General features: G+C 40.5%; 369 protein-coding genes, 5 tRNA genes, 1 other RNA gene and 28 pseudogenes (2 of these 403 only partly in view). 212 read left to right on the top strand and 191 right to left on the bottom strand.

What is annotated here, in order from left to right; translation table 11 throughout:
• The 11 genes and pseudogenes from IPJ86_14385 to mnmE form a co-directional block, all read right to left on the bottom strand.
• Window positions 1–1,249, bottom strand: a pseudogene (locus tag IPJ86_14385) (SAM-dependent DNA methyltransferase); it reaches 604 nt to the left of the window's first position.
• A 4-nt stretch (window positions 1,250–1,253) separates the two neighbouring features.
• The gene (locus tag IPJ86_14380; GenBank protein ID MBK7888413.1) at window positions 1,254–2,435 is read right to left on the bottom strand and encodes a hypothetical protein; all 1,182 of its coding nucleotides are present in this window, start codon (window positions 2,433–2,435) and stop codon (window positions 1,254–1,256) included.
• On the bottom strand, window positions 2,428–3,258 hold the full coding sequence (locus tag IPJ86_14375) for an ATP-binding protein (protein ID MBK7888412.1): 831 nt from the start codon (window positions 3,256–3,258) through the stop codon (window positions 2,428–2,430). The genes IPJ86_14380 and IPJ86_14375 overlap by 8 nt, the downstream gene beginning before the upstream one ends.
• 2 nt (window positions 3,259–3,260) lie before the next feature.
• On the bottom strand, window positions 3,261–3,767 hold the full coding sequence (locus IPJ86_14370; protein MBK7888411.1) for a hypothetical protein: 507 nt from the start codon (window positions 3,765–3,767) through the stop codon (window positions 3,261–3,263).
• Entirely contained in the window at window positions 3,764–5,008 is a 1,245-nt protein-coding gene (locus IPJ86_14365; GenBank protein MBK7888410.1) for an N-6 DNA methylase, read from the bottom strand. The genes IPJ86_14370 and IPJ86_14365 overlap by 4 nt, the downstream gene beginning before the upstream one ends.
• Before the next feature lie 65 nt (window positions 5,009–5,073).
• Window positions 5,074–6,084 (bottom strand): WYL domain-containing protein, encoded by a 1,011-nt coding sequence (locus IPJ86_14360; protein ID MBK7888409.1) that lies wholly within the window; start codon window positions 6,082–6,084, stop codon window positions 5,074–5,076.
• 386 nt (window positions 6,085–6,470) lie between these two features.
• Entirely contained in the window at window positions 6,471–7,526 is a 1,056-nt protein-coding gene (locus IPJ86_14355) for an AAA family ATPase (protein ID MBK7888408.1), read from the bottom strand.
• 301 nt (window positions 7,527–7,827) lie between these two features.
• Window positions 7,828–8,133: a helix-turn-helix domain-containing protein gene (locus tag IPJ86_14350; protein ID MBK7888407.1), complete on the bottom strand. Its 306-nt coding sequence runs from the start codon at window positions 8,131–8,133 to the stop codon at window positions 7,828–7,830.
• A 189-nt stretch (window positions 8,134–8,322) separates the two neighbouring features.
• Window positions 8,323–9,096, bottom strand: coding sequence for a hypothetical protein (locus IPJ86_14345; protein ID MBK7888406.1), 774 nt, complete (start codon window positions 9,094–9,096; stop codon window positions 8,323–8,325).
• Window positions 9,097–9,114: 18 nt separating this feature from the next.
• Window positions 9,115–10,218: a site-specific integrase gene (locus IPJ86_14340; GenBank protein ID MBK7888405.1), complete on the bottom strand. Its 1,104-nt coding sequence runs from the start codon at window positions 10,216–10,218 to the stop codon at window positions 9,115–9,117.
• 204 nt (window positions 10,219–10,422) lie between these two features.
• Complete coding sequence (gene mnmE / locus IPJ86_14335) at window positions 10,423–11,826, bottom strand: tRNA uridine-5-carboxymethylaminomethyl(34) synthesis GTPase MnmE (GenBank protein ID MBK7888404.1); 1,404 nt, start codon at window positions 11,824–11,826, stop codon at window positions 10,423–10,425.
• A 364-nt stretch (window positions 11,827–12,190) separates the two neighbouring features.
• Here mnmE and IPJ86_14330 point away from each other — a divergent pair, with 364 nt between their 5' ends.
• A complete protein-coding gene (locus IPJ86_14330) occupies window positions 12,191–12,958 on the top strand; it encodes a YdcF family protein (GenBank protein MBK7888403.1) in 768 nt (255 codons plus the stop codon).
• Window positions 12,959–13,604: 646 nt separating this feature from the next.
• Here the strand turns inward: IPJ86_14330 and trxB are convergent.
• From trxB to IPJ86_14260, 14 genes are all read right to left on the bottom strand, one after another.
• Window positions 13,605–14,537, bottom strand: coding sequence for a thioredoxin-disulfide reductase (trxB, locus tag IPJ86_14325; protein ID MBK7888402.1), 933 nt, complete (start codon window positions 14,535–14,537; stop codon window positions 13,605–13,607).
• Window positions 14,538–15,172: 635 nt separating this feature from the next.
• The gene (locus tag IPJ86_14320; GenBank protein ID MBK7888401.1) at window positions 15,173–16,147 is read right to left on the bottom strand and encodes an AAA family ATPase; all 975 of its coding nucleotides are present in this window, start codon (window positions 16,145–16,147) and stop codon (window positions 15,173–15,175) included.
• Window positions 16,148–16,168: 21 nt separating this feature from the next.
• On the bottom strand, window positions 16,169–17,527 hold the full coding sequence (locus IPJ86_14315) for a peptidylprolyl isomerase (GenBank protein MBK7888400.1): 1,359 nt from the start codon (window positions 17,525–17,527) through the stop codon (window positions 16,169–16,171).
• A complete protein-coding gene (locus IPJ86_14310) occupies window positions 17,502–18,407 on the bottom strand; it encodes a hypothetical protein (protein MBK7888399.1) in 906 nt (301 codons plus the stop codon). Before IPJ86_14310 ends, IPJ86_14315 begins: the two co-directional genes overlap by 26 nt.
• Before the next feature lie 15 nt (window positions 18,408–18,422).
• On the bottom strand, window positions 18,423–20,480 hold the full coding sequence (locus IPJ86_14305; GenBank protein MBK7888398.1) for a peptidylprolyl isomerase: 2,058 nt from the start codon (window positions 20,478–20,480) through the stop codon (window positions 18,423–18,425).
• 245 nt (window positions 20,481–20,725) lie between these two features.
• Window positions 20,726–22,192: an IMP dehydrogenase gene (gene guaB / locus IPJ86_14300; GenBank protein MBK7888397.1), complete on the bottom strand. Its 1,467-nt coding sequence runs from the start codon at window positions 22,190–22,192 to the stop codon at window positions 20,726–20,728.
• Between the two features lie 186 nt (window positions 22,193–22,378).
• The gene (locus IPJ86_14295) at window positions 22,379–23,290 is read right to left on the bottom strand and encodes a T9SS type A sorting domain-containing protein (protein MBK7888396.1); all 912 of its coding nucleotides are present in this window, start codon (window positions 23,288–23,290) and stop codon (window positions 22,379–22,381) included.
• Between the two features lies 1 nt (window position 23,291).
• Window positions 23,292–24,884, bottom strand: coding sequence for a choice-of-anchor J domain-containing protein (locus tag IPJ86_14290; GenBank protein ID MBK7888395.1), 1,593 nt, complete (start codon window positions 24,882–24,884; stop codon window positions 23,292–23,294).
• A 209-nt stretch (window positions 24,885–25,093) separates the two neighbouring features.
• The gene (locus IPJ86_14285) at window positions 25,094–32,419 is read right to left on the bottom strand and encodes a gliding motility-associated C-terminal domain-containing protein (GenBank protein MBK7888394.1); all 7,326 of its coding nucleotides are present in this window, start codon (window positions 32,417–32,419) and stop codon (window positions 25,094–25,096) included.
• Window positions 32,386–33,636: a hypothetical protein gene (locus IPJ86_14280; GenBank protein ID MBK7888393.1), complete on the bottom strand. Its 1,251-nt coding sequence runs from the start codon at window positions 33,634–33,636 to the stop codon at window positions 32,386–32,388. The genes IPJ86_14285 and IPJ86_14280 overlap by 34 nt, the downstream gene beginning before the upstream one ends.
• 86 nt (window positions 33,637–33,722) lie before the next feature.
• Window positions 33,723–34,991 carry an insulinase family protein gene (locus tag IPJ86_14275; protein MBK7888392.1) on the bottom strand — a complete coding sequence of 423 codons (1,269 nt, stop codon included), beginning with the start codon at window positions 34,989–34,991 and terminating at the stop codon, window positions 33,723–33,725.
• A 1-nt stretch (window position 34,992) separates the two neighbouring features.
• Complete coding sequence (locus IPJ86_14270; protein ID MBK7888391.1) at window positions 34,993–36,228, bottom strand: insulinase family protein; 1,236 nt, start codon at window positions 36,226–36,228, stop codon at window positions 34,993–34,995.
• Between the two features lie 3 nt (window positions 36,229–36,231).
• Window positions 36,232–37,188 carry a nitronate monooxygenase gene (locus IPJ86_14265; GenBank protein ID MBK7888390.1) on the bottom strand — a complete coding sequence of 319 codons (957 nt, stop codon included), beginning with the start codon at window positions 37,186–37,188 and terminating at the stop codon, window positions 36,232–36,234.
• A 13-nt stretch (window positions 37,189–37,201) separates the two neighbouring features.
• Window positions 37,202–37,792 (bottom strand): YdcF family protein, encoded by a 591-nt coding sequence (locus tag IPJ86_14260; protein ID MBK7888389.1) that lies wholly within the window; start codon window positions 37,790–37,792, stop codon window positions 37,202–37,204.
• Between the two features lie 123 nt (window positions 37,793–37,915).
• Here IPJ86_14260 and IPJ86_14255 point away from each other — a divergent pair, with 123 nt between their 5' ends.
• From IPJ86_14255 to porQ, 3 genes are read left to right on the top strand one after another with little or no spacing between them, the layout of a single operon-like run.
• Window positions 37,916–38,911 carry an NTP transferase domain-containing protein gene (locus IPJ86_14255; GenBank protein MBK7888388.1) on the top strand — a complete coding sequence of 332 codons (996 nt, stop codon included), beginning with the start codon at window positions 37,916–37,918 and terminating at the stop codon, window positions 38,909–38,911.
• Window positions 38,912–38,940: 29 nt separating this feature from the next.
• On the top strand, window positions 38,941–40,212 hold the full coding sequence (locus IPJ86_14250) for a serine hydroxymethyltransferase (protein MBK7888387.1): 1,272 nt from the start codon (window positions 38,941–38,943) through the stop codon (window positions 40,210–40,212).
• Between the two features lie 43 nt (window positions 40,213–40,255).
• Window positions 40,256–41,302, top strand: coding sequence for a type IX secretion system protein PorQ (gene porQ / locus IPJ86_14245; GenBank protein ID MBK7888386.1), 1,047 nt, complete (start codon window positions 40,256–40,258; stop codon window positions 41,300–41,302).
• Window positions 41,303–41,324: 22 nt separating this feature from the next.
• Here porQ and smpB read toward each other — a convergent pair whose 3' ends face one another.
• The 3 genes from smpB to IPJ86_14230 form a co-directional block, all read right to left on the bottom strand.
• Window positions 41,325–41,786, bottom strand: a complete 462-nt coding sequence (gene smpB, locus IPJ86_14240) for an SsrA-binding protein SmpB (protein ID MBK7888385.1) — start codon at window positions 41,784–41,786, stop codon at window positions 41,325–41,327.
• A 120-nt stretch (window positions 41,787–41,906) separates the two neighbouring features.
• Window positions 41,907–43,814 carry an Nramp family divalent metal transporter gene (locus tag IPJ86_14235; GenBank protein MBK7888384.1) on the bottom strand — a complete coding sequence of 636 codons (1,908 nt, stop codon included), beginning with the start codon at window positions 43,812–43,814 and terminating at the stop codon, window positions 41,907–41,909.
• Window positions 43,801–44,469 carry a metal-dependent transcriptional regulator gene (locus IPJ86_14230; protein MBK7888383.1) on the bottom strand — a complete coding sequence of 223 codons (669 nt, stop codon included), beginning with the start codon at window positions 44,467–44,469 and terminating at the stop codon, window positions 43,801–43,803. Before IPJ86_14230 ends, IPJ86_14235 begins: the two co-directional genes overlap by 14 nt.
• Before the next feature lie 96 nt (window positions 44,470–44,565).
• Between IPJ86_14230 and IPJ86_14225 the strand changes: the two genes are divergently transcribed.
• The 4 genes from IPJ86_14225 to IPJ86_14210 all read left to right on the top strand — a co-directional run bounded on the left by IPJ86_14225 (window position 44,566) and on the right by IPJ86_14210 (window position 49,390).
• Window positions 44,566–45,585 carry a quinone-dependent dihydroorotate dehydrogenase gene (locus IPJ86_14225; protein ID MBK7888382.1) on the top strand — a complete coding sequence of 340 codons (1,020 nt, stop codon included), beginning with the start codon at window positions 44,566–44,568 and terminating at the stop codon, window positions 45,583–45,585.
• A gap of 264 nt (window positions 45,586–45,849) precedes the next feature.
• Complete coding sequence (locus IPJ86_14220) at window positions 45,850–46,350, top strand: DUF4920 domain-containing protein (protein MBK7888381.1); 501 nt, start codon at window positions 45,850–45,852, stop codon at window positions 46,348–46,350.
• Between the two features lie 60 nt (window positions 46,351–46,410).
• Window positions 46,411–47,277 carry a hydroxymethylglutaryl-CoA lyase gene (locus tag IPJ86_14215; GenBank protein MBK7888380.1) on the top strand — a complete coding sequence of 289 codons (867 nt, stop codon included), beginning with the start codon at window positions 46,411–46,413 and terminating at the stop codon, window positions 47,275–47,277.
• A 70-nt stretch (window positions 47,278–47,347) separates the two neighbouring features.
• Window positions 47,348–49,390, top strand: a complete 2,043-nt coding sequence (locus IPJ86_14210) for a hypothetical protein (GenBank protein ID MBK7888379.1) — start codon at window positions 47,348–47,350, stop codon at window positions 49,388–49,390.
• A gap of 666 nt (window positions 49,391–50,056) precedes the next feature.
• Here IPJ86_14210 and IPJ86_14205 read toward each other — a convergent pair.
• Window positions 50,057–51,395, bottom strand: a pseudogene (locus IPJ86_14205) (amino acid permease).
• Window positions 51,396–51,544: 149 nt separating this feature from the next.
• Between IPJ86_14205 and IPJ86_14200 the strand changes: the two are divergent.
• A complete protein-coding gene (locus tag IPJ86_14200) occupies window positions 51,545–52,183 on the top strand; it encodes an N-acetylglucosamine kinase (GenBank protein ID MBK7888378.1) in 639 nt (212 codons plus the stop codon).
• Between the two features lie 11 nt (window positions 52,184–52,194).
• Window positions 52,195–52,389, top strand: a complete 195-nt coding sequence (locus tag IPJ86_14195) for a hypothetical protein (protein MBK7888377.1) — start codon at window positions 52,195–52,197, stop codon at window positions 52,387–52,389.
• 499 nt (window positions 52,390–52,888) lie between these two features.
• On the opposite strand, the pseudogene coaD reads toward IPJ86_14195, so the two are convergent.
• The 3 genes and pseudogenes from coaD to IPJ86_14180 all read right to left on the bottom strand — a co-directional run bounded on the left by coaD (window position 52,889) and on the right by IPJ86_14180 (window position 54,818).
• Window positions 52,889–53,350: pseudogene (coaD, locus tag IPJ86_14190) on the bottom strand (pantetheine-phosphate adenylyltransferase).
• Between the two features lie 29 nt (window positions 53,351–53,379).
• Entirely contained in the window at window positions 53,380–53,937 is a 558-nt protein-coding gene (locus IPJ86_14185; GenBank protein MBK7888376.1) for an RsmD family RNA methyltransferase, read from the bottom strand.
• Window positions 53,925–54,818 (bottom strand): DUF3822 family protein, encoded by an 894-nt coding sequence (locus IPJ86_14180; protein MBK7888375.1) that lies wholly within the window; start codon window positions 54,816–54,818, stop codon window positions 53,925–53,927. The genes IPJ86_14185 and IPJ86_14180 overlap by 13 nt, the downstream gene beginning before the upstream one ends.
• 154 nt (window positions 54,819–54,972) lie before the next feature.
• Here IPJ86_14180 and IPJ86_14175 point away from each other — a divergent pair, with 154 nt between their 5' ends.
• Window positions 54,973–56,382 carry an AAA family ATPase gene (locus tag IPJ86_14175; protein ID MBK7888374.1) on the top strand — a complete coding sequence of 470 codons (1,410 nt, stop codon included), beginning with the start codon at window positions 54,973–54,975 and terminating at the stop codon, window positions 56,380–56,382.
• A 102-nt stretch (window positions 56,383–56,484) separates the two neighbouring features.
• Window positions 56,485–56,559 (top strand) — tRNA-Val (locus tag IPJ86_14170).
• A gap of 393 nt (window positions 56,560–56,952) precedes the next feature.
• Here the strand turns inward: IPJ86_14170 and IPJ86_14165 are convergent.
• The 7 genes and pseudogenes from IPJ86_14165 to IPJ86_14135 all read right to left on the bottom strand — a co-directional run bounded on the left by IPJ86_14165 (window position 56,953) and on the right by IPJ86_14135 (window position 65,522).
• Complete coding sequence (locus tag IPJ86_14165; protein MBK7888373.1) at window positions 56,953–57,663, bottom strand: sulfite exporter TauE/SafE family protein; 711 nt, start codon at window positions 57,661–57,663, stop codon at window positions 56,953–56,955.
• Window positions 57,663–58,100: a FixH family protein gene (locus IPJ86_14160; protein MBK7888372.1), complete on the bottom strand. Its 438-nt coding sequence runs from the start codon at window positions 58,098–58,100 to the stop codon at window positions 57,663–57,665. The genes IPJ86_14165 and IPJ86_14160 overlap by 1 nt, the downstream gene beginning before the upstream one ends.
• A 4-nt stretch (window positions 58,101–58,104) precedes the next feature.
• The gene (gene ccoG / locus IPJ86_14155) at window positions 58,105–59,517 is read right to left on the bottom strand and encodes a cytochrome c oxidase accessory protein CcoG (protein MBK7888371.1); all 1,413 of its coding nucleotides are present in this window, start codon (window positions 59,515–59,517) and stop codon (window positions 58,105–58,107) included.
• Window positions 59,518–59,520: 3 nt separating this feature from the next.
• A complete protein-coding gene (locus tag IPJ86_14150) occupies window positions 59,521–60,492 on the bottom strand; it encodes a c-type cytochrome (GenBank protein MBK7888370.1) in 972 nt (323 codons plus the stop codon).
• 237 nt (window positions 60,493–60,729) lie between these two features.
• Window positions 60,730–62,837: pseudogene (gene ccoN, locus IPJ86_14145) on the bottom strand (cytochrome-c oxidase, cbb3-type subunit I).
• A complete protein-coding gene (gene ccoS, locus IPJ86_14140; protein ID MBK7888369.1) occupies window positions 62,834–63,022 on the bottom strand; it encodes a cbb3-type cytochrome oxidase assembly protein CcoS in 189 nt (62 codons plus the stop codon). The pseudogene ccoN and the gene ccoS overlap by 4 nt, the downstream one beginning before the upstream one ends.
• A 76-nt stretch (window positions 63,023–63,098) precedes the next feature.
• The gene (locus IPJ86_14135; GenBank protein MBK7888368.1) at window positions 63,099–65,522 is read right to left on the bottom strand and encodes a heavy metal translocating P-type ATPase metal-binding domain-containing protein; all 2,424 of its coding nucleotides are present in this window, start codon (window positions 65,520–65,522) and stop codon (window positions 63,099–63,101) included.
• Window positions 65,523–65,967: 445 nt separating this feature from the next.
• Here IPJ86_14135 and IPJ86_14130 point away from each other — a divergent pair, with 445 nt between their 5' ends.
• A complete protein-coding gene (locus IPJ86_14130; GenBank protein MBK7888367.1) occupies window positions 65,968–66,405 on the top strand; it encodes a hypothetical protein in 438 nt (145 codons plus the stop codon).
• A 27-nt stretch (window positions 66,406–66,432) separates the two neighbouring features.
• Here IPJ86_14130 and IPJ86_14125 read toward each other — a convergent pair whose 3' ends face one another.
• From IPJ86_14125 to IPJ86_14110, 4 genes and pseudogenes are all read right to left on the bottom strand, one after another.
• Complete coding sequence (locus IPJ86_14125) at window positions 66,433–67,494, bottom strand: response regulator (GenBank protein ID MBK7888366.1); 1,062 nt, start codon at window positions 67,492–67,494, stop codon at window positions 66,433–66,435.
• 2 nt (window positions 67,495–67,496) lie between these two features.
• Window positions 67,497–68,738, bottom strand: a complete 1,242-nt coding sequence (locus IPJ86_14120) for a PAS domain S-box protein (protein ID MBK7888365.1) — start codon at window positions 68,736–68,738, stop codon at window positions 67,497–67,499.
• Window positions 68,739–68,830: 92 nt separating this feature from the next.
• On the bottom strand, window positions 68,831–69,022 hold the full coding sequence (locus tag IPJ86_14115; GenBank protein MBK7888364.1) for a DUF2892 domain-containing protein: 192 nt from the start codon (window positions 69,020–69,022) through the stop codon (window positions 68,831–68,833).
• 350 nt (window positions 69,023–69,372) lie between these two features.
• Window positions 69,373–70,511, bottom strand: a pseudogene (locus IPJ86_14110) (MBL fold metallo-hydrolase).
• 55 nt (window positions 70,512–70,566) lie between these two features.
• Here IPJ86_14110 and IPJ86_14105 point away from each other — a divergent pair.
• Entirely contained in the window at window positions 70,567–71,142 is a 576-nt protein-coding gene (locus IPJ86_14105; GenBank protein ID MBK7888363.1) for a hypothetical protein, read from the top strand.
• Between the two features lie 6 nt (window positions 71,143–71,148).
• Here the strand turns inward: IPJ86_14105 and IPJ86_14100 are convergent, their stop codons facing one another.
• The 6 genes and pseudogenes from IPJ86_14100 to IPJ86_14075 form a co-directional block, all read right to left on the bottom strand.
• Window positions 71,149–72,207: a Smr/MutS family protein gene (locus IPJ86_14100; GenBank protein MBK7888362.1), complete on the bottom strand. Its 1,059-nt coding sequence runs from the start codon at window positions 72,205–72,207 to the stop codon at window positions 71,149–71,151.
• Between the two features lie 225 nt (window positions 72,208–72,432).
• Window positions 72,433–73,328, bottom strand: a pseudogene (locus IPJ86_14095) (3-hydroxybutyryl-CoA dehydrogenase).
• Between the two features lie 91 nt (window positions 73,329–73,419).
• Window positions 73,420–75,282 carry a hypothetical protein gene (locus tag IPJ86_14090; protein ID MBK7888361.1) on the bottom strand — a complete coding sequence of 621 codons (1,863 nt, stop codon included), beginning with the start codon at window positions 75,280–75,282 and terminating at the stop codon, window positions 73,420–73,422.
• A gap of 81 nt (window positions 75,283–75,363) precedes the next feature.
• The gene (locus IPJ86_14085) at window positions 75,364–75,708 is read right to left on the bottom strand and encodes a hypothetical protein (GenBank protein ID MBK7888360.1); all 345 of its coding nucleotides are present in this window, start codon (window positions 75,706–75,708) and stop codon (window positions 75,364–75,366) included.
• Window positions 75,709–75,735: 27 nt separating this feature from the next.
• A complete protein-coding gene (locus IPJ86_14080) occupies window positions 75,736–76,167 on the bottom strand; it encodes a hypothetical protein (GenBank protein ID MBK7888359.1) in 432 nt (143 codons plus the stop codon).
• Window positions 76,168–76,210: 43 nt separating this feature from the next.
• Window positions 76,211–76,840, bottom strand: a complete 630-nt coding sequence (locus IPJ86_14075) for a cytochrome c oxidase subunit 3 (GenBank protein ID MBK7888358.1) — start codon at window positions 76,838–76,840, stop codon at window positions 76,211–76,213.
• Window positions 76,841–76,962: 122 nt separating this feature from the next.
• Between IPJ86_14075 and IPJ86_14070 the strand changes: the two genes are divergently transcribed.
• Window positions 76,963–78,030: an alkane 1-monooxygenase gene (locus tag IPJ86_14070; GenBank protein MBK7888357.1), complete on the top strand. Its 1,068-nt coding sequence runs from the start codon at window positions 76,963–76,965 to the stop codon at window positions 78,028–78,030.
• Between the two features lie 25 nt (window positions 78,031–78,055).
• Here the strand turns inward: IPJ86_14070 and IPJ86_14065 are convergent, their stop codons facing one another.
• A complete protein-coding gene (locus IPJ86_14065) occupies window positions 78,056–78,352 on the bottom strand; it encodes an antibiotic biosynthesis monooxygenase (protein MBK7888356.1) in 297 nt (98 codons plus the stop codon).
• Window positions 78,349–79,122: an SAM-dependent chlorinase/fluorinase gene (locus IPJ86_14060; protein ID MBK7888355.1), complete on the bottom strand. Its 774-nt coding sequence runs from the start codon at window positions 79,120–79,122 to the stop codon at window positions 78,349–78,351. The genes IPJ86_14065 and IPJ86_14060 overlap by 4 nt, the downstream gene beginning before the upstream one ends.
• 85 nt (window positions 79,123–79,207) lie before the next feature.
• On the opposite strand from IPJ86_14060, the gene IPJ86_14055 reads away from it, so the two are divergent.
• Window positions 79,208–79,498, top strand: a complete 291-nt coding sequence (locus IPJ86_14055; GenBank protein MBK7888354.1) for a DUF721 domain-containing protein — start codon at window positions 79,208–79,210, stop codon at window positions 79,496–79,498.
• Between the two features lie 165 nt (window positions 79,499–79,663).
• Here the strand turns inward: IPJ86_14055 and IPJ86_14050 are convergent, their stop codons facing one another.
• Window positions 79,664–80,083, bottom strand: coding sequence for a nucleoside-diphosphate kinase (locus IPJ86_14050; GenBank protein MBK7888353.1), 420 nt, complete (start codon window positions 80,081–80,083; stop codon window positions 79,664–79,666).
• A 62-nt stretch (window positions 80,084–80,145) separates the two neighbouring features.
• On the opposite strand from IPJ86_14050, the gene IPJ86_14045 reads away from it, so the two are divergent.
• The 3 genes from IPJ86_14045 to IPJ86_14035 are packed head-to-tail and all read left to right on the top strand — an operon-like array spanning window position 80,146 to window position 82,597.
• Window positions 80,146–81,183 carry a bifunctional oligoribonuclease/PAP phosphatase NrnA gene (locus tag IPJ86_14045; GenBank protein MBK7888352.1) on the top strand — a complete coding sequence of 346 codons (1,038 nt, stop codon included), beginning with the start codon at window positions 80,146–80,148 and terminating at the stop codon, window positions 81,181–81,183.
• A complete protein-coding gene (locus IPJ86_14040; protein MBK7888351.1) occupies window positions 81,173–81,712 on the top strand; it encodes an FKBP-type peptidyl-prolyl cis-trans isomerase in 540 nt (179 codons plus the stop codon). Before IPJ86_14045 ends, IPJ86_14040 begins: the two co-directional genes overlap by 11 nt.
• 12 nt (window positions 81,713–81,724) lie before the next feature.
• Window positions 81,725–82,597, top strand: a complete 873-nt coding sequence (locus IPJ86_14035; GenBank protein ID MBK7888350.1) for an FKBP-type peptidyl-prolyl cis-trans isomerase — start codon at window positions 81,725–81,727, stop codon at window positions 82,595–82,597.
• Between the two features lie 600 nt (window positions 82,598–83,197).
• On the opposite strand, the gene IPJ86_14030 is transcribed toward IPJ86_14035, so the two are convergent.
• Window positions 83,198–83,518 carry a hypothetical protein gene (locus IPJ86_14030; GenBank protein MBK7888349.1) on the bottom strand — a complete coding sequence of 107 codons (321 nt, stop codon included), beginning with the start codon at window positions 83,516–83,518 and terminating at the stop codon, window positions 83,198–83,200.
• Between the two features lie 167 nt (window positions 83,519–83,685).
• Window positions 83,686–84,936 (bottom strand): aminotransferase class I/II-fold pyridoxal phosphate-dependent enzyme, encoded by a 1,251-nt coding sequence (locus tag IPJ86_14025; protein MBK7888348.1) that lies wholly within the window; start codon window positions 84,934–84,936, stop codon window positions 83,686–83,688.
• 182 nt (window positions 84,937–85,118) lie between these two features.
• Between IPJ86_14025 and bamD the strand changes: the two genes are divergently transcribed.
• The 6 genes from bamD to IPJ86_13995 all read left to right on the top strand — a co-directional run bounded on the left by bamD (window position 85,119) and on the right by IPJ86_13995 (window position 91,005).
• Window positions 85,119–85,931, top strand: coding sequence for an outer membrane protein assembly factor BamD (gene bamD, locus IPJ86_14020; protein MBK7888347.1), 813 nt, complete (start codon window positions 85,119–85,121; stop codon window positions 85,929–85,931).
• Between the two features lie 35 nt (window positions 85,932–85,966).
• The gene (locus tag IPJ86_14015) at window positions 85,967–86,287 is read left to right on the top strand and encodes a DNA-directed RNA polymerase subunit omega (protein ID MBK7888346.1); all 321 of its coding nucleotides are present in this window, start codon (window positions 85,967–85,969) and stop codon (window positions 86,285–86,287) included.
• 10 nt (window positions 86,288–86,297) lie between these two features.
• A complete protein-coding gene (gene coaBC, locus IPJ86_14010) occupies window positions 86,298–87,497 on the top strand; it encodes a bifunctional phosphopantothenoylcysteine decarboxylase/phosphopantothenate--cysteine ligase CoaBC (protein MBK7888345.1) in 1,200 nt (399 codons plus the stop codon).
• Window positions 87,490–88,311: a DUF4835 family protein gene (locus IPJ86_14005; protein MBK7888344.1), complete on the top strand. Its 822-nt coding sequence runs from the start codon at window positions 87,490–87,492 to the stop codon at window positions 88,309–88,311. The genes coaBC and IPJ86_14005 overlap by 8 nt, the downstream gene beginning before the upstream one ends.
• Window positions 88,312–88,453: 142 nt before the next feature.
• On the top strand, window positions 88,454–90,115 hold the full coding sequence (recN, locus tag IPJ86_14000; protein ID MBK7888343.1) for a DNA repair protein RecN: 1,662 nt from the start codon (window positions 88,454–88,456) through the stop codon (window positions 90,113–90,115).
• A 77-nt stretch (window positions 90,116–90,192) separates the two neighbouring features.
• On the top strand, window positions 90,193–91,005 hold the full coding sequence (locus tag IPJ86_13995) for an SDR family oxidoreductase (protein ID MBK7888342.1): 813 nt from the start codon (window positions 90,193–90,195) through the stop codon (window positions 91,003–91,005).
• Window positions 91,006–91,058: 53 nt separating this feature from the next.
• Here the strand turns inward: IPJ86_13995 and IPJ86_13990 are convergent.
• Window positions 91,059–93,600, bottom strand: a pseudogene (locus tag IPJ86_13990) (ATP-dependent Clp protease ATP-binding subunit).
• A gap of 364 nt (window positions 93,601–93,964) precedes the next feature.
• On the opposite strand from IPJ86_13990, the pseudogene gyrA reads away from it, so the two are divergent.
• Window positions 93,965–96,599 (top strand): annotated as a pseudogene (gene gyrA / locus IPJ86_13985) (DNA gyrase subunit A).
• Window positions 96,600–96,617: 18 nt separating this feature from the next.
• A complete protein-coding gene (locus tag IPJ86_13980; protein ID MBK7888341.1) occupies window positions 96,618–97,688 on the top strand; it encodes a tetratricopeptide repeat protein in 1,071 nt (356 codons plus the stop codon).
• Between the two features lie 264 nt (window positions 97,689–97,952).
• On the opposite strand, the gene IPJ86_13975 is transcribed toward IPJ86_13980, so the two are convergent.
• The gene (locus IPJ86_13975) at window positions 97,953–98,360 is read right to left on the bottom strand and encodes a hypothetical protein (GenBank protein MBK7888340.1); all 408 of its coding nucleotides are present in this window, start codon (window positions 98,358–98,360) and stop codon (window positions 97,953–97,955) included.
• Window positions 98,361–98,739: 379 nt separating this feature from the next.
• Here IPJ86_13975 and ssb point away from each other — a divergent pair, with 379 nt between their 5' ends.
• Window positions 98,740–99,096 (top strand): single-stranded DNA-binding protein, encoded by a 357-nt coding sequence (ssb, locus tag IPJ86_13970; protein ID MBK7888339.1) that lies wholly within the window; start codon window positions 98,740–98,742, stop codon window positions 99,094–99,096.
• An 85-nt stretch (window positions 99,097–99,181) separates the two neighbouring features.
• On the opposite strand, the gene lpxB is transcribed toward ssb, so the two are convergent.
• From lpxB to IPJ86_13940, 6 genes and pseudogenes are all read right to left on the bottom strand, one after another.
• A complete protein-coding gene (gene lpxB, locus IPJ86_13965; GenBank protein MBK7888338.1) occupies window positions 99,182–100,309 on the bottom strand; it encodes a lipid-A-disaccharide synthase in 1,128 nt (375 codons plus the stop codon).
• Window positions 100,306–100,614 (bottom strand): hypothetical protein, encoded by a 309-nt coding sequence (locus tag IPJ86_13960; GenBank protein ID MBK7888337.1) that lies wholly within the window; start codon window positions 100,612–100,614, stop codon window positions 100,306–100,308. The genes lpxB and IPJ86_13960 overlap by 4 nt, the downstream gene beginning before the upstream one ends.
• Entirely contained in the window at window positions 100,608–100,907 is a 300-nt protein-coding gene (locus IPJ86_13955) for a hypothetical protein (protein MBK7888336.1), read from the bottom strand. The genes IPJ86_13960 and IPJ86_13955 overlap by 7 nt, the downstream gene beginning before the upstream one ends.
• Entirely contained in the window at window positions 100,894–101,700 is an 807-nt protein-coding gene (gene surE, locus IPJ86_13950) for a 5'/3'-nucleotidase SurE (GenBank protein ID MBK7888335.1), read from the bottom strand. The genes IPJ86_13955 and surE overlap by 14 nt, the downstream gene beginning before the upstream one ends.
• 161 nt (window positions 101,701–101,861) lie before the next feature.
• A pseudogene (locus IPJ86_13945) lies at window positions 101,862–102,301 on the bottom strand (Hsp20/alpha crystallin family protein).
• A 153-nt stretch (window positions 102,302–102,454) separates the two neighbouring features.
• Window positions 102,455–103,105 (bottom strand): protein-L-isoaspartate(D-aspartate) O-methyltransferase, encoded by a 651-nt coding sequence (locus tag IPJ86_13940; GenBank protein MBK7888334.1) that lies wholly within the window; start codon window positions 103,103–103,105, stop codon window positions 102,455–102,457.
• 115 nt (window positions 103,106–103,220) lie between these two features.
• On the opposite strand from IPJ86_13940, the gene IPJ86_13935 reads away from it, so the two are divergent.
• The 3 genes and pseudogenes from IPJ86_13935 (at window position 103,221) to IPJ86_13925 (ending at window position 106,524) form a co-directional block, all read left to right on the top strand.
• The gene (locus IPJ86_13935) at window positions 103,221–104,210 is read left to right on the top strand and encodes a Gfo/Idh/MocA family oxidoreductase (protein MBK7888333.1); all 990 of its coding nucleotides are present in this window, start codon (window positions 103,221–103,223) and stop codon (window positions 104,208–104,210) included.
• 21 nt (window positions 104,211–104,231) lie between these two features.
• Complete coding sequence (locus IPJ86_13930) at window positions 104,232–105,110, top strand: hypothetical protein (protein ID MBK7888332.1); 879 nt, start codon at window positions 104,232–104,234, stop codon at window positions 105,108–105,110.
• A pseudogene (locus tag IPJ86_13925) lies at window positions 105,110–106,524 on the top strand (sugar transferase). The gene IPJ86_13930 and the pseudogene IPJ86_13925 overlap by 1 nt, the downstream one beginning before the upstream one ends.
• 27 nt (window positions 106,525–106,551) lie before the next feature.
• Here the strand turns inward: IPJ86_13925 and IPJ86_13920 are convergent.
• Window positions 106,552–107,636 (bottom strand): annotated as a pseudogene (locus IPJ86_13920) (DNA replication/repair protein RecF).
• A 164-nt stretch (window positions 107,637–107,800) separates the two neighbouring features.
• Between IPJ86_13920 and IPJ86_13915 the strand changes: the two are divergent.
• On the top strand, window positions 107,801–109,195 hold the full coding sequence (locus IPJ86_13915) for a DUF4139 domain-containing protein (protein ID MBK7888331.1): 1,395 nt from the start codon (window positions 107,801–107,803) through the stop codon (window positions 109,193–109,195).
• 18 nt (window positions 109,196–109,213) lie between these two features.
• Complete coding sequence (locus tag IPJ86_13910) at window positions 109,214–109,417, top strand: DUF4139 domain-containing protein (GenBank protein MBK7888330.1); 204 nt, start codon at window positions 109,214–109,216, stop codon at window positions 109,415–109,417.
• Between the two features lie 51 nt (window positions 109,418–109,468).
• Here IPJ86_13910 and IPJ86_13905 read toward each other — a convergent pair whose 3' ends face one another.
• On the bottom strand, window positions 109,469–109,807 hold the full coding sequence (locus IPJ86_13905; protein MBK7888329.1) for a hypothetical protein: 339 nt from the start codon (window positions 109,805–109,807) through the stop codon (window positions 109,469–109,471).
• A gap of 29 nt (window positions 109,808–109,836) precedes the next feature.
• Here IPJ86_13905 and IPJ86_13900 point away from each other — a divergent pair, with 29 nt between their 5' ends.
• Window positions 109,837–110,016, top strand: a complete 180-nt coding sequence (locus tag IPJ86_13900) for a hypothetical protein (protein ID MBK7888328.1) — start codon at window positions 109,837–109,839, stop codon at window positions 110,014–110,016.
• Between the two features lie 239 nt (window positions 110,017–110,255).
• A complete protein-coding gene (locus tag IPJ86_13895) occupies window positions 110,256–111,014 on the top strand; it encodes a TIGR00266 family protein (protein ID MBK7888327.1) in 759 nt (252 codons plus the stop codon).
• 91 nt (window positions 111,015–111,105) lie between these two features.
• On the opposite strand, the gene IPJ86_13890 is transcribed toward IPJ86_13895, so the two are convergent.
• Together IPJ86_13890 and IPJ86_13885 are read right to left on the bottom strand one after the other, a co-directional pair.
• On the bottom strand, window positions 111,106–111,879 hold the full coding sequence (locus tag IPJ86_13890) for an MBL fold metallo-hydrolase (GenBank protein ID MBK7888326.1): 774 nt from the start codon (window positions 111,877–111,879) through the stop codon (window positions 111,106–111,108).
• Window positions 111,879–112,244, bottom strand: coding sequence for a hypothetical protein (locus IPJ86_13885; protein ID MBK7888325.1), 366 nt, complete (start codon window positions 112,242–112,244; stop codon window positions 111,879–111,881). The genes IPJ86_13890 and IPJ86_13885 overlap by 1 nt, the downstream gene beginning before the upstream one ends.
• A gap of 165 nt (window positions 112,245–112,409) precedes the next feature.
• Here IPJ86_13885 and IPJ86_13880 point away from each other — a divergent pair, with 165 nt between their 5' ends.
• From IPJ86_13880 to IPJ86_13865, 4 genes and pseudogenes are all read left to right on the top strand, one after another.
• The gene (locus tag IPJ86_13880) at window positions 112,410–113,516 is read left to right on the top strand and encodes a Re/Si-specific NAD(P)(+) transhydrogenase subunit alpha (GenBank protein MBK7888324.1); all 1,107 of its coding nucleotides are present in this window, start codon (window positions 112,410–112,412) and stop codon (window positions 113,514–113,516) included.
• Window positions 113,517–113,711: 195 nt separating this feature from the next.
• Window positions 113,712–114,056: a four helix bundle protein gene (locus IPJ86_13875; GenBank protein ID MBK7888323.1), complete on the top strand. Its 345-nt coding sequence runs from the start codon at window positions 113,712–113,714 to the stop codon at window positions 114,054–114,056.
• A 143-nt stretch (window positions 114,057–114,199) separates the two neighbouring features.
• Entirely contained in the window at window positions 114,200–114,487 is a 288-nt protein-coding gene (locus IPJ86_13870; GenBank protein MBK7888322.1) for an NAD(P) transhydrogenase subunit alpha, read from the top strand.
• Window positions 114,488–114,496: 9 nt separating this feature from the next.
• Window positions 114,497–115,909 (top strand): annotated as a pseudogene (locus IPJ86_13865) (NAD(P)(+) transhydrogenase (Re/Si-specific) subunit beta).
• A gap of 224 nt (window positions 115,910–116,133) precedes the next feature.
• On the opposite strand, the pseudogene selD reads toward IPJ86_13865, so the two are convergent.
• The 5 genes and pseudogenes from selD to IPJ86_13840 all read right to left on the bottom strand — a co-directional run bounded on the left by selD (window position 116,134) and on the right by IPJ86_13840 (window position 119,077).
• Window positions 116,134–117,179, bottom strand: a pseudogene (gene selD / locus IPJ86_13860) (selenide, water dikinase SelD).
• Between the two features lie 45 nt (window positions 117,180–117,224).
• Window positions 117,225–117,908 (bottom strand): hypothetical protein, encoded by a 684-nt coding sequence (locus tag IPJ86_13855; protein MBK7888321.1) that lies wholly within the window; start codon window positions 117,906–117,908, stop codon window positions 117,225–117,227.
• Window positions 117,868–118,269, bottom strand: a complete 402-nt coding sequence (locus IPJ86_13850; GenBank protein MBK7888320.1) for a hypothetical protein — start codon at window positions 118,267–118,269, stop codon at window positions 117,868–117,870. The genes IPJ86_13855 and IPJ86_13850 overlap by 41 nt, the downstream gene beginning before the upstream one ends.
• Before the next feature lie 308 nt (window positions 118,270–118,577).
• Complete coding sequence (locus IPJ86_13845; GenBank protein MBK7888319.1) at window positions 118,578–118,895, bottom strand: YqgE/AlgH family protein; 318 nt, start codon at window positions 118,893–118,895, stop codon at window positions 118,578–118,580.
• A complete protein-coding gene (locus tag IPJ86_13840) occupies window positions 118,883–119,077 on the bottom strand; it encodes a YqgE/AlgH family protein (protein ID MBK7888318.1) in 195 nt (64 codons plus the stop codon). The genes IPJ86_13845 and IPJ86_13840 overlap by 13 nt, the downstream gene beginning before the upstream one ends.
• A 294-nt stretch (window positions 119,078–119,371) precedes the next feature.
• On the opposite strand from IPJ86_13840, the pseudogene pdxH reads away from it, so the two are divergent.
• The 4 genes and pseudogenes from pdxH to IPJ86_13820 all read left to right on the top strand — a co-directional run bounded on the left by pdxH (window position 119,372) and on the right by IPJ86_13820 (window position 122,322).
• A pseudogene (gene pdxH / locus IPJ86_13835) lies at window positions 119,372–120,019 on the top strand (pyridoxamine 5'-phosphate oxidase).
• Between the two features lie 254 nt (window positions 120,020–120,273).
• Window positions 120,274–121,065 carry a metallophosphoesterase gene (locus tag IPJ86_13830; GenBank protein ID MBK7888317.1) on the top strand — a complete coding sequence of 264 codons (792 nt, stop codon included), beginning with the start codon at window positions 120,274–120,276 and terminating at the stop codon, window positions 121,063–121,065.
• Window positions 121,019–121,537, top strand: coding sequence for a hypothetical protein (locus IPJ86_13825; protein ID MBK7888316.1), 519 nt, complete (start codon window positions 121,019–121,021; stop codon window positions 121,535–121,537). The genes IPJ86_13830 and IPJ86_13825 overlap by 47 nt, the downstream gene beginning before the upstream one ends.
• An 83-nt stretch (window positions 121,538–121,620) precedes the next feature.
• Entirely contained in the window at window positions 121,621–122,322 is a 702-nt protein-coding gene (locus IPJ86_13820) for an SAM-dependent methyltransferase (GenBank protein ID MBK7888315.1), read from the top strand.
• Window positions 122,323–122,784: 462 nt separating this feature from the next.
• Here the strand turns inward: IPJ86_13820 and IPJ86_13815 are convergent, their stop codons facing one another.
• The 7 genes from IPJ86_13815 to IPJ86_13785 form a co-directional block, all read right to left on the bottom strand.
• Complete coding sequence (locus IPJ86_13815; protein ID MBK7888314.1) at window positions 122,785–124,320, bottom strand: T9SS type A sorting domain-containing protein; 1,536 nt, start codon at window positions 124,318–124,320, stop codon at window positions 122,785–122,787.
• Window positions 124,317–131,387 carry a T9SS type A sorting domain-containing protein gene (locus IPJ86_13810; GenBank protein ID MBK7888313.1) on the bottom strand — a complete coding sequence of 2,357 codons (7,071 nt, stop codon included), beginning with the start codon at window positions 131,385–131,387 and terminating at the stop codon, window positions 124,317–124,319. Before IPJ86_13810 ends, IPJ86_13815 begins: the two co-directional genes overlap by 4 nt.
• A 215-nt stretch (window positions 131,388–131,602) precedes the next feature.
• Window positions 131,603–132,007, bottom strand: coding sequence for a hypothetical protein (locus tag IPJ86_13805; GenBank protein ID MBK7888312.1), 405 nt, complete (start codon window positions 132,005–132,007; stop codon window positions 131,603–131,605).
• Between the two features lie 574 nt (window positions 132,008–132,581).
• Entirely contained in the window at window positions 132,582–134,258 is a 1,677-nt protein-coding gene (gene ftcD / locus IPJ86_13800; GenBank protein MBK7888311.1) for a glutamate formimidoyltransferase, read from the bottom strand.
• 225 nt (window positions 134,259–134,483) lie between these two features.
• A complete protein-coding gene (locus IPJ86_13795) occupies window positions 134,484–135,539 on the bottom strand; it encodes a formimidoylglutamase (protein MBK7888310.1) in 1,056 nt (351 codons plus the stop codon).
• Between the two features lie 10 nt (window positions 135,540–135,549).
• Window positions 135,550–136,782 carry an imidazolonepropionase gene (locus tag IPJ86_13790; protein ID MBK7888309.1) on the bottom strand — a complete coding sequence of 411 codons (1,233 nt, stop codon included), beginning with the start codon at window positions 136,780–136,782 and terminating at the stop codon, window positions 135,550–135,552.
• Between the two features lie 2 nt (window positions 136,783–136,784).
• Window positions 136,785–137,132 carry a DUF308 domain-containing protein gene (locus IPJ86_13785; GenBank protein MBK7888308.1) on the bottom strand — a complete coding sequence of 116 codons (348 nt, stop codon included), beginning with the start codon at window positions 137,130–137,132 and terminating at the stop codon, window positions 136,785–136,787.
• A gap of 173 nt (window positions 137,133–137,305) precedes the next feature.
• Here IPJ86_13785 and prmA point away from each other — a divergent pair, with 173 nt between their 5' ends.
• The 9 genes from prmA to floA all read left to right on the top strand — a co-directional run bounded on the left by prmA (window position 137,306) and on the right by floA (window position 148,691).
• Window positions 137,306–138,139: a 50S ribosomal protein L11 methyltransferase gene (prmA, locus tag IPJ86_13780; protein ID MBK7888307.1), complete on the top strand. Its 834-nt coding sequence runs from the start codon at window positions 137,306–137,308 to the stop codon at window positions 138,137–138,139.
• On the top strand, window positions 138,112–138,357 hold the full coding sequence (locus tag IPJ86_13775) for a hypothetical protein (GenBank protein ID MBK7888306.1): 246 nt from the start codon (window positions 138,112–138,114) through the stop codon (window positions 138,355–138,357). Before prmA ends, IPJ86_13775 begins: the two co-directional genes overlap by 28 nt.
• A 129-nt stretch (window positions 138,358–138,486) precedes the next feature.
• Window positions 138,487–142,932: a hypothetical protein gene (locus tag IPJ86_13770; GenBank protein ID MBK7888305.1), complete on the top strand. Its 4,446-nt coding sequence runs from the start codon at window positions 138,487–138,489 to the stop codon at window positions 142,930–142,932.
• Between the two features lie 229 nt (window positions 142,933–143,161).
• A complete protein-coding gene (plsY, locus tag IPJ86_13765) occupies window positions 143,162–143,803 on the top strand; it encodes a glycerol-3-phosphate 1-O-acyltransferase PlsY (GenBank protein MBK7888304.1) in 642 nt (213 codons plus the stop codon).
• Window positions 143,804–144,008: 205 nt separating this feature from the next.
• A complete protein-coding gene (locus tag IPJ86_13760) occupies window positions 144,009–145,916 on the top strand; it encodes a PD40 domain-containing protein (protein ID MBK7888303.1) in 1,908 nt (635 codons plus the stop codon).
• 126 nt (window positions 145,917–146,042) lie between these two features.
• Window positions 146,043–146,327, top strand: a complete 285-nt coding sequence (locus IPJ86_13755; protein ID MBK7888302.1) for an ATP-dependent Clp protease adaptor ClpS — start codon at window positions 146,043–146,045, stop codon at window positions 146,325–146,327.
• Between the two features lie 9 nt (window positions 146,328–146,336).
• Window positions 146,337–147,146 (top strand): M48 family metallopeptidase, encoded by an 810-nt coding sequence (locus tag IPJ86_13750; protein ID MBK7888301.1) that lies wholly within the window; start codon window positions 146,337–146,339, stop codon window positions 147,144–147,146.
• A gap of 47 nt (window positions 147,147–147,193) precedes the next feature.
• A complete protein-coding gene (locus IPJ86_13745; GenBank protein MBK7888300.1) occupies window positions 147,194–147,658 on the top strand; it encodes an NfeD family protein in 465 nt (154 codons plus the stop codon).
• Window positions 147,659–147,695: 37 nt separating this feature from the next.
• On the top strand, window positions 147,696–148,691 hold the full coding sequence (gene floA / locus IPJ86_13740; GenBank protein MBK7888299.1) for a flotillin-like protein FloA: 996 nt from the start codon (window positions 147,696–147,698) through the stop codon (window positions 148,689–148,691).
• Between the two features lie 266 nt (window positions 148,692–148,957).
• Here the strand turns inward: floA and IPJ86_13735 are convergent, their stop codons facing one another.
• From IPJ86_13735 to IPJ86_13685, 11 genes are all read right to left on the bottom strand, one after another.
• Window positions 148,958–149,287 carry a T9SS type A sorting domain-containing protein gene (locus tag IPJ86_13735; protein ID MBK7888298.1) on the bottom strand — a complete coding sequence of 110 codons (330 nt, stop codon included), beginning with the start codon at window positions 149,285–149,287 and terminating at the stop codon, window positions 148,958–148,960.
• Window positions 149,288–149,995: 708 nt separating this feature from the next.
• The gene (locus IPJ86_13730; GenBank protein MBK7888297.1) at window positions 149,996–150,250 is read right to left on the bottom strand and encodes a hypothetical protein; all 255 of its coding nucleotides are present in this window, start codon (window positions 150,248–150,250) and stop codon (window positions 149,996–149,998) included.
• 451 nt (window positions 150,251–150,701) lie between these two features.
• On the bottom strand, window positions 150,702–150,944 hold the full coding sequence (locus IPJ86_13725; protein ID MBK7888296.1) for a hypothetical protein: 243 nt from the start codon (window positions 150,942–150,944) through the stop codon (window positions 150,702–150,704).
• A gap of 249 nt (window positions 150,945–151,193) precedes the next feature.
• A complete protein-coding gene (locus tag IPJ86_13720; GenBank protein MBK7888295.1) occupies window positions 151,194–151,409 on the bottom strand; it encodes a T9SS type A sorting domain-containing protein in 216 nt (71 codons plus the stop codon).
• Complete coding sequence (locus IPJ86_13715) at window positions 151,406–151,768, bottom strand: hypothetical protein (GenBank protein MBK7888294.1); 363 nt, start codon at window positions 151,766–151,768, stop codon at window positions 151,406–151,408. Before IPJ86_13715 ends, IPJ86_13720 begins: the two co-directional genes overlap by 4 nt.
• Window positions 151,769–151,815: 47 nt before the next feature.
• Complete coding sequence (locus IPJ86_13710) at window positions 151,816–152,745, bottom strand: hypothetical protein (protein ID MBK7888293.1); 930 nt, start codon at window positions 152,743–152,745, stop codon at window positions 151,816–151,818.
• 389 nt (window positions 152,746–153,134) lie between these two features.
• A tRNA-Arg gene (locus IPJ86_13705) sits at window positions 153,135–153,208 on the bottom strand.
• A 122-nt stretch (window positions 153,209–153,330) separates the two neighbouring features.
• A complete protein-coding gene (locus tag IPJ86_13700; protein ID MBK7888292.1) occupies window positions 153,331–153,957 on the bottom strand; it encodes a hypothetical protein in 627 nt (208 codons plus the stop codon).
• Between the two features lie 96 nt (window positions 153,958–154,053).
• Window positions 154,054–154,416, bottom strand: a complete 363-nt coding sequence (rplS, locus tag IPJ86_13695; protein MBK7888291.1) for a 50S ribosomal protein L19 — start codon at window positions 154,414–154,416, stop codon at window positions 154,054–154,056.
• 291 nt (window positions 154,417–154,707) lie between these two features.
• On the bottom strand, window positions 154,708–155,907 hold the full coding sequence (locus tag IPJ86_13690; GenBank protein ID MBK7888290.1) for a glycosyltransferase: 1,200 nt from the start codon (window positions 155,905–155,907) through the stop codon (window positions 154,708–154,710).
• Window positions 155,904–157,388 (bottom strand): LptF/LptG family permease, encoded by a 1,485-nt coding sequence (locus IPJ86_13685; GenBank protein MBK7888289.1) that lies wholly within the window; start codon window positions 157,386–157,388, stop codon window positions 155,904–155,906. The genes IPJ86_13690 and IPJ86_13685 overlap by 4 nt, the downstream gene beginning before the upstream one ends.
• Between IPJ86_13685 and IPJ86_13680 the strand changes: the two genes are divergently transcribed.
• Window positions 157,369–157,998 (top strand): hypothetical protein, encoded by a 630-nt coding sequence (locus IPJ86_13680; protein ID MBK7888288.1) that lies wholly within the window; start codon window positions 157,369–157,371, stop codon window positions 157,996–157,998. The genes IPJ86_13685 and IPJ86_13680 overlap by 20 nt on opposite strands.
• A 12-nt stretch (window positions 157,999–158,010) precedes the next feature.
• On the opposite strand, the gene IPJ86_13675 is transcribed toward IPJ86_13680, so the two are convergent.
• Complete coding sequence (locus IPJ86_13675) at window positions 158,011–159,075, bottom strand: hypothetical protein (GenBank protein MBK7888287.1); 1,065 nt, start codon at window positions 159,073–159,075, stop codon at window positions 158,011–158,013.
• A 120-nt stretch (window positions 159,076–159,195) separates the two neighbouring features.
• Here IPJ86_13675 and IPJ86_13670 point away from each other — a divergent pair, with 120 nt between their 5' ends.
• The gene (locus tag IPJ86_13670) at window positions 159,196–159,717 is read left to right on the top strand and encodes a hypothetical protein (protein MBK7888286.1); all 522 of its coding nucleotides are present in this window, start codon (window positions 159,196–159,198) and stop codon (window positions 159,715–159,717) included.
• A 127-nt stretch (window positions 159,718–159,844) separates the two neighbouring features.
• Here the strand turns inward: IPJ86_13670 and IPJ86_13665 are convergent, their stop codons facing one another.
• Window positions 159,845–161,728, bottom strand: coding sequence for a PQQ-dependent sugar dehydrogenase (locus IPJ86_13665; protein MBK7888285.1), 1,884 nt, complete (start codon window positions 161,726–161,728; stop codon window positions 159,845–159,847).
• A gap of 289 nt (window positions 161,729–162,017) precedes the next feature.
• On the opposite strand from IPJ86_13665, the gene IPJ86_13660 reads away from it, so the two are divergent.
• Window positions 162,018–162,701, top strand: coding sequence for a YdcF family protein (locus tag IPJ86_13660; GenBank protein MBK7888284.1), 684 nt, complete (start codon window positions 162,018–162,020; stop codon window positions 162,699–162,701).
• A gap of 133 nt (window positions 162,702–162,834) precedes the next feature.
• On the opposite strand, the gene IPJ86_13655 is transcribed toward IPJ86_13660, so the two are convergent.
• On the bottom strand, window positions 162,835–164,925 hold the full coding sequence (locus IPJ86_13655; protein ID MBK7888283.1) for a hypothetical protein: 2,091 nt from the start codon (window positions 164,923–164,925) through the stop codon (window positions 162,835–162,837).
• A 223-nt stretch (window positions 164,926–165,148) separates the two neighbouring features.
• Here IPJ86_13655 and IPJ86_13650 point away from each other — a divergent pair, with 223 nt between their 5' ends.
• Complete coding sequence (locus IPJ86_13650; GenBank protein MBK7888282.1) at window positions 165,149–165,805, top strand: ABC transporter ATP-binding protein; 657 nt, start codon at window positions 165,149–165,151, stop codon at window positions 165,803–165,805.
• Between the two features lie 567 nt (window positions 165,806–166,372).
• On the opposite strand, the gene IPJ86_13645 is transcribed toward IPJ86_13650, so the two are convergent.
• From IPJ86_13645 to IPJ86_13625, 5 genes are all read right to left on the bottom strand, one after another.
• Window positions 166,373–166,924 (bottom strand): universal stress protein, encoded by a 552-nt coding sequence (locus tag IPJ86_13645; GenBank protein MBK7888281.1) that lies wholly within the window; start codon window positions 166,922–166,924, stop codon window positions 166,373–166,375.
• Window positions 166,925–166,945: 21 nt separating this feature from the next.
• Window positions 166,946–167,878, bottom strand: coding sequence for a cation transporter (locus IPJ86_13640; GenBank protein MBK7888280.1), 933 nt, complete (start codon window positions 167,876–167,878; stop codon window positions 166,946–166,948).
• Window positions 167,879–168,088: 210 nt separating this feature from the next.
• Complete coding sequence (locus tag IPJ86_13635; GenBank protein ID MBK7888279.1) at window positions 168,089–168,508, bottom strand: DoxX family protein; 420 nt, start codon at window positions 168,506–168,508, stop codon at window positions 168,089–168,091.
• A 104-nt stretch (window positions 168,509–168,612) separates the two neighbouring features.
• Window positions 168,613–169,002: an Hsp20/alpha crystallin family protein gene (locus tag IPJ86_13630; GenBank protein MBK7888278.1), complete on the bottom strand. Its 390-nt coding sequence runs from the start codon at window positions 169,000–169,002 to the stop codon at window positions 168,613–168,615.
• A gap of 159 nt (window positions 169,003–169,161) precedes the next feature.
• Window positions 169,162–170,859 (bottom strand): M23 family metallopeptidase, encoded by a 1,698-nt coding sequence (locus IPJ86_13625; protein MBK7888277.1) that lies wholly within the window; start codon window positions 170,857–170,859, stop codon window positions 169,162–169,164.
• A gap of 101 nt (window positions 170,860–170,960) precedes the next feature.
• Here IPJ86_13625 and IPJ86_13620 point away from each other — a divergent pair, with 101 nt between their 5' ends.
• The 16 genes and pseudogenes from IPJ86_13620 (at window position 170,961) to tnpA (ending at window position 185,675) form a co-directional block, all read left to right on the top strand.
• Window positions 170,961–171,257 (top strand): hypothetical protein, encoded by a 297-nt coding sequence (locus IPJ86_13620; protein ID MBK7888276.1) that lies wholly within the window; start codon window positions 170,961–170,963, stop codon window positions 171,255–171,257.
• Between the two features lie 4 nt (window positions 171,258–171,261).
• The gene (locus tag IPJ86_13615) at window positions 171,262–171,549 is read left to right on the top strand and encodes a cell division protein ZapA (protein MBK7888275.1); all 288 of its coding nucleotides are present in this window, start codon (window positions 171,262–171,264) and stop codon (window positions 171,547–171,549) included.
• A gap of 350 nt (window positions 171,550–171,899) precedes the next feature.
• The gene (gene rny / locus IPJ86_13610) at window positions 171,900–173,456 is read left to right on the top strand and encodes a ribonuclease Y (GenBank protein ID MBK7888274.1); all 1,557 of its coding nucleotides are present in this window, start codon (window positions 171,900–171,902) and stop codon (window positions 173,454–173,456) included.
• A gap of 29 nt (window positions 173,457–173,485) precedes the next feature.
• On the top strand, window positions 173,486–174,751 hold the full coding sequence (locus tag IPJ86_13605) for an oligosaccharide flippase family protein (protein ID MBK7888273.1): 1,266 nt from the start codon (window positions 173,486–173,488) through the stop codon (window positions 174,749–174,751).
• Window positions 174,752–174,799: 48 nt separating this feature from the next.
• Window positions 174,800–175,417: a hypothetical protein gene (locus IPJ86_13600; GenBank protein MBK7888272.1), complete on the top strand. Its 618-nt coding sequence runs from the start codon at window positions 174,800–174,802 to the stop codon at window positions 175,415–175,417.
• A gap of 67 nt (window positions 175,418–175,484) precedes the next feature.
• Window positions 175,485–176,267, top strand: coding sequence for a hypothetical protein (locus IPJ86_13595; GenBank protein MBK7888271.1), 783 nt, complete (start codon window positions 175,485–175,487; stop codon window positions 176,265–176,267).
• Window positions 176,268–176,269: 2 nt separating this feature from the next.
• The gene (locus IPJ86_13590; GenBank protein ID MBK7888270.1) at window positions 176,270–176,857 is read left to right on the top strand and encodes an acyltransferase; all 588 of its coding nucleotides are present in this window, start codon (window positions 176,270–176,272) and stop codon (window positions 176,855–176,857) included.
• Window positions 176,858–176,860: 3 nt separating this feature from the next.
• Window positions 176,861–177,919, top strand: a complete 1,059-nt coding sequence (locus IPJ86_13585; GenBank protein ID MBK7888269.1) for a glycosyltransferase family 4 protein — start codon at window positions 176,861–176,863, stop codon at window positions 177,917–177,919.
• A complete protein-coding gene (locus tag IPJ86_13580) occupies window positions 177,909–179,042 on the top strand; it encodes a glycosyltransferase (GenBank protein ID MBK7888268.1) in 1,134 nt (377 codons plus the stop codon). The genes IPJ86_13585 and IPJ86_13580 overlap by 11 nt, the downstream gene beginning before the upstream one ends.
• Before the next feature lie 10 nt (window positions 179,043–179,052).
• Complete coding sequence (wecB, locus tag IPJ86_13575; GenBank protein ID MBK7888267.1) at window positions 179,053–180,120, top strand: UDP-N-acetylglucosamine 2-epimerase (non-hydrolyzing); 1,068 nt, start codon at window positions 179,053–179,055, stop codon at window positions 180,118–180,120.
• Between the two features lie 4 nt (window positions 180,121–180,124).
• Window positions 180,125–181,355: pseudogene (locus IPJ86_13570) on the top strand (glycosyltransferase family 4 protein).
• Window positions 181,356–181,465: 110 nt separating this feature from the next.
• Window positions 181,466–182,578 (top strand): O-antigen ligase family protein, encoded by a 1,113-nt coding sequence (locus IPJ86_13565; protein MBK7888266.1) that lies wholly within the window; start codon window positions 181,466–181,468, stop codon window positions 182,576–182,578.
• A gap of 62 nt (window positions 182,579–182,640) precedes the next feature.
• On the top strand, window positions 182,641–182,871 hold the full coding sequence (locus IPJ86_13560) for a hypothetical protein (GenBank protein MBK7888265.1): 231 nt from the start codon (window positions 182,641–182,643) through the stop codon (window positions 182,869–182,871).
• 327 nt (window positions 182,872–183,198) lie between these two features.
• The gene (locus IPJ86_13555; protein ID MBK7888264.1) at window positions 183,199–184,419 is read left to right on the top strand and encodes a DegT/DnrJ/EryC1/StrS family aminotransferase; all 1,221 of its coding nucleotides are present in this window, start codon (window positions 183,199–183,201) and stop codon (window positions 184,417–184,419) included.
• Between the two features lie 15 nt (window positions 184,420–184,434).
• Complete coding sequence (locus IPJ86_13550; protein ID MBK7888263.1) at window positions 184,435–185,022, top strand: sugar transferase; 588 nt, start codon at window positions 184,435–184,437, stop codon at window positions 185,020–185,022.
• Window positions 185,023–185,210: 188 nt separating this feature from the next.
• Window positions 185,211–185,675 carry an IS200/IS605 family transposase gene (gene tnpA, locus IPJ86_13545; protein MBK7888262.1) on the top strand — a complete coding sequence of 155 codons (465 nt, stop codon included), beginning with the start codon at window positions 185,211–185,213 and terminating at the stop codon, window positions 185,673–185,675.
• A gap of 298 nt (window positions 185,676–185,973) precedes the next feature.
• On the opposite strand, the pseudogene IPJ86_13540 reads toward tnpA, so the two are convergent.
• A pseudogene (locus IPJ86_13540) lies at window positions 185,974–186,829 on the bottom strand (transglutaminase family protein).
• Window positions 186,830–187,146: 317 nt separating this feature from the next.
• A pseudogene (locus IPJ86_13535) lies at window positions 187,147–189,275 on the bottom strand (elongation factor G).
• 232 nt (window positions 189,276–189,507) lie between these two features.
• Between IPJ86_13535 and IPJ86_13530 the strand changes: the two are divergent.
• Window positions 189,508–190,662: a hypothetical protein gene (locus IPJ86_13530; protein MBK7888261.1), complete on the top strand. Its 1,155-nt coding sequence runs from the start codon at window positions 189,508–189,510 to the stop codon at window positions 190,660–190,662.
• 295 nt (window positions 190,663–190,957) lie between these two features.
• Here IPJ86_13530 and IPJ86_13525 read toward each other — a convergent pair whose 3' ends face one another.
• The 11 genes and pseudogenes from IPJ86_13525 to IPJ86_13475 all read right to left on the bottom strand — a co-directional run bounded on the left by IPJ86_13525 (window position 190,958) and on the right by IPJ86_13475 (window position 201,641).
• On the bottom strand, window positions 190,958–191,872 hold the full coding sequence (locus IPJ86_13525; protein ID MBK7888260.1) for a ribonuclease Z: 915 nt from the start codon (window positions 191,870–191,872) through the stop codon (window positions 190,958–190,960).
• A gap of 2 nt (window positions 191,873–191,874) precedes the next feature.
• Entirely contained in the window at window positions 191,875–192,369 is a 495-nt protein-coding gene (locus IPJ86_13520; GenBank protein ID MBK7888259.1) for a T9SS type A sorting domain-containing protein, read from the bottom strand.
• 32 nt (window positions 192,370–192,401) lie between these two features.
• A complete protein-coding gene (locus IPJ86_13515) occupies window positions 192,402–192,773 on the bottom strand; it encodes an STAS domain-containing protein (GenBank protein MBK7888258.1) in 372 nt (123 codons plus the stop codon).
• A gap of 78 nt (window positions 192,774–192,851) precedes the next feature.
• Window positions 192,852–193,790: an aspartate carbamoyltransferase catalytic subunit gene (locus IPJ86_13510; GenBank protein MBK7888257.1), complete on the bottom strand. Its 939-nt coding sequence runs from the start codon at window positions 193,788–193,790 to the stop codon at window positions 192,852–192,854.
• Entirely contained in the window at window positions 193,702–194,340 is a 639-nt protein-coding gene (gene pyrR, locus IPJ86_13505; protein MBK7888256.1) for a bifunctional pyr operon transcriptional regulator/uracil phosphoribosyltransferase PyrR, read from the bottom strand. The genes IPJ86_13510 and pyrR overlap by 89 nt, the downstream gene beginning before the upstream one ends.
• A 97-nt stretch (window positions 194,341–194,437) precedes the next feature.
• Window positions 194,438–196,282, bottom strand: coding sequence for a 30S ribosomal protein S1 (rpsA, locus tag IPJ86_13500; protein ID MBK7888255.1), 1,845 nt, complete (start codon window positions 196,280–196,282; stop codon window positions 194,438–194,440).
• Between the two features lie 206 nt (window positions 196,283–196,488).
• On the bottom strand, window positions 196,489–197,811 hold the full coding sequence (locus IPJ86_13495; protein MBK7888254.1) for a T9SS type A sorting domain-containing protein: 1,323 nt from the start codon (window positions 197,809–197,811) through the stop codon (window positions 196,489–196,491).
• Between the two features lie 304 nt (window positions 197,812–198,115).
• Window positions 198,116–199,008: pseudogene (locus tag IPJ86_13490) on the bottom strand (4-hydroxy-3-methylbut-2-enyl diphosphate reductase).
• Between the two features lie 45 nt (window positions 199,009–199,053).
• On the bottom strand, window positions 199,054–199,776 hold the full coding sequence (locus IPJ86_13485) for a (d)CMP kinase (protein MBK7888253.1): 723 nt from the start codon (window positions 199,774–199,776) through the stop codon (window positions 199,054–199,056).
• Between the two features lie 193 nt (window positions 199,777–199,969).
• A complete protein-coding gene (locus IPJ86_13480) occupies window positions 199,970–200,317 on the bottom strand; it encodes a T9SS type A sorting domain-containing protein (protein MBK7888252.1) in 348 nt (115 codons plus the stop codon).
• A 136-nt stretch (window positions 200,318–200,453) separates the two neighbouring features.
• Window positions 200,454–201,641 (bottom strand): GNAT family N-acetyltransferase, encoded by a 1,188-nt coding sequence (locus IPJ86_13475; protein ID MBK7888251.1) that lies wholly within the window; start codon window positions 201,639–201,641, stop codon window positions 200,454–200,456.
• A gap of 149 nt (window positions 201,642–201,790) precedes the next feature.
• On the opposite strand from IPJ86_13475, the gene IPJ86_13470 reads away from it, so the two are divergent.
• Complete coding sequence (locus IPJ86_13470) at window positions 201,791–203,890, top strand: S9 family peptidase (GenBank protein MBK7888250.1); 2,100 nt, start codon at window positions 201,791–201,793, stop codon at window positions 203,888–203,890.
• On the top strand, window positions 203,887–204,891 hold the full coding sequence (locus IPJ86_13465) for a DUF5011 domain-containing protein (protein ID MBK7888249.1): 1,005 nt from the start codon (window positions 203,887–203,889) through the stop codon (window positions 204,889–204,891). Before IPJ86_13470 ends, IPJ86_13465 begins: the two co-directional genes overlap by 4 nt.
• Here IPJ86_13465 and IPJ86_13460 read toward each other — a convergent pair.
• Together IPJ86_13460 and IPJ86_13455 are read right to left on the bottom strand one after the other, a co-directional pair.
• Window positions 204,888–205,331 carry a DUF1572 family protein gene (locus IPJ86_13460; GenBank protein ID MBK7888248.1) on the bottom strand — a complete coding sequence of 148 codons (444 nt, stop codon included), beginning with the start codon at window positions 205,329–205,331 and terminating at the stop codon, window positions 204,888–204,890. The genes IPJ86_13465 and IPJ86_13460 overlap by 4 nt on opposite strands.
• Window positions 205,332–205,682: 351 nt before the next feature.
• Window positions 205,683–205,985: a YbaB/EbfC family nucleoid-associated protein gene (locus IPJ86_13455; GenBank protein ID MBK7888247.1), complete on the bottom strand. Its 303-nt coding sequence runs from the start codon at window positions 205,983–205,985 to the stop codon at window positions 205,683–205,685.
• A 243-nt stretch (window positions 205,986–206,228) separates the two neighbouring features.
• On the opposite strand from IPJ86_13455, the pseudogene IPJ86_13450 reads away from it, so the two are divergent.
• From IPJ86_13450 to IPJ86_13440, 3 genes and pseudogenes are all read left to right on the top strand, one after another.
• Window positions 206,229–207,723, top strand: a pseudogene (locus tag IPJ86_13450) (peptide MFS transporter).
• Window positions 207,724–207,873: 150 nt separating this feature from the next.
• Window positions 207,874–209,348: pseudogene (locus IPJ86_13445) on the top strand (peptide MFS transporter).
• A 48-nt stretch (window positions 209,349–209,396) separates the two neighbouring features.
• The gene (locus IPJ86_13440; protein ID MBK7888246.1) at window positions 209,397–209,924 is read left to right on the top strand and encodes a DUF255 domain-containing protein; all 528 of its coding nucleotides are present in this window, start codon (window positions 209,397–209,399) and stop codon (window positions 209,922–209,924) included.
• A 481-nt stretch (window positions 209,925–210,405) separates the two neighbouring features.
• On the opposite strand, the gene IPJ86_13435 is transcribed toward IPJ86_13440, so the two are convergent.
• From IPJ86_13435 to paaZ, 5 genes and pseudogenes are all read right to left on the bottom strand, one after another.
• Window positions 210,406–211,194, bottom strand: coding sequence for a hypothetical protein (locus IPJ86_13435; protein MBK7888245.1), 789 nt, complete (start codon window positions 211,192–211,194; stop codon window positions 210,406–210,408).
• A 122-nt stretch (window positions 211,195–211,316) separates the two neighbouring features.
• Window positions 211,317–212,246 (bottom strand): 6-phosphofructokinase, encoded by a 930-nt coding sequence (gene pfkA / locus IPJ86_13430; GenBank protein ID MBK7888244.1) that lies wholly within the window; start codon window positions 212,244–212,246, stop codon window positions 211,317–211,319.
• 160 nt (window positions 212,247–212,406) lie between these two features.
• Entirely contained in the window at window positions 212,407–212,970 is a 564-nt protein-coding gene (locus IPJ86_13425) for an NUDIX hydrolase (protein ID MBK7888243.1), read from the bottom strand.
• 36 nt (window positions 212,971–213,006) lie between these two features.
• Window positions 213,007–213,770, bottom strand: a pseudogene (locus IPJ86_13420) (enoyl-CoA hydratase/isomerase family protein).
• Between the two features lie 170 nt (window positions 213,771–213,940).
• A complete protein-coding gene (paaZ, locus tag IPJ86_13415; GenBank protein MBK7888242.1) occupies window positions 213,941–215,989 on the bottom strand; it encodes a phenylacetic acid degradation bifunctional protein PaaZ in 2,049 nt (682 codons plus the stop codon).
• A gap of 252 nt (window positions 215,990–216,241) precedes the next feature.
• Here paaZ and IPJ86_13410 point away from each other — a divergent pair, with 252 nt between their 5' ends.
• Together IPJ86_13410 and IPJ86_13405 are read left to right on the top strand one after the other, a co-directional pair.
• A complete protein-coding gene (locus tag IPJ86_13410; GenBank protein ID MBK7888241.1) occupies window positions 216,242–217,363 on the top strand; it encodes a histidine kinase in 1,122 nt (373 codons plus the stop codon).
• 4 nt (window positions 217,364–217,367) lie between these two features.
• Complete coding sequence (locus IPJ86_13405; protein ID MBK7888240.1) at window positions 217,368–218,141, top strand: response regulator transcription factor; 774 nt, start codon at window positions 217,368–217,370, stop codon at window positions 218,139–218,141.
• 49 nt (window positions 218,142–218,190) lie between these two features.
• Here the strand turns inward: IPJ86_13405 and IPJ86_13400 are convergent, their stop codons facing one another.
• Window positions 218,191–219,789 (bottom strand): hypothetical protein, encoded by a 1,599-nt coding sequence (locus tag IPJ86_13400; GenBank protein ID MBK7888239.1) that lies wholly within the window; start codon window positions 219,787–219,789, stop codon window positions 218,191–218,193.
• Between the two features lie 78 nt (window positions 219,790–219,867).
• Here IPJ86_13400 and IPJ86_13395 point away from each other — a divergent pair.
• The 3 genes and pseudogenes from IPJ86_13395 (at window position 219,868) to IPJ86_13385 (ending at window position 223,992) form a co-directional block, all read left to right on the top strand.
• A pseudogene (locus IPJ86_13395) lies at window positions 219,868–221,537 on the top strand (DNA polymerase III subunit gamma/tau).
• A 44-nt stretch (window positions 221,538–221,581) separates the two neighbouring features.
• Window positions 221,582–223,114: a GH3 auxin-responsive promoter family protein gene (locus tag IPJ86_13390; GenBank protein MBK7888238.1), complete on the top strand. Its 1,533-nt coding sequence runs from the start codon at window positions 221,582–221,584 to the stop codon at window positions 223,112–223,114.
• Between the two features lie 8 nt (window positions 223,115–223,122).
• Window positions 223,123–223,992 (top strand): glycosyltransferase family 2 protein, encoded by an 870-nt coding sequence (locus tag IPJ86_13385; GenBank protein ID MBK7888237.1) that lies wholly within the window; start codon window positions 223,123–223,125, stop codon window positions 223,990–223,992.
• Between the two features lie 391 nt (window positions 223,993–224,383).
• Here the strand turns inward: IPJ86_13385 and IPJ86_13380 are convergent, their stop codons facing one another.
• On the bottom strand, window positions 224,384–224,833 hold the full coding sequence (locus IPJ86_13380; protein MBK7888236.1) for a DUF962 domain-containing protein: 450 nt from the start codon (window positions 224,831–224,833) through the stop codon (window positions 224,384–224,386).
• Window positions 224,834–224,915: 82 nt separating this feature from the next.
• Between IPJ86_13380 and IPJ86_13375 the strand changes: the two genes are divergently transcribed.
• Together IPJ86_13375 and IPJ86_13370 are read left to right on the top strand one after the other, a co-directional pair.
• A complete protein-coding gene (locus tag IPJ86_13375; GenBank protein ID MBK7888235.1) occupies window positions 224,916–226,127 on the top strand; it encodes a hypothetical protein in 1,212 nt (403 codons plus the stop codon).
• Between the two features lie 81 nt (window positions 226,128–226,208).
• Window positions 226,209–227,405 (top strand): hypothetical protein, encoded by a 1,197-nt coding sequence (locus tag IPJ86_13370; GenBank protein ID MBK7888234.1) that lies wholly within the window; start codon window positions 226,209–226,211, stop codon window positions 227,403–227,405.
• Between the two features lie 12 nt (window positions 227,406–227,417).
• Here IPJ86_13370 and IPJ86_13365 read toward each other — a convergent pair whose 3' ends face one another.
• Window positions 227,418–227,645 carry a CDGSH iron-sulfur domain-containing protein gene (locus IPJ86_13365; GenBank protein MBK7888233.1) on the bottom strand — a complete coding sequence of 76 codons (228 nt, stop codon included), beginning with the start codon at window positions 227,643–227,645 and terminating at the stop codon, window positions 227,418–227,420.
• On the bottom strand, window positions 227,623–228,039 hold the full coding sequence (locus IPJ86_13360) for a hypothetical protein (protein ID MBK7888232.1): 417 nt from the start codon (window positions 228,037–228,039) through the stop codon (window positions 227,623–227,625). Before IPJ86_13360 ends, IPJ86_13365 begins: the two co-directional genes overlap by 23 nt.
• 183 nt (window positions 228,040–228,222) lie before the next feature.
• Between IPJ86_13360 and IPJ86_13355 the strand changes: the two genes are divergently transcribed.
• The 3 genes from IPJ86_13355 (at window position 228,223) to IPJ86_13345 (ending at window position 232,898) form a co-directional block, all read left to right on the top strand.
• Window positions 228,223–229,572, top strand: a complete 1,350-nt coding sequence (locus IPJ86_13355) for a glycosyltransferase (protein MBK7888231.1) — start codon at window positions 228,223–228,225, stop codon at window positions 229,570–229,572.
• Between the two features lie 101 nt (window positions 229,573–229,673).
• Entirely contained in the window at window positions 229,674–230,915 is a 1,242-nt protein-coding gene (locus tag IPJ86_13350) for a polysaccharide deacetylase family protein (GenBank protein MBK7888230.1), read from the top strand.
• A gap of 39 nt (window positions 230,916–230,954) precedes the next feature.
• The gene (locus IPJ86_13345; protein ID MBK7888229.1) at window positions 230,955–232,898 is read left to right on the top strand and encodes a KUP/HAK/KT family potassium transporter; all 1,944 of its coding nucleotides are present in this window, start codon (window positions 230,955–230,957) and stop codon (window positions 232,896–232,898) included.
• A 66-nt stretch (window positions 232,899–232,964) separates the two neighbouring features.
• On the opposite strand, the gene IPJ86_13340 is transcribed toward IPJ86_13345, so the two are convergent.
• Window positions 232,965–233,816, bottom strand: a complete 852-nt coding sequence (locus tag IPJ86_13340; GenBank protein ID MBK7888228.1) for a hypothetical protein — start codon at window positions 233,814–233,816, stop codon at window positions 232,965–232,967.
• Window positions 233,817–233,951: 135 nt separating this feature from the next.
• Here IPJ86_13340 and IPJ86_13335 point away from each other — a divergent pair, with 135 nt between their 5' ends.
• The 15 genes from IPJ86_13335 to IPJ86_13265 all read left to right on the top strand — a co-directional run bounded on the left by IPJ86_13335 (window position 233,952) and on the right by IPJ86_13265 (window position 252,701).
• Window positions 233,952–234,272, top strand: a complete 321-nt coding sequence (locus tag IPJ86_13335; GenBank protein MBK7888227.1) for a DUF4372 domain-containing protein — start codon at window positions 233,952–233,954, stop codon at window positions 234,270–234,272.
• A complete protein-coding gene (locus IPJ86_13330; GenBank protein MBK7888226.1) occupies window positions 234,217–235,173 on the top strand; it encodes an IS4 family transposase in 957 nt (318 codons plus the stop codon). Before IPJ86_13335 ends, IPJ86_13330 begins: the two co-directional genes overlap by 56 nt.
• Window positions 235,174–235,408: 235 nt before the next feature.
• Window positions 235,409–237,433 (top strand): NAD-dependent DNA ligase LigA, encoded by a 2,025-nt coding sequence (ligA, locus tag IPJ86_13325; GenBank protein ID MBK7888225.1) that lies wholly within the window; start codon window positions 235,409–235,411, stop codon window positions 237,431–237,433.
• A 190-nt stretch (window positions 237,434–237,623) separates the two neighbouring features.
• Window positions 237,624–238,178, top strand: a complete 555-nt coding sequence (locus IPJ86_13320; protein MBK7888224.1) for a hypothetical protein — start codon at window positions 237,624–237,626, stop codon at window positions 238,176–238,178.
• On the top strand, window positions 238,174–239,049 hold the full coding sequence (locus IPJ86_13315) for a 4-hydroxy-tetrahydrodipicolinate synthase (GenBank protein MBK7888223.1): 876 nt from the start codon (window positions 238,174–238,176) through the stop codon (window positions 239,047–239,049). Before IPJ86_13320 ends, IPJ86_13315 begins: the two co-directional genes overlap by 5 nt.
• Before the next feature lie 158 nt (window positions 239,050–239,207).
• Window positions 239,208–241,559: a choice-of-anchor B family protein gene (locus IPJ86_13310; protein ID MBK7888222.1), complete on the top strand. Its 2,352-nt coding sequence runs from the start codon at window positions 239,208–239,210 to the stop codon at window positions 241,557–241,559.
• A gap of 194 nt (window positions 241,560–241,753) precedes the next feature.
• Complete coding sequence (locus tag IPJ86_13305) at window positions 241,754–242,959, top strand: hypothetical protein (protein MBK7888221.1); 1,206 nt, start codon at window positions 241,754–241,756, stop codon at window positions 242,957–242,959.
• Between the two features lie 39 nt (window positions 242,960–242,998).
• Window positions 242,999–243,814: a 3-methyl-2-oxobutanoate hydroxymethyltransferase gene (panB, locus tag IPJ86_13300; protein MBK7888220.1), complete on the top strand. Its 816-nt coding sequence runs from the start codon at window positions 242,999–243,001 to the stop codon at window positions 243,812–243,814.
• Window positions 243,815–243,824: 10 nt separating this feature from the next.
• A complete protein-coding gene (locus IPJ86_13295; protein ID MBK7888219.1) occupies window positions 243,825–244,526 on the top strand; it encodes an RluA family pseudouridine synthase in 702 nt (233 codons plus the stop codon).
• Between the two features lie 464 nt (window positions 244,527–244,990).
• Window positions 244,991–245,387: a transfer-messenger RNA gene (ssrA, locus tag IPJ86_13290) on the top strand.
• Window positions 245,388–246,151: 764 nt separating this feature from the next.
• Window positions 246,152–246,400, top strand: a complete 249-nt coding sequence (locus IPJ86_13285; GenBank protein MBK7888218.1) for a GIY-YIG nuclease family protein — start codon at window positions 246,152–246,154, stop codon at window positions 246,398–246,400.
• Between the two features lie 419 nt (window positions 246,401–246,819).
• Window positions 246,820–248,055 carry a hypothetical protein gene (locus tag IPJ86_13280; protein MBK7888217.1) on the top strand — a complete coding sequence of 412 codons (1,236 nt, stop codon included), beginning with the start codon at window positions 246,820–246,822 and terminating at the stop codon, window positions 248,053–248,055.
• Window positions 248,056–248,229: 174 nt separating this feature from the next.
• On the top strand, window positions 248,230–249,108 hold the full coding sequence (locus IPJ86_13275) for an ABC transporter ATP-binding protein (GenBank protein ID MBK7888216.1): 879 nt from the start codon (window positions 248,230–248,232) through the stop codon (window positions 249,106–249,108).
• A gap of 9 nt (window positions 249,109–249,117) precedes the next feature.
• Entirely contained in the window at window positions 249,118–250,119 is a 1,002-nt protein-coding gene (locus IPJ86_13270) for an ABC transporter permease (protein ID MBK7888215.1), read from the top strand.
• 14 nt (window positions 250,120–250,133) lie between these two features.
• Window positions 250,134–252,701 carry a hypothetical protein gene (locus IPJ86_13265; GenBank protein MBK7888214.1) on the top strand — a complete coding sequence of 856 codons (2,568 nt, stop codon included), beginning with the start codon at window positions 250,134–250,136 and terminating at the stop codon, window positions 252,699–252,701.
• A 7-nt stretch (window positions 252,702–252,708) separates the two neighbouring features.
• On the opposite strand, the gene IPJ86_13260 is transcribed toward IPJ86_13265, so the two are convergent.
• The 5 genes from IPJ86_13260 to fabG all read right to left on the bottom strand — a co-directional run bounded on the left by IPJ86_13260 (window position 252,709) and on the right by fabG (window position 258,074).
• Entirely contained in the window at window positions 252,709–253,953 is a 1,245-nt protein-coding gene (locus tag IPJ86_13260) for an NAD(P)/FAD-dependent oxidoreductase (GenBank protein MBK7888213.1), read from the bottom strand.
• A gap of 62 nt (window positions 253,954–254,015) precedes the next feature.
• On the bottom strand, window positions 254,016–255,557 hold the full coding sequence (locus IPJ86_13255; protein ID MBK7888212.1) for an insulinase family protein: 1,542 nt from the start codon (window positions 255,555–255,557) through the stop codon (window positions 254,016–254,018).
• A gap of 17 nt (window positions 255,558–255,574) precedes the next feature.
• Window positions 255,575–256,630 (bottom strand): insulinase family protein, encoded by a 1,056-nt coding sequence (locus IPJ86_13250; GenBank protein ID MBK7888211.1) that lies wholly within the window; start codon window positions 256,628–256,630, stop codon window positions 255,575–255,577.
• A 31-nt stretch (window positions 256,631–256,661) separates the two neighbouring features.
• Window positions 256,662–256,937 carry an insulinase family protein gene (locus IPJ86_13245; protein ID MBK7888210.1) on the bottom strand — a complete coding sequence of 92 codons (276 nt, stop codon included), beginning with the start codon at window positions 256,935–256,937 and terminating at the stop codon, window positions 256,662–256,664.
• A gap of 390 nt (window positions 256,938–257,327) precedes the next feature.
• Window positions 257,328–258,074: a 3-oxoacyl-[acyl-carrier-protein] reductase gene (gene fabG / locus IPJ86_13240; GenBank protein ID MBK7888209.1), complete on the bottom strand. Its 747-nt coding sequence runs from the start codon at window positions 258,072–258,074 to the stop codon at window positions 257,328–257,330.
• Window positions 258,075–258,233: 159 nt separating this feature from the next.
• On the opposite strand from fabG, the gene IPJ86_13235 reads away from it, so the two are divergent.
• Both IPJ86_13235 and IPJ86_13230 read left to right on the top strand, forming a co-directional pair.
• Window positions 258,234–259,001, top strand: coding sequence for a PorT family protein (locus IPJ86_13235; protein MBK7888208.1), 768 nt, complete (start codon window positions 258,234–258,236; stop codon window positions 258,999–259,001).
• Window positions 259,002–259,515: 514 nt separating this feature from the next.
• Window positions 259,516–260,682, top strand: coding sequence for a T9SS type A sorting domain-containing protein (locus tag IPJ86_13230; GenBank protein MBK7888207.1), 1,167 nt, complete (start codon window positions 259,516–259,518; stop codon window positions 260,680–260,682).
• 262 nt (window positions 260,683–260,944) lie between these two features.
• Here IPJ86_13230 and sucD read toward each other — a convergent pair whose 3' ends face one another.
• Window positions 260,945–261,829, bottom strand: coding sequence for a succinate--CoA ligase subunit alpha (sucD, locus tag IPJ86_13225; protein ID MBK7888206.1), 885 nt, complete (start codon window positions 261,827–261,829; stop codon window positions 260,945–260,947).
• 196 nt (window positions 261,830–262,025) lie between these two features.
• Here sucD and IPJ86_13220 point away from each other — a divergent pair, with 196 nt between their 5' ends.
• The 4 genes from IPJ86_13220 (at window position 262,026) to IPJ86_13205 (ending at window position 267,672) form a co-directional block, all read left to right on the top strand.
• The gene (locus tag IPJ86_13220; GenBank protein MBK7888205.1) at window positions 262,026–265,406 is read left to right on the top strand and encodes a methylmalonyl-CoA mutase family protein; all 3,381 of its coding nucleotides are present in this window, start codon (window positions 262,026–262,028) and stop codon (window positions 265,404–265,406) included.
• Window positions 265,407–265,791: 385 nt separating this feature from the next.
• Window positions 265,792–266,295 (top strand): hypothetical protein, encoded by a 504-nt coding sequence (locus IPJ86_13215; protein ID MBK7888204.1) that lies wholly within the window; start codon window positions 265,792–265,794, stop codon window positions 266,293–266,295.
• Window positions 266,296–266,351: 56 nt separating this feature from the next.
• The gene (locus IPJ86_13210) at window positions 266,352–266,660 is read left to right on the top strand and encodes a T9SS type A sorting domain-containing protein (GenBank protein ID MBK7888203.1); all 309 of its coding nucleotides are present in this window, start codon (window positions 266,352–266,354) and stop codon (window positions 266,658–266,660) included.
• A 94-nt stretch (window positions 266,661–266,754) separates the two neighbouring features.
• The gene (locus tag IPJ86_13205; GenBank protein ID MBK7888202.1) at window positions 266,755–267,672 is read left to right on the top strand and encodes a hypothetical protein; all 918 of its coding nucleotides are present in this window, start codon (window positions 266,755–266,757) and stop codon (window positions 267,670–267,672) included.
• A 146-nt stretch (window positions 267,673–267,818) separates the two neighbouring features.
• Here IPJ86_13205 and IPJ86_13200 read toward each other — a convergent pair whose 3' ends face one another.
• A complete protein-coding gene (locus IPJ86_13200) occupies window positions 267,819–268,940 on the bottom strand; it encodes an ATP-binding protein (protein MBK7888201.1) in 1,122 nt (373 codons plus the stop codon).
• 255 nt (window positions 268,941–269,195) lie between these two features.
• Between IPJ86_13200 and IPJ86_13195 the strand changes: the two genes are divergently transcribed.
• From IPJ86_13195 to IPJ86_13175, 5 genes and pseudogenes are all read left to right on the top strand, one after another.
• On the top strand, window positions 269,196–269,897 hold the full coding sequence (locus IPJ86_13195) for an RNA methyltransferase (protein ID MBK7888200.1): 702 nt from the start codon (window positions 269,196–269,198) through the stop codon (window positions 269,895–269,897).
• Window positions 269,894–270,283 carry a TatD family hydrolase gene (locus IPJ86_13190; GenBank protein MBK7888199.1) on the top strand — a complete coding sequence of 130 codons (390 nt, stop codon included), beginning with the start codon at window positions 269,894–269,896 and terminating at the stop codon, window positions 270,281–270,283. Before IPJ86_13195 ends, IPJ86_13190 begins: the two co-directional genes overlap by 4 nt.
• Before the next feature lie 89 nt (window positions 270,284–270,372).
• Complete coding sequence (locus IPJ86_13185; GenBank protein MBK7888198.1) at window positions 270,373–271,107, top strand: tRNA threonylcarbamoyladenosine dehydratase; 735 nt, start codon at window positions 270,373–270,375, stop codon at window positions 271,105–271,107.
• A gap of 69 nt (window positions 271,108–271,176) precedes the next feature.
• Window positions 271,177–272,306 (top strand): annotated as a pseudogene (gene tgt, locus IPJ86_13180) (tRNA guanosine(34) transglycosylase Tgt).
• A 76-nt stretch (window positions 272,307–272,382) separates the two neighbouring features.
• Entirely contained in the window at window positions 272,383–273,459 is a 1,077-nt protein-coding gene (locus tag IPJ86_13175) for an LptF/LptG family permease (protein ID MBK7888197.1), read from the top strand.
• A 50-nt stretch (window positions 273,460–273,509) separates the two neighbouring features.
• Here IPJ86_13175 and mqnE read toward each other — a convergent pair whose 3' ends face one another.
• The 4 genes from mqnE to IPJ86_13155 all read right to left on the bottom strand — a co-directional run bounded on the left by mqnE (window position 273,510) and on the right by IPJ86_13155 (window position 278,591).
• A complete protein-coding gene (mqnE, locus tag IPJ86_13170) occupies window positions 273,510–274,658 on the bottom strand; it encodes an aminofutalosine synthase MqnE (GenBank protein ID MBK7888196.1) in 1,149 nt (382 codons plus the stop codon).
• A 3-nt stretch (window positions 274,659–274,661) separates the two neighbouring features.
• Entirely contained in the window at window positions 274,662–276,305 is a 1,644-nt protein-coding gene (locus tag IPJ86_13165; GenBank protein MBK7888195.1) for a T9SS type A sorting domain-containing protein, read from the bottom strand.
• Window positions 276,306–276,417: 112 nt separating this feature from the next.
• Window positions 276,418–277,899, bottom strand: coding sequence for a PKD domain-containing protein (locus IPJ86_13160; GenBank protein ID MBK7888194.1), 1,482 nt, complete (start codon window positions 277,897–277,899; stop codon window positions 276,418–276,420).
• Between the two features lie 41 nt (window positions 277,900–277,940).
• On the bottom strand, window positions 277,941–278,591 hold the full coding sequence (locus IPJ86_13155; protein ID MBK7888193.1) for a hypothetical protein: 651 nt from the start codon (window positions 278,589–278,591) through the stop codon (window positions 277,941–277,943).
• Between the two features lie 290 nt (window positions 278,592–278,881).
• Between IPJ86_13155 and IPJ86_13150 the strand changes: the two genes are divergently transcribed.
• From IPJ86_13150 to IPJ86_13135, 4 genes are all read left to right on the top strand, one after another.
• A complete protein-coding gene (locus tag IPJ86_13150) occupies window positions 278,882–279,583 on the top strand; it encodes a response regulator transcription factor (protein MBK7888192.1) in 702 nt (233 codons plus the stop codon).
• 215 nt (window positions 279,584–279,798) lie between these two features.
• Entirely contained in the window at window positions 279,799–281,733 is a 1,935-nt protein-coding gene (locus tag IPJ86_13145) for a T9SS type A sorting domain-containing protein (GenBank protein MBK7888191.1), read from the top strand.
• A gap of 160 nt (window positions 281,734–281,893) precedes the next feature.
• On the top strand, window positions 281,894–282,436 hold the full coding sequence (locus IPJ86_13140; protein MBK7888190.1) for a GNAT family N-acetyltransferase: 543 nt from the start codon (window positions 281,894–281,896) through the stop codon (window positions 282,434–282,436).
• Window positions 282,433–285,204, top strand: a complete 2,772-nt coding sequence (locus IPJ86_13135; GenBank protein MBK7888189.1) for a PD-(D/E)XK nuclease family protein — start codon at window positions 282,433–282,435, stop codon at window positions 285,202–285,204. Before IPJ86_13140 ends, IPJ86_13135 begins: the two co-directional genes overlap by 4 nt.
• 64 nt (window positions 285,205–285,268) lie before the next feature.
• Here the strand turns inward: IPJ86_13135 and IPJ86_13130 are convergent, their stop codons facing one another.
• Window positions 285,269–285,628 carry a phage holin family protein gene (locus IPJ86_13130; GenBank protein ID MBK7888188.1) on the bottom strand — a complete coding sequence of 120 codons (360 nt, stop codon included), beginning with the start codon at window positions 285,626–285,628 and terminating at the stop codon, window positions 285,269–285,271.
• Between the two features lie 110 nt (window positions 285,629–285,738).
• On the opposite strand from IPJ86_13130, the gene IPJ86_13125 reads away from it, so the two are divergent.
• The 3 genes from IPJ86_13125 to IPJ86_13115 all read left to right on the top strand — a co-directional run bounded on the left by IPJ86_13125 (window position 285,739) and on the right by IPJ86_13115 (window position 288,915).
• Entirely contained in the window at window positions 285,739–286,830 is a 1,092-nt protein-coding gene (locus tag IPJ86_13125; protein MBK7888187.1) for a hypothetical protein, read from the top strand.
• The gene (locus tag IPJ86_13120; protein ID MBK7888186.1) at window positions 286,831–288,327 is read left to right on the top strand and encodes a magnesium chelatase; all 1,497 of its coding nucleotides are present in this window, start codon (window positions 286,831–286,833) and stop codon (window positions 288,325–288,327) included.
• A 78-nt stretch (window positions 288,328–288,405) separates the two neighbouring features.
• Window positions 288,406–288,915, top strand: coding sequence for a glutathione peroxidase (locus IPJ86_13115; GenBank protein MBK7888185.1), 510 nt, complete (start codon window positions 288,406–288,408; stop codon window positions 288,913–288,915).
• A gap of 62 nt (window positions 288,916–288,977) precedes the next feature.
• Here IPJ86_13115 and IPJ86_13110 read toward each other — a convergent pair whose 3' ends face one another.
• The gene (locus IPJ86_13110; GenBank protein MBK7888184.1) at window positions 288,978–289,667 is read right to left on the bottom strand and encodes a response regulator transcription factor; all 690 of its coding nucleotides are present in this window, start codon (window positions 289,665–289,667) and stop codon (window positions 288,978–288,980) included.
• A 6-nt stretch (window positions 289,668–289,673) separates the two neighbouring features.
• Entirely contained in the window at window positions 289,674–291,323 is a 1,650-nt protein-coding gene (locus IPJ86_13105) for a HAMP domain-containing histidine kinase (GenBank protein MBK7888183.1), read from the bottom strand.
• A 132-nt stretch (window positions 291,324–291,455) separates the two neighbouring features.
• On the opposite strand from IPJ86_13105, the gene IPJ86_13100 reads away from it, so the two are divergent.
• The 3 genes from IPJ86_13100 (at window position 291,456) to IPJ86_13090 (ending at window position 293,859) form a co-directional block, all read left to right on the top strand.
• Window positions 291,456–292,025 (top strand): hypothetical protein, encoded by a 570-nt coding sequence (locus IPJ86_13100; protein MBK7888182.1) that lies wholly within the window; start codon window positions 291,456–291,458, stop codon window positions 292,023–292,025.
• Window positions 292,026–292,316: 291 nt separating this feature from the next.
• Window positions 292,317–293,153, top strand: coding sequence for a hypothetical protein (locus tag IPJ86_13095; GenBank protein MBK7888181.1), 837 nt, complete (start codon window positions 292,317–292,319; stop codon window positions 293,151–293,153).
• Complete coding sequence (locus IPJ86_13090; protein MBK7888180.1) at window positions 293,137–293,859, top strand: ATP-binding cassette domain-containing protein; 723 nt, start codon at window positions 293,137–293,139, stop codon at window positions 293,857–293,859. Before IPJ86_13095 ends, IPJ86_13090 begins: the two co-directional genes overlap by 17 nt.
• 67 nt (window positions 293,860–293,926) lie before the next feature.
• Here IPJ86_13090 and IPJ86_13085 read toward each other — a convergent pair whose 3' ends face one another.
• Window positions 293,927–294,796, bottom strand: coding sequence for a cyanophycinase (locus IPJ86_13085; GenBank protein ID MBK7888179.1), 870 nt, complete (start codon window positions 294,794–294,796; stop codon window positions 293,927–293,929).
• Between the two features lie 241 nt (window positions 294,797–295,037).
• On the opposite strand from IPJ86_13085, the gene cphA reads away from it, so the two are divergent.
• The 6 genes from cphA (at window position 295,038) to IPJ86_13055 (ending at window position 304,502) form a co-directional block, all read left to right on the top strand.
• Window positions 295,038–297,635: a cyanophycin synthetase gene (gene cphA, locus IPJ86_13080; protein MBK7888178.1), complete on the top strand. Its 2,598-nt coding sequence runs from the start codon at window positions 295,038–295,040 to the stop codon at window positions 297,633–297,635.
• A 10-nt stretch (window positions 297,636–297,645) separates the two neighbouring features.
• The gene (locus IPJ86_13075; GenBank protein ID MBK7888177.1) at window positions 297,646–298,026 is read left to right on the top strand and encodes a metal-dependent hydrolase; all 381 of its coding nucleotides are present in this window, start codon (window positions 297,646–297,648) and stop codon (window positions 298,024–298,026) included.
• Window positions 297,918–298,676, top strand: coding sequence for a metal-dependent hydrolase (locus IPJ86_13070; GenBank protein ID MBK7888176.1), 759 nt, complete (start codon window positions 297,918–297,920; stop codon window positions 298,674–298,676). Before IPJ86_13075 ends, IPJ86_13070 begins: the two co-directional genes overlap by 109 nt.
• 133 nt (window positions 298,677–298,809) lie before the next feature.
• Complete coding sequence (locus IPJ86_13065) at window positions 298,810–301,347, top strand: carbohydrate binding family 9 domain-containing protein (protein ID MBK7888175.1); 2,538 nt, start codon at window positions 298,810–298,812, stop codon at window positions 301,345–301,347.
• Window positions 301,348–301,485: 138 nt separating this feature from the next.
• Complete coding sequence (locus IPJ86_13060) at window positions 301,486–302,325, top strand: hypothetical protein (protein MBK7888174.1); 840 nt, start codon at window positions 301,486–301,488, stop codon at window positions 302,323–302,325.
• An 812-nt stretch (window positions 302,326–303,137) separates the two neighbouring features.
• Window positions 303,138–304,502: a DUF5106 domain-containing protein gene (locus IPJ86_13055; GenBank protein ID MBK7888173.1), complete on the top strand. Its 1,365-nt coding sequence runs from the start codon at window positions 303,138–303,140 to the stop codon at window positions 304,500–304,502.
• 45 nt (window positions 304,503–304,547) lie between these two features.
• Here the strand turns inward: IPJ86_13055 and IPJ86_13050 are convergent, their stop codons facing one another.
• The 5 genes from IPJ86_13050 to ffh are packed head-to-tail and all read right to left on the bottom strand — an operon-like array spanning window position 304,548 to window position 310,152.
• Entirely contained in the window at window positions 304,548–305,393 is an 846-nt protein-coding gene (locus tag IPJ86_13050) for a DUF4184 family protein (GenBank protein ID MBK7888172.1), read from the bottom strand.
• Window positions 305,338–307,278, bottom strand: coding sequence for a PD40 domain-containing protein (locus tag IPJ86_13045; GenBank protein ID MBK7888171.1), 1,941 nt, complete (start codon window positions 307,276–307,278; stop codon window positions 305,338–305,340). Before IPJ86_13045 ends, IPJ86_13050 begins: the two co-directional genes overlap by 56 nt.
• Window positions 307,275–307,874 (bottom strand): 7-carboxy-7-deazaguanine synthase QueE, encoded by a 600-nt coding sequence (locus IPJ86_13040; protein ID MBK7888170.1) that lies wholly within the window; start codon window positions 307,872–307,874, stop codon window positions 307,275–307,277. Before IPJ86_13040 ends, IPJ86_13045 begins: the two co-directional genes overlap by 4 nt.
• A 22-nt stretch (window positions 307,875–307,896) precedes the next feature.
• On the bottom strand, window positions 307,897–308,793 hold the full coding sequence (locus IPJ86_13035) for a bifunctional 5,10-methylene-tetrahydrofolate dehydrogenase/5,10-methylene-tetrahydrofolate cyclohydrolase (protein MBK7888169.1): 897 nt from the start codon (window positions 308,791–308,793) through the stop codon (window positions 307,897–307,899).
• Window positions 308,794–308,823: 30 nt separating this feature from the next.
• The gene (gene ffh / locus IPJ86_13030; protein MBK7888168.1) at window positions 308,824–310,152 is read right to left on the bottom strand and encodes a signal recognition particle protein; all 1,329 of its coding nucleotides are present in this window, start codon (window positions 310,150–310,152) and stop codon (window positions 308,824–308,826) included.
• Window positions 310,153–310,265: 113 nt separating this feature from the next.
• Here ffh and IPJ86_13025 point away from each other — a divergent pair, with 113 nt between their 5' ends.
• Window positions 310,266–310,742, top strand: coding sequence for a hypothetical protein (locus tag IPJ86_13025; protein MBK7888167.1), 477 nt, complete (start codon window positions 310,266–310,268; stop codon window positions 310,740–310,742).
• A 759-nt stretch (window positions 310,743–311,501) separates the two neighbouring features.
• Here IPJ86_13025 and IPJ86_13020 read toward each other — a convergent pair.
• Window positions 311,502–314,135 carry an LPS-assembly protein LptD gene (locus IPJ86_13020; GenBank protein ID MBK7888166.1) on the bottom strand — a complete coding sequence of 878 codons (2,634 nt, stop codon included), beginning with the start codon at window positions 314,133–314,135 and terminating at the stop codon, window positions 311,502–311,504.
• On the opposite strand from IPJ86_13020, the gene IPJ86_13015 reads away from it, so the two are divergent.
• The 4 genes from IPJ86_13015 to IPJ86_13000 all read left to right on the top strand — a co-directional run bounded on the left by IPJ86_13015 (window position 314,127) and on the right by IPJ86_13000 (window position 318,686).
• Window positions 314,127–315,518, top strand: a complete 1,392-nt coding sequence (locus IPJ86_13015; protein MBK7888165.1) for an N-acetylmuramoyl-L-alanine amidase — start codon at window positions 314,127–314,129, stop codon at window positions 315,516–315,518. The two genes, IPJ86_13020 and IPJ86_13015, sit on opposite strands and share 9 nt — an antisense overlap.
• 9 nt (window positions 315,519–315,527) lie before the next feature.
• Window positions 315,528–316,469, top strand: coding sequence for an MCE family protein (locus tag IPJ86_13010; protein MBK7888164.1), 942 nt, complete (start codon window positions 315,528–315,530; stop codon window positions 316,467–316,469).
• A gap of 89 nt (window positions 316,470–316,558) precedes the next feature.
• Window positions 316,559–317,866, top strand: a complete 1,308-nt coding sequence (locus IPJ86_13005) for a (Fe-S)-binding protein (GenBank protein MBK7888163.1) — start codon at window positions 316,559–316,561, stop codon at window positions 317,864–317,866.
• A 31-nt stretch (window positions 317,867–317,897) separates the two neighbouring features.
• Window positions 317,898–318,686 (top strand): (Fe-S)-binding protein, encoded by a 789-nt coding sequence (locus IPJ86_13000; protein ID MBK7888162.1) that lies wholly within the window; start codon window positions 317,898–317,900, stop codon window positions 318,684–318,686.
• Window positions 318,687–319,076: 390 nt separating this feature from the next.
• Here the strand turns inward: IPJ86_13000 and IPJ86_12995 are convergent, their stop codons facing one another.
• Window positions 319,077–319,682, bottom strand: a complete 606-nt coding sequence (locus IPJ86_12995) for a hypothetical protein (GenBank protein MBK7888161.1) — start codon at window positions 319,680–319,682, stop codon at window positions 319,077–319,079.
• Window positions 319,683–319,989: 307 nt separating this feature from the next.
• Between IPJ86_12995 and IPJ86_12990 the strand changes: the two genes are divergently transcribed.
• The 6 genes from IPJ86_12990 (at window position 319,990) to IPJ86_12965 (ending at window position 325,107) form a co-directional block, all read left to right on the top strand.
• Window positions 319,990–320,766, top strand: coding sequence for an ABC transporter permease (locus IPJ86_12990; protein MBK7888160.1), 777 nt, complete (start codon window positions 319,990–319,992; stop codon window positions 320,764–320,766).
• A gap of 1 nt (window position 320,767) precedes the next feature.
• Window positions 320,768–321,544 (top strand): ATP-binding cassette domain-containing protein, encoded by a 777-nt coding sequence (locus IPJ86_12985; protein MBK7888159.1) that lies wholly within the window; start codon window positions 320,768–320,770, stop codon window positions 321,542–321,544.
• Between the two features lie 2 nt (window positions 321,545–321,546).
• The gene (locus IPJ86_12980) at window positions 321,547–322,515 is read left to right on the top strand and encodes an MCE family protein (GenBank protein ID MBK7888158.1); all 969 of its coding nucleotides are present in this window, start codon (window positions 321,547–321,549) and stop codon (window positions 322,513–322,515) included.
• 78 nt (window positions 322,516–322,593) lie between these two features.
• On the top strand, window positions 322,594–322,887 hold the full coding sequence (locus IPJ86_12975; GenBank protein MBK7888157.1) for a helix-turn-helix transcriptional regulator: 294 nt from the start codon (window positions 322,594–322,596) through the stop codon (window positions 322,885–322,887).
• Window positions 322,888–323,047: 160 nt separating this feature from the next.
• Entirely contained in the window at window positions 323,048–323,368 is a 321-nt protein-coding gene (gene trxA, locus IPJ86_12970) for a thioredoxin (GenBank protein MBK7888156.1), read from the top strand.
• Window positions 323,369–323,493: 125 nt separating this feature from the next.
• Window positions 323,494–325,107, top strand: coding sequence for a T9SS type A sorting domain-containing protein (locus IPJ86_12965; protein MBK7888155.1), 1,614 nt, complete (start codon window positions 323,494–323,496; stop codon window positions 325,105–325,107).
• A 119-nt stretch (window positions 325,108–325,226) separates the two neighbouring features.
• Here IPJ86_12965 and IPJ86_12960 read toward each other — a convergent pair whose 3' ends face one another.
• Window positions 325,227–325,826 (bottom strand): insulinase family protein, encoded by a 600-nt coding sequence (locus tag IPJ86_12960; protein ID MBK7888154.1) that lies wholly within the window; start codon window positions 325,824–325,826, stop codon window positions 325,227–325,229.
• A gap of 24 nt (window positions 325,827–325,850) precedes the next feature.
• Window positions 325,851–328,139 carry an insulinase family protein gene (locus IPJ86_12955; GenBank protein ID MBK7888153.1) on the bottom strand — a complete coding sequence of 763 codons (2,289 nt, stop codon included), beginning with the start codon at window positions 328,137–328,139 and terminating at the stop codon, window positions 325,851–325,853.
• Window positions 328,140–328,277: 138 nt separating this feature from the next.
• Between IPJ86_12955 and IPJ86_12950 the strand changes: the two genes are divergently transcribed.
• The 15 genes and pseudogenes from IPJ86_12950 to IPJ86_12880 all read left to right on the top strand — a co-directional run bounded on the left by IPJ86_12950 (window position 328,278) and on the right by IPJ86_12880 (window position 344,641).
• Window positions 328,278–330,749, top strand: coding sequence for a gliding motility-associated C-terminal domain-containing protein (locus tag IPJ86_12950; GenBank protein MBK7888152.1), 2,472 nt, complete (start codon window positions 328,278–328,280; stop codon window positions 330,747–330,749).
• Between the two features lie 179 nt (window positions 330,750–330,928).
• On the top strand, window positions 330,929–331,609 hold the full coding sequence (locus tag IPJ86_12945; protein MBK7888151.1) for a metal-dependent hydrolase: 681 nt from the start codon (window positions 330,929–330,931) through the stop codon (window positions 331,607–331,609).
• 36 nt (window positions 331,610–331,645) lie between these two features.
• Window positions 331,646–332,482, top strand: coding sequence for a ParA family protein (locus tag IPJ86_12940; protein ID MBK7888150.1), 837 nt, complete (start codon window positions 331,646–331,648; stop codon window positions 332,480–332,482).
• Window positions 332,483–332,508: 26 nt separating this feature from the next.
• A complete protein-coding gene (locus IPJ86_12935; protein MBK7888149.1) occupies window positions 332,509–333,426 on the top strand; it encodes a ParB/RepB/Spo0J family partition protein in 918 nt (305 codons plus the stop codon).
• Complete coding sequence (locus IPJ86_12930) at window positions 333,419–334,051, top strand: hypothetical protein (GenBank protein ID MBK7888148.1); 633 nt, start codon at window positions 333,419–333,421, stop codon at window positions 334,049–334,051. The genes IPJ86_12935 and IPJ86_12930 overlap by 8 nt, the downstream gene beginning before the upstream one ends.
• Window positions 334,052–334,059: 8 nt before the next feature.
• Window positions 334,060–334,803 (top strand): 4-hydroxy-tetrahydrodipicolinate reductase, encoded by a 744-nt coding sequence (gene dapB, locus IPJ86_12925; GenBank protein MBK7888147.1) that lies wholly within the window; start codon window positions 334,060–334,062, stop codon window positions 334,801–334,803.
• Between the two features lie 47 nt (window positions 334,804–334,850).
• A pseudogene (gene lepB, locus IPJ86_12920) lies at window positions 334,851–335,946 on the top strand (signal peptidase I).
• A complete protein-coding gene (locus tag IPJ86_12915; GenBank protein ID MBK7888146.1) occupies window positions 335,939–336,541 on the top strand; it encodes a WbqC family protein in 603 nt (200 codons plus the stop codon). The pseudogene lepB and the gene IPJ86_12915 overlap by 8 nt, the downstream one beginning before the upstream one ends.
• Window positions 336,542–336,640: 99 nt before the next feature.
• Window positions 336,641–337,699: a class I fructose-bisphosphate aldolase gene (locus tag IPJ86_12910; GenBank protein MBK7888145.1), complete on the top strand. Its 1,059-nt coding sequence runs from the start codon at window positions 336,641–336,643 to the stop codon at window positions 337,697–337,699.
• Between the two features lie 316 nt (window positions 337,700–338,015).
• The gene (locus IPJ86_12905; GenBank protein ID MBK7888144.1) at window positions 338,016–338,861 is read left to right on the top strand and encodes an acetyl-CoA carboxylase carboxyltransferase subunit beta; all 846 of its coding nucleotides are present in this window, start codon (window positions 338,016–338,018) and stop codon (window positions 338,859–338,861) included.
• 163 nt (window positions 338,862–339,024) lie between these two features.
• Window positions 339,025–339,834, top strand: a complete 810-nt coding sequence (locus IPJ86_12900; GenBank protein ID MBK7888143.1) for a hypothetical protein — start codon at window positions 339,025–339,027, stop codon at window positions 339,832–339,834.
• Window positions 339,835–339,978: 144 nt separating this feature from the next.
• Window positions 339,979–340,248: a 30S ribosomal protein S15 gene (gene rpsO / locus IPJ86_12895; protein MBK7888142.1), complete on the top strand. Its 270-nt coding sequence runs from the start codon at window positions 339,979–339,981 to the stop codon at window positions 340,246–340,248.
• A 228-nt stretch (window positions 340,249–340,476) separates the two neighbouring features.
• Window positions 340,477–342,621 (top strand): polyribonucleotide nucleotidyltransferase, encoded by a 2,145-nt coding sequence (pnp, locus tag IPJ86_12890; GenBank protein MBK7888141.1) that lies wholly within the window; start codon window positions 340,477–340,479, stop codon window positions 342,619–342,621.
• 244 nt (window positions 342,622–342,865) lie between these two features.
• A complete protein-coding gene (locus tag IPJ86_12885; GenBank protein ID MBK7888140.1) occupies window positions 342,866–343,738 on the top strand; it encodes a sigma-70 family RNA polymerase sigma factor in 873 nt (290 codons plus the stop codon).
• A gap of 237 nt (window positions 343,739–343,975) precedes the next feature.
• Entirely contained in the window at window positions 343,976–344,641 is a 666-nt protein-coding gene (locus IPJ86_12880; GenBank protein MBK7888139.1) for a ribulose-phosphate 3-epimerase, read from the top strand.
• A gap of 98 nt (window positions 344,642–344,739) precedes the next feature.
• On the opposite strand, the pseudogene IPJ86_12875 reads toward IPJ86_12880, so the two are convergent.
• The 5 genes and pseudogenes from IPJ86_12875 to IPJ86_12855 form a co-directional block, all read right to left on the bottom strand.
• Window positions 344,740–345,940: pseudogene (locus tag IPJ86_12875) on the bottom strand (alanine dehydrogenase).
• Window positions 345,941–346,081: 141 nt separating this feature from the next.
• Window positions 346,082–347,125 carry an endolytic transglycosylase MltG gene (gene mltG, locus IPJ86_12870; protein ID MBK7888138.1) on the bottom strand — a complete coding sequence of 348 codons (1,044 nt, stop codon included), beginning with the start codon at window positions 347,123–347,125 and terminating at the stop codon, window positions 346,082–346,084.
• 53 nt (window positions 347,126–347,178) lie between these two features.
• The gene (locus IPJ86_12865; GenBank protein MBK7888137.1) at window positions 347,179–349,212 is read right to left on the bottom strand and encodes a tetratricopeptide repeat protein; all 2,034 of its coding nucleotides are present in this window, start codon (window positions 349,210–349,212) and stop codon (window positions 347,179–347,181) included.
• Entirely contained in the window at window positions 349,212–349,757 is a 546-nt protein-coding gene (locus IPJ86_12860; protein MBK7888136.1) for a GNAT family N-acetyltransferase, read from the bottom strand. The genes IPJ86_12865 and IPJ86_12860 overlap by 1 nt, the downstream gene beginning before the upstream one ends.
• Complete coding sequence (locus IPJ86_12855) at window positions 349,754–350,533, bottom strand: diaminopimelate epimerase (GenBank protein ID MBK7888135.1); 780 nt, start codon at window positions 350,531–350,533, stop codon at window positions 349,754–349,756. Before IPJ86_12855 ends, IPJ86_12860 begins: the two co-directional genes overlap by 4 nt.
• A 188-nt stretch (window positions 350,534–350,721) precedes the next feature.
• Here IPJ86_12855 and IPJ86_12850 point away from each other — a divergent pair, with 188 nt between their 5' ends.
• From IPJ86_12850 to IPJ86_12840, 3 genes are all read left to right on the top strand, one after another.
• Window positions 350,722–351,075, top strand: coding sequence for a hypothetical protein (locus IPJ86_12850; protein ID MBK7888134.1), 354 nt, complete (start codon window positions 350,722–350,724; stop codon window positions 351,073–351,075).
• Window positions 351,008–352,171 carry a Do family serine endopeptidase gene (locus IPJ86_12845; protein MBK7888133.1) on the top strand — a complete coding sequence of 388 codons (1,164 nt, stop codon included), beginning with the start codon at window positions 351,008–351,010 and terminating at the stop codon, window positions 352,169–352,171. The genes IPJ86_12850 and IPJ86_12845 overlap by 68 nt, the downstream gene beginning before the upstream one ends.
• 144 nt (window positions 352,172–352,315) lie before the next feature.
• The gene (locus IPJ86_12840) at window positions 352,316–353,182 is read left to right on the top strand and encodes an RNA polymerase sigma factor RpoD/SigA (protein ID MBK7888132.1); all 867 of its coding nucleotides are present in this window, start codon (window positions 352,316–352,318) and stop codon (window positions 353,180–353,182) included.
• A 123-nt stretch (window positions 353,183–353,305) separates the two neighbouring features.
• Here the strand turns inward: IPJ86_12840 and IPJ86_12835 are convergent.
• Window positions 353,306–354,780, bottom strand: a pseudogene (locus IPJ86_12835) (glyceraldehyde-3-phosphate dehydrogenase).
• Window positions 354,781–355,100: 320 nt separating this feature from the next.
• Window positions 355,101–355,174: transfer RNA gene (locus tag IPJ86_12830), tRNA-His, on the bottom strand.
• A gap of 118 nt (window positions 355,175–355,292) precedes the next feature.
• Here IPJ86_12830 and cadA point away from each other — a divergent pair.
• From cadA to IPJ86_12815, 3 genes are all read left to right on the top strand, one after another.
• A complete protein-coding gene (cadA, locus tag IPJ86_12825; GenBank protein MBK7888131.1) occupies window positions 355,293–357,437 on the top strand; it encodes a cadmium-translocating P-type ATPase in 2,145 nt (714 codons plus the stop codon).
• Between the two features lie 113 nt (window positions 357,438–357,550).
• Window positions 357,551–358,759, top strand: a complete 1,209-nt coding sequence (locus IPJ86_12820; protein ID MBK7888130.1) for a polysaccharide biosynthesis C-terminal domain-containing protein — start codon at window positions 357,551–357,553, stop codon at window positions 358,757–358,759.
• A 229-nt stretch (window positions 358,760–358,988) separates the two neighbouring features.
• Window positions 358,989–360,932, top strand: a complete 1,944-nt coding sequence (locus tag IPJ86_12815) for a T9SS type A sorting domain-containing protein (GenBank protein MBK7888129.1) — start codon at window positions 358,989–358,991, stop codon at window positions 360,930–360,932.
• A gap of 244 nt (window positions 360,933–361,176) precedes the next feature.
• Here IPJ86_12815 and bshB1 read toward each other — a convergent pair whose 3' ends face one another.
• Window positions 361,177–361,893 carry a bacillithiol biosynthesis deacetylase BshB1 gene (gene bshB1, locus IPJ86_12810; protein ID MBK7888128.1) on the bottom strand — a complete coding sequence of 239 codons (717 nt, stop codon included), beginning with the start codon at window positions 361,891–361,893 and terminating at the stop codon, window positions 361,177–361,179.
• Between the two features lie 64 nt (window positions 361,894–361,957).
• On the opposite strand from bshB1, the gene IPJ86_12805 reads away from it, so the two are divergent.
• Genes IPJ86_12805 through IPJ86_12775 form a run of 7 tightly spaced genes read left to right on the top strand, consistent with a single transcriptional unit; the run spans window position 361,958 to window position 367,195 of the window.
• A complete protein-coding gene (locus IPJ86_12805; protein ID MBK7888127.1) occupies window positions 361,958–362,134 on the top strand; it encodes a hypothetical protein in 177 nt (58 codons plus the stop codon).
• Window positions 362,135–362,136: 2 nt separating this feature from the next.
• Window positions 362,137–362,622 carry a heme exporter protein CcmB gene (locus IPJ86_12800; GenBank protein MBK7888126.1) on the top strand — a complete coding sequence of 162 codons (486 nt, stop codon included), beginning with the start codon at window positions 362,137–362,139 and terminating at the stop codon, window positions 362,620–362,622.
• Window positions 362,623–362,631: 9 nt separating this feature from the next.
• Window positions 362,632–363,306, top strand: a complete 675-nt coding sequence (gene ccsA / locus IPJ86_12795; protein MBK7888125.1) for a cytochrome c biogenesis protein CcsA — start codon at window positions 362,632–362,634, stop codon at window positions 363,304–363,306.
• Window positions 363,307–363,346: 40 nt separating this feature from the next.
• Window positions 363,347–363,526, top strand: coding sequence for a CcmD family protein (locus tag IPJ86_12790; GenBank protein ID MBK7888124.1), 180 nt, complete (start codon window positions 363,347–363,349; stop codon window positions 363,524–363,526).
• 5 nt (window positions 363,527–363,531) lie between these two features.
• Window positions 363,532–363,930, top strand: a complete 399-nt coding sequence (locus IPJ86_12785; GenBank protein MBK7888123.1) for a cytochrome c maturation protein CcmE — start codon at window positions 363,532–363,534, stop codon at window positions 363,928–363,930.
• Window positions 363,931–363,975: 45 nt separating this feature from the next.
• Window positions 363,976–366,408, top strand: a complete 2,433-nt coding sequence (ccsA, locus tag IPJ86_12780) for a cytochrome c biogenesis protein CcsA (protein MBK7888122.1) — start codon at window positions 363,976–363,978, stop codon at window positions 366,406–366,408.
• 1 nt (window position 366,409) lies between these two features.
• Complete coding sequence (locus tag IPJ86_12775; GenBank protein MBK7888121.1) at window positions 366,410–367,195, top strand: DUF2520 domain-containing protein; 786 nt, start codon at window positions 366,410–366,412, stop codon at window positions 367,193–367,195.
• Between the two features lie 46 nt (window positions 367,196–367,241).
• Here IPJ86_12775 and IPJ86_12770 read toward each other — a convergent pair whose 3' ends face one another.
• From IPJ86_12770 to IPJ86_12725, 10 genes are all read right to left on the bottom strand, one after another.
• Entirely contained in the window at window positions 367,242–367,445 is a 204-nt protein-coding gene (locus tag IPJ86_12770; GenBank protein ID MBK7888120.1) for a DUF2892 domain-containing protein, read from the bottom strand.
• 101 nt (window positions 367,446–367,546) lie between these two features.
• Window positions 367,547–368,146 (bottom strand): DUF2179 domain-containing protein, encoded by a 600-nt coding sequence (locus IPJ86_12765; GenBank protein MBK7888119.1) that lies wholly within the window; start codon window positions 368,144–368,146, stop codon window positions 367,547–367,549.
• Entirely contained in the window at window positions 368,139–368,831 is a 693-nt protein-coding gene (locus tag IPJ86_12760) for an NAD-dependent deacylase (GenBank protein ID MBK7888118.1), read from the bottom strand. The genes IPJ86_12765 and IPJ86_12760 overlap by 8 nt, the downstream gene beginning before the upstream one ends.
• Window positions 368,832–368,926: 95 nt before the next feature.
• Window positions 368,927–369,880, bottom strand: coding sequence for a methionyl-tRNA formyltransferase (locus IPJ86_12755; protein ID MBK7888117.1), 954 nt, complete (start codon window positions 369,878–369,880; stop codon window positions 368,927–368,929).
• On the bottom strand, window positions 369,877–370,215 hold the full coding sequence (locus tag IPJ86_12750; GenBank protein MBK7888116.1) for a hypothetical protein: 339 nt from the start codon (window positions 370,213–370,215) through the stop codon (window positions 369,877–369,879). The genes IPJ86_12755 and IPJ86_12750 overlap by 4 nt, the downstream gene beginning before the upstream one ends.
• A gap of 2 nt (window positions 370,216–370,217) precedes the next feature.
• On the bottom strand, window positions 370,218–371,510 hold the full coding sequence (locus IPJ86_12745; GenBank protein ID MBK7888115.1) for an MATE family efflux transporter: 1,293 nt from the start codon (window positions 371,508–371,510) through the stop codon (window positions 370,218–370,220).
• A gap of 102 nt (window positions 371,511–371,612) precedes the next feature.
• Complete coding sequence (locus IPJ86_12740; GenBank protein MBK7888114.1) at window positions 371,613–372,050, bottom strand: GNAT family N-acetyltransferase; 438 nt, start codon at window positions 372,048–372,050, stop codon at window positions 371,613–371,615.
• A 38-nt stretch (window positions 372,051–372,088) separates the two neighbouring features.
• Window positions 372,089–374,755 carry a T9SS type A sorting domain-containing protein gene (locus tag IPJ86_12735; GenBank protein ID MBK7888113.1) on the bottom strand — a complete coding sequence of 889 codons (2,667 nt, stop codon included), beginning with the start codon at window positions 374,753–374,755 and terminating at the stop codon, window positions 372,089–372,091.
• 299 nt (window positions 374,756–375,054) lie between these two features.
• Window positions 375,055–377,742 carry a hypothetical protein gene (locus IPJ86_12730; GenBank protein MBK7888112.1) on the bottom strand — a complete coding sequence of 896 codons (2,688 nt, stop codon included), beginning with the start codon at window positions 377,740–377,742 and terminating at the stop codon, window positions 375,055–375,057.
• Between the two features lie 154 nt (window positions 377,743–377,896).
• Entirely contained in the window at window positions 377,897–378,772 is an 876-nt protein-coding gene (locus tag IPJ86_12725; GenBank protein MBK7888111.1) for a nucleoside phosphorylase, read from the bottom strand.
• 53 nt (window positions 378,773–378,825) lie between these two features.
• Between IPJ86_12725 and IPJ86_12720 the strand changes: the two genes are divergently transcribed.
• The 5 genes from IPJ86_12720 to IPJ86_12700 all read left to right on the top strand — a co-directional run bounded on the left by IPJ86_12720 (window position 378,826) and on the right by IPJ86_12700 (window position 384,021).
• Complete coding sequence (locus tag IPJ86_12720) at window positions 378,826–379,704, top strand: universal stress protein (protein ID MBK7888110.1); 879 nt, start codon at window positions 378,826–378,828, stop codon at window positions 379,702–379,704.
• Between the two features lie 12 nt (window positions 379,705–379,716).
• Complete coding sequence (locus tag IPJ86_12715; protein MBK7888109.1) at window positions 379,717–380,595, top strand: universal stress protein; 879 nt, start codon at window positions 379,717–379,719, stop codon at window positions 380,593–380,595.
• Window positions 380,596–380,661: 66 nt separating this feature from the next.
• Window positions 380,662–382,572, top strand: coding sequence for a RecQ family ATP-dependent DNA helicase (locus IPJ86_12710; protein ID MBK7888108.1), 1,911 nt, complete (start codon window positions 380,662–380,664; stop codon window positions 382,570–382,572).
• Window positions 382,569–383,201, top strand: a complete 633-nt coding sequence (locus IPJ86_12705) for a DNA-3-methyladenine glycosylase (GenBank protein MBK7888107.1) — start codon at window positions 382,569–382,571, stop codon at window positions 383,199–383,201. The genes IPJ86_12710 and IPJ86_12705 overlap by 4 nt, the downstream gene beginning before the upstream one ends.
• Before the next feature lie 25 nt (window positions 383,202–383,226).
• Window positions 383,227–384,021, top strand: a complete 795-nt coding sequence (locus IPJ86_12700; protein ID MBK7888106.1) for a TIGR00159 family protein — start codon at window positions 383,227–383,229, stop codon at window positions 384,019–384,021.
• Window positions 384,022–385,776: 1,755 nt separating this feature from the next.
• Here IPJ86_12700 and IPJ86_12695 read toward each other — a convergent pair.
• Genes IPJ86_12695 through IPJ86_12680 form a run of 4 tightly spaced genes read right to left on the bottom strand, consistent with a single transcriptional unit; the run spans window position 385,777 to window position 389,029 of the window.
• Window positions 385,777–386,802 (bottom strand): tetratricopeptide repeat protein, encoded by a 1,026-nt coding sequence (locus IPJ86_12695; GenBank protein ID MBK7888105.1) that lies wholly within the window; start codon window positions 386,800–386,802, stop codon window positions 385,777–385,779.
• Between the two features lie 2 nt (window positions 386,803–386,804).
• Window positions 386,805–387,641 carry a hypothetical protein gene (locus IPJ86_12690; protein MBK7888104.1) on the bottom strand — a complete coding sequence of 279 codons (837 nt, stop codon included), beginning with the start codon at window positions 387,639–387,641 and terminating at the stop codon, window positions 386,805–386,807.
• Between the two features lie 7 nt (window positions 387,642–387,648).
• The gene (locus IPJ86_12685) at window positions 387,649–388,212 is read right to left on the bottom strand and encodes a tetratricopeptide repeat protein (GenBank protein ID MBK7888103.1); all 564 of its coding nucleotides are present in this window, start codon (window positions 388,210–388,212) and stop codon (window positions 387,649–387,651) included.
• Between the two features lie 10 nt (window positions 388,213–388,222).
• Window positions 388,223–389,029 carry an SDR family oxidoreductase gene (locus IPJ86_12680; protein MBK7888102.1) on the bottom strand — a complete coding sequence of 269 codons (807 nt, stop codon included), beginning with the start codon at window positions 389,027–389,029 and terminating at the stop codon, window positions 388,223–388,225.
• Between the two features lie 92 nt (window positions 389,030–389,121).
• Here IPJ86_12680 and IPJ86_12675 point away from each other — a divergent pair, with 92 nt between their 5' ends.
• The 7 genes and pseudogenes from IPJ86_12675 to IPJ86_12645 all read left to right on the top strand — a co-directional run bounded on the left by IPJ86_12675 (window position 389,122) and on the right by IPJ86_12645 (window position 397,025).
• Window positions 389,122–389,820, top strand: coding sequence for a hypothetical protein (locus tag IPJ86_12675; GenBank protein MBK7888101.1), 699 nt, complete (start codon window positions 389,122–389,124; stop codon window positions 389,818–389,820).
• Window positions 389,821–389,852: 32 nt separating this feature from the next.
• Window positions 389,853–390,287: a hypothetical protein gene (locus IPJ86_12670; protein ID MBK7888100.1), complete on the top strand. Its 435-nt coding sequence runs from the start codon at window positions 389,853–389,855 to the stop codon at window positions 390,285–390,287.
• 128 nt (window positions 390,288–390,415) lie between these two features.
• Window positions 390,416–390,487: transfer RNA gene (locus IPJ86_12665), tRNA-OTHER, on the top strand.
• Between the two features lie 644 nt (window positions 390,488–391,131).
• Window positions 391,132–391,884, top strand: coding sequence for a hypothetical protein (locus tag IPJ86_12660; GenBank protein MBK7888099.1), 753 nt, complete (start codon window positions 391,132–391,134; stop codon window positions 391,882–391,884).
• A 319-nt stretch (window positions 391,885–392,203) separates the two neighbouring features.
• Window positions 392,204–392,674 (top strand): hypothetical protein, encoded by a 471-nt coding sequence (locus IPJ86_12655; protein ID MBK7888098.1) that lies wholly within the window; start codon window positions 392,204–392,206, stop codon window positions 392,672–392,674.
• A complete protein-coding gene (locus tag IPJ86_12650) occupies window positions 392,671–393,204 on the top strand; it encodes a hypothetical protein (GenBank protein ID MBK7888097.1) in 534 nt (177 codons plus the stop codon). Before IPJ86_12655 ends, IPJ86_12650 begins: the two co-directional genes overlap by 4 nt.
• A gap of 58 nt (window positions 393,205–393,262) precedes the next feature.
• A pseudogene (locus IPJ86_12645) lies at window positions 393,263–397,025 on the top strand (class I SAM-dependent DNA methyltransferase).
• Window positions 397,026–397,042: 17 nt separating this feature from the next.
• Here the strand turns inward: IPJ86_12645 and IPJ86_12640 are convergent.
• From IPJ86_12640 to IPJ86_12575, 14 genes and pseudogenes are all read right to left on the bottom strand, one after another.
• Window positions 397,043–397,792, bottom strand: a complete 750-nt coding sequence (locus IPJ86_12640; protein MBK7888096.1) for a hypothetical protein — start codon at window positions 397,790–397,792, stop codon at window positions 397,043–397,045.
• A gap of 4 nt (window positions 397,793–397,796) precedes the next feature.
• Window positions 397,797–398,519, bottom strand: a complete 723-nt coding sequence (locus tag IPJ86_12635; GenBank protein ID MBK7888095.1) for a DUF4145 domain-containing protein — start codon at window positions 398,517–398,519, stop codon at window positions 397,797–397,799.
• A 121-nt stretch (window positions 398,520–398,640) separates the two neighbouring features.
• Entirely contained in the window at window positions 398,641–404,772 is a 6,132-nt protein-coding gene (locus IPJ86_12630) for a SprB repeat-containing protein (GenBank protein MBK7888094.1), read from the bottom strand.
• A gap of 28 nt (window positions 404,773–404,800) precedes the next feature.
• Complete coding sequence (locus IPJ86_12625; protein MBK7888093.1) at window positions 404,801–405,355, bottom strand: hypothetical protein; 555 nt, start codon at window positions 405,353–405,355, stop codon at window positions 404,801–404,803.
• The gene (locus IPJ86_12620; protein ID MBK7888092.1) at window positions 405,352–406,038 is read right to left on the bottom strand and encodes a hypothetical protein; all 687 of its coding nucleotides are present in this window, start codon (window positions 406,036–406,038) and stop codon (window positions 405,352–405,354) included. Before IPJ86_12620 ends, IPJ86_12625 begins: the two co-directional genes overlap by 4 nt.
• Before the next feature lie 288 nt (window positions 406,039–406,326).
• On the bottom strand, window positions 406,327–407,628 hold the full coding sequence (locus IPJ86_12615; protein ID MBK7888091.1) for a type II toxin-antitoxin system HipA family toxin: 1,302 nt from the start codon (window positions 407,626–407,628) through the stop codon (window positions 406,327–406,329).
• Between the two features lie 3 nt (window positions 407,629–407,631).
• A complete protein-coding gene (locus IPJ86_12610; protein ID MBK7888090.1) occupies window positions 407,632–407,979 on the bottom strand; it encodes a helix-turn-helix transcriptional regulator in 348 nt (115 codons plus the stop codon).
• A gap of 753 nt (window positions 407,980–408,732) precedes the next feature.
• Entirely contained in the window at window positions 408,733–409,665 is a 933-nt protein-coding gene (locus IPJ86_12605) for a glycosyltransferase family 2 protein (protein MBK7888089.1), read from the bottom strand.
• Window positions 409,666–409,700: 35 nt separating this feature from the next.
• Window positions 409,701–411,257, bottom strand: a complete 1,557-nt coding sequence (locus tag IPJ86_12600; GenBank protein ID MBK7888088.1) for a hypothetical protein — start codon at window positions 411,255–411,257, stop codon at window positions 409,701–409,703.
• Window positions 411,258–411,679: 422 nt separating this feature from the next.
• The gene (locus tag IPJ86_12595; protein MBK7888087.1) at window positions 411,680–412,012 is read right to left on the bottom strand and encodes a hypothetical protein; all 333 of its coding nucleotides are present in this window, start codon (window positions 412,010–412,012) and stop codon (window positions 411,680–411,682) included.
• A 94-nt stretch (window positions 412,013–412,106) separates the two neighbouring features.
• Window positions 412,107–413,696, bottom strand: a complete 1,590-nt coding sequence (locus tag IPJ86_12590) for a T9SS type A sorting domain-containing protein (GenBank protein MBK7888086.1) — start codon at window positions 413,694–413,696, stop codon at window positions 412,107–412,109.
• Between the two features lie 247 nt (window positions 413,697–413,943).
• Window positions 413,944–414,570 carry an ATP-binding protein gene (locus IPJ86_12585; GenBank protein MBK7888085.1) on the bottom strand — a complete coding sequence of 209 codons (627 nt, stop codon included), beginning with the start codon at window positions 414,568–414,570 and terminating at the stop codon, window positions 413,944–413,946.
• 55 nt (window positions 414,571–414,625) lie between these two features.
• On the bottom strand, window positions 414,626–415,516 hold the full coding sequence (locus IPJ86_12580) for a DUF4249 domain-containing protein (protein ID MBK7888084.1): 891 nt from the start codon (window positions 415,514–415,516) through the stop codon (window positions 414,626–414,628).
• A gap of 3 nt (window positions 415,517–415,519) precedes the next feature.
• Window positions 415,520–417,956: pseudogene (locus IPJ86_12575) on the bottom strand (TonB-dependent receptor).
• 245 nt (window positions 417,957–418,201) lie between these two features.
• Here IPJ86_12575 and IPJ86_12570 point away from each other — a divergent pair.
• Both IPJ86_12570 and IPJ86_12565 read left to right on the top strand, forming a co-directional pair.
• A tRNA-Pro gene (locus IPJ86_12570) sits at window positions 418,202–418,275 on the top strand.
• 156 nt (window positions 418,276–418,431) lie between these two features.
• The gene (locus tag IPJ86_12565) at window positions 418,432–419,160 is read left to right on the top strand and encodes a TerC family protein (GenBank protein MBK7888083.1); all 729 of its coding nucleotides are present in this window, start codon (window positions 418,432–418,434) and stop codon (window positions 419,158–419,160) included.
• Between the two features lie 212 nt (window positions 419,161–419,372).
• Here the strand turns inward: IPJ86_12565 and IPJ86_12560 are convergent, their stop codons facing one another.
• From IPJ86_12560 to IPJ86_12540, 5 genes are all read right to left on the bottom strand, one after another.
• Window positions 419,373–419,864, bottom strand: a complete 492-nt coding sequence (locus IPJ86_12560) for a hypothetical protein (protein ID MBK7888082.1) — start codon at window positions 419,862–419,864, stop codon at window positions 419,373–419,375.
• A gap of 305 nt (window positions 419,865–420,169) precedes the next feature.
• On the bottom strand, window positions 420,170–420,574 hold the full coding sequence (locus IPJ86_12555; protein MBK7888081.1) for a hypothetical protein: 405 nt from the start codon (window positions 420,572–420,574) through the stop codon (window positions 420,170–420,172).
• Window positions 420,571–421,197 carry a hypothetical protein gene (locus IPJ86_12550; protein MBK7888080.1) on the bottom strand — a complete coding sequence of 209 codons (627 nt, stop codon included), beginning with the start codon at window positions 421,195–421,197 and terminating at the stop codon, window positions 420,571–420,573. Before IPJ86_12550 ends, IPJ86_12555 begins: the two co-directional genes overlap by 4 nt.
• Window positions 421,198–421,207: 10 nt before the next feature.
• A complete protein-coding gene (locus IPJ86_12545) occupies window positions 421,208–423,016 on the bottom strand; it encodes an arginine--tRNA ligase (protein ID MBK7888079.1) in 1,809 nt (602 codons plus the stop codon).
• Window positions 423,017–423,113: 97 nt separating this feature from the next.
• A complete protein-coding gene (locus tag IPJ86_12540) occupies window positions 423,114–424,058 on the bottom strand; it encodes an arginase (GenBank protein MBK7888078.1) in 945 nt (314 codons plus the stop codon).
• Window positions 424,059–424,203: 145 nt separating this feature from the next.
• On the opposite strand from IPJ86_12540, the gene IPJ86_12535 reads away from it, so the two are divergent.
• Window positions 424,204–425,595, top strand: a complete 1,392-nt coding sequence (locus IPJ86_12535) for an arginine decarboxylase (protein ID MBK7888077.1) — start codon at window positions 424,204–424,206, stop codon at window positions 425,593–425,595.
• Between the two features lie 131 nt (window positions 425,596–425,726).
• On the opposite strand, the gene IPJ86_12530 is transcribed toward IPJ86_12535, so the two are convergent.
• Both IPJ86_12530 and IPJ86_12525 read right to left on the bottom strand, forming a co-directional pair.
• Entirely contained in the window at window positions 425,727–427,916 is a 2,190-nt protein-coding gene (locus IPJ86_12530; GenBank protein MBK7888076.1) for a T9SS type A sorting domain-containing protein, read from the bottom strand.
• 155 nt (window positions 427,917–428,071) lie between these two features.
• Window positions 428,072–428,503 (bottom strand): hypothetical protein, encoded by a 432-nt coding sequence (locus IPJ86_12525; GenBank protein MBK7888075.1) that lies wholly within the window; start codon window positions 428,501–428,503, stop codon window positions 428,072–428,074.
• Between the two features lie 288 nt (window positions 428,504–428,791).
• Between IPJ86_12525 and IPJ86_12520 the strand changes: the two genes are divergently transcribed.
• Both IPJ86_12520 and IPJ86_12515 read left to right on the top strand, forming a co-directional pair.
• Entirely contained in the window at window positions 428,792–429,655 is an 864-nt protein-coding gene (locus tag IPJ86_12520; GenBank protein ID MBK7888074.1) for a hypothetical protein, read from the top strand.
• A 68-nt stretch (window positions 429,656–429,723) separates the two neighbouring features.
• Entirely contained in the window at window positions 429,724–430,269 is a 546-nt protein-coding gene (locus IPJ86_12515; protein ID MBK7888073.1) for a 1-acyl-sn-glycerol-3-phosphate acyltransferase, read from the top strand.
• Between the two features lie 53 nt (window positions 430,270–430,322).
• On the opposite strand, the gene IPJ86_12510 is transcribed toward IPJ86_12515, so the two are convergent.
• Window positions 430,323–431,297 (bottom strand): phosphoribosylaminoimidazolesuccinocarboxamide synthase, encoded by a 975-nt coding sequence (locus IPJ86_12510; GenBank protein ID MBK7888072.1) that lies wholly within the window; start codon window positions 431,295–431,297, stop codon window positions 430,323–430,325.
• A gap of 179 nt (window positions 431,298–431,476) precedes the next feature.
• Window positions 431,477–432,508: a PhoH family protein gene (locus IPJ86_12505; protein ID MBK7888071.1), complete on the bottom strand. Its 1,032-nt coding sequence runs from the start codon at window positions 432,506–432,508 to the stop codon at window positions 431,477–431,479.
• A 77-nt stretch (window positions 432,509–432,585) separates the two neighbouring features.
• On the opposite strand from IPJ86_12505, the gene IPJ86_12500 reads away from it, so the two are divergent.
• From IPJ86_12500 to IPJ86_12375, 26 genes are all read left to right on the top strand, one after another.
• Window positions 432,586–433,143: a hypothetical protein gene (locus IPJ86_12500; GenBank protein MBK7888070.1), complete on the top strand. Its 558-nt coding sequence runs from the start codon at window positions 432,586–432,588 to the stop codon at window positions 433,141–433,143.
• A gap of 75 nt (window positions 433,144–433,218) precedes the next feature.
• Complete coding sequence (locus IPJ86_12495; GenBank protein ID MBK7888069.1) at window positions 433,219–433,827, top strand: sigma-70 family RNA polymerase sigma factor; 609 nt, start codon at window positions 433,219–433,221, stop codon at window positions 433,825–433,827.
• A complete protein-coding gene (locus IPJ86_12490) occupies window positions 433,820–434,878 on the top strand; it encodes a zf-HC2 domain-containing protein (GenBank protein MBK7888068.1) in 1,059 nt (352 codons plus the stop codon). Before IPJ86_12495 ends, IPJ86_12490 begins: the two co-directional genes overlap by 8 nt.
• Window positions 434,879–435,015: 137 nt before the next feature.
• On the top strand, window positions 435,016–435,639 hold the full coding sequence (locus tag IPJ86_12485) for a hypothetical protein (GenBank protein ID MBK7888067.1): 624 nt from the start codon (window positions 435,016–435,018) through the stop codon (window positions 435,637–435,639).
• Window positions 435,640–435,704: 65 nt separating this feature from the next.
• Window positions 435,705–436,622, top strand: coding sequence for a glycosyltransferase family 9 protein (locus IPJ86_12480; GenBank protein MBK7888066.1), 918 nt, complete (start codon window positions 435,705–435,707; stop codon window positions 436,620–436,622).
• A gap of 189 nt (window positions 436,623–436,811) precedes the next feature.
• Window positions 436,812–437,024, top strand: coding sequence for a YtxH domain-containing protein (locus tag IPJ86_12475; GenBank protein ID MBK7888065.1), 213 nt, complete (start codon window positions 436,812–436,814; stop codon window positions 437,022–437,024).
• A 4-nt stretch (window positions 437,025–437,028) separates the two neighbouring features.
• Window positions 437,029–437,427, top strand: coding sequence for a phage holin family protein (locus tag IPJ86_12470; GenBank protein ID MBK7888064.1), 399 nt, complete (start codon window positions 437,029–437,031; stop codon window positions 437,425–437,427).
• Window positions 437,399–437,710 (top strand): hypothetical protein, encoded by a 312-nt coding sequence (locus tag IPJ86_12465; GenBank protein MBK7888063.1) that lies wholly within the window; start codon window positions 437,399–437,401, stop codon window positions 437,708–437,710. The genes IPJ86_12470 and IPJ86_12465 overlap by 29 nt, the downstream gene beginning before the upstream one ends.
• 191 nt (window positions 437,711–437,901) lie before the next feature.
• Window positions 437,902–438,489 (top strand): polyisoprenoid-binding protein, encoded by a 588-nt coding sequence (locus IPJ86_12460; GenBank protein ID MBK7888062.1) that lies wholly within the window; start codon window positions 437,902–437,904, stop codon window positions 438,487–438,489.
• Window positions 438,490–438,563: 74 nt separating this feature from the next.
• A complete protein-coding gene (locus tag IPJ86_12455; protein ID MBK7888061.1) occupies window positions 438,564–439,031 on the top strand; it encodes a MarR family transcriptional regulator in 468 nt (155 codons plus the stop codon).
• Between the two features lie 50 nt (window positions 439,032–439,081).
• Entirely contained in the window at window positions 439,082–440,176 is a 1,095-nt protein-coding gene (locus IPJ86_12450) for an anion permease (protein MBK7888060.1), read from the top strand.
• Window positions 440,131–440,562, top strand: a complete 432-nt coding sequence (locus tag IPJ86_12445; GenBank protein ID MBK7888059.1) for an anion permease — start codon at window positions 440,131–440,133, stop codon at window positions 440,560–440,562. Before IPJ86_12450 ends, IPJ86_12445 begins: the two co-directional genes overlap by 46 nt.
• 266 nt (window positions 440,563–440,828) lie before the next feature.
• Window positions 440,829–443,864 (top strand): T9SS type A sorting domain-containing protein, encoded by a 3,036-nt coding sequence (locus IPJ86_12440; GenBank protein ID MBK7888058.1) that lies wholly within the window; start codon window positions 440,829–440,831, stop codon window positions 443,862–443,864.
• A 67-nt stretch (window positions 443,865–443,931) separates the two neighbouring features.
• Window positions 443,932–444,495: a hypothetical protein gene (locus IPJ86_12435; GenBank protein MBK7888057.1), complete on the top strand. Its 564-nt coding sequence runs from the start codon at window positions 443,932–443,934 to the stop codon at window positions 444,493–444,495.
• The gene (locus IPJ86_12430) at window positions 444,492–446,270 is read left to right on the top strand and encodes a hypothetical protein (GenBank protein MBK7888056.1); all 1,779 of its coding nucleotides are present in this window, start codon (window positions 444,492–444,494) and stop codon (window positions 446,268–446,270) included. Before IPJ86_12435 ends, IPJ86_12430 begins: the two co-directional genes overlap by 4 nt.
• A 48-nt stretch (window positions 446,271–446,318) precedes the next feature.
• Window positions 446,319–447,509 carry a class I SAM-dependent rRNA methyltransferase gene (locus IPJ86_12425; GenBank protein MBK7888055.1) on the top strand — a complete coding sequence of 397 codons (1,191 nt, stop codon included), beginning with the start codon at window positions 446,319–446,321 and terminating at the stop codon, window positions 447,507–447,509.
• Between the two features lie 214 nt (window positions 447,510–447,723).
• The gene (kdsA, locus tag IPJ86_12420) at window positions 447,724–448,536 is read left to right on the top strand and encodes a 3-deoxy-8-phosphooctulonate synthase (protein MBK7888054.1); all 813 of its coding nucleotides are present in this window, start codon (window positions 447,724–447,726) and stop codon (window positions 448,534–448,536) included.
• 149 nt (window positions 448,537–448,685) lie between these two features.
• Window positions 448,686–452,327, top strand: coding sequence for a PAS domain S-box protein (locus IPJ86_12415; protein ID MBK7888053.1), 3,642 nt, complete (start codon window positions 448,686–448,688; stop codon window positions 452,325–452,327).
• Between the two features lie 27 nt (window positions 452,328–452,354).
• Entirely contained in the window at window positions 452,355–452,735 is a 381-nt protein-coding gene (locus IPJ86_12410) for a response regulator transcription factor (protein ID MBK7888052.1), read from the top strand.
• Window positions 452,736–452,754: 19 nt separating this feature from the next.
• Entirely contained in the window at window positions 452,755–453,891 is a 1,137-nt protein-coding gene (locus tag IPJ86_12405) for a sugar transferase (protein MBK7888051.1), read from the top strand.
• A gap of 4 nt (window positions 453,892–453,895) precedes the next feature.
• Window positions 453,896–454,690: a TolC family protein gene (locus IPJ86_12400; protein ID MBK7888050.1), complete on the top strand. Its 795-nt coding sequence runs from the start codon at window positions 453,896–453,898 to the stop codon at window positions 454,688–454,690.
• A 1-nt stretch (window position 454,691) separates the two neighbouring features.
• Window positions 454,692–456,881, top strand: coding sequence for a hypothetical protein (locus IPJ86_12395; protein ID MBK7888049.1), 2,190 nt, complete (start codon window positions 454,692–454,694; stop codon window positions 456,879–456,881).
• Between the two features lie 28 nt (window positions 456,882–456,909).
• Window positions 456,910–458,268 (top strand): oligosaccharide flippase family protein, encoded by a 1,359-nt coding sequence (locus IPJ86_12390; GenBank protein ID MBK7888048.1) that lies wholly within the window; start codon window positions 456,910–456,912, stop codon window positions 458,266–458,268.
• Complete coding sequence (locus IPJ86_12385) at window positions 458,249–459,733, top strand: O-antigen ligase family protein (GenBank protein MBK7888047.1); 1,485 nt, start codon at window positions 458,249–458,251, stop codon at window positions 459,731–459,733. Before IPJ86_12390 ends, IPJ86_12385 begins: the two co-directional genes overlap by 20 nt.
• Window positions 459,687–460,604: a glycosyltransferase family 2 protein gene (locus IPJ86_12380; protein ID MBK7888046.1), complete on the top strand. Its 918-nt coding sequence runs from the start codon at window positions 459,687–459,689 to the stop codon at window positions 460,602–460,604. Before IPJ86_12385 ends, IPJ86_12380 begins: the two co-directional genes overlap by 47 nt.
• 6 nt (window positions 460,605–460,610) lie before the next feature.
• On the top strand, window positions 460,611–461,373 hold the 5' portion of the coding sequence (locus tag IPJ86_12375; protein ID MBK7888045.1) for a glycosyltransferase. It continues 422 nt past the right edge of the window; 763 of the gene's 1,185 nt are visible here — the first part of the coding sequence; its start codon is at window positions 460,611–460,613; its stop codon lies beyond the right edge, outside the window.

Raw genomic sequence — 461,373 nt, 5'->3', positions numbered from 1 at the left:
CAACAAACAATATTTTATGCTCAATACCTGCATTGCTCTTGTCAAAAAACCAAAGTGTAGCAGGCAGTGTAACGGTGTAAAACATATTCTTGGGTAGCGTAAGCATCCCATCTATCACACCGCTTTTAACCAGGTTCTTTCTAATATCGGCTTCGCTGTTCCGGGCATCACTGGCACTGTTGGCCATTACCAAAGCCGCCCTGCCTGTCGGTTTTAATGAAGTAGCAAATAGATTAATCCAGAGGTAATTGGCGTTGGGTACAGTATTGACATCTTTAACCTTGCCCTTTTTGGCGGCACTTTTGGTTTTGTTTTGCGGTATGCCATATTCATTAAAACGGGTTTGGCCCTTTACCCGGTCGAGGTTTACATCATCTATATTAAAGGGGGGATTGGCCATCACATAATCAAACTTTTGATAACTATTATAGGGGTCTTCATAATAGCTATTGGCAGGTTTTATTTCGCCACGCAAACCATTTACGGCAATGTTCATCCGGGCCAATTTCACCGTTTCCGGTGTTCGTTCTGCACCATAAACCATCAAGTCTTTGGTGTCGGTATCATGCAGTTCTTCTCTTCTTCTATCCACGAAATAGGAGCTTTGCACAAACATGCCTGCACTACCACAAGCCGGATCGAAGATGGTTCCTTTATAAGGTTCTATTACTTCTACCATCAGCTTTACTACCGAAGTTGGCGTAAAGAACTCTCCGCCACCTTGTCCTTCTGCCAGTGCAAACTCACTCAGGAAATATTCATACACTTTACCAAAAACATCACCAGTTGCATCTTCGGGAATGTTCGCAAATATTTTCAATAACGATTTGGGTAAGGTTCTGTCATCTGGTGAATACAATTTAAAGTACTCGTCTTTGGGTAGGCTGTCGAGTAGTTCGGGCTTATACTTCTCGATTTCTTCCATCGCATGTTTGATGGCCTTGGCAATGTCTTCTTCTTCTGGCAAAGCAAGTAAGTAATCGTATTGAGCTTCCTTAGGCAAATAAAATCCGCATTTAGCTATTGCAATTTCTGCTTCGCTTTGCTGCATACGGCTGCCTTTCTGGGCTTTTAATTCCGCCTCGATTTCCGGCTTGATACGGTTGTAACGGATAGATGCAAACCGCAGGAATATTAAACCCAAAATAGGCGTTGCATATTCACTGGCCTTCAATCCACTATCCACACGTAGCTTGTCTGCTGCCTGCCAGAGGGTGTTTTCTAATTCTTAAAGTTGGTCTGCTGTCATATATCTACTTTAGTCTTATTTCATGAATTAATATTTTTGTTCCTGCACTGTCCAGTTTGGTAAAGACTTCAATAAATTGTTTCTCCTTTAACCTAAACTCAACCACTTTTGCAGGAATAATACTTAATGCACTCCCTCCGCCTGAAGGTTGAAATGTACCATATCCATTCGGAGCTATTCTGGTTATTTCTCCGGCCATCCAATCGCCTGATGCAGTAATGGTATTCAGGGCTACCCAATGCGATTTGTTTTTAAGTATATCTGGATTTTCATCTGAGTATTTTTTAAACCAAATTAAAATATCCATCAATTGAAATGCAATACCATAAAGTAAGTAAGGCGTATTAACAGTTTTACGATATTCAACTAGGTTAATATTGGTTTTTATTTCAGGATCAACAGTGTGTGAAGCTGCGCCTGTAATAAATAAAACGGATTTAACAGCATCAATGATAATTTTATTGAAGTGAGGAATAGCACATTTAACTTCTAAAAACTTTGTTGGCTCGCCAGCCATAAACAGACTTGATTCTGTAAGGTTTACTTTACCCTTACCATCAATACAATTGTCATGTAGTAATCCAATTTTATTTGCGCATCTAAACATTGCTTCAAGCATAATTCGGATTTGAGTAAAATACAACTCATCATCAAATTGTTGCTCCGGTTTTTGTATGCTTGAAATTATTTGCAATAATGTTTTTTGATATTTAACTCCAATGTACTTTTCATCGCAAACTTCAAATACTTTATAATAGCTGTTAAGAATTTTGGTTTCATCTTCTTGGTCGGCAGCATCTTTTAAATTGGTCCATAAGGAAATTAAATCTTCCTCATTCAATTTATCATAAACTCTTTTATTGAAGCCATCAGCAAATCTATTTGTCTCTTTAGTAAAACTAATTTGACCGGATAGAATAAACCAGGGTAGGTTTTTAGTCAAAAAAGTACCCGCATCAAATAGCGCTTTGTCATTAAGCACATCGCCAGACTGACCTGGTTTCTGATAAAACTTTCCGTCAACAATGGCTGCACGATATTTCTTTGGATTGTTTTTAAGCTCTTCAATACCATCATATGCGTTAGTGAAACCTACTAACTCAATGTCGTTTAGAAAAGCTTTTTCTCTAATAATATTAAGTGCATCATGTTCATCCTCAAACCAAATCACCTTGTATTTAGCCATTTTCTTCGGTTTCAATTATTGGAAAATTAATTTCAAAACTGGTGACAAGTTCAGTATCAGGCAGCCCTTCAGGACCCGTTTCATCTATTATTTCAAAATCGCCACCCAATTTTTTGATTATTTCATTAATGTAATAACCGCCATATCCATCGCCTGAATTAGTGCCAAACTTAGAACCTTTACGAATGAAATCATTTGCGGTAAAATCTTCGGGGAAAGGATTGCCAGTATTAGAAAATAAAATGGTAATCTCATCCTGATCTTCATTATCAGTGTTTTTCATTAGAAATATTTCTATTCGATTATTGCTTTCAGAAGAGAATGCATGTTTGACCGCATTGTCAATAAGATTATCAAAAAGATCACGAACTAAATCATCATTGGCCGAAATGAATGTTTTTATCCTTTCGCCATTCTGATCAATAAAAACTTCCTTATCATACGTAAATTCAACTTTAAAATTCAAGTCGCGTCTATCATTATACTCAGCTGTATATTTAACAAAAAAGTCAGTTATTTCCATTGGCCTTAGTTTTTTTGCATCAATACCCGAATCAACTTTCAAATGACTTGATACAGCGGATACAATCTTTGAAGCATCTCGTTCAATAATTTCAAGGTACTCACCTAATGTGACCAAATGCTTATCGCTAATTTTTAATTCAAGTAAATCAGGATGAGCAGGAATCACTTTAGTGAGGAGTATCTTTTTGATGTTGGATATAGAATCCTTTAAGTTGGAAGAAGGACCGGCTAATGTATGGCGCAAATACGTGTTTTGTTCAATTATCTCTGTTTCTAATCCATGAATCGTGTTAAACAAGTTTAGCTCTTTCTTTTTTCCTCCGATAAAGCAACTAACCTTTGTTTAACAATTGTTCTTTGTTTATCGAGGCTTTGATCATCGAGCGATGGTAATGAAATAACAATTGAAAGCAAATCTTCCCTGCGGATCATTGGTATAATATCACCGGTTCTCAATGAATCAAGTTGCTCAGAAACATAACGAGAATTAAGCTCATTAATTAAAAAAAATACATCACATTTAGTTTGATCAACCTTAAAAGCAAGTATATCCGCGCTTATATAAATAGAGGTGTCTGTATATTCAAAAAAAGTGGGCTTTAATGATTTCCAGCGACTTGCCAGTAACAAACAAGACTCAGTTATTTTCTGTGCATGACGAGGAATCTCCACATCGTCCAAAATACCTGTTGAAATCTGATAATCTATAGCATTATCTTTTAAATCCCGAATACGTATAAATTTTCCCTTTTGACCTTCAGCGGCTCTTTGAGAGCGCATCAAGGTGCCTAATTCGCCTAAAGTCACTCCATCGTATTTTTTAGAAAATACCTAGGGACATCCAAATTATATTCAAAGGAACTTATCGTGCTATTTGAGATAATTCTTAAACTTTCAGATTCTAATGAGCTTTTAACAATATTGCTTAGTAGTTTATCATTTAAGTGCCTTTCTCTAGCCGAAGTAATTTCGACACATTGCTTTGCATCAATAAAACGCACAACGCCTTTTTCCTTTTTGTTCTTATTGAGAACAATTACTGCTAAAGAAACACCGGTATGAATCAACAAGCCACTCGGAAAGGAAATTACTTTTTCCAATAGATCATTATCGACCAGAAATTGACGAAGAATTTTGTCCGTACCTGCACTGAATAAAAATCGCTGAGGCAATACAGCAATCAATTTTCCATCATGCTTTAAATCAGCTAGTCCGTTTTCGATAAGAAATTGTTCGAAATTTCTTATACTTCCAAATTGACCATTAATTGGTGAAGAAATTCTGACGCCAAATGGCGGATTTGAAATTATTAAATCAAATTTATCTTTTGTAGATGTATATAATAGAATGTCTTCCGGCTTGCTTGATTCAACCTTCTTTGTTGGATTCCAATCATGAATGGAATCACTAAAAAACAATTTGGAATTACGTTCTCTGTCATGAGCTATAATTCTCATTTTGCCAATTGCCCATAAGCTAAAATTACTTTCCTGACCAATATAGAACTTATCATTATCCAAACAAGTACCAAAAGATGCTGCACCGGAAAAGGGATTGTACACTTTTGCATTAGGAGGTAATTCTGCTAAACCGCAAACAAATCTACTTAGTTCCAAAGGCAACATAAATTCACCAGCAAAACGCCCTTGCCACTTTGACAGCATAAATAATAAGTCATCAAAGATTTCACCGAAGTGATTTTCTAAAACATTCTGATCTATTGAAGTAATAAATTTAAATAGTTCATGAAGCAATCCAGGGTTTAAATGTTTTAAGGTATTAGGATACAAACGGTAAATATCTTTTAGAAACTCACCAGTTTCACCGTTTAAATTTTGCAGTTTAGATTCAAATTGTTGTTTCAAATCATATTCATCAGAAAATATGAAATCCTTAAAAATACCATTTCTATTTAGCAATAAAAGATATAGAATAAAGGAATAATCTTTAACATCAATAAAACCTCTAAATAGGTTCATTGCCTTCCAAAAGTTGTTTTTCAATTCTGCTAATGGATTATTATCTTCTGGCTTAATTTCTTTCATCATAAAAAATAAGTATTTAATTTGACGAAGCAAAGATGAATGGTATGTGTGCAGTGGATGTGCATAGGTTATAAATAGTTGTTTAATAAGGCATTTGCCTTGTTCATAATACCGACCCGCACTTCTTCCGGTTGCAGTACTTTTATCCCTTCACCGAAAGAAAAAATTGTTGTTATTAATTCATAATTAATGTGTACTTCGAGTTCAATAATGACATTGCTTTGTTTTTTAGAAATGATTCGTTGAGATCCATGGATAGGTTTACTTTCAATATAGGGCCAGAGGGATTTTGCAATTTCCAGTTGGATTATTATTGGTTTATACGATTCTGAAACTGTTACACCAACTACATCATCGAAATACTCCTCAAAGTTTATAGCATCATTTTCTTGGTATTTCTTGCCGATGGCTTTTAAGCTAACTATACGGTCTAAGGCTAAATTGCTAATAGCATTAAAGGCTTCATTGTAGCCAAAAAGGAACCACCTGCTGTTGTATTGTTTTAAAAAATAAGGATGGAAAATTACTTGTGATGACTTAATTTGTTTAAATCCTTGATATTCAATTTTGAGCACCCTTTTGTAGTGGATTGAATTAAATATTTCTGTAAAGTGGTTTAAGCCTTTTAAGTATGGATTATGTTCAAATCCTACTATGACGCTAGTGCTATCCTTTAGGTTAAATGCGGATTCAATTCTAATAAGCATTTCTTCCATCCACTCAAATTGAGGCATGCCTTTGAATCTTGTGAGAATTGATAAAGTCTCCTTTAACTGCTTAGCTTCTGATTCATTTACAACTTGGTTTTTTATCGAATAATTCCTTTCGGAATAACGATAATATACTTGTTTGCCATCTTTAAAACGCTCAAGAGGCACAGACCAGCCTTGCTCACTTTCCATGAATTTTATATCCTCAAATATTTGCCTTCTTTTTACCCCTTCAGAAGCCCCGGTATAAGCATACAAGGCATCATTACATACAGCTATAAGGTCATCAATAAAATACCTTTTCCCAGGGTTACTGAAACACTGGTCCAAAGCATGGTATCTAATCAAAGCATGTTTATTTGTTGCCACAAATATTAATTTTACTTATTTTCAGGTTTCACTTGAGAGGAAATATTCAAACGATATGGATCAATATTTCTATCTCATTCAGCTAATATTGGTAGCATTCCATTAAGAAACAAATATATTGTGAAATACTCTTATTAACTTAACTAGCTTAATTTACAAATTAAATTATATATAATTGATATACAGTTACATATATTAATTTTTTACTTAAATCAATAATATTAAAGACCACCAGAATAAGTATTTTTTTGTGTTCTAGGATAGGCCCTGCCGGCGGCGCCTCATTCAAAAATGACAGGTTTTGAAAACTTTAAACCTATCATTTTCTCATGAGGATAATAAAAGTTCTTCTTTAATTTTTTTAGTAAATTAAGTTAGTTAAGGTATTATGATATATTCACCTTTTTGAGTTTTTTTATTTTACCACTTCCTTCTAAGGTTTTTATATGTTTATAGAATGTGGGGCTGCTAATTTTACCACTGTTAACTAAATCATCTTTAAGTTCCTGGGTAGCTACGGTTTTTTTTCCGTTTTCAGTTAATTGCTCTATCAGTTTGAAGACTTTTTGTAAATTGATGTCGTTATATCTATTATCCGATTGTTTTAATAATGAATCTTCTGAGATTCTAACCCCAATTTCAATGATACAGTTTTCGTTAATTTTAAATGTACCGACCGTCTCTGCGTCCTCTGACTTATATCTGAAGGAAACTTCTTTTAAGTATCGTATACCATCTTGTGTTCTATTTATTCCAAACGTAAAATCTGCTTCTTGGGCGAGCAACCTGCTTCCTGCTAAACTATCTAATGTAATTGGTTTTCCATTTAATTTAGGGGTATGATGGATAACTAATAAAGTTATTTTAAGCTCATGAGTTAGAGTTCTTAGTTTTATCGCTATTTCTTTTGCAACATCGCTTTCTTCAATTTTTCCTTTATGCAATCTACCCAGACTATCAATAACCACAAAGGTTGCTCCGCTTTCTGCTATAGATTTTTTGAGGATTTCCCATTCTGATGGACAACAAATCCAATTTGGTAATTCCCCCCTGGAAAGATTCAGGTTATTCCTTAATGGTGTTTTTAAGTGCTTTTTTTGTTTTTCAATTCTTTCTAACCTGGGTTCAATTCGTTCTTCCATGGATATAAATAGGGTTTTTTGACGCGTTAATTGAATTGGAATATTGAAAAAGGTTGACTCGCCGCTTGCAATGGCCAAAGCCAAATTTTCACAGAAGATTGTTTTCCCGGACTTGGGTGGACCATAGACGAAGCCAAATGAGCCTTTCATTATTCCGGACCAAATAAAAGGATTTGTTTTATGATCTTTAAATTCTTCTAATAGATTCTCTACCGAATCAGAAAATCGAGGATTATCGTTTGAAGTATTAAGATCAAAATCTGACTTGGCATTTAGAATTGATGTGTTTTCCTTTTTCATTTTTATGAAGTGTTTATGTTAATTTATGGGCAATATGTTTTTAAACACGCTGTTTGGCGGTGTTTGTGATTTGTCATCATTAGCAATGGGAGTAATGAAATTTTCAAATAGTGTCGATTTACACATGTTTATTTATGATTTCATTTATTTTTTCTAGTTAATTTTTAAGCATAGGATTTCCATGACCCGTTATGGGCTTTATTTGAAATACAATAAGTGAGATGAGATTTTTGGAAAAGGGGGTATGACCTTTTCTACATGTTAGGTCAAAATTTTAATAAGTTTGTTGGTCTACAAGTTTCTAAAGGGCTGTTCCAGTTTTCTTATTTACATAGTCTTCAGCCATTACGTCAATTTCTTCAGTTGCTTTTTGCCTAAAACGTTGTAGCCAATGATCTAATTCTTCCCTATTAAAGTAAAGTTTCTTGCCACTGGGACAAAAGTGAGGAATCTCTTTTCTTGATGTAAGTTTGTACAGGTGTGACCTGCTAAATTGAAGATACTTACATGTTTCTTCAAAATTTAGTACCGGTTTGAAAAAGGTGCCTTGTTCCTCAATCGCTTTTTTAATTTCGGTAAGTTCATTTAAGATTTGCTGAGTATTCATTTTGCGTTTTTGTTTTGACTTCGCAAAGAAAGGAAGAGAAAAAGCCAAATTTGTGGAAAAAATAAAATAAATTTTCACTTAAAAAAATCCACTTTTTAATGTGCTTTTTGTAGAAATATTGAAATGCTATATGTTTTTCCGGATCGAGAAAAAGTTCACAATTGTTAAAAGGTGATACCACAAAAGCCCTTATTTACCCTCTTTTATCATTTTATTGAAGGAGTTAATCCTTGTTCTGACGTTACCACTAATGCTTTTTTTCGAATCATTTTCTGTAATTTTAATAATACCAGCATGTTGCATTAGGTTTCCGACTAGATAGTTTATACTTTCACTGTTAAACTGCTTTTTACTGGCAGGTGACCTTTGATTTTTTAAAATTTCACGCAAGTTTAAAACATGTATCATAATGAGTATTTCTTTTTTGCTAGTCAACGCAGTAGAACCATTCACATAATTCTTGAGTATTTTTTCTACCTTTTGAAGTTCAACCTCAGCTTGAGTTTTGTTTGTTTCTTTTTTTATTAGATCCAAAATAGTACCATCTTGAAATAAAATTGATTGCTTTTTTTTGGATGATGATTTAAAGGTGTATATTACTTCTACCAAGGTTATCTGATCTTTATTCAATTGGGATAACAATTCGTAATAGTCTTTTAATCCTCGGAAAAAAGTTACTTGTTTTTCAGAATATTCTTTGCTATCAATGTGATGTTCTTTAAGCCAGTCAAAGCAGATAAAACTCCAGTAAAAATACTTGTCCAGTTCAGTATCTATTTTGTGTTTTCTCAATAATTTATTTATGGCCGAGTGTTCTATGTTAGGCAAATAAAATTGTTTGTGGAAAGTTTCGCCAATAAAAATATCAGTCGTTATAAACTTGATAAAGTGGGAATCACTTTCAAATTTTGTTAGGTCAAAGAGTATTGAATGCTCTGAATCTTGAGTTGTTTGCGTTTTCATATTGATTGGGGTGTATTTTTAGATTTCAATTGTTACCCTCTCTGCTGCATCAATTTTCTTCTGGTCAATGACTTTGGCATAAATTTGAGTTGTTTTCAAGTCTTTATGACCTAGAAGTTTGGAAACGGTATATATATCTGTTCCGGCTGTTAATTGTAAAGTGGCATAGGTATGCCTTGCACAGTGAAAAGTGATTTGCTTGCTAATTCCGGCTCTCATTACCCATTGTTGTAATTTTAAATTATACCAGGCACTGTATTTTAATCCTTTAAAGACCATTTCATCCAATTCTCCTTTGTTGCCTAGTAACTCGAAAGCCTGTTTAGATATAGGATGGTTTTCCATAGTTTTAGTTTTTTGTTGACGAAATTGGATAGAGTAGTGGTCAGCATCGGTTAGTACTTCAGCCCATACCATTTTATTAATGTCAGACCATCTTAAGCCTGTAATTGCGCTAAACAGGAAGGCGTTTTTAAGAATTTGAATCTCGCAATCTGTTTTCCATAAAGCCTTCAACTCTTCCATGGTAAGGAAATTCCTTTCCGGATCGTGAGATTTAATGCTGCTTACGATATCTGCAGGATTCTTTTTTATCAAGCCCTCTTTGAATGCTTGATTTAATGCTGCTCTAACTTTATTAAAATAGCTGCACTGCGTATTCTGCGACAAAGGCTTTTGTGAAGATGTTACAGCCTTTTTCTGCAAATAATTTTTAAATCCTTCCAGCCAGGATTGATCTACTTGATTAAAAGAAACCTTTCCGGTAGCATATTTCTTTAAATGTTTTACTGCACTATCCCAGTTTCCAAAGTTTCCATCACTATTATTCTTAATACTCGCCAAATGTTCAATATAATCGATGAAGTTGCCATTCAGATTTTTTGGGGTTGAAAATCCATGAAAGTCATTGTGATATTCAAGCATTCTTTTGGCACTGATTTTCTCAGCCATTAATCTCGCAACTCGGTTTGCTTCTTTCTGCTCTTTACTTAAACTACCTTTGTCAGGTTTTGGGAAAAGTTCCAGATTTAGAGATTCATTCTTGCGTATTCCTTTGTGATAGCAGTCGAGATATAGTTTTATCTTATTGCCCCTTATTCTTTCTCGTATTGTGATTTTCATGATTTATCGTGGTTATACGTGTTATTGCTATTTGTCCTATTGATGAGCTATCAATAATTTGTTGCTGGAAACATAAAATTTGTTGCTCAGTAACAAATTGACAACAAAAATAAGACAAATAACAGAAAGGAAACAACAAAAAAGAAGAAAATAATATTTGTATAGTATAGAAAAACAATGATTTATATAATAAAGGAAAACAAATTACTTTCCAATACAAAACCTACTAAAAATATTACCCAACAAATCCTCCGTATAAATCTCTCCCGTAATTTGTCCGAGATGAAAAAGAGAGGCTTTGAGTTCGAAGGCGAGGAGGTCGGTGGGGAGGTGTTGGTGGATGCCGGCGATTACTTTTTCCAGAGCCTCTGCTGCCATATGCAATGCTTCGGCATGTCGCGCGCTGGTGATGATGGTTTGTTCGCCGTTTTCTCCGCCGAGTAAGGCAGCTCCCGCCAGTTTCGCTTTTAACTCTTCTATGTTTCGGACCTCCTTCGCCGAGAGTAATACGAGTCCGGGGAGATTTGCATATTGATGAAGGAGTTTTTCGAAATCGTACTTATCACTTTTATTGACTACTGTAATGACAGGGGAATCGGCATTGCCGCTTTTCTCCCTTAACTCGTTAATTTCTTGTTGAGCTTGAGCTGCATCACTCTGCTCCGGATCACAGACATAAATCAGCACAGCAGCTTTTCCGGCTTGCAGCATCGTTCGCTCGACACCTATTTTCTCAATGCTGTCCTCCGTCATGCGAATGCCCGCTGTATCCATGAAGCGAAACTTTATGCCGTCAATGACAAGGTGGTCTTCGATGATATCACGGGTGGTGCCGGCAATATCACTTACGATGGCCCTCTCTTCGTTTAACAAGGCATTCAACAAAGTACTTTTACCTACATTGGGCTTTCCGGCAATGATGACTGGTACTCCTGTTTTCATGACATTGCCCGAGGCAAAGCTCTGTTGCAGTTTCCGTATTTCAGTCAATAAACCGTTCACGAGTGACTCCAGTTTATCGCGGTTGGCAAATTCCACATCTTCTTCGGCGAAATCAAGCTCGAGTTCGATCAATGAGGCGAAATCGATGAGTTGCTGACGTAGGTCCTGAATAGTGCTGCTATAGCCTCCTCTGAGCTGTTGTAAGGCCGCTTTATGGGCGGAAGCATGCTGAGACGAGATGAGATCCGCCACCGCCTCTGCCTGACTCAAATCTATCTTTCCATTGAGGAAGGCCCGAAGGGTGAATTCTCCCGGTTCTGCCAATCGTGCTCCGGCTCGTTGCAGCACCCCCAACAACTCTTGCTGGATGTACACCGACCCATGACAGGAAATTTCAATGATATCCTCACCGGTAAAGGAATGTGGTGTTTTGAAAATACTGACGAGCACTTCATCGATTACATGGTCTTGTTCAATGATTTTTCCATAGTGGATGGAGTAGGGAGGAAGTGTTGTAAAATTTTTCCTTTTCCCCTTCATTGTCTCAAAATGCTTCGATATTATCTCAAACGCCCCCGGACCGGAAATTCGAATCACCGCCAAAGCCGCCATTCCGGGTGCAGTAGCCAGGGCGCAAATGGTATCATTTCTGGAAGGGAGATGCATGGAGCAAAGATACGCCTATTTCAATTTCGATTTCATTCTCAAATTGTTACTATAACCAATAAATTCCCTCCTAATCCTTATTTTAGCCGGCAGGGGAACGCGTGAAGCGTTCCCGCCTATGGCGGGATCTGCTTCACCCGCTTAGAGGAACGTTCGCTCCGCTCACTGGGAAAGAAATTCAACCTTAAACCATGCAGCAGGATCGCGAAAAGCGATACGCTTCATGGTAAACCTTTCCCGTCAACACAAGGGTTGACGGGATCACATCGCCTGCGTTCGCAGAGCGAGTGAAAACCTTAAACTTAAACCTTAAACCTTAAACCTTAAACCTTGAACCTTGAACTTTAAACTTTAAACATTTAAAATGTTCTTCTTACTATCAAAAATTCTTGACTTCTTCATCACTCCATTGTCATGGATATTGATTTGTATTTTATTATCATTTGTAGTTAAGAATGCGAAAGTTAAAACCCGTTTGAGGAAAGCGGTGGTGATTTTACTTTTGATTTTTACGAATCCATGGTTGGTAGAAAAGGTGACCTATGCCTGGGAAATGAAGGCGTATAGCAGTGAAGAGATTAAAACGCCTTATGATGTGGGTATCGTGCTGGGAGGGAGTATGCGGTATTATGATCCGGTGAGTAAGCGAGTGGTTTATTCGCTGAGTGTTGATCGGTTATTGCAATCTTTACAACTGTATCACGATGGTAAAATAAAAAAAATTCTTCTTTCGGGTGGTTCGGGTTATGTGAATTTTAAGGATTGGAAGGAATCAAAATTGATCGCTGAAGTTTTGTTGAAAAGCGGTGTTCCTGCAGCAGATATGATTCTGGAAAATGAATCGCGCAATACCTATGAAAATGCTATTCACTCTGCTGAAATGTTGAGTGATGGCAAGAACGGAACAAAATTTCTCCTCATCACTTCAGCCTTCCACATGCGTCGTTCGTTGATGTGCTTCGAAAAAGCCGGATTAAAAGTCGTTGATTTCCCTGTCGATACCCGCTCTGCACCACACATCCACACCCTCGATAAAATCATACAACCCGACGCCGAATGCCTCTCGCAATGGGATATGCTCCTGCACGAGTGGATTGGATTGGTGATGTATAAAATGATGGGATACTGTTGATAAAATAATTTTCTTTTTGAATAGTACTTATTTAATGCGAATTAATCCCGCTTCGAAAGAATAACTTTGATTTGAAAATTTGAAGATGGGCTGATTTGAAGATGGAATGGATAATGGAATGGTGTCTTCAGGTATTATGGCGTTTAATGAATAAGGGAATACGGATTTGGCGAAAGGTCGCGGATTGGACTGTTTTACCTAGTGCCCCTTGCGTACAGCGAAGCTGCCTTGCGTCCTGGCGTTTAACCAGAAGATTATATTAAACCTAAAAACTTAAAGAGAACACTGATCTCGTCACATCCTGCGCCGAGACAAGTGAATACGGATCTGGCGGATGGTCGCGGATTTGAATAACTACACCTTCAAACTTGTCTTCCGCATAGGGAGATCAACCCATTTTCAAATCTTCAAACCTGTCTCCCGCCTGGGAGATCATCCCATTTTCAAATCTTTGCGGCCAGCCATCTTTCCACATCCAAATCTGTCAAACATCAAGATCTGTGTTTTCACTGCAATTGAGTCAAAATGCTAAATGAAAACCCTTTATTCAAAATTCAAAATACCTAATTCGTCATTCTAATTCGTCATTCTAATTCGTCATTCTAATTCGTCATCTAATTCTGAATTCTGAATTCTGAATTCTGAATTAAATTTTAGCGGCTAGCCACCTTTCTGCATCCAGCGCTGCCATACAGCCTGATCCTGCTGCGGTCACCGCTTGACGGTAAATATGATCCTGCACATCTCCTGCTGCAAAAACACCTTCTGCACTGGTATACGTGGAACCGGGCTTGGTAAGAATGTATCCGTTTTCGTCAAGATCAAGTTGGCCGGAAAAAATTTTGGTGTTGGGTTCATGTCCGATGGCGACAAAAAATCCGGTCACATCAAGGACTTTTTCATCGTTGGTTTTATTGTTGAGGACTTTCACACCACTTACGCCTTTATCACCTAATATTTCTACCGTTTGATGATTAAATAATACTTCAATGTTCGCTGTGTTCATCACGCGATGTTGCATGGCTTTCGACGCTCGCATTTCATCTCTTCTTACCAGCAGATATACTTTCTTACAGAGCTTAGCCAGATAGGATGCTTCTTCCGCTGCAGTATCACCTGCACCTACAATGGCGACATCCTGTCCTCTGAAGAAGAAGCCATCGCATACCGCACAAGCACTGACACCATACCCGTTGAGTCTGCTTTCTGATTCCAGTCCCAGCCATTTGGCGCTGGCACCGGTAGCAATGATAACAGCATCCGCTTCAATGGTGTGATTTTCGTCAATCACTACTTTTTTAATGGCTCCGCTAAAATCGGTAGAGGTGGCATAGCCGAATCGGATATCCGCTCCAAAACGTTTCGCCTGCTTTTCAAAATCGATCATCATTTCCGGACCCTGAATTCCTTCGGGATAGCCGGGATAGTTTTCAACTTCAGTGGTGATCGTTAACTGTCCACCGGGCTGTAATCCCTGATAAAGAACAGGTTTAAGGTCCGCACGGGCAGCATAAATCGCTGCAGTATATCCGGCAGGACCGGAACCAATAATCAACAAATGGACGCGTTCAGTAGTCATATTTTTACTTGAATTGAGGCTGCAAAGGTAACTTTATGTTTCTGATTTTAAAGTGACATTGGATACATATGAGTGCTTCGAAAAGAGAATTTTGATTGATTAAAACTATAATCTTCGAAGAGTATTTTTTGCTGCTGGCTGCTCGCCTCTGGCTACTCGCTAATTTTTTTAACGATAATCCTCTATGGTTAGAAAAGCGCTAGGGGGAACGCTCGCTTCACTCACTTGGGGGAACGCTCGTCAACTGAAGATGGGGTGATCATTCATCCGTAGGTTCTCTCTCCGGAACCCTGAAAGGGTTCAACATCGCTAACCCCGGATGCAGTCCGGGGTTAGCAACACAACGCCCCACAACCCCAACGGGGTTGAATATTGAGGAATATGAAATGCACTAAAATTAAATGGCAAACAGCCAATCTTTGAACCATCTATGATAAAAAAATATTGCTCTACAGATCATTCTCAAGTGATAGATCAATGTTGGAAGTAATAAAATGGAAATAGTATTACTTACTTGAAGTAACAATTCGAAGCATTGGCTGGCACCAAACCTTAAACCTTAAACCTTAAACTTTAAACCTTAAACTTTAAACCTTAAACCTTAAACTTTAAACCTTAAACTTTAAACCTTAAACTTACTTCGAAACGAGATCTGCAATAATATTCTCCACACTAAAACCTTCCGCTTCTGCTTTGAAATTTTTGACAATACGATGGCGAAGGATGGCTGGAGCAATGGCTTTTACGTCTTCAATATCCGGGGAATACTTGCCGTTTAAAATAGCATTGCATTTAGCGCCTACAACCAGGAACTGTGATGCACGCGGTCCTGCTCCCCAACTGAGGTATTCATTGGTGATGCCGGCGGCATGGGCAGTATTGGGTCGCGTTTTGGCAGTGAGGTGGACGGCGTATTGCAATACATTTTCCGGAACTGGAATTCTTCTGACCAACTGCTGAAAATAAAGAATCTCTTCGCCGGTAAGAATAGTACTTAACTCAGGATTAAAATTGCTTGTAGTGTTTTTTACAACTAATAATTCTTCTTCAATACTCGGATAATCCAGATTGACATTGAACATAAAACGGTCGAGTTGTGCTTCAGGTAATGGATAAGTTCCTTCCTGTTCAATGGGATTTTGTGTAGCAAGTACGAAGAAGGGACTGGGTAGCTCATAACGTTTACCCGCAGCCGTTACAGCACGTTCCTGCATCGCCTCCAGTAAAGCAGATTGCGTTTTTGGTGGAGTACGGTTGATCTCATCGGCTAGAATGATGTTGGCGAAGAGCGGTCCTTTTACAAATTTAAAATGTCTGCTTTCATCTAAAATCTCTGTGCCGATAATATCACTGGGCATCAAATCGGGAGTGAACTGGATGCGGTTATAACTTAACCCCAATACACGTGCAATGGTGTTGACAAGAAGTGTCTTTGCGAGACCGGGTACTCCAACAAGGAGGCAATGGCCATTACTGAAAATGGAAATCAAAGAATCTTTAACAACGAGATCCTGTCCAATGATGACTTTACCGATTTCAGATCGTAATTGCTGATATTTTTCGCGAAGTGCATCTACTGCTGCAACATCAGAGGAATAGTTTTGGTTCATGTTTTTTTTATTGAAAGGGATTTACTGCGTCAGCCAATCGGTGAGGATGGGGCAGTTTTTATAATCATCAGAGATGCGTATATACGTAAGGGCTTTCTTTTTGTTCCGCCATTGCTCCAGGATACGATTTTGTTTATCCGCCTGTGCTAACTCCTGAAGCCGTTGGTAGTCGTCCTTCATATTCAACCGGTGTGGTTCTGTACGACTCTTTAAGAGCAAAATACGATAGGCCTGATCTCCTTCACGCGTAGAAGTAATCATCGGGTTGGAAATGGCTCCCTTTTCCATTTTATCCAGTTGGAAAAGTACTGTCGGATCTACCTGATCCGATTCAAATCGACTGGAACCGGAAGAAGGATTTAAGACCATTCCTCCATTGAGTTTGGTGTCCTTATCATCCGAAAATTTCTCCGCCGCTTCAGCAAAAGTCAGTGTCCCTTCCCGTATCAACTTGGCTATAGAATCGATTTCTGCCTGCGCTGTGACAATATCTTCAGGAGATACTTTGGGGTGCAGGAGAATATGGCGGCAGTTGATTTTATCTCCACGTCGTTCAATGAGCTGAATGATATGAAATCCAAATTGAGTTTCAATGACCGGTGATGTTTCTGTCAAACTCTTTAAACGGAATGCCGCTGCTTCAAATTCGGGAACGAGGTCACCGCGATTCACAAATCCCAATTCTCCACCTTGCTTCGCGCTCTCTTTATCTTGTGAATAGAGAATGGCAAGGGTGCTGAATTCTTCTCCGTTTATAACTCTTTCCCTTAGCTTGATGATTTCTTCCTTCGTCTTTCTTTTTTCTTCGTCACTCACCGCCACTTTTTTGATGATCTGAGAATATTCCACTTCGGAGTTGATCAAGGGCAGACTATCGCGGGGAATGCTTTCGTAAAAGTTCTTTACATCGTTGGGTGAAGCATTGATGCCTCCGGTGACCTTACTTTGCATCTGCTGTGTCACCAGCTGGTCGCGTACCATTGGACGGAATTCTTCCTTCAACTCCGACATGGATTTACCATAGTATTTTTCCAACTTCTCCACAGAGCCAATTTGCTGGATGTAATACGACATGTTTTGATTGATCTTTTGCTCTACCTGATCATCGGTGACTTCCACACTGTCTACTTTCGCCTGATGCAGCAAGAGTTTATTCAGTAAGAGCTGGTCTAAAATCCTGCATCTTAAATCATCACCACGCAAGGTAGTCTGAGAAAGGAATTGCTGGTATTGCGCTTCGATATCAGATAACATGATGATATTATTGCCAACAACAGCTACTACCTGATCCACCACCTGCTGTTTTCCCGGTTGCGAATAACCACGGAAACTCAACGTGAGGAGGAAGAGTACACTAAGGCTTAGATATCCAATTTTCAATTTCTTCTTTTTGTAAAGCATCCTGATAGGCGTCTTTTTCCATTTCACTTATTAATTCCAATTTCCGTTTGTTTAAAATGAGGTTTTTAATGTTTTCCCTTTCAAAACTTAACGGTGACAGACTTTCTTTTATTTTAAATCCTTTAATATTAACAAAAAACACTCCGGTTGAATCCGGTATTTCAATAAACCTGTTGTTTCGAAGAAATTGCTCCTGATCGTAGGTCTTTATGGGTATCTTTTTTAACAGTTCATCAAACAGGAGCCACTCTTCATCATTAAAAAAATAATCTGTTGCAAACTGAAAACAATAATCTTCCAATAGTTTGAAATCCTTTTCTGAATTACTCTTATACCATTGTTTGACCTTTTCCAGTTTAGGTGCAGATGGCGGTACTTTTAGATAGCGTACCTGGAGGATATTATTTTTTAACTGGAAGTTTTTCTCGTTGTCCGTATAATACTTTTCAATTTCCTGTTCTGAAATGTTAGTATCCAGCTTTTGTCGTACCAATTCACTTTCGTAAATATAGGTGATCAGTGAATTGCGGTATTCTTCCAGTTCCCGATCTACATTTTTTCTTTCTTCATCCAGATTTTCTTCAGCTCTCTTTAGTATGCTTTGCTGCCGGATCCAGTTTTGAACATAGTTTTTTATGATGGTCAAACTATCATTCTTCCCTGTTCCCGAAGGAACGATGTTAGAAAGATCTTCAATGTATAGATAGCGATCATAGACTCTGGCGATCACTTTCTCCGATAAAGTACTGTCCTGTTTCTTCTTCTTACAGGCAGGGAGTAACAACAACAGCAGTAAACTGCCCGACAAGAACGTTTTTGTCAGCGTGGATGCCAGGGTCTTTACAGTGCTATTGATCAAATGAGGAACTGATTTTTATTTCCAGAGGGTTTGTAATACCGGCTCAAAGACTTGCACCTTGTACTTATCGTGAAGCGATTGAATCCATTCTTTTTCGAGGTAAGTTTGATAATCAGCTGTAATTACACCTTTCGCTTCTTCTAAAGTTTTAGGCATCACAGGAAGGATTTCTTTAATTTCAACGATGAGCAACTGGTTGTTTTTGTTGATGTCAGCACTTAAACCTTTTTTCCAGCCTGCAGCCTCAATGATTTCATTCTCTCCGTGCGCATATTTTCCTTCCCGTGTAGAAATTCCGTTAGGAGTATTTTTGTTAATGGCAGTGATGATGTCTGCTGAAGATTTTTTGCCTTTCAACATTTGTTTACGGAAGTCTGCCGCTACTTTTGCATTCAGACAAGTGTAGATGGCAGCATTGCATCGCTCTCCCCAGAGGTAATTGTTTTTATTGGCAGCATAATAGGCTTCGATGCCGGCTGTATCTTTCACCGCTTTGCTCCAAACCATTTGATCGGTCAGGTCAAACAATAATATTCCATCTCTGTATTCACGCATGAGGTTTCTGAAATCCGGGTAGAGGTTATCTAAGCGCTCTTCTAAGTATCCTATAACCGCTTCTCCGATCCATTGATCAAACATAGAGTAACCTATTGCCTGAGGATTGTTGCCGCTGCGTTTTGTTTGATGTGTACTGACATATTTTGCAAAATCCTGCTGCGTGAAATTGGTAACTGCACCCAATGAATCTGTCAAAGTGAAAATGGTCCTGGTGAATTTATCCGCTTTATTCAGATCCCATTCGCCTTCTGAAAGAGTCGTGTCTAATGTCGCGATGAACTCATCTTTTACTTTAGGAACTTCTTTGAATTTAAACTGCTTTTTAATTTTAGCTATCATGCTTAAACGGCTGGATTCATTTCTGCTGTCTCTGGCTATTAATTGTTTGAGCTCACCTTTCTTCTCCTCAAAGGGAGGAATACCGCGTTTCTCCAGTAAACGGATGATATGATAACCATAGGACGTTTTAACAATACCACTGATATCTCCCTCACTCTTCAGTGCAAATGCTGCTTTCTCAAACTCAGGTACCATACGTCCGGTTCCAAACCAGGGCAGCTCTCCGCCTTTTTTTGCGGAACCTTTATCTTCACTGTAGATGGTTACAGCAGTATCCCATGCCATGCCTCCTTTCAATGCCTTTTCTACTTCTTTGATGCGCATTTCAGCAGCAGCGGAAGCGGAGTCGTTGGCTTCTTTGGGTGTTCTAACCATGATATGTGCTGCACGAATCTCTCCTTGTGCCGCACGACTATCCGTTACTTTTATGATATGATAACCGAAACGGGTTCTGACCGGCATCGAAATAACGCCCGGTTTACTGTTGAATGCTACTGACTCGAAAGGATAAACCATTTGCATTCCTGTAAAATAGCCCAGGTCTCCGGAATTATCTTTTGCAGAGGGATCTTCACTGGAGTCACGTGCAACTTTTCCGAAATCAGCACCTTTGTTAATCATGTCCCGAATTTTCATGAGACGGTTATAGGCAGCAACGGTGTCCTTAGGTAGTGCATCCTGAGCGAGTTTTAAAAGGATATGACTGGCTTTCACGTCTTTTTTAAGTCTTTCATAAGCTTCACGAATCAAATTTTCGCTGACTTCTTTATCGGTGAGATAGGGTTGAGCCAGTTGTTTGCGATAGCCTGCAAGTTCCGATTGGAAGGTACTGCCGGTATCCATTTTCAACGATTCTGCTTCTTTTACCTTCAGCTTGTAGTTGATGTATAATTCCAGATATTCCCGAACGGATTCTTCGGTAAATACAGAGTCACGGTTGTTTTTCTTGAAAACTCTGTCGAATTCGGATTTGAAAATATTTTCTCCGGCAATATTTAGAAGAATAGGATCAACCGAAACACCGGATAATGGTACTGCAGGCTTTGCGGCAACTGACTTCGTGGCTGGAGCCGGCTTTGCTGGTTTAACAGGAGCCTTTGGCTTTACTTGCGAATAAGCAGATGCGGAAACGAGCGCCACAGAGAGAAAGAGGGAATAGAGAATTACTTTTTTCATAGTTAATGTCTGAATTTACAGGGAGGCAAATGTAATAAACTCTGAACCTTATAGGGTCAGTTTACACTCATAATAGAATGAAAAAATCGTGAAATGATGTTCACACTTTTAAGTGAATTTAAACTTAATCCAATACATTTTAATTGATAATCAATGTATTGTAGAGTAAAACGGCATTTGGTAATGCTACTATTCAGCAGGCAATCTTAAACAAACCTGAAAAAAAGAAGAGAGGCAGGTTAATACTACCGCGAATAATTAGGCGCTTCCCGCATCACGGTCACATCGTGTGGATGGCTTTCTCTGATGCCGGAAGAGGTGATCCTGATAAATCTGGCCTCTTGCAAATCTTTGATGGTTTTTGCTCCACAATAGCCCATCGACGCTCTTAATCCACCTACTAATTGATAAACCTCTTCCGAAACAGATCCTTTATAGGGAACTCTTCCCACAATACCTTCAGGAACTAATTTCTTAATATCATCCTCCGCATCCTGAAAATAACGGTCTTTTGAACCTTCCTTCATGGCTTCTATAGACCCCATTCCCCGGTAGACTTTGAATTTTCTTCCTTCATAGATCATGGATTCTCCCGGCGACTCTTCTGTCCCGGCGAAGAGAGAACCAATCATCACTGTACTTGCTCCTGCTGCAATAGCTTTTGCAACATCTCCTGTAAAACGAATACCTCCATCCGCAATCAGAGGGATACCTGTTCCCTTCAAGGCTTTGGCCACTTCATATACTGCCCAAAACTGTGGTACTCCAACTCCGGCAATCACACGCGTGGTACAAATGGAACCCGGACCGATACCCACTTTTATCGCATCAGCTCCGGCTTTAACCAAAGCCTTGGCAGCATCAGCCGTGGCTATATTTCCTACGACAATCTGAATTCCGGGAAATGCTTTTTTAACTTTTTTCAAAGTATCTATCACTCCTTTTGAGTGACCATGTGCGGTATCAATAACAATGGCATCTACACCGGCTTTGACCAGCGCATCCACTCTCTCCAGCGTATCAGCGGTGACACCAACGGCGGCGGCTACCCGTAAACGCCCGAGTTCATCTTTATTGGAATTCGGTCTGGACCTGAATTTAAGAATGTCTTTATAGGTAATCAGACCGATCAGTTTACCGGTCTTGTCTACTACAGGTAGTTTTTCAATTTTATGCTGCTGAAGAATCAATTCTGCTTTTGGAAGACTCGTCACCCCGGTACTGACAATCAGATTTTCCTTCGTCATCACCTGATTGACTTTTTTCTTCATGTCTTTCTCAAAGCGAAGATCGCGGTTCGTAAGTATGCCCTTCAGTTTACCGGCAGCGTTCAGAATGGGAATCCCGCCAATCTTGTTTTCACGCATAATCTTAAGCGCTTCCCCAATGGATGCCTCTTCGGTCATGGTGACCGGATCCTGAATCATACCACTTTCACTTCGCTTAACTTTACGGACTTCCGCTGCCTGGCGTTCAATACTCATGTTTTTATGCAGGACGCCAATTCCGCCTTCCTGCGCCATCGCAATGGCCATAGCAGATTCCGTAACGGTATCCATTGCAGCTGAAATAATGGGTGCCTTTATCGGAATTTTTCTGGTAAAATAGCTGGAAGTGTCTGTTTCCCTTGGCATTACCTCGGAATAAGCCGGGACAAGTAAAACGTCGTCGTAGGTAAGGCCTTCGCCAATAAACTTTTGATCTGATTTCATAGGATGATCGCGGATATTGGCATGCAAAAATAGGATTATTTCGCTATGAAATTTTTCAATTTCATTTATTCATCTTTAAGTTCTTAAAATTTAATCTTTAAATGCAAATAGTAGTTCATTAAAGTCATTTTAAAAAAAGAAGAGCCCTTTCTTTACGAAAAGGCTCTTCTTAAAGGGAGAATTAAATTATTCTATGATCAATTTTACAGATTTTGTCAGACCTTCTGATTGAAGTTCAACAAAGTAAATACCGGATGCATACTGTTCAACATTCATTTCGATCTGGTTCATTCCTACGGTGGAACTGCCTTTTTGAGAATAAATGATGCGTCCGCTAACGTCTGTTAAATTCAACTGATAAGGTGAATTGTCAAACATGTTGAAGCGGAGTAGGGTATTGGAATGTGCAGGATTTGGGAAAACGCTCAAGGCAATAGCTGTACTGTTATCTCCAACACGGATGCAGTTCGCCGGATTTACAACAATACCATTCAGAACCCGAGCAGTGCTATTACCGCAACTATTGGATGTAATCACTGAAATCTGTAAACCAGAGGCTGTTGTTGCTCCATAATTCACAAATATCTCTTTAGTGCCCTGTCCGGAAACCAATGTTACCCCTGTAGGAACCGTCCATTGATAATTACCGGCACCGGCAACAGTATTCACTTCATATTTCACATTGACTTGACCATTGCAGATGCTGATATCTCCAATGATGGGTGATGCTACTCCCGGTGCACCCTTTACAGTGAGACTTCTGGCAGGTCCATCCCCACAGCCATTGTTCCCGGTTACGGTAATTGCTCCACTGGTAAAGTTTGCATCGAAATCAACTAAAATGGAATTGGTGCCTTGACCATCCATGATGGTTGCACCTGCCGGTACAGACCAGGTATAACCGGAGGCCATTGGTAAAAGTGCTACGGAGTAAGCCACCCCGGTAGCGCCGCAGAGGCCATTGGCAAAACCGCTAATTGCGGAAGGAGTTGTTGGCGTATTTAAGAGGGTAGTTCGTGTTCTCACCGGACTGGCACCGCAAACGTTAACTGCACTGCAGGAAATAGTTCCGCCAGCAAATGAATTATCGGCACTCACACTAATAATATTGGTACCGGCACCTGAAGAAATTGTTAATCCCGCAGGTAAATTCCATTGGTAAGAAGAAGCTCTTTGCCACCGGAAACACAGAGTACGTACCTATATCTCCCGGACATAATTTAACCGGTCCGGAAATGGAAGAGGGTCTTACCGGAGCAGTGTAATTGATATCAATGGCAAGTGATGAGGATTGCCCTGCCCCGCAATTATCAACAGGCGATACAGTGATATTTCCTACAATACCATCATGAACTGCAAACGGAGTCCAGGATACAAATATTGAAGTTGTTCCTTGTCCGGATAAAATATTCATATTAGAAGGAACAGACCATGAATAGGAAATGGCACCCGGAACAGCAGCAATACTGAAAGTACCGGAACCGGTTTGCACAGGCATACATTGAGAACCCGGACCGGTTATTGGACCTGCTGCGAGTACGGATCCAATATCAGTAATTCCATCACAGTTATCATCTATGCCATTGCAGATTTCTGTTGCACCCGGATTCACAGCAATATTGTTGTCATCACAGTCTGTATTGTCAGCTACATAACCGGCAGGAGGAAGAGGGTTAGAAGAAATGGTTGTTACAGCAGGATCTCCGTAACCATCCAGGTCATTGTCCAGATAGTACGTGTACGTAATACAGTTCTCGTCAGTCTGTCCGTCACAATTGTCATCAATCAGGTTGTTGCACACTTCAGTAGCACCCGGGTTAATCGCCGCACTTCCATCGTTACAATCCGTATTGTTTGTGACGTAGCCGGCTAATGATCCCTCACAGGAAGTAGTCGAGCTGGAAGGATCACCATAAGTGTCACCATCGGTATCTGCATAGAAAGTAGTAAACAGTAAACCATCATCTACAAGTCCGTTACAGTCATCATCAATACCATTGCATACTTCGGCAGAAGGAATGATATCTGTGACTACAACATCATCTATCACCAATAAAAACTTATCATTTGAATTGTTTCGGAATGCGATATAAATAGTTTGCCCTGCAAAAGCTGCAAGAGACGCGGTTCGTGGTGTCCAGGTTGTGTTTTCAGCACTTATGCTGAACAATACCGTGGAGTTCGCAACCATGTTGCCAATGTTCCCCGTACTACCGTTAGGAGGTCCTCCTGCGGAAGTCATAACTCTGACTTCATACCCGTCCGGAAAGAGCGGATCATAGGTTAATGCATTCCAATTTAAAACTGCATTGGCTGTTATTGGTCCAATAGCTGGTGTCCATGCCCAGTCATCTGCTGAGGAAAGCGGATTATACCAGGAAGTACTGAACATCGCGGAGTCTGCCACGTTATTTGCAAAATCTTCTCTTCTTTCCCATGCATCATTAACATAGGACACCGGAACATCGGGAATATTATTATCAACATTTGCAAGAAGCCATCCGCTCGGGAATGCATAAGTGCCGGGGCCACCTGCAGTGATTCCTGAAATATTATCAAAATTTTCAGAGAAGATAGGAGTAGGAGTACATCCTCCGGGTTGAGCCTGGAGGTGAGTTGCAAGAATTAACAACAGCAGACTGACACAGAAAATCCTGAATCTGTTCAGTGATAGGTAAAACTTCGTGTTCATAGATGGATTGGTTTTATGATTTGTGAAGCAATGTAATAAAAAATTGAAACATGCAAAGCAATTGTAAAGAATTTTAGATGGTTTGTTATTAACAGTATTTATGAAATTTCAATCACTTAAAAATTAGGGTGTTATTATTAAGTTTCGGACATATATAAAAAACGGAGGCCGCCCATCCCTGAGCGGCCTCACCACGCGTTGACCGGAATTTACCGCAACAGAGTCACGGATCCGCTCTTCTCAATCTCCTGACCATTGGTTCCAAAAATTCGAACAGTGTACACGTAGGTACCTTCAGGAGCGATTTTATCATTGTATAACCCATTCCAGCCTTCACCGGGTATACGGGTTTCATAAACTTTTTGTCCCCATCTGTTAAATACAGCAAAGAAGTAATTCTTCGCATCTATGTAGATGAATTCCGGTTTAAAGATAGGGTTTTTTCCTCCGGGTGTGAATGCACTCGGTATAAATAAATGGGGCTCTTGTACCAAACAGAAGATATTAGAACTGCTGGTGTCTGTAAAGCCATAGGTGTTTCCTGCACCTTCATAGGCTTCAATCCTATAGCAGAATCTACCATTGTAATTGGGATACTTGTACAATTCTGTCACATCATCATTGTATTCAAGGATACCATTATTCACTGTAACAATAGGCGTTGGACTCCAGATACCATCTACACTACGGAAGAGAGAATACTTGCTGACATCTCCCAGCCATTCTTCATAAAAATTCCAAACCAACTCGTTGATCAGGTTGAATTCCGGTTTGCCGGATAACAGAATCGTACGTCCTACATTACTGATCAGGACATCATTTCCGCATGAATCAATGGTGATGACTCTGTAGTAATAACTATATTGATCTGTTCTTGCAGAGAAGTCATTGAAGGTGATGATCGGATCACCGGTATAACTAATAGCGCCCACAGTGATAAACGGTCCGTTTTTCTCAAAGGCCCTTTGAAGTTTGTATTTTGATACATCAGGATTATCTGCTGTGTCTACTAAACATTCCACTACAACACGTCTTACATCAACTACAGTTGCTTTTTTCAGATAGCTGAACGTAGGTAAGGTGAGGAGATTGGCGATTTCACAAGCTTTATTGGATGAAGCCGTTCTTGTTACCGTGTTTCCTTGTGCCTGAACAAAATAACAGTATTCAGACCCATTGTTCAATGTCGTATGGCTATAGGTAATATTTGATCCGGGAACAGAAGCAAGGAAACTGAAAGGTGCTCCATTTTCGCTGACATAAATATTATACTGGGCTACACTGTTCACCATATTGATGTAAGGATTCCAGCGAAGATCAATAGCACTTCTGCAAATATCAAGTTTGGCAGTTATGAATAAGGTATTGTGGCTGGTCCCGATATTGCTGATATTTCTGCAACTGTCATAGGCAGCAATACTGTAACGCTGTGATGCGAATTCAGCAGCCGGATTGTTGTGCAGGAAGTAAGAAGCATTAATGCCTACTACACTTCCTATAGAATCCCAGGATGCCCCATTGAACTGATAGATGATATATCCCACTACATCGCCGGAAGGACTAGGCAACCAGCTAACACTTACCTGTGAAGGATTCAATGGATCCAGACTCACTGTATCTAATAGAGAAACAGTTGGACGGGTAATGTCTCGGAATAAGTCTCCATCGGTGGAGGAATTACTGGTACATCCCACCAGATCACCGGTCTCTACACGATAATTAATAATGGCTTCACATACATTGATGGTGTCAAACCACTGATACACCGGTGCTGTAGTCGAGCCGATAACACTCCATGTTCCCAATGGATATTCCTTATAAACGGCATAGTTTTGAGTCGCTGTTGCCAATTCAGGATTATGCAAAGGATTCCATGTAATAACAGCAACACCATTGTTGTTGAACACATCTACTTTGATCGTTTGTAATGTATCTGATCCCGGAGAAATTTCCTGTCCGCAATCAGTTTGAGTGGTCATAAAGTAGAATATCGATGCAGCTTGTGCATTAGCACCTGCATCCGTATATGTTAGTGTGTTATAGTTGGTAATGGTTGTTACAGGCACATAAGGTCCATTTATAGACGAAGATTTGTAAATGGTGTAATTACCAAAGCGCATGCCTGTATCCACCGGAGCTACCCAGGTGAGAATTACATTTCCATTGGTTTGAACCGAAGCACAACGTGGAGAAGGTGGGGCAGGGATCGTGTGATCAACAAAGATCTCACCATCCACATTCGACAAGGAAGTACATCCCTGATTATCTCCTATGCTCACTCTGTAATTGATAGAATCAATACAAAGTACAAGATTTTCCTGCCAACTCGTAGTGTTTACATTCGCCACAACCGACCAACTTCCTGAACCACCCGGATTCTCTTTCTCAATAATATAAGTATTGGTAGAGGTAGGCAATAGCGGATTTGTTACCGGATTCCAATTGAGTGTGGCTGTGGTTGTATTTCCTCCACTCACTACAAGGAAGATGGTGCTGATCGTGTTTCCGTTTTGCGCACCACCTATCGCGGATGGATCCGTCTGTCCGGTACAACCGGATTTCGTCTGCAAATAGTAACTGACTGAACCTGCATTCCCATTGGCTCCCGCATCAAGATAAGCGGTAGTGCTGTTCGTTTCGATGGAGTCAATGAGAACAAAGCCCGCACCGGTATTTCTATAAAGGTTGTACTGGTTGAAATCATCCCATGTGCCGGGAGTTGGATTTACCCAGGTCAATTGAACTTGTCCGTTGGGCAGTACACTGGCACATCTCAATTCAGGATGATCAATAACATTTCCGATGTAGGTGAAGTTATTCGTATCTACATTCGACTCGCTGGTACAACCGGAATTGTCGACAAGTACAACTCTATGTAATAAAGTGGTGTCACAATTATTGATGACTTCGTTGGCGGTTAAACCTAATGTTGAAGTTAATAAGGTTAAACTGTTGCCGGTGAGATAAGATGTTTGTACATCATATCCCGTTGCAGCGGAAGTCGGTAATAAAGGATGCGCATTCCAGTTGATGGTCGCTTGTCCTAATACTCCTGTTGTTGTGACATAAATTGAATTTAGTGTAGCACTGGTTGCTCCATTATCCACTTGTCCGGTACATCCGCTTTGTGAACGCATATAGTAGCTGTAGGATTGCGCATTACCATTGGCAAAGGCATCCGTCCAACTCAACTGATTGAAGTTGCTCACAGAATCATACAACACGAATCCGGCTCCGCTATTTCTGTAAATTTCAAATTCATTGAAGTTAACACTGGAACCGAGTGGTGTTAACCATTCCAACTGAATCTGTCCGTTTGGAAGTACACTTACACATCGCAGGTCAGGATTGTCAACCACATTTCCTAAGTAAGTAAAGGTGTTGGTGTCAATATTTGATTCGCTCGTACAACCGGAGTTGTCAGCTAAAACAATTCTATGCAACAACGTGGTATCGCAATCATTGATGACTTCGTTGGCAGTTAAACCAAGAGTGGAAGTTAGTAAGGTTAAACTGTTTCCGGTGAGATAGGAAGTTTGTACATCATATCCGGTCGCAGCAGAAGTCGGTAATAAAGGATGTGCATTCCAGTTGATGGTCGCTTGTCCTAATATTCCTGTCGTTGTGACATAAATTGAATTTAGTGTAGCACTGGTTGTTCCATTGTCCACTTGGCCTGTACATCCGCTTTGTGTACGCATGTAGTAGCTGTATGATTGCGCATTACCATTGGCAAAGGCATCTGTCCAGCTCACCTGATTGAAATTGCTGACAGAGTCATACAATACGAATCCGGCTCCGCTATTTCTGTAAATTTCAAATTCATTGAAGTTGGCACTCGAACTAATCGGAGTAAGCCATTCCAGTTGAATCTGTCCGTTAGGAAGTACACTCACACAACGCAGATCAGGGTTGTCAACCACATTACCTATATAGGTAAACGTGTTGGTATCCACATTGGATTCGCTCGTACAACCGGAGTTGTCAGCTAAAACAATTCTATGCAACAACGTGGTATCACAATCATTTATGACTTCGTTGGCGGTTAAACCAAGTGTGGAAGTTAATAAGGTTAAACTGTTTCCGGTGAGATAGGAAGTTTGTACATCATATCCTGTCGCAGCAGAGGTAGGTAATAAAGGATGCGCATTCCAGTTAATGGTGGCCTGTCCTAATATTCCTGTCGTTGTAACATAAATCGAATTTAAAGTCGCACTGGTTGTTCCATTGTCCACTTGGCCGGTACATCCGCTTTGTGTACGCATGTAGTAGCTGTAAGATTGCGCATTGCCATTGGCAAAAGCATCTGTCCAGCTTACCTGATTGAAATTGCTGACAGAGTCATACAATACGAATCCGGCTCCGCTATTTCTGTAAATTTCAAATTCATTGAAGTTGGCACTCGAACTAAGTGGAGTAAGCCATTCCAGTTGAATCTGTCCGTTAGGAAGTACACTCACACAACGCAGATCGGGATTGTCGACCACATTTCCTAAGTAAGTAAACGTGTTGGTATCCACATTGGATTCGCTGGTACAACCCGAGTTGTCAGCTAAAACGATTCTATGCAACAACGTGGTATCACAATCATTAATGATTTCGTTGGCGGTTAAACCTAATGTTGAAGTCAATAAGGTTAAACTGTTTCCGGTGAGATAGGATGTTTGTACATCATATCCTGTCGCAGCAGAGGTGGGTAATAAAGGATGGGAATTCCAGTTCATGGTAGCTTGTCCCAGAACACCAGTAGAAGTAAGGTATATGGAGTTTAAGGTTGCACTGGTACTACCATTATCCAACTGACTACTGCAACCGCTTTGGCTGCGGATGTAATAACTGTAGGATTGTGTGTTACCATTGGCAAAGGCATCTGTCCAGCTTACCTGATTGAAATTGCTGACCGAGTCATACAACACGAATCCTGCACCACTATTCCGGAAAATTTCAAACTCATTGAATTCATCACTGGAACCTGTTGGTGTAAGCCATTCCAATTGTATTTGTCCGTTGGGAAGTACACTGACACATCGTAAATCAGGATTATTAACAATATTTCCGGTGAACGTGTAGGTGTTCGAAGCAACGTTTGATCTTGAAATACAACCAAAGTTATCGTCTACGGTTATCTGATGACTGATTAATGTATCACAGTCATTTATTGCCTCCGGATAGACCAATTGAACGGTGTCACCGATTAACTGTAAGGTTCCTGCGGCATTGTAGGTGGAATAAACATTGTATTGTCCGTTAACCGTTGTAGCCGGTAATGGAGCTGATAATGGTAACCAGCTTAAGTTCGCTTGTCCAATAACTCCGGCGGTAGTTAAGAAGATAGAATTTAAAATATTTCCATTAGTGCCATTATCCTGTTGTCCCGTACATCCGCTTTGGGTTACCAGATAATAGGAATAGGATTGCGCATTTCCATTCGCAGTAAGATCCGTAAAGGTGTTAGTTGCATTGTTAGAAACGGAATCCAGTAGTGCGAATCCTGTTCCGTTATCTCTCCAGATTTCGTATTCATTGAAATCTGCGAAAGAAACCGGTCCCGGATTTTCCCAGGTTAATAAAATCGTTCCGTTGGCATTTACACTTACGCAACGCAACGTAGGATTTCCAATGATATTTCCGATATAGGTGAAGATATCATTGTCAGCTGAACTGATGGATGTACAAGGCGCGTTATCGTCCAGCTCTATCCGGTATTCAAATGTAACGTTACAGGTGTTTATCGTATCTCTATAAGTTAGATTAGCAGTAGTTCCAATTTGAACATAGGCTCCGATTCCTGTCGACCTTCTCATGACCCTGTATGGACCAATAGCTGATGCCAGTGAAGGGGTATGCATGGCATTCCAGGTGAGATCAGCGAAACCTAAGGTGGCATTACTTACACTGAGCAGCATGGATGCTAATGTATCGCTGGTTGAACCATCGGTACTGATACCATCGCAACCGGAAAGCGATTTCATATAATAATATTGTACTCCTGCATTGGCATTAGCACCCACATGCAACCAGGTTGTTGTTGCATAATTGGTCACAGAACCCACCAGGACATAAGGTCCGGCAGGTGAAGAGGCATGATAAATCTGGGCAGCTGCAAAGAAATTATTCGGGTCAGCAGGGGCCACCCACGAAATCTGTACATCGCCATTAGCCTGTACAGCTAAACAACGAATGGAAGGATTGTCAATAATGTCCCCACCGGAAGTGAACTGATCCTGATCAACGGATGATTTTGATAAACATGCAGATGCATCACCAATATCAACCCGGTACTGGATCAGGGTATCACATAATACAATAGTATCCCGATAGGCAGTATCGATGGTGTTACCGATTACAGCCCATGCGCCGGGTGGAATTCTTCTGTTTATAATATAGGATCCGGTACTCGTTGCCGGTAAAGGTCTTCGAAGCGGATTCCAGTTTAAATCTGCAAATCCAACTGTACCGTTATTCAATGAAAGTAGCATCGAGGCTAATGTATCACTGGGAGCTGTTGTCGATTCCTGAAGATTAGTAGCATCACAACCTGCCGTTAACGTCAGGTAATAATAATTAATTTGATTATTAGCATTGGCACCCACATGGGTAAATGCGTTTGTCGCGTATACACTAACGTTCCCAATTTTTACATAGGGACCATTGCGGACCAGAGAGTGATAGACACTGTATTGAGAGAAATACTGTGCAGTATCAAGACTTCCAACCCAACATAAAGCAACATCACCGTTGGCGAGAACTTCCGTTGAACGCAACGATGGAGACGTAATATTAGGTATAGCACTTTGAAGCAATGCACCGTCAATATTTGAGCGGGAAACACAGTTGGCTGTGGAAGTATCTACAACATGTATTCTGTAATTAATAGAATCCGCACAAACAAACACCGGATCTAAATAGGTAGTGGAAGTAGTAGAATCAATGAGCACCCAGTTTGCTGAACCTGCAGGTGGTTGTTCGCGCCATATATAATATTTACGGGTACTGGAAGGTGGCAAAGGAGTCATCAATGGAGTCCAGGTCAGCGAAGCATCTAAGCCAACCTGATTCACCTGTAAGAACATGGTGCTGATGGTGTCACTCACACTTCTTGGCTCCAGGTCACATCCGGACCTAATAGTTACATAGTAAGAAACAGGACCTGCATTTCCATTGGCAGTAGCATCAAAATAGGTGATGACTGTATCATAGTTTGTTATTTTGAAGCCTTTCAGACTGTCAAGCAGTGTATAAGGACCTCCTGTTCCGGTGGTAGACCGGTAGACATAAAAAGCCTTAAAGAACTGATTTGTATCTGCTTCTCCGGTATCAATAGGAGGCATAAATGTCAATTGAACATTGCCATTGGCAAGTACATCCGCACATTTCATTCGTGCCGGTTGTACGGGTGGCGGGGCAACTACAACAATGGTTAAAGTGTTGAAATTTACCGCAGGTGAAGGACAAAAGTTGTCGTATACTTTTAATACAAAATTATAGGTACTGGAGAGCGTTACACACCCCAGTTTTTTGGCAGGTGATTGCAATCCGTTATCCAGAAAAATCGCGTTTGGAGGGTAAGCGGGAAGAAGAGATTCGTGATAGGTGGAACAGAATCAATAAGTGGAGGAGTCAACGTTGCACAAGGTGGAAATGGACAACCTGCACTGGCGTTGGTAAAATTTGTTCCGAATTGGGATCCGGTGGCTGATAAACTTAGACTTTGTGGCCCACCACCCGCAGTAGCAGGCAAGGCTTCGAAGTCAAATGCCACTAACGTAATATCAACTGTATCTCCCGCGTAAACCGTATCAATAATGACGTTTAATGGATTTCCCAACAAATCCTGTACATCCGGAGGTGTATTATAAACTATGGATGGTGATGCAGGCGGCTGTGTGATTATACAATTGTTAAGAAGTGCAATTTGGATTTCGCGATAAATTTCAGCGACTTTGATGTTGCATTTATAGGCGGTAACTTTGGTTACTGTTACAAAGGCTCCGGGAGTATAGGAGGTGAAAGTTACAACTCCTGTAAATTGGTTCATCGTTGCCGCAACGTTCAGTGGGTTTTGTGCGGGACCGGGGAGAGGACTGTTAAAAGAATATCCACCGTTGTAAGGATAATTAGTCCCGGGTGGGAAATTTGTTCCATCCAAAGGAATTCCCCAGTCATAGACCAATGAATCTAACTCAATATCAATCGCATTATGATTATATGAAGTTTGATTTCTGGTACAGGTTCCTAACTGTGGTTTTTCAGCAAATTGGGGGGAAGAATCATAACAGGGATTCGTGTTTGTAGCGTTGTAAGGGAACATGATCGCCCTTAAGGTGAACCAACCTTGTCCTGCAGCCAGATTGGTAATGGCGGCATTTCTGCAACAATCCGTGTAGCTGTAGTACCATCCGGTTGCAGGAGGTACCCCTGTAATAAAAATAGGAGCGGATTTGTACACAAACTCCTCTACTGCATTGGCAAACCCCATCGGATTTGCACAGGTAGGACAACCCGGACCGACAGGAGAAATATCAGTTTGTGTAATTAAATTACATAGGATTCCACCTGCATAACCCGGTGCATTTGTTTCGAGGTTGATGGAGTTTGGTCCATTGACTCCATTGCAATCCCGGTAGAGCTTGACAGTGAAAATAAACCGGCCGATGTTGGGTCCCGACTTTACACATTCCCATGTGATTTCACCTCCCATTAGATGGGATGCATGTGTTTTAACACTCCAACCCGTTAATAGGAGAAGCATTAAGAATAAAACTTTTTTCATTTGGATGGATTTTGGATAACGCGTGAGGTCCAAACTTATGAAAGTTTTTTTACATACACAATAGCCTATTGGCCAACGACTATTTCACTTAGGTCAACGGTTTGTAAATATTTTGCTGCACAAAGTTTGATGGCGGACGGATTGATGGCATTTAATTTTTCCAAATATTCATTCAAATAATTGTTATTCAGATTATTAAGTAAGACCATTTTATGCCTGTCTGCCAATTGAAAGGCGCCATCAATGCTCCGTTGAAAGGCTCCGGTCAGGTAGTTTTTAACAAGATTTAGTTCGTCTGTGGATACTTCTTCATTTCTCAGGAGATCAATTTCCTTGTAAATTTCTTTTACCGCGTCTTCCCTGACTTCCGCCCCTACCTCGGTAGAAATATAAAAATAACCGCTTTGTGCATGGCTGACAATCCCCGCTCCAATGCCATAGGTATACCCTTTGTCTTCACGGATATTGGTCATCAGGCGCGATCCAAAATACCCTCCAAGAATAGTACTCATTACGCTAAAGTTGAAATAATCCGGGTGACTCCGGTTAAATAATCTTCTTCCAATTCGTATCGCCGATTGCATGGCATCTTTCTTTTCGATGAATTTTTTTTCCGGGTCAGGAAGTGGAATATTTATCTCCGGCAATGACCCTGATTTGAACCCTGTCTGATCTATTGCTGAAATAATGTTATCGATGGTTTCCGTGCCAGGCCGCCCGGAAAGGAAAATGGCTTTCAATCCTTTCAGATATTTCTCCTGATGATAATTTGATAAAATTCCGGAAGTGATCTGATCATAATGCTGCTCCTCTGTTAATTTTCCATAGGGATGTTTTCCTCCAAATAAGGTATTGAAGAAATTTCTTCTGGCGATGAAATCTACTTTGTTGAGATTGACAGCCAGCTGCTGTTTTCCCTGCTGCCGGTACGTCACAATTTCTTTTTCGGGAAAGAGCGGCGAGGTGATTAGTTCAAGTAAATAGGGCAGGGTCTGATTGGTGAATTTGTTTAATGAGAATAAACTCACACTCGACCAGTCCGGACCGTTTTCCGTTTGAAGATAAGCTCCGAAAAAATCAAGTGCTTCAGCTAAAGCGGCCGAATCATGTTGTGTCGTGCCTTCATCCAATAAATCATTAGTGGCTAAGGCAAGCAATGGCATGTCAGCTGCAATGTTTCCGGCTGCAAATACCAGTTCGATTTTTACGACATCTTGTGTTCCGGCTTCAATAATATAAATGGGAATACCACTTTTTGTAGAGTGCTGACGGGCGGGCTGAATGTTAATTTTTTGTGGAATGCTTACTTGAGGTTCCTGTGTTCTGTTGATCATTTTAGTGGGAAGATTGGTAGCGTAAAATAGAACAATTGTTTGGGGTGAGAATTTTATTAGCTATTGCAATAATATCCTGTGCAGTGACCGCATTGTACCTTTCTGCCTGTCGGTTGCATTCTTCAGCATCTCCGATTAATTCATAATATGCCAGATTCAAGGCCTTATTCTCAATGCCCATTTCACTGAATTCAATGGTGGCTTCCGCCTTGTGTTGTACTTTTTGTAACTCCCGATCTTCAATCCCTTGCTTCACACTTTCAACTACTTCCAGAATTACTTTTTCTGCCTGATCCATGTCGGTACTGTTCAGGAGTTTCCCTTCGATAACCAATAAACTATTATCAAGTTCTCCCGTCATGAACGCGTTGATATCCGTAAAGTAGTTGTTTTGTTTTACCAACTGCTGATATAACCTGGAAGATTTCCCTCTGGAAAGTATATCAGATAACAGATCAGTAGCATAAAATTCCTTGTCATATCTGGAACAGCAATGCCAGGCCATGTAAATTCTCGAATTGGGTACATCTCTCTTTAATTCGAGAATTCTTTTTTCTTTCTGTTCCGGCTCTACCGGTAATTTCCGCTCCGGTATATGTTGCGCAGGAATAGGAGCGAACCATTTTTCACACAGTGTTTTGGCGCTCTTTAAATCGCAGTTTCCGGCAATGCTGAGTATGGCATTATTCGGTGCATACCATTTTTTGAAAAAGGATTTTACATCTTCTAATGTTGCTTCTTCGATATGTGAAATTTCTTTTCCTATAGTCGCCCATTGATACGGGTGAACTTTGTAGGCAAGAGGACGGAGCTGCAACCAGACATCACCGTAAGGTTGATTCAAATAACGTTGTTTGAATTCTTCCACTACCACGGAACGCTGTACTTCCAGACTCTTCTCTGTAAAAGCCAGACTTAACATGCGATCACTTTCCAGCCAGAATCCGGTTTCAAGATTTTGTGCGGGGATGGTGAGATAGTAATTGGTGATGTCGTTGTTGGTAAAAGCGTTGTTTTCTCCTCCGGCTTTTTGAAGGGGCTCGTCAAAATCTTCAATATTAACGGAACCTCCGAACATCAGATGCTCAAACAAATGGGCGAATCCGGTTTTGTCAGGCTGTTCATCACGAGCTCCGACTTTGTACAGAATATTCATCGCTACAAGTGGAGTGGTGTAGTCCTCGTGCACGATTACTGTTAATCCGTTGTCGAGTTTAAATTTTTCGAAAGGTATCATTGTTTATTGTGTTGTTAAATCCATAGTGCAAATACGTTCTCTCTCTCTCAGGAAATCGTTCCATATTTCCTCTACCACTTCTCCCGCCGGTTGAATGCTTTTAAACGAAGAAGAGATCTGTCCAATCTCCAGTTCTCCTTCTTCCAGGTCGCCTTCAAACATACCCTTTTTTGCGCGCGCTCTTCCCAAAATCTCCTTCATTTCTTCCGGAGATGCACATCTTTTTTCTGCAGCCTCTACATCATGGTAGAATTTATTTTTTATTAATCGAACAGGCGTGAGTTGCTTTAACGTAAGTTGTGTTTCTCCTTCTTTTGTGTTGATAACAACTTTTTTGAAGTTATCATGCGCCGATGATTCCGGTGTAGCTACAAACCGTGAACCGATTTGAACGGCTTCTGCTCCTAAAGCCATGGCCGCGAGCATTCCTTTTCCGTTACCAATGCCTCCGGCCGCAATCAAGGGTAGTTCCACTGTTTCGCGAATAAGCGGTATTAAACACATGGTGGTGGTCTCTTCTCTTCCATTATGTCCACCGGCTTCAAATCCTTCCGCAACAATAGCGTCGACACCTGCGGCAGCTGCCTTTAATGCAAATTTAGTGTTGGCAATGACGTGCACCACGGTGATTCCATTTTCTTTTAAGAGGGAAGTCCAGGTGGCCGGATTTCCTGCAGAAGTAAATACAATTTTAACACCCTCTTCGATGATAATTTTAATGTGTTCCTGAATGTCGGGATAAAGCAAGGGCAGGTTGACACCAAATGGTCGGGTGGTGGCTTGCTTGCATTTGCGAATATGCTCCCGCAATACATCCGGATACATGGATCCTGCTCCAATCAATCCCAGACCACCTGCATTACTAACAGCACCGGCTAGCCGCCAACCACTGCACCAGATCATACCGGCCTGAATGATGGGATATTTTATATCAAATAATTTTGTTATCCTATTGTTCATCATGTTATATCTTTTAATCCATCAGGAAAATATCTATCCGGGCTTTCACACGTGCCCCGAATTCACGGAGATGGATTCCCGCAATTTCTTTTTCCTGATATCCGTTTACCACATATCCCCATGCCTCAATTCCTAACCGGTCGGCAAGCCATAAGGTGCGTTCCAGATGTTCTTTTTGTGACAGAACGATGACCGGAGTTGTACCATATACTTTCTTGTAGTTTTCGAGTGTTTGAAAAGTGTCTTCACTTTTGTCTTCGGGATAACATGCTGTATCCGGCACCCCAAGATCATGTAAGGCTGCCATCATTTCCTTTACCTCATGCATCAGGTGATAATCTTCGTAGCCGCTGATTATCAATTTGCTGTGATTGTATTGATGCCATATTGCTGCCGCGGTATCGATGCGTCCTTTAAAGTTCAGGTTGGGTAAGCCTTCCAGATAACCCCGCCCGGCTCCCGGTACAAGTACATGATTTATTTCTTCAAATTTGGATCGGCTCACCATTCGCTTTTCTCCGAACTGCTTCATGTGGTAATAATTGAAGAGAATGATACCGGCGATGAAGAGGGTTATGCTTCCGGTCCTTATCAGAAATTTCATGCGTGGCGAATGTACATGATATCAGGGAGAGAATAAGCAGATACGGGCTTGGTTTTTTCACCACAGTCATTCGCAGCACCTTTCTGCAGGTAATTTGTTGAAATGAATTAACTTTGGCCCAGCATGAAAATTATTATACCGGTTGCCGGAATAGGTTCTAAGCTTCGGCCGCATACGCATACGCAGCCAAAAGCGCTGGTTCCTGTTGCCGGAAAACCTATTTTATCCCATATCGTTGATTATTTAATTTCTGGAGGGTTTAATGAGTTTATTTTTATCATCGGTTATCTGGGTGATAAAATTGAGGATTATATTAAATCAAAGTATCCTAAGTTGAAAGCCTCTTTTGTGGTGCAGGAACCGCGTGAAGGTACCGGTCATGCCGTCTGGCTCGCCAGAGAATTGGTATCTCCTGATGAAGATTTGCTGATTGTTTTGGGAGATACGATTATTGATTTTGATTTGGGGGAACTGGTGAAAATGCCGCACTCTGCTTTGGGTGTCCAGAAAGTGGATGATCCCAGACAGTTTGGAGTTGTGGAAATTGATAAAGAGGGATTTATTACCCGACTGGATGAAAAACCGGTCATACCTAAATCCAATCAGGCCCTGGTGGGTATTTATCGCTTCAATAAAGCCGGGAAACTGATGGAAGCGCTTGATCATATTATCAAGAATAATATCCGTCAGCACGGGGAATTCCATCTTACCTATGGTATTCAAAAGATGATCAGTGATGGTGAAAAAGTCGGGACATTTAAAGTGGGAAGCTGGTTCGACTGTGGCAGTAAATCCAACCTGTTGGAGACAAATGCAGTGTTGTTGAATCGTGAAGCACATGCCTTACAGAAGAAGTTTAATTACCATAATACCATCATTATTCATCCTGTTTCCATCGCAGAGCAATGTGATATCAGTGATTCTATTATCGGTCCCAATGTTTCAATCGGAGAGCATACGATTATTCGTCACTCCATCATTACAAATTCAATTATTGGGGCTTATGCACATCTGGAAACCGCTATTCTTCATCAGAGTATTGTGGGAAGCGATGCCTTTTTAAAGGGGCTCAGTCAAAGTCTGAATATTGGAGATAGTACAGAGATAGATTTTAGTTAAATTATTTAATAGTTGGTTTAAAAAAATATATGTTGGAAAAAGATACAGTGATCTTTAAGTTGATCAATCAGGAATTAAAGCGTCAGCGTCATGGAATCGAATTGATCGCCTCTGAAAATTTTGTTTCAAAGCAGGTGATGCAGGCCATGGGTTCCTGCCTTACGAATAAATATGCAGAAGGCTTGCCGGGAAAGAGATATTATGGCGGCTGTGAAATCGTTGATCAGATTGAGCAACTGGCCATAGATCGCGCGAAGGATCTTTTCGGTGCGGCATGGGCGAATGTTCAACCGCATTCCGGAGCTCAGGCGAATGCAGCAGTGATGTTGGGCGTGTTGAATCCCGGTGATAAGATTATGGGCTTCGACCTTTCTCACGGCGGTCACCTGACTCATGGTTCTCCGGTGAATTTCAGCGGGAAATTGTACAATCCCTGTTTTTACGGGGTGGAGAAAGAAACCGGAACCATTGATTATGATAAAGTAGAAAAAACGGCAAAGAAAGAGAGACCGAAGCTGATGATATGCGGCGCTTCTGCCTATTCGCGCGACTGGGATTATAAGCGCCTTAGAAGTATCGCTGATAGTATTGGTGCCCTTTTATTGGGGGATATCGCACATCCTGCCGGCTTAATTGCCAAAGGAATTCTGAATGACCCGCTTCCACATTGTCATATTATCACAACAACGACGCATAAAACATTGCGTGGCCCCAGAGGGGGAATGATCCTTTTGGGAAAAGATTTTCCGAATCCCATGGGAATAAAAACGCCAAAGGGAGAAGTGCGTATGATGTCTTCGATTTTAGATGGTGCCGTTTTTCCCGGAACGCAGGGTGGACCTCTTGAACATGTCATTGCAGCAAAAGCAGTGGCCTTCGGTGAAGCGCTGAGTGACGATTTCCTTAAGTATACCGTGCAGGTAGTGAAAAATGCCCATGCCATGGCAGAGGCTTTTGTGGAGAGAGATTATAAGATTATTTCCGGAGGAACCGATAACCATCTCATGCTGATCGATCTTAGAAATAAAAATATTTCAGGTAAAGAAGCGGAGAATGTATTGGTCAGAGCCGATATGACCATTAATAAAAACATGGTTCCCTTTGATGATAAAAGTCCCTTTGTAACATCCGGAATGCGACTGGGAACAGCAGCCGTGACTTCCAGAGGGATGAAGGAAGTGCACATGAAGAAAATTGTGGCCATGATTGATAAAGTACTGACCCATCATACGGATGAAAAAGTAGTGATGAAAATGAAGGAGCAGGTAAATGGCTTCATGGAAAAATTCCCACTTTATTAGGTTGATGCAATAGAATCCATAAAATGGCGTTTTGAAAACTTGTATGAATAAACCGGTACGAATTCTACTCCTTGTAGCCAGTCTGGCTTTTGCGGGGGAGTCACTTGCGCAATCCGGTGGAAATAACACGTTCGAGTTTCTTAATCTGGTTGCACCGGCCCGAATTGCCGCTCTCGGTGGAAATGCCATCGCCACACATAGCGACGACATCACACTTGTTTCTCAGAATCCCGCCTTGCTTTCTTCAGAAATGGATCAGCAGGTTTCATTGAGTTATGTGGGATATATTGCGGGAATCAGATACGGCAATGTGATGCTGGCAAAGAGTTTTAATAAAACCGGAAACTTCGCCTTCAATTTACACTACGTTGGCTATGGTACTTTTGATGAGACAAGTGCCACCTCTGAAAAAATGGGAACCTTTAATGCCGGTGAATATGCTTTTAATTTATCCTGGAGTAAATCGCTCGACAGTTCATTGATGCTGGGAACGAATTTGAAATATATTTTATCCTCCTTCGGAGAAAATAGTTCTAACGGCATTGCCGCCGATGTTGGCTTGAACTGGTTCAATGAAGAAAAATTTCTGAGCGCGTCCCTCGTTGTTAAAAATATAGGCCGGCAACTCAAAACGTATGAGGGCAATGAGCAGGAAGATCTTCCCTTTGAAATTCAGGCAGGAATTGCCAAACAACTTCCTAAAGCCCCTTTCCGTTTTTCATTGATCGGTCAACAATTGCAAAAATTTGACCTGACCTATACCGACCCTTCTCAAACCGGTATCGACCCGCTTACTGGAGAGAGTCGTGCAGAGAAAATTACGTTCAGAGATAAACTGGTGCGTCACCTGATCTTAAATGCAGAAATTCTTTTCTCTAAGAATTTTAATTTGCGCGTTGGTTATAATTTTTTAAGAAGAAATGAATTGGGATTTCCGGAGAAAAAAGGGATGAGCGGAATGAGTTTTGGACTGGGATTCCGTGTGAATCGGTTTCAGTTTTCCTATGCTTATAGTGTTTTTAATCCTGCTGCCGGTAGCAATCATTTTACGATTACCACCAATATCAAAAATTTCGCAGCGAAGAAGTAGGGGCGTTGATTTGCTGCTGAAATCAGGAACGTTTCATAGCTCGTCCGACTTCTCTTTTAGCTTCCGCTTCTTTGATGCTATCCCGCTTATCAAACATTTTCTTCCCTTTCGCCAATCCCAGTTCCAGCTTGGCAAAGCCGCGTTCAGTGGTATACAATCGAACAGGAATTAAGGTGACGCCCTTCTCTTTTAACTTCGACATCAGACGTCGTAGCTGATACCGGTGTAAGAGTAATTTGCGTTCACGCCGGGGGGGGTGATTACTATAGCCGCCGTTATCATAAGCACTGATATGAAGATTTTTTATCCATAAATCATCGTTCTTAAAAATACAGTAAGCATCCGTCAGATTCGCTTTCCCTTCTCTTACCGCCTTGATCTCCGTGCCGGTCAATACAATGCCCGCCTCCCAGGTATCACTGATGAAGTAATTGAAACTTGCCTTTCTGTTGATGATATTTACCGTCGCTTCTTTACTGGCCATTTCTGCAAAAGTAAGGAAATGAAAGTCAATAAATTTTTAGAACATGGATATGTCCGCTTACATCCACGAAAGCAACATGTTTTTCTTAGTGAATTTTGCCTGTAGCTATTGGTTTGGCGATTACTCAGTTTCTCCCGGATTCCCTTTTTTGTTTCCGATGACAAGCACAGGAATATCTATCCTATGACGCACTGCATCTACTGTTGATCCCAGAATGAAATCCATCATCGCCTTATGTCCATGAGCACCCATTACCAGCAAATCAGCCTTAATGTCCTTGATGATTTCGGGAATAACCTTGCGCGGATTTCCAAATCCAATTCGTGTTTCGCAATGATAACCTTTGTCAATAAATAATTTTTTGTACGCTTCAATGGTTTCAGTGTCCTTTTGACTTTCGTAATCACTGACTTCTTTACCCAGCCACAAAGCCCCGGCGCTCTCAGTGACATGCAATAAAATATAATCAGCATCCTTTCCTCCCTGAGCAATCGCTCCACTGATGGCTTTACTGTCCATACTTCCAAAATCAAGTGATATGGCAATGCGTTTTGGCTTTTGTTGTGGGGAAAGTTCGATGTCCTTGAACGTGCCATGCGGAATATTAATTTTCCTGTCTTTGCGGCCTTTCATGAATGGGGAGAAGGTGATGTAGATGAGCATGAATCCACTGAATATGGTAATTGGAAGTACCAGATAGCGAAGAAGAAAACTATCACTTCCCTGCAGCCAGTCGTGGAGTTGGCTGATTACCATTTTGACATTTAGACTGACGATAATTGCTGCGCAAAGCCATCCTGCAATTTTTGTCTTGGTGGAGATGGCAAAAACACCCATTTGTTTTTTATCGCTGACAAAATGGATCAGGGGAATAACGGCAAAGCCTAGCTGTAAAGAGAGAATAACCTGACTTAAAATTAATAAATCTCCTGTAGCCTGTTCTCCGTAAATCTGAATGGTGATAACTGCCGGAATGATGGCGATTAATCGCGTAATGAGTCGTCTGATCCACGGAGCAATGCGAAGGTTCAGATAGCCTTCCATCACAATTTGTCCCGCCAATGTTCCGGTGATGGTACTGCTTTGTCCCGCGCTGATCAATGCAATTGCAAAGAGGGTAGGAGCGAGGTTGGTTCCGAGTAAGGGCTCCAGTAACCGGTGTGCATCCATGATGTCCGTCACTTCATGCATTCCTGCTTTGAAGAAGGTACTGGCTGCTAAAATGAGGATGGCTGCATTGACAAAGAAAGCTGCATTTAAGGCAATCGTACTGTCGAGAATATTGAATCGTATGGCTTTTCTGATTTCCTTTTCCGACCGGTCAATTTTGCGGGTTTGAACGAGGGCAGAATGCAGATAAAGGTTGTGCGGCATAACGGTCGCGCCTATGATACCAATGGCGATATATAGCGCCGTTTCGCTCATGGCAGAAGGAATTAAACCGGAAAAAATACCGGATACAGAGGGTTGTGCAAAGAACATCTGCGCGACAAAGGCCATCCCGATAATCGCCACCAGACTGATGATGAAAAGTTCAATTTTCCGGATGCCATAGTTGAGCAGGAACAAGAGCAGGAAGGTGTCCAAAGCGCATATCACCACTCCCCAGATTAAAGGAAGATCAAAGAGCAGATAGAGTCCGATCGCCATCCCCAGTACTTCTGCCAAATCACAAGCCGCTATCGCAATCTCTGCTAAACCATATAAAAAGTAATTCACAAATCCGGGAAACATCTCGCGCGAGGCCTGTGCCAGATCCCGGCCTCTGACAATCCCCAGGCGTGCACTCATACTCTGCAACAGCAAGGCCATTAAATTCGACATCAGCAATACCCAGATCAAACTATAGCCAAACTGACTTCCGCCTGCAATGTCGGTCGCCCAATTGCCCGGATCCATATAGCCGACACTGACCATATAAGCCGGACCAATAAATGCCAGGAGCTTCCTCTTCCAGCTTAAATCTTTTCCAACAGAAATGGTACCATGTACCTCTGACAGGGAGGTGTTATCTTTAGGAGTTGACATACAATTTCATTAAAATGTTTTTTGCAATTTCATGACTGATAAATGTTCCCGAATTATCCTCGAACAGCAGATACATGCTCTTATCAAATTCATCTATTTCCTTCACTGAAAACAGGACACCGGGCATCAAACCTTTTTTTTGGAGGAACTGTAGAAATCCTGCACTATGATCGCTCACACCGCTCACCTGATACTTTTGCGCAGTTTGAGCTTCTGCAAGACTTAGGGATCCTGATGGAAGTAGTTTACCATTTGTATCCGGAATCGGATCTCCGTGCGGATCTACTTTAGGATAACCCAAAAATGCATCTAAGCGGCTGACCAGTTCATCAGAACTGACATGCTCCAGCTCCTCCGCCATATCATGCACCTCATCCCATCTGAATTTTAAAACATCCGTCAAAAAAACTTCCCAAAGGCGATGTCGGCGAATAATGCTCAGTGCAACCCGTTCGCCTTTTCTGGTGATCCGAACGCCCTTATAACGCTCATATTCGATCAGATTTTTCTCAGAAAGCTTCTTTAACATATCCGTGACCGATGCTGAACTCGTCGTGAGTGAATCGGCAATCTCTGAAGTTAAAACCGGATTCGGATGTCCGACACTCAGATGATAAATGGATTTCAGATAATTTTCTTCGGTGGATGTGGTCATATCCCTTAAATTCTTGACAAATGTAATAATTAATTTAGATTACTCTAAAATATTATTTCAGGTAATGGAATTGGTAATTTTTATAATCTTGCACCAATGTATAAACTGTTGATTCGTCCATTATTATTTATGATGAACCCGGAAAAGGCGCATCATTTCACTTTCAATTTATTGAAGAATGTTTTTAAAATACCTGGTTTCGAAATACTTATAAAATCAATTTATGCATACAGAAAGCCTGCTTTCAGGAAAACGCTTATGGGACTCGATTTCCCTAACCCAATCGGTTTAGCGGCAGGATTTGACAAAAATGCAGGTTTGTACCGTGAATTGGCTGCCTTTGGTTTCGGCTTTATTGAAGTCGGTACGGTGACTCCATTGCCCCAACCCGGAAATGAGAAACCTCGTATGTTTCGATTACCTGATGATCATGGACTAATCAATAGAATGGGCTTCAATAATGAAGGCGTAAAAGCGATGGTTGATGCATTAAAAAATCGTCAGGCCGGCTTGATTATCGGAGGAAATATTGGCAAGAATAAAGTAACTCCTAACGAGCAAGCTGTAAACGATTATGAGATTTGCTTCAGGGAACTTTTTCCCTATGTGGATTATTTTGTGGTGAATGTCAGCTCTCCCAATACTCCCGGACTTCGCGAATTGCAGGAGAAAGAACCACTCACCTTGCTTTTGAAACGTCTTATGGAACTGAATGCCGTAAAGAATCCTAAACCGATACTTTTAAAAATTGCTCCCGATTTGACGAATTCACAATTGGATGAGATTGTCGAAATTGTAAAAGAGTCCAAAATACAAGGAATCATTGCCACAAATACCACCATCTCGCGAGAGGGTTTGAAAAGCAAGGAGGAGTTGCAGAAGGAGAGTGGCGGATTAAGCGGTTTGCCGGTGAAGAAGCGCAGTACGGAAGTGATTCGGTATTTGCGTCAAAAGGCAGGTAAGGATATGGTTATCATTGGTGTTGGAGGAATTTTTAATGCGGCGGATGCGAAGGAGAAATTAAATGCAGGTGCGGATCTCCTTCAAGTGTATACCGGATTTATTTATGAAGGTCCGGGAATGATTAAGAAAATTCTAGAGGAGCTTGAACACTAGATAAAGTTGTTTGACATCTGTTGTTGAGATGGTAAATAAATAAATTTATTACGACTTAAACTATTGATATACAAATCTAATTTTAGATAAATACAGCGGAATCGAGGTGTGCCGTAGCGCTTTTATCCGTGAGTTGAATGCTTTTTTCACCAATCCCTGAATTCAAAAGTGTTGATTTTAAGACGCTGTTTGTTGGTAAAACATTAACGAAATAGGTCTAAATTCTTGTGCCTTTCCTAAATTTGCAGGAAACGTAAAATAAAAATGAAAAAATTATTCTTCCTGGGTGTAATAGCAGTAGCGCTCTCATCCTGTAGCCAAACAGCCAACAACGAAAACAATGAAGCAAATGCTGATTCTTCAGCGGCGGCCACACTTCAGTTCGGTGCTAAAATCGATGAAGCCGGTGCGATTTCAATGGACTCATTACTGGCCATGGTGAATGCAGGAAATGCAGATATTAATGGTGTGAAAGCGGAAGGCAAGGTGAATGAAGTTTGTCAGGCGAAAGGCTGCTGGATGCAATTGGATAAAGGAGATGGAACAACCATGAGAGTGACGTTTAAGGATTATGGTTTCTTCGTTCCTAAGGATTGCGGAGGAAAATCGGCTATTATCCTCGGACATGCTTACATGGACACTACAGCCGTTGAAGATCTTCGTCACTATGCAGAAGACGCAGGGAAATCCAAGGAAGAAATTGAAAAAATTACTGAGCCTGAAGTGGAACTCGCTTTTGAGGCAGAAGGGGTATTAATTAAGTAAATTAAATTGATAATGTAGAGAACCCGCAGCGAAATGGCGGGTTCTTTCATTCATAAAGAGATGGAAAAAGTAGAGTGGGTAGAATGTCCGAGAGATGCCATGCAAGGGTTGTCATGGTTCATTCCGACTGCTCAAAAAGTGAGCTACCTCAATTCCTTACTTGATGTTGGCTTTGATGTGTTGGATTTTGGCAGTTTTGTTTCGCCAAAAGCTATTCCGCAGTTGAGAGATACTGTAGATGTATTGAAGCAATTAAAGCTGAACGATAGGACTTCGCTCTTGGCTATCGTGGCCAATAAAAGAGGGGGAGAAGAAGCTGCTGCTTTTGATGAAATTAAATTCATGGGTTTTCCGTTTTCTATCTCCGAAACATTCCAGCAAAGAAATACCAACAGTAGTATACTCGATTCCGTTGCTACAGTGGAATACCTGCAGTCACTTGCAGTAAAAAATAATAAAGAATTAGTCGTCTATATCAGTATGGCCTTCGGGAATCCTTACGGCGACGAATGGAATGCCGACATCGCGATGAAGTGGGTAGATAAAATTGCCGGGCTTGGCGTGAAAACAATAGCGATGTCGGATACCGTTGGAGTGGCAAAGTCCGCTGATATCCGTCTGATTTTTGAAGCATTAATTCCTGCCTTTACGAAAGTGAAATTTGGGGCACATCTCCATTGTACTCCTGATAACTGGAATGAAAAAGTCACCGCGGCCTGGGAAAGTGGTTGCCGTCGATTTGATAGTGCCATGAAGGGCTATGGCGGATGTCCAATGGCGAAGGATGAACTGGTAGGGAATCTGGCATCAGAAAATCTCTTCCGTTTTTTAAATGAAAATAAGGTGAATACGAATGTGAATGCCAATAATTTCGAAAATGCGCTCTCAAAAGCTGCCGCTGTGTTCGCTGAACCCTTGGCAACATAAGTGAGTATAAACCGTTATAGTCACGATTAATATTTTAGTCTTCTTAAAAATACCAATTAAATAGAAAAAAATGCAGTTACGTCTTTGGATTATCAGCTTGTTTACAGTGTTCTTGTCAGGAAATGCGTTTGCTCAGCAACCCGGTTATCTGGAGTTATTGGGTAATGTTCAACAGGATGGAAAAGGTTTGGAGGGCGCTGAAATCAAAGTGATGAAGGGTACTGAAGTATCCGATAACCTCATGTCATCTGCCGGCGGTAAGTTTATTTTTAATCTGGATCTCGGTCATAGTTATACGATCGTATTTTCTAAAAATGGAAGTATTACCAAAACAGTGTTGATCGATACAAAAGTGCCGGCACAGTACAATAGCCAGATCTTTAGTTTTAAATTTAAAATGGATCTCTTCAAAGCTCCGGAAGGACAAGAGCCACCGAAAGAAGCAGCTCCTCCCGTAGCGAAGCTTTCTTATTCCGATGCCTATGAAGATTTCGATTACGATCCTGAATATTCTAAATCCAGAAAAGTGGAAATGGATGTCGTGAAACAGAAGATGGCGACAGAAGTGGCGAAGCAAGAAGTTGCTAAAAAACTTGCAATGGAAAAAGCAACTCAGGATTCCATTGCAGCAGCACGTAAATTGCAACTGGCTGCCGATAAAGCACGTCAGGATTCATTGTCGAAGGAAAGAGAAAAGCAACGCCTGGAAGCATTGGAATTAGCGAAGATTGAAAAGGCGCGTGAAGATTCTATTGCAAAGGAAAAAGAGAAACAACAAGCTGAAGCTGCTTTAATTGCTAAACGTGAAAAAGCAAGTCAGGATAGCATCGTAGCAGTGGAAAAAGCCCGTCTTGCAGCGGAAACAGCAGCCAATGCGCGGTTAAAAGCATCGCAGGACTCCATAGCAAGAATTTTAGAAAAGCAACGTCAGGATTCTCTTATTGCAGCGAAAGAACGTGAGAAAATCGAGAACCAGTTAAGAGATAAAGCCAAAGCCGACTCTCTCGCCAATGTGAGAGAACAGGCACGTTTAGCAGAGATCGCTCGTCAGGCACGTGAAAAAGCGGTGGCCGATTCATTGGCTGTCGTGAAGGAAAAAGCCCGTCTCGAAGCCATGGAATTAGCTGCACGTGAAAAGGCGGAGAAGGACTCGATTGCCAAAGCGGAAGAGAAAGCGAAACAAGAAGCATTGGCGGCGGCTAAAGAAAAAGAACGGTTGGATGCAATTGCCCGTGAAAAAGCGAAGCAGGATTCATTGGCGAATGCGAAGGAGCAAGCCCGCATGGCAGAAATTGCTCGTCTCGCGCGTGAAAAAGTGGTAGCCGATTCATTGGCGACGGCAAAAGAGCAGGCAAGAGTAGCTGAATTGGCGCGTGTGGCAAGAGAGAAAGTGGTGGCGGATTCGTTGGCGGCTGTGAAGGAAAAAGCCCGTCTGGAGGAGATGGAAAGGGCCGCTCGCGAAAAAGCAGAGAAGGATTCAATCGCAAAGGCGGAAGAAAAAGCAAAGCAGGAAGCCTTAGCTGCTGCTAAAGAAAAAGCCCGACTGGAAGAAATAGCAAAAGCGGAACGTGAAAAGGCCGAAAGAGAAGCATTAGCTCAGGCGAAGGAAAAAATGAGGCAAGACTCCATCGCGGAAGTAAAGGAACGTGCAAAGCAATTGGAATTACAGCGTGAAGCTCGCATAAAGTTGCAACAGGATTCGCTCGAAGCCGCCAGGAAGGCACAGGAAGAAGAAGCCGCCCGTATCGCAGCAGAAATGCGCAAGAAGCAGGAAGAGGAAAGTGAGCAAAAACGTTTAGCCGAAATAGAAGCTCAGAAAAAGGCATTGGCAAATCCTCAACAAAATACTCCGGCGAAGAAGGGTGCTTCGGATATCAGTGCCTATAAATTTGATTTCGACAAGCAGTTCATGGCTGAAGGTATTGCTCAGGATACGATTACTGAAACCAATCGAACGATCTTTAGATCTGTGGTAAAATCAAAAGCAATTCAAGCCACCTATTTGAAGGTGACTTACAGCTATGGCGGTGTGTTCTTCTTTAAAAATAGTCAGAGTATTACGGAGAACACCTACAACATGGAGATGGACGCTCATCGAAAGTCGCTCAAGTAATTTAAAGAAACAGAGTACAGCAAGAAGTCATTTTTCAAACGGCCAGTGTCGTTCGTTTTTCGCCTTTACTCGTATCTTTTAGTGCGGTTTTTCAATTTCAATTTATTAATAGATTTAGATTAACAGGGACATATTGTTTACGGCTTTTAGCCCCACTTGTGCTAAAGCTTCGGTCAGCAGGCCCATTTGTGTTAGGGTTTCGGTCGGCAGGCACTTAAGAACGGAGGTTGTACAGATGGATTGGCAGAAAACATCACGCAGCTTTTGAAGATGAATAGAATCGCTTTTTATTGGAGATTCGAATATACTTTTCGACCATAAATTAACTTAGTTTTGAATAAAAGAATATTCTGATAATGAAATCTCCTGTTTAAACGCAGCGACCGCCGCGAACCCGCCGCGAACGCAGCGTTTAGGTTTGGAATCGTTACTGCACTGGATGGTGTTTTAATCACTCTAATTTCCATTACACCTCCTCTTAGTGCGGTTAAAGTAGAAAACCATTAACTTAACCGACTGAATTCAGTTAACTTATAATTTCCCCCGTGAATGCAGGTACTAGTCAGAAAAAATAGTGAAAGTATTACAGAGAACACCTACAACATAGAGATGGACGCTCATCGAAAGTCGCTCAAGTAATTTAAAAAAACAGAGTACAGCAAGAAGTCATTTTTCAAACGGCCAGTGTCGTTCGTTTTTCGCCTTTAAGAGAAAGGCTATCGTGCCGCTGAAAATAACGATGAGCCCCGCCAGCATGAAGGAGGGACCCGTAGAATAAAATATCCACAGCCATATCGCCGTTGCCAGAATAACCGGTAACGGATAGAATGGCATTTTATAAGGGAGATGCGCAGTTCCAATCCTCCTTCTGAGCAACACGACTCCGATAGCTTGTCCGGCAAATTGAATCAAGATGCGCATGGCCAGTATGGCGGTGATGACTTCGGAGAGTTTAAAAAGCATACTGAAAATAAAGGCTGTCGAACCAAGTGCCAGTAAGGAGATATGGGGGAAGTGTCGGGTAGGATGGACGCTGGAAAAAGCTTTGAAAAATTCTCCTTCTTTGGCTGCGGCATAGGGCACTCGTGAATAGCCCAGCATCACCGCAAAGAGACTGGCAAAGGCCACCCATAATACCATAATAGTCGCCCACATGGCAGCCGAAGGACCATATACCCTTTCAATAAAAGTGCTGACGATAAACTCAGAATGTTGCGCCTCGTTCCAGGGAATCACAGCAGTAACACTTACATTCAATAAAAAATACAATACTGTAATTCCGAATACGGATAAAAACATACTCCTTGGAATGTTCTTTCCCGGATTTTTAATCTCACTCCCCAGATGACATACATTGTAATAGCCCAAATAAGAGTAAATCGTTTTTACCATGGCCGCACCAAAGCCGGCACTGAAGAGCAAGGAAATATCGGCATCAGCAACCATTTCCCGGACAGGAGCACTCATGTTCCCGCTCGTAAACCCTCCCCAGATGATCCATCCTAAGGTGCCAATTACTCCCAGCCAAAGTAAGGTGCTGATTTTACCGATGGTTTCTATTTTTCGGTAAAGCAATGCCGTTAGTGAAACGACTACCAGTCCTGAAACAATTCTACGGCTTACTTCATCCAAAGGCATCAGGTAGCCCGCATATTGTGCAAATCCTATTGATCCACTTGCTACCACCAACGGTGCCTGAATGAGGGTTTGCCAGGTATAAAGGAAGGAGAAGAGTCTTCCCCATTTTTTCTCACCATAGGCTTTTCTTAAAAAATTAAAACTTCCTCCCGCCTCCGGATAGGCCGCTCCCAACTCCGACCAGATCATGGCATCAATGAAAGAAAGAAGTGCCCCCGCAATCCATGCCAACAGAAACTGGGGTCCTCCGATATAAGATATGACCAGGGGGTAAAACCACAAAGGGTCCGATTCCAACCATATCGATCATATTGATAACCGTGCTATGGAAGAGTCCCAGCCTTCGCTCCAGTCCCGCTTGTTGCATCAACTTCATGTATCGAAGATAATTATTTCTAGTTGATGCGAGGTAGGAACTAAATGGTTCAACAGGAATGGGACAAAACATTCCTTCCTTATTTTGATCTTTTTATTTTAAACACTATCCTTGTGCTGTTAACCTGAAAATATATATTTATGTTGCTCGTTGCAGATTCCGGATCAACCAAGGCGGATTGGCTATTGTACGATGGTCAGACAGTGAAAGGACCTTATCATACGATGGGCTTTAATCCGTTTTTTCATTCTACTGATTTTGTATATCAGACGTTGATGGAAGAGCCGGAAATGCTCAACATCAGGGAGAGCATTACAGCTGTTAAATTTTTTGGCGCGGGATGTTCCAGTGCTGCCAGGAATGAAATCATCGCCGCCGGACTTCGTCGGTTTTTTACGGGTGCAGATGTCCTCGTTGAGCACGATTTGCTTGCATCGGCACTGGCAACTTGCGGAAATGAGCCGGGCATCGCCTGCATCATTGGTACCGGCAGTAATTCCTGCTGGTTTGATGGAAAAAATGTACACGAAAAAAATTACGGATTAGGCTATGTCCTCGGTGATGAAGGCAGTGGTTCTTACTTCGGAAAAAAATTACTGACCTGGTATTTATACGGTCGACTCCCTCAACCTTTAGCCGATGATTTCAAACAAACATACGGACTCGATAAAAATAGTATCATCGATAAAGTCTACAAAGAACCCAATCCAAATGTATGGCTGGCTTCCTTCACCCGGTTTCTCTCGAAGCATTACGAAGATCCCTTTATCAAAATTTAATCCTCCAGGGCATGCGTGACTTTGCCGATCTCTATATCTGCGATTATCCCGACTTCAAAAAAACCAAAGTCCATTTCGTCGGATCAGTAGCCTATATATTCAGTAAAGAGCTGAATGAAGTTGCAAAAGAAAAAGGGTTTACCGTAGGGAAAATTATTAAACAGCCTATTGATGATTTGATGAATTTTTATAGCAAAATGAAATAGAATAGATCGAAACACTGTTTCACAATAATAATTGAAATTTCAGTTGAATTGAATTCGTCGTCTATAAAGGAATTCTCCTTTTTAACCCCACCTACGCTAACGGTGTGCGCCAAAACTTAAGCGATGGCGTAAACTACGAAGTCCGAAGGCCCGTCAGGAATTATCATAATAAATCATAATAATCATAAGCAATCTGCGGCCTATGTGACGGGAGAGATACCGATGAATGCGGTGGCGAAGGGGGTTTATCTTGTGAATCTAATTACTGAGTCGGAAAGTGTTTCGTCAAAAACTATCAAATTTTAGTTGCATAGAGATCGTCGTCTTCCAAGGAATTTTCCTTTTTAACCACTAAGGCACTGAGGAGCACTAAGGATCACGGAGGACTTTTCTTAAACCAACAACTCTATATTCATTCAAAACATTCATCAACTCATCAATTCATCAATCTTGTCTCCCGAAAGGGAGATCATCAATTCCTTTTTGTTTTCGGCAATTTTTATTTCAATATAACGCCGTCGGCTACGAAGGGTTGCGCGTTGCCGCCGTTGCGGATGATGTCACGGATGATGGTGGAGGAGACAGGTGCGTATTGCGGTGAGGAAAGTAGAAAGATGGTTTCGATTCCTCTTTCCAGATAATGATTCATCTGGGCAATGGCCCTTTCAAATTCAAAGTCGGCGGATGTGCGGAGGCCTCGTAAAATAAACCGCGCTTGTACTTTTTTGCAGAAATCAACCGTGAGTCCGCTGTAGGATTCAACGGAGATTTGTGGATAGTCAGAAAAACTATTCTTTATCCATTCTACTCTGTCCTGCAAGGGAAACATTTATTGTTTGGGGGTGTTATGTCCGACACCTATGATGATCTTGTCAAATAAATCCAGTGACCTCGTGATGACATCCACATGTCCAATGGTGATAGGGTCGAAACTTCCGGGGAACAGGGCGATTCTTGACATGGTGCTGGTTTTTGAAATGAATTACTATTTTAAGTGATGTCGGTATCAGTTTCATTCTTGAAAAATGAAAAGGAAACCTGACTGTATTTTCTGGTTTCAATATAGTTTTTCAAAGGGCTGAGATTATTAGTACTCCCGTGTTCAATGATCAATACTCCGTTTTTATTCAGGAGATTTCTTTCGAAGACTATTTCTGCCAGACTTTCTGCCGGCGTTTGGTCAAAGGGTGCATCGGCAAATATGATGTCAAAAGTTCGGTCTGTTTTTTTTAACCAGGTTAACGCATCGGATTGAATGGCCATGATGCTTTTTGGTGCCTGCAGGAGTTCAAGGGTGCTGTTGATGAATTTTATGCAGGCCGGGTGATTGTCAACAGCGACCAGATGCTCGCATCCTCTCGATAAAAATTCATAGGTGATACTTCCCGTTCCGGCAAAGAGATCGACAACTTTTAGTTTTTTAAAATTGTAACGACTGGCCAGCATATTAAAAAGTCCCGATTTGGCGTAATCAGTAGTAGGCCGGACAGGCAAAGTTTTTGGCGCTGTTAGCTGTCTCCCTTTATGAATTCCACTTATAATGCGCACAGGTATTGATTAAAGAGTCCGACATACTGATGAGCCGATAAACGATCAAAGCCATAACTATACTCTAAAACCTCTGTTCTCTCTCCCAAACGAATATTCCTGATATATTTTCCGGCTAACATCCAGTGAGAAGATGTTTTTTCAATCTCTCCGTAAAAAACAACAGCAACCTGATCCGCATTTAATTGCAATTGCTCTATGGAAAATAGTAAATAATAAATTAAATCTTCCGACGATTGATAAGGGAAACTGTTGAAGAATTTTAATTCGCTGCCATGCGTGATGGCAATGTCAATGTTTAGAGGTCGAACCATAACGGCGACCGCAGGAGTGCTTTCATGTTTATGCAAGCGCAATTGGTTTTCAATGAAACTGCTTCCTGCAAAATACAATGCGGCTTCTTTATAAATGGTTCCCGTTTCTTTCAGTAACTCTTCCGGAACAGCATACACCAAATGTGCATTTGCGGATGGAACAGCATCTGCGTAAAAGCGATCATCATCCTTTATTCTGGAAGTCAGGCTCAATATGTCTTTCAATTGATCCTTAGAAAATAATGGATTCGGGACCAGACTATGTTTCGTACTATACACCGAAAGGATGACCTGTTGGGGTTGAAGTTGATTTAACAATTCATCCATTTCAAGTAACTGGGTAAAAGCTCCCGGTTTATAATCATCGCTATCACTTTGCGTACTATCACTAACGATATGGTAATCCTTTAAAGCGACTGCTTTCTGTCGCTGTTTATCGATGATGGCATAGCTGATACGATTCCGGTCAAAGAGCAGCAAGAGGAGTGAGGAAGTAACCATTCCTTGCGAAAAAGATTCATCTACCTGTTGCGTCTTGAGTGTAAATTGCAGTGCCGTTTGTACCATCCGGTAACAAAAGTAGGAATTCTTGCGAAGATCGTGACAGAGATGGGCGTATCCATATGATAATTAGTGGGTTAAGCAAATTTTTAAACGACCCACTGCAATTGAAAAGGAAGGCTGATCTTTGAGCTATCTTAGAATCGTGATCAGGACAACCATTTCATCCCAGCTTTACCATCGTATCAGCGGCTTTCTGGAATTTCAACCTACATCGGGTCAGGAATTATTTCTGAGAAAGTTTTCTGAATTTGCAGCCGATGATGTTCCCGGAATTTTCTTGCTGAAGGGTTATGCGGGTACCGGCAAAACGACCATGATGGCGGCATTGACTTCCGCGTTCACCAATATTATTCTTCTCGCACCAACAGGAAGAGCCGCAAAAGTACTTTCTTCCTATACCGGAAAACCAGCTTTTACAATACATAAACATCTTTATCGTCCTGCCCTTACCAGTGATGGACGTATCATGCTTCGTTTGGCAGATAATGTTTACCGAAAGACCTTGTTTATTGTGGATGAGGCCTCGATGATTTCGGATGCCGCGATTGATGATCCTTCGGCTACTTTTCCGGGAGTCAATTTGCTCAGTGATTTGATTCGATATGTTTTCAGCAGCCCTGCTTGCCGGTTGATGCTGGTGGGAGATTCGGCGCAGTTGCCTCCTGTTCACTTTGAACATAGTCCTGCATTGGATCCCGATCATATACGTGCAAAATTCAAGATGACGGTGTATTCCACTGAAATGACAGAAGTGGTTCGTCAGAAGGAGCAAAGCGAAATACTGACTAACGCTACTCATATACGTAATCTGATCATCAGCGATGAAAATAAAAATATACCGGAGATAGTTGAAAAGGGTGCTGTGCTACGCATGAATCCCCGCGATTTACCGGAATCACTGATTGATTATTATCGGCAATATGGAAAGGATAATGTGATCGTCATTACCCGTTCCAATCGTGCTGCTATTCAGTATAACCGTATGATCCGTTTCCAGACTTTATGGATGGAAGATGAAATAGGAGGGGGAGATAACCTGATGATCGTAAAAAATAATTACCATTGGCTGCCCTCTGATCATCCCGCCGGTTTTATTGCCAATGGAGATGTGATGGAAGTGTTGAAGGTGTTTCACTTTGAAGAACGCTATGGTTTTCGGTTTGCGATGGCTACGCTGCATTTACCGGACTATCCCGATGAACCATCCTTCGAGGCGATGATCATGCTGGACACCCTCTCCAGTGAAGCGCCTGCACTCGTGCAAACCGATCAGAACAAATTGTATGATGCCCTCCATGTGCATTATCAGGAGGAAGAACCGGATAAGCGGAGAAGAAATGCATTGATAAAAAAGGATCCGCACTACAATGCCCTGCAGGTGAAGTTTGCTTATGCCGTAACTTGTCATAAAGCCCAGGGCGGTCAATGGCCGATTGTTTTTGTGGATCAGGGTTATTTGACGGAGGAGATGCTCGATAAAGGCTATTACCGCTGGCTCTATACGGCTTTTACCCGTGCTTCTGAAAAATTATTTCTTCTGAATTTTGATGAAAAGTTTTTCAAATAATTGATACTTTTGGGGAGGTTGTTTTTCGCGGGTGTTTATTAGTTGAATATCGAATAGGATGTTAAATTATAAGCACCTGAATTGAAAATAGCTTGCAAATATGTGTCATTAGCTCAGTTGGTTTAGAGCATTACCTTGACAGGGTAGGGGTCACTGGTTCGAATCCAGTATGACACACAAAAATTTCTATTTGCAAGACTTTTCTCCTGATTTGAAAATTTTCTCGAATTTTTAGATGAATACAATTACTTTATCCCGGAAATTCGACTGTGTTTTTCGATCATAAATTAATATTAGTTTTTAATAAAAGAATATTCTGATAATTAAATCTTCTGTTAAAACGCTGCGTTCGCGGCGGGTTCGCGGCGGTCGCTGCGTTTAAACTTAGAATCGTTACTGCTTTGGATGGTGTTTTAATCACAATAATTTGCATTATACCTGGACTTAGTGCGATTAAAGTAGAAAACCATTCACTTAAACGGCTGGATTAAGTTAACTCATAATTTCACCCGTGAATGAAGGTACAAGTCAGGAAATATAGAGTAGGGGAGAGTTAAGATTTTTTAAAAACTATTTCTGCTGATGTACTTCAAAACTTTTCATATGTCCCGGTTTGCAGCAGGATTGTTCTTCCTCTTTCATCATAGATCCACGGTGAATAAGAAAGATGGCCAACGCAATCGCAATCACAGGCGTAATTTTATTGACGAAATTCCTCGCTTTGATGGAAATAAAGGAGCCGGATAAAGCCAGGGTAAGCATCATGGGCACGGTGCCGAGGCCGAATAGAAACATATAAGTCGCACCTTCCATCGGACTTTTCGTTGTTGCTGCTCCTGCCATAGCCAGATAAACGAATCCGCAAGGCAAGATCCCATTCACCACTCCGAATGAAAACAAGGAAGCAATAGAATGATGCTTCAAAAGTTTACCAAATACTTTTTTTAATTGAAAGGAAAATCCGGCAAATCGATGATTAATTTTCGTGAGGATTTTCTGATTCGTGAGCAGTACCATGACGATGATCAGTATGCCACTTAAAATGCTGATATCACTTTGCCAGCCTCGAATGGATAATGTTTTTCCTAAAAATCCGGCTATAGTTCCCAATATAGAATACGTCACTACGCGTCCCAGATTATAGGCTATTCTTCCTCCGAGCAAGTTTAAAATACTACCATTTCCGGTGGGCAATGCCATGGCAAGCGGACCACACATACCTGCACAGTGAAAACTGCCAAAGAATCCTACAGAGAGTGCCGTCCAGTAAAAAACGTCCATTATTGCACGTATATTCTTTCTTCCTGATAAAGGGGTGTGTCACCGTGCTCCCAGGTGGTCTGGATTCTCCAGTAACCTTTGGCCATTGTAGCTGCAGAGATCACTTGTTTTCCATTCATGAACTGTACAGGAATTTTAAAATCCAGCTTCGAATTATCCGGACGAAACATCACTATTTCGCCTTTGATTTTCCCCGGTTCGTTTGCAGGGTATTCAATATCTATCGAGTTCGTTGCAGCATTAAATGAAATTTGAAGCCGGTTTCCGCTTTTCTCATTGTTATTCATCCGGTCAATTTGATCCTGGAATTTTAATTCCTTCTCGTAATAATCCGGTGTCACTAAATCCACATCTTCCTGAACACATTTGTAAACAAGGAAGAGCATCCCGGCAACGAAGCCCGTGTACAGTATAAATATTCGATATCCCCAGCTCATCTTTTTAATTGGTTGGTCCTATGAAATTGGTAGTAGTTTCATCCGCAACAACTCCATTGGATAGTATTTGAATGTGCACTTTTGTTTTGGTTGATTTAATTAAACTTTTATCAAGGATGGCAAAGAATTCCCCTTCTGAAATATCCTGCTCCTTCAATATAGTTATTCCATTTCCCACCCATTTGATTTCTCCCGCTGGCTCTAAGATACGGATTTCAATGGGCATATCCTTAAACGTTTTATTGACTACTTTAATGTTGTAGAGATTACTGACTTTATTGTTCTCTTGTTTTTGAAACAACATTCCGGGTGTTCTTAAAATGGTAGCTTCCACATCGGTTCTGATGGCCAGAAGGGTAATCAATACGCCAAGTAATATAGTAAGTACGATGGAGTATCCAATGATTCTCGTGGTGACCTTGAATTTCACGCCCGTTTTGATGGCTTCTTCACTGGTATATCTGACTAAACCTCTCGGCTTCTCAATTTTATCCATGATGGCATCACAGGCATCTATGCAAGCGGTGCAATTCACGCATTCCATCTGTGTACCGTTACGAATATCAATTCCCGTTGGACAAACCTGCACGCATTGATGACAGTCGATGCAGTCCCCGTTGGTGCGTACTTCGCCTTTATGTAATTTCCCACGGGGCTCACCTCTGTTATAATCATAGGCAATCACCACAGAATTTTTATCCAGCAATACCCCTTGCAATCGTCCATAAGGGCAAACAACGATGCAGGCTTGCTCTCTGAACTTAGTATATACCCCATAAAATACAGCGGTGAAAATTACCAGTGAAATCAAAGTGCCCATGTTTTGCGAGGGACCCTCTGTAATCATGGCTTCCAACTCATCAATACCAATCAGATATGCTAAAAAAGTATTGGCAATGATAAAGGAGATTAGAAAAAATATACTATTCTTCAATAGCTTCTTTCTAAGCTTCCTGGGATTCGGAGCTTCTGCATTGAGGGCTTTCTGTTGCATGTAATCGCCTTCAATCAGGTACTCGATCTTTCGGAACACCATTTCCATAAATATTGTTTGCGGACAAGCCCATCCGCAAAATAATCGACCAAACAAGGCGGTGAAAAGAATAATGAACACGATGAAGGTGAGCATCGCAAGTACAAACAAATGGAAATCCTGTGGCCAGAATGCAATTCCGAAAATGATAAATTTTCTTTCCAGTATATTGAACAACATCAATGGATGTCCGTTCACTTTTAAGAAGGGTCCGGTAAACAGTAGGGCGAGAAAAATCCCGCTTACAATGGTTCGTTTATTGTAAAATCGTCCGGACGGTTTTTTAGGATAAATCCAGTTTCTCTTTCCTTCTTTTGAAATAGTGGCTACACTATCACGGAAAGATCCTGCCGGATCAAATGGTGGCACCTTCTCTGTATTCATTTATTATTTTGAAGGTACTGCAGCTTCAGCAGTGACCGTTTTTACACTATCAGTAACAACAGTTGTACTATCCTGCCCAACCGGAGTGGAGCCTGCTTCCAGCCATTTCTCTCCCTCAGGAGCTTTTCCATTTGCCGGTTTTGTGCCTTGCAAAGTAAGAATATAACTGGATACTTGCTGAATTTGTTTTGGACTTAACTGGCTTTTCCATGAAATCATTCCCTTGGCAGGAACACCGTTTGTAACCGTAGTGAAAATGTTTTTTATTCCACCTCCATGTATCCAAAACTCATCGGTGAGGTTCGGACCAACAGTTCCTTCTCCACCCGGACCATGACAAGCCACACAGTTTTTCGTGTAGATATCTTTTCCACTTCCAAGTCCTTCCGGAGTATTCAATGCGGTAACATTTTCAGGTGAGATGAAATCCGCCATTTTAGCCTGTCGCTCCTTGATTTTTTGTTCTGCCATTGCAATTTCATTGTTGTATTCTTCTACTTGCAATGGACCGGTATCGAAAATATGGAAATGTACGATGTAGATGACCGCCCAGATGATGGTAAGGTAAAATCCCCAAATCCACCACGGTGGTAAGCTGTTGTCCAATTCTTTTATACCGTCATAATCGTGATCCAGCATTACATCCGCTTCCTTTTCTACCGGTACTGCCTTGGTGAGAAAGTTTCTGTCGAACCTTGTCCAGAAGGAAGGAGCGTGAAGTTCCTCATAGGCACTTTTTTCTTTTTCTATAGCAATAATCTGTTTTTTCTCTTCCGGTAATAAACCATATGCCAATAAACGTATAGTTCTTGTAAGAGCAATAATTACGACCAGCATGATGATGAAAACAAAAGTGAGAAGATAGAAGCTGGGATTATAAAAGAGCTCCGGAACGCTTGGCTTTTCAGCGACTGTGGTCGCAGCATTTTGTCCAAATGCACGAATTGCAGAAATCATACTTATCATTCCTGCCATTATGATGGAGAAGGTATATCGGTTCATACGGTGTATTGATCGGTGTTTGAATCGTTTTTCTGTAAGGGTAAGTGACTCAACATGTCTAAATGTTGTTTGTCGGCTTTGATAAGGTAACTGATTAATACAGTGAAGAACAGGAAGAATATAATCAGCGATATTATTGGATAGATACTGATCCCGGCGATGCTTTCTAAATATTGTCGATACATGTTTTCGTTTTTTTTAATGGTGCACTTATCGTGAAGCTTTAATGTCAGTTCCCATTCTTTGCAAATAGGCGATCATGGCAATGAGTTCTTTGTTCGCAGCAATACTCACATCATTTTTCTTGAGGTCGGCAACGATGCTTTCCGCTTGCTTCATGAGATCGGCATTCGCTTTTTCATCATAACCTTCAGGATAAGGAACGCCCAAAGTTTGCATAGCACGAATTTTTGCAGGTGTACTGCTGATGTCCAGATCATTTTCAGCCATCCAGTCGTAGGCAGGCATAATAGAACCGGGCGACATGGTAGTTGGATCAATCATATGGTGATAATGCCATATGTTGGGATATTTTCCTCCAATACGATGTAAATCCGGACCGGTACGTTTAGATCCCCATTGGAAAGGATGATCGTAAACAAATTCGCCAGCTTTGGAATATTCGCCGTAACGTTCGGTCTCGGATCTGAATGGTCGGATCATTTGTGAGTGGCACGTGTAACAACCTTCTCTGACATAAATATCTCTGCCTTGTAATTCGAGTGGAGTATAAGGCTTCACACTGGCAATGGTTGGAATGTTTGATTGCACTAAGAAGGTCGGAATGAACTCTACAATACCTCCAATCAATACAACAACTGTACTGAGAAGTAACATCTGTATCGGACGGCGCTCAATCCATCTATGCCAATGTCCATCATGTATTTTTTCGTTCGGATCTAATGCAGGTGCTTCTGCGGCCTCTTCTTCATTCAATGTACCTGATTGCATGGTCTTCATCAGGTTATACACCATTACTATGGCGCCAATGAAGAACATCAAACCTCCCAATGCACGTAACTTATACATCGGTATGATCTGCGTAACCGTCTCTAAAAAATTAGGATATTGAAGTACGCCGTCCGGTGTAAAGTCTTTCCACATTAAACTTTGTGTAAATCCGGCCCAGTACATCGGTACGGCATAAAAGAGAATTCCCAATGTCGCAATCCAAAAATGGAAGGAAGCGAGTTTCTTGGAATGAAGTTCTGTTTTGTAAAGTCGAGGAATTAACCAGTATAAAATACCAAAAGTGAGCATTCCGTTCCAACCCATTCCACCAATATGTACGTGGGCGATGGTCCAGTCTGTAAAGTGACTGATCGCATTTACATTTTCAAAGAAAGCATAGGTCCTTCAAAGGTGGACATACCATAAGCGGTAATGGCAACCACCATGAACTTAAGAACGATGTCTTCGCGAACCCGATCCCAGGCTCCTCTTAATGTTAAGAGTCCATTGATCATACCTCCCCAGGAAGGTGCAATTAACATGATTGAGAAAACCGTTCCTAATGATTGTGCCCAATCCGGTAATGAAGAGTAGAGTAGATGATGAGGACCTGCCCAGATGTAAATGAAAATTAATGCCCAGAAATGGATAATAGAAAGTCGGTACGAGTAGACGGGACGATTGGCTGCCTTGGGAACAAAGTAATACATTAATCCAAGATAGGGCGTTGTTAAAAAGAAGGCCACTGCATTATGTCCATACCACCATTGCACCAGGGCATCTTGCACTCCCGCATAGGCAGAATAGCTTTTTAAAATGTTAACCGGAATTTCAATAGAATTTACAATATGCAATACCGCAACAGTAATGACGGTGGCAATATAAAACCAGATGGCCACATATAAATGTCGCTCTCTGCGTTTGATAATTGTACCAAACATGTTTATTGCAAAAATTACCCAAACTACAGCAATAAGAATATCAATGGGCCACTCGAGTTCAGCATATTCTTTACCTGTTGTATGTCCGGTCAATAATGTTAAAGCTGCAAGAACAATGATGGATTGCCATCCCCAAAAATGTAAACTACTTAATGCATTGCTAAACATCCTGGCCTTGCATAGTCGCTGCAAGGAATAATACAAACCCATAAAAATGCCGTTCCCGACAAAGGCAAAGATGATGGCATTGGTGTGTACAGGTCTTACACGGCCAAAACTCAGATATTCTCCGAGGTTTAAACCCGGAAAGGGGATCTGAAGCGCAATGACTAGGCCCAGAAGCATTGCGACAATTCCCCAAACAATGGTAGCTAAGGCAAAGTTTCTCACAATGCGGTTGTCATAGCTGAATTTTTCAATGGTCATACGTTGTCAGGATTTTTTATTTTATTTTCTATTGGTTTAGGTACAGTTTCATCATCAAAAAGTATTCTAACGGCCGGTGAAATATCGTCGTCGAATTGACCTGTTCTTACCGACCATAAAAAACCGGCCAAAAATCCTCCGGCTACTAACAGGCTGCAAGTGATAAGAATCAGGATTACACTCATGGGTAGGCAAATTTATTTTTGACGGGGTGATTAGTATATGAGGAGATTTAGTATTTGAATTGATTTATATCATGATTTACGCATCTTTCAACAATGTCCTTGCTTTATAACTACTCGCCAATACCGTGTAAATCACTAAACTGCTGGTGCTGATAGGCATCAATATAGCGGCTATTACCGGTGAAAGTGTGCCCTGAACAGCAAACCATAAACCGGTGAAATTGTAGAGTAGAGAGATAATGAAACTGATAATAATGATGCGTTGTCCTGATTTTGCAAAGGCCAATAATGCACCGATGCTACCAAACTTTTTGGAAAGAAGAATCCCATCGCATCCCGGGGTGAAATTATTGATGTCCTCCGCAACGGCCAATCCTACATGACTGTTTAAAAGAGCAACGGCATCGTTTAATCCATCACCCACCATCATTACTTTTTTTCCCTGTTGCTGAAGTCCCACAACATAACTCACTTTGTCTTCCGGCTTTTGTTCAAATGCCAATCCTTCTTCCTGACCAATCAATGTCGCTAAACGGGAACGCTCATGTTCGTGATCTCCACTTATTACAGATAGTATATATCCATCTCTTTTTAATTTCTGAACCATGGGTGAGGCGGAAGGACGGTACCGGTTATGGAATTTAAAATACCCCAATAGCTCACCGTTTACCTGAAGTCCAACGGTTGTTGTCTGGAAACCGCTTGGGTATGTAGTACTATCATTTAAAAATTTACTGCTGCCGAGTCGGATAAAGAACTGCTTAGATTGACCGGATATGCCCAATCCCTCTTTTTCTACTACATTGCTCAACTGACTATTGGTATGACCTTCATCCTTTAACTTTTTTGCCAGTATCCGGCTTAATGGATGAGAGGATGCATTTGCCAGATCGGCAATAGCCTTTTTTAGTTCCGGAGATAAAGGAATACCATCAAATTCTACCGTCGCATTTTCTGCTTCGGTTAAGGTCCCTGTTTTGTCAAAAACGACGGTGTCAATATCGGCCAGTTTTTCAAGTACATTGGTGTTTTTAAGGTAAATACCCTTCTTGCCAAGTATTCGTATCATATTGCCGAATGTAAAGGGCGCTGATAATGCAAGGGCGCAGGCGCAGGCGATGACCAGTACAGAGGTGAAGGCATGAAGAGCTCTGTTGAAATCAATAGCGTACCAGTAAAGAAATGAGCCGCCTGCTATAAGAAGTGTGACGACAACGAACCAACGACTGATTTTTTCAACTATTTTTTGAAATCCACTTTTATATTCCTGCTTTCCTGAGGATTGATTCCATAACTGCGTCAGATAACTTTGTGAGACTTCCTGCTGAACAACCACCTCGGCGGGATTTCCGTTTAACCGTCCTCCGGCAAATATTCTATCCCCTTTTTCACAGCGGACAGGTCGTGATTCCCCCGTCACAAAACTATAATCAATTTCTGCACTTTCACTTATTAAGAGCACATCTGCAGGAATAATTTCCAGGTTTCTGATAAAAATCCGGTCGTTTACTTTGAGTTCATTGACCGAAACAACTTCTTGTCTATTACTATAGATCCTGCTTACCGCGATAGGGAAATAGGATTTATAATCACGATCAAAAGAAAGCCATTGATAAGTCTTATTTTGGAAATTCCGACCGATAAGCATGAAAAACACGAGTCCGGTCATACTGTCAAAGTATCCGGGACCGCTGCCACTGAGTATTTCATAACTACTGCGGAGGAACATAGCCACAATACCAATGGCAATCGGAACATCAATATTTATAGTGCGCTGTCTGAAGCTTAAAAGTGCATTTTCAAGGAATTCACCGGCGCTGTAAAAAAATACGGGTAGCGAAAGGAATAGAATGATATAACCAAAGGCCCTGCTAAAATCTTCTCCATGGTAAGTTCCTCCGGAAAAATACTCCGGAAAACTCAAGAGCATAATATTTCCAAATGCAAAGCCGGCAATCCCTATTTTGTAAATGCGACTTCGGCTTCTGACCACTTTTTCACTTTTGTCTGTTTGCTTTAAGTTGAGCTCCGGAGGATACCCGATTTGATGCAGCTTCTCAACAATCTTTCTTAAACTGGTATGTGAAGGATCATATACAATACTAAGTTCCTTTTGAATGAAATCAGTATGGGAGCGTAAAATCCCATTTTCAAGTTTCCCCAAATGCTCCAGTAACCAGATGCAACTGCTGCAATGCATATTGGGTATATGAAAACGGAGATGTATCGTGTCCTTGTCCCGGAATTTAATGAGAGTTGATTCAATTTTTTTATCATCCAGGTAAGCATACCTTTCGCCTACAAATGGATTGGATTGAGTAAATCCCGGCTGTGTATCTAATTGATAATAATTACATAAATTGTTTTCGGAAAGTACCTCATACACCAGTTTACATCCGGGACAACAAAAATCCTTCGCATCAAACTTTACATTGTCTTCCAAACATTCTTCACCACAATGATAACATTGTGTTTTAGCGTCTGTGTTTACGCGATGCATTTTTAGTGGTATTTAGTCACAAGAATACGATATACAGAAAAACAGGTTTGTGAGATAAATCATTCTCGTTAATGACGATTATCAATTAGGTGAGAATCAGTGTTTCATTTGACAGAAATCATAGATTAATAAGGAAGAGGTGTTCATTTTTGCCTTGTCTTTAAGAAGAAATGAATTGGTGTTTTAATTACCCAATATTATGGAATAATACGTCGGTAAGTTAGTATTCCATGTTTCTTAAAGTAAAATTAATAATTTGTTTGGAGATTATAATAAGTTGATAATGTAAGGAAAAGTGAGAATGGAGGATGAGGATTTTAGTAATGTGAAGGCGAAATGAATGGAATATCATATGCTTGGAGATATGATATTTATAAGTCGTATCTTAAACACCATCATTCACTTTTGTAAGTTATATATAAAATAACAAAAGAAACGAAATAATATGTACGGTAGAATTAATCCCAACGCCAATATGATGATTAAAATAAGTAATGAGCGGAGATTGTCGGGTTTGCAAGCCGATTTTAATGCCTTGTTTCCCTTTCTGAAGATTGAATTTTTTAAAACTCCTCATAAGATCGGAGAAGCTTCAGCTAAGAACCTCATTCATGTAAATAGCAGATTTGTGCGTGATTGCCGGGTTTCCAAAACGGAAGGCGATTTAATCATTAACGAGCAAATGACTGTGAATGAATTGGAAGAACAGTTTTTATCAAAATTCGGTCTTTCAGCACAGGTCTTTAGAAAGTCAGGGAACGTATGGCTGGAGACTTCAGCTACCGACTCATGGTCTCTTCGTCAACAAAATGATGAAGGAGCTGAATTATCCAGACAAATTAATCCTCGTCGCGAAAATCCGGAGGATAGCGATATTTATTAGTGCGCTTTTAAATGATCAATATTTCATTTAAGCTTTTAAATTCCTGAGTTTCTTTTCATCAAGAATCTTGATTTTGCCATCCTTGATTTCAATGAGTTTTTCTTCTTTAAAATCACTCAGTGTGCGTATCAAGGATTCAGTGGCAGTACCCACTATATTGGCAAGAGCATCCCGTGCTATTGCAATAGAAAACTGTTCTCCTTCTTTGGCCTGGTACTTATCTCTAAGCAGGACCAATGCCTCCGCTGTCCTCTTTCTCACTGAACTATAGGCCAAATCAAGTAATCGCTCCTGTTTGTCGAGCACCCCTTTGGTTAATATTTTAAGAAAATTTTTCGTGACGGACACATTCCCGAAAACCATTTGTTGAAATTCTTCTTTTGGTATGAAGGTGATTTCAGCATCTTCCAGTGCTTCAGCCGATTCGTTATAAGGGTTTTCTTCTAATAGAGTAGTATAGCCAAAGAAATCTCCTTCTTTTAATAAATCTGTTATCAACTCCTTTCCGTATTCATGGGTTTTAAAGATTTTTATTTTCCCGCTATTAATGAAAAATAATCCATTGGGGTAATTTCCTTCCAAATAGATACTTTCTTTTTTCCGGTAATGATTGATTTTTTTACCTTCTAAAAATCGCTTTAAAGCCCCGGCTCCGGCTACATCACTGATAAAATTCCCTAAACCTTCGAGGTCTTTGTCATATTCCTTCTTTAGAGTTTCTGCTTTCTTAAGACGGCTTTCAACCGCATTCAAAAGTTCAGTTTTATCAAATGGTTTGGTGATATAGTCATCCGCTCCCAATTCCATTCCTTTTCTCATATCACTTCTTTCCGCTTTGGCGGTTAGAAAAATGAAGGGGACAGTGGATAACTGGGGGTCCTTACTTAGAAGATGCAATACTCCATAACCATCCAGTCCGGGCATCATGATATCACATATAATAAGATCGGGCAACTCTTTTCTGGCTAATTCTACACCTTCCTTTCCATCGGGAGCAGTGAGTACCTTGTATTCGGCAAGCTCCAGTATTTCGGCTGTATTTTCCCTAACATCTTCGTTGTCCTCGATTAATAGAATTTTCTTGTTCATGGTTAATGCTTCTGATTTGGAAAGGTTATTTTTATGGTAGTCCCTTTATTGAGTAAGCTGTTTAAAATAATATGTCCCTTCATTAAGTCAACATAGTTTCCTACAATGTGCAATCCAAGTCCTGTACCTTGAATGTTGAATGCGTTTTTCCCTCTGTAAAAGCGCTCAAATAAGTGCTTCTGATCATCTTCGCTGATTCCAATGCCTTCATCCTGAATTTCAAAACTAATGGTGTAGGCATCGCATCGGGTTCTAATATAGATGTTTTTATTTTCCCCGGTAAATTTAATCGCATTGTTGATTAAATTGATGAGGATGTTTTTAATTAACTTGCTATCCAGATAGACCGTTGTTTCTCCTTTATGTTCATACTGGATTTTTTGTCCGCTTCGCGCATTTATCTGCATATCTAAAACCACTTCATTTACCAAATCTGTTAAATTGAAATTCCTGTATTCAGCATGCACCTTTCCTTCTTCCAGCTTACTGATAGATAGAAAATCACTGAGAATATCATTGAGATTGTTAACCGCTGATTTAATTCTATTTATGTGTTTTACGCGTTTGTCTAAACTTTCAGTAGTATTGTATTCTGAAATAAGACTGGCAGAGGATAGAATAGTTGTTAATGGTGTTCTGAATTCATGCGAAGCCATGGAAATAAATCGGGATTTCAAATCATTTAACTCCTTTTCTTTCTCTAGCGCATCACTAAGTTTATTCCTGGATTTTTCGAGTTCCCTGATAGCCTCCTGAAGTACTTTGGTGCGATCAGATACTTTTTTTTCCAGTTCTTCATTGGTTGCAATGAGAGCAGCAGCAACTCTTTCCAGTTCCTTTTGTTTATCCTGTACCGATAGTTCGATTTGTTTCCGAAGTGTAATGTCAATGATAAAGGACATGATAAACCTTTCACCATTTACCTCCATCGGACTAAGACTGATTTCAACAGGAAGCAGGTCTCCGCCTTTTTTCTTAGCAAATAAATCAATTCCCACTCCCATTGAACGGGAATGAGAGTGCTTGTGAAAGTTATCTCTATGCTGTTGATGCTTTGAACGGACCATGTCAGGGACCAAATCATCCACATTGAGAGTCGCCAATTCTGAGGTTGTATAATTCAACATCCTGGCTACAGCCGTATTTGCCAAACGGATATTTCCCAGTATGTCAACGACGATAATTCCTTCTGCTGAATGATTGAATAAAGTGTCTATTAACTCTAGTTTCTGTAGCTGTTTCATTTATTCGTACATCACGTCAGGATTCCTGCTAAAATTAATAGTTACTGCGCAATTTAAAGGTGTAATTCGATGAATTCGAAAAATTATTTCTTTTAGGAATGGTCTGCTTCAACAGTGTCAATTCCTAAAATATTGTATATGGGGCAGGTGCCGATGATACCGGTTACAAATGGAATTAATCCAAGAAGTGCCCAAATACTACCATGATAGATAAATACCATGGAAACAGAAATTCCAAGGAACATTCTGATCACACGGTCTGTCATTCCTAAGTTAGTTTTCATAGATTGTTTTTTATAGGTGAACGAAATATGATTTATATTTCAAAAGTACCCTCATGTACAGTTAACGTTTATAATTCTCGTCAGGAGCTAGTATGATATTTGTCACATTTTTAGGATAAATGAGCATGGTTTAGTGCGGAAGGAGGGAGTAGAAGTGATTTAAAAGGAGCGAATAACCAGATTTTTGAATGGTTGATTCTTAAAACAGATACGCACTCAAATAGAGAAGGTTCCTTTGGGAATCTTCCAATTAAGTGATCCTTCTCAGGTAATTAAAACAATAAAATGTATTTGAAACAGGATGTTTTTTGACATAAAGTAGATTCGAAAAATTGAATGGAAGTAATTACCTAGTCCAGTGAAAAACTCTCTCCCTGAATTGGAATAACAATGTCGCTAAAGCCCATGCCATTTAAATGTTCTTTGAACTTTAATTGTGCTTCCGGTTCGCCATGTACTAAAAAAAGGCGTTTTACCTCATGGGGTTTCTGACAGTGAAGATAGGCCATCATCTCTTTATAATCTGCGTGAGCACTATAAGAATCAAGGACTGCAATTTGAGCGTTCACCGGATAGATATCTCCGAAAATCTTTACCTCCTTTGCCCCTTCAATTAATCTCCCATGGAGGTAGCGCTGATGGCCAATGGCGAATCAACATATACCGGAATTCGGGGGATTAGTCCGTTATTATAAAGTCGGTTTAATGAATAAACGATTTCCTGTGTCCGTCCTAAACTAAATGCCGGAATAATTAATTTCCCCTTTCGGGCAACACAGGTGTCTTTGACAATATTAAATAAATGCAATTCGGCATCTACTGAAGATTCATGAAGTCGATCCCCGTAAGTAGATTCCATGATAATATAGTCCGCTTGAGGGAAGTCTTGTGGTTTTCTCAAAATCATATCATTCGATCTTCCTATATCTCCTGAAAAGAACACTTTGGTTGCTCCTGTAGGCTCATCAAACAACAGGTTCACCGCCGCACTTCCAAGAATATGCCCCGCATCAGTAAATAGAAATTTTATATGCGGATCAATTTCTTCCCATTTATCCAGCGGCACCGGTACAAATTGTTTCATCGCTTTAACCACATCGTCCACATTGTAAAGTTCATCAAGGGGTCTTTTCCCGCTTTTGGCTCTTCTTTTATTTAAGTATTTGATATCATTTTCCTGAATGTGCGCACTGTCGGCCAACATAATAGTACATAAGTCAAGCGTGGCAGGTGTGCAATAAATAGGACCACTATAGCCCGATTTTACTAAAAAGGGAATATTGCCTGAATGATCAATATGTGCATGGGAAAGAATCATGTAATCTATTCCGGAAGGATCAAAGCCTAAATGACGGTTTAATTCGGCGTTGTCTCCTCCGCTGTTTTGAAAAAGCCCACAATCCAATAATAATTGTTTATTTCGCTCCGTTGTAATAAGGTGTTTGCTGCCGGTTACAGTCTGCGCTGCACCATGAAAGGTTATCTTCATACCATGTAAAATTAAATAATGTTGATCTTAGTACCAAATTGATGATCTCTACACTATGAAACTTGCTGCTTTGAGTTCCTTCCTGCTACTTCTTGCAAGTATTTCTATTGCTCAACCACATGCTTTAAAAGATGAAATTGCATGGAGTTCGCCCTCTCAGTTAACAATGGATGATTTCAGGAAAGAGTCTCCGGGACGTAAAACGAATTTTAAAACCGGCAAGCGTTCCTATAAGCAATTAGAAGGATTTATATATTGTGGGATCAATTTTTCTTATGAATCGGTGGGAAGTAATATTTCCTATTCCGTAATCGCTTTTATGGTACCAGATCAGTCCTGGATCCGCGATAAAGAAAACCCTGAAACCCTCCTTCATGAACAGGCTCACTTTAATATCACTGAAATTTACGCCAGAAAATTGCGACAAAAATTGAAAGAAATAAGAAGTACGGAAGCAGCAAAAAAAGCCTATAAAAAGTGCTTTGGTGAATTGAAGAAAATGCAGGATAAGTTTGACGCCGATCATGAAGGTGAAAGTGGCCTCTCTCCCAAGTGGATGAAACAAATTGAAATGGATCTTGAAAAACTGTCCGCTTATTCCAACGATAAAGTGTCGCAAAGGAATGATTAGACACTGCTACAGGAATACCTCCGTAGCTCCCGCCCCGTACCGATTATAAGCGCCATCAGCGAAACGTATTCCGGAAGAGGTGAGCTCTCTTCTTATTTCTGCTTTTAATTTCCCGTTGCCAATGCCATGAATAAAGACAATAGATTTTGCATGTCGCAACATGGCCAGGTCAAGTTCCTTTCTGAAATGTCCCAGCTGTATTTCTAACATAGTCGAATTGTTTAACTTTTCCACCTGATCCGTCAATTCTTCGATATGTAAATCTACCTCAAATTTAGAAGGTGTTAAACCAAATTGCGCTGTAAAATCCTGATTCCTGTTTTTCTGTTTTTCATTTGAAACAGAAGTTTTTTGCTTCACAGGTTGAGCGTATTCAGATTTTAATTTTTCAAAGATATCATCGTCGTTTAAAGGGTCTTGCTCTAAACTGCTGAATAAGTGTACTGTTTTGGCAAAGCATAGGGGAGCAGGGAGCTTCGGAAAAGTTTGAGAAATATCAGGCAAGGTGATTTCAATAGTTTTGTGTATTCTGGAGGTGCTGTTATGTGGATGGGATTGAAAGATCAAAGCGTCAAAAACAAATTCTCCTTTTTCAAACAACTGATCTCTTTTGATCTCCGATAAGTAATTACATTGTCCGGATGGAATGGTCCCATAATTAAACCCGGAAGATTTATTGTGTTTTCTGCTATGTATTGTAAAAACAAAATCGTGCTCCGTTGCATTTATCAGGTATAACCGTACAGGGCCCGAACTCACTTGATTTTCCGTTGGCACGATGAGTAAATAAAGTTCGTTTTTGATGGGTAACAATTCCGGAAAGGAGGCAAATTTTAGCTCCGGGGATTCCGAAAGATTCTTTTCTGTTTCTTTGTTTTTTTGCTCTCCTTTCGCTTCTGTTTTTCTTTTTACCAGAACGATTTCACCGGCGGTAACTTCGATAGGAAATCCATCTTCAATATCTACAATGAGGTTCCCTCCGTCAAGTATTTCTTTAACGATGCCTTCCTGTTTTTCATTTAAAAAGCTGACAAAATCTCCTTCCCTGAATCCTTCCTTTTTCATCCTCTAATCGTGTCGATATTAATACTGTTTACCTCTAAGCAGAAACCGAATTCGATTTCCCTTACTATTGTTTTGAACAAAATGTTATGTTCTTAAAAAGAAATTCCAATCCTTCCATTTTGGTCCTTTAAGCAGTGTGTCCCAAGAGGAAAAATCGTATTTCTGTTACCAGAGTAATAGACTATTTTCCTGTTAGAATTCTTTCACCACCCGTAAAACCATCATTTATTTCATTGCAAAATAATCTGCAACTACAAGTTCCTTTACGCCTTTGGTGTATTTGTAGAATCCTTGTCCGGTTTTAACACCCAGATTGCCGGATGTAACCATGTTAACGAGTAAGGGGCAAGGTGCATATTTAGGATTACCAAAACCATCATGAATTACCCTTAAGATACTTAAACAGGTATCTAATCCTATAAAGTCTGCCAATTGTAACGGCCCCATCGGATGTGCCATTCCCAGTTTCATCACGGTATCAATTTCATTTACACCCGCTACTCCTTCAAAAAGAGTATAGATAGCTTCATTGATCATGGGCATTAGAATTCTATTGGCGACGAAACCCGGATAGTCATTGACTTCTACCGGAACCTTACCGAGCTGTAACGATAAGTCAACAATCTGTTTTCTGACTTCATCAGTGGTATTATATCCCCGTATTACCTCTATTAATTTCATTACAGGAACAGGATTCATGAAATGCATTCCAATGACTTTGTCGCCACGTTGCGTTGAAGCAGCAATCCTTGTGATGGATATGGACGAGGTATTAGTGGCCAGAATACATTCCGCTTTTGTATGCCGGTCCAGATCTGAAAATATATTTTTAATTTTAAATCAATATTTTCAGTCGCGGCCTCTACAACGAGATCTGCTGTGGAAACTCCTTTGTCAAATGCAGTGGTAGTTTTTATGCGTTGGAGAGCCCGGTTTTTTTCCTCTTCGGAGATCATCCCTTTGGCTACCTGACGCTCCATATTTTTGCCTATTGTGGTGATGGCCTGATCTAGTGCTTCCTGTCGAATGTCAATGATGGTGACATCGTAACCGCTTTGAGCAAATACATGCGCAATGCCATTCCCCATTTGTCCGGAACCGATTATTGTTATTTGTTGCATAGTGATTTTTGAGAATGGCAAAATTAGCCTTTATATGTAGGCAGCGCATCAATAATTTTGTTATGTAATATCCGTTACGTAAAACGCGTAATTATTCTTTTACGAATTTGCCCACTCCTTCGGTTTGTCCCTTATCGGTAATAAGAAGGAGCTGATAAGAGCCGGGTGGAAAATGCGCAATGGAAAAATCTCCGGAAGTGAATGGAGGATTGATTTTGTATTCAGAGATCAAGCTACAGTTTATGGAGTAAAATTGAATTTTTACAATGTTCTTTTCTTTCAGAGTGGTAGATGAAACAGTGATGACATTTCTGGCAGGATTGGGAGCTACCAGCCATTTATCCGGAAGACTGGACTCCGGAGTGGATGAGATGGTGCCCTGAAGAGTACTTTCCCATACCCCGCGTCCATAAGTAGAAACCCTGATGACACTGTTTGCCGGACCATCATTAACATACATAAAATCAGTAATGGAAGCTATCGCCGGCAAACCCTGAGAGTAATTAAACCAGGAGCTCATCGTTTGGTTTTTGTACCAGATCCCGGCTGTATTGGAGATATATACTGATTCGTCAGTAGAGTAGGGGTCATGAATGATTTTAATGATGTTAATATTCGGAAGATTGAACGTGACATTGCTCCAGCTTATACCTTGATCAGCGGATCGGTAAACTTTTGATCCGGCTGTGACATAAATAACATTTGAATCATTTACCAAACCTGTGACCGATCCTCCGTTCGTTAGGGTGGATGGTAAATTTGATGAAACCGAAGCGATCGTGCCCGTATTAAGTCCTGAGAATTTTCTGAATTGATTGGGAATCGTAAGGACATAAGCCATGTCCGTGGTATGCGACGCAAATTCAATGCTCTTTATTCCTGCTGCGAAACTGCTTATCGGCGTCCAAAATGGAACAGGACTGCTAAGATCTGAGGATAGATAAAGGTCACCAATACCTGCTAAGCCCATCTCGCTGTTTAATGGAGTAAATGCAAGTCGTAGATTATTTGAAGAGGTAAATGGTAAACCGAATGAAACTTCAGGACCGGAAATGACATTTCTTCGTTTTCCGTTTTCATGATAATAAACCAGATTGTAGTTTTGATAATCAAATGTCATTCTGGATGACCAGTCTCCACCACGGTTTGTTCGCCATTGTCCGTTTGCAGAAAAAAGTTCTCCATTGTCTTGTGTTCCAATACTGAGATTGTCTTTTCGAACCGGATTTGAAGCGGCCTTGTAAATTTCAGTGGCTTCTAATCCATTACATCTCACCCCCCAGTTCACTCCTGCATTAAGACTCCTCCAAATGCCTCCATCATTGATATTGTATAACTCCTGTGTAGCATAAGGGTTGTAAAGCATTTGATGCATATCTGTATGCAAAATCTGCCACCATTGGGTGAGCTGAGTCCATGTCACTCCTCCATCTGTAGATCTCCAAACAACATGTGCACCCACAAACACAACATTGGGATTGTTGGGTGCTGCGCACATGCTGAAATTATAATTGCCTTGTCCGTTACCATTAGCATCATATCCCACCAGACTCTGTGCCGGATTATGATAGACTGTGGTGAAAGTATTTCCTCCATCATTTGATCTGAAAATCGTACCCTCATCTTTGATCATTCCTGCATAAACCACCGTGGAATCAGCTGCTGATACCGCCAAACGCATACCTTGTCCACTTCCACCTCCGGGTACAGCTATACCATTGCTGATTAAACTCCATGTATCTCCGAAATCCTCTGACTTATAGAATTCACTGTAGGTAACAGCATACAATGTCCTGCTTCCGGGTGCCGGTTTCGCCGCCATTTCTGTAAACTGCCCACCGCTTTTTCTAACATTCCAGGAGAGACCACCATCTACCGTTTTCCAGATACCGTCATTCGTTGCAGCTACTATTATTTCATGATTCAAAGGGTCCATCAATAATTCAACAGCCATTCGGTTTCCAATATTGTTGTTGGCCGGAAACCAATTGTTACCCGCGTCATTACTGCGATAAATGCCCGATCCGGTAGAGTATTAGTTAGGATCTCCTGTACTGAGATATAAAATACTATCATTTGTAAAATCTATGCAAACGGACGAACAAGCCGACAATGCTATTTTATCACTACCTGTTTTTTGCCAGGATCCGGTGGCATTGGTACTTATCCACAAACCTCCTGATGCACTGACTGCATAAACTTTCTGCGAATCAGTAGGATGAAATTTCATCTGACAAACCCTGCCAATGCCGTTAATTTGACCACTGTTGTTGAATGGAAACTGGATAGGACCTAACGCTTGCCAGTTAGCCGTATTTTGACCGGAAGCGATAGCAAACAAGAAGATAAATAATATCAATAATGTTGATGGTTTTTTCAATGGCATAGATTTCTGAGTAGGTATTAATTATCTGACAATAGAATCAAGAATGGATTTTCTTTCAGAGGGGTACAAAATTCTTCCATCTTCCTGTACCCATGGCTCCATCATAAAATGCCAGTGTTTATATCGTTTTAAGGCGAACGCCATTTCCGTTTCATCAATATCTCTTTTCTTCCTGAACAACCTCTTGAGCCAGCCTTCCTTATTCTCTTTTTCCTTTTCGTTTGCCTCCGACATTCCAAGGATTTCATCCTCTTCCTTAGGCTTTTCCCTTATCGACCAGTATAAACTAAATGCCTTCTCCGTTTCAAAATAATTCGCGGAAGTATCATCCATCATTTGAATCCAATGGGGATATTGCTTAAAAGCATTTTCAGATATGGGGCGCTGAGCATAAATATTTAATGATAAAAAACTGAATAAGAGGATACAGAGAATTGAATTAAATCTAAGCATAGTTTTAATAATTATTGTTTTTTTAAGGGTGAGATGTTCACCTTTACAAAATAAATAAAAAGGTAAGAAATAAAAATAACCACAACCCATCAATAAAATGCCAGTAAGTAGCAAATAAATCCAGACGTATTCCTTCAAATTGATTTGAAAAATACAACAGGGATCTAACAGGATCATTTAAAAGATCAAATACTTTTAAATTAAGGTAGAAAAGATAAATCATACCCAGACTTACATGAATGAAATGTAAGCCAGTAATGACATATACAAATGCAATTCCGGCATCGCCGTTCAAATAAAATCCCTGATCAAATAAACTCTTCCATCCCAATACCTGGCAGAGTACAAAACCGAGGGAAAATACCAATGTAGAACTGAGTGATAGCAGTAAATATTTTCCACTGTCTTCCTTATAGTAATGTTGTGATAAAGTGGTGGTGTAGCTGCTAAATAATAAAAGAAGTGTACCTAAAATAAAAGTCTTGGGAAAATGAAAATTTTGAATAGGTTCATTGTGCGTAATCCAAACCATGAACATGATCACCATCGACATGAACAAAATACTTGAACCAACGAGCGCATAGAACATAAATGTCCGGTATGGACTTGTTCTTTCTTTAAAGATAAGTAACGATGTAGCGTTCGTTTCCTTGCCGGTTTTCCCCTGACTCATTTAGCATCATTTTGCTTATTTCAAATATACAACAAACTATATTAAGGAAAAAATAATTTAAAATATTTTTAAAGACAGTTCGCCCCTTTATTCTTTTAAAATATTCGATAAATTTGGGCAGAATGAATCACTGGAAATGGATGAAGTACCTGCTGGCTTTTTTGGCTCCGGCCGGAGTGTTAGCAGGAATGGTGATGGGAGGATGGGTACCATTTATTCCCCTTGGATTTGCCTTTGTATTGATTCCTTTTCTTGAATTGATAATTAATCCGGATCCGCGGAACGCAGATGAAGCAGAGGCGGAACTGAGGAGTAAAGCACCCGTTTATGATTTTCTTTTATATCTCTTACTTCCCGTTCAATACCTTATTTTATATCTTTTTTTAGATGGAATTGCTAATGACAATCTTGTTGTTATTATTGGTAAAACGCTGTCAATGGGCCTTTTGTGTGGTATTGTCGGTATCAATCTGGGTCATGAATTAGGTCATCGATCCGGGCACAAGGATCTTGTTTTTGCTAAATTATTTTTACTAAGTTCCTTGTACATGCATTTTTACATTGAGCATAATCGCGGACATCATAAAAGAGTTGGTACCCACCTCGATCCGGCTAGCGCGAGGTTTGGAGAAAGTATATATTTCTTTTGGATCAGAAGTATTTCAGGAAGTTATCTTTCTGCCTGGAAGCTTGAATATGATCGGCTAAAAAGTAAAGGCCATACCCCCTTTTCAATCCGGAATGAAATGGTGCAAATTCATGGTATAGAGCTGTTATTTCTGGCTCTGATTCTTTTCCTTTTTGGACTGAAAAGTCTGATTCTTTTTATGACCGCATCTTTATTGGGAATTCTATTGCTGGAATCCGTCAATTATATCGAGCATTACGGCCTCGGGAGGAGAATCCGTGAAGATGGATCCTTCGTGAAAACCTTGCATTGCCATTCATGGAACTCTGATCACGTGCTAAGCAGAATTTTGCTTTTCGAATTATCAAGGCATAGTGACCATCATTACAAGGCGAGTAAGAAGTATCAGGTGTTGAATCATCATGACGAAAGTCCACAAATGCCCACAGGCTATGCGGGGATGATTATACTAGCTTTGATTCCACCTCTTTGGTACAGGGTAATGCACCCTATATTAAACCACGAGCAGCAGCGTTTTCCGGACCTTGTAAAAGCAATGTAGGAGGAAAGGAATCTGGATTTAGGAATTAGGATTTAGGGTATTCTTCTCTCATTGAAAAAGCAATGGGTGCATCCTGAAACATTACTTTTACGATTCCCCAGGTTCTAATAAATAGTTCCGAAACCCTGTAATTATCCAAATCCTGCTCCGATTCCCATTTACTGAAAGTTATAAAAATATTAGGCTGGTTGATGTCAGTAAAAAGTTCAAGATGTGTACAACCTTTAAATGAGCGGATGGCATTATAAGTACTCTCAAAAAGTGAGCGAAAGTCATTTGCTTTATCTTTCTGAATAGTTAACCTTACAATTCTTGTGATCATTTAAATTCTATTCTGATATTATCATTTAGTTTCAAATTCATCAGTTTAGAAGCATTTTCTCCATTTATCGCTATTTCTAGTTTTCCGGCATCATTAAAAATGGCGACAGCTGATCCCTGCTCCACAGAGTGATAGTTGGCACTAATCTCATCTAAGGCATGTTGATTTTTACGGGTCACTACTTCAAATTTACGTCCCTTTCTTTGTTCGTTAAATAACGTTTTAGTGATATTGGTGACTACATTGCCATAATCATCTATATAAATGACTACACCATGAATTAATTCATCGTCAATTGCGGGTAAAAATGCAGATCGCTGCACATAATGCGAGGGTCGATCTCCTAATTCATAAAGATTTTTTCCGGAGAGTAAATGAAGCATGCTCCCTACGATTTTTGGCAGATCGAAAAGTTCACTATTACTGTTGTCGGTTCTGATCTTTACCATATCAATCGGTGCATCTTCAAAAACCAATGAAAAGAATCCATCGTTTACACCAATAAAAATATGCCCTTCCTTTTTGATCGCCAATAGTTCCGGTAAATACTTATTATGTCCATGGACACCGATAAAATGGAGTGTTCCGGGAGGGAAGTGCGGATAAGCGTTTCCGAAGATATAGGCAGCCTGCTGAATATTGTGACGCGCCACCTGATGTGAAAGGTCAATAAGTTTGACTTCAGGAAGTTGAGTTAAAAGCATACCTTTCATAGCACCAATGTGATAATCACGGTTGCCCCAGTCAGTTGTAAAAGTTATTAACCCCATTCAACGGTCAAAATTATCCAATTTTATGAAGGGTTTGTGATAAATAAATAAAAAGATATTGCCTAAATTTATTGAAATTTGTAGCATGAGGCCAACTAATGAAAATTCAATCGGAAATGTGATCACCGAAATGCTTAAAAAGTATAGGTTGGAGGATGGACTTTGGTCTGCAAAAATTGAACAAGCCTGGGCCAATTGTCTATCGGAATATATTGTTCAAAGAACGACATCGCTGGTCTTCAGAAATGGCCATCTTCAGGTTTATGTGAGTTCCTCTGTCATTCGTAAAGAATTGCTGATGATGAAGGCTGATATCCTCAATCAGTTAAATGAAGAATTAGGATCGGACATAATTCAGGAAATAAGTGTTTTATAATACATGAAGAATAAGAAAGATGGGAATGAATATTCCCTCTATGAAAAAATTATATTGACAGCATTACTGATCTTTTTTCTCAGCATGCTTTTTATGTTTTTCGTTATACCCAGACTATAAAAAAACCCGGAAATTTCTCCGGGTCTTTTTAGTTAATTTTATAATTTAAAATCGCTCGAGCATCGAAAAGAAGAAATTCCCTTCAATTGCAGCGTTTTCGTTGCTATCAGATCCGTGTACCGCATTTGCTTCAATGGATTTAGCATATAATTTACGGATGGTACCATCCGCAGCCTTGGTCGGATCCGTGGCTCCAATGATTGTCCGGAAATCTTCCACTGCATTCTCCTTTTCAAGAATGACGGCCACGATGGGACCGGAAGACATATAGGAAACCAGATCCTTGTAAAAAGGTCTTTCCTTGTGAATAGCATAAAACTGACCCGCAGTCTCAGGACTTAACCGGGTGTATTTCATGGCTATAATTTTGAATCCTGCTTTCAGAATATGATCAAGAATAGCCCCGGCGTATCCGTTTTCAATACCATCGGGCTTGATCATTGTAAATGTTCGATTTGTTGTCATTTAAGGGATATATTTTTCTCTGTTTAATTTTGCAAAGGTAATTGGATTAATTTTGATGTTCAATGACAGAGCACGTTTTTAGTTCAGAGAAGATCAGGCAACTGCAGGAATTATTGCTTCAGCCCGGGAAAATTGTTATTACTACCCATCATAAACCTGATGGAGATGCGTTGGGTTCATCTTTAGGGTTAATGCATGTATTGGCGAAAGCCGGCCATAGCGTTACTGTAGTAGTACCAAGTGAATTTCCTGCCTTTCTGGACTGGATGAATGGTAGCCGGAATGCAATCGATTTCCGTAAACATCCTCATAAAGTGAAAGACGCACTGAAAAATGCAGAATTACTTTTTTGCCTTGATTTTAACGATCCTTCACGGGTCGAGAAAATGCAGGCTGAAATTACAGGATTAGAAATTCCAATGGTCTTGGTGGATCACCACCTGGACCCTAAAGCAGGTTTTTGCAATATTCAATTCTCTTACCCGGCACTAGGTAGTACCTGCGAATTATTGGTTCATTTATTAGTGGCTATGAACCTGGATCACCATATAGACCGGGAGGCTGCTGAATGTTTATATGCCGGAATAATGACCGACACCGGGAGTTTCAGATTCAATTCTGTAACAGCAGGAACACATAGAGTAATTGCCAGATTAATGGAGGCAGGGGCAAGAAATTATTTTATCCATGAACAGATTTATGATACGAATTCCTACTGGAAATTGAAGTTTTTAGGATTTACACTGCATGAACATATGGAGGTGCTCGAAGAATTTAATACAGTTGTATTTTCTGCCTCCCAAGCAGACATGGATCGCTTTCATCATGAACCCGGTGATCTGGAAGGTGTAGTGAATTACGGCTTGAGCATTAACAAAATTAAAATGGCTGTTCTCTTCAGTGAGCGGGATAATCTGGTGAAAATTTCATTCCGTTCAAAGGGTAGTTTTTCTGTGAAGGATATCGCTGAAAAGTATTTTGAAGGCGGTGGCCACCGAAATGCAGCCGGGGGCAGATCAGAATTATCGTTGTTGGATACATTAAATAAATTCAAAGCGTTGTTACCTTCCTATAAAGACGAATTGAATCGTGAAAGCTAAATATTTATTTCTTATCCTGATATTTTTCTTGATTTTCTCCTGTAAGCAAGGTGATAACAGGCAGATGGTTCAGAAGAATAATGGCGTTGAAAAAGGAAACATGAAAGATGCTTTAATCACTCAAAACCGACAGTTGATTTTTGAGGAAATGGAATTGATTGATGCATTTTCTGAAAGATATCACCTGAATCCGGATACAACAGCCACCGGACTTCGTTATAAAATAATTGAGCCAACTTCCGGTAAACCGGTCCGGTTAATGAGTGATGTTACCATTTCGTATACGGCATCTCTGCTGAATGGTGATGTATGTTATTCCAGTGATAGTACGGGTATGCTGACTTTTACTATTGGACAGTCCGATCAGCCGAGTGGGTTGCAGGAAGGTATTTTAAAAATGAAGGAAGGGGAGAAGGCTGTGCTGATTGTCCCTTCTTATCTGGCATATGGCATAACGGGTGATGGAATATGTATTCCGGGTAGCAATAGTATTTATTATGAATTGAAACTTGAAAAGGTAAAAAATTAGATGATTTTAAATATGCGATGGCAGTGTATTCTTATATGCATAAGTGGTGTTTTGATATTACTTTTTAATGCGTGTAATAATGATGGCTATACCAAAAGTGCAACCGGATTGAAGTACCGGATAGTTGAAAGTCATAATGGTCGCAAACCTGTTTTGGGTGAGATGATGCGGTTACATCTCAAGTACAAGGATAAGAATGGAAAAGTTATTTATGATTCAGGCATTCTTGGAGAGGCTTTCGTTTTGCAGCTCGAATCGCCTTCTTTTACCGGGGGACTGGAGGATGGATTTGCCATGATGGGTGAAGGTGACTCTGCCACTTTTATCGTTTCAGCAGATTCTGTTTTTGAGAAAACTTTTCGTCAGAATTTACCTGCCTCCATTCAGAAGGGCGAATGGCTGCAGTTCGATGTAAGGATGATTAAAGTAATGACCAAAGAGGAGTTTAATAAGGAGTCGGCCGAGCTGGAAAATAAAATAACAGATGAAGAAATTAAAAGAATTGACACTTATCTGAATGAAAATAAAATATCCATTATACCCGTAAAAAAGGGAATTTATTTTATCGTTTTTAAAGCAGGTGAAGGAAAGAAACCGGAGGTCGGTGACAGCGTTGAGATTTCATATACCGGAAGTTTTTTGAGTGGGGAAGTTTTTGATGGATCCTCAAAAAAAGGAACAAACCTACAGTATGTATTAGGTGACGGTAAAAGATTACCGGCGTGGGAAAACGCCATCTCCATGATGAAAGAAGGAACTGTTGCCAGGTTAATTTTAACGTCTAAGCATGCCTATGGTAATATCGGACTCGGACCTGTACCACCGGATACACCTGTTGTTTTTGATATAGAACTTTTGAGAGTGGTTACTTCAAAGAAAGAATAAAAATATCCTGGTTATTTACAACTTTGAGCTGTGGATTTTGAACAATGGGCTTCCGTGGATGGAGCTTTTAAAGAGTAGTCTCGAGAAAGAAAGACTTACTTTGCGCCTCAAAACTATTGCTTCTTATGAATGGATTCGGTTTTTACATGAAATGCTTCCGCGCCAACTTGGATTCGTTCAACACTTACAAATTCAACGAAAGGAACAGCCGCTACGCGGCGTGGGAAGGACAGAGAAGAGTGTCTCTGGTTTTACCTGTGCTTCGCTATTACTTGGCTTTATGAGAGAAACCATGAAGCAGAATCGCGAAAAGCGATACGCTTCATGGTAAACCTTTCCCGTCAACACAATCCCGATAGCTATGGTCCCGATAGCTATCGGGAGACGGGATCATCTCGTGTGTCACGAGACCCGTGGTCACGTGGCGAGTGAAAACCATGAAGCAGAATCGCGAAAAGCGATACGCTTCATGGTAAACCTTAAACCTTAAACCTTAAACCTTAAACCTTAAACCTTAAACCTTAAACCTTAAACCTTAAACCTTAAACAAAAAAAGCCCCTGCTACGCAGAGGCCTTTTTTTGTTAACCCAAGAAGTTGATTATTTCTTCTTGGTTGCTTTTTTAGTTGCTTTTTTAGCCACTTTCTTAGTTGCTTTCTTAGCTACTTTCTTAGTTGCTTTCTTAGCTACTTTCTTAGTTGCTTTCTTAGCTACTTTCTTAGTTGCTTTTTTAGCTCCTTTTTTTGCAGCTTTTTTAGCTCCTTTTTTTGTAGCTTTCTTAGTTGCTTTTTTAGCAGACTTTTTAGCAGCTTTCTTAGGAGCAGCCATCGCTTCAACATTTGTCATTTTGAATCCGATGATGCGTGTTACACCGGCTGCACTTGGAGTTGTGCTTTTTGTCATTTCCATGTTCTGTTTCATTGTTTTTTTGAGTTTTGAATTGGGTTAACGATTTATTTGTTGTGGTTATACTGTCACTGATTAATATTTGTTACAATTCATGTAACCTTTTCCTTTCTGACACTTTTCACCTGACAACTTCTCATTAATTCCAACGACATGGTGCATTGCTTTTCCTCATTCTGGTTTTATGATATTGTGGTAACAATTTTATCGACGTTATACTTGCCGGCTTTAAGATTAGACTGAATATCTTTAAATGCTTTTATGGTATAATTTACATCTTCAAGGGTATGAACTGCTGTTGGAATCAACCGCAGCATGATGACTCCTTTGGGTACAACCGGATACACCACCATGGAGCAGAAAATATCATAATTCTCACGTAGGTCAAGAATTAGATTGGTAGCTTCAGGTATAGTACCATTTAGAATAACAGGTGTAACCGGGGAGTTGGTATTACCGATTTCAAAACCTGCTTCCTTTAATCCGGATTGCAGCGCATTGGTTATTTTCCAGAGATTTTCTTTCAGCTCCGGCTTTGTGCGCAACAGTTCTAAGCGTTTCAATGCACCAATAACCAGGGGCATTGGAAGTGATTTAGCAAAAATCTGAGAGCGCATATTATAGCGCAGGTATTCTACTATTTGTTCGTTACTGCTGATAAACGCTCCGATAAGGGCCATTGATTTTGCGAATGTACCAAAGTAAATATCTATTCCATCCTGACATCCCTGGTGTTCCCCGGTGCCCGCACCTGTGGCGCCCATGGTTCCAAATCCATGCGCATCATCAACAAACAATCTGAAATTAAACTTCTTTTTGAGTTCAACTATTTCCTTCAACTTCCCCTGATCACCGGACATGCCAAAGACACCTTCAGTAATGACGAGTATGCCTCCGCCGGTCTGATCCGCCAATTTTGTAGCACGCTCCAATTGCTTGGTGAGATTTTCAATATCATTATGAGGATATACAAAACGCTTACCCATATGTAATCTCAATCCATCAATAATACAGGCATGGGATTCGGAATCATATACAATTACATCATGCCGGTCCACCAAACAATCGATTGCGCTTGTCATGCCCTGATATCCGAAATTCAAAAGAATCGTATCTTCTTTGTGCATGAATTTTGATAACTCCGCTTCCAGTTGTTCATGATAATTTGAATTCCCGGACATCATTCTTGCGCCCATGGGCATCGCATAACCAAACTTTGCACCGGCTTCCGCGTCTGCTTTGCGAACTTCAGGATGGTTGGCTAAACCTAAATAATTGTTCAAGCTCCAGACTAACTTTTCTTTGCCGCGGAAAATCATCTTATTTGAAATATCTCCTTCTAACTTCGGGAATGTAAAATAACCGTGAGCATCTTTTGCATGCATTCCCAATGGCCCCCTGTTCTTTCGAATCTTTTCGAATATATCTGTCATTTCAATTTATACTTTTTTCCTTTCGCTAACGTTGTTGTATTTCCGCCGTAGAATGCGACCGAAATATCATCACAAAAATAAAGTTAAATCCAATACCTTCCACAATCTTTTCAACATGCATTTGTTAATCAAATAAAATCACATCATGCAAATCAGTACCTTTGCATCATACTAAAAATGTAATGAAGCATCTCTTATTAATTGTCATTTCACTCTTGCTCTTGAATTCATGCAGCAAGTTTCAACATCATATGAAGAGTACTGATATGGAAGCGAAGTACGAAGCAGCCGTAAAGTATTATGAGAAGAAAGATTATTATCATGCACTGCAATTGTTCGAAGAGTTGATCAGTGTGTATCGCGGAACTTCGAAAGCGGAGAAGTCATACTACTATTATGTGTACTGTACTTATTATGTAGATGACTTCACGATGGCTGCTTATCACTTTAATAATTTTGTTCAAAGTTATCCAAGCAGTACTTATGCGGAAGAAATGCAATATATGTATGCGTATTGCTACTACCTGGATTCTCCTGTTTCGAGTTTGGATCAAACCAGCACGTATGATGCCATCGATAAGTTCCAACTCTTTATTAATAAGTTTCCGAACAGTAAAAAAGTAGAAGAGTCTAATAAGTACATCGATGAGTTGCGCCTGAAGCTGGAAGTAAAATCTTTTGACAATGCGAAGTTGTATTATAGAACTGAAAATTATAAAGCCGCCGTTGTTGCCTTTTCTAATCTTCTTAAAGATTTCCCGTACACCATATATAAGGAGGAGGCTCTTTTTCTTAGTTTGAGGTCATCCTATCTCTATGCTATCAACTCTGTTGAATCCAAAAGAGCGGAACGCTTAAAACTCAGTTTAGAAGAGTATTATAAATTAATAGATAATTTCTCCCAAAGTAAGTATCTTCGCGAAGCAGAACGTACCTTTGAAGCTATTCAAAAGGAGTTAGGGGAAGGCGCCTTAAAATCTTCTGGAATTAATTGATATAAAGATACTTATAAAATATAAATTACTGACGCATGGCTAATTATAAATCATCCACGAATACTACGGTAACCAGGGATCTTGTCAATTTTGAGGAGAAAACCGGAAATATTTACGAATCATTGGTGGTTTTAGCGAAAAGAGCTAATCATATTTCTGCCGAAATGAAGGAAGAATTGAATGATAAACTGTCAGAATTTGCCAGCATTACTGATAATCTGGAAGAAATTTTTGAAAATCGTGAGCAAATTGAGATATCTAAACATTACGAGAAGTTACCAAAAGCTTCTCTGATTTCGATTCAAGAGTTCCTTGACGGTAAAATTTATTACCGAAATCCGGCTAACGAACAATAAATTTTTCGGGATGCAACTGGCCGGAAAAAGGATAATCCTCGGAATAACCGGTAGTATAGCTGCATATAAAGCAGCCTTAATCACTCGTTTGCTTGTACTTGAAGGTGCTGATGTTCAGGTTGTTATGTCTGACTCTGCGGCCGAATTCATTTCGCCACTGACCCTCTCCGTATTATCTAAAAAGCCTGTACTCACTCAAATGGTATCTCCCGGCCAAACCTGGAATAACCATGTTGAATTGGGAATATGGGCTGATATGCTGGTGGTCGCCCCCATCTCAGCAAATACACTCGCTGCTTTCGCAAATGGTACCTGTCAAAATTTACTTCAGGCCGTTTTTCTTTCCGCCAGATGTCCGGTAATGGTAGCTCCGGCTATGGATCACGATATGTTTTTACATGAAGCTACACAAGCCAATATCGCTCTTTTAAAGAAACGCGGTGTTTTATTCATTGATCCCGCAAAAGGTGAACTGGCTTCAGGAATTATAGGTGAGGGTAGGATGGAGGAACCGGAATGTATTCTCGAAAAAATCTGTTCTTATTTTGATTCGAATAAACCGCTGGCAGGTAAAAAAATTCTTGTGTCTGCCGGACCAACCAGAGAAAAAATTGATCCGGTCCGATACATTTCAAATTTTTCTACCGGTAAAATGGGAGTGGCAATTGCACGCGTCTTGCTCAATGCCGGTGCTACCGTTTATTTTGTGAGCGGTCCACTTCAGATTGAAATTCCTTCGGCAGTTCATCTCGTTTCTGTCACTTCTGCTGAAGAAATGTTGAATGCCTGTACCGGTATTTTTCCCGAAATGGATGCCGCTATTATGACCGCTGCAGTTGCTGATTATACACCTAAAAAAGTGAATGATCAAAAAGTGAAAAAAATGGAAGCCGCCTGGAATCTTGAACTCTCCAAAACCGAAGACATACTCCTTCATCTCGGAAAATTAAAAAAGCGGAATCAATTGTTAATAGGTTTTGCACTGGAAACTCAAAATGAATTGGAGAATGCTCAGGATAAATTGACGCGTAAGAATTTGGATATGATTGTGTTGAATTCTATGAATGATGAGGGAGCCGGCTTTGGAAAGGATACGAATAAAGTGACTTTGCTATTTAAAGACAACACAAGGAAAGATGTTCCGTTGATGAGTAAAGACTTAGTCGCCAAAGAAATCATTGATTCTTTATTAAATTTGATGCATGCGTAATCTCCTACTAATAGCGTTACTGATAGTGCTGTCTGTTCCTATTGCTATGGCTCAGGAATTGAATTGCTCTGTCTCGGTGATCTCTCCCCGTATTCAATCGTCCGATAAAAGAATTTTTACCACTTTGCAAACTTCAATTATGGAGTTTATAAATAATACCAAATGGACGAATGATAAAATTAAAAATGAAGAAAAGATAGAGTGTAGTATTCAGATAGAAATAGAAGAGCGGGTAGGGACAGATGAATTTAAAGCGTCTATTCAGGTGAGTTCCAGAAGACCTGTTTTTGGGACCTCCTACAATTCTCCTGTGTTAAATTATAAGGATGATGATTTTAATTTTCGATATGTAGAATTCCAGCCTTTTGAATACAACGATGGTCAAGTAAATCCTAATCTGGTAATGGTTCTTGCCTTTTACGCCTATACCATTATCGGTTTTGATTACGAGACATTTTCTCCTCTGGGTGGAAGTCCCTACTTTGCTAAAGCGCAAGCAATAGTAGCCAATAGTGCGAATGCTCCCGAACCCGGATGGAAAGCATTTGAAGGACTAAGAAACAGATTCTGGTTAATGGAAAATGTGAACAATCCTATCTATAAACCTATCCGCCAATTTTATTATGATTTTCACCGCAAAGGTCTCGATGTAATGACCAAGAAAACGGATGAATCTGCTCGTGTTATTGCCGCAAGTCTTGAAAAACTCCGTCGTGTGCATGCCGATAAACCACTTTCTGTATTTATGAAAACACTCTTTGATGCGAAAGTGGATGAAATGGTGAATCTTTTTCGAATGCTCCGGCCGATGTGAACTCACAGGCAAAACAAACATTGAGTGACATTGATCCCATCAATACATCCAAATATCAGAAAATTACCGGAGGTTAGATGGCGATCAGGTAAGCAAATGAATTGAATTTTTATTCTAACGGTTTTCATAAAAAGCTTATAGCATGTTAAAGAAATTATCAGTCAACAATTATGTTTTAATTGATCAACTGGATATCCGGCTGGAGAAAGGTTTGAGCATTATTACCGGTGAAACAGGTGCCGGAAAATCTATTATTCTGGGTGCGCTTGGGATGATCTCCGGTCAACGTGTAGATGCATCCCTTCTTCTCAATAAAGAGAAGAAATGCATTGTGGAAGCTGTTTTTGAGATTGCTCCTTATCATCTGCAGGAGTTTTTTTCCGAGCATGAATTGGATTACGATAAAGAAACAACGGTCCGTCGTGAAATTAATACGGAAGGTAAATCCAGAGCTTTTGTGAATGATACTCCTGTAGGACTTGCTTTGTTGAAGGAGTTGTCTTCGAAATTGCTCGATATCCATAGTCAGCATGAAACTTTATTGCTTTCCGATGGCAAGTTTCAAATGCATGTGTTGGATGCGTATGCAGGCAATGTAAAACAACTTGAAAAATACAAGGTGGATTACAAAAATGTAAAGGAGTTGCGCAAAGAATTGACTTTACTCAAGGAAGCCGAGAAGCAAAGTAAAGCAGACCTGGACTATTTTACTTTTCAGTTTGATGAATTAAATAGTGTGCAGCTGATTTCCGGAGAGCAGGAATTGTTGGAACAGGAACAGGAACGTTTGGAACATTCAGGAGATATACTTCTTCAGTTGGGAAAAGCAATGGGTATTTTGAGAGAAGAAGATAATAATATTATCGTTCAACTTCTCAGTGTTCAGCAATCTCTCAATGCAATAAAAAAATACGATGAAAAATTTAGTCTCCTGGCTGAACGTATTAATTCATCGTTGGTAGAGCTGAAGGATGTGTATGACGAAGTAGAGTCGGCTGCCGCAACTTTTCAAGTAGATCCCAACCGGCTTGAATTTATCGGTGACCGTCTGAGTTCGATTTATAATCTTCAAAAAAAACATCGGGTGAATACCGTAGAAGAATTGTTGATGTTGAAGGAAGATCTCGATACTAAAATTACTGCTATTGGTTCGTTGGAGGATCAGTTACTGGCACTTACTTCAAAACAAAATGAGGCCATAAAGATGCTCGAACTTTCAGGAGAGGAACTCAGTAAATCCCGTCATGCTGCTATTCCTTTAATTGAAAAAGAGATTACCAAACAACTGGCAGAATTGTCAATGCCACATGCTGTTTTTAAAATCAAATTGGTGAAGGATAAAGATGAAGGATTTTTGCCGGAGGGAATGGAGAAAATTGTATTTATGTTTTCTGCAAATAAGGGGGTTGATTTTAAAGAGTTAGGTAAAGTGGCTTCCGGTGGAGAAATGTCAAGATTGATGCTTTGTATTAAAGCACTTCTCGCACGTCTGTCTGCAATGCCCACTGTGATATTCGATGAAATTGATACCGGGATTTCAGGCGAGACGGCTGCACGCGTGGGGACAATCCTGAAGCAAATGGCGAAGAATCATCAGGTGCTTGCCATTACGCATTTACCACAACTTGCATCGAAAGGTGATGATCATTTTTTAGTTTATAAGGAAGTTAGAAAAGGGTTGACCCGTTCCTTTTTAAAGAAGTTGGAGGAGCAAGAACGCGTAAATGAAATAGCCAGAATGTTAAGCGGGGAAGCACTGAGTGCCGCTGCACTTGAAAATGCAAAGGACTTATTAAGTCAATAGATTGATAATCAAATAATTTTATCCTTTTTCCGTCGGGATGATACAAAGCACTATTTTTGGACCATAAATCACATCGTATGTCATACTCATTATTAAAAGGTAAACGGGGAATAATTTTTGGCGCACTTGATCCCAATTCTATTGCTTGGAAAGTTGCAGTCAGAGCCCATGAAGAAGGTGCAGCTTTTACGCTCACAAATGCACCTGTCGCATTGAGAATGGGCGCGATCAATCAACTGGCAGAACAATGCGGAGCACAGGTGATAGGTGCAGATGCCACATCGATGACGGATCTGGAAAATCTCTTTAATCAATCCGCGGAAGTGCTTGGTGGTAAAATTGACTTTGTTTTGCATTCAATCGGAATGTCTCCTAATGTGAGAAAGAATAAACCTTATACCGACCTGGATTATGAATACTTTCATAAGACAATTGATATCTCGGCAATGTCATTGCATAGAGTTTTGCAATCAGCAATGAAACTGGATGCTATCAGTGAGTGGGGTAGTGTGGTCGCTTTAACCTATATCGCAGCACAGCGGGTTTTTCCGGATTATAATGATATGGCGGATGCGAAATCAATGTTGGAAAGTATAGCCAGAAGTTATGGCTACCATTACGGAAAATTTCGAAAAGTGAGGGTGAATACGATTTCTCAATCACCAACAAAAACTACCGCCGGACAAGGTGTTAAGGGATTTGATTCTTTCTTTAATTATGCGGATGCCATCTCACCATTAGGAAATGCAACTGCAGAAGCTTGTGCCGATTATTGTATTTCGCTCTTCTCCGATTTGACTAAACATGTAACCATGCAAAATCTTTTTCACGACGGTGGATTTTCATTTACAGGAGTGAGTAATGAGGTGATGGATAAATTTCAATCCTGATAAAACTTGATAAGTAAATCATAAAAAAAGCCCGTTTTTCAACGGGCTTTTTTTTATGATTCTTCCTTCTTCTTTTTGGGCTTGGGTGGTTTCATGATGGACACCTTGAGACCTTCTGACTCCGGATCTTTTATCAATTCAATGGTGTCTCCTTCACTTAATTCTCCTTTAATGATCTCCTCTGCCATTGGGTCTTCAACATATTTCTGGATAGCACGCTTCAATGGTCGGGCACCGAAATTAGAATCGTATCCTTTGTCCGTCAGGAATTCCTTTGCATCATCTGATAACTTCACTTTATATCCCAGTTCATTCACTCTTTTATAGAGATGCTCCAATTCAAGGTCAATGATTTTGAATATATCTTCTTTCGAAAGACCATTGAAAATGACTACATCATCAATACGATTCAGGAACTCGGGAGCAAAGGCTTTTTTAAGGGAGTTCTCAATTACACCTCTGGCATGTTCATCCGCCTGATTATTCTTGGAAGCCGTAGAGAACCCAACTCCCTGTCCGAAATCTTTTAACTGGCGTGAACCAATGTTGGATGTCATAATAATGATCGTATTCTTGAAATCTACTTTACGACCTAAACTATCTGTGAGTTGTCCATCATCAAGTACCTGAAGAAGCAGGTTAAATACATCCGGATGAGCTTTTTCAATTTCATCGAGCAATACAATAGAGTAGGGCTTGCGACGAACTTTTTCTGTCAGCTGACCACCTTCTTCATAACCCACATATCCGGGAGGCGCTCCAATAAGTCTCGATACGGCAAACTTCTCCATATACTCACTCATGTCAATTCGAATGAGTGCGTCTTCAGTATCGAATAAGTAACGGCTGAGCACTTTCGCAAGTTCAGTTTTACCCACACCGGTAGGTCCTAAGAAGATAAACGTACCGATGGGTTTATTCGGATCTTTTAATCCGGCACGGTTCCTCTGAATAGCCTTCACGACTTTTTTCACTGCATCATCCTGACCGATTACTTTTCCGCTCAACTCTTCCGGCATTTTAATTAACCGGGTGGTTTCCGCCTGTGCAATTCGTGTTACGGGTATTCCGCTCATCATCGCCACCACCTGTGAAACATCCTCGAGGTCTACGGTGTAACGTTGCGTCTTGGTTTCTTCTTCCCAGGCACGTTTTGCTCCTTCAAGTTGTTCAAGCAATTGTTTCTCGGAGTCACGTAGGCGTGCGGCTTCTTCATATTTCTGACTACGCACAACACGGTTCTTTTCCACTTTTATATCCTGAACTTTGTTTTCCAGTTCAATGATATTCTGGGGAACATGAATATTTGAAATATGTACACGGGAGCCGGCTTCGTCAAGGGCATCAATGGCCTTATCCGGTAAAAAGCGGTCGGTGATATATCTGTTGGTTAATTTAACGCAAGCCTGAATAGCGGCATCTGTATAGGTCACATGATGGTGTTCTTCATACTTTTCTTTAATATTTGAAAGTATCTGAACAGTTTCTTCTACAGAGGTAGGATCAACAATAACTTTTTGGAAGCGGCGATCCAAAGCACCATCCTTTTCAATATATTGGCGATATTCATCCAATGTGGTGGCACCAATACATTGAATTTCTCCCCGGGCTAATGCAGGTTTAAACATATTGGAAGCATCCAATGAACCGGAAGCACCACCTGCACCAATAATAGTATGTATTTCATCGATGAATAGGATGACATCCGGAGATTTTTCCAGCTCATTCATTACGGCTTTCATCCGCTCTTCAAACTGACCACGGTATTTTGTTCCGGCCACCAGAGAAGCAAGATCAAGTGTAACGATTCGTTTATTAAATAATATTCGGGAAACCTTTCGTTGAATGATTCTCAATGCAAGACCTTCAGCAATGGCTGATTTTCCTACACCGGGCTCTCCGATCAGGATAGGGTTGTTTTTCTTACGACGGGAGAGAATTTGAGAAACGCGCTCAATTTCCTTTTTCACGGCCCACAATCGGATCAAGTTTTCCTTCTTCGGCAGCTTTTGTAAGATCCCGGCCAAAATTGTCCAAAACGGGCGTCTTGGATTTCGTTTCACCCGGCTTTTTCTGGGAAGAACCAAAGGAAGGACCATCATCATCCTTGGAGTAAGGATCATCATCCGAAGGAGATTGAGGGGCTTCTGACTTGAAATTAGATTTAAAAAGTTCAAGCTCTTCCCGCATGATATCATAGGTCACCCCAAATTGGTTGAGAATTTGAGTGGCTATGTTGTCCTCGTCTTTTAAAATGGCGAGTAACAGATGTTCAGTACCGATGATTTCACTTTTGAAAATCTTCGCTTCAAGGTAGGTAATCTTTAGTGCCTTTTCAGCTTGCTTTGTAAGAGGGATGTTGTTTAGATTCGTGACCGAACCGGCATTTCCTTTTACCGCATTTTCAACGGATTTCCTGAGCTCAACCAGGTTTATGTTTAATGATTTAAGAAACTTAATTGCCATTCCTTCACCCTCTCGAATGAGGCCTAAAAGAAGATGTTCGGTTCCTATGTAATCATGGCCTAGGCGCAAAGCTTCTTCACGACTGAACGTGATGACATCTTTTACCCGGGGTGAGAATTTAGCTTCCATATTATTGATGGGTTTCTGTGTTTGAACGTATGTGGACTAAAAAAGTTTGAATTGGCATTTTTGTCTATTAGGGGTGACGATTCGGGATCTGTAATATTGGATCTGATTCATCACAAATTACGACTAAGTTACAATAGTAATTTTCCTGTGGCAAAGAATTTATTTACTTCTTACACTTCTGTTGCAATTGTTGATAATTCGGTTTCGTCTCTGCCAAAAATATGCCACCATTTCACTACCTTCGTGCTTCCTCAAAAGACTTTATCAACAAGGCGATTAACATTCTCAAATTATTGTTTGCCAAGGATTTGGTAAAGTAGGGCAGGAATGACAAAATAGCATAGAAAAAATAAATAATACACATATGGCAGACGGCGAAAAAATCGTTCGGATTAATATTGAAGATGAGATGAAAACGGCCTACATTGACTATTCAATGTCGGTGATCGTTTCTCGTGCATTACCTGATGTTAGGGATGGGCTGAAGCCGGTTCATCGTCGTGTTTTGTTCGGGATGCAGGATTTGGGTGTATTTTCAAACCGGCCACATAAGAAATCGGCGAGGATAGTAGGGGAAGTATTGGGTAAGTATCATCCACACGGTGATAGCTCGGTTTATGATTCAATGGTGCGTATGGCTCAGCCCTGGTCGCTGAGATATATGCTTGTTGACGGACAAGGTAACTTTGGTTCTGTAGATGGAGATAGCCCGGCTGCGATGCGTTATACGGAGGCCCGATTGCGGAAATTAGCTGAAGAAATGCTATCTGATATAGATAAGGATACTGTCGATTTCAGATTGAACTTTGATGATACGCTGGAAGAACCTACCGTTTTACCTGCCAAGATTCCGAACTTATTGGTAAATGGTGCTGCCGGTATCGCGGTCGGTATGGCCACTAATATGGCTCCCCATAATCTGACGGAAGTATTGAATGCTATTGTAGCCTATATTGATAACCGTGAGATTACCATCGAGGAACTCTGCAAATTCGTGAAAGCACCCGATTTTCCAACCGGCGGAATCATTTATGGATATTCGGGGGTAAAAGATGCCTATGAAACCGGAAGGGGACGCGTGGTGATTCGTGCGAAGTCGTTGATTGAAACGATTGATAATGGCCGGGAACGAATCATCGTAACTGAAATTCCCTATCAGGTGAACAAGGCGGAAATGATTAAACGTACTGCCGATCTGATCAATGAAAAGAAAATTGAAGGTATAAGTGATATTCGTGATGAGTCGGATCGCGAAGGAATGCGCATCGTGTATGAAATTAAACGCGATGCCATGGCTTCTGTGGTCCTTAACCATCTTTATAAACATACGGACTTACAGAACTCTTTTTAGCATCAATAACATAGCATTGGTTGGAGGACGACCGATGATGTTGAATCTAAAAGATCTGATTGTTCATTATGTGGAGCACCGTCATGAAGTTTTATTGCGTAAGACCCGTTATGAACTGGCAGAAGCAGAAAAGCGTGCTCATATTTTAGAAGGCTTGTTGATTGCTTTAGATCATTTGGATGAAGTGATTGCCTTGATTCGAAAATCTCAAACACCTGACGAAGCGAAGTCCGGACTGATGTCCAATTTCCAGTTGAGTGAAATTCAGTCGAAGGCTATTCTTGAAATGCGTTTGCAGCGTCTGACCGGTCTGGAGCGCGATAAGATACGTGCAGAGTATGCAGAAATTATGAAGATGATTGATTTTTATAAGCAGGTGTTGTCAGATGAGTCTTTAAGAATGAAAATTCTCAAAGATGAGATGATTGAAATGCGGGAAAAGTACGGGGATGAAAGAAGAACCGAGATTGTCTACATGGCTGATGATATGTCTATGGAAGATATGATCGCGGATGAGCCCGTGGTGGTGACGATTTCTCATATGGGATATATTAAGCGGACGAATCTGTTTGAATACCGTACGCAGGGCAGAGGAGGTCGTGGTGCGGCCGGAGCAGCTACCCGGGATGAAGATTTCGTAGAGCATCTGTTTGTAGCTACCAATCACAACTACCTTTTGTTGTTTACTGAAAAAGGAAAATGTTTCTGGTTGAGGATTTTTGAAATTCCTGAAGGAACAAAGAATTCTAAAGGAAGGGCCCTGCAGAATCTGATTAGTATTACTCCGGATGATAAGGTGAAAGCCTTCGTAAATGTGAAGAATCTGGTTGAAGAAGATTATCTGAATAACAATCATATCATACTTTGTACCCGAAAAGGCACAATTAAAAAAACATTGCTGGAAGCTTATTCTCGTCCACGTCAAACAGGAATTAACGCGATTACCATTAATGATGGAGATGAGCTGATAGAAGCACGCCTGACGAATGGGCAGAATGAAATTTTGCTGGCCGTAAAATCCGGAAGAGCTATTCGTTTTAATGAATCTACAGTCCGTCCAATGGGAAGAAATGCTTCCGGAGTAAGAGGAGTAAGTCTGGATAATGAGAAGGATGAAGTGATCGGAATGGTTTGTATTGAAGATTCGGTGAAGGAATCTATCCTGGTGGTATCAGAAAAAGGATACGGAAAGCGATCAGATCTGGAGGATTATAGAGTGACAAATCGAGGCGGTAAAGGTGTCAAAACATTGCAGGTTACTGACAAGACAGGTGAATTAGTTGGCATAAAATCTGTTATTGACGGCGACGATCTGATGATCATTACCAAAAAAGGAACTACAATCCGGATTCCGGTTGATGGTTTAAGAGTGATGGGCAGAGCAACTCAGGGAGTGAAGGTGATTCGATTGGATGATGAAGATGAAATAGCTTCTATTGCTAAAGTAGAAGAACATTTATTAAAGACGCCCTTGCTGGAAAATGAAATAGATGTAACCGGTGAAGGTCCAATGGATGAGGTCAATCCTTCAGCCGAAACTAATCCGGAAAATATCTCAGAAAATTCAACCGGAGATAACACTGAAAATCCGACCGATAATACTCCTGAAAATCCGACCGGAGAAGCACCTGATCAGACTAACGAATAAAATTATAAACCACTAATTATGAAATATTTATTTATTTCAATTACACTTCTACTTTCACTAAATGTGAATGGGCAGAAGGCCGCAGTTCAAACGGCATATAACTATCTAAGATATGACGATTTGGATAAAGCCAAGGAAGCTATTGATGGGGCTGTGCAAAATGAATCAACAATAGGGATGTCTAAAGCCTGGTATTACAGAGGAAGTATTTATCATGCGATTTATGAATCCACAAAGGAGAAATTTGCGCCTTTGAAACCCGGATCGTTGAAAGAGGCACTGAAATCGTATGAGAAAACCATTGAGTTGGATACTAAAAAGGAGTTTTACGATGACGTGATTAAAAGAATGGAGATTGTTGCCTCTCAATCTTTGAACACAGGAGTGGATAATTTTAGGGAAAATAAATATCCGGAAGCCTTAGTCGCTTTTCAAACATCTGCAGATATCAATAAGAAGTATTTTAACAGATTTGATACGCTGGCCATTTATAATGCAGGTTTGGCTGCAGATAAAGCAAAGGATGCGACAACAGCGTTAAATTACTTTAAGATTTTAACAGATGCGAATTATGGCGGATCAAAGCTCTACAGCTTAATGGCCAATATGTATTTGGATCAAAAGGATACAGCGAATGCCCTATTAGTGATAAATCAGGGGCACCAGAAGTTCCCGGAAGATGCGTCGTTGATCACTCAGGGACTTAATATTTATTTATTCAGTGGAAAGGATAAAGAAGCTTATACTCAAAATGAAGAAGCACTAAGAGCGGATCCGGGCAATCCGGTCTTGTATTATATCAAAGGAAACTTAGCAGATAAGCTGGGGAAAAAGGAGGAAGCCATTGCGGCTTATAAGAAGGCTATTGAGTTAAAGGCAGATTATTTCGACGCTGTTTATAACCTCGGCGCACTGTTTTTTAACGAAGGTGCTGAAATGGCCAATAAGGCGAATAGTATAGCGCCCAGTAAAGTGGCAGAATATGACGCAGCAAAGAAAAATTCGAAGCGAAGTTTAAAGAAGCATTACCATATCTTGAAAAAGCCTATCAGCTTAACCCGAAAGATATCGGAACCATGCAAAGTTTAAAGCAACTTTATACAAGAATCGGTGACCTTGCCAAGGCAGGGGAAATGAAGAAAGCCTTAGAGGCTACAAAATAGAATAAACTAAAAATGGGGGCTAATGCCCTCATTTTTAGTTAAATACTATTTAACATAATGTTAATTATAGAACAAAGTGAGCGATTTCGAAGTGAGATTTTAGTCCTTTATATTGATACTTATGTTAAATAGATGATCTCATGATTGAACCGCTGAAACGAACAATTCAGTGGTTTTTTGATCCATCGAATTAGGAATACTGCTTCTGTTCTTCAGCGGCTATACCGTAATTTCCTTTGTGATTTCTGCCGATATATGGTTTGCAAATAACATCTATACGATCATCCTGTTCACAGTAAATACCGTAGTCGTAGCAATACCTGCTGATTCCTGCCTTGCTCTTCCGCTCTTCGGTAAAATATTGCCAGTCGAATCCTATGATAGATAATTCCTCCCGGGTTAAATGGACTTTATTGGATTTTTCCAAATCAAATAGGATTTTACGGTTCTTTCTTAACTTGTTATTGACGTGGCGCATTAAGGCATTTCTATACCCATTGTATTTGTTGTGATGGGTGTTTCTGCACATATCTGAGCAGAATTTCTTATCCGATCTTCCAATGATAGCGTCTCCGCAATCGATACATTTCTTTTTCATAGGTGGTTATATTAAAATGATTAGAGCTGACCAGGCTTGTTTTCGGCGATTTGAAAATTTATCCGAATGGCGTTGATTCTATAAGAACTGATGACGAAAGTAAGTCGGTTTCCAGCCGGTTCCAAGTTGAAATTTAGTTGTTTATCCACATTTCAAGGTGGAATAACTTCTAATCAGATATTTACACCGTTTTTTTTAAACGAATACAAACGTTTATACGGAGCGTTTCATAGGAATCCTCTATGCTAAAAATAGTTTCTACAATTGTATACGACTGTAAACGCTTATTAAACGACTATTCCACGCCAACCACCACATCTTTGCATCGTCGACAATTGGTGTGCACCTGAAAATCAACAATCATTAAAAAAGAAAGCACATGAACTCATTAAAGAACAAGGTTAACCTGATCGGAAACCTGGGATTTACTCCCGAAATTAAATCCATGCAGGGTGGGAAAAAACTGGCAAAGGTCACCCTGGCTACCAATGAAAGCTACCGTAACGCCAAAGGCGAACGTGTAGATGAGACCCAATGGCATAATCTGGTTGCCTGGGGTAAGACTGCTGAGATATTTGAACAATATACTCGTGTAGGCAGTAAAGTTGCTGTGGAAGGTAAACTCGTGAACAAGAGTTATCTGGATAAACAGGGCAACAAGAAGTCCGTTACGGAGATTCAGGTAAATGAAGTACTGATTTTAAGTAACTGGGCCGGCGATCAAGCCGAAAGCTGAGAGGGGACTTCCCTCCTATTAAAAACCGTCGTATCTGAAAAGAACGGCGGTTTTTTCTTTTGTTTTTACTGAGAAAAGATTAAATTTAAACTTTAGATAAATCACTTAAATACTTGATAATTAAATTACTTGTATTTTTGGATGCGCCTTGCCCACCTAGCTTGATTTTGAGTGCTTCAAATGATTTTAACATGGTTTGTCTTGATTCCCTGTCAAACAGTTTCATCAACTCAGATTGCAAATTTTTTGGTTGAAGTTCATCTTGAATCAGCTCCTTCACGATCTCCTGATCCATTACTAAATTGACCAACGAAATGTATTTTACTTTAACCAACTGTCGGGCTATCCAGTAGGAAAGCACATTCCCTTTGTAACAAACCACCTCGGGTACACCAAACAATGCCGTTTCCAGCGTTGCTGTACCACTGGTCACAAGTGCGGCTGATGATTTACTCAGGATGGCATAGGTTTGATTCCGGATCAGAGTAATATCTTTTCTCGCCCCGATAATTTCAAGGTATAATTCCAGTGGTTGTGATGGAGCTACAGCTAAAATAAAATGAAATTGGTCCAGATTTTCTGTAGCACTAAGCATAATAGGAAGCATTGTTTCTATTTCCTGTTTTCTGCTTCCGGGTAAAAGCGCAATCAACTTTTTACCTTCAGGTATATTATTCCGTTTTTCCCAATCATCCTCTGCCCACTTTCTGTTTCCGATAGCATCGATTAAGGGGTGGCCAACAAATTCAACTTCCATCCCTCTTTGATGATAGAATTCTTTCTCAAAAGGGAGTATGACAAACATTTTATCGACATCTCTCTTAATTCTATTAATTCGGGATTCCTTCCAGGCCCATATTTGGGGAGAGATATAATAGATTATTTTTATGCCTGCTTTTTTACCAAATTCTGCTATGCGTAAGTTAAATCCGGGATAATCGATTAAGATGATAGCATCCGGTTTCCAGTCCAGAATATCCTGCTTACAAAAAGAAAGATTGCGAAGAATGGTCCGAAGGTTAGCCACCACTTCTAAAAAACCCATGAATGCCAGATCCCGGTAATGCTTCACTATGACAGCCCCCTGATCTTCCATCAAATCTCCTCCCCAGCAACGGAATTCTGCCTTCAAATCATCCTTCTTTAAAGCTTGTATGAGATTGCTTCCGTGTAAATCGCCGGAGGCTTCTCCCGCTATAATATAATACTTCATGAGAGGATTTTAAAGTAGAAGACAATGAAAGCATAGATAAAAGTAGCACCTATTACTCCCTGAGCAGCTTTATCCGTTTCCTTTTTATAGAATAGAAAGAATAGTCCGAGATTTAATATGGCTCCAAGACTCAATACCGATACAGCAATGTTTGCTTTGATGACATGATCAATGAAATGGTCGAAGGTCATGTATCCGAAAAAGAGCAAATAATAGACGTAAAAACCCAATAGTGGCATAAGTAACCCGGGAACAAATCCGGTCATAAACCGGTCTTTAAGCCGATACTTTGATTGATTTACCATAAAGCGAAATTAGTCTTCTTCTGTACCAGATAGAGCAAGACACTGCAAAACAACGTGAGAAAAAATCCTTTTGCCAATTCAATCTCTCCTTCTTTTATCTGATTCCTGAAGAGAATGATCAAAGTGGCGAGCAGTAGTAATTGTTTTGAATCCGGGCGAATGAAGAATGGTCGATCTGCATAGTTTAAAAATACGATATCGATGGCAGTGAGAAGAAAATAAAGAGAAAGAAGAGCAATGGCTCCAAGCAGGATACCGACAAAAATATTGTCCTTTAATTTAAATTTTTTCATGCCATTTCACGGTGTTTAAATGAGGAATGGCGTGATGAGCAGTGAAGTCGAACTGGACCGGAACTACAGAAACATACCCGTTTTGTAATGCCCATTCATCCGTATCATCACCACTATCGAAATTGATGAACTTACCTGTCAGCCAATAATAGGTGCGCCCATAAGGATCCTTGCGTTCATCAAATTCTTCTTTCCATTTTGCATTTGCCTGTCGACAAATTCGAATTCCTTTTATCTTCGAAATAGGCAGATTTGGAATATTCACGTTGAGCAATGTTCCTTCCGGTAAGCCAATCTTTAAAATGTTGCGAACTACTTTGTCAATTATTTTTCTTGAAGGTGAAAAGTCAGCCTCCATACTGTAATTCAAAAGACTGAAGCCGATACTTGGAATACCTTCAATGGCACCTTCCATTGCTGCGGACATCGTACCTGAATAAATCACATTAATAGAAGAGTTTGAGCCATGATTAATTCCGGAAACACATAAATCCGGTTTTTTATGCAAAATTTGATTGACCGCAAGTTTCACACAATCAACAGGAGTACCTGAACATTGCCATGAATCCACTCCTTCAAAGACATTTACCTTATCCAATCGCAGCGGTTTGTTGATTGTAATTGCATGACCCATAGCGGATTGAGGGCTATCCGGAGCGACCACAATTACTTTCCCTATCAATTTCATCGCTTCTACTAAATTGCGTATGCCCGGTGCCGTTATACCATCATCGTTGGTCACCAATATGACGGGTTTGCCGGATTTTTTTATCGTCTTCTTCTTTGTGCTCATATGCAGATTCTGCCTGCGAAAGTAGTCTATGAGAATCAATTTATAGCGTTAACATTCATAGGAAAGTGTTTTACCTATTGCTGTTGTTTATAAAGTAAAAATGCCCGTCCGAAGAATGGACAGGCATTTTATGTGATTTGCGATACGCTTTTTGCGTAAAATTATTTGATACTTATTTCTCTGGCTTTTGGCTTTTCTTCCGCTTTCTTCGGCAGTTGCAATTCCATAATTCCATCCTCGTAATTGGCAACAATACCAGCCTGATCTACATTTTCAGGAAGACTGAATCTGCGTGTAAAAGAGGAGAATGAAAATTCCTTCCTTGTATAGCGTTCGGTTTTTTCATTGCTTTCCTGCTTACGTTCAGCGCTAACCACTAAGGTGTTTTCTTCCAGTGCAATTTTGAAGTCTTCCTTTTTAATCCGGGAACAGCCAGGTTTAATTTGTACATGGTTTCGTTCTCACTGATGTTTACGGCTGGTGCATTCCATTTTCTGAAATCAGATCCTGCATAGTCACTGAAGAATTCGTTGAATAGATCAACTGAGTTAGGGAATAATGTCCGGGCCGGACTTTCGTTTTTGAATTTAATGAGTGTCATTTTTTTAGATTTTATAGTTCAAAACACCCATTATCAATTGGTATACCAGTCCAAAAAAACTCCAAATATTCAGACATAGTGACATGCGATTAAGAAAGCCTCACGACACAATGTCATGAGGCTTTTATATTCTATTTTATAAATCATTTAATATCAACGAACTTTGTCACCAAGCATAGGGACAAATCGAAAAGTGTCGAAATGAATAATTTCTATTTCACCACCGGGCTTTTTGATTACGGTGGTCATCACCTGCTCGGTTAAAGAACCTACCGGAATAACCATGATCCCTCCTACTTTAAGTTGTCCTAAAAGTATTTGAGGAATTTCAGGAGCACCGCAGGTTACTAATATCTTATCAAAGGGAGCAAAAGCGGGAAGGCCCTTGAATCCATCTCCGTAATGCGTTTTAATACTGAAGTAATTTAACTGGTCAAGCCTTTTCCTCGTTTCTTCATGCAAAGGTTTATGCCGCTCAATAGAAAATACTTTGGCACCCGACTCAGCCAATACAGCAGATTGATATCCGCTTCCGGTCCCGATTTCCAATACTTTTTCACCCTTTGCCGGGTCGAGTAATTGGGTTTGGTAAGCAACAGTAAAAGGTTGAGATATAGTTTGTCCACAAGCAATAGGAAAAGCTTTGTCCTGATAGGCAAACTCCAAAAATGCATTGTCCATGAACAGATGTCGTGGAATTTTTCCAATGGCCTCCAGTACCATTTCATTTTGAATTCCCTTTTCGCGTAACTGCGCAACTAATTGCCTGCGAAGGCCTTGATGTCTGAATGAATCCTGAAGCATTTGAGAACAAATGTACCGAGCCATGAATGAAATATTTTACGTTTCTCATAAAATTCCTGACCTCTTTTCAACAGAGGGCATGCTAAAAACGAATAATTTTGTAAAAATTTCCAATATGTTGAAAGTTGGTGTGTTAGGCGCAGGGCATCTGGGTAAAATTCATTTAAGACAGATCCTTGAGTTAAAGGATGTATATGAGTTGGTTGGGTTTTATGACCCGGATCCTATAACCTCCGAAAAGGTAAGTCAGGAACTGGGTATCAGGAATTTTAAAACCATGGAGGAGCTGATTGAGCAAGTGGAGGTGGTTGATGTAGTAACACCTACCGTGAATCATTATGAATGTGCCAGCAAAGCATTACGGATGTCAAGGCATGTATTTATTGAAAAACCTTTAGCCAATACCTTGCAGGAATCCAAAGACCTTATTCGCCTGGCGAAAGAGGCGGATATGAAAGTTCAAATAGGACATGTAGAGCGGTTTAATCCTGCATTTAAAGCAGCAAGCCCTTATCTGCATCAACCGATGTTTATTGAAACGCATAGACTGGCACAATTCAATCCACGAGGTACTGATGTTTCGGTGGTACTTGATTTGATGATTCACGATATTGATATTGTTTTAAGCGTGGTGAGATCATCAGTGAAAAAGATAAGTACAAGTGGAGTTGCTGTAGTCAGTGATACACCTGATATCGCTAATGCCCGTATAGAATTTGATAACGGATGTGTGGCGAATTTGACGGCAAGCAGAATATCATTGAAGAATATGCGAAAAACAAGATTCTTCCAACGGGATGCTTATATCTCCGTTGATTTTCTCAAAAAGAGCACTGAAGTCGTTCGCCTGAAAGAAGTAGAGGGTGATCCTGATCCACTAGCCGTTCTTCTTGAAATGGGTGATGGAAAGCCGGTAAAGCAAATATATTTTGAGAATCCCGGTGTCGAAGATTCCAACGCAATCCGGGAGGAGTTAAGATCTTTTGCCGAAGCCATTGTAGAGGATAAAACACCTAAAGTTTCTATTGATGACGGGTACGCCGCTTTGAATGTGGCCTATCAGGTCATTGATAAATTGAAATTACTCCCCTCTATTGTTTCATAGTACTAAGCTGAATTGAAGAAGATGAAGAAAATTCAAGTGATTTCGTATTGGTTGTTTCCAGCTATTTTACTTTGCCTTGCTTCATGTAATCTGATCAATCCTGATGAAGAAATTCCTGCCTATATCGAAGTAAAGGGATTTAAAACAACTTCAAATTATCCGACTCAGGGATCAGCCTCAGGTAAGATCACTGATGTATGGGTATTTGCAGATGGTGCTTATGTAGGGACCTATGAATTACCGGCTCGTTTTCCGATTTTGGGAAGTGGTAAGAAAAAAATTAGTTTCGCTGCGGGAATTGAAGCAAATGGTATCGCCTCTACGAATGAATTTTATCCTTTATATCGATTTTTTGAAACAGATGTTGACCTTATTCCCGGTCAGGTAAGTGGACTGGATACAATAACTGTAGCCTACTTCCCTGCCCTACAGTATACCTGGTTCGAAGATTTTGAAAAGGATACCAGCGGTGGTGGTATCAGTCTGGATACAACAGGAATTAGCCTTGCCAACATCTTACCTGATTCTGTTGATGTTTTTGAAGGTCGGCGAAGTCTGAAAATGCAGGTGACGACCGCGGCAAATTTTATAGAATGCCGGACCGTTGGTGATGGCTATCAACTTACACCCGGAAAGGATGTTTATTTAGAAATGGATTATCGCTGCACACAGCCTTTTATTATGGGCTTTTTGGGTACCACGTTCTCCGGTGAAAAAACAATTCCGATCATTCGCCTGAATACAAAACCGGACTGGAACAAAATTTATATTCGTTTAGGCCCCTATGTAAACGCGAATTCGGATGTGCTGAAGTTCAAGATTTATTTTCGCGTAGCGCTGGAAGGAGGATTGACAGAAGGTACCGTTTACGTTGATAATTTAAAGCTGATTTCGAATTAATGAACAAACCGCGTCAAATTATCAAGTATGTGATAGCGGATCTTTTATCGGCTATGTTCGCATGGGCTTGCTTTTACATTTACCGGAAAGTAGGAATTGAGGCTGCTTTGTATGGGAGCCCAGTACCTTTTTTGCCGGATAAAAATTTTTATCTGGGGATTACTGTTTTACCGATTGCCTGGGTGGCCATATATGCATTGGTGGGAACCTATAATGATATCTACCGCAAATCAAGACTGCGTGAATTTGGTTTGACCATGTATGTCTCTGTTATTGTAGTAATTATTATTTTTTCTCCCTCCTGCTTGACGATGCCATCGTTTCCTATAAAAGCTATTACAGCATTTTTTTCGTTCTGTTTTTTCTGCATTTCGGGATAACTGCTTTTGTGCGATTTCTGATAACCACCCATACTGCCCGAAGAATTAAGGGTAGAAAAATTGGCTTCCCTACTCTGATAATTGGAAGCAGTCAACGTGCCGTGAACCTATTTAATGAGTACGAAACCGAAGTTTTAAGTCAGGGTTATAAATTTACTGGCTTTGTTCATGTTGATCATAATAACGGAAAGTATTTCGGCAGTTTGTTGCCTCATCTGGGTGGATTGGAAGATTTACCACGATTGATTGATGAGCATAAAATCGAAGAAATTATTATTGCCATTGAGTCTTCGGAACACGAGTTTATAGGAAGAATTATCAATGAACTGGAAGATAAAGATGTTATAATCAAAATCATTCCTGACATGTATGATATTCTTGCAGGAACTGTGAAAATGACTTCGATTTTCGGGTCGCCATTGATTATTATTAATCCTTCCTTGATGCCGGTTTGGCAACAATCTTTGAAGAGAATTATTGATATTGTGGTGTCTTTGTTTTTCCTGGTCCTGCTCAGTCCGGTTTATATAATAACAGCAATCATTATTAAAGTGACGTCACGAGGCCCCATTTTCTTTGTTCAGGAGAGAATTGGACTGCATGGAAATCCTTTTTCCATTTATAAGTTTCGATCGATGTTTTTGGGTGCTGAAAAGGGTGTGCCGATGCTTTCCAGTGATAATGATAGCCGAATTACTCCTTTTGGAAAATTTATGAGAGCGATTCGTTTGGATGAAATCCCACAGTTTTATAACGTTTTAATCGGAGATATGTCATTGGTTGGCCCTCGTCCGGAACGGCAGTATTTTATTGATCAGATTATGCAGAGAGCGCCACACTACCGCCATTTGCATAAAGTACGTCCGGGAATTACAAGTTGGGGACAAGTGAAGTATGGGTATGCAGAGAATGTGGAGGAAATGATTCAACGCTTAAAGTATGACATCATTTATATTGAAAATATGTCCTTGTCTCTGGATTTTAAAATATTGTTTTATACCATCAAAACAGTTCTACAGCATAGTGGGAAATAATCCGTTGATCAACGAATTATATCAGGCTTATTTATTACAGGTAAAGGTGGTGAGTGGGACACCTATGGTCTGAAATACTTTTCTTACATGATCTTCTTCGGTATCTGTGATGAAGAGTTGTCCGAAGGTTTCTTTACTGACCAATTCCATGAGTCGTGTAATCCTGTTTAAATCTAACTTGTCAAAAATATCATCCAGCAGGAGTATAGGTTTTAACCCACGCGTTTCTTTAATGACTTTGAATTGTGCAAGTTTTAAGGCAAGGATAATCGATTTTTGCTGTCCCTGAGATCCGATACGTTTTGCAGGATGACCATTTAAAGTGAGTGTCAGATCATCCTTATGAATTCCTGCAGTAGTATATTGAAGTATTAAATCTTTTTGAAGGTTTTTGTTTAACTGGGATTGAAGATTTTCATGTTCAAGACTACAATTATATTTCAATCCTGCTTCTTCGCTATTGTTGGTGAGGTAGGCATAGGATTCCTGAAATAAGGGTAGAAAATGCTCCATAAAATCTTTCCTGACAAGATAAATTTTTTCACCATACACCGCCAGTTGTTCATCCCAGACTTGCCAAAGAGAGGCATCAGTTAAAGCCCCTTTTGCAGTTTGCTTGAGAAGGGCATTCCGTTGTTGCAAGACACGATTGTAAGCCATCAGATCATCCAGATAAGGATGATTATATTGGCAAATAATACTGTCCATTAATTTTCTTCTCTCTTCACTTCCCCCACTGATGAGTTCCTGGTCAACTGGTGCCTCCATAACCAAAGGTAATAATCCAATATGTTCTCCCAGTCGGGAATACTCCTTTTGATTCCTTTTAATGCTCTTTTTTGTCCGTTTTTGACCAGCACCAATATTTCTTCGTTTTTTCCGTCTAATTCAAAAGTTCCGTTGATTGAAAAGAACGATTGAAGATGCTTTATGGAAAGGGCATCTCCTGAATTGAAATAGCTCTTGCACAAACAGAGATAATGGATCGCATCGAGGATATTGGTCTTACCGCTGCCGTTTTGACCGGTAAACGCATTGGCTCCTTCGCTGAAACTAAATTCGGCTTCATCGTAATTCTTAAAATTGAATAGGGTAAGTCTGCGTAAAAACATCTCACAAAAATAGTGTGTAATTTGGCAGAATCATCTTTAAAGTATTGCTCAAATTCGAACATTGGAAAGATTTAGCATGAAGAACAGATTAAATCAATCTAATCAATATGGAATTTTAATAATTTTCCGCTCCCGCCTGTTAAACAATTAATTTCGTCAACAATATGAAGATCATCATTCGTTTCATGCTCGCAACGCTGTTGCTGCCATGTCTGGTAAAAGCTCAGGATCCTGTATGGGTGGGCAATTCAGAAATCAAGGAAGTAAAAATCTTTCAAAATGGTGCAATGGTCACCAGAACAGCCAAAGCAACCCTGAATCCCGGATTCCAGGAAGTCGTCCTCGACGGACTTTCACCGTATATAAATCCGCAAAGTATTAGCTTAAAAGGAACCGGGGATGCCACTATTCTGGCAGTTTCGTTTCAGCAAAATTATCTGGTAGAAAAGAAAAAATCCAAGGAAATTACTTCCCTTGAACAAGACCTGGATTCATTAAGTCTTCGACTGCAACAGGTAAAAAATAAAATCGTTGTCCTGTCCGAAACGCAAGCCCTTCTCCAGGCGAATAAATCAATTGGAGGTGCTAACAACGGGGTACTCGTGGATGAACTGGAGCCGGTAGTTGATTACTTCATTAAGAAGATGGGCGAATTAAAGGAAGATCAGCTGATGACTCAACTTAAAGAAAAGAAGCTGAACGAACAGATCGGGAAAATACAGCAACAACTGAATGTGCTTCGTCAGAAGCAGCAGCAGCCCACCGGAAATATTATTGTGAAGGTAGATGCACGTTCGCGAACCATGTCTTCTTTTGATTTCAGTTATGTCATTAACTCCAATGTCACCTGGTATGCATTTTATGACATTAAAGTTAAAGATGTAAACAGTCCTGTTGAACTGGTCTACAAAGCGAAAGTAAATCAAAGTTCAGGTGAGGATTGGAATCAGGTACGGTTAAGTTTAAGCACAGGGAATCCTGCAATAGGAAGCGAGCGCCCCTTTTTAAATCCATGGTATCTCAACTTTTACCAACCTCGTCCAATGTATTCTGTTCAGGAGAAATCAAAACGAATGGATATGCCTTCTGCACCTGCTGTTGCTGAAGGTGCAGTAATGTCTATGGAACAGGATCAGCAGGATATGAAGAATGTTTCCGTTATTATGAGTGAAAATCAACTTTCTTCCAGCTTTGAGATTCAACAGCCCTACTCTATCCCTTCTGATGGCCAGGATTATCAGGTAGAAATTCAAAAGCATTCATTAAAAGCGGACTACAATTATATTGTCCTTCCAAAGTTGGATGCAGATGCATTTTTAACTGCACGCATCACCGGATGGGAGGAATTAAGTCTGACCGCCGGAGGAGCCAATATTTACTTTGACGGAGCTTATGTTGGAGAGTCATTTGTCAATCCTGCAGAAACCAATGATACACTAGAAATTTCATTGGGTCGCGATAAACGAATCGTGGTTAAACGTGAGAAGTTAAAGGATTTGAGTGGCTCTAAATTATTTGGTGGAAATAAGGAACGCTCTCTTCTTATGATATCAGTATAAAAATGGAAAAAAGAGGCGATCAGTATCCTGCTTTATGATCAAATTCCGCTCACCATGCAAAAAGATATTGAAGTGAAAGTGGAAGAGTTGAGTGGTGGGGAACACAATACCGAAACCGGAGAAGTCAAATGGAAATTGCAGATTCCTGCAGGTGAAACAGCAAAAAAGCGACTGTCTTTTAAGGTGAAATATCCTAAGGATAAACAAATATTGGGTTTGTAAAACACTTAAATAAATTTAAACTAAAAGGGCGACTCTCAACTGGTCGTCCTTTTATAATTCATACGATACCGGATCAATGAAGCAAGGGCTCTTACTGACTTCTACTCTTCGCCCATCCGGATAAATTGCATCTAATTTTACCCGTTGTCCTTTTTTATAATTTTCCATAATCACCCTTTTTCCATCCGGCGACAAAGTTCCTTTTATGGGTTCTTCACTTTTTTCATAGCGCAGTTTTTCAATAGATTGCACCGGTTCCTCTAACTGAAACTGGTATTGCCGAAGCTGATCGGGGACAAATAAGCTATCCTGACGCAAACTCTGACTATACAGAGAATCTGAGACTATAAAAATGGTTAATAAACTTAAGGTTATTTTTAGTTTACGCATGCCTCTAAATTAATTAATTTTGGGCTGCAATGCAAATTCAGGGAAGATTAAATTTCTTCTTCGTTTGTAATGGGGATCGTCTCGTCATTACTCATCTCGTCTGCGACGATTTGAATCTGACGAGACTTGGGGAACGCTCGCAACACTCGCTGGGAGGATCACTTCGCCAGGGTGGCAACTTCAAACCAAACCTTAATCTTCAAACTTAAAACCTTGAACCTTGAACTTTAAACCTTAAACCTTGAACCATGAAGCAGAATCGCGAAAAGCGATACGCTTCATGGGACCCCTTAAACCTTTCCAGTCAGCACAATCCCGATAGCTATCGGGAGACGGGATCACATCGCCCGTGGTCACGTGGCGAGTGAAAACATTAAACATTAAACATTAAACATTAAACATTAAACATTAAACATTAAACATTAAACATTAAACATTAAACTTTCCCATGGCACACGAAATAGATTATCAGATTATTGGAGATGACATACAAGTAGTAGAAGTTGAAATGGATCCCGGTGAAGGAGTAAGGGCGGAAGCGGGTGCTATGTTGTATATGGAACAGGATATTGAAATGCAGACTTCGACGGGTGGAGGAATATTTAAAGGGTTGAAGCGGATGATCACCGGTGAGAGTTTTTTCATTACGTCATTTACGAATAATGGTAATCAGAAGAGGAAGATGGCTTTTGCGGCTCCTTATCCGGGAAAGATTATAACGATCAACCCTGCTCAATTTGGAGGGAAATTTCTATGCCAGAAGGATGGGTTCTTATGTGCGGCGCAGGGTATCGAAATAAATATAGCTTTTACGAAAAGAATTGGCGCCGGACTTTTTGGAGGGGAAGGATTTATTCTTCAGGAATTATCAGGTGATGGAAATACTTTTATTCATGCGGGTGGAACGATTCTGAAAAGGCAATTAGCTCCCGGAGAACAATTGCGTGTAGATACCGGATGTTTAGTGGCATTTGAAACAAGTGTCCAGTATGATATCAAATTTATTGGTGGTTTTAAGAACTCCTTGTTCGGTGGTGAAGGATTATTTTATGCATTGGTGACAGGTCCGGGTTTGGTTTATCTTCAGAGTGTGCCGTTTTCCCGTATGGCTGATCGTATTGTGGCTGCTTCGCGTGTGGGTGGTGGACGTGAGGAATCAAGAGGGTTAGGCGGACTGTTGGGTGGAATTATCAGTGGAAAGGAATAGCAATTTGAAAAGGTTGGAGTACTGAATAATTAAAATAATCCATCCTCTATTTCATTTCTTGAAATTGAAAGAACCGAAATGAAAGAATGGTTCAATTAAAATTTAAAACCATTCCATCAAAAGCAATGCGCACATCTACCGGTAAATCATTTTCAATTTGGTCATGCAAACCCATTTGATGACTCAGATGTGTCAGTAATCCAAGCTTGGGTTGAAAATGCTGCATCATTTTTAATGCTTCCTCCAATGTAAAATGCGATACGTGAGGTTCACGTCGAAGCGCATTCAAAACAAGGACTTCTGAACCGTAGATTTTGCTATGTTGATCCTCGGGAATTGTTTTGGCATCGGTGATATAGGTAAAGTTCCCGATCCGAAAACCAAGTACATCCAATAAATAATGTTTAACAAGAATCGGAGTGAATTCGATACTCCCTATTTTGAAGGGATTCAGGTCAATGGTATGTAAGTTGAGCTCTGGTACGCCGGGATATTTTATAGCGTCAAAAGCATAGTGGAACTCCTGTTTGATAGCATGTTGTACCCTGTCTGTGGCGTAGATATCAACCGGTTTATTGCAGACATAGTTGAATGCACGGATATCATCCATCCCCGCAATATGATCCTTGTGTTCATGGGTAAATAATAATCCATCCAGCTTTTTGACACCTGCTCTTAATAATTGTTGTCGGAAATCCGGGCCGGAATCAATAACAACAGTAGTATCCTCATTTTCAACTAATATAGAGGTCCTCAGCCTTTTATCCTTTTCATCTCTGCTCTTGCATACTTCACATTCACAGGCAATAACAGGAACACCTTGTGAAGTTCCGGTACCTAAAAAATGTAATTTTAAGCAAAGTATTAGTGATTAGATGATTCTGTTTCCGGTGAATTCTCTGATAGTTCCTCCTTGTCAACAGCAATCAAATTTTCAGCGGTGCTTGTCGGTTCTTCAAAAGCAAGTTCATTGGTATGAATCGGGTTCTTTAATCCAATTGTACGCAAATCCGCCTGTATGACCTGATTCGCCACTAAAGTTTGAATGATTTCAAGCAGAGACTGAATCCGGCTTTCTAAAACAGAGAACTTGTTGATTACCACTACTTTCTTTGCTTCAAGGATACAATAATTTGATTTGAAGTTGCCCTTTTCGTAGCGAACATCATACCCCGACTGCTCCAATAGGTCTTCCAGTTTTTTTAAATATGCGGGTGTGAATTTTGCCATAACGTATAATTCCCAAAAGTCGTGATTTTTCCCGCTCAAAGCAAAAATGTGTGAGTTCATCTTATTAACAAGATCTGTTTTTGAATTTAACACCCTTCATGCCGGATTTTTATATTCCTTTGCCCTGCGAAACACACTATCGCTGAAAACCAGAAATTCTTTCATATGTTGTTGGGAATTCCCACTGAAACCAAAGAGCGCGAATGTCGCGTTGCCATTACACCGGATGTCTGCGGACAATTAGTCAAAGCCGGTTTCCAGGTATCTGTACAAGCCGGAGCCGGATTAAAATCTTATTACGCTGATGATCAATACATCGCAGCCGGTGCAAACCTGGAAGGGGATGCCGCTGCTATTTATAACCGATCTGATGTCGTTTTAAAGGTGAATGCACCCACTGCTGCTGAAATCGGATTAATGAAAAAGGGCGCTAGCTTAATTTCATTTATGTGGGCGGCTACTAATCCTGAATTCGTGGACGCCTGTGTGAAACAAGGTATAAATGCTTTTTCAATGGACGCCATTCCGCGTATATCCAGAGCTCAGAAAATGGATGCTCTGAGTTCACAAGCAAATCTGGCAGGTTATAAAAGCGTGATCATGGGTGCCAATGCACTCGGTAAAATTTTTCCGCTATTAATGACTGCTGCAGGGACCATTAAACCCTCTAAAGTCGTCATTTTTGGAGCCGGCGTGGCGGGATTACAAGCCATTGCTACTGCGAAAAGATTAAATACCATTGTTGAAGTAACTGATATCCGTCCGGAGACGAAAGAACAAGTAGAATCCCTGGGTGGCAAGTTCATCACAGTGAAAGGAGATGCATCCATTAAAATTGAAGGTGGTTATGTGAAGGGTGTCTCTGAAGATTTTCTAAAACAGCAACAGGAATTGGTTTCAAAACATGTTGCCGAAGCCGACCTGGTCATCACAACAGCTTTAATTCCCGGAAGAAAAGCTCCGGTATTAGTCACAGAGGAGATGGTGAAAAAGATGCGATTCGGGTCTGTGATTGTTGATATGGCGGTTGAACAAGGCGGAAATTGCGTGCTGAGTGAACTCAATCAAACAGTAGTGAAGCATGGTGTAACCATCATCGGGGAAGCGAATATCCCTTCCCTCCTGCCCCTGAATGCCAGCGACCTCTATGCCAAGAATGTACAAACCTTCCTCTTGCACCTAGCCACTAAGGATGGATTCAAATGGGAGATGGAAGAAGAAATTACGAAAGGAGCCCTGGTTGTATACGATGGGGTTAGTCGTTTGAAATAAAAAATTAATGAATTGTTGAATTGTTGAATTGATGAATGTTTAATAAGGAAGGGGTGAGTGTTTGAAGAGGGAGGAAGGATTATGAGGGGAAGTTTTTTGGGAAGTTGAATGATGAAAATAGAAAAAAAAAATATTTTATAAAAAATAACTTTAACTATGAAGCAAGTAACAGACAAAGTAGATTTCGCTAAACAGATGTTGATGCGAACGCAGAAAATGGCAACTGAAGTCATAAAATTCAGTAGGATTATTAATAACAGTGATGAGTCTTATATTATTAAAAAACAAATGATACGTTCTGCCACTTCAGTAGCTGCAAATTATCGTTCTGTTTGCAGGGCAAGGTCAAACAATGAGTTTTATGCTAAGCTTTGTATCGTGGTAGAAGAAATAGATGAAACCAACCTTTGGCTGGAACTCATAAAAGACACAGACCTTTCATCAGATCAAGCACTGACTCTCCTATTAAAAGAAACGTCGGAGTTAACCTCAATTCTGGCACGCTCCAAAAGCACCTATAGATCCAGATATATTAATTAATTTAATCTACCCTTTGAACAATTCAAAAACATTAAAAGCGATAAACATTCATTAAAACCAAGCATTCATCAATTCATTAACTCATTAATTCATTTATTCTTTTATGGAAAATTTATTAAATCATAATCTCAGAGCACCGTGAAATGATCTACTTCGTTGTCCTCTCCGTTTTCGTAGGTGTTGAAGTGATCGGAGGTGTTCCAACGGTTTTGCATACGCCATTGATGAGCGGTGCAAATGCTATACATGGAGTCGTAATTGTTGGAGCCATCTACGTGATGCTGAATGTGGACCCGACAAACATCGCTGCCTTGATTCTTGGCTTCTTAGCCGTATTGCTTGGTACCTTAAATGTAGTGGGCGGATTTGTGGTAACAGACCGCATGCTGGAGATGTTTAAGAAAAATAATTCATTTCGAACGATTAAATAAACAGATTATATGAAGAGCTCCCTGCTCGAAATTTCTTACCTCATTGGATCAGTCACCTTTATTCTGGGACTGAAAATGATGGGTAATCCCAAAACAGCCCGTAAGGGAAATCTTATTGCAGCCGGTGGAATGATCCTGGCCATACTTGGTACAATTTTTCTTTTTGAAAAACATGACCATATGGGCGTGGTGGATACTTCCTTTGTTGTTCCCGGTATGGTGTATGGCCTCATTTTCGGAGCTATTGGTCTGGGTACCGTAGTTGGATGGTTAACAGCTAAGCGTGTACAGATGACAAAGATGCCGGAGTTGGTATCCATGTTCAATGGGATGGGCGGTGCCTGTGCGGCGTTAATTGGTTTAATGGAGTACCAGCATTACTTAGGCGAGACAGGAGCTTTGTCAGCTATTATTGCCGGAATGGTCATAGGTTCAGTTTCATTCAGTGGTTCAGTGATTGCTTATCTGAAACTCAATGGGACGATGAAAAAGCCATTGCGGTTGCCACAATACAATATTCTGAATACGGTTGTCATGATTTCAGTAGTGGCTTTTGGTGCCTGGGTGGTGTATGCTTCTCCTGATAACATGAGTATTTTGTATGCGCTCTTCTTTGCTGCGCTGATCTACGGTATTTTTATTCACTATTCCGATTGGTGGTGCGGATATGCCTGTAGTGATATCATTGCTAAATTCATTTACAGGTCTGGCGGCAGCCTTTGGTGGCTTTTTATACGACAACAAAATCATGTTGACCGGCGGAATACTTGTTGGATCGGCGGGTACATTACTTACGCTCATCATGTGTAAGGCGATGAATCGTCCGTTGAGTAATGTGATTTTTGGTGCATTTGGCGGTGGAGGTGCTACTGCTGAACGTGAGATAGCAGGAAATATCAAGGACATCAATATCAGTGATACTGCTGTGCTGATGAACTATTCGAAGAAAGTGGTTATTGTTCCGGGATATGGTCTGGCGGTGGCCCAGGCGCAACACGTGATTCATGAACTGGAGATGATACTGGAAGAACGCGGTGTAAGTGTGAAATATGCCATTCATCCGGTGGCAGGTCGTATGCCGGGACATATGAACGTATTGCTGGCGGAGTCGAATGTATCCTATGATAAGCTGGTGGAGATGGAAGATATCAATCCGGAATTCAGTTCAACGGATGTTGTACTTGTCGTTGGTGCGAATGACGTTGTAAATCCGGCTGCTCACAATGACCCCGCCTCTCCTATTTACGGAATGCCTATTCTGGATGTTGAAAATGCGGCGCATATCATCGTCAACAAGCGCTCGATGAGCGCAGGGTATGCCGGTATTGAAAATGAGTTGTTCTTCAATCCAAAACCAGCATGCTCTTTGGAGATGCAAAGGATGTATTGACAAAATTGGTGACAGAATTGAAGTCGTTGTAAAGTGTTTTCCTTAATATCCTTTTAATTAATGAAGGGTTTAATCGAAATGCGTAAGGATGCGAAGGTGGTTTAAACTGCCGAAAAACAAATCTGCGAAAATCATAAAAATCTGTGTCATCCGTGGTCCCTAAGAAATATTTATGTTTAGATAATCATATATACATCGTCGGAATTTTTCAGAGGAAAGAGCGAAATACGGTAAATGCGATATACATAAAAGTAATTTAATGAATCTCTACCCACTTTTCACCGGATTGTCTTATCATTCTTCCAATGGGCTGCATACAGGTCTCTGGAATTTTATATTCTTTCATGAGTCCTATCAATTCATCTACCTGACTTTCTGCGATAGCAATGAGTAATCCACCGCTGGTTTGAGGGTCGCAGCCGAGATGCAATTCCCGGGCTCCGATTTCTTGAATGAGATGTCCGTAGCTGTTCCAGTTTCGGTAGGTGATCGCCGGAATAGTAAATTGATCCATATAAATATCCAGTCCCGGAATTTCAGGAAGGGCTTTGATGTTGAGTTCTGCTGCGAGTCCGCTTCCTCTGGCCATCTCCAGCAAGTGTCCGAATAACCCGAAACCTGTGACATCTGTAACGGCATGCACCCCCGAAATTTCACCCAGGCGCTCTCCTATTCTGTTCAATGTTGTCATGGACCTTATGGCGGCTTTTACATCAGCTGCTCCGGCCTTACCCATCTTTTCCGCAGTGGTGATGATACCTACTCCCAATGGTTTGGTGAGAAAAGAACATCTCCCTGTTGTGCTGTATCGTTACGGAGTAATTTATCGGTATGTACTATCCCGTTCACGGCTAAACCAAAAATGGGTTCCGGACTATCAATACTATGTCCACCTGCCAGAGGGATACCTGCATCTTCACAAACTGATCTGCCTCCAGCCACTACACGACCGGCAATTTCCGGAGAAAGTTTATCCACCGGCCAGCCTAAAATAGCAATGGCCAGGTTCGGCTTCCCTCCCATTGCATAGATATCAGAGATCGCATTGGTTGCTGCAATGCGACCGAATTCGAAGGGGTCATCAACAATAGGCATAAAGAAATCTGTTGTGCTGACTAAAGCCAGACCATTTCCTATCTCCAGAACAGCTGCATCGTCGCGGCTATCATTGCCCACCAGCAATCCGGGAAAAGAGGTAGTTGTTTCATTTCCTTTTAAAATTTCATCCAGTACTGCATGAGCTATTTTACATCCGCAACCATAGCCGTGACTGAACTGCGTCAACTTCACTGTTTCTGACATTTCAATTTATTTTCAAGGTTTAATTTTAAGATTGTAGTGAAAAAGTCAAATGGCCTGGAATTTATTTTTAGATTGAATGATGTTATTCAGACCGGACTCCACTTCATTCCAGCTAAACGACAAGGAATGGATCTGACTCTGATCACGTTTTTCATTGCTGAATGCATAGGTTTTATCGTAATAACCTAAAATAATCTCCAGCCATTTCTCCATCTGATCTTCCTCCAGAAATGCCAATGCAGCTTTCATATGCTGACCACCGAGACGACGTTCAATTCTGCGGGTATGTTCAGCCAAAGATTCTTTTGGAAAAATACAGTATTCTTTGAGAATTCTATCCATACGTTCACGGTGACTCACCTCCAGCTCTACTACTTTGGCTAATCGCATACTTTCAAATAGCGCATTGGGGATAATCAGTTTTCCGATGCCCCGACTTTCGTTCTCCAACCATACTATTTCTGTTTCATTCATGAGATGCATCTCCATCCCCAATAAGTTTTCAAAATGTTCCTGCATGGGCTGAGGAGGCATGCCCAATAGGCCAAAAGCAGAGCCCTTGTGAGATGCCAATTGTTCCAGGTCAATGGTTTGTTCACCACGACTGCGCATCATTTTCAGGAGATCTGTTTTTCCACTTCCTGTTTTCCCACCGAGAATCAATATTTTCAATGGTCGATTGAGTTGTTCAATGATCCAATGTCGAAAATGACTTATACCCACCTTCAAGCAAGACCACTTTCAGTCCTGCCATTTTTAACAGCCAGGCCATGATATTACTGCGCATTCCTCCTCTCCAACAGTACAGAAACACCTGTCTGTCTTTTGCTTCTTTTAAAACAAACTTGATTTTCCCATGAAACTCCGGACCCACCAATTCAAAGCCTTTCAGCACTGCCGCCTGACGCCCTTCTTTCTTATACACGGTACCGATAATATGCCGTTGTTCATTGTTAAGCAAGGGCAATGAAATAGCACCCGGAATATGGGCCTTTTCAAATTCCTTTTCACTCCTGGTATCAAGGAGCAATGGTTTCTTCAAACCCATTTGCAACAAAAAATCATTTATCGGTAGTACTTGCACCTGCATACTGCAAAACTAACCATTCGTCATAACAAAACTCCCAAGGGGGAACACGGAGTCCTGGAGGCCTACACAGATTGAACGGATTTTCACGGATGCTCTCTGTAACCAATTCGTACATTCGTCAATTCGTAATTTCGTCAATTCGTACATTCATCAATTCGCGTATTCGTTAATTTGTATTTCGTATTTTCGTAATCATTCGTACATTCGTAATCCCCCCTCGATAAAGTTTCACCTTACGAAAAGCATTATAAAAAAAGGAGAACCCCCGGCCCTCCTTTATCGTTAACCCAATTCAAAAATTTTTTAATTCAGATTCGGATCCTCCGGAAAGTTCGCGAGTATGGCGTATTCATTGCCCATACTTCGGAGCACCTGACTCCATAAAGAGCGAGGATCATCGGCGAAGGTGAATTGTTTACTTCCTTTAAAGACCAGCCATGATTTTCTTTTAGCTCATGGTCCAGTTGTTTGGGTTCCCAGCCCGAATAGCCGGCATAGAATCTTATTTGATTAGGGCGTATTTGTTTGGTGTCGATTAAGAATTTCAATTGTTCATAATCACCTCCCCAGAAAATTCCATTCAATATTTCTTTTGATCCTTCCAGCAAGTGACCTACTGTATGGATGTAGAATAGTGTATCGGTTTCAACGGGACCTCCAAAATAGAGAGGTACTCAAACTCAGGGAAATCATCTACCGCTTCGTTTAAAGTGACATCGGTTGGTTTATTTAGAATGAACCCCAGCGTTCCTTTATCATCGTGTTCGCTGAGTAATACTACTGCGCGTTTAAAATAAGAGTCGACCAAAAAAAGGCCCGAGATAAGGAGGCTGCCCTGGACCGAGGTTTAGATAACTTTTTCATAACCTCTTTTTTAATTGTTTATCGCTCATTGCTGATCTCTCCTTCTTATAATCTGTCGGATTTGAATCAAGTTTTTACTATCTGTAGCAAAGGCCAAAAGTATGCCAGCCTTACATTGATACGGAAGTCAAACGCCAACGGTTTGTAAAAAAAGATGCAAAAGACATGTAATATTGGATCATGTTGATAATGAACCTTACAATTTATTTTGTTGATTTTACACCTAACTTTGAGCCCTATGAAGCATCTGAACGAATATTTGCAAGGGTCTCGTATACAATACGATAAGGGTATCTTAAGTGAGAATCACCTGCTGGAGAACCCTTTAGATCAATTCGAAGCCTGGATGAAGGAAGCCATAGCAGCCGGTGTATCTGAACCTAATGCGGTGGACCTTAGCATGGTAAAATGAAGGCAGACCTTCTTCCAGAATTGTTCTGTTGAAAGGAGTAGATAAGCGAGGGTTCGTTTTTTACACCAATTACGATAGCCGGAAGGGAAAGGAAATGGCGGAGTCGCCCTTTGTCAGCCTTAATTTCTTCTGGACCTTACAGGCAAGGCAGGTTAGAATTGAAGGACGTATTGAGAAAGTGAGTCCGGAAGAAAGTGATGCCTACTTCGCCAGCCGCCCAAGAGAAAGTCAGATCGGAGCATGGGCTTCTGCGCAAAGTTCAGTGATAAAAAGCTGGGAAGTGATAGAAGAAAATATAGCCCAATTAGAGAAACAATACGAGGGAAAAGACATCCCCGCCCTGCACATTGGGGAGGATACATAGTCCTTCCTGATCGGATCGAGGTTTGGCAAGGCCGTCCCAACCGCCTCCATGATCGTTTCCTCTATGAAGATAGTCCGACGGGTTGGATGGTGTTTGGATTAGCACCTTAGGATGTTAATTTAAATATTAATCGAACTGAATCGTCTGATTTTAAGGTTTCACTCGCCAAGGACCACGGGCGATGTGACGTAAGCCTTGCTGACGAGAAGTTCAAGGTTTAAAGTTCAAGGTTCAAGGTTCAAAGTTTAAAGTTGCACCATTTGTCAGCACAGAAGCAAGCAGCCGGAAGCTGGTAGCCGGAAGCTGGTAGCCTGAAGCCGGAAGCCAAAAAATAACAATATCACTATAAGTTTGTTCCATCACTATGACCATTAGAATTCTTATCTTTATAATCATCCTTGTTGCATTAGATTTCTATGTTTTTCAGGCATTCAAATTTGCTATGCGCAATAGTTCGGAGATGTTTCAAAAAGTAACTACCATTACTTTCTGGTCGATGACTGCTTTTTGTGTGGTTGTATTGCTGGCTAGTCGAATTTACGATTGGGATCTTTGGCCAAAGGCTTTGAAGACTTATTCCGGTGCTTTTATTTTCGTGTTGACGTTCTCGAAAATTTTTATTCTGCTTTTTTTGTTGACAGATGATATCTTCAGAGGGGCAAGATGGGCTTTTGAGAAGATGTTTAATTCGCCAAAAGAGGCCGGTGAGTCCTTGAGTGTGATACCTGACAATGCCATTACACGATCTGATTTTTTAATCAAAACAGGATTAGTGCTCGGCTCCTTACCGTTCATGTCATTGATTTATGGAATGGTGCGTGGCGCCTATGATTATCAGGTCAAGAATATCAAACTCACATTGCCCCATCTCCCTGCAGCATTTCAGGGATATAAAATTGTACAAATTTCAGACTTACACGTGGGTAGTTTTGTTAGCACTTCTCCCCTCGAAGAGGCGGTGAGAATTATCAACGAACAACAAGCAGATATCATTCTTTTTACGGGCGATCTGGTGAATAATAAATCGGAGGAACTGAATATACATAAACCTGCACTCTCAAAACTTAAAGCACGTCAGGGAATTTATTCTACGCTGGGTAACCACGACTATGGTGACTACGTTGCCCTGGGATTCAGATCAGGCAAAGGTGGATAACCTGAATACGCTGATAAAAGGGCATAAGGAGATGGGATGGGATATCCTGATGGATGAACATCGCCACATTGAAAAAAGACGGAGAGCGAATAACCCTGATTGGTGTGCAGAATTACAGTATGCATCTTCGTTTTCCCAAGTATGGGAGTTTACCCTGGCGACAAAGGATATCGACTATAGCGATTTCAATATTTTGCTTTCTCATGATCCCAGTCACTGGAGAGGAGAAGTCTTGAAGGATTTTAAAAATATTCACCTGATGCTGGCCGGACATACCCATGGCTTTCAGTTTGGAGTGGAATTGCCGTTTTTCAAATGGAGTCCGGTGCAGTATGTGTACAAAGAATGGGCGGGCTTATACACTGAAGGACATCAGCATCTCTACGTGAACCGCGGACTCGGATTCCTGGGCTATCCCGGGCGGGTAGGGATTTTACCGGAGATTACCGTCTTTGAATTGCATAAAGGTTAGTTCATGAAGTTGTAATCAATAATTGGTGATCAGTATCTTGATTTAACGCTACGGTTTTATTCTCCAAAAGATACCTTTGCAGGATGATTTCAAAACTATATCTGATACCATCTTCATTGGGTGGAGTTCATGTACAAGATTTTTTACCTGAAGGTACACTCACCGTCATTCGCAGTCTGCAACATTTTATTGTAGAAGATGGCAAGACAGCAAGAGCCTTTTTGAAAACCTGCAGCATTACGATTCCTCAATCAGAGCTTGTTATTCAGGAATTAGATAAACATCAACCCGATCAGGATATGGCTGAGCTGCTCTTGCCGATGAAGTCAGGTATTTCGATGGGATTACTCAGTGAGGCGGGATGTCCGGGTGTTGCTGATCCCGGTGCCAGAGTGGTGGCCGAAGCCCACCGAAACGGATATAAAGTCATGCCCTTGGTAGGACCTTCCTCTCTCCTACTCGCTCTGATGGCCTCCGGACTCAGCGGACAACAATTTTGCTTTCATGGCTATTTACCGATTGATAAAGCGGAGCGCATGAAGAAAATTCAGCGCATGGAAGAAGCAGCAAAAAGCAAGAAAGAAACTCAGCTCTTCATAGAAACGCCCTATCGCAACAACCAACTCCTCGCCGATTTACTTCAATATCTCAGCGGTGAAACCAAAATTTGCCTCGCCTCCGATCTCACCACCCCCGATGAACACATCCGAACTTTAAAAGTTAAAGACTGGAAAAAGTCCCCACCGGAGCTACATAAAAAACCCTGTGTTTTTTTGATTGGATAAGCATGGAGGAATTGATGAATTAATGAGTGGTTGTCCCGAAGCCTCGGGATGATGAATGTTTTAGAATAAAATTGATGAGTCTTAGAATACGGAATGATGAATGTTTTGAATATACATAATCAGTGTTATTATAGTAAAAATCCTCCGTGTAGCTCCAAGTGCTCTGTATCTCCGTGGTTAAAAAGGAAAAATCCTTCGGAGACGACAATTGTCATTCATCTAAAATGATTAATATTATTCGGTCATATGAATTATTTTAAAATAGAAAGTATTGCTATACGTCGCAATCAGAGGTTTGAATTTACGGATTCAATTTGAAAAAACCGGATGTTCAATACTATTTTGATAGGCCGCAGATTGCTTATGATTATTATGATTTATTATGATAGTTCCCTGCGACCCCTGCGTCGCGAATTCTCGCGATCATCCATCTTCAAATCAACACATTTTCAAATTTTCAAATCAAAATTTGACTAACTTAGACGAAACACTTTCCGAATCAGTAATTAAATTGACCAGATAAACCCCATTCGCCACCGCATTCATCGGTATCTCTCCCGTCACATACCCTCCCGCTATCACCTCAATTTTTTTCTCGTACACCAACCTCCCTTCCATATCAAACAACCGCAAACTCCCCGTTCTCCCTTTAAGTTTGGAGGCGTTGATGTGAATCATATTCCAATCGGGATTATACCAGGCTTGGAAGAAGACTTCATTATTTGGAACTATATGTTCACCACCTACGGTTAGCGTATCACAAGGACTTCCAATCCACGCGCCTAGTTCATAATCTGTGTTATTAGGCAAACCGTAATAAGTCCTTGCCCCACCAAGGTAAAAACTATATGGCTGAAAATCGCAAGTAGCTCCTAAAGAGTCAGGATAATTTATGACGCTGAGATGGGTGTTGATGGTAGTGAATAATGAATCAGGGTATGGAATACTTGCAATTTCATCTGTTGATGTCAGGTAAATTCTATTATCCGGAGCTAAACGCATATTACCTGCTCCCAGTTCATAACTTGGCAATACCGCAATCACTTGCTTGCTTGAAAAAATATTTGGAGCTGTTAAATCAAATTGAAACAATGTATCATTTTGACCGGGTTGATTTAAATAAGCAATACTCATCACGTATAACTTGCTGTCATCGGGAGAAAATGCGGCTGAAAAATAATACGGATATGGATTTCCGCTACGTTCCGCTTGAATCGTAATAGGAAAAGATAATAATCCTGTACATCGATCAAAATTAAATAAAAGAATTAATCCTCTCCAATCAATATGAACCAATTTGCTTCCATTCAAATTTGAAATCAAATGACCACCACCTGTAGTAAAGAATGGACCAATACTTTGAATTAATGAAGTATCAATTCCATTTGGATTAATCAGATAGCAATAAGTTAAATTATTTCCTGTCTGCCCTGTTCCATCCCATTTTTTAAACAACAACCACCAATCTCTTCCATTACCATGACGCACCGCAGTAAGCCCATCAAAAGCGGGCACCTGTTGTACTATTACATTTTTTTGTATAACGACCCCCGAATCATTATTGGCTTTGTAATTAATAAGGGTGTAATATAAACCATCAAATGAATTGACACCAATTGTAAACAAATAAACTAACGAATCATTGCCGGGGTGAGGTATTAATACCATCTCATGATACCAGGCCTCAACATATAAGCTATCACTTTCCGGAATGGGTTCGTTATGTCTATTATAGGTTTGGGATTGATTAAATAATGCAGTAGTATAATTTGAATGACTGTATATTAATAACCCGCTGGAGTCAGCTAATGATACACAAGAACCTCTTCCACGTACTTTCGATTTAAACATTGTGGGATTTGAAGGATTACTCCAGTTTATGCCTGCACTATCCCCAAATACCCAATAATTATTATTGAACTGCGTCTGTCCTTTCACTTCATAGCAGAGGGCAATTAGTATAATTACAAATCTATATTTAACTAACAGATTTTTCATTTTAACTTGATGAGCTTCTTACTGTCCAATCTTTTTTGATCTTTCATAAATTCCAAAAAATAACATCCTGCAGAAAGAGAACTTAAATCAATTGAATTCACATTCTCCGATTTCAACACTCTGCGCTGTTGTCCATCATAGATATAAATGCAATCAGGTAAATCGTTTTTATAAGTAAGATAGATGTTGTCCTTTGCAGGTACAGGGTATATCAGCACCTCAAATATGTTAGATGCCATTGTCTGAATATTTCTTATTCTGGATCCTCCTGCCAATGCTCCGTCATGCACTTCATAAAACAATCGGTTACGGCTGATATAGGATGCTTCTCCTCCTTGCAACGCATTCAAGTTCGCGATATCATAGAAAAAGCTACTGTCAGAATTAGTAAGTGCTGAATCTGTTATGCTCTTGTTCAAACATAATTCATAAACCGATTTAAAATAACCTTCCACGGCATTGGTATCGTTGATGCCCTCCAGCACTTGCTCTGCGGCTAAGAAATCTCCAGCTTCAATATAATTTCTGACACTGTCAAATTTTGCAAAATTACTTGCGCTCATTTCTTCATAAAAAGCTTCGAAAGAAGAATCAGCCGCATTATCCATACTAATCAGATTCGTATCATTTTTAAGTACTTCATACAACCCACTTTTTGCAAAATGATTGAAATATTCCATATACTCCTCATTATATCTTGCTGAATCACCGGTGATGAATCCAAAGGCCAAATTGCGCGCCACAGGATTTGTAATCACCGGGCATTCTAATGGAGCAAGGTTTGGAGTAACTCCTTGTTCAACTAATAATTGTGGACCAATATTATTATTAATATCCGGATTATATATTTGGTTATTAGCGGGAGACGAATTATCAAAATACCAGGAAATAGGTACTCCAAGACCTGTTGTTCCGATCACCCTGTCCGGTTGCAAGCCTGCCGGGTTATGATAAAACAAATTGTCATCAGTACGTTTTTGATTATTAGTTGGATCAAACAGTCCCTGTACTCCGATATCCGCATTGATCAATGAAATAGCGTTGTCGTAATAATTCATTGTATTTTCAGCCAATGCTACCTGACCATGGTTGCCTAAAAACTGAATGCTGTTGCCCATATAATTCAGTGTGTTGGTGCTGATGCAGGGGTTGATGTTATTATCCAAACGTATACCTAAAAGAAGATTCGATAATGAGTTTGATGTGGACTGATTACTAATCGTATTACCGGAAATTTTAGATTGAGAACTTCCCTGCATCCAAATACCCAGAGACGGATATGGCGGCACCGAAGAATGATCAAAATAGATATGGTTATTCGAAATTAGTGCACTCGTTATTAGCGAAACAAAAATACCCAGACGTGGTTGAAATATATCTGAACCCGGTTCACCAATTGTATTTTCGAATATACTCACATAGGGAACATTAGGTATCCAATTAAAGGAGTACTTACTGCCTACCCAGATGGCAGTTCCTTGAAAAGATTGAGGAGTAGAAGGAATGGAACAGGTTCCTAAGAATAAGTTTTCACCAACATTGAATTTCCCTCTAGGATCAGATATAAAACCTTTTACTCCAACATTATAATTGTAAAATGTATTTTCTCTGGTAATATATACTTCCTTATTTGCGGGTGAAACTACCCATACCCCGGTATTACTTATTGCTTCGTTCAAATCACCTTCATCATCACCAAACACATTATTAAACACCTTCAAATTCATCTCTCCAACTGAAACAATGCCATTCACAGATGAAGTAAAAATATTTTTATGCGATGCCGGTGCACCCGAATTGAAATTCTTGCAACCGATAATCGTTTTACGGTCGTTGTAATCGCTTGCAGAGTAGGAATAAATGCAGGAGCCTTTATGTTTTTCTTCTACCGACGCTCCATCAACATCATAAAGTATATTGCTGAATGTATTGTTGTAACACTCAAATCCGGCATTGTATGCCATAATACCATAACTCGCATCGGAAAACGTATTGGATGAAACACTCGAGTTCATTGAACTGTCCCCAATCACCACCCGTTCCACATCTCGTAAGCGGATACCGGCCAGTTTTTGGATACCGGCATAAGGGGCTAGCAAGCTACCTGTTTTTGAAAAACTACAACTTCTAATATAGTTTTTTTGAGAAAAGGCATTCACGCCATTGCCTGATCTGTCCTGGCTAATGGATTTATTATACTTCTCCATCAGTACATCCACATAATTATTATCAAAATCACACTTTTCAATCATAAATGGTGAATCCCGGCGCAACACTAACGCATTTTTTGCATCTCGGATGGTGGTTCGAGTAGAAGTAGTAACATATTCTGTGATCTCCAACTCGGGTTCAGTAACTGCCTGATCATATATGTCAACGTAAATGCCATCCCACATGGTGGAAGTACTACAGGTTTCTACCAGGCATCCTTTCAAAATTAGCTTCGACAAACCTCTTACTCTAATTCTAGCATCTTCACCTAAACGTAATGTACATTTTTCGATGATTATTGTATTAATGGGATTATCAATATTATTAAGAGTATACACGAAATTTTTTACCCAAAACTCTCCGTTTATACAGATAGTGGGAGTTCCAGTACTTCCAGGAGAAATAGTAACAGTTTTGTTGAGTAAATCGTACGTTGGAGTTGAAATGGTTGTGCCATTTATTGCACTAATCAAATCCTCTGTATGTGACACATTATATACCGTTTCAACAGTTTCTATAAATACCGAATAAGCATATGGATTTAATTCTACAGCAGAAGAACAACTGCAACATGGTACTACATTCACTGTTATTTCATCCCATTGGGGGCATCCTTCGTTGTTATCTACCCCGTTGTCAGACCATACTTGCACCTTGTAAGTCCAAGGTATTATTCCTATACCTGGATTCGGCACTGTTATGTCCGCTGTGGTTGCAGAAGGAATTTCAATATTATTCTCATACCATTTATAATGTAAGGTCCCGGTATTCACCATAGGTGATAAAGTAGTATTTGCTCGCAAATCAAAATCTACATTATTGTCACATACCGTAAAATCATTGCCTAAATCAACACTTACCGGACCTCGGTCGAGTTCAATTATATTACTGCTTGCCCAACAAAATCCATCGTAAACAAATACCTGATAAGCATTCGTCTTCATATTAATGTTATTAATATTAATGGACTGCTGAAAAGGATTATGATCTGTTATTTCGCCATCAGGAACCCAAAGATAAGAATAGGAATGGCTAAGGTTAGAGTTTTGATTTGATGTCGTTACATTTGCGCTTAATGTGATTTCAGGGATGTCGGCACATGGTTCTGATGTCTCGGCAGTAGCCACAACGCTGATTGCAGGATGAATAATTAAATTTACAGGATCGGATGTGACACTGCCATCATTGGCGAAAAGGGTATATGTACCCGGATCCAGGTTAGTAGGAAGATGGAAGAGTGAATCAGAAATGCTATTAGAATAAACGGTTGTAGATCCTTGTTTTACCTCCAATGTAATAGTTGAATTAAAATTTGCTCCTTGAACCAGAACAGAGGTAGTTGTCCCTTCACAGATTTCATCATCGGTTAAACGAACTGTGATTGTACCGGGATTTCTGTAGATGATTCGAGTAAGCGAGTGAGGAGGAATTGATACCACTCCACTAGCAATATTAATTTCGCCTGTTGTATATAAATTATTATTAAGCTGATTTGCCACGGGAAGTGTTACGATACTTCCTAAACCTGTAGTTGGATCTATAGTAGTTAATTGCACCATACTTTGAGGTACATTTGTTATAGGATTGATAGAAGTTAAATCTGATGGATTGCCTATCGAATAAACAGCTTGTCCCAAATTTAAAATGATAGCTTCAAAACCTTCCTCCTTTTCAAAGGACCATCCATATAGATTCAACAAATTATTGCTGGTTACATAATTTCCATTTGCGTCAAAGTAACTAATATTTCCTATTGCTGTAGAATTTGGACTGAAATCAATTCTATGCGCTTCCACCCCAGTTCCTTTCATGGCCAATGCAATCTCGTTTTGTGCGGCACCGGAAGCTGTAAAGCCGAATGGAGTAGTTTCGAAGTTACCGGCACCAACTAATTTAACATTTTCAGGTAGCTGTCCCTCTGCAAGGTTTTGAAAACCCCTGTTCGATTCAAAAATATTGCCATATACTGCATCTGATGTCATGGCATGTGAGCTCAGATGAGTGATTAAAGGTGATTCCAGATACTTCAATGTTTGAATCGCATTGAATAATCCATGCGCCCATGTCCCTACATTATTACTTACATCATCATTCATGTTATACTCGGTGAGCCAGACTTCTAAAGGAGGATTCAAACTTAATGCACTACTCCTGTCTTCAACAGCCTGCAGTTCATTAGCGATAAGATCGTCACCTTTTATAAAAGGCTTGATGAACATTTGTCCGATATTATAAGGAGCAAAATCAATAGGGTTGCTCAATCCACTGGTATAATATTCATGAATGGTGATGGCATCAGGACGGTTTGTGACGTTTTGTATGTTGGAAAGTATTGTTTCCAACCAAAGTGATCTACGTCCGGCCGAGTTTTCACTAAACGATGATCCAACTACCGCCACCTGAACATCTGCAAAAGGCACCTTGCTTTTTAAAGCATCAGTAAATGCATTAGCATAGTTAATATAATCATAAGAGGAGGGAAATACTTCTTTATAATGCTCATCATTAAAATAGAACTCATTTCCTAATTCTACATACTTAACAGGTAGATTCAACTCGTGCGCTCTGTAAAGGCTCGCCAGTTCGTAGTTAAAGCCAGATGTCAGATTGTTGAATTGGAAAATGGGTCGCCCGGCAACAGCATCATTACATATTTTAAAATACTGCATTTCATTTACAAAAGTTCCATCGGGAAGTAAATCAGGAAACGGTTTTTTATGCGATCGTTTCAGGTAAAACCAATCATTGGGCAGTTCATTTTCCGGAATAAACCATCCTGTTCGCCAATCCCAGTAATTACCATTTGTTCCACCATTATGCCGAATGCTGCTGATTCCATTGTGCAGTAAAACTGAGTTGGAAGAAAGATCAGACCAATATTGTCCTTCATCTAATACACTGGAGCCATTGTAACCAAAATAATCCTCAGAGATGGGATGATTCCAGGAAGGATCTGAAGTGGTGGTATTTAGCACGGGATTAATAGGGATAATAATTGGCTGGCCTGGATCAGGTTTGTATCCCCAGGTAAATGAAGAGTAATAATTCGTCAATGTAAAACTCTTGATTTTACCTGCCATCACATTTCCGGTGATTCCTTCTTTCTCTACATTTTTCCAGGTTGTGCCATTCCATGCGGCTACAATTAACCTTGTAGTATCGTATAATCCGCAGGCAATACTGTCCCAGTAAAGCGACACATATACATTACTAGAGCCTGTTGTGCGGGTTAAATTCCAATAGCTGCATGTATTTAATAAACGAATGGTGGTATCTGCTGCACTACCATAGGGTTGTCCTTCAAGATAAAATCGGGCGGTGAATGCATCCGTAGTTTGAGTTGGTGCTGAAATTTCAATGGGGTTCCATTGCCCCTGATCACCCACCGGAAAAACAAAAGCCGTATTCCCGATTTTTTTCACAGGTCCTTCTACATGGCTCATGTTACTTCCACCATTTACAATTGCCGGTGCTTTTAACGTGATCAGCGAATCGGTACTTAGTACTCCTCCGTTTAATGTGAGGACACTGTCGATGGTAATTTGTCGGTTGGTGGTGAGCAGGCCACCGGGTTTTGTTAATATGAATTTCTGAGCAGAAATAATGGCTGCGGTGGTCAGGGCCTGATCTTCGCCTCCGTTAAATTGCAGAAGTCCGCTGCCTGAACTGAAGCCCACTTTTGAATTGTTGGTAGTCACATCTCCTCCAAAGGTACTTGTATCGGCAAAGGCAACCTGAATATATCCGGTGCTGGTATTAAAAGTCACATCTCCCGCGTACACATCACCCGACTGCAATGACATACGCAGTATACCCGATCCGGTGGTATTGTTGTTGATGGTGGTGGTTCCGTAAAACACATTGCCGCCTTCCCAGTGGTTGGTGGCATTACCGGTTTTAGTGAAAGCGGCTACATTGTAAAAAGTACTGGTCTTCACCAACAGGCTGGGGGTAGAAACAGTAAATGCCGCGGCAAAGGAACAGCCCTGCATACTTAAGGTACTGGTGCCTGTAGTAATAATGGATTGGGTGGTTGAATCGGATTGCACAATATTTTTAAGTGTAATCACTCCAGCTGTCAACCCACTGCTTCCTGCTGAAAGGGTCTTCCCCGCACCGATGATAGCAGCGGCATTGGTCCCTGCACAAAAGCTAAGGCCGCCATTGCCGGTGCAATTAATAAATACATTTCCATTGTACTGGCTGGTATCGCCAAACGACAATTGCAGAGCATAAACGCCGGTACTGATAAAAGTAACCTTGTCGTTAAAGATATCACCGGAAGTTTCTCCCATACGGAGATAGGTAGCCCCCGAGTTTTTAATAGTTACTGAATCATTAAAAACACAGCCTCCCGCACCCCAACCACTGGCACCGCCGTTTTGTTCAAAGGAGCCGGTCTGGTCAAATGTACCTCCAGAAAACTTTATTTGTCCTACCACAACATCTAAGGTACAATTAAAATCTGTACCTTGAAAAAAAGCATAAATTCCTCTTAGTTTTAATGACTCTCCTATGACATCACCACCATTAAATGAGGCACGTTGAGTGACATATAATTCATTGGTATCTAAATCTATTGTGCTCCCGTTCAGAACAAGCCGGTTCACAGTTCGATTCTGATCAAGTTCCAGATTGGGTTTCCCGGAATTGATGGTGATGGTGTCGTTAGACCCGGGGACAATCCCGCCTGACCAGTTGGAAGCTGTGCCCCAATTATTGTTTGTAGTACCGTTCCAGGTGTAATTACCGGCAAAAGATGAAGAAGGAAACAATAGCAAAAGAACTAAACAGGCGTTAATTGACAAAGTGCCTTGGCACAAGGTCTTTTTTAAGACAATGACGAAATGATTCATGGGTTACATGTTTTTGAAGGGTTGTATCAATAACGTACTTGAATATACAATTACAAACTAATGATGAATCAAATAACGACCTCCCGTTAGAGTCGTCCTAACAAACCACACATAAAACCATACTCCAACTTTTGAGACTCTTAACTCAATATCTTAACAAAATCACCCCTCTTTCCAACCAATGCATTCAAAGGACACTTCGGACTTCCTAACTATTAATTAGTCACAAAAGCAAAAGCATCACTAAAGCTGCCGTTGCTTTGCTTAATTCTCACGCTTCCAAACTGAACATCTGAGTACGCAAAAATTCCGAGTTGCAAGATCAGCTTATTGCCTGTTCTGCTCCATACATATCCTGCAGGAAGTCCGGAAGTTTGGTCATAGGTAAAACTGTAATTAAACAGGTCATTAACTCCTGAATTGGAACCCAGTTTAATCTCTATCAAATCAACTTGGATGGTATCGGCTAAAGTGATAAACATCGTCCCAACTACACTATCATTTACAGGAACTGTGGTGGTGACATAGGCATCTATAGGAGTTTGTGCCTGCGCTATAAATGTCGCTGCCGAGAATAAAACAATTAAAAGACCATGGCGAAGAAATTTGGTAGTTTTCATGGAAAATAGATTTTATGTTGATTCAAAAGTAAAAGTAATTTTTCAAAAACAAATTTTTTCATGTTAAGTTTTCATTAATCTATGAAAAAATCCAAATGGTTAAGACCTAAATGTTCCGGTTCTATAATATTCAAATTGAAAATTCCAATGAAAATAGGTAACGAGCTTGATGGATTACGGGTTGTCAAGGTTTTCCTCCAGGGATGTAGCAAAAGTTGGCGAACACTATGGATTTGGGCAATCCAAGGCAACGAGGCTGTACTTGCTCAACCCCTGCTCGCTTTTGCAATGGTCGCTATCGATCAGGTGCCAATGCACGAAACAAACCTGTCTCCTTCCAAAGAGAGCAACACATCGCGAGGCTTCGCAATCAAATCTTCAATCCTGTCTCCTGCCAGAGAGATCAACACATCGAGGCTTCGCGATCAAATCTTCAAATCTTCAAACCTGTATCCTGCCAGGGAGATCCACACATTTTCAAATCTTCAAACCTGTCTCCCGCCAGGGAGATCAACCCATTTTCAAATTTTCAAATTAACCCATTTTCAAATTTTCAAATCATCCCATTTTCAAATTAACCAGCAATCACTTTATTAATATAATCAATAATTTCTTTCTCCATCTTCATCGCATCCGCTTCAATTTTTGCTGCTTTACCAAGGATTTCTTCCAGGAAGATTTTGTCAGTGAAACCTCCGGCATTGATACGGACATTCATATGAGCCCCGATGACGGCTGTGCGTGCACAGAGCGCTCCTACACCGGCGTCGGTGATAGAGTTTGGATTTCCTTTTTCAACCATGGCTTTCATTACGGTCATGCTGTTGAAGGCGGTTTCCATTACCTGAAATGGAATTTCAATGGCTTTTCGGGTGGCGGATTGAATGGCTGCTTTTCGTGCGGCTTTTTCCTCGTCAGTGGCTTTTGGGAGTTTGAAAGCCTCCATGATGCCGTTAAAGGCTCTTGTATCTTCATCCACCAGATGCAGCAATTGCTTTTTATACACTTGTCCTTTTTCTGCCCATTCGCTGAATTCTTCCCATTGGCTTTCCCATCCTTTTTTAGACGAGCTGAGGTTAGCCACCATCGTACCCAACGAAACACCCAGTGCACCGACATAGGCCGATATAGATCCTCCTCCCGGTGCCGGTGATTCACTTGCGGTTTCATTGGCAAATGCCACCAGATTCATATCGATCAGTTGCCGTTGATTTTCTGAAAGCTGATATTCGATGATGCGTTGTTTCGGATCAAAGGGTCCCAGTTCATCGAGTCCCATGGATTTGACGGCAATATGTATCAATTCTTCATCACTCACTCCGGCGCTGAGGCGTTGCTTCTTCAGAAAATATTTTCCTGCTTCCAGCATGGCCGATAAGGGCACAAGTCCGACCAACTCCGAGCCCGTCACACGTTGTCCGCGGCGATGGGCACTCTCATAGCATTCTTCAAAGACAATATGCAAGGGCGTTTCTCTGAATTTTGTAATGTTGATGGACACCTGCGCAATGCCGTATTCGTCGATATACCAGCCGATCGCTTTAACTCCTTTCAATGAACCGGGAATCCGTATTTCGTTACCGGCGCTGTCCAGGATTTTATTTCCTTTCTCATCCACTTTTATTCTTCCTGCTTCACGGATATCAAAAGCAACACTGTTGGCTCTCTTTACCGATTTCGTATTGAGGTTAACGTTATAAGCGATGAGAAAGTCGCGGGCACCAATAACGGTAGCTCCTGTTTTTGCAGGAAATTCGGCAGGTCCGAAATCAGGTTTCCATTGAGCTTCCTTGATTTTCTTAAAAAATCCTTCGTACTCACCGGCACGTATTACCGAAAGGTTGCTGCGTTCTTTATTGGGTTGTGCATCTTCATAGAGATAGACGGGAATGTTTAACTCTTTCCCTACCCTTTCAGCGAGTTTTTTACTCCATGCCGCTGTTTCTTCCATGCTGATGTTAGCAACGGGGATAAAAGGGCATACATCGGTAGCGCCCATGCGGGGATGTTCTCCTTTATGTTTGCTCATGTCGATGAGTTGTGCTGCCATGGCTATTGCACGAAATGCGGCTTCTACAACAGCATCCGGTTCACCGACGATAGTGACTACCGTTCTGTTGGTAGCATTACCCGGATCAACATTTAATAGTTTAACGCGTTCAACGGAACGGATAGCGTCAGTGATTTGTTGGATAACATTTTGGTCTTTTCCTTCGCTGAAGTTAGGAACACATTCGATGAGTTGTTTCATAGAAATTTAGGTAGAAGTATTAATTTGCGGGTCAATAAAACTTTAAAGGGGCCGCAGATTATTATGATGGTTATGATTTTTTATGATTATTTTTTTGATGAGGTGAAATTCTATTATTTAACAGTATATATCAATTCAAAGGGAACGCTGATTAAACGGATTTTAGTGATTTACGCGGATTTTTGTGATTGATATTCCATCGTGGGTGAAATGGATTTTATATATTTAAGCAGAGTTTTTGTTGTTGCGGGCTTTGATATAATCGCAGATGAGATAAGCGATGAGTTTACCGGTTTTGAGGGCGGTTTTGATATGAGAAAGGACGGGAGCGGCTTCGGCGAGATGGAAGTATTTTACATCCGATTGTTCAGCTACCCAATGTACATATTGGCGGGCTTGCAGGGTGGTGAGTCCGCTGGAAGTTTTTGCACTGGAGGGGATGTTTTGTATGGTGTCGAGATCGAGTTCGAGGCCGATGGGAAGATGTTTGGTGAAGGCGATGGCCCGGTCCACGGCTTCTTTGAAGGTCAGTTTTTCACGAATGAAAATATCTTCAAACCAGGAGGCGTCGAGGCGTTCATCGCCGGTGATTTTTTCGAGGACAGCAGAGGAATTGAACATCTCATGTAAACCAATCATAGCATAACGGTGCAGATAGCCGTCGTGAAGGGCGTAGCTGAAGCCATTGCCGCTATGTCGACCTTCCATCGGACGTAAATCACTATGGGCATCACAGTTGATACAACCAATTTCTTGGGTTCCGGTTTTATTTAAAGCGAGTGCTGTTCCTTTCAGATTTCCATAGGCGTTATTATGTCCGCCGCCAATTAGGATGGGTTCTTTGCCGGCAGAAACGATGGCTGCGATGACAGGATAAACGGCATCATCAATTTCATTTACGAGTTCACGAGAACGTTCCAGGTCTGCTGCTTTTTGTACGTCGAGGTTTTTCATTGCATTCATGGCTGCAGTGAAATCAATATGTCCGAGGACAATAATTTCCTCTCCATCCAATGTCTGATTACTTTGGGTATTGAGCAACGTTGACAATGCGGGAATCCATGCGGAGTAAGCACCGCCACGACCGAAGTTCGCTCTTACACCGACATCTTCCGGTAAACCCAGCAGCACATACTTGCCGGACATTTTATCCAGCATATCGGGCCAGTTCGACCGATAGGCCCAGGGAATAGTTTGGATCTTTTCTCCGAGTCGTGTTTCTCCCTGTCGAGGGCGAACCAGTTCTGCGATACGAAGTGTATCATAAATCTGCAGCGACATCTCCATTCACCTATTGTTCTTCGCCATTTAAAAATACTTTTTCCACTAAATCACTTCCAAAGGCATAAGGAAGATAAGCGGGAGAGGGCATTTTCTTCGTGATAAAGAGATTGGCTTTTTTACCTTTCACCAGACTTCCGGCCAGATCCATTACTCCCATAGCATAGGCGCTGTTTAAGGTGGCTGCGTTAATGGCTTCTTCAGGACTCATGCCGAGATAGAGACAGGCGAGTGAACAGACGAAGGGCATTTTACCATTTGGACAAGAGCCGGGATTGTAATCTGAAGCGAGTGCGACGGGGAGTCCGGCATCTATCATTTTTCGGGCGGGCGGGTAATGAATTTTCAAGAAAAATGCAGTTCCCGGCAAGAGTGTCGGCATCGTATTGCTATTGAGCAGGCAGGCTATTTCTTCATCACCTGTGCATTCCAGATGATCTACAGAAAGTGCATTGTGCTTCACTCCTACCTGAATACCTCCCGAAAAATCAAGTTCATTGGCATGAATCTTTGGCTGGAGTCCACGTTTGCAACCGGCCTCGAGAATGCGATCTGTTTCTTCCACCGTAAAAAAGCCACGGTCGCAAAAAACATCGTTGTAATCCGCAAGACCTTCTTCAGCAATTATTGGTATCAAATCATTTACCAGCATATCGATGTATTCCTTCCTGTTCTCTTTAAATTCTGCGGGTAATGCATGTGCACCGAGGAAGGTCGCTTTAATAATTAACGGAGAGGTTTCTTTCAGCCGTTTAATCACATGCAACATTTTTAATTCAGCTTCGAAACTAAGACCGTATCCGCTTTTTATTTCGATGGCACCTGTACCGGTTTTTATCACTTCGTTCAGACGTTCCAGAGCGCTGTCATATAGTTCTGATGCTTCCGTGTTTTGTAGAAGCTTTGCAGAATTCAGGATGCCCCCACCCCGCCGGGCAATCTCTTCGTAGCTGAGACCATGAATCCGATCCACAAACTCCTTCTCGCGAGACCCTGCAAAAACGACATGAGTATGAGAATCGCACCATGCCGGGAAAATATATTTACCTTCTGCATCGATGACATCATTCACAGGAGTATGAAAGGGTTCATCCATATTACCGATATCACAAATTTTATCTCCTTCAATCACGAGCCATGCATTCTCATAGACGGGCAATTCCTTCATATCCTTTCCGCGCACCACATGACTGCGTCCGTGTTGAACAATACCTTTGGCGTTTATAATTAGTTTTCTGTTCATATTTATTTTTTTCTAAAAGGTGTTTCACCTTTAAGTTTCATAATGCCCACATAAAAATACAGCATTGTCGCCAACAAGTGTGCAAAAGGTAAAGCCTTCTTTCCCACTTCAAAATAATGAAAAGCAATAAAAAGCTGAACTGCACCTTCTAATAGAAAAATCACTCCTTCCCCATTTTTTAAAAATTTTTCAACACGATGATGAAAAACAGCTACAAGTAGCATGAGGAATCCTGTAATAAAATAAAACCAGGGCGAACCATGCCAGCGATCAATTTCATTTATCCCGTGCAGAATCACTACAAAACCTGAAATATAGTGAGCTAATTTGTAGAAATTTTCCTTCTTCATGGCACCCCCAATATTAGCGCAAAATGTGTAAAGGAAGGGCGGGGTAGTATTCAAACACGGACTGATTTATCAACTATTGTTTTTCTAAATGATACTTTTCTGAAAAAAAGGATGTTAATAAACAGTATGGTTTTGAAGCTTTTCAGAGCTGGTAAAAATCTAATTTTACAGAAATGGAATATATACTTCTGGAAATAAATATTCAGCCACTTGACCCTTTTCGTGATCTGCTTTCTTACCAATTGGCAGAGAAAGGATTCGATATGTTTGAGGAGACCGGGACCGGATTAAAAGCATATGCGCCATTGCGGTCCTATGATCCCGTTCAGGTAAAGGAAGTATTCAGCGATTGCGAACAGCTGGGGTGCAGGATTAATTATCGGGAAGAAAACATCCCCTGGAAAAACTGGAATGAAGAATGGGAGAAAAATTTTCAACCGGAAATCATTGCGGATCGAATTTATGTACGGGCAGAATTTCATCCACCCAATCCGGGGTTTCCCATTGAAATTCTTATTCAGCCAAAAATGGCTTTCGGAACCGGTCATCATCCCACTACTGCTCAAGTCATGGAAATGATGTTGGGCATGGACTTCAACGGAAAAAAAGTGATTGATATGGGTTGCGGGACAGGGATACTGGCAATTTTGGCTGTCAAACGCGGAGCAATTTCTGTTATTGCCATTGATAATGATGCCAATGCTGTAGAAAACAGTCGCGATAATGTGTTAAAAAATGAGGCGGCGAATGTGATCGTTTTAGAGGGAGAAGCCGCGGCTCTTAAGGATAAACAATGTGATATTTTTATCGCGAACATCAACCGCAATATTATATTGACCGATCTGCCGTTATACAAAGCGTGTATGTCTGCCGGCGGGGAATTAATTACCAGTGGATATTATATTCAGGATTTACCGATGATTCAAAAGAAGGCCCAAGAACTCGGGTTTGAATATAAAGATCATACGGTGGATAAGGAATGGTGTTGTGCAAGGTTTGTTCTTTAGTTGCTACCGGCTGCCAGCTACCGGCTTCCGGCTACCGGCTACCGGCTACCGGCTTCCGGCTACCTGCTACCGGCTACCAGCTTCCGGCTACCTGCTTCCGGCTACCTGCTGTAGAGAAGAACTTCAGGCTATGTGAAAAGGTGGAGAACTTTTGGCTGTATGTTAAAGATAAATTATTAGAAGAATTAATCTTAAGTAAAAGATTTGAACAGCATTGATGTATTCGATAAATGTAAAATTACCTCTCGAAAAAAAAATTAACTATTAGCCCAAAAACAAAAGCTGGTGGCCGGTAGCCGGAAGCCGGAAGCAAAAAATATTATTATAATAATTACAATATATCCACAATGAAAATGCAATTCTTGAAGATAAAATTGATCGGACTTCTACTCCTACTCGTCACACTCGAGGGAAATGCGCAGGCACCGAAGTCGTTTAGTGGTGATCCCGCAGCTTTTTTTAAGGAATTGAAGGGGTATATGGAATTGACGAATAAGAAGGAAACCGAGAAGGTGATGGATAAGTTTGAGGAGATGTGGCTGGAGGAACCGAAATTCTCAGGCGAGCAACAAAAAACGATCATTGCGACTGCTAATGATATGCTCAAAAAAAGGATGAAGCCCTATCCTGACTTTAGTAACTATGTGGCCGCATTGATGGCGTTCAGTAATTCCGGCAGAGATCATCAGGTTTTTGTGAACTGGCACAATAGTCTGGAGAAAATGCTGGCCGGTACTTCGAAGCGGTATAGTGATTATATTGAAAATGTGGCGGGACTTTTTACTGCCAATATTTTATATGAATCCGGATCTACCAAATGGGTGGCAGGTACATCGGATTACCTTTTCGAATTTGACACCGTGCCGCGCATTAGTTTTCCGGTGATGGATCTTACCTGGTATGCCAAGGGTGATAGCAGTACGGTTTCCGGAATAAAGGGCTATTATTATCCATTGACAAAAACTTTTGTGGGTAAGGGCGGAAAGATGTTTTGGACCCGAGCCGGATTGAATCCAGCCTCCGTATATGCTGATTTGATAAGTACCAACATTGTTCTTACCGGTTCAGAATGGGGAACGGATAGCGCAATTTTTTACAATAAGCAAATTTTTAAAGAGGGCTTGAGAGGAAAAGTGCTGGATAAAATTCTGGCAAATAGTACTCCTGAGACAGCTACTTATCCTCGCTTTAATTCCTACAATCTGCAATTAGGAATTAAGGAAATTGTTAAGGACGCCGACTATCTGGGCGGATTCGCTCAGCATGGCAGTAAAATGATTGGGGCGGGTACAAAGGAACAGAAGGCCACCTTAACTTTTAAAAGAGATAAGAAAGCCTTTCTGGTTGTTTCCTCAAGGAGTTTTGTAGTGCGGCCGGATCGCATCAGCTCCGACAATGCGGCCTTTGTTTGCTATTTCAATGAAGATTCGATTTTCCATCCTTCATTGGAGATGAAATACATCAGCAAGGACCGTGAGCTGAGTTTAATCCGATCGACCAATTCCGGAATTACCATGCCGTTTTTTAACTCTTTTCATCAGATGGATATGTATGTGGATGCGATCTATTGGAAAATTGACGACCCCTTGATGGAATTGAAGATGTTGAGTGGACAGGGCGAAAGCAAGATGGTATTGGAATCCAATAATCTTTATACCGATGAGCGCTTTCAGAAAATGCAGGGTATTGCTGATGTGAGTCCCTTGTTTACTTTAAAGCAGTATGCAGAGAAAAACAGTCGCTACATTAACTCCGTCGATTTTGCCAAGTATCTTCGTGTGAGTGAGCAACAGGCGCGTTCCCTCTTGATTTTTCTTGCCAACAAGGGTTTTGTGAGTTATGATTTTGAAGAGGATGTGGCTACAATTAACGATAAATTATATTATTATCTGGCAGCACGAAGCAATAAAACCGATTACGATAAGATCGAAATCGAGTCGGTGATTTCTGCCATACCGAATGCAAAATTGAATCTGATGAATTTTGAGATGGACATGCAAGGTGTTGGCAGGATATTGTTGAGTGACTCGCAACAAGTGTGGATAGCACCGGTGAATCAGGAAATGCGATTGCTGAAAAACAGAGATATTGAGTTCAATGGCAGAGTACATGCCGGAAGGAGTGATTACTATGGGAAGAAATTTAAATTTGTATACGACCAGTTTCGGATAGATTTAGCCAATGTCGATTCGATTCGTTTGAAGGTGGTTTCCGATACAGAATTTGATGAGAACGGGAATCCTAAACTGATTCCGCTGAAGAGTACTTTGCAGAACGTTACCGGGCGTATCTTTATCGATAGTCTCACCAATAAATCGAGCAGAAAAAGTTATCCCTCCTACCCCATTTTCGTGAGTGATAAAGAAGCTTTTGTTTATTACGATCATCCTTCTATTTATAACAGTGTGTATGCACGCGATAAGTTCTATTTTAAGATGGAACCTTTTACGATCGACTCTCTCGATAATTTCTCTGCCGGAGGATTGAAGTTCAAAGGTGATTTTGAGTCCGGCGGCATCTTCCCTACTATCGCGGAAACTGCGATCATTCGTCCGGATTACTCCTTTGGATTTGAGCGGGAAAGTCCACCGGAAGGTTATCCAATGTACGGTGGAAAAGGAAAGTACTTTAATCATATTGATCTCAGCTATGCGGGACTTGTGGGCGATGGAAAAGTAGAATACCTGAGCTCTTCTTCTGAATCAAAAGCAATTGTATTCTTCCCCGATTCAACTAATATGGATCAGGCACAGTGGGATCTGCGCAAAGAGACCATTGCCGGTGTTGGATTTCCACAAGCGAACGGGTCAGGAACAGCAATCAACTGGCGCCCGAAGGAAGATCGGATGTTTGTGTATAAGCAGGCATCTAACCTGGAGGTCTACGATAAAAATGTTACGGTCAACGGAAACCTCGTTCTTGCCAACAAAGGACTTGGTGGTAATGGTGATGCTTATTTCCTCGAATCGGAACTGTACTCGAAAGACTTTTGGTTTAAACAGGATGCCTACGGGGCAGATACTTCTGATTTCAAGCTGAAGTCGGATGATGCGTCGGTATTGGCGATTCAGACTAAAAATGTAAAATCCAGGATTGATCTGGTCAAACGTTTTGGTGATTTCATCTCTAACGGAAAAGGTTCGTTTGTCAGTTTTCCGCTTAACCAATACATCTGTTTTATTGCGCAGTTTAAATGGTTTATCGATAAACAAGAGGTTGAATTTGGTGATGACTACAAAGACAATACGAAGTTGAATATTGAAGGCTCTGATTTCGTATCCATCAACCCCTATCAGGATTCGCTGCGATGGAATGCCGGACTGGCGAGATATAGTCTGATTGATTACCTGATCAAAGCAAGGAAGGTGAAAGAAATTCTGGTGGCCGATGCTTCTATACTCCCGAATGACACCGCAACCATCGTCATTGAGCGAAATGCCGTCATGCGCCCGTTGAATGATGCGAAGATTATTGCCAATACCACCACAAAATACCATACCATCACTGAAGCGGTGATCAATGTTCTGGGAAGAAAAAGCTATACCGCGAGTGGGAAGTATGCGTATACGGATCAGGCCAAGGTTAAACATTCCATTACGCTGGAACGCATTGCGATTGATACCTCCTTACAAACCTATGCCAGTGGGGTCATTCCTGACAGTAGTAATTTCCTGTTGAGCACTAATATTCAGTACAAGGGAAAAGTTAATATCATGGCGGCCAATCCGCTCTTGAATTTCGATGGATTTGCTAAAGTCAATCATCTCTGCGAAGAGAAGCTCCCTGCCAACTGGTTTGGATTCAGAAGTGACATCGATCCGGGTGGAGTGAATATTCCGATTACAGAAGCAAAGAATGAGAACTATGAGAAATTGTCAGTGGGTATTTCATTGTCCTCTGACAGCACCGGATTTTATTCTTCATTCCTATCACCCAAAAAGCGAAATGCAGATGCGGATCTGATAACAGCAAATGGGGTGCTCTCCTATGATGCTAAAGCAAAAGTGTATAAAGTGGCCTCAGCAGAAAAGATAAAGAGCCCGGATGGTCCCGGAAATCTGGTTCAGTTGAATGATGCGAATTGTGTGGTGTATGCGGAAGGGCAAATGAATCTGGCTACAAATTTCGGACAGTTTAAAATGACAACAGTCGGAAATGTAACCAATAATACCAATAACGATTCTACTCAGTTTGATGTACTGGTAGGAATGGATTTCATGTTTAACAACGATGCATTAAAGAGCATGGTGGAATTAATAACCGGTAATCCTACCCTACAACCCACTGCGGATACGCGAACAACATGGGTGCGCGGAATGAAGGAAATTCTGGGTATAGAAAAGGCAGACAAGATGATTTCGGAATTCAGTTTATATGGAGCTCCTAAACGTCTGCCGCAGGAACTACAGCAAACCTTATTCCTCACCGACTTAAAATTATATTGGGATAAGGAGGTGCAATCTTTTAAATCAAGAGGACCCATTGGCGTAGGATTCATTGGCAAGGAAACCATCAGCCGGCAATTGAAAGGGTATTTCGAAATACAAAGGAAAAGAGGCAGCGAAGTATTTAATCTCTACCTCGAATCAGATAACGCTACCTGGTGGTACTTTAACTACTCCCGTGGTATCATGCAGGTCATCTCCTCCGATAATAAATTCAATGATGCTATTAACGGTATGAAACCCGAGAAACGAGTTGCTGAATCGAAAGGAGATACCCCTCCCTATGAGTTCATGCTGAGTACTGATCGCAAAAAAGCAGAGTTTGTAAAGAAATTCCTGGGGCAATAGCAAGAAAAGAAGATTTGCTGTGAGCAGGACCAGTAGTTGAAGTAAACTGTTGATCCTCTTGCGTTTAATAAGATTTTATGGAGGAGTATGGCTGCACTGATGTGCATAGAAAACCCTCGCCCCATCTTGTTATCTATGTATTGTATATCAGTATTTTATGAGATAATAAATACAGTCTGAGACAAAGAATTATTCCTGACTTAACATTAATGTAATATCTTTGGCAGCAATGATTAGTTTCAGCAATCTGAGTTTATTGATTATTGCCTACATGATGGGGTCTATTCCCTCAGCCGTTTGGATTGGAAGAATGTTTTATGGAATAGATGTCAGAGAATACGGAAGCGGGAATGCAGGAGCAACCAATACATTTAGGGTTTTGGGTAAAAGAGCGGGATTGCCGGTTCTCATTCTGGATATATTAAAAGGGTTCTTTGCCGTTAAACTCGCCTTCTTAACCGGAATGTATTATCCCGGAACACAACAGTTTATTAATCTGGAATTGAGTTTAGGTATGGCTTCTTTAATTGGTCATATTTTCCCCTTATTCGCCGGTTTCAGAGGTGGAAAGGGAGTAGCCACATTACTGGGGATTTTATGTGCCGTACACATTGGAGCGGCTTTAATTTGTGCCGGAGTTTTTATCGTGACCCTGATGTTAAGTCAATATGTTTCTTTAAGCTCCATGATGGCAGCATTGACTTTTCCTATCTCTATCATGTTCATCTACCATGAAACAATGCCGGGCCTGAATATTTTCTCCATGTTTGTTTGTGTGTTGGTTTTAATAACCCATCAGAAGAATATTGAACGGTTAATTCGCCGGGAAGAAAGTAAAATTGATTTTCTCCCACGAAGAAAAATGGGCTGATCAGCTTTTTGTTGTTTTTTAACTTTTCATCTGCACTAAATCCTTGCTAGTCAAACGTGTCTGCTCTTCTTAAAAACGAATGCAGCGCAATATTTATGTTAGAAAACCACCCTTTTTGTCCCGGTTTTGAACAAGAATGTCTTTCAAATTGTAACCGCAATTTATCACTTCCCGTATATAAGGGGCGTTAAAACCAAATCGGACAATGAAAAAAAGGCTAGTTACCGTTGTGCTATTAGTATTTGCAGTATTTGCTACAATAGGGACGATAAATGCGGGCGGAGTATCAGAACATCAACGGTCAAAGACTGCTGAGAAATACTTTCTTGCAAAACAATATGAAAAGGCAGCACCCTTGTATGCTCAATTGGTGAGTTCGAATCCCAAGAATTTCAAGTACAATTATTATTATGGTATTTGTCTGACGATAATTGGAAAGGACAAAAATCAAGCACTTCCTTATTTGGAAATGGCTATTCAGAATCCCAAAACTCCTGAAGAAATCTATTACTATATAGGACGAGCGTTACATTTCACCTATCGCTTTGATGATGCGATGAGAGCATTCACTGAATTCAACTCTATCATTGGTGCAAAGAATGCAGGGAAATGGGGTACACCACAATTAATGGAAATGTGCAATAATGCCAAGCAGTTTTTAGATACGACCAAACTTTCTAAAATTCAGGAAAGAAATGAAAGTGCGGCGTATGATTTTTATAATAAATATGCATTTAACAGTCCTAATGGAAAGTTACTCAGTATGCCGGATGAGATTGCGCAAAATACCAAGAGTCAGGGTGAAGAGCGTCCTACTATTTTCTTAAGTTCTAATGGAAGAGTGATGTATTACAGCTCCATTAGTCCCGAGACCAGCAGCAGAGATATTTTCCGGGTGGAAAAAGACCTTGATGGAAATTGGTCCGCCCCTATTCGGTTAGACAGAATGATCAACGGTCCGCAAGATGAACTTTTCCCCACCTGCAACAGCGATGGTCGCATTCTTTATTTCAGTTCACGCGGACATTCATCCACCGGTGGTTTTGATATCTTCAAATGTTATTACAATACGGTAAGTAAAACCTGGACAAATCCCGAAAATATGGGAAGTCCGTACAATTCACCGGATGATGATTTTTGTTTTGTTGCATCAACACCGGAACAAACCGCATATTTTACCAGTCAGCGCGAGACAGCACCGGGAACTTTTACAGTTTATAAAGTCCCCTACTCCAATACAGAAGAACTGCCTATTGCCATAAATGGCAAATTCAATTGTGTAGGTCAGCCGAATCTAAAATCAATTCATTTAGTGATTTCACGTGATGGTGAACAAAATATCGTTTCTGATTTGATGACAGATTCCATTAGTGGAGCTTATGCAGTAGAATTACCGGGGCCCGGTACTTATGCATTTAAAATTGAGGCGCCGGGATTTCAGCCGCATACTGAGGAAATCCGTTTCGGTGAATTCAGCGATCGTATTTATGTGCAGGATATCTTCCTGAGCCGAAGTGTGAATGGCATGGAAGATCTGGCTATTTCGAATCGCCGGTTAACGGAATCAGGACTTATCGATGAGTCGCTTACTGCCAATATGGAAGAAGATGAAAGTACTACTCCCGGAATTTACTCAGAAGCCCAAATGGCCGCTATGAAAGTGAGTGGACTTACACCTGAAATGATTGCTGAACGAAGAGCAAATCCTGATGGAATGCATCCAAATTCACCGGGTTCAGGTACCAATAGAAATCAAACAAATGGCACAGGTATAAACTCCTCTGAAATGAATAATAGTTTACGCGGTGGAATCATATACAAAGTACAGATTGGGGCGTTTAGAAAACACACCAGAGAAATTGTTCAGAAGCGATTGGAAAAGAAAACAGATAAAACCATGTTAACGAGTTACGATGATTTAACCTGGTTGCGTTTCTTTATGGGTGCAGAAGGAAATTATAAATCAGCCAAAAACTTGCGTGAAACCTTGCGGCAGGCCGGCTTTGGAGATGCCTTTATTGTCGCTTTTAAGGAAACCAAGCCGATGAACCTCTCGGAAGCCATTAAAATAACCCGAGCCAATAACACGGCCAATACCGATACAAACGATTGAAATTAAGTTATATATGAACTTAAAGAGTCCTGATTTCAGGGCTCTTTTTTTTGTTAAAATAAAATCAGAAAATTGATTTGTTCACATCGGATTGATCTTTTTACCTTTGAGGTATTGAAGATAACTATGGTTCAGAACTCACATAAACCTTATCAGCAGGAAGATCTGTTATTAGAAGAAGAAGTTGACCTCGAAAATCAACTCGTTCTTTACAATGATGATGTAAATACTTTTGACTGGGTGATCGAAAGTCTGGTCTCTGTTTGCAAGCATGAGCGAGATCAGGCTGAACAATGTTCGATGATCATACATTATAACGGAAAATGTTCCGTTAAAGAAGGTAACTTTGACAAACTTCGGCCGATGTGCGAAGCGCTGCTCGATCGCGGCTTGAGTGCTACCATCGAATAAATCTGATCCGTGAAAAAAACAACACTTCTATTTGCAAGCATTACCTGCTGTTTCGTACTACTACTTGCCTGTTCAAAAGTACCCATTACCAATAGAAAACAAGTAAGCCTGATTCCGGAAGGTGAGCTTATTTCTTTAAGTCTCACCGAGTATCAATCGTTTTTAAAGGCTAATCCTCCGGTTGCTGCATCAGATCCTCAAGCCACTATGGTGAAACAGATTGGAAGTAAAATTCAGCAATCTGTGACCAAATACATGGCGCAAAATAAGCTGAGCAAGAGGTTAGAGGGTTTTAAATGGGAATTCAATCTTGTCAATGATAAAACTATCAATGCCTGGTGTATGCCCGGTGGAAAGGTGGTCGTTTACACGGGTTTGCTCGCCGTAACTCAAACGGAAGCGGCTCTGGCCATGGTGATGGGTCACGAAATTGCACATGCCGTTGCGCGCCATGGTAATGAACGGATGAGTCAGCAATTGATGACTCAGGCCGGTGGTGTTGCTTTAGGTGTTGCATTACAAAATAAAAGTGCTGAGACGAAAGCAATTTTTCAAACCGCTTACGGTGCGGGAGCTGCGGTTGGACTCATTCTCCCCTACTCCCGACTTCATGAAACGGAAGCGGATAAGCTCGGATTGATTTTCGCAGCCATGGCCGGCTATGACCCTCGTGAAGCGCCAAAATTCTGGCAGCGAATGGCGGCTAAAGGAGGCGCAAAACCACCGGAGCTGTTGAGCACACATCCCAGTGATGCGAACCGCGTGAAAGAACTGAATAAATTTATGCCCCAGGCATTGAAGTACTATAAGCCCTCGTAAGTTTATCTCCATCTTAAAATAAATCAACATTAATTCATAGAAGCCATATGTCCATTTTTTTCATTTCTGTCCTCATCCTCTTTGGCATACTATTGATTGTCCTTGAAATTCTCATTGTTCCCGGTTTTATTGTGGGGATTGCCGGTGCTGTGTTTGTAGTAATGGGCATTGGCTGGACCTGGCAGGTGTACGGTTCCACTACAGGAATCATCGTGGCCTTGATCAGTATTTTTGTGACTGGACTTTCGATATGGTCAGCTTTAAGAACATCTTTCTGGAAGAGGTTCAGCCTGCACGATAAACTGGAGGGAAGAATGAATGTCATTGACGAAAGCCGTGTAAAAGCAGGCGATCGTGGTGAAGCGGTTTCCAGTTTACGACCTATGGGCACAGTGCGGGTCAATGGAGAACGCTATGAAGCCGCAACTGAAGGAAGGATGGTTCCTCCCAATTATCCGATCATTGTGATACGGGTAGAAGGAAATAAACTCATCGTCAAACCGATTGAATAGTTCTACAATTAAATTATCTTCGTAAAAAAATCACCCTATGCAAATTCCATTTCTTTTACTTGTCATTGCCGGAGCTTTTATTTTTATCATGCTCTTCCTTTATTTTGTTCCTGTCAACTTATGGATTACGGCTGTATTCAGCAATGTCAAAATCAGCATCATGAATCTTATCCTGATGCGATTGCGGAAAGTACCACCGTCTATTGTTGTCAATGCAATGATCACGAGTACCAAGGCCGGATTAAATGTCACGACCAATGATATCGAAACCCATTTCCTTGCCGGTGGTAATGTGAATAATGTCATAAAGGCATTGATCTCTGCAGATAAAGCCAATATTCCCCTGACCTTCAAGATGGCTACTGCTATCGATTTGGCGGGAAGAGATGTGGCGGATGCGGTGCAGTTATCTGTGAATCCACGGGTAATTGACACACCTCCTGTTTCTGCAGTAGGAAAAAACGGAATTCAATTGATCGTAAGAGCTCGCGTAACCGTACGGACAAATATCAATCAGTTGGTTGGTGGCGCCGGTGAAGAAACCATTCTGGCGCGTGTTGGTGAAGGTATCGTAACTACCATTGGTTCTGCCCATGACCATAAAACCGTTTTGGAAAACCCTGATCAGATTTCAAAAACCGTTTTAAACAAGGGACTTGATGCCGGAACAGCATTCGAAATTCTATCTATTGATATTGCCGATATTGATGTAGGTGAAAATATTGGAGCGAAGCTTCAAACTGAACAAGCCTCTGCCGATTTAAAGGTGGCTCAGGCGAAGGCAGAAGAGCGCCGTGCTATGGCAGTTGCCTTTGAGCAGGAGATGCGTGCAAAGGCGCAGGAAGCCCGTGCAAAGGTGATCGAAGCAGAAGCACAAATTCCATTGGCCATCTCTGAAGCCTTCCGTTCCGGACATTTGGGCGTGATGGATTATTATAAATTACAAAATGTGCAGGCAGATACAGCTATGAGAGATTCCATTGCCAAACCCGGCGGACAAGGTCAGGTGGTGCAGAGAAGAAGTAGGAATTGATGAATTGATGAATTGATGAATTGATGAATTGATGAATTGATGAATTGATGAATTGATGTCCCGAAGCCTCGGGATGATGAATGTTTTGAATGAATATAACGTTGTTGTTTTAAGAAAAGTCCTCCGTGATTCTTCGTGTCCTTCGTGCCGTGGTAAAAAGGGATAGTTCCTTTGAAGACAACGATCACCAATCATTTAATAATCAATAAAGATTATTCTATAATTCAAATTATTTTAGTTCGAAAGAACCTGGATCGATTTCCGTTTTATTGAAAGACGATAGCTTGACGGCTTGAATACGTATTGCTGCTTAATTCCAAAAAGTAAATTCCCGGTTTCATTCCCTCTCTACTGATTTTTATTTCAGATGTAATGTTATCCATGAGGAATTCCTGCGCTATTTTGCCATCTATGGCAACGATGGAAATCTTCACGTTTTCAAGAGGGATGCTTATGCGGAGATAAAAGAATTCTTCAACAACAGGGTTTGGATAGAGTGTGATAAATTCTATTTGCGGTAATGCATTCAGGTGAGTCGACACTACAGGGTTGGATAGCTTCAGGATATATGCATCTCTGGAGTTTACAGCGGTCAATGGAGTGGTTCCTGAGCCCGGTTCAAAGTCGACGACAAAAAATTACCACTCATAAGTTCCGTTCGACCCCTGCACCCCCGCCCCCCCCCGGGCGGGCCCGCGTTAATCGCGCCGCGCGTGCGCGGCCTCCCCCCCCGCGCCGCGGGCCCGCCCCCCCCCCCCCCCCCCCCCCCCCCCAATGAATATAGACTAATTGTTTAATAAAAATCCTCTGTGCCCCTCAGTGACCTAAGTGCCTCCGTGGTGAAAACGATAAATCCTTCGAGGACGACGATCTCTACTCAACTAAAATTTGATAGTTTTTGACGAAACACTTTCCGCCTCAGTAATTAAATTGACCAGATAAACCCCCTTCGCACCCATTCACGTATCTCTCCCGTCACTACCCTCCCGCTATCACCTCAATTTTTTTCTCGACACCAACCTCCCTCTAGCCTTGGGGCGGAATCATATCCACCACATTATACCATGCCAACACCTCCTGCTCCGGACATCCCCCCAACCCGACCAACCACCCAGCGCCGAGCCGAATCGATGTGGGGAGGCCAAGAGAACCCCGTTCTAAGTTAAAACTGAAGGTAAACGCAAGCAGATCCTAGACTATCGGGATAATTAATTACACTTAAGTTATTATTTACTGTGGTAAATGCTGTGCTTGTATCTGGATAAGGCCAAGAATAATTTCCATCGGCGGCAGCAATATAAATTTTACCATCCGGTGCTAATTTCATAGTCCTGGGGCAACTGAATGACAAAGTGTCGACAACAAATTTGCTCGCTGCGATATTTTGTTGCTAATAAATCATATTGCAATAAATAGTAGGTTGAGTTTGACTGTGATAAATCAATTACATAAAGTTTTGAATCATCCTTGGAATAGGCACATGTAGTAACTGTATGGGTATAGGGTGAAGTAGCCGGTTCCTGTTCTATCGGAATTGTAGATGTGATTGTTCCTGACATCGATCAAAAATTGTAAAGTTCAATCATGCCTAACCATGAAACTTGGGCAAACGGAGCCGTTGCTATTAAATATTAATTGACCTCCTCCCGTTTTTCGCAAAGTGCCAATATTTTGAATAAATGGACCTGAAATACCTTGTACATTTACCAGAAATAAATAAAAGAATTAAAGGGATAAGCTTGTTGTATATCTTTGAAAACCACCCACCAATCCCTTCCATTACCATGACGCACCCCATAAACCATCGAATGCTAAAATTATTCCATTGAAAATTTTTTGCAACACAAAACCCCGAATCATTATTCGCTTTATAATTGATAATAGATGAGTAAAGCATCATTTGTAACACCTTAGTAAGCAAAAAATCAGGAATCATTGCGTTGATAATAGGTTAGAATGGTACCAAAAGCCACCGAGATGTTGGTAGAATCACCAATTCTTTGATGATACTTATTCCAGACATAACAACCGGGCCCAAATTATCCTGCAGAGTAATCCAGTGCTATCTCCTATGGTTGAACTTCCGTTTCTTCGATAGTAGGCGGCGTTCCCAACAACAGGGTTAGATGGAATGCTCCAATCGATATATGCACTATCACCAAATACCCAATGGTTGTTATTAAATTGAGCAAATACCTTCCCACCCCCAACAACCGCAGTAATCAACAACAAAGCGCAGAAGAATTTTTTCATCACAATAAAATTACGGAAAAACCTTGAAATAGCAGGCAATTAATAAAATTCTGGTGGGCCGCAGATTTGTTAAGATTATTATGATTTATTATGACATTGCCCTGCGACCCCCGCGTATCTTAGCGACCCCCGCGCTTGCCTGCCGGCAGGTAGGGTAATCTGTGCAGACAGGGTTGTTAAAAAAGCGAGCAGCGAGCAGCCAGAAGCAAGCAGCAAAAAATACTATTGAAACCTAAAATCTTTACTCACCTAAAATTTGACTAACTTAGACGAAACACTTTCCGCCTCAGTAATTAAATTCACCAGATAAACCCCATTCACGACCGTATTCATCGGTATTTCTCCCGTCACATACCCTCCCGCTATAACCTCCACTTTTTTCTCAAACACCAACCTCCCTTCCATATCAAACAACCGCAAACTCCCCGTTCTTCCTTTGAGTTTGGAGGCGTTGACGTGAATCATATTCCATTCACTGTTATACCAGGCTTGAAAACTGCCCCCAACCCCCTCTTGTCCTGCGGACGAGGGGACAACCCCACACTCAGCGTATCACAAGGCGAGCCCACCCAAGCGCCGAGCTCGTAATCGGGGTTGTTGGGAAGGCCGTAATAGGTTCTGGCACCACCAAGGTAAAAACCAAAGGGTTGAAAATCGCAGGCTAGACCGAGTGAATCGGGTTGGTTGATGACGCTGAGGTTTTCATTAATGAAATTCCAACAAGTGGGTGGGTAGGGCCATCCACTGCCTAAGCCAAAATAACTTGAGCTGATGTAAATTTTACCATCCGGTGCTAATTCCATTCCTGCCGGACTGGCATCCATTGGAAAAGAATCGACTAAAATACGGGAAGCGGGTATGTTCGTTGCTGTTAGATCAAATTGGTATAGTTTACTCCAAATATTATACTGTTGTTGGTTAGATATTGCATATAATTTAGTACCATCCGGTGAAAAAACTGCTGCATGATAAAATTTAAATGGACCTCCTGGAGAAGATGGAGTTTCCACAATAACAGGGCTGTGTAAAAGCCATAACATCGGTCAAAATTAATGACACCAATATAATTGTTTAAGCTCGATATAACAAGTTTTGTACCTTGAGCATTGAAGCTAATATCTCCTAAATTTCCAAAAATTGAGTACCCTACATTTTGCACAGGGCGAGGATGAATACCAGTGGAATCAACTCTATAAACCCAAAATTCATTATTGGGTATGTTTCCTGGAGCATAAGTATATCGGCGTGTTACTAACCACCAGTCACGACCATTTCCATGCCTTACAGCAGCCAGCATATCCTGTACAGGATGATTTTCTATCTGAACATTCTTTTGTACAACCTGACCAAGCCCACCTTGCAGTTTCATATCCACTACACAATAAAATAAACCTGTATCCGGTACCACTACGCCCGCCATAATTACATAGAACGTACTATCAGTAACAGACTTAGGAAGAATGATCATATCATGATACCATTCACCGCCAACAAGGGTATCACCATTGAATAATTTATTGTGATTTCGGTTGAACAATTTTCCTTTTCGCACCAAACCATTATGAGAGTTGGTAGTATTTCCTGATGCACCATAAAATATTAAATTACCTAAACTGTCACTAATTGAGGAACATCCCGCTCGCAAAAACGAAGAACCGGATTTGAAAAAGCTCATTGGTGGAGTAAAATTAATTCCGGCACTATCTCCAAAGCACCATATATTACCCTTGAATTGAGCATACACGCTCCCACCCCCAACCACAGCAGTCATCAACAACAAAGCGCAGAAGAATTTTTTCATCACAATAAAATTACGGAAAAAACTCTGACGGCTCTTTATTATCGCTTTTATGGAGTGGCTCCGCTATCGCTCCGCCGCTCCCTCCTTACCCGAATTGCAATGCCCTGCACGATCGCTTTCAGCGATCTCTGTTTGTTTAGCCCTGACTTTATGAATGCGGGGCATTTAACAGCCAGCCCAAACTCACTTATCGTAGCAATCCGGGTCGCGGAGGGAGTGGCTCCGCTGGCGCTACGCCGCTCCCTCCTTACCCGAATTGCAAATGCCCTGCACGATCGCTTTCAGCGATCTCTGTTAATTTGCGGCCATCTTTATGAATGCAAGCATTCAACAGATACCCACAAATTAACAGAGGCTCCTTTCGGAGCCTCGTGCAGGGCATTTATTAGTGGTCGCGGAGGGATTCAAACCCCCAACCTTCTGATCCGTAGTCAGATGCTCTATTCAGTTAAGCTACGCAACCGGTTTCCTTTCGGGGTGGCAAATGTAATGTAAATTTATGTTTTGGCAAAAAGGAAATTGTGGTGAAATTGGGTTGGGATTTTTTTAGAGGAAATTTGTGGGTGCAGGACCAGGAATTGAAATTCAAAAAGAGACGTTGCGATGGTGAACAATTCCTTTTTTTTCTTTTAGGGACCTGCATTTTTTAAATGCGGCATTGGTTCCCTTGGTTTCTAAGCCGTGAAAAATGGTGTAGTATTTCTGATGAAGCATTGAGAAATAAACGCTTAGTTGCTTTTGCTGGTCATTAAATGAAGTGGGTAATTTGAAATAGAGTTCCAGCCGGCCTTTGGGAGGGAGTGTTTTTGTGGCGCGGTATTTCTCGGGAAGAAAAGGATTGTTGCTCTTGCCTAAATACAAGGTGATCTCCTTTCCCTTTGATTTATTTTCCTCCCATTTATAGAGATTGATAAACGGAGGGAGGGCGGCTTCCTGGGTATGTAAAACCATGATGCTGTCGTTGGAGGAGTTCCTGATTTCAACAGAGTAAATGGCATTTTCATCTCCGTTGGGATCATAAACCTTTGAAACCAGAAAATGCTGAGCCCTGAGTGGATATTGTATCCCCAACAGGAGTAAACCTGTGAGAAAAAGGATTTTTGAACTACCGGCAGTCATTTCAAGTGTTAAATTACGAAAAAAAGTACCAAGTGGGGAGGATAAACAAATAATTTTCGGTTTTGGCAGAAAGAGGATGAAGTACGGGCGCATAAAACATAAGGTTTGCTGAACTTTTCTCCTTTCAAATTCTCCCTAAAAACAAAAGCCCTCCTGTTTGAGGAAGGCTTTTGCTGTATATATCAAGTATTATGACGTTTTTACGTTTACTTTTTTCTCTTCAATACGTGCACTCTTACCAATCATATCTCGCAGATAGAAAATACGTGCGCGACGTACTTTACCGCGTTTGTTGACGTCGATACGCGTGATTTTTGGACTATGAATCGGGAAAATACGCTCAACACCTACTCCACCGGAAATTTTACGAATGGTGAAGGTTTCGGTATGTCCGGTTCCACGGCGCTGTAAAACAACACCTTGGAATTGCTGTTCACGCTCTTTGTTTCCTTCTATAATTTTATAAAAAACTGTGATGGTATCTCCGGCTTTGAATTCAGGCCAGCTTTTCATTTCAACCAGTTGCTCTTGAGCTACTTTCATTAAGTCCATGATCTTCTTTTATTACCCGCTTTGGGGCTGCAATATTAGTGAAAAAAATACTAGGTTGTTTCTAAAAATCATATAAAATATCCCATAGGCAGATAAGTAGAAGATATGCATCTTTTAAATTATTGTAATTCACTTATTTAGAATATAGCTGAAAGTGGATGAATTCTTAAAAATTGTCTTCAAATTCGATACGCAGCCGGAATTTTCATAGCATTCAGAGTTGAAAGTAACCATAGGCTGTAGTTTAATTTTCAGGAAAAGCAAGGGCTAAACGTTACGCCATGAAGTTCCTTAGTCGGCTTTCAGGTCTTCATAAAAGGTCATCAAGTCCTTTCCAATTTGGTGGTTGTTGAAAGATTTCATGACAAATGCCCGGGCATTATTTCCGAGTTCTTCCTGCAAATGCGGCTGTTGTAAGAGCAAGATAACTCTTTCTGCAAATTCTTCCGAGGAATCTGCCAACAAAAATTCCGAGCCGTTTTTTCCGGGAATACCTTCTACGCCGATGGAAGTTGTAACGATCGCTTTTCCCATCGCCATCCCTTCAATGATTTTAACTCTCATCCCACTCCCGCTAAGCAAGGGAACAATCATTATTCCTCCTTTGCCGATGAATGCTTTTCCATCGGGAACAAAATCGCTGACGGTGATCTGCTCGTTTGCCTTTGACTTCACAGAGTCCGGCATTTTTTTACCGGCCAATGCCAACTTCGCCTGCGGGACTTTGGAAATAACGATCGGCCAGATCGATTTCAGAAACCAATCGACACTTTCCTGATTCGGAAGCCAATCCATAGCACCAATATGAAAGACCAATTGAGGATCCGGTTTTGGAAAGGGATGGTACTCGTTAATATTTACACCCACAGGAGCAATGGTGAGCGGGACTTCTGTGCCTAAGTCGCGAAGTATTTTTACATCTTCAGGCGTCATGGCCACAATAGCATCTACCTTGTTTAAAGCCAACTGCTCATAATGCCTTAACCTTTCTGAAAGTAAATTGAGATACCATTTCCTCAGTGGATTTGTTGCTGCCATTGATAATCTCTTCCAGATGAGGTGTTCAATATTATGCGTTCGCAAAACAACATTTGCCGTACTGTATTTTCTGATGGTCTCGATATACGGGATCATGTAAAGGCTTTCCAGTTGTACAATATCGAACTGCTCCTTTTTCAGAATCTCAATTAATTTTTCCTCAAAATCACGACGGATGAAACGGACAATATGATAGGATTCACCGGTGAAAATATTGAAGAGTGCAGCAAATGGATTGATGCGGTTATCAAGGAAAACACCTTCAATGCGTGTCATGGCAAGGTAGTCCTTGTCGAGGGTATTTATATCCGCAAGTTGCTTGATGGTGTTAAAGGAAAGTACCTTTAAGGTGGCTCCGTTTTCATGCAAGGACTGCTGCATATGATACATGGCAATACTTCCACCATCTACGGGAGGATAAGGGACACGAATGCACAATTGAAGTATGTTCACAGCAGATTGGATTTTTTCTTTTTCCTGAATATTTTAAAGAGATTCCGATAAGCATCACCATCTAAAATCACGGAGTCATGCGTGGCTTTATAAATCAGAAAAATTCCGATAGGCAATAAAATAAAGGAGGATAACCACATCCCCCGCCAGGCAGGAATGATACTTTCCTTTGCAAATTTTTCACCGGTAATACTGGTGATATGATAGGCCAGAAAAAACAATATTGATATTACCAGTGGAAGTCCGAGTCCGCCCTTGCGAATAATTGCTCCCAACGGAGCACCTATCAGGAAGAGGATGAAACAGGCTGCGGATAAGGTCAGTTTACGATGCCATTCCACTTTAAATCGCGACATCTGGTACATTCTGGAATCTCGTTCGTCTTTAACTCCGGTGAGATAGGTCTGCATGGATCTCGCCTGGTTCATGGCATTGTCGAAGACCTGCGTGATGAGGAAGGAAGGCATACTATCATTTAAACCAATGGCAGTAGCTGTCGTAATTCCTTTGTCGAAACGGGAGGAGTCACGCAACATTAAAAAATAGGGCTGCATATGCACCGTTGATAATTTCTCTTTCTTATCATAATCCTGCGTGAGACTGTCAACGGCTTCATTGAGCTGAGAGAGATTCATCATCTGATGCCCCCCTTTAAAAAGGTCTTCGTTGGTACGGTTTAATTTAAACTGAGAGAGGTCGAAGCGAATAATATATTCTTTAAACGCATTTCGCATCAGGGGATGGGTGTCAATACCTCCTTTATTTTTATTCTGCTCTTCGTAGCTGGTGCCGTTGAATAAGGTAAGAATCAGAAATTTTTGATCATCGGTGGATTCCATTTTTCCACTCTCTGCCATCACGACTTTTCTGTTGCCCATTCCCCCGGTATGATCATAAATCATCACCTTGCGAATGGTTTTTCCGTCCTTGCCCTTCTCCCCGACTTTGATACTATAGCCTTCGATACCATTGTAAAAAACACCCTCCCGAATAGACAATGCCGGCTTTTGCTGTCGGATATCGTAGAGTAAGGAACCCATTTTTAAATTGGTATAGGGCAGGATATTATTCGAAAAGAAAAAGGCAAGTCCGCTGATCAGGAAAGCTGTGATAAACAAGGGTAGCATGATACGCTGTAAGGAGATACCGGCGGCCTTTGCAGCGGTGAGTTCAAAGTGCTCTGCCATATTTCCAAACGTCATGATGGAGGATACAAGAATCGCCAGCGGGAGCGCCAACGGAACCAGATTGGCAGCAGTGTAAAAGAGTAATTCGGCAATGACTATTCCATCCAAACCTTTTCCAACGAGATCATCAATGTACTTCCATAAAAACTGCATCAATAGTACAAACAGGGCAATGAAGAAGGTAAGGAAGAACGGCCCGACAAAGGATTTAAGCACTAGCGCATGGAGTTTCTTCACTGATTGCCGGGATTGGATGTGCAAAAATACCCTAAGTTTGGCTAAAAGCGTAAACATGAGCAATATTATTCTTGATAAGGAGGAGTTCGCCCTGCTTTCTGATGCAGAAATATTTTTGGTGAAGAAAAGGTTAAGTGAGAAATTGAATATGTTATTATCGGATTGTATCAAAAATATTGAACATTGTTTGGGGGAACATCCCGGTTTTCTAGAGGAGGAAGTAGTGATGAATCGTCCAAAGATCAGTAAAGGAGAAAATTATCTCTCTTTTCCCTGGCAGATCTTAGATTACCCCCGTTTGTTTGGTCGTGAGGATATTTTTGCTATCCGGACGCTTTGTTGGTGGGGACAGAGTTTTAGTATTACCTTGCATTTATCCGGGAAATATGCTGATCAATTTCATGGTAAATTAAACAGTCACCTGGCCCTCTTAGCCGAGAACGACTACTTCGTTTGCGTAAATACGAATCAATGGCACCATCATTTTGGTTCTGACAATTATTTATCTGCAGGTGAACTATCAGGAATCAACGAGTCGATTACTTCCTTATACGAGCGAAATCACTTTATAAAAATCATGAAGAAAATTCCATTGTCCGATTGGATGAGGCTAACTGAAAAGTCCGGTAAAATCTACCATGAATTATTCAGGATAATCAGTTCTTAGTTATGGTTTATTTCAAAGACTACCTAAAAGCATTCTCAGTTTTTGTACTTGCGATTCCCAGAGACGAATGCTGGTCTCCCGTTCACCCGGATTTGCAAAATCAGTGATCAGTAATGCAATGTCGGAGGTAATATCGTCTTCCTTTATTTCAAATTGAAAATAAGTGCCATCGGTATCGTCGAGCCATTGAAACCGGACCAGGTGTAAATCCCGAAGGGCAACCAGTTTAGCGACAGACTCCCCTCCTTCCCAAACGAAGGTATAAACATCATCTTTAGTATGCACTTCATCTGCAAACCAACCGGCCAGACCGCTGGAATCACTCAGTGAAGTGAATAAGATTTTTGGAGAAGAACGGAATTCAAATTCCACCTGATATTTTTCCTTCGTGGTATTGGTAGGTTCCGGGAGTTTTATGGGTTGAGATGGAGGTTTTGGAAGCGGTTTAGGTGCTGTAGTTCCGGTAGAAATTCTGGGACGAAGCTTGGAGAGATCCATGGTCTCTTCTAATTCCTTAATCACTTTCTCCGCCTTTGCCTGAAGAGGATCCGGCGCATTTTTATCGGCTTTCATCTTCTTTAAGAGCGCCTCTTTTGAGGTGTCCTTTTTATCCGATTTAAGCGCTACCGGTGCTTTTATTTCTTTAACACTCTTGTCTCCTTTAGGGGAAATGGGTTTAGTAACCGCAACACTATTCGCTTTATGGGATGCCGGCTTCTTTGCTATTTTACCTGTATTCCCTTGAGGAGATTTTACAGGTGCCTTTGCAGGAGACTTCGCTGAAGAGGGCTTAGCTGTACCTTTTTTTGCAACCACTTTTTTAGCAGGGGTTGCTTTTGATGAAACAGTAGTTTTTACCTGCTTTTTGACCGGGAGTTTTTTAACTGCTTTTTTTGAGGTAGTAGCAGCGGATTTCTTCACTGCTGTTTTCTTCTTCGCCGCAACGGGTTTAGTTACCTTTTTTGATGCAACAGGCTTCGCTTTCTTAGTAGCTATTGCTTTTCCAACTTTCTTAGGTGCAGATTTTTTCACCACTTTTTTTGATACTGCCCCTTTTTTAGATTTTGCTGAAGCCATAGGATTCGAAATTGTATTTCACAATAATGTTCGGGACGAAATATAGTTAAAATTTAAAACGAAGTATCTTTATGTCCACAATTTATATACACGACCGATTGATTTTTACAACCACCCACTATGAGATATAAAATATTGATATACAGTACAATATTTATCCTATCCGTTGTTTTAGCCTACTACGCTAATTATGCAATGGTGTATAGAATCACTGCCATCGTACTCAGCAGGGTAGCTATTGCCTTTAGCCTTGGTTATGGCTTGTATCTATTGTTCTCAGACAAGGCCTGGCTCAACTTGAATAAGTATTTACTACTGATCTGGACCGGTCCGCTGATCTATAGTCTGAGTAAATGGTTGGTAATTCCGGTACTGCTATTAATTTATGGTGGCGAAAAAATAAGCGAATGGCTGAAAGGAGAAAAGAACAGCAGTACTCTCGATTTAAAGACATTTAGAGCCAGGTTATTGTTTCTAATGCCCGATATAATTGGAGTTGCTTGTACCTTTTTTATTGTAGATATAGTCAGGGAATTCACCGTTTGGAAAAAGATTGTTTTAAATCCCGTAGGTCTTGGAGCGGTTGGTTTCTTCATCCTATTGTTCCTTGTTCTTAGATACAAGGAGAAAGCGGATAAATGAGGAGGATGCTCTGCTCAAATTATTAACGTAACAGGCAAAGGAAATACTGTCTCATGAAAAGTGAAAAAGGGAAAGCATAGACATTGTTTTCTGCTTTCCCTTCCTCTTATAATATGGATGATAGTTTCTAGTGAATGATCGTAAATAGTCTGGTGGAAACGAATCCGAACGGATCGGATAATTTAAGGAGATATGTGCCTTGTGGATACGACTGGGTAGCCAGTGTAAATTCATTTGCCGTTGCCCGAACCGCAGTGTTATCCGAGTGTATGAGTTTGCCAAAGACATCATACACATTCAGAATTAAATCACTCCCCGAATGATTATTTAATTTCAGCGTAAGCTTTTCATGAGAAGGATTAGGATAAATTGAAGTGATATAATCCGTTTTAGTTTCATTCAGTCCGGCACAGGATAATACTTTCGTAGCTTGAATATTTTTTACGGTACAACCGTTGTTATCCGTATAGCTATACTGTACGAGTATAGTGCCTAATCCCGCCTGACCGGGAGAAAATGAATTTCCATTCACGCCTAATCCTGAAAATGTTCCTCCTGAGGGACTACCTGTGAGGATGGCTGTAGATTGATTCTGGCAATAATTAGTATCTAAACCCGAAATACTCACTATAGGAGAAGAACCGCTAAGCACCACATGAACGGTATCCGAATTTCTGCATATGCCCTGCGTACCATCTACAGAAACGATATAAGTACCACTTTGAGAGATGGAGAGTTCGTTGGAAGTGTTGCCGGATACCTGTGCGCCATTGAAATACCAGGAATAAAATAAGCTATCACCAAAAGGTGTTTTTAATGTCGCCGAGTTACCGCAAAGATGAATCGTATCTTCATCCGCCAACCATGCTACAGGTATACAGGACGAAGTATCAGCAATTTTTCTAACCTGTCCATTGTATAAATTAGCCACATAAAGTTCACCTCGAAAATCCTGACCAAAGCAACTGATGCCTGCACCTGTCCAGGAGTTATTCGTTGCATGAATAAATTGATTTCCTGTTTTTTTAATCGTTCGGATACTGGGCACACAGAAGTCGGAGAAAAGATAATGTCCAAAAAGATTGGCATATTTAGATCCCCGGTAGACTTCCCCGCCGGTAACACTGCAATTGCCATTGGCATGCGCATACTCATGTACAGGCATAGTAAAAGCAGATGGAGCCTGACAGCCGGTAAGATTAAAGGCTACAGATGCCTCATAACAACGCCAGCCGTAGTTTTCTCCACCCGGTGATGATGCATCCTGATAGTTAATTTCTTCCCACACATTCTGTCCTACATCTCCCATCCAGAATCCTCCGGAGACCTTGTCGAAACAGGCTTTCCATGGATTTCTGAGACCGGAATTCCAAATCTCAGGAAGATAAGCACTGTTATTTATAAATGGATTATCCGGTGGAATGGCAAACAGGTTTCCATGGTTGACATCAATGCGTAAAGTTTTGCCTAGTCGGTCGAGTGTATTTTGTGAGTGGTTTTGCGGGTCATTGGCATTCCCTCCATCTCCCATCGGAATATATAAATAGCCATCCGGACCAAACATAAGATCTCCGCCATTGTGATTCGAATAAGGTTGGTTGATGGTCATCAAGACTATTTCGCTGGAAATAAGAGCACGGTTGGAATCGAGAGGGTCAACACTGAATCGGGCGATTCGGGTATGACCGGAATTATTGATATAGTTCACGTAAAAATGACCATTGGTTTTATAATCCGGATGAAAGGCTAATCCCAGGAGTCCCTGTTCATTTCCTGTAGAGAGTACTTGCGGATTGATGTCGAGAAAGGGAGTTGAGAGTAAAGTATCATTTAAAACAACGCGAATCCGTCCGTCCTGTTCAACAATGAATAGCCTGCTGTCATTGCAATGTGTTATATCAACCGGTTTCACCAGACCGCTAATAAATGGTATGGTATTCAACTGTGGATTTTGAGCAGATACAATTCCGCTGATCAATACCATCCATAGTAGTTTTATTGAATTTGACATTTTCCTTGGTTTTTTTCAATTTAACGAAATGCAAAAAAGGAAGGTTGCAGAAATCGTAGTTTTATGACACTTCGTTGCAGTTAAAATTGTGCAATATTTCGTTTGAATTTCTTTAGAAGACGCTGTTTACGAGTGTTATAACTAAATGCTATATTCTGAAACAGTGAACAAATTCTCCTGAAACTTACATCAGTGACGCCAACAACATTTCCATGAAACATTTTATTTCGATTTCAATTGTTCTTATTTTGTGGACGTGATAAAGTTTCGTCCCTATTTTATTGTACAGATGTTGAATTTCAAAAGTCTATGCCAACGCCATAAGTTTCGCATTGGAGTCGCCATTGCAATTTTGTTACTGGTGTCGGTTGGGCTCATCTACATCAGCAATGAAATCGTTGAAAAGAATACAGAGCAGTTCGTGTTCGATAAATTGCAGGAGATTCCCGAACATCAGGTAGGAATTGTATTGGGTACGAGCAGATATTTAACAAATGGTAAGCCTAACCCCTATTTTGTTTTTAGAATTCAAGCTGCAAAGGCTTTATTCTTTTCCGGAAAAATACATTATCTCATCCTGAGTGGAGATAATCGATTTTACTCCTATAATGAGCCGCGCGAGATGCGAAAGGATTTATTAAGAATGGGGATCCCCGACTCTGTCATCTTCATGGATTTTGCAGGATTCAGAACATTGGACAGTGTGGTACGCGGGAAACGGGTTTTTAAACTGAAGAAATTCACCATCATTTCTCAGGAGTTTCATAATCGGAGAGCTGTATATATCGCGCGTCATTTTGGAATTGATGCAATAGCTTTTAATGCGGCAGAACCCACTCCCCTGTTTTCTCTGCGCGTAAAGTCAAGAGAGTATCTTGCACGTGTAGCCATGATCTTTGACTTATATGTGCTCAACAGTGGTCCTCATTTTTTGGGTGATGAAAAATTACCGGAGGATGCTTATTCCGAATAAAATAAGAATAGAGAAGACTCGAATGGATTGGAATTTAATGTTGCAAAATATTTACAGGAACGCGGATGATGCGGATTTTCAGATGAACGCGGATTTTAATGGGGACCTGCGGTTTTTCAGATTTACGCGGATTTTAATAGGAGCCTGCGCGTTTGCGAATGAACCATTCCAGAGAGAGCAAGAGGACAATCAATGCGAAAATAATGGGGAGATTGAGTAATTCTTCAAGACGCTTATGCATAAAGGAGATGCTCTTCAAGTTTTCATTCTTTTTAATGGCAGCAACCAGATCATCCGTTTTGCCGGGGTAAAATACCGCAGCTCCTGTTTCCGCTGCAATAGCATTCAGCAACTGATGGTCGGCAATGGTAATTGCGGTTTCAATCTGCAAGGCACTTACACTAAATTCCCCTTGTTGTGATAAAATGCGATCATCCAGCTTCACCTCTGCTCTAAACTTATAATTTCCGATTGGAAAAACACCGGCATTCAATGTATACGTATTTTCTGATCTCGACATCGTAAATGGAAATTCCTTTCCTGCCTTATTGATAATTCTGAAATTGACTTCAGGAACAGATGTCAGTTGATCAGATTGATTGTAGAGTCTGGCGTCAAAGAGTAAAGGTTCGTTTTCCTTATAGTTGCTTTTCGAGAACACTCTGAAAGGACTTCTGTTTTCCTTTACTGCTAAATATTGAACGATTTTAAGAATCAATTCACGACTTAAATCATGGCTTTCGTTCTCATTAAAGTCATTTAACTTCCATCTCCAGATACCTTCACCTGCCAACACTGCTCTCTTTTGACCATTGACATCACTAAAGAATAGCAATGGCTGCCCTGAATTCACTGTCCCGATTTTTTGCTCGAGCAGGGTATAAATATTACTTTGAGCCTGATAAACACCAAAGGGGACTTTCAGTGGTGGCCATGTGCCGATGGCTGATTTTAATTCTTCGCTAACAACAAACAAACTGAAATTGTCGGCAAGTCGAGCCTGAACATCGTTTAATTGTTGATTGGACTGCGTCACCTTTACTCCCGACCCCGTAGCGTTGAAAGCATCGATGGCAGTTGATGCACCAAGGATATACCAACAGGAGATACCCGCAGTGTTAATTTTCTCAATCAGCTGTTGGCCATCAAACACATTTCCCGGAATATTATGCAAAATAATCAGATTGTATTCCGTGATCCCTCCTGTAAATGCAACTGCGCTTTCAGCTTTAATTTCATAATTCGGACTACTTTCAAGAGATTGCCGGATGGCAGAAATATCAGGATGAGGTGCAGCATAAAGAAGTAACACCTTTTGTTTTTCGGCGATGACTTCGATGAAAATATCCCGGCTATTGTTTACCTCTGTCAACTCCCCCTCTACTCCCGATAATTTAATTTTATAATGATGAATGCCTTTTGATTTTGCTTCCGGAAACAGGTTCACGATCGTATGGTAATTTTTACCGGTAATGTCCAGAGACCGTGTAAAGATGACTGTACTATCCTCTTCCACCGTTAAAGTCGTTTTACTTCCTGCTGCTTCTTTTGCATCTACAATAATTTCCAGGGGAAATGAATTGCCCAGAAAGGCTTCACGGTTATGGTTTACCGCTGAGATAAAAATATCTTTCCTGATAGTCGTATCTCCAATGGCAATGCTATAAATCGGGACTTTTAATCGGCTTGGACCATTCAGTGGACTTGAGCCATCGTTATAAAGACCATCTGTTGCTAAAATAATGGCTCCCACATTTCTATTATCAAATTGAACATCCAGATGTTTAAAGAGCCGACTGAAATTGGTGGATGCTTCACTGAAATTATACCTGGGTGAAGCTTCAACCTTATCCCCAAATGAAAAAAAGCGAACATCATAATCTGCAGAAAGCTTATCCCGCAAATTATTCATATCATTTTGAATCTCACCCTTAATGCGAATCGAATCCTTGCTATTCAGTATTGACCTGGATTCATCTAAAGCAACGATAACTATTGGCTTTTCAATATCGCGGCTCAGTGACCTGATCATCGGTCCCAGCAATAAGAAGCTGAGAAGGCTGACCAGCAGAAACCGGGAGAGCACCATAATTCGGGCGGTCCATACCGACATCTCACTCAATAGAGGTGATTTTCGATACATCAGCCAGGCATAAAGAGCACCGGCCAGCAAACAGAAAGTAATGTACCACCAGGGGTACGATATGATTAAGGATATTCCCACGCGGTGCAAAATTAAGGGAAAGATGGTCAATGAACCCTATCGATTTCAAAATGTGAAGGATTTTATAACTAATCGATTGTTTACGACTGAAAAGTTGATTTTGAGGTGAGTATCAGTGGTATGAGTAATGTGTGAAGTACTTTTTTGCACTGGAAAGAATTGGCATTTTTCATAAAATGGTGTATAAATGAACTTACTGGCATGATGTGTTTATCTTTGTTGCATGCTTGTAAAGGTTCAGGGGCTTGAAAAATCATACGGGAAGCTTAAGGTTTTGAAGGGGATTGATCTTGAGATCAGTCGGGGAGAAATAGTTTCAATAGTGGGTGCCTCCGGTGCCGGTAAGAGTACCCTGCTGCATATGATGGGCACTCTTGATTATCCCGATAAAGGTCAGATTTCAATTGGAGACCAGTCCATTCATCAGTTACGTGGAGATCACCTCGCGAAATTCAGGAACCGGCATATCGGTTTTATATTTCAATTCCATCAATTACTTCCGGAGTTTACAGCTTTAGAAAATGTTTGTATGCCCGCATTTATCGCAGGTCAATCCCTGGCCGATGCCTCGTCGAAGGCAAGGGAACTTTTATCTTTACTGAATCTGCGGGACAGAGAAGAACATAAGCCTTCGCAGCTCAGTGGTGGCGAGCAGCAACGCGTAGCCATTGCCCGTGCTTTGATCAATGATCCGGAGTTGATTCTGGCAGATGAACCCTCCGGAAACCTCGATTCTGTCAATGCAAGATCATTGCATGAACTTTTTTTAGAGATCAGAACAAAATTGAGCAAAACGATCGTTATTGTAACGCATAATGAAGAGTTGGCAGAAATGGCTGATCGCCGACTGGTAATGTCAGACGGAAAGATTCTCCTCTAATTGAATTTTTTGATCTTTTTCTACTTAGCTTTTCAATGGATTTCAGTTTATAAATCCCCGTAATTTACATGTAAATAATCGTTCAATAGTTAGATTAATTTTTAATCCGTCGAACCACTGCAGTAGAAAGAAAGGATAGCAGTTTTAGTGAATACCACTACCCACTCTGAATTCAGAAGAATTTTATTGGCAAATTCCTTCAAATGAATCAGGAATTGAAATTTAATCTCAATAAAACATTCATCAACTCATCAATTCAATAATTCAATAATTCATCAATTGGCCCTCAATCCGCCAGATGAATGATCAACATAGGAATATCAGTTTTATAAGATACCCTCTTGGTTATGCTTGGATTGGCAAGTGCAGATAAAAATTTTCGGTGATGCGTTGCCAGGGCCAAACAATCCGCTTTTTCATTTTTAAGGAAGAAACTGATGCCGTCGGCAATATTCAGGTCTGTGCATACATATCCCCGCATTTTAGGATATTGAACAAACTGTTTAATCCGGTGTGTGACCCGGGTAAGGTCGGTTTCATCATGAATGAGATTCTTATTATCGACATTTAAAAGATAATTTCAGATTTGAACATCTGACCAAAACTGACAACCTGATTAGAAGCGATGAGGTTTTCATCACTGAGGTCGGTACTGAAAACGATTTTCTTGAAGCCATTGAATTTTGCCTTTTGCGGAATGAGCATCACTTTACAAGGGGCTTCACGTATCACTCTCGAGGCGTTACTTCCAATCAGAAACCGTTGAACCTGCGTAGATGCTGTTGTGGCCATCACGATCATATCCACCTTTTTTTCTGTAGCAATTTCCACTGTTCTTGAAGAGGGCAAGCCTTGTTGCAGAATAAGTTCAAACTGCACATCCTTGACATGCTCCAGCATTTTGGTATAAAATTTTTTGAGTTGCTTAAATGCGGATTCACGTAATAATTCAAAATCAAGTTGCACACTCGAAACGGTTACATCCGTATAGATCACAGGAGTTTCGTAGGCATGCATTAAAATGATCTTACTTTTAAAGGTGCGGGCTATTTCTACAGCATATTTTACTGCATTCTCTGAACTTTTCGAGAAATCAGTAGGACATAAGATAGTTTTCATGGTGATTGGTTTTATGGATGATTAGAATTTAAGAATGCAATTTATGCTTTTTATTTTGCATGAGGTTATGGGTGTTCCAGTCAATTTTTTTACGAATTCAGCTTTTCGGTAACTACAGTCATGCACCGAGCAAATATTACAGGGTATTTGCTGGCAGGGGTCGGTATGTACAAAGAGTTCTACATGATTGTTGAAGTCGCGGTTGAGATCACTTTCCAGGATTTTAATATGACGATGAACTTCATCCAATGTATAATAAAAAGGTAAAGTCAAATGACAGTCCACATGCAAATAATGTCCGAATTTTTGTAATCGCAGGTTGTGAACATCAATCCATGCATCATTTCTGTACAATTGCAACGAATGAGATAGTTTTTCAATAGTGGTAATATCGGCTTTATCGAGAAGTCGGTCAATCGATTCTTTTATCAATTGAAATCCACTGAACATTATATGCAATGCCAATAAAATGGCAAGTAAAGGATCTACCCAAATCCATCCTGTCAATTTAAAGAGTAAAAGTCCTGCCAGCAAACCAATGCTGGTTAAGGCATCCGTTCTGAAATGCTGACCATCCGCTTTAAGAGAAAGCGATTGGAATTCGTCGCCTTTCCTGCGCAGAAAAGCACCGGTATACCACATTGCAATCGCCGAGACGGCCGTTAATATCAAACCTAAATCTACATCTTTCAATGGAGCCGGTTGAATCAGATCCAGAATGGATTGATAAATAATAAAGATTCCCGTTCCAAAGATTAAGGCTCCTTCAAATCCCACTGTTAGGTATTCCACTTTTCCATGTCCGTAGGGATGATCCTGATCCTTTAATTTGGAAGCATAGATTAAACTGTATAAGGTGAAAATGCTGGTGGCAATATTTATTAATGATTCTAAGGCATCGCTAAGGATAGCTTGAGAACCTGAACTGTACCATGCCAAAAATTTGACAAACATGATAAGGACTGAGAAAAAAAGTACCCATTTCACCGCCGATAATTTTGAACGTATATCAATCTGGTTGTTCTTCCTCATAACATTCCATGTGAATTAGAAAAAGTCAGAAATGAAGAGGAACCCACTTTACATACCTGCTTGAAAATCCCACCGGTTATTATCATGAATTCAATACCGGAAAATGGTGAATTATTGATTTTCATAACTGTTTCAAAATAACAAATGATCAAGTGAAAGTAAGTCTGCGCCTTCCGGAAGAAGCAATAGTACGGACAATAAAACTAAACGGGGAAATACAAGTTTCATATCCCATACCGGTTCCAGTATACTCATCCCAAAGATGACAATAATTATATCTATCCCTAAAAGATAAATGGCAGGATAAGTCAGGAAGCCAACAATTAATAGTAATCCTCCAACTAATTCTAGCCATGAAGTAAGATAGGAAACTAATTTCACACTAAAAGCCGGAAAACCTTTAGCCCTGTAGCTGGGCCCTACCGTATTAATGACACCTTGTATACCAATATTGAATACTTTGTCATAACCCTGAAAAAAAAACAAAATTCCCGTAACCACTCTGATAAAGAAGGACAGAAATACGAGAGGGTCTATTAAATTTTCTATCATTGATACAGCTTTAGAACGGAACGAAAGTAATTAAAGAATTTCAACTACTGAAAAAAACGAAGGCTGTCTCAAAAAATGGAAACAGCCTTCGTTTAGCTAATGGATTATGAGACTTTTATTTTCTTAGTAGCAGAATTTTCAGTTACTTCTTTCTTTGGAAGGTCAACTTTCAATACACCGTCTACATAAGTAGCCATAATTTTATCCTGATTTACATGTTCAGGTAAATTAAATGACCTGCTGAAAGAAGAGTAATTGTATTCTCTTCGGGAATATTCTTTATCTTCTTTCTTGGTTTCCGTTTCTTTTTCGCTTGATATGGTAATGATGTCTCCATCCACTTTTATTGTAAAATCATCCTTTTTCAAGCCCGGAGCAGCTAGCTCTACATGATAAGCACTGTTCGTTTCAGTAATGTTTACTCCCGGAATGGTATCAACAAATTCTTTCCCAAACCAGTCTCCCATTTCTTTTTTGAAGAAAGGATCGAACATGCCTGAAATACTTGCCGGTTTAATTTTACCGGAATTGGTTTTAAATAATGTTGTCATGATGATTGGTTTTATTAATGTTACAATTGTAAAGGTATCCGCAAGTAGTCATAAAATGAATGATGGAAATTCGCTCAGAAAATGATCTAAATCAGGATGCGGCTATTCTGCAAAATTCCATTGAGATTTGTTGTTGCAAAAATCAGATAGTTGAATTGAAATCGTGTGAGGGCCGGTTTCCTTCCTGTTTCGAAGCCATCGTATTTTATTTGATTTGCTGTCATAAGAGGTCAGCCTCCATTTCCCGTTGACTTCAACGCTGATTCCATTTATACCGGATAGATCATCACGAATGGTGCAGGCAGCATATTCTTTACCATCAATGGTATCCGTTTCAAAAAAGAATTTGTCAATATCCGGTGGTAAAGTGTCTGCTACTACAGCGAAGTATCCGCCATTTCTGAAAACACCCCTGATAAAGCTTTGATTTATTGAATCAGGTATCGAAACCTCTAGCCGCTGGTAATTTTTATCCATGCGAATCAACACTGCTTTTTCGTATTGATAGTGTTGTTCTGATTTTAGCGGAATCCGGATTGTTCCCGGTTTATGCAGAGAGACTTCCATTTCCTGCAAGACAGGAAAGATATCCGAAATGAAAGAGTCGGAGGAGATTTTGGGAAGCTGATTCCGGCAAACGTTTTGATAGAGCGATTTTACCGGAAGATACACGCTCAACCCATTATCGAACCATTTTTCCCATTTCTTGTCGAAAGGAATTATTTCATCCGGGCAGATAGTTCCCAATGCACTGCTATCTCTCACTCTTACTATATCTACTTTTATTTTAGATAGGTTCCCTGAAAAATCACTGATTTCAATGTCGATCGTCTGTTTCAAAGAATCTTTCATTACAATAGCACCATCTCCGGCATATTTAAAAATGGAACAGGAGTCGCCGGGAAGTTTGTATAGTCGATGTGTTCGTTTCTGTCCAAAACCTGTTTTGAGCAGATCTGCGTGAGCGTTAGCGTATCTGGTTTCATTAAAATTGAAACGATCAAAATTGAATTGAAAAAGTACGGAATCTTTCTCTCGCAGAAGTCCGGAATAAATTCCCAGTCTATTTGGAGGCTCCGGATCTGTGGTCAACAGGCCAAGAAATATACTGTCCCGATAAGCTGGAATACTATAAGTGCTATCGAAACCCGGTATGATATTAATGACCGTATCAAGGATGTAATTATTTGAAATTAAATAATATATAAGTAGTTTTTCCAAAGTTGGAGGTAGAGTGTCTGAAGATGCATGTATATAGCATAATGGATTTATAGGCTCCTGACTGTGGAGATCACGTATTTCGAAGTGCAGATGAGGAGCCTGACTGGAGCCAGAGTTTCCGCTGATGGCAATCAAATCACCCTGCTTAAAGTTAAAGCGTCCCGAATCCGGAAAAAGTTCTACTTCAAAATTCTCCGTCGCATATTGCGCAGAATCGATATAGGCACCAAGCACCGGATCAAAATGATGCAAATGTGCATAAACGGTTGTATATCCCTGTAAATGATCTAAATAAACAACGTTTCCAAATCCGGTCGCACTTACTTTTATTCGGGATACCCACCCGCCCATCGCCGCTCTTACTTCTGCCCCCTCTTTCCCATCGGTTCTGAAATCAAGTCCGGAATGAAAGTGATTTGCACGAAGTTCCCCGAACGTACCGGATAGCTGAAAAGGCGTATCCACCGGGGCGATAAACTTCTCCTGGCCAAAACCAGATAAAGAAATAAAAATGAAAAAAACGGGAAAAACGATAGATTTTAGTGCAGCCGGCATAACTACAAAAGTAGTCGGTTTCATTTTCGATTGAAACTTTAGATGAATACAGAGATGTTTTAATTTTAAATTGCTTTATCAATAAGATTAAGTTATCTTTGTCATGCATTCACTTTCAAATCATTATGTCTGACACTAAGGAACTTATTCTGGTATTAAAGCAAGAACTGAAGCGCGCTTTGGAAAGACATAACACCCTCAAGAAGGATTTGATTGCAGAAAAAGAAAAACATCAACAGTTGTACGTTGAAAAACAAAAGGTAGAAGAAGAAGTAAAAGACCTGCAAGAACAGGTTAAAACTATTAAATTAGCGCAGGCAATTAACGGTAGTGACGACCAGTCTACCCGGGAATTAAAAAATCAAATCAACCGTTACATACGGGAAATTGATAAATGCCTTAACCTTATCAATCGCGATTGAAGCCGTGAATAAAACAGATTCCATTAAAATAGAAATAGCCAACAGAACTTATCCTCTGAAGGTTAGTGCAGATCAGGTAGCTATTATCGAAAAAGCTGCATTGGTGGTAAATGAACGGCTCAAAGAATATGAAATAGCCTTTGGTGTACGCGACTTGCAGGATTTGCTTGCAATGTGCGCCTTACACATGGCCGCTGAGCAACTTGGTTTTCAAAAAAACCGGGAATTGCAGGAAGATGAAATTAATAAAGAGTTGCGTTCGATAACCGAATTGATAAAAGCCTTCGAATAGAAGGATTGACGTTCTTAAAGATATAAAAGGGTAATCCTCTTCTGCAAAGAAGAATCAGAACCCGCATTCGTACTGGTCGGCGATGTAAACTCAACATACATCCACTAGGAGAAAGACTCAGGCTGCCAAGAGCAAGTCCCGCCCGACGGGAAAGCACAAATCAGCCGGCTGACTCCGACCCTGTCTATAGGGGTTTACTCGCACAGTACGAATGCGGGTTTATTATTTTATTGAATTCATCCATGAATCCATTGAATCAATAGAAAATAGGCAAAATAGATCAACGCCCGGAAAAATAGAATTGTATAACCTAAACATATAAATTACATAAACTCACACTATAAATGGATATTACATACATCATAATAGCAGCGATCGCGGGATTGCTCATTGGAGGTTTGATTACCTTTCTGATCACCAGGAAGAACAATCAAACCCTCGTTGCAGCGGCCGAAGAAAAAGCTTCTGCTATCCTAAAAGAAGCACAGTCAAAAGGAGATCTTCTTCTTAAAGATAAAACTTTAGAAGCCAAGGATCGCTTTCTTCAAATGAAAACAGAGCATGAAAAACACATCTCTGAAAAGGACAAGAATATTCAGCAGGCCGAAAATAGAATTAAGCAAAAAGAAACCACCCTCAATCAGCAAATCGAACAAAGCAAACGCAAGCAAACGGAAATTGAAACTTTACAAAATAATTTGAATGCGCAACTGGAGATCGTTGACAGACGGAAGGAGGAGTTGGACAAGGCACATCACAAGCAAGTTCAGGCTTTAGAAAAAATTGCGGGATTATCGGCGGAGGATGCTAAATCGCAATTGGTAGAAGCTCTTAAGGCAGAAGCGAAAACAGGTGCAATGCAGTTCATCAAGGAAACGATGGACGAAGCTAAACTTACTGCCAGCAAAGAAGCAAAGAAGATTGTCATTCAAACCATCCAACGTGTCGCCACTGAACATGCCATTGAAAATGCAGTTACCGTTTTCCATATTGATAACGATGAAGTTAAAGGTCGTGTGATTGGTCGTGAAGGTAGAAATATTCGTGCCTTAGAAGCCGCAACAGGAATTGAGATTATCGTTGATGATACGCCTGAAGCGATTATTCTTTCCGGCTTTGATCCGGTGCGCAGGGAATTGGCACGTCTGGCATTGCATCAATTGGTATCTGATGGACGAATCCATCCGGCGCGTATCGAGGAAGTAGTAACAAAAGTAAAGCGTCAATTGGATGAAGAAATAGTTGAAACCGGTAAGCGTACTGCTATTGATTTGGGTATACATGGTCTTGCTCCCGAGTTGATTCGTATGGTAGGTAGAATGAAATACCGTTCTTCTTATGGTCAAAATCTCCTGCAACATTCCCGCGAAGTAGCGAACCTTTGTGCACTGATGGCCGCTGAACTGGGTCTGAATGTGAAGTTGGCAAAACGTGCCGGACTCCTGCATGACATCGGTAAAGTAGCCGAAGAAGATATGGAATTGCCACACGCTATTGCCGGTATGAAGATGGCAGAGCGGTCGAAGGAAAACCCCGAAGTCGTGAATGCCATCGGTGCTCACCATGATGAAATAGAAATGACCAGCATCCTCTCTCCTATCATTCAGGTTTGTGATGCCATCAGCGGTGCCCGTCCCGGTGCCCGTCGTGAAATTGTAGAGCAGTATATGAAGCGTTTGAAGGAGATGGAAAATGTGGCGCAATCCTATAAAGGAGTTGAAAAAGCATTTGCTATTCAAGCCGGCCGTGAGTTGCGTGTGATTGTAGAAAGTGAAAAACTGGATGACAAGCAAACGGAACAGCTATCCTTTGATATTGCCAATAAAATTCAAACGGAAATGACCTATCCCGGACAAGTTAAAGTGACGGTGATTCGTGAAACCAGGGCCGTGAATTACGCTAAATAACAAGGAATGAGCAATTGCACTATGCGTAGATGAAAGGTCTGTTCAGCAAGCGGTCGGGATTTGTAAAAAACGTTACCACCCTTGTAACGGGTACTGCAATTGCTCAATTCATAAATATCCTCAGCACTCCCCTGCTGACCAGAATATATTCGCCGGAGGAATTTGCTGTTTTTCAAATATTTTACTCAATCGCTGCTATCTTTTCTGTGATTGCTACGTTGCGTTATGAATTGGCCATTATGGCTCCCGAAAATGAAGAGGAGGCGCTCGATCTGGTGAGCATCTCCTTTTATGCTTCTGTGGGCATCGCTACATTGTCCTTATTGATCTTAATCCTTTGGAAGGGCTTTTTTACTGGTAAAAGCGATACTGTTTTCAATGATTGGTTTTTTCTGATGCCACTATACATTGTTTTTGCAGGTCTGATGCAGAGCCTGAATATACTTTCCTTAAGAAGAAAAACTTTCCGAAGAAATCTTTTCGCCCGCGTAGGTACAGCCTTTGTATCGGCAATCACCGGTGTTCTGCTGGGATGGAAAGGGTTCAAACCTTCGGGTCTGATTATTGGTTCCACTTCGGGACAAATGACAGGATTCTTACTGTTATTTCATGCAGTTCCGGGAATTGTCATTCGTCCTTTTTCACGTTTTCAGGAGATGAAATCTGCTATTCGAATTCATAAAAATTACCCTGTTTACAACGCGCCTCATGCCTTGATCGATACTTTTCAGGATCAGGGTATCGTGCTGCTGTTGAATTATTATTTTTTACCGGCTATCGTTTCATTTTATGGTCAGGCGTTTCGGATATTGAAGGCGCCTATCGGATTCATCGGATCTGCCATTTATCAGGTAATGTTTCCAAAATTCACGGAAATGAGTCGTGAAGGCAGAGATATGCGTCCGTACGTGAAGCGGCTTTATATCCAGATGTTCCTTTTCGGACTCCCTGTTTTTACCATTTTATGGCTCTATGCTGAGCCGATTTTTGCCTGGTTTTTCGGTCCGGGATGGGAAGAAGCCGGGACGATTGCGGGAATAATGGCGCCCTGGCTGATGCTCAACTTCATTGTGAGTCCGGTTTCCTGTTTCGCATTGATCAGAAATCGTCAGCGGAAAGCCGCAATAATTACTATTATTGAAGTAATACTACGGATTACAGCCATCGTGATTGGCGGCTATTTCGGCAGTTATAAACTTGGTTTCACTTTGCTGACACTGGCCGGAAGTCTGGTGATGATCTATGCCATGGTTTGGTATTATCGCCTCTCGGCACCTTTGATGGAGAAAAGATAGAGTGATAAAGTTTTGATCAGCTATCTTCGTGCCTGCATTTGATGCGGAATGAAGAAGCTCCTCCACATAGTAAGAACCATCCAAAAGCTGCCGCATGCGGAGATAAAGATCGATAAGCAGGCAGAGGAAGGAAAGAGGATGTTCAGTTACTATACAAAAAGGCATCCCCGGTTTTTTGTGATCAGGAATAAAACCATTGGAGTTGCTTTGTTGCCGTTATTGTCTTTCGATTCTTTTGAGAATTATCTGTCTTCCGTTTCCGGAAAGAATTCAGCAGCCTATTATGCCAGAAAAGCAGAAAAAAATGGCTATGCGTTCAGAAAAATAGACCCTGATGTTTATGCAGATGCCATCCATCAGATTCATACTTCTTCTAACACCCGTCAGGGAAAATCGCTCACAGGAACCTATTTGAAACCCTTGCTTGCTTATCCAAAGAATGAAGTGAATACGTATTTTGGATTGTTTAAAGGAGAAGAATTGGTGGCTTACTTATGGTTGGTAAGAAGCGGGGAACTGATCACCTTTAACCGATTGATGGGACATGCTGATTATTTAAAAGATGGAATCATGTTTATGCTCGTGATGAAAGGTGTGGAACAAATTTTCACTTTGCCTGATCGCCCTGCTTATATCATGTACGATACTTTGCTCGGTGCGTCGTAAGGCCTGGGTCTATTTAAAAAGCGATTAGGATTTAAGCCCTATAAAGTCAAATGGAAAGCCTGAACTGATGGGAATTGCGCAACGTTTGTACTCTGATTTCCTCCTTCCTTCAAGGATGGATGAATACCGTCGTTTGATCGAACGGGCACTGGAAAAGAACTATATTCACTTGACGCTTCTGGAATATTTTTCATTGTTGAAAGAAAGTAAAATTGATCCTGACCTGAAGTACTTCCTTCACCGGCATGATATCGACACCGATCCGGATACCGCCCGTGCATTCTTCGAAATTGAGATGGAATTGGGTGTAAAAACCAGTTATTATTTCCGCTTAAAAACGATGGATATTGATCTGTATCGTGAAATGGTTGATCAGGGGTATGAAGCAGGATATCATTATGAAGAGCTTTCAGATTTTTGTAAAAAGAATGGAATTAAACAAAAGGAAAATGTGCAATTGAGATTTTCGGAAATCAGAGAATTATTTAAAAAGAATGTCAGAGCAATTGAAGAGAAGACCGGAAAAAAAATCAGAAGTGTAGCTGCACATGGCGATTTCGTGAATAGAAAATTATCCTTGCCTAATTTCTCGTTCGTCAATGAGGAATTACTCCTTGAACTGAAAATTGAATTAGAATGTTATCATCCGATGCTGATTCATTCTTTGAATTTTATTGGATCGGATACGCACTATCCACGTTTTTATACGCCCTCAAGTCCGTTTGAAGCCATAGAAAAGAATATTCCTGTCATTTATCTGCTCAGTCATCCCAGACATTGGCGTAGAAATATATTACTGAATTTAGCCGACGATGTACAACGATTCAAGGAAGGAGTTTTATTCAATTAAACATAAAAATGCTCAAAGAACTAATCATCAGAAAATTGTCGTCATGGATTCGTCCGGTGATGATTGGCGGCTATAAGAATAGCGACGGTAGTTTTCGAAAACAAGTTCGAATGGGTAGCTCAACTACGATTATTCGCCCTGAAAAACTGGATCTGCAAGACCATGTTTTCATTGGTCAGTATAATTTTCTGGATGCCAGCAATGCATTGCATATTGGTGAAGGTTGTCAGATTACGAATTATGTAAGTATACTGACACATAGCAGTCATATCTCTATTCGCCTTTATGGACGCAGTTATGTGGATGTTCCTGAAACCGAAAAACTGGGATATAAAAGAGGAGCTGTAACGATTGGCGACTATACTTTTATCGGTCCTCATGTGGTCATTATGCCCGGCTCAAGGATTGGGAAAGGTTGCATCATCAGTGCTTTTAGCTATTTGGATGGAGAGTTCCCGGATTTTTCGGTAATTGCCGGACAGCCTGCTCAGGTAATAAAAGATACACGATCCATGGACGAATCCTTCCTGAATGATCACCCGGAGTTGATGCAGAATTATAAGGAATGGGTAAACAGAAAGTCAATTTAAAGAATGAAGAAGAGCGGTAGACGGAAATTGGTCTTGGTAGGTACAGGAGTCGTTCATACATTCAAGTACCTGGATTTGATCGCTTCGTATTTTGATGAGATTTTATTGATCACTGATAAACCGAAACCGGATTTGAAAGTGAAACAAGTAACTTTTGATTTTTCCCTACGATCTCCTCTACAGATAACGGCTAAAATTAATAAATTACGGACTGCAATAGAAGATTTTAATCCCGACATTGTTCACGTGCATCAGGCCAACAGTTGTGCTTTTTATACGATAAAAGCTTGTAATAAAAAATATCCACTCGTAGTTACAGCCTGGGGAAGTGATATTTTATCGACACCTTCAAAGGGATTTTTGTATCGAAAAATGTTAAAATATATTTTGAAAAACGCAGATTGTTTTACCTCGGATGCTTTGTTTATGGCCAATGAGATGCGAAGGATGGCAGGAAAGAAGCATCTGGAGATTCTTGTGGCAAACTTTGGAATTGATATCACTCCTACTCCTTTGGAGAAAGAAGATTTAATTTATTCCAACAGGCAGTTGACTGCATTGTACCGTATAGATAAAATCATAGCATTATTCAAAGAGTTTGTTTCATCTGATGGCAAGCATCGACATTGGAAATTGGCTATTGCCGCCACCGGTCCTGAAGAAAGCAAACTACGTGATATCGTTAAAAAAAATCACCTCGAGGACAGCGTTCAATTTTATGGATGGGTAGATAAAGTCATGAATTCTAATTTATATGCTAAGGCAAAGATCTATATTTCCATACCGGAAAGTGATGCAACATCTATTTCGTTATTGGAAGCGATGGCATCGGGATGTTTGCCGGTGGTTTCAGATCTGCCTGCTAACAGAGAGTGGATCAGGGATGGGGTGAATGGAATAATTTATAAGGAGGGGCTTGAGAATCCATTTTTAAGAGCATTGGCAATAGATGCAGGAACCGCAACAGCTATGAATAAAGAGATCATCGATACGGAAGGAACGAAGGAAGCCAACAAAGAGAAGTTCATTGCTATGTACGAAAATATGCTGAATGGGAAGTAAGATTTGTCATATCACCACTGTGCATAAACCATTCGATAACCGGATATTTTTTAAGGAATGTATTTCACTCCGGGAAGCCGGGTATGTGGTGACTTTGCTTTGTGCCCGGGCGACCACACAAACCAGAGACGGGATTACCATCATCGGCTTTCCAGGACATACCGGCAGAATCAAAAGGTTTTTTCGGACTTCATTCATTGATGTTTATCGGGAAGCCATAAAGGTGAATGCTTCCATTTACCACTTGCATGATCCGGAGCTGATCTGGATGGGATTGCGTTTGAAGATGGCGGGTAAAAAAGTAATTATGGATCTGCATGAAAATAATGCTGCTGCGATCTTGTCACGACCTTATGTGAAATCTGCCTTCCTGAAAAAGTTTCTTTCGATCGCAATTAAGAAAGTGGAAGGATGGCTTCTCCCCTATTTTGATGCTATCGTCACGGCACGACCGGATATATCAGCACTTTTTCCAAAACTTCATCCGGTGACTTTAAGGAATTTTCCGGTCTTACCCGATTATGATTCCATTCCGGTTTCCACGATAGTAAAAACGAAGCCATCGTTGATTTATGTGGGAGGTGCCAGTGTCATCAGAGGTACGAAAGAGTTGATAGCTGCCATGGAATATTGTCCGGAAGCCGAGCTCTGGATCCTCGGACCATTTGAATCCGAAACGTTCCAAAGAGCATGCGAAAATTTGGCAGGATGGAAACATGTAAGGTATTTAGGAGTGGTAGAAGCAACGGAAATTTTCTCGTATATTAAAGCTGCTGATATAGGTATTATCACTTTCCTGCCTTTCCCCAATCACATTACTACTTTAGCAACAAAGCCATTTGAATATATGGCTTGTGGTCTGCCTATGATCATGAGTGATTTCCCTTATTGGAGAGCATTCTTTGGCGATAGTTCGCTGTATACTGATCCCGCAGATCCGAAAGCAATTGCCAACAGTATCCATCGATTATTGAATGATAACGAATTGCGAGAGAATATGAGAGAGAAAAATTTGAGACTGGCCCGGGAGGAATTTAACTGGCAGACAGAAAAGAAAGGACTATTGAAAGTATATGAAAATTTAGAGCTGGAATTGCGAAAATCTCCGGGAGTTAAAGTATAGAACACGAAGCATGAAAATATTTACTATCGTTGGCGCACGTCCGCAATTTGTTAAAGCTGCAGTGGTGAGCAGAGCTTTTGCAAATTATGACGAGATTGAAGAACAAATTATTCATACCGGTCAGCATCATGATCAGAATATGTCTGATATTTTCTTTGAAGAGATGGAAATTCCGCGTCCCGCCTATAATTTGGGAATACACGGAAAGGGACATGGAGCCATGACGGGACAGATGCTGGAGGGACTGGAAGGGCTATTCATGCGACATCAGCCGGATTTGGTCATCGTATATGGCGATACGAATTCGACACTTGCCGGAGCATTGGCTGCCACAAAATTGCACATTCCCATTGCCCATATAGAAGCCGGACTACGTTCCTTCAATATGCAGATGCCGGAGGAAGTGAATCGTATTTTAACCGATCGCGTTTCTAACTTTTTGTTTTGTCCGACAGATGCAGCCATTGAAAATCTCAGTAAGGAAGGCTATCCATTCGGAAATATGAAAGTTGTTTTATCCGGCGATGTGATGCAGGATGCAGCGATGTACTACGCCGGGAAGTCCGCTTTACATTCAACAATAATTAAAGATCTCAACCTGAGTAAATTTATTCTATGCACCTTGCACCGTGCAGAAAATACAGATGATGAAGGGCGATTGTCCTCCATCATGAATGCGCTCTCTCAGATAAATAATGAGATTCCTGTGGTGCTTCCATTACATCCCCGAACAAAAAAAATAATAGCAGAGCGGGGAATTAAAACGGATGTTCATATCATAAATCCGGTAGGCTATTTTGATATGCTGGAATTGATAAAGCACTCCTCACTGGTAATGACGGATAGTGGCGGCTTACAAAAAGAAGCCTATTTTTTTCAGAAACACTGTGTCACTCTGCGTGAAGAGACGGAGTGGATTGAATTGGTGAACGGAGGATTCAATCAGCTGGCAGGAGCAGCAGCAAATTCAATTCTCGAAGCTTACCATCTCATGAAAGATAAAGTATCTGATTTTACAGTGGAATTATACGGTGGCGGACATGCTGCTCATCGCATTGCAAAAGAAATAATCAGCTAGTATTGTGCGCATATTGATCCTCACCCAATATTATCCGCCGGAAACGGGAGCCCCTCAAAACAGGCTGAGCGGATTGGCGCGTGAATTAAAAGCAGTTGGTCATGAAGTTTCAGTGTTGACAGCAATGCCCAATTATCCGGCAATGGAGGTGCATCCGAACTACAGAGGGAAGTGGTTTTTCAAAGAAGAAATAGAAGGAATAGCCGTTTTCCGATCCTGGATCTATGTCAGTAAGAGCAGAAGTATCGTCTCCAGATTAATGAATTATTTTTCATTTACTTTCTCGTCGATTCTCACCTCATCACGTATTCATGGAGAGATGGATGTGGTGATGTGCGAGTCTCCCCCGCTTTTTCTTGGAATCAGTGGGTGGTGGATCAGCAAGAGGAAGAAAGCGAAATTGGTATTTAATGTAAGTGATCTCTGGCCGGAGTCGGCGGAAAAGCTGGGCGTCATCACCAATCGTTTTTTTCTGAGGATGGCCACTCGGTCTGGAGGAATTCCTTTATAGGAAATCGTTCATGGTGACCGGGCAAACACAAGGCATCGTAAAAAATATTAAAGCCCGGTTTCCTGAAAAGACGGTGCACTGGTTACCCAATGGTGTAGATGATTCTATTTTCAATGCAGTTCCTGATCAAAATAAAAGAGCTGCGTTGGGTTTTTCTGAAGATGATTTTCTGGTCTTGTATGCCGGTATTATCGGACTCGCGCAAGGCTTAGATATCATTCTGGATACGGCAGCAAAAGTTCCTCCGGAGCTGAAAATTAAATTCCTGTTGCTGGGTGAAGGACCGGAGAAGGAAAGACTTGTGCTGCGGAAGAAGAATGAGAAATCAGACAATGTTATTTTTATTGATCTGGTATCCAGAGAAGAGGTCCCCTCCATAGTACAGGCTATCGATGCCGCGGTAATTCCCTTGAAGAAAATGGATTTGTTTTTAGGAGCAATTCCCTCTAAAATCTTTGAAAATCTGGCATTGAAAAAGCCTATCGTCCTCGCCGTTGATGGTGAAGCCAGACAGCTTTTCATTGAAGAGGGAAAATGTGGAATTTACTGCGAACCGGAAAACGCGGACGCCATGACTCAGGCGGTGATACATTTAGCCACACATCCGGCAGAAGCCAAACAAATGGGTGAAAACGGACGCGTGTATGTAGAGCAGTATTTCCTGCGACGGAATATTTGCGCTGACTGGCTGAAGGCAATGGACCAAATTTCGAAAGAATCATAATCATGATGAACGACAAGCAAACTGAAAAGTGGTTAGGGTACTTATTGAGTACAGCTGCTTTTTGTTTGCCGTTAGTTCAGACGGTTTCAATTGTATGTTTTATTTTGATAATGATCATTAGACTAAGTTCAAAAAATGAACGAGGAATCATCTCAGGTAATTTTTTTAAATCTCCATTATTCTGGGGATTACCTTTACTTTATTTATGGCACCTTGTCGGTTTAATATGGACAGAAAATTTTAAATATGCCGGACTTGACTTAGAAATAAAAGCCGCATTCCTGCTATTGCCACTATTTATTGGCACCTTAGTTATTTCAGAAAGGAATTATCGAACCACCCTCTGCGGATTCATTGCCGGTTGCCTGACCGCTAGTCTCATTTTACTCGTTCATGCCGCTCTGAAATTCAATGAAACCGGATTACATACTGCCTTTTTCTACATTGATTACAGCTCGCTGTTAATGCATCCTACTTATATCTCCATGTATCTGAATATGGCGATTTTATTCCTGTTTCATTTGATGAATGGTTCAACGGAGAATTGGAATCTGAAATTTTATAGTGCCGGAATTCTCTTCTTTTTTATTCAATTATTACTCTTATCGGCTCGAACGGCTCAGGCGGTAGCTTTATTGACCTTCGTCGTGGCAGCATTCCTGTATTTGCGAAAGGGTGAGCTACTTCGATTAAAAAGACTTCACAGTATTGTCATTTTATGCTTCACCCTCCTCTCCTATTTTGCCCTGCAGAGTATCAACAATCGTTTCAACCAGGTAGAAAATGCAATGACCACTACCATTATCAGGGATAATACAGTTTCGGAATACAACAGTACCACCGGAAGACTGGAAATCTGGAGAGAGAGTATGGAAATCCTACGTGACAACTGGCTGTTCGGAACAGGCACGGGCGATGTAAAAGATGAATTGATTAAGACCTATGAAAAGCATCAATTCAGTTATGCCTTAGATAAAAAACTCAATGCACATAATCAGTTCCTCCAGGTATGGCTGGCACTTGGAATTGTTGGACTTTTTCTATTGATGGGAATAGTAGCTTTTCCTTTCTTTAAATGGAATTCCTCAGAACAGCCTTTGTTTGCCTTGTTTTCCAGTGTTATCTTACTTAACGCAATGACAGAGTCTATTTTAGAGGTACAGAAAGGAGTGATGTTTTTTTGCTTTGTTTATTGTATCCTTGCAGTGAAAGCAAAGTTTTAAGTATTTACAAATTTTCAACAAATAATTAGGATTTAATTGTCATCCTTATTAATTTTGACTCAATGGGAACAGAATCTATTAGACTTGAATTGATTGATTGGTTGAAAAGGTTAGATGATGAAAGTATTTTAGCATCATTGCTTCAATTTAAAAAATCGGCAGAGTCCGGTGATTGGTCGGATAATCTTTCTGCAGATCAGGTAGAATCTTTAAAAAGAGGGCTATCTGATGCTGAAAACAATAATATGATGACTAGTCAGGATTTCTGGACTTCCTATGGGAGAAAGGTATAAAGTTTTTTGGACCAGTGAGGCGAAAAGTCAAACCGACCAAATTCTAAAGCATCTTTTGAACAACTGGAGTGAAAAGGAATGTAAAGATTTTTTAGACCTGTTGTATCATTTTGAGATTACCATTTCTTTATTTCCTAAGTCCTTTAAGCTTTCGAAAAAGTATAAAGATTGCCGGCTTGGCTTTATTCATAAGCATATAACTGCTATTTATAAAATTTCACGTAAAACAATCACCATTTTAACCATAATTGACAATAGAAGTATTGCCGCGAAATAATTTCTCAGACATCTCTCGGATTGTTTTATTTTTGGAACAATTCAAATAAAATGTCCCTCATCCCCTTCTCCCCTCCCCGTATTGATGATGAAATTATCAATGAAGTTGTTGCCGCGCTTAAATCGGGGTGGATTACCACCGGTCCCAGAACCAAGCAATTTGAAAAGGACCTCAGCGCTTACAATGGAAATCCCAATACGCTCTGCCTTAATTCAGCCACAGCAGGTCTTGAAATAATGCTCCGTTGGTATGGCGTGAAAGAAGGTGATGAGGTAATTCTTCCGGCCTATACCTATTCCGCCACGGCCAATGTGGTGATGCATTGCGGTGCTACTCCGGTACTCGTGGATGTAAATCGCGATGATTTTAATATAAATAGCGCAGCCGTAGAGAAAGCCATAACAGCGCGCACTAAAGTGATTATGCCGGTTGATTTCGGCGGACTTCCCTGCGATTATACGGCCTTGATGGCATTGGTGAACAAACCGGCTGTTAAGTCCCATTTCAAGGCTTCTACAAAGGAACAGGAGCAATTAGGCAGGATCATGATTTTATCCGATGCTGCACATTCCTTGGGAGCTTATTATAAGGGCCGGCATACCGGTGTCTGCGCTGATGTATCGGTCTTCTCTTTTCATGCAGTGAAGAATCTGACTACCGCGGAAGGTGGTGCGATCGCTCTTCATTTACCGGCTCCTTTTGATAATGAAGAGGTATACAAGTATCTCTGCATTTTAACCTTGCATGGACAGAATAAAGATGCTTTGGCAAAAATGCAAAAAGGGAATTGGAAGTATGATATCATAGAAGCGGGTTTCAAATGCAACATGACCGATCTGATGGCGGCCATTGGTTTGGTGGAACTAAAAAGGTACGATAACGATACCTTGATAAAACGTAAGCAGGTTTGTGAATTTTATTATAGGTCATTGCAACAGTATTCCTGGGCGGAATTACCGGTAATGCAGGATGAGGATCGTGAGAGCTCCTATCATCTTTTTCCGTTGCGAATCAAAGGGATTTCTGAAGAGCAGAGGGATGCGATTATACAGTCAGTGTTTGATGAAGATGTCAGTGTAAATGTGCACTTCATCCCTATCCCGATGCTGTCATTCTATAAAAACAAGGGCTATAAGATGGATGATTATCCGGTGACATATGATAATTTCAGCAGGGAAATTTCATTACCTGTTTTTTATAGTCTTTCAGAGGAGCAATTGCAACGCGTGATAGCAGCCGTTGTGAAAGCGGTGGAGAAACATATTCAATAATTCCGTAGTGTTGTCATGAAACGACTTTTAGATTTGACAATAAGTATTATCGTGACGATTTTTATCTCACCCCTACTCCTGTTACTTGCCCTAATTATAAAAGTAGATAGCACAGGACCTGTTTTTTACCTGCAGGAACGCATCGGAAAGAACAGGGTTCCCTTCCGTATTTTTAAGTTCAGAACGATGTATGTCAATGCTGATAAACAAGGGCTCCTTACTGTTGGAGAAAGAGATGCCCGCATTACAAGAGTCGGAGTCTTACTCAGGAAGTATAAACTCGATGAATTGCCTCAACTTTTCAATGTCATGGTGGGAAATATGAGTCTGGTTGGCCCTCGTCCTGAAGTGCGAAAATATGTGGATTTATATTCGGAAGAGCAATTAAAAGTACTCCGTGTTAAACCCGGCATCACGGATTATGCTTCAATTGAATATGCCAATGAAAATCAGTTATTGGGCAATGTTTCCAATCCCGAAGAGGTATATGTCAATGAAATCATGCCGGCCAAACTCCTTTTAAATTTAAAATATATAGAGGAACAAAGTCTGATGACGGATTTGATGATCCTTTTAAAGACTGTTCGGAAAATTGTGAGTTGATTTCAGCCATTATTCCGGAGAGCTTATATTTTTTTTGAATTAGAATGATTTGTGGTCATGCGTTGATCAATCGCATAAACGTTTAGGAAATAATAAGTGTTTTATTTGAATATTGTTTAAAAGACAATTTGCAACTTTGCGGAGTTAAAATCCTTTTCAAGGCAAAACTTTAAGCAAGGAACATTCATATGGCTAACACCTATACTCAAATCCACATCCAAGCTGTTTTTGCGGTTCAAAATCGAAAATGCATTATTGCTGAATCTTGGGAGGAAGATCTGTATAAGTACATTGCCGGAGTTCTTAACAAACACAATCACAAAGTGCTTGCAATAAATGGGATGCCCGACCATATTCATATTTTATTTGGGTTTAGACCTACTCAGTCACTTTCAGAGTTAATGCAAGATATTAAGGGGAGCTCTTCAAAATGGATAAATCAGAATAGAAAGGTGCAAGGTAAATTTTCCTGGCAAGAAGGATATGGTGCATTTTCGTATAGCAAATGGGATGTAGAAAAAATCAATAATTATGTTAGAAATCAAAAGATACATCATAAACAAAAAACCTTTTCGGAAGAATATCAAACTTTGCTAGATGATTTCGATGTTCCATTTGATGAGCGATATATTTTCAAACCTATCTTATTTTAACTAAGGGCAGAAATCCTTGTAACTGGAACAAACACAGAATCTCTTTTCCCACGTACAAAATTCTGGTGAGCATGTGCCGTAGGCACAAAACTTCGGTAAAAAAGGCCGCGCCCCCCACCCCCCCCCTCGCACGGTCTCGCCCCGTAAGGGGCGAGACCGTGCAGAAAGGTTTTTTGGGATGTATGTTACCAGTGTTTAAACCCTACGGGATTTCGTAGAATACACATGCCGTACCATTACCGTTCGAGGGTTTTTGTTACCATTGTTTAATCCCTACGGAATCGAGGAAAATGATCCATCAAACAAACAAACCAATCATCTGATTCAACTCATCCACTTTTTCTGTATCCCCCAATTTTTGGTAGGAGAATGAAAGGTTGCGCAGCATTCTTAAAATCATATCCTTGTTTGAACAGGGTTTGTAATAACTGTTTTGCGGATCAAGGTTTAATTTTTTGACAAATTGATCAATGTCACCTTTACCAAAAACAGATCCTTTGCTGAAAGGATTTATATAAAATAAAATTTTCCCTGTGTTTCCCTCTTCCCCTTCTCTTACTTCAAGATAAGTGAGAATGAAATGTTCGGGGAGATTGACACCATATACAGGTAAACCCAATGATTGAGCTACCAGTAAATAAAGTATAGATAGTGCAAGCGGATTCCCCTTTTTACTTTCAATAACACAATTGATATAAGAGTTTTGCGGTGCATGATAATTGCTCGTGTTACCACTGAAACCATATTTTGTGAAAAAAATATGATTCAAAATATTTACTTGCTCTAACGCAGTAAGACTTTCATTTAACTCCAGCCAGATGTCTTTTTTACCTGGGAAATAAAAAGATTTATTTTTTCCTGATCCATCTCCGGATATTGATACCGTGCAATTAAAATGGCACCTCCCAGTAAGTTGTCTTCGGAGGTGTGAATCCATAATTTCAAATCTTCTACTAAGGTGTCAAATTGTATCTTATGTACAATATGAGCGATGCGCTGCTGAGTATTGGATCAAAGGCATTCGACCATGCATCTTCCAGAAATGGAATGACCTGATTGCCCATGCTGATTAACTTCTCTTCGATATGACCATACACTTCATGGTCGGAATCATCCAATAGACTAATGAGTGCTTTAACTTCCGGGTTGTTCATGTCTTCAGGCATATACAATATTACCACCTATCTCCTATTACTATCACCTTCACCATAGCACGTTATAAACGAATGAATGTTATTTTAAATTCAGTGTAATTATTTGTATTACAATTAATTGCAGTGGGTGGTCGTGCTGCATTAATTCTGAAAAAGACAAATTCAATTTCAGGAATGAATCCGTTCTATTCCATCTTTTAGTTTTTTGAAAAAAGGAGAAGATTCGTTCAAACGATACTTTTGATATAGGACTCTTATATGGTATCAGATAATTAATAATTTTTCTCCGTTTGATCGAATCTTCTCAGTTTTCTTTATCAGTATTCCTGTTCTGTTTTCCGGTATTCCTCTGTCAACTTTTTTTGCAATTCTCCGGGTACCGGGGCGTATTCTGCAAAGTTGACTTTTACTTTAGCCCTTCCCTGCGCAATACTTCGCAAGGCGCTATTGAACTTATCCAATTCGGCGAGGGGTGTTCTTGCCTTGATAATTTGAAAGCTACCCCTGCTGTCCATCCCCATGATGATACTTCTTCGCGATTGTAATTCGCTCATGATGTCTCCCATCACCTGTTCAGGAGCCTCTGTTTCTACATCAAAGATGGGTTCAAGCAATTGTGGTTCTGCTGCATGGAAGGCTTCTTTAAAGGCCATCATTCCGGCAATTTTAAAACTGATATCATTGGAATCCACCGGATGCATTTTTCCGTCATACACGGACACTCTCACATCTCTTACATAAGAACCTGTGAGCGGACCTTCCGACATTTTTCCATGACTCCTTTCACAATGCTGGGCATGAATCGGGAATCGATTACACCGCCGGTGATACAATTGAGGAAAACCATCTTCCCGCCCCAGGGTAATTCATGAACTTCGGTATCACGTACCGTTATATCTTTTGGATTAGGCATGCCATCATGATAGGGCTCGATCCTCATATACACCTCACCAAACTGTCCGGCACCTCCCGATTGTTTTTTGTGTCGATAAGAAGCCTCCGCAATGCGTTGTATTGTTTCTCTGTATGGAATTCGTGGTTTGATAAAATCTATGTCCATTTTATACACATGTTGAAGACGCCATTTGGTAGCTGTAAGATGAAGTTCTCCCTGCGCATAAAGCAATAACTGTCTCGTTTCCTTATCATATTGAACAACGATGGTTGGATCTTCAGCATGAATCTCATGTAAAACCTCGCCTAATTTTTCATCATCCGCCTTGTTTTTTGCCAGTATAGCCATTCGGATTTTAGGATCGGGAAAATGTATCGGGTCTATATTCCCTGTAGCCCCTTTCGCATTTAGCGTATCGGAAGTGCGCGTGTTTTTCATTTTTAAGGTTGCTCCGATATCGCCTGCTTTCAAACTCTCTACTGCATTTCTATTTTTCCCATCGAGTATAAAAAGCTGACCGATTCTTTCATTGGTATTCGTTTTCTCATTGTAGAAATCCATACCCGGTGTAAGTTCTCCCGACATGACTTTAAACAAAGAAAGTTTGCCCAGATGGGGCTCTACTAAGGTCTTAAAAACAAAAAGTCGTGTAGGTGCTTGTACCGAGCACTTGAGTGCTGAGCCATCTTCAAGCACTTCTGCCGGCATATCTACAGCTGACGGAGCAACGTTATCAATGAAACCCATCAATCGTCCGCTACCCATATCCTTTTTAGCAGAAAGACAGAAAACAGGAAAGACGTGATGATTCATCATACCAAGTTTGAGTCCTTCGCGTAACTCATCCTCATCAAGATTTCCTTTCTCGAAGTAGAGCTCCATTAATTTCTCATCATTTTCCGCTGCTTTTTCTACCAATTCATTGTGCAATTGATTTGCCCGCTCCAATTCTGATTCAGGTATGGGCATTTTTTCCGGTTTACCACCACCGGCCGGAAATTTATACATGGTCATTTTCAATAAATCAATGATGGCATTAAATCCGGGACCTGTTTCAATGGGATATTGCATCAACGTAACAGCCGGACCAAAAAAATTCCTGGCCTCCTCCAATGTTTTTTGAAAATCTGCTTTTTCATGATCCAATTGATTTATGGCTAAAATGGTTGGACGCTGGTATCTGTCCACATAATCAAAAATTATCTCTGTGCCGATTTCAACGCCATGTTGTGCATTCAATAAAATCACCGCAGTATCACAAACACGAATAGCGGCAATAACTTCCCCTATAAAATCATCCAGGCCCGGTGTATCAATAATATTTATTTTATAATCCTTCCATTCTGTATGTAACGGGGTAGCATAAACTGAACTTCCCCGTTCATGCTCAATTTCGTGATAGTCAGAAAGGGTGTTTTTCTCTTCCACTGACCCTCGTCGCCCGGTAATTCCGGCTTCAAATAACATCGTTTCGGCAAGAGTGGTCTTGCCACTTTTCGCAGATCCGATCAGAACCACGTTTTTAATGTGTTTTTCGTCGTATGTTTTCATAATAGGAGGAATTAGTATTGTTCAATTATAACCTTTTCAAACTTGTCCCGTAGAAGGAGGATTTAAAGTTACCGAAAGGAACGATAGAAATTGAAGAAAAACTCAGAAAAGTGCATGATTTTAATCAAATTGTAAGCAATTTAAAGTCTTTTGGTTTTGTAATATTTTGTAGAAAAATTTTCGAACTATGAAGCGCTGAAACAGGTTAAAAGGGCTGTTGTTATAATCAAATATGAAACAATTACCAGCAATGCCTCCTCATATTCAGGAGAAGTTTGAAGAAGAAATCAGAGTGGAAATTATCCGCCAGCAGACGGAAGAGGATCTAAAATCCAATCCGGTCTATCAGGAATTCTTTACACAGTTTAATCCCTCATCGGTGGATAGTTTTATTCGTCATTACGCCAGGCGCAAAGCTTATTACCTGACCCGAGGCAAGGATTACATCAATCAGGAAGAACAAGAGTCCTTTCGATATAAACTCTTTGCTCAGGAGTGTTTATGGGCGATTCAGCAGAAAAAATTGTTTAATCTTCAATGTCAGTGGAGAGCTGAGCAAGTTCGCTTGAAAGGAGTAGATCATACCACACAGTTCTTGCTGCTTTCTTCTAATATCCAGCATTGTCCTTATATAAGTCCGGTGAGTAGGGCGGAAATGGAGATGTATGTAAAATATCTGCGTTCCGGCAACGCTCAACTTATCGTGAGTTATGATAACTGGCAGGATTATGAAGGATTTAAAGCGGAGTATGATAGCGAGCGAATTCCGTCAATTGATGATGAAAGGGATGATAGTGTTCCTGCATGGTACCGTTTCTATGATGAGTATATGGCGACACATCTGTTGATGGAATTGCCGGATGTGAGAGGTGAGAAAGAGCAGCGCTATCGATCTATTGCGCGTCAGCGTCAGTTGGATCAGATGAAGAAAAGTATTCAGCAAAAAACCATGGATGATCGCCCCTACTTGAGCGTGTATGATACTGAAGTGGTGGAGTCGTTTGTGCGCAAGTTTGAAGATAAAAGTCTGCTCAAATTTTGCCGGGCAGTAGAAGCTTTTCAGCAGCAAATGGATGAGCAAATGGAGTTGGATGAAGCACTGGAAACATTGCGATCCGCCGATAAAAAAGTAAGTGTGAAGTCCAATAGCGATTGGAAAGAGGCCGTCATCAACGCTGCTAAACAGTTTGAATTGGAGCAAGTGGCCGAAATCTTACCCACCGTTCATCAGGAGTATGTCATCCGTGTGGAGAATGGAATAAATTTCCCGCAAAGTATCATTGATAAGAAAAGAGAAGAATATGCTTTTCAGCTATGCGAAACGGCTAAACAGCAAATTCTGGAAGGAAGAAGGTTTTTAGGCGAACCGGATAATTTGAATTTTTAGAAAGTTTAATGTTTTCACTCGCCACGTGTCCACGGGCGATGTGATCCCGTCTACCCTTGTGTTGACGGGAAATGTTCAAAGTTTAAGGGGCTCCCATGAAGCGTATCGCTTTTTGCGATTCTGCTTCATGGTCTAAGTTTTAATGTTCAAAGTTCATAGGTTTAAGGTTTCATAGTTTTAGGGCTAAATTGCCAAATTATAGAAATGCTCTTGAGTATTAATATCCGGGTAAGTCAGAATGCGAGTCTTTCTTACCCGGCTTTTATTTTTTGATTTTTCGAATACAATTTCCGATTTAGTCGATGCGGTATACCTGACCTTCAACTGCCAGATCGGTATTGGGAAAGATCGCTGTTGCTTCTTCTAAAAACGCATCCAACTGTTTATATCGCGCTGAAAAATGTCCGATGAGCAATTTCCCTACCCCGGCTTCTAAAGCGATGGAAGCCGCTTCTTTGGCAGTTGAATGGAAGGTAGCATTGGCTCTTTCTTTTAAATCATGCAAAAAAGTAGCTTCATGATATAATAAATCAACACCCTTGACGGTTTCGGCCAGTTCGGGCATATAAATGGTGTCGGAACAATAAGCGTATCTACGGGGAGGAATGGAATCTTCCGTCAATTCCTCATTGCGAATTATAGTCCCTTCCCCATCGGTAAAATTTTCGCCGCTTTTTATTCTGCTATATTGTGTAAAAGGGATATTGTATTCCTGAAGTTTGTCTACTTTCAACCTTCTTGGCCGGGGTTTTTCACCGAAAATAAATCCGGTGCATGGAATGCGATGATTTAAAACGACCGTTCTTACATAAATATCTTCATCTTCCAGCAGAGTTTCCGGAGAGTAATGGCGTATTGGATGGAATATAAGATTGTATCGAAGCTGTGTATGCGAGAGACGCAGGTGCATTTCAATAATATCCATCAATTCCTGCTGACCGAATAAATGTAAATCCGTCGTTCTTCCCTGCAGATGGAATGTAGATAATAGCCCTGTTAAACCGAGGTAATGATCACCATGGAGATGACTGATAAAAATATGCGTAATGCGATGGTAACGCAGCTTGAACTTAAGCATCTGCATCTGCGTAGCTTCTCCGCAATCTATCAGAAAATGACGATCACGAAAAACAAGAAGTTGTGAAGTAGGATGACGATTGTAGACCGGGGTGGCTGAACTGCTCCCTAAAATGGTGAGCTCAAAACTCATAATTATTTACGCGAAATCACCATACGTTTAGAAACGGTTTCACCATTATATGTCATGGTGTACATGTATACGCCTTGTGAAAAATCACGACTGTCAAGTCGGAATTCATTCTCACCTTGTTCAGCATTTATAAGACTGCGATACACTTCTTTTCCGATCAGATTGAACACTCTGAATTCGATATCTCCCGGTGCCGGAATAAAGTACTTTATTGCCGTAATTTCATTGCAGGGATTCGGACTGTTTTGATCCATTGTTAAACCATTGCCCGTACTTTCATAAATCCCACCACGATCCTGTGAATTTGCAGCAGTATAATGTTCGGCGATTTCATATTGCAACTTTAAAATATCTTCCGGAGAATTAACTGCGGTGAATGCCGTTGCTTCAAAAGTGGATGTGTTTGGTAAACGGGAAGAAGCCGCTTCAAATGTATTTTGAGCTGCAACATTTAATACCCCTAAACCGACAAACAATATTGATATAAGTACCTTCATAATTCCTTCTACGATAAGAAGCAATAAAAGTACTAATCATTTTTAACATTTCGTTCAATTTCGCCTACTAAAACGAAATCGATTGCTTCAGAGCATGTTGCAGTAATATTTAACACCTGATCGAGTTGAGAAATTTGCACCAGTTTCCTGACCGTATCGCTGAGACCGGTGATGACAAAGAGACCATTTGAGTTTCTGCATAGCCTGTTACCCACAAGTATAGCACTTAAACCCGATGAATCGCAATAAAGTGATTCGGTCAGGTCAAGGATAATATTATTATATCCCTGTGTATTCAAAAGCAATAGCTCCGACTTTAACTCTGCCGCGATCAGTGTATTTAACTTTTGTTCATGGAGTTTCACCACGACATACTTTTCGGTTTTATCTAAGGTAAAATGCATATACGGCTGATTAATTTTAACAAATGTAAATTAACACTTTCGCATATACAACCTCTTTCGTCAACCTTTGTTAACTCTTCATTGTTCAAATCCTCTGATCTGCGCCAGCAAAAATAAAACAGCCATTCTGACCGCTACCCCATTCTCTACCTGGTTGAGGATGATACTATTCTGACTATCAGCAACATCACTTGTTATTTCTACCCCTCTATTGATGGGTCCCGGATGCATAATCAGTATCTTTTTATCCAAAGCATCAAGAGTATATTTATTCAGCCCATAAAGCATGGAATACTCTCTTAAGGAAGGGAAATAGCGGATATCCTGCCTTTCCATTTGAATTCTGAGCATATTGGCTACATCACACCATTGTAAAGCTGTTTTGAGGTCATGCTCGACTTTTACGCCCAAGGAAGAGATGTACCTTGGAATAAGGGTTGCAGGTCCGCAAACCATCACTTCCGCTCCTAATTTCCGAAGACAAATGATATTGGATAAAGCTACTCTGGAATGCAGTATATCTCCGACAATAACCACTTTTACTCCCTTTATCTCTCCTAACTGTTCTCTTATGGAAAATGCATCTAATAAAGCCTGAGTAGGATGTTCATGCGTTCCATCCCCTGCGTTAATCACATTTGCCTTAATATGCCGGGATAAAAACATAGCAGCACCCGGTTTTGGATGGCGCATAACGACCATGTCCACCTTCATGGCAAGAATATTATTGACGGTATCTACTAAGGTCTCGCCTTTACTAACGGAAGAACCTGAAGCTGAAAAATTGACTACATCAGCTGATAGTCGCTTTTCCGCCAATTCGAAAGATAATTTTGTACGTGTAGAATTTTCAAAGAAGATATTGGCAATGGTAATATCACGCAGAGAAGGAACTTTCTTTATCGGGCGGTTGATAACATCCTTAAAATTATCCGCCGTTTTGAAAATAAGCTCTATATCCTCTGGGCTGAGGTCTTTTCTTCCCAATAGATGCTGAACACTTAATTGTTCGCTCATAGGTTTTTTCTTCTGAGATTAACCAAACGCCATCTTCTCCGTCCGGTTGTTTTAGGTGCACTTTGACTTTTTCTGAGGCAATAGTATCAATTGACTTTCCGATATAATTAGGCTCTATGGGCAATTGACGACTGAATTTTCGATCAATCAAGACAAGTAATTCCACTGATGCAGGTCTGCCGAAAGCCAGCAAGGCATCCAACCCGGCTCTTATGGTTCTTCCTGTAAAGAGGACATCATCCACCAGTACCACTTTCTTTCCTTCTACAATGAAATCCATCCGTGTCGCACTGGGAACAATGAGGTCACGTCGTCTGAAATCGTCTCTGAAAAAGCTGATATCCAGATCGCCGTTACGGAGTTTCAGATCGGTTTGAATCGTGGCCAGCCTGTCGAAAATTCTCTTTGACAGATATACTCCACGGGGTTGAAGTCCAACGATGACACAATCATTGAAATCATCATACGTTTCAATGAGTTGATAGCAAAGCCGATCAATAGTAATAGCCAGTAACTCTTTATTGAAAATGAGTTTGCTGTTTTCTGGCATGGTTCAAAATTAAGAAAAATTGAAAGCTCCGGCCAATTATCGGGCATAAAAAAAGGCTGTCCGTTTAAAGACAGCCTTTCAATAATGCTATGAATGATTAGTTTTCATCTTTCTTTTCATTCTCTTCCAATGAAGTTCTCAAAGCTGCAAGTGCTTCAATATCCCCAAGTGTTGATTTCTCCTGAGTTTCCTTGATTTTCTTCACCGCTTTAGCAGTAGTAGCCACTTCCTTTTCGCGTTCACCGGCTTCTGCTTTTTTCACTTCCTGTGCCTTTTCATCAAAGATTCTGGTATGGGAAACTACGATACGACGGTTCTCTTTGTTGAATTCAATTACTTTGAAATCAAGAGTGTCATGTTCTTTAGCCACACTTCCATCTTCTTTAGACAATTGACGGTATGGAGCAAAAGCTTCTACGCCATAGGTGCTGAAAATAACGGCTGCACCCTTGTCAGTTACCTTTCCAACAACTCCCTGATGCACGCTATTTACACCAAATAAGGTTTCATAGGTTTCCCATGGATTATCTTCCAGTTGCTTGTGCCCGAGGCTCAAACGACGATTTTCAACATCCACTTCAAGTACTACTACTTCAAGTTCTTCACCGATTTTCGTGAATTCTGCAGGATGTTTAATTTTCTTATTCCAGCTCAGGTCACTGATATGGATTAATCCGTCAACACCTTCTTCTAACTCCACAAATACGCCGAAATTGGTGAAATTGCGCACCTTGGCTTTATGTTTAGATCCAACAGGGTATTTTGAAAGAATAGCTCCCCATGGATCAGGAGAAAGTTGTTTTAAACCTAATGACATTTTATGTTCATCACGGTCTACACTCAAGATTACCGTTTCCACTTCATCGCCTACTTTCAGGAAATCCTGAGGGCTGCGTAAGTGTTGTGACCATGACATTTCAGAAACGTGAATAAGACCTTCCACACCAGGGATAATCTCTATAAATGCACCGTAATCTGTCAGAACAACCACTTTGCCTTTTACCTTATCACCAGCCTGTAATGTCTGATCCAAGGATTCCCAAGGCTGAGGAGTAAGTTGTTTCAGACCGAGAGCGATACGTTTTTTCTCTTCATCAAAATCAAGAATAACCACGTTCAGGCGCTGATCCAGTTTCAATACTTCTTCCGGATGATTGATACGCCCCCAACTGATATCTGTAATATGCAGTAAGCCATCTACTCCACCAAGATCCATGAATACACCATAAGAGGTGATATTTTTCACAGTACCTTCGAGTACCTGGCCTTTCTCCAGCTTACTCATGATTTCTACTTTTTGTTTCTCCAGTTCATTTTCAATCAGAACTTTGTGAGAAACGACTACATTTTTGAACTCCTGATTGATTTTCACAATCTTGAATTCCATTGTTTTGCCGACATAAATATCGTAATCACGAATCGGCTTCACATCAATTTGCGATCCCGGAAGGAAAGCTTCGATACCAAAAACATCGACGATAAGTCCACCTTTGGTACGACATTTAACGAAACCGGTAACGATTTCATCTTTTTCAAGGGCCGAGTTGACACGATCCCATGATTTCATCGCCCGCGCCTTTTTATGCGAGAGGATAAGTTGACCGTTTTTGTCTTCGGCCGTTTCCACATAAACTTCTACCTCATCACCGACTTTAAGATCGGGCATGTGACGAAATTCAGTTAACGGTACGAGACCGTCACTCTTGTAACCAATGTTTATCACTGCTTCCTTGCTCGTGAGACCGATAATCGATCCCATTACAATTTCACGTTCTAAAACCTGGTTGAGCTTTTGATCATATAAAGCCTCGAGTCGTTGACGATCGTCAGCTTTATAATTGTCAAACGCTTTTCCTGTTGTTTCCCAATCGAAATCGTTAGGATCAGGAACTGCAAATTTTACGGTGGAGAGTTTCTCCGATGTATTGGTAGTTGATGCCATCTTTGGACAATAGCCTATCAGCAGGAATGGCCTGCGAAAGGGAGTGCAAAGATAAACAAAGATTTTAATTCACCAAATGAAAAATAAGGACTGATTTGTAATTGATTATAAGGTTAGTATACCTTTTTCGAGCAGGTCTGAAATTATAAAACCATCGTTACATTCAAGGAATGCAACGATGGTTTTATACTCATTTTTTAGCCGGATTACTGCCCTCCTGCCATTATTTTCTTTGTGGTAATATGGTCATCGTATTGCATGGAAACCAGATATATGCCGGAAGGAAGATCAGCAATACTCATTTCAGTGGATGGGTGGTCGATAGTTCTCGTTAATCGGCCGTCCATAGTAAAGATGTCTATTTTCTTCGGCACCTCGATAAAGTAAAATCCATTGTTTACGAATTCGTATTCTCGTATACAGGAGGCAATATTAACCACCAACGATTTTTTTCCGCTCGTGCCGCAAGCATTCGTGGACCCTACTTTAATGGTACAAGGACCGGTTGTAGCTTTAGTGGCTGCAAGTATGCCTGTGCTTCCCTGACCTGAAGATAATGTCATTAAGGTAGCAGGAACTGTCCATGAATAAGAGGTAGCACCCGCTACCGGAGAAATACTGTAGGACAAATTGCCGGTGTTTTTGCATGGCGCCAGAGGACCCGTTATTGCAGTGGGAACGGCGGGTTTAGAAGAAAGTGTTTTTGATTTTTCTATACTGGCCCCACAACTATTTTGTGCTTTCACATAAATTTTTGCATTGGCAAAATTTGAGGGAAATGTCAGGCTGACATTGGGTACAGTAGTCGTTACATTTCCGGTTTGTCCGTTGATGGTGGCACCTGTAATATCTGTTCTCCAGACATAACTGGTGGCCGTAGGAACAGCAGTGATTGAATACGTTTTGGTGCTAATTCCGCAGTTGTTTGAAGCAGCACCTTTAATTGTACCCGGTGTAGCCGGAGCAGCGCATGGAAGTTCAGTGGCTATTTGGACACTGTTATACACATAGTCGCCACTTTCATTACCATCGTTATTTCCTGCAATTCCGGCAAAATAAAATTTAACCGTGCCTGTTCCTGCTGCCGGAGCTGTCCAGTTAAAGGTAAATGCTTTAGAGTTGGTACTTGCTCCACCATTGAGTTGATGTACAACATTTACTCTGTTGACACCGCTCACCGTGGCACTCTTTAGCTGCGTTGAGGCTGTATTGGTAATGATAAATGTTCCTGCATTTGTATTGGTAGCCGTGAGGCATTCTACACCAAGTCCAAATAAGCTCATGCCGGTTCGGGCAATAGTTACCGTGATGGGATACGTTTGACCCGGGACATATTGCCAGTTCGTCATTCCGGTGTTTGAAATTGCTATAGAACCTCCGGCTGCATTTGCAGCAAAGTCGCCATGGCAATCCCTGCACGTTAATTCTCCGGGTGAACCGGTTTTCCCGGCCTTGCCATTATCACTTAAGATAGAACTGGTCATAACGATTATGACCAGAGGTAAGAAGTAGAGTGAATACTTTTTCATTGTTTTGGGTTTTAGTTTGTTATTGATTTATTTTTCTACGCTTGCATCTATTTCTACAAACAGCTATTGCTTATTATATCAGATAGAAATTGCTACTTTTTTCTAAAAAATCAACTTACGTTGAGCCATGTTTGTAACTTGATGGAAATGTAGGAGGCGCGCAACAGTCCGGTTTAATTATTTTATCGAAAAGGGGTAAATGAGTGTTGAGCGGGAATAAATGGCAATTAAAGAAATTCTACTCTTCTAACCGTTAGTTACAAGAGTATAATTAGAAAGATTAAAAATTAATTGGAAGTGTAAACTAAATCACTGTAGAAATGCTGGTCTTCTGAATTGCTGCAGCCACTTTTTCCATCAACCATAAGGGAGTTGAGGTGGCCCCGGCTATGCCTACAGTAGCCGCATCAGTGAACCAATCCTCTTCCAATTCGTCAGTATTTGAAATGAAATAGGAATTGGGATTGATAGCTTTACATACAGAATACAAGGCCTTCCCGTTGGAACTCTTTTCCCGCTTACAAAAATGATAACATCATGAGCTGCAGAAAACTTTTTCAATTGTGGTTCGCGGTTAGATACCTGACGGCAAAGTGTATCATTGGAGATGAAATCCCCTTCTTCAAGTGAACCTTTAAAACTTACAAATCGTTCCTGAATGAGGCGCTCCATCTTTTCAAAACCGGCAGTGCTTTTGGTGGTTTGGGAGAAGAAATGTACCGGCTTGCTGTAGTCGATGGCATTCAGGTCTTCCTCTGAAAAAACTATAATAGCTTGTCCATTGGTCTGACCGATCAAACCGTTTACTTCTGCATGTCTGGGCTGACCGTAGATAACAATCTGGCCCCCATGCAGCAAAATATCTTCAAAGCTGGTCTTTACCCGATGTTGTAATTTCAAAACTACCGGACAAGAAGCATCAATTAATTCTATGTTATTTTGAAGGGCAAGTTGATAAGTAGATGGAGGCTCACCGTGTGCCCTGATCAGCACCTTGCAGTCTTTGAGTCCTGCCAGTTGTTCGTGGTTGATTATTTCCAGCCCCTTCGCTTTTAACCGTTCTACTTCTTCCCCATTGTGCACAATATCCCCGAGGCAATACAATTTACCCGTTCTGTCGAGTTCATCTTCTGCCATTTGGATGGCATAAACAACTCCAAAACAAAAACCGGAATTCGGGTCGATATTGATTTTCATGAGTTCATTCACCTTTAATTTACAACGTCTAATAGACGATTTTGTTTATACTGAAGCCGGACGGGGTTTCTTGGAAAGTTTGGCTACCTCTTCCAAAACAAATTCGACTTGTTCTTCTTGTGTCAAGTAAGTATTATCGAGTACTATGGCTTCAGCAGCTTTGCGGAGTGGACTTTCTTCCCGATGAGTATCTTCATAATCTCGTCCGACTATGTTTTGAATTACTTCTTCAAGTGAAATTTTTAAACCTTTGTTTGACAATTCTTTATACCTGCGCTCTGATCTGACCATTGGATCCGCTTTCATAAAAATCTTAAGGTCTGCATCCGGGAAAACAGTGGTGCCGATATCCCTTCCATCCATCACCAGGCCACCTTCTCTGGAAGCTTGTTGTTGCAATTTAACGAGGCGTTTACGAACGGCTTTCAATGCACTTACATGACTCACTTGTTCACTTATTTCCATCGAGCGAATTTCTTCCTCTACATTTTTCCCATTTAGGTAGACCTCGCTAAAGCCGGAATCGGGATTGTATTTAAATGAAATATGAATCTTATCCAGAATAGCATTGTAATCGTACGTGAAATCATGCAGTTCTTCCGGGGAAGGAATTGGGATGTTGTTTTGAAGAAAATACAAGGTCACTGCTCGGTACATGGCCCCGGAATCGATATAATGGAGCCCCAATCTACGAGCCAAAGCCTTGGCCACAGTACTCTTGCCACAAGAAGAATAACCATCAATGGCAATGATAAGATAGGGATTCATGCGATACAAAGTTATGAATTTTACCTGCTTTTTACTAGTGAAATTGAATTTTTAATAACAGAAAATCAGGAATAAGTTTTAACTATTAAAATCCGGTCATTTTATGCTGTTTTTAAGAACTTCCTGAAACGCAAACAGGATCCCTCAAGGAGATCCCGTTTACCCAATCAAACCATAAAACACATCTTTTTACTCAGCGAACCAGTTCTATGCGCCGATGTAATACATTTTTATCCGTCTCTATTGTGTAGAAATAAACTCCGGGTGCCATTTTACTTCCATCCAGTTCGAACTGGTAGGTAGCCCCTTTTTCTACAAGGTCATCAAATATTTGTCCCATAAATCCACCCAGATTATTGAATAGTTTTACCCGAACAAAGGCATCCTGATCTGCCATATAGAATATTGTTGTGTTATCCGTGAATGGATTGGGATAGGCAGAAGTAATTTGCTCCGTATGCAATTTGAGCACATTAGGGATATGCCGTACTCCATCCGCCTTTCCATAGCTGTACATAGTTGCAAGAATTAAGGCAACCATTAGGAAATAGAAAGGTTTGGACAACATGTTGTTTTCAGGTTGCCTGCAAATTACATCGCATTGCCACTTACTACTTTTACTTTTTTACCAAACAAGTAAAATCCTTGATGAACATTGAAAAAATGAACGTGAAAAATTATTGCCGGAAGGGATCTCTGGGAATCCAGTCCTCTGAAATGTTTTCAGGTAGTAGTTTCTTTAAAACGCCGTTTAACAGTCTGTTATTTAGCTTTATATAGGCATTATAAGGATAACTGACCGCCCCTACTGTTGTTTTCATTTCGAGTGCGGTCCGACCAAATGACACGACCCGGGCTTTTACATCAATGGCCATTTCGATGTAGAGGTAGAGGATGTTCAGGTACAATGAAAACTCCTTATTGTGATGATAATCAATACCAATATGGTGAGCCTCGAAATGATCCTCGTCTTGAATTCCTATTAAAAATGCGATCGACTCATTGTTATAAAATAGTCCCTTGATATCGACTTTTTCTCCTAAATGCTTCGAAGGCGAAATGATATAATTGACATCCGGTTTTATAATTCTTACCGGAGATTTTTCCTGGACAGCAGTGTACAATTCATTTATCCGTTCCCGGTTTTCGATTATAAATGGAGTATCAAGGGTACGTACTTCACAATGTCCGAGTTTTTTTTTCGCCTGATTAAAGCGCTGACGGTATTTTGAGCTGAGAGCATCCACATAGTCCGAAATGGACCCCCATTCCGGTCGAATGGCCATCTTCATAATGGGATCCATCGCCAAATGATGGTAGTACGATGGCCTTAGAATAGTATGAAGTGGGTCGGAATCCACAGGAAAATCCTTAATAATCTCAGCTACAACTTTACCATTTCGCTCCAATTCATGACGAAGCTGGGCTAATGCATGCGGAAAATTTGCATAGATGGACTTATCGTCAGAAGATAATCTCCCTATACCATAATCCCCGCTTAAACACATGCTTCCGGATATAATCAGGTAATGTGGTTTATCTTTTTTAACGCCGAAAAGCAAATTCTGCAGCAGCATCGATAAACCGGAAAGTAACTTGTTGTAAGGCTCAAAATGCACAATTTGCCCCAGTTCCTGAGCCGATAAATTGATGATTTGAAAATAATACAATCCTTCTACTTTTCCCTGCTTCAGGTAAGGAATATATCGATATTCCACTCCCGGAATGGCAGCTTCTTCAACAGCCTCCAGGTATTCTTTCTGCAAAAAAAAGGAATGAAAAGGAGGAGTATTCCCGAACAGTTCTTTGAAATGACTGTGAATTGTTATGCGATCGGAAAGAATGGTGGTTTGTTTATCGAACATAAAGAGGAAGCAAATGTAGGACGGATCAGTACAGCAGTTATTTGAATCAGGGATTAATTTTCAATTTATTGTAATTTTTCAGTGATACTTTGTCATTTTCACCTTCTAATCACAAAAAATGATTTTATTTTACCGGTTCAACTTACAACATGAAAAAAGCAATTATTGTTAGTGCCCTACTTTCCTTTTTTACCATTGATGTGCTGTTTAGTCAGGAATTCATCTACCCTGAAACAAAAAAAGCAGAACAGAAAGATGATTATTTCGGTACTCTTGTCGAAGATCCCTACCGGTGGTTGGAAGATGATCATTCGCTCGAGACCAAGGCCTGGGTAATGAAGCAAAATCTGTTTACCGAGAAATACCTGGTACAAATCCCCTTCAGAGATTCTTTAAAATCAAGAATGAAGCAACTCTGGAGTTTTATCAGTTATAAGGCACCATTTCGTTGTGGAACGGGTTATTTTTATTATCGCCATGATGGAGTTCAAAACCAACCTGTTTTATTCTTTATGAAAGGAGTTGATTTCGTGCCCTACTCCTATTTCGATCCCAATTTAATTTCTAAGCAAGGTACTACTGCCTTAACTCAAACGGTTCCTTCTTCTGATGGTGTATACCTCGCCTTTCAGGTCTCAGAGGCAGGCAGCGATTGGAACGATATCCGGATCAAGGAGGTCAAAACCATGAAGTCGCTTCCGGAAGTACTTAAAGGCGTAAAATTCAGTAATATCGCCTGGTTTAAAGAGGGGTTTTTCTACAGCAGATATGCGAGTACAGACCAGCTCAATGCTAAAAATGAGTATCATAAAATTTATTATCACACGCTGAATACACCGCAAGAACAGGATTCATTGATTTGGGAAGACAAAGAACATCCGCTTCGTAATTTCTCAGCAACGGTGACCGATGATCAGCGATTTCTGGTAATTAGCGGTCACGAATCCACTTCAGGAAATAGTGTGTATGTAAAAGATTTGAAATCAGGTAAGGGCGGTATTGTGCAAATCGTGAAATCGTTTGAAAATGATTTTGATTTACTCGGAAATATTGGAGATCAGTTGGTGTTTATGACCAATTACAAAGCCGAAAGAAAAAAGGTGATCGGGATTGATTTCAAAAATTTCCAGCCGGTCAATTGGAAAGACCTGATTCCGGAACAAACGGAAATATTGAGAGATGCCAAAATGTGCTGGAAGAATATCGTGGGACATTATATGAAGGATGCGGTGAGTAAATTGTATGTCTTCAAGCCATCGGGTATAAAAACCACAGAGATTCCCCTCGCCGGTTTGGGAACCATAGATGATCTTACGGGTTCCGTGGCAGACAGTATGATCTTTTTCTCGTATTCTACTTTTACTTCACCCGGCATCGTCTATCGTTATAATTTATCGTCCTCTAAACTGGGCGTGCAATTTAAAAGTCAATTGCCGTTTAACCCGTATGATTTTGAGACGAAACAGGTCTTTTATACCAGCAAGGATGGCACTAAGATTCCTATGTTTTTAGTGCATAAGCGGGGGATGAAACCTGAGAAGTCTACCCCTACTCTGCTCTTTGGTTATGGTGGATTCAATATTTCTAAAACACCTGAATTTAAACCGGAGCGATTGGTATTCCTTGAAAATGGAGGATTGTTCGCTATGCCTTCCTTGCGTGGAGGTGGAGAGTATGGCTCTGCCTGGCATGAAGCCGGGACCAAAGCAAAGAAACAAAACGTTTTTGATGATTTCATAGCAGCAGCCGAGTACCTGATTCAGGAAGGATATACGTCTCCGGAGAAATTGGCTATCAGTGGAAGGTCCAATGGTGGATTATTGGTGGGAGCTGTAATGGCGCAACGCCCGGAATTGTTCAAAGTTGCTTTACCTGCTGTGGGTGTAATGGACATGCTCCGCTTTCAGAAATTTACCATAGGCTGGGCATGGACGTCCGATTTCGGCAGCAGTGACGATCCGGAGCAAATTAAAGCATTGATAAAATATTCGCCCTTGCACAATCTCAAAGAGGGTAAAAAATATCCTGCTACTCTTGTCACCACTGCCGACCATGATGATCGAGTGGTGCCCGGACATTCATTTAAATTTATCTCGAGATTGCAGGAAGTTCAAAAAGGCGAAAATCCTGTCCTTATTCGGGTAGATGTAAATGCCGGACATGGCGCCGGAAAGCCCACCGGAAAATTAATTGATGAACAAAGTGATATCTTCGCTTTCCTGTTCTATAACCTTGGAATGAAATTATGAAAATTAAGCAACTATTAACTGTATTCTTTTTCACTTGCCTGGCGCTTTTAAATTCCTGCGAGGAAGACGATGCTTTAGGTCCGATGGAATTTAAGTTTACAGGCTTGAAAGACACTCTCAATTACCAGGGCGTTACCTTAGAGCGAACAGTGAGTGTTTACTTTTTAGGAGGTTCAAAAGAAAAGGTCACCCTTTCTGCAACAGGAATGCCACAGGGTACTTCGATTTCATTTTCACCGGCTACTTTGGATGGCGAAGGTTCCAGTACCCAAAAGATCACTTCCACCGCCATTGCCGATACCGGAAATTACGTAATTACCGTAACGGGAACTACGGAATCCGGGAAAAGCCTGATAAAGACCTTTAATTTATATGTTTCCCGGTTGCCGAACAATGCCCCTAGGGTATTTTTAACCGGTGGAAACAATATCATCCATGAATTGAATGCTCCATTTGTTGAACCCGGCTGGATTGCAGGAGATGAGGAAGATGGAGATTTGACAGCGCAGGTCACCAGTTCCGGAACTGTAAATGTGGATTCTGTAGGGCAGTATTTTCTTTCCTATGTGGTTACCGATTCCGAAGGTCTTAAAGACAGTGTGGTGCGGACGGTGAATGTCAGAAACAGTCTTAATTTTTTAAGTGGTCAATACAATGCCACCACTACCGATTTGCAAACTCTGGCTATGCGAAACTGGATCACTACGGTTTCAGCATCCGTTAATACAAACAATCAGATCACGATATTTAAAATCTCAGATTGCTTTTATGCCAATGCCATTCTGACCTATGATCCGGCAAAAGACAGCATTTATTTGCCTTCACAAACCTTCACCTGTGTAACCGCCATCGATAGTTTACCCCATACTTTTCAGGGTGCCGGAGTGATAATTCCCGGAGCGATTGACCGGATCAGAATCGAATATACCAATACATGGATTGATACCAGTCTGGGAACGCCGGTTACCTTACAACTCAAGGACGAGTATGAAATGTTTTAATTGCTGTTAATAGTCATTCTACGCAGATAATTCACTTGTCCGGTATGATAAGCCAGATGAGCTAAAAGATGAGCAAGTGCATCATCAATACAAAGTATTTTTCCTTTAAAATCCTCAGGATAATTTCTTAATTTATCCTCAGTAGTCAGTGGGCTCAATACAGATATTACGATCATTTTAGCTTTCTCCAGTTCCCCTAACACCTGAGTTTTGGTTAACCCCTTTTCACTAAACTCCAACTCACGTTGACGCACATACCCTGATTTGCCCAAAATGGCCCCAACAAAATGCTGCAGATTTCCGGCAATATGCAAGGCCAGATTCCCCGGCGAATTACTAATTCCTTCGTGAATAGCCCATAGCGATTGATCATCCGGAAAACTTTCCACTTCCTTCTTCAACTGCTCCAGATAATTTTCAAATTGAAATAATGCTGCCATAATTTAATTGTCTTTTACGTTTTTACTGATCCTTGCAAAAATCAAGAAAAGCATCTTTGAAAAATCGGAATTTCAATTAAATTCTGATGGGCCGCAGATTTATTAAGATTATTAAGTTTTGTTATGATAAACCCCTGCGACCCTTGCGTATCCCTAGCGACGTTGCGGTTCACTAAAACAATTTCGTCTATAAAACTCAATGGCTTTGATGAATTAATGATTTAATATCCTGAATCTTCGGGACGATGGATGTTAATCGATAAATATGCCTCCCTACGAGAATCAAGCAGCAAAAAATACTATTGTAACCTAAAATTTATTGATCTTCGACGAAACACATTCGAGTTCGCCTCAAAACGGCATCCCCGGCAGCAAATCTCTTCCTGCGGATTTCATCTCGGCTTCGTTGACTTTTTCTGCGGCTTCCAGGGCTCTGGTTATGGCGATTTCCAGGAGTTCTTCTACTTGTTCCTTTTTTTCGGGGAAAAGCAGATGTGGAGCGATTTCCACGGAGAGCACTTTCCGGTTACCATTCATGGAAATTTTGACTTCATTGTCGCCGGCAGTTCCTTCCACAGAGATGGTTTCGAGACGTGCTTTTGCCTCTTCCATCTTCTTTTTTAAGTCTCCAAGTTTGTTGATCAGGTCGAACATTTTATTCAGGGTTGGGTTTGAGTAGCAAAATTAAACTTAGTTTGCCAAGGGAGGTAAAATATTTACTAAATTGATTTTTAAGCATTAATAGTCGATGAAATCTGGAAAATTGCCGACATATTAAACAGTTTAGGACGATGCTGATCTTTTCTCTACATTAGGGCCGAAATACCTAACAACTATATGAGCGATCAACGGACCATCGGCCATCCCAAGGGCCTTTATGTACTCTTCATCACAGAAATGTGGGAGCGATTCAGTTATTATGGCATGCGTGCCATTTTTGTTTTGTTTCTCACCAAGGCGCTGGTGATGAGCGATAAGGATGCATCTAATATTTATGGAAGTTTTACAGGTCTGGTGTACCTGACTCCATTGATTGGCGGATATATCAGTGATCGATATTGGGGGAACCGAAGGAGTATTTTTATAGGTGGAATTATGATGGGTATCGGACAAATTTTAATGTTTATGTCGGGTAATTCATTGGGTACAGCTATGGCGAGTCCGCTCATGTTAAGCGGTCTTACTTTGCTGATCATCGGAAACGGTTTCTTCAAACCCAATATTTCAACGATGGTGGGTCAACTCTATCCTAAAGGAGATGGACGTATAGATGGTGCATTTACCATATTTTATATGGGGATTAATCTCGGCGCTTTCTTTGCTCCATTAATTTGTGGAGGATTGGGTGATACCGGCGATGTAGGCGATTTCAAATGGGGCTTCCTGGCGGCTGGTGTTGGAATGATTGTATCGGTCATCACTTTCGAGTTTTTGAAAAATAAATACATCATCGATCCCGATGGAAATGCAGTGGGCTTACCTCCTTCTCATTATAAATCGTCAGCGCCATCGGATCAAAAAGAAGCATTGCCTACCAATTATGGGAAAATGGGAATGATTGTTTTAATAGGAGTTGTTTTAGTCTATGTTTTTCATAATTTCATGGGACTTGATTTAATTGGTGGGTTCATATTTGCCTCGGCTATTGCTGTCCCGGCGTTGATTATAACGGATGGTTCATTGAGTAAGGATGAAAAAGAACGCATATGGGTGATTTTCATTCTGGCCTTCTTTGTGGTCTTCTTCTGGAGCGCCTTTGAACAGGCCGGAGCCTCTCTTTACCATTTTTGCAGATAAACAAACTGACCGGCATATCGGAAGTTGGGAAATGCCTGCTTCCTGGTTTCAATCGATAAATCCATTGGGAATTATACTTCTTGCGCCCTTGTTCAGCAGCATGTGGGTTGGAATGAACAGAAGAAAGATGGAGCCTTCCTCTCCGCTGAAAATGGCTGCAGGTCTGGCTTTATTGTGTTTAGGATATATTGTCATTGCCGTTGGTGTTAACGGTGTGGATGCCTCAACTAAAATTTCCATGTGGTGGTTGATCACCCTGTACATTTTACATACCATGGGCGAACTTTGTTTATCACCTATCGGACTTTCCATGGTATCTAAACTGGCTCCGGTACGTTTTGCTTCTCTCCTTATGGGCACATGGTTTCTGGCCAATGCAGCAGCCAATAAGCTGGCAGGTAGTCTGAGTGCATTGATTCCTCCCGGCGCAGGTGAAGCAGCAGTAGCAGCAGGTGATAATCCAAAGTTACTGGGATTTGAGATCACTAACTTATTCGAATTCTTCAACATCTTCATCATCATGAGCGGCGCTGCAGCAATAATTCTATTCATACTGTACAGGAAGCTACTGAAGATGATGCATGGTGTTAATTAAAAATTTATTCAGAATTCAGAATTCAGCAATGCAATCTTAATTCTGCAATCTTAATTCTAAATTCTGCATTCTAAATTCTGCATTCAAATTCTGCATTCAAATTCTTAATTCTTAATTCTGAATTCTGAATTCTGAATTCAACCAAAGGTTATGGCGCAAACACTCGAACAAATACAAGACTTCAAGGGTAAATATCCAAAGCAATTATGGTATCTTTTCTTCTCAGAGATGTGGGAGCGTTTCTGCTTCTACGGTATGCGCGGAATGCTCACCGTCTTTATGGTGAGTCAACTTTTGATGAAAGAGGATACAGCAAATCTTCAGTATGGTGCCACTCAGGCATTTGTCTATGCTTTTACTTTCATTGGCGGACTCTTCGCGGATAAGATCCTGGGGTTCAGGAAATCGCTCTTTTGGGGTGGATTGATGATGATTACCGGCAGTTGTATTCTGGCTTTTAATCCTCATGATTTATTCTTCATGGGGATCAGTTTCACGATCATTGGAACCGGATTCTTCAAGCCGAATATTTCCACAATGGTTGGAGCCTTGTATCATGAAAATGATTCGAGAAGAGACGCCGGATTTTCATTGTTTTATGCGGGCATCAACGTAGGGGCCTTTGCTGGGTGGATATGCCTGTATTGCCATTGCACAGAGTTATTCCTGGAATCTGGCTTTCGGATTAGCCGCCATTGTAATGACCATAAGTTTGCTTACTTTTCTATTCACACAAAAGAGTCTGGGACCCATCGGACTTTCTCCCTATCTCGTTAAAGGAATCAAGGGAAAGCAATGGCATGAGTACGCTACTTATCTGGGCTCGCTTGCCGTAATTCCATTGATCATGATCATGGTTTCAAAGACTGAGTACACCGATTATTTCATGTACACCATCGGACCGGTTACGCTGATTTATATTTTTTACGAGATGTCGAAATTTAGTATGGTGGAAAGGAAGAAGCTGATGGCGGCATTAGTATTCATTATCTTTTCCATTCTCTTCTGGGCATTTTTCGAGCAAAGTGGCGGATCTCTGGCTTTGTTCGCTGCGAATAACTTAGATAATGATATCGCCGGCATTCAATTCAATCCCAACGGCGTGAACAATGCAGCCAACTCGCTCTTCGTCATCATTTTTGCACCACTTCTGGGACTACTATGGATATGGTTGAGTAAACGAAATAAAGAACCCAATACAGTAATAAAATTTGGTCTCGGATTTTTATTTCTTTCATTGGCCTTCTATGTGTTTTATGCCACCCGGTTTTTTGCCACTGTTGAAGGGATGACATCACTGGAGATATTTACGCTGGCTTACTTTATCATCACTTTCGGGGAACTCTGCCTCTCACCTATTGGTTTATCCATCATGACGAAGCTTTCGCCTCAGCCGTTGCAGGGGGTGATGATGGGGATGTGGTTTCTTGCCAGTGCGTATGGACAATATGTCGCCGGAATTTTAGGTGCCGGGATGGCCTCTCCAAAAGATAATGCGAGTCTGACTGAAAAGCTGATCTCTTATACTGACGGTTACCATCAACTGGCCATTTATGCATTGGTTTCAGGAGTTGCATTAATTATTATTTCCCTTGGTCCGAAAATTGATGGGCGAGGTAAAATAAATTGAAATATTCGTAAATTAGTACATTAAAAATCTAAATCCATCCTTCATGCACATCCGTCTAAAGTCATTAGTAATTGCCTTATCCATCTTCTTCACCTTCCCAACTTTCGCTCAAGCACAGGATGCCAAACCCAATACGACTTCTATTTCGTGGATGAGCTTCGAAGATGCAGTCGCGTTAAATGATAAAGCACCTAAAAAAATATTCATTGATGTTTACACGGCCTGGTGCGGCTGGTGCAAAAAGATGGATGCAAGTACTTTTAAGGACACAGCAGTTGTTAAATATATTGCAGACAATTATTATGCGGTGAAATTAGATGCAGAAACGCGCGATACCATTTTATTCAGAGATAAGATTTTTGTGTATAAGCCGGAGTTCAAAGCCAATGAATTGGCGGTTTCCTTACTCAATGGAAAAATGGGCTATCCCAGTTTTGTGGTGATGGATGAAAAATATTCTCTTCTTACTCCCCTATCCGGATTTCAAACTACCCAGGATTTGATGCCCATATTAACTTTTTATGGTAGTAATGCCTATCAAACAGTGAAGTGGGAAGAGTATAAAAAGTAAAGTTCCGGCTTCCGGCTTCCGGCTTCCGGCTACCAGCTACCAGCTTCCGGCTACCAGCTACCAGCTTTCCGGCTACCAGCTACCAGCTTCCGGCTACCAGCTTTCCGGCTACCAGCTAACGGCTACCTGATTGTGGCTTCCGGTAGTGGGCATTATTTTTTGTTAGGAAGCTTTGATCAAGAGCGGTTTTTTCCTTGAGATGGATTCTCCGGACTATGTGCTTTGAATAAAGTATGCAATTTTTATAGAAGAATTAGTTATTAATTGAATTTTTCTAGGGTTCACGCAGATCCTGATAGCTATCGGGAGCTGAGCCGCAGAGATAATTTCTTCATTTAAAATTCAAGTGCATAAAAGAAGCAGAGAATCTATTTTATAAAAAAATTGTATTCAAAAATTCAACCCTTCAATACCTGGTCTGCAACTCACCGCCCACCGCCCTTAGCTCACAGCCGGAAGCCGGAAGCCCAAAGCAAAGCGTCTAAAAATAAAAATTCAAATTCAACGATCCGGATGCATTGTCATTGTCGAATAAGAAATTGGATGATTTACCCGAATTGGTCACGGTAGATTCAGCGGAAGAGCCATTCCAGGTTTCTGTTTCCACTTCTCCACGTCCTTTTGATTGCAAGGTTGGACCCCAGCCAAACTCAGCGCTCAGGGAAGCCTTTGCAGCAAAGAAATATTCAACACCAATTAATCCCCTCAGGTTAAAGCCAAAACCATTTCCGGGCTTTGAAGATTTTAATCGCGTGACCTGATTTTCGCTGCTGAGTGGATTTCCGTAACTATAGGTTGTTTTATCAGTTGTTATTTTGAAAAGTAATTCTCCTCCGTAAAATCCGCGAACTCTTCCCTGTCCTCGCCATTTTTGAAGTCCGCCACCAATGGTAATGTTGCTGGTAGATAATTTTGTCTCATCTGAAACCGTTTCATTCGGATTCGTACTTCCTATTCTTGGCACTAAAGTATCCGTCTTTTCAACACCGAAACCCATCCTCACCTTTCCTCTGATCGCTGTATTTTCCTTAATCACATAGAGTCCCGTAATGGTGAGCGGATGATAAGCGGTAAAACCGGCAATAGGGGTTTCATTGTTATCATTAAACAAACTCCCCATAAACCGAAGGAAGGGTACGGCATCAAAGCCTAGTGCAATTTCTCCTTTTTCAGGAGTGATGACGATGCCATCGCGGTTTTTAAAAGGTTCTTGTGCAAATAGCAGGGAGGTGCTTAGGAGCAGACTGGCTAGTAAAATCGTTTTTTTCATAAGTGTATTTTTCAAATTACGATTGTTGATGAATCAATTTTATAGGAGAGGAGTTACTAAGGATTTTGATGTGAAGTGTTGAATCGATCTGCTTTGTCGAATATATTATTTACGAAAATAACTTATGTAGCCAATATTGTATTTATTCTGAGAAGCTCCATGTCGAGGGGTTCATGTTGTTTGGTAGCCTGACTGAATGGAGTAAAGAATTTTTCTCCTTTAAGTATACCAATCATCTTTCTGTTTTCACCTGCCAACAGCGATTCTACCGCCCATACACCGAACTTCGCGGCAAGGATGCGGTCAAAGGCAGTTGGACTTCCTCCTCGCTGCACATGACCTAATATGGTGACTTTCGTGTCGTAATGCGGTAATAATTCCTTTATTTTATGTGCAACTTCATCCGCCCCGCCGTTCTTCTCTCCTTCTCCTACAATAATAATACTGCTGTTTTTATTATTCGATTTCCCTTCTTCCAGCTTCTGAATCAATTCATCAAAGTCAGTCACAATTTCAGGCAATAGAATTTCTTCCGCGCCCCCTGCCAATCCTGCCCATAAGGCGATGCAACCCGAATCTCTCCCCATTACTTCAATAAAGAAGCAACGGTCATGCGAGGCTGCGGTATCTCTGATTTTATCCACTGCTTCAATTACATTATTCACGGCAGTATCAAATCCCAGTGTGTAATCTGTTCCTGTAAGATCATTGTCAATAGTACCGGGAATGCCAACGATTCGAATATCCGGATATTTTGTACAGAAGGCTTCGGCACCTTTAAAGGTTCCATCTCCACCAATTGCAACAATAGCATCAATTTGATGTTGCTTTAAATTTTCATACGCCTTTTGCATCCCTTCCGGTGTCATAAAATCCTTGCTGCGTGCTGCTTTCAGGATAGTACCTCCCCGTTGAATAATATTACTCACTGAACGGGACGTAAGGGGCTTAAATTCATCTTCAATCATTCCCTGATAACCACGCATAATGCCATAAAGCCGAAGCTTATTGACTAACCCTGTTCTGACCACCGCCCGGATACAGGCATTCATTCCGGGAGCATCACCTCCTGAAGAGAAAAACGGCTAAACGTTCAATTTTTTGCATCGTAATTTAATAGGGTTTTTTAAAACTAATCGTTTAACGTTAAAGTTCGCAGGTTAGTATAACCGGTTAATATTTGTAAGGGTATCGTGGAGAGGACTTTTTCAATTAGAGCAGTCCTCTGTCCATCATTATTTTTACTTTCAGAATAGAAGCAACACTTAACCCATCTTTTATCTCTCCTCTAAACACCATTTCTACTACCTCTTCGAAAGGCAATTTTCGCACGTGCAACTGCTCCGTTTCTTCCGGAGAATTTCCAACTTCCGACAAATTCTTTGCAATATAGGTATACCCTGTTTCATCCGAAACGGAGTTGCTTAATTGCGATTCTAAAACAAGTTCCCAATGTGCTGCCTGCAATCCGGTTTCCTCCTCCAATTCACGTTTAGCGCCTTCCAGTGGATCTTCTCCTTCCGGACACCCTCCTTCCGGCACTTCCCATTCGTAGGTATTTAAGGTGTAACGGTATTGACCAACGATCCAGGTATTGTTATTTTCATCGAGTGGAATAATAGCAATGGCTTTATTTTTAAAATGTACCACTCCATAAATACCCGGATTACCGGATGGGTTCAGCACCTTAGACTCCACCACCCGAATCCAGTTGTTATCATATTTTACCTCGGAGCTTAATGTGGTCCAGGGGTTCTTTGTAGATGGTGTTGTCATTTTCAGAACTTTTTCTGTAGTTATAGAACCACTAATCTATCGCGATCCCTGCTTAAACTTAGAGATCGCGTTACGTGTAAATTCACTCAGTACAAGAGCGCCGCTCATCCCTGCTCTTTCTACCAGAAGTTGGTCCCAGTTTTCAGTGCCTTCCCAAAATATTTTCTTCAGCATTTTCATGGCTTCGGGATGACTTGTGGCAAGGGTATCCGCCAATGTATTTACTGCCTTATTTAGTTCCTCATGAGTAGAAAACACTTCATTGTAAAGTCCTTTTTCTCTTGCCCAAAAGGCATCTTTCCACGAAGCAGCATTGATGGATAAATGCATAAAAGCAGCCGTACCCATTTTTCTTTCCACCGCCGGACCGACCACGAAAGGTCCTATTCCAACGGCAAGCTCACTGAGTTTTACAGACGCACTATCATGCGCCAACGTATAATCAGCTGCAGCCGCAAGACCCACTCCGCCCCCAACAGCTTTCCCCTGAACAGCAGCGATAATAAATTTGGGTGCCTTGCGCATGGCATTGATCACTTCAGCAAAGCCTGAAAAGAAAATTTTTCCGGTTTCGTCATCATGAATCGACATCAGTTCATCGAACGAGGCGCCTGCACAAAAAGCTTTATCTCCTTCACTTTTCAACACAATTACTTTAGCATCTTCATTTGCACCTGCTGCTCTTATTTCCGCGGCAAGTTCTCTGAGTAAAACTCCCGGCAAAGAGTTAGACTGAGGATGAAAAATGTGATCGTAGCTATCCCCTTGCTTATTTCCGTACTAATTTTTTGAGTCAACATACCTTTAATTCTCCTGATTGAAATTCATTCTTAAACAAATATTTCGATTTAATTAACTTTTACTTTCCCTCTTTCACTGCTAAGTTCTCAATTCTCACTACAAATTCTTAACTCTACATTTCTAATTCTTAATTCTGCATTCTTAATTCTTAATTCTTAATTCTTAATTCTTAATTCTGATTCAGTTTCCTGACCATCGTAAGAATCGTCGCAATTGCCACCGTTTCTCCCGTTTCATCATACACATCTACCAGCCATTTTACAATTCCCTTGGCAATATCTTCCGGTGTTCTCTTTTCAGTGTCTACTTTTTCTTTTACTGTTAAGCGAACGCCAATCGTCATTCCCGGATAAACGGGTTTTGTAAAACGGCATTCTTCTAATCCATAATTCAACATCACCGGACCTTTTTTCGCATCCACAAATAATCCTGCGGCCTTGCTCAATACAAAGTATCCGTGTGCAACTCGTTGCGTAAAGATGGTTCCTTCCAGTGATGTAGCATCCATATGAGCATAGAAATTATCTCCACTCACATTCGCGAAGTTCACAATATCAGCTTCACTAACGGTATGCTTATGGGTAATTAATGTTTCACCTATTGTCAGCTCTTCAAAATGCTTTTTGAAAGGATGTTTGACATCTTCTACCTGCTTTCCACCTGACTGATAGACACCGGTGATATTGGTCAAAGAGGTAGGAGAACCTTGTATAGCCACTCTGTTCAAATAATGAAAGACACCACGCATTCCGCCCATCTCTTCTCCACCTCCTGCTCTTCCGGGACCACCATGCGTTAACATCGGCATTGGAGAGCCATGACCTGTACTTTCTTTTGCACAATCATTATTCAGAACTAAAATACGTCCATGCATGCAGGCCGCACCCAACACATATTCTCTTGCAATTTTGTCATCTGCGGTTATGATACTACTTACCAAAGAGCCCTTTCCCATTTTTGCGAGTTCGATGGCGTCATTTATTGTCTTATAGGGCATAAGTGTAGACACCGGACCGAAAGGTTCCACTTCATGACAATCGGTATTTTTGAAAGGATCTTTATTCAGCATGAGAATTGGCGAAAAGAAAGCTCCCCGCTCCGTATCTCCACCCATCACTTCCATTTTATCCAACGAACCATAAACGATTTCCTGTTGTTTGGATAAGAGTTGAACCTTCTCACGCACTTCTTGCACCTGACTTTTAGAAGCCAAAGCCCCCATACGCACTCCCTCTACATTTGGGTCACCAATGGTGGTGGAAGCGAGACGTTTTCCTAAAGCGATCTGCACATCTTCTATTAAATTTTCCGGAACCATAATACGACGCACGGCAGTACATTTTTGTCCGGCTTTGACCGTGATTTCTTTTTGAACCTCTTTAATGAAAATATCAAATTCCGGCATTCCGGGTTGTACATCCGTACCGAGCACCATGCAATTCAGCGAATCCGATTCCATATTGAATGGCACTGCTTCTTCCAACAAGCGAGGATGAGCTTTTAACATTTTCCCTGTAGATGCAGATCCGGTAAATGTCACCACATCCTGACTACTGACATGATCTAATATTCCGTTTGCCGAACCACAGATCAACTGCAGACTTCCTTCCGGTAAAATGCCGGAAGCCACGATTTCCTTCACTACTGCTTCTGTCAGGAAGGAGGTGATCGTGGCAGGCTTCACTACAGCAGGAACACCGGCCATTAGGTTTACTGCAATCTTTTCCAGCATACCCCATACCGGAAAGTTGAAGGCATTGATATGAATGGCAACACCTTCACGCGGGACACAAATATGATGACCGATAAAAGTGCCGTTCTTACTCAGTTTCACCATATCCCCCTCAAGGCAAAAAGTTTCATTTGGAAATTGACGACGCAGACTGCTGTTCGCAAATAAATTTCCTATGCCACCTTCAATATCTATCCAGCTGTCAACTCTTGTGGCACCTGTAGCCCAACTGATCTTATAAAAATCTTCTTTTTTTGTTCCTAAATGCAGGGCCAGCGCTTTGAGCATACGACCTCTTTCATGAAAAGTCATTTTTCTGAATTGATGTCCGCCGGTTGTACGCCCATAATCCAACATTTTCGCAAAATCGAGTCCCTTACTGCTGGCCGTAGCGATTATTCCGCCGTTAATAGCATTATAAAGTGTTTGACCATCTCCTTCTCCGCTCACCCACTTTCCACAATAGTAATTCTGAAGTTTATTCATTGTCCTGTTTTAACTGCTGCAAAAGTAAGTTTTTTAGGTCATTACCTCTTGCTGCAGACGATGAAGTTCCGCTTTTAATCTTTTAGAATTAGGCCTTAGTGTTTGCCGAAATGAACTCCAATAGATTTCAAAATCAAATGATTAAATGGTGTCATTTTTCGATCCGGTCTGGAAATTGTCAGTTTTAGGCTTCCTTTTAGGCCGTTCGTCCTTTTTATAGACGAAAAGTCGTCCTGCTGAATAATTTTGCATATGAATATCCCTTTAATTTTGAAAGGAAGACGCATGCTTACTTATAAAGTGAATACCTTTAGTGCTTCAGAAAGAATGAAGGAATCGAAAGCAGCGCTTATCAGCAGTTTGAATGATGGATGGCTACGACTGTTGGGAATACCTTCGGTTGCCTTTGTCATTACTTTTTTTTTCTATTCGGAAGAGTGGATAGTAAAAGGTCATGCCTTTTCTTTTTGCTATTTAACATTTCTTGCAGTGACTACTTTTATTTGGTACCTCAATCGTTTTATTTTACTGTATTTCAGACGTACCTATACGTCGATTGATGCAACAGGCAGAAGGATCGCGATTCAGTTGTTCACATCATTAATCGCATCAGCCGTTTTATCTCTTGGTATATCATGGTTATTTGATTGGAGTGAATACTGGGGACGAAGTCTGTTTTGGCAGGATTATCTCTATAACCTGATTGTTATTTTAATTTTTGTTGTTACGATCTCCGGAATATATGAAGCCATCTTTTATTTCGCCCGCTGGAGATTTAGTGTAAGGGAGACAGAGGAGTTGAAAAAAGCGAATCTTCAAAGTCAATTTGAATCATTAAAGAATCAGGTAAGTCCTCATTTCCTGTTCAATTCGTTGAATACTTTGTCATCTTTAATTGAAGAAAATCCTGAAACTGCAATCCGGTTTGTCAATCAACTTTCAAAGGTCTATCGTTATTTATTACAGAGTAATGAAAAGGAATTAACAACGATTAAAGAGGAGCTGGAATTTCTGGATGCCTATATATTTCTTCTGAAAACAAGATTTGGTGATGGATTGAAAATGACAAAGGAACTCCCGGATGAATTTTTAAGCACGCTGATTCCTCCTCTAACGTTGCAAATATTAATTGAGAATGCAGTGAAGCATAATATTGTTTCTGCATCAAATCCACTGCACATTGAAGTCAAATCATGTAAAGAGGAACAAATTTGTGTGGTCAACAATAAGCAAAAGAAAACGATTAATGTTGCTTCAAATGGATTGGGATTAGCCAATATAGCCGCCAAATACAAGTTGTTGAATAAGCCTGCTATAAGAATAGATGACGGCGCCACAGAATTTATTGTTAGTTTACCTATTATAAAAAATTAAAATCATGAGAGTGTTAATAGTCGAAGATGAAAATCTTGCTGCAAAGAGGATCCGTAAAATGGTGGAAGAGCATGAACCGGATTTTATTATTGAGGAAATAACGGATAGCATTGAATCAACAGTCAACTGGCTCAATACGCATCCACATCCAGACCTGATATTAATGGATATTGAGCTGGCTGATGGTCAGAGCTTCGAAATCTTCAATCGTGTAGAAGTGAAGAGTACCATAATTTTTACAACCGCTTATGATGAGTTTGCAATCCGTGCGTTCAAAGTGAATAGCATTGATTACCTCTTAAAACCTATTGATCCGGAGGAGCTGAAGAAAAGTTTTGATAAACTGAAACGCATTACTGAAACCAACCTTTCTGAGGTATCCCGAATTGATGTGGATTCCATCGTTCATGCATTGCGGGAGAAGAATGTACCGGCTTTTAAACAACGGTTTTTAGTGAAGCAAGGGCAACGACTTATCCCTATTGATATCAATGAAATTGCCTTCTTTTATACAGAGGATAAGATCAGTTTTATCAAAACATTTAATGACCAACGGTATATTGTTGACCATTCCCTGGATGAACTTGAAGAATTGTTAAATCCAATGGAATTTTTCCGCGCGAACCGTCAATTTATCGTCAGTCCGCGATCGCTGGAAGGAATACATCATCATTTTAACGGAAAATTAAAAATCAACCTAAAGCCGCTTGCGGCAGAAGAAGTATATGTAAGTCGCGAAAGAGCTTCGGATTTCAAAAAATGGTTGGGTGAAGAGTAGTGTGTTCAAATAGAACTATGCGTTCAATTATATATAAACACTACCCGGTTTATTCTTGTTTCCTGACGTAAAGCGAACTATTGCTTCCTTTCATCTCTAATTGGTAATTGGCGTCGATTTGTTTTTTAACATCTGCATCGCATGAGTCATTATTATCAGCAGGTGAATGCCACATGGTAATATAATTCACTTTCATACCGGTTTGTTTCTCTGATGAGAGGATTCGCACACAGGGATGGTTGGAAGAAACATGGTTTCCCATATGTATTTCCGGATCCATTCCTTTTTTCCATAGCAAGGGAAAGAGGTCATGCGTTGCTTCGTAGTTATCCAGCACGACAATCCTTTTTGTAGCTCCCAGGTAGCAGGATAAATTGGAATGCATCCAGTTACCGGAATAATTGAGGGGAAGTAATACCCTGTTTCCTTCTATTTTCTCTGCCATGGAGATATACTCTTTCGCATTCCCGTTGAGCTCCAGTTGTACTCTCCAATGCACTCTCATCATCCCCACACTGAACAGAGCAGAAAGAACTGCACCAGCCACCTGAAATTTTTTAGGAATCCGTAACGTCACTAACCATAAAATCAGAGCCATAAAGAACCATTGTACCAATCTTACAGAAAGAATACCTCCCGAGGCCATGCTGTCAGGCATAATAAAAATCAAGGCCAATGAAATTATTAAAATGGTAAAAAATGTTTTTTGGAAGCGTTGAACGGTTCGGTGAAAAACTCCGGTAAAAATGAGTAATACCATCAACACGGAATAACCTAATGTTATGCTGCGTTCGGTAGGATAATCATAAACTATAAACATTCGCGAGTATATGATATCACTTAAAAGCTGCAAGACGGGTAATCGGCTCACTTCTCCTCTAAATCCACCGGTGCCGGCAGAAGCAAGAAAAATAATGGTAAAAAGAAGACCCGGGGTACTACAAACGAGCAATATTTTTAAATCCTTTAATACTGCTTTTCTGTTATTGTTACCCTGACTGAATATGCTGATTAATCCTGCGAATAGTCCGGATAGCAGAAATACAACTAAATGTGAAAAGTACAGGACTAAGAAAAATAGTGCCACTTGCAGGATGAGTTTAGAGGTGAATTTATTTCTGTGATTTCTTATCCAGAAGGAGAGCCACCAGGGAAGTATTGCCAGAGCAAAAGAGAAATTGTAAAATCCCAGCAGGAATGGAAAGCTCAGCAGAAAGGGGAAATACAACCAGGATAACCAAACGGAAGAGGGCTCAATCGTTTTTACTAATTTTCTATAGCCCACTGCAGACAATACGATGACGAGCATCAGAAAAATTTTCTCAGTAAATAATGGAGGAAAGACAAACAACAATGAGGTCAATAGAAAATGCCCGGTCCAATTCGGATGCGGAAAACCATTGAATTCAAAGAAGTGATTTACCGCGACATTATTTTCGGTTAAAAGTGATTTCATCAAATTGGCATTGTACAAATGGGTAGGTCCATCTAACGTAACAAATGGACTTAGTACCACAATCGGAAAAAGGTGCAATAAGAGGATCATGATAAAAAAAATCATCTCCGTTTTATTCTCTTTGTTTTTCATCATCAGCGCTGAAAAATATCTTATTTTTTCCGATGTTCTGAAAAGCAGGATTTTTTTCATATAAACTTATTGTTAATGAATAGATTATGACATAGAAAAAAATGATGATTTTACGCATTTTTAGGCTATTTTTGTTTTATGAATCCCTTCGTTGTCTCTGCCCGGAAGTATCGTCCTGCAACATTTAATACCGTTGTTGGCCAGGAACATATAACAAGTACATTAAAAAATGCAATACGCACCAACCATCTTGCTCAGGCCTTTCTTTTTTGCGGTCCCAGGGGTGTTGGAAAAACAACTTGCGCCAGAATTCTCGCAAAAACGCTCAATTGTAAGCAACTCACTCCTGATTTTGAAGCCTGCAATACATGTGACTCTTGTCTTTCGTTCAATAACGGACAATCGCTGAATATTTATGAGTTGGATGCGGCTTCTAACAACTCGGTAGATGATATCCGTAGTTTGGTAGAACAAGTTCGATATGCGAGATCATTCCTACCATTCTTTCCCGTTGTCAGATTTTTGATTTCAACCGCATTCAAATGGAAGATATTGCCAATCATCTTGCCTTTGTAGCAAAGGGAGAAGGTGTTAAGGCGGAAGAAGAAGCTTTACATATTATCGCCCAGAAAGCAGATGGTGCGTTGAGAGATGCGCTTTCAATTTTTGATCAGATTGTGAGTTTTGCAGGGAATAATCTTACTTACAAAGATGTCATCAGCAACCTGAGTATTCTGGACTATGATTATTATTTTAAACTGACCGATCAGATTAGAAATGGAAATATTCCACAAGTTTTAGTGACCTTTAATGAGTTGTTGGCAGATGGTTTTGACGGACATCATTTTATAAGCGGATTAGCTTCTCATTTCAGAGACCTGTTGGTCTCAAAGGATGAACTGACCTTACCCTTGCTGGAAGTGAGTAAAGGAACCAGGGAAAAATATAAAACACAAGCCGCAATTATTGATCAAATTCACTTATTGAAATACCTCAACATTTGTAGTAAATGTGATATTGATTTTCGTTCTGCCCGAAACCAGCGTTTGCATGTAGAATTGGCGCTCATTCGCCTATGTTCGGTTGGTGGCTCGGTCACTATTGAAACCGGATTCGATGCAGGTACTGAAAAAAAAAGCCCGCTTAACATTACCAATATAGGTGCTGTTGGTAAGCCGGAGGCTACAATTAATTCCACCCCGGCTAAACAACCCTTTAAAGAAATAGAACCGGAGTCAAAAGTTACCTCCACTACTCCGGTTGCAGTAGCGTCATCTCCATCTCCTTCGAAAGTTAATCCTCAAGAGGGCAGTACTCCCCTATCTGCTTCCCGAAGCACCGGACTTCTGCAGGGTACATCATTATCCTCACTGAAAAAAATACAGGTTGAAGTGGCAGAAGAGAATGTCCCGAGGGTTAAGGTGAATGAGAAAACAGAAGTTTTTGATGTAAATCAACTTCAACTCATTTGGAAGGAGTATGCTGATAAAGTGAAAGCTGATGGAAAGCTTCAATTAAATGCTACCCTCACCATGAATGAGCCGGTGTTGAAGGATGATTTTGTAATTGAACTTATTTTAAATAACCAGGCGCAGGAAGATTTGTTAAGAGATGAAAAGTCGGAGCTAATTCAATTTCTCAGAGAGCGACTTAACAATGGTTTGATCAATGTGATTACCAGAAAAGAGATGAAGTCTGATGATCCTGAAAATGCTTACACCAACAAAGAGAAGTATATAAAAATGGTGGAGAAAAATCAGGGGCTTGATGATTTTAGAAAACAATTGGGGTTAGAATTAGAATTATAAAAAAATATTGTATTTTACACCAACTTACAAGATAAACGAATCGAATGGCCATACTTGCCAGTATAATAAAAAAGGGATTATCACTGCGTCATCGCATACGATTAGCAGAGAAATCTCCTGATTATTATCAAAAGCGCGAATTGAAGAAATTGTTGCGAAAAGCACAGTTTACGATGTTGGGTCAGACCTATAATTTTTCCGGAATGGTCAATAGCCGGAATTTCGTTAATAAATTCAGAGCATCAGTGCCTGTGCATGATTATAACGCCATTTATGCACGTTGGTGGAATAAAAGTCTTCATAACGAGGAGGATGTTGCTTGGCCCGGAAAAGTCCGCTATTTTGCACTCAGCAGTGGTACCTCCGATAGCTCCAGTAAACATATACCCGTGACAAGTGAAATGGTAAGATCCATTCAGCGAACCAGTATACGTCAGATTATTAGTTTGGGTGGATATTCCGGTTTACCTGATGACATTTTCTCCAAAGGAATTTTAATGCTGGGTGGCAGTACGCATCTTCATCAGCACGGTTCTTATTTCGAAGGAGATTTAAGCGGAATTACAGCAAGCAAAATACCTTTTTGGTTTCAGCATTTTTACAAGCCGGGAAAGAAAATAGCGAGAGAGAAAGACTGGAATACGAAATTGGAAGAAATAGTGGAGAATGCCGCTAAATGGGATATTGGAATTCTCGTAGGTGTCCCGGCATGGTGTCAATTGCTTATTGAGAAGATTCTGGATTATCATAAAATAAAGAATATTCACGAGCTCTGGCCTAATCTTACCATATATGTGCATGGTGGGGTATCGTTTGAGCCGTATCGAAAAAGTTTTGAGAAACTGATTGCAAAACCATTAACCTATATTGAAACCTATCTTGCTTCTGAAGGATTCATAGCGTATCAGCACGAACAGGATAATCGTTCCATGCGACTGGTAGTGAATAATGGATTGTTTTTCGAATTTATTCCGTTCAATTCTGAGAATTTTAATGTGGATGGTGAGTTGGTGCGTAAGCCAAAAACCCTTCTCATTAATGAAGTGGAAGAGGGTGAAGAATATGCCTTATTGCTCAGCACTTGCTCCGGTGCCTGGCGCTATTTGATTGGGGATGTGATTAAATTTACCAGTGTAGAAAAGGCGGAAATTATCATCACCGGCAGAACAAAGCATTATCTGAGTCTTTGCGGGGAACATTTATCGGTCGATAACATGAACAAAGCCATTGAGATGGTGTCCGATGAATTTAATATCAGGATAAATGAATTCAGTGTTTCCGGAATTAAACATGGAAGCCTTTTTGCCCATAAGTGGTACATTGGTACTGATGATCCGGTGTCGGCAGAAGAGCTGAAAACAAGCCTGGATGAAAAGCTGAAAATTTTAAATGATGATTATCGTGTCGAAAGAAAGTCGGCATTGAAAGAGATCTTTGTTGAGGTTGTTCCATTAAAAGTTTTTTTAAGCTATATGGAGAAAAATGGTAAGATAGGCTCTCAGAATAAATTTCCACGCGTATTGAAAAATCACCAGTTTGAAGATTGGGAAAAGTTCGTAAAGGGCGTACTCGTTTAGTTCCTCCTATGTTTGTATCCGGATTTACTTTCGTCAGGAATGCTGTTAAATACGATTATCCTTTTGTGGAATCCATTCGCTCCCTCCTGCCTCTGGTGGATGAATTGATCGTTTGTTTAGGTAATTCTTCCGACGACACGGCCTCTCTACTTTCTGAAATCAATGATTCGAAAATTAAAATCGTTCCCTCTGTGTGGGATGATTCTTTAAGGGAAGGTGGTCGGGTGCTTGCGGTGGAAACGGATAAGGCTTTTCATGCTGTTTCTCCGTCGGCCGACTGGTGTATTTATTTGCAGGCGGATGAAGTAATTCATGAAGAAGATATTCCGGTCATTAGGAAGGCTATGAAAGATGCACTTCCTGACAAAAAAATAGAGGGCCTTTTATTTAACTACATTCATTTTTATGGAAGTTACTCATATGTTGGGAGTTCGAGGCGGTGGTACAGGCATGAAATACGGATTGTCAGGAATGACAAACGCATTCACTCCTACCGCGATGCTCAGGGATTTCGATTAGATGGAAGAATGTTAAACGTGAAAAAAATTGATGCCCGAATTTTTCACTATGGGTGGGTGAAAAGTCCAGTGCTTCAACGGGAAAAACAATTGAATTTTCATAAACTATGGCATCCGGATGAAAAGGTGGATAAAATGGTTAAGGATGCTCCCTATGATTATTCCGGGATAGATCTGTTGAAGAAGTTTAAGGGGACTCATCCTGAAGTGATGGCGTCGCGCGTGAAGGCTCAGGATTGGGAATTGGATTTTGATACTTCAGCAAATAATTTGAGTGTTAAGAATCGTGTTTTACATCGTATCGAAAATCTGACCGGCTATCGTTTATTCGAATATAGGAATTATAAAATTATTAAGTAGAAAAAATCAAATTTTCGTAGATGTTCCAACCGTTTCTTTTTTGGATAACCGGCAGATCATTTTAGTAAGCAGAAACGGTAGTGTAAAGAATAAAAGAAGGGCTATTGTAATAAAGTAAATGGGACTATTGTCCAGGGCAATGCGGTTTTCGGAAACATAGTATCCAATGATTGGATCAAGGATAAATAGAATCACCAGTATAAAAACAATAATTCCGATTGACATGGAAAGATAGTACGTCCTTCTTTCATGGATAAAACGTACGTGAAACTTCTTTCGATATCTCCTCATGGCTACTCTGGTTAGAATTGCCCAGGCAAAGAAAAGCAGAACCCAGCTGAGCCATTCCAAAAGTATATTTAAGAATCCCGAAGCACTTTCCATTTCTGTATCAGATGGGAATTCTTAATGAACGGTAAATTTTAGCCATCAACCAGGCCGGACCAATGAGCAGAAACTGTAAATCCTTTAAAAAGGAAGGCTTTTTCCCTTCTATTTTATGTCCGGCAAATTGTCCGATCCATGCGCATATAAATACAATTAAAAATATCCAGACAGCATCGTTGAAAAATTGAATGAAAACAGAATAAGAGACTACTAAACATATACTGCTAAATATCAACATTCCTATCCAAAGGGTTTTCGACAATATGAAGTAATATATAGTTAACAGCAGAAGTGCAGGAATGGCAAGATTCCCAACGACGGGCAAGGTGACCAACAGTAAAAAGCCGGTAATACTCCAAAAAATGAGAGGAACACATATCCGGTGAATCAGGATATTGGTGTGGTTTTGATGACTTACGGCATATTCATCCAATAAAGGTTGAAGTGCTTTCATTTTGAATGTTGTTAGTAATATTCTGATCAAAGAAATCAAATTTTGTATTTCAATAATCAATCGCTTCTATTATTTTTGAACCATGAGAATATGCGGTCTGCTTGTTTTTGCTTTTTTCCTGAGTTGTTCAGGGAGAGTGGAGAAGAATCCGGAAAATAGTAGGAATGCAAATGTTAGCGATGTCTCCCTTGTTAAACAAGGAATTGGTGCCGCTCAAATGCTCAGTCGTCAACCTTGTTTTGCTGACAATCAGCTAACCCATTCTGTTTATTATCCGGCTTCGTTTTCGGAACATGCCCGTTTTCCGGTATTCATACTTTTTGATCCGCATGCGGATGGTGATTTCCCACTCCACCTTTACAAATCGCTGGCGGATAAATATGGAGTTATATTACTTTCTTCCAATGATAGCAGGAATGGGAATTCGGCAGAACGAACAGCAGCCATTTTACAGGGAATGATGGCTCAGGTCACCCATCTTCAAAAAGCCGATACCTCATTGATTTTTTGCGGTGGATTTAGTGGTGGAGCACGGGTAGCAGCCATGCTGGGTCTGGCACCCTCCGGAATTAAAGCAATAGTTGTTTGTGGCGCCGGTATCCCTCAGGGAACCTGGCAAGGTATTCCACCTCACCTCATCGTGGCGATTGCAGGTAACCGCGATATGAATCTTTCGGAAATAATTCGATTTCAGGTACAGGATCAACGGTTACAAAGCCGGTATCAGTTGATTCGGTTTGATGGCGGGCATTCATGGCCACCTTTAAAGCAGATGGAGAAAGCATTTATTGCTTTTAAAAGTATTGCGCAACGTGATCGGATGGAAGACGCCAATTTATCGTGGATGAACAAGGCTTTGGTCCAAATGAGAACAGCTATTTCTGAAGAGAAAGATCCCATCATTAAAGCAGAAAGCTATAGATGTCTTTTGAAAAATTTTCAGGGAGTAATTGATGTGTCGAAGGATCAGGATGAATATTTAAGTCTGGTGAAATCAAAAGCCTATTTATCTGCACATAATAAGGAGTCAGCACTGTTACAAGAAGAAGAAAAAATTAAATCAGCCTATTTTCAGGCATTCGGTTCCAGGGATACTTACTGGTGGAATAAGGAGATGAACAGGTTTCTGGATACCACCTCTTTTTCAAATGATAATGCTAAAATTTCCATGATCAGACGCGTGCAGGGAGCACTTAGTTTGACGATCTATATGTCGCTGACCAGAGCTGTAGCTGCATTGGAGAATAGTCAGCAAATGTACTTTTCAAGGTTTCAGAGATGTGGAACGTTGTAAAAAAGAGGCTTCATTTGCATCAATACTATCCGATTATGGATTTCAGTCAATAATTAATCAAACACCCTTATAAAACCCGGTATGATTTCATCCTTAAGAGCAGAGTACAATAGTGCGTTTTCCGAAGAAAAATACAAGCGATTTCTGGAAGATATGAATGGCACTTTCGGTTATGAAATTGAATTCAGAGTTTCTGAAACCCCCATCTTTATCGATAAGGAATTTAGAAAAAAAATTGAGAAAGCAGGTGAGGAAATCGTGGATGTGTTGGTCTCTCCTGATTTTAAAGCCCAATCTTTCGCTGCCATCCCTCCTGCTCTTCATGTGGGCAATGAGGACGAACATACCAATTTACTGGCTATTGATTTTGCCATTTGTGAGGATGGGAATGGAGGCTTTACACCACAGTTGATCGAATTGCAGGGCTTTGCCTCTTTGTATTGTTACCAGGAATGGCTGGCGGAGATGTATAGAAAGCATTTCTCCATTCCCTCTTCGTTTGATAATAAATTTAATGGATTTACTCATTCGTCTTATTTGAAGAGATTGAAAAATGTGATTATTGGTAATCAGGATCCGGAACAAACCATCTTGCTTGAAATTGAACCCTGGAAACAAAAAACGCAAATAGATTTTTATTGTACGCGTGAATATCTTGGTATTCCCGTAGTCTGTTTATCAGAATTAATCCGGGAAGGCGAAAGTTTATTTTATATGAAAGCAGGAAAGAAAATTCCTGTGAAGAGGATATATAATCGCGTGATTTTTGATGAACTCTTGCAGCGTAATGATTTTGCTAATCTTCCTTTTCATCTGACGGAAGATGTAAATGTAGAATGGGTATCACACCCCAACTGGTTTTTCAGAATCAGTAAGTATACTATGCCCTTTCTTAAAAATCAATTTGTACCGGAAACACATTTTGTCAAAGACTTAAAATCAATTCCTGATGATCTCGAAAACTGGGTACTCAAACCTTTGTTCAGTTTCAGCGGTCAGGGAGTCGTTTTCGATGTGAAAGAAGAGGATGTGAAGCAAGTAAAAGATCCTTCCAATTTCATTTTACAACGTAAAGTGATGTATGCCCCGGCTGTTCAATCACCGACTGGTCCTGTAAAATGTGAAATCCGATTACTTTATTTATGGGATAAAGGTGAAAAGCGACCTCAACTCACTCTCAATTTAGGACGGATGAGTAAAGGAAAAATGATAGGCGTTCGGTACAACCAAAACTTAGATTGGGTGGGCGGCACTACTTATTTCCTTGAGAAAGATTAGAATTTTAAGCAATCAGGGCTTAGGCGCAGGAGGCGGAAGCTCAAAAGCCTTGCAATCATGCTCAAAATTGCCTTTGTGAGCCCCATCGCAAAATGGTTTGTTCTTCGAAAGTCCACATCGGCATAGCGAAACCGTAGTTCGGCCATTCAGATTGAAACTATTTCCTTCCGGGTCAATGATGTTGAAGTCCCCTTCCACACGAATGGAACCATTTGAATTAATTTTTATCGTTGTTGACATTTTTAAATTTCTTTTCCGGTAAGTAGGTGTATAATAACATGAGTCCACAGAGACAGCTGCAACTCATTAGAATATAAAACACAACCATGATGGATTTGTTATAAGCATCCAGGTTCATTTCATGCTGAACAATTCCGATAAGAGACAGGAAATTTGCGATGGTTCGCTGTGTGAATACCAACAAACCGCTAAAGGATAATCCTAAACCTACCCAAATGGCTTTAGGATTTTTGTTGCAAAACCAGGCAACGACCCATAATGCCATTCCCAATAGAACAGCTGCAAGCATCATTTTGGTAGCCTTTCCACCAATGATCGCATAAGTAGCTAATCCATTGATTATTAATAATGAACCCTGTACAACAAGTGTGCGTACGTAAGGAAAAGAATGCATGGATTGAATAATTAATATAAGGGTATGAAGATATTGATTTTAGCAATTGCGACAATTTAAATTGTTGAATTCTGACCCATTTCAAGTGGAATACTTTTAAACATGGCCGGCGTAAACAAATCGTTTGAATTTAGTTCTGCATGTGTCTTATTCACTAATTTTGCAACATTATAAAATAAGTGCATGGTGATTGAACCCCTTTCTAAGCAAGCTGAGTCAACGGCATACGTCCCAAAAGTATTAATGCTCGGATGGGAGTTTCCTCCGGTTATTAATGGTGGATTGGGTGTTGCCTGTCATGATTTATGCATTGCGATGTCAAAGTATTCCAATGTGACCATGATTATACCAAAATCAAATCCTGATTTTGTTGTTAAAAATCTTAATCTTATAGGATTAAATACCATTGATGCGAAGACTTTAAGGAATATCGGTCATGCAGATTCGTATCGAAAAGTAAAACAGGTTCATTTTATAAATACGCATTTAAATCCCTATTACAACGGGAACCTTGAACCCCATCATGATCTGCAGAATTTAACCAGTCAATATCTGAAGGCCATTAAAATAGGAGATGAAACCGTTGAAGTTTTTCAAATTGATGACCTTTATGGTGGAGATGTCATCGAAAAGGTTACCATTTTCGGTAAGCTGGCTGCCAAATTGGCTCTTTCTCTCGATTTTGATGTTATTCATGCACACGATTGGATGACCATGATTGCCGGTATGGAAATTAAAGCCAAAACGGGAAAACCATTGGTTATGCATATCCACTCTCTGGAAGTGGACAGAGGTGGTCCTCAAAGTAAGGGCTGGGTATATCAGGTAGAGAAGCGTGGGATGGAATATGCGGATATTCTAATGCCGGTCAGTAATTTTACCGGTCATGTGATTCACGATTATTACCATATCCCCTGGAGTAAAATCGTTCCGGTTCATAATGGTATCAGACCCGTTGAACCTTTTAAAAGCGAACAAATGTTCAAAGAAAAAATGGTTCTTTTTGTTGGAAGATTAACAAGACAAAAAGGTCCGGAATTCTTTGTTGACATTGCAGAGCGCGTCCTTGAGAAGGATCAGAATGTTCGGTTTGTAATGGCAGGAACAGGCGAATATTTCAATCCCTTACTCGAAAGAGCAGCTCAAAAAGGAATTGCGCATCGATTCCATCTGACCGGATTTCTGAATTTGGATAAAGTCAGAAAATTACTTTCCATTGCGGATGTTTATGTGATGCCATCGCTATCGGAACCATTTGGACTTTCAGCAGTTGAAGCTGTTCAGTTCGGAATTCCGGCTGTTATCAGTAAGCAATCCGGCGTTTCCGAAGTATTGAATGGATCATTAAAATTCGATTATTGGGACATCAACAGAGCTGCCGGGTATATTTTAAGCCTCTTACATGATCCGGTATTAGTGGAAAATGTGAAGGCCGATGCGTATAAAGATCTCGTTAATATATCCTGGGATAATTCTGCGAAAAAAGTAATCGATGGGTATAATAAGTTTAAATTAATTCCGGAGCCGGTTTGAGGTAATACTACTTCCACCCTGCTCTGTTCATAACCTGCGTTTCCATTTTTTATTTTTTTCTCGTTCTGCCGTATATTCGTCATTCATAAAGAAATTGTGCTATGCCATCTGTTTGCTTCTACTTCCAGGTTCATCAACCCTTCCGTTTAAAACGATATTCCTTTTTTGACATTGGGAAGGATCATTTTTATGAAGATGATGAAAAGAATAAGCTGATTCTGGATAAGGTTTCAGAAAAATGTTACCTGAAAACTAATCGGAAAATTCTCGATCTCATCAACCGGCATAAAGGGAAATTCAAGGTATCTTACTCTATCAGTGGAACCGCCCTGGAGCAATTCGAAAACCATCGCCCTGACGTTTTACAGTCGTTTATTGACCTTTCTAAAACCGGTTGTGTAGAATTTCTATCCGAAACGTATTACCACTCCCTTAGTTTTATTTATTCGAAAGATGAATTTAAACGTCAGGTGGAAATGCACAGAGAAAAAATCAAGTTGTATTTTAATCAGACACCCAAGGTTTTTAGAAATACGGAGTTGATTTATAACAATGAGCTGGCTTCTTTTATTGAGAAGATGGGATTCAAGGCCATTGTTTGTGAAGGTGTCGACAGGCATCTCGGCAACAGAACTCCCAACTTTTTATATCAACCTGCCGGTACTTTGAAAATAAAATCCTTCTTGAAAAATTATAGACTTTCTGACGATATCGCCTTCCGTTTTAGTGACCGGAATTGGAATGAATGGCCCTTGCATGCCGATACTTTCGCATCATGGGTGCATAAGATTGCCGGAAATGGCGAGGTCATGAATCTCTTCATGGATTATGAAACCTTTGGTGAACATCAATGGGAAGAAACAGGAGTGTTCGATTTTCTTGATCACCTGCCCATGGAAATCATGAAACATTCCGATTTTGATTTTAAAACCTTATCTGAAGCCGCTGATCAGTACAAGGTAAGAGATATTTATGATGTTCCGGAATTTACCAGTTGGGCTGATGCTGAGCGCGACCTTAGTGCTTGGCTGAGTAATGCTATGGAAAAAGAAGCCGCCAAAAGAATTTATCAGTTGGAAGAAAAAGTATTGCTCACCGGAAATAAGGACCTTATAGATGTGTGGGGCAAAATGCAGACAAGTGACCATTTCTATTACATGTGTACTAAGTTCTGGAGCGATGGAGATGTACATAAGTACTTCAGTCCATATGATTCTCCTTACGATGCCTATATTTATTATATGAACGTGTTGGCTGATTTTGAAACGACTATTGAGGAAACGGTAAAGGATATTACTCCCGTAAAAAAATCACGCAGACGAAAAGAGATTGCGGACAACTAATCAAAGCGTCCAATAAGCTAATCAGTATATATTCGGGAAATGGCCAGCGGGCATATCAATCACTCCAAAGTTACTACTGCCGGTATGTTGGTAACACTTGGAATAGTGTATGGCGACATTGGTACTTCACCACTCTACGTGATGAGTGCTGTTATAGGATCAAAGCCGATTGAAGAAAGTTTAGTTTTAGGGGGGCTTTCCTGCGTATTTTGGACACTAACCATTCTGACTACCTTAAAGTATATCATTCTCACGCTTCGGGCTGACAATAAAGGTGAAGGCGGAATTTTTTCATTGTATGCATTGGTGCGCAAAATGCATATCAAATGGTTAGCCATTCCCGCTATGATTGGAGGGGCTGCTTTGTTGGCAGATGGAATTATTACCCCTCCTATTTCGGTTTCTTCCGCTATTGAGGGACTTAAAGTAATCAACCCGGATATTCCGACTGTTCCAATTGTCACCTTTATCATTTTTGCTTTGTTTTTTATTCAACAGTTCGGTACAAGATTCGTTGGACGATTTTTTGGTCCGGTCATGTTGGTTTGGTTTTCGATGTTATTAATCTTAGGAGTGATTGCCATCTTTGAGAATCCGGTTGTATTTAAAGCAATAAATCCCTATTATGCATATCACCTGCTTACCTCCTATCCGGAGGGCTTCTGGATACTCGGTGCGGTATTTTTATGTACTACAGGAGCAGAAGCTTTATATACTGATTTAGGACATTGTGGCAGGAATAATATCAGAGTGAGTTGGGGATTTGTGAAGGTAGCTTTACTTGCAAATTATTTTGGACAGGGCGCCTGGCTCTTAAATCACACCGGCAAAGCAATTGAAGGGATAAAACCCTTTTATGCGCTGATGCCGGATTGGTTTGTACTGACCGGAATTATCATAGCCACTTCTGCTGCAATCGTTGCCAGTCAATCTTTTATCAGTGGTATTTTTACACTCATTAATGAAGGAATGCGCCTTGATTTTCTTCCAAAGGGAAGAATAGAATATCCCACCGATTTAAGAGGACAGTTATATATCCCCACTATCAACTGGTTACTCTGTTTAGGATGTATTGGAATCGTACTTTATTTCCAGCAATCGTCGAAGATGGAAGCTGCTTATGGACTTTCTATCATTATTACAATGCTCATGACAACATTGCTTTTAACCTACTATCTCTATCTGAAAAAATACAATCGGGTATTGATTGGATTTATTTTTGTTGTTTTAATGTGCATAGAAATCGCTTTCCTGGTGGCGAATCTCAGTAAGTTCTCTCATGGAGGATATGTTACTATAATCATTCTGGCAGTAATTGTGGCTATCATGTGGGTATGGTATGAAGCACGAAAGATCAGAACCGGCATGGTTGAATTTGTAAAGCTCGAGAAGTATTTTGAAATCATCTCGGATGTGAGCAAGGATGAAACTATCCCGAAATACGCTACTCATCTTGTTTATTTGACGAGCGCCAGAACCGATAAGGAAGTTGAAAATAAAATCATTTACTCCATTCTTCAAAAGCAACCTAAGCGGGCTGATGTTTACTGGCTAGTGCATGTAGATGTTGTAGATGAACCTTATACCCTGGAGTATAGTGTGAAGGAATTGGTAGAAGATAAAATTGTACATGTGCGGTTTAAAATCGGATTTCGCATTGAGCCGAGAATTAATCTCATGTTTCGTCAGGTGGTTCAGGAATTGGTGGAAAGAAAAGAAGTTGACATTACCAGTCGCTATGCGTCCCTGAATAAAGAACATCTTGCAGGAGATTTCCGCTTTATTGTTATGGAGAAATTTTTATCCTACGAAAACACGCTTAAGTTTTATACAAAGTTTATTCTGAATATATATTTTTTTATGAAGAGAATGAGCCTGAGCGAAGAAAAAGCTTTTGGACTTGATTCCAGCACGGTTCTAGTTGAAAAAGTGCCGCTGATCGTAACACCACCCGGTTCCTATAGTTTTACCAGAGTATACTAGAATTAACGTAGTACTAAAAAAAAGGCTGACCCTTCCGGAATCAGCCTTTTTTGATGAAGTGACTTTTTATTTTTTATAGAACGATTTCAATGCTTGTTGATCACCAACGCTAACCAGTAACCGGTAAATTCCTGTCTCTAAATGGGCAGGAACCGTAATATTAAAGTCCTGTAAACCGGGTCTGCCGGTGTAAGTGATCTTTTCAGAAAGACTCTTTCCGGTGATATCGAGATATTGAATGCTGACCGGAGAATTATCGATCAGGTTCAATCGTAATGTCGCCTCATTGATCACGGGATTTGGAAAAAGTATGGTGTTAAATGGATCACCCTCTACGGAAGAAATTCCTGCAGTTCCCTGATCTTCGGAAACCGTGAGCGTGTTGGTGCGGATGATGTCACCATTGGATTGTGAATTTCCGTTTGAGAAATTAAAAGCACCATAAAACGTCACATTCCCTGTACCCGCAACAGGAGCTACCCAATTGAACGACCATGTTCGTCCTCCTGTTCCGGCTGTACCACTTGAAGTATGTGTAATATATTTCGTACTGACAATTTTAGTAGTAGAGGGGTTTGTAACCACAATACTTCCCTGTAACGCACCACTGGCATTCATGGGCGAGATCTGGAAACCATATTTATTGATTCCTGTTTGTGCAGGCGATGCCGTTATCGTGTAAGTCTGACCGGGGACATAGCCCGTTACAGGAATGTTTGAACTGATAATTTGTGTTGGTGAAACAGTCGCGGATCCGGCATGACAATTTGATGCTGCACAAGTTGCATTGTCAAATGGAGATCCTGTCCTGCCGGCCGGAGCACCAGTGTTGTTACTGATCGCCTCATTTCCACTGGTCTGCAGTAGAATAATAATGGTTACCAGAAATATTGAACTTAGAGTAAAGGTTCTTTTCATATTTAATATATTATTTGGTTTGGAATGCCAATTCACTGTTGTCCGGGGAAAGTATAAAAATGTAAAAAATAAAAGGGAAGATTTCTCCTCCCTTAAAGATGATTAGTTTTGAGTTGCGCTTAAAACAGTATCATCATGAGCAAAAGTACAAGTTTTACCGGACAGCCGATCTTTACGCAGCTTTTAAAGTTAATTCCCAGAGAGATGGTGTCTCGGCTGTCAAGCCATTATCAAACAAATCGGTATGTAAAAAGCTTTAGCACCTATGAACATTTGGTGTCCATGTTGTTCTGTGTTTTTCAACGATGTACGTCAATAAGAGAAGTCGTTACCGGAATGCAGGCCTGGGAGCATCGCTTAAAACATTTAGGGGGTCAAATCATACCCCAAAAGGAGTACCCTGTCAGAGGCCAATCAACGGCGATCTGCTCAATTTTTCGAGCAGTTATTCCATGACTTAGTGAAGATGTATTCCAGATCCAGTTTACCGGACAGCCGCAGATCCAACGATATTGATTCCCGATTGCTTTTAATCGATTCTACAACGTTTGAACTCTTTAGTGACGTGATGGGTGGAGCCGGTTGCTTTTCCAAAGACGGGAAGCGCAAAGGAGGTGTTAAGGCCCATGTAATGTTGAATCCAATTCATGGCATACCCGATATAGTTTACTTAACCCCGGCCAAGGAAAATGATCGTGTTTTCCTTTCAAAAGTAATAGCCGAAAAAGGTTCAATACTGGTCTTTGACAGAGGGTATTTCAACTACCGTCAATGGCAAAAATGGACTGAACAGGGGGTATGGTGGGTGACTAGAATGAGAAGTGATTCGGTTTATCAAGTATTAGAAGAATTTAATGTGAATGAAAAACAGAAAAAGGCAGGTGTCCTGTCTGATCAAAAGATTTTATTAGGCCGAGGCACTTTTAAAGGTACAGAAGTAATTCTGGCAAGAAGAGTTTTATTCTGGGACACGGAGAAGCAGCGGCATTTTGAATTTGTTACCAATCATGAGCGATTTAGTCCTTCTAATATAGCTGGATTGTACAAAAAAAGGTGGCAAATAGAGACTACCTTTAAAAGCATAAAACAAAATTATCAGTTAAAGTATTTTTTGGGTGATTCTGAAAATGCAATAAGGATACAAATCTGGTGCTCTCTAATTGCTGACTTACTTATAAAAGTAGTCAAGAAATCAGTAAAAAAAAGAATATGGTCACTCTCTAATCTTAGCTCTATGATTCGAATGCATTTGGCCACGTATATCGATATATGGCAATTTTTAACCTCTCCTGAAAAAGCTCTGCGACGAAACAAAGATCATCAAGCCAAACAAATACTTCTTTTCGAAGATTCGTGATTTTAACAAGGGCTTACTTTCTTCTATTCAACAACCCTCAATTGGAAATCAGATAGTTCAACTATCAGAACAACCGACTTTTGTTTTAACCGGACAACAGTGAATGCCAATTATACAAATTATATGTTTAAACATTATAAAATCACTGTAAAATCTTTGTAATTATTGTAATTTAGCAGTAAAGACACACTTATTCACCCGATTGATCTATTTTCGGGCCTATTGGTAATATACAATGAACAAGGAATCAGCTGAAAAAAAAATCATAGAACTTACTGCTGCGATAAATGAACATAATTTCAAGTATTATGTATTAGCTGAACCTGAAATTTCGGACAGAGATTTTGATATGCTTTTAGACGAATTAATCACACTTGAGAAACAATTTCCGGACTTACAACTTTCCGATTCACCCACTCAGCGGGTTGGAGGAACCATTACGAAAGATTTTAAAACTGTTAAACATAAGTATCCCATGCTTTCACTGGGAAATACCTATTCGGAACAGGATTTACGGGAATTCCATGAGCGTATTGAAAAGACTTTGGCCGGGGAGTCGCTGGAGTATGTTTGTGAACTAAAATTTGATGGTGTGGCCATTGGCCTTACCTATTCTAAAGGTAAACTGGTACAAGCCTTAACACGGGGCGATGGTGTACAGGGAGATGACGTCACATCGAATGTAAAGACGATCAAATCAATTCCGCTAACATTAAGAGGGAATAATTACCCTGAAAATATCGAGATCAGAGGAGAGATTATTCTACCGCTAGCCATATTTAAAAAAATTAATGAAGAGCGGGTGGATATTGGAGAAACGCCTTTTGCCAATCCGCGAAATTCTGCTGCAGGTACTTTGAAATTGCAGGATAGTGCCGAAGTGGCAAGAAGAAAGCTGGATTGTTTTTTATATGCCGTTTATGGTGATCAGTTACCCTTTTCAACTCATGAAGAGTCATTACAAAAGGCAGCATCCTGGGGATTTAAAATTTCCGGAGACAGACGTGTTTGCAAAAGTATAGAGGAGGTGTTTCAATATATTACATATTGGGAAGCTGCCCGGGAAGAATTGCCTTTTGATATAGATGGCGTAGTATTGAAAGTGAATAGTTTCCGACAACAGGAAGAACTCGGTTTTACTGCTAAATCACCACGCTGGGCCATTGCTTACAAGTATAAAGCTCAATCTGTATCAACCCGGCTGCTCAGCATTAGTTACCAGGTGGGAAGAACCGGGGCTATCACTCCAGTTGCTAATCTCGAACCTGTACTTCTTGCCGGAACTACTGTGAAAAGGGCTTCTGTTCATAATGCAGATCAAATTGAAAAACTGAATTTGCATTATGAGGACATCGTTTTTGTGGAGAAGGGTGGTGAAATTATCCCAAAGATTACCGGAGTTGATATTTCAAAAAGAAAAGAGGGTGCGAAACCCGTGAGATTTATAGAAGAATGTGTTGAATGCGGAACTAAGCTTATTCGCAAAGACGGGGAAGCCCAGCATTATTGCCCGAACGAAAGTGGTTGTCCGCCACAAATTAGAGGGAGAATAGAACATTTTACTTCCAGAAAAGCAATGAACATTGAAGGACTCGGTTCTGAGACTATTGATTTGTTTGTTGCAAAAGGCTTATTGAAAGATGTTGCCGATATCTATTCACTGACGGCGCAGGCTATTATGAAACTGGATAGATTTAAAGAGAAATCTGCAGGAAATATTATTGATGGGATCAACAAGTCAAAAGCTGTTCCATTTGGCAGAGTATTATTCGCTATCGGAATTCGATTTGTAGGCGATACTGTTGCAAAGAAGCTGGCACTTCATTTTCACAATATGGATGCTATAGCTCATGCCACATCGTTTCAATTGATGGAGGCTCCTGAAGTGGGAGAAAAAATAGCAGCAAGTATATTGGAATATTTTGCAGACGAAAAGAACAGAACAATAATCAATCGGCTTAAAAATGCCGGATTAAGATTTGAAATTTCCGAAAGCGAACAAACCCTTAAAGTGAGTGAAATCTTAAAAGGATTAACTGTTGTTATTACCGGTACTTTCGAAAAGCATTCCAGAGAAGATTATAAGCGCATAATTGAAGAAAATGCCGGAAAAGTTGGTTCAGGTGTGACTAAGAAGACGTCCATTTTACTTGCCGGTAGTGATTGTGGTCCGAGTAAATTGGAAAAGGCAACTGAACTTGGCGTGAAAATATTGAATGAAGAGGCCTTTATGGAGTTGATTGGAATGTCCGGGAATTAGCGCTATTCATGGTTTTTTTGATGATATAGAATAAGTTAACTTTTAATGAAAGTATAAGTAGCAGCGTTTATTCACTTTTATAAATGATTTATGCCACGTCTAAATACAGGTTTATAATTTGCTGGTTCAATTTATAGCTATTTCCCATGTTATTATTAAATTATTAATTTTATACCCTAAAGACGTAAAAATGAAGAAATCATTCCGTCAGAAAATTGGCCGGTATTTGTTTCTGAGGGAGTATAGAAGCGATCGTCATAACAGACGTTTGGTTTCTTTTGAAGAAGCAAAGTCTATCGGCATTTTGTATGATTCAACCAATGAAAAACATTTTGAGTTGGTAAGGAAGTATGTAAAGATGATGAGAGAGCAGGATCATAAAGAAGTGCTCGCACTAGGGTACTTTGATGATAAGGAGTTGCCACCGATGCGATTTTCAAAATTAGGTCTTGATTTTTTTACCCGGAAAGACCTTAATTGGTATTATAAACCCATTGCTCCTGTTGTTAAAAATTTTGTTCATCGTGAATTTGATATTTTAATCGATCTACATACAGGAAATAGTATCCCTTTCAGATATATAGTTGCCAGCTCCAATGCCGGATTTAAAATAGGAAAGTACGATCGCCTGGCTGTTCCGTTTTATGATTTTATGCTGAGTGTTTCAGATACATTAACATTTTCTCAATTTGTTGAACAGGTAAATCATTATTTAAAATCCTTTAATTATGAATCAGCTCATTAAAAAACTTACCGGGACGGGCGTTGCAATTGTTACTCCATTTCATAAAAATGGCAGCGTTGATTTTAAATCACTCTCCCGCTTGGTTGAACATATCATCAAAGGTAAATGTGAATACCTCGTTCCACTGGGAACCACGGGTGAAAGTGTGACATTGAATATGAATGAGAAGAAGGCTGTTGTTGATTGTGTTTTGGAAACAAATGCGAACCGTTTGCCGGTTGTTCTCGGTCTTGGTGGAAATAACACACAAGAAATACTTGAAAAAATCAGGCAATCTGACTTTGAAGGAATTTCAGCAATCCTTTCCGTTTCTCCCTACTATAATAAGCCATCTCAAAAGGGCATTGTCCAACATTATAAGGTAATTGCTGAAGAAGCTCCTGTTCCGGTAATTATTTACAATGTGCCCGGTCGTACAGGCTCCAATATTTTGGCCGAAACAACGCTGGAAATAGCCGGATCTCAATCTAATATTATTGGAGTAAAAGAGGCGAGTGGAAATGTTGAACAAATTATGTCTATTATCCGTCAAAGATCTAATGGCTTTTTGGTGATTTCCGGGGATGATGGTCTCACCCTTCCTCTTCTGGCGGCTGGTGCAGATGGGGTGATTTCTGTAGTTGCAAATGCCTATCCGAAGCAAACCTCCGAAATGGTTCGTAATGCGTTAAAGTTTGAGATGAAAAGAGCACAACAATTGCACTATGATTTATTACCATTAATACCATTGCTGTTTGCTGAAGGAAGCCCTGCAGGTATTAAATATGTTCTCAAGCAATTGGAGATCACAGACGATTTTGTTCGATTGCCTTTGGTCGGTATTTCAAAGCAATTGGAACAAAAGATTAGCCGTTGTATGGAAGAAATTTAGTATTTTGATTGCAAATCGAATTTTTGATATTTGTTTCAGAATAACTTAACAACATCCCATCTCGTTTTTTTTACACTTTATTGATTATTTCATTGGATTTTCTGTAAGTATTCAGAGATTTAAACCTACATTTGAATACCAAAAATCCCAAAACAATTATGAATAAAGTATACAGTTTAATGCTATTGTTATTTCTTCAAACTATTGCGACGGCTCAGTTTAACTTAAATTTGAAAGGTCATCTCCCCTATCCTTCAAATACTTGTGCCGGTATTTGGCATTATGTTGATTCGCTGGGTAATGAATATGCATTGGTAGGTGTGAATGATCGTCTTGCTATTGTCGATGTAACCGTTGCGACAAACCCAATTGAGATTCTATCTGTTCCTGCTCTGCCCGGTCAGTCCAGTTTATGGAGAGAAGTGAAAACAGCCGGAAAGTATGCCTATGCAGTGAGTGAAGGTGGTGGTGGTGTGATGATCATTGACCTTAGTTATCTCCCGGATTCTGTCCCGTCTAAACATTATTATGGAGATGGTTTAATAAACAACCAGCTGGGCACAGCTCATACGATTGCGGTCACTGACGGATATGCGTATGTCTTCGGCACTGGTGGCGGCCTTGCTGCCGGTGGTGCTGTTATCCTTGACCTTGCTGATCCCTGGAATCCGGTTTACGTCGGACAGTATAATCTGAATTATATTCATGACGGCTACATCAGAGGAGATACCTTGTGGGCAGGTGAGATTTATGCCGGATTGTTCAGTGTCGTAGACATCTCTGATAAAACAAATCCCGTATTGCTGGCCACTCAAAGTACTCCCGGTCAGTTTTGTCATAATACATGGCTTTCAGATAATTCTCAGTTCTTGTTTACTACTGATGAATTGCCCAATAAACCATTGGGATCCTTTGATGTGAGTAATCTTGGAAATATAAAATTGGTGGATGAATATTTTACTGATAGTATGCCTGCCAGTGAAGTTCATAATGTGAGAGTGTTGAATGATTTTTTAATCAATCCAAGTTATGGAAGTCAACTTACCATTTGTGATGCGGCAAGACCCGATAATATCATAGAAATTGCCTCTTATCCAACCGGTAGTTATTTATGCTGGGATGCCTCCCCCTATCTGCCCAGTGGTAATATCATAGTCGCAGATGTGGATGGCGGTGTTTATGTTTTAGAGCCCAATTATGTACGCGCCTGCTACCTGGAAGGGAATGTTACGGATTCTATTACCGGCTTGCCCTTATCGAATGTCAATGTAAGCATCCTTCCAACTGATAAAAAAAGCAAAACGAATTTATCAGGAGACTTTAAAACAGGACTGGCCAGCGCCGGTACATTTGATATAGAATTCAGAAAACCGGGCTATATCACAAAAACACTTCAGGGTGTAGTATTAACCAATGGACAATTGACTTTGTTGAACGTAGTTCTTTCTCCATTCGTACTTTTAGGAACTGTCACAGAACAAGGAAGCGGGAATCCTATTCCCGGTGCTTCAGTATTTGCAAATGACGGTGACAACACTGCATTTACAATCGCGGATGGTTCCGGAAATTTCAGCTTCACTACGTTAAGTTCAGGGATGATGGATATTACGGCCACAAGTTGGGGGCATAATTCATTTTGCCAGAGTGTTTTTGTAGACGGTCAGGCGCCTGTAGTTTTATCTTTAAGTTCAGGTTACTATGATGATTTTATCACTGATCTGGGATGGACGGTAAATTCAACCGTGTCAAATGGTGATTGGGAAAGAGGAATTCCTGTAGCGACAAGTTTGGGTGCGATACCCTTAAATCCGGGATTTGATGTTTCAAACGATTGTGGAGAATTTGCATTTGTAACAGGTAACGGAGGTGGTTCACCCAGCAATGATAACGTAGACGATGGCTATACAGAATTAGTTTCTCCTTTTTTTGATCTAAGTACTTATGCTGATCCATATATTAACTATTCACGATGGTTTGCTTGTCCTCCAAGTGTACCCCTGGCTTCCAGAGATACTATGTTTATTTCTCTTGAAAATGGTGTTGCATCCGTACAACTTGAATCAGTCAGTTTTTCCAATCCCGGTGTGGGTACATGGGTGAATAGTAGTTTCCGGGTGTTAAATTTCATTACGCCGGGAACTACAATGAAACTACGGGTATACATTTCGGATAAGGCAGCTTCAGGAAATTATCTCGAAGGTGGTTTTGATAAGTTCTCTGTAACAGAGGGCACCCAGTCATTGAATGAAGTGAAAAGCGGTAGTCTCTTTAGCATCTATCCTAATCCGGGTAATGGTGCATTTCGAATTCGCTTGAAAGAAGATTTAAATGGCAGAAATCCCGAAATCAGGATTCTGGACATTACCGGACGTGTCTTATATGCCGGACAATTATCTTCTGATGGAGCTTTCGGCTATGGCACTGAAAATCTGGCACAAGGCGTCTATCTTGTCTCCATCATGAGTGAGGGTAAACTTCTGGATGCCATTCGTTATATCAAAAGTCGTTAATTTCAAATCAGATTTTGAAGATAGATGGTCTTGCAAAACATGATTTGAATAATTGAATAAAAATCAACACCTTTTATCGGGAAATCGTATTGAAATCCACGGTAGACCGCTTCAATTAGAAACCGGAAGAGCATTTTGCTTTTCCGGTTTCTAATTCAAATAGCATTTGTACCTTTGTAGATTACAAGATGGAAATGCGAAAAAACTACATTCTGACTGTGCTCTTTTATCTGATGTTTCCTGTTTATGTTTTTTCGCAATCCCGACCGGTTGGAATTAAAGCTCAAGTGTTGGAGCGATTTGAATATCCGCTGTATCAAGAGACATTTGACTCCTCTGCTACGGAGTGGGCGATAGTTTCAAACAGTGAAAATATGCTCATTATGCAGGAGGGCGAATATATACTTCAGCGTAAATCAAAGCTCTCTCCTTTTGCAGTAATCGGTGAATTTGACCAACCTTTTTCAAATTTCAGATTTGTAACTTCATTGAAGCTGGTCAAGAGTAATGATCAGGATGGTAGTATTGGTTGTGTTTTTATGGCACAACCCGGTGGAAAGGGAGGATTTATTTTTGAAATCAACCAACAACAACAATATCGTCTTAGACAGATTAGTGGAAGCGGGTACGAATATCTCACAGGAAATCCAAAAGATGGCGGATGGTCTAAAACAAGTCTGTTGAAACCCATAAACATGGCAAATCTCTTTGAAGTCAGAACTTTTGATAAAAAGTATGATCTCTATCTGAACAATAATATTTTGTTAAGCTTTTCTGAGATAGCATATAATGAAGGGAACCTCGGATTCATAATCGGTCCGGGTGCGATGGGAAAAATTGATTTCGTCTATATTTTTACTAACGATAAAAATTTGGCTGAGGCACAACAGGAAGGGAAAACGAAGGAGGACAATTCCAATGAGAATGATCTTATCGCGCTTGCAGAATCCATTATTGATTTGAAATCGCAACTCAATAAACTGCAGGAGGAGAACAGTGATTTGAGGGAAAGGATGGATTCGTTTAAAGGCATGGAGATGGAGCAAATTAAGATGAAAGCAGGTTATGAAACCCGGGTGGCACAGCTTGAAAAAAAGATAAAACAAAAGGATGCAAGTTTTGATTCCCTCCAACTTATAAATGCTGATTTGAATAAGTACAAGGAAATGGTGAAAGGCAATGAAAGTGGTGATGTCGTTATTTCATTGTCAAAAAATCTGAAGGCTGAGAAATTGAGAGCTGATGAATTAACAAAACAAAATACTTCCTTAAAAGACTCGATTCGAACTTTGAATGCAATCATCAAAAACGAGCCCATAGGAAAGTCAAAGACTGACAATAAGAATAGTTCTAAGCCGGTTGAAGATAAAAATATATTCGTTTTGCCTAAAGAAAATTAATTTCTTTTCATTACCTATTATCTCATAAACTCACACGTAATGTCAACACAGGGAGAAGTTCGAAAGATTACCACGCATACTTTATTGGAAATGAAAAGACATGGTGAGCCGATAGCCATGCTTACGGCCTATGACTTCAGTATGGCTAAAATCATTGATGCAGCGGGAATGGATGTCATCCTTGTTGGAGATTCTGCCAGTAATGTCATGGCCGGACATGAAACTACGCTGCCCATTACTTTAGAGCAGATGATTTATCACGCGGCATCTGTTGTAAGAGCAGTTCGTCGCTCTTTGGTAGTGGTGGATCTTCCATTTGGTTCTTACCAGGGTAATTCTAAGGAAGCTTTAAATTCCGCCATACGTATCATGAAAGAAACCGGAGCTCATGCTGTCAAGCTGGAGGGTGGTCGTGAGGTAAAAGAGGCGATAGAGCGGATTGTATCTGCAGGTGTTCCTGTCATGGGCCATCTGGGACTTACACCACAGTCGATATATAAATTTGGAACGTATGTAGTGAGGGCCAAAGAAGAGGGAGAAGCAACGCGTTTGAGAGAAGATGCCGTGTTGCTGGAAAGTATCGGTTGTTTCTCTATTGTTCTTGAGAAAATTCCTGCTAAGCTGGCAAGAGAGGTTTCTCAAAGTATAAAGATTCCTACCATTGGAATTGGTGCTGGTCCCGGAACCGATGGACAGGTATTGGTATTGCACGATATGCTGGGGATAAATAAGGAGTTTAATCCCCGTTTTCTGAGAAGATATATGAACCTCTTTGATGACATAAAACACTCCGTAGAGCATTATATCACCGACGTAAAATCCAAAGATTTTCCGAGCGAACTGGAACAGTACTAATTGATAGGATGTGGATTTTCCTGAAGTACTTTATGAAGATAATCATATCATCGCCATCAATAAAATGGTCGGTGAAATTGTGCAGGGCGATAAAACCGGTGATGTACCTTTAAGTGAAAAGGTCAAAGAATATATTAAGGAGAAATTCAACAAGCCCGGAGCTGTATTTTTAGGAGTAATTCATCGTATAGACCGCCCGGTTAGTGGTATTGTACTCTTCGCACGAACTTCGAAAGCATTGGAGCGGATGAACAAACTTTTCAGAGAAAAGGAAATTAAAAAAACGTACTGGGCTGTAGTTAAAAACAAGCCGGTAAAAGACGCAGATTCGTTGACTCGTTTTTTAATTAAAAATGAGAAATTGAATAAAAGTTTTTCTTCCCTGCAGCCAAAGAAAGATGCTTTGGAAAGCACGCTGGATTACCGGCTACTTTCCTCCTCTGATACCTACCACCTGTTGGAGATTCATCCACATACCGGTCGTCATCACCAGATTCGTGTCATGTTGGCAGATATTGGTTGTCCGATAAAGGGAGATTTGAAATACGGATTTAACCGCAGTAATCCTGACGGCTCGATTCACCTTCATGCAAGGGCTATTCACTTCACCCATCCCGTTTCCGGCGAACCCATCGAAATAATCGCACCTCCTCCTCAAAATGACCCTTTGTGGAAGTACTTTTCTGCTCATCTTAATACTAATCTTAGCTAAGCGTTTTCTGCTGCCGGCTACCCTCCGGCTCGGCCGTCGCAGGCTAGACTCTTGCTATGCTTTGAGAACTTTCGCTCGCGATGAGGAGCAACGCCTCTCCACTTTGGGCTTTCGTTTTCTCATATCATTCGTTATCCAATGCCCACCAACCTCCCCCCCCGGGGGGCGAAACTCCCCCCCTTTTGTTTTTGTTCGGTCAATATTCAACCCGGCTTTCGCGCCGGCAGACGCTCCGTCCCGTGTAGGTCCCGTTTTGATCACACAGGGACCCCCTCCCCAAGCAGTAGGCACTACTAAACTGTTCCGCTTCCCACAGTCGAGCGAAGCGATCCCCCCGGAGAGCGCAGCGAACGATCCACCCAGCGTCTCGTCAGATTCAAATCGTCGCAGACGAATTGAGTAATGACAAGACGTTCTTCAAAATGGAATAATTCTTGCTACCTTTGCAAAAGTTCTTAATATATGGGGTCGACAGGAATCGACAGGAGGAGTAATAAGCAGGTAAGCATGCAGGGCGTTGGAAGCAGTCCCTTAAAACGCAACTTTCGATCGTCTAACTGGCGAAAACAATTATGCGCTTGCTGCCTAATCTACCAAGTAGATTAGCTTAATCTACGGCTCCAGGAGCCGGGACGAGCTGCTCTACCACTGCCTCCCGCCTGCCGGGCGGAGGAACAGGGCATCACAATGGCAGGCTGGTCTTATCGGAGTTCTGACTGTTTGACGAGATAAAAGAACTAAGTAGAGTAATGGTTTGTAACTCACCGACCACTCTCCCTACAATTCAAGTAGCTACTAAGCATGTAGAAAACTTGTTGATTCCCTGGCTGGACGTGGGTTCAAATCCCACCGACTCCACCTTCGCCCTCCGAAGCTTTAGCGTTGGAGGGCTTTTCTTTTCTTAATAAAACTGGTAGTAGTCTCAAATTTTAAATGTGTTATAATTTCTAGACAACGCTAAAGCTTCGTCGGGCTACGGTGGACGCGGTCCACAATGAATAAACTTGATAACTGCAAATAGTAATCTATAAAAGAAGGTTCAATAAGTATATAGGGCATCGCCCTCCGAAGCTTTAGCGAAGGAGGGGCTACGGTGGACGCGGTCCACAATGAATAAACTTGATAACTGCAAATCGTAATCTATAAAAGAAGGTTCAATAAGTATTTAGGGCAGCGCCCTCCGAAGCTTTAGCGAAGGAGGGGCTACGGTGGACGCGGTCCACAATGAATAAACTTGATAACTGCAAATCGTAATCTATAAAAGAAGGTTCAATAAGTATATAGGGCATCGCCCTCCGAAGCTTTAGCGAAGGAGGGGCTACGGTGGACGCGGTCCACAATGAATAAACTTGATAACTGCAAATCGTAATCTATAAAAGAAGGTTCAATAAGTATTTAGGGGAATAAACTTGATAGCTGCAAATAGTAATCTATAAAAGAAGGTTCAATAAGTATTTAGGGCATCGCCCTCCGAAGCTTTAGCGAAGGAGGGGCTACGGTGGACGCGGTCCACATGCTAAAGATATTGATCATTCTACACCAGAAGTTTCAATATTTAATAAAATTGTGACCTTCGAAGTTTAATTATGAATTGAGTAAAATTGTTTTAAAATAAAAATATTTTTATGTGGAAAGTTTATCTTTTGAAGTGCCATGACGGTACTTTTTACACCGGTTGTACTTCAGATTTAGAGAAGCGATTGGAGGAGCATGATCTTGGTGAAGTGAAATATACATCCACCCGGTTGCCTCTGGAACTCGAAACGTATATTGCTTTCAAAAGCAAATACACCGCCTTTGAATTCGAGAAGTACCTTAAATCCGGGTCAGGAATAGCATTCGCTAAAAAACGTCTTCGCCCTCCGAAGCATTAGCGAAGGATGTCTTCGTCCTTCGAAGCTTTAGCGAAGGAGAATATTTTATTTTTTGTTAGTGGTATTCTTAATAAATGATTGGTGATAAGTGCCGGTGTCGCTTTACATTGTACTGCAATATTTTTGTAAAGCTCTTTGCGAATGGGAATCACCTTGCCCCAATCCCCTGTTTTTGAAGATTCAATATTCGAAAATTGCATTACTGTATATTTTTTAATTGCCAATGAAAGTTGAGCCTTGTGCTGCTTTTACGAATGTGAAAAGGTTTCAATTTAGACAATTAGAAAAATATATTTTGTTTATAAAATGGATTTTAAACTAATTTTTTCTTTTCCTTACATATAAATTACAATGTAAGAAAGTTTAATAATTATTTTCTTGTAATTAAGGTATGGACACATATTTGTTTTTACTAAATTATGCAATTAGTCATTCAGCAACTAAACCCATTGAAATTGTACGGGCTTTTACTAGGGCTGCTGTTTTCACCATGTTTTTTACCTGCTCAGGTTACTATTTTAGAACAAACCTACGGCTCCGGTTCCAGTTTCAGTTATACAGGTCAGAGTGGTACTAACCGTTTACTCGTAATAATTATTACAGCTGAATTCAACGGTCTTGATGACGTGACTTCGGTTACCTGGGGTGATAAAACACTTACCAAAATCACATCTGTAATCATGGGTACATCGGTAAGGAATTTCAATGCTGCGTTTTACTTAAAGGAAAGCAATATCAGCAGTCATACAGGAGACAATATTACCATTTCTACAAGTTCCGGCGGATCAAATGTCCGTTCCATTTCCGGACAAATTATTTTATTATCAGGAGTTTTACAGTCAACACCTGTTTCTGAATTTACCAGTGCTACAGCTTCTTCTGCAACTGTAGTGTCTCTGGCCTCATCAATAAGTTCTGATAATAAGGACATGATCATTGCCTCGGTCTCAACCAACAGAAATAATGTAACTTTTACCTCCGGTGGAACCGGATTTACCGAGCTGGCAGATTTACAATTTTCTCAGCATTGTTATGCCGTTTCCTATCGTCTGGCAGGGGCTTCTCCAACTACTTCTGATCCCACCTTTACCTCAACTGCAAGTGCAGCCAGACTCGTAATGGTGGCCTTTGAAGTGAATTCAACTTATGATCCTTTGCCTGTTGATTTCCTCGACTTTTCAATAAAAAGAGATGCAAATCAGCTTAAGGCCATTTGGCGTGTTTCGGCTGAGAATCAAAATCATTTTTTTACCTTAGAAGTTTCAGAGAACGCTCAGGACTGGATCTGGCTGGATAATATAAGTTCTTTAGGAGAAACGAATCAGTTGCGAGAATATAGCTATGTGTTCGCACCAAACAAAAAGTACCACTATGTCCGCTTGTCACAAACTGATTACGATGGAACCAATACCTTGCTTGCACTCGCCGCTATTGCTAAACAAGTAAATTCAATTCCCGTCCTTACTGATATTTTTCAGACCTTAACGAACTGCCTGGCGAAGGATTTAAATGGTAAATTGTTGTCTGCTTGTGAAGATTGCATTCCTTCTGATTTTTTGAAAGAAACGTATTTACAAAGTCCAATGGTGTTCCTTGAGATAAGTAACGAAGCGGGCTTTCTTTTTAAAGGAATCGTGGCCAGAAAGGATTTATGATTATTTCAGATTTGTAAGGATTTAGTGAATTAAGATATTTTGCTGAGTGATTATTGCGGTTTCACTTCAGAAAGCCAAATTACATATTTATACCTGCTATTGGTTGTTTTAGATGATCCATCAAATTTCTATTTATGGTTTTTATTATCTTCATCCTTTGTAAAAAATAAACATATGGAACTACTTATCTCTCATCTTTCAAAAACCTATCCCAATGGTGTGAAAGCCTTGCAGGATATTAATCTCACAATACCCAAAGGAATGTACGGACTTCTCGGGCCGAATGGTGCAGGAAAATCTACCTTGATGCGCACCATTGCCACTTTGCAGGAACCCGATTCCGGTTCTATTTTACTGGGTGATCTGGATGTGCTCAAGGATAAACTGGAGTTGCGTAAAATATTGGGTTATCTCCCTCAAGAGTTTGGAGTTTATCCAAAGGTTTCTGCCTATGATATGCTGGATCATATAGCCATTTTAAAGGGTATAGATAAACAACGGAAAGTAGTAGTTGAGGACTTGCTGAAGCGTGTAAATCTTTGGGATGTTCGTAAGAAGGCGCTCGGCGGTTTTTCGGGTGGTATGAAGCAACGGTTTGGTATCGCTCAAGCCCTATTGGGCGATCCGAAATTGATTATTGTGGATGAACCTACGGCAGGCTTAGATCCCGGTGAGCGCAATAGATTCTATAATCTACTCTCTGAAATCGGCGAACAGGTTATTGTGATTCTTTCTACGCATATCGTGGAAGACGTGAAAGAGTTGTGTAGTCAGATGGCCATTATTGATAAAGGGAGGGTCTTGTATGCCGGAAGTCCTGACAATGCGTTGCATGCAGTAGAAGGAAAAATTTGGAAGAAGCAGGTGCCCAAGCAGGAAGTTCCTGAGTTTTCGGATACGCACCCCGTAATATCTACACGGATGGTGGCCGGAAAACCTATGGTGCATGTGTTTAGTAATAGCTCTCCGGGCTCCGGTTTTGATCCGGTTCAGGCAGATCTGGAAGATGTGTTCTTCACCCATATTAAAGGTTTTCAAACTTCAACGATCTAATCTTAAAAGATGATGTTCCTTCATATTCTAAAATTTGAATTGCGCTATTGGCTGCGTCAGCCTATTGTTTATATCTTCTTCCTGATAAATGCCCTGCTTATTTTTGGTGCCAGTTCCAGTGAATCCATCACCGTTGGACAACGTGTGGGTAATGTGCACAAGAATGCACCTTATGTTGTAGAGAATTTTTATGCGGTCATGTCATTGATCGCCTTATTGATGGTTACAGCATTCCTGAACAGTGCAGCCGCTCGCGATTTTAGTGAAAAAACAAGTCAGATTTTTTTTACTACTCCCATTAAAAAGAGAGATTTTCTTTTCGGGAGATTTTTTGGTGCAATAATTATCAGCATTATTCCATTTCTCGGTGTCTCCGTAGGAAATCTTATTGGAACCGCTATGCCCTGGCTGGATGATGAATTGACAGGACCTACCTTTTGGAGCGGACATTTTCATGGGATCATGGTTTTTGCGATTCCTAATTTACTGTTTGCCGGTGCAATCATTTTTTCTATCGCTGCCCTCACCAGAAACACGATCTTATCATTTGTTGGTAGCATAGGCTTGCTTGTCGGATACATCATTTCTCAAAATATGATTCGGGACATCGATAGCGAAGTTCTCGGAGCCATGTTGGATCCTTTTGGGATGAGAACATTTTCAGTGGCTACTAAATACTGGACAGTGGATGATAGAAATACCATGTCTATGGGTTTTGAAGGATTGCTATTGATGAATCGATTAATATGGATGAGTGTGGGGTTGCTTGTTATGGTATTTACTTATTATAGATTCAGTTTTTCAGAGAAGGCGGGTAGCTCGAAGAAGGCTGCTAAAGTTGATGCCACTCTTCCTCTTTCATCTGCACGTACATGGGAACCTCTCCTTTCCGTTCAACCGACGTTCAGTACCGGAATTTCTATTCGTCAATTATTAAGTCAGATCCGGCTGGAAACGATTTCTATTTTGAAGAATACAGCCTTTCTGGTGATTATGCTTTTGGAGCAGTGAATTTAATCAGCTCTATGTCATTCGCCACCTCGCAAGGTTATGGATTAACCGCATTCCCTGTAACCTATCAGGTCATTGATGTGATTGAGGGATCCTTTTTTATTTTTCTATTGGCCGTAGTAACTTTTTATACCGGCTCTATCGTATGGAAAGAAAGGGACAGCAAGGTGAATGACATTTATGATGCACTCCCCTACTCCGACTGGATTCCTCTTATCTCGAAGACCGTTGCCTTGTGGCTTGTTATTGAAACTTTAATAATTATTGGCTGTCTGATTGGAATTAGTACTCAGTTGATCCATGGCTTTGATGATATCAGATTAAGTGTGTATTTCACTAAATTGATATTTGTAAATGGAATTAATTTTCTGGCATTTATTTCTCTCTCCGTGTTTTTTCATATTATGGTGAACAATAAATACCTGGGTTACTTTTTATTTATCGCATTTATTATTGCCAATAACTTTGTTTGGCCTGCTTTAGATGTGGAATCTAATCTTATTCAATATGGATCAAGTCCTGAATTAATTTATTCGGATATGTATGCTTTTGGTCCTTTTTTAAAGGGCAAGCTTGCATTTGAAGTGTATTGGCTTTTCTTTAGTTTAGTGTTGCTGGTTGTCGGATTGTTATACTGGCAGCGAGGCAGGGAACTGAGCTTTAAAGTGCGTACGAAAATGGCAAGGCATCGTTTTCTGAAACTTCGTCCGGTATTTTATACCGTACTGACGCTATGGGTTGTGTTTGGAGCCTTTCTTTTTTACAATACCAAGGTGCTTAATACCTACGTCACAGCTAAGAAGATTGAAAAACTTCAATCGGAGTATGAAAAAATGTACAAAAAATATGAACATGTTGCACAGCCACGCATCATTGCAATAGAATATACTATCGATTTATTTCCCGCCGAAAGAAGACTGAGTGTTCAATCCATACAGTGGATCAAGAATAAGAGCAATAAGGCTATTGATTCCATCTTCTTTACCACACCGTCAGATTATAAATATACCATTTCTATTCCCGGTGCCAGATTGGTATTAAATGATACTATACGGGATTTTGAAATTTATGGTTTGAAAAAAGCATTGCTTCCCGGAGATAGCATGAAAATTAATATGTCTTCATTGTATCAGGCTAATGGTATAGAGAATGAAATCTCTAATACCTCTATCGTTGATAACGGATCTTTTTTTAATAATTCATCGTTTCTTCCCCAAATCGGTTATCAGTCACGGTATGAATTGCAGGATAAAGGAGACCGAAAGAAGCAGGACTTGAAACCGCGTGAAAGAATGCCTAAGCTCAGCAGGGATCCCAATTTGCGGATGAATACATATACCAGCAATAACTCAGATTGGGTAACTGTAAAAACCATTTTCAGTACCAGTGATGATCAGATTGCTATCGCGCCGGGCTCGTTGAAAAGACAATGGAAAAAGGAAGGTCGGGCTTATTTTGAGTATGAACTGGATCACCCTTCCTTGAATTTTTATTCGTTTCTCTCCGCCCGATTTGAAATACGAAAAAAGGTGCATAAAGGAATTCAACTGGAGGTGTATTATGATGCTGCTCACCCCTACAACGTTGATAAAATGTTGATGTCGATGGAAAAATCCATTGATTATTATACAGAACATTTTGGCCCATATAAACATAAGCAGGCCCGAATTATTGAATTCCCCCGCTATGCAAGTTTTGCTCAGGCCTTTCCGGGTACAATGCCCTACTCTGAGGCGATTGGGTTCATTGCAAATCTCGAAGACCCGGAGGATATCGATATGGTGACCTATGTGGTTGCTCATGAAATGGGTCATCAATGGTGGGCGCATCAGGTAATCGGTCCGGAGATGCAAGGTTCTACGTTGCTTTCTGAATCTATGTCTCAATATTCCGCGCTGATGGTAATGGAAAAAATGTACGGTAAGGAACAAATGCATAAGTTTCTTCGCTATGAGATGGACAGGTACCTGCGTTCAAGAGGATCGGAGAACGAGAAGGAGTGCCCGTTGATGGAGGTGGAAAATCAAGGGTATGTACATTATAACAAGGCGAGCGTGATCGTATATTATCTGAAGGAAATGATCGGTGATCAAAATGTCAATATCGCTTTAAAGAATCTTGTAGATAGTTTCGCATACAGGGAGCCTCCCTATCCGGGATCGTATGAGTTAGTGGAAAGACTGGAACGACAAACTCCTGATAGCCTTAAATATTTGATCACCGACTTATTTAAAAAAATGACCATCTTTCATAATCGTGTATTGGAAGCATCTTCTAAAAAAGTGAAGGATGGGTATGAAGTGAGCTTTAAGGTTACAGCCGATAAAATGTACGCAGACTCCAGCGGAAGAGAGAAATCAACTGCAATTCATGATTGGATTGAAGTGGGTGTTTTTGCTAAACCGGAAAAGGGAAAAAAATATGGTAAAGCACTTCGACTGGAAAAAGTACATTTCGATAAGAATGAAATGTCCTTCACTATGTTTACAAAAGAAGAACCCTATCAGGCAGGAATTGATCCTTATTATTATCTCGTTGACCGCGTTCCGGAGGATAATATGAAGAAGATTTCTGAGCTTTAAAGTCCGCTTATTTACTCAGTCGTTCACTCATGGCTTCTCCTGCAATCCAGCCGGAGGTCCAGGCATGTTGGAAATTGAATCCGCCGGTGATGGCATCAATGTCGATAATTTCACCTCCGAAGTATAATCCCGGAAAGCGGTTTGCTTCGTAGGTTTTAAAATTGATTTCTTCCAAAGCGACACCCCCGCAAGTAACAAATTCATCTTTAAAGGTGCTCTTTCCCTGTACAAGATATTGCCCGTGTAATAATTCAATCATTAACTGATTCAGATTCTTATTGGAGAGATCTGCCCAATTTAATTTTGAAGCGATACTTGCCCTTTGAAGTAAATAATTCCAATGGCGTTTCGATATCGCTGCGAAGGGTGAAAAAGTACTCACTTGCTTCTTCGATTCGGAATGTCTGATATGCTTTAGTTTTTCACTTAACGATGCATCGTCTTCTTCCGTTAAATACGAAACTGAAATCGGGAAATTATAATGGAGATCCTTCAGTATACGCGCACCCCATGCCGAAAGCTTAAGAATTGCCGGACCGCTCATTCCCCAATGGGTGAAGAGCAAGGGTCCCACAGCTTTCAGTTTTGTTCCGGGAATATGTATAGAAACATGTTCTACGCTGATGCCGGCTAATTCATAAAGAAATCGGTCCTTGATATTGAAGGTAAATAACGATGGAACCGGTTCCACTATTTTTAAACCGAGGGATTTCAATTGTTGCCATACCGAAGAGCTACTTCCTGTTGCTATAAGGATTACATCAAAATTCGTTGTGGTTTCATCCTGGAGTGTAATTTCCCATTGATCATTTATAAACCGGAGTCCTGCTATCCCGCATTGCATTTTAATGATAATATTATTTTCCCGGGCTTCATTCAAAAATGTGTTGATTATTGTTTGTGATGAATCTGTTATCGGAAACATTCTGCCGTCGTCCTCCGTCTTCAACTCTACTCCTCTGTCGTTAAACCAGGCTATAGTATCACCGGGAGCGAATTTGTGAAACGGGCCCATGAGTTCCTTCCTCCCTCTTGGATAAAACTTAACCAACTCTCGCGGGTCAAAGCAGGCATGTGTTACATTACATCTGCCTCCGCCGGAAACTTTTACTTTACTGAGTACGTGATTGCTCTTTTCAAAAATAGTTACTTCTACCTCCGGCTGAAGTTCTGCCAATCGGATGGCTGCAAAGAAACCCGCTGCGCCTCCCCCTACGATCGCCGCCCTTTTTTTCAAGGCCTTTTTTCTCATGCTTGGCGGGTGCTAATTATTACTTGTTGGTATACATCAAATAAGAAATAGCAATATGGCGCTTACTTTCGGAAAGTATCGTTAGATTCGAGGATAGTTACTGTACTCACTTTCATGGGATATGATTTTACCACATCATCTTCCTTTAAAATTTCAGCACTTAATACTCCTTTTAATGCATCACTGTAACTCATGGGTGATTCAGTTCCTTCGCGAAGACTTCTGGCTAACGGTACAGCTTCACTTTTATCAGTCACAATCGTAATAAACATGTTTTTTGTTTGCCAGTACTTTTTAATAGCTGCATTCACTTTCTCTTGCGTACATCCTGCCAGCAATTGATCAGCAGTTTCAAGCCAGTTATTCCTATTGTAAAAACGGCTATCCATCAGGTAACCCAATTGTTGCTCTGATGTTTGTGCATAGAGTTTCATATAGGAGCGAAGGAATTCTCTGGTCAATTCAAAATCTTCCTTGCTCATCCCTTTAGAAATAAGCTCATCCATCTCTTTGATGGCCATTCTAAGGGCGAAGTGTGCATGACCTGTTTCAATTGTAGAAAGTTCAGGATATTGACCTTTTAGTCCTTTAGCGGTTTGAACCGGACGAATCCAAATGGAGAAATAGTTAGATCGCCGCGGGAAACCGGGTCTGGGCAACATATTGGATCCTCCGTTATTGTACCATTCAATATAGCTATAATCTCCATAATTCATAGAGCGTTGCTCACGGATTTTCTGATACAGGCGGGAATAGGATTTACGATGTTCCCCAAGCCACGAATTTGCTATCATTAAAGCAGCGAAGTCATCATTGGCCCTTGTAATGGTCATGGGGAAACCGGCAAAAATCGCGGAGCCTAATGCATTGTCTTTTGAAACAATTTCAACTTCGATACCATTAGGTATTCTGGCAATGGCCATCTCCGGTAAAGGCGATTTCATCTCCGGCAGCATTGCCATGTCTGATTTTAATTTATTCAAAAACTCAGGGGTGTAATTTCCGGCTATACCTATCGTTAGATTTGTTTTTGTAAAATAATTCAGGTAATGATTCTTAACATCTTCTAATGTACTGCTCTTGATTCCTTCAGATGTTCCTGCCACAGGATGTTGATAAGACGAACCTCTGAACAGGAAATCCTCCAGAAGTTTCTTCGAATATTCTTCATCAGAGGAAGTGCGGATGACTTCATCGATATAATTCTGCTGGTTCGACTTAACCCGTTTAAAATCTTCTTCCTCAAATCTTGGAGTAAGAATCAATCCTTTCAAGACCGGGTAAAATTTATCCAAATGATCGCGATGAACACTAAAAGTGAATATACTCACTTCTTTATCTACGGACACATTATACCCCGACGCCCATGGATAAATCAGATCCTTGATGGCGGTGCTGCTCAACTCCTTTGTGCCACCTTCTGCTATAACATTTGCAGTTAAGGAGGTGAGTCCGGCTTTGTTTTTAGGATCAGACATAGACCCGTTTTTAAACATCAGTTTCACCACAACTTTATCCGACTTCGGAAGCTTAAGCTCTATCACCTCAGAGGCTTTGGCGGTGAAAGAGGAAAGTATAATTATTAAACAGAGTAATTTTTTCATAGTGTTATTTGGCAATATTATTTAACCGGACAATTTTCATCAGCAGAAATGGTAGCAATCGTAAGACCTTGTGGTGTCAGGTATTTCTGAGCAGCCTTCATCATCTCTTCGGCGGTCACTTTTCCATACTTTTCATAAGCAGTATTAATAGACTCCGGATTGCCGGTGACCCATGTATAGAAGGAAACACTTTCTGCAATCCGGGTAGGACTATCCATTCCCATCGCGAAACTATAACGCAGCCGCATTTTAGCTTCTTCAATTTCCTTAGCAGTGAAGGGCGTCTTTTTTGCTACTTCGATTACCTTATTCATTTCATCGCGTACGTATTGCATGTCTTTTGTATCTACCAATGAAGCCTGAATTTTTGCCAGGTAAGGGTCACGCGTTAAGAAAAAGGATGCCCCCAAATCTCTTGCTTTTTGCTCAGTGACCACCAGTTTATTGTACAATGCAGATTTTTCAGAGAATAAAATGGTGAGAAATAAATCCAGGGCAACAGATTCATTGTTGGTTTCACTATAGGCCGGTGCTTTATAATTGAGTGAAACTACCGGTGGGAAATTCGCTTTTGTTACATGTGTGTATTTCGTTTCCTTTTGATCAGGTTCTGTTGGGATTTTTGCAACATAGTTACCCGTTTGCCAGCTTCCAAAATATTTTTCGGCAAGCATATTTACTTTTTCGGAAGTGACGTCACCAACTACCAGAATTGTTGCATATTCCGGACGATAAAATCTTTTGAAGAATTCAATAGAATATTCATACTGATTGGGCATATCCACTATATCTTTAAAAAATCCCATGGTGGTATGTTTATAGGTATGGGTGGCGAAGGCGATATCATTCACTTTTTCATCCAGCAACACAAAAGGGCTGGCAGAATTTTTCGTGTATTCTCCTTTTACAGCCCCGGCCTCTGTTTTAAAATCCTGCACTGAATATTTCAAATTCATAAAACGGTCGGCTTCGAGTTCAAACATTTTATCCAGTTTGGCGGCATTCCCGGTCATATGATACACAGTTCGGTCCAGCCAGGTGTTGGCGTTGGCACTGGCTCCTGTGGCTTTCAAGGCATCGCTATATTGTTCTTTGGAATACTTTTCAGTTCCACGGAAACATCATATGCTCAAAAAAGTGAGCGAAACCGGTTTTCCCTTCTTCTACTTCCTCGCGGGAGCCCACTCTTACCACAATATAAAACGCAGCCAATCCGGGACTATCGTAAGGAATAGTAACCACGTTAAGCCCATTGGGTAATTTCTTTTGCTGAATCGGGTAAGGAAGAATTTTGTTTTGAATGTCGGTACCATTATTTCCGGCATACACCTGTAAACACGCCACCCCTAATAGTAGTAATGACAGCTTGATTTTTTTCATAATGTAGTAATTCTTGCTACGAATATAGCAAAGGCAGTCGTGGGACAAATAATTAATCGACAATCAGGTAATTTGCAACGACAAAATTCGCGGCTTCCGGCTTCCTGCTTCCTGCTTCCGGCTACCAGCTACCAGCTACCGGCTTACTTTATTTTGAAGAAGCTATTCCAATTGAAAAATGATAATTATGTTACGATACAAATTAAAAGCACAAAGTGGGAGACAATGAGGCTGTCCTCGATGCAGTAAACATCGCACCCCGTCGCGACCAAAAGTTCTCAGAGCAACGCATTCAACTTGCCTCTCAACCCAAGGCGGGTAGCCGGTAGCCGGCAGCCGGAAGCCATATTTTCAAAGCTAAAAACACTATGTTAATATAAAATCTTATGGTTAAGTAAGCATTCCGCCATCAACATTAATTACTTGTCCGGTAATATATGCCGACCAGTCGCTTGCCAGGAAGACCACTGTTTTAGCCACATCTTCCGGAGTTCCACCGCGTTTGAGAGGAATTTGTTCCCGCCATTGTTGAACGGTTTCAGGGGCCAGGGCGCCGGTCATTTCTGTTTCGATAAATCCGGGTGCAATAGCATTGCATCGAATATTTCTGGAACCCAGTTCCAACGCTATGGATTTTGTAAAGCCAATCATTCCTGCCTTTGAAGCGGCATAATTTGCTTGTCCGGCATTCCCTTTTACACCTACCACTGAAGAAATATTGATGATACTCCCCTTTCGTTGTTTCAACATTGGACGCTGACAGGCTTTGGTGATATTAAATGCACTTTTCAGGTTAGTGCGTATGACCTCATCAAATTGTTCTTCCGTCATCCGCATCAATAAATTATCCCGGGTAATTCCTGCATTATTTACCACAATTTCCAGAGATCCAAAATCTGTCAAAATATTATTAATCAATTCATCAGCAGCCTTGAATTCAGATGCATCCGATTGATATCCTTTCGCTTTTACACCTAAAGTTTGCAACTCCTTTTCAAGTTCAGCAGCTTTATCGGGCGAACTAAGAAACGTAAAGGCCACATTTGCCCCCTGCTGTGCTAATTCAAGAGCAATCCCTCTTCCAATACCTCTGGAAGCACCCGTAATCAATGCGTTTTTTCCGGTTAAGAGTTTTATCATAATATTAATTCTTGGAGTATTGGTTTAATTCCGTTTATTTTGCCAAAGATAATTAAGGAACTCATCTAAAAAATTGTTGTAATCTTGTACTATTAAATCCGAAGGTTACTTCATGCTTTAAAAGCTCTCAAAACAATTCAACTAAAATAAAAAATTATGAAAAAAATTCTCGCCATTGCGCTCCTGGTAGCCGGACTTTCTTCTGCACATGCACAGGAAGGTGTTCGTCTGGGTTTGAAGGGTTCATTCTTCTCTACCTGGCTATTTAATAAAAACGTCTCTGACCAAAATGCTAGTCTTGACTATGCCTCTTCCTTCGGTCCTACAGTTGGCGTTCAGGCCATCTTTATGTTCAAGGAAACCTATGGAATGAGCGCTGAGATCGTTTACGCATCTCATAAACAAAAATATGATGGATACTTCGGTGATGAAGACAATGTTTTTAATGTTGAAACTACTGTGAGTTATTTGGATATTCCACTCTTATTCAGAGTTGCGTCACCTAAAGGACCTTATTTCGAAATCGGACCTCAGTTTTCATTGTTGATGGGTGCAAAAGAAACACTTGAATTTGATCAGAATTCATCTTCAGAATTTAATTATACAGATAAAGATTTCAAAGATGATTTTGCCGGATTTGGCGTTGCAGGTGTACTGGGTTTCGGTATTGATATTAAACTAACTGACAAGATCAACCTGACTACAGGTTTGCGTTTTGGTTATATGTTCACGGATGCCACCACCGAGTATTCAGAAAACGAGTTAGAGGATCTGAGTGATAAGGAAAATCTAAGTGCAACTTCATCTTTTGCGCATTATGAAGCTGAAAAGGGGTTAGGAAATCCTCAAAATAAATTAGATTATCAAAAGACATCTCGTGTATTTGGAGGTCTGCAATTGGGAGTGCAGTTTGTTTTGGATTAATCATTCCGTTAAAACCCATAAAAAAAGGGAGGTCATTTGACTTCCCTTTTTTTATAAGTTATTCTTTTTTAGGTAATAGTGAAATTTCAATTACGATAGTTACCGATGTGTTTGCCTAATTTAGGCCAATTCAGTTTACACGATCTATAAGGATGTATACTTGAAAAATGGCTGGGTTTAGCTGCTCAATATTACTATGTATTTATACATACAAAATGGCAACTAAAGCCTTCTATCATACATTTACATTTGCAGGCAATTTTGGCGCGGAATAGGTAGCTTAATTGGGGTAGAATATCCAGCCGGAAAGATAACAGGCCATGAAATAGCGAAAACACTCTGGTCATATACAAGGAAACATATTTAATCGGGAGCAACCTGGAGTCTTTATCTAAGCGGTCTAGAGTTAATTTGTTTGATAGACAATGATTTAGAGTTGGAAAAGAAGCGTTATTATATGTATTTTGTACCTAAATGAATTGTGACTAATATTGTAACTAGCAAAACTTCTATTATGAAAAAAATATTTATTATCATTTTATTCTGTATTATTTCCTCAAAAGCAGAAGCGCAATGGACTACAATTTCTCAATCTGTTGGTGCAGTTGAGTCTATGGAATTTGTTTCACCTACAAAAGGATTTGCATCCAGTACATTTGGTACCTCCGTTAGCAATGATGGCGGCGTCTCATGGGCTACAACACAAATATCCGGGGTTCGTGATGTTGATTTTATAGATGCTTTAAATGGCGTCGCAATTGGATGGTTTGGTTTAATTAAACAGACAAATGATGGAGGAGTTAATTGGTCGACAATTACTCCTCCTAATTCAACTTCTTTATGGGGTGTTTCAATGATAAGTATTGATACTTTTTTTATATCGATAGCCGGTGGTAAGGTTTACCGGACATATAACGGAGGGGCGTCATTCACGATTCAGACTGTAAATACAACAGGATCAGCCATGACAGATATTGTCTTTACAAGCGGACAAAATGGTTGTGTCACAGCATCGGGTGGAAAAATTTATCAGACAACAAATGGAGGAAATACCTGGGGAGCGCCGGTATACACACCACCGATTACTGCGGGAATGAATGCTCTTTTTTTTGTAAATGCAAGTGTTGGTTATGCTGTAGGCTCAAGCGGTATTATTGTTAAAACTATTAACGGAGGTAGCACTTGGACACCCCAGACAAGCGGGACGTTACGTTCCTTACGTAGTATTCATTTTTGTGATATTAGTAATGGATTTGCCGTAGGAGATTCCGGTACCGTATTGAGAACTGTAAATGGGGGTGCAACCTGGTTTTTTGAGAATGTTCCCTCTACTATTGATCTGGAAGCTGTTCATGTATTTAATCCTAATTCTGCTATTATTGGCGGATTAAATGTGTTTTACAAGAATACCAATTTAACCACGGATATAGGAGAAATAGAAACAAACTATAGTTGTAGTGTTTTCCCAAATCCGGGTAATGATTATATAAATATTAATCTTTCTCCCGCTATAAATAACGGAAGAATGGTAATTACGGATTTAACAGGAAGGATCTTGATAAATGACAACTTCATTGGAAAAGAAAAGAGTTTAGATATTTCCGAATTACCTCGAGGTTTATACCTATTGCAGATTTCTAACGGAAATTTCTTTGTTCAAAGGAAAATCATTAGAAATTGATAGTCATTTGGCATAAACTTGATTTGTTTCAAAGTGAAAGCAAGTAAAAAATTTGAACTCAAACTGTGGACAAGTCCTTGTAAATTCAGCTAGACGACTTTAAACCATTAACTTAATAGCTCTCCGTTAAAGTCATTTTAAATCAACAACACAACGGGATAGATGAAAAGAACCTTTTGTAGGTTCAGAAATCTATGGTTATTGAGGATTTTACAGAAAAGGGCGCTATATTTTTTATATAAACTATTTAAATTCAATGAATTTAAGCAGTTACTTTGCCCAATACTTCAGCCATGGTTTTACCAATGAATGCCGGTGAATCTACCACATGAATACCACATTCGCGCATGATGGCCATCTTTGCTGCTGCCGTGTCTTCAGCTCCTCCAACAATAGCTCCGGCGTGACCCATACGACGTCCGGGAGGTGCAGTTTGTCCGGCGATAAATCCAACCACCGGCTTTTTATTTCCATTTGCTTTGATCCATCTCGCGGCTTCTGCTTCTAATCCTCCTCCGATTTCACCGATCATCACGATTCCCTGGGTTTCCGGATCATTCATAAATAATTCGACCGCTTCACGTGTAGTTGTTCCGATGATTGGATCTCCGCCAATTCCAATAGCAGTAGTCACGCCTAAACCTGCTCTTGCTACCTGATCTGCAGCCTCATAGGTTAATGTACCTGATTTAGAAACGATACCCACCGGCCCTCTTTTGAAAACAAAACCGGGCATAATACCCACTTTTGCTTCTCCCGGAGTAATTACTCCCGGACAATTCGGTCCGATCAACCGGCACTTACGACCGTTCAGGTATTCCTTCACCATGATCATATCGCGGGTTGGAATGCCTTCTGTAATGGCTACGATCAATTCAATTCCGGCCTCGGCAGCTTCCATCATGGCATCTGCAGCAAAGGCAGGTGGTACAAAAATGATAGAAACATTAGCTCCTTCCTTAGCAACAGATTCTGCTACTGTATTGAAAACAGGTTTGTCCAGATGTTTGGTACCCCCTTTTCCGGGCGTAACCCCTCCTACTACATTTGTCCCATACTCAATCATTTGAGTGGCATGGAAGGTGCCTTCGTTACCGGTAAAACCTTGTACGATGATTCTGGAATTTTTATTGACGAGTACGCTCATAGGGTTGATTTATCAGAGTTGCAAAACTAATAAAAAGCAAGTGCCTTTCGAAGTCAATTAATTTCTTAAAACGATGTATTGCTATACAGTTTAAATTTAAGGGTTTGCGATTGTTCTGATCTGTCTTATCATTGCGTCATCCCGGATGATGCAATCTTTTTAAACCCTAAATTTGCTTTTCTATTCAAATCGAAACATGCAATCTCCTCTTCCATATTCTCCGAACAACAAAATCCGTATCGTCACTGCCGCCAGCCTTTTCGATGGTCATGATGCCTCTATCAACATCATGCGTCGTATTATTCAAAGCAGTGGAGCCGAAGTTATCCATCTGGGTCATGACAGATCTGTTATTGAAGTGGTGAATTGTGCTATTCAGGAAGATGCCAATGCGATTGCCATGACTTCCTATCAGGGTGGCCATATGGAGTATTTTAAATATATGCATGACTTATTGAAAGAAAGAGGATGCGGGCATATTAAAATTTTCGGCGGCGGAGGTGGTACGATCTTGCCGGAAGAAATCAAGGAATTGCAGGAATATGGGATCACCCGTATTTATCATCCCGATGACGGTCGAACGATGGGCCTGCAGGGGATGATCAATGATATGATGCAGCGCTGTGATTTTCCAACCGGATTTAATCTTAACGGAGAGGTTGGGAAAATTGGAGCGAAGAATCATTATGCAATAGCAAGACTCATCTCAGCAGCCGAGAATAACCACGAAGAATTTGAAAAATACCATTCAGAAATTAAAAAGGCGGCCGATAAAGCAAAAGTACCCGTTCTCGGAATTACCGGTACAGGAGGTGCAGGAAAATCAAGTCTGGTAGATGAGTTGGTGCGTCGTTTTCTGGTTGATTTTACCGATAAGTCGATTGCTATTATTTCCGTGGATCCCTCAAAGAGGAAAACCGGCGGAGCATTGTTGGGGGACCGCATACGTATGAATGCCATAAACAATGATCGTGTGTATATGCGGTCACTGGCAACACGACAGAGTAATCTGGCTTTATCAAAATATGTACAGGAAGCCATTGAAATTGTGAAAGCTTCCGGATTTGATTTGATCATTTTGGAGACCTCAGGCATTGGACAAAGTGATACGGAAATAACTGAGCATAGTGACATGTCGCTGTATGTAATGACTCCTGAATATGGAGCCGCTACGCAATTGGAAAAAATTGATATGCTCGATTTTGCCGATGTGATTGCCTTGAATAAATTTGATAAAAGAGGGGCATTGGATGCGTTGCGTGACGTGAAAAAGCAGTTCAAGCGGAATCATCAATTATGGGATGCCGATGATGATTCTCTTCCCGTTTACGGCACTATTGCCTCCCAGTTCAATGATCCGGGGATGAATCGTCTCTATAAACTGGTCATCGATAAACTTTCCGAAAAAACAGGCTCTCCCCTGCGATCCACTTTTACCATCACCGATGAGATGAGTGAGAAAGTGTATATCATCCCTCCTCACCGCACTCGCTACCTCAGTGAGATTTCGGAAAATAACAGGAAGTATGACCAATGGACCAAAGAGCAATCTGAAGTAGCTCAAAAGCTTTTTGGAATCGGGAAAGCCATGGAAGCGTTGTCAGATTTAACCATTGCCGATAAAGAAAAGGCGATCGATACATTGAGATCCGCTTACGCGGAATGGGAACTGCGTCTGGATGGTCAAAATAAAAAACTTTTACAACAATTACCCGTCAAGATAAAATCTTATAAAAGCGACTTCTATATTTTTAAAGTTAGAGATAAAGAAATTAAAATCCAAACCTGGTATGAGTCGTTATCACATACCCGAATTCCGAAAGTGGCTGTTCCTGATTTCGAAGCATGGGGAGAACAATTGAAATGGATGTTGCAGGAAAATTTCCCGGGTGAATTTCCATTTACTGCCGGTGTTTTCCCCTTTAAACGTGAAGGCGAAGATCCAACACGAATGTTTGCAGGTGAAGGCGGTCCGGAAAGGACGAATTACCGTTTCCATTATGTTTCCCTTGGAATGCCGGCGCATCGTTTGAGTACCGCTTTCGATTCCGTTACACTCTATGGTCATGATCCCGATTACCGTCCGGATATCTATGGAAAAATTGGTAACTCAGGAGTAAGTATCTGTTGTCTGGATGATGCCAAGAAACTCTATAGCGGATTTAATCTTGCCGATCCAAAAACATCAGTGAGTATGACGATCAATGGTCCTGCTGCCATGCTCACCGGTTTTTTCATGAATGCCGCGATTGATCAGCAATGTGAATTGTACATAAGGAAACATGGACAGGAAGAGTTGGTGAATGAAAAGATCAATGAGATTTATAAGAAAAGAGGAGCCGTTCGTCCCCGTTATAATGGAGAATTACCAAAAGGAAATGATGGTCTCGGATTAATGTTGCTGGGTGTTACCGGTGATCAGGTGCTGCCGAAGGAGGTATATGAAAAGATAAAAGCAGAGACCTTATCCCAAGTGCGTGGTACGGTTCAGGCGGATATCCTGAAGGAAGATCAGGCGCAGAATACCTGTATTTTCAGCACTGAGTTCGCCCTGCGTTTGATGGGCGATATGCAGGATTATTTTATTCGTAACAGCATCCGTAACTTTTATTCCGTTTCCATCTCCGGTTATCATATTGCAGAAGCAGGAGCAAATCCGATCACGCAGTTGGCGTTCACCCTGGCGAATGGATTTACCTATGTCGAATACTATGCCAGCCGTGGAATGGACATCAATGCCTTCGCTCCTAACCTCAGCTTCTTCTTCAGCAATGGAATTGATCCGGAGTATTCGGTTATCGGTCGCGTGGCGAGACGAATCTGGGCCAAGGCAATGAAATTAAAGTACAATGCCAATGAAAGAAGTCAGATGTTGAAATATCATATACAGACATCAGGCCGCTCCTTGCATGCACAGGAAATTGATTTCAACGACATCCGTACTACACTTCAGGCTTTGTATGCCATTTATGACAATTGCAATTCTCTTCATACCAACGCCTATGATGAAGCCATCACTACCCCCACTGAGGAAAGTGTGCGACGTGCCATGGCCATTCAACTTATCATCAACAGAGAATTAGGTCTCGCAAAAAATGAAAACCCATTGCAAGGCGCATTTATTATTGAAGAACTTACCCGATTGGTGGAAGAAGCCGTCTTATCAGAATTTGATCGCATCACAGAGCGAGGCGGAGTTTTAGGCGCTATGGAAACCATGTACCAGCGCGGAAAAATTCAGGAAGAGTCCTTGTATTATGAAACACTGAAGCATACCGGAGAATATCCGATCATTGGTGTGAATACTTTCCTCAGCAGTAAGGGCTCCCCTACTGTTATGCCGAAAGAGGTTATTCGCGCTACCACTGAAGAGAAGGAATATCAGATCACCATGTTGAAGGAGCTGCATCATCGTAATTCCGACCGCTCCGCGACTTTGCTTCGTGATTTACAGTTGACTGCTATTCAAAACCGGAATATGTTTGAAGCCATGATGGAGGTAGCGAAGTATTGCTCTCTTGGACAAATTACTACGGCTTTGTTTGAAGTTGGAGGGCAGTATCGACGCAATATGTAAGAATTCAGAATTCAGAATTGAGAATTGAGAATTGAGAATGTAGAATTGAGAAAGTAGAATTAAGTCAATCCTGCTTGCTTGAGGAGAGTTGAAAAAGGCTTATTTAGGAGATGGATGTTGGCGTTAAGGTATAGTTTATAGAGTGAGCCATTGTGATTTTGATTGGTTTGAATGGAGATGGTTCATTTAGACTTTTTTTAATCGCTTTTAGATGTATAGTTTTACCTGAGCGCATTAATTGGGTTTTCGATTGGAACTTGAGCCACTTTTTGGTCAGCCAACTTAGCAGCCGGGTAAAATAAATATTAGAGGTTTGATTGACATTAATCATTGCATTTTCTTGAATTGATGGTTCACTTTACATTGAAATAAAATCATCAAACCCATGAAAAAATCCTTACTTCTGATTGGAATTTTTATAAGTGCTATGGCAATTGCGCAAAATCCTGTCTTAAATCCGTCCTTTGAAAACTGGACATTGGGTGAGCCGGATGAGTGGACTACCAATAATGCTCCCGGTTTTTCTGTCCCGATACAGCAAAATAATACCGGGCATACCGGAAATTATGCTGTAAGTGGGTTTGTTACTCAGATTGGAGTAAATACGCCGTTCCCTCCCATCCTGAACAGTACGGATATCGCCGGTAACCCTCATCCGGTGGCAATGTCCTATACGAATATGTCGTTTTACTACAAACTGAATTTGACAGGTAGTGGTGAGTTTTTTAATGCAGGTGTGGTAATTTCAGATGTTTCTCAATCAGGAATTGGCGGTGGAGTACAGCAATTCTTTAGTACTGCCAATACCAACACTTTTGCATTGGCCAATGTTCCGATTTCATATATTCCGGGTGGTACTCTGCCGGTGCTATTATTACCTTTACTATAAGTGATACACTCTCGGGAGCCGGATTACAAATAGGATCCTATTTCAGACTGGATGATGTGAGCTTGAATTTTGCTTCTGGAATTCAAGATAATCAAAATGGAAATTTTATATTAAGTCCTTATCCTAATCCGGCAGTTAATTTTATTAATATTCCTTTTTCTATTCTGGGAGGAAAGAATTATGCACTATGTATTTATGACATCAATGGTAAAGAGATAAGTAAGTTGGATTATTTAAACATGCCCAAAGGATCTTATAAAGAAATCGTGGATATTTCTATATATGAATCAGGTACATATTTTGCCTCTTTGAAGGAGGATAATCGTATAGTAGGATGTACCTCCTTCACAGTGCTAAAAAATTAGCAAATCTGTTGATGTTTTGAATAAAAAAAATAATGGAAGAAATTTCCATATACAGCTGAATTCCAAATTCGATTTTTTTGAGTACTTTAGAACAATGAAGAAAAATAGCATATTAAAAAACTGCTTACAAATTTGTCTCTGTGCTCCACTGTTTGGGAATGCTCAGACTCCGCTTTCAACTGAAAAGGGAAATGTACTTTCAGAAATTTTTATTCTTTCCGGTAGTGCATCCGGGAAAAGTACGGTATTTAATGTGCAGGATTTAAGGTCAATGTTACCGGAATCATCTTTATTAAAGGAAAATTTAACGGACTTTAAAAGTTCGGGTGACGGAATATGGAACAAACATTCCTACTTCGGAATACAACTTGGAGCCGTTGCCGGTAAGTCGCGTCGTGAAAGTGGAAAAGGCTCTCCTCTCCTTCGTTTTGGGATCAGCTATGAAAGTGGTGACTATATGAATACTTTTTTGAGTAATGAATCTTCATTCAGGTTTGATACTTTATATAATACGCAAGGGCAGATCGTTTATTTGCGTGATTCTACCCGTGAGGATCATTGTAATATTAGTTTCTCTTCTTCTATAATCAATGCTGAGTTTTCAGTTCTCTTACGTACGAATACCGGGCGTCGATGGATGTTTTATGCCGGTGCGGGTATGTCAGCAGGCATTTCTTTTAATAATTTGTATCAGGTAGAACGGTATACCATCAATTATCTGGAGGAGTATCTTATTACGGAAACAAATAATAACAATAGTTCATCACCCTCCAAACGAGAAAAGGCTGATTTTACTTCCGAAAATATTCAAGGCAAAAGCAGTTGGGTTTTAAATGGATTTATTCCTTTAGGAATTAATTTTCGGATCGGGAAGAAAAGTGAATTCCTGAAGAACTTCCATCTTTTTTCAGAATTCAGGCCGGGGGTTAGAGTATTGGATATTCAGGAAGGCTCAACAATTACAGGTAGCTATTTACTTGGAACGTTCGGGCTAAGAACAGTATGGAAATAGTTTATAAAAACTATTTATTTTATAAACGGTAGCAATGATTTAGAATTTGTCGCCAGATTTAGCAGGTCATCCACATTGGCTGATAGATGAAAGTAGTCTCTTACATGATCGAGGGCCAAAATAGCGATAGCTAATCCAAGGAATTATTAATCTTCCAGCCATCTGCTTAGAAACACATCATACACCCACCATCTTCCATCTTCTTCAAAAATCATCTCTTTCTCCTGGAGAGCTAATAATGCGGTTTGGACTGAACTAGGGGTTCCAAGATCATTTTTCCGGATGAATTCTGCGCCCATAACTAATCGCGCTCCCTTTTCATTTGCGATACCTTTCAATAATGTCCATTGATTGGAAGTTAGTAGTTTTCGATAATTGAAATATACCGGCTGATTTTCCTGTAAAATTTCCTGAAATAATCGCTCAATGTACCATTCATCAGGTTGCTTGATTCCCCTGGCAAACAGGCGATTGCACACTAATTGAACGTAGTATGTATGGTGCCTGCACCAGTCGAGTATGCGTTCTGCATTTTCAACACTTATTTTACGACGGGATTCAGCAAATTTTTCAACAATGAATTTGGCATAGGCTTCATGTTCTATCGGTCCCAACTGCATCATGTCGGTACTTTGATAAAATGGGCGGCCTTGATCTCTGAACATCGCCTGTAACATACTGCTATGGCTTCCTGAGAAAATGAACCGTATATTTTTCGATCTCTGTACAAATGTCCGGAGTAGTGCTTCTGTGTTTTTCTCCTTGTATTCTGTTATTTGTTGAAATTCATCCAACGCAATGACAAGCTGTTGTCCACTACGTTCAAGGTAGGTGAAGACCTGATCCAAACTATGTTCTGCCTGAAAGTTTGTATCCAAGGTGAATTCCACAGAGGGAGCACCGCTCAGCGGATCATACTGAATAACAGGACGGAGATGAGTGAAAAAGTTGGCCAGTTCCCGCATTAACTTAATATGATTATTGTCCAGTTTTCCCAATGTATGTTTCGCCAGACTTCGTATCAGATCGGCCTGTGATTGAGTTGGATATAAATCGATATAAAAACTGCGAATACTTTTCTTCTTATTCAGTTGTTCAAAAACATGCTGAATCAGACCCGTTTTCCCCATTCTTCGCAAAGCGGTAAGTGTGGTGTTGCGACCGTTTTTTATCGCTTCCATTAACCTTTCCGTTTCCGACTCCCTGTCGCAGAAATAATCACTTCCCAAATAAGTGACAACCGGAAATGGGTTTTCAACTTTGTCCATATTTTTATGTAGATTGCATTACGTAAAGTACGGAATAAAATTTCTTTATTCAAAATAGTTCTTCCGGACTTCTACACTACTTTTGAACAGATTTCTGTTTGTGAGGTTTATGGACAATTTTAGAATCCGTTGTCATTACTCGATGACGATCATCTTTAATTTAGACAAATCGCACCTATTGCCCTCTTTTTTCGTGCCTGTGCAAATTTGCACCTTCATTTCGTGTTGCCTCAAATACAAATTTATCTTTGCCCTGTGAAGTCCGTAAACTCCCAGGATATTTCTCCTACCCTCCTCTCCTATCTTCAGGGTTTCCTTCTGGATGAGCGAAAGCAGCGTTTTGAAAAGGTGCTGGAAAATCGAACGCGCTATCTTTCCTGTGTATTAGAGAATATAGTGGATCCGCACAATGCCAATGCGGTGATGCGTTCCTGCGAATGTTTCGGCATCCAGGAGGTGCATATCATTGAAAATGGTGCGAAGTTCAAGCCCGCCAAAAAAGTGCTGCAGGGAGCGCATAAATGGCTGACGGTCCATCGGTATAATGAAGCGATGAATAATTCAAAACAGTGTATGGATTTGCTTCATGAAAAGGGTTTTAAAATTGTAGCTACATCTCCTCAGGAGGGCCATCCTTCTTTGCATGATATCGATTTAAGTTCTCCTATAGCGTTGGTAATGGGTCAGGAAAATATAGGGATTTCGGAAATTGTAAAGCAAGAGGCCGATGCCTTCGTCAGGATACCCATGCATGGTTTTACGGAGAGTTTAAATATTTCGGTAGCAGGTGCTATTCTTTTGCAGGAGTTAAGTCATCGTGTCAGGAACACCACCGGTATTAACTGGAGACTGAGTGAGAAGGAAAAAGATGATTTACGAGCAGCTTGGACATTAAAAAATTTATATAGAAACGAATTACTTATAGAACGGTTTTACCAGGACCGTGAAAACACATGATACCATTTATTGATATACATAGTCATCACCCACCTGCGGAAGGAGTAGTGGCAATACAAAATATATTAAATCCGGATGCTGCCGCCCGGCTGTTGGAAAAGGAAGGATTATATTCTATTGGAATTCATCCGCGTCATATTCATCCCGATCATTGGTTGGATGATGTCACTACATTAAAGGAATATATCCATCATCCTAAAGTGCTGGCAATTGGTGAAGCAGGAATGGATGGTCTTACCGATTTGCCCCTATCGTTGCAGGAAGAGGTGTTTATGGCAGTGGTTCAATTGTCAGAGGAAGCGAAAAAGCCATTGATCATCCATTCGGTGAGGACACACCATGAGATTTCCATCATACATCGGAATCTGAAACCTACACAGCCTTGAGCTTTACCAACGTGTAGCTACACTGCGGAATCTGGAGATGGAAATTTTAAAGAACGATATTTATCAGCGTTTTTGTAAGATATTCGGCTATGCAGGAACGTAAGTGGCTTTCGCGTACTGAATTATTGGTGGGTTCAGAAGGCCTGGATCGTTTGCAGCAGGCACATGTACTGATTATCGGTCTTGGTGGTGTAGGTTCATATGCTGCAGAATTTATTGCCCGGGCCGGCATCGGAAAAATGACAATTGTAGATGGCGATGATGTGGAAGCAAGTAACCGAAATCGTCAGTTACCCGCGCTGGCCACCACCGAAGGTCAATCTAAAGCGCTGTTGATGGAAGAACGTATCAAATCGATCAACCCGGAAATAGAGGTTCATGTCATTCCTCATTTCCTGATGCCGGATGAAGTGGAAGAAGTGTTTAGCCGTCCTTTTGATTATGTCATTGAAGCGATAGATAGTATTACTCCGAAGGCAACAGTTATTTCAACGGCGGTGATGAAAGGTCTTCCCATTGTGAGCAGCATGGGTGCCGGGGGAAAGCTCGATCCAACTAAACTGGAAGTAGCTGATATTTCGAAAACACATACTTGTCCTTTTGCTCAATATGTACGCAAACGATTAGGCGTTCTCGGCATCCGTACCGGAGTAAAAGCAGTGTTTTCTACGGAGCTTGTCATCAAAGAATCGCTCATGCTGACCGATGGTAGTCGGTTTAAAAAATCAGCGTATGGAACGATCTCCTACCTGCCGGCCACATTCGGTGCTGTTTGTGCTTCTGTAGCTATCCGTGAGATAATAAATAGTCAAAACAATAAGTGAACAGGGGTTTATTTGAAATGAAAATGTGAATTAGTTTTCGACGATAGAGGAATGAAGAAATCAGAAAAGTTGAAATTTAAATTGATCCATACGGATGAAGCTTCGAAAGCCCGGGCGGAATTATAGAAACCGCACATGGGAAAATAGAGACTCCTATTTTTATGCCGGTGGGTACTGCAGGTACTGTAAAAGGTGTTCATCAGCATGAGCTGAAAGATGACATCGGTGCTCAGATAATTCTTGGTAACACGTATCATCTTTATCTCCGTCCGGGAACTGAGCTGCTGGAACAAGCCGGCGGGCTGCATAAATTCATGAATTGGGAGGGTCCGATACTTACTGATAGTGGCGGATTCCAGGTGTTTTCATTGAGTGGTATTCGTAAAATTAAGGAAGAAGGTGTTCAGTTTACCTCTCATATTGATGGGTCCAAACATTTATTTACTCCGGAGCGTGCTATGGATATCCAAAGAAGTATCGGAGGAGATATTTTTATGGCTTTTGATGAATGTACTGCCTATCCTTGTGAACATAAAGCGGCAAAGAAATCGATGGAGTTGACGCACCGCTGGCTGGAACGCTGTTGTATACATACCGATAAGCATCCTCCGCTCTATGGATATCATCAATCCTTATTTCCGATTGTTCAGGGCAGTACCTATCGGGACTTGCGTATTCAGAGTGCTGAATTCATAGCCTCCATGGACAGGGAAGGCAACGCCATCGGAGGTCTTTCTGTTGGAGAGCCGATTGAGCAAATGTACGAGCTCACGGATCTCGTAACCGACATACTTCCTAAAGATAAGCCACGTTACCTCATGGGCGTTGGGACACCGGCTAATATCCTCGAAGGGATTGCACGGGGTATAGATATGTTCGACTGTGTGATGCCTACCCGGAACGCCCGAAACGGCATGTTGTTTACCAGCGAGGGGATCATCAATATCCGAAATGAAAAATGGAAGAACGATTTATCTCCACTTGATGCAGAAGGTACTTCCTATGTAGATAAAGGGTATTCCAAAGCGTATCTTCGCCATCTGCATATCTCTAAAGAAATGCTGGCGGCCCAAATCGCGACCTTGCATAACCTTAGCTTCTATCTTTGGCTGGTGAAAGAAGCCAGAGCCCATATATTGAACGGTGATTTCAATTTATGGAAAAAGGAGATGGTTGAAAAAGTGAGTAGAAGACTTTAGAAAGATTATGTTAGAATTAATAGTATATGCAACATCAATATTAATCTGTTTATACAAGTACCTGTAGAAAGTGAAAATTAAAATTCTCGATTTATATATTATTAAGAAATTTCTGGGGACGTTTTTCTTCGCCCTGGCATTGATCATTTCCATTGCCATCGTATTTGATATTAGCGAAAAGATTGATGATTTTCTCGAGAGAGAGGCGCCTTTGAGGGCTATTGTCTTCGATTACTACATGAACTTCATTCCCTTCTTCGCTAATCTTTTTAGTCCGCTGTTTATTTTCATTTCCGTGATTTTTTTTACGTCACGCATGGCCGGTCAAACGGAAATTATTGCCATACTTGCGAGTGGGGTGAGTTTCCAAAGACTATTGGTTCCGTATGTTGTTTCTTCACTTATTCTGGCATTGCTTTCTTTTTACATGAATAATTATGTGATCCCACATTCTAATACTGCAAGGATAAATTTCGAAACGAAGTACATTAAGAATCCATACATCTTTAAGAACCGGCACGTTCACCGTCAGATTGCCCCGGGACAGTTTATCTACTTCGAGAGTTTCAATAATATTGATAAAATCGGGTACCAGTTTTCTTATGAGAAAATCGAAAATGATAAAATCGTTTTTAAGTTGCTCTCAGAAAGAATTTACTGGGACACGCTGAAGAATAAATGGACGCTCGAGAATTATTTCACCAGGGAGATTAACGGGATGAAGGAGAAAATTGAAACCGGCTATCGCATGGATACGGTCTTCGCTTTTTATCCTTCTGAATTCAACAGGAGAACTAACTTTATTGAAACGATGGATACACCGGCATTGAATGATTACATTCGTCAGGAAACACTGCGAGGATCAGAAGAAGTGCCCTTTTACCTGGTAGAAAAATACAAGCGACTCTCCTACCCTTTTGCTACTTTCATTCTTACTATTATCGGCGTTTCTCTTTCCAGCAGAAAAGTGCGTGGTGGTATTGGTGTCCAGATCGGTGCCGGTATTCTTTTAAGCTTTACCTACATCATGTTTATGCAGGTCAGTCAAACCTTTGCTACCAACGGTAATCTTCCGGCATGGCTGGCCGTATGGATCCCGAATATTTTTTACACCTTTATTGCGATCTACCTGCTCAGAAAAGCTTCCCGATAATCCGGAATTAGCTTTTGGATATGCGTCTTCGAAAAGATTTTATCTTGATATTAATATGCCGTTGTTTCGCTGGTATCGTACACCCGGATTCTGTTGTAAAGGGTATCTCTTTCCACGGGAATTCTGCCGGATTGCTGAATAAGTTCAACCAGTTGTTCAGTCGTTAAAACCGGCACCTGTTCCTCTGCTCCGGCTAATGAATAAATTTTGGTGCTGTCATCAATGGTTCCATCCAGATCATCTACTCCAAAAGATTGAGTGATTTGAGCTGTGCTTCTTCCCAGCATCGGCCAATACGCTTTTATATGATCAAAATTGTCCAGATAAATCCGGCTGATGGCATAGGTCTTTAAGTCATCAATAAGTGTTGATTCCGGAATATTATCCATATCATTATCCATATTCCGGAACTTCAACGGGATAAAAGTTTGAAATCCTCCGGTCTTATCCTGAAGTTCTCTTAAACGACGCATATGATCAATCCGATGAGCATACTTTTCAATATGCCCATACAGCATAGTGGCGTTACTACGTAGTCCGGCCTGATGAGTAGCTTCATGAATTTCAAGCCAGCGATTCGCATCCGCTTTATCCGCGCAGATCTGCTCCCGGATGACTTCGTCGAAGATCTCTGCACCACCACCGGGAATGGAATCAAGTCCTTTTGATTTTAGAAATGCAATTCCTTCAGATGCTGACATTTTCGCCTTCCGAAACATATAGTCCAATTCAACAGCAGTGAATCCTTTAATATGCAATTCCGGACGATGCTTTTTTATTCTTTCCAGCAGTTCTCCAAAAAATTGAAGATCAAGTTTCGGATGAACTCCTCCTACGATATGCACCTCTGTGATGGGAAGATGGTCATAGGCCACCACTCTTTGAAACATCTCTTCTATGCCAAGTTCCCAACCCGCTTCTTTTTGCTTGTAATCCTGTGAATAGGAACAAAATTTACAGGAGAAAACACAAACATTGGTAGGCTCAATATGAAAATTACGGTTGAAAAAAGTGTAATTCCCATTCTTCTTTTCACGAATATAATTTGCAAGAACTCCGCAGGAAGACAGCTCTCCTTCCTCAAAGAGATAGTTCGCCTCTTTGTCATCGATGCGCTCCCCATTTATAATTTTATTGGTGATGTGCTGCATCATTACATCACTATGCTGCAAGAGGTGTTGAATGTTTTCTGCTGACATTTTTTAATTACAGTTAGTTGGACCATTGACGCCGTTCTCTCCGGGCAAGTAAATAAACCGGACACTTTCAGAGAAGAGATCACCTTCTATATTCAGGAGGTACACACCACTTTGAAATGATGTCAGGTCAAGGGGGATGGCATCGCCCGGGTTAAGGTTCATCTTCTCTTCAAACAAAACCTGACCGATTGTGTTAATAATTCTTACTAAAGAAATCTGACTTTGATTCCGGCAAGACTTCACGCAAATTCCACGTTGACCGGAAACCGGATTTGGGTATGCGCTTATCTTACAAGTAGAGCAATTCTCATTCACTGCACTATTTACTTTAAAGCCGGCACTTGCATAATTATTTACGGAGTTACTGTCTGTTCCCAACAACCGGAATTCCATCACCTGATTTCCCATATTCGTACCAATTTCCGGTAAGATAAAATGAGTAGTATCGCCGGATGCCAGGCTACCTTTCCAGTGAAATGATTTCTGTAAACCCTGATAAATTCCGTAAGCGATTTGAAGTTCTTTAATGGTATCGGCACCATTGTTTTTAATCCGGATTTCCGGCTGTAAACAACGGTCTCCCGCGAGTCGTACCGGATTTAAAACGGAATCAATAGCGGCATCATATCCTGTGTAAGCCGGCAACAAATGACCGCTACTTAATTTTAATGAATCACGAAGACCATCCACAATAATTCTCATTTTCGCTACCTGGCCGGGAGTAAAAAACATCATACAGCGGTCGTCTGTATAATCCATATAATTCATGTACATAATTCCCGGGTCGACGGTGGAACACTCATCCAGTTCCGGAAATTTTTTACAACGGAAAGTAGGTGCAGCCTGATTCGGAGTATCATCCAGTGCAGCTTGCGTAACGGGAAAATCTTTTCCCAAACAATTGTCATTATCATCTCCCCAGATATGATTGAGTGAAAACCAATGTCCAATTTCATGGGTACAAGTTCGCCCTGCATTGTAGGGAGATGCAGCAGTACCGTTTCTTCCCAATGCTTTGTAACTAATAACAATGCCGTCAGTTGCTGCCGATGATCCGGGGTAGGCAGCGAATCCCAATGCATTTGATCCCAGCTTGCATACCCAAATATTCAGATAGCTGCCTCTGGGCCATGCATCGTGCCCACCAAGGGCAGTTGAAAATAAAGCAGGATCAAAAATGTTATATTCGTTGATGTTTGTAGAGGTTCTTGTAATTCCGTTTGTAAAATTCCCGTTAGGATCTCTTTTTGCGAGAATAAAGCGGATTTTACTATCTTTTTTCAAGCCCGTCCATACAGCAGGAACATCCATTGAAGAAGCATTATTGACAGAATAATCTTCATTTAGCACATCAATTTGAGAAACGATTTGCTCTTCGCTAATGTTCTGCTCCGGCGTATTGTATAAAATATGAAAGACAACAGGAATAATCAGCGTAGTATCTGATAAAATTGACAGCTTATTCTGAAAATGATTGATGTTTTCTGTCGACTCATACCGTAATTTATAAGAAGGGTCAGCGCTAAGTTTATGCAAATGCCATTCCTGAGTCAGACAGCGATGTTCCTGACTAAATACCTGATGAGAAATGAGAAGGAGAGAGAATAGAAAAACCCGGAGGACTTTCCCGTAATAGGATGATTTCATGCAACTACAAAAATAAGAAGAAAAAGCCCCTCTGTCAAACTTATTACTGACTGCAAACCAAAAAAGAAAGGGTCATCCGGTATAGAATGACCCTTTCCTGATAGATCTTAGTTTATCGCGCTATTTGAATTTTCTCCAGACGACGTCCTTCCTTCGTGAGCACTTCAAGGAAATAGAATCCCTGACTCAATTCATTGACATCCAATTGATAAATTCCATTAGATGCAAAAGGTTTTGTTACAGACGAAACCATTCCCCCTAACATATTTAATAGAGTAAAACGAACATCGGATTTATTTTGCAGATTGGGAAGCATCACGTTTAGAGTGGATCCTGCAGGATTCGGATAGATATTTAACTCAAAAGCTGCAGTATTTTCTCCAATACCTACTAAAGGACAAATGACAGGTAGCATCAAGTGAGCTACATTGATACCCCATCCATTTGGCTGAGCTAAACTATAAGGATGCCAGGTATTATCACTCCATCTTTCGTATGCTGTACCAACGGCAATATTACCATCTGCACAATGAACGATGGCCAGAGTATCACCGGCATTATAACCAAACTCTACTCCTACATAGATATCGCCTGACACCGGTATATTGGGAACAAAGTCAACCCATAAAGCATCCCCGGTTGAAGCATATGAAGCTATGGTATCATAACTTATAGCAGTCGTTCCCAAAATGGTATTTGGCAAACCGGAGGTTCCATTATTATCCCATACGCGCACGTTCGCCGTTTGACCTGTTCCGGAGCTCGTACCCACTCCAAAAACGATAAAAACTCCGTCAACGGTTTGGTTGGTACCGCTGATGCTATAAATATCAGCTTTTGCAATATCTCCATAGTTGTTTTGTCCGGAAGCATAGCCTACCCCACCGGTTCCACCTGAAAGAAGTATGGTTGCTGTATCTGTCGCAAAATCAAAATTTGTAATTGTATCGCAAGCAGAAGTAGTGCTTCCTACAGTAATATATGCTGTTTTCGTTTCTGTATCGGAACCGCTGCCATTGGTGGCTACAAGACTTACCGTATAGGTTCCTGCTGCATTGTATACAATGTTTTGAGGATTTTGCTGAGAAGAGCTTGATGGTGTTCCACCTGTAAAGGTCCAGGCCCATCCGGTCGGAGAATTCGTACTTTGATCAGTGAAATTCACTGAGCCGCCAACCGGAATGGTGGTGTTATTAGCCGTAAATTGAGCGACCGGTGCAGCAGATGGAGCATTACATGCTGTTGAATTTCTCTGTGCAACACGCATCGGAGAATTCAGCAATACGGTTTGAATTCTTGTCTTTTGATTCGTAGTAAACATATTCAAACAATCATCATCACAATAATCCATGTAATTCATAAACTGATCTCCGTTAGGACCATTACCACAGGTAACACTTGGAAAGAAAGGACAACTAAAATTCGCCGTTTGTTGAGTAGGCGTATCTGCACAAAAATCATTTCCACAGTTACTGTCACCCCAAATATGGCGCAAACCGAGCCAATGTCCTATTTCATGAGAAGCTGTACGACCTTTGTTATAATTTGGATCCAATGATCCGACACGCCCACATGCCCTATACCAGAGTACCACACCATCAGTAGTAGCTGTACCAAAATTTCCGGTTAATCCGGTTAATCCACTGCCGGATGGAAATGTGGCATGACAAGCAAAGGATTTCCAAAGTTGTCTGTATAATCAGGAACCACCCAAATATTCAGGTAATTATTCGTATTCCATATCGTAGCTGATTTTATGGTCGCATCTATATAGGTATTCGTGTAGGGTGGTGTTGAAAAACCTGCGGTAATTCTGTTGATCCTGTCAATGCCTGTTGTTGGATTTCCACTTGGATCGGTCTGAGCTAAACAAAAATTTACTTCACAATCAGCGGCAGCCGGAAGAAATGCAGCAGGCGTATTTGCAGCATCGAGATTTAACCGACGAAAATCCTCATTCAGTACATCTAACTGAGATAAAACCTGAGTCGTCGAGATATTATAACTAATTCCCACATTGCTATTATTATGAATAATATGAAAAACAACCGGAATGGTATAAACAACAGCTGCACCTTTATTAGCTGCATTTTGTTGTTCCATCTGCTGAATCAAGGGTTGAAGCCATTGTTCATATTGATGATCCAGTTCACCTGTTCCACATGTTCGCTGAGGTATGGTTTGAACGTTAGGCGCCTGGTGAAAAGGTGTAGTGACCCTTTGCTGGCCGGCTACCGGAAAGGTGAACGCAGCTAGCCATAGTAAGGAGAGCAGAATTTTTTTCATGTAATTATTTATTAATTTTTTTTATGGGATTTTGATTCAAGTGTAAAAATACAAAAAACAACTCCGTTTCAATTCATGAAATGGAATTATTCATAAAGTCCCTGCTTTTTACATTCGGGATATTTCTCCAGGCTTTGTCAGAAGTTCTAAATATGTGGCCATTCTCAGACTTATATCAATTCATTATCAGTTAAATGTAAAAATCAGGAATCCGGAGGTGGTTTTCTGCCTTCACCACTTTACTTCTCACACAGGAATGTTAAATTTGTTTCAGATTAATAAAATAGATTATGAGCATTACACGAATCCTTTTAGTTGAAGATGAACAAAGCCTTGCTGATACGATTAAGTTAAATCTGGAGATGGAAGGTTATAAGGTACAGTTAGCTAATGATGGGAAGAAGGCACTCCGGATGTTTAAACAAGAGCGATTTGATTTAGTCATACTTGATGTGATGTTACCGGAAATGGATGGCTTTACCGTTTGTGAGGCCATCAGGTTAGACAATGAGCATGTTCCGGTTTTATTTCTTACGGCCAAGCATTCTTCGTCTGATCGGGTAACCGGTTTGAAAATGGGTGCTGATGACTACCTGACCAAACCTTTTAATCTGGAGGAGCTACTGCTCCGTATTCAAATACTCTTGAAAAGAGCGCAAAGGAATGGTGAAAAAGTGACGACTGTTCTCTCTAATTATAGCTTTGATAACTTTAACATTAATTTCTCAGAGATGTCTGTAGTAACACCGGAACAAAAGAAAATAAATCTCACCAAAAAGGAAAATACACTGCTTAAATTATTAATTGACAGGAAAAATGAAGTAGTGTCCAGAGAGCATATTTTGGAAACGGTTTGGGGATATGACATCTACCCTTCTACGCGTACCATTGATAATTTTATAGTCACCTTTCGAAAATATTTTGAAAAAGATCCCTCTAATCCAACTCATTTTATTTCCGTAAGGGGAGTTGGTTATAAATTTATCGAATAATTATTTTATCAACGCCCTTTGTTAGTTGTACTTTTCTTAGAATTACGTATAAACTAATTTTACTTTTCAAAGAAATGTAATTCGATTTAAACAAATTTTCAGTCAAGCTATAGAATATTTATTGCAGGATACAGAATTACTATCTATCTTTGAATTGATAGTTGCTTTTCGATACAATTATTATCCCTCTGACAAAACAAATACTTAACATCTCAATGAAGAAACATTATCTCGCAGCGCTTGCGCTAAGTCTGACAATGATGGGAAACGTGTATTCCCAAAACAGCAGAAATTGTGGTACGATGCCCCATTTACATGAAATGGAGCAACAGGATCCTGCCCTAACCACCCGAATGGAAAACATCGAGCGGGAAACGCAGCAATGGATCAATGATAATCAAAACAATGCCAATAAAGGTGCTGTTGTAGTCACAATTCCGGTGGTGGTTCATGTGCTCTATAATACGACAAGTCAAAACATTTCTGATGCACAAATTAACTCTCAAATTAATATTCTTAACCAGGACTTTCGTAAACTGAATGCCGATATCTCCATCGTCCCCTCTGCGTTTTCAGGTCTGACCGCAGATTGTGAGATTCAATTCTGTCTTGCTCAGCGTGATCCTTCCGGAAATGCTACAAATGGTATCATTCGCAAATCAACAACTGTTACTTCTTTTTCATCCAATGATAATATTAAAAGGGCTGCCAATGGAGGTTCTGATGCCTGGAATTCTTCGGCATACCTGAATATCTGGGTAGGTAACTTAAGCGGTGGATTGTTGGGTTATGCTCAATTTCCCGGTGGTACAGCTTCTACAGATGGAGTTGTAATTCTTTATACCGCATTTGGAAATACCGGTGTAGCGGCTGCTCCTTTTAACAAAGGCCGTACCGCAACACATGAAGTGGGTCACTGGTTGAACCTTCGTCATATCTGGGGGGATGCCACATGTGGTAATGATCAGGTGACAGATACCCCTACTCAACAAACGGCTAATTATGGTTGTCCCTCCTTTCCTAAAGTTACCTGTAGCAATGGACCCAATGGCGACATGTTTATGAACTATATGGACTATACAGATGATGCCTGTATGGTAATGTTCTCTAACGGACAAAAGACCAGGATGCTTGCCAGTCTCAATACCACCAGAGCTTCCTTGTTGTCTTCTCAAGGATGTGTTCCACCGTCAGGTGGGTCATGCGGAATCCCTTCAGGATTAGGTGCAACCGGAATAACAACAACAGCGGCTACTTTGAATTGGACTGCAGTATCCGGTGCTTTAAGTTATAACGTTCAATATCGTAATACGGGTGGGACTATTTGGACAAGCACTACAAGTACGACAACTTCCAAATCTATTTCGGGACTTACGGCCTCTACTTCTTATGAATTTCAGGTGCAGGCAGTATGCAGCACAACTACAGGTTCTTATTCTTCCTCGTCAACTTTTAGTACAACAGCGGGGTCTTGTACCGATAGTTATGAATCAAATAATACCAAAGCAAAGGCAAAAGTAATCCCTGTAAATACCAATATTTCTGCAAAAATTTCAACTACTACTGACAAGGATTGGTTTAAATTTACCACAGTAAGCGGATCAACAAATCTTAAGGTAGTTCTTGATCTTTTGCCTGCTGATTACGATATGAAATTGTACAATTCTGCAGGTTCACTGCTGACTACATCTCAATTAGGTGGAACCACCACCGAAACTATTTCCAGAAATACAACTTCTGCGTCCTCCTACTTTGTGCAGGTTTACGGATATAGCGGTGCGTTTAGTACTACAAGTTGCTATCGATTACGAATTAACACATCAGGGTCTCCTTTTCGAAATGGAACAGAGGAAGAATATGTCGAAGGAAATATCAATGTTCAAAAAATTTCAGGACTGGAAGGAATTAACTTGTTCCCAAATCCTGCGAATCAAACGCTTAAGTTGAACTTTTTCAATACACAGGATGCAGTTGTGACTGCTGATCTTATGGATATGATGGGAAGATCGATCTACTCTACTCGTATAAATGCTACAGAAGGATTCAATAGCACTGAAATGAATACCACCGATTTTAAAGATGGAATTTATTTCTTGCGATTAAATATGGGTGATCAAACAGAAGTTCGAAAGTTTATCATCAAGCATTGATTGGAATAGCGTATTAAAAACTGCCGGCCTGCCAAGCAGCGAAGCGAATGATTGCTTACGCATATTGATATGCATTGGGTCGCTTAAATAAAATAAAAAAAGTATTAAGTTAATGGTATAAAGAAGCTCTTCATTTGAAGGGCTTCTTTATTTTAGCACCATGCTAAAAAATACATTTCCGATAATTATTGATGAAAGACTCTTGCTGAGGCCCTTTCGGATTTCGGATATCTTTTCTTTGGCCCTACATGCGAATAATAAAAAGATTTCCGATAATCTGAATGATGGTTTTCCTTATCCGTATACTGAGAAAAATGCTATAGAATTTGTAGACAGCCTTAAAAATGATCACCCTCCCAAAATTCTGGCAATTGTTTATAAAGAAGCAGCAGTGGGTGCCATTGGTATTTTCCCACAATCAAAAGTTCAGCGTTTAAATGCAGAATTGGGCTATTGGGTGGGAGAAAAGTATTGGGGAAACGGGATAGCATCAGGTGCCGTGAGAAGCATGCTAGCCTACACATTTGAAAATTTCGACCTGATTCGTATTTATGCCCGGCCGTTTCCTCATAATCCTGCTTCGCAGAGAGTTTTAGAAAAGTCCGGTTTTAAACTGGAAGCCAGAATTAAAAACGGACTTTGCAAAAACGATACTATCTTCGATGAGTTAATTTATTCTATGCTGAAGGAGGATTTTATATGAAAAGTTTTCTTGAAAAAGTTGTTACTGCGACCATTGAGCTACCGCCCAGAAAAACGTTGATCCTTTTCCCCACTCAAAGGGCTTGTCAGGAATATCGGAAAATTATTGCAGCTACAAAGAAGGAAGCCGATTGGTTGCCTGCCATCCTGCCTATTCGTGACTTATTGCTTAACTTAAAGGCACCCTTGCTTGCAGATGATTTAACGCTATTATTAGAGCTATATGAGGTCCATCGGGAACTATTTAAGGAAGAGGAATTCGAAAAATTTATTTCTTACGGTCAACAGCTAATCGATGACTTCAATGAAATAGACCGTCAGGCGATAAATCCGGATTTACTATTTGAGGAAATTAATGATTTGAAAAGTCTGGAAGCAAGGTTTTCGCCCGGAGAAGAGGATTTCGAATACATCAGAAGTTTTTGGTCGGAGTTTATCCGGACTCCCCTTACCCCACTTCAGGATCAATTCTTACTTTATTGGAAACAACTTCCGGTTCTTTATCATGAATTCAGAAAACGATTGGAAAGTAAAAATTTATCCTATGAAGGGATGGCCTGGCGCAAAGTCGCGGAAACGATGGAGGAGCAGGATTACTTTTCTAAGTATACCACAGTAATCTTTGCAGGATTTTACGCTTTGAATAAGACAGAGGAGAAAGTGATGGAAGCGCTCAGGAAGCAGGGTAAATTGATGCTTTTAAGAGATGCCGATACTTTTTATACCGATAACAGAATTCATGAAGCGGGAATGTTTTTCAGAAAGGGTATGCTTGCCGATTCCTCTATTCCCTGGTTGGAAGATTATTTTTCAATTCCCAAAGAGGTATATTCTGTAAAAGGATGCTCCGGCCGGTTTGCTATAGCCAGAGAGTTGGCATCTTCACTTCATCATAGGCAACAGCAACGTGAACTTTCGAATCAGAATGAATCGTTGGTCGTGGTTCTTGCTGATGAGAGTTTATTGTTTCCGTTATTGCATTTTTGTGGCCGATTGGGAATCACGACCAATCCTTCAATGGGTTTTTCACTGAAACATCATCCGTTGATACGTTTGATGCATTTGATAAAAACCGTAAGGCAATTTGAGGATAGCAGTGAAAACAGTGCACTCAAGTACAAACAACTTCAGGAATTTTGTGCCGAACCCTTGTTTAAAAGAATGTTTTCTGAAGAAGAACTGGGCTTAAATTCAAAAGTCTATGCCGCTGCAGATGTAAGTAATTTCCATGATTATTTCAGAGAACTACTTTTTAAACAGCCCGTTGATTCCCGCGAGGAGCAGTCGAATATTCTAGCGCTCTTGGATAAATTCAGATTTCGGGATGATGAATGGATACAGCAAATACATTTTCAATTGGTTAATGCAATTCAGCAAGTCTTTACGATACTTGAACTTCATGAAGCTGAAATTTCACTAAATGTCTGGTGGCAACTTTTTCTGGAATCAGTGGAAATGATAAGAGTTCCTTTTAGTGCAGATAAAGAAATGGGCATTCCAATAGTTGGATTTTTGGATACCCGCTTGATGGATTATTCAACAGTGTTTATCGCCCCATTGAATGAAGACGTTCTTCCTTCTGTCTCGGTTTCAAAATCATTGATACCTTATTCGCTCCGCAAAGCGTACCATTTACCCTGTAAAGAAGAACAAGATGCAGTAACCGCCTACCACTTCTACAGGTTACTTCAAAGAGCCCGAAATATTTACTTTTTCTATAATACGGATCTCAATGATACCGGCGGCGGAGAGCGTAGCAGATACTTGTTCCAGATTCATCATGAAATAATTGAAAAAATAAAACCGGTAAAACTGGAGTACCTGCAACAGGAAAGCCAATTGATTCCTGAGCCTATACTTCCCATTAGCATTGTTAAAAATGACTCCATCATTGGAAAACTCAGGGAAAAATACATCCTGACTGATCCCACCTCCCCGCCAAAGGGCATTTCGGCTTCAGCACTCAGCTCCTATATAGCATGTTCATTGCGGTTTTACCTTGATCAGCTGGTTTATCTCCGGCCTGAGGATAAAACGGAAGGGTTAAGTGCCGGTCATTTTGGAAACGTGCTGCATAAAGCGATGGAGCTTGCCTATGAAGGCAGAAGCATGTTAAATACCGGGGATTATCCTGAAATCACAAAGCGAATTCCGGAGATCGTTGAGTCATCAATAGCCAAAGTCTATGATAAGCCGGTAAATTACGGTCATGACTATCTGATGAAAGGAGTACTCACCGAGCTTATTCATCGCATTATTAATTTCGATATGCAGCATACTCCATTTGAAATTCTGGGATTGGAACTAAATGCCAATTCAGTATTACAAATTGAAGGAGTCGGCGATTTTATGATCAAAGGTATCATTGACAGAATAGATTTTAAAGACGGGAACTATCGTATTCTGGATTACAAAACAGGGCAGGATAAAATAATGAAGAAATGGAATTTCGAGAAACTTTTCACTGATCCCTCCTATAAACTCAATCTGCAATTGCTTATTTATGGTATGCTTGCAAAGGAAATTCTCGATATTCAAGGTAATAATCTCATCGCCGGCATCTTTAAAATGAAAGAGTTTGATGAAGAAATTACCTGGCTCAATGATGCCAATGAAATTGAGGAGGAAACGATGCAGCAGTTCATCGATGGATTGAAAAATCTGCTCTCCCAACTATTCAATCCGGAAATACCTTTCTCACAAACTTCCGATCTGAAAAGATGTCGGTATTGTGACTATAAAGGACTTTGTCAGAGGCAGAATGCTTAAATGAAGCAAGTGCAATCTTAAAGTTTTATCGCAAGTAAAGAATAGATGTAACGTACAGGTGCTTCTAAAAATCTGCTCCCTTTTCTTTTTCGATCAATAAATCAATCAATGAAGTGATCATCGATAGAACGATGCTGAATAACATGGCAATCCAAAATCCGTCTACCTTAAAACCATCTTTTAGCAAATAAGACGTGATCAGAATAATGGTCGCGTTTATGACCAATAGAAATAACCCGAGAGTCACAATCGTTATTGGAAACGTTAAAAAAATAAGAATGGGTTTGACATAAACATTCATTAAAACGAGCAATAAGGAAACCAGTAATGCTGTTGTAAGTCCCTTCACCTCTACGCCGGGCATCAGGTTCGCTATCAAAAAAACCGATATGGCGGTAGTTACAATTTTAATCAGGAATTTCATCCGTGTGATTTTCAAGGTCAAAATTAGTCTTTTATAGACTTTTTACCTACCGGATTTAAATTTTATTCAATTTTCAAACAATTTGATTACCTTGGTCGTTGTATCTTACAATGAAAGGTTTCAAATTCTCTTCCTTTTTACAAGATTCGGGTGAAAGCACCTTTGATCAGATGCTTCGTCTTTTTACCGAGCTACTGCAATATACATCCGGTGATGCCAATGAAGCATTGAATTGGTTGACTGAATTAGACAGACAATACGGTTTTTCCAACTCCACCTATGGATTGGGAGATTTTATAAAAGAGTTAAAGGAAAAAGGTTATTTAAAAGAAAATGAACCTGACAATTTCGAAATAACCCCTAAGACAGAACAGGCGATTAGAAAGGAATCTCTGGATCAGATTTTTGGAAAGCTAAAGAAGAGCAACAAAGGAAACCATAAAACCAATCGTTCAGGTGTTGGTGATGAGCCCAATGCGAATGTGCGGCCCTGGGAGTTTGGTGACCCTTATGACAATATTGATCTAACTTCTTCCATTCGCAATGCGCAAGTGCATCATGGCATTGACAAATTTAACCTCACGGAGGACGATCTGGAAATAAAAGAGCGGGAGCATAAGAGTAACCATGCTACTGTTTTGATGATAGATATTTCCCACTCCATGATCCTCTACGGTGAAGACAGAATCACGCCTGCTAAGAAGACCGCTATGGCATTAGCAGAAATGATTCGTACCAGATATCCTAAGGATTACCTTGATATTATCGTTTTTGGCGATGATGCCTGGACTATTGAAGTCAAAGATCTCCCCTACCTCAAAGTAGGACCTTTCCATACCAATACATCAGCAGGCTTAGAGTTAGCTATGGACTTGTTAAGGAAAAGAAAAACGGCGAATAAGCAAATTTTCATGATTACAGATGGAAAGCCCAGCTGCATGAAAATTGGCAATAGTTATTATAAAAATAATTATGGTCTCGACCGGAAAATTGTGAACCATGTTTTCAATCTGGCCGGACAATGTAAAAAGTTGAAAATACCCATTACCACATTTATGATTGCCAAGGATTCCTACCTGCAGGCTTTTGTAAGGGATTTTACACAAATAAATAATGGACGAGCATTCTATAGTTCGTTAAATGGCTTAGGTGAATTCATCTATGAAGATTATATTACTAACCGCAAAAAAACAGTACGCTAAGTGAAATCATTTCTTAAGAATATTGATAAAATCCATACCCTTGGACAATTGCGTGAGTCGGACTATCGCTCGCAAGGCGTGAAGAGCGAGATGAGGGAGAACCTGATGGAAGCATTGAAAAGTGGGCAGACTCTTTTTAAACCCATTAAAGGCTACGAAGATTCCGTCATTCCGCATTTAGAAAATGCTATTCTCTCCCGACATAACATCATTTTATTAGGATTAAGAGGTCAGGCTAAGACCCGTCTCAGTCGCCTGATGGTAGATTTACTGGATGAATATGTTCCGGTTATTGATCAAAGCGAGTTAAATGATGATCCCTTTCATCCTCTTTCCTCTTTTGGCAGAGATCGTATTCAGGAAGCCGGAGAAGATACTCCCATTTCCTGGTTACACAGGGATGAACGCTATATAGAGAAGTTGGCTACACCCGATGTTTCTGTTGCTGACCTTATTGGCGATTTGGATCCTATTAAGGCAGCAGCATTGCGATTAACGTATGCGGACGAAAGAGTCATTCACTATGGATTAATCCCACGATCACACCGTTGTATTTTTGTCATCAACGAATTGCCCGACTTACAGCCCCGCATTCAGGTGGCATTATTTAATATTTTACAAGAGGGAGATATTCAGATCCGTGGATTCCGTTTGCGCTTACCATTAGATATCCAGTTTGTGTTTACTGCCAATCCGGAAGACTATACCAACCGCGGATCTATCGTTACTCCACTCAAGGATCGGATTGGGAGTCAGATTCTGACACATTATCCACGTACTGTGGAGATATCAGCCAGTATCACACAACAGGAGTCAAAAATCCCGGCTGACCAGAAAAACAACATTCATATTCCACCGCTCTTACTTCGACTCATTGAGCAAGTGGCTTTTGAAGCCCGAAAGAGTGAATACATCGATCAGAAAAGTGGTGTTTCGGCTCGCTTGACAATATCAGCACTGGAGAATTTATACAGTGCAGTACAGCGACGTATGCTGATGAATAATGAGAAATCAGCTACAGCTCGAATTGCTGACCTTTACGGCGCTATTCCTGCCATAACCGGAAAGGTGGAGCTCGTTTATGAAGGAGAGTTGGAAGGCATTGCCAATGTAGCCTATATGCTGATCGGCAAAGCTATTCGTGCCGAGTATGTGAATTACTTCCCTGATCCGGAAAGGATGAAAAAGTCGAAGCAAAGAAATCCTTATGCGGACATTCTCCAATGGTTCAACGAAGGAAATGAATTGGATATTCTTCATACCGTTTCACAGAAAAAGTACAGTGAAGTTTTATCCGCCGTGAAAGGACTTAAAACGGTGATGAAAGAATACGTTCAAGATACCCCGGAAGAAGATAAATTATTTTTGTTGGAATTCATCCTGCATGGACTTTCAGAGTATTCCCAAATCAGCAAGCGAAAGCTGGATGGTAGTATGAAATTCAGTGATCTTGTCGGAAGTATTTTTAAGATGGATCAGGAGAGTAAGGACGAATAGAAATAGCGGAAAGCGAATTTTCCTGTGCTACTCCTCATAAAAATGAAATTAAATAGAAAAAAATCATAAACCAAAACTATGTTAAGTGTACTTCTTACCTTCCTCATGCTCCTGCAGCCGGATGCATCCATTTACTCATTTAAAGTGAAAGATATAAATGGTAAAACAATTGATTTTTCCTCTTACAAAGGAAAGAAAATACTAATCGTTAATACCGCTTCGGAATGTGGCTACACACCTCAATATGCCGACCTTGAAAAATTACATAAGCAGTATGGAAAAAAAGTGGTGGTAATAGGATTTCCTGCGAATAATTTTGGCGGACAGGAACCGGGAACCAATCAGGAAATTAAATCCTTTTGTTCAAAGAATTACAATGTATCCTTTTTGATGGCAGAGAAGGTATCGGTGAAGGGCAGCGATATCTCTCCCCTATTCAAATGGCTTATTGCTCAGGAAAATCCTGATTTTAAAGGAGATATTGGATGGAATTTTGAGAAAATCCTGCTGGATGAAAATGGAAAAGTGATTCGCCGTTATAAATCTAAAGTTAAACCACTGGATGCTGCGATTACCGGCGCATTGTAACCCTTGCAATTGACACTTATCTATATTACCAGAGAGGTCATTGTTGATTATTCAATGGAAAACTACTCTTTCACAAGGAGTCGTACCCCCTTACCATGAAGTGAAACGATTTCGATGTCGGGATCGTTCTTCAGGTACTTACGCAGCTTTGTTATAAAGACATCCATACTTCTACCGTTAAAATAGTTGTCGTCTCCCCAAATGATTTTTAACGCTTTTGTGCGAGGCAGGAGATCGTTTTTATGAAGACAAAGTAGCCGCAATAATTCTGCTTCCTTAGGAGAAATCTGTATGGACTCCTCACCATTTTTTATGATCCTCAACTTATAATCGAAGTTGTATTTTCCTATGGTAAAATCCGATTTATCCTCCAGTTCATTTATTCCCAATGATCTCTTCAAAACATTCTTGATTTTATAGAGAAGCACATCCGTATCGAAAGGTTTTGTTAAATAATCATCCCCGCCAATGCGATAGCCGGTGATCATGTCTTCCTTCATGCTTTTTGCGGTAAGAAAGAAAACAGGTGTTTTTTTATCCTGCTCACGGATCTGCTTCGCCAGAGAGAATCCGTCCAGTTTGGGCATCATCACATCCAGGATGATCAGATCAAAACCTCCTTTAGCAGAGGTGTGGAGTCCTTCAATGCCATCACGCACCAAGGTGACACGATACTCATTTAATTCCAGGAAATTCTTTAATACATTTCCAAAATTAACATCATCCTCCACTAATAGAATATTGGCGTTCATTGTATTTTATGATTTAGCAATTGGAATTTTCAATGTGAATGTACTCCCCTTTCCAGGTTCACTTATTACTTCGACGGTTCCGGAGTGTTTATCCATGATCGCTTTAACATAGCTCAGACCTAATCCAAAGCCTTTCACATCATGAACATTTCCCGATGATACCCTATAAAAATTATCGAAAATTTTTCTTTGCACCTCAGGGGTCATCCCTATTCCTTTGTCGGATATACTCACAGATATGATATTGCCTTCATTTGCGGATTCTATTAAAATTTCCGGTGCTTCAGGACTATACTTATTCGCATTATCGAGCAAATTGATGATTACATTCATCATATGATTGGGATCGGCATTGATCATAGATGGTATTGCCTTCCATTTTTTTGTGATCCCTCCTCCACGTTGTTCCACTGTAAGTTTCATGCTGGAAATGGCTGCATCTACAAGGTCTTCCAGTGCTATGATTTCCATATTAAAAACCATTTCTCCTTTATCAATTTGGGCCATTTGAAGAACTGTTTCCACTTGCCGTAGCATCCTTTGATTTTCATCACGAATGATATCCGTATAGAACCTTAGTTTTTCGGGAGATTGATATACTCTGGGATCATTCATGGAGTCATTGGCGATGGCAATGGTCGCAATTGGAGTTTTGAACTCATGTGTCATATTATTGATAAAATCATTCTTCATTTCTGCCAGTTTTTTCTGACGGAGTATCACACGCAAAGTATAGGAGAAACCCCAGATAACAAGTCCGGTGAAAATGAAAGACAAGGCGAGTAAAGGCAGGATGCTATTCAGCAAATAATTGTTTTTATCTTTTATTACAATGGACAATACATCATCTTTTTTAAATACATCATTCGGGAAAAGTGTTAATTTAAAGTTGCTGGATAAAATGCCCGAAGTATCTGCGAGGGAGTCGGCATAAAGTACTGTATTTCCGCTGTTCTTGATTATACCATAACTATATTCATTCCCGATATTCCAGTTCTTCATCTCCACTCTTACAATAGAGTCCAGAGATCGTTTACTGATCCTATCAAAAATATTTCCATTTGGATCAACAATCTGAAAAGTCAACTTCTGCATCATGGAATTTAACTTTTGCAATCGTGTTTGCATCCGTTTTTCAGTCATCCATTCCATGGAATCAGGAAGAAAATGCTGTTCCTCCAGTTTCAAGGCGATGATTTCCTTTTGCTGAATATCTTTTTCTATTCTGATATCAAGTGCAGAGTCCAATCTGAAAAGCCCTGCTTCTCCCGACTTCTTGCGTTCATCATTTTTCTGTCTGTAGGAGTCGATGCGGCTATTGATCTCTTTTCTGAATTCCATCAAGGCTCCGGGTTGAGGCGGAGGTGGCGGCGCATCCGAGGCGATTTCAGTCAGTATGCGTAATAGACTATCATTCATACCATGACTCGTAACAGACGAATCACCATTCGCTATATAATTCTTCACTACTATGCGAAGGTTTTCACTTTCTTCAATTTGCTCCACCATTCTATTCATAGCCAGCATCACATTCTGATCAAATTGCCGGGCTTTTAATTCGAAATCATGCTTCAGCCAATAGGCCTGCATAGCAATGAGACCCAGCATCGCTATACTCATGATGAGCACTATAACCCGAAACCTTACTTTGTTCATGAACACCAAAATTAGTTGATTAAAACGCAGGTAAAACACCTTAACCATATATTAACTTCGGTTAACAAGCCATTAACCACGGCACCTTAATTACAGACCTATGTTTGCCTTACTTCTAAAATTATATACAACATGAATCTATTCAACCCATTGTTATTGGGTCTCGTGATGATAACATCACAGGCACTTTCAGTAAATCCGGACTCGACCAAGAGGAGTGCGGAAAAAATCACCATCCATATCACCCGAGAAAAGGACGGTAAGAAAACCGTGATCGACACCAGCTTTTCTTCCGGTGGCGATAAGGAAATCGAAAAATTTATGCAGGATCATGATATAGAAATGAGTATGTCAAAGGGCGCCGGCAGAACAAAAGTGATGAAATGGAAGGATGATGGCACCGGTAAAGAGAAAAAAATGGAAATCGTTATTGACGGACCGGAGCCCCCATCTCCTCCCAGACCCCCACGTGCTCCCGGTGAACTATCAGACGAGGATGTTCAAGTTTTCTCGTATCAGTTTTCGGATGAAGACCATGAGATGGATATAAAGGAAATGAAAGAGAAAATGGAAAGGGAATTTGAATTTACGAACAAATCAGGGAAAGTCATGAGAGTTATTGATTCAAATGACATGGATTCAAGAAAGAAAAGAAAAAGTAAAAAAATGAAGAAGCGCATTATTATAATTGAAGAAATCTGATCCGCAAATCGAAGCAATATTTTTGGCCCGGTGTACCTTCTGTGATTAAAGGTATTTCGGGCCTTTAATTGTCCAACTATACGCGTAAATTCTCAAGGATATGGATTTAATCCCCTTTTAATTAATAGGATTTTTTCAAAACAATTTAAGATTTCTATCTTTACATTATTGCATCAACTTATTCAATATATAAAGGTCTTCCTTCGTTTTAGATTTCTTCAAATTGGAAGGGAATTTAGAGCTACAGGATTATTTATTTCGGTGCTGATCCTTGTGTCACTCCTTATTTTAATGGGTACATTAACTGAATTGCTGAGTAATCCGGACCATGCTATTTATGTATTACTGGCTTCCTTTGTTCCGGTGTCTATTGTTGCTGTTCGAAAAGACCATGCTTTTTTGAAGAAGTTCAGTAAAAACTATCAAGTGATGATATGCGCGGATTTAATTTTATTTAGTTTGCCATTTCTTCTGATTTTTACTCTAAAATCACACTTCCATTTTATACCGGTCCTTTTATCTATGATCCTGTTTGCGGCTTATCGGCCGGTAACCATTTCGGCTTCTTCTGCCATTGGAATAAAGTTGAAATTGATTTCAGGGGGAAATTTGGAATGGAGGACAGGAATTCGACAACATCGGTTTTTATTCCTTTTACTCTATATCTTCACAATAGTTTTACTGCCATTTCCAATAGTTTCTTTAGCAGGCATATGGTTGTTGCATCTCCTCATCATTTCTTTTTATCAATACAATGAACCTGCTTCTTTTATTGCAGCTTATGGACAAAATGGGAAAGCCATTCTTTATTCAAAAACACGAAGTGCATTAACAATGCAAGCGATCATCCAATTTCCCTTGATTGTTTTATATGTTGTTTTTCACGAGGGCGAGGTACTCATTCCGGGCATTCTATTGCTTATGCTCCAGATTAGTTTGGTATTTGTTATCATTGCGAAATATGCTTTCTACCATCCTGATTCCCCTGCAGGTCCTTCCCAATTCTATCAATACTTATCGTTCATCAGTTTTGTCATTCCGTTTCTTATTCCTGTTCCACTTGTTTTAAGTCTGGTGTGGATACAGAAGGCAATCTTAAATCTCAATAAGTATGTTACTGGCCATTAAAGATGTAAATTTTAATTACGGAAAGTTATCTGTGCTCACCGGCGTTCATATGAATATTTCCGCGGGCGAGATTCATGGATTAGTAGGTGTAAACGGTTCCGGAAAAACAACTTTGTTAAGATTGATCACCGGATTACTTTCTCCGATAACAGGAAGTATACAATGGGATAATAGAAATGTGAGAGTAACAGATATCATTTACATGGAATCTAATTTGTTCTTTTATCCCAATATGACCGGTCGTGATTACCTCGACTTCTTTTCCGCCAACAATAAGCAATTCAGGTTGAAGGAGTGGAATGAAATATTTCAATTACCATTGGATGAATTTATTGATTCCTATAGCTCCGGTATGCAAAGAAAACTCTCTATTATGGGAGTATTGGCATTGGACAGACCGGTTTTATTACTGGATGAACCATTTAATGCGTTGGATTTGGAGGCGGTAGAACTCCTTAAAAAATTAGTGTTAGTGTTAAAGGAAGAAGGTAAGACCATCCTCCTCACCTCACACGTATTGGAAACACTTACCGGTACCTGTGACGAAATTCATTATTTAAATGCAGGAACAATTCGTTCTTCTTATACTAGAAATTTGTTTGATAAGTTGAAGGAAGAAATTACTGCTTTTACTTCTGATAAATACAGTGAAAACATTCAAAAAGCACTTCGAAAAAGCGATGGAATGGATGCTGAAGACAAATAGTCATTCGTAAGTAGAATACTTAATTCATAAGGTCTTAGTATCCAGTTGGGCGACGTAAAAGCAGATTTCAGGAAACCACTTTTTCTTCAATTAAAAAACGTCTTTCTTTTAATTCATACGCATTCCCCTTGGTCATCACATGGACCACCAGATTTTCAATACTTATAGGCGAACCTTCAGTAAGATCTGCAATGTTGGAATGTCTTATTCCGTGTCCATCAACAATAATTACTAAGCCGGAACCGATTGCTTCCAGATGATTATTATTTTTTATCAATACACCGGTATCTTCTCCTAAACCGATTCCAATACAGGAAGGATTTGAAGCAACAGCCTGTGCCAAACGACCAAAGCGCCCACGTTTATCAAAATGAGAGTCAATGATCACATCCTTAATAAAAGCAAGACCGGTAGTAATTTTAACTTCGCCTTTGATGAGCGCCCCGGCACTGGAGCCTTGATAAATCATCGTATTGCTCATGGCCATCGCGCCTGCGCTTGTACCGGCTATTATAAAATCTTCCTCTTGCAAACGTTGATGAAGTACCGCCAGTATTTCAGTTCCTCCAAAAATCGTACTGAGCCGCAATTGATTTCCGCCCGTCATCATAACGGCTTCACAACTTTTAATACGCTCTATAAATTCAGGAGTCTGTGCATCCGATCTATCCCGGATATGCATGATTTTTATATTGGTACATCCAATTTTACCGAAGGCATGCAAATAATTTTCACCTACTTCCTGAGGTATACTGGAGGCGGTTGTAATGACTTCAATATGAGCATCTTTTAAGCTTTTACACTCATGAACTATTCGTGATAGTATTTGAAGTTCAAAAAAATTGAGATTGTTTTTCTGCTGAAAATTTGGTTCCGGTTCTGTCCCTTTATCTTCGTTCCCCCCAATGGCTATTAATTTTCCCTTAATTATCGGCATAATGGTATTTAAATTCAAAGGTACGGACTTGGATATATTCGATGCAAGTCCCCTTCATTTGGATGAATACGAAACTATTCTTATTTTCATCGGGCGGAGTGACCTGCTGCCTATGGTTTATCAACAGGTCGGATATTAAAACTTTATGCTAAAAATACTATGAAAATACGTGAGATCAGGGCGATGCGTGGCCCTAACTACTGGTCGATTCGACGCCATTTCTTGATAGTGATGAAACTTGATCTGGAAGAAATGGAGGAGCGCCCCTTCAAATTTGATTGAAGGATTCTCAGAAAGGCTGGAAAAAATGTTTCCAACTATGTATGAACATGAATGTTCAGAAGGACATCCGGGAGGCTTTTTCAAGCGTGTCGCTGATGGAACCTGGATGGGGCATGTGGTTGAACATATTGCTCTGGAAATACAAACACTTGCCGGAATGGATGTAGGGTTCGGCAGAACAAGATCTACTTCCGAGCCGGGTGTTTATAACGTGGTTTTCACCTACATGGAAGAAAAGGTGGGCATTTATGCAGCAAAGGCCGCAGTTCGGATAGTCGAGGCGTTAGTGGAAGGCAAAGAGTATCCGCTGGAAGATGATATCCAAAAGATGCGTGAATTGCGTGAAGATGAACGACTGGGCCCAAGTACCGGCTCTATTGTGGAAGAAGCAGCAGCAAGGGGGATTCCATGGATTCGTTTGAACCGGCATTCCCTGGTGATGCTGGGCTATGGTGTTAACCAAAAGAGAATTCAGGCGACTATTACCAGTCAGACCGGTAGTATTGCTGTTGAAATTGCCTGTGATAAAGAAGAAACCAAGAATCTTCTGGAAGCGGCAAATATTCCCGTGCCTAAAGGCCGGATAATTTATGATGAGGAAGATTTGGAGAATGCGATTGTTTCCATAGGTTTTCCGATGGTCATTAAACCCGTGAATGGAAATCATGGTCGTGGTGCAACCATTAATATTAGAACAAAAGAGGATGCGGTTGAGGCGTTAGGATTAGCGAAGAAAATCTCCCGGGCCGTAATTTGTGAAAAGTATATTACCGGATTTGATCACCGCGTATTAGTCATCGATTACAAGTTTGTAGCCGCTGCTAAAAGAACTCCGGCTATGGTAAAGGGTGATGGTAAACAAACTATTCAGCAACTCATTGATCAGGTAAACAAAGACCCGCGTCGTGGCTATGGTCATGAAAAGGTGCTCACTGCAATTAAAGTAGATGAGATGACCAATAATATCTTACTTGAGAAAGGATTGACATTGGAAAGTGTATTGCCTGCCGGAGAAATTTTATACCTTAAATCGACTGCAAATATTTCCACCGGAGGTACTGCAACGGATATAAGTGATCATGTTCACCCACATAATATTTTTATGGCGGAGCGAATCGCTCGTATTATAGGTCTTGATATTTGCGGTATTGATATTATGGCAGATGATCTTGGTTTGCCCATTTCAGAGACAGGAGGCGCAATTCTTGAAGTGAATGCTGCACCCGGTTTCCGCATGCATCTCGCTCCTACAGAAGGTCTGCCACGCAATGTAGCCGAACCGGTTATTAATATGTTGTTTCCTCCGGGTGCTGCCTTTAAAATACCCATAGTTGCCGTTACCGGGACCAATGGAAAAACCACCACTACCCGACTCATGGCGCATATCGCGAAAACGGCGGGATATAAAGTTGGATTTACAACTACCGATGGTATTTACATCCAGAATATCATGATGCAACGCGGAGATTGTACAGGTCCTCAAAGTGCTGAATTTGTTTTAAAAGATCCTACTGTGGATTTTGCTGTTCTTGAAACCGCCAGAGGTGGTATTCTCAGGGCAGGTTTGGGATTTCATCAATGCGATATTGGTATTGTGACCAATGTCGCAGCGGATCATCTTGGATTAAAAGATATCAATTCACTGGAAGATATGGCCAGGGTGAAATCGATTGTTCCGGAAGCGGTGATGCCCGGCGGTTATGCTATCCTGAACGCCGATGACGAATTGGTTTATGGAATGGCTAAAGGCTTGCAATGCAATGTTGCTTATTTTTCAATGGATGAGAAAAATCCACTCGTAGAAGAACATTGTGAAAAAGGTGGACTTGCTGCGATTGCTGAAAATGGATTTATCACAATCTGTAAAGGCACATGGAAAATCAGAGTGGAGAAAATTGTAAATATACCCCTCACCTTCCGCGGAAAAGCTGCCTTTATGATTCAGAATATTTTACCGGCAGTGCTTACAGGTTTCATACGGAATTTTAAAATAGAAGATATTCGTTTGGCCTTAGAAACATTTATTCCATCACCGGTTCAAACGCCGGGACGAATGAATATGTTTGAATTCAGGAAGTTTAATGTAATGGTGGATTATGCTCATAATCCTGCCGGATTTCAGGCGATTTCCAAGTTCATCGAAAAGATTGAAGCAAAACCTAAGATTGGAATTATAGCGGGTGTTGGTGATCGCAGAGATGAAGATATTATCGCTTTGGGTACTCTGGCAGCTAAGATGTTTGATGAAATTATTGTACGTCAGGACCGCAATTTGAGAGGAAGATCAGAGCGTGAAATCATCGACTTGATGCTTCAGGGCGTACATAAGATAGACGTGAATAAAAAGTATACAGTAATACCCAGTGAGCCTGAAGCCATTGATTATGCATTCAAGAATGCAAAAAAAGGATCATTCATTGTTATCTGCAGCGATGTGGTTCCGGATGCGCTGGATCAGGTCATGAAGTATAAAGAGGAAGAGGATAAATTTGAGTTAAAGTCAGAGGATATTCCGAATCAACATGAGCAAATCAAACCCGGAGTTACTACAGGCTAATTGAGAAGTAGTGGATAGTATTACTCAATTTGTACTTGGTGCTGCTTTAGGAGAATTAGTTGCAGGGAAGAAAGCCGGAAACAAAGCCTTGTTTTGGGGCGGTGTTGCCGGCACTATACCCGATCTGGATATTGTTTTTAGTCCCTTATTTACTGAACTGGAGAATCTATCGGTACATCGTGGTTTTAGTCATAGCTTGGTTTTTGGATTTCTTGCAGCCCCTGTATTTGGTTGGTTAGTGAGCAAGATATATCGTAAACCATCGGCGATGGTGTTAAAGGATTGGGTGAAGCTTTTTTCTGGGGTATTTTTACGCATCCCCTCCTCGACGCATTTACACTCTATGGAACCCAGCTGTTTTTGCCTTTTAGCGACTACAGAGTGGCATTGAATACCATTTCTATTGTTGATCCCGGCTATACCCTACCCTTACTCTTAAGTATGATTTTGGTGATGGTTTTTCGACGCAGGAAACCCGACCTTTCATTTGCGATCAATAAAGCCGGATTGGTATTAAGTAGTGGATATTTGATTTTGACGATTTTTAATAAATGGTATGTGGAACGGATCTTTTCAGCCGCTCTAAAGGAACAGCGAATAGCAGTAGGCAATAGCCTGTCTAATCCGGTATTGTTTAGTAATTTGTTATGGTACTGTGTAGCCAGAAATGATTCAAATTGTTATATCGGTTACTACTCATTGTTGCAGGAAAGCAAAACCGTATCTTTCGAATCTTATCAGAGAAATACGATTTTACTGAATGCTATAAAGGATAAGGAAGGTCTGGAAAAGCTACAGTGGTTCAGTAAAAATTTTTACGTTGCTGAGATGAAGAATGACACGCTGTGTTTTTACGATGTGCGTTTTGGTAAAACGGACTTGTTTTCGAAAGAAGATAATGAGAAGACTTTTGTTTTTTATTTTAAAATCCCCGAGCCGGAGAAACATCCGCTAATGATTCAACAATACATTTCCAGAGAAGATATGAATTTTAGTGAATTTATGGATCAGCTATACAGGAGAATTAAAAGTGAGCATTAAGGAATCGATACTTTAGTTCATTTCGTCGATAGTTTCTTTCACTTCAGCTAATAAATAATCCAGATTGTTAATGGCATGTTAATTTTAGAGTCGGTATTAATTGATAGAATACTTTTGATACCATCTCATCCTCATGAAGCCTCTCCTTCTTCTTTTCTTGTTATGCTATTCGACCTGTCTGCCGGGGATGGTTGATATTCCGGACACGCTGAGATCCATTCATGCAGCGAGGGTTATTAATGCCCCTAAAATAGATGGGAGATTAAATGAACCGGAATGGCAATTGGCACAGGAGAGCAGTGATTTTATTCAAAGTCGTCCGGAAGAAGGAAAACCTTCTACTCAAAAAACAGAAGTTAAAGTGCTTTATACGGATTTTGCGATTTATATTGGTGCATGGTGTTATGATACGCAGGCAGATAGTATTTTAAGGCAATTGGGTCAAAGAGATGAACCGGAATTAAATGCCGACAATTTTTATTTCAAAATTGACCCTTACAATAACCAGCAGGATGCCTATCAATTCGGAGTTTATGCGTCAGGTGTTCAATTGGACTCTAAATTCAGTGATTTCACTTTTGATGCTGTTTGGAATTCTGAGGTAAGTAGCGATGCGAAAGGCTGGTATGTGGAAATGGAAATACCGTATTCAGCATTCCGTTTTCCTGCAATGGAAATTCAGGAATGGGGTGTGCAGTTTACCCGAAACGTCAGAAGAAGGCGTGAATTTCAAATGTGGGCATATGTTCCCTCTGTTGCAACAAATGCTCAGCTTTATTGGGGACATCTCAGAGGAGTTAAAGATGTAAAAACCCCTTTGCGGCTTTCAATGGTTCCCTATCTGGCATTGAGCTATGAACATAGTCCGCTTTTCAATGAAGATGGAAGTTATAGCTATTCTGATCTTAGTTCCTATAGTTTAGGAGCTGATGTGAAGTATGGTATAGATGATAGATTTACATTGGACATGACACTATTGCCTGATTTCGGACAAGTTCAATCAGATCGTATTGTGAAAAATCTGAGTTATAGAGAAGTGGTTTACGACGAGAACCGCCCATTTTTCAAAGAAGCCATTGAGCTTTTCAGTAAAGGGAATTTATTTTATTCCAGACGTATTGGTAAAACACCATCCGGTTTTTATGCTGTGTTTAATGAAGTAAAGGAGGATGAAACATTGACAGAAAACCCATCTCAGGTAAAATTGCTCAATGCCTTAAAAATTTCAGGTAGAACAGATAAAGGCCTGGGAATTGGTTTTTTCAATGCGATAACAGATAATGCCTATGCTACAATAAAGAAGTCGGATGGTAGTGATAGAAAGGTACTCACGGAGCCCTTTACAAATTATAACATCATCGTATTGGATCAGCAATTTAAGAACAATTCAAATATTTATTTTATTAACGCCAGTACCATTCGCAAAGAAAAATTTGATGATTCAAATGTAAGCGGTGCAGGAGTAAAAATCAGCAATAAAAAAAATAATTTCTCTGCCGGAGGAGAAGGAGTTATTACACAGCGTTTCTCCGAAAATGCTGCGTTAGAAGGGAATGTATTTAATAACACCATAGGATATAAATACAGCGTCGGTGCCGAAAAGCTGGGTGGCAATTTTATGTATGGGTCTTACAGAAATGTTACGAGCCCTGATTATAATGCTACGGATTTGGGATACTTTAGGGTGGCAGGTCAAAATAATACAGAAGGGTTTTTTAGATTTAATTTGTACAAACCCTGGAAATTTATCAGAGAGTCTTATAACAATTTTAACATATATATCACTGATGATTTTAAAACCGGGAAAATTGGAGACAATAGTATTTCATTAAATCTCTTTGCCAATCTATTAAGTTGGAATGCCGTTTTTGCAGGGGCCGGGGCTCAATTATTCAGACCGTATGATTTTTTTGAAGCCCGCACCGACGGACAGGTTTTTAGAGGACTCCGGTATTATTATACCTACGCCGGGATCAGCACAGATTATCGGAAGAAACTGGCTATTGATTATAGCTTTAATCTTTCCAATTTCATTGATGAGTTTACCTGGTTTGGTTATAACAATGAACTGGGAATTAGATTCAGACCAAATGATAAGTTCTTCCTGACCTATAAGTTGGTGTATAACTACGATCCATTTAATGTAGGGTATGCCACCCATGATGAAGAAGGGAAGCCTCTCATCGGAGGAAGAAGATTGGACACCTGGGAGAACAGCTTTAAAGGAAGTTATATATTTAAGAATAATATGTGGCTGACCTTAATTGCGAGACACTATTGGATTACGGGAGATTATAAAAAGTATTTTTCATTGGATCAGGAGGGCGAAATGATAGAAAACAGCCTGTTTACAGGGAATAGTAATTTCAACTTTAATGTGATGAATATTGATATTATCTATGAATGGCGATTTGCTCCCGGAAGTATTTTAAATATTATTTATAAAAATGGTTTGTCGAATGAAACTCAGATTATCAAGCATCAATTCGGAGATAATTTTAGCAGAGTGATTAATGATCCTCAATCGAGAACAATAGCAATTAAAGTTTTGTATTTTCTCGATTACTTGAAAGTACATGGGAAAATGGGCCGCAGATATCATAAATCAGAATTCGATAAAGCAACTTCTTTTACCCGCCCTTCTCATCGTTTTGAAAAATCAGGGCAGTAATTCCTGAAAAAGGACTTGAAATCCGGAATTTATATTACTAAATGAAGTGGTGATTTTAGAGGAAACAACTTTTATGGTAACCTGAATTAGTATTTTTTGTAAATTTATTGTCGGAGAATGGGTAGAAAATCAATCCTTATGTATAAAAGTTTTATTTCATTAATATTCCTGCTTTTTTCATCTCAATTGATGGGACAACAAGCAATGGTAGCTGAGAAATCTCTTCATTTGAAAACAGGTCTTTTCGGTACAAGCTATACCGGTGTTTTCGATAATGACGGTGAGCGTAAAATTACTCCTTCGGTCTTGCACTCTGGCTTCTATATTAATGCTGAAGCCGGTATTCATAAACACTGGAGTGTTTTGGTGAACGCTCCTTTGTTCATCTATAATCATGTGGAAGCTTCATCAGCACCGGGTGGAATAGAAGCAAACACTTCCATTTCCCGACCGGGTGATATAGAAATAGGTTTGAAGTTTGGCTTTTCACGCAACGATGAATGGTCAGCATGCTTAGCAGTTGTCCAAAGCCTTGCAACCGGTTATAGAGATAAAAAAACAAATTTGAATACCGGATTTGCAGATTTTTACACCCAGTCGTTTTTTAATGTGAAATACCATCGGTCTACCAGATGGTCAGCTCAGACGTATATGGGCTTTACCAACAGAAATCAATACTTTGGTGATGAATTTATGGCTGGAGTATCGTTGAACGTTCTCATTAATGAAAACATCCTCTTGGAGTGGAATATGAATGGCGTTTTCCCTCTGGAAAATGCAAGTGAACAACCGAAATTATATTTGCTGGGACTTTATCACAATAACCGTGGACTATTAAACACAGGTTTTGAAATTACTTATATGATAAATGGAAAGGTGGGAGTGTTTACAAACGGAAGTTTCCCCATAAAGGGACAATACTTTTACTCAAGTCCTGTAGCAGGGCTGGGTTTAAGAATGATTTTTAATAAATCATAAAAAATCGATGGAGTTGTTTCTTTTATTCCGTTAATCTGATTTTTTTTTAGAAAAGCATGGGTATGACAACAAATAATAAAGTCATAGAAAGAAAAAATGTCAACATTAAGCCTATCCCAAATCTTTCCTTTTGACTCAGAGGGTATGACTCATATCGTTTAACCAGTTCAATCATTGTTTTTTCTTCTCTCATTGCTTTGGAGTGGAATTTTGATTTTGAATTTTTGATTTACTATTAATTAAACTAAATTGCATTCGGTAATTTAATGGTTATATGATTATGTAAACGTAACTATTTATTTTATGTTTTTAGTAATCAGCCGATTTTTTCCCTATAATTAGTTATGTTCGATGAGAACTTATTCAATATTGAAATAAATTTTGACTTCAATTATCATCTACATTTCAACCCGGCCTTCATCTTCCCTTTAATGCCGTTTGATTTGATACTTGGTATATAATTATAAAAATATGTAAAACTTTGATTAATAGTGTAAAATTGTTTATAGAACATTGAAGGTCAAATGTTTAATATTAGAAAAGTGCAAGTCCCTGAGATTTTAACTAGTTCTTTAACTAAAATGAAACAAGTATGAAGGTTCCTGTCCGGAATGCAATCTCTTTCTCAATATTCCTTCGTTACATTGTGATCAAACCTCGCATCTTTGTACTAAAAACTAATTAGAAGGATCTAAAGTATATGAATAATCAATCAAAAGCATTTTCAATGACAAATACCGGATTCCGTTACTTCTTTCTCCTATACATTTCTTTCAGCACTTTCATTTTCAAATACGGCTGCTCATCCCGTTATGGCTGATACCAAGGAAGGATATGAATTGAAATTCAAAGTAAGCGGATTGAAAGACTCCATGATTTACATCGCTAATTACTATGGAGAAAAGCAGTACCTTAAGGATTCAACACATTGTGATGCGAACGGAAATGTGGTGTTTAAGGGTGTAGAAGCACTTCCCGGAGGTATTTACTTGTTTGTGTTTCCCAATAAGACCTATTTTGAATTCTTGATTGACAATGAGCAATCATTTAGTATGGAGTGTACTTTAGGCAATGTGATCGGTAGTATGAAAGTAAAGGGTTCAGAAAATAACAGATTGTTTTATGAATACCTTAATTTTATTCAGGAACGATCGAAGGAAGTTGAACCGCTCAAAGCACAACTCACTGCAAAAGCCGAAGATAAAGTGTTGATCGATTCATTGGAAAGTGAAATCAGTAAAATAGACAAAAAAGTTGCTGACTACAAAAACACTTTTATCAGCCAATATCCACAGTCATTTTTAGCGGCTATATTTAAAGCTTCTAAAGATCCCGTTATTCCTGACTTACCCATTAAAGCAGATGGAAAACCAGATTCTTCCTTTGTGTATTACTATTACCGCGATCATTATTTTGATAATCTGGATTTAGGGGATGAACGATTGCTCAGAAGTCCCGTGTATCATAACAAGCTCTCTTTTTTTCTGAAGAGTATGCTTATAAACATTCCTGATTCACTGATTCCTCAGTTGGATATTTTGGTAGAAAAAGCTTCTAAGTCTAAGGAAACTTATAAATACATGGTATGGCTGCTGACCAATACCTATGAAACTTCCAATATTATGGGGATGGATGCCGTTTTCGTACACCTGGTTAAAAACTATTATACCAAGGAAAAGGCGTATTGGGTGGACGATGCCACGCTCTATAAAATTCAGGATCGTGCACGAATACTGGAACCTATATTAATTGGAAAGAAGGCAAAGAATTTAATTTTAACAGATACACTCGGTGTATACCAGGCCTTGTACAATGTAGATGCTCCCTTTACCATCCTCTATTTCTGGGATCCGGATTGTGGACATTGCAAGAAGGTGACGCCAAAAGTGAAAGCCTATTATGATAAAGTGAAATCGAAAGGCATTAAAGTTTTTGCAGTGTGCTCGGAAGTTGAAATGGATAAATGGAAAGCCTATATACGTGAAAACAATTTGAACTGGATCAATGTGGCTGACCCAAAACTGCAGAATAACTTCCGCCAGGAATTTGATATATTGACAACACCTCAGATATTTATTCTGGATAAAGACAAGAAGATTGTTGCCAAGAAAATCGATGAGGACAATATGGAGAAAATTCTTGATCGTGAATTAGAGAATTTGGCAAAGAAACCGTAAAAAACTATTCTCGAATTAGAAGTTGAAGGCAATGGCTGAAGAAATTCAGTACTTGCCTTTATTTTTTACAGTTGGAATTGCTTCTCTCCTGATTAATTCTTCCCTTTTCGCCATTTCCAACCAGCAAACAATGATAGTCGCATAGAAAAATGAGCCAAGGGAAATGATCACTAAATGTCGGGTCCAGTTCCAGCTGAGTCCGATGGCTATGCGAATGGAGGCAATGAGTATAGCCAAAAAGAGAATCTTTCCCCAAAATGCCCCACCTGCAAAAAAGGTCTTCCAGTTTTCTTTAGAAAGTACTTTCTTAAAATTCAAATAAATTATCGCCATCGCTATACATCCTGCTACCGTACTGCCATACCAAAGTAAATAGCAACGTCTGATTTCATAAGCCCCAACGGTGGCGGTCTCCAACAGGAATGGAATCTGGTGTACCATATAACCATTCGCATGACAAAAGGAATCCCAGATGAGATGAGATAGTATCCCGATGAGAGCTGATACAGTAAACATCAGCCAATTCTTTTTCAACCATTCAAAAAAATCTTCCCTGTGTTCAAAGTTTATCGTTTCCTTAAAAAAGTTTAATCGTGGCCAAAGTACCGGATAGATGATGCGATGATAGAGATAGGATAAAATAATGGTGAGGGGAAGATTAAAGGTGAGAATTCCACTAATTGTATGACTCACCGACGCACATGAACTGAGCCAGATGAAATACTCAAAATCAGGAACGATACTTCCAATGATCAATGCGGTCCAGGAAAGTTTTAAATTCCTGAATATTTTCAAAGGAAGTAAGATGGCCGGATGAGCCGGTGTAAAGGGCATATTAGAGAATACTGAATTCGGTTCTTCGGTTCTGTGCTCTACCCGATTCCGTATCATTGCCGGAAACAGGTTTCGTATCACCGTAGCCTTTATACGTTATTCTCGCGGAAGGGATACCTTTCGCCACTAAATAATCCATGACCGCTTTCGCCCTGTTTTCCGATAATGTCAGGTTGGCTTTCTTATCCCCTGTACTATCCGTATGACCACTCACTTCAATTCTGAAACCGGGTTGAGCCTTTAAAAAGGAAATTAGTTTTTCTAATTCCAGATAGGAAGATGTCTTTAACTCAAAACGATTGACATCAAAGAAAATATTCTTTAATACCACCTTTTCTCCCGACTTGGGTTGCTGTAACTTAATAACTAAATCGTACGCATTCTGTTTGTCATTGGCTTCCTTGCATTCGAAGTAATCGGAATAAAACATGTACGTTTCCTTATTCACATTCAGCATATAATTTTTCCCTGCAGGAAGGCAGGCCAGAAACTCTCCTCTCTTTTTATCTGTTGTATTTGCAACGATCACTTTCCCGGTTTCTACGTCAATGATTTCAAAACCTGCAGCGAGAGGCAAGCCCGTTGAAGCATCCACTACTTTCGCCTTTACATAACTGACCAGTGCCGGACGCGCCTTGGGGTAAAGATTAAAGTTGTACAAATCCAGTGCTCCGTTTCCTCCTTTTCTGTCACTGGCAAAATAGGCTTTCATTCCATCGGCACTTACCACCAGACTATTTTCATCAGTATGTGTATTGATCGGATACCCCAGATTTTCAGGAATACCCCATGAACCGTTTTCCAATCTCCTGCTTACAAAAATATCAAGCCCTCCCATTCCCGGATGACCATCAGAACTGAAATAGAGCGTCTGATTATCGGGATGAATGAATACAGACTCCTCTACTCCACTTGTATTAATCGTATCACTCAGCTTTACCGGATTGCTCCAGGTCATATCCACTTGAAAAGTACTACTGTAAATATCAAAAATCCGGCTCCTGTCACGGGTATAACTTCCCCTCACGAAATAAAGTGTTCTGCCATCAGAACTAAAGGAGGGCTGTGATTCCCATGACTGAGAATTTACCGGTGCTCCAATATTCATGGGCTTACTCCAGTTGCCATCTCCCAGACGTTGAGAAAGATAAATATCGCAACTGCCTAATCCATCCGGGCGGTCACAGGCGGTGAAAAACAATACTCTGCCATCCGCTGAAATACTTGGTCCTCCTTCGTTCAAAGGACTATTGAGTGGCATTCCGGCATTCTTTGCAGTTGTCCAAATAGTATCTTTTAACTTTGAAATGTAAAAATCTTCCTGATGCCCTTCCTGTGCTTTAGCATCCTTGATATCTCTGGTAAATATGATTTCCTGTTGATCGACGGTAAAGGAAGGGAAATACTCGTTTTCAGGAGTGTTTATGCCTGTTCCTAAATTTACAGGTTGAAAGGGAACAGGATGTTTTAATGCTTCGAGTGCAAAGTCACATGATTTTATTTTTCCCAATGCCTCTTCTTTCAGTTCACCGGCCATCTCCGGAACTGCTTTCACATATCTCTCAAAATCACCTTTAGCTGCTGCATAATTTCCCCGCTTTAATTCCAATTCACCCGCAACCATATTCGCACCCGGCATATAGGCAGGATCAATTTCCGTGACCTTTCTGTAATGTTCTAACGCACTGGCATAATCACGGCTCTCGATGTAGATTTGGCCGAGAATCAGCCAGGCATCAATAAAGTTCGGATCTTTTGCAATGGCGGATTCCATCAATCGTATCGCCTTCACATCCTGACCGGAGTTAAATTGCTTGCGTCCGTCTTCATAGTCTCTGATAGCCGACTTATTGGTAGAGTACACTTTTTTGGGCTGAGGTTGTGCAAAGGAAATGGCCGGAAAAAATGAAATGAAAAGGGCGACAAAAAAAACAAATCTCAATATGAATTTCTGTTGTACATTACTGTGTAGAACCTATGTGTCTGCAGTGAAATCGACCATTCCGGATGCAGTTTTACATAATCGATGATTGGGGGTATATGCTTTTCGAATTTATCGTACTCGGGTTGAAGGAACAATTTGCAATGTTTAAGAACAGCGGCGGCATTTTTTTCTGCCCAATCAAAATCACTTGTGTGATTGATCACCACTTTCAACTCATGTGCCTTTTCCAGGTTTTCTTGTAGAGGTGCTTTAAATTTTTTCGGAGACACGCAGATCCAGTCCCATTCACCGGTTAAGGGATAAGCACCGGACGTCTCCACCGCGATTTCGAACACTTTCTCATGAAGTAAACGTGTTAATCGGGTCAAATCGTATAGCGCTGGTTCACCTCCGGTAATTACTACAAATCGGGAAGGTTCTTGCAAGGCCTCAGCCACGATTTCTTCACAACTTTTCATGGGGTGACCTGTTGAGCTCCAGGATTCTTTTACATCGCACCAAACACAGCCAATATCGCATCCTCCTAAACGAATAAAAAACGCGGGCCTGCCGCTATGGTAGCCTTCTCCCTGAATGGTATAAAAGGACTCCATTACCGGCAATACATCCCCTGAATTACCTGCTGACATGTTCAGGATAAATTCGGTGACGGGCCGCAAGTAGGGTGTTTTGTAAAAGTCCGACGATGGTCATGGGGCCTACTCCACCGGGCACAGGTGTAATATAACTGCATTTGGAGGATACTCCTGCAAAGTCAACGTCACCGGCAAGGCGGAACCCCTGCTTCAATTCCGGTGCAGGCACACGTGTCATGCCTACATCAATCACCACAGCCCCTTCCTTCACCATATCGGCAGTCAGGAAATAAGGTTTACCGAGAGCAGCAATGATGATATCGGCCTGCAAAGTAATTTCTTTTAAATTAGAAGTGTGGCTATGCGTTAACGTTACGGTGCAATTTCCGGGATTGGTATTTCTGGATAAAAGAATGGAAACGGGCGTTCCAACAATATTACTTCTGCCAATCACCACACAATGCTTTCCTTTCGTGGGAATGCTATACCGCTCCAATAGTTGCATGATCCCTTTAGGTGTAGCAGGAACATAGGAGGGCATTTGTTCGGTCATTCTTCCCAGATTAATAGGGTGAAATCCGTCCACATCTTTAGAGGGTAATATAGCTTCCGTGACCAGATCTACATTAATATGAGAAGGCAAGGGTAACTGAACGATAAATCCATCTACCTGATCATCTTCGTTCAATTGATGGATTTCCCGAAGGAGATTTTCCTCACTTAATGTTTCTTCAAAGCGCAACAAAGTACTTTTAAACCCCACCTCTGCACAAGACTTTATTTTGTTTCCCACATAAGTTTCGGAAGCACCATTATTGCCTACTAAAATGGCTACTAAATGCGGGGCTCTACCACCATGCGAACGGATTTCATCCACTTCAGCACGGATTTCAGTTTTAATTTGCTGTGCAGTTAATTTGCCGTCGATCAGGATCACGTGAATGTGGTATTTTAAGTTTAGGAAAAGTTATTTTCGAACCGGCATGTTCCGCATCATTTTTTGCGCATTCCCGGAGGTAAACATTTTCATCATTTTTCTCATATCTTCAAACTGCTTGAGCAATTTGTTGACTTCCTGAATAGTAGTTCCGCTACCGGAAGCAATTCTTTTTCTTCTTGCACCATTCAACAAATCGGGTCTTTCTCGCTCTTCGTTGGTCATGGATTGAATGATAGCTTCGATATGCTTGAAAGAATCATTATCGATATCTACATCCTTCATCGCTTTACCCATACCCGGAATCATTCCCATGAGGTCCTTGATGTTTCCCATCTTTTTGATTTGCTGAAGCTGTCCGAGAAAATCATTCAGATTAAACTGATTTTTTGCAATTTTCTTTTGCAATTCAGCTGCTTCCTTCGCATCAAATTGCTCCTGTGCTCTTTCAACAAGGGAGACAATGTCACCCATGCCCAAAATCCTGTCGGACATACGACTGGGATAGAAGACATCCAGCGCTTCCATTTTCTCGCCGGTACCAACAAATTTTATCGGCTTATTGACAATTGATTTAATGGAAAGTGCAGCACCACCACGGGTATCACCATCCAACTTGGTCAATACAACTCCATCAAAATTGATACGATCATTAAAAGCTTTGGCAGTATTCACCGCATCCTGTCCCGTCATGGCATCTACCACAAACAATGTTTCCTGCGGATTTAAAAATTCTTTAAGCCGGGCTATTTCATCCATCATCTCTCCATCAATCGCCAAACGACCGGCGGTATCGATGATGATGGTATTTATTCCCTGAGATTTTGCCTTTTCAATGGCATTCTTAGCAATAGAAACCGGATTCTTATTCTCTCTCTCTGAATAAACTTCCACACCAATCTGCTCCCCAAGTACATGCAACTGATCAATCGCAGCGGGACGATAAACGTCGCAGGCAACCAGCATGACTTGTCGGCCCCGCTTGGTTTTAAGCAAATGAGCCAGCTTTCCGCTTAAAGTCGTTTTACCGGAACCCTGTAAACCTGACATCAAAATGATAGAAGGATTGGCTTTGAGATTGATATCCGTGGCATCTCCACCCATTAAAGCCATTAACTCCTCATGGACAATTTTCACCATCAATTGTCCGGGAGATACGCTGAGCAACACATCCCGGCCCAATGCCTTTTCCTTCACTGTATCAGTGAACTGTTTGGCTACCTTATAGTTAACGTCAGCATCCAATAAAGCTTTACGCACCTCTTTGAGGGTTTCTGCAATATTGATTTCACTTATTTTACCCTGCCCTTTCAGCAGTTTAAACGCCCGGTCGAGCTTATCGGATAAATTTTCAAACATAGTCTTAGAGAAGGGGCGAATTTAGTTAAAATCAGCCTTTTTAGAAAGGGAAATATTTGTCTAATTTCACCGTTACTTGAACTTAACCCAACCCGATTTGTTAAATTTGAATCATGAAAAACACACTAACCACTTCCCTTCTGCTTATTTTATGTATTTCAATCGTTTCTTCTTGTAAAAAAGATGAAGAGGAAGAGCGTAAAGCCAACAAAGACCTTTACTGTGACATTAATTCCGGCGGGGCCACTTACTATGTCGGAACTCAGGTCATCACCGAAGGATTAGGTGGGGCGCATGGTTTTATGAAAGTCCGTTACAATAACATCGCAGCTTCTGCCCTTGACAGCACCGGAAAATTGCCTGTTGGCGGCACTTTTCCTAATGGATCTGTTGTCGTGAAAGAAATTTACAGTTCATTGAGCGGTGGATTGAACTTATATGCCATCATGAAAAAAGAAACAAGCAACGAGAACGCCGGTTCCGGCTGGTTATGGGGCGAATATAAGCCGGGTGGTGAAGTGGTTTTAGTGCCGCAAAAAAGGGGAATGGATGCATCTCTTGTCATAGCCTTCCTGATAATCGGGATTTAAACAGGGTGTTTGATTTGCATTAAAAGTTGTTTGACAGAATTTCATTTTTAATAAAACAGCATACATTACCTGTTATCAAATCTATCGTTCTTCCTGGTAAGTTTTAAATCCTGCAATACGGAGGATTTTACGTTGATCTGAAAGAAGAAATTTTGTTGAAAACCAAGGGGAACCCACCTGACTTCCGTAGAAATAAACAGTTGATTTTACAATTAATAGAAAATCACTCTGATGCTGTGGGTCAACGAGTGTCTTAGAGTTTCCCATGGGTGATAAGTCATCCCTAATCCATATCCTAATCACTTCGATGTACAAGCCCTGTAGGGGCGGTATCTCTGTAATGAAGGATATCATCTTCTCCCACCAATGCCGGCAGCCGACCTTGGGTCGGCTGCCGGCGGTTGAAAGGATAGAGGAGTTTTTCGGTTACCGAGATACCGCCCCTACAGGGCTTATGTGGAAGAAATATCCATCTCCGTTCTGACGTTATTTCTTTTCCTGTCTTTCACAGAAAACTTACTTTAAAGATATCGTTATAAGGATAAACTTCACAGTTCTCAATAGGAGATGGTTCAACAAATCAGTTATCAACACACTTTTGCTTGAATTTTGTGGCTTATAAAATCTATAAAGAGCTAGAAAGAATCCTTTAGGAAAAGAAGTCAAGCATGAGCCAGGAAAGAGGTATAGAAATCATTCAAAGCATCCATACAATAAGCTTTATATGACAAAATTTTAATTTTAATAAAACAGCATTCACTACCTGTTATCAAACCTGTCGTTCTTCCTGGTAAGTTTTAGATCCTGGAGCACTGAAGATTTAACGTTGATCTGAAAGAAGAAGTTTTGTTGAAAACCAAGCGGCACCCAGTTTAAACTCATTTCCCAGCAATGCAAGTCACGATTAATTCCCAGCGAAGTATAGCTCAGATCTTTTTGCTCAAAATCATAACCTGAGTTGAAAGTTACTTTCCATGCCGGTGTTAAACTCAGGTCTCCACTAAAGTTTAGCGTTTGTGTAAGCTGATCGGGTAAGGCGATATTGTTTTGAAAGAAAAAATTATAACCGACAGTTAAATTGAAAGGGACATTATAATCCAGATAGCGTTCCGGGTCACGATTGATTTCGCTGAGTTCCGTTTCGGTAGCCTTATCTGATTTATACTCCTTCTTTCGTTTGGTGATATTGAAGTTCACACTTAAGTTTCCGTTGGTGAATCGTGCCGGCTTTCCGTTGGCGTCCCATTCAAACGTGTTTATCCTTACCCCCTCCTGAGTAACCACATAGGGGTCGAATGTGCCAAACATGTTCAGCGAGACACGTTCCAGAATGGTAACACGTCCGCTTACATTGATGTTGGATAAACGCAAGGAGTCTGCAGCAAAGTTGTAGGATCCATTCAATGCAAGACTTTCCAGCAACTTTACTTTTTTTAATGTTTCAGTGCTATCCGTTTTTTGTCTGATCTTCATCTCGAAGTTATTATCGAGTGAGAAATTCATTAAGGTAGATTTACCTGCTCCCGGACCTCCATATATCCCTCCTTCGAAAATGGAATATTGCTGTTGGAGAAGTCCCGCTGAATCCGCTTGCACTTGCTTATAATAGCCATAGCCGCGTTCGCTAAAATCCGGTCGCCAGGAGAAACCAATGGTGGGTGTTATAACGTGACGGATAGCCGAAATTTTACCTTTTCTGAACTGCAGCATCCCATAAATCCGGGTATTCATATTCACGCTTAAACTAAAATCCCGGGCTGCTTTAAAACCATTCACCGTATCTACATCAATGACTCCCGAATCAGGATCCCATGTTTTTTCGATAGTTTTTAAGTACCATCTTTCCGTATAGCTGATCCCGGGACTCACAGTAAAATATTTGGCCACATTCAACGAAGTATTGATGGGAACCGTATGTTGAATGCCGTATCTGAATTGATCCAGCGATCCTTCTCTGAATAATAATGTATCCTTGGTGGCAATGGAATTCAATAAGGAGGAAGTCAATCCAACGCCAATTTTTTCATACCACCGTTGTTCACCCGTCGCTAGTTTTCGTTTAAAGGGCGTTTGTCGCGCCACGTTGAATGTCACTGCCGGTAAACTCAGATTGATATCCCGGGTTTGCGTGTTTTGAGAATGAGATAAACTGGCACTAAGGTTATAGGGTTTGCCTGTCCATGATTTTGCCCAGGCAATGGAAGAAGTAAACGTATTGGTCAGGAAATTAGTGGCATTGCTCAGATTGTATTGGTAGAAGGTGCTGCTTCCTGCATTCACATTGGCTGTAAAACTCATCCCGGGCCTCGCCTTTCCATCCTGAGTATGGTTCCACCGAATGAAAAATGCCTCTTCAAAACTATAATCCGGAAATTCTGGTCTGCTGTTTTTAGTGTTGGAATAATTCACGGACACATTACCATTAAATCGGTATTTCCAGGCATAATTGCTGAAGGCATTGGCTCTCCAGCTTCCTTTGGAATAGATATCTCCTGTAAGGGCCAGATCGAAATGATCATTTAATCCCAAATAGTATCCTCCATTTCTTAAAAAGAATCCCAATTGCTGCGATTCACCGTACTGCGGAAACAATATTCCGGAGGAGCGTCCTTTCCGGTTTGGGAAAAATCCAAAGGGAATGGCGAGTGGTGTGGGCACATCCATTATATAAAGATCTGCCGGACCGGTCACGACTTTATTATTGGGGATCACCTTTATTTTGTTTGACTTCAGATAGAAATGCGGATGGGGCGCATCGCAAGTGGTATAGTAACCATTTCGAATATAGGTGGTATTGTCCGGTTCCTTTTTGACCGTTGTACCGTGAATATAGCTATCACCATCCTTAGTGGAGATTTCTGAGATCTTTCCCCGCTTTGTATTGAAATTATATCGGATGCTGTCAGCATTAAATTCTTCAGTGCCCTGTTTAAAGATGGGCGTTCCGGCAATTTGACCTGTAGAATCAGGTAAGCCACTTGAAAACAATACTTTAGTATTGAAATCAATATCAATATAATTGGCGTCGAGTCGAATATCTTCATACACCATCCATGCCCTGCCGTATAAAAAGACCTTGCCCAAATCGAAATCGTAAATAATAGAATCTTTGGCATGGTATTCCACTTTCGACTTAAAATCTGTTGCCAATTGCAATGAATCGGGTAAAGTGAGGGAGTCTGTTCCCGTTAATAATAGACTATCCGATTTTACACGAAGGGTGTCCTTTGAAGGGAGGGTATCGGGATAAATCACCTGGCCTTCAGTGTAATTGCCTACCTTACATTTTGAGTAGCAGTCAGGTACAATAAAAAAAAGAAAGAGAACGCATACCGGCCACGAACAAATCAACGTTGAAAAGTTGAACGAACTGCCGGATTGTACATGCCTCATTATCTCTATTATACACTTATTTTTGACGGCGCAAAGCTACAAAACCCCAACGTGAAAAGTATATTCCGGATTATCTCTGTCATAGTAATTGTTTTACTGACGCTTTCATCGGCAGCTCCCCGCAAGGATAGCTATAAAATCAAAACGGTAGTAATTGATGCCGGTCATGGCGGGCATGATGCCGGATGTTTAGGTGCATCTGCCCGGGAAAAACATGTAGCCCTCGATATCGCTTTAAAGTTAGGAAAGCAGATTGAAAGTACTTTTCCGGATGTTAAAGTGGTGTATACGCGCAAAACAGACGTTTTTATTCCCTTGCATGAGCGCGCCAATATTGCGAATAAGGCACATGCTGATTTGTTTATATGTATTCACCTGAATGCCGGAGGAAAGGGCGCCTATGGGGCGGAAACGTTTATCATGGGGAATCATAAGACAGAAGATAATCTGGAAGTAGCCAAGCGTGAAAACTCCGCCATCTTGCTCGAGGAAGATTACCAGAAAAAGTACGATGGTTTTGACCCGAATTCACCGGAAGCCAATATCATTTTCTCTCTTTATCAAAGTCAGTTTATGAATCAGAGTTTGCTTTTCGCTTCTAATATTCAGGAAGAATTCACGGATTATGCCGGTCGTTATAACCGTGGTGTGAAGCAAGCCGGTTTCCTTGTATTGTATAAAACGGCTATGCCTGCTGTATTGATCGAATGTGGATTCCTTACCCATGAGCCGGAAGAGAAATTCCTGGCCTCTGAAAAGGGACAACAAGTGATGGCAGCGTCCATCTTCAGGGCATTTAAAGAGTATAAAGTAGATATGGAATCAGGGAATGATTCCCCACAGAAATCTACTCCTGCTCCTGTATCTACGACACCTGTTCCCGCGCCTAAGTCCACTTCTACTCCTGATCCTGTGGTGAGTCAGCCCGTAAAAGGCGATTCTACACCGGTTGTTAAAGATGCTGTGCCACCGTTGAAGGATAAGCAAGTGGTGGCTGATTCCGGGCCGGGAGCAACCGTTGGAGAATTAAAAATAGATGATAGTCCGGAGAAAGAACCTGTGCCTGCTCCTGTGAAACCGGCTCCTTCTAAGGCGCCTGAAAATTCCGTCGAATCTCCCGTTTTTATAGCCGTGCAGATTGGAGCAAGTAAAAATCCGGCAATAGACAATAAAAAATATTTACAGACAACGGGTGTAAAAGCGATTACTTCCGGAGATGGATTTACAAGATATGTGATTGGTAATTTCACCAATCTGGCAGCAGCGAAGAAGAAGTTGAGCGAGATCAAATCCACATTAAATCCTGATGCTTTCTTAACCGCCTTCAATGGAAAACAACGAATTTCACTTCAGGAAGCCGAAGCGCTTTTAAAAAGACCCTAATTTCGCACGGTGAAACTTTCAAACGAAGCTAAAGTAGGAATCCTTGTCACTGCCGCGCTGGCTGCACTCATCTGGGGACTGAATTATTTAAAAGGTAAGGATGTCTTTACCAGTAGGAACAGGTATTTTGCTGTGTATAAACATGTGGATGGACTTGCCACTTCCAATCCCGTATTCATGAATGGTTTTCGCATTGGCATTGTCAACAAAATTGATTTCATGCCGGATAAATCGGGTAATCTATTGGTGACTTTATTGATCAATAAAGATGTGTTTGTTGCGAAAAATTCTATCGCTAAAATATTTAGCTCCGATCTGATTGGCACCAAGGCATTGCGTATCGATTTGGGTGATGCGGCAGAGCCTCTTCCCGACAATGATACCCTGCATGCTGAATTAGAGTACAGCTTCGCACAGAAAGTGGGGGAACAGGTAGGGCCCATCAAGGATAAAACAGAACGGCTGATTGTCTCCATCGATTCATTGGTGACGATGTTCACGCTGCTCTTCGATCCCAAAACAAACGGCAATATAAAGGAAGGCATCGGTCATTTGAATAATACTCTCGCCTCTTTGGACAATCTTGTATCAGACGATAAAAGCAAGCTCAATGTGATGCTGTCAAATATATCTTCTATTACCACCAATCTGAAAAATAACAATGAGCAGATTGATAAGGTACTGGAAAATATGGAGCAGATCACAGATACATTAGCGGGAATCCGCTTTGCCGGCACCATCGAAAAAGCGGATCAACTTTTAGCGGAAATGAATCAGGTCTTCAATAAGATCAACAGCGGACAAGGTACATTAGGTCAGTTGGTGTATAATGATTCACTCTATATGAACCTGGATCAAACGGCGAAGGATCTGGATATCCTGATGAAGGATTTGAAAGCCAATCCGAAGAGGTATGTTCATTTTTCAATGTTCGGCAAGAAAGCGAACTGATTTATTGTGTAAAACATCCCTTATTCCATTGCGATTTCATGCTGATATTTGACTTGTAAGGTGTATTTTCGAACCATAAAGATCGCGTTATGTTGTCTCAAATCTTATTCAGCTTATTCCTGCTTGCCGGTAGTTATTTTTTCGCCAGCAAAGTCAGGGAGATCTCCAGAAATATTAAATTAGGCAGAGACCTTCAAATCAATGATCGTCCTGCTGATCGCTGGAAAGTGATGGCACGTGTCGCGCTCGGGCAATCCAAGATGACGAGCCGTCCGGTGGCTGCATTTTTCCACCTCTTGATTTATGTGGGATTTGTGATCATCAATATTGAAGTCATGGAAATCATCATTGATGGAATTTTTGGTACGCATCGCATATTGAGTTTCATGGGCGGTTTTTACGATTTCCTTATTGCAAGTTTTGAAATACTCGCGGTGGGTGTATTGCTCGCTTGTGTGGTGTTTCTTTCAAGAAGAAATCTGCTTAAACTCAAACGTTTTTGGATGAGAGAGATGACTTCCTGGCCAAGAACCGATGCTAATCTTATCCTGATCACAGAAATATTTTTGATGTCTGCATTTCTTATCATGAATGCCACCGACAGCATTCTGCAATCGCGGGGAGCCGATCATTATGTACTTGCAGGAGCATTTCCGGTGAGCAGTCTATTGGTGCCTTTATTCAATGAGATGAGTAACGATGGATTGATGGCTTTGGAAAGGTTTTGCTGGTGGTTTCATATCATCGGTATTCTTGCCTTTTTGAACTATGTCCCCTACTCCAAGCATTTTCATATTCTGCTCGCTTTCCCCAATACCTGGTACAGCAAACTTGAACCAAAAGGGAGTTTTACCAATATGGAAAGCGTGACCAATGAGGTGAAAATGATGATGGATCCTTCCATCGTTCCACCACCTGTTGCCCCCGGCGCTTCACCTCCCCGCTTTGGGGCGAAGGACGTGAAAGATTTATCGTGGAAGCAACTGATGGATGCTTATTCCTGTACCGAATGTGGCAGATGCACTTCTGTTTGCCCGGCCAATATCACCGGAAAATTATTATCGCCACGTAAAATCATGATGGACACGCGTGACCGATTAGAAGAGTTAGGGAACGGCATCAACAAAAACGGACCGGATTACGAGGATGGAAAATCCTTGTTAAACGATTATATAACACCTGAAGAACTATGGGCATGTACCTCCTGTAATGCATGTGTAGAAGCTTGTCCGGTATTGATAGATCCGCTTTCTATCATCATCGATATGCGCCGATTCATGGTGATGGAACAGAGCGCAGCTCCTGCTGAATTAAACGGTATGTTCACGAAAATCGAAAACAACGGGGCACCCTGGCAGTTCTCTCCGGCGGATAGAATGAACTGGACCGAAAGTTAAAACCTACCACTCACAAGCACCTTCCTGAGCAATGGATAATTTCAAAGTAAGAACAATGGCCGATATGATGGCCGCCGGTGAAAAGCCCGATATATTATTTTGGGTAGGATGTGCCGGAAGTTTTGACGACCGGGCAAAGAAAGTAACCAAAGCCGTAGCCCGTATTCTCCATCATGCAGGTATTTCCTTTGCTGTACTCGGTACTGAGGAAAGCTGCACCGGAGATCCCGCCAAGCGTGCAGGAAATGAGTTTTTATTTCAGATGCAGGCCATGAACAATATCATGGTACTTAACGGTTATGAAGTAACGAAAATCGTAACCGCTTGTCCGCATTGTTTTAATACACTAAAAAATGAATACCCGCAATTGGGAGGACACTATGAAGTGATCCACCATAGTCAACTCCTGCAGGATCTTTTGGACACCGGCAAAATCAAAGTAGAGGGCGGCACTTTCAAAGGTAAAAAAATCACCTTTCACGATCCCTGTTACCTGGGCCGTGCGAATGATGTGTACGAAGCTCCCCGTCGCGTCATCATGCGACTGGATAGTTTAATGGTGGAGATGAAAAGAAGTAAGTCGAACGGCTTATGCTGCGGTGCCGGTGGTGCACAAATGTTCAAAGAACCTGAACCCGGAAACAAGGACATCAATATGGAGCGCACCGAAGAAGCCTTAGCCCTCACTCCCGACGCCATCGCCGTAGCCTGCCCCTTTTGCATGACCATGCTCTCCGACGGTGTCAAACTCCACAACAAAGAAACCGAAGTCAAAGTAAAAGACATCGCCGAACTCATCGCCGAAGCCATCGACCTGTAATGAATTGATGAATTGATGAATTGATGAGTTGATGAATGTTTTGAAGTATTTAAAATTCTTGTGTTAAGAAAACTCCTCCGTGTTGCTCCGTGAACTCTCTGTGACTCTGTGGTAAAAAAAGGACAATTTCTAGGAAGACGAAGATCGTCATTCATCTAAAATCATTAAATTATTCGGTAAGATAAATTATTTTAAAATAGAAAGCATTGCTAAGCGTCGCAATCAGAGGTTTGAATTTACGGATTCAATTTGAAAAAACCGGATGTTCAATAATATTTTGATAGGCCGCAGATTGCTTATGATTATTATGATTTATTATGATATTTCCCTGCGACCCCCGCGCTTTCATAGCGTCCCAGCGGTGGGAAAATAACTATAGGTGAAGTATAATCATTTGAACTTATCGAAAATTTTTCGAATTTCAATTTCAAACTGATCCAGTTTTTCTCCCGCAATTCCTGCTCCTGCTTCAACGGCTTTTCCTAAATGTTCAGCTTCCTTGCCGATTTCGGAGGAGATGTTTTTCCAGCCGTCTTTGAGTTCCATTTTGCCGAGTGAAAATTGGATTTTGAGCATGTCGAGGCGTATTCTCCAATCCATGAATTTTTGCTTCAATGCCTGCTCCATTTTGGGAAATTCAGGATGTTGCTCTAATTTCATTTTTAAAAGACTCCATTCAGCGGAAATTTTCTTTTTCTGCTCCTCAAAAGCTTCCATTCCTTCGGCCTTGCCCAGCGACAATTGCACGCGAAGCTCATCTATTTTCAATCGGATGGCATCCGCTTCTTCACGACTTCCTGCTTTCCATTCCTGTAGTGTTTTATCAATAGCGGTAAGCGTTTCATTGAAATCTGCTTTCAGTTCTTCAAAACGCTGTATCGCCTCTGCTTCAACAGGCGCCCATTTCGATTTAACATCTGTAAATTCTTCCTTGATTTTATTCACAAGGTTTTCAGCGATGGATTTAAATTCTGTAAAAACTTCCTGTGTTTTCATGATCTTTCTTTTTTTCAAAGATAGACAGAATTTAACCCATAAAATTGAGTTGCATCAACGGAGCGCTTGATTTTTCTCAATGTTAAGAAATTATGTTTGTCTGTAATTCCACTCATTCATCCGGTGAGCTGTTGTTCGGATGCATTAATATGTCCTCAGCCAGCGGATTAAATTTGTTAGTATTTTCCGGTTCTTTAAGGCAAAAAATATTGTTTTTACACGAAATTAGTACGCAGGCTTCTTCCAATTAAAGAAGAATATCATATCCATTCTCTTACCTTTGCACCTATTCGTTTCAAAAATCAGTATGCCCCGACAACAAAACAAAGCATTTCGTGACTTCCTCGTAGAGGTTGGGGGTATATCAGATTTTACTGCCAAATTTTTCAGAGAAGGCTTTAAGCCCCGCTACGAATGGAGTGAACTCGTCCGTCAATGCTATATAATTGGTTATAAAACGCTGCCGCTGGTAGGGATCACCGCCTTTATCATGGGATTGGTGTTAACCGTTCAATCCCGACCCACCCTGGAGGAGTTTGGTGCCGAATCCTTCCTCCCGTCGATGGTGGCTTTGTCGGTAATCAGAGAAATTGGTCCGGTGATTACTGCGCTGATTTGTGCAGGAAAAATCGGGTCCAGTATTGGTGCTGAGCTAGGTTCAATGCGCGTTACAGAGCAAATTGATGCCATGGAGGTCAGTGGAACGAATCCGTTCAAATACCTGGTGGTGACCAGAGTGGTAGCCTGTACCCTGATGTTGCCTATTCTGGTGGTTGTGGCTGATTTTATTTCCTTGTATGCTTCGTATATTGGTGTTAATTTTAAAGATGTGGTCAGTATTGATCTGTATTACAATAAAGTCTTTGACTCATTGGTTTATGGAGATGTATTGCCGGCCATCATAAAAACGTATTTCTTTGGATTTGCCATTGGTATCATTGGCTGTTACAAAGGATATTTCTCAAATAAAGGCACAGAGGGTGTTGGAATAGCGGCCAATTCGGCGGTGGTAGTATCCTCTCTAGTAGTGTTTATTCTTGACCTCATCGCTGTTCAGATAGCGGATATCATGGGTCTCACGTAGGATGGCTTTCGCAGAAGAACATATCGCTCCAAAACCTGTTCATCCTTCGAAGGAGGTGATGGTACATACCGGCAATCTGTATAAATCATTTGGTGATAATCATGTCCTGAGGGGATTCAACCTGGATTTGTACAAAGGAGAAAATCTGGTGGTACTCGGGAAATCCGGATCAGGTAAATCCGTACTGATCAAGTGTATGGTGGGATTGCTTATTCCTGACAGCGGTTTGGTAGAAGTCTTCGGGAAGGACATTCCTAAATTAGACCAGGATGAACTGGATCATATCCGTGTGAAGATTGGTTTTCTCTTTCAAAGTTCGGCATTGTATGATTCCATGACGGTGCGGGAGAACCTGGAGTTTCCTTTGCGCAGACACTGGATCACTAAAACCCGTGATGAGGTAAACGAGCTGGTGATGGAAGCCCTGGATAATGTGGGTCTTACCAATGCTGTTGATTTGATGCCTTCCGAATTATCGGGAGGAATGCGGAAGAGAATCGGACTGGCAAGGACATTGATCCTCAAGCCGGATATTATCCTGTACGATGAACCAACTACTGGATTAGATCCGATCACAGGACGGGAAATCAGTAAATTAATTGTTGACATTCAGCATAAATACAATACATCCTCTATAATCATCACCCATGATATGGGATGTGCCCGCATAGTGGCCAACCGAATCATGGTATTGGTGAATGGAGTTTGCTATGCAGAAGGTACCTTTGCAGAATTGGAAAAATCAAATGATCCGAATATTAAGCCTTTCTTTGAATAAATATGGAAAAAGCCTCCAGTAAAATAAAACTCGGGATTTTTGTTCTTACAGGAACAATACTGCTCATCATCTCTTTGTATCTCATAGGTACTAAACAAAACCTCTTTAACAAAACTTTTTCAGTGTATGTGAAATTCCATAATGTGGGTGGATTGATTGCCGGAAATAACGTCCGTTTTGCAGGTATCGCTATAGGAACAGTTAAGGAGGTTGAGATCGTCAATGATACGATAGTTCTTGTGGAGATGGTCATCCGGCAGGATGCTATGCGCTTTATCCGCAAAGCGTCGATGGCTGAAATTGGTTCAGATGGTCTGATGGGTAACCGCCTGATCAATCTCTCAACGCCGAATCCGAACTCTCCATTTATAGCCCCGGGAGATACCATTGTCTCATTAACCGCGGTTGAAACCGATGAGATGATGAGGACATTGAACAAGACCAATGAAAATGTATTGGTGATCTCCTCTGATTTGAGAAAAATCACCCGTAAGATTCATGACAGTAATCCCATGTGGGACTTACTCGCCGATTCAATGGCCGCTGACAATATACGTCGCACCTTGCGCAATATTGAGTCTGCCAGTTCGAGAGCCGGGGAAATGACACTGGATGCAGAGAACCTGTTAAAAGAAATCAGAGAAGGAAATGGAATGGCCGGTAAAATATTATCCGATGATTCCACCGCTTTAGTTTTTGAACAGACTATGGCTAATCTCAAAGCAGCTACCGATACTGCAAAACTCGCCTTGCACCATATGCATGAGTTCATGGAAGATCTAAATCTGACTCCCGGACCACTTGGAGTGCTTGCCAGAGATACTGTAATGGGAGCAGATATGAAGAATATTTTCAAAAATCTGAATGAAAGTACTGTTTTACTCAACGAAAACTTAAATGCTTTAAGAAGTAATTTCCTGTTCAGAAAGTATTTTAGAAAAAAAGCAAAAGAAGAGGAAAGGAATAATTAGTCATATAGATGATTTTCATCATTGTCTTATGTTACTTTTATCACATACTTTTTTAATCGAAGTGCTTTACTTTGCCTTATGGCAATTAATCGTTCAAAAATCAATAAGGCTGCAAGTGCACTTAAAGTGATTTCGCATCCTACCCGTTTAGAGATTCTGATGCACCTCGAAGCAAAGAAAACGCTAACTGTATCTCAATTATGCACCAGGCTGGATGTTGAGCAATCACTCGTGTCGCATCACCTGGCCGCAATGAGAAGAAGAGGAGTGCTTAAATCTACCCGCGACGGAATTAATATCTCCTATGAAATACTTGATCCTATTGTATTGGATATTATTAATCAGGTCTTTCACAGTAAATTAATGAAGTAATTCAATCGTATTATTTCAAGGTCGTTTCATTACCTTTTTTACGCAAAATGAATAACATTCTATACAATAGGTATTGAGAATATTCAACCTGTTTGTGAGATGAATTGCTGATGTTTTAAATGAAAGAATTGTCCTCTGAAATTCAACGGAACTGCAAAAGATGGAAAACACTAAAGTGAAATTGGACTTCAATACTATTATTCATTCGGGAAAACCGGTCCTCGTTGATTTTTTTGCAGAATGGTGTGGACCCTGTAAAATGATGGCCCCTGAACTTGAAGCGCTGAAGAAAAAGTTGGGCGAGAAGGTGCATATATTAAAGATCGATGTGGACAAAAATCCGGGTGCTGCTGCAAAGTTTAACGTACAAGGTGTACCCACATTAATAATTTTTCATAATGGTAAGGCCGTGTGGAGACAATCCGGAGTTATTCCGTCAAATCAACTGGAGAAAATACTAGGTAGTTACCTCTTAAATTAGTTACTTTTTCTTTGAGACTTTTTGAGATATGTTCTGGTAAAATGGATTTAATTTTTAAATCATTAACTTAGATGTATCTGTTGAAATTTAAGTTACTAAAAAGAAAAAATTGAATCCTTCTTAATATGAAAGTATCCTTCAAAAGTAGTATATTGATTGCATTTCTAATTGCAGCAGTGACAAACGGTGCATTTGCGCAAACACAAGGCACTCCTGTTCAACTTCGCCTCGAACCGGTTACCATATCCGGAATGCCTCCTCTTCACTCCTATTCATGGGCAAAGTGGGAAGGGAAATGGTTGATCTTTGGTGGTCGGACCAATGGACTTCATGGCTTTCAACCGCCTTTTGCATTTCCAACAGCCAATCAGAATGGAATGATTTACGTAATCGATCCTGATAGTAATTTGCTATGGAGTACTTCTGCATCTGTTTTGCCTGTGGCTATTCGTGAACAGATTATCAGCAGTAATCAGCAATTTACTCAGGATAATAATTATTTGTATATTACAGGTGGGTATGGATTTGCTTCCGTCCCGAATTCCTTGATAACATTCCCCTACCTCACAAGGATAGATGTAAATGGTTTGATTCAGTCTATTGTTCAGCAGCAAAGCATACTCCCCTATTTTTCGCAGGTCTATGATGAAAGGATGGCTGTGACCGGTGGGCATATGGTCATTGTGGACTCCTTACTAAATCTGGTGATGGGTCATCGGTTTGATGGACGCTATAACCCGAATAACGGTCCATCATTTACTCAAACATATACCGATGCGATTCGAACATTTACTGTTGAAGATTCCGTCAATCAAGTGGTCATCAGAAATTACAGTGAAACAATAGACACCCTACTTTATCATAAAAGAGATTATAATCTTGTCCCTCAGGTACTGGCCGGCGGAGCAGAAGTTCATACCGCTTTCACGGGAGTCTTTCAGTATGGAATTGATTTACCCTGGACAATTAGTGTAGATATTCAAGGAGGAACAGGTTCACTCATTACTAATTTCGAGCAGAAACTTAATCAGTATCACACGGCTTACGCACCATTGTATGATTCAATATCAGGAAGGAATACGACCATTTTCTTTGGAGGAATGGGATTTTATTATCCGGATTCACTGAATCAAATTCAACAAGACTCCCTCGTTCCTTTTGTAAAGACGATCAGTTATGTTCAACGTGATGCCACCGGATTAACCGAAGGCTATTTCCCGATTCAAATGCCGGGCTATGAAGGTTCAAGTGCAGAGTTCATTCCCGCAGAAGTTGCGCTGAGCGGAAATGGTGTTATAAAATTACATGCATTGGATACCGGTGATGTGGTAATTGGATATATTGTTGGAGGAATTACTTCCGATCAACCCAACATTTTTATGCAGGCAACAGGAACAAGCTGGGCATCCTCCACTGTCTATAAAGTGATCATCAATACACCAACGGCAAGCGGACTTTCAAATTCAGACGATCAACTTATTCCGACTTTGAAGTTGTATCCAAACCCTGCTCAACAACATCTTTCAGTAGAATTTGAACTGACCTCACCTGAAAAACTTAATCTGGAGATTATGGATCAATTGGGTAAGTCAGTGATTAGAATGGACCGCAAATGGTATAAGACCGGAGTGAATTCAGAGCGCATTAATTTGGATGTCCTTCGTTCAGGTCAGTATTCGGTGGCATTGATCAAGGATGGAAAAATTATTCGTGTAGCTTCCTTTATTAAAGGAATGTAGCATTCACGAAATCAAATACAGTTCTGATCGTTGGATGCAGATATTTTTCGTTGCAGGAATTAGATAGTTGTTGATTGATTCGGGTAGTTGTAACTCCGGTTATCCTTCAACTTTAGTGATTAATATCCAAATATTTGCTCCAACTCCAATTCAGTAACAGGTCCATATTTTTCAAGCATCTTGAAATCTATTTTTTCTTTATTTCCAATTACAGCCAGCCTGTACTTTTTCCCTTTTAAATATTGCTGCTGAAAAGCTACAATATCCTGCATTTGCATGCCCTGAACTTTTTCAAATATTTCTTTGCGCAAATCCACCTGATTCCCTAGTTTTTTTTGCGCATGATAGAAGTTAAGTATTCCCTTACGTGTTATCCGATCAGTGCTTATACTCTGTAATACCCCTTCTTTTGCAGTGGCGAAATTGTTTTCGGAAACCGGCATTTCATTCAGCAACTCAAACATTCCGGCCATCGCTTCAGGGAGTTTATCCACCTGAGTACCGATGTAGGCTGTACTGTAGTATGAACGATCCAGTCGCGATGGGGCACTATATCTGGAGCTGACAGCATAAGCCAGGGCCTTGCTCTCTCTTAATACCTGGAATACCGGCGACGACATTCCACCACCAAAATAACGACTATACATTAAAACCGATGCTTGCTGATCTTTATTATAAGACCCCCCTTTAGCAATAAAGTTCACCTCCGCTTGTTTCATATCATAATTGACAAAAAACACTTTTCAATCCTGAGTATCTTCTTCTACAAATTTCTTAGGTGCGGGAATAGCTTGCAGTCCTCTCGGAATCTTATGAAATTTAGAAAGAGCTGTCACTATTCCTGCACTATCCAAAGGACCGTAGTAATTTATTTTATGCACAAAGCCATTCAAATTTCTAAGCATTACGGTAAGATCACTTCCTTTCAAGGCCTTCAACTCTTCTTCACTAAGTTGATAGGTTGCCGCGGACGATGGACCGTACATTGCATAAGAAGTCGCCCTTGCTAAAATTTGCCCTTTATTCAAGCGTGCATTTGCTCTTTTTTTCAGGATATCATCTATCAAATTACTCAACGCTTTTTCATCGGCTTTGGGTCCGGCTAAAATACTCTCCAGCAAAGTCAGCGCTCCAATAAAATTATCAGCAATGCCATCCAGTGAAATACTCATTTCATCCTCTCCGGCACTAGCCGAAAATGAACAGCCCAGCTTATAAAATTCTTCCTGGATTTGAGCCGAGGTAAATTGATCGGTAGCCAGGAAGTTCAAATATTGTGTGATCACCGGCCAGCGACGATCATGAGCGGCGCCCATATCAAAGCTATAGGTTATGCTAAACAACTTATTCTCCGTATTTTTAATCATGAATACCGGGATTGCTCCTTTTAGTTTGCCAAGGGTGATATCCTTTTCAAAATCGATAAATAACGGCTGAATTTCATTGACCTTAGCATCGAGAATTCTCTTAACGAACTCAGATTTCATTTCACTGTTTGTTGCGACCGGGGTAATCGTTGGTTTCACTACCTTCACTACATTCTCATCCACCCCTGTTCGTTTAAACACGACAACATGATTATCGCCGTACCATTTCCGCACAAAATCAATGACTTGTTGTTTATTAATTTTTGATAAACGGTCGATGCGTTTTACAGCTCTTTCATAAGACACTCCCGTCAATTCAGCATTTAACATGGCCGATGCTCTGCTCCTGTTATTTTCAAAACTTTGCTCTTGTTCCATCCGAAGATTAGTAACGATAGCAGGGATCATCCAGTCCGGGAAATTACCCAGTTTTAATTCCATGATTTGCTCCATCAACAAGTCGCGTACCTGCTCCGGAGTCTGGCCTTCACGAGGTCTTCCTGAGAGCATATGCACGGAGTAATCTTTCATGATGATAGTACTGGAAGAGGCACTCAACACTTTCTGTTTATTGTTCAAATTAATATCCAGTAATCCGGCTTGTCCGTTGGATAAAATATAGTCAACAATCGTTAATACATCTGCATCTTCGGTTGCCGCCCCGCTAAAGCGAAAGCCCATCGTCACACTCTCTGCATCCGGACCATATACTTCTCTGACCACAGGAATTTTTATAAATTTTTCCTGCGCCACTTTAAAGGGAGGGACTTCCTTCACGGGCATCTTTCCGAACTTCTCATCGATCAAACGAATGGCCTCATCCGGATTAAAATCTCCGCTAAAAGCGATGATCATATTATTGGGCACATAATATTTTTGAAAATATTCCTGAATCGCTTTTAATGAAGGATTCTTCAGATGATCTACTGTTCCGATGGTAGTTTGTGTACCATACTGATGATTTTCAAATAATCCGCCGAAAAGGTTTTCAAATACTTTAGATCCGTCACTATCGAGTGACCTGTTCTTTTCTTCATAAACCGCCTCGAGTTCCGTATGAAACAACCGCATGACAGGTTTTCTGAATCGCTCTGCTTCTACGGTGAGGAAGTTCTCCAGTTGGTTGGAAGGAACCGTATTGATATAAACAGTTTGCTCGTTGGAAGTATAGGCATTTACACCGGTCACTCCCATTCCAGCCATCATCTTGTCAAATTCATTGGGAATCGCGTAGGTAGATGCTACCCCTGAAATAGAATCAATTTGTCTGTACAATTTCACCCTTGTCAAGCTATCTTTAGTAGCACCGTAACGTTCGTACAAGTTGAAAATGCTGTCAATTAAAGGCGCCTCTTTAGTAAAATCACGGGTACCATACACATCTGTCCCTTTAAAAAGCATATGTTCTAAATAATGAGCAAGACCGGTATGATCGGCAGGATCATTTTTGGAACCTGCCTTAATGCCAATCATGGATTGAAATTTTGGTTCATCTTTATAAACGGATAAATACACCTTTAAACCATTGTTGAGCGTGTAAATCCTTGCTTTCAGCGGATCACCCGGAACTGTGTCATACGTATAGGTGTTTGTAGCCTGTCCGTTTAAAAGAAGGGGTAAAAAAATCAGAATCAGGCCATTCATTAGCCTTTTGATGATATTCATAATAGTCGGTTTTGAACTTCAAAAATAGAGTTATTCAATTTGATTTAACGACCGAAAACACCTTTTTACCCATTAAATCCTAAAATAGACCTAGAATTACTTTTCTTTAAAAGTAGATTTTAGCATTTTTGTAAATCAATGAAGAAGCTACTGATTACTATTCTTGCCCTGACCTGTCAGTTTTTTCCGTATTTTATTCAAGGGCAAACTCTTGCAGGACAAAATTGGTACTTTGGCAATATGGCAGGGCTAAATTTTGCTACTAACCCACCTACTCCATTAACCAATAGTGCGATGAATGCCTTTGAAGGTTGCGCCACTATTTCTGATGCCGGAGGTAATCTTCAATTTTATACTAACGGTAATATCGTTTGGGACCGAAATCACCTGCCCATGCCTTCCGGAAATGGATTGAATGGAGATGGAGCAGCGACCCAGACTGCCATCATCGTTCCCCGGCCTCAAAACCCTTCTCAGTATTATATATTTACAGTAGATACCAATGGTGGGGCCAGAGGTTTATGCTACAGTGAGGTGGACATGAGTTTAAATGGTGGCAACGGTGACGTTACTACGAAAAATGTGCAATTGGTGACGCCTGTCGCTGAAAAACTCACTGCTGTCCGTCATGCAAATGGTGTCGATGTTTGGGTCATCGTTCATGGTTGGAATAACAATGAATTCAATGCCTATGCGGTGACTCCGGCAGGTATTAATAATGTCCCCGTGGTCTCTTCCACAGGTCTCGTTCATGGCGGTTTATTTTCAAATGCTCATGGGTACATGAAGGCTTCTCCTGATGCTCAAAAGATCGCTGTTGCCATTCGTGGTCTGCGTCAGGCGGAACTTTTTGACTTGAATAACATTACGGGACAAATCAGCAATCCGGTGACCATCAATTTTACTCCACAAATTTATGGTCTTGAATTTTCGCCGGATAACAGATACTTATATGTAGGAACTACCACCAATCCTGCGGAAATATTTCAATATGATATCACCGCCGGAAATCCGGCTGCCATCGTTGCTTCCGGCCAGTCCATCGGAACAATCCCGGTTTTTATGGGGGCATTGCAATTGGGCATTGACGGAAAAATTTATGTTTGCCAGTTCCAGTCCACTTCGTTAGCCGTTATTTCGCAACCTAATCTTTCCGGTGCCGCTGCCGGATTTTCTGCCAATGCTATCTTCCTTGGGGGAAAGACATCGCAATATGGCTTGCCGAACTTCATTCAAAGTTTTTTCATTGTTGCCGACTTCACTTACACGGATACCTGTAGTGGACAGCCTACCAACTTCACCACCATTTTCGCCGGACCTGATTCCGTAAAATGGAACTTTGATGATCCGGGTTCAGGAGCTTTGAATAGCAGCAATCAATTGAATCCGCAACATATATTTTCAAGTGCGGGACAGTATACAGTCGAGTTAATTGTTTGGCAGGGATTACTCTCCGATACTGTAGAGAAAACCATTCAGATTCTGGCTACTCCTGACCCTGATCTTGGAAATGATATCAGTGAATGCTTAGGGAATGTGGTGCCTTTGAATCCGGGTAATTTTCCGGGAGCTGATTTCTTATGGCAAGATGGAACTACAGGATCACAAATCACTATAGATACCACAGGTAATTATTGGGTAGAAGTGGAATTTGGAGGATGTACAGGACGGGATACAATTGATGCTATTTTTAATGCAGTTCCTGTAGTGGATTTAGGTCCTGCACAAACTGCCTGCGAAGGAGATACAGTCTTCCTCGATGCCGGAAATACAGGTGCAACTTATCTCTGGCAAAACGGAACGAGTTCGCAGGTATTAGCGGCCACCGTAAATGGAAATTACACGGTAACCGTAAGTCTGGGCAATTGTTCGGCTAATGACCAGGTATTAATCACCTTTGACCCTGTTCCTTTCGTTGCTTTCGGGCCGGATACCACTTTATGTAAAGGATTTCCCATTTTCCTTGATGCCACAAATGCAGGAGCAACCTATATCTGGCAGGATGGTACCATTGATCCCTTCATCTTTGCTGAAGATCCGGGTACTTATTCGGTGATCATCTCCATTGGAAATTGTACCGCATCCGACACCATTATCCTGGATCAGCAAGATAAACCATCCGTTATTTTAGGTGAGGATTCCGTTTTATGTGCCGGACAACCTCTTGTGTTGAGTGCCTTCAATTACGGCGCTACTTATAGCTGGCAAGATGGATCTACGGATTCGCTGTTCAAACCTGAAATTACAGGACTCTATTATGCAACTGCCATCAACCAATGCGGAATTTCTGCAGATTCTATTTTCCTGACTTTTAACATCTGCAACTGTCTCGTTTATATTCCGAATGCCTTTACGCCTAACAGAGACAATAAAAACGAAATTTTTAACTATCAAGCCAACTGCACAGATTTTACAGGGAAACTGGAAATTTATAATCGTTTCGGACAATTACTTTTCGAAAGTGAAGACCCTTTAATAGGCTGGGACGGCACTTTCGAAGGAAAAGATGCTACCGAGGCAGCCTATGTGTATGTTCTCACCTATTCAGGTTATGACAACGGCAGATTCAGGGAAGAAAAAATCAGAGACACCTTCCTGCTCTTCCGCTGATTTTCAAGTGGAATACCAATTTTTAACAAAGGAATTCACACTGTTGATAATTTAACTGTTCTATATTCATACCATTGAACAAGGACACGTACTTTTAGTGGTGAGCGTGGGGCAGGCTTCTTATCTTTGGAGATTGCTGTCGCGCAGTATCTCATCCTGTTAGAAATTAGTATAATTATATGAAAATCACTTATTACGGACATTCCTGCTTCACTTTGGAAGTAAAAGGTAAAGTCGTTCTTTTTGATCCTTTTATCTCCCCCAATGAACTGGCTTCAAAAATAGATATAAACAAAATTCACGCTGACTATATCCTCATCTCTCACGGACATCAGGATCATATCGCGGATGCCGTTTCAATCGCTCAAAGAACCGGGGCCAAGGTCATCAGCAACTGGGAAATCATTTCCTGGTTAGGGAATCAAGGCCTGGAAAATACGCATCCGATGAATATTGGAGGGCATTGGTTCTTTGATTTCGGTAAAGTGAAATGTGTGAATGCTGTGCATAGTTCTTCTTTACCGGATGGAAGTTACGGCGGAAACCCAATGGGCTTCTTGCTGGAAACGGATGAAGGAAATGTCTACTATGCCGGTGATACTGCATTGACTTTAGACATGAAATTAATCGGTGATTATAAACGCATCGACCTTGCCTTTCTCCCTATCGGAAACAATTTTACCATGGGTATTGACAATGCTGTACTAGCTTCTGATTTTATACGTTGTGAGAAAATCATAGGCATGCATTACGACACCTTTGATTACATTAAAATTGATCATGACGAGGCTTTTGGAAAGTTCGCCGCTGCAGGAAAGGAGTTAGTATTACTTCAAATAGCTCAAAGTATAACATTGTAATTCAGTAACTAATAGTTTTAATATAAAGTCTTGATCATGGCAAAAATAATAGCAATAGCGAATCAGAAAGGGGGTGTAGGCAAGACTACAACTGCAATAAACCTGGCGGCAAGTCTGGCCGTTCTTGAATATAAAACACTTCTTGTTGATGCAGATCCGCAGGCTAACGCCACTTCGGGAGTTGGCTTTGACCCAAGAACTGTCAAAACTTCTATTTATGAATGCATCATCAATGAAGTCTCGCCGAAGGATATTATTCTGGAAACGAAAACGCCTCATCTATACCTTTTGCCCTCCCATATTGATCTGGTAGGTGCAGAAATTGAGATGATCCAAATGCCGAATCGGGAAAAGATGATGAAGCAGGTGTTGGAAAGTATTCAGGGGGAATTTGATTTTATAATCATCGACTGTTCACCTTCTCTGGGACTTATTACCATCAATGCATTGACGGGTGCTGATTCAGTCATCATTCCGGTACAATGTGAATATTTTGCCTTAGAGGGTTTGGGAAAGCTCCTGAATACCATAAAAATCGTTCAAAGCCGCCTCAACCCGGAATTGGCCATAGAAGGAATTCTGCTTACCATGTACGATATGCGTTTACGATTAAGTAATCAGGTGGTGGAAGAAGTGAAAACACATTTTCAGGACATGGTTTTTGATACCATTATTCAAAGAAATACCAAGTTGGGCGAAGCGCCTAGTTTTGGAGAAAGTATCATCATGCACGATGCCGCAAGTAAAGGAGCCATCAATTATCTGAATCTTGCCCGTGAAATCCTGCAAAACAACAATATGACAGGAATGTCGGCAGAGGAAAAAGTGATGACCGATAAAGTGATGGAAAAGCTGAAAATTTCCGAGAATTAATTCCACAAAAAGAAAGAAGTTAAACTATGTCAACTAAAAAATCAGCGCTCGGAAAAGGTCTTAGTGCCTTGCTGGAAGGAAATATTACTCCCGAGCATGTAGAAAATGCCGGAGCACCTGTAGATACACTCGGAGGTCCTGCGAAAGTAATGGCCGGCAATGTTGCCCTCATTAATTTAAGTCAGATTGAAGCGAATCCTTTTCAGCCACGTACTGAATTTGATGAATCAGCTTTAAAGGAATTAGCCGAATCCATCCAAACGCAAGGAATCATTCAGCCGATTACCGTGCGAAAAATGGGGCCTGACAAGTACCAGATTATATCCGGCGAACGTCGCTACAAAGCTTCCAGATTGGCGGGATTAACTTCCATTCCGGCCTATGTTAGAACTGCGAATGATCAATCCATGCTGGAGATGGCGCTCGTAGAAAATATACAGCGGGAGAACTTAAATGCATTGGAAATAGCGATCAGTTATCAGCGACTTATTGAAGAATGTCAGTTGACTCAGGAAGGTTTAGGAGAACGAGTTGGAAAAGATCGCAGCACGGTAACCAACTACCTGCGCTTACTCAAACTTCCTCCTCAAATTCAGTTCGCGATTCGTGACGGGAGAATAACCATGGGTCATGCCCGGGCTATTTTAGGAGTGGATGATATCGGTATGCAATTGAAGATTTTTAATGACATCCTGGAGAATGATCTTTCCGTTCGAAAAGTAGAAAATCTGGTACGTCAGAATTCTCCTAAAAAATCGGGTAAAAAGGAAAACAGCAAAGCTTCATGGGCGGTGGAAGTCAGGAATCTGGAGGATCGTCTGGAACATCGCTATGAAACGAAAGTAGAGATTAAACATAAAGACAATGGGAGTGGTCAAATTCTCATCAACTACTTCAGTAATGATGACCTCAACCGTCTGATGGATTTGTTGGATTTTGATTGATTCAATTCCTATACCCATGTGGCAGTTGTTGCAACGATTTCCCCTTCGTCAGTATTGCGGAGGGGTTTTGTTTATTGTAATTTCCCTCCTGTTGCCATTAACAGGAACTGCTCAGGATACCATTCCGCTGCGGAACGATAGCATCGTTTTAATCGGAGATTCAGTTTCGTTGGTACCTCAGCATTCCGTGCGAAAAGCTACCCTCCTCTCTACATTTTTACCCGGTGCCGGACAAGTCTATAATAAGAAAATATGGAAGGTGCCCATTGTCTATGCTGCCTTTGCAGGAATGGCTTATCTCATCAAATTTAACCATGATAACTTCCGGAAATTTGATAATGCCTTATTGCTACGGTATGATGAGGATCCGAATACGGTAGATGAATACGCCGATATTTACACAGAGGAAAATCTACGTTCGCTCAGTGATTTTTACAGAAGAAACAGGGACTTGTCTGTGATCGGTATTACCCTCGTCTATGTACTAAATATTGTGGATGCTCATGTAGATGCGCATCTTTTTAGTTTCAATGTAGATGACGATTTAAGTTTGCAGTGGAGTCCATTGCTTCAACCCGCACCCGGACAAGCCTCGGCAGGTTTATCACTCACTTTACGCTTCTGATCCTTATGATGAAAATTGCACTTATCGGTACAGGAAAAATGGGAATGGCCGTGGAAGAACAAGCGATCAGGGCCGGTCATGAAATCCTGATTCGTATTAATCATCTGAACAGGTCCAACTATACTGCTGCGGACTTGAAAAGGGCCGACATCGCGATAGAATTCACGCAGCCGGATGCAGCAGTTGACAATCGCCGCTGGTGCCTGGAGGCAGGCATTTCGGTGATTTGTGGAACTACCGGTTGGCAGGAGATGTCGGGTGAGGTTTTTCAAAAATTCATAGCTAAGAAAGGTGCTATTATAACTGCCACCAACTTCAGTATTGGAGTCAATATCCTGTTTCGACTGAACCGGGAACTCGCTGCCTGGATGAACAGCCATACCGATTATCACCCATTCATCGAAGAAGTCCATCATACGCGCAAGCTCGATAAGCCCAGTGGAACAGCGGTAACATTGGCGGATGGTATTTTCCAATCCAATCAACATGTAAAATCCTGGATGCTTACTCAGGGCAACCCGGAGGTGCCCAATGACGTATTAGCTATTCATTCCGTACGTGAGGGAGATGTGATTGGAAAACATGAGGTGGCATGGACATCCCCCATCGATAAAATCAGCATTCACCATGAAGCCTTTAACAGAGAGGGATTTGCTGCCGGTGCACTACTTGCGGCCAGTTGGCTGATCGGTAAAATCGGGGTTTTCAGTATGGAAGATGTACTCTTTGGAAACCGAAAATCGCATATTTAATAGACTAAGCTATTCATTTTCTAACTTCGACCCCGTAAATAAACATTATGAACTGGAAATTCTGGCAAAGCAGTGGAAGAAAAAGCAAGACACGCGAATGGTTTGATGCCATCATTTTCGCCGTCATCGCTGCTACCATCATTCGGACATTCTTCATTGAAGCGTTCACCATCCCTACTCCATCCATGGAAAAAACACTCATGGTAGGTGATTTTTTATTCGTTAGCAAAGTTCACTATGGGGCCCGAACTCCTATGACCCCTTTATCCATCCCCTTCATGCATCAGGAAATTCCTGTGTTTGGTGGCAAGTCGTATTCCGATTCATGGAAACTGCCCTATTACCGTTTACCCGGATTTGCCGATGTAAAGCGGAACGACATCGTGGTCTTTAATTATCCTATGGAAGATGACCGTCCGATCGACAAGCAAACACATTACATCAAAAGATGTGTAGGAATTGCAGGTGATACACTGAAAGTCGTAAACCGAACCGTATTCATCAATGGCAAGAAAGGCGATGCAGCCCCGGAAAAGCCAGTATGTGTATGATATTAAAACTTCAGGAAGCGGTATTAGTGAACGCATTCTTCGAAAAAATGATATTACCGATGGCGGTCCGGCGTATAATCCGGGTGATTACCGCTTTTGTCTGACGGAAAATTCAGTAAGCGAACTTAAAAAATTGCCGAATGTTACCGGTATCCAGGTGATGACCATGCCTGCCGGACAATATGAAGATTATATTTATCCCTCCGATCCAAAACTCCGGTGGAACATGGACAATTATGGTCCGATTTATATTCCAAAAAAGGGAGCAACCATCTCTATTAACGCCGAAAATATCAGCATCTACAAACGTGTCATCACTGTTTATGAAGGCAACGAGATGGAGGAACGCGACGGCAGAATTTTCATCAATAATCAACCGGCAACAACGTATACTTTCAAGCAGGATTATTTCTTTATGATGGGTGATAACCGACACAATTCAGCCGATTCCCGTTTTTGGGGATTTGTACCCGAAGATCATATTGTTGGTAAAGCAGTATTTATCTGGATGTCGTGGGATACCAATGGTTCCTTTCTGTCAAAAATTCGCTGGAGCAGATTGTTTAATGTGATTCATTACAATAATGACTGATCTTGTCCTGAAAGACAAAACAGTCATTATTTCATCCCAGTATCTTCCTCTTCGGGAATTGTTTTCGGCCATCATTACTTCCGGGCGTATTTATATGGATGGAGATGAACTATGGAGAAAACAAACATTGGCGAACCGTACTTTTATCCTGGGTGCCAATGGAGAACAGACCTTATCTATCCCCATCCAACATACCGGAGGTGTGAAAACGCCGGTAAAACAAATGCGGATTAGCTATTCCCAACCCTGGTCCAGAGTGCATAAAGGAGCACTTTTTTCCGCATATAACACCTCTCCTTTTTTTACCTTTTTCAGAGATGAACTTTTTGAGATTTTCGATGCGCAACCGGAGTATCTCCATGCATTCAATTTGGCCCTTTTTAAATGTCTTTTAGGAAAGCTGAAGTACACAGGAGAAATTTTGGAAGAACTCCCGCAAGGAGAATATGCTGATTTACGAGGCAAATTGACCCGGGGGGAAATCAAGGAAAGTTACCCCACAGGTGAAACTTACAATCAGGTTTTCAGCTCTAAATTTCCATTTTCATCCTATCTCAGTGCGCTGGATTGTATAGCCAACACCGGCACTGTATAAAACGGAATAACGGGTCTTTTTGAATACTGTGATTTTGATTAGATTTGTGCCTTCATATTCTGATCTGTTCAGAAATAATAAATTATAAAACAAAGACTTATGTCGATTCAAAAAATTCACGAACTGCTCGGAAAGGATGCCGACCACTTGCTGAACCATACCTGTAAAACAATTTCCAAAGATCATATTCATCTGCCCGGAACTGATTTCGTGGATCGCATATTCTCCGGAACCAACCGTTCTAATCAGGTCTTAAGAAGTCTTCAAAGCATTTACGGTCACGGTCGATTGGCCAACACCGGATATGTGAGTATCCTTCCGGTTGATCAGGGTATTGAGCATAGCGCAGGAGCATCTTTCGCTCCCAATCCCATATTCTTTGATCCGGAAAATATTGTAAAATTAGCCATTGAAGGTGGTTGCAACGCAGTAGCTTCTACCTATGGCGTACTCGCAGCGGTATCCAGAAAGTATGCGCATAAAATTCACTTCATTGTAAAAATTAACCACAATGGATTTCTGACCTATCCAAATAAGTTAGATCAGATCATGTTCGGCTCTGTAGAGGAAGCATGGAATCTGGGCGCTACTGCTGTAGGCGCGACAATTTATTTTGGATCGGAAGAATCGTCCAGGCAAATTGTTGAAGTGGCACAGGCATTTGAAAGAGCACATGAGTTAGGTATGGGCACTATTTTATGGTGCTATACGCGTAATAACGCCTTCAAAGTAGATGGTGTCGACTATCATACTTCTGCGGATTTAACAGGGCAGGCCAACCATTTGGGCGTAACCATTCAGGCAGACATTATCAAACAGAAATTGCCTACAAATAACGGAGGATACAATGCCATTAAATTCGGCAAAACACATAAGAAAGTGTATGAGGAATTGACGAGCCCCCACCCTATTGATCTCTGCCGTTATCAGGTAGCCAATTGTTATATGGGCCGGATGGGATTGATTAATTCAGGAGGAGAAAGTAAAGGGGCAAGTGATATGGCTGAAGCGGTAACTACTGCTGTAGTCAACAAGCGCGCCGGCGGTCAAGGTCTCATCTCCGGCCGTAAAGCCTTCCAGAAACCATTTGCTGAAGGCATTCAAATGCTCAATGCCATTCAGGATGTGTATCTGGAAAAGGAAGTTACTATAGCTTAAAGTTTAAGGTTTAAAGTTCAAGGTTCAAGGTTCAAGGTTCAAGGTTCAAGTCTAAAGTTTAAGTCCAAAGTTTAAGGTTTAAATTTAAAGGTTGGGTATATGGAAAATAAAATATTGGATCTGCAATTTCGAACGGTGAATTGAAGAAGAAAATAAAATGTCAAAACCGAAAATTAATACCCCTGTATTCGGCCCAAAATCATACACTACCAGAAGTCCTATTACTCAAATTTCGTATTTTCGTTTAAATTCGTGATTCCGTTTATATTCGTATTTCGTATATCCGTAATAATTCGTAGTTCGTAACCCCAAATTAATGAGTTGGTTTAAAAGAATAAAAGAAGGCATCACCACTGCCACGCATGAGAAGAAGGAAACGCCGGAAGGGTTATGGTATAAATGCCCATCCTGTAAGTCTATTATTCCCTCTCAAGAGCATGAGGATAACATGTGGGTATGCGTGAAATGCGGATACCATGAACGTATAGGTTCTGAAGAGTATTTTGCCATGCTTTTTGACAACAATGAATTTATTGAAATCAATTCGGAAATCACTTCTGCCGATCCGCTACAGTTTGTGGATACTAAGAAGTACAACGAGCGATTGGTAGATACTCAAAAGAAAACCGGCTTAAAGGATGCTATTCGTACCGCCAGCGGTAATTTGAACGGATTTCCTATTACCATCGCTTGTATGGATTTTAAATTTATTGGTGGGTCGATGGGGTCTGTCATGGGTGAAAAAATTTCCAGAGCCATTGACTATTCCATCGAGAATAAAACACCGTTTATGATTATCTCTAAATCAGGTGGTGCTCGGATGATGGAGGCGGCTTATTCCCTGATGCAAATGGCCAAAACATCCGCTAAGCTTACTCAACTTTCCGCTGCAGGTCTTCCCTACATTTCATTCCTGACTGACCCCACTACCGGTGGTGTTACCGCTTCCTTTGCGATGCTGGGGGATTTGAACATTGCCGAGCCGGGTGCTTTAATTGGTTTTGCCGGCCCGCGGGTAGTGAAGGAGACGATTGGTAAAGATTTGCCCAAAGGATTTCAGACCTCAGAATTTGTACTTGAACATGGATTTCTTGATATCATCATTAAGCGTCCCGAATTGAAAGCAAAGCTGGGTCAGTTGCTGGGTTATTTTGCCCATTAACCGATCTTTGGTTCAACATTTTTTCTCGTGCACGAATAAATACTGCTTTTTAAATTCTGATGCCGTTTTAAAAAGGTTAAGCGACTACAAACGTCTATAAGCGTTTATTTACCGACTATTCCCTAACACCCGATCTACTTTCGTGGGCTAAAATATTTATACCATGAAAAAAACAAATCGGCCGATGAATGAAGGAACAGCATTATTTGCCTTCCTGCCAGAAGATGGAGAGATACACCGTCAATATGCAAAACAACTGAAAAATGATGAGCCCATGTCCTTCGAAGAAATGGGAACTTCTATCGCTAGTATAGGAGATGTTTTCGAACGCATGATGTCGGATTTCAGAAGAATGACGGTGGAAGAGCATCTGGGTTTTCCTGATTTTCCGGATGCAGATACATTGTCCGCATCTGAAATCGAAAGAGAATTATTTGAAGTGCTGGATATGCTCGAAGACCATAATATTTTAATAGATACAAATGCGGATTATCCTGATGAAGACCTCTATCGCTTCATCACCGGCGAATTAATGCAGGAGGAAATGGAGGTATATAACATTAAGGATATGTATTGCCATTTTATCTATGAGGAATTTCACGAAAAGGAAGAGACTGAGGCGATGGAAACCCTGAACGATTTGTTAAAAATACTTTTTAGCAATGACTGGAGGTTCCTCAATTCCTGCCTGAGTGATCAATTTAAAGTGGATGGAAGGTCTTACAATCAACATTCAAAGCGTATGTTTCAGGAAACTATGAATAGCGAATTCGGTACCCGGGAAATAAAAAGTATCGACTCTACATTTCTGGTGCTGAATCATTCAAAAGCGGTTTTGTCTGTTGATCTTTGTTTAGAGATAAATGGAACGGGACTTGAACGAAAAATTGATAATATATGCCTTACCCTGGAGAAGCAAAAAGGTCAGTTTAAGGTGGTTGAAATCAGTGGTTTATTCCCGTTTGGAACCTGAAATTACGTACTCAACTGATTATTAATGCTTTTTTAGGACAACCCGGAGTAAATTCACATTAAAAACAAAGCTAATCTTCTTGCTGTTTAGGAATTGCTTTCATATCTTTGCCCTCCTTAAAAAGTAAAATCCGCGTAATTCATCATGCTATTAAACACTGAATCGAAGAAAGAAATCTTCAAAAAATACGGTAAAACTGAAACCAATACCGGCTCTTCTGAAGCACAAATCGCTATGTTCACACAGCGTATCAACCATCTGACAGAGCATTTGAGAAGTTTTAAAAAAGACTTTTCAACTCAGCGCTCATTAATCTCTTTGGTAGGTAAGCGTCGTAGCTTGTTGGATTATCTTCATAAAACAGATATCACCCGGTACAGAGCAATTATCGCTGAACTCGGTATTCGTAAATAAAAGCCTCGAGCAGGCATCTCAAAAAAAGGCAATCTTAGTATTGCCTTTTTTTGTTTGTACCCTTCAAAACTGATTGGAAACACTTTCAACAGTTAGTCCAATAGAAAGGAAAAACAGGGCGAATGAACGTTTTATTAGAAGCTTATCATTAAATTTAAGCTTTAGAAAGGCGTAATTAAATACTTGATCTATAAATATATATATATATAAATTAATAAAGCTGTCGAAATGCAACCAAAAGCTATTACCGTATCTTCCCTATTACCGGACGGCAGGGAGATTACTATCGAAACAGGCCGTCTGGCTAAACAGGCACACGGTTCTGTAATTGTCCGTCAGGGTAACTGTATGTTGCTCGCTACTGTAGTTTCTTCTCAAGAGGCAAAAGAAGGTGTTGATTTCCTTCCTTTAACTGTGGATTATCAGGAAAAATTTGCTTCTGCCGGTCGGATTCCCGGTTCTTTCTTTCGTCGTGAAGCACGTCCGACGGAACAGGAAATCCTGATTTGTCGTCTTATCGATCGTGCCCTCCGCCCTATTTTCCCATCCGATTATCATGCCGATATCCAAATTGCAGTAACGTTGATTTCTGCTGATATGGATGTAGCTCCTGATAGCCTGGCTTGCCTGGCTGCATCTGCTGCTGTCACCATTTCCGACATTCCATTTGGAGGTCCTGTTTCAGAAGTACGTGTATGCAGAATAAATGGCGAGTTTGTGATCAACCCTAAAATTGCTGATGCTGAAAATGCAGATATCGATCTGATTGTTGCCGGTACCGCTAAGGATATCCTGATGGTAGAAGGTGAATGTCATGAAGTAGCTGAAAGAGATATGGCGGAAGCGATACGTGTAGGTCATGAAGCGATTAAGGGTCAATGTAAAACACAGGAGGAACTCGTTGCGAAAATGGGCGGCGTCACTAAACGTGAATACAGTCATGAAACGAATGACGAAGAATTGCGTGAAAAAGTAAATAAGGCCTGTTTTGATGCCGTCTATGCAGCTGCTCGTCAATGTAACCCGAATAAAAATGAGCGTAAAGCCGCTTTCAAAAAAGTACTGGAAGATTTCCTGGCTACTTTCAGCGAAGAAGAGCGTGCAGAAAAAGAGAAGCTCATTAAGAAATATTATCATGATGTAGAGTACGATGCCATGCGTGCAATGATTTTAAAAGATCGTATTCGTTTGGATGGTCGTGGTCTGACTGATATTCGTCCGATCTGGAGCGAAGTGGGCTATTTGCCATCTGCTCACGGATCAGCCGTTTTTACGCGTGGTGAAACACAATCGTTGACTACTGTAACGCTGGGTACTAAACTGGATGAACAAATTGTTGATCAGGCGATGTATCAGGGTACGAATAATTTCATGCTCCATTATAACTTCCCTGGCTTCAGTACAGGTGAAGTAAAGCCTAATCGTGGTACCAGCCGTCGTGAAGTCGGACATGGTAATCTGGCCTTACGCTCCTTACGTGAAGTGATGCCTGGTGAAGACCAGAATCCTTATACCATCCGTATCGTTTCTGATATTCTGGAGTCGAATGGATCCTCTTCTATGGCTACTGTTTGTGCAGGTAGTCTGGCATTGATGGATGCCGGTATTAAAGTAACCGGTGCCATCTCAGGTATTGCGATGGGATTAATTACCGATGGAAAAGGAAATTTCGCCATTTTGAGTGATATCCTTGGTGATGAAGACCACCTGGGAGATATGGACTTCAAAGTAACCGGAACCGATAAAGGTATTTGTGCCTGTCAGATGGATTTGAAAGTAGATGGATTGCCTTACGATATCTTGCTACAGGCGCTTGAACAAGCACGTGCCGGACGTTTGCATATCCTGGGGGAAATGAATAAAACGATCTCTGCTCCTGCCGAAGATTATAAACCACATGCCCCTCGTATCGTGAAATTGCGTGTTGCAAAAGAATACATCGGTGCGATCATCGGACCGGGTGGAAAGATCATTCAGGAAATTCAGCGACAAACCAATACAACCATTACCATTGAGGAAGTAAACAATGAAGGATTGGTAGAAATTGCATCTCCTGATAAGGCCTGTATTGATGCGGCGTTGATTAGAATCAGAGGTATCGTGACCGAGCCGGAAGTTGGAGAAGTGTACGAAGGAAAGGTGAAAACCATTACTACATTCGGTGCTTTCGTTGAGTTTATGCCGGGTAAAGATGGCTTACTTCATATTTCCGAAATCTCTAATGAGCGACTGGCTACCATGGATGGCGTTTTCAAAGAAGGAGATATTGTAAAAGTCAAACTTATTGAAATAGATAAGAAAACAGGTAAATATCGTCTGTCCCGTAAGGTTTTAATGACGAATCGCCCTGAAAGAGTAGCTCCTGAAGCATAGTTAGTGTCCCTAATATTGTAGTAATATACTTGAAAACCCGTCGTTTACGACGGGTTTTCTGTTTTCTGATCCCCGTTTTTGGTGATGTAATATTTTCGTTACAAAGTTTCCCTTTTTCACTTAATGGCAAGTGTTTTGTGTCATGCGCCGTGAACCTTACAGTTGATTAACCCTCATCGAAGTCTGTTTCCGCAACCTCCAGAATGCGAACTGCGTTACGATGCCATATTCACTCTGCGATAACATGAGACAATTAAAGATTACCAAGCAAGTAACCAACCGCGAAACCGCCTCCCTGGATAAATACCTTCAGGAAATCGGGAAAGTGGAATTGCTGAAGCCCGAAGAAGAAGTTGAGTTAGCCCGACGTATTAAAGAAGGTGACAGAACAGCATTGGAAAGATTGACAAAAGCTAATCTTCGTTTCGTTGTTTCCGTGGCAAAGCAATACCAAAATCAGGGCTTAACCTTAGGCGACCTTATTAATGAAGGTAATTTGGGATTAATAAAAGCCGCCCAACGTTTTGATGAAACCCGCGGATTCAAATTCATTTCCTATGCCGTTTGGTGGATTCGCCAGAGTATTTTACAGGCATTGGCGGAGCAGGCGAGAATCGTTCGTTTACCCTTGAATAAAATCGGCTTTATTAATAAAATTAATCGTGCCTTTGCCCAGTTGGAGCAGGAATTTGAACGGGAGCCTACCAACGAAGAACTTTCTGTACTGCTGAATATTTCAACTGACGATATCATCGATACCATGCGTTCTTCCGGGAGACATGTTTCTATGGATGCTCCGCTTATACAAGGGGAAGATGGTACTCTGATGGACATGATGCCAGGTGAAGATGTGGCACCATCACCGGAGAATAATCTCATCACGGAATCCTTACGCAGAGAAATAGAACGTGCTCTTTATACGCTAACCCCTCGTGAAGCAGATGTTATTCGTCTTTACTTCGGATTGAATGAATCACCAATGACGCTGGAAGAAATCGGAGAACGCTTCGAACTCACCCGAGAGCGTGTCCGTCAGATAAAGGAAAAGGCCATTCGTCGCTTAAAGCATACTTCCAGAAGTAAGATATTGAAGACTGGGATAGATTACCCGTATTAACATAGGAGTCTCGAAAACGGTATATCATTTCGCCTTGGCTATTCAGTAGCCTAAGATAAAAAATTAGGTATAAACACCACCCACAGACCGGGGCACTTTCTTATTTTGCCCTTCCCCTCGCGCTTTTGGGATCCTTCCTCAAGGGCAATTTTACCTTTCAGACTCATTTATTTTTGCATTATCCATCTTTCGTAAATCCGATCCTTTTCACGAAATTTGCCCTATACCCATAAGAACATGTCAGTACTCATTGCCCCTTCCATCCTCTCTGCTGATTTTGGAAATCTTCAGCGCGATATTAAAATGATCAATGAAAGTCGCGCCGACTGGTTTCATGTGGATGTGATGGATGGTGTTTTTGTCCCGAATATTTCTTTTGGTTTTCCGGTCATGAAAGCAATCAAAAAGCATGCACGTAAACCACTGGATGTTCATCTGATGATTGTTGAACCGGATAAATACCTTGCCGCCTTTGCAGATGCCGGTGCGGCGATCATCTCGGTGCATTATGAAGCTTGTACGCATTTGCACCGTACCATTCAAAATCTGCGGCAGTTGGGTGTACTTGCAGGAGTAGCAATTAATCCGCATACGCCTGCTGCTTTATTATCAGAAGTAATTGCATCCATAGATGTGGTGGTTCTGATGTCGGTGAATCCAGGGTATGGCGGACAGCGATTCATCAAGAACACCTACAGTAAAATCGATGACTTAAAAAATCTTATCCTTCAGAAAAACTCATCCGCCAAAATTGAAATTGACGGAGGGGTAGATTTGAAGAACGCACATGAACTCATTCGTGCCGGTGCAGATATTTTGGTTGCGGGAAATACGGTTTTTAGTGCCTCTTCGCCTTCCGATGCTATATCCTTACTGAAGGAAGCTGAACATCAAACCGCGTAAACTTTTCTATAGATCTTTGGAGAAAAACCCTTGTTCATAAAAGGTTTTCTTAAAGCAGATCAAAAATAATTTATCTCTTCCCTTGTTTGATGTTTCAATCAGGCAATATAATCACTCAGGTATTCAAACCTTTTCATCAGTTTTCCATCCTTAGCAATGGTGGCACGTTCAATCAATCCATCATCTTCCCGAACAAGAAAGGACATTACTCTTTCCATGAGATGCTTACCAAATCCTTCTGAAGCATCTCTTGGCAATTCACAGGGAAGATTGTCGATAGACATGACCGTTATAGTGGATGGAGCAAAAGGTTCCTCGATGCTTTCTGTATTGGGATTGTATCCATAAAATTTATCTTCAATAGTTGTTGTGCGTGTCGTAGATGGAATACTTCCGTTTAAATCACAAGTCACATCAGCAATCACACTGATATGAAACTTTGGATCACGCATCTGTTGCTTTGTAAACAAGACCGGTGCTTTTGGATCCCAATACGTACAATGAATCAGCAGATCGCAAAAGCTGGCATAGGAATTTCCGGTTGCAAAAGTACAATCAAACTTTTCAGGATGATGATAGAAAACCTGATTGCTGAAAACGGAACCATCCTTTGTTTTATAATAATCTTCGGAATGCAGTTGAACATAGACCGGTTCACGGAAAGAATAATGCAAAAATTCATAGGCTGTTACTTTCCGAATACCGAGTACTCCTAATGTCTCCATGGCACCATTTGCCACACGTCCGCCTCCGGTTACTACAATTTTCAAATTGGGAAGATTTATTTTTTCAAGCTCCTTAAAAACTTCTTTCTTGTCGTGACTTAAATGAGCCGGTTTCAGGTTAAAGAGTCCATACTTTAACCCATAGGCCATAATTCCGTTATAGGCACCCACCAGACCTGCAAATCGTCCAAATCCAATCACGCGATGACCGAGATCATCAATCAGACATTCATAATCGATCAATTGAATTTTCTTCTCAATGATGGTTTGTAAAAGAGCTTTGTTATGCGCTTGCTTTTTGATGGTATGGGAAAAGAAAAGGTATTTTTGCCCGGGATCAGCTTGTCTTTTGGGATTTCCTTCACGCCCATCAATACATCACAATCACCTAAGTCTTCCTGTAAAACAATGCCATGAGAACGATATTCCTCATCTGAATAACAACGAAACCCTGAAGGCTGAACAACTATTTTTAATTCGGCAAACTGTTCCAGGAGGTACTTGCATTGCACCGGAGTAAAGGGAACACGCTTATCGTGAGGAATTTTTCTTCTCTAAGGATACCAATTTTCATAGGGCACAAAGGTAAAAAAATCCCTGTCTGGTAAAAGGGAGAAAAAGTGTATTTAATTACATCTTTAAGCTCTAAAATGAAGAGTTTTTCTTCAGGAAGTTATTTTGAAATCAGCCGGTAATAAACACGGAACATTTCTGTTTATGATCGAATCCCTCTTCTGTCCAGTTCTTTCTGAAAACGTCGGGCATTGAGAAGATGCTGATCATACGTTTTTGCGAAAGAATGATAGCCGGAGAAATCTTCTCTGGCACAGAAAAACATATACTCGTGTTTTGAATAATTCAGCACTGCATCGATGGAAGATACAGATGGCATACAGATTGGACCCGGAGGAAAACCGGTATACATGTAGGTGTTGTAAGGTGAATCAATATCCTTATGTTCATTGAGCACTCTTCTTAAACTAAAATCTCCGGAAGCAAAAACCAAAGTGGGATCCGCTTCCAGTTTCCAGCCTTTAAGATATCGGTTCATATACACTCCGGCTACCGTTGCTTTTTCATCATTTTTTCGCGTTTCCTTTTCTACAATAGAAGCAAGCACACTGACTTCAACTTGTGTCAAACCAATTTCCTTTGCTTTAGCGCGACGTTTCTCGTTCCAGAATTTCTTGTATTCTTTCGCCATTCTTTCATAAAATTGCTCGGCAGAAGTATTCCACATCAATTCATAAGTATTGGGAATGAGGATGCATAGGCTATTCCTTGCATTGAATCCATATTTGTCAAGGAAAGCCTCATCTTTTAGTAAAAATGCAATAGATGCCGAATCCGCTTCAATCTTCCCTCCTGTTACACCGGCCAGTTCTTCTACGGTTCGGATATTACTAAAGGTCAGTTTAACAGGCGTCTGCTTTCCGGAGCGCAAAAGCGAAATGAGTTCCTTGTTATTCATTCCCTGCTTAATTTCATATTTACCGGGTTTAACATTTGCAGGGTATTTCATTTGCTCTGACACCCACTGGAAGGATGCACTGTTTTTCAGCAATCCCTGTTTCTCCAGGAGTCGCATGACATCAATGAAGGTGGATCCGGTCGGAATATAAACGAAGCGACTTTTGCTGGATGATAAATCGACGTTGGGTGAAAATACTTTGTTATAAAAGGATAAAACAATAATACATACAGAAAGTACGATAACGCTGGCAAACGCAATCAGTATCCGTCTAAAACCCGGACTCATTTTATTTTTCTTTTTAGCCACAGCAATGAATTGTCAGGTGTTGATGATGTTGTTTATTTCGTAATTCTTTTTAAACCCTCAATGGCCTGCCGATTCTCCGGATTGATTTGCAGTACTTTTTGAAGATATTTTCTTGCATCCTGCACCTTACCTTCGCTCATAAACGCGGCAGCCTTGTTCAGTATTGCGAGTTCATAGTCGGGATCTAAAGCTAGTGCTTTATCCAAATAACTGTTGGCCCTGTTTACATTGCCTTCCTGAATCAGGATCAAATAACCCAAATTGGAAAAAGCAGGCGCATAGTAGGGATGTTCCTTTACTAAAGATGAAAATATCTTTCTGGCTTCTGCAAAGTTCTTCTGACCGGCCAGGGCATTGGCATATTTATTTCCAAAATCCGGATACAATGGAGCAAGTATGTAGGCATTTTTAAACCATTGTACACTACTTTGGGTTCTTCCGGTATTTTGCATGGCTTCACCAATACGGTATGATGTCCAGGCATCTTTGTTATCATAACTCTTCCGGTTCAATGATGAAAGCAATTTTGGAATTGTTTCTGTTATTGAAACGATTCCGGCAAAGTCATTCTTCAAATAATAGAGTTGAACGTATTGATGAATATTTTCTTCAATACCGGACTTCGTATCTTTTTTTAAATTAGACAGTGCAGAGTCGAGTAAGGTTTTCTCCATACCGAACTTCTCTACATAATTAATATAGGCCTGTGCAATAATTTTATCAGGAGGATTGGAATCATTCAGGCAATTGATGCCAATAAAGGTTTTCATCTTCTCCACTTCTTTCACTTCCTGATGTATTGCTATCCGGTGATCGTGCACACTCACGTGAGGTATATCCAATGTGCCTTGTACCGGCATATGACAACTGACGCAATCATCCTTTCCACCTTTCATTGCAGAGTTTGAATTCTTAGAGCAGAGATGTTCCTTGCCCACTGCATGACAGGACTTGCAAGTACTGTTAAAATGATCATCACCGGTTTCTTTCACACTGATATGAGGATTGTGACAAGTAATACAGGTGAGTCCATTCTTAAAGGGTTTTAATCCCGTAGTTTTTCCACCTCCTTCAGCTTGTAAACGACGGGTAGTGGTGATGAAACATTTACTCATCTTGAGCCGCTCCACATGAGATGCCATGATATGTTCATTTTCTTTCCCCTTGTAAACAGGCATAAATACATACATCACATCTGATAAACGCATCCCCGGTTTGAAATCAAAAAATGATTTCCCTTCATTCAGAACAGTATTGCCTTGTACATGACATCTCTGGCAGACATCAAACTGCAAATCAATGGGAAGTTTTGAAGGGTTTACAATAGAATAGTCTATCCTTTTAGCGGTATCGATAAGGATACCCATTGATTTCTCCTGCACATGAATACTTCCCGGACCATGACATCTTTCACAATCGATCCCATTTTGAACTTTAGTGAATTTATTTTCAGAACCGGCAACGAATTCCGGATAGCCATTATGACAAGTCATACATTCTAGACCTATGATTCTGTTAAAACGAGAATTAGCACCGTTCTCAAAACCGGGAGGCAGATCCCATTTGCCTTTCTGAGTATAAAAGGTCATGGGTGCCTGGAAGAGATAACCGTTACTTTCCCACATATGAGAGTTGGTATGCTGTCCGGAACCCACAATATATTTTACCTGTTCTGTTCTGCTATAAGCGGTATCCTTAGTGTTTCCTCTGAATTCGTTAAAGAATAATTTGCCCTCCTGCCAATAGGCATGATAATGCATGTTCAGGTGTTCATCATACACGACCGTATGATTAGTAAAATCGGGCGACGTTTTATTTTGACTGGCTGTATCAAAAGATTTTCCCATTCCGGTATGGATAAAAGAGGCATGCACTTCAGTATGACAACCTTTGCAGGTATTCATTCCCACATAGCGCGCTGTATCGGACAATCCGGCATATTCAGTTCTGGCCAGCGCAATTTGTTCAGGTGTTTGCTGCGATGAAATACCGCAATTCCAGTTTGAAAATGCAATAAAAGCACAGCAGGAGACTGCAAAAAAGTATTTAATTAAAGTGTTACTCATTAAATAATTACCGTGGGTCTTATCAGTTGTAGCAGAGATACACTATGCCACTTTCCTTCATATACGATCCAGTCACGCAGCGAACCACATGTTCTGAAACCGACTTTAGAAAACAACCGCAAACTATGTTCATTACTATTGTCGATATGACAATACAGTTGGTGCAGATTCAACGTGTTAAAACTATGCTTGACTAACATGGATAAAGCTTCGGTTGCCAATCCTTTGTTCCGGTACTCTCTGTTACCGATCAGGATCCCTACCCCTGCCCTTCTATGTTGAGGATCGAAATCAAATAAATCGATATAGCCGATTGTAGCTCCTGCACCCGGTAATTCAACAATCAATTCAATGGCCAGACGTAATTGCTTGGAAGTATAGATGTCTTGAGTAGCATTTTTATAATACTGTTCCAGCGTGTATCTGGAATAAGGTGCAAAAGTTCCGCTCACCGGCCAGATTTCTGCGTCATTTTCATAAATCATCATCAGGTCCACATCCTTCGGTTCCAATGCGCGTAGCAATACACTATTTCCTCTTATCATAGCTCAATTATCCCTTTATAAACGAATGTAGCAGGACCTTCTAACCGAATATCAGAAAAACCGGTATCGTTTACGGTATAGCTTACGGCAAGATCTCCACCCCTGGTTTTAATATTTATTTTATTTGATTTTTCATTATTTCCAATGTTTCCCGCAACGATGGCTGCAGCAGTAACCCCTGTTCCACAACTCAGGGTTTCCTCTTCCACACCTCTTTCATACGTTCTGACAAACAACCGGTCTCCTATCCACTCAGCGAAATTCACATTCGTTCCTTCCTTCTTATATCTCTCATTATTCCTAATTGTTTTTCCTTCCGTAAACACATTAAAATTCTCAATGTCCTTCACAAATCTGATATGATGTGGGGATCCTGTATTCAGGAAGAAGTCGCTATTTACGGTTTGTATCCCCTTCACATCTTTCATCTCTAAGGAAATATTTCCATTCCGGAGCAGAATAGCCTCATGAATACCATCCACCGCCAAAAACCGGCATTGCTCTTTTACATATCCTTTGCTAAAAGCAAAATGAACGATACATCGACCACCGTTTCCACACATAGAACCCGGGTGTCCATCTGCATTATAATATTCCATTTCGAAATCAAATTCCGGATGTGATTTAAGAACAATCAGACCATCCGCACCAATTCCAAAACGTCGGTCACAACACTTTTGAATTTGAGCAATAGACAGTTGGGCAGAATATTGAATTCCATCAACAACAATAAAATCATTTCCGGTACCCTGGTATTTGTAGAATTCCATTTCCATTGATGTAAAAATAACGAAAACAATAAAATAATGGAGCTTAGAGCCTATGGATTTAATTTTATCTTTTTCAACTTCGGTTTGTTCTTGGTTAAAAGAAGGTTAAATTCATTTTTGATTCATCATTTCAAAAATAATTTTGGCTTTCCAACGTATATTGTTACAGGCATCAAATAAAATACATTAGCCATATGAGAGCAATCAAAAAAACCGTAGCCATCTTTACATTAGCCATCGTAGGCGGAATGATCGGTGCAGGAATTAATAACAACCTGTTTCATTCCGAAATTTCAGATAATGGGGATAGATTCAATTCTTCAGTTCCTGTTCGTGCAGTTTCTTATACGGGATCTTCCGGTGTACCGGTTGATTTTACAGCTTCTGCTGAAACTACTGTCCCCGTGGTGGTGCATGTCACTACTAAATATGCAGCACAACAAGGAAACTCCGGACAATTTCTCGACCCATTCAACTTTTTTGGGAAATCCCGCACCCAGGCAGATGCCACAGCAACAATCGACCGGCTCGGGTGTCATCATCTCTGAAGATGGTTATGTAGTCACCAACAACCACGTGATCGAGAATGGATCAGAGGTTTCCATTACACTGAATGACAAGGAAACATTTGTAGCGAAAGTCATCGGAACTGATCCATCAACTGATCTGGCCTTATTAAAGGTGGATGCTAAAAAACTTCCACATATTGCATTAGGAAATTCTGATCAGGTTCGCGTAGGAGAATGGGTCCTTGCAGTGGGCAATCCTTTCAATTTAACATCAACGGTAACGGCAGGAATAGTCAGTGCAAAAGCCAGAAACATCAATATCCTACCTGACCAGAGATTTCCAATCGAGTCCTTTATTCAAACCGATGCTGCAGTAAACCCCGGAAACTCCGGCGGAGCATTAGTCAACCTGAATGGCGAATTAATAGGAATTAATGCAGCCATCGCTTCAAACACGGGTTCCTATTCCGGATATTCTTTTGCCATCCCTGTCAATATTGTTAAAAAGGTGGTGAAGGATCTCATGGAGTTTGGCATCGTTCAGCGAGGTTTCATTGGTGTCAGCATACGGGATATTGATGCTGATTTTGCTAAAGAAAAGGAAGTAAACACCTTAAATGGCGTTTATGTGAATGGGCTTACTGAAGGCGGTGCGGCAGCTGTTGCCGGTCTGAAGGTAGGTGACATTATTAAATCCATCAATGGGTTTGAGATCAAAAGTTCTCCGGAACTTCAGGAACAGGTTGGAAGATTCAGACCCGGTGATAAAATTATGGTAACGGTACTCCGAAATAATAGTGAGAAAATCATACCAGTCATTTTACGAAACAAAGATGGAAACACGGAAGTGACAAAAAACGAAGCCATCAATTTGTTAGGAGCTGTGCTGGAGAATGCAAGTGAAGCAGAATTGAGTAAGCTTGGTGTTGAGTCTGGCGTGAAGGTGAAAGAATTACAAACCGGAAAATTAAAAAGCGCGGGCTTAAAAGATGGCTTTATCATTACCGCTATTGACAATAGAAAAGTCAGATCAGCGAAAGAAGTTACGGAATATCTGGAATCAAAAAAAGGTGGAGTACTGATTGAAGGTGCTTATCCCAATGGCATGAAAGCCTATTATGGTTTCGGCATGTAATTTGTGCAGATCAAAAAAGTAAGAAAAAGGATGTTTAACCGACATCCTTTTTTATTTCATGAATATTTTGGTAATTCAACTTTTTAAATTCTATATTTGTTTTACACAAAGCCGAAGCATTTTCAGAAATGACATTCCACTACTATGCGTCAACTGAAAATAAGTAAATCAATCACCAATCGTGAGAGTGCTTCTCTGGAGAAGTACCTTGCTGAAATTGGTAAGGAGCCGATGATAACATCGGAAGAAGAGGTACGCCTTGCGCGACTTATCCGTGATGGTGACAGTACTGCTTTGGATAAAATGACTCGCGCAAACCTTCGATTTGTGGTTTCCGTTGCCAAACAGTATCAGAGTCAGGGTTTAAGTTTACCTGATCTTATTAATGAAGGAAACCTGGGACTGATAAAAGCGGCCAAGCGATTTGATGAAACCAAAGGTTTTAAATTTATTTCGTATGCAGTCTGGTGGATCAGACAAAGTATTCTACAGGCGATCGCAGAGCAGGCCCGGATTGTCCGGCTTCCATTAAATCAGGTAGGATCTCTGAGCAGAATCAGTAAGGCCTTCAGCAAACTGGAGCAGGAGTTTGAACGCGAACCTTCTTATGAAGAAATTGCCATATTGACGGACCTTCCTATTGATAAAATTACTGATGCCTTGAGAATTTCCGGCCGGCATGTTTCCATGGATGCGCCTTTTGTACAAGGAGAAGAAAATACCTTGCTGGATGTTATTGAAAATACCGAATCTCCCCGTGCAGATATTCAACTGATCAACGATTCTCTCCGGAAGGAAATCGACCGGTCCTTGAGTACGTTGTCTGAGAGAGAACGGGAAGTGTTAATTTTATTCTTCGGAATAGGTTTGGGTCATGGTTTAACTTTGGAAGAAATCGGATCTAAGTTTGATCTGACACGTGAACGTGTGCGACAAATTAAGGAAAAAGCATTGCGGAGACTTCGACATAAAAATAAAAGCAAAATATTAAAGTCCTATTTAGGGGATTAAGCAGTTTGGTGGAAGTGATTTTTCAATTTTAGATGAAGCCGTTAAATCAGTTTCTATGAAATAAAAAAAAGGTGACCTGTTCTAAGGCAACCTTATCTTTGTTGAATTGGAATGTTCGTTCTATTAATAGTAAGTCAAACGAATTACATCCGCGAGGTATTTCGCAAATCTGACTACCTGACGGCTATAGCCATATTCATTATCATACCATACATACAGTACAATGCTCTTTTTATCTTTTGAAACGATAGTTGCCGGAGAATCAACAATAGATGCGCATGGGTTTCCGATCAGATCAGAAGATACCAACTCGTTTGAATTGGAATATTGAATCTGTTCTATAAGATTTCCGCGCAAAGCTCCATCTTTCAAAATATCATTTACTTCCTCTTTATTTACTTCCTTTTTCAAGGTAAGATTCAGGATAGCAAGAGAAACATCAGGGGTGGGCACCCTTACAGCATTTCCCGTAAGTTTACCTGCAAGCACAGGAAGCACTTTTGCTACGGCCTTATCCGCACCGGTTTCAGTAATCACCATATTCATGGCAGCACTACGGCCACGACGATATTTACTATGATAGTTATCCAATAAATTCTGGTCATTGGTATACGAGTGAATCGTTTCGATATGACCTCTTTCAACACCTAATGACTTCTCAATGACAGCAAGAACAGGAACGATGGCATTGGTTGTACAAGAGGCAGCGGAGAAAATAGTTTCGTTCTCTGTATGATCTTTTTCATTGACACCGTATACTACATTAGGAATATCACCTTTGCCCGGAGCAGTGAGCAATACTTTGGTCACACCCTTTGCTTTGAGATGTTTGCTCAGTCCTTCACGGTCACGGGAAACGCCGGTATTGTCAATCAACAAGGCATTAGTGATCCCATATGCAGAATAATCCACATCTTCAGGGTTTTTGGCGTCGATCACATAGATGGTATGGCCATTCACAATTAAGGCATTCTTTTCAGCATCTTCAATGACGGTTCCGGGGAATGGACCATGCACAGAATCATTTCTCAACAGTTCAGCACGTTTGGAAAGATCGTCATCTGATCTTTTTCTGACAACGATAGCGCGAAGACGTAACTGTTCCCCTTTTCCGGCCTGACCTACTAACTCACGAGCGAGGATACGGCCAATTCGACCGAAACCGTATAAAATTACATCACGAGGGATCATTTTTTTGCGATCCTTGCCAATGAAACTTCCAATTTTACCTTCAATAAATTTTTCGGATCGTTACCATAACTTTCTTTTTCGCTCAACCACTCGGAGGTCATGCGACCGATATCAATCCGCGAGGGCGCAAGATCCAACGTGCTTAATGCTCTGGTAAGCTCCAGCGTATCCATTACGGTGATGGGCTTTTTTACGATATCATTCGCATATTGATGGAGATTCAGTATTTGACTGGCGCTACGATCGACCAACTGGTTTCTGAAAATAATCAGTTCAACAGATTTATTAAACCATAAACCGCCGGTTAAATGAATCAGCTCAATGGCTGCTTTTTCCTGTTCGATCCAATCTTCAAGTTGGCGTTCATAGGTGTTTTGATTGGATGGTTGTTGAGTAGCTGATGACATAATGGATTTTTTGTTGATTTTGCAAAGATACTTTGGAGTCAAATCATTAGAAAATCTTTTATTTACTATTATCAAGTTATTAACAATTCCTGATTTTTAACGAATAAACATCGTTTGGGCCTGTTAATATCTCCGAAAAAATATAGAAAGTGAATATTTACAAGAAAGATTCCTGAACTTATCTATACTATCTGGAAGAATAAATCAGTTAATAATACAGACTACTGATTGAGGAAGTCACCTCGTTGTATTTTATAAATTGGTGTTGAATTACAGTAGATTACAAAAAAGCGGAGTCATTTTACAATGACCCCGCTTAGGGTGAATGAGGGGTCTCGAACCCCCGACCTCCAGTGCCACAAACTAGCGCTCTAACCAACTGAGCTACATCCACCGTTTGAAGGGTGCAAATGTAATGTTTCTAAAAAAACCAGCAAAGGGATGAATAAAATAGATTTCAAAACCATCCTCCCGGGGTTGGTTGTGACCTATAAAGTTAATTTTGCTATCTGATGGAAAAAGTGGTCTTAAAAGTAGGTGGAATGACCTGTTCAAGTTGCGCACAGGGCATTGCCAGACATCTTGAAAAGAAGGGGATGACAAATGTTCATATTGATTATGAATCAGGCGTGCTGGAACTTGATACCGTGTCAGGTATTGGAATTGATCAGATTGTAACAGCCATCAATAGTTTGGGATATAGTGCAGGTAAGGAAGGAGAGGAGAAAAAAATAAGTAAAATATCGGAAATAGTCGCTTCACTTGACTTTCGTTTTGGATGTTGTCTTCTTTTAACATTACCTCTTTTCCTTCATATGTTTGTGGACTGGCATTTTCTCCATTTACCCCTTGTGCAATTTATTCTGGCTACACCGGTCATGCTCATCGGACTACTTCATTTTGGAAGGAGTGCCTGGGGCTCTTTGAAAAGCGGTAGTCCGAATATGGATGTGTTAATTACACTGGGTTCATCCGCTGCCTATATATACTCTTGTTTTGGATGGTATCTTCATTTTGGAGATGTGAAGGCCGCTGATTATTTGTTTTTCGAAACCTCTGCCACAATAATTACATTGTTATTACTCGGTAATATTATTGAGCGACGCAGTCTTAAAAAAACACAATCTGCACTTGAAGCATTAATACGGATTCAACCTCAGACAGCCCGAATCATTGAAAACGCATTAACTGCTCACGAAACCACCAGGGAAATAGCTGCAGCCTACTTACGTGTGAATGATCTTATACTAATTAATACCGGTGAAAAAATTCCGGCGGACGGTGTCATTTATGAAGGGAAGGCCGCTATCGATCAATCGATGATGACCGGGGAAAGCATGCCTGTAGAGAAAACAGTTGACGAATTGGTCATGAGTGGGACTATTCTCCAAAGTGGTCATATTAAAGTACTGGTTCAGCAGGCAGGATCGGAAACTATTCTAAGCAGAATGATTGAAACAGTAAAAAAATCAGCGCTGCAGAAACCAGAAATACAAAGAATAGGTGATCAGGTTAGCGCATGGTTTGTTCCAATCGTAATTGTAATTTCAGTGATTACCTTTCTGGTATCCTTCTTCTACCTCGACCTTACCGCGAGTGAATCGCTGCTTCGGAGCATTGCTGTATTGGTGATTTCCTGCCCGTGTGCCATGGGACTTGCCACTCCAACAGCTGTTGCCGTAGGTATTGGCCGATCAGCAAAAAACGGTATATTAGTGAAAGGTGGCGAAACCATGGAGCGGTTGCAACAAATCGACACGATAGTTTTTGATAAAACAGGGACATTAACAGAAGGAAAGATTTCCATTAAAAAAATCAATTTCCTTGCTGACAAAAGTCTCGTCGGCTACCTGATGGGAACTCTGGAACAATACTCTACTCACCCCTTAGCCGCAACTCTTTCAAAGCATTTTTCTGCAGTTAAGGCTCCCTACCCTATTTTATTCTCTGAAATAAAAGAAATACCCGGTTCAGGAATAAAGGCAGTGGATAAGGAAGGTAATATATATAAAGCGGGTTCAGCTCAATTTACCGGAATGGAGAATGGAAAAGAACAGCATCAGGTATATCTTACTCAAAACAATGAGTTATTAGCAGAAATAGATTTTGAAGATGTTGTTCGGCCCGATGCAAGAGAACTTGTTCAGTATTTTAAACAAAATGGAATTAATACTGTTCTACTTAGCGGAGACCGAAAGCATATCTGTGATAGACTTGCAAAAGAACTTGAAATTGAAATGGTATATGCAGAAAAATTACCCCATGAAAAAGAGGCGGTTATCCGGGACTTGCAATTGAGATCCAAAGTGGCGATGGTAGGTGATGGCATTAATGATGCTTCTTCATTAGCGGTAGCCTCCGTTGGAATTGCTATGAATAGCGGGACAGAAATTGCAAAACAAACTGCTGAGATTGTGCTTGTTGGAAAAGGGGAATTGAAGGCATTGATACAAATTCATTTAATGTCAAAACATACTATACGCACTATACGACAAAACTTATTTTGGGCTTTGCTATATAATATTGTTGCTATTCCTATGGCCGCGGCCGGTTTATTAAGTCCAATGCTTGCATCACTTTCCATGGCATTTTCAGATGTTATTGTCATTGGTAATAGTCTAAGGTTGCGCTTTAAAAAACTACAAGAGCTGAGGTGAAAAAAATTATAAATTTCATTAAGCAAATTGATACTGTCAGGAGTTTTCAGATTTTTCAGATTCTGAGGTTTTTAACTATATTAATTACGGGCATTTTACTGGCTAAAAGTAAAATGAATATTCGCGATATAGGATCTTACGAAAGTTTAATTTTTTTTTCCGGTGCAGTCAGTTTTTTTTGGGTGTCCGGACTTTTGAATGGGTTATTGTCCAGCTATAATAAATCTATTGAAGCGGGTAATCAGTCACATTTATTTAATACAGCTTGCTCACTTTATTTATTGAATTCTTTACTTCTGCTCTTCCTCCTTATTTTCAATCAGACTGCACAGCGACTTTTACCTGATGAAGCCGTTGATTATTATCCCTTAATGCTACTTTATATTTTCCTTAACAACCCCACTTTTTTAATTGAACATTTGCTCCTCTTGACCAACCGAACAATCGGACTTCTCAAATATGGATTGATAAATTTAATAGCCTATGTTAGTGCAGTAGTTGCTCCTGTATATTTGGGCTATGGATTAGAATACAGTTTTTATTGCCTAATAGTATTGGCCGTTGTCAAAAACATAGTTTTGCACCGCTTACTAACCGGATGTAGCCAACTGCAGTTGAATTTTAAAATGATCTTTGACCAAATCCTATTTTCACTTCCTTTAATTTTCAGTCTGTTGATTTCCGGATCTGCAGAATACGTAGATGGGTTATTGGTCAGTACCCATTTCGGAAGTGATGCTTTTGCCATCTTCAGATATGGCGCCAAAGAGTTGCCACTCGCCGTCTTACTTTCCGGAGCGATAAGCAATGCTTTGGTTCCCAAACTTGCAGCGGCCAGGTTTGATAAAGCCGGGTTAAATCAATTGAAAAAGGAATCCGGCAGGTTAATGCACTTATTGTACCCTATAACTATTGTATTGTTACTGACCAGTAATTATTTCTATCCTATAGTATTTAGAGCGGAGTTTTCTTCCAGTGCAGTGATTTTTAACACTTATTTACTTTTATTAATAAGTAGGGTTGTTTTTCCACAGACCTTGGTCATCGCAGCGGGAAAAAACAATGTCATTTTTAAAATTGCCCTGGTAGAAATAACAGTAAATATCCTGGTCAGTTATTTTTTAATGTTAAAATTAGGGATCATTGGAATTGCCATTGGCACTTTAGCAGCATTTATTGCTGAAAAATGCTGTTTAGCAATTTATGTACATGTTAAAATGAAGATTCCAATTTCTGAATATCTTCAATGGAAGACGTGGTTATTCTACTCCTGTTTGTTAGTAACAGTATTCTTTTTTCACTATTTTTCAACACACCATTAATGATATAATTAATTGTAAATCAGTAATATAATTCACAACTGGGAAGTAAATTTCAAAGATGAAGATTTTTAAAAACAGGGTTTAATTTTAATTAACCAAAAAATATTATTTTTGTGATTGTAAAGTAAAAAAACTGAGTTTAACCTGAAATCGTATGTTTTATGCATACCTTTACCCACAGTTCAAACAATAAAAACCTTAAAACATATACAAACTTAAAATCAAATTAATGATGAAAAAACTACTTACATGTGGTCTTGTACTTACACTTAGCGTAAATGCAATGGCTCAGCAGTTATCCCCCGGCGTTGGTCTGAGCGGATTTTCTGCAACTCAAAAAGGTCAATTAGTGAATGGAGAGACGAAAACAACTCCTTCAAACAATCCCAAGCCTGCTGTTGTCAGAAAGAAGACCGGTATTCCAAGTACTCAAGCTGTTACAGTAATTGATATTGGTAATTCAGGTAATGCTTTCGGTACTGCTTTCGGTGCTAAAACTACATTATTTGCACATCCTGTTGTAAACTGTGTTTCTATGGTTTACCGTTCCTCACCAACAGTTACCGGTGATGCAACCAGTGGATTTTTACGTTATGGTTATTCTTCGGATGCCGGAGCTACCTGGAGTGCTAATCAAGGTCCTATTTATTCTGCTACTGCTCCTTTATTTAATGCGCGTTACCCACAAGGTATGATATACAATGCTGTTGGAAATACTACTCCAGCTAATGCATTCGTTTCTTACTTTGCACCTTCATTGGCTGGTTTAAATGTGGGTTGGGGCGGACTAGTTCATGGGTCAAGCGCTTTAACAGGCGGTGGTACTCCAACTTCTACGGAAGATACCAGTACTTCATACCTTATTCCTGATGGTGGTGCTTTGAATACTGATGATAATTCTTTCTGGACTTCTACCGGTTACATTGATGCTGCAGGTGGTTACAATGGTAATATTTTGTTAGCGAAAGGTGTATGGAATGCCGGAGATTACAGCTATACTTATAATTCTGTAGCTGCTCCATTTGATTTACGTGATGCAGGCGGTGCTCCTCAATTGACAGCGACTAGCATTGCATGGGGTACAGGTGGAACAGGGTATGTAGCTTTGTTAGGTCATGAATCTTATACTGTGGATCCTGATAGTTTCTTATATCCTACAATTTTCAAAACAACTGACAATGGAGCTACATGGAATAAAGTAGCTGCTTTGGACATGTTCAGTTTTGAGACCTTCTTTCAATTTGATACATCTGTAACCGGTTACACTTGTGCGTTCGAAATTGACATGGCTGTAGATGCAAACAACAACGCACACATCTTTGTTGCAGTAGGTCCTCAGGCTACTTCTCCATTCTCTATCAACTCCGGTACAGGTAACTGGGGTGTATTTGATATTTTCACTACAGATGGTGGAACTACCTGGAGTGCTGAAGCTTTAGGTTTGCCTTTAACTTTCCGTGGAGAATTTACAGATGGTACTAACAATCTTGCAGAAGATAGCCGTCCTCAGATTGCTCGTACATTGGATGGTACTAAATTATTCTTTGTATGGTTTGATACTGACACTACATTAACTCCCGGATTACAGGATAACGTTCTGCCAAATGCAATCTGCAGAGCATTCAACGTTACTACTGGTCTTTGGACTTCTGAAATCAACCTGACTGCAGGATCAAATGCAGATGGTGCTTGTTTATTCGGAAACGTATCGCCTTTCACATTGGATGGTGCTACAGCCGGATGTTATAAAATTCCTGTTTCTTACCTTGAAGTTCCAATCAACATTGGCGTAGATATCAATCACAAGTATCTTGATGGTCTTGAAGTATGTGATCCTGCATTTACAGAAGCAAGTGCTTCCTTCCCTGTAGCGAATTATGTTACTTCCAGTATCAATGAGAACACTGTTACTACCAGCTTCACTCTGGGACAGAATTTCCCAAATCCTTTCAATGGATCAACTCAGTTTAATCTGAACCTTGTTAAGTCTTCTACTGTAACAGTTGAAGTATATAGCATTGTTGGAAAACTGTTGATGACGAACACTTACGATAATTTACAGACTGGTTTAAATACCCTGTCAATTGATGGTAGTGATTTGGCTTCAGGAATCTATACTTACACTGTAATTGTAGGAAGCGAAAAGGCTACCCGCACTATGATTGTAAAGTAATTGATTGCTAATAAATAGAAAGAGGCTGTCTCGAAAGAGATGGCCTCTTTTTTTATGAAGTATTTTTTAGACAAGCAATGGATCGATCAATTTGAAAAAACATGAAATGAAATTTTTAGTTGAAAAATTATAGGGAAGTACCACTTCAAAAACAGGACTAACACTTCTTCAAGGATACAAGAACATGAATCCAATTTGATACAAAAGAAATTCGATTAATAATATGACTTGATGATTCTAAAATTTACCGGAGATCAAACAAGGAAGAGATACCGGTTATTTTTTCCACAGTAAAACCTTCTGCATATTTTGCACCAATGGGTCTGCCGAATTCAATTGCTCTAGCGTATAGAAATTCGAGAAACTCTTTTGAAGAAATAGCAGTGGCAGGTTCTGCTGAATTTGGGTCATAAAATTGAGTTTTAAAAGATAAAACAGATTTCATTTTCATCTCCATAAAATCAGAGATGTCCACCACAAAATCCGGCCTTAGATATCTATCCTGAATATAATGATAAACAGCTTTAGGTCTCCAGACTTCCTGTTCAACTCCATTCCATTGAGATTTGACTTTACTCAATCCACTGAGAAAACAGGCTACAGAAACCAATTCACTCCCTTTTCCATGATCCGGATGACGGCCGCTTTTCGCATTGCAAATAACAATTTCCGGTTGATAATGCCTAAGGTAAGCCACCAACGCCATCTGATGAAATTCGTCATTTTGAAAAAAACCATCCCTGAAGCACATATTGGTTCGAAATTCGAGTCCAAGTAATTCAGCACTGGCTGCGGCTTCCTCGTCTCTGGATGTTGCACTCCCCCGGGTACCTAATTCACCCCTGGTCAGGTCAACAACCCCCACTTTTCTGCCGAGACTTATCTCTTTTGCAAGTGTTCCGCCTGCTCCTAATTCAACATCATCGGGATGAGCACCAAATGCCAGTAGGTCAATTTTCATAATTCTGCTTTCGGTTCAAAAATAGTTTATTCACGGATTCATAAAAACACCAAATTTGCCGGATATGGAATTCTCCTTTAAACAGTTCATTCGGCTAATTCAACATGAGTTCAACCTGGAATTAAAGAATAAACAGGCCATTACCAGCTTGCTGGTCTATTCGCTTGCTTCAATTTACATCTCCTATCTCAGTTACCGGCAGCAACTGGATCCGGTGAGCTGGAACGCCCTTTTTGGATAATAATGCTTTTTGCGGCCACCAATGCCATTGCCCGAAGTTTTCTTCAGGAAAGCCGTGGCATACAACTTTTCCATTATTTACTCCTAAGTCCTGCCAATGTTATTTTGGCAAAAACTTGTTATAATATTTTATTGCTAAGTGCATTAGGCATAGTTAACCTACTGGCATTTTCCTTGTTCTTTGATTTGCCGATTCAGGATAAACTTCAGTTTGTGGGTGGATTGCTTCTGGGAAGCTTTGGATTGTCATCGATTTTGACTCTGGTATCGGGTATTGTTTCCCGCGCACAAAGCAATGCTGCCTTGGTAGCAATTCTTGGTTTCCCACTGCTTTTTCCACTCATCATAACAATTATTCGATTTACTCAAAACGCTATTGAAGGACAAGATTGGAGCATTAATCAGCCGTATTTTCTGTTATTAATTTCCTTAAATGTAATGATTGTTGCGCTCTCCTACCTCCTCTTTCCCTACCTTTGGCGAGAATAATAAATTGAAATGAAAACGACAATTGCCCATGCCTGGTGGTGGAAAATTTTAGCACTCATTTGTCTTTTTTATACCTACTACATGGGTTTTGTGGGAGAAGTGCCTCGGATGCCTATTCTTAATGAAACCATTCGTAATTTATATTTCCATGTCACCATGTGGATGGCCATGCTTGTGTTGATGCTGTGTAATGCTATTTATAGTATCAAATATCTCAGTAACTCTAAACTCTATTCTGATATCGTTGCAGAGGAATGTGCAAGAATGGCCATGGTATTTGGTATTGCCGGATTGATTACAGGCATGGTATGGGCCAATTATACATGGGGAGCACCCTGGGTCAACGATCCGCAGTTAAATGGCACAGCGGCCTCCATGTTGATCTATGCTGCCTATTTTATTTTAAGAAATGCCATTGCCGACGATACCAAGCGTGCTCGCTTATCTTCTGTGTACAGCATATTTGCATTTGTAATGATGGTGGTCTTTATACTTATCATTCCTAAGTTGAACGATTCTCTTCATCCGGGCAAAGGTGGAAATCCGGGTTTTAACAAATATGATTTGGATTCCAATATGCGCATGGTATTTTATCCGGCAGTTATCGGTTGGACGCTGCTGGGGGTTTGGATGATGAGTCTTAGAGTTAGAATAACAAAGCTTGAAAAACATTATCATGAATAGGTTTATATCAAAATCAGCAGTTCTTACGTTATCCATCTTCATGTCGTTGCATTCTTTAGCTCGAGCGCAGGAAATTGAAATGGCGGATACAATGCGTTCAGAGGGCAAAATTTATGTTGTAGTAGTTATTGCAGCCATTGCATTAACTATATTAAGTATATACTTGTTTCGCATTGATAAAAAGGTGTCAAAGCTGGAGAAAGAGATAAAAAACAGATAATAGAGATGAAAAAGATCCATATAGTTGCGATTGTTGTCATTGCGATTGCTCTGGCTGTTATTGTCAGCACCATCAGCAACTCCAGCACTTATGCCCCATTCAGGACAGCGATCGAAAATGAAGGGAATACTTTCCATGTTGTTGGAAAAGTAAACCTGCAGAAAGATTTTATTTATAATCCCCAGGAGAACGCTAATATTTTTGGATTTTACCTGGTCGATAGTGAAGGATTAGAGAAACTGGTTTTATATAATGGAACCAAGCCACAGGATTTTGAGAGATCCGAACAAATTGTTGTAGTCGGAAAAATGAAGGAAGATAAATTCATCGCGAATCAACTATTGATGAAATGTCCTTCCAAATACAACGGCAATCAGCAAGATCAAATGAAGGCGGTACAGTAACGAGTATTAACGATTTCCTTTTCTTAATTCTGCGAGGAAAAATAAATGAATCTAAACTATCAAGGTGAACACCTGGGATATGGTCAGTTAGGAAATATACTGATCATCTTATCCTTTACAGCGGCATTATTATCCTGTCTGGCTTATTACTTTTCCTTTAAAAGAAAAGATGATTTATCTGCTTCGTGGGTGAAGCTGGGCAGAACAGCCTTCAGTGTTCATGCGATAAGTGCTTTAGGGTTGATCTTTCTTATTTACTATTTAATTCACGGACATTTCTTTGAGTATTATTATGTCTGGCAACACTCCAGTACTATTTTACCATTTAAATATATGTGGGCTTGTCTTTGGGAAGGTCAGGAAGGAAGTTTTTTAGTTTGGACCTTCTGGCATGTAATTCTTTCTTTTGTGATTATCCTGAAAGCGGGGAAATGGGAGGCTCCGGTTATGTTTACCCTGATGATCATACAGGCTTTTCTGGCATCAATGTTATTGGGATTAGAGTTCGATGGAATTAAAATTGGTTCAAATCCATTTATTCTTTTGCGCGATCATCCTGACTTTGCCAACTTACCTTTTATACAAATGCCGGATTATCTGAATAAGATAAAAGATGGCCGGGGATTAAATCCACTACTGCAAAATTACTGGATGGTCATCCATCCCCCTACTCTATTCCTGGGTTTTGCTGCTACTGCCATTCCATTTGCGTATGCGATAGGCGGAATGCTTACCGGAAAGGTGAAAGAATGGGTAGCACCTGCATTGCCATGGGCTTTCTTTGGCGTGATGATTCTGGGAACAGGATTATTAATGGGAGGTGCCTGGGCTTATGAATCATTGAGTTTTGGCGGATTCTGGGCATGGGACCCGGTGGAGAATGCAAGTCTTGTTCCCTGGCTAACGTTGGTGGGTGCAGCCCATGTGATGGTGATTTTTAAGAAGAACGGGACTTCATTAGGCAGTACAATCGTATTGGTCGTATCCAGTTTTCTGTTGATTCTATATTCGACCTTTTTAACAAGAAGCGGAATTTTGGGTGATACTTCTGTACATGCATTTACTGATTTAGGTATGAGAGGACAATTGGTACTCTATATGCTCTTTTTTGTAGTGCTTTCAATTGTACTTGTTTTCATCCACCGAAAAGAAATTAAGGGAAGCAGCGAAGATGATCATATCAGCAGTCGTGAATTCTGGATGTTTATGGGGATGTTGATTCTCGTCATCTCTGCAGTTCAGATCAGCATTACCACCTCCATTCCAGTCATCAATAAAATTTTTGGAACCAAGATGGCTCCCCCTGCAGATGCAATAGATTTTTATAATTCATGGCAAATTCCTATCGCCGTCATCATTGGTCTGCTCATGTCCATCTCACAATTTTTTAAATGGAAACAATCAGATCCTAAGGAAACCATTAAGAAGTTGGTCATTTCCTTTGTTGTGGCTTTGATTGTTGCTATCACTCTCGAAGTATATTATGACTTTGACCGTGTACAACAAACACTGCTTTTGTTTACAGCACTATGGGCGTTTTTAGCAAATCTGGATTATTTAATCCGGGTAGTTAAAGGGAAGACGATGCATTCCGGCTCCAGTATTGCTCATATGGGAATTGCTCTTATTTTATTAGGATCATTGATATCGAATGCAGAGAAAACAGTCATTAGTCAGAACCGTTTGAAAGTAGATTTAGGAAAGGATTTCCCGAATAACGAGAATATTCTGCTCTACCAGGGTGATACGTTGCCCATGGGTGAATTTTATGTCACCTATAAGGATAAGAAGAAGGAGGGCATCAACATTTTCTACGAGGTGGAATATTTTAAAGCGAATCATCTTAACGGTAAATTAGAAAAGAGTTTTTCCCTTTTTCCTAAAGTGCAGTTGAATGAAAGGATGGGCAATGTGAGTGAACCTTCTACAAAGCATTATTTGAACAGAGATATTTATACACATGTCACCTATGCGGAGCTGGATGATAAAACAGGTCGTCAGGAGGATGGAACTTATCGGAAAGGAAAGAAGTATCAAATGTCCATTGGCGATACAATTACAACCAGTAATAGTCTAGTTATTCTGGAGTCATTGAATAAAGACGTGGACAAAAACGCATTGATGCTGAAGGAAGGTGATATTGCCATTGGCGCCCGCTTGTTGATTATGGATGTGAACAGAAAGATTCATTATGCCGAACCTGTTTTTGTCATTCGCGAAAACTCGTTCTTCAATCGCACGGCAGAAATAAATGAGCTGGGTCTGAAATTTGCTTTTGAAAAGATTTTACCGGAAGAGAATAAAATGGAAATTGATATTGCCGAAAAAGAGGGGAATGTCAGAGAATTTGTGATCATGAAAGCCATCATTTTCCCTCAGATAAACATTTTATGGACAGGTTGTATTCTTATGATTATCGGTACATGGATTGCCATCGTGAAGAGAATTCGTCAGTTAAAGACTCAGCAGGTTCAATAATGTGAAAAATATCGAGATAGGAATATTTGGTTCCGGGAATGTGGCTCATCATCTGGCCACGGGACTTTTTCATGCCGGTTTACCTATCCGTTTTATTTGCAGCAGGAATGTTAAGAAAGGGAAAGCCATTGCCAGGGCTACAGGTGCTGCATGGTATTCTACAGTTCCGGATACAAGTGCAAAACATGCTGTCTTATTCATCTGCACCAGTGATGATGCAATTCAACGTATCATGAAGCAGAATAGTAAATCCGGTTATATTTTGGTGCACTGTTCGGGAAGCATTGCTCTGATTGATGGTGCGGCTTATGCACACGGTACAGGCGTCTTTTATCCGGTGCAATCGTTTTCGTCAGAGCTGAAAGTAGATTGGTCAACTGTTCCAATTTGTCTGGAGGGTAGTAATCCGAAAGTGCTTTCACTATTAAAACATACAGCCAAACTCCTCAGCAAAAAGGTGACAATGATGAATAGCCGGCAACGATTAATGGTGCATCTTGCTGCTGTTTTTGCCAATAATTTCAGTAACGCTCAATATGCAATTGCGGAATTGATATTAAAGGAAAATAATCTCTCTTTTGATTTGCTCCGGCCATTGATTACCGCCACCGCAGAGAAAGTGCAGCATTCCTCTCCGGTTACTGTACAAACCGGACCGGCTCAGCGGGAAGACTTTAAATCTATCAAGGCTCATCTTTCTATTTTAAAAGAGATACCTGAGGTTCGGAACATCTACAATAGCCTCACAAAATTCATTATCAGTAATAAGAAAAGGGCAGGCAAATAACACCTCTGCCACTTTTCAGCAGCTGTTAAAATCCTAAATTGGCTTCTTAATTCTTTTTGCAGGTGTTGATTCCGAATGGTGCATAAAGCGGACAGAAACTAACAAGAGAAGTCAGGATGAAAACCCCTGCCAGTACGAGCAATACAATACCCAAAGTACCCTCTACTCTATTGGTCGCATAGAGAAAGATCAATACCAGTGCAACAATGATTCTCATAATTTTATCGGTAGAACCCATGTTTTTTTTCATAGCGTGTTTGTTTAGTGGAAACAAAACTATGTAATAGGATTTTGTATTTATGTGACAAAAATCACATATCTCCAAAACCTATGAAAGTTTTTTCAAATGAACTATTTCCCGCTTCCTAATGGAAAAACACTTTTAAAATGATCCAGGCGGCTTTGGCCGGACTGCGGAAAAACACCTCTGCTTACCGTTCTAATGTCTTCCACAGAGTAAAATGCAGTGGGATGTTTTTCTTCTATGAGTTGCCGGACTGTAATAATATCCTTTCTTTTCACCACAGTAAGAATAATCTTCACCGGACCCTTTGCACCATGTCCTTCAATGGTGGTGATTCCAAAACTATGGTCAACGAGAGCTTTAATCAGATCATCGGCATCTTTTTGAGTGATAATTCTCATCACTTGCAAGCCGAGTGCCAGTCGCTCCTCAATCTTAATTCCGAAGAAAATTCCCATCGAGTATCCTGTAGCATAGGCGATAAAGCAAACCGGATTATGTAAATTCTTCATGATCTGACTTATTGCCAATAACCAAATCAGCACCTCAATAAATCCAAGAAACGGTACGATGTATTTAATGGATTTACTCAGGAAAATATTTCTCAATGTAGCCAGGGTCACATCACTCATTCTCGCTAAAAAAATTAAAGCGGGAAGAACAAACCATTGAAAGGTATCTGAAGCAATAAATTCGCTGCTAAACATTATTTTCTATTATTTTTTGAAGCACTTCCGGCACCCCAACACCGGCTGATTTACGTACTACGGAGAACTCATTTAAATGTGCAGGTATTTTGGCATGGGGATCCACAAGTATTTTTAGAGACGAATCCGGAGCGTATTCCAGCAATCCTGCAGCCGGATATACTTCGAGAGATGTTCCTATCACTATAAAAATATCAGCCTTGCTCGTGATAGAAATGGCCTTCTCCATTTCAGGAACAGCCTCACCAAACCAAACGATATGGGGACGGAGTTGAGCCCCGAGTGGGCATATATCTCCCATCTTCAATTCACTTCCTTCAATCGGAAAAATCAGATGTTCATCCAGTGTGGATCTTGATTTTCTGATTTCACCGTGTAAATGAAGGACATTTGATGACCCTGCCCGCTCATGTAAGTCATCAATATTCTGAGTGATAACTTGTACATTAAAATATTTTTCAAGATCAGCAATTGCACTATGAGCAGAATTTGGTTGAGCGGACAAGACCTGTGCTCTTCGTTGGTTATAAAAATCGAGGACCAGGGCCGCATTTCTATGCCAGGCGCCGGGTGTAGCTACATCTTCAATACGGTATTCTTCCCACAATCCTCCGGTATCCCGAAAGGTCTTTATTCCGCTCTCTGCACTAATCCCTGCACCGGAAAAAACAACAACGTTTTTCATGGTACAAAGATGCTTATCATTCTATTGGAAGACGACGACTCTGCTATAATTATATTAACTATTCAAAGTTAAAAAGAGTAAAATCTCAAGTCCTTTTAGAGGATAGTTGCACTATCGGGAAACTTAAAGCCGCGGAGCAATTCTTCTGTTTTCATACGTTTCTTGCCGGGCAACTGCAATTCCTTCACCACAAGAAAGCCATCAGCCGCACTAATTTTCAAAGTACTTTTCCCATCACTGATCATTTCATGCGTCAATACCGTTCCCGCCGGTTCCGGGATAGAGCGAAGCACTTTAACGGGTAAAAGAGATCCATCTTCCAGCGCCAAATCAAAAAAAGCACCGGGGAATGGACTTAATCCACGCACCTGATTATTCAAATGATGTATATCCTTAGTGAAATCAAGTTTACAATCTTCTTTAAAAATTTTTGGAGCTGATTTTACTTCCTCCCCCTGTTGGATATATTCCTCCTGTGGATGCAAATGAATAGCGTTACTTTCTATCGCTCTAACCGTATCCAATACAAGCAAGGCTCCTTCTTCCATCATACGGTCATGCAAATCCCCTGCAGTATCTTCGGGACCAATCGGCACTTCCTTTCTATAAATGATGAGACCGGTATCAATTTCATGCTTTAGAAAAAAAGTAGTCAATCCGGTTTTTGTTTCACCGTTCATGATGGCTCTGTTTATAGGAGCAGCACCTCTGTACTGAGGGAGCAATGATCCATGGAGGTTAAAAGTGCCAAGGGGTGGCATGGACCACAATGCTTCCGGCATCATGCGAAAGGCGACTACAATTTGAAGATCCGCGTGGAGTGATTTAACTTCATCAAGAAAAGCAGGATCGTTCATCCGCCTGGGTTGAAGTACTTTTAGTCCGGCTTCCAGTGCATATTTTTTCACATCAGAAATTGCAATTCGTTGACCTCGTCCGGCAGCTTTATCTTCTGCAGTAATTACAGCCACAATTTCATAGCCATTCTCAACAAGTATCTTCAGAGAAGGAACTGCAAAAGCAGGAGTGCCAAGGAAAATAATTCTCATTTGACAAGCCCTTTAATTTCAATAATTGTCACCGGTATTCCGCGCATGCAAATACTCATTCTGTCTTTATTCTTTTTAAAGTGAACCAATACCTCCATTTGATCCTTTCTGAATTTCTCGTCGAGGACGCCCGGATCAAAAAGGGTACTGTCGTCCTGCATCAACAGAAAGCCACAACCATCAATATCTCTGCTATCAATCACCTTCATTCTCCTGAACGGGGAGGAAGGTTGTTCCACAGGCATTTCTACATTGCTTTCTCCGGTTGCGGTTGTTTTCCCTGATTTACAGGCCACCATTCCAAGAAGCAACAGCCCGAACCACACTATTCTCATCTTCATAACTTCTCTGTGATCAATTTACTTTTCCATTTTCCGGAAACGAGGTAAAAATAGCTGATTATACCCATTATCAACCAATAGATCAGTTCAGAAGTCCAGACTAGCTCCAGTGTGCCCGGTAGAATCACTGTAAAAACAAGTATGTAAGCGACATAGATGACAAGTGAGATTACTTCTATAATCATTGCAGCAGTAGTGCGTCCGGTACCGGAAATCGCTGAAATCAATACCATAGTAATGGAAAATACTATGGTGGCTACACAGACAACATAAAAGCCCGGAATAGCTTCCTGAATCAGCATAACATCAGACGTGGTGAGACGAAAGAGGAGGTCTTTAAATACAATACTTGTCAGTATCCCTCCTGCTCCGATCAGAAAACTCATTTTAACAATTTTAGTGACCAGAGGTATGACTTCATGCTCTTTGTTTTGTCCAAGAAGATTTGAAACCATGCTATTGCTGGCCTGAGAAAAGCCCCATATCGGTGTCATAAGGACCATGTATATACTACGAAGCACATTTGATACTGCCAATTCCCTTGCACCTAACTTTTCAATCAATACAAAAAACAGGAACCATGCACCCATCGATAAAAAATGTTGTAACATAATGGGAGAAGATAAAGTGAGGATCTGAACATAGGCCGTTCTTTTCAATTGTGTAAACTTAAATAACCGGAATTTCTGAAATACGGAACGAGACATCGTATAAATTACAGCATAGACAACAGCGAGTGATTCCGAAATCGCAGAGGCAAGTCCCGCCCCGATGAGTCCAAGTGCAGGGAATCCCATTCCGCCAAATACAAAACCATAGTTAAGTATTACATTCAATACCATCATGAGAACAGTAGAATAAGTAATAATGCGGGTTTGCGTAATGCCGGTATAGAAGGCACGTAGTGCAATGAGCACCATCATCAATGGCAAACTCCAGCTACGTGCTTTTAAATAACTCAGCGCCGCTGCTGCCACTTCTCCATCATTAATTATTAATGGCAATAATGAAGGTATAGCCAGATAGAGAAAGAGCAACATCAACATAGAAAATACAAGTAGAATGACCAGGCTATGATCGAAAACGTGTCCTATTTCCGTTGGACGATCCTCCCCTGCTTTTCTTGAAATAATGATTTGTGCTCCTATCCCTACGGCCGTGCCCAACATCAATAGCAAGAAGTAGAAAACACCACCCAGAGCTGAAGCAGCCAGTTCTTTTTCTCCAATTCTGGCTACAAAAGCAACATCTGTAAAGTTAATGACAGTACCTGCGAGGCTACTGAGCATTATTGGCCATGAAATACGCCAAATTTCTGAATACGTTACTTTAACCTTCATACAACCGTTTGCAAAAATCGGAAAATTAAACGGCTTTACTGCTTTCAGGGATTAGGACACCGTATTTTTAAAGATCATTCTGAAATGCGGAATATTGGCTTCATAGAACAACTCTCCCACCTGATAGAAACCTGCTCTGCTATAAAGATTCATGGCATTCACTTGCGCATTCAGGTATGTCATTTTACCATAAGGAATAACATCCTTTAACACTGTATTCACTAAAAACGAACCATATCCTTTATTCCTAAACTCAGGCAGAAGAGCAAATCTCTCCAACTTAATACCATCATTGGTAAAGCGCCAGCGGGCTGTACCCGCCGGCTGCTTATCCACCAACAGCATATAATGCATGCTTTCGTCCTCATGTTCATCATATTCTTCTTCGTGAGAGACATGCTGCTCTTCCACGAAGACTTTTTGCCTGATTGCAAAAATGATGGAGGCTTTATCTTTATCCTCGGTTTTAAAACTTATTACTTCTGTCATGTGGTCCTGTTTCAGACCTGAAAAATAATCAATCTTCTTTAAAAAGTAAGAACTACTTTTTCCTGCCACTCTTTCCCTTTACCATCACTCACCTTGAGTAAATAAGTGCCGGGGAGAAGGGATGCATCAATTTGCAATTGGGTAGAATAGCTATCCCGAATGATATTCCCGATTTGCTGCACATTTTTTCCTGTCATATCGAAGAGATTCGCTACTAAAAGATCACCCCCCTGCTCCGGAAGAACCATGCTGATGGTCCTGTCAGCTATCGGATTCGGAAACACCGATAAGGTCGTTTTTGTAAAGTTAACGGCCACTATATTGGTAAATTCATCTGTCCCATCACGGTCTACCTGACGCAGGCGATAATAACTTGTTCCTTTAAGTGGTTGTTCATCTTTAAATTGATAATCGGAAATACGGTTGGAGAATCCTTTGGCCAACACGCGACCGATGGGTTTAAATTCATGACCATCACCACTGCGTTGTACTTCAAAAAAGTCGCTATTAACTTCAGCTGCTGTGGTCCAGTCTACCAGAATATAATTATCCATAGCGTTTGCGTTAAACTTTACAAATTCAACCGGAAGAGGATTCACACCTCCGCTGGCATTAGCGAGTGTAAAATAATTATTGAAGCCATTAAAATTAGCAGAAGTAATGCTTCCCGTACCATTTGCGGTACCCACTCCTCCGAGATCAAGCCATGCAGATGCACCATTGTCACGTGCTACACGAAGATTGCTGAAATCCGTTACAAAGTCATCCGCACCGTAGGATAAAGTGACCCTGGCATTGCTGAGATTGGCAACAGCTGAGCGGGTGATGGTATAGTGACGAATATCGGATACCCATGTCAATGTAGGCGGTAATGAGTAGCCCATAGCTCTGGCTGAGTTGTTCCAAACTTCGGAAGAATAGGTAACAGTAGCTGCCGATGAATGTTGCACGGCTAAGATGATAGGTCTATATGCACCATTTTTTCCTACAGGGAAATTAATACTTTGTGCACTACTGCTTGCCACCAGTTGTTGCATCGGACCATCGACATATGAGATGGAAGAACCAATATTTGATGCCGCACCGGCAAGGCAAACCACAGGTGTTGCTGCAGAGGAAAACATAACCCCATCCAACATCAATAAAGTATTACTGATTTGAATAGTTTGCGTCAGATTTGAACCCAGGCTGTTATTAATGGTCAGATTATGAAATGCAGTAGTACTACTACCTCCTATCCATAATCCTTCACCTCCCTGTAGTGTTACCGTTCCCGTACGCGGTGTAAAAGTTCCATTGTTATAGAAGGCATGTAAGCCGTCGAAATTATCCGTCAGAATAATATTTCTTGAATCACCGGTTGTACCTGAAATGGAGCGATTGTCAAAGATTTTACTGGCATCAATATTTAAGCTCATTAATCTGAAATCAGCCGTTTCATTGGCTGCAGGGCAAAGGGTCACACTAGCTGCTGCGGGACCGGAAACGCGGAAGTTGGGATGGTTCACTGTAGCATAAGGTGTAAATTTAAAAGTGGAACCTGAAGCTGTACTCGCATTCCCAAAAACAACCTTTCCGCCACTCACGGTGACTGTACCGGATGTGCCACAAATATTGAAGTCGGTTAAAGCTGCATTACTGCCCGGTTTCTGCAAGGTAATTGTTCCGGCACTCATGGTAAAGCGACTGGACGCACTATTTCCAATATTGAACACTTCGAGGTTGGTTCCGGTAGATCCTGAATTGAGGAGCACATTGCCACCACTCTGACTAAATCGAACCGGGTCACCTGAATTTCCTGACCGGTAAGTAATACCACCATATACTGACAATGTACCACCGGTTACATCAATAGCAGGAATTACTGCACCGCTCTGGTCATACCTCAACCCAAAGCTTCCGGCTGCAGAACCAATACGCATGGTACCCGCTGTCACTGTAATCTGACCTTGCAGATAAACATAATTTGAATTAGGCGAAAGGTGAAGAACACCATCCATCACTTGAATAATAGCATTCGGACCAACGGTAAAATCACCCAATGCAGGATTTACATTATAGGTAAATCGGTTATTATGTGCAAAGGTTCCGAAACTAACCACAAGTTCCCTGATGGCCGTTTCAAATGCCAGCACAGTTGCTTCCAGTCTGTAGGAGGTCAATGTGGATTTAAATACCGTGACACGATTCAAATCCCAGGAACCTGTCCCGGAAATGGTAGAGTTGATGGCCGAATTAAAGGTGACATTCACATAATCATTGGCATCCACATATAAATCCACTGCGCCATTGTTGATGATACTTCCACTTATGAAAAGATTATGCATCCTTGATGAATTGGAGGCATAACCAAAAGTAGCACCGTTGTTCACAGTAATGTTTCCGGCGACAACCATCAGGAAGGTCAGGTAATTGGAATAGAGCAAGGAACCTGAGGCACCCTGCCCGATGGTGATGCTCGCGGTAACGGAATTAACATTCATTGAAATGTTATGTCCATCGCCGATGAATACCACATCACCTCTTTGCGGGTAGGTGCCGGCATTGACCGGACTACCATAGGTTACTGTTGACCAGGAGGTGTTCACACTCCAGAGACCGCTCTGTCGAGAATAATAGGTTCTAGCATTACTTTCACTGAGAAAACTCAGAACAAGAAGGGCTATGAACCCGGATTTTCGGAGCGGCATGATTAAAGTTTTCATGCGCTGCATTATTAGACTATTGTTGTTGGTGATTCAAATATGCAGGTGCTTAAGGTTGATAAATTAACAAATGGAGAGAAATCTTACAATTGTAATGTAAGGTGTAAAGTGAATAGAAAAGTGAGTATAGAATAGATAACAGAATAATTAAGCTGACGGTTCAGTAAGGAGCGAATCCGGAGAGGAACTGTCTTAAAATTCGATTTGTGTAACGCTGTTCACATTTTCATTTTATCGGCAATTCGAGAAGGTGTATTCAATGAAAGCGTTGACTAATTTAAGGATTAATCCACTCCTGTTTATTCATGATTTCCAGCCGTGAGCAGTTTGCCTGTCCATTGTTTTCCGGATTCATCAGTGATATGCACCAGAAGATTATTAGCTGAAATCGATTGAGGAGCGGAACAGTGGAGAATTGTTTCGGGTTTATCCATCGTTCGTGTCTCTATAATAGTTCCATTTAGATTCATTGTTGTAACGGTGATTTTACCGGTGAATTCGGAGGACAAAGAGATGGTGTATGCCTGCTCAACAGGAGGATTGGGGAATAGCAGGGTTGGAGAAGTCTTCCCGTTGAGTACTTTCATAGGAGAATAGGTATATTCTCCATCGAGATCCACTTGTCTGATCCGGTAATACAGGATGGTATACTGAGCAGCACGGTCGATATAAGAATAGTATTTCGGCGTTGCGGAATTACCGGCAGCAGCGATCCGGGTTAAATTTTCACAATTTCTTCCGTCGAAACTGCGTTGCACTTCAAAAAAATCAGCATTCTTTTCTGCCGCTGTCGCCCATTCGAGCAGGGAATATCCTTCTGTATTTCCTGCTCTGAAATACATCCATGTTACCGGCAAGGAATTACTTCCCCCTGTTGTATTGCCCAGAACGATAATTCCATTCATAGTTCCCAGGGGCGATGAAGTAATACTTCCACTTGTTGGACCTGTACCTGTGCCCCCTATATCTGTCCAATTAGAGGAACCATCATCCATCACCATTCTTAAATTTGATGGATCATCCACTCCATCCCCGGCATCATAATAAATAGTAAACGCCACCGAATTCAAATTGGATGCACCACTCCGTGATAAGGAATAATACCTTACTGCAGATACTCTGTCAATGCTGCCCGGCAAACTGTAATTCAGATCCCTGGCATTGGCATTATTGAGTTCGGCGCTATAGGTTACCATTGCATTTGTTGAGTGAGAAACTTCCAGTTGCAATGGACGGTAGCTCCCATCCTTCCCTATCGGGAAATTTAAGGCAGATGTGACATCTGTACTTACTTCTCTAATCAGTGGACCGTCTATATAAGACGACGCACTTCCTATACCCAGGCTTGCGGTCGGAGAAATGGTTAATGTGTTTTCTGAAGTTGTGTAGATCACGCCACTGTTAAGAGAGAGTGTTCCTGAAATCCTGATATCATTTCCCAATGTCATCCCTGTTCCATTATTGATATCAAAATGATGAAATTCTAATGTTCCGCTTCCGGCTATTTGTTGTCCTTCTCCGCCTTCTAATGTCAGTGTTGAATTGCGGGCAACAAAAGTTCCATCGCAATAGAGCGAATTGATTCCATCGAAATTACCTGTAAGGAAGAAGGAGCGGCTATCACCCGTTGTACCTGCAACGGAACGGATATCAAAAGTTTTTCCTTCATAAACATTCAGACTGATTAGATGAATATCTTCTGTTGAATTTTCCGAAGGGCATAAAATGGCGCTGTTCGCTAATGGACCGGCGAGGATAATATTGGGAAAAGTGACAGAACTATGCGGTGTAAATGTATAAGTAAGTCCGGATCCACTCTCTTCATTTCCAAATTGCAGAAATCCTCCCGTTGTAGCAACAGTACCATTGGTGGAACAAAGTTGGACATCAGTTACCGAAGTGCCGGTTGTATTTGGCTTTTCAAGAATAATACTTCCATCCAGAAAGGTACACGTGCTTCCTGTGACATCATTGATGCGAAAAACAATATCTGCAGTTCCCGATGTTCCAGTATTTAAAAGTAAATTGCCACCACTACTAGTAAAGTTGAAGGAAGATGAGGAAGAACCGGACTTATAGGTGATTCCACCATGGACCTCCATTTCCCCCGATTCAATATCCAATCTTGGAACGAAGGAGGTTGTTTTATCATAGCGAAGTCCGCCCAGACCGGTGGATGAACCTACCTTCAATATTCCGCCTGTAACATAAATAGACCCGGACAAAGTTAATTCATCTTGTGTAGGCGATAAGTGCAATGTACCCTGACTTACTTTTACAATGCCATCGGCCGGAATATTGAAGCCACTTCCGGCAGAACTGTTTACTTCATATATAGAAGAATTATTATGATGAAATGTTCCGTATGTAATAACCAGTTCACGTATGGCAGCTTCGAAACTTGTACTTTGAATTTCCGCATAATACGTAGTCGATGCACTCTTAGAAATGGTGACTCTGTTTAAATCCTGCGTACCTGAACCCGATACGACGGAGTTGGCAGAGCGATAAAATACCAGATTCACGACATCATCTGCATCCGAATAAAAATCAATGTTACCATTGTTGATTAAATTATTACCCACTTGAAAAGTATGGGTTCTTGTACTATTACCTGTATATTTCAAATTGGCTCCTGCATTTACCGTGACATTGTTAATGACGGTTACATTGTAGCTTCCTGCTGAAGAATACTCCAGTTCACCGGAGGTGCCTTGTCCGATGAAGAGATAACTTGTGGTGCAGTTGACATTGACAATTATGGTATAGCCATCACCGATATAAGCATAGTCGCCGGACTTTGGGAATGTTCCGGAATTGGTAGCCTGTCCATAACCTGTCGTCGACCAGCTCGAATTATCATTCCAATTGCCACCGTTGGTCTTGCTATAATAAGTAGCTCCGCGTGTGTTGCCCAAACATATGTTCAGACAAAAGAATAGAAAGAGTAATTTTTTTCCATGATTTTTCAATTTCAATTGAACCATGGCCAACGAAAAGCATTCCACGAACAGCTTTTAAATACCTTAAAAGCAGTACCGGCTTACAACAGAAATAAACAAAAATTAACTTAGGATCAGTGTTATCTTATTGATAATCAAATAACCTGTTAGAGGAAATGCTATCACAAACTATAAAATATTACAAAGTACTGAGGCGATCCAGCACCATTTTTATCAGCTTATGCATGGCTGATTCGGCATCAACTGAGTATTGTTGAGCAATCCGGTTGGCCACAATCACATTAACAGAACAGCAATGATGCCCGAGTAATTTAGCCAAACCGTACATCGCCCCTGTTTCCATTTCGAAGTTGGTGATGCGTTCACTTTCAAAACGGAAGGAACTTAAGCGCTCAATCATATCAGGCCTGGCCGGTTCAAGACGAAGCTGACGCATTTGAGGAGCGTAAAAGCCGGAACAGGAAGCTGTAATTCCTTTATGCATTTCGGGGGACAGTAAATCAATCAACCGTTCAGATCCTTTCGAAATATAGGGTTGAGCCAATATACCATGACTGGGATAGTGTTTTCTAAAAGCCTGAATTATACTATCTTCATAATCATCATTCTCCAGTTTATAGAAATTCATCAAACCATCCAGGCCCAGACCATATTCTGAACACACGAAACTATCGACCGGAATATCCTCCTGTAACGAACCTGAAGTACCAATTCGTACTAAAAACAATTTTTCAAATTCTTTCTTAATCGTCCGGGTAGGCAGATCTATATTCACCAATGCATCTAACTCATTGTATACTATATCTATATTGTCAGTTCCTATGCCGGTAGAGAGTACTGTCATTGTTTTCCCTTTGTAGGAGCCGGTATGAGAGATGAACTCTCTTTTTTGTTTTTTTACCTTTACCTGATCAAAATAGGCACTCACCATTGCAACACGGTCAGGATCACCTACGTTAATGACAATAGGAGCTAAATCGGACGGTAAAAGGTTCAAATGATAGACTCTTCCGTCTTTGTTTAAAATTAATTCAGATTCAGGTATTTGTGTCATAACTATTAATCAAATATTTTTGCAGTCAACAAATGTAATAGAAACCCAAGTAAATGACTAAGGAAAAGCGACATATAATAGTACCCATTGATTTCAGTGAACAGTCAACCATTGCGTTAAGTCAAACATACAATCTGGCGAGAATGTCGTCAGCTGATATAACCTTGCTTCATGTCATTGATGAAGCACTCTTCTCTTCTGTCCTCCATTTGTTCTCCTCCAAGGAAGATCAGGAAGAATTATTACGCTTAGGTATACAAACAAAGTTAAACGGTATGGCGAATGATGCCAAGGCTAAATCCGGACTTGAGTTTAACACCAGAATTGAAAAAGGAAAGATTTATGATGTTGTTGCCGAAGTGGCCAAAGAAATTAATGCTTCTTTTATCGTAATGGGTACATCGGGAGAGACCACCCTAAAGAAGAAATTTATCGGTTCTAACGCTATTCGTGTCATCAGTGATGCACCATGCCCGGTAATTACTATTAAAGGTAAGAAGCATAGATCGGGATGTAATACAATATTGCTACCTTTAGACCTATCTAAAGAGACTAAGGAAAAAGTGACGCAATGTATTGAAATTGCTCGTTTTTTTAATTCTACGGTAAAAGTGATGTCAGTGATTGATACAGAGGATGAATTCCTCATAAACAAGCTGGAGCGACAGATGGATCAGGTAGTAGCTTTTATAGCAGGCCATGAGATTGCATGTGCCGGGGAATTTTATAAGCATAAGGATATTTCTGAAGGTGTACTTGAATATTCAGATAAAATCAATGCTGACCTGATTATCATTATGACACAAAAGGAATCCGACTGGACTGTTTTTGTAAGTACTGAATCACAACAGATCATCAATAATTCAGAGGTGCCCATCTGTAGTATCCGCCCTATCGAACGCAAGGATACAACTGAATATGTAATTACTTAGAAACTATACGTTATGCAAAAAGACCTTAACATCAAAAAAATCCTTATTCCTTACGATTTTTCAGAGACTGCAGCCCTTAGTCTGGAGCATGCTATCTTCATGGCTAAATTGCTGAAAGCGGATATCTATCTCCTGCATATCGTTGAAGCAACTACATTTCCAAGTTCCATCTCTCATGCCTTCACGGGTTTTGAAAAGAAAGTAGAAGAAGCTTCCAATGAGAAGCTGAAGGAACTTGCTGATGAAATACATCGTCAACATGGCGTACAGGTTCAGATTATTACGGAAGTTGGTAAGATCTATAAGCGGATCGTTCACACAGCGAAGCAAGCTCATGTGGATATCATCATCATGGGCACGCACGGAGCAAGTGGCAGCAGTTATATCATCGGAAGTAATACCACGCGTGTAGTACAGGAAGCACCTTGTCCGGTGATTTCAGTGCAAACACATATCACCAAAGTGGGCTTTGCAAAAATTGCCTTGCCTATTGATGACAGCGCCGAATCCAGACAGAAAGTAAATTTCGCCCTGGAAATAGCGAAGCATTATAATTCAAGAGTAGTCGTAATCGGATTAATGAGAAACGGCAATGAAGATTATCAACGAAAATTCAAGATTAAGATTGAACAGGTGGAAGATTTTCTCTCTGGTCATGGCATCATTACAGAGTCGATTTATAAACAAGGAGACGATCTCGCTAAAAGTACTCTGCAGAGTTCAGCCGAAATTGAAGCCGACCTGCTGGTCATCATGACTGAGCAGGAACCTTCCATCACCGGATTGCTGATGGGCTCCTATGCTACCAAAGTCATCAATGGTTCTAAAATTCCGGTGATGACAGTGAGGCCTGCTGAAATTGATCCGGAGCGAATTACAGTCACCTTTTAATTCAAGACCCCTAATTTTAAAACATCGGCTTCAGATTATTGAGGCCGATGTTTTATTTTTATACCAATGAGTTTAATACATCAGGTCCTTTCTCAATACTGGGGTTATAACCGGTTTCGTCCTTTACAGGAGGAAATTATCCGATCTATCATTGATGGAAAGGATACGCTGGCTTTATTGCCTACAGGTGGTGGGAAATCCATTTGCTTTCAGGTGCCGGCTATGGCCATGCCCGGATTATGTTTGGTGATTTCTCCGCTGATCGCATTGATGAAAGATCAGGAGCAGCAACTCAGGGATAAGGGAATTCGCGCAGTGGCGATCACCAGCGGAATGAAAAAAGGGGAAGTGGAACTTGCTTTGAATAATTGTCAGCTCGGTGATTATAAATTTCTATATGTCTCTCCGGAGCGACTGTCATCAGAAAGGTTCAGAGAAGCTCTACAGGAGATGAAACTGAATTTAATCGCTGTCGACGAGGCGCATTGTATTTCTCAATGGGGTTATGATTTTCGTCCGCCCTACCTTCAATTGGCCGAGATCCGCTCAACCTTTCCTGACATCCCCATACTTGCACTTACCGCCTCAGCCACACCGGAAGTCCGGAAAGATATCTGCGAGAAACTTTTATTTAAAGACTTCTCCGTATTCACCAAGAGCTTTGCGAGACCTAACCTCTCCTATCTGGTGCGACTGGAGGAAAATAAATTCGCCCACTTGCTGAAAGTCTTAAAAAATGTGCCGGGCACCTCTATTGTTTATGTTCGAAACAGAAGAAAGACGATGGAGATTGCCACCGAGTTGAGGAAAATGCAAATCAGTGCCGATTACTATCATGCGGGACTGGACCATCAAACGAGAGAGGAACGACAGCAAGCCTGGAAGAAAAATGCAACACGAGTGATTGTAGCGACGAATGCTTTTGGTATGGGGATCGATAAACCTGATGTGCGTTCTGTTATCCATATGGACCTTCCGGATGATCTGGAAAGTTATTATCAGGAAGCAGGCAGAGGTGGAAGAGATGAGAAGCCGGCGTACGCAGTGGTTCTCTATGACAAGGCTGATCTCGCGGATCTCGAGCACCGTTGTATCGCTAACTTTCCGGAGAGAGAAGTCATCCGAAATGTGTACAAGGCCCTCTCGAATTTTCTGCAGATCCCTACAGGAGCAGGATTGGACATCAGCTACGAATTTGAACTCACCGTTTTCTGCAAGCACTATCAGTTTGAAACACTCCAGACTTTAAACTGTCTGAAAATTTTGGAAATGGCAGGCTACATCTCCATGAGTGATGCCTTTTACCATCCGGCCAGAGTTCGGATACTTGCACATCAAATGGAATTATATAAATTCCAGGTGGAACAACCTGCCTATGACCCTCTCGTAAAAGGTGTACTCCGCTCGTATGCGGGTACCTTTGATGATTATGTGCGCTTTAGTGAAACAGAACTTTCAAGAAGGACAGGGATAGAGGTTGAGGAACTGAAAAAGCAATTCATCTATCTCACTAAAATTGGAATCCTGGATTATATTCCCGTCACCATGAAACCCTCTGTCACTTTTCTGCATCGGAGAGTTCCCGAGGGTGAATTGTACATTCCTAAGGAAATTTTAGAACAACGTAAGCTGCGCTTTAGAATCAGAGCGGATGCTTTTCGTAATTTTTTAATCAATCCCCATCAATGCCGGAGCATTCTATTACTTTCTTATTTTGGAGAGAAGAATCTGCAGCGCTGCGGGACTTGTGATTTTTGCAGAGAGCGAAATAAACTTGCGCTGAATGATATGGAGGTTGAAACACTTTCCGAAAAAATTCATGAAGTGTTGCAACTTCATCCGCTTATTCCTGCTGAGCTTTCCAAAAAAATTCCGGATGTGCCTGTCGATAAACTGGAACCTGTCCTGCGATGGCTTTTGGATACCGGGGATCTGGGTTTGGATTTCATTGGAAGATTATATGTAAAATCGGAATGAAAAGGAAACTGGGGAAAGCATTTTATCAGCAGGAAGATGTAGTCGCCCTTGCAAAACTCCTGATTGGAAAGGTGCTTGTTTCCGCTGTGGACAATACCTGCTGCAGCGGTATCATCACGGAAACGGAAGCCTATAACGGAATTCATGATAAGGCCTCTCATGCCTACGGAGGAAGAAGAACCGCACGGACGGAGACGATGTATGCCACCGGAGGATGTGCCTATGTATATTTATGTTACGGCATTCATTCGCTTTTCAATGTTGTTACGGGAAAGGCCGATCATCCACAAGCCATACTCATCAGAGCGATACAACCGCTGGAGGGTATAGATCTCATGGAAAAAAGAAGGAAAATGAAAGCGATGTCAAGGAATTTTAGTAATGGTCCGGGGAAAGTCAGTGAAGCGATGGGTTTTCACTTTAGTCATTCCGGGATTTCACTTTTTGGGCAGCATATTTGGATAGAAGACAGGGGAATTAGCATTGAAAACCATCAGCTGGAGGTAACTCCGCGAATCGGGGTAGACTATGCCGCTGATGACGCACTTCTCCCCTGGCGTTTTGTTATAAAAGAAGAAATTAAACTGACGACATCTCCCCGATCTCGATCCGGTAGCCGTAAAAAATGATTAGTTTTGAGCGGTAGTACTAAAGATGGAAATATTTCATATCGGTTTTCTGAGTGTGCGTTTGCTGGATATCCTGGATATCCTGATTGTCGCATTCCTTCTTTATAAAATCTACCGCTTGCTAAAAGGTGGAGCCGCCATTAATATTTTCATAGGCATCATCGCCATCTATGTACTGTGGTGGTTGTTTGTAAAAATCCTGAACATGCAATTGCTGGGAGCCATTCTCGGACAATTCATGAGCATTGGTGTCATCGCGCTGATTATCGTTTTTCAACAGGAGATCCGACGATTCTTACTCGTCATTGGAAGCAATAGTTTTGCCGGTAAGGATAGTTTCACGCGCAAATTATTACCCTGGAACTGGCAGGCACCTGCTATCAGCAAACCCAATATCTCTCCTATCGTAAAAGCCTGCACATCCATGTCGAAGAATAAAACGGGAGCCATCATGGTCTTGGCACGCTCTTCCGATTTGAAATTTTACGAGCGCACGGGAGATATCATGGATGCAGAAGTTTCGAAACGTTTGCTTGAGAGTATTTTCTTTAAGAATAGTCCGATGCACGATGGTGCGGTCATCATTGAGAACAATAAAATCAAGGCGGCGCGATGTGTACTTCCTGTTACGGAGAACACCGATTTACCTGCTCATTATGGAATGAGACATAGAGCAGCGCTGGGAATTACTGAGCAAAGTGATGCCATTTCTATTATTGTCTCGGAAGAAACCGGAAATATTTCCATGGCTGTAGATGGAAAAATGCACTATAATATTTCGCCGGAAGAGTTGGAAGAGTTGTTGTCGAAGGAGCAATAATTCTTGTTGCTTCTCTTACTATTTCACCTTCGCCATTTCCGCTTTTTGAAAATACTGAATCGCTACTCGTTAACTTTGTCCTTCCACTTGACGCTAGTCATGTAATAGGCTTGTGATAATTTTCCTGACATGTACCTTTTAGTGCGGTGATTTCAAATTTGATTTACTAATGGATTTCCTGACTTCCACACTGCAACACCCTAAATTAAAATCCGAAAAGTTCTTTAACTATTTTCAGAGTAAGTTTTATTCGGAAGGCAGGAAAAGAATAACGTCAGCGCGAAGATGCTTATTCCCACGACATAATCCCTGTAGGGGCGGTATCTCTGTAACCGACAAACTGCCCCATCCCTTCAACCGCCTGCAGCCGACCATAGGTCGGCTGCAGGCATAGGTGGGTGAAGATGGTCTCCTCTTACAGAGATACCGCCCCTACAGGGCTTGTATATCTAAAAACTCCGGACTGCCAACTGTCGTCGGACACTTTGAGACATCTGTTAATTTAAAGCGTTATGCGGATTTTCTTTTATTGTAAATTTTATTGTTTAGTTCTGCGGAAGAAAGAAGGAACATTAATCTCTTCTGCCATTTTTAGTTTTTCACCTTCGCCATTTCCGCCTTTTGAAAATACTGATTCGCCATCTGCTCGTTTCATTTGTTCATTCAGGTAACTTCGATCATATAGTAGGCTTGCGATATTTTTCCTGACATGTACCTTTTAGTGCGGTGATTTCAAATTTGATTTACTAATGAATTTCCTGACTTCCACACTGCAACACCCTAAATTAAAATCCGAAAAGTTCTTTAACTATTTTCAGAGTAAGTTTTCTTCGGAAGGCAGGAAAAGAATAACGTCAGCGCGAAGATGCTTATTCCCTCGGCATAAGCCCTGTAGGGGCGGTATCTCTGTAACCGACAAACTGCCCCATCCCTTCAACCGCCTGCAGCCGACCTATGGTCGGCTGCAGGCATAGGTGGGTGAAGATGGTCTCCTCTTACAGAGATACCGCCCCTACAGGGCTTGTACATCTAAAAACTCAGGCCACTTACCACCCGTCGGACGCCTTGAGACACCTGTTAATTTAAATCGTTATGCAGATTTTCTTTTACTCATAAATTATACTTTTTTTTCTGCGGAAGTCAGGAGGAACATTAATCTCTCCTGCCATTTTTAGTTTTTCACCTTCGCCATTTCCGCTTTTTGTAAAAACCGATTTGCCATTTGCTCTTTTCATTTGTTCGTCCAGGTAACTTCGATCATATAGTAGGCTTGTGATAATTTTCCTGAATTGCACCTATTAATGCGGTGTTTTCAATTTCATTTTTCTAATGGATTTCCTGACTTCCAGACTGAAACACCCTAAATTAAACTCCGAAGAGTTCTTTAACTATTTTCAGAGTAAGTTTTCATCGGAAGGCAGGAAAAGAATAACGTCAGCGCGAAGATGCTTATTCCCACGACATAAGCCCTGTAGGGGCGGTATCTCTGTAACCGACAAACTGCCCCATCCCTTCAACCGCCTGCAGCCGACCATAGGTCGGCTGCAGGCATCATAGGTGGGTGAAGATGGTCTCCTCTTACAGAGATACCGCCCCTACAGGGCTTGTATGTCTAAAAACTCCGGACTGCCAACTGTCGTCGGACACTTTGAGACATCTGTTAATTTAAAGCGTTATGCGGATTTTCTTTTACTTGTAAATTTTACTGTTTAGTTCTGCGGAAGAAAGAAGGAACATTAATCTCTCTACTCATTTTTACTTTTTCACCTTCGCCATTTCCGCTTTTTGGAAATACTGATTCGCCATTTGCTCGTTTCCTTTGTTTTTCCAGGTCACACCAATCATATAATAGGCCTGTGCTAATTTAGGATCATAGAAGACGGCTTTCTCGAGGTAGACAAGGGCCTGGTCATATTGTCCGGCGACACCGTAACAGCTTCCTATATTCATATACGCATCCGCATAATCGGGTTTTAAGCGGACAGCTTCCGTATAGCGCTTTAAGGCCTCATTAAAATTTTGCATCTCAAAATAAACAGAACCTGAATTATTGTACACCACCGGATCGTATTTATTGTACTTCAAGGCTTCATCATAGTACTGCAATGATTCTTTGAAATTCTTTTTACGGTAGTAAGCGACACCCAACTGTGTCCAGGCATCGGCGAAAGGCGCATACAGTCCCACTGATTTTTTCAAGTGATAGATGCCGGCTTTCTCCACACTGTCGCGGGATGATTCCGGATAGGAAGCGATTGTTTCCGGTTTTACGAGAAGCAATCCCTGATAATAGTGCACGCGGGCAGAATTGGGAGCTGAAACAATTCCGGAAGCATAGAGCGTCGTATTGTCCTTCCATACCGGATTTCGCAGGATGGTCAGTATACTGAAGGCTCCAACGAGGACAATGGCTATTGCTGAAAGTCCGGGAGATAATTTTCCGATGGACTTCTCTCCTCCAAGCCTGCTGACGAGCACTGAAGAAACCGCCAGACAAAGACCAAAAGAAGGAGCATACATTAATCGCTCGCCATAATGCGTACCAATCAGCATAAAAATATTTGAGGAGACGGAAGCCGTAACGAAGAAGATGAACAGTGATGCACTTAATAAGCTTCTCTTCCTGAAACCCATAACAGCTGATACGAGAATTGCAGAGAGTACAATTGCGGAAATAATAAACGATAGATCCGAAACTTTCGCCGGTGATACCTGTGGGTAGGATAAATCAAAACTTAAATTTATGGGCAATACCAACTTCCATACATAGAGTCCGAGCATGGCTACTGCACGGGTAAATTTCGTAAAGGGATCCTTTTAAAAATCGTATCGGCATTCAGCACCTGGTGACGGATGAGAAAAAACAAGAGTAATGGAACCAACATGATAAGGGTACCTTTCAGTGATGTTTTGAAATCTTGTCCGTGAATGAACCAGGCCATCAACGGAAAGAGTACAATAAATGTCACGGCACTTTCCTTACTCAGGAAGGCGATGAAATAACAAATAACAGCTCCGACAACGGACATCGTTTTCCCGGATTTCGTATATTCCAGAAACAGATCCAGACTCAGCAGACAAAAAAGAAAAGCCAGAATTTCATCCAGACTTTTAATATTGGCCACTACTTCGGTGTGGATGGGATGAACAGCAAAAAGTGCAGCGGTAAGCAAGGCTACCTGCATTTGATTGGGCCGCCACTTCGCGGTAAAAGTATACACACGATAGCAGGTAAATGAAAACAGAGCTACATTCAGTACATGACCCGGTGTAGCGTTATCCGGCCACATCGCCCAGAAAGCAGCAAAGATGGCCTTCGTCAGCGGACGATAGAGTTCATCAGCCAAAAGAATATATCCATAGCGATAACTCGTTCTGAAAATCTCGCCGATGGCTGCCCATCCCTTCTGCGTACTTAAATTTTCGAGGATGGCAGCGTAATCATCGAGGGCGAAACCATGATTGAGCGTATTGGCATAGACGAAGAAACCCAGGATAGCCGGTAGCAAGGGCCACCATACCGGCACCTGTGATTTTGTCAATACAGAAGCTGGAGCCGACTTCATCTCTGCCTGAGCAGCCGCAAACTTCTCTCTCTTATTGGGTTTCTGACGCGCCATAAAAAAATTAATTTACGGAATTCGATACGGTATCCATTCCTGCATTATTCTTCTCGAACAATTCAATCAATGCTTCCGGACTCAGACTCAACTGTTGCAGCATCGTTCTTGCATCGCCTGCCAGTTCATGCTGAGGATAAGTATCAATAAATTTCTCATAATAATTTCTGGCCTTCGTCGTATCCCGCAAATGATTCTCTGCCACAAAACCCTGCAGGAACAAAGCGGCTGCTACTTTATTATAATTCGGATAACGTTGCACTCTGCCGAAGAGATCGAGGGCTTCATTAAACTTTCCGGTGGCGACATGTAACTCTCCCGCTTTAAACAAATAAGAAGGAGAAAGGGTATCGTCCTGGTATTCGTTCGCATATTTCAGGTAGAGGGCAATCAGTTGTTCCGCTTTCGCACGATCAGGAACAGGCATCGAATCGAAATTCAACGCGGCCTCTTCTTTTTCAATTTCCTTTTGCAAAGTCACCTGCGGACGCACACAGGAGCTAATAATAAATAAGAAGAGGATAAGCGTATAAGAAGTGATCTTCGAAGTACTCAACATATTTTTTTTCATTACGATTTTATCATTTGAAGGGAGACCCGGGTTCTTTGGCCATGTGTTTATACACCATTTTATCCAATCGGCCCGGGATAAATTTATTCAGAAACACCGTTAGTTTTCCATTGAAGGAAAGCACAAGGTCACGTTTCCGGTTTTGCACGGCTTTGAGGATATTCTCCGCTACTTCCTCCGAACTCATCATACCGGATTCCTCCCGCGGACTTTCTCCCTGCTGTGAACCATCTGCGGCCAGCGCGGAAGTTCTGATATCAGAGGCCGTAAATCCGGGACAAGCGACCAGCACATGTAAATCATTCTTCAGGTTCTCGGTGCGCAGGGTCTCCAGAAAACCTTCCAGTGCAAATTTGGAGGCAGAATAACCTGTACGTCCCGGCAAGCCCTTCTTTCCGGCAATAGAAGAAATGCCCACCACACTGCCCTTGCTTTTCAGCAGATGAGGCAATGCGAACTTCGTACAATACACGGCACCCCAGAAATTGGTATCCATTACCTTTCGCAGCACGTTCAGATCGAGGTCAGCAAACAAGGCCCGCATCGAAATGCCCGCATTATTGATCAGGACATCCACTGCACCAAACCGCTTCACCGTTTCATCCACCAGTTTCCGGCAATCTTCCTCCTTGCTGACATCACATTGCACGGAGAGCACCTGATGACCATTTCTGATCAGATCATCAGCCACGGCATCCAGTTTATCCAATCTCCGCCCTCCTATCACCACCTGATAACCGGCTTTCGCAAAGGCCACAGCACAGGCTTTTCCAATACCTGAACCGGCGCCGGTGATAATCACAGTTTTTTGTCCCACGATTGCAAAACTATTGAAAGGAATTAAAGAAGAAATATAATCTCCATTTTAAAGCATATCAAAACAGCAATTAGCTTTGCAAAAAAGAGAAGATGTACCTGTCTGAAGTCACTACCCCCGCTCATATACAGCGATTTCACGCTGTCCCTAAGGGAATTTATGCCAATGATCCTCACTGGGTTCCCTATCTGAAACAAGACATTGAGAAGTTATTCGACAAAGAGAAAAACAAGCTTTTCAGGGAAGGTGCGGAAGCGATTCGCTGGATATTATACGATGCCCAGGACAAGCCCATCGGACGCATTGCAGCATTTATCAATCCTAAAACCCTCGATACAAGTAATTTCAGGACCGGCGGGATCGGATTCTTCGAATGCATCGATGACCAGAATGCCGCCAACATCCTCTTTGATGCTGCGAAGAAGTGGTTAGAAGAGCGGAAGCTGGAAGCGATGGATGGCCCGATCAACTTCGGCGACAGGAACCAATTCTGGGGTTGTCAGGTCACGAATTGGGACGAGCCACCCATTTATCCGATGAACTACAATCCGCCCTATTACGCGGCGCTATTTGAGAATTATGGCTTTGGTATTTACTTCAGACAATACATGTACTGGAGAAGTGTGGAAATACCGGCCCAGCCCATCTTTCACCGGAAGTACAATGTCTTAAAAAATGACCCCGACTTCGATCTGAGAAACATGCGCGGAATGAAGCTCAGTGAGGTGGCGGAGAATTTCAAGGAGGTTTATAACGCTGCCCTGGGCGGGCATTCCATTTTAAAGACATGAGCAGCAGCGCGGCGCAGAAAATCTTCAAAGCCATGAAAGCCGCCATTGATCCCGATCTCATCATCTTCGCCTTTTACAAGGGACAACCGATTGGATTTTATATCAGTCTGCCCGAGTTAAACCAGATCTTCAAACATGTAAACGGCAACCTCAACCTCATCGGCAAGCTCAAATTCCTCTACCACAAGCTCCGTAAAACCCCCAACCGGATGACCGGAATAATTTTCGGTGTTTCCAGGGTCTGGCATGGAAGAGGCGTTGAAGCGGCGATGATCGTATTCGGAGAAAAAACCATCATACCGAAGGGAATTTACAAGGATACGGTCATCACCTGGGTAGGAGATTTCAATCCAAAAATGATGAAAGTCGCCCAAAATCTCGATACAACAGAATGGCGAAAGCTCCATACTTATCGTTATCAATTTGACCGAAGCAAGCCATTTGAACGCGCACCGATTGTTGAGTAGTATTGTAAATTACTGAATTACAACAACATATTATGTTCAGAAAAATACTTCCTCATTCCTTGTTCGATTAATAAAGGAAAAACTATTTTGCACCCGCTTTTAACGGTAACGTTAAGGCGAAAAACAATGATTCCGTAGCTCAGTTGGTAGAGCAATACACTTTAATGTATGGGTCCTGGGTTCGAGTCCCAGCGGGATCACAAGTGATCACCAAAAGCCGCGAATAGCGGCTTTTTATTGCGCAGCAATAAACTGGGACGAGAAGTTTATCCCGCTCACCTTTGGTGACGGGAAGTCCCGGCGGGATGTCTTTTCGATAAGACAAGTCATTTACAACCTGAAGTCTTAGCGGGGATTTGATTTTCAAGAAGAGTGTTTTGTTTTTGTGGATTTCCGGTGGAGTTTCAATGATCTGGAAGAAGAACAAATTCGAATACTGAAAACAGATTTAAAAAAATTTCATAAGAACGTGTTCTACCCTTCCATCGTCCCCTTCTTAATCTGTTAAATGATCAACCTATCCACTCTTTCCAAATCATCCGCATATTTACTTATACGTCCTACTTTTCCTGCTAAACGTAGATCTATGATTTTGTGAGGCAGGGTGGAAAAGTGAATGTTGGAAAAATCTTATTTATAATATTGTGATTCAATTATGTATATTTCTTGTTCAACAAACATGAACATATAGATAAAGTGAACAACCTTGTAATTAGTAAAATACTGAAGATTCAATTGATTTTCTTTTCTTTCGACGATTTGAGTTTTTAGATTCAAAGTGAAATAGTATTTTTGGATGAACTTTAATAATAACATATTATGAAAAAAAACTTTAATGTTGCTAATGTTTGGAATAATGTTTAGCGGATGCAGTAGCATTTACACCTATTATCAGGTTTATAAGGTAGAGAATGAAGGTGGCTCTCTAATGTCAAATGGTATCGTTTATGATGATGCAAATGCAAAAATCATTTATAATTTTTGGCAGGAAAATGGTAATCCGGGCTTTGTTTTTCATAATAAAACGGAAGGCGATATTACAATTGATTTAACAAAATCACATTTTATAATGAATGGTTTCTCCTCTGACTATTATCAAAACAGAGTCTTTACTAATAACCGTTCAAATGATATTATTGGAAGTCATTCTGTAATGTTCAGGGGGTATTATTCGTTAAAGTCCAATTTAAGAACTGTACAATCAACTTCTTCAACAGGCACAAATTATGTTGAAAAACCAACAATAGTTGTGCCCCCAAAAACTTCCGTTAACATTAGCGAATTTAATGTTTCGTCCAGCCGTTTCGTTCATTGTGATTTACCGAAAGCACCATCAATGAAGAAGGTTAAATCTGTAAAATTTGAAAAGTCCGGTTCTCCGTTTACATTTTACAACTTAATCACATACACTGCCGGTAGTACCTCAATTAAAGCAGAACATAGGTTTTATGTTTCTGAAATAACTAACTATCCTGAAAAGGGATATATGATAAAGAAAACGACCAGTGATTGCGGAACAAAACTTATGGAGCCGATTGAAGTATTTCCAAAGGCTGAGCCGAATGGTTTTTATGTGATGTATAGGGTTAGTAATTAAAAACGAAGAAATAAATAACCAAATTTTTGAGTAAGAATTAGGGTGAAAGTAAAACTGGAAGGCCCGTAAGGGTATTAATTAAAATGATAAATCTTCCGTTTACAAGAGGTACCATCGGGGTTTCAAAGATTTGGAGGATTTCTATTATTTTATTATATCCGGAAGAAAAGGTGTAATTTGTGCAATTCCTAACTTTTTTTGAATTTCGTTTTTATAATGAGTTGAATATCCATGTTTTAAGCATATACCTTTGTCAAATTCAATGTAATAATTCAATCAAATTAATTGACAAATATCATCAACTTTAGTATTTTTGCATATGTATGTTATTCAACAATCAACTGGCCAGCATATAGAAGTCGAAGTCTTACCACTTGATAAAAAGGATTATTCTGTGATTGCTATAAATACAGGATTTCAATTCAATTGGGAGATTGAAACAAATAGAATTTTTAAACTAAGTATAGTTAAAACAAAGGAGATTTTGGGTTTACTATCATTGAAAGTGATTCCTATTGAATTTCGAGTGCAAATTATGTTATTGGAAGTATCAATGGAGAATGTAGGAAAAAAGAAAATATATGAAAGAGTTGCCGGAATATTAATAGCCCACGCCTGTAGAGTTTCATACGAAGAAGGTTGTTTGGGATTTGTTTCACTGGTCCCGAAAACTATGTTACGAAAACATTACGCTGAAAAGTATGGACTTCTACCAATGGCCGATCATATGGCTTCAGATGGAAATAATTCCCGAAAATTAATCACTCACTATTTATTAAACGAAGAATGACAACTAAGAATAAGAAATCTGTTTATGAAGAACTTTCTAAGAAGTTTTCAGATGCTGAAATTGCAGAATCATTTGTCCTTCCACTTGATCTAACCCCTGAAGTAAAAGATAAGCAGGATAAGAACTTTATGGAATTGCGTTTGAAAAGGCTAAGTGAAATGACGGAAAAGGAGTATTTGCAAACTGAATTGATTCGATTGAGATTTCAAATAGAAAATTATATACATTCAAGCAAGTACGATGAAATAAAGAATTTTGGATACTTTCTGAATGAATATATTCACTCCATTAGAAAAACAAATACAGAATTTGCAAGGGATATTAGTTTACATACATCTACACTTAGCCGATTATTAAATAGCAAGGAGGAACCTAATAGTAAAATACTAATTAGATTGGAAATTCATTCCAATAATACTATTCCGGCTATACTTTGGTATCGAATTGTGAAAAAGCAAAAGGAGTTCGATTTAATGAATGATAAAAAAACCCGAGTTGAGGAGAAAAGGAAAGTGAGGAAGGCAATGTAATACCCCCACCCCATTCCATCCAAAAATACTATCTTACCCACCTGAAAGGGAAAATATAATTTTAAATGATTTTAAAGGAATTGAAACCAAAAAGGCATTGAATAAAGCCTTTTAAAAGTAAAACCCAACAGAACTGAAATTGAGGGTTTCAAGACGAATCTCATTGCTTTACTCGACAGGACCAATGACACCGAAAGCGAGGAGTTTCATAAAAACCTGGTTTCCGACTTTCTCAAGGATACTTACTATAAACAAAATCATTTTATCAATACGAAGGGGCGGAACGACCTTGTCATTCATAACGGACATATTGCCGGCAGCACCGTGGGTGTAATTCTCGAAGCCAAAAAGCCGACCAACAGGGCCGAAATGATTACTACCCGGAAACTGAACGTTAAGGCGTTTCAGGAACTGGTGCTTTACTATTTGCGGGAGCGGATTACGCATAAAAATCTTGAAGTAAAACATTTGGTGGCGACCAATATCAACGAATGGTTCATTTTTGACGCTACCCTATTCGACCGGCTTTTTGCCCAGAACAAGAACCTTGTAAAGCAATTCACTGACTTTGAAGGCGGGCGTTTGGCGGATACGAAAACTGATTTTTTCTACAAGCAAATTGCCGAGCCCTTTATTGATAGTATTACCGCGGAAATTGAATTTACTTATTTCAATATTCAGGATTATCAAAAGCCACTGCGCAATTCAGACAAAGCAGACGATAATACGTTGATTGCTTTATTCAAATTGTTGTCGCCTGAGCATCTTTTAAAACTTCCATTCACCAACGACAGCAATAGCCTAGACAAACGCTTTTACAGCGAGCTGTTACACATTATTGGGCTGACTGGAAACCAAGGAAGGAAGCAAGAAACTGATTGAACGGAATAAACCGGAAGAAAGAAACTCCGGATCAATCCTGGAGGATACCATTATTCAGTTGGATAGCCTGGATAAATTGAGTCGATTGGAACGCCCCAGCCAATTTGGAAGCACTCAACAGGAGAAACTCTTCAATGTTGCCCTTGAGCTTACCATCACCTGGATCAACCGTATTTTGTTTTTGAAGTTGTTGGAAGCACAGCTCATCACCTATCATAATTCGTCACGCAATAATGGTAAAGACGGTAAATCGTATTCTTTTCTCAATATTGATAAAATTAAGAGCTATGACGACCTGAACAGCTTGTTTTTTCAGGTCTTGGCTCGTAAGCACGATGAGCGGAACGAAGAAGTAAAAAAGATGTTTGAGAAAGTTCCATATCTCAATTCTTCACTTTTTGAGCCGACAGATATTGAGCAGGTTACTTTATTTATTAGCAACCTGAAAGACGATAAAACTATTCCGGTAATTTCTTCCACTGTTCTTAAAGACCAGCAAGGAAAAAAGAGAACCGGGAATTTAGGTACATTAGAATACTTGTTTGAGTTTTTGAACGCTTATGATTTCAGCAGCGAAGGTTCGGAAGAAATTCAGGAAGACAACAAGACCCTTATCAATGCCTCGGTATTGGGTTTGATTTTCGAGAAAATAAACGGCTATAAAGACGGTTCATTTTTCACTCCGGGTTTCATCACTATGTATATGTGCCGTGAAACCATTCGCAAAGCCGTGGTGCAGAAATTCAATGAAACCAATAAATGGAACTGTACCGGCATTGAAGAACTTTATGATAAAATTGACGACCGTAAGGAAGCCAATGCGATTGTAAATAGCATTAAAATTTGCGATCCGGCGGTTGGTTCAGGACACTTTTTGGTTTCGGCTCTCAATGAAATGATTGCAGTTAAAAATGACTTAAAAATCCTCCAGGACAGGGACGGAAAGCGTCTTAAGGAATACCAGGTGGAAGTGGTAAATGATGAATTGATTGTTACAGATGAAGAAGGAGAACTCTTTGAATACAACCCTACCATAAGTTCGACAGGCTCACTATTTAACTCCGAAAGCCAGCGCATTCAGGAAACGCTCTTCCACGAAAAGCAAACCCTGATTGAAAACTGCCTTTTTGGTGTGGACATAAATTCCAATTCGGTAAAAATTTGCCGGTTGCGTTTATGGATTGAGTTGTTGAAAAACGCGTATTACAAGAACGCCACGGAGCTGGAGACGCTTCCGAACATTGACATCAACATCAAATGCGGGAACTCATTGGTAAGCCGTTTTGCCATTGATGCCGACCTGAAACAAGCCTTGAAAAAAGCAAGTGGACGATGGACAGCTACCGGGTTGCCGTAGCTACTTATCGAAATGCCCAAAACAAAGAGCAGAAACGAGAAATGGAACGCCTGATTGCCGGCATTAAATCGGATTTCAGAAGTGAAATTTCATTGAACGACCCCAAAGTTAAAAAGCACCGCAAACTATCCGGCGACTTGTTTCAAATGACCAACCAGGGGCAACTTTTTGAAATGAGCAATAAGGAAAAAGCGGACTGGAACAAGAAAGTAAAGCAACTTGCTGATGAAACTAAAAAGTTAGAATCTGAGATTGAAGAAATAAAGGCAAACAAGATTTATGAAAACGCTTTTGAATGGCGCTTTGAATTTCCCGAAGTGCTGAATGATGATGGTGATTTTGTGGGGTTTGATGTGGTGATTGGGAATCCGCCGTATATAAGACAAGAAGAAGTAAAAGATTTAAGTAGTTACTTTCAAACTAAATTTAGGAGTTTTTCAGGTAAATCAGACATTTATGTTTTCTTCTATGAAAATAGCATAAATTTATTAAAACTAAATGGTGCCCTTAACTTCATTACATCAGGTAAATTCTTTGACGCAAGCTATGGCAAACCACTTATTAAATTTCTTCTTAACAGCACAGAAATAATCGAAATAATAAATTTCAACGACTTACCAGTTTTTGAAGGTGCAACTGCATATCCATTAATTTATTTTGCAATAAAGAAAAGTAAAGATGACTACCAATTCAATTATTACAGTCTTAATGAATTACCAACTATATCTCTAAAAGAAAAACTGAGTAATGTAGTTTTGTTAAGCACATCAAAGTCTATTTTTACGCAAAATGATTTCAAATTCGTTGATAATAGAATTTCCAAAATTATTGAAAAAGTAAAAATTAGTACAGTTCCATTCAAGGAATTTTGTGGCCTGCCAATTGTCGGTGTTAAGACAGGGTTTAATGAAGGTTTTATTACTGATTTGAAAGATGATAAAATGGTAAAACCTTATGTATTTGGAAGAGACATCAAAAAATATTGCCAGATTAAACCTACTAATAAAATAGTCTTTCCATATAGTGATGACTATTCCATTGCTAACCTAAATGAAAATCCAGAAATATCATCATTTCTTGAAACACATAAAATTAAGTTATCTCAAAGAGCTATTATCAAGGAAGGCTTAGTAAATAAAACAAAATGTTGGTATGAATATCAACAAGTAAACAAAACCGTTGATTACAATTCTGAATATATTGTCTACCCAAACGTTTCTTTGGGCAATAATTTCACTTTAACTAGAGGTTCAGTAATTGATATGACAGGTTTTTTGATTAAATCAAATAGTCGTTACTTATTAGCGATTTTAAACTCAAAACTAATTGCATTTTTGATGAATATTTGGAGCATTAGTCGCAGAGGAGGCTATTTAGAATACAAAGTGCAATACATTGAAAAATTCCAATTAAAAATATCTCAGAAAAGGAGCAAAAACCGTTCATTGAGTTAGTTGAGAAAGTTTTAGAGGGTCGCAGAATCGAGAATGACACAACAGATTTAGAAAACCAAATAGACCAATTGGTTTATCAGCTTTACGAATTGACGGAAGAGGAAATAAAAATTATAGAAAGCAACTAATAATGAGTATTGAATATTTAGCCGGGATTGGCAACGTTAAGCCCGGTTGTTGTTCCGGTTTTCCTTGCTAAAAATATCTTACTATTTGGCAATTCTCCAACATATCCCTTTTGCTGAACATAAACTGTTTCCCAATTTTCTGGAATAAGTTGTAGAAATTCTTCATCAGTAAAATCCAAAAAGTAATCACCATTCTTACAAATTTTCACTTTCTGTTTACTTTCTGGATGAACAACTTTAACAAATAATAATCCGCCAAACTTCACTCTACTTGAAGCATTTTTCAATAACTCTTGACGCACCGAAGGGCTCTTAATTAAGTGAAGAATATTTCCAATATTCACCAAATCAAATTTCTCAAAACAATTGAAAAAATAATGATCGAAAGAAGTACCATATTTCAATTCTATAAATTTACCACTATCAAACTCTTCTTTTGACAATCTAGGTTTAGTTCCTGCACTGATATTCTCATCTTTGATAATATCGAGATACAACTCATACTTGCAATTTACATTAATCTTCTGCTTAATTTCATATAGTCTCATTAACCTATATTTTTCCATCACAATACTTTCTAATTCAATTTCCACACCAACCACTCTACTAAATGGATAATAGTGATAGAGAAAAAATACTGCTGCATCATACCTGCAACCTAAATCCAAAGCCGACAAAGGGATTCCCTTATAAAAGCTCACAAGTCTATTATTGTCTATTAAATTATGAATAATTTCATGAACAGGTCTAACTATTTGTTTCTCCACGACATTATGAATTTTGAATATTGTCCTTAATTTCCTTCAATCTATCTTCTGCAATTTTTGCAAGATGAGGAGCTGTGTAGAGATATTCTAATATCGCTCTAACCAGAGCGTTTAATAAAGGAATTTCATTATTTGTTATCAAATCATCATGCGCTCCAATGTTCCCAAAAGTTCTAATTCCAGATGCTATATCATATAGTTTAGTTGGCAAAACATTCTTTTTAACAAGGTCATTTAACATCTCTACTAACTTTCCATTTTCTGCACCATGCTCTTTGCAAACCATCTCCAATAATTTCCTTATTGTAATAGCATAAATCCCAGAATCAATTTTCTTTACATTTTCTGCTACTACATACAGTTGTAAAATACTGTCACTTAGTCCAAGTGGTATATTATTTAAAGGAAGTGGGAAAATCACTTTTAAGTAAGATTCAGTCAAAGAATCAAGTATTTCTTCATCAATTCCATCATCTTCATAGCCTGACCAATAATGACTTCTGATATTGATTAATTTACATTTTGGACATTTATATATTTCAAATTTTTCACCTTCCTCATAACCTGGACCATAGTACTCATCTAGGATTTCAGTCTTAGGATTTTTATAGTCAATAACTACTCCTACAATCCTCATATGGGCAAGATTGCTGCAATGACCACAAGTTATAGGTACCAAAGATAAACCACCGTCTTTACTCATAATTCCAAATAATTTAGTTCCCACAAAGATATTGATGATTTAAATAAACTTTATATTGCCAATTAGGAATTATTCAGAAAATGTAAGTACCCCCCTATTCAAACAGTTTTGAAAAAGAGTCTTTCATAATTTTGCGGGCATCTCCTCAAGGCGCAGTAAAATCAAAATTCATCCCCGGCGTCAAAAACAAGAATGGAGTTTTGCTCCATGTTTCAATGGAGTTGCGGTGTTTTACTACAATGTAATAATACTTGCCCGGTAATAGTGAACCAAAATAGAAGGAACCGTTGCCCGTGGTGCTGATGATATCATTTACTACACCATGTGTTTGTAGGGATGCAGAATCCACCAATGAAACCGAAATGGAATCACAAACGAGGGGCAGGTTTACGGGATCCAGGACGGCGATCATACTATCGGTGGCAGGATTGTAGAAACCTTCAATGTAAACTTTGAGGTTGATGTTCTGCTGGCAATAGGTGACCAGGGTATTGATTGTAGTTCCGGAATTGCAACCATCCACGGCAACGGTGAAACTTCCTGTTGAATGAACGGTGATGGACGCTGTGGTAGCCCCTGTACTCCAGAGATAATTGCTGCCACCCGTTGCTGTGAGTATGACGGAATCTCCCTGACAAAATACAGTAGGTCCGCTCGCTGTTACTACGAAGCCCGTATAGTTCGTCGTGTCAATGCCAATACATCCGTTTGCATCCGTAACGGTTACTGTATACGCTCCATTGGTGACATTAGAGATCATTGGCGTGGTGGCTCCTGTGTTCCAGAGATAAGTATAGGGTGCTAAACCTCCATTGCCGGAAACCGTAATCGTATTGGGTCCGCCCGTGCAGGAAGTGAAGGGTGTGAATGTACTTGTGATTAATGTGAGCGGAATGACGTTCGCCGTTGCAATAGCAGTACATCCGTTGGCATCGGTGACAATTACCGTATATGTTCCTACAGCCAGATTGTTGATGGTCGGTGTTGTGGCCCCTGTATTCCATAAATACATATAGGGAGTCACTCCACCGCTCGGAACAACTGTGAGCGTACCATCATTAGAATTCTCGCATTGTACATTGGAGTTCGGTATCACGGCAAAGAGATCCGGAGGATTGAGAATAATCGCGAAGGCAGTATCTATACAACCCTGCGCATCCGTCACCGTCACGCTGTAATTACCGACCGGTTGATTGGTCTGGAAGGCTGCTGTGGATCCATTACTCCAGAGGAAGGTATAAGGTGAATTTCCCCCGGAAGCGGTGACCGACAATAAGCCTATTTGTGTTCCGCAATCAATATAAGTTCCAAAGGCATAGCCGATGAGTTCCTGAGGTTGCTGGACTTCCGCGGTAGTTACCCTGGTACATCCACGGCTATCCGTTACCGTTACCTGATAGATGCCGGCTTCCAATCCGTTGGCATCTGGATTGGCTGTCCCATCCGACCATAAATAAGTGTAGGGACCATTTCCGCCGCTGGCTTCCGCATGCACCGTGCCATTCGCATCACCATAACAATTGAGCAGACTTCCGGTAGTTAACACTACAATACTATCCGGTTCGTTCAGGGTAAAGGTGGCGGTCAACAAACACATATTGGTATCATAGACCTGCACGGTATAAACACCCGCGGAGAGACCACTTCGATCCTTGGTAGTGACGGAATCATTCCAGACATAATGATATCCTGGTATTCCTCCTGAAATATTAAGATTAATTATTCCGTCGGTGCTTCCATGACAACTCACATTATATCCGTTGTACATTGAAACAGTTGAATTCAACGTGATGGCAGATGGTTCGGTAAGCGTAATAAAATTTGAAGCGGAGCATCCTGTGGAATCGGTAATGGTTACCGTATAGGTTCCTGCAGTGAGATTTGTTGCGGATGAAGTCGTAGCACCCGTTGACCAAAGCCAGGACATCGCGCCTGTACCTCCTGAGAGCGACGAGGAAACACTTCCGGTACTATCATTCGCACAACTGATATTAAATCCTCCGGTATACAGAGAAGGTGTTAATTGAATAGTTAAAGGTTGTGGTCCAATTAAAATAATATCATCCATACCGGTACATCCGTTAACATCCTCCACTATGACCGAATAAGTTCCGGAGATTAATGAAGAAAGTGTTGAAGTGGTGCTTCCTGTACTCCATGAATAGGTATAGGGCGGGGTCCCGCCGGCAGACAGAGATAAGCTGCCATCATTACCTAAGAAACATGAAATGTTATACCCTCCGGTATATACCTGCGGGATTAATACAGGAGCAACGGGTGTTGGTTGGCCAATCGCAAATGTATCGGCATCTGTACATCCGTTGATATCTGCAACTGTAACAATATAGGAACCTGCAGCCAACGAAGAGATGATCGCATTCGCAGAGCCGGTGTTCCAGTTAAAACTATAAGGCTCGGTAGTTCCTGATCCGGAAGCCTGTAAGGAAGCATCATTTCCACCAAAGCATAATACAGGTGTCAACTGAGCGATATGCGCCTGCGGAAGCGGATTAACCTGTACAGCGATGACATTTGTAAAAACAGAACAACCGGTTAACGTATCATAAACGAGTGCAGAATAGTTTCCGGAAGAAGAAGCATTAAAACTATACCCTGTCACCTGAATAGTGGTGAGGTAATAATAAACAGGACTTCCGTTAAAATACCATTTAAATATAGTATGCGGTGAGCCGGTAGCGTTAATCCCTACATTATTGCCGAGGCAAACTGTGGTTGATCCGGATGCTGAAATGGAACCGGAAGGAAGAGCGTTGACGATGACATTCACAGGAGGAGAAACTGAAGAACATCCATTGACATCAGTTACAGTAACGGTAAAAGTGCCACTTGTATCAATACCGGTAAGACTTGCAGTGGTCGCACCATTGGACCATAAATAGGTGCCGGTAGGATGCGCGGTAAGATTCACCGATTCACCTGTACAAAGTGTTGTTGATCCCGAGGCTGTAATGCTTGCGGTGGGGTAAAAAGTCACCGGCGTTGGAACGGAAGTAGCAGTACATCCGAGATTATCGGTCGTGGTAACGGTATATAATCCGGCAGCAGATGCAATTACGGATTGCGTTGTCGCTCCTGTACTCCAAAGGTAGGATACCGCAGGACTTGATGATAAGAGCGTATTGGCATTGATGCATAAAGTAGTTCCACCATTCGCGGAAATAACAGGTACAGCAGGCACCTGGACAGCATAGGTGATACTATTTGTAAACTGTGTGCATCCTGTCAATGTGTCGATCGCAAGAGCTGAATACACTCCCGGTATTGTTGATGAGTAAGTATAGCCGTAAACGTTATAACTGAGATAGCAACTGCAGCTACCACTGTACACTGCATAGGTGATCGGTTGTCCGTTATAGAACCATTGGAATTTACTATGCGGTGAACCACTGGCATTGATAGTAAAGGCGCTTCCTGAACAAACCAGTGTCGGACCTGCAGCAGTGATCGTTCCTAACGGCAAATTATTAACGACGACATTCACATAAGCGGTGTCGCTGCATCCGGTTAATGTTTCGGTAACGATGACGTTTGCGGATGTAGTTGAAGTGATCAATACTTGTTGCGTTGTCGCTCCGTTCTGCCAATCGTACCTCACACCGGTGTCCGGATGAGCAGTCAGTGTTAGTGTATCTCCATAACATAAAGTGGTAGGTCCGTTAGCGGAAATACTTGCAGATGGATGAACATCAACTGTAACCGGCAGGGACCATGATTTGCACCCGAATTCATTGATCACCGTATCGACAAGTACTGCGGATTGTGTTACAACTATAGCACTAGTGGTGCTGCCATTACTCCAAAGATGTTGAATTCCGGGTGTGGATTGCAGTGTAACACTTCCGCCATTGCAGAAGGAAAGTGGTCCGTTAGGAGAAATGACAGGTACTGTCGGATTTGGATTTACAGTTAAACTCACCACTGAAGAAGTAGCAAAACATCCGTTAGAATCCTGGATGGAAACCGTATAATTCCCGCTTATAAGAGGTTGTATCGTCTGCGTTGTCTCTCCGTTAGACCATGAATACTGGCTGGAGCTATTGGCTATAAGTGTAGATGGCTCATCATGGCAATACACCAATGGACCTGCTACCTGTAACGTCGCTTGTGCAGAATCGAAGCGTAAGGTGGATACAGTTGTGGAATTGGTGCAGCCATTGGAACCGGTAACCGTAATGACGTATTGTCCTGTAGTATCAGTTGTGAAAGAAGGAATAGTCAAACCATTGCTCCAGGAAATATTATTAATAATATCAGAAGAGAGCGTCACGTTGCTGCCGGGACAAAATGACAAGGGACCATTTGCTGATATCACCGGAGCAGCCGGAGGGGTTAATGCATTAATGGTGATTGAAGTAGTATCCGTACAGCCGAATGCATCGGTCACGGTAACGGTATATGTTCCACCTGAGGTAATCAGTTGTTTTGCAGTGCTGGAACCGGCAGACCATTGATAGGAATTAAATCCGGAAGAAGCCACGAGGCTATCCACTGTACTCTGGCAATAAGTGCTGCTTGCGGAGATGGTCACTTCCGGATCATGAACAATAACATTAATCGGAAGAGACGCATTCGGACAATTGGTGGTATCCGTCACCACCACAGTATAGGCACCGGAAATTGTGGCAAGGAAGGATGAACTATTGCCCACCACAATATTATCTCTTAACCATGTGTAAGAATTGAAGCCCGAATTTGCTGTGAGCGTAACACTTCCACCCATACAGAATTCCAACGGACCCGATACACTAACGACCGGCATAGGAGTCGATGAGCAGGGAGACATTAGCACCGTAGTGGTGAAATAATTTCCCCAATTATTGTCCATGCCTTTTATTCTGACATTTATCGTATGCAGTCCGGGGCTCAGAGGGCCGCTCAGCAGGAACGATTGCATTTCTTCAAGCGCCTGATTAAAATTTCCATTTAAGCCAATGATGATGGCAGGTGGATTATTGTCGATCCTCACCTCCCCTTCCGTGACTTTGATACTTCTGGAAGAAACCGGTGTTTCAATAACCATTGTGGTTTTAAAATTACGACTCCAGTTCCCTGCAATATCTCTGTAACGGACGTTCAGTGTATGTATGCCGGAAGGTGGAACATTTACTCCACTCGCCAAAGCTTCTTCAATGGCATCGGAGTAATTGCCATCAAAGGCCAATAAATTAACTGCAGAAAGACTATCATTATCCCAAAACAATTGCGCTAATGTAATTTGTATATTTCTGTACGAGAGCGGATTTTCGACACTGATAGCCGTTTTAAAAACCGGTCCCCAGCCATTCGCAGAATCACGAACCTGGACATTGATGATATGCATTCCAAGCGAAGATGCAATAAGGGTTTGCATTGCATTTTCGATGGCATCGTTGAAGTTACCATCGACAGCAATAAAATTTCCAATCGCAGGAGGATTATCATTATCCAGCCACACTCTTCCTTCGGTAATCTTTTGCGAAGCGGTATTCGTCAAAACCTCATCGAACTTCACCACTGTTGAAAATGCAGGACCATAATTACCGTTCCCCGCTGCATCGAGCAATTGCACATTTAATTTATGCAAACCTCCATTCCCAAATGAAGGAATAGCCGTTGAATTGATGAAATCATTAAAGGCATTTCCTGCATTTCCATTGAAGATCACAAGTCCTGAAGAAGCACCGGGATTATTATCCCAGTAAATACGACCGATAGCCGCAGAAATTATTCTTTGATTTATCAGTTCCTGCTCGAAATTTACCATGGTAGAGTAAGAAGCACCATAATTACCATCCACACCCATGACCTGCACACTCAACTTATGCAGACCCGGCGTTGAAAAGGTATAGAGAGAAGAGGAGTTAATAAAAGTATTCAGCGCATTGGAGGCGTTACCATTAAAAATGATGAGCGGTTGTGCAATAGCCGTATTATTATCCCAATAGGCCCGGGCGATGATGCAACCAATATTCCTTGCAGTGAGCGCATTTTCGACAATAAGCGTAGTTTTAAAAACAGGTCCCCAGTTACTCAGTGAGTCCCTTAACCGGACATTTACCGTATGCAGGCCGGGAGATAAAGAAGACGACAAGGAATGCACCGCGGCGCGAAATGAACTGTCTATACCCGGGTTAAAGGTGAGCGCAACGCCATTCCCAAAACCGGGGTCGGTATCGAAAAACAATTCCGCACCCGTCAGCTTCCCACGTCCGCTTTGAGAAAAAGCAGACATGACAACGAACAGCAATAAAGCAATTATGCTTACACTACGTTTCATACCATCTTATCATTTGATGTATGAAAGATCATTTATCGAAACCTATAGCCTTCACATGAATTGTCCCGTTCACCAACACCCTGCGGGGAGCGGTAACCAGAATCACTCTTGCCCAGTCATTCGAAGTTATAGGAAAGAAATTATTCAAAGTAAACGACCCTCCGTAGCAACCTACATCATTCCGGGTAAGGTCAATATCCGCATATGCTGAATCGGTGGTACCACCGTTAATGGTATTGGACAGAGGATTTGTATTAAGCCCTTCAGCATTCAGCGTTACGTTCGTAGCGGTGATATTTGTACCATCATTGGTAAAACCAAGCAATGAAGCACTGGTAAAATAATTGTAATGAACGGACACATTTCCAGTTGTAACATAAACAGCATAGGATGCACTGCTCGCGATGAGATTATTTAATATTTCTGTATAACTGCTTGCAGCTCCGGTAAAATAAATTCCGTAAGATAATGCAGTTGAAGCCTTATAAACGGTATTATTATTTATCATATTTATACCCGCCGTTGAATTCTTTGAAGTAGCAATAAAAATACCGGTTCCATACCCGTTAAGATAATAAGTCAATGAAATGAAATTATTCTGAATAGCGAAAAATGTGAAGTAGAATTCCAGTAAATGCCGCTGTAGTTACTAGCGGTGTAGCCAATCACTTTATTGCCTATTACCAGAACAGTATCTAAAGGGTTATTGACAGAAGCATCACTGTTAATAGTTACGGCTGATCTAATAATATTTCCAATCGCTTTTCCAAATCTGAAAGTCAGTCCGGCCTGGACATGAGAACTCGCTACAGTTAAATCATAATTATCATGATTGATGGAAATTAATCCATCGGAAAGTGAATCATTTAGCAGATTAATCGTACTTCTGGAACCTGTTGGTGATGCTATGGTTGAAAAAATACTCCCTGTAAGAAGTTTCATCCCGATAATGGTAACATTTATACCGGCAGAGGAAGGCGTAATATTGATTACAGGAGCATCCACCGCATAATAAGCACCTTCATTGGCAGATAGAATCTGAATACTCTTTGTTATCCGGATATTGGTATCCGAATAGGCTCCGCCTCCCGCCTGAGGGTAGACGATAATTCTATCATTCGGAGCAGCAGCTGCAAGTGCCGCATTGATGCTGGCGTAGGCTCCACCGGCTCCACCGGCCGCCACAACGAGGTCTGTTGCTTTAATCATACTTGGGAAGGCAAGTGTCAGAATAAAAGCAGACAGGCAATACTTTAATGTTTTCATTTCAGGAGGAGAATTTTTAACAGATTTTCAGAGTTGAGCAAGCTAAAAAATATTATCTTATTTGAAATACATTTATTGGCGAATGTTTAGATTTCTTACGGCAATAGTAGAAATGACATTGCCAAGGCATTAGGGTAAGGGCATACCGTTATAAAGGGAGATAAAATTTTCGAATGTTCAAAAAGGAGGAAAACAATTGTGCAGACAACTATAAAAAGCATAAAACAAAGGAAGTTTTTAATTTTTTTCAGACCTACACCCAACTCGATAACAAAGCTGTTGATCTCCTCAAATTCTTAAATGAGTTCTAAAAATCTCATCGCGAAGTTTGGGTTGAACGTCCACTTCTTTTGCGAATTTTTTCCATTGCATAACGGTTTCGCAAATTTCATCAATGATGGCTGCAGCCTGTTTGCATTTGATGGATGCACCTATCAGGAGTAAATCTTTTCGATTAATATCTTTTCGTTTTCCATTAATGCTCAAAGCTTGTTGACTCACCCAATCACTTCCGGGACGATAGGCGTGACATATATCATACGCGGGTGCAAGGCTCCATTTCCCGGACTTTTTTAAGAGAAAGGAAAAATTCTTGGTATGGTCGTCGCAATTTCGGGCAATGACATTAAATACCATTCTTCTGAACATTTGTTCCGCATCCGGATAGTTTAGTTTCAATTCACGCATAGTTTGAAAAAGTTGCTCATAACTGAAACTGTTGACCAGATTAAAATCAAAATGCTTTAACGCATAAAAGGTTTGCACATGATGTTTGGTATCAGATCCTTCTCTGTCAAATCGCTTGGTGATAAAATGAGCACGACCGTTTTCTTCCAATAGTCGGGATGGCATCATGTTTATTCCACTAGCTATTGCCATATTGTAATACGCCATTTCCACGCGTCCATACCCTTTACTGGCTCCCAGTTGCACATCACTCACTCCATCAAGTTTTATCAGCCAATGTTCGAATCCTTTTGGGGCATTTGTCTGCCCTGATTTTACTTCTCCGGTTTTTTCATTCCAGGCTATAACTGCTTTTGGACGTGCACCCCCGGCAGAGGTACCTATTTTTAAGATGTCAAGTATTGCTTGTTCATCACTTTTATGCCAATTGGTTTTGAATGCTTGACGTTTCCCCAACATTTTTTGAGCAACATCCACCAGATGATCTATCTCTAAGGAAAAGGTCCTCTTGCTTTCATTTAGAATAGTAGGTTCAAATTCCAAAGCACCCATACCCCGCCTACCAATAAAGCAGAGCATTTCCACAGGATTCATACTTTCCGGTAATCGACCATGTTGTGCCAGCCACATATTGATCAGTTGATTTCCATATTTATCGGGCAAGACATCGGCTAACATTCCCGGGAGTCCTCTGAAGGAATTATTAGCAGCGTTTTTGTCTGCCCTGAGTTCAGGAAAAGCAAATTGATTTGTGGAAAATCCAATAGGCATTTTCATTGGTGCCAAATCCCAGCCAAATTGTTTGAACGAAGGATGATATTCAAATGTGGCATAGCCTTTCGCCTCATTCCAGGCTACAGCACCCACTTCTTTATCCCATATTTTAACTGATGCTACATTCATGGTTTACCATTCTGATTCGTTCTCATTTTCTTCCTTCCTGCCACTGGCCCGTTTGCGTTTTTCTTTTTCCAATTTTGCCAAAGCAAGTGGGCTTATATTTTCCTCTACAAGAAACGCATTCATGAATTGCAGTTGATCCAATACCCTTAACACCTGTATTAATGTAGCAAGGGTAACCGTCTCCCCTCTTTCCAACAAACTTAGCGTTGAACGACTGATACCGGCGGCTGCAGCCAGATGATCTTGCGTTTTATTCTGCTCCAGACGATGATACTTTACAAAAACGCCAATTCGTTCCGCTAAAGCTTTATCGCTCATTGCAACCCAATTACTGAGTGATTTATCAGTCATAAAGTACTTATTATGCCGTTAGTGAATGATATATCATGCAAATATAGGGTAAATAATCCTGAAGAAGCAAGATTTTCTCCTGAATTGTACCTGCATTTACGGGTGAAATTATATGTTAACTGAATTCATTCGGTTAAGTTAATGGTTTTCTAATTTAACCGTACTAAGAACAGGCATAAAGGAAATTAGAGTGATTGAAACACCTACCAGAGCAGTAACGATTCCAAACTTAAACCTACCTATGCTGAAGCTTCGGCAGGCAGGCGCTGCGTTCGCGGCGGGTTCGCGGCGTTCGCTGCGTTTAAAGAGAAGATTTAATTATCAGAATATCCTTTTATTCAAAACTAAGATTATTAATGGTTGAAAAATAAAGTCGAATTTCCGGGAAAAAGCGATTTTATTCATCTTCAAAAGCTGCTTAATGTTCTCTGCCGAACCTTCTGTGCAGCCTTCGTTTTCGTGCATGCCGACCGAAGCTCTAACTTAGTTGGAGTTAAAAGCCGTAAACATTATGTCCCTATCAATCTAAATCCATTAGAAATTTGAAAACACCGCACTAAAACGTACAAGTCAGGAATGATATCGCATGCAATTATTAAGTAAAAATATAGGGAAATGAAGATTTTCTTTACAATAACTATAAGTACATCAAATTAAACTAAGAATGATAGCACACCTTCTACCACATCCTCCTCAATAGCATTGAATTCTTGTAATTCACCTTCAGCATCAGTGAAACACTTTGTGTTAATTTCACCCCTCAATATTCGTATCACTCTTAATATACAGCGGTCGGTTTCTCACGTTCGCGCTCAAACGACTGATGTATTCGCCGATGATACCGATGGTGATCAGTTGCACGCCACCGATGAACAGTACGGCGAGAATCAATGAGGTCCAACCCGGAACGTAATCCTTGGCAATGAAGCGGGCGTAGAGGGCGTAAAGAATGACAAGGAAGGTGATTCCGGAAACGACAAAGCCGGCGATGGTAGCGAACTTGAGTGGAAGATTTGAAAAAGAGGTAATGCCATCGAGGGCGAAGCGAATCATTTTTTTATACGTGTATCCTGTCTCACCTGCATGGCGTTCATCTCTGTCGTATTCCACATAGGTCTGTTTGAATCCAATCCAGGAAATTTGTCCGCGAAGGAATTTCTGTTGCTCGGGCATCTCGCGCAAGACATCTACAATCACTTTATCCATGATGCGGAAGTCGCCGGTGTCTACAGGAATATCGATAGAGGTAATGCCGGCCAATATCCGGTAAAACATCTTTGCCGTAAACTTCTTTAAAAGGCTCTCTCCCGCTCTTCTTCTCCTGCGGGCATAAACGACCTGGAAACCATCTTTCATCTTCGCATACATCTCCGGAATCAATTCAGGAGGATCCTGCAAATCGGCATCGATGATGACTACAGCATTTCCTTTAACGTGGTCTATACCGGCAGTCACCGCGATCTGGTGTCCGAAGTTCCGGCTGAAATTGATGTATTTTACGCTCTTGTCTTTCGCTGCAAGTTCCTTGATTAAGGAAAGTGAATTGTCCCTGCTCCCGTCGTTAATAAAAACAAATTCATGAGAGACTTTCATCCCTTCTGCCACAGCTTTTAATCGCAGATAGAGCTTATTGATATTCTCCTGTTCGTTATAAATTGGAACTATGATGGAAAGATCTGTTGTCATTTTATTTATTTTATCCTCGTTCGTGCAGGACTATTTTATTCAACCGTACCGGGTGCATTGAGATGAACATCCACAGCTTGCTCTTTTCGAATTTCAGTCAATATATAATCGCCCTCCCTATGAATTTCCCTTCCCAATTGATTTGTAAAAGTACATTCCTTCCTATTATCGAGGCGATAATCTAGTTTTTCCCCTTTTACGGGAAAATAGGGCCTACGGTTATAGCCCATTTTACCGGCTTCCAGCGGACTCATATTAACAAGGGTATCGTATTTAAATTCGAAGATGCGTTGGAAATTATTTGCCCAGGGAATGAGGAAATAGGGTTCATGTATTACGGATTTATGTGCAATCAGCAATGACCGTTTGGCATCACAGAGAAAAGAAAGATTACCCGGACTCACAAGAAAAACAGCATCCACGGGTGTGTTGAGGGCGATCCATTCGTGCATCTTCTGGATATCACTCTTTTGGTAGTTTCCGATCCGGTATTTGCTTTTAAAGAAGGGATGCGGAATAAGCGCAGATTGAAAGATAATAAAAGTAACTATCACTACTAATGGAATGGCGGACAGGCAAGCGACTCTCAATAACCTTTTCTCGTCCAGCACAAGACAAATCACTTTTTTCACAGCTATTGAAATCTGAATGGAATAACATAATGTCAGCCAAATGGTCGCTTTAAACCATTGCGTCTTCCCTACTCCCATGTACCCTGCTTTTTCCAGCAAAAGGTAGTAGGCAATCATCCCTGCCACAACAATGGCCGTCAATTTCAAAACGAATTTACCATTCTTCACTTTAAAGAGATACATCGAAAGAAATGAAGCGGCGGCAAGAAGTGTAAATTTCAGATATTCCATCTTTGGAAAATAAGATGGGAGATAATGATTCGGATTTCTGATTTTATACAGAGCGATGTAATAGGCCGACTTATCAAATTGCTGATCCATGATAAACTGTCGGTAAAGAATGGGGCCGAGCATTGGGAGAGAAACTAAAATGAAAACAGAGAAATAACCCGCTACGGTTGGAATGGATTTGCGGTTATGAAAAACCAGCATAGAACAAAGTAATATCGCCACAATCAATGCGGCTAAAATCTGAAACAATCCGCCGAGCCCGATACATACGGCCATCCATAAATACTTTTCTTTAAAGTAATAGACAAAAGCCAGCGCACAAAACATCACCGCAAGAGTAGAGCCTATCAGTTCATTGTCCTGAAAGCTATTATCTCCAATACACATCGTATTAAAAAACAAAAGCAATAGTACCGGGGCGATAAATGCTGTGAGCTTACTGTTATCAAAGTACATTGAAATTTTGCTCACCGACCAGGCGGAAACGATTAGGGCAGTCATCGTTAGCAGGAAACAAGCCGTTTCCACACCAGTGAGCAAGGACACACCATACACCAGCCATTTATAATAAAAGCGAACACTAAATGTCAATTCATTGGGAACCATGAAATAATCATTCGGATAGAGTGAAGGATTAAAAAGGTTATACACCTGCGGTAAATGTTCCTCCTGATCACCATAGTTAAAGGAATAGCCATTCATGCCAATGAACAGTACGGAGGCTACCAATGCAAAAACCAATGGATTTTATCATTATCCATCCACGTTGATCCCTTTAAATTATTCATATATATTTTCCGGGAACGATTTAAAAGTGTAGGAAGAAATACAGGTGAATCAAACCGCTCTTATCCCATAAATTATTAGAAAGTTGTCCGGCAGGATTTCCCATTCGCGGATTTAAAGACATACTTCTATAGGAGAAATTATTCATTGCTATTGTAGCTGGCAAAATTATATTTTTTCACCAATTAAAGGCAAGTTAAGCAATTATAAACTATCACAGAATAAACAGATCAATTTATTGAAATACAAATAGTTCTGTGATACATGGCGAAGGTAGTGTAGAGGTGCACGAAAATGATCATTGAACGAATTAAAAGTGTAATTCCTTTTACAATGCCCTAACATTTACAAGCTATTCTTTCTACTCATTGCAATACTTCATATGCACCATAACCCAATATTAAGGTGCCGATGATGGTAAAGCCATACATAAAGATATCAAAATTATGGTCCGCATGAAAGAGGAAAACAGTCATTATAAAGCCTGTCAGCAAAATTATACCACCCGCTATCATGAGGGTCACTCCCCTGCCCTTTCGTTTTTTGTAGATAACTAATTTTAATTTGCAGAGAGCTTCCGTTAGAAATGTATCCTGCAGACCTTCTTTTCTAAGTATTGTTTGTATCTTATCCGATGAATATCCTTCTTTGTGAAGTTGAAATACTCTATTATAAATTTCTTTTGATTCTTCTAGCATAATTTTCTATGAATATTTGGATCACATAAAAAATGACAAATATTACCTGGCAAGTATTAATTGATTCTTTATGTGATCCATAATTTATTTACATCTAATTTTTTATCACCTTCTCCTTATAAATTCGGTCGCCACAATTAAATGTGACGAAGTACACTCCGGAACTCCAATCACCGGAAATGACCTCAAAGGGCATTACTACATTACTCCTTTGATAAACAATCTTACCGGACAAATCAGTTATTACAAGTTGCCCTTCCCTTTCTTCATCCAGTCTTAAATAGAAGAATTGATCCGCAGGATTAGGATAAATATTTAACTCTCCTTTCTTACTATAATTGGTACTTGCTTGCAAAGATCTATTTGAATAAGTTTCATCAACGACCGGCAATGCAGTAGAATACTTCGTAGTAGTCCAAATTATTGAAGGAGAAGCATATCGAGTTCCTGATACATACAAGGATTGGCTACCTGCATGATAAGTTGCGTGTTCGGCTGTCCAACCTGCATGAATAGGAAATCCCGCATGTAATTTACTAGACCAAATTAAGTTACCGGAAGAATTATATTTCAAAACCAGATGAAAAACATTCGATCCATTGAAATAACCATCATCAGTACTACCCATTAGAAATATTTCTTCGGAGGGACTAACTAACATTGAAGACAATCTATCATTATCTTCAATTCCAGTTGCAATACCATCAAATGTTCTATTCCAAAGTACATTTCCGTTGGATGGATCAAGTTTTCTGACTTGTAAGTCAACATTATTAGAGGCAATACTTCCAATAGCTCCACAAATGTATAGTGCACCTAAATTATAATATTCCAAACCACGTGGATAAAAACTTTTATTCGAAGCAGTCATACGTTTTATCCATTTCCTTGATCCATCAATTGCATCATAGCGTAATACTATCCATTCGTTGTATCCTCCCAAAGATGTTTGACCTACCCCGGCTACGAATACATCGCCATTACTAGGATCAAAAGTTACATAATGTCCCAAATCATCTAATGCTTGATTTGTTTTAATATCATAAGTTTTTTGCCATAGAAGGACACCATTCCCCCAGTATTTTAAAACGGATATTTGTGAACCTTTTGCCAAACTATTCTTTGTACCAACTATGTTACATACTCCATTTGCTTCAACGGCTATTTCGGAAGGTTCGTCAGAGTAATTTCCGGGCGAAGAATTGTATTTGGAAAAAATAAAATTCAGATTTTGGTCCAGCTTGATAAAAACGAAATCTCTACCGGTTGCCGGTCTTTCAGCCCATCCAATAACATATACATTACCCGATTGATCCAATCCCATATCAATCGGCATCTCTTCGATACCGGGATCAGAATTAAATGAAAATTGATTTACCAAATTGAGATTAGAGTCTAATTTAATAACGCCAATATTACCTTCAGTAACTCCAGGTGTAGTATAGTATTGAGCAGCAACTAATACATAAATAAAATCATTCAATACTTTTATTTTAACGCCTTCATCACGTAATGAATCGTTGTAGAAATCGAGATAGTATTCATTTAATAATGAACCATCCGTAGAATACTTAATAATCGTTACGTCGTGATTCCAAATGCCATTTCTATAAAATTTCCCCACAGATACAACTGAACCACTTGAAAGGTTACCGATATCATTTCCTTGATTTGGGCCATTCAATACACTCGGATTTTTTGAAGCTCCCCATTTATAATCAGGACCCTGACTCTTTGACTAAAAGAATTGACAATACAACCAAATACCAATAGAATGGAAAGAATAATTTTCAAATAATTACTACAAATGTTTTTCATAAGGTTTAGTTTTAAATTAGGTTAGAAAGCTACTTATTTGCAAAAAAGCAAAGGCATAAGCTATTTGAAAAATGCAAAAAAATCATTTGAAAGTACAAACCAATGAGTCAAAACTACATCCCCAGCGTATAAAACTCCGGCTTTTCGATATCATGCACTCGAATCACACCTACGGAAGCCAGGTTGACCAATATCTTTTGAGCCCGCCATCGGCTGATGTTGACCATATTTGAAAACTCCTTCAAGGTAATGCGTGGATGGGCCTGGAGATAGTCCATGAGTGCCTTCTCTTTACTCGTGTATTTTATGATGGAAGGCCGCGAGGAATGCTTTCTTTTCAGAACTTCTACCAACACTTTACTTGCCAGGAGCGATTGATCCTTTTCCCTTACATACACCCATTTTTTTCCCTCTTCATCCGTAGCATAATAGGGCTTATCCCTTCCTTCCGGAACAATGACTTCCAGAATCATTTTCCCGCGCAGGTTCCATTCGTGGATGATGAGCTCGATGGGCGGTGTGCAGAAGAATTCAGCCGCTTTCTCCAGCATGAATTTTTCCTCTTCGGTTTTTATGCCACTAATGGTTCCGTCATCATTTACTCCTACCAGCAAAGTCCCACCATGAAGATTAGCAAAGGAAACGATAGATTTAGCAATACGATGCACATTACTGATTTCCTTTTTGAAATCCAGCATGGCACCTTCGCCCTGATCAATCAAATTCTGAATTCTTTTCATGGCATTTAACTACCTCATATGAGCTGCTAAAAGTAAAAATTTAAACCGGAGATAATTACCGGGCAATGATCGTGTCGTAAGCTACTGAATAGGTAGCAAACAACCCTCTTCCGCCATTGATATTCGATTTCACGTTGGAAGGAACGGCAAAAGGACTACCATTATTGGCCAATTGATTTTCTGCGTCTCTCCAGAACTCATAGGTTCCACGGTCGATGGAACAGAATTTTACTACGATGGTGTCTCCCTTTTTATAAAATCCGGCCTCTTCATTTTTATCTTCCTCTGCATCCGAGTTTTGAACTGTACCTCTGTTATAGGCAAAATCAAAACTTTGTCCGTTGATGAATTTATCTTCAAATACAGAGCCGAAGGGCGTATAATACAAATCATCTTTATTCAGTCGCTTGGCAAACCATCGGTAATAGTTTCCCAAAGTATCCGGATCAGAAAGTTTTGCCCATGCAAAGCCCAGACTATCGAGGTTGTCCTGCACCTTAAACCAAACACTGTCCAATGCCACCGGCTCATGTAAAACTGCCGATGAACTGACTTGTCTGCCATCTGCAGTAATAATGTTCAAGGTATAGTGGGTACCCGGAATTCCAATCATAGTGGGCAGAAACGTGAGGCTATCCAGAGCGACATAAAATCCACCGACGGAAACTCCATTCAATGAGGTGTCTATTTCTGTCAACTGAATAGTATCCGTTCCGTTGCTGATGGTAACAATAGCTCCACGAATGGGTAAATTATTAATGCTGTTCTGCCCGATAGGATTAAAATAAGCTTCACTCTTGCTGAGAATCACGTAGGGAGGCAATCCAATTTCCACATAGCCATCCACTACTACTTTGGACTCTGTTTCGGGGAGATCCAGAGAGATATCTTTCTCACAACTGCTGATCAGCAGGCAGGTTCCGATGAAGAAGAATATTTTTTTCATAGATCAGAATTTAAAATTATAAGTAACGGAAGGGATAATACTGAATAAGGAGACCTGCTTGGCTTGCACTCTCTGATTGCCGTCCTGGCTGTTTCCCTGCACATCGAAATAAATGAAATAAGGATTTTGTCGACCATACATATTGTAAACGGCAAATACCCACTCACTCTTGAATTTCTTCACTTTCTGGCTGCGTAATGTTGCGGAGAAATCGAGGCGGTGATAGGCTTTCTGACGGAAGTCATTGCGGTTATCATAGCCGCTTAGGATGTAGAAATTATTATTCACGTCGAGCCCACCACTTCCATTCACGGAAACCGGAGGTCCGGCCGACATGAAATACCTTTCCGTAGGTAGCGTCAGGGCATCACCGGTAGCATAGACCCAGGTCATTCCGAACAACCATTTTTTGGAACGTTCATAGGTCAAAACAACGGACACATCATGACGGCGATCGTATTTAGCAGGAAAATCTCTTCCGAAATTCAGGTCCGGAAAATTACGCTCTGTCCAGGCTAAGGTATAGCCCACCCATCCACTAAAATTCCCCTTCGACTTCTTCACAAAAAACTCGGCACCATAACTCCATCCCTCTCCGAAAACAAAATTATTATCAGGATTATTTCTGACATCCTGATCGGGCGTCGCGCCTTCGCGGTAATCGATCTGATTCTTCATTTCCTTGTAATACACCTCTACGGAAGTCTCAAACAAATTATCCTTAAAATTCCTGAAATATCCCAATGCATACTGAACTCCATACTGAGGTTTCACTCTGTCAGTACTCGGCACCCAAACATCTGTCGGCAGACTTACAGAACCAAAAGAAGCGATATGGATGTACTGATAATTCTGAGTATAGGAAGCTTTGATGGAGGAAAACTTATTCAATTCATAACGTACACTTACTCGCGGTTCGAGGTTATAGTAATCCTTCACTTTTTTTCCTGCAGCATAGTCGATGGTATCAATAAAACGGCCTTCAAAAGAAGGATCTTCCACGTAGCGGGAGAAGGGACCGATGTGTGCAAAGTAAGTCATCCGCAGTCCCCCATTCACTCTGAGTTTCTCCGTGATATCCCATTCGTCATTCACATATAAAGCGGCGTCGTGCGCATAGAAACGGGTGATATCTCCCAGATCAAAAACCACATCACCCGAGCGGGCATAGGCATTGGTAGGTGTAAAGCGATGATAAATATAATTCCCGCCGAACTTCACGTTATGGAGAATATTCGGAAACCAGTTGAGATCCATTTTCACATTATAATCACGTATTCCCGAGAAAATCCTGAAATCAAACTGCTGTTGCTTCGCACCGAACTCGAATTTATAATCGCTAAAAATGAGCGAGGTATTCATAAACATTTTATCATTGAAAAGGTGATTCCAGCGGAGGGAAGTCGTGGCATTTCCCCAGGGGATACGCACGGCAAATCCGGTTTCTCTGCTCTTGAAGTTGAAAACATCTCTGCCGAAATAACCACTCATAAACAGTCGATCTTTAGATGATAACTGATAGTTCAACTTGGCATTGAGATCAAAAAAAGTAATAAGAGTTACCGGCGATGTTCGACTCAGGACCGATAAAAGGTTCCCGTAAAAAGAGATCAATAAACGTACGACGTCCACTCACAATAAAGGAACCTTTATCCTTCACAATAGGCCCTTCAAACGTGAAACGTGAGGCTATATATCCAATACCACCTTCTGCATGGTACTCCTTCATATTACCATCCTTCATCGAGATATCCAGCACCGATGCCAGTCGACCGCCATACTGGGCAGGCATTCCACCTTTTGTAAGTGTAATATTTTTCACCGCATCCGGATTAAAAACCGAGAAAAATCCGAAGAGATGGGATGCATTATATACCACACCTTCATCCAATAATACCAGATTTTGATCAGGTCCACCGCCACGCACATAAAATCCCGAGTTCCCCTCCCCTGCATCCTGCACACCGGGTAACAACTGAATCGCTTTTAAAATATCCACCTCTCCCAGTAATGCCGGCAAACTTTTTATCTTTTCAATCTCCAGCTCCACCCGCCCCATATCCGTACTCTTGATATTACGGTCAATGCGTTCACCTGTGATCACCACCTCTTGTTTTTCATACACTTTAGGAGCCAGTTCAATCGTGAGGGAGACATTCTTTTTCAGATCAATTTCTATCTGTTTTTCCTGATAGCCTACAAAATTGATAAGCAGTAAATATTTTGCTTGATTTACTGTCAAAGAGAAAAAACCATAGGCATTTGCATTAGCCCCTTTTTCCAGTTCCTTCACATAAATGGCTGCACCGGTAAGTGCTTCCCCGGTAAGGGAGTCCTTCACGTAACCACTTATAGTTGCTTTATTATCAACATTTTCCTGAGAGAAAGAAGAAGAAAAAACCAGGCAAGGAAGTAGGAGGAGCAGGAAATACTTTTTCATAAGGCTGCAAAACTAAGGAGAAAAACCTCTTTGAAAGCAAAGGAGCACTCTCTGGTGACAATATAATAACCTGAAACAGAAGAAATAGTAAATGAATCAGCAGAGACTGAGATTAAATTTGTGAAAGGTCGATTATACATATACTTTTGCAGTCTCAAATTTTCTTTCTCATAAACCTATCAGACGAACAACCAACCTGTTCTATTTGTTTCCGGGAAAGAAAATAATAGTAATAGATATCCACTCGGGGTGTAGCGTAGCCCGGTATCGCGCCAGCATGGGGTGCTGGAGGTCGTCAGTTCAAATCTGGCCACCCCGACTTAATTTAAACAGGTATTCTTTTAATTGCCCTGTTAGAAAATGAAATTATTTTATCCCACAAGGGGTTTTAAACTATTTTAAACATCATCATTAACTTAAAACAAGGTATTCGATTTCCACCGACTATCTTTGCAAACTAAATCCATTCCCCATTATGCAGGAAGAGCTATCAGTTATTTTAACAGTTGACGGTCTTATTTCATTACTAACTCTTGTGATTATGGAGATCGTGTTGGGTATTGATAACATTATTTTCATCTCTATCCTTGCAGGGAAGCTTCCTTATCAACAACAAGCTAAGGCACGCAGAATTGGACTAAGCCTCGCCTTGATCATACGGATTGCCTTATTGTTCAGTATCAGTTGGATTGTCAGCTTGAAAGAGCCATTCATCACAATTATGGACCATGGATTTAGTGGCAGGGATATGGTTTTACTTTTTGGCGGACTCTTTTTGATGGCCAAGAGCACCTCTGAGATACACGGTAAAATCAGCAAGGAAGAACATTTATCTACGCCCGGCATGAAAAAGCTTACTCTTAACATGGCGATTGCTCAGATTATCGGATTGGATATCGTGTTTTCATTTGATTCCATTTTAACAGCTGTGGGTCTGGTAGATCATGTAAGCATTATGATACTGGCCGTTATCATTTCTATGATTGTCATGTTAATTTCTGCGAAATCGGTTTCAGACTTTGTCAATAAGCACCCTACCATTAAAATGCTGGCGCTCTCCTTCCTCCTGATGATTGGATTCATGCTTACAATAGAAGCCTTCCACTACGAGGTGCCTAAAGGCTACATTTACTTTGCGATGGCCTTCTCTCTTCTCGTTGAACTTTTGAATATGAGAATCAGAAAGAAAAGCAGTGCGGAATAGTAGTGAGCGGGTTACTTCCTGAAATTTTGCTTAGCTCTCTATTTTTTAGTTTACAGGCAACCCTCACTTTGCCTCAATGGGATGCTCGAAATGCCAGGTCAGATAAGCTTGAACTCCTTTAAGCACGGCATAGAAAAGCAATAGAAGGATAAGAAATCTGATCAGACTTTTTATCCACGAAGGGCCCGGTAAACGTGAGATGAGCGACAGCATCAGACAGGTTGAAATCTGTTTAACCAGGTTGATTTAAGCGGAGCCTTGAACTTATCCGAAAATTCTCCCACTGTGGTCACTGTTAAGTCATACACGGGAAGTTCACCATCCACCCTACCCGATTGTATCATACTCTCCATTTCCTTTAAAGAAGTTGTGGAAATAGTATTCTCCGAATTGACAAAAGCGACTTTTAATCTATCGAGTAAATCAATATTTAATTGTTGCTGCACATTCTTCACAAATTGATACAATTTATCAATGGAACAGCCACTGGCATTCACTTCCGATTCATCCACTGCCACAATCAGAAACAGGTCATCTACAACCAGGGATGAAGCATTTAAGTCGGCTTTATGAGCGGTCCATTGCTGCAGGAAAAGATCGGTCTGTGCCTGTAGGGTAGTCACTTCAGCAGGAAGAAGAATACGTGAGGACTGAAAGATCCAGATGCGGGAAGATGGTGGTAGTAAGGAGAAGTTAATGAGCATTGGGATTCTTGATGGGATAAAACTATAAAGAGGGGTTACGAAATTAATACGAATATTCAATAAAAGAAAGTGGAAATCCATAATCCTTCATTCTCTGATAATCCGGTACGAAATACGAAATAAAATACGAATACTAAAAATTTCGAATTCACGAATACGAAATAAAATGCGAATACAATAAATTACGAAATACTAAAGGATCAAATCTATTTAAGGCTGAGGGAATGGAATTGCGTAAATCAGTTAAATCAGTGTAGGCTTTAGCCTCAGCGTTCTAATTAGGTATTGTTGAAGTAGATAAAGTTTTAGCTGCCGGGGTTTTGGATCATTTTGATTTCTTCTTTTTTGAGGGCTACTTTCCACATCTTACCGTCGGGTGTTTCTACCTTTTTTAAGGAGATTTTTTGCTCCGCATTATTACCGGCTTCTGTAAAATAAACGATAGCATTCACTCCACGGATGTCTTCAGAAAGAATGCTGATCTTTCCGGGCGCTTCTTCGGATTCAATATCATTCAACTCTTCAATTTTTTCAAATTGTTCAAGCAGCTTTATTGTTTCAACGGTACCATATTTCTTCGCTGTCTCATAGTCCCTTTCCTGCATCGCATTTAAAAACATTTCCGCAACAATAACAGGATCTTCATCCTTTTTGCAGGAAGTAATAGTCAGGAGAATTATGGTAAATGGTAATATTAGTTTGCGAATCATGGATAATTAAATCTATAGATGAATGTTGAATGCTGATTTAAGTAAAGATTATCCGGAGCAATGTAACTGAAATTTTCAAGGCTTGTCACCGGGAAATAATTCACATCACCGGTGGCATTAATAAATTTATCCCTTATCCACTCTGAACAATAAAACTTACTATTATCCTCCATATTAAATTCATAATCGAATTCCGGAATATTTTTTAAATCATTTTTTACATCCTCCACGATATTGTCAATTTCGAGTGCGGACACATCCGGCCGATAGACGGCGCCCTTGCTACAAATTTCCTTGCTCCAGAATTCTGAAATACGTTCGCATTTTAGCGGACTCCCATAATTACTTTGTTGCAGATGCACCACAAAAGGTTGATCTTCCTTAAAGACAACAATTCCGGCATGGCTAAAGGAAGGATCCCGGAGCGAGCAACGCTGAAACCAGCTGCTGATCATACCGTACCCGTTTCTGAAAACGAGATCACCCTCTTTCAATGTTATACTACTAAACTCCTGATCCTTCTTCCGGGCTGTATCTACTCCCGAAACACTGATGATCAATGCCATATTTACTGCTATAACACCCATCACCACCAATATAAACCGACTCACTTTAATACGCATACTTTAACATTTACATTCTTTCCGGAACTTCAATTCCGAGTAATTTCAAATTCCTTTGAATCAGTCCTGCACATTTCATAGATAAATGCATTCTGAATTTAGATGTTTCGATCTCTACCGGATCGACGATGGGATACTCGTGATAGAACTGGTTGTAAATTTTAGCCAATTCGTACACATAATTCGCAATCACTGCAGGGCTTAGTCTTTCAGCAGCTTCACCCAACACAAATGGATATTTTAGCATCCATTTTATCAATACTTTTTCCTTTTCATTCATACCGGAGTAATTTCCGGGAGAAGAGGAAAGAAAATCTTTCAATTCATGGTAATTTTCACCTTTCCGTAATACAGATTTTATTCGGGCATAGGTATACTGTATAAAAGGTCCGGTGTTGCCATTGAAATCGATGGATTCAGCGGGATTAAACAACATTCGTTTTTCAGGGTCCACTTTGAGGATAAAATATTTCAGCGCACCCATTCCAATCATATTGTACAAAGCGGTTGCTTCTTCCGATTCAAAATCACTTATTTTTCCCAGTTCTCTTGTGATGTTACCGGCTTCGTCAATCATCTCCTTCATCAGATCATCGGCATCCACTACCGTTCCCTCTCTCGATTTCATCTTACCCTGAGGAAGATCAACCATATTGTAGGATAAATGATACAAACGGTCCCACCATTCATACCCCAGCTTCTTAATGACGAGTTTGAGTACTTTGAAATGATAATCCTGCTCATTACCCACCACATAAATTAACCGGCTAAAGCCAGTTTCATCAAATCGTTTTTTAGAGGTTCCGATATCCTGAGTGATGTATACACTGGTGCCATCACTTCGGAGCAGTAATTTCTGATCCAGGCCTTCATCGGTGAGGTCGACCCATACAGATCCATCCGGTTTTTGAAAGAAAACACCCTTCTTCAGCCCTTCCAACACCAATTCCTTACCTACGAGATACATTTCTGACTCGTAGTAAAATTTATCAAAGTCAACGCCCAATTGCTTGTAGGAAGCATTAAATCCTGCGTACACCCATTCATTCATCATTTTCCAGAGTGCGAGCGTAGCTTCATCGCCGGCTTCCCATTTGCGAAGCATCTCCTGCGCCTCAACCATACTTCCCGCCTTCTTCCTGGCATCATCTTCCGGCATACCTGCGGATACCAGTTCGGCAATTTCGGCCTTATATAACCTGTCAAATTCCACATAATACTTTCCCACCAGATGATCTCCTTTCATCCCGGAAGATGCAGGAGTTTCACCGTTTCCCAATTTTTGCCAGGCAAGCATCGACTTGCATATATGAATTCCCCGATCATTAATCAGGTTTACTTTCTTTACTGTGGTACCGCTCGCCTTAAGTAATTCTGCAATACTAAACCCAAGAAGGTTATTGCGAACATGACCCAGGTGAAGGGGTTTATTCGTGTTTGGAGAACTATATTCTACTAAAACGGGATGCGCAGCCAGATTTGGATCCGGTTTCTTTTCGAAAAAAGCCGGATCGGCGGTCTCTTCTTCATAAATGCGTAGCCATGATTCCGGCTGAAACACCACATTTAAAAATCCTTTAACCACATTAGAGGAGGACACCAGGGAGCTCTTCGTTGCTAACCAATCCGACAACTCCTTACCAATGGCATCAGGAGACTTCCCTGCTTTTTTAGCCAGATTAAAAACCACAACGGTCAGATCACCATCAAAATCCTTTCGGGTGGGCTGAATAGAAATATCATCAGGAAGTACATCCAGATGAAACAACCGGGACATACCTTCCTGCACCGCTGTACGCAGTTCTATTTCGAATAACATGCTGCAAAATTAGTCGCTCCAACAGATTTGCAAGAGAGAAAGACATGAAAATTGTCACTCTTATTGACAAAGGTTTGTGCATAGCAGCCCTTCGTCCTCAGGCAATCTGAGCCACCACACGTTGAAGAATTTCAAAAGTATTTTCAGCCATCAGATTTTCCTTATCGAGCGTAGGGTTCACCTCTGCAATTTCAAAGCAACAAACTTTTTCATTCTGAATAAGACGGACACAAAGCGATCCCGCCTCTTTTTCGGTGATACCATTCCGAACAGGAGTTCCGGTTCCTTTAGAGATAGAGCTATCCATTGAGTCTACATCAAAAGAGACATATATCATCTGACAGTTATTCAGATAAGCCAAAGCATCCCTTGCTATTTTTTCGACGCCATGTCGCTTGACATCATTAGTTGTAAAAGCTTTTATCTTATGTTTTTTAATCAGGAAACTTTCTTCAGGCTCTACATCCCTTACACCTATGAAAACAAGGTCGGAATAATTGATTTTGGGACTTATTCCTCCTACTTTCTTAAGTTTATTCCACATTTCTATGGTTTCCTTGTCCGGTTTATTCATCTTATTGGCAATATTATCTTCGCCAAGAGTTGCTGCTAAGGGCATCCCATGAACATTTCCGGTTGGACTGGTAAAAGGAGAATGTAAATCCGCATGCGCATCTATCCAGATCACCCCCAGGCGGACTTTCGGATTCGCCATTTTTATACCGGCAATAGTTCCTCCGGATGTACTATGGTCACCGGCAAGTATGATTGGAAATTCTTTTGCTTTTAAGGTTTCCAACACAGTCTTACTTAACTTATCGTATATATTGACTATACCCCGAATTCGTTTGGCGTATGTAGATCCTTGTGCTTCAAATAGGAGATTATTCTCCACAGGGATCTCTACTGACGACAATTTATGGAACAAATTGGAACCATAATCCAAAGCCGCTATCTTAATGGCATCAGGTCCGAGACTTGCTCCTCGTGTACCGGCACCTATCTCGGATTTCACTTCAATGAGCTTAATTTTCTTATGCATAGTATTGAAATTATGTTGAAAGGATATATTACTTTATACTTTTGCTCTACTTATTTAACACTATAAATTAATTTGTACTTCATCATTTTTGTGATCTAAGTTACTTACATTCGCATGGAATTTAACAAGTAAGTCACTTACATTAATGAAGAATCGTTATATTGACCTCATCCAACAAACATTCGAGTTTCCACAAGAAGAGTTTGCTGTAGAAGACAACTTATTGCAATTCAATGGTATACCTTTAATGGATATCATTGAACAGTATGGAACGCCATTAAAAATAACCTATCTTCCAAAGATCGGTTCTCAGATCCAGAAAGCCAAACGGTTATTTCACGTAGCGATGGCCAAAGCCGACTACGAAGGTAATTATTTGTACTGCTATTGTACGAAGAGTTCCCATTTTGAGTTCATTTTAAATGAAGCTTTGAAAAATGATATTCACCTGGAGACGAGTTCCGCTTTCGATATTCCGATTATTAAGGAGCTCGCCAAGGATAATAAAGTGCCAAAGGAAACTTTCATTCTTTGCAATGGATTCAAGCGACCTAATTATATTGAAGGCATTATTGATTTGCTGGACGATGGATTTTCCAATGTTATTCCGATTCTAGATAACAAGGAAGAATTAAATGAGTTGCAAAAAGATGGGAAGCATAAAATTAAAATAGGGCTCCGGATTGCTGCTGAAGAAGAGCCCAATGCGGAATTTTACACTTCTCGTTTGGGAATTCGCTACAATGAAATTCTTGATTTTTATGTGAATACGATCAAGTCGAATAAAAATTTTGAACTGAAGATGCTGCATTTTTTTATCAATACCGGCATCAAGGACACTGCCTATTACTGGAGTGAGTTGCAAAAAAACATCAACCTTTATTGCGAACTAAAGAAATTATGTCCGGAGTTGGAATATCTCGATATAGGTGGAGGCTTTCCGATAAAAACCAAGCTTGACTTTAATTACGACTATCAATACATGGCCGATGAAATCATTCGTCAGATAAAGGCGGCTTGCATGCAAAAAGAGGTGCCTGAGCCACATATCATGACGGAGTTCGGATCATTTACTGTGGGAGAAAGCGGAGCAGTATTGTTTAGCATTATTGGACAGAAAAAGCAAAACGACAATGAGCTTTGGAATATGATCGATAGCTCATTTATCACCACTCTTCCGGATACCTGGGGTATCAAGCAAAAGTTTATTCTTTTGGCGATCAACAACTGGGACGATGAATACCATCGCATCAATCTTGGCGGTATAACTTGTGACTCGGACGATTACTATATCATGGAGTCGGTTCGCAACCGGGTGTTTTTACCAAAGCCGCAGGAGGGAGAGACGCAGTATATCGGTTTCTTTCATACAGGCGCATACCAAGAGAGTATTGGAGGTTATGGCGGAATTCAGCATTGTTTAATTCCTGCACCCAAGCATGTCCTCATTGACCGCGATGAAAACGGAGAATACACTACCCGGTTATTTGCGAAGGAGCAGAGTGCGAAGAATATGATGAAGATACTGGGGTATTAGTACTTATCAAGTACCTTCTTTCGGTTCACTATAGTAGATTGCAGGAAAACGTGCGAAATAGTGTAGCATTCGCCACGTTGAATGACAATTTGAATAGCGAAGTTGAATTTTTCTTCTGAATTCAAAGGGAATTAATATACAATTAAACGCTGTGTTTTTATCTGCGTAGTCGTCTGCAATTCCACCATATAAACTCCGGGAACCAATGCTGAAATATCAATTGTTGTCCCGGAAGCGGAAGGTGGCAGCAGGGTTTCGGGTGAGACTAGCTTTCCAACGGTATCGAATATCCGAAGTTTTGATTCCTGAAGGAGACCTGCGGATCTGATAGTAATCGTTTCGTTTGCCGGATTAGGCCAGAGGGATAAACTCATTGGTTGATTATCTGCGAAACCGGTAGTTGCATTAAATGTTTTTGAAATAGGCTGCAGAAGAATTTGTGACTGATTAGCCAATAAGCCCAGGGTCCTGATAAAATCAAAATGTATGCTTCCTGTTGAACCGGGCTTTACCGTAAAATGCAACGATGCAATTTCGCCGGAACCGGTACTGTTGTTTTGGTCGATACGGGAAAGAGCGGAAGATACACTTCCTAAGATAGAATCATTTCGTTGCATACGAAGTAAATCGGCAGTATCAGCCAGCCATGAAGGCGGAAAGGTAACCAACACACTCGAAGGGTCTATTTGAGTGGTATCATATATAATTGAAAATGCCAGTCCATAGAGCATATCCCCTGCTCCACCGGTTTGACCATAGCTGATGGGAAGCGAATAAGATGCCCCCGGTGTAAGTGTTGAACCCGGATAATCAAAATAAAGCGGTGCGCCAATTCCGGAAAAAGGAAAGGGTGTTGTATTTCCTTTGAATGCAGGATGTGTCAACCCATAATTTTCAGAAATAGCCAGAGTATCATCCGTAAAGATCACTCCATCTCCATTGCAATCTCCATACTTCATATTTACGAGATTGGCATAGGTTGATGCCCAATCGAGTGAGGCATGTCCCATATATAATGTAGACATACTGTCACGGATATCTCCGGTATAAAAATAACCGGCACCAATTAACAAGAGATCCAGATTATCGACTATAAGATCATTGTTAACATCACCCGGCCATACCAGACTCACCAGGGGGGAACAAGAAGTAAAACTCCAACCTGTATTACCGCCATCGTCATCTGAAAAAATTCCGGCATAATAGACTGCTGAACCTAATGCATCCACACCTGACATTTTGAGATAATCAAGGCAAACAGTATCCATATTATTAACCAGCAATGTTCCGGGCGCACTTCCATTAAAGTAAATTTGATTCCCCGGTGTAGAAATGGTTGCGATATAATTGTTCACCACCACCGTAGAAAATGCAAAGTACTGGTAAGGGTTGGTGAGGATAATTGTGTCACAAACTAAGGGTGCGTTAAAATCACCAGAAAAGAAAAGGGTTAGTTTCCCTATGGTATCAACAGCATTACTTTCGAAATAGCCATGAATGATCAATTCCCGAGCTTTGATGGGAGTCCATGTATAGCCATTAATCTGAGCTGTACTATCAATAGTGATTTTATCTGCATTTAACGGGACCAGATAGGTTCCAAAACTATTAAAAATAAGATGTGCACTATCTGCATCAACAGGTACTTCAATAGAATATCCTATTTCAACGTTGGAAGTACCCAACTTAATTTCCGGAGTAAGATTAGGATCCCAGCTGGATAGTTGAATACAGGAAAGATCATAGTTGTTGGTCAGAAATGAAATACCTGATGAATCGAAAAGAATTCCACCATAAACAGAAAGTTCACTCATCATTAACACTTTACAGGAATCCAAAATTTGAATTTGCTGGAACCTTGATTCCGGAGCAAATAGAGTGGTCTGAAAATTCGTAGGATTCAGATACAAACCTACTCCACCCATCCATTCATGATCCCAAAATGTTCTATGGACTACATTTAAATTACCTCCCAATTGAAGAAAGCTGTACGGATTAGCTGATGGTGTTTCAAAATAAATAGAATCCGTATTCGCATCAACATTCAGATCTCTGCAATAACTAATAGCATCATCAAAAAAAATAGTATCAAATTTAACGACTGAATTGCTGTCAATAAAAACATCATCGGCAATCGATGGCGGGGCAGTATGAAACACTGTGCCGCCACTGCTTGTTGCCCAATGCACAGAAAAATCGTTCCAGTGACCTGTTCCACCTACCCAATAATAATTAGAAGCATTGACCGACAGGCTAAATAGAAGAAAGAACACCATAAGTTTAATGGAGTTCATAAAATTGAAGATGGCAGGTGTTTTCATTTTCTTGCGGTTAAAATATTAACTTATCAAATGTAGTAAATAAGACACTGTGATTTAATATCCAATTTGGGAATCACCAATACCAAATGATCCTTAAAGAAGTCTGGAAATATTTCATTAAGCTGACCATTAGAAAAATTCGTTATTAAAAAACATCAATCGTACCTTAATAACCCATCCGCCAACGTTCGGTCAATATTAATACCTAATACATCACTATGAGCATTTGATGCTATTAAAGTAGAATCAGATCCGACTTTCTTCCAATGTTCCCTTTCAAAATTATAAATGAAACCTTCCTTAATATGATAAATGCTGCATAATATCTCAATCGTTCTGATGGCATCTGCTTCATCGACATCGGATACACATTCAATAATCAGAGCCGGACGAAATTTATTCTGTTTATCGTAGATAACAAGATCAGGTTGTTCGGAATTTAAATCAGTTACATCAATATATGATTCGTTGACGGCCTCGAAAAGATCTTTGTTAATATTTTTCGAAAGATGATACATTAAAGTTGAAGAAAGAAACTTCTTTTGGCCTGAATCAGGGTTTTGCCAACTTTTATATAAATGTGACATATTTCTCATCCTTTTCTCAAAAGTAGCGTTGTTAAGTGATAAAAATCAGGAAATTAAATCATTAACAATTTAATAATCTTGGAGAAAGGTTTAGTGGCTCGTTTCAGGAGTATATTATTGAAAAACAATACTATACAATAGTAATATCTGGTATCTGAGATCAAAAATGGCATTTAGAAAGTGATATTAACATTTGCGTTGTTAATTAATTTGGGTGAAAATACAATAATTATAGGTGAAATTATGTTTATCTTTGACAAACGAAAAAGTTTACCTAACACTTCGAACATGAAAAACCTCTTAATAATTGCAGGACTTAGTTTCCTGATGGCTAGCTGCGGCCCGGATTACAAAGCAGAAGTGGAGCGCATGATGCGCGAGCGCGATAGTTTGATGGCACAGTACGATGCCAAGGATTCTGTTATCAATGGCTATATGCAGGATATTAGCGAAATCCAGACTAGTATTGAAGGACTTACTCAGCAAGAAGAAATGCTGAAAAGTGAAGGTGGCACTAATCCAGAAGTTAGTCAGGACGCTAAAACTAAAATCATGGGCGATATTGATGCTATCCGCCAGTTGATTGATCAGAACAAGAAAAAACTTTCTGAATTACAAGCACGAGTACGTAAATCAAATGTGAAAGTAGCTGAACTCGAAAAGATGATCGGTTCATTGAACACACAATTGGCTCAACGTGATTCCAGTATCAATGCTTTGAATGAAAATGTTCTTGCTTTAAATGGTACCATTACCACTATGCAGGGAACAATTGATACCATGACGAATGATAACGCAAATAAAGCGCGGGAAATTACTGAGAAAACCACCAAACTTCACACTGCATATTATACTGTGGGTGATTACAAAACCCTTAGAGATAAGAAAGTGTTAACGAAACAAGGTGGATTCCTTGGTATAGGAAAACAAAAGTCAATGGTTCCTGATTTCAACCAGGAAGCCTTTACTCAAATTGATTTCACCTCTACTAAAACGATCGAGTTAAATTCAAAAGATGTGAAGATGCTGAGCACTCATCCAACAGGAACTTATAATCTCAAGAAAGAAAATGAGAAAGTAACTGCTTTAGAAATTACTGATCCTGAGAAGTTTTGGATGGCTTCTAAATACCTGGTCCTGGTTACCGAATAAGCCAAAACAATATATTGAAAAAAGGGAGCAATTTATTGTTCCCTTTTTTTTTGCTATTTTCACAAACGATGCGCTTCGTCTATTTATTCTTCTTTAAAATATTGGGATGGAAAATTGAAGGTGATGTCCCCCGCAATTTGACGAAGTACATTATTGCCGTTGCTCCTCATACCAGTAACTGGGATTTTCTGGTAGGCCTTGCCGTTAGAAGTATCATGAGATTTAAATCTAATTTTTTAGGGAAGAAGGAACTTTTTAAAAAGCCATGGGGTTGGTTGTTTACCCGACTTGGAGGTTATCCCGTTGACAGAAGCAGTAAAACCAATAAAGTAGATCAGGTTGTACAGGTGATAAAAAACTCCAATCATTTTGTGATTGCTATTGCTCCGGAAGGCACTCGGAAAAAAGTGGAAAAGTGGAAAACAGGCTTTTATTATATGGCCTATCAGGCCGGTATTCCAATCGTATTTACCAGTATCGATTATGTAAACAGAACTGTCAAGTTCAATGCTCCATTTACTCCAAATGGGAATTTCGAACAAGATGCACCCATTATGGCCGCTTACTTTAAAAATATAAATGGTAGAAACCGTACTGCCGGACCCGTTATTTAGTATTCCCGATTTTTTTCATTCGGTTCCAGCAAATAAAATACTAAAGTTACACTTTAAATTCCCGATAGTAATGGCTTCAATTCCTGCTGAATATTATTTTCAATTCGATTAAGAATGTCACGGGTATCTACTCTATCAAAGAACTTACCGGTGATTTTTTCATAGAGTTCCGTATACCTTTCACTGACCTCTTTCACAAATTCATCCGGCATATCGGGAATGGTTTGACCTTCGAGTCCCTGGAAGTCATGAGCAATCAGCCATTGTCTTAAAAATTCCTTGCTGAGTTGTCGTTGTTCCTGACCATTTTTTTGGCGCTCTTCATAACCTTCCGCGTAAAAGTATCTGGAAGAATCGGGGGTGAATTTCATCAATGAGAAAATCTTTTCGTTTGACTTACCAAACTCGTACTTGGTATCCACCAGAATCAAGCCTTTCTCCATAGCCATTCTGAATCCGCGCTCATAGAGAGCTCTGGTATATTTCTCCAGTTGCTCGTACTCCTGTTCTGCAACGATGCCTTTTGCGATGATTTCTTCTCTGGAGATATCTTCATCATGGCCATGTGAACTTTTGGTGGTGGGTGTGATGATTGGTTCAGGAAATGCATCATTTTCCTTTAACCCATCGGGCATCGGAACTCCACAAATCATCCGCTTCCCGCTTCTATATTCCCTCCAGGCATGACCGGTTAAAAAACCCCTGATCACCATTTCCACTTTATAGGGTTTGCAGAGAATTCCGATAGCCGCATTCGGATCCGGAATTTTTATGATCCAGTTGGGACAAATGTCTTTTGAAGCTTCCAAAAAATAGGAGGCCAATTGATTAAGCACCTGACCCTTGTAGGGTATAGGTCGGGGTAAAATAACATCGAATGCTGAAACCCTGTCGGTGACTACCATCACCATCAACTTATTATCTAAAATATAAACATCCCTGACTTTTCCATGATACACAGATGTCAACTCCGGTAATTTAAATTGTGTGCGTGTTATACACTGCTGATCACTGATTAAATGTTCCATGGTTTTTCTGATATAGTACAAAGGTAACTTTTCCCTTCAATGAATGACCATTTAATAGTTGTTAACAAAAGAATTTCCGGGTGAATACAATGGGGAATTTGATTTTCTGATAGTTGATTTCGAAGCTATTGCAGTTTCAACTTTTCCGGTGACATTACCTCTGCGAAAGGTTGTAAACTTTACTTCCCCGCCTCCTCACTCCTATCGCCCGAATTTGACTTACCTTCTGCATTTAATTTATCATAGGCGAAAATGATATCCCGCACTAAACGATGTCTGACCACGTCAGCCGCATCCAGATGCACGAAACCTATTCCATCAATGTTCTTTAGTAAACGCGTAGCCTGAAGGAGACCGGACGGCTGATTTCGGGGTAAATCCACCTGTGAGGTATCTCCGGTTACAATCATTTTGGCATTAGGACCCATCCGGGTCAGAAACATTTTTAATTGACTTTCGGTAGCATTCTGCGCCTCATCAAGTATGACATAAGCATGATCCAATGTTCGTCCCCGCATGAAAGCCAAAGGGGCTACTTCAATCACCCCATTCTCCAGAAATGAACGCAGCTTTTCACCCGGAATCATATCAAACAATGCATCATAAAGCGGACGCAGATAAGGATCGATTTTTTCTTTCAGATCGCCGGGCAGAAAGCCTAGATTTTCTCCTGCTTCTACTGCAGGACGAGTCAGAATTATCCGACGTATTTCACGATTTTTCAAGGCCCTGACTGCCAATGCCACTGCCGTATAGGTTTTACCGGTACCTGCGGGACCAATAGCAAAAACAATATCATTCTTCTCACAATACTCCACCAGTTTCCTTTGGTTGGGTGTCCGCGCTCTTACCATCACACCTCCCGGACCAAAAACCAGGACATCTCGGCTATCCGCAGTTGTTGAGGGTGAAGAAACGGATGCTGAACTCTTTTCAGTAGACTGATCTGAAAATTGCAGTGATCCATTCAAAAGATAACTGACTTCGGTGGGTGTCAGCATTCCATGTTCGTGAAAATAGTTGAGCAGTTGCTTTACCTTTTCGGCAGCAAATCCGACCAGACTTTCCTCTCCAATTATCTTTAGTTCATTTCCCCGACCTGCTATTTTTAAAGCGGGGTATTTTTTCCTGATTATATCCAGATTAGAATCATTTACACCAAAAAAATCAACAACATTGGCGAAATCAACAGGTATTATAATTTCTTTCAAACTTTCTGTTTTTATTTATTTTACGATGTAAATATAAGGACATTACGCTGATCTTTATCTTCGTTGTTGAAAAGGAAATGAGAAATAATTCTAAGAATAAAATAACTATTTCCGCTTTGGAGGAATTGCTTTCACAGGCAAAAAGTAAACAGGCCATCATTTCTATAGCCCATACATGTGGTGACAACGGAAATCCATTATTGAAATTATCCTTGCACCGGGACGCCAATATCGCTGCAAAAGCTTCATGGGTATTCCGAACATGGGCGGAGATGCATCCTAAGGAAGCAAAGAACTCCACAGAAAAAGTGATTTCCGTTCTTCAATGTTCTAACCTTGACCCTGTACTCAGAAATATCCTTGGGGCCGTTTACGACAATGGGTTCCCCAAAAAATTTGAGACGATCTTTATTGACATTTGTCTGGGTTTAATCTTAGAGCGAAACCGGGCAGTTGCTGTTCATTGCAATGCGCTGGGCATTCTGATTGACCTCTCAAAAAAACATCCAGCCTTGAGGATCGAAGTGGAACTGGCGCTGGAAAGAAGTCAAATTGAAAACACCGCGGCATTCAGTGCACAACTAAAAAAATTAAGGAAAATTGCTAAACCGGATCAGAAATCGAACAATAAGTAGCAACAGTAAAACTAGCTTTAAAGGGAGATGGAAGCACAAATTCAACTTTAATACAACTCCACCTTCTTCCAGCCCATGTATTACATCAATATACCTATTTTTGAAAAGTTGAAATCCGACGAAAACATAGGAAATTTGAGTGACGAAGAACTGGTCGTCTTGTATCGGGAAAGCGACGAAAAAGAGTATTTGGGTATCTTGTTCAAGCGTTATAGCCATCTGGTTTTCGGGGTATGCATGAAATATCTCAAGGATGAAGATGAGAGCAAGGATGCGGCGATGCAAGTCTTTGAAAAGCTCTTTGTGGAACTAAAGCGACATGAGATACAGCATTTCAAAGCCTGGCTGCATACAGTAACCAAATACCATTGTCTGATGATACTAAGAAGCGGTTCCAAAGAAATTAGCGGAATCGATCCATATATTATGGAAAATGAGGCTGCAAAACATCCCTTGCATGCGGTAAACGAAGAAAGTGGTGAGAAAGAGAAGCAATTGCACGACATGGAGTCGGCACTTTTACATCTCGAACCGCATCAGCAGCAATGTATAAAACTCTTCTACCTGGAGGAAAAAAGTTATCAGCAAGTAGAATCCATCACCGGATTTAACATGAATCAGGTAAAGAGCGATATTCAAAATGGAAAGAGAAATTTGAAAATGATCATGAGCAGAAATGAATAATCAGGATTCAGATATCAATATATACGGTTCCTGTTTGAGCCGGGAAGAGATGGTGCAGTATCTAAACGGCAAACTATCCGATTCCGAGCAGCATCGTATTGAAAATCATTTGCTTGAATGCGAGCTTTGTGAAGATGCGATGACCGGACTTGAGGGAATGGCAGACAAAAGTCAAATAACTGCAATTGATGATCAGCTCCATACTGAAATTGATGTGCTGTTACGTGGCGAAAAAGAAGAAAAAGTCAAGGTGCTTTTCCCCTGGAGAATGGCGGCTGCATTCGCATTATTAGTGGTGAGTACGGCAGTCTTATTTCTTATACTGCCCAAAAAGGATGAAATGGAATTGTTTACCCAGGAATTTAAACCTTATCCTGCACCCCTAGATTCAGTAGTCCTTCAGACTCCGGGAACTGTCCTTTCTGAAAAGGAATTAAGTTTAAATCAAGAGCCATCACCTTCAAATCAGCCGGTGAAAAAGGTGCCCATCAAAGATACAGAGCAAAGTACGACGGAGGAAGCTGATAGGACAACTCCAGCAGAAGATGTAGCGGATTACAATCAACGTGCTGTTGCAGCGCAAGAAGAAAAAATGGCACTTTCGGACAGAGAAGATGATAGGACTAAAAGTGAATCCCTTAGCAAGGCAGATAGCCTTACAGCGGTGAGGCAGCCTGCTAGTGCTGCGAATGAATATAGCAATGTTCCGGATCAAAATGCCGGAGCAACAGCAGTAATGAAAGAGCAGGTTGAAATTACTTCAGCAAAAAAATCAAGAAGTCAAGCAGCTCCTGCCAGTTCCGCACCTCAACGTGCAGAAGACGAATCCGGCTATCGCGCAGGACTAGTAGCCTATCAGCAACAAAATTACCAGGAAGCCATAAAGTACTTAGGACAAAGCAATCATCCTGAAGCCATCTTTATCTCGGACTTTCCTATTTATCCATCGACAACCCGCATTCAGCCATCACCCATTTGGAAAAGTACCTGCAATCCGGAGATAAAAAATATGAGGAAGCCGCCTGGTGGTACTGTGCATTATCCTTTATGAAAACAAAAAATCAGCGAGCAACAAAAAAGGCACTTGAAAAGGTTATACCCTTTCACGGAGAATTTGAACAGCAAGCCACTGATTTGTTAAGAAAATTATAGGGAGCAATTGCGATTCAGGTTATAACTTTGCATGAAATGCGTAAACTCCTCCTCCTGCTCCTAATTCCTTTATGGAGTTCAGGACAACCTTCCCAAAACAAAGAAATCACGAAGTCGGTTACACTGCCCGATGGGGTCTATCTCAGCTTCCAGCAATTAAAAGACGGTAAACCGGGAATACCACCTGCACAACTTCAAATAAGAACTGAAAAGACAGTGAGTGTCAAGCAATGGTTCAAAACCGACAGCCTGTTTTATATTAATAATTTCGGAAAAAAGAATACAATTTCACCTGATTCCGTTTTTGCTTTTGCCGATGACGGAGATGTATATATTCAACGAAAGGGAATTGGGCATAAGTTCACTATTGTAGGCAGTCTCTGTTATTTTACAGAATCCTATCCTGTTAAAAATGCGCCGCTTTCTCCTGTGACCATTGATCATGCAAAGGACGTTATTCCACGAATGATGGATTTTGAAACGGGAGAATTTCATGCGTATTCTATTTCTTCGATGGAAGAATTTCTAAAAGGGCATGACAATGAACTCTACGACGAATACATGGCTATTGATAATTTGAAGCACAAGCGACAATTATTAATCCGTTACATTGAAAAATACAATGAGCGTCATCCTTTAACGACGAACACCCGGCTTTGAAAATCCTGATTATTCAAACTGCATTTATTGGAGATGTCATATTGGCTACCCCTGTAATTGCTGAAATGTGTCGTCTTTACCCCTCTGCTGAAATCGATGTGTTGGTACGAAAGGGAAACGAATCACTTCTGGAAAACAATCCTGCGATTCACCAAGTACTGATTTGGGATAAAAAGAGTAATAAGAGTTTAAATTTACTAAACATTTTGAAGACGATAAGAAGTCATCAATATGATATCGTTATCAATCTGCAACGATTTCTTTCCACCGGTTTTTTAACAGCATTTAGCGGTGCAAAAGAAAAGATTGGATTCAGTAAAAATCCTCTATCCTCTCTATTTACGAGTAGAATTGTTCATGAAATTGATTCGAAGCAGATCACTCATGAAACCGGACGAAATCTAAAATTAATAGAGAAATTCGGCGCAAAAAGTCAGTTGCGCCCTTCCTTATTTCCTTCCGGAGATGACTTTAAAACAGTTGAATCATTTAAAGTCGGATCTTATTTTTGTTTAGCACCAACTTCTGTATGGTTCACTAAGCAGATGCCGGCTAAAAAATGGAATGAACTCATCCAATTGCTTCGTCAGAAACGTCCGGATTCTCCAATTTATCTTCTGGGAGGACCTGCAGATTTAACAGCCTGTGAGAACATTAAAAGCAATAGCCCTTCATCAAACCTTATAAACCTCGCAGGGAAACTCACTTTTCTTCAAACGGCAGCGTTGATGAAGGATGCTACAATGAATTATGTAAATGATTCTGCTCCTCTGCATATTACTTCAGCAATGAACGCCCCGGTGGTCGCTTTTTATTGCAGTACAATTCCGGCATTTGGTTTTGGCCCATTGTCTGACAATTCCAAAATTATTGAAGTCAATGGATTACCCTGTCGGCCTTGCGGATTACATGGACATAGGCAATGTCCGGAAGGTCACTTTAAATGCGGATTTGATCTTGATTTAAACAAAGCCATGGCGTGAACTTCATGTTAACATTGTATATATTTTATGTCCTGTTTCATTTTAGCACATGACTTGATTCTTTATTACTTTTTCACTTTAGCAACTTGTTTCAATAGTACCAAAATGACAATAATCATTATTTATCCTCATTGAATTTCAAAATGACTTGTTCCAATTATTTGGTAACTTTGAGAAAATCAAAATCAAATGGAACGGAAATCAGGATTGATACTCTCCTTCATCGTTGGAGCGGCTGTTGGTGCTGCTATTGGATATCTCATGGTGAGTGGCAAATCCGAAGAACTATTAGCGGATGTCAAAGAAGCTGCCAATAAGGTAAAAGATGAGTTTGATAAGCAGATGGGGAAAGGAAAAGAGTTTATTGACGATATAAATGCAATGCACGAAAAAAAGGTTTAGTCAAATGGAAGATCAAACATTCAGTAGTTTCGGACGTGATTTAAGGAAAGAGCTATCCGCTTATGTCGAAGCCCGTATTGAATATGGGAAGCTGGTTGCCTATGAGAAAATGGCAAAAGCAATGGCATCAGCCACCAGTGTTTTAATACTCGCTGCATTTGGATTCTTTACTTTCTTTTTCATTTCTATTACCCTGGCTCTTTATTTGGGTAGATGGCTAAATGATGAACTATTGGGGTTTGCCATAGTTTCCGGATTTGACTTACTCGTTTTTATTTTATTTCTCAGTTATAAGGAGAAAATAGAACAAAGTATGATGCAAAAAATCATAGAACAATTATTAAAGGAAAAGCAAAAAGACGAAAATTCATCCCATGAAACCACTGGAAAAACTACATATTGAGCAAGCCAGATTAAAAACGGAAATACAAATGAGAGAGAAGGATCTCACTGAAAAATTGAAGTTTCTGGAGAATAATTTAGGCAAGATGGCTATCAATAGTTTTCTTCCTTTTAACAGTTCCCAATTTGATAAAGCGTCCGGGATTTTCACCTCGATCAATAGTGCTATTTTGAAATGGATTCCCGGGGAGGAGAACAAGCAAAAGTATTCTTCAGTGTTGAAGACAGTTGAAATGGCCGCTGCAGGATTGGTTTATAAATACATAAGCCGTATAATTAAATAGTTTTTGAACTCCCCCCCCTTTTATTGAAGGGGCCTGTTTCCTTTTTTAGTGTAATTCATGGCTTTTAGGGAAACTAATAAAATAAGTTAAATTTTAATTCATTGATATATAATAATATATGTCAATTTCGATAATACATGTTATGACATCTATTGTTAATACACTAATTTAGCATTTATAAACATAAAAACATGAAGAAAAACATTCTTACTCTCCTATTCCTTGCAACAACTGCAATGGCATCAGCACAGAACACTACCTGGAATATTGACGCATCACACACTAATGTTAAATTCACCATTACGCATTTGGTGATTTCAGAAGTGGAAGGTTCCTTCCGCGCCTTTGATGGAAAAGTTACAAGTACATCACCTGATTTCAACAATGCCAATATCGAATTTACTGTGGATGTGAAATCCATTGATACTGACAATGAAGACCGTGACAAACACTTAAAGTCTGATGATTTTTTCAATGCTGAAAAATTTCCCCAAATGGTATTCAAAAGCACATCCTTCAAAAAAACAGAAGGTAAAAACTATGTATTAACAGGAGATTTAACTATCAGGGATGTAACGAAGAAAGTAACTTTTGACGTAACATATGGTGGTACTGTAAAAGATCCATGGGGCAATACAAAGGCCGGTTTTAAAGCGAAAAGCAAAATCAACAGAAAGGACTATAAGTTGATGTGGGGAGCAGTGACTGAAGCAGGTGGTATGGTAGTAAGTGATGAAGTGGAAATCGCCATCAATCTGGAACTTTCACAGGCCAAGTAAACTGTTTATAAGAGCATTCACAAAACCCTGCTTTTTGCGGGGTTTTGTGTTTTAAATCAGGCTATCTTCGTCGTATGAGCAAGACCATTAACGAAGAAATACAGCAGCAGAAATTTCGGAACCATCACCAATTGATTCAGTTGAATATTCTTTTCACGGCGGGATGGATTCAAAATAAACATTTGCAGATTTTGAAGCAATATGGGTTGAGTCATCAGCAATATAATGTACTTCGAATTTTAAAAGGGACCTATCCTCAAACACTCAATCTCGGCCAAATAAAAGCAAAAATGCTGGACCGGATGAGTGATACCAGCAGAGTGGTCAACCGACTTTTTACCATTGGACTGCTTTCCAGAACAACAGACAGTAAGGACAGACGCGTTGCTAAAATAAAAATATCCGACAAGGGACTTAAGCTCTTAAAGGAGATGGAGAAGGAAGAGACACATCTCGATAGCATTACCAATCAAATCTCCAGAGAAGAAGCATTGGAGTTGAGTCAACTTTTGGATAAATTGCGTAATAAGGATAATTCTTAATCGCATTTAAATATATTCTGTCATCATTTCACAAAAGTCTCTTTTAACGTATGTCAGAAGAAAGTACAGAAGTAAAAAAGGTAAAGAACAGATGGCCATTGGTTGTGGGCCCCTTCATTTTTATTATTTGTACTTTTTTGCCATCACCTGATTCCTATTATCCAACCGTGATGTTAATGGTAGGGATAACCCTATGGGTTGCTCTATGGTGGTTAACCGAAATAACCCATATTGCGGTGACATCTTTTTTGCCTTTCATCCTGATTCCTGCAACAGGCATTGCCGATATCAAAGTGATAGCGGCCCAATACATGGATCCCATACTATTCCTTTTTATAGGAGGATTTATGATAGCTTTCTCCATTGAAAAATGGGGCTTGCACCGAAGGCTGGCATTGGGAATTCTTTCCTCTACAGGGAAGTCGAGTTCCAGCATTTTGTTCGGTATAATGTTTACCACCTATTTTATGTCGATGTGGATATCGAATACGGCTACTGTAATGATGTTGATTTCGGCTGTACTGGCTGTTATACTTCATTTGAAAAATCATATTCCCGATAAGGAAGTCCACCGGAAAATCTCCTCTGCTTTATTAATTGGTCTCGCCTACTCCGCAAGTATTGGTGGAATGGCTACGCTGGTAGGCACGCCCACCAACATGATATTTTTCAGAGCCTACAATGAAAAATTTGCTTCCGAACATCCTATTAACTTCATCAACTGGATGTCCTTTGCCTTTCCCATGTCACTGGTATTATTGGTGTTTACCTTTCTTGTATTGCGTTATATTTATTTGCGACATATTGCATCCGTTCCTTTTGACCCTATCATTTTCAAGACTGATAAACTCAAATTAGGCAAATGGACTACTGATGAAAAAGTCGTTGCTTTCCTGTTTATCCTGACTGCACTATTGTGGTTTACGCGGGCAGATCTTCAAATCGGTGCAACTACTTTAAAAGGATGGGCTTCTCTATTTCCATACCCTACGCAGATCACGGACAGCACTGTGGCAGTCACAGTGGCTTTGTTATTGTTTCTCATTCCCTCACAAACGGAAAAGGGAAGAAATTTATTAAGCTGGAACGAGGCTTCTAAATTACCTTACGAAATTATATTGCTTTTGGTAGTGGATTTGCCTTAGCCAAAGGATTTGAAACCTCCGGGTTAAGTAACTGGCTGGCGCAAAATCTACATGCCTTTAAAGAAATACCTTTGGGATTAATGATTTTATTTATTTGTGTGTTGGTCACTATCATCAGTGAGTTTGCATCCAATGTTGCCAGCATTCAGTTGGTTTTACCTATACTAATTTCCTTACAAGCGGGATTCACTTCTGATCCTGCTACCCTTCTTGTTCCTGCTGCATTGGCTGCCTCACTCGGATTTATGCTACCCATCGCTACGGCGCCCAATACGATAGTATTTTCAAGCGGTTATATTAAAGTTAAGGAGCTGGCATTTATAGGATTAATCATTGATGTGATTGGAATTATTTTAATTACAGTTTTTAGTTTGTATTTAGTATAGCTTCATTCATATCTTTTTAGATTTTCGACTTCATTATTCTAGAAAAAGTGGTGGGAAGAGTGCACCTTATATTTTATTTACATTACTATTTACATTTCTTCATTTTACCATCGAAAAATAAAAGTACATTAACGCAATATTTTGTGAGTCACCGGAAATAATTACTGATATTCATATTAAAACCGGAAGTTTCTTACAAAACAAATAAATGGTTAAACCCGGCCTTAAAAGCCACGTAGACCAGATGAAATTAGCTATTATTATTCATGAACTCATTAAGAGGATTATTCATCATCTGTTTAACCATTTGTCTGCACCCTTTTGAATCAGCAGCACAGCTCTGTATAGATTGTGGTCAGGGAATTTCCGGATCATTTAAAGCCAGTAAGGATACTTCTTTGATTTCAGGAAATTATGATTTCGATACTTTCATTATTGATGAAGGTGTCATGGTGACCATATCAGGCAATCAACCATTAATAATCAGATGTAAGACAGATGCTGAAATCAATGGTATTCTTAATTTAAGCGGTGGAAATGGTGAGGATGGAATACCAAATCTTACAGGCGGGATTGGCGGACTTGCCAGTGCCGGAGGTTTCAATGGTGGTGACGGAGTGTACAATAATTCACAAGCCATTTTATCCGGAAATAATGGAAACGGTCCCGGTTATGGAAGTGGGGGTCAGACAGGAAGTGGAGCCGGTGCGGGATTTTCAGTTCAAGGTAATGCCTGTAATTTACCCGGTGGGATTTCTTATGGAGATTCGATCATCACTCAGCTATTGGGAGGAAGTGGCGGCGGAGGTGGCATGGCCCGAACGGGAGCTGTTTCAGCAGGTGGTGGAGCCGGTGGAGGTATTTTAGTTCTTAAATCTTGTGGTAGCTTAATCATTGGACTTAACGGCGGCATACTCAACAACGGAGGAAATGGTGGAAACGGGAACATTAATGGCTTTCCTGGAGGTGGTGGTTCCGGTGGAACTATTTATCTCGCAGCAAAAAATGTTGAAATACATGGAATAGTGTCTGCGAATGGAGGTGCCGGTGGAATTGATGCCAACAACGATTCTTGCTACAGTAGCTGTAGCGGCTCACCCGGACGAATCAGAATTGATTACAAAGATTTTGTATTAGATGGTAGTATATTTCCTACTGCATATATCCACCCCCTGTTTTATGCCGGGATCAGACGCGCTGTGAATGCCAAATGCTATGGTACAGCAAGTGGATTCATTAAGACCAGAGCCAATGGAGGAGAAAAACCTTATACATTCCAATGGTCTAAGGGAAGCACCGCTGATGAAATGGATGAATTAATGGCGGGTACATATACTGTAACCATAACGGATGCCACAGGCTGTTCCTATACAGATCAAGTCAGCATTTCGCAACCTTCTGAAATTATTCCGGAAGTAGTTAGCTATCCTCCTACTTGTGAAAGTAAAAACGATGGACAACTCTTATTTCATGCATCAGGGGGTACTCCTTTTCCCTATCAAAAGACATTATTCACAACACTTTGGTCAAATAGTTCCAGCAACGGAATTATGTTTGATATCACCGTAAACAAAAAAGTGAAATTGAAAAGAATAACATTAAGTCTTCCCTCCTCCTCTTTGCAACAGTTAAGCATTTTCTTTAAGCAAGGAACCATGATTGGCGCAGAGACTGATTCTTCTCAATGGCAATTGGTCAATTCTTTCTCTGTAACAGGGATGGGTAATGATGAAGATACGCCTCTGGATATTTCATCATTAGATGAATTGTTGCCGGGAAGATATGCCTTCTATGTTTACAATCATTCCGGAAAAATTAACAGTGTAACGAGTTCTGTCATTGGCAATACATTCAATTATGATCATATTTTAACGGTGCATGATGGATTAAGCAGGGATCAGTCTGCCTCCGTTTTTACTGCCTCACAAAAAGGAGCAATGAATCTGGCGGGTGGAATTACGTATGTTGTGCGTCAGGATGATCAATTTAATTATAACTTTATTTCAAACGGTATAAATTCCGCTTTCAACGATAACCTTCCCGAAGGAGTTCATCAATATGTAATTTCTGATGCCCTGGGATGCCTCATTTCTGATACGGTTACCATTCCACCGGCCGGGAAAATGAATATCTCCCTCGTTGAAATGAAATCACCCCGATGCAGCTATTCTACCGATGGGTCTATCGAAATAAATGCAATCCCCTCACTCAATGAAAAATTTTGTCCGACTTCTATTCCCTATAGTCTACCTTCAAATGGAATGCTTTTAAATTTTGCTGTAGCACAACCCATCAAATTAAATGGATTTGATTTTTACACCTCGCAAATAGGACAAATGCATCTCTATCTCAAATCAGGTACATACGTCGGGCAGGAAAATAGTTCTTCCGCATGGACCTATCTTGGTATGTATCCGGTAACGACAGCTGGTTCGACAGGCATTACTTCCATCCTTCTCAATAATCAACAAACGCTTACACCGGGCATCTGGAGCATTTATGCTTATTCCGATACGGACCTGTTCAGGAATCTCGACAGTGTGACCTCGTTTAGCAATACGGATATTACTTTTCTTCAGTCCATGTCGAGAACCGGGAATACAGGTGCATTTCTGACATCAGAAAAAATGAATGCACATTTCGCCGGTACTCTACGCTATTTCCAGACTGCTACAGCTATGAGTTATCAATGGAATAATACAACCCATTCAAATTTAATAAACAATTTATCCGGTGGAACTTATACTGTTACTGTTACGCAAAACAATGAGTGCAATGTGTCTAAATCATATGATTTAACTGCTCCTGATCCTATTACTATCAAGGAATATATTACACCTGAAACCGAAGAGGAACAGAATGGAAGTATCAATATTAATGTAGATGGAGGCACCTCACCATACTACATTCAATGGATCAACAGTGGCACCACGGGTAATAGTCTACAACAACTCCCCTCCGGAAACTATCCGGTTTTTATTGCGGACAGCAAGGGGTGCATAAAGAACGACACGCTTTATGTGAACAGAATTACAAACCCTGTCAAATCGGAAGGACAGTTGGCCATTGCACCCAATCCCGGTCACGGACAATTTATAGTCGTTAAAGAAGTAAATGGAATGGAAGATTGCACATTAAGAATCTTTGATTGTTTAGGAAGGCTCACTTATAAAAGCGAAACAAACATCCTTTCACTCATGACTAATGGAGTAAACCTCTCGCATTATGCGGATGGAAACTACATTATACGTGTAAATGACCAGGACCAGATTTTCAATGCAAGACTTGTAATTATCAGGTAACCACCTCTAAAGAAGTTTCCGGATCAAATGTCAAAAACATTTGTAAATTTATGGTCCTATAAAAGCCATGATGACCAGAATACTTCTATTGACCTTAGTCATTACCCTTGTCTCTTTTACCCTGCCCACACAAGCGCAGACCGGATTATGTGATATTACCCATTATGATATTCATATCAATGATTTAAATTATACAACAAAGTCTCTTGTCGCCCATTGCGAAGTCAATTTCACAGCCACCGGGGCCGGTATCGATACGTTAGTCCTCAGTTTATTGACATTTACCATTGATTCCATAAGGGGAAATAGTGGTCAGTCATTAACCTATTTGTATAATGATACTTTGTTAAAAATCCCTTTAATTGCTACGCTATTACCCGGAGATACCCAAAAAGTAACTATTTACTATCAGGGACAGCCGAAAACAGATCCATCCGGTTGGGGAGGATTTTATTTTAGTGGCACCTATGCCTTTAATTTAGGAGTAGGGTTCGATAGTAATCCCCATAATTTCGGAAGGGCCTGGTTTCCCGCCAATGATGTATTTACTGATCGCTCCACTTATAGCTTTTATGTAGTGACGGCACCCACGTACAAAGCTTTTGCAACGGTACTCTTGTCTCATCAGTGACTTTACCGGGAGGAAATTCAGCCTGGACATGGGAAATGAATGAAGAGATACCCACTTATCTTGCCAGTATTGCTGTTGCCCCCTATTATACATTTAGCAGAAATTATCAGAACACACCTGTCGAAATTGCCTGCCTGCCTCAAGACAGTAACGCCGTCATTGGAACGTTTGTTCATCTGGATACGGTAATAGGATTCTTCATTGATGCCTATGGTCCTTACCGTTTCAGCAAAGTCGGGTACTGTTTGATCCCCTTCAACTCCGGTGCGATGGAACATGCAAGCAGCATACATATCGGCAAACCATTTGTGAATGGTACTTTAACTTATGAGACTTTATGGGCACATGAATTAGCCCATATGTGGTGGGGTGACTGGATTACCTGTGAAAGTGAAGGAGACATGTGGTTAAATGAAGGATTTGCAAGTTTCAACGAAGCCTACATGACGGAAAAACTCTATGGGAATGCAGCCTACAGAGACTGGATTCGCACCAATCATCGTAAAGTACTTCAGTTTGCCCATATCAATGATGGTGGTTATTTACCCCTGATCAATATTCCTCATTCACATACCTATGGACAAACCGTTTATAACAAGGGGGCCAATGTTGCACATACATTAAGACATTATATGGGAGATTCTGCATTTTTTCCGGGATGTCAGGCTTTCATGAATACGAAAGGAAATTCAGCGGTGAATAGTTATGATTTACGTGATGAATTAAGCAACAGTAGTGGTATTTCAATGAACAGATTTTTTGATGACTGGGTATTCACACCGGGTTTTCCTCATTTTTCAATTGACTCTGTTGAAGTAGTCAATGCAACCACCTATTCCTATATCATACATACCAAACAAAAGAGCAAGGGGAATACTCACGTTTATGAAATGCCGGTAAAAGTATACTGCTCGGATGGCATCAATGACACCACATTAATACTAAACATCAATAACACTACAAACTCCTTTCCTGTTTCCTTCTCTTTTACGCCCCAATGGTATACTATAGATCGCGAGGATCAGATGAGTGATGCCATTAGCGATTACGAAAGAAGTTTATTCACCACAGGCGGCATTTCATTTCCTGAAACGTATTTAAATATGACGGTTGTGAGTACCGGTAATGATACATCTCTGGTCAGAGTTGAGCATCATTGGGTAGCTCCGGATCCATTTAAAAGCAGTGGTGCAGGTATTCGATTAAGCAATTACAGATACTGGAGCATTAATGGAATTTTAAAGACCGGATTTCACTCAAGGGCCACCTTTGGTTACAATGGTACTCTGAACACCACTACGGGATATTTAGATAATAGCTTAATAACAGGAACAGAAGATAGTTTGGTTATTTTATACAGAGCAAATACCGCCGATGATTGGCAGATAGTGAACGGATTCACACATAACTCAGGAAATAAATTTGACAAAATCGGTAGTTTTACAGTTGATTCCATGATGAAGGGAGAATATACTTTTGGTTACAGAGATTTCACCACCGGTATTAACACTATTCCAAATAAATCGAACGATTACCAATTGGAGATTTGGCCTAACCCGACTTCAGGTGTTGTTAATTTTACTGCAAAAGGCAATAACAGAAATGAATTCACTCTTGGAATTTTTGATATTGCCGGCAGAAATATTTATAATACTATCCTACAAGTAGATCAGCCTTTCACCTGGGTGCCTCAGGAACAGTATTCAGGAACTTTTGTTGCCAGGATATACAATGACAGGAAGGAAATGTTGAGTAAATCATTTATACTTGAGTAGTAGACTTATTTCCTTTTTCAAAATTGCAAAACCTATCAAAGCTATCGTATGACACTACCCTATCCTGTTATTCAGTTAAAGAAAGGAAAGGAACGCTCCCTGCTCCAGAAGCATCCCTGGGTATTCAGCGGAGCTATACATCACGAACCCTCCTCACTGGAAAATGGGGATACAGTACAAGTACAATCGTTTTCCGGAGAGTATCTTGCGACGGGACATTTCCAAAGAGGGACTATCTCTGTCAGGTGCATTGATTTTACCGGAGCACTCATTGATGAAGAATTCCTTCGACAAAAAATCCGGAGATGCATTTCCTTGCGTAAGGTATTGCATCTTCCCGGTATGGAAACGAACTGTTACCGGTTAATCCATGGTGAAGGAGACGAGATGCCTGGTCTTATAGCTGATATTTATGGGAACACTATAGTGCTCCAGACCTATACATTGGGCATGCATTACCTCAAACCCTTATTAACAGCTATTCTCCCGCAGGAAATTTCCACGATAGATGCTATATATGATAAGAGCGCCGAAACCATGAACAAACATGGAAACAAGGTGGAACAAGACGATTTTCTGTTTAAAAAATCAGATTATTCGGCTAACGACTATGTTATCGAAAATGGAATTAAGTTTTCTATTGATTTTATAGGGGGACAGAAAACAGGCTTTTTCCTTGATCAGCGGGAAAATCGACAGCTTTTAACACATTACGCTAGCGGTAAAAGTATATTAAATACATTTTGTTATACAGGTGGATTTTCTTTAGCCGCGCTGGAAGGAAATGCGAAAGAAGTAAATTCTGTAGACAGCTCCGCAAAAGCAATGGAAGGATTAGAGAAAAATCTGCTGCTTAATAATTTTAGCGCCAGACATACCTCACACACTACGGACGTAATGAGCTTTCTTAAAACGACTGAAGAAAAGTATGATATCTTAGTTTTAGATCCCCCTGCATTCGCGAAGCACTTAAATCAGACCTCCAATGCAATGATTGGCTATAGAAATCTGAACACAGAGGGCCTGAAACATATTGAAAGTGGCGGACTATTGTTCACATTCAGTTGCTCACAGGCGATCGACAAAGAGTTGTTTCGAAAGATCATCTTTCAATCTGCTTTACAAGCAAAACGTGAAGTCAAAATTCTACATCAACTCAGCCAGCCGCCGGATCACCCGGTCAGTATTTATCATCCGGAAGCAGAGTATTTGAAGGGATTTGTTCTTATGGTCATTTAAAACCTACTGGAAATGTTTCTAAGAACGAGGCATTCCAATATTTTGACAATAAATGAATTTATCCTTCCATTCTTTTGGATTTGGCAACAATTAAATTGGAAGAGTTGAATTGGTCAAAATGGATATCAATGGCAACTTTTTTCAAAAATCAATATTACCCTGTTCTCACGCTAAAACCTACCGAATAATTATCTTTGCATTAAATTCAACAGCCATGTACCCTAACGTCCCCCATTTAAAACATACTGACAACAAGAATTTTTTTCTTATCGCCGGAACTTGTGTAGTAGAAAGCGAAGAAATCACCTATCAAACTGCTAACCGGTTACAGCAAATAACGAATCGATTGGGGATTCCATTTATTTTCAAAGCATCCTATCGTAAGGCCAACAGAACTAAAATTGATTCTTACACAGGTATTGGAGATGAAATTGCTATGAATATATTGCATCAGGTAGGAAAACAATTGCATTTGCCTTTACTCACAGATATTCATGAAAGCCACGAAGCTGCTATAGCGGCCGAGTATGTGGACATACTTCAAATTCCTGCCTTTTTATGCAGACAAACGGATTTATTAATTTCAGCAGGTAAAACCAATAAAACCGTTAATATCAAAAAGGGACAATTCCTTGCTCCTGAATCTATGAAGTATGCCATTCAGAAAGTGAATGAAGCGGGTAATGATAAAGTAATGCTTACTGAAAGAGGAACAACATTAGGATATACTGATCTTGTAGTTGATTTCAGATCGGTGACTGTTATGAAAAATTTTGGACTACCGGTTATCGTTGATATTACTCATAGTGTTCAACAGCCCAATCAAAGTTCGGGAGTCACAGGTGGCAGACCGGATCTTATAGCCACCATCGCTAAAGCAGCAATAGCTACCGGTGCTGATGGCATTTTCCTTGAAACACATCCTAACCCGGCAGAAGCGCTTAGTGATGGTGCCAACATGCTTTCTCTAGACAAAGTGGAAGAATTGTTGCATCAACTGGTTAAAATAAGACATGCGGTCATTTAGCCTTTAAATGATTCATATTTAGCAGGTTAATTCAGGTAAAGGCATTCTTTCCTGTATGTATATGTGAATATCCCTTTTGGATTCCCCTATCAAACTTAAGCAACATTCATTCAATTTCTGCGTAGAAAAGTTTGCAGAAATTGTCATTAATGCACAGCTTACTACAACGTCAGATAAATAAATACTTCAACGGCAACCTACCGGAACATCCCGGTTTTAGCGGGTTTATTGAAGCTATAGAGACGGCTTATAGTGACGCTGATAAGCGCAATCGATCGCTTGAAAACATTGTCACCATTTCTACCGCCGAAGCAGAAACCAAGATTGAAAATTTTCAAAGTGTGATTAATGAAGCAAGTTTGGTGGCCGTTTTATCCAAAGAGGGCAAGGTGATTTCTTTAAATAAAAATTTACAAAAACTAACCGGACTAACAGATCCACAGAAATTTTACAACTGCGACATCCATGATTTGATTGGGCCAGGCCAGACAAGAATAACCGAACAGGCTGTTGCAAAATTGAAACAGGGATTGAGTTGGCAGGGGGAAATTCAGTTTCCTGTATCAAAGGGATCTTCTATATGGTTAAGTGGAACCGCGTGTACCCTTAGAGATGAAAGCCGAAAGGCAACGGGAATCATAGTTATTCTCTATGATATCACCAGCCGGAAACTTTTTGAAGATGAAGTAATAAATAGTGAACGTAAATACAAAGCCGTACTTAATAATATCAAAGATGTAGTATTTCAGGCAGATAAAAGTGGTGAATGGACCTATCTTAATGCTTCATGGAAGGACCTTACCGGATATGAAATAGCAGATACTTTAGGAAGAAAGATTTGCGATTTTATTTATTCTTCAGACATCACTAAACTCAACGACCACCTCAATGATACATTAAACCAGACGGCCCTACATCAAAGCTTTGTAGCATCAATAAATGATAAAACAGGTGAGATAAAAAAAGTAGAAATTTCCATACGACCAACGCTATCACAAACTGGAAGTGTCATTGGTGTCTCCGGAACCATCAATGATATTACCGAGAAAGACTTAAACCTTAATTTACTTTCTGCATCATCCTCATTTCAAAAAGCAATATTGGATAGTGCCCGTCAGGGAATTATTTCAACCGATTTGATGGGTGTTATCAAGACTTGCAACAGAGGAGCTTGTCAACTCGTGGGCATCCAAGCAGAAAGCGAACTGATAAATAAACATATTTTTGAAAATATCATTTCAAACGACTCCTCAAATTTAGATAAAATATTTTCATCAGGTAACAGGGTCCGGAAGGAGGAATTAAAAGAAGAAATTGAATGTAAAATCAAGACGTTGAACAATCAAAAAATTGATGCATTACTTTCTCTTAGTGAAATTAAAGATCAAAATGAAAACACTACCGGTTATTTATTTATAATAAGTGACAATAGTAAACGTAAAAGAGCGGAAGAAGAGATCTATAAGCTAAATACGATAATTGAAGAATCCCCTGATTATGTTTCCTATTACGATATGTCAGGCCATCTTTTGTATGCTAACAAAGCTTATAAAGAATTAAGGAATTTAGAGAATATTCAAACTGAACCGGAATTATATCCTAAATGGGCGGAACTGGTCATTAACAGAAAAGCAATTCCTCATGCTATACTGCATGGATCATGGAAAGGAGAAACTGCCATCTATGACAGCCAAAAGAATGAAATACCGGTATTGCAGCTGATCATTATTCATAAAGATGAATCAGGCAATCCCATTTTCAGGTCCTCCATTTCGAGAGATATCACTCATCGGAAAATCTATGAACACAAACTTCTTCAAAGCGAAAAAAGAAACCGCGATCTTGTAAATTACAGTCAGGCGATAATTTGCACCCATAATATGCAGGGTGAACTTTTAAGTATTAACCCCTCGGGAACCAATCTCCTTGAATACAGCATGGAAGAATTGATTGGGATAAACATCAGCAGTTTGATGCCTGCAGAATTCCGACCCCTCTTTATCGACCAATATTTAAATTCATTTCATACAGGTAAAGTTGCAGAAGGAATACTCTATTTGGTCAGCAAAAGCGGTAAGAGTATTAGTTTACTATATAAAAACTACAAAGTAGATGAACCAGGAGAAGAATCCTATGTAATTGGATTTGCACAAGATGTTACAGAAAGATTAATAGCGGAAGCAGAACTCAAAACCGCAAAACTGATTGCGGAAGAATCCGCACGGGCAAAAGAATTATTCCTGGCAAATATGAGCCATGAAATAAGAACACCCATGAATGGCATTGTTGGACTCACCAACCTGCTCATAAAAACATCGCTCAACGATAAACAGAAAGAATATGCAGGTTCTGTGAAGCAAAATGCCGAGAACCTACTTGTAGTTATAAATGACATTTTGGATTTTAGTAAAATTCAGGCAGGTAAACTTGAAATTGTGAAAGAACCCTTTGAAATAGGCAGTCTGTTATACAATATCAGGCAAACCTTCAAAGCAGAAGCACAGCGCAAGCAACTGGAATTGGTAACAATTTTGGATGATAAACTCCCTAAGTTTGTTAAAGGCGATTCTATCAGAATCAATCAGGTGCTGGTAAATCTTATCAGCAATGCAATTAAATTCACAGAAACCGGTGAGGTTACCTTAACAAGTAAATTGATCACAAAGCGAAACGAAGCATGCCGTGTACAATTTAATGTATCAGATTCGGGAATAGGAATTCAAAATGACAAACTGGATAAAATATTTAACAGTTTCACTCAGGCCAACGCAGACACGAGTAGAAAATATGGTGGTACCGGCTTGGGCTTAACTATTGTCAAGAATCTACTTGATTTAATGGGAAGCAGCATTAAAGTAAAAAGTCAACCCGGTCATGGTTCCACTTTTCAGTTTGAACTTAATCTGGAAACCTGCACTTCGGATGACTTCTCACAAGTGGAATATGAAGAGTCCAACAATGAAGGAAAACTTTCCGGTTATCGAATACTATTGGCTGAAGATAATAAAGTCAACCAACTTTTTGCCTCAGAATTAATAAGTGAATGGGGAGCCGTTCTTGATATCGCAGACAATGGAAAAATAGCCGTAGAGTATGTAGCCAAAAATCAATACGATCTTGTTTTGATGGACATTCAAATGCCTGAAATGAGCGGTTTGGAAGCTACCACGGTCATACGTAATGAATTTACAAAGCCCGCCAATGAAATCATCATTATAGCGATGACAGCAAATGCGATGAAGGGTGATGAGAATCAGTTTCGGAAAGCAGGAATGAATGATGTGATTTTTAAGCCTTATCATGCCAATGAACTCTATCTTATGCTATGCAAACATTTAAAAGTTAATGAAGAAATAAGTGTAAATAAAAGCGTTTCTCCTTTGGAGATGCCAGGTGTTGAGGAGGTCAAGGAACCCATTCTTAATCACATAAATCTGCATACTCTAAAATCATTCAGCCGGGGAAAAAATGCATTTATAGTAAAGATGCTCAATGCTTTAGTGGAGTCCGTCCCTCCTACTTTTAATGAACTGGACAAGGCAATCCAATCTAAAGATTGGATCTCCGTAAATCGATTCTCCCATAAGCTCATTCCAAATATGAACATGATAGGCAACCCCTTTCTGGAAACTGAAATAAAATGGATGGAAGATAATGCAGTTGACCAAAAATCTCAGATCGCCATCCTTTCAAAATGGTCAACTATCAAACAAGAGATGCAAAAATCCATTGAAGAACTAAGATTGGTGGATTCTTTTTATCAAAGTATAGAAACTAAAAATAAGAATTGACGTAAATATTCATTAATAAGGCCAGAAATGAAAAAGCACATACTTGTAGTTGATGATGAATTAAGCATCAGAATGTTACTTGAAAACTTCCTTGCTGAAGACTATGAGGTTACCACCAAGGACAATGGCTATGAAGCTATGGCATGGTTTCAGGAAGGAAATCAAGCTGATTTGTTGTTAGTTGATATTGATATGCCCATGATCAATGGATACGAATTGACGGAGAATATCAGGAAACAACCCGGCATGGAAAGAACACCGGTGATCATGCTATCCAGCAAGCAAAAAAGTGCTGATCGTATTCGATCTTTCACAGCTGGTGCTGACGATTATCTTCAGAAGCCCTTTAATCCGGAGGAATTACTTATAAGAATTCAATCCGTTTTTCGAAGATTTAAAGCTGCTTAATATCCCCCAACAATTACCAATGAAAATCGTATATATTCAGCCTTGCAAAGTTCAGCAGGAAGCCTTGTCAAAAGCATTACCTAAACATCAGGTTACTTGCTTCGATGATTTATTATCAGGCTTTCAATATATGCGTCAGGATCAAATTCCTGATATTCTGGTAACAGACGTTGATCCGGAGGGGAATCCGAATTCGGATACCATGAAGATCATCCGATCAAAACCAAATTTTCGGAAAACAATTATTATTGGTTACTCCAAACAACCCGATCGATCGAAGATAAATTTTTATATTGCTGAAGGCTTTTTGGATGTTGTCGCTCAGGAAAAAATAGTTACAACTGTTTTCCAGGTCATACATCTTTTTACCAGTAAACATGGGGCGAATTCACTTAGTTCACTTTACAGTAGAAGAAGTCTGATTGCTAAGCGTTTTTTAGATATCAGTATTTCATCTACAGCATTGCTCTTTGCTTCTCCCGTAATGCTCATGGCCATTCTGGCTATACGCCTCGAATCTAAGGGGCCTATTTTTTATCGTTCTAAAAGGGTGGGGAGCAATTATAAAATATTTGATTTGTTAAAATTCAGAACGATGATACCGGACGCGGATAAGAAGATGTCCAATATGAGTCATCTGAACTTGTATGCCGGTGCAAATACGCTGGAAATACCAACTGAATGTCCTGATTGCAAAAGACTGGGAAGTCCTTGCTCACCTATTATGTTTTCTGACAAGAAGAAAATTTGTGAAAACTTCTACTTCTTTCTTCAGGACCTCGAAAAGCAGGGAATATTTTTCAAAGCGAAAGATGATCCAAGAATATCCAAAGTAGGTAAATTTCTTCGCAATTCTTCCATCGACGAATTGCCACAACTTATCAATATTCTGAAAGGCGATATGTCGCTGGTGGGTAATCGCCCATTGCCATTGTACGAAGCTGAAATGCTGACTACCGATTCAAGAGCTTTCCGTTTCCTTGCCCCTGCAGGGTTAACAGGGTTATGGCAAGTTACTAAAAGAGGGAAAAAGGACATGTCTGAAGCGGAACGAATCGCATTGGACAATAACTATGCGCTCAATCACTCCTTACTACTTGACATTAAAATTATTCTAAAAACTTTCCCGGCATTGTTACAAACTGAAAATGTTTAAGCATATGCTTTTTAAAGGCCATTCTATTATTTTTTTTCTCCTGTTTATTTACTTACAAAGTTTAAGTACCAACTCCTATTCTCAAACTGAAAGGGTGAAGTTACCTGACATGACGCCGGAGCCAAACGCTTCCGAGGTTTCAGCATTAGACCTGAATAAGGATTTAAAGGATCAACTCATTCCATTGGATAGTATGATCAGTATTGCTCTGCTAAACAATCCCGGAATAAAAGCGCAGGAAGCATTAATAGAAGCCGGTATCGATCAAATTAAATTCTCCAGACGAGAGTGGCAAAATGGTGTTTTTGGAAGTTTCACTCAGTCTTTAGGGAATCAGGCTGTTATTTTCAATACCAACCAGGAACCGGAAGCGATTCAATCTTCCAGTATTCAATCAGGATTTAGAGTTGGATTAAATGTTAATATTCCACTATTCCTGTTATTTGGAAGAACAAGCAGGATCAATGTTTATGAACATGAATTGGAGGTTCGTAGACAAACTGAGGAAAAAATTAAGATGGAGGTATCCCGGCAGATCATTTATGAGTATAACAATATGCTCTCGACACACCGACTTATGCTCATCACCAGTAATTCAAAAGGAACCACCAGATTACTTTCCGAAATGGCCGAAAAGCAATTTTCACAAGGTGATATTTCTATAGCAGAATTATCATCCGTCTCGGCTATTGCCACAAAAGCAGAATCCGATTACGAAATCTCCAGGCGAGATTTTTATAATAATTATCAGCAATTAGAGAAACTGTTGGGTAAGCGTTTAGATACATTAGTCAGATAAGGTGAATTTATTAGAGTTTATACGTTTAATAGCAAGAAACTGGAAAGTACTTGTTTTGTTCCCGCTCACAACAGCGGGTATTGTGTTTTTTCTAACGCGTAATACTAAGAAGGAATATGTTTCCAATACACAGGTGTATACAGGTATTGCCAGCGGCTATGGTATCACCTCCGGGGAAAACGACCGAGTGGATTATTTTGCTGTGAACAATGCGTTTGACAATCTGATGGCTACCATCAAATCCAGAGAAACTATTGAAGAAGTAGGAATGCGATTGCTGGCCAAACATCTTTTAGTAGAGAAACCCTCGTACAAGGAACTTTCAGATGAGAATTTTAATCATATTAAAGAGTTAATTCCGGAGAAATTAAGAAAGCAATTAGTCGCAAAAGGTTCTGAAGAATTAACATTTTTCAGGATTGAAAGTTATAAGAAATCGAAAGAGGTAAATGAAATCGTCAGTATCCTTTCCTCGCCAGGAAGCATCTACGGTCTTGAAGTCATTTCCGCAAACATGAATGCTCAGCGAAAACAATCCAGTGACATGATTGAAATTTCGTATAAGAGTAATGACCCCGCTGTTTGTCAGCAAACATTACAATATATTGTAGATGTGGTCATGATCCGGTATAAGGGAATAAAAGGAACAGAGACCAATAATGTTGTAAAATACTTTGAAGAACAATTACGTTTAGCAGCTCAGCGGTTAAGAAAGTCGGAGGATAAGTTAAGGGATTACAGTTCGGAGAAGAAGATCATCAATTATTATGAGCAGGCCAAGTTTGTAGCGGAATCTAAAGAGAACGTAACTGCTGACCGCCAGAAACAAGAAATGGCATTAGAGGCATCTAAAGCCGCATTGATAAAAGTGGAAGAGAAGATCGAAATGAAGAAGAACATCATTGAGGTCAATTCCAAATTGAGTAAAATGAGAGAACAACTGGCAGAGGTTACCTATAAAATCGCCAATGCCGAACTTTATGAAGGAAATAAAACGCTGGTGAGTCAATACAAATCAGAGGCCGAGAAAATTAAAAAGCAAATCAAGGAGGAAGTAGAGAGTCAGTACAAATGGAACAATACTCCTGAAGGATTACCCCGGGCAAATATTTTGTCGGAATGGCTGACCAACTATCTTGCGGTAGAAGAAAATGAAGCAAGGTTGAAAGTAATTTTACACCGATTAGATGGCTTTGATGACATTTATAAAGAATTGGCTCCGGTAGGTTCAAATCTAAAGCGAATAGAACGCGAAGTTGATGTCAATGAAAAGGAATACCTGAGTGTTTTACACGGTTTGAATATGGCAAGACTCCGTCAGCAGAGCCTTGAAATGTCCAACAATCTCTCCATCACTGACTATCCCTTCCTTCCATTAAAGCCACAACCATCTAAAAGATCGATATTTATTATCATGGCCTTCATGGCTACTTTCATTCTGACTTTAGCCATCGTATTAGGAAAATCCTTATTAGGTCGTACAATACAATCACCTGCAAGAGCGGAAAAATACACTGGACTTCAATTCTTCAGTGCATTTCCAAACTATCTGACTTTGGATAAAAAAGTAATCACAGAACATTTGGATGATGCCATCCTTTCACATTTCATATCCAATATGCGCATCCAATTAAAGAGCAATGGAAATGACAAGACTCAGCCCCTCCTGCTTACTATAAGCAGTATTAAAAAGGGAGAAGGGAAATCCTTTTGCGGTAAACTTTTAGCAGGAAAGTTAAAGAGCGAATTTGATGAAATTCTTTACTTAAGTCCGGATGAGCTTTCCGGCAACAATCCTCCCGGCATCACCTTCCAGCGCTATTCAGGCTATGATAAGATGGGTGAAATCAATACTGCGAAGGATTGGATAGCTTCAATTGTACCTTCATACAGCAAATATAAGGTGATCATCATCGAATTGGTAGAATTGTCGAAATTCAGTATACCCGATAAAGTACTGAATGGAATTTCCCTCAATTTATTTATTCTCTCCAGTGAACGGGTCTGGAGTGAGTCTGACTCACGCGCACTCGGAGTATTCACCAAGATAACTACCACCAGGCCAATGGTCATTTTAAACAATACAGATATCGACCGCCTGGAGACTATCGTAGGAGAAATTCCGAAAAGAAGAAGCAATGTAAGGAAAGTGGCAAAACGCATCGTAACTTTCGATTTTCAAAGAACGTAACTATACCCATACAATAGAAAATGGAATTTTGAAAAAATTACTGGGTAACTTCATCAAAAACAAGCATACATTATCGCTTGCAGGAAATATTACCAATGCCATACTTGGCTTTGGAAGTATTGCTCTTGTAGCTCGTTTGTTAACAAAGGAAGATATGGGTGCCTGGTTTATGTTTATGACGGCCTATATTTTTGCAGATTTGCTGAGAGCCGGTATTATTCATACTTCATTAATTCGCTTTGCCGCATCTTCTGAAAATGATCAGTTCAAGGTGGTATCAGGATCCGGCTGGCTGATCTCTATTATTACTACTCTCATCATTTCAATACTTACACTGATCACTGATATCTTTTTCGGCCATCTGGTTACGAACGAGGGATTTGGTTTATTTCTGACATGGTACTGGCTTGCCGCCATCACTACGCTCCCCTTCAATTATGCAGCATGGTTATTACAAGCCAAATCATCATTTGAAAAAGTTCTTTATATCCGATTACTGAATCAACTCAGCTTTATCACCTGCATACTTCTTGCGTTAATTACTGAGCGGAGCTCAGTGGATATCGTATTGGGCAGTTTTATTATATCCGGATTATTACCCAGTAGTCTTTCCCTTTGGGCAGGATGGTCCATGATAAGCACCGTAAAATTTGCCACTAAAAAGATGATGAAGGATCTTTTCAATTTTGGCAAATTCAGTATGGGAACTTTGATGGGATCTAATCTGCTACGAAGTTCTGATACATTGATCATCGGTTTTATGCTGAGCGCAAAAGATCTCGCCTCCTACAGTATCCCCTTAAAGTTGATTGAAGTGATCGAAATCCTGCTCCGTAGCTTTGCTGCTTCCGCGATGCCTGTGCTATCGAAGTTCAAGTCAGTAGAACAAAAAGCGGAACTCAAGACGGCCTTTTACAGGTACACGGGATTGCTTTCTTTGTTAATATTACCCATTATCGTAGCTAGTATATTATTTGCAGATTCACTCGTGGTACTGCTGGGTGGTGAACAATATGCAGAGTCCGCCTATATTCTACGAATTCTGGCGGTTTATGCTGCATTTCTTCCTCTGGATCGTTTCAGTGGAATCACTCTTGACATTATCGGGAAGCCTTATTTGAATTTCCTGAAAGTTATTCTCATGCTAATTGTAAATGTTACCGGTGATATAATAGCTATTACCTATTTTGGAAACATTGGAAGTATTGCTGCCGTATCAATCCTCACATTCCTGACGGGAGTTATTTTCGGGAATTACTTCCTGAAAAAGTATCTGAATCATAGTATAAAAGAAACCCTTAAAACCGGATTCACTACAATGAAACATATTCTGCAACCCCTTCTCGAGCGTTTCAAATCACTGAGGGTTGGTAATACTACATCCTGATCGAATAAGGGCTAAAGAAGTTTTAAAAGCCGTTCTGCTGTTTTTACTGGCAGTGGTGCTTGCTATTGTTTTCATGAAGGGTGGAATGGCCACGATGATTGGTCTGGCAGCGATGCCCATCGGGTTAGTCTTTGTGGGTTTAATAATCGCCAAACCACGAATCGGCTTATGGTCGATGTTTGTATTTAGTTTTTTTGCAAATGGAATTACCAGATATATTGATGGTCCTTTTGGCTTAGGGGTAGATATTATTCTGCTGATAACAGCATTAGGATTGCTTTTCAGAACGAAGGAAGATCTGGAATCGCCTGGCATTAAGAGTCCGTTGATGACAGCTGTTCTGATTTGGTTTGCTTATACCGTTTTCGAAATTGTAAATCCTGAAGCCCGGAGTTTTGAGGCATGGTTCTATGCAGCACGTGGTGTTTCCCTGTATTTCGTATCCACTATACCGTTAGCGTTGATTCTGTTATATAAAGAAGAGGATCTGGATACGTTCATCAATATTTGGTTTGGATTATCCCTCTTTGCAACATTTTGGGGCATCAAACAACTTCTACTTGGACCTGACTTCGCCGAGGAACGTTGGTTGGAATCCGGGGCACGTAAAACACATATACTTTTCGGAAAATTGCGTGTATTCTCCTTTTACTCTGATGCCGGACAATTCGGAGCAGCGCAGGCACATACCAGTGTAGTAGCAGGAATATTGGCAATGGGTCCAACCAAAACCAAAAGGAGAAAGTACTTTTATATTCTCACTTGCCTGCTCAGTTTATACGGGATGGCCATTTCCGGGACTAGAGGTGCAATGTTTGTTGCCATCACCGGATTTGCCATTTATTTTTTAGTGAGTAATAATATGAAGATCATCCTTCCCGGGATCATATTCGGTGCACTTGCATTTGGCATGTTGAAGTACACCAATATTGGTCAGCAGAATGATCAGATACGACGCATGCGAACCGGACTCGACCCCAATGATGCATCATTAATGGCACGATTGGAAAACCAGCAGAAACTGAAAGTATATCTGGCTTCCCGACCCATTGGAGGAGGAATCGGCTCTGCGGGTTCGTGGGGACAGCGCTTTAGTCCCGGGACATTTTTAGCGACCACCCCTCTCGACAGTTGGTATGTTAAAATTTGGGCGGAGAGCGGAATCATCGGATTAACGATTTACATTGGAATGCTACTGTTCCTTCTCGGAAACCGATTCATCTTCCTGTTTAAGCTAAAAGATCCCGAACTGAAATTTAAGCTGGCCGCATTATATGGTGGTTTCTTCGGAATATGTTTTGCGAGTTATGGAAACCAGATCTTCGGACAATTTCCAACCGGTTCGGTCATCTATTTAAGCCTTGTTTATATGTTTCTGGGAGAAACCTTTGTAAGAAAACGTTCGTTAAATAAAACGAATGAATCCGAATTCCCATTACCCCTTAGTATCGATCATCAGCATTAATTACAATGGTGCCAGGGTGACCTGCGCCATGCTTGAATCTCTGAAGAAGATTTCATATCCAAATATTGAAGTCATCATTGTTGACAATGCTTCCAAAGAAGATCCCTCACTCATTGCCAATGAACATCCCTGGATCACTTTCATCAGGAGTAAGGAAAACTTAGGCTTTGCAGGTGGAAATAATTTAGGATTAATGGAAGCACGAGGCAAGTATCTGCTTCTGCTAAACAATGATACAGAAGTGGACACCGGCTTTCTGGAACCAATGGTAAAGCGAATGGAAGAAGACCCATCCATTGGAGCGGTTTCACCAAAAATCATCTTTCATCATAGCCCGGGGATTATTCAATTTGCCGGTTTTAATCCAATTAACCCCTATACAGGACGTGGCACAGCCATTGGAAACGGCCAAAAGGATGATGGCAGTTTCAATACCTCTATGCCCACCAGCAGGGCGCATGGAGCCGCCATGATGATATCCAGAAAAGTAGTTGAAGAAATCGGTCTGATGGCAGATTTATTTTTCCTTTATTATGAAGAAATGGATTATTGTGAAAGAATCAAAAGAGCCCGCTATTCCATTTGGTATGAAGCAAAGTCTACGGTCTATCATAAAGAATCTATTTCTACCGGGAAAGGAAGCACTTTAAAAACGTATTATCTTACCAGAAATCGCCTGCTCTTTCAGCGAAGAAATGTGAAAGGTATTCAGCTTTTTGTAAGCATTTTATTTTTTATGATTGTATCTATACCAAAGAACACGCTACAGTATGTAATCAAAGGTAAAACCGATATGCTAAAGGCTTTTTGGAAAGGCATACTTTGGAATTTACATGCAAAAGATATACACCGAAATGAATCCTTAATATAAAATCAAATGGCTGTACTTCACTTCATCTCCTTACTACTATTTGCCTTATGTTTCATCACAGTGGCTTATACATTTTTCTTCTCCGTAGCCGGTCATTTTTATAAGCGCAAAACATTTTCAAATAATGATAAGTTCAAGAAAATAGCAGTCCTAATACCCTCCTATAAAGAAGATGCCGTTATTGTAAATTCTGCCAGGCAAGCCTTACTTCAAAATTACCCTTCTCATTTTTACGATGTTTATGTTATAGCGGATTCTCTTCAGGAGGACACCATCAATGACTTAAAAAAACTTCCCATTCAATTACTTGAAGTTGCTTTTGAAGTAAGCACTAAAGCAAAAGCATTAAATGAGGCATTTAGAAGAATAACCAAGTCGTATGATTTTGCTGTTATCCTCGATGCAGACAACATCATGTCGCAGGGTTTTCTGGAAAAGATCAACAATGCTGCTGTTTCAGGTTGCTATGCCATTCAGGGGCATCGGACGGCAAAAAATAAAAATACCCAATATGCCATACTGGATGCAATCAGTGAAGAAGCCAATAATCACATTATGCGCAAAGGGCAGGTGGCCGTAGGACTATCCTCCTCCGTAATTGGAAGTGGCATGGCATTTTCCTTTCTCTACCTCAAGCAAGTGATGTCAGAAATTGAGGCCGTTGGCGGATTTGACAAAGAACTTGAAATGACTTTGATTGCCGATAATCATAAAATCATTTATCTGGATGATGCTTATGTTTTGGATGAAAAGGTCCAGAAATCGGAGG

It is taken from the genome of Bacteroidota bacterium (assembly GCA_016713925.1).
In the GTDB taxonomy this organism is placed as follows: Bacteria; Bacteroidota; Bacteroidia; order AKYH767-A; family OLB10; genus JAJTFW01.
Note: the sequence above shows the minus strand (reverse complement) of the source record. Positions and strands in the feature narration are given on the sequence as shown.

Excerpts from the sequence above, each read along its gene's own strand:
- lpxB (MBK7888338.1), bottom strand. The coding sequence starts at position 100,309 with ATGAAGTATTATATTATAGCGGGAGAAGCCTCCGGCGATTTACACGGA.
- IPJ86_13885 (MBK7888325.1), bottom strand. The coding sequence starts at position 112,244 with ATGGCAAAATTCACACCCGCATATTTAAAAAAACTGGAAGACCTATTG.
- IPJ86_13995 (MBK7888342.1), top strand. The coding sequence starts at position 90,193 with ATGTCATACTCATTATTAAAAGGTAAACGGGGAATAATTTTTGGCGCA.
- IPJ86_13060 (MBK7888174.1), top strand. The coding sequence starts at position 301,486 with ATGTATAAAAGTTTTATTTCATTAATATTCCTGCTTTTTTCATCTCAA.
- IPJ86_13900 (MBK7888328.1), top strand. The coding sequence starts at position 109,837 with ATGCAAATTCAGGGAAGATTAAATTTCTTCTTCGTTTGTAATGGGGAT.
- IPJ86_12955 (MBK7888153.1), bottom strand. The coding sequence starts at position 328,139 with ATGAATATCATCAAAAGGCTAATGAATGGCCTGATTCTGATTTTTTTA.
- IPJ86_13205 (MBK7888202.1), top strand. The coding sequence starts at position 266,755 with ATGAAGAAAAATAGCATATTAAAAAACTGCTTACAAATTTGTCTCTGT.
- IPJ86_13200 (MBK7888201.1), bottom strand. The coding sequence starts at position 268,940 with ATGGACAAAGTTGAAAACCCATTTCCGGTTGTCACTTATTTGGGAAGT.
- IPJ86_13820 (MBK7888315.1), top strand. The coding sequence starts at position 121,621 with ATGATTTCAAAACTATATCTGATACCATCTTCATTGGGTGGAGTTCAT.
- IPJ86_14050 (MBK7888353.1), bottom strand. The coding sequence starts at position 80,083 with ATGACAACAAATCGAACATTTACAATGATCAAGCCCGATGGTATTGAA.
- IPJ86_14305 (MBK7888398.1), bottom strand. The coding sequence starts at position 20,480 with ATGAAAAAAGTAATTCTCTATTCCCTCTTTCTCTCTGTGGCGCTCGTT.
- IPJ86_14365 (MBK7888410.1), bottom strand. The coding sequence starts at position 5,008 with ATGATGAAAGAAATTAAGCCAGAAGATAATAATCCATTAGCAGAATTG.
- IPJ86_13475 (MBK7888251.1), bottom strand. The coding sequence starts at position 201,641 with ATGTTCGATAAACAAACCACCATTCTTTCCGATCGCATAACAATTCAC.
- IPJ86_12850 (MBK7888134.1), top strand. The coding sequence starts at position 350,722 with ATGAGAGCAATCAAAAAAACCGTAGCCATCTTTACATTAGCCATCGTA.
- plsY (MBK7888304.1), top strand. The coding sequence starts at position 143,162 with ATGATTAGTTTCAGCAATCTGAGTTTATTGATTATTGCCTACATGATG.
- IPJ86_12675 (MBK7888101.1), top strand. The coding sequence starts at position 389,122 with ATGTACCTGTCTGAAGTCACTACCCCCGCTCATATACAGCGATTTCAC.
- ccsA (MBK7888122.1), top strand. The coding sequence starts at position 363,976 with ATGAATCTAAACTATCAAGGTGAACACCTGGGATATGGTCAGTTAGGA.
- IPJ86_14015 (MBK7888346.1), top strand. The coding sequence starts at position 85,967 with ATGGCTAATTATAAATCATCCACGAATACTACGGTAACCAGGGATCTT.
- IPJ86_12460 (MBK7888062.1), top strand. The coding sequence starts at position 437,902 with ATGAAGAAAAACATTCTTACTCTCCTATTCCTTGCAACAACTGCAATG.
- IPJ86_13880 (MBK7888324.1), top strand. The coding sequence starts at position 112,410 with ATGTTGTTGGGAATTCCCACTGAAACCAAAGAGCGCGAATGTCGCGTT.
- bshB1 (MBK7888128.1), bottom strand. The coding sequence starts at position 361,893 with ATGAAAATTGACCTACTGGCATTTGGTGCTCATCCCGATGATGTTGAA.
- IPJ86_14200 (MBK7888378.1), top strand. The coding sequence starts at position 51,545 with ATGTTGCTCGTTGCAGATTCCGGATCAACCAAGGCGGATTGGCTATTG.
- dapB (MBK7888147.1), top strand. The coding sequence starts at position 334,060 with ATGAAAATTGCACTTATCGGTACAGGAAAAATGGGAATGGCCGTGGAA.
- IPJ86_14320 (MBK7888401.1), bottom strand. The coding sequence starts at position 16,147 with ATGAACCAAAACTATTCCTCTGATGTTGCAGCAGTAGATGCACTTCGC.
- IPJ86_14195 (MBK7888377.1), top strand. The coding sequence starts at position 52,195 with ATGCGTGACTTTGCCGATCTCTATATCTGCGATTATCCCGACTTCAAA.
- IPJ86_12585 (MBK7888085.1), bottom strand. The coding sequence starts at position 414,570 with ATGAAAAGAATTCAGAATTTGATTGATCAGGGCGAAGGTGCCATGCTG.
- IPJ86_13515 (MBK7888258.1), bottom strand. The coding sequence starts at position 192,773 with ATGCATTTTACCTTAGATAAAACCGAAAAGTATGTCGTGGTGAAACTC.
- IPJ86_13495 (MBK7888254.1), bottom strand. The coding sequence starts at position 197,811 with ATGAAAAAGTATTCACTCTACTTCTTACCTCTGGTCATAATCGTTATG.
- IPJ86_12730 (MBK7888112.1), bottom strand. The coding sequence starts at position 377,742 with ATGGTTCAATTGAAATTGAAAAATCATGGAAAAAAATTACTCTTTCTA.
- IPJ86_14160 (MBK7888372.1), bottom strand. The coding sequence starts at position 58,100 with ATGAGCTGGGGATATCGAATATTTATACTGTACACGGGCTTCGTTGCC.
- IPJ86_13390 (MBK7888238.1), top strand. The coding sequence starts at position 221,582 with ATGGCCATACTTGCCAGTATAATAAAAAAGGGATTATCACTGCGTCAT.
- IPJ86_14280 (MBK7888393.1), bottom strand. The coding sequence starts at position 33,636 with ATGCTTCTCCTATTAACGGGTTGGAGTGTTAAAACACATGCATCCCAT.
- IPJ86_12380 (MBK7888046.1), top strand. The coding sequence starts at position 459,687 with ATGAATCCGAATTCCCATTACCCCTTAGTATCGATCATCAGCATTAAT.
- IPJ86_12975 (MBK7888157.1), top strand. The coding sequence starts at position 322,594 with ATGGCAATTAATCGTTCAAAAATCAATAAGGCTGCAAGTGCACTTAAA.
- IPJ86_12425 (MBK7888055.1), top strand. The coding sequence starts at position 446,319 with ATGACACTACCCTATCCTGTTATTCAGTTAAAGAAAGGAAAGGAACGC.
- IPJ86_13220 (MBK7888205.1), top strand. The coding sequence starts at position 262,026 with ATGCAATCTCCTCTTCCATATTCTCCGAACAACAAAATCCGTATCGTC.
- IPJ86_14165 (MBK7888373.1), bottom strand. The coding sequence starts at position 57,663 with ATGGACGTTTTTTACTGGACGGCACTCTCTGTAGGATTCTTTGGCAGT.
- pfkA (MBK7888244.1), bottom strand. The coding sequence starts at position 212,246 with ATGAATGCCTGTATCCGGGCGGTGGTCAGAACAGGGTTAGTCAATAAG.
- ccsA (MBK7888125.1), top strand. The coding sequence starts at position 362,632 with ATGAAAACGACAATTGCCCATGCCTGGTGGTGGAAAATTTTAGCACTC.
- IPJ86_12540 (MBK7888078.1), bottom strand. The coding sequence starts at position 424,058 with ATGCATAAGAAAATTAAGCTCATTGAAGTGAAATCCGAGATAGGTGCC.
- IPJ86_12530 (MBK7888076.1), bottom strand. The coding sequence starts at position 427,916 with ATGAAAACACCTGCCATCTTCAATTTTATGAACTCCATTAAACTTATG.
- IPJ86_14120 (MBK7888365.1), bottom strand. The coding sequence starts at position 68,738 with ATGAAACAGCTACAGAAACTAGAGTTAATAGACACTTTATTCAATCAT.
- IPJ86_13565 (MBK7888266.1), top strand. The coding sequence starts at position 181,466 with ATGATCATTAGACTAAGTTCAAAAAATGAACGAGGAATCATCTCAGGT.
- IPJ86_13270 (MBK7888215.1), top strand. The coding sequence starts at position 249,118 with ATGATGTTCCTTCATATTCTAAAATTTGAATTGCGCTATTGGCTGCGT.
- sucD (MBK7888206.1), bottom strand. The coding sequence starts at position 261,829 with ATGAGCGTACTCGTCAATAAAAATTCCAGAATCATCGTACAAGGTTTT.
- IPJ86_12705 (MBK7888107.1), top strand. The coding sequence starts at position 382,569 with ATGAAAAGGAAACTGGGGAAAGCATTTTATCAGCAGGAAGATGTAGTC.
- IPJ86_14045 (MBK7888352.1), top strand. The coding sequence starts at position 80,146 with ATGACAGAGCACGTTTTTAGTTCAGAGAAGATCAGGCAACTGCAGGAA.
- IPJ86_13755 (MBK7888302.1), top strand. The coding sequence starts at position 146,043 with ATGGTTCAGAACTCACATAAACCTTATCAGCAGGAAGATCTGTTATTA.
- IPJ86_14345 (MBK7888406.1), bottom strand. The coding sequence starts at position 9,096 with ATGAAAACGCAAACAACTCAAGATTCAGAGCATTCAATACTCTTTGAC.
- IPJ86_14210 (MBK7888379.1), top strand. The coding sequence starts at position 47,348 with ATGCAGTTACGTCTTTGGATTATCAGCTTGTTTACAGTGTTCTTGTCA.
- IPJ86_14075 (MBK7888358.1), bottom strand. The coding sequence starts at position 76,840 with ATGAGTCAGGGGAAAACCGGCAAGGAAACGAACGCTACATCGTTACTT.
- IPJ86_12685 (MBK7888103.1), bottom strand. The coding sequence starts at position 388,212 with ATGAAAAAAAATATGTTGAGTACTTCGAAGATCACTTCTTATACGCTT.
- IPJ86_13675 (MBK7888287.1), bottom strand. The coding sequence starts at position 159,075 with ATGGCTTCAGCAAAATCTAAAAAAGGGGCAGTATCAAAAAAAGTGGTG.
- IPJ86_13875 (MBK7888323.1), top strand. The coding sequence starts at position 113,712 with ATGTTGATGCGAACGCAGAAAATGGCAACTGAAGTCATAAAATTCAGT.
- IPJ86_12405 (MBK7888051.1), top strand. The coding sequence starts at position 452,755 with ATGAAAATCGTATATATTCAGCCTTGCAAAGTTCAGCAGGAAGCCTTG.
- IPJ86_12880 (MBK7888139.1), top strand. The coding sequence starts at position 343,976 with ATGTCAGTACTCATTGCCCCTTCCATCCTCTCTGCTGATTTTGGAAAT.
- IPJ86_13025 (MBK7888167.1), top strand. The coding sequence starts at position 310,266 with ATGAAAAACACACTAACCACTTCCCTTCTGCTTATTTTATGTATTTCA.
- IPJ86_13190 (MBK7888199.1), top strand. The coding sequence starts at position 269,894 with ATGATACCATTTATTGATATACATAGTCATCACCCACCTGCGGAAGGA.
- smpB (MBK7888385.1), bottom strand. The coding sequence starts at position 41,786 with ATGGCCAGTAAAGAAGCGACGGTAAATATCATCAACAGAAAGGCAAGT.
- IPJ86_13630 (MBK7888278.1), bottom strand. The coding sequence starts at position 169,002 with ATGTTCGATCCTTTCTTCAAAAAAGAAATGGGAGACTGGTTTGGGAAA.
- IPJ86_13720 (MBK7888295.1), bottom strand. The coding sequence starts at position 151,409 with ATGATTCACGTCAACGCCTCCAAACTCAAAGGAAGAACGGGGAGTTTG.
- IPJ86_13375 (MBK7888235.1), top strand. The coding sequence starts at position 224,916 with ATGAGAATATGCGGTCTGCTTGTTTTTGCTTTTTTCCTGAGTTGTTCA.
- IPJ86_12470 (MBK7888064.1), top strand. The coding sequence starts at position 437,029 with ATGGAAGATCAAACATTCAGTAGTTTCGGACGTGATTTAAGGAAAGAG.
- IPJ86_13050 (MBK7888172.1), bottom strand. The coding sequence starts at position 305,393 with ATGATACGGAATCGGGTAGAGCACAGAACCGAAGAACCGAATTCAGTA.
- IPJ86_13345 (MBK7888229.1), top strand. The coding sequence starts at position 230,955 with ATGGCCAGCGGGCATATCAATCACTCCAAAGTTACTACTGCCGGTATG.
- IPJ86_13650 (MBK7888282.1), top strand. The coding sequence starts at position 165,149 with ATGCTTGTAAAGGTTCAGGGGCTTGAAAAATCATACGGGAAGCTTAAG.
- porQ (MBK7888386.1), top strand. The coding sequence starts at position 40,256 with ATGAATAAACCGGTACGAATTCTACTCCTTGTAGCCAGTCTGGCTTTT.
- IPJ86_12490 (MBK7888068.1), top strand. The coding sequence starts at position 433,820 with ATGAATAATCAGGATTCAGATATCAATATATACGGTTCCTGTTTGAGC.
- IPJ86_12980 (MBK7888158.1), top strand. The coding sequence starts at position 321,547 with ATGGAAAAAGCCTCCAGTAAAATAAAACTCGGGATTTTTGTTCTTACA.
- IPJ86_13400 (MBK7888239.1), bottom strand. The coding sequence starts at position 219,789 with ATGAAAAAAATCCTGCTTTTCAGAACATCGGAAAAAATAAGATATTTT.
- IPJ86_13685 (MBK7888289.1), bottom strand. The coding sequence starts at position 157,388 with ATGTTTACGCTTTTAGCCAAACTTAGGGTATTTTTGCACATCCAATCC.
- IPJ86_13355 (MBK7888231.1), top strand. The coding sequence starts at position 228,223 with ATGGTGATTGAACCCCTTTCTAAGCAAGCTGAGTCAACGGCATACGTC.
- IPJ86_12720 (MBK7888110.1), top strand. The coding sequence starts at position 378,826 with ATGACTAAGGAAAAGCGACATATAATAGTACCCATTGATTTCAGTGAA.
- IPJ86_12400 (MBK7888050.1), top strand. The coding sequence starts at position 453,896 with ATGCTTTTTAAAGGCCATTCTATTATTTTTTTTCTCCTGTTTATTTAC.
- IPJ86_14005 (MBK7888344.1), top strand. The coding sequence starts at position 87,490 with ATGCGTAATCTCCTACTAATAGCGTTACTGATAGTGCTGTCTGTTCCT.
- IPJ86_12455 (MBK7888061.1), top strand. The coding sequence starts at position 438,564 with ATGAGCAAGACCATTAACGAAGAAATACAGCAGCAGAAATTTCGGAAC.
- IPJ86_13635 (MBK7888279.1), bottom strand. The coding sequence starts at position 168,508 with ATGATAGAAAATTTAATAGACCCTCTCGTATTTCTGTCCTTCTTTATC.
- IPJ86_13110 (MBK7888184.1), bottom strand. The coding sequence starts at position 289,667 with ATGAACGCCAATATTCTATTAGTGGAGGATGATGTTAATTTTGGAAAT.
- IPJ86_14135 (MBK7888368.1), bottom strand. The coding sequence starts at position 65,522 with ATGCATCGCGTAAACACAGACGCTAAAACACAATGTTATCATTGTGGT.
- IPJ86_12475 (MBK7888065.1), top strand. The coding sequence starts at position 436,812 with ATGGAACGGAAATCAGGATTGATACTCTCCTTCATCGTTGGAGCGGCT.
- IPJ86_14255 (MBK7888388.1), top strand. The coding sequence starts at position 37,916 with ATGAAAATTATTATACCGGTTGCCGGAATAGGTTCTAAGCTTCGGCCG.
- IPJ86_13260 (MBK7888213.1), bottom strand. The coding sequence starts at position 253,953 with ATGAGAAAAAAGGCCTTGAAAAAAAGGGCGGCGATCGTAGGGGGAGGC.
- IPJ86_14055 (MBK7888354.1), top strand. The coding sequence starts at position 79,208 with ATGAGGCCAACTAATGAAAATTCAATCGGAAATGTGATCACCGAAATG.
- IPJ86_12800 (MBK7888126.1), top strand. The coding sequence starts at position 362,137 with ATGCTTTTTGCGGCCACCAATGCCATTGCCCGAAGTTTTCTTCAGGAA.
- rpsO (MBK7888142.1), top strand. The coding sequence starts at position 339,979 with ATGCTATTAAACACTGAATCGAAGAAAGAAATCTTCAAAAAATACGGT.
- IPJ86_13020 (MBK7888166.1), bottom strand. The coding sequence starts at position 314,135 with ATGAGGCATGTACAATCCGGCAGTTCGTTCAACTTTTCAACGTTGATT.
- mnmE (MBK7888404.1), bottom strand. The coding sequence starts at position 11,826 with ATGCATCTCCCTTCCAGAAATGATACCATTTGCGCCCTGGCTACTGCA.
- IPJ86_13105 (MBK7888183.1), bottom strand. The coding sequence starts at position 291,323 with ATGAACAAAGTAAGGTTTCGGGTTATAGTGCTCATCATGAGTATAGCG.
- IPJ86_13335 (MBK7888227.1), top strand. The coding sequence starts at position 233,952 with ATGAGCAAAAGTACAAGTTTTACCGGACAGCCGATCTTTACGCAGCTT.
- IPJ86_13710 (MBK7888293.1), bottom strand. The coding sequence starts at position 152,745 with ATGAAAAAATTCTTCTGCGCTTTGTTGTTGATGACTGCTGTGGTTGGG.
- IPJ86_12725 (MBK7888111.1), bottom strand. The coding sequence starts at position 378,772 with ATGACACAAATACCTGAATCTGAATTAATTTTAAACAAAGACGGAAGA.
- IPJ86_13915 (MBK7888331.1), top strand. The coding sequence starts at position 107,801 with ATGAAGATCATCATTCGTTTCATGCTCGCAACGCTGTTGCTGCCATGT.
- IPJ86_13810 (MBK7888313.1), bottom strand. The coding sequence starts at position 131,387 with ATGAATCATTTCGTCATTGTCTTAAAAAAGACCTTGTGCCAAGGCACT.
- IPJ86_12940 (MBK7888150.1), top strand. The coding sequence starts at position 331,646 with ATGGCAAAAATAATAGCAATAGCGAATCAGAAAGGGGGTGTAGGCAAG.
- IPJ86_14380 (MBK7888413.1), bottom strand. The coding sequence starts at position 2,435 with ATGGCTAAATACAAGGTGATTTGGTTTGAGGATGAACATGATGCACTT.
- IPJ86_13040 (MBK7888170.1), bottom strand. The coding sequence starts at position 307,874 with ATGGAGTCCTTTTATACCATTCAGGGAGAAGGCTACCATAGCGGCAGG.
- IPJ86_14275 (MBK7888392.1), bottom strand. The coding sequence starts at position 34,991 with ATGATCAACAGAACACAGGAACCTCAAGTAAGCATTCCACAAAAAATT.
- IPJ86_12770 (MBK7888120.1), bottom strand. The coding sequence starts at position 367,445 with ATGAAAAAAAACATGGGTTCTACCGATAAAATTATGAGAATCATTGTT.
- IPJ86_13340 (MBK7888228.1), bottom strand. The coding sequence starts at position 233,816 with ATGAAAAGAACCTTTACTCTAAGTTCAATATTTCTGGTAACCATTATT.
- IPJ86_13470 (MBK7888250.1), top strand. The coding sequence starts at position 201,791 with ATGAAAAAAGCAATTATTGTTAGTGCCCTACTTTCCTTTTTTACCATT.
- IPJ86_12500 (MBK7888070.1), top strand. The coding sequence starts at position 432,586 with ATGAGAAATAATTCTAAGAATAAAATAACTATTTCCGCTTTGGAGGAA.
- IPJ86_13480 (MBK7888252.1), bottom strand. The coding sequence starts at position 200,317 with ATGGTTGCCTTAATTCTTGCAACTATGTACAGCTATGGAAAGGCGGAT.
- IPJ86_13620 (MBK7888276.1), top strand. The coding sequence starts at position 170,961 with ATGTCTGACACTAAGGAACTTATTCTGGTATTAAAGCAAGAACTGAAG.
- IPJ86_14270 (MBK7888391.1), bottom strand. The coding sequence starts at position 36,228 with ATGATACCTTTCGAAAAATTTAAACTCGACAACGGATTAACAGTAATC.
- IPJ86_13005 (MBK7888163.1), top strand. The coding sequence starts at position 316,559 with ATGTTGTCTCAAATCTTATTCAGCTTATTCCTGCTTGCCGGTAGTTAT.
- IPJ86_12690 (MBK7888104.1), bottom strand. The coding sequence starts at position 387,641 with ATGGCGCGTCAGAAACCCAATAAGAGAGAGAAGTTTGCGGCTGCTCAG.
- IPJ86_13725 (MBK7888296.1), bottom strand. The coding sequence starts at position 150,944 with ATGAAAAAATTCTTCTGCGCTTTGTTGTTGATTACTGCGGTTGTTGGG.
- IPJ86_13815 (MBK7888314.1), bottom strand. The coding sequence starts at position 124,320 with ATGAAAAATCTGTTAGTTAAATATAGATTTGTAATTATACTAATTGCC.
- IPJ86_12655 (MBK7888098.1), top strand. The coding sequence starts at position 392,204 with ATGTATGTTATTCAACAATCAACTGGCCAGCATATAGAAGTCGAAGTC.
- IPJ86_14225 (MBK7888382.1), top strand. The coding sequence starts at position 44,566 with ATGTATAAACTGTTGATTCGTCCATTATTATTTATGATGAACCCGGAA.
- IPJ86_13125 (MBK7888187.1), top strand. The coding sequence starts at position 285,739 with ATGAAAGGTTTCAAATTCTCTTCCTTTTTACAAGATTCGGGTGAAAGC.
- IPJ86_12535 (MBK7888077.1), top strand. The coding sequence starts at position 424,204 with ATGAAGAATCGTTATATTGACCTCATCCAACAAACATTCGAGTTTCCA.
- paaZ (MBK7888242.1), bottom strand. The coding sequence starts at position 215,989 with ATGAATAAACTTCAGAATTACTATTGTGGAAAGTGGGTGAGCGGAGAA.
- IPJ86_13465 (MBK7888249.1), top strand. The coding sequence starts at position 203,887 with ATGAAAATTAAGCAACTATTAACTGTATTCTTTTTCACTTGCCTGGCG.
- IPJ86_14060 (MBK7888355.1), bottom strand. The coding sequence starts at position 79,122 with ATGGGGTTAATAACTTTTACAACTGACTGGGGCAACCGTGATTATCAC.
- IPJ86_12865 (MBK7888137.1), bottom strand. The coding sequence starts at position 349,212 with ATGAGTAACACTTTAATTAAATACTTTTTTGCAGTCTCCTGCTGTGCT.
- IPJ86_13795 (MBK7888310.1), bottom strand. The coding sequence starts at position 135,539 with ATGTCGCTGCAGATTTATGATACACTTCGTATCGCAGAACTGGTTCGC.
- IPJ86_12610 (MBK7888090.1), bottom strand. The coding sequence starts at position 407,979 with ATGACTGATAAATCACTCAGTAATTGGGTTGCAATGAGCGATAAAGCT.
- IPJ86_12960 (MBK7888154.1), bottom strand. The coding sequence starts at position 325,826 with ATGAAACAAGCGGAGGTGAACTTTATTGCTAAAGGGGGGTCTTATAAT.
- IPJ86_12495 (MBK7888069.1), top strand. The coding sequence starts at position 433,219 with ATGTATTACATCAATATACCTATTTTTGAAAAGTTGAAATCCGACGAA.
- IPJ86_13665 (MBK7888285.1), bottom strand. The coding sequence starts at position 161,728 with ATGTCAAATTCAATAAAACTACTATGGATGGTATTGATCAGCGGAATT.
- IPJ86_13255 (MBK7888212.1), bottom strand. The coding sequence starts at position 255,557 with ATGAAAAAATTACTCTGTTTAATAATTATACTTTCCTCTTTCACCGCC.
- IPJ86_13670 (MBK7888286.1), top strand. The coding sequence starts at position 159,196 with ATGAGATATAAAATATTGATATACAGTACAATATTTATCCTATCCGTT.
- IPJ86_12885 (MBK7888140.1), top strand. The coding sequence starts at position 342,866 with ATGAGACAATTAAAGATTACCAAGCAAGTAACCAACCGCGAAACCGCC.
- IPJ86_12550 (MBK7888080.1), bottom strand. The coding sequence starts at position 421,197 with ATGCGTATTAAAGTGAGTCGGTTTATATTGGTGGTGATGGGTGTTATA.
- IPJ86_14230 (MBK7888383.1), bottom strand. The coding sequence starts at position 44,469 with ATGACCACATCCACCGAAGAAAATTATCTGAAATCCATTTATCATCTG.
- IPJ86_13165 (MBK7888195.1), bottom strand. The coding sequence starts at position 276,305 with ATGAAATCATCCTATTACGGGAAAGTCCTCCGGGTTTTTCTATTCTCT.
- trxB (MBK7888402.1), bottom strand. The coding sequence starts at position 14,537 with ATGACTACTGAACGCGTCCATTTGTTGATTATTGGTTCCGGTCCTGCC.
- IPJ86_12905 (MBK7888144.1), top strand. The coding sequence starts at position 338,016 with ATGAGTTGGTTTAAAAGAATAAAAGAAGGCATCACCACTGCCACGCAT.
- IPJ86_12520 (MBK7888074.1), top strand. The coding sequence starts at position 428,792 with ATGAAAAACCTCTTAATAATTGCAGGACTTAGTTTCCTGATGGCTAGC.
- IPJ86_12935 (MBK7888149.1), top strand. The coding sequence starts at position 332,509 with ATGTCAACTAAAAAATCAGCGCTCGGAAAAGGTCTTAGTGCCTTGCTG.
- IPJ86_14125 (MBK7888366.1), bottom strand. The coding sequence starts at position 67,494 with ATGAACAAGAAAATTCTATTAATCGAGGACAACGAAGATGTTAGGGAA.
- IPJ86_13185 (MBK7888198.1), top strand. The coding sequence starts at position 270,373 with ATGCAGGAACGTAAGTGGCTTTCGCGTACTGAATTATTGGTGGGTTCA.
- IPJ86_12740 (MBK7888114.1), bottom strand. The coding sequence starts at position 372,050 with ATGACAGAAGTAATAAGTTTTAAAACCGAGGATAAAGATAAAGCCTCC.
- IPJ86_12555 (MBK7888081.1), bottom strand. The coding sequence starts at position 420,574 with ATGATTCGCAAACTAATATTACCATTTACCATAATTCTCCTGACTATT.
- IPJ86_14290 (MBK7888395.1), bottom strand. The coding sequence starts at position 24,884 with ATGAACACGAAGTTTTACCTATCACTGAACAGATTCAGGATTTTCTGT.
- IPJ86_13135 (MBK7888189.1), top strand. The coding sequence starts at position 282,433 with ATGAAAAGTTTTCTTGAAAAAGTTGTTACTGCGACCATTGAGCTACCG.
- IPJ86_13905 (MBK7888329.1), bottom strand. The coding sequence starts at position 109,807 with ATGCGTAAACTAAAAATAACCTTAAGTTTATTAACCATTTTTATAGTC.
- IPJ86_13730 (MBK7888297.1), bottom strand. The coding sequence starts at position 150,250 with ATGTCAGGAACAATCACATCTACAATTCCGATAGAACAGGAACCGGCT.
- cadA (MBK7888131.1), top strand. The coding sequence starts at position 355,293 with ATGGAAAAAGTGGTCTTAAAAGTAGGTGGAATGACCTGTTCAAGTTGC.
- IPJ86_12985 (MBK7888159.1), top strand. The coding sequence starts at position 320,768 with ATGGCTTTCGCAGAAGAACATATCGCTCCAAAACCTGTTCATCCTTCG.
- IPJ86_13585 (MBK7888269.1), top strand. The coding sequence starts at position 176,861 with ATGAAGAAGAGCGGTAGACGGAAATTGGTCTTGGTAGGTACAGGAGTC.
- kdsA (MBK7888054.1), top strand. The coding sequence starts at position 447,724 with ATGTACCCTAACGTCCCCCATTTAAAACATACTGACAACAAGAATTTT.
- IPJ86_12860 (MBK7888136.1), bottom strand. The coding sequence starts at position 349,757 with ATGATAAGAGGAAATAGTGTATTGCTACGCGCATTGGAACCGAAGGAT.
- IPJ86_13455 (MBK7888247.1), bottom strand. The coding sequence starts at position 205,985 with ATGTTCGACCTGATCAACAAACTTGGAGACTTAAAAAAGAAGATGGAA.
- IPJ86_13285 (MBK7888218.1), top strand. The coding sequence starts at position 246,152 with ATGTGGAAAGTTTATCTTTTGAAGTGCCATGACGGTACTTTTTACACC.
- IPJ86_13245 (MBK7888210.1), bottom strand. The coding sequence starts at position 256,937 with ATGAAAAAAATCAAGCTGTCATTACTACTATTAGGGGTGGCGTGTTTA.
- IPJ86_12660 (MBK7888099.1), top strand. The coding sequence starts at position 391,132 with ATGTTTGGAATAATGTTTAGCGGATGCAGTAGCATTTACACCTATTAT.
- pyrR (MBK7888256.1), bottom strand. The coding sequence starts at position 194,340 with ATGCCAGAAAACAGCAAACTCATTTTCAATAAAGAGTTACTGGCTATT.
- recN (MBK7888343.1), top strand. The coding sequence starts at position 88,454 with ATGTTAAAGAAATTATCAGTCAACAATTATGTTTTAATTGATCAACTG.
- IPJ86_13385 (MBK7888237.1), top strand. The coding sequence starts at position 223,123 with ATGTTTGTATCCGGATTTACTTTCGTCAGGAATGCTGTTAAATACGAT.
- IPJ86_13130 (MBK7888188.1), bottom strand. The coding sequence starts at position 285,628 with ATGAAATTCCTGATTAAAATTGTAACTACCGCCATATCGGTTTTTTTG.
- wecB (MBK7888267.1), top strand. The coding sequence starts at position 179,053 with ATGAAAATATTTACTATCGTTGGCGCACGTCCGCAATTTGTTAAAGCT.
- IPJ86_13960 (MBK7888337.1), bottom strand. The coding sequence starts at position 100,614 with ATGGTAAATCAATCAAAGTATCGGCTTAAAGACCGGTTTATGACCGGA.
- IPJ86_12545 (MBK7888079.1), bottom strand. The coding sequence starts at position 423,016 with ATGTTATTCGAAATAGAACTGCGTACAGCGGTGCAGGAAGGTATGTCC.
- IPJ86_13000 (MBK7888162.1), top strand. The coding sequence starts at position 317,898 with ATGGATAATTTCAAAGTAAGAACAATGGCCGATATGATGGCCGCCGGT.
- ccoG (MBK7888371.1), bottom strand. The coding sequence starts at position 59,517 with ATGAATACAGAGAAGGTGCCACCATTTGATCCGGCAGGATCTTTCCGT.
- IPJ86_13830 (MBK7888317.1), top strand. The coding sequence starts at position 120,274 with ATGACCATTAGAATTCTTATCTTTATAATCATCCTTGTTGCATTAGAT.
- IPJ86_13645 (MBK7888281.1), bottom strand. The coding sequence starts at position 166,924 with ATGAAAACTATCTTATGTCCTACTGATTTCTCGAAAAGTTCAGAGAAT.
- IPJ86_13700 (MBK7888292.1), bottom strand. The coding sequence starts at position 153,957 with ATGCGCCCGTACTTCATCCTCTTTCTGCCAAAACCGAAAATTATTTGT.
- IPJ86_13405 (MBK7888240.1), top strand. The coding sequence starts at position 217,368 with ATGAGAGTGTTAATAGTCGAAGATGAAAATCTTGCTGCAAAGAGGATC.
- IPJ86_13305 (MBK7888221.1), top strand. The coding sequence starts at position 241,754 with ATGCGAAAAAACTACATTCTGACTGTGCTCTTTTATCTGATGTTTCCT.
- guaB (MBK7888397.1), bottom strand. The coding sequence starts at position 22,192 with ATGAAATCAGATCAAAAGTTTATTGGCGAAGGCCTTACCTACGACGAC.
- IPJ86_14150 (MBK7888370.1), bottom strand. The coding sequence starts at position 60,492 with ATGGCAGGAATGATAAGTATGATTTCTGCAATTCGTGCATTTGGACAA.
- IPJ86_12605 (MBK7888089.1), bottom strand. The coding sequence starts at position 409,665 with ATGACAACAGATCTTTCCATCATAGTTCCAATTTATAACGAACAGGAG.
- IPJ86_13640 (MBK7888280.1), bottom strand. The coding sequence starts at position 167,878 with ATGTTTGTCAAATTTTTGGCATGGTACAGTTCAGGTTCTCAAGCTATC.
- IPJ86_13785 (MBK7888308.1), bottom strand. The coding sequence starts at position 137,132 with ATGAAGAAGGAAAATTTCTACAAATTAGCTCACTATATTTCAGGTTTT.
- IPJ86_13155 (MBK7888193.1), bottom strand. The coding sequence starts at position 278,591 with ATGAAAAAAATTCTGCTCTCCTTACTATGGCTAGCTGCGTTCACCTTT.
- IPJ86_12785 (MBK7888123.1), top strand. The coding sequence starts at position 363,532 with ATGAAAAAGATCCATATAGTTGCGATTGTTGTCATTGCGATTGCTCTG.
- IPJ86_12760 (MBK7888118.1), bottom strand. The coding sequence starts at position 368,831 with ATGAAAAACGTTGTTGTTTTTTCCGGTGCAGGGATTAGTGCAGAGAGC.
- IPJ86_12710 (MBK7888108.1), top strand. The coding sequence starts at position 380,662 with ATGAGTTTAATACATCAGGTCCTTTCTCAATACTGGGGTTATAACCGG.
- mqnE (MBK7888196.1), bottom strand. The coding sequence starts at position 274,658 with ATGTCAGCAGAAAACATTCAACACCTCTTGCAGCATAGTGATGTAATG.
- IPJ86_12855 (MBK7888135.1), bottom strand. The coding sequence starts at position 350,533 with ATGGAAATGGAATTCTACAAATACCAGGGTACCGGAAATGATTTTATT.
- IPJ86_12700 (MBK7888106.1), top strand. The coding sequence starts at position 383,227 with ATGGAAATATTTCATATCGGTTTTCTGAGTGTGCGTTTGCTGGATATC.
- IPJ86_12910 (MBK7888145.1), top strand. The coding sequence starts at position 336,641 with ATGTCGATTCAAAAAATTCACGAACTGCTCGGAAAGGATGCCGACCAC.
- IPJ86_13230 (MBK7888207.1), top strand. The coding sequence starts at position 259,516 with ATGAAAAAAATATTTATTATCATTTTATTCTGTATTATTTCCTCAAAA.
- IPJ86_13280 (MBK7888217.1), top strand. The coding sequence starts at position 246,820 with ATGCAATTAGTCATTCAGCAACTAAACCCATTGAAATTGTACGGGCTT.
- IPJ86_14340 (MBK7888405.1), bottom strand. The coding sequence starts at position 10,218 with ATGAAAATCACAATACGAGAAAGAATAAGGGGCAATAAGATAAAACTA.
- IPJ86_12815 (MBK7888129.1), top strand. The coding sequence starts at position 358,989 with ATGATGAAAAAACTACTTACATGTGGTCTTGTACTTACACTTAGCGTA.
- IPJ86_13625 (MBK7888277.1), bottom strand. The coding sequence starts at position 170,859 with ATGAAACCGACTACTTTTGTAGTTATGCCGGCTGCACTAAAATCTATC.
- IPJ86_13265 (MBK7888214.1), top strand. The coding sequence starts at position 250,134 with ATGTCATTCGCCACCTCGCAAGGTTATGGATTAACCGCATTCCCTGTA.
- IPJ86_13850 (MBK7888320.1), bottom strand. The coding sequence starts at position 118,269 with ATGCAGGTGCAAGTACTACCGATAAATGATTTTTTGTTGCAAATGGGT.
- IPJ86_13095 (MBK7888181.1), top strand. The coding sequence starts at position 292,317 with ATGGGTACATTAACTGAATTGCTGAGTAATCCGGACCATGCTATTTAT.
- IPJ86_13435 (MBK7888245.1), bottom strand. The coding sequence starts at position 211,194 with ATGAAAAAAACGATTTTACTAGCCAGTCTGCTCCTAAGCACCTCCCTG.
- IPJ86_13940 (MBK7888334.1), bottom strand. The coding sequence starts at position 103,105 with ATGCTTCAGGATTCATTCAGACATCAAGGCCTTCGCAGGCAATTAGTT.
- IPJ86_12450 (MBK7888060.1), top strand. The coding sequence starts at position 439,082 with ATGTCAGAAGAAAGTACAGAAGTAAAAAAGGTAAAGAACAGATGGCCA.
- IPJ86_14265 (MBK7888390.1), bottom strand. The coding sequence starts at position 37,188 with ATGAACAATAGGATAACAAAATTATTTGATATAAAATATCCCATCATT.
- IPJ86_13930 (MBK7888332.1), top strand. The coding sequence starts at position 104,232 with ATGAAGAAAATTCAAGTGATTTCGTATTGGTTGTTTCCAGCTATTTTA.
- IPJ86_13510 (MBK7888257.1), bottom strand. The coding sequence starts at position 193,790 with ATGAGCGAACAATTAAGTGTTCAGCATCTATTGGGAAGAAAAGACCTC.
- IPJ86_12805 (MBK7888127.1), top strand. The coding sequence starts at position 361,958 with ATGGAATTCTCCTTTAAACAGTTCATTCGGCTAATTCAACATGAGTTC.
- IPJ86_14080 (MBK7888359.1), bottom strand. The coding sequence starts at position 76,167 with ATGCTTAGATTTAATTCAATTCTCTGTATCCTCTTATTCAGTTTTTTA.
- IPJ86_13660 (MBK7888284.1), top strand. The coding sequence starts at position 162,018 with ATGTTGAATTTCAAAAGTCTATGCCAACGCCATAAGTTTCGCATTGGA.
- prmA (MBK7888307.1), top strand. The coding sequence starts at position 137,306 with ATGGAATATATACTTCTGGAAATAAATATTCAGCCACTTGACCCTTTT.
- IPJ86_13980 (MBK7888341.1), top strand. The coding sequence starts at position 96,618 with ATGAAATATTTATTTATTTCAATTACACTTCTACTTTCACTAAATGTG.
- surE (MBK7888335.1), bottom strand. The coding sequence starts at position 101,700 with ATGAGCACAAAGAAGAAGACGATAAAAAAATCCGGCAAACCCGTCATA.
- IPJ86_13275 (MBK7888216.1), top strand. The coding sequence starts at position 248,230 with ATGGAACTACTTATCTCTCATCTTTCAAAAACCTATCCCAATGGTGTG.
- IPJ86_14250 (MBK7888387.1), top strand. The coding sequence starts at position 38,941 with ATGTTGGAAAAAGATACAGTGATCTTTAAGTTGATCAATCAGGAATTA.
- IPJ86_14355 (MBK7888408.1), bottom strand. The coding sequence starts at position 7,526 with ATGAAAAAGGAAAACACATCAATTCTAAATGCCAAGTCAGATTTTGAT.
- IPJ86_13790 (MBK7888309.1), bottom strand. The coding sequence starts at position 136,782 with ATGAACAGAAAACTAATTATAAACGCCAAAGGTATTGTTCAACACGGA.
- IPJ86_13150 (MBK7888192.1), top strand. The coding sequence starts at position 278,882 with ATGAGCATTACACGAATCCTTTTAGTTGAAGATGAACAAAGCCTTGCT.
- IPJ86_13550 (MBK7888263.1), top strand. The coding sequence starts at position 184,435 with ATGAAACGACTTTTAGATTTGACAATAAGTATTATCGTGACGATTTTT.
- IPJ86_12995 (MBK7888161.1), bottom strand. The coding sequence starts at position 319,682 with ATGAAAACACAGGAAGTTTTTACAGAATTTAAATCCATCGCTGAAAAC.
- IPJ86_12900 (MBK7888143.1), top strand. The coding sequence starts at position 339,025 with ATGAAAAAAACAAATCGGCCGATGAATGAAGGAACAGCATTATTTGCC.
- IPJ86_13600 (MBK7888272.1), top strand. The coding sequence starts at position 174,800 with ATGAAGAAGCTCCTCCACATAGTAAGAACCATCCAAAAGCTGCCGCAT.
- IPJ86_12990 (MBK7888160.1), top strand. The coding sequence starts at position 319,990 with ATGCCCCGACAACAAAACAAAGCATTTCGTGACTTCCTCGTAGAGGTT.
- IPJ86_13425 (MBK7888243.1), bottom strand. The coding sequence starts at position 212,970 with ATGACAACACCATCTACAAAGAACCCCTGGACCACATTAAGCTCCGAG.
- rplS (MBK7888291.1), bottom strand. The coding sequence starts at position 154,416 with ATGGACTTAATGAAAGTAGCTCAAGAGCAACTGGTTGAAATGAAAAGC.
- IPJ86_13525 (MBK7888260.1), bottom strand. The coding sequence starts at position 191,872 with ATGAGTTTTGAGCTCACCATTTTAGGGAGCAGTTCAGCCACCCCGGTC.
- ccoS (MBK7888369.1), bottom strand. The coding sequence starts at position 63,022 with ATGAGTGTAATCCTGATTCTTATCACTTGCAGCCTGTTAGTAGCCGGA.
- IPJ86_12765 (MBK7888119.1), bottom strand. The coding sequence starts at position 368,146 with ATGTTTAGCAGCGAATTTATTGCTTCAGATACCTTTCAATGGTTTGTT.
- IPJ86_14235 (MBK7888384.1), bottom strand. The coding sequence starts at position 43,814 with ATGTCAACTCCTAAAGATAACACCTCCCTGTCAGAGGTACATGGTACC.
- IPJ86_12755 (MBK7888117.1), bottom strand. The coding sequence starts at position 369,880 with ATGAGAATTATTTTCCTTGGCACTCCTGCTTTTGCAGTTCCTTCTCTG.
- IPJ86_13955 (MBK7888336.1), bottom strand. The coding sequence starts at position 100,907 with ATGAAAAAATTTAAATTAAAGGACAATATTTTTGTCGGTATCCTGCTT.
- mltG (MBK7888138.1), bottom strand. The coding sequence starts at position 347,125 with ATGAGTCCGGGTTTTAGACGGATACTGATTGCGTTTGCCAGCGTTATC.
- IPJ86_12790 (MBK7888124.1), top strand. The coding sequence starts at position 363,347 with ATGTCGTTGCATTCTTTAGCTCGAGCGCAGGAAATTGAAATGGCGGAT.
- IPJ86_13975 (MBK7888340.1), bottom strand. The coding sequence starts at position 98,360 with ATGAAAAAGAAATGTATCGATTGCGGAGACGCTATCATTGGAAGATCG.
- IPJ86_14330 (MBK7888403.1), top strand. The coding sequence starts at position 12,191 with ATGTTCTTCTTACTATCAAAAATTCTTGACTTCTTCATCACTCCATTG.
- IPJ86_12750 (MBK7888116.1), bottom strand. The coding sequence starts at position 370,215 with ATGAGAATAGTGTGGTTCGGGCTGTTGCTTCTTGGAATGGTGGCCTGT.
- IPJ86_13935 (MBK7888333.1), top strand. The coding sequence starts at position 103,221 with ATGTTGAAAGTTGGTGTGTTAGGCGCAGGGCATCTGGGTAAAATTCAT.
- IPJ86_13360 (MBK7888232.1), bottom strand. The coding sequence starts at position 228,039 with ATGCATTCTTTTCCTTACGTACGCACACTTGTTGTACAGGGTTCATTA.
- IPJ86_12615 (MBK7888091.1), bottom strand. The coding sequence starts at position 407,628 with ATGAATGTAGCATCAGTTAAAATATGGGATAAAGAAGTGGGTGCTGTA.
- IPJ86_13520 (MBK7888259.1), bottom strand. The coding sequence starts at position 192,369 with ATGAAGGTACTTATATCAATATTGTTTGTCGGTTTAGGGGTATTAAAT.
- ffh (MBK7888168.1), bottom strand. The coding sequence starts at position 310,152 with ATGTTTGAAAATTTATCCGATAAGCTCGACCGGGCGTTTAAACTGCTG.
- ftcD (MBK7888311.1), bottom strand. The coding sequence starts at position 134,258 with ATGAAACAACTCATCGAATGTGTTCCTAACTTCAGCGAAGGAAAAGAC.
- IPJ86_13090 (MBK7888180.1), top strand. The coding sequence starts at position 293,137 with ATGTTACTGGCCATTAAAGATGTAAATTTTAATTACGGAAAGTTATCT.
- ligA (MBK7888225.1), top strand. The coding sequence starts at position 235,409 with ATGAACAAGGAATCAGCTGAAAAAAAAATCATAGAACTTACTGCTGCG.
- IPJ86_12580 (MBK7888084.1), bottom strand. The coding sequence starts at position 415,516 with ATGAAAAAAATATTCTTCTTCATCGGAACCTGCCTGCTGATCAGCAGT.
- IPJ86_12440 (MBK7888058.1), top strand. The coding sequence starts at position 440,829 with ATGAACTCATTAAGAGGATTATTCATCATCTGTTTAACCATTTGTCTG.
- IPJ86_12480 (MBK7888066.1), top strand. The coding sequence starts at position 435,705 with ATGTGTCGTCTTTACCCCTCTGCTGAAATCGATGTGTTGGTACGAAAG.
- IPJ86_12915 (MBK7888146.1), top strand. The coding sequence starts at position 335,939 with ATGACTGATCTTGTCCTGAAAGACAAAACAGTCATTATTTCATCCCAG.
- IPJ86_13560 (MBK7888265.1), top strand. The coding sequence starts at position 182,641 with ATGGGAACAGAATCTATTAGACTTGAATTGATTGATTGGTTGAAAAGG.
- IPJ86_13140 (MBK7888190.1), top strand. The coding sequence starts at position 281,894 with ATGCTAAAAAATACATTTCCGATAATTATTGATGAAAGACTCTTGCTG.
- IPJ86_13555 (MBK7888264.1), top strand. The coding sequence starts at position 183,199 with ATGTCCCTCATCCCCTTCTCCCCTCCCCGTATTGATGATGAAATTATC.
- IPJ86_14350 (MBK7888407.1), bottom strand. The coding sequence starts at position 8,133 with ATGAATACTCAGCAAATCTTAAATGAACTTACCGAAATTAAAAAAGCG.
- IPJ86_14100 (MBK7888362.1), bottom strand. The coding sequence starts at position 72,207 with ATGAAAAAGGAAGGATTCAGGGAAGGAGATTTTGTCAGCTTTTTAAAT.
- IPJ86_13895 (MBK7888327.1), top strand. The coding sequence starts at position 110,256 with ATGGCACACGAAATAGATTATCAGATTATTGGAGATGACATACAAGTA.
- IPJ86_13350 (MBK7888230.1), top strand. The coding sequence starts at position 229,674 with ATGCCATCTGTTTGCTTCTACTTCCAGGTTCATCAACCCTTCCGTTTA.
- IPJ86_12525 (MBK7888075.1), bottom strand. The coding sequence starts at position 428,503 with ATGTCACATTTATATAAAAGTTGGCAAAACCCTGATTCAGGCCAAAAG.
- IPJ86_13065 (MBK7888175.1), top strand. The coding sequence starts at position 298,810 with ATGAAGCCTCTCCTTCTTCTTTTCTTGTTATGCTATTCGACCTGTCTG.
- IPJ86_13015 (MBK7888165.1), top strand. The coding sequence starts at position 314,127 with ATGCCTCATTATCTCTATTATACACTTATTTTTGACGGCGCAAAGCTA.
- IPJ86_13320 (MBK7888224.1), top strand. The coding sequence starts at position 237,624 with ATGAAGAAATCATTCCGTCAGAAAATTGGCCGGTATTTGTTTCTGAGG.
- IPJ86_14260 (MBK7888389.1), bottom strand. The coding sequence starts at position 37,792 with ATGAAATTTCTGATAAGGACCGGAAGCATAACCCTCTTCATCGCCGGT.
- IPJ86_14105 (MBK7888363.1), top strand. The coding sequence starts at position 70,567 with ATGAAACTTGCTGCTTTGAGTTCCTTCCTGCTACTTCTTGCAAGTATT.
- IPJ86_14220 (MBK7888381.1), top strand. The coding sequence starts at position 45,850 with ATGAAAAAATTATTCTTCCTGGGTGTAATAGCAGTAGCGCTCTCATCC.
- IPJ86_12630 (MBK7888094.1), bottom strand. The coding sequence starts at position 404,772 with ATGAAACGTAGTGTAAGCATAATTGCTTTATTGCTGTTCGTTGTCATG.
- IPJ86_12620 (MBK7888092.1), bottom strand. The coding sequence starts at position 406,038 with ATGAAAACATTAAAGTATTGCCTGTCTGCTTTTATTCTGACACTTGCC.
- IPJ86_14130 (MBK7888367.1), top strand. The coding sequence starts at position 65,968 with ATGTACGGTAGAATTAATCCCAACGCCAATATGATGATTAAAATAAGT.
- IPJ86_13775 (MBK7888306.1), top strand. The coding sequence starts at position 138,112 with ATGGTGTTGTGCAAGGTTTGTTCTTTAGTTGCTACCGGCTGCCAGCTA.
- IPJ86_12560 (MBK7888082.1), bottom strand. The coding sequence starts at position 419,864 with ATGCTCATTAACTTCTCCTTACTACCACCATCTTCCCGCATCTGGATC.
- IPJ86_13715 (MBK7888294.1), bottom strand. The coding sequence starts at position 151,768 with ATGGATGCCAGTCCGGCAGGAATGGAATTAGCACCGGATGGTAAAATT.
- tnpA (MBK7888262.1), top strand. The coding sequence starts at position 185,211 with ATGGCTAACACCTATACTCAAATCCACATCCAAGCTGTTTTTGCGGTT.
- IPJ86_14115 (MBK7888364.1), bottom strand. The coding sequence starts at position 69,022 with ATGAAAACTAACTTAGGAATGACAGACCGTGTGATCAGAATGTTCCTT.
- IPJ86_12410 (MBK7888052.1), top strand. The coding sequence starts at position 452,355 with ATGAAAAAGCACATACTTGTAGTTGATGATGAATTAAGCATCAGAATG.
- IPJ86_13370 (MBK7888234.1), top strand. The coding sequence starts at position 226,209 with ATGATTTCATCCTTAAGAGCAGAGTACAATAGTGCGTTTTCCGAAGAA.
- IPJ86_13745 (MBK7888300.1), top strand. The coding sequence starts at position 147,194 with ATGTCCATTTTTTTCATTTCTGTCCTCATCCTCTTTGGCATACTATTG.
- coaBC (MBK7888345.1), top strand. The coding sequence starts at position 86,298 with ATGCAACTGGCCGGAAAAAGGATAATCCTCGGAATAACCGGTAGTATA.
- IPJ86_12715 (MBK7888109.1), top strand. The coding sequence starts at position 379,717 with ATGCAAAAAGACCTTAACATCAAAAAAATCCTTATTCCTTACGATTTT.
- IPJ86_14180 (MBK7888375.1), bottom strand. The coding sequence starts at position 54,818 with ATGGTACAAACGGCACTGCAATTTACACTCAAGACGCAACAGGTAGAT.
- IPJ86_12435 (MBK7888057.1), top strand. The coding sequence starts at position 443,932 with ATGATGACCAGAATACTTCTATTGACCTTAGTCATTACCCTTGTCTCT.
- IPJ86_13145 (MBK7888191.1), top strand. The coding sequence starts at position 279,799 with ATGAAGAAACATTATCTCGCAGCGCTTGCGCTAAGTCTGACAATGATG.
- IPJ86_12965 (MBK7888155.1), top strand. The coding sequence starts at position 323,494 with ATGAAAGTATCCTTCAAAAGTAGTATATTGATTGCATTTCTAATTGCA.
- trxA (MBK7888156.1), top strand. The coding sequence starts at position 323,048 with ATGGAAAACACTAAAGTGAAATTGGACTTCAATACTATTATTCATTCG.
- IPJ86_13310 (MBK7888222.1), top strand. The coding sequence starts at position 239,208 with ATGAATAAAGTATACAGTTTAATGCTATTGTTATTTCTTCAAACTATT.
- IPJ86_12515 (MBK7888073.1), top strand. The coding sequence starts at position 429,724 with ATGCGCTTCGTCTATTTATTCTTCTTTAAAATATTGGGATGGAAAATT.
- IPJ86_13215 (MBK7888204.1), top strand. The coding sequence starts at position 265,792 with ATGAAAAAATCCTTACTTCTGATTGGAATTTTTATAAGTGCTATGGCA.
- ssb (MBK7888339.1), top strand. The coding sequence starts at position 98,740 with ATGAACTCATTAAAGAACAAGGTTAACCTGATCGGAAACCTGGGATTT.
- IPJ86_13770 (MBK7888305.1), top strand. The coding sequence starts at position 138,487 with ATGAAAATGCAATTCTTGAAGATAAAATTGATCGGACTTCTACTCCTA.
- IPJ86_13115 (MBK7888185.1), top strand. The coding sequence starts at position 288,406 with ATGTTAAGTGTACTTCTTACCTTCCTCATGCTCCTGCAGCCGGATGCA.
- IPJ86_13365 (MBK7888233.1), bottom strand. The coding sequence starts at position 227,645 with ATGTCAACAACGATAAAAATTAATTCAAATGGTTCCATTCGTGTGGAA.
- IPJ86_12415 (MBK7888053.1), top strand. The coding sequence starts at position 448,686 with ATGCACAGCTTACTACAACGTCAGATAAATAAATACTTCAACGGCAAC.
- IPJ86_12840 (MBK7888132.1), top strand. The coding sequence starts at position 352,316 with ATGCGTCAACTGAAAATAAGTAAATCAATCACCAATCGTGAGAGTGCT.
- panB (MBK7888220.1), top strand. The coding sequence starts at position 242,999 with ATGTCAACACAGGGAGAAGTTCGAAAGATTACCACGCATACTTTATTG.
- IPJ86_14215 (MBK7888380.1), top strand. The coding sequence starts at position 46,411 with ATGGAAAAAGTAGAGTGGGTAGAATGTCCGAGAGATGCCATGCAAGGG.
- IPJ86_13460 (MBK7888248.1), bottom strand. The coding sequence starts at position 205,331 with ATGGCAGCATTATTTCAATTTGAAAATTATCTGGAGCAGTTGAAGAAG.
- IPJ86_14025 (MBK7888348.1), bottom strand. The coding sequence starts at position 84,936 with ATGACAGATATATTCGAAAAGATTCGAAAGAACAGGGGGCCATTGGGA.
- floA (MBK7888299.1), top strand. The coding sequence starts at position 147,696 with ATGCAAATTCCATTTCTTTTACTTGTCATTGCCGGAGCTTTTATTTTT.
- IPJ86_14035 (MBK7888350.1), top strand. The coding sequence starts at position 81,725 with ATGCGATGGCAGTGTATTCTTATATGCATAAGTGGTGTTTTGATATTA.
- IPJ86_12465 (MBK7888063.1), top strand. The coding sequence starts at position 437,399 with ATGAAACCACTGGAAAAACTACATATTGAGCAAGCCAGATTAAAAACG.
- rpsA (MBK7888255.1), bottom strand. The coding sequence starts at position 196,282 with ATGGCATCAACTACCAATACATCGGAGAAACTCTCCACCGTAAAATTT.
- IPJ86_14065 (MBK7888356.1), bottom strand. The coding sequence starts at position 78,352 with ATGATCACAAGAATTGTAAGGTTAACTATTCAGAAAGATAAAGCAAAT.
- IPJ86_13440 (MBK7888246.1), top strand. The coding sequence starts at position 209,397 with ATGCACATCCGTCTAAAGTCATTAGTAATTGCCTTATCCATCTTCTTC.
- IPJ86_12735 (MBK7888113.1), bottom strand. The coding sequence starts at position 374,755 with ATGAAAACTTTAATCATGCCGCTCCGAAAATCCGGGTTCATAGCCCTT.
- IPJ86_13760 (MBK7888303.1), top strand. The coding sequence starts at position 144,009 with ATGAAAAAAAGGCTAGTTACCGTTGTGCTATTAGTATTTGCAGTATTT.
- IPJ86_12595 (MBK7888087.1), bottom strand. The coding sequence starts at position 412,012 with ATGCTAGAAGAATCAAAAGAAATTTATAATAGAGTATTTCAACTTCAC.
- IPJ86_13595 (MBK7888271.1), top strand. The coding sequence starts at position 175,485 with ATGGGAATTGCGCAACGTTTGTACTCTGATTTCCTCCTTCCTTCAAGG.
- IPJ86_13605 (MBK7888273.1), top strand. The coding sequence starts at position 173,486 with ATGAAAGGTCTGTTCAGCAAGCGGTCGGGATTTGTAAAAAACGTTACC.
- IPJ86_12510 (MBK7888072.1), bottom strand. The coding sequence starts at position 431,297 with ATGGAACATTTAATCAGTGATCAGCAGTGTATAACACGCACACAATTT.
- IPJ86_12650 (MBK7888097.1), top strand. The coding sequence starts at position 392,671 with ATGACAACTAAGAATAAGAAATCTGTTTATGAAGAACTTTCTAAGAAG.
- IPJ86_13235 (MBK7888208.1), top strand. The coding sequence starts at position 258,234 with ATGAAAAAAATTCTCGCCATTGCGCTCCTGGTAGCCGGACTTTCTTCT.
- IPJ86_13870 (MBK7888322.1), top strand. The coding sequence starts at position 114,200 with ATGATCTACTTCGTTGTCCTCTCCGTTTTCGTAGGTGTTGAAGTGATC.
- IPJ86_12485 (MBK7888067.1), top strand. The coding sequence starts at position 435,016 with ATGCGTAAACTCCTCCTCCTGCTCCTAATTCCTTTATGGAGTTCAGGA.
- IPJ86_13100 (MBK7888182.1), top strand. The coding sequence starts at position 291,456 with ATGAATCTATTCAACCCATTGTTATTGGGTCTCGTGATGATAACATCA.
- IPJ86_12945 (MBK7888151.1), top strand. The coding sequence starts at position 330,929 with ATGAAAATCACTTATTACGGACATTCCTGCTTCACTTTGGAAGTAAAA.
- IPJ86_12745 (MBK7888115.1), bottom strand. The coding sequence starts at position 371,510 with ATGCTCAGTAGCCTCGCAGGTACTGTCATTAACTTTACAGATGTTGCT.
- bamD (MBK7888347.1), top strand. The coding sequence starts at position 85,119 with ATGAAGCATCTCTTATTAATTGTCATTTCACTCTTGCTCTTGAATTCA.
- IPJ86_13410 (MBK7888241.1), top strand. The coding sequence starts at position 216,242 with ATGAATATCCCTTTAATTTTGAAAGGAAGACGCATGCTTACTTATAAA.
- IPJ86_13055 (MBK7888173.1), top strand. The coding sequence starts at position 303,138 with ATGGCTGATACCAAGGAAGGATATGAATTGAAATTCAAAGTAAGCGGA.
- IPJ86_13825 (MBK7888316.1), top strand. The coding sequence starts at position 121,019 with ATGGTGACTACGTTGCCCTGGGATTCAGATCAGGCAAAGGTGGATAAC.
- IPJ86_12820 (MBK7888130.1), top strand. The coding sequence starts at position 357,551 with ATGAATATTCGCGATATAGGATCTTACGAAAGTTTAATTTTTTTTTCC.
- IPJ86_12565 (MBK7888083.1), top strand. The coding sequence starts at position 418,432 with ATGCAGGAAGAGCTATCAGTTATTTTAACAGTTGACGGTCTTATTTCA.
- IPJ86_13085 (MBK7888179.1), bottom strand. The coding sequence starts at position 294,796 with ATGCCGATAATTAAGGGAAAATTAATAGCCATTGGGGGGAACGAAGAT.
- IPJ86_12950 (MBK7888152.1), top strand. The coding sequence starts at position 328,278 with ATGAAGAAGCTACTGATTACTATTCTTGCCCTGACCTGTCAGTTTTTT.
- IPJ86_13485 (MBK7888253.1), bottom strand. The coding sequence starts at position 199,776 with ATGAATCCCTATCTTATCATTGCCATTGATGGTTATTCTTCTTGTGGC.
- pnp (MBK7888141.1), top strand. The coding sequence starts at position 340,477 with ATGCAACCAAAAGCTATTACCGTATCTTCCCTATTACCGGACGGCAGG.
- IPJ86_14030 (MBK7888349.1), bottom strand. The coding sequence starts at position 83,518 with ATGAAACAGAACATGGAAATGACAAAAAGCACAACTCCAAGTGCAGCC.
- IPJ86_12695 (MBK7888105.1), bottom strand. The coding sequence starts at position 386,802 with ATGCTCGGACTCTATGTATGGAAGTTGGTATTGCCCATAAATTTAAGT.
- IPJ86_13380 (MBK7888236.1), bottom strand. The coding sequence starts at position 224,833 with ATGAAAGCACTTCAACCTTTATTGGATGAATATGCCGTAAGTCATCAA.
- IPJ86_14090 (MBK7888361.1), bottom strand. The coding sequence starts at position 75,282 with ATGGCTGTTGAATTATTGATGGACCCTTTGAATCATGAAATAATAGTA.
- IPJ86_14070 (MBK7888357.1), top strand. The coding sequence starts at position 76,963 with ATGAATCACTGGAAATGGATGAAGTACCTGCTGGCTTTTTTGGCTCCG.
- IPJ86_13805 (MBK7888312.1), bottom strand. The coding sequence starts at position 132,007 with ATGAAAACTACCAAATTTCTTCGCCATGGTCTTTTAATTGTTTTATTC.
- IPJ86_13530 (MBK7888261.1), top strand. The coding sequence starts at position 189,508 with ATGAAACAATTACCAGCAATGCCTCCTCATATTCAGGAGAAGTTTGAA.
- IPJ86_13580 (MBK7888268.1), top strand. The coding sequence starts at position 177,909 with ATGGGAAGTAAGATTTGTCATATCACCACTGTGCATAAACCATTCGAT.
- IPJ86_12670 (MBK7888100.1), top strand. The coding sequence starts at position 389,853 with ATGAAAGCCGCCATTGATCCCGATCTCATCATCTTCGCCTTTTACAAG.